The 339,509-nt window shown below is 60.5% G+C and carries 285 protein-coding genes and 6 pseudogenes; 111 read left to right on the plus strand and 180 right to left on the minus strand.

Annotated features, from left to right (window positions below; all coding sequences use genetic code 11):
* The 5 genes and pseudogenes from HYI44_RS14770 to HYI44_RS14785 form a co-directional block, all read right to left on the minus strand.
* A partial coding sequence (locus HYI44_RS14770) for an electron transfer flavoprotein subunit beta/FixA family protein (RefSeq protein ID WP_412548492.1) occupies positions 1 to 215 on the minus strand: 215 nt, incomplete at its 3' end.
* 59 nt (positions 216 to 274) lie between these two features.
* Entirely contained in the window at positions 275 to 1,513 is a 1,239-nt protein-coding gene (locus HYI44_RS14775; RefSeq protein WP_225569713.1) for a CaiB/BaiF CoA transferase family protein, read from the minus strand.
* 59 nt (positions 1,514 to 1,572) lie between these two features.
* A pseudogene (locus HYI44_RS29625) lies at positions 1,573 to 1,662 on the minus strand (hypothetical protein); the annotation flags it as partial.
* A 24-nt stretch (positions 1,663 to 1,686) separates the two neighbouring features.
* Complete coding sequence (locus tag HYI44_RS14780) at positions 1,687 to 3,216, minus strand: 3-hydroxyacyl-CoA dehydrogenase (protein ID WP_225569714.1); 1,530 nt, start codon at positions 3,214 to 3,216, stop codon at positions 1,687 to 1,689.
* A gap of 3 nt (positions 3,217 to 3,219) precedes the next feature.
* Positions 3,220 to 4,005: an enoyl-CoA hydratase gene (locus tag HYI44_RS14785; RefSeq protein ID WP_225569715.1), complete on the minus strand. Its 786-nt coding sequence runs from the start codon at positions 4,003 to 4,005 to the stop codon at positions 3,220 to 3,222.
* 237 nt (positions 4,006 to 4,242) lie between these two features.
* On the opposite strand from HYI44_RS14785, the gene HYI44_RS14790 reads away from it, so the two are divergent.
* From HYI44_RS14790 to HYI44_RS14800, 3 genes are all read left to right on the plus strand, one after another.
* Positions 4,243 to 5,109: an IclR family transcriptional regulator gene (locus tag HYI44_RS14790; protein ID WP_122839893.1), complete on the plus strand. Its 867-nt coding sequence runs from the start codon at positions 4,243 to 4,245 to the stop codon at positions 5,107 to 5,109.
* Between the two features lie 61 nt (positions 5,110 to 5,170).
* The gene (locus tag HYI44_RS14795) at positions 5,171 to 6,325 is read left to right on the plus strand and encodes an acyl-CoA dehydrogenase family protein (protein ID WP_122839892.1); all 1,155 of its coding nucleotides are present in this window, start codon (positions 5,171 to 5,173) and stop codon (positions 6,323 to 6,325) included.
* A gap of 55 nt (positions 6,326 to 6,380) precedes the next feature.
* Positions 6,381 to 7,655: an MFS transporter gene (locus HYI44_RS14800; protein ID WP_122839891.1), complete on the plus strand. Its 1,275-nt coding sequence runs from the start codon at positions 6,381 to 6,383 to the stop codon at positions 7,653 to 7,655.
* An 84-nt stretch (positions 7,656 to 7,739) separates the two neighbouring features.
* Here the strand turns inward: HYI44_RS14800 and HYI44_RS14805 are convergent, their stop codons facing one another.
* The 4 genes from HYI44_RS14805 to salA all read right to left on the minus strand — a co-directional run bounded on the left by HYI44_RS14805 (position 7,740) and on the right by salA (position 12,711).
* Positions 7,740 to 9,191 (minus strand): aldehyde dehydrogenase, encoded by a 1,452-nt coding sequence (locus tag HYI44_RS14805; protein WP_122839890.1) that lies wholly within the window; start codon positions 9,189 to 9,191, stop codon positions 7,740 to 7,742.
* Positions 9,192 to 9,218: 27 nt separating this feature from the next.
* On the minus strand, positions 9,219 to 10,364 hold the full coding sequence (locus HYI44_RS14810) for an NAD(P)-dependent alcohol dehydrogenase (RefSeq protein WP_225569716.1): 1,146 nt from the start codon (positions 10,362 to 10,364) through the stop codon (positions 9,219 to 9,221).
* A gap of 48 nt (positions 10,365 to 10,412) precedes the next feature.
* Entirely contained in the window at positions 10,413 to 11,351 is a 939-nt protein-coding gene (gene catA, locus HYI44_RS14815) for a catechol 1,2-dioxygenase (RefSeq protein ID WP_122839888.1), read from the minus strand.
* 76 nt (positions 11,352 to 11,427) lie between these two features.
* Positions 11,428 to 12,711, minus strand: a complete 1,284-nt coding sequence (gene salA / locus HYI44_RS14820; RefSeq protein WP_225569717.1) for a salicylate 1-monooxygenase — start codon at positions 12,709 to 12,711, stop codon at positions 11,428 to 11,430.
* 353 nt (positions 12,712 to 13,064) lie between these two features.
* Here salA and HYI44_RS14825 point away from each other — a divergent pair, with 353 nt between their 5' ends.
* The 7 genes from HYI44_RS14825 to HYI44_RS14855 all read left to right on the plus strand — a co-directional run bounded on the left by HYI44_RS14825 (position 13,065) and on the right by HYI44_RS14855 (position 21,926).
* On the plus strand, positions 13,065 to 14,960 hold the full coding sequence (locus tag HYI44_RS14825; RefSeq protein WP_225569718.1) for an FAD-dependent oxidoreductase: 1,896 nt from the start codon (positions 13,065 to 13,067) through the stop codon (positions 14,958 to 14,960).
* Positions 14,957 to 15,499 (plus strand): VOC family protein, encoded by a 543-nt coding sequence (locus tag HYI44_RS14830; protein WP_225569719.1) that lies wholly within the window; start codon positions 14,957 to 14,959, stop codon positions 15,497 to 15,499. The genes HYI44_RS14825 and HYI44_RS14830 overlap by 4 nt, the downstream gene beginning before the upstream one ends.
* 170 nt (positions 15,500 to 15,669) lie before the next feature.
* Entirely contained in the window at positions 15,670 to 16,596 is a 927-nt protein-coding gene (locus HYI44_RS14835) for a helix-turn-helix domain-containing protein (protein WP_225569720.1), read from the plus strand.
* Positions 16,597 to 16,636: 40 nt separating this feature from the next.
* Entirely contained in the window at positions 16,637 to 17,560 is a 924-nt protein-coding gene (locus HYI44_RS14840) for a LysR family transcriptional regulator (RefSeq protein WP_225569721.1), read from the plus strand.
* A gap of 335 nt (positions 17,561 to 17,895) precedes the next feature.
* Positions 17,896 to 19,185 (plus strand): MFS transporter, encoded by a 1,290-nt coding sequence (locus tag HYI44_RS14845; protein WP_225569722.1) that lies wholly within the window; start codon positions 17,896 to 17,898, stop codon positions 19,183 to 19,185.
* A 4-nt stretch (positions 19,186 to 19,189) separates the two neighbouring features.
* A complete protein-coding gene (locus HYI44_RS14850; RefSeq protein WP_225569723.1) occupies positions 19,190 to 20,374 on the plus strand; it encodes an amidohydrolase in 1,185 nt (394 codons plus the stop codon).
* Positions 20,375 to 20,585: 211 nt separating this feature from the next.
* Entirely contained in the window at positions 20,586 to 21,926 is a 1,341-nt protein-coding gene (locus tag HYI44_RS14855; RefSeq protein ID WP_225569724.1) for an OprD family outer membrane porin, read from the plus strand.
* A 99-nt stretch (positions 21,927 to 22,025) separates the two neighbouring features.
* Here HYI44_RS14855 and HYI44_RS14860 read toward each other — a convergent pair whose 3' ends face one another.
* The gene (locus HYI44_RS14860) at positions 22,026 to 22,523 is read right to left on the minus strand and encodes a MarR family winged helix-turn-helix transcriptional regulator (protein ID WP_225569725.1); all 498 of its coding nucleotides are present in this window, start codon (positions 22,521 to 22,523) and stop codon (positions 22,026 to 22,028) included.
* A gap of 254 nt (positions 22,524 to 22,777) precedes the next feature.
* Here HYI44_RS14860 and HYI44_RS14865 point away from each other — a divergent pair, with 254 nt between their 5' ends.
* Positions 22,778 to 23,731 carry a PDR/VanB family oxidoreductase gene (locus HYI44_RS14865; RefSeq protein ID WP_225569726.1) on the plus strand — a complete coding sequence of 318 codons (954 nt, stop codon included), beginning with the start codon at positions 22,778 to 22,780 and terminating at the stop codon, positions 23,729 to 23,731.
* Between the two features lie 36 nt (positions 23,732 to 23,767).
* The gene (locus HYI44_RS14870; RefSeq protein ID WP_225569727.1) at positions 23,768 to 24,847 is read left to right on the plus strand and encodes an aromatic ring-hydroxylating dioxygenase subunit alpha; all 1,080 of its coding nucleotides are present in this window, start codon (positions 23,768 to 23,770) and stop codon (positions 24,845 to 24,847) included.
* 80 nt (positions 24,848 to 24,927) lie between these two features.
* Here HYI44_RS14870 and HYI44_RS14875 read toward each other — a convergent pair whose 3' ends face one another.
* Together HYI44_RS14875 and HYI44_RS14880 are read right to left on the minus strand one after the other, a co-directional pair.
* A complete protein-coding gene (locus HYI44_RS14875) occupies positions 24,928 to 25,545 on the minus strand; it encodes a dTMP kinase (protein ID WP_225569728.1) in 618 nt (205 codons plus the stop codon).
* Positions 25,546 to 25,737: 192 nt separating this feature from the next.
* Complete coding sequence (locus tag HYI44_RS14880) at positions 25,738 to 26,562, minus strand: alpha/beta fold hydrolase (RefSeq protein WP_225569886.1); 825 nt, start codon at positions 26,560 to 26,562, stop codon at positions 25,738 to 25,740.
* 421 nt (positions 26,563 to 26,983) lie between these two features.
* Here HYI44_RS14880 and HYI44_RS14885 point away from each other — a divergent pair, with 421 nt between their 5' ends.
* Complete coding sequence (locus tag HYI44_RS14885) at positions 26,984 to 27,394, plus strand: helix-turn-helix transcriptional regulator (protein ID WP_122839874.1); 411 nt, start codon at positions 26,984 to 26,986, stop codon at positions 27,392 to 27,394.
* A 10-nt stretch (positions 27,395 to 27,404) separates the two neighbouring features.
* On the opposite strand, the gene HYI44_RS14890 is transcribed toward HYI44_RS14885, so the two are convergent.
* The 4 genes from HYI44_RS14890 to HYI44_RS14905 all read right to left on the minus strand — a co-directional run bounded on the left by HYI44_RS14890 (position 27,405) and on the right by HYI44_RS14905 (position 30,909).
* Positions 27,405 to 28,352, minus strand: coding sequence for a helix-turn-helix domain-containing protein (locus tag HYI44_RS14890; RefSeq protein WP_225569729.1), 948 nt, complete (start codon positions 28,350 to 28,352; stop codon positions 27,405 to 27,407).
* 135 nt (positions 28,353 to 28,487) lie between these two features.
* The gene (locus tag HYI44_RS14895; RefSeq protein WP_225569730.1) at positions 28,488 to 29,051 is read right to left on the minus strand and encodes a cysteine hydrolase family protein; all 564 of its coding nucleotides are present in this window, start codon (positions 29,049 to 29,051) and stop codon (positions 28,488 to 28,490) included.
* A gap of 80 nt (positions 29,052 to 29,131) precedes the next feature.
* On the minus strand, positions 29,132 to 30,598 hold the full coding sequence (locus tag HYI44_RS14900; RefSeq protein ID WP_225569731.1) for a catalase: 1,467 nt from the start codon (positions 30,596 to 30,598) through the stop codon (positions 29,132 to 29,134).
* A gap of 125 nt (positions 30,599 to 30,723) precedes the next feature.
* Positions 30,724 to 30,909, minus strand: a complete 186-nt coding sequence (locus tag HYI44_RS14905) for a hypothetical protein (protein WP_225569732.1) — start codon at positions 30,907 to 30,909, stop codon at positions 30,724 to 30,726.
* Positions 30,910 to 31,206: 297 nt separating this feature from the next.
* Here HYI44_RS14905 and HYI44_RS14910 point away from each other — a divergent pair, with 297 nt between their 5' ends.
* Complete coding sequence (locus HYI44_RS14910) at positions 31,207 to 31,473, plus strand: Rho-binding antiterminator (RefSeq protein ID WP_045058492.1); 267 nt, start codon at positions 31,207 to 31,209, stop codon at positions 31,471 to 31,473.
* Positions 31,474 to 31,576: 103 nt separating this feature from the next.
* Here the strand turns inward: HYI44_RS14910 and HYI44_RS14915 are convergent, their stop codons facing one another.
* The 3 genes from HYI44_RS14915 to HYI44_RS14925 form a co-directional block, all read right to left on the minus strand.
* Positions 31,577 to 31,825: a CsbD family protein gene (locus HYI44_RS14915; protein ID WP_225569733.1), complete on the minus strand. Its 249-nt coding sequence runs from the start codon at positions 31,823 to 31,825 to the stop codon at positions 31,577 to 31,579.
* A 110-nt stretch (positions 31,826 to 31,935) separates the two neighbouring features.
* Positions 31,936 to 32,361 carry a VOC family protein gene (locus HYI44_RS14920; RefSeq protein ID WP_225569734.1) on the minus strand — a complete coding sequence of 142 codons (426 nt, stop codon included), beginning with the start codon at positions 32,359 to 32,361 and terminating at the stop codon, positions 31,936 to 31,938.
* 48 nt (positions 32,362 to 32,409) lie between these two features.
* Positions 32,410 to 34,299 carry a sigma-54-dependent Fis family transcriptional regulator gene (locus HYI44_RS14925; RefSeq protein WP_225569735.1) on the minus strand — a complete coding sequence of 630 codons (1,890 nt, stop codon included), beginning with the start codon at positions 34,297 to 34,299 and terminating at the stop codon, positions 32,410 to 32,412.
* 244 nt (positions 34,300 to 34,543) lie between these two features.
* Here HYI44_RS14925 and HYI44_RS14930 point away from each other — a divergent pair, with 244 nt between their 5' ends.
* Positions 34,544 to 36,367: an NAD(P)/FAD-dependent oxidoreductase gene (locus tag HYI44_RS14930; protein ID WP_225569736.1), complete on the plus strand. Its 1,824-nt coding sequence runs from the start codon at positions 34,544 to 34,546 to the stop codon at positions 36,365 to 36,367.
* A 250-nt stretch (positions 36,368 to 36,617) separates the two neighbouring features.
* Entirely contained in the window at positions 36,618 to 36,710 is a 93-nt protein-coding gene (locus tag HYI44_RS14935) for a hypothetical protein (RefSeq protein ID WP_263868671.1), read from the plus strand.
* Between the two features lie 116 nt (positions 36,711 to 36,826).
* Here the strand turns inward: HYI44_RS14935 and HYI44_RS14940 are convergent, their stop codons facing one another.
* From HYI44_RS14940 to HYI44_RS14955, 4 genes are all read right to left on the minus strand, one after another.
* Positions 36,827 to 38,449, minus strand: coding sequence for an acyl-CoA synthetase (locus tag HYI44_RS14940; protein ID WP_225569737.1), 1,623 nt, complete (start codon positions 38,447 to 38,449; stop codon positions 36,827 to 36,829).
* A gap of 123 nt (positions 38,450 to 38,572) precedes the next feature.
* Entirely contained in the window at positions 38,573 to 40,129 is a 1,557-nt protein-coding gene (gene gcvPB / locus HYI44_RS14945; RefSeq protein ID WP_122839864.1) for an aminomethyl-transferring glycine dehydrogenase subunit GcvPB, read from the minus strand.
* Positions 40,126 to 41,529 (minus strand): aminomethyl-transferring glycine dehydrogenase subunit GcvPA, encoded by a 1,404-nt coding sequence (gene gcvPA, locus HYI44_RS14950; RefSeq protein WP_122839863.1) that lies wholly within the window; start codon positions 41,527 to 41,529, stop codon positions 40,126 to 40,128. The genes gcvPB and gcvPA overlap by 4 nt, the downstream gene beginning before the upstream one ends.
* A 36-nt stretch (positions 41,530 to 41,565) precedes the next feature.
* On the minus strand, positions 41,566 to 42,732 hold the full coding sequence (locus HYI44_RS14955) for an ATP-NAD kinase family protein (RefSeq protein ID WP_225569738.1): 1,167 nt from the start codon (positions 42,730 to 42,732) through the stop codon (positions 41,566 to 41,568).
* Positions 42,733 to 42,893: 161 nt separating this feature from the next.
* On the opposite strand from HYI44_RS14955, the gene HYI44_RS14960 reads away from it, so the two are divergent.
* The gene (locus tag HYI44_RS14960; protein ID WP_225569739.1) at positions 42,894 to 43,553 is read left to right on the plus strand and encodes a TetR/AcrR family transcriptional regulator; all 660 of its coding nucleotides are present in this window, start codon (positions 42,894 to 42,896) and stop codon (positions 43,551 to 43,553) included.
* 13 nt (positions 43,554 to 43,566) lie between these two features.
* On the opposite strand, the gene HYI44_RS14965 is transcribed toward HYI44_RS14960, so the two are convergent.
* Entirely contained in the window at positions 43,567 to 44,160 is a 594-nt protein-coding gene (locus HYI44_RS14965; protein ID WP_122839861.1) for a TetR/AcrR family transcriptional regulator, read from the minus strand.
* A gap of 197 nt (positions 44,161 to 44,357) precedes the next feature.
* On the opposite strand from HYI44_RS14965, the gene HYI44_RS14970 reads away from it, so the two are divergent.
* The 8 genes and pseudogenes from HYI44_RS14970 to HYI44_RS29635 all read left to right on the plus strand — a co-directional run.
* Positions 44,358 to 45,035 carry a type 1 glutamine amidotransferase domain-containing protein gene (locus tag HYI44_RS14970; protein WP_225569740.1) on the plus strand — a complete coding sequence of 226 codons (678 nt, stop codon included), beginning with the start codon at positions 44,358 to 44,360 and terminating at the stop codon, positions 45,033 to 45,035.
* Positions 45,036 to 45,141: 106 nt separating this feature from the next.
* Complete coding sequence (locus HYI44_RS14975) at positions 45,142 to 46,263, plus strand: alkene reductase (RefSeq protein ID WP_225569741.1); 1,122 nt, start codon at positions 45,142 to 45,144, stop codon at positions 46,261 to 46,263.
* A gap of 399 nt (positions 46,264 to 46,662) precedes the next feature.
* Complete coding sequence (locus HYI44_RS14980; protein ID WP_122839858.1) at positions 46,663 to 47,205, plus strand: DUF3833 domain-containing protein; 543 nt, start codon at positions 46,663 to 46,665, stop codon at positions 47,203 to 47,205.
* A gap of 11 nt (positions 47,206 to 47,216) precedes the next feature.
* The gene (locus HYI44_RS14985; RefSeq protein ID WP_412548495.1) at positions 47,217 to 47,909 is read left to right on the plus strand and encodes an SDR family NAD(P)-dependent oxidoreductase; all 693 of its coding nucleotides are present in this window, start codon (positions 47,217 to 47,219) and stop codon (positions 47,907 to 47,909) included.
* A gap of 43 nt (positions 47,910 to 47,952) precedes the next feature.
* Positions 47,953 to 49,491, plus strand: coding sequence for a cryptochrome/photolyase family protein (locus HYI44_RS14990; RefSeq protein WP_225569743.1), 1,539 nt, complete (start codon positions 47,953 to 47,955; stop codon positions 49,489 to 49,491).
* Positions 49,488 to 49,616 (plus strand): DUF2256 domain-containing protein, encoded by a 129-nt coding sequence (locus HYI44_RS14995; RefSeq protein ID WP_122839855.1) that lies wholly within the window; start codon positions 49,488 to 49,490, stop codon positions 49,614 to 49,616. The genes HYI44_RS14990 and HYI44_RS14995 overlap by 4 nt, the downstream gene beginning before the upstream one ends.
* A 368-nt stretch (positions 49,617 to 49,984) precedes the next feature.
* Positions 49,985 to 50,668 (plus strand): annotated as a pseudogene (locus HYI44_RS29630) (PAS domain-containing protein); the annotation flags it as partial.
* A 108-nt stretch (positions 50,669 to 50,776) separates the two neighbouring features.
* Positions 50,777 to 51,211, plus strand: a pseudogene (locus HYI44_RS29635) (methyl-accepting chemotaxis protein); the annotation flags it as partial.
* Positions 51,212 to 51,664: 453 nt separating this feature from the next.
* Here HYI44_RS29635 and HYI44_RS15005 read toward each other — a convergent pair.
* From HYI44_RS15005 to HYI44_RS15080, 16 genes are all read right to left on the minus strand, one after another.
* Complete coding sequence (locus tag HYI44_RS15005) at positions 51,665 to 52,705, minus strand: Rieske 2Fe-2S domain-containing protein (protein WP_045058503.1); 1,041 nt, start codon at positions 52,703 to 52,705, stop codon at positions 51,665 to 51,667.
* A 178-nt stretch (positions 52,706 to 52,883) separates the two neighbouring features.
* Complete coding sequence (locus HYI44_RS15010; RefSeq protein WP_225569744.1) at positions 52,884 to 54,260, minus strand: DUF1329 domain-containing protein; 1,377 nt, start codon at positions 54,258 to 54,260, stop codon at positions 52,884 to 52,886.
* 101 nt (positions 54,261 to 54,361) lie between these two features.
* Positions 54,362 to 55,564, minus strand: coding sequence for a helix-turn-helix transcriptional regulator (locus HYI44_RS15015; RefSeq protein ID WP_122839852.1), 1,203 nt, complete (start codon positions 55,562 to 55,564; stop codon positions 54,362 to 54,364).
* A 76-nt stretch (positions 55,565 to 55,640) separates the two neighbouring features.
* Positions 55,641 to 56,849: an acetyl-CoA C-acyltransferase gene (locus HYI44_RS15020; protein WP_225569745.1), complete on the minus strand. Its 1,209-nt coding sequence runs from the start codon at positions 56,847 to 56,849 to the stop codon at positions 55,641 to 55,643.
* Between the two features lie 6 nt (positions 56,850 to 56,855).
* Positions 56,856 to 57,326, minus strand: coding sequence for a MaoC family dehydratase (locus HYI44_RS15025; RefSeq protein ID WP_122839851.1), 471 nt, complete (start codon positions 57,324 to 57,326; stop codon positions 56,856 to 56,858).
* A gap of 10 nt (positions 57,327 to 57,336) precedes the next feature.
* Complete coding sequence (locus tag HYI44_RS15030; protein ID WP_122839850.1) at positions 57,337 to 58,122, minus strand: SDR family oxidoreductase; 786 nt, start codon at positions 58,120 to 58,122, stop codon at positions 57,337 to 57,339.
* A gap of 117 nt (positions 58,123 to 58,239) precedes the next feature.
* Complete coding sequence (locus HYI44_RS15035) at positions 58,240 to 59,118, minus strand: SDR family oxidoreductase (RefSeq protein WP_201146876.1); 879 nt, start codon at positions 59,116 to 59,118, stop codon at positions 58,240 to 58,242.
* A gap of 59 nt (positions 59,119 to 59,177) precedes the next feature.
* Positions 59,178 to 60,329 (minus strand): acetyl-CoA C-acetyltransferase, encoded by a 1,152-nt coding sequence (locus HYI44_RS15040; protein WP_225569746.1) that lies wholly within the window; start codon positions 60,327 to 60,329, stop codon positions 59,178 to 59,180.
* A 3-nt stretch (positions 60,330 to 60,332) separates the two neighbouring features.
* The gene (locus tag HYI44_RS15045) at positions 60,333 to 61,391 is read right to left on the minus strand and encodes an acyl-CoA dehydrogenase family protein (protein ID WP_045058509.1); all 1,059 of its coding nucleotides are present in this window, start codon (positions 61,389 to 61,391) and stop codon (positions 60,333 to 60,335) included.
* Between the two features lie 9 nt (positions 61,392 to 61,400).
* A complete protein-coding gene (locus tag HYI44_RS15050) occupies positions 61,401 to 62,564 on the minus strand; it encodes an acyl-CoA dehydrogenase family protein (RefSeq protein ID WP_225569747.1) in 1,164 nt (387 codons plus the stop codon).
* 9 nt (positions 62,565 to 62,573) lie between these two features.
* Entirely contained in the window at positions 62,574 to 63,326 is a 753-nt protein-coding gene (locus tag HYI44_RS15055; protein WP_122839845.1) for an enoyl-CoA hydratase family protein, read from the minus strand.
* The gene (locus HYI44_RS15060) at positions 63,323 to 64,435 is read right to left on the minus strand and encodes an NAD(P)H-dependent flavin oxidoreductase (RefSeq protein WP_225569748.1); all 1,113 of its coding nucleotides are present in this window, start codon (positions 64,433 to 64,435) and stop codon (positions 63,323 to 63,325) included. Before HYI44_RS15060 ends, HYI44_RS15055 begins: the two co-directional genes overlap by 4 nt.
* Complete coding sequence (locus tag HYI44_RS15065; protein ID WP_045058513.1) at positions 64,432 to 65,340, minus strand: enoyl-CoA hydratase; 909 nt, start codon at positions 65,338 to 65,340, stop codon at positions 64,432 to 64,434. Before HYI44_RS15065 ends, HYI44_RS15060 begins: the two co-directional genes overlap by 4 nt.
* A gap of 15 nt (positions 65,341 to 65,355) precedes the next feature.
* The gene (locus tag HYI44_RS15070; protein WP_045058514.1) at positions 65,356 to 66,153 is read right to left on the minus strand and encodes a CoA-transferase subunit beta; all 798 of its coding nucleotides are present in this window, start codon (positions 66,151 to 66,153) and stop codon (positions 65,356 to 65,358) included.
* Between the two features lie 12 nt (positions 66,154 to 66,165).
* Positions 66,166 to 67,041: a CoA transferase subunit A gene (locus HYI44_RS15075; RefSeq protein ID WP_225569749.1), complete on the minus strand. Its 876-nt coding sequence runs from the start codon at positions 67,039 to 67,041 to the stop codon at positions 66,166 to 66,168.
* A gap of 12 nt (positions 67,042 to 67,053) precedes the next feature.
* The gene (locus tag HYI44_RS15080) at positions 67,054 to 67,944 is read right to left on the minus strand and encodes a VOC family protein (protein WP_122839841.1); all 891 of its coding nucleotides are present in this window, start codon (positions 67,942 to 67,944) and stop codon (positions 67,054 to 67,056) included.
* Between the two features lie 199 nt (positions 67,945 to 68,143).
* Here HYI44_RS15080 and HYI44_RS15085 point away from each other — a divergent pair, with 199 nt between their 5' ends.
* On the plus strand, positions 68,144 to 69,316 hold the full coding sequence (locus HYI44_RS15085) for an acyl-CoA dehydrogenase family protein (protein WP_225569750.1): 1,173 nt from the start codon (positions 68,144 to 68,146) through the stop codon (positions 69,314 to 69,316).
* Positions 69,313 to 70,506: an acyl-CoA dehydrogenase family protein gene (locus HYI44_RS15090; RefSeq protein ID WP_225569751.1), complete on the plus strand. Its 1,194-nt coding sequence runs from the start codon at positions 69,313 to 69,315 to the stop codon at positions 70,504 to 70,506. The genes HYI44_RS15085 and HYI44_RS15090 overlap by 4 nt, the downstream gene beginning before the upstream one ends.
* Positions 70,507 to 70,619: 113 nt before the next feature.
* Here HYI44_RS15090 and HYI44_RS15095 read toward each other — a convergent pair whose 3' ends face one another.
* From HYI44_RS15095 to HYI44_RS15105, 3 genes are read right to left on the minus strand one after another with little or no spacing between them, the layout of a single operon-like run.
* Entirely contained in the window at positions 70,620 to 71,255 is a 636-nt protein-coding gene (locus tag HYI44_RS15095) for a nuclear transport factor 2 family protein (protein ID WP_225569752.1), read from the minus strand.
* Positions 71,255 to 72,028 carry an SDR family NAD(P)-dependent oxidoreductase gene (locus HYI44_RS15100; RefSeq protein ID WP_122839837.1) on the minus strand — a complete coding sequence of 258 codons (774 nt, stop codon included), beginning with the start codon at positions 72,026 to 72,028 and terminating at the stop codon, positions 71,255 to 71,257. Before HYI44_RS15100 ends, HYI44_RS15095 begins: the two co-directional genes overlap by 1 nt.
* 14 nt (positions 72,029 to 72,042) lie before the next feature.
* Positions 72,043 to 72,777, minus strand: a complete 735-nt coding sequence (locus HYI44_RS15105) for an SDR family NAD(P)-dependent oxidoreductase (RefSeq protein WP_225569753.1) — start codon at positions 72,775 to 72,777, stop codon at positions 72,043 to 72,045.
* Between the two features lie 275 nt (positions 72,778 to 73,052).
* Here HYI44_RS15105 and HYI44_RS15110 point away from each other — a divergent pair, with 275 nt between their 5' ends.
* On the plus strand, positions 73,053 to 73,886 hold the full coding sequence (locus HYI44_RS15110; RefSeq protein ID WP_122839836.1) for an alpha/beta fold hydrolase: 834 nt from the start codon (positions 73,053 to 73,055) through the stop codon (positions 73,884 to 73,886).
* A gap of 90 nt (positions 73,887 to 73,976) precedes the next feature.
* On the opposite strand, the gene HYI44_RS15115 is transcribed toward HYI44_RS15110, so the two are convergent.
* The 5 genes from HYI44_RS15115 to HYI44_RS15135 form a co-directional block, all read right to left on the minus strand.
* Positions 73,977 to 75,206 carry an NADH:flavin oxidoreductase gene (locus HYI44_RS15115; protein WP_122839835.1) on the minus strand — a complete coding sequence of 410 codons (1,230 nt, stop codon included), beginning with the start codon at positions 75,204 to 75,206 and terminating at the stop codon, positions 73,977 to 73,979.
* A 72-nt stretch (positions 75,207 to 75,278) separates the two neighbouring features.
* Positions 75,279 to 76,925, minus strand: a complete 1,647-nt coding sequence (locus tag HYI44_RS15120) for a DUF1302 domain-containing protein (protein WP_225569754.1) — start codon at positions 76,923 to 76,925, stop codon at positions 75,279 to 75,281.
* Positions 76,926 to 77,019: 94 nt separating this feature from the next.
* Positions 77,020 to 78,636, minus strand: coding sequence for a FadD3 family acyl-CoA ligase (locus HYI44_RS15125; RefSeq protein WP_225569755.1), 1,617 nt, complete (start codon positions 78,634 to 78,636; stop codon positions 77,020 to 77,022).
* A gap of 31 nt (positions 78,637 to 78,667) precedes the next feature.
* Complete coding sequence (locus HYI44_RS15130; RefSeq protein ID WP_045058525.1) at positions 78,668 to 79,690, minus strand: ferredoxin--NADP reductase; 1,023 nt, start codon at positions 79,688 to 79,690, stop codon at positions 78,668 to 78,670.
* 84 nt (positions 79,691 to 79,774) lie between these two features.
* Positions 79,775 to 80,962, minus strand: coding sequence for an acyl-CoA dehydrogenase family protein (locus HYI44_RS15135; protein ID WP_225569756.1), 1,188 nt, complete (start codon positions 80,960 to 80,962; stop codon positions 79,775 to 79,777).
* A 321-nt stretch (positions 80,963 to 81,283) separates the two neighbouring features.
* Between HYI44_RS15135 and HYI44_RS15140 the strand changes: the two genes are divergently transcribed.
* From HYI44_RS15140 to dmpG, 4 genes are all read left to right on the plus strand, one after another.
* A complete protein-coding gene (locus HYI44_RS15140; RefSeq protein ID WP_045058527.1) occupies positions 81,284 to 82,057 on the plus strand; it encodes a glucose 1-dehydrogenase in 774 nt (257 codons plus the stop codon).
* Positions 82,058 to 82,125: 68 nt separating this feature from the next.
* Positions 82,126 to 82,917, plus strand: a complete 792-nt coding sequence (locus tag HYI44_RS15145) for a fumarylacetoacetate hydrolase family protein (protein ID WP_201148923.1) — start codon at positions 82,126 to 82,128, stop codon at positions 82,915 to 82,917.
* A 46-nt stretch (positions 82,918 to 82,963) separates the two neighbouring features.
* Complete coding sequence (locus tag HYI44_RS15150; protein WP_122839829.1) at positions 82,964 to 83,890, plus strand: acetaldehyde dehydrogenase (acetylating); 927 nt, start codon at positions 82,964 to 82,966, stop codon at positions 83,888 to 83,890.
* 10 nt (positions 83,891 to 83,900) lie between these two features.
* Complete coding sequence (gene dmpG / locus HYI44_RS15155) at positions 83,901 to 84,929, plus strand: 4-hydroxy-2-oxovalerate aldolase (protein ID WP_045058530.1); 1,029 nt, start codon at positions 83,901 to 83,903, stop codon at positions 84,927 to 84,929.
* Positions 84,930 to 85,101: 172 nt separating this feature from the next.
* Here the strand turns inward: dmpG and HYI44_RS15160 are convergent, their stop codons facing one another.
* The 11 genes from HYI44_RS15160 to HYI44_RS15210 all read right to left on the minus strand — a co-directional run bounded on the left by HYI44_RS15160 (position 85,102) and on the right by HYI44_RS15210 (position 99,964).
* Entirely contained in the window at positions 85,102 to 85,935 is an 834-nt protein-coding gene (locus tag HYI44_RS15160; protein ID WP_225569757.1) for an SDR family NAD(P)-dependent oxidoreductase, read from the minus strand.
* A gap of 12 nt (positions 85,936 to 85,947) precedes the next feature.
* Complete coding sequence (locus HYI44_RS15165) at positions 85,948 to 86,715, minus strand: SDR family oxidoreductase (RefSeq protein ID WP_225569758.1); 768 nt, start codon at positions 86,713 to 86,715, stop codon at positions 85,948 to 85,950.
* Between the two features lie 135 nt (positions 86,716 to 86,850).
* On the minus strand, positions 86,851 to 88,086 hold the full coding sequence (locus HYI44_RS15170; RefSeq protein WP_225569759.1) for a helix-turn-helix transcriptional regulator: 1,236 nt from the start codon (positions 88,084 to 88,086) through the stop codon (positions 86,851 to 86,853).
* Positions 88,087 to 88,234: 148 nt separating this feature from the next.
* A complete protein-coding gene (locus HYI44_RS15175; RefSeq protein ID WP_225569760.1) occupies positions 88,235 to 90,667 on the minus strand; it encodes an efflux RND transporter permease subunit in 2,433 nt (810 codons plus the stop codon).
* 14 nt (positions 90,668 to 90,681) lie between these two features.
* Positions 90,682 to 91,668, minus strand: a complete 987-nt coding sequence (locus HYI44_RS15180; RefSeq protein ID WP_225569761.1) for a WD40/YVTN/BNR-like repeat-containing protein — start codon at positions 91,666 to 91,668, stop codon at positions 90,682 to 90,684.
* Positions 91,669 to 91,956: 288 nt separating this feature from the next.
* Positions 91,957 to 92,907: an OB-fold domain-containing protein gene (locus HYI44_RS15185; RefSeq protein WP_122839823.1), complete on the minus strand. Its 951-nt coding sequence runs from the start codon at positions 92,905 to 92,907 to the stop codon at positions 91,957 to 91,959.
* Between the two features lie 4 nt (positions 92,908 to 92,911).
* Entirely contained in the window at positions 92,912 to 94,123 is a 1,212-nt protein-coding gene (locus HYI44_RS15190; RefSeq protein WP_225569888.1) for a thiolase family protein, read from the minus strand.
* A 92-nt stretch (positions 94,124 to 94,215) separates the two neighbouring features.
* Positions 94,216 to 95,883, minus strand: coding sequence for a DUF1302 domain-containing protein (locus HYI44_RS15195; RefSeq protein ID WP_225569762.1), 1,668 nt, complete (start codon positions 95,881 to 95,883; stop codon positions 94,216 to 94,218).
* 67 nt (positions 95,884 to 95,950) lie between these two features.
* The gene (locus HYI44_RS15200) at positions 95,951 to 97,036 is read right to left on the minus strand and encodes an MBL fold metallo-hydrolase (protein ID WP_225569763.1); all 1,086 of its coding nucleotides are present in this window, start codon (positions 97,034 to 97,036) and stop codon (positions 95,951 to 95,953) included.
* The gene (locus HYI44_RS15205) at positions 97,029 to 98,882 is read right to left on the minus strand and encodes a long-chain-acyl-CoA synthetase (RefSeq protein ID WP_122839820.1); all 1,854 of its coding nucleotides are present in this window, start codon (positions 98,880 to 98,882) and stop codon (positions 97,029 to 97,031) included. Before HYI44_RS15205 ends, HYI44_RS15200 begins: the two co-directional genes overlap by 8 nt.
* Positions 98,879 to 99,964 carry an alkene reductase gene (locus HYI44_RS15210; RefSeq protein ID WP_225569764.1) on the minus strand — a complete coding sequence of 362 codons (1,086 nt, stop codon included), beginning with the start codon at positions 99,962 to 99,964 and terminating at the stop codon, positions 98,879 to 98,881. Before HYI44_RS15210 ends, HYI44_RS15205 begins: the two co-directional genes overlap by 4 nt.
* 254 nt (positions 99,965 to 100,218) lie before the next feature.
* On the opposite strand from HYI44_RS15210, the gene HYI44_RS15215 reads away from it, so the two are divergent.
* Positions 100,219 to 101,547, plus strand: a complete 1,329-nt coding sequence (locus tag HYI44_RS15215; protein WP_122839818.1) for a spinster family MFS transporter — start codon at positions 100,219 to 100,221, stop codon at positions 101,545 to 101,547.
* 70 nt (positions 101,548 to 101,617) lie between these two features.
* Here the strand turns inward: HYI44_RS15215 and HYI44_RS29385 are convergent, their stop codons facing one another.
* The 11 genes from HYI44_RS29385 to HYI44_RS15270 form a co-directional block, all read right to left on the minus strand.
* Positions 101,618 to 101,968 (minus strand): inositol monophosphatase family protein, encoded by a 351-nt coding sequence (locus HYI44_RS29385; protein ID WP_225569765.1) that lies wholly within the window; start codon positions 101,966 to 101,968, stop codon positions 101,618 to 101,620.
* Between the two features lie 296 nt (positions 101,969 to 102,264).
* Positions 102,265 to 103,647: a DUF1329 domain-containing protein gene (locus tag HYI44_RS15225; RefSeq protein ID WP_225569766.1), complete on the minus strand. Its 1,383-nt coding sequence runs from the start codon at positions 103,645 to 103,647 to the stop codon at positions 102,265 to 102,267.
* A gap of 92 nt (positions 103,648 to 103,739) precedes the next feature.
* Positions 103,740 to 105,422, minus strand: a complete 1,683-nt coding sequence (locus tag HYI44_RS15230; protein WP_122839815.1) for a class I adenylate-forming enzyme family protein — start codon at positions 105,420 to 105,422, stop codon at positions 103,740 to 103,742.
* A 257-nt stretch (positions 105,423 to 105,679) separates the two neighbouring features.
* On the minus strand, positions 105,680 to 106,822 hold the full coding sequence (locus HYI44_RS15235) for an acyl-CoA dehydrogenase family protein (protein ID WP_225569767.1): 1,143 nt from the start codon (positions 106,820 to 106,822) through the stop codon (positions 105,680 to 105,682).
* A complete protein-coding gene (locus HYI44_RS15240) occupies positions 106,819 to 108,024 on the minus strand; it encodes an acyl-CoA dehydrogenase family protein (protein ID WP_225569768.1) in 1,206 nt (401 codons plus the stop codon). The genes HYI44_RS15235 and HYI44_RS15240 overlap by 4 nt, the downstream gene beginning before the upstream one ends.
* Before the next feature lie 64 nt (positions 108,025 to 108,088).
* The gene (locus HYI44_RS15245; RefSeq protein WP_122839812.1) at positions 108,089 to 109,258 is read right to left on the minus strand and encodes an acyl-CoA dehydrogenase family protein; all 1,170 of its coding nucleotides are present in this window, start codon (positions 109,256 to 109,258) and stop codon (positions 108,089 to 108,091) included.
* A 10-nt stretch (positions 109,259 to 109,268) separates the two neighbouring features.
* Positions 109,269 to 110,447 (minus strand): lipid-transfer protein, encoded by a 1,179-nt coding sequence (locus HYI44_RS15250; RefSeq protein ID WP_122839811.1) that lies wholly within the window; start codon positions 110,445 to 110,447, stop codon positions 109,269 to 109,271.
* Positions 110,448 to 110,464: 17 nt separating this feature from the next.
* Complete coding sequence (locus tag HYI44_RS15255) at positions 110,465 to 110,884, minus strand: MaoC family dehydratase (RefSeq protein WP_045058550.1); 420 nt, start codon at positions 110,882 to 110,884, stop codon at positions 110,465 to 110,467.
* Complete coding sequence (locus tag HYI44_RS15260; RefSeq protein ID WP_225569769.1) at positions 110,856 to 111,989, minus strand: acyl-CoA dehydrogenase family protein; 1,134 nt, start codon at positions 111,987 to 111,989, stop codon at positions 110,856 to 110,858. The genes HYI44_RS15255 and HYI44_RS15260 overlap by 29 nt, the downstream gene beginning before the upstream one ends.
* Positions 111,990 to 111,997: 8 nt before the next feature.
* Positions 111,998 to 112,966 (minus strand): bifunctional MaoC family dehydratase N-terminal/OB-fold nucleic acid binding domain-containing protein, encoded by a 969-nt coding sequence (locus HYI44_RS15265; protein ID WP_122839922.1) that lies wholly within the window; start codon positions 112,964 to 112,966, stop codon positions 111,998 to 112,000.
* Positions 112,967 to 113,022: 56 nt separating this feature from the next.
* Positions 113,023 to 113,808: an SDR family oxidoreductase gene (locus HYI44_RS15270; protein ID WP_225569770.1), complete on the minus strand. Its 786-nt coding sequence runs from the start codon at positions 113,806 to 113,808 to the stop codon at positions 113,023 to 113,025.
* 140 nt (positions 113,809 to 113,948) lie between these two features.
* Between HYI44_RS15270 and HYI44_RS15275 the strand changes: the two genes are divergently transcribed.
* On the plus strand, positions 113,949 to 114,734 hold the full coding sequence (locus HYI44_RS15275) for an enoyl-CoA hydratase (RefSeq protein ID WP_045058554.1): 786 nt from the start codon (positions 113,949 to 113,951) through the stop codon (positions 114,732 to 114,734).
* 167 nt (positions 114,735 to 114,901) lie between these two features.
* Here HYI44_RS15275 and HYI44_RS15280 read toward each other — a convergent pair whose 3' ends face one another.
* The 4 genes from HYI44_RS15280 to HYI44_RS15295 all read right to left on the minus strand — a co-directional run bounded on the left by HYI44_RS15280 (position 114,902) and on the right by HYI44_RS15295 (position 121,619).
* Positions 114,902 to 116,614 carry an FAD-binding protein gene (locus HYI44_RS15280; RefSeq protein WP_225569771.1) on the minus strand — a complete coding sequence of 571 codons (1,713 nt, stop codon included), beginning with the start codon at positions 116,612 to 116,614 and terminating at the stop codon, positions 114,902 to 114,904.
* Positions 116,614 to 118,332: an FAD-binding protein gene (locus HYI44_RS15285; RefSeq protein ID WP_225569772.1), complete on the minus strand. Its 1,719-nt coding sequence runs from the start codon at positions 118,330 to 118,332 to the stop codon at positions 116,614 to 116,616. The genes HYI44_RS15280 and HYI44_RS15285 overlap by 1 nt, the downstream gene beginning before the upstream one ends.
* A 240-nt stretch (positions 118,333 to 118,572) precedes the next feature.
* The gene (locus HYI44_RS15290) at positions 118,573 to 120,153 is read right to left on the minus strand and encodes an amidase (protein WP_225569773.1); all 1,581 of its coding nucleotides are present in this window, start codon (positions 120,151 to 120,153) and stop codon (positions 118,573 to 118,575) included.
* A 29-nt stretch (positions 120,154 to 120,182) separates the two neighbouring features.
* Positions 120,183 to 121,619, minus strand: coding sequence for a coniferyl aldehyde dehydrogenase (locus HYI44_RS15295; protein ID WP_225569774.1), 1,437 nt, complete (start codon positions 121,617 to 121,619; stop codon positions 120,183 to 120,185).
* 196 nt (positions 121,620 to 121,815) lie between these two features.
* On the opposite strand from HYI44_RS15295, the gene HYI44_RS15300 reads away from it, so the two are divergent.
* Both HYI44_RS15300 and HYI44_RS15305 read left to right on the plus strand, forming a co-directional pair.
* Entirely contained in the window at positions 121,816 to 122,799 is a 984-nt protein-coding gene (locus HYI44_RS15300) for a flavin reductase family protein (protein WP_122839804.1), read from the plus strand.
* Positions 122,800 to 122,816: 17 nt separating this feature from the next.
* Positions 122,817 to 124,124 (plus strand): spinster family MFS transporter, encoded by a 1,308-nt coding sequence (locus tag HYI44_RS15305; protein ID WP_225569889.1) that lies wholly within the window; start codon positions 122,817 to 122,819, stop codon positions 124,122 to 124,124.
* On the opposite strand, the gene HYI44_RS15310 is transcribed toward HYI44_RS15305, so the two are convergent.
* The 4 genes from HYI44_RS15310 to HYI44_RS15325 all read right to left on the minus strand — a co-directional run bounded on the left by HYI44_RS15310 (position 124,095) and on the right by HYI44_RS15325 (position 128,674).
* Positions 124,095 to 124,685 carry an isochorismatase family protein gene (locus tag HYI44_RS15310; RefSeq protein ID WP_122839803.1) on the minus strand — a complete coding sequence of 197 codons (591 nt, stop codon included), beginning with the start codon at positions 124,683 to 124,685 and terminating at the stop codon, positions 124,095 to 124,097. The genes HYI44_RS15305 and HYI44_RS15310 overlap by 30 nt on opposite strands.
* Before the next feature lie 15 nt (positions 124,686 to 124,700).
* Positions 124,701 to 124,991 carry a hypothetical protein gene (locus HYI44_RS15315; protein ID WP_225569775.1) on the minus strand — a complete coding sequence of 97 codons (291 nt, stop codon included), beginning with the start codon at positions 124,989 to 124,991 and terminating at the stop codon, positions 124,701 to 124,703.
* 146 nt (positions 124,992 to 125,137) lie between these two features.
* Positions 125,138 to 127,039: a potassium transporter Kup gene (locus HYI44_RS15320; protein ID WP_122839802.1), complete on the minus strand. Its 1,902-nt coding sequence runs from the start codon at positions 127,037 to 127,039 to the stop codon at positions 125,138 to 125,140.
* Between the two features lie 294 nt (positions 127,040 to 127,333).
* On the minus strand, positions 127,334 to 128,674 hold the full coding sequence (locus tag HYI44_RS15325; RefSeq protein WP_122839801.1) for an MFS transporter: 1,341 nt from the start codon (positions 128,672 to 128,674) through the stop codon (positions 127,334 to 127,336).
* 338 nt (positions 128,675 to 129,012) lie between these two features.
* On the opposite strand from HYI44_RS15325, the gene HYI44_RS15330 reads away from it, so the two are divergent.
* Positions 129,013 to 129,915, plus strand: a complete 903-nt coding sequence (locus HYI44_RS15330; protein ID WP_122839800.1) for a LysR family transcriptional regulator — start codon at positions 129,013 to 129,015, stop codon at positions 129,913 to 129,915.
* Positions 129,916 to 129,952: 37 nt separating this feature from the next.
* Here the strand turns inward: HYI44_RS15330 and HYI44_RS15335 are convergent, their stop codons facing one another.
* From HYI44_RS15335 to HYI44_RS15365, 7 genes are read right to left on the minus strand one after another with little or no spacing between them, the layout of a single operon-like run.
* Positions 129,953 to 131,320: an ATP-binding protein gene (locus HYI44_RS15335; RefSeq protein WP_225569777.1), complete on the minus strand. Its 1,368-nt coding sequence runs from the start codon at positions 131,318 to 131,320 to the stop codon at positions 129,953 to 129,955.
* Positions 131,317 to 131,979 (minus strand): response regulator, encoded by a 663-nt coding sequence (locus HYI44_RS15340; RefSeq protein WP_225569778.1) that lies wholly within the window; start codon positions 131,977 to 131,979, stop codon positions 131,317 to 131,319. Before HYI44_RS15340 ends, HYI44_RS15335 begins: the two co-directional genes overlap by 4 nt.
* An 11-nt stretch (positions 131,980 to 131,990) precedes the next feature.
* Positions 131,991 to 132,635: a tetratricopeptide repeat protein gene (locus tag HYI44_RS15345; RefSeq protein WP_122839798.1), complete on the minus strand. Its 645-nt coding sequence runs from the start codon at positions 132,633 to 132,635 to the stop codon at positions 131,991 to 131,993.
* Positions 132,632 to 133,441, minus strand: coding sequence for an SDR family oxidoreductase (locus HYI44_RS15350; protein ID WP_225569779.1), 810 nt, complete (start codon positions 133,439 to 133,441; stop codon positions 132,632 to 132,634). Before HYI44_RS15350 ends, HYI44_RS15345 begins: the two co-directional genes overlap by 4 nt.
* Positions 133,428 to 134,102 carry a TenA family transcriptional regulator gene (locus tag HYI44_RS15355; RefSeq protein ID WP_225569780.1) on the minus strand — a complete coding sequence of 225 codons (675 nt, stop codon included), beginning with the start codon at positions 134,100 to 134,102 and terminating at the stop codon, positions 133,428 to 133,430. The genes HYI44_RS15350 and HYI44_RS15355 overlap by 14 nt, the downstream gene beginning before the upstream one ends.
* Positions 134,099 to 135,580, minus strand: a complete 1,482-nt coding sequence (locus HYI44_RS15360) for an AMP-binding protein (protein ID WP_225569781.1) — start codon at positions 135,578 to 135,580, stop codon at positions 134,099 to 134,101. Before HYI44_RS15360 ends, HYI44_RS15355 begins: the two co-directional genes overlap by 4 nt.
* Positions 135,570 to 136,247, minus strand: coding sequence for a thermostable hemolysin (locus tag HYI44_RS15365; protein ID WP_122839794.1), 678 nt, complete (start codon positions 136,245 to 136,247; stop codon positions 135,570 to 135,572). The genes HYI44_RS15360 and HYI44_RS15365 overlap by 11 nt, the downstream gene beginning before the upstream one ends.
* A 200-nt stretch (positions 136,248 to 136,447) precedes the next feature.
* On the opposite strand from HYI44_RS15365, the gene HYI44_RS15370 reads away from it, so the two are divergent.
* Together HYI44_RS15370 and HYI44_RS15375 are read left to right on the plus strand one after the other, a co-directional pair.
* Positions 136,448 to 137,002, plus strand: coding sequence for a cytochrome b (locus tag HYI44_RS15370; protein ID WP_225569782.1), 555 nt, complete (start codon positions 136,448 to 136,450; stop codon positions 137,000 to 137,002).
* A gap of 303 nt (positions 137,003 to 137,305) precedes the next feature.
* A complete protein-coding gene (locus HYI44_RS15375) occupies positions 137,306 to 137,869 on the plus strand; it encodes a GNAT family N-acetyltransferase (protein WP_122839791.1) in 564 nt (187 codons plus the stop codon).
* Between the two features lie 96 nt (positions 137,870 to 137,965).
* On the opposite strand, the gene HYI44_RS15380 is transcribed toward HYI44_RS15375, so the two are convergent.
* Both HYI44_RS15380 and HYI44_RS15385 read right to left on the minus strand, forming a co-directional pair.
* Entirely contained in the window at positions 137,966 to 139,204 is a 1,239-nt protein-coding gene (locus HYI44_RS15380; protein ID WP_225569783.1) for an MgtC/SapB family protein, read from the minus strand.
* A 37-nt stretch (positions 139,205 to 139,241) separates the two neighbouring features.
* A complete protein-coding gene (locus HYI44_RS15385; protein ID WP_122839789.1) occupies positions 139,242 to 140,315 on the minus strand; it encodes an NAD(P)-dependent alcohol dehydrogenase in 1,074 nt (357 codons plus the stop codon).
* Positions 140,316 to 140,567: 252 nt separating this feature from the next.
* On the opposite strand from HYI44_RS15385, the gene HYI44_RS15390 reads away from it, so the two are divergent.
* Both HYI44_RS15390 and HYI44_RS15395 read left to right on the plus strand, forming a co-directional pair.
* Positions 140,568 to 140,906 carry a hypothetical protein gene (locus HYI44_RS15390; protein ID WP_225569784.1) on the plus strand — a complete coding sequence of 113 codons (339 nt, stop codon included), beginning with the start codon at positions 140,568 to 140,570 and terminating at the stop codon, positions 140,904 to 140,906.
* 92 nt (positions 140,907 to 140,998) lie between these two features.
* Complete coding sequence (locus tag HYI44_RS15395; protein WP_225569785.1) at positions 140,999 to 141,463, plus strand: YMGG-like glycine zipper-containing protein; 465 nt, start codon at positions 140,999 to 141,001, stop codon at positions 141,461 to 141,463.
* Positions 141,464 to 141,529: 66 nt separating this feature from the next.
* Here HYI44_RS15395 and HYI44_RS15400 read toward each other — a convergent pair whose 3' ends face one another.
* Together HYI44_RS15400 and HYI44_RS15405 are read right to left on the minus strand one after the other, a co-directional pair.
* The gene (locus tag HYI44_RS15400) at positions 141,530 to 143,530 is read right to left on the minus strand and encodes a peptidase U32 family protein (RefSeq protein ID WP_225569786.1); all 2,001 of its coding nucleotides are present in this window, start codon (positions 143,528 to 143,530) and stop codon (positions 141,530 to 141,532) included.
* A gap of 116 nt (positions 143,531 to 143,646) precedes the next feature.
* The gene (locus HYI44_RS15405) at positions 143,647 to 144,555 is read right to left on the minus strand and encodes a glycine betaine ABC transporter substrate-binding protein (protein WP_122839787.1); all 909 of its coding nucleotides are present in this window, start codon (positions 144,553 to 144,555) and stop codon (positions 143,647 to 143,649) included.
* Between the two features lie 253 nt (positions 144,556 to 144,808).
* On the opposite strand from HYI44_RS15405, the gene HYI44_RS15410 reads away from it, so the two are divergent.
* Entirely contained in the window at positions 144,809 to 146,845 is a 2,037-nt protein-coding gene (locus tag HYI44_RS15410; RefSeq protein ID WP_225569787.1) for an NADH:flavin oxidoreductase, read from the plus strand.
* A 33-nt stretch (positions 146,846 to 146,878) separates the two neighbouring features.
* On the opposite strand, the gene HYI44_RS15415 is transcribed toward HYI44_RS15410, so the two are convergent.
* The 3 genes from HYI44_RS15415 to HYI44_RS15425 all read right to left on the minus strand — a co-directional run bounded on the left by HYI44_RS15415 (position 146,879) and on the right by HYI44_RS15425 (position 148,957).
* The gene (locus tag HYI44_RS15415) at positions 146,879 to 147,655 is read right to left on the minus strand and encodes a pyrroline-5-carboxylate reductase family protein (RefSeq protein ID WP_225569788.1); all 777 of its coding nucleotides are present in this window, start codon (positions 147,653 to 147,655) and stop codon (positions 146,879 to 146,881) included.
* Positions 147,645 to 148,352, minus strand: a complete 708-nt coding sequence (locus HYI44_RS15420) for a TetR/AcrR family transcriptional regulator (protein ID WP_225569789.1) — start codon at positions 148,350 to 148,352, stop codon at positions 147,645 to 147,647. Before HYI44_RS15420 ends, HYI44_RS15415 begins: the two co-directional genes overlap by 11 nt.
* Positions 148,353 to 148,591: 239 nt before the next feature.
* A complete protein-coding gene (locus tag HYI44_RS15425; protein WP_045058578.1) occupies positions 148,592 to 148,957 on the minus strand; it encodes a histone-like nucleoid-structuring protein, MvaT/MvaU family in 366 nt (121 codons plus the stop codon).
* 280 nt (positions 148,958 to 149,237) lie between these two features.
* Here HYI44_RS15425 and HYI44_RS15430 point away from each other — a divergent pair, with 280 nt between their 5' ends.
* Entirely contained in the window at positions 149,238 to 149,552 is a 315-nt protein-coding gene (locus HYI44_RS15430; protein ID WP_225569790.1) for a hypothetical protein, read from the plus strand.
* 181 nt (positions 149,553 to 149,733) lie between these two features.
* Positions 149,734 to 150,333, plus strand: coding sequence for an MliC family protein (locus tag HYI44_RS15435; RefSeq protein WP_225569791.1), 600 nt, complete (start codon positions 149,734 to 149,736; stop codon positions 150,331 to 150,333).
* A gap of 49 nt (positions 150,334 to 150,382) precedes the next feature.
* On the opposite strand, the gene HYI44_RS15440 is transcribed toward HYI44_RS15435, so the two are convergent.
* Positions 150,383 to 150,625 carry a general stress protein gene (locus HYI44_RS15440; protein WP_045058581.1) on the minus strand — a complete coding sequence of 81 codons (243 nt, stop codon included), beginning with the start codon at positions 150,623 to 150,625 and terminating at the stop codon, positions 150,383 to 150,385.
* 177 nt (positions 150,626 to 150,802) lie between these two features.
* Here HYI44_RS15440 and HYI44_RS15445 point away from each other — a divergent pair, with 177 nt between their 5' ends.
* The gene (locus HYI44_RS15445; RefSeq protein WP_045058582.1) at positions 150,803 to 151,360 is read left to right on the plus strand and encodes an ATP-dependent Clp protease proteolytic subunit; all 558 of its coding nucleotides are present in this window, start codon (positions 150,803 to 150,805) and stop codon (positions 151,358 to 151,360) included.
* 56 nt (positions 151,361 to 151,416) lie between these two features.
* Here the strand turns inward: HYI44_RS15445 and HYI44_RS15450 are convergent, their stop codons facing one another.
* Both HYI44_RS15450 and HYI44_RS15455 read right to left on the minus strand, forming a co-directional pair.
* Positions 151,417 to 152,538 (minus strand): carboxylate-amine ligase, encoded by a 1,122-nt coding sequence (locus tag HYI44_RS15450; protein ID WP_225569792.1) that lies wholly within the window; start codon positions 152,536 to 152,538, stop codon positions 151,417 to 151,419.
* A 23-nt stretch (positions 152,539 to 152,561) separates the two neighbouring features.
* Positions 152,562 to 153,491 (minus strand): ZIP family metal transporter, encoded by a 930-nt coding sequence (locus HYI44_RS15455; protein ID WP_122839781.1) that lies wholly within the window; start codon positions 153,489 to 153,491, stop codon positions 152,562 to 152,564.
* 332 nt (positions 153,492 to 153,823) lie between these two features.
* Here HYI44_RS15455 and HYI44_RS15460 point away from each other — a divergent pair, with 332 nt between their 5' ends.
* Complete coding sequence (locus HYI44_RS15460) at positions 153,824 to 154,285, plus strand: hypothetical protein (RefSeq protein WP_225569793.1); 462 nt, start codon at positions 153,824 to 153,826, stop codon at positions 154,283 to 154,285.
* Here HYI44_RS15460 and HYI44_RS15465 read toward each other — a convergent pair.
* The 4 genes from HYI44_RS15465 to HYI44_RS15480 form a co-directional block, all read right to left on the minus strand.
* Positions 154,279 to 155,004: a glycosyltransferase gene (locus HYI44_RS15465; protein WP_225569794.1), complete on the minus strand. Its 726-nt coding sequence runs from the start codon at positions 155,002 to 155,004 to the stop codon at positions 154,279 to 154,281. The two genes, HYI44_RS15460 and HYI44_RS15465, sit on opposite strands and share 7 nt — an antisense overlap.
* 83 nt (positions 155,005 to 155,087) lie before the next feature.
* Complete coding sequence (locus HYI44_RS15470; RefSeq protein ID WP_225569795.1) at positions 155,088 to 156,188, minus strand: AI-2E family transporter; 1,101 nt, start codon at positions 156,186 to 156,188, stop codon at positions 155,088 to 155,090.
* A gap of 67 nt (positions 156,189 to 156,255) precedes the next feature.
* The gene (locus HYI44_RS15475) at positions 156,256 to 156,891 is read right to left on the minus strand and encodes a response regulator transcription factor (RefSeq protein WP_122839777.1); all 636 of its coding nucleotides are present in this window, start codon (positions 156,889 to 156,891) and stop codon (positions 156,256 to 156,258) included.
* Between the two features lie 4 nt (positions 156,892 to 156,895).
* Positions 156,896 to 159,172: a PAS domain S-box protein gene (locus HYI44_RS15480; RefSeq protein ID WP_225569796.1), complete on the minus strand. Its 2,277-nt coding sequence runs from the start codon at positions 159,170 to 159,172 to the stop codon at positions 156,896 to 156,898.
* 230 nt (positions 159,173 to 159,402) lie between these two features.
* Between HYI44_RS15480 and HYI44_RS15485 the strand changes: the two genes are divergently transcribed.
* The 6 genes from HYI44_RS15485 (at position 159,403) to phaR (ending at position 167,011) form a co-directional block, all read left to right on the plus strand.
* Positions 159,403 to 161,025: an acyl-CoA synthetase gene (locus HYI44_RS15485; protein WP_122839775.1), complete on the plus strand. Its 1,623-nt coding sequence runs from the start codon at positions 159,403 to 159,405 to the stop codon at positions 161,023 to 161,025.
* 112 nt (positions 161,026 to 161,137) lie between these two features.
* The gene (locus HYI44_RS15490; RefSeq protein ID WP_122839774.1) at positions 161,138 to 161,464 is read left to right on the plus strand and encodes a DUF485 domain-containing protein; all 327 of its coding nucleotides are present in this window, start codon (positions 161,138 to 161,140) and stop codon (positions 161,462 to 161,464) included.
* A complete protein-coding gene (locus HYI44_RS15495; protein ID WP_201147614.1) occupies positions 161,464 to 163,134 on the plus strand; it encodes a cation acetate symporter in 1,671 nt (556 codons plus the stop codon). The genes HYI44_RS15490 and HYI44_RS15495 overlap by 1 nt, the downstream gene beginning before the upstream one ends.
* A gap of 63 nt (positions 163,135 to 163,197) precedes the next feature.
* Positions 163,198 to 164,970: an acyl-CoA dehydrogenase C-terminal domain-containing protein gene (locus tag HYI44_RS15500; protein WP_225569797.1), complete on the plus strand. Its 1,773-nt coding sequence runs from the start codon at positions 163,198 to 163,200 to the stop codon at positions 164,968 to 164,970.
* A 127-nt stretch (positions 164,971 to 165,097) separates the two neighbouring features.
* The gene (locus tag HYI44_RS15505; RefSeq protein ID WP_201147616.1) at positions 165,098 to 166,366 is read left to right on the plus strand and encodes an OprD family porin; all 1,269 of its coding nucleotides are present in this window, start codon (positions 165,098 to 165,100) and stop codon (positions 166,364 to 166,366) included.
* 96 nt (positions 166,367 to 166,462) lie between these two features.
* On the plus strand, positions 166,463 to 167,011 hold the full coding sequence (phaR, locus tag HYI44_RS15510; RefSeq protein ID WP_122839770.1) for a polyhydroxyalkanoate synthesis repressor PhaR: 549 nt from the start codon (positions 166,463 to 166,465) through the stop codon (positions 167,009 to 167,011).
* Positions 167,012 to 167,046: 35 nt separating this feature from the next.
* Here the strand turns inward: phaR and phaP are convergent, their stop codons facing one another.
* The gene (phaP, locus tag HYI44_RS15515) at positions 167,047 to 167,616 is read right to left on the minus strand and encodes a TIGR01841 family phasin (RefSeq protein WP_225569798.1); all 570 of its coding nucleotides are present in this window, start codon (positions 167,614 to 167,616) and stop codon (positions 167,047 to 167,049) included.
* A 254-nt stretch (positions 167,617 to 167,870) separates the two neighbouring features.
* On the opposite strand from phaP, the gene HYI44_RS15520 reads away from it, so the two are divergent.
* Positions 167,871 to 169,694, plus strand: a complete 1,824-nt coding sequence (locus HYI44_RS15520; protein WP_225569799.1) for a DUF3141 domain-containing protein — start codon at positions 167,871 to 167,873, stop codon at positions 169,692 to 169,694.
* Between the two features lie 15 nt (positions 169,695 to 169,709).
* Here HYI44_RS15520 and HYI44_RS15525 read toward each other — a convergent pair whose 3' ends face one another.
* Positions 169,710 to 170,747 carry an AraC family transcriptional regulator gene (locus tag HYI44_RS15525; protein WP_122839767.1) on the minus strand — a complete coding sequence of 346 codons (1,038 nt, stop codon included), beginning with the start codon at positions 170,745 to 170,747 and terminating at the stop codon, positions 169,710 to 169,712.
* A gap of 316 nt (positions 170,748 to 171,063) precedes the next feature.
* Between HYI44_RS15525 and phaC the strand changes: the two genes are divergently transcribed.
* The 3 genes from phaC to HYI44_RS15540 all read left to right on the plus strand — a co-directional run bounded on the left by phaC (position 171,064) and on the right by HYI44_RS15540 (position 174,979).
* Positions 171,064 to 172,767 carry a class I poly(R)-hydroxyalkanoic acid synthase gene (phaC, locus tag HYI44_RS15530; protein WP_225569800.1) on the plus strand — a complete coding sequence of 568 codons (1,704 nt, stop codon included), beginning with the start codon at positions 171,064 to 171,066 and terminating at the stop codon, positions 172,765 to 172,767.
* Positions 172,768 to 172,857: 90 nt separating this feature from the next.
* Positions 172,858 to 174,003: a MalY/PatB family protein gene (locus tag HYI44_RS15535; protein ID WP_225569801.1), complete on the plus strand. Its 1,146-nt coding sequence runs from the start codon at positions 172,858 to 172,860 to the stop codon at positions 174,001 to 174,003.
* A 196-nt stretch (positions 174,004 to 174,199) separates the two neighbouring features.
* On the plus strand, positions 174,200 to 174,979 hold the full coding sequence (locus HYI44_RS15540) for a TSUP family transporter (protein ID WP_045058598.1): 780 nt from the start codon (positions 174,200 to 174,202) through the stop codon (positions 174,977 to 174,979).
* Here the strand turns inward: HYI44_RS15540 and nudC are convergent.
* Positions 174,947 to 175,777 carry an NAD(+) diphosphatase gene (gene nudC, locus HYI44_RS15545; RefSeq protein ID WP_225569802.1) on the minus strand — a complete coding sequence of 277 codons (831 nt, stop codon included), beginning with the start codon at positions 175,775 to 175,777 and terminating at the stop codon, positions 174,947 to 174,949. The genes HYI44_RS15540 and nudC overlap by 33 nt on opposite strands.
* 7 nt (positions 175,778 to 175,784) lie before the next feature.
* A complete protein-coding gene (locus HYI44_RS15550) occupies positions 175,785 to 176,597 on the minus strand; it encodes a crotonase/enoyl-CoA hydratase family protein (RefSeq protein WP_225569803.1) in 813 nt (270 codons plus the stop codon).
* Between the two features lie 560 nt (positions 176,598 to 177,157).
* Here HYI44_RS15550 and glgA point away from each other — a divergent pair.
* The 13 genes from glgA (at position 177,158) to HYI44_RS15615 (ending at position 196,449) form a co-directional block, all read left to right on the plus strand.
* The gene (gene glgA, locus HYI44_RS15555; RefSeq protein WP_225569804.1) at positions 177,158 to 178,747 is read left to right on the plus strand and encodes a glycogen synthase GlgA; all 1,590 of its coding nucleotides are present in this window, start codon (positions 177,158 to 177,160) and stop codon (positions 178,745 to 178,747) included.
* 14 nt (positions 178,748 to 178,761) lie between these two features.
* Positions 178,762 to 180,558 (plus strand): malto-oligosyltrehalose trehalohydrolase, encoded by a 1,797-nt coding sequence (gene treZ / locus HYI44_RS15560; protein ID WP_225569805.1) that lies wholly within the window; start codon positions 178,762 to 178,764, stop codon positions 180,556 to 180,558.
* Positions 180,555 to 182,633, plus strand: coding sequence for a 4-alpha-glucanotransferase (malQ, locus tag HYI44_RS15565; RefSeq protein ID WP_122839760.1), 2,079 nt, complete (start codon positions 180,555 to 180,557; stop codon positions 182,631 to 182,633). Before treZ ends, malQ begins: the two co-directional genes overlap by 4 nt.
* On the plus strand, positions 182,630 to 185,407 hold the full coding sequence (locus HYI44_RS15570) for a malto-oligosyltrehalose synthase (RefSeq protein WP_225569806.1): 2,778 nt from the start codon (positions 182,630 to 182,632) through the stop codon (positions 185,405 to 185,407). The genes malQ and HYI44_RS15570 overlap by 4 nt, the downstream gene beginning before the upstream one ends.
* 21 nt (positions 185,408 to 185,428) lie before the next feature.
* Positions 185,429 to 185,758 (plus strand): DUF2934 domain-containing protein, encoded by a 330-nt coding sequence (locus tag HYI44_RS15575; RefSeq protein ID WP_045058605.1) that lies wholly within the window; start codon positions 185,429 to 185,431, stop codon positions 185,756 to 185,758.
* A gap of 114 nt (positions 185,759 to 185,872) precedes the next feature.
* Positions 185,873 to 188,032, plus strand: coding sequence for a glycogen debranching protein GlgX (gene glgX / locus HYI44_RS15580; RefSeq protein WP_122839757.1), 2,160 nt, complete (start codon positions 185,873 to 185,875; stop codon positions 188,030 to 188,032).
* A 1-nt stretch (position 188,033) separates the two neighbouring features.
* Positions 188,034 to 189,026 (plus strand): acyl-CoA dehydrogenase family protein, encoded by a 993-nt coding sequence (locus HYI44_RS15585; protein ID WP_225569807.1) that lies wholly within the window; start codon positions 188,034 to 188,036, stop codon positions 189,024 to 189,026.
* Positions 189,023 to 189,781 (plus strand): PIG-L deacetylase family protein, encoded by a 759-nt coding sequence (locus HYI44_RS15590; RefSeq protein ID WP_122839755.1) that lies wholly within the window; start codon positions 189,023 to 189,025, stop codon positions 189,779 to 189,781. The genes HYI44_RS15585 and HYI44_RS15590 overlap by 4 nt, the downstream gene beginning before the upstream one ends.
* Entirely contained in the window at positions 189,778 to 190,386 is a 609-nt protein-coding gene (locus HYI44_RS15595) for an SAM-dependent methyltransferase (RefSeq protein WP_225569808.1), read from the plus strand. The genes HYI44_RS15590 and HYI44_RS15595 overlap by 4 nt, the downstream gene beginning before the upstream one ends.
* Before the next feature lie 256 nt (positions 190,387 to 190,642).
* Positions 190,643 to 191,401: a PIG-L deacetylase family protein gene (locus tag HYI44_RS15600; RefSeq protein ID WP_122839753.1), complete on the plus strand. Its 759-nt coding sequence runs from the start codon at positions 190,643 to 190,645 to the stop codon at positions 191,399 to 191,401.
* A 129-nt stretch (positions 191,402 to 191,530) separates the two neighbouring features.
* A complete protein-coding gene (locus HYI44_RS15605) occupies positions 191,531 to 192,331 on the plus strand; it encodes an endonuclease/exonuclease/phosphatase family protein (RefSeq protein WP_122839752.1) in 801 nt (266 codons plus the stop codon).
* Positions 192,332 to 192,439: 108 nt separating this feature from the next.
* A complete protein-coding gene (locus HYI44_RS15610; protein WP_225569809.1) occupies positions 192,440 to 195,064 on the plus strand; it encodes an autotransporter outer membrane beta-barrel domain-containing protein in 2,625 nt (874 codons plus the stop codon).
* A 311-nt stretch (positions 195,065 to 195,375) separates the two neighbouring features.
* Positions 195,376 to 196,449 (plus strand): autotransporter outer membrane beta-barrel domain-containing protein, encoded by a 1,074-nt coding sequence (locus HYI44_RS15615; RefSeq protein ID WP_225569810.1) that lies wholly within the window; start codon positions 195,376 to 195,378, stop codon positions 196,447 to 196,449.
* Between the two features lie 126 nt (positions 196,450 to 196,575).
* Here HYI44_RS15615 and glgB read toward each other — a convergent pair whose 3' ends face one another.
* The 3 genes from glgB to HYI44_RS15630 all read right to left on the minus strand — a co-directional run bounded on the left by glgB (position 196,576) and on the right by HYI44_RS15630 (position 204,332).
* Complete coding sequence (gene glgB / locus HYI44_RS15620; protein ID WP_122839749.1) at positions 196,576 to 198,807, minus strand: 1,4-alpha-glucan branching protein GlgB; 2,232 nt, start codon at positions 198,805 to 198,807, stop codon at positions 196,576 to 196,578.
* A gap of 2 nt (positions 198,808 to 198,809) precedes the next feature.
* Entirely contained in the window at positions 198,810 to 202,151 is a 3,342-nt protein-coding gene (treS, locus tag HYI44_RS15625; RefSeq protein WP_225569811.1) for a maltose alpha-D-glucosyltransferase, read from the minus strand.
* 183 nt (positions 202,152 to 202,334) lie between these two features.
* A complete protein-coding gene (locus HYI44_RS15630; protein ID WP_122839747.1) occupies positions 202,335 to 204,332 on the minus strand; it encodes an alpha-1,4-glucan--maltose-1-phosphate maltosyltransferase in 1,998 nt (665 codons plus the stop codon).
* Positions 204,333 to 204,545: 213 nt separating this feature from the next.
* Between HYI44_RS15630 and HYI44_RS15635 the strand changes: the two genes are divergently transcribed.
* Positions 204,546 to 204,704 carry a hypothetical protein gene (locus tag HYI44_RS15635; RefSeq protein ID WP_163019444.1) on the plus strand — a complete coding sequence of 53 codons (159 nt, stop codon included), beginning with the start codon at positions 204,546 to 204,548 and terminating at the stop codon, positions 204,702 to 204,704.
* Positions 204,705 to 204,743: 39 nt separating this feature from the next.
* Positions 204,744 to 204,824: pseudogene (locus tag HYI44_RS15640) on the plus strand (outer membrane lipoprotein carrier protein LolA); the annotation flags it as partial.
* Positions 204,825 to 204,940: 116 nt separating this feature from the next.
* Here the strand turns inward: HYI44_RS15640 and HYI44_RS15645 are convergent.
* The gene (locus HYI44_RS15645) at positions 204,941 to 205,447 is read right to left on the minus strand and encodes an MgtC/SapB family protein (protein ID WP_225569812.1); all 507 of its coding nucleotides are present in this window, start codon (positions 205,445 to 205,447) and stop codon (positions 204,941 to 204,943) included.
* Between the two features lie 120 nt (positions 205,448 to 205,567).
* Here HYI44_RS15645 and HYI44_RS15650 point away from each other — a divergent pair, with 120 nt between their 5' ends.
* The 3 genes from HYI44_RS15650 (at position 205,568) to mapR (ending at position 208,944) form a co-directional block, all read left to right on the plus strand.
* On the plus strand, positions 205,568 to 205,801 hold the full coding sequence (locus tag HYI44_RS15650; RefSeq protein WP_045058618.1) for a DUF3203 family protein: 234 nt from the start codon (positions 205,568 to 205,570) through the stop codon (positions 205,799 to 205,801).
* A gap of 195 nt (positions 205,802 to 205,996) precedes the next feature.
* Complete coding sequence (ccoG, locus tag HYI44_RS15655) at positions 205,997 to 207,427, plus strand: cytochrome c oxidase accessory protein CcoG (protein ID WP_225569813.1); 1,431 nt, start codon at positions 205,997 to 205,999, stop codon at positions 207,425 to 207,427.
* 107 nt (positions 207,428 to 207,534) lie between these two features.
* Positions 207,535 to 208,944 (plus strand): GntR family transcriptional regulator MpaR, encoded by a 1,410-nt coding sequence (mapR, locus tag HYI44_RS15660; protein WP_225569814.1) that lies wholly within the window; start codon positions 207,535 to 207,537, stop codon positions 208,942 to 208,944.
* A gap of 104 nt (positions 208,945 to 209,048) precedes the next feature.
* Here the strand turns inward: mapR and HYI44_RS15665 are convergent, their stop codons facing one another.
* The 11 genes from HYI44_RS15665 to HYI44_RS15715 all read right to left on the minus strand — a co-directional run bounded on the left by HYI44_RS15665 (position 209,049) and on the right by HYI44_RS15715 (position 225,339).
* Positions 209,049 to 209,795, minus strand: coding sequence for an SDR family oxidoreductase (locus HYI44_RS15665; RefSeq protein ID WP_122839743.1), 747 nt, complete (start codon positions 209,793 to 209,795; stop codon positions 209,049 to 209,051).
* Positions 209,796 to 210,005: 210 nt separating this feature from the next.
* Positions 210,006 to 212,087, minus strand: coding sequence for a putative bifunctional diguanylate cyclase/phosphodiesterase (locus tag HYI44_RS15670; protein WP_225569815.1), 2,082 nt, complete (start codon positions 212,085 to 212,087; stop codon positions 210,006 to 210,008).
* 270 nt (positions 212,088 to 212,357) lie between these two features.
* Positions 212,358 to 213,836 (minus strand): efflux transporter outer membrane subunit, encoded by a 1,479-nt coding sequence (locus HYI44_RS15675; RefSeq protein WP_225569816.1) that lies wholly within the window; start codon positions 213,834 to 213,836, stop codon positions 212,358 to 212,360.
* Positions 213,833 to 216,940, minus strand: coding sequence for an efflux RND transporter permease subunit (locus tag HYI44_RS15680; protein ID WP_225569817.1), 3,108 nt, complete (start codon positions 216,938 to 216,940; stop codon positions 213,833 to 213,835). The genes HYI44_RS15675 and HYI44_RS15680 overlap by 4 nt, the downstream gene beginning before the upstream one ends.
* Positions 216,937 to 220,041, minus strand: a complete 3,105-nt coding sequence (locus HYI44_RS15685) for an MdtB/MuxB family multidrug efflux RND transporter permease subunit (protein ID WP_225569818.1) — start codon at positions 220,039 to 220,041, stop codon at positions 216,937 to 216,939. The genes HYI44_RS15680 and HYI44_RS15685 overlap by 4 nt, the downstream gene beginning before the upstream one ends.
* Positions 220,038 to 221,348 carry an MdtA/MuxA family multidrug efflux RND transporter periplasmic adaptor subunit gene (locus HYI44_RS15690; RefSeq protein ID WP_225569819.1) on the minus strand — a complete coding sequence of 437 codons (1,311 nt, stop codon included), beginning with the start codon at positions 221,346 to 221,348 and terminating at the stop codon, positions 220,038 to 220,040. Before HYI44_RS15690 ends, HYI44_RS15685 begins: the two co-directional genes overlap by 4 nt.
* Positions 221,349 to 221,532: 184 nt before the next feature.
* Entirely contained in the window at positions 221,533 to 222,033 is a 501-nt protein-coding gene (gene tpx, locus HYI44_RS15695) for a thiol peroxidase (RefSeq protein WP_045058627.1), read from the minus strand.
* A gap of 596 nt (positions 222,034 to 222,629) precedes the next feature.
* Complete coding sequence (locus tag HYI44_RS15700) at positions 222,630 to 223,301, minus strand: DUF3313 domain-containing protein (RefSeq protein ID WP_225569820.1); 672 nt, start codon at positions 223,299 to 223,301, stop codon at positions 222,630 to 222,632.
* Between the two features lie 415 nt (positions 223,302 to 223,716).
* Positions 223,717 to 224,211, minus strand: a complete 495-nt coding sequence (locus HYI44_RS15705; RefSeq protein ID WP_122839734.1) for a hypothetical protein — start codon at positions 224,209 to 224,211, stop codon at positions 223,717 to 223,719.
* Between the two features lie 108 nt (positions 224,212 to 224,319).
* Complete coding sequence (locus HYI44_RS15710) at positions 224,320 to 224,841, minus strand: GNAT family N-acetyltransferase (protein ID WP_225569821.1); 522 nt, start codon at positions 224,839 to 224,841, stop codon at positions 224,320 to 224,322.
* A gap of 57 nt (positions 224,842 to 224,898) precedes the next feature.
* Positions 224,899 to 225,339 (minus strand): carboxymuconolactone decarboxylase family protein, encoded by a 441-nt coding sequence (locus tag HYI44_RS15715; protein ID WP_225569822.1) that lies wholly within the window; start codon positions 225,337 to 225,339, stop codon positions 224,899 to 224,901.
* A 206-nt stretch (positions 225,340 to 225,545) separates the two neighbouring features.
* Here HYI44_RS15715 and HYI44_RS15720 point away from each other — a divergent pair, with 206 nt between their 5' ends.
* The 4 genes from HYI44_RS15720 to HYI44_RS15735 all read left to right on the plus strand — a co-directional run bounded on the left by HYI44_RS15720 (position 225,546) and on the right by HYI44_RS15735 (position 228,846).
* Entirely contained in the window at positions 225,546 to 226,979 is a 1,434-nt protein-coding gene (locus HYI44_RS15720) for a PLP-dependent aminotransferase family protein (RefSeq protein ID WP_225569823.1), read from the plus strand.
* Positions 226,980 to 227,103: 124 nt separating this feature from the next.
* A complete protein-coding gene (locus HYI44_RS15725) occupies positions 227,104 to 227,397 on the plus strand; it encodes an antibiotic biosynthesis monooxygenase family protein (RefSeq protein WP_122839730.1) in 294 nt (97 codons plus the stop codon).
* A gap of 97 nt (positions 227,398 to 227,494) precedes the next feature.
* Positions 227,495 to 227,911 (plus strand): cupin domain-containing protein, encoded by a 417-nt coding sequence (locus tag HYI44_RS15730; RefSeq protein ID WP_225569824.1) that lies wholly within the window; start codon positions 227,495 to 227,497, stop codon positions 227,909 to 227,911.
* A 224-nt stretch (positions 227,912 to 228,135) separates the two neighbouring features.
* Positions 228,136 to 228,846 (plus strand): ATPase, encoded by a 711-nt coding sequence (locus tag HYI44_RS15735; protein WP_201148126.1) that lies wholly within the window; start codon positions 228,136 to 228,138, stop codon positions 228,844 to 228,846.
* A gap of 177 nt (positions 228,847 to 229,023) precedes the next feature.
* Here HYI44_RS15735 and HYI44_RS15740 read toward each other — a convergent pair whose 3' ends face one another.
* Positions 229,024 to 233,925 (minus strand): NAD-glutamate dehydrogenase, encoded by a 4,902-nt coding sequence (locus tag HYI44_RS15740; RefSeq protein ID WP_225569825.1) that lies wholly within the window; start codon positions 233,923 to 233,925, stop codon positions 229,024 to 229,026.
* A 504-nt stretch (positions 233,926 to 234,429) separates the two neighbouring features.
* On the opposite strand from HYI44_RS15740, the gene HYI44_RS15745 reads away from it, so the two are divergent.
* From HYI44_RS15745 to HYI44_RS15795, 11 genes are all read left to right on the plus strand, one after another.
* Positions 234,430 to 234,786, plus strand: coding sequence for a hypothetical protein (locus HYI44_RS15745; protein WP_225569826.1), 357 nt, complete (start codon positions 234,430 to 234,432; stop codon positions 234,784 to 234,786).
* Positions 234,787 to 235,112: 326 nt separating this feature from the next.
* A complete protein-coding gene (locus HYI44_RS15750) occupies positions 235,113 to 236,813 on the plus strand; it encodes an ATP-binding cassette domain-containing protein (RefSeq protein ID WP_225569827.1) in 1,701 nt (566 codons plus the stop codon).
* 154 nt (positions 236,814 to 236,967) lie between these two features.
* On the plus strand, positions 236,968 to 237,927 hold the full coding sequence (locus tag HYI44_RS15755) for an AAA family ATPase (protein ID WP_122839725.1): 960 nt from the start codon (positions 236,968 to 236,970) through the stop codon (positions 237,925 to 237,927).
* A gap of 5 nt (positions 237,928 to 237,932) precedes the next feature.
* Positions 237,933 to 238,877, plus strand: coding sequence for a DUF58 domain-containing protein (locus tag HYI44_RS15760; RefSeq protein ID WP_122839724.1), 945 nt, complete (start codon positions 237,933 to 237,935; stop codon positions 238,875 to 238,877).
* Positions 238,874 to 239,368, plus strand: a complete 495-nt coding sequence (locus tag HYI44_RS15765; RefSeq protein ID WP_122839723.1) for a DUF4381 domain-containing protein — start codon at positions 238,874 to 238,876, stop codon at positions 239,366 to 239,368. The genes HYI44_RS15760 and HYI44_RS15765 overlap by 4 nt, the downstream gene beginning before the upstream one ends.
* The gene (locus HYI44_RS15770) at positions 239,361 to 240,440 is read left to right on the plus strand and encodes a vWA domain-containing protein (protein ID WP_225569828.1); all 1,080 of its coding nucleotides are present in this window, start codon (positions 239,361 to 239,363) and stop codon (positions 240,438 to 240,440) included. The genes HYI44_RS15765 and HYI44_RS15770 overlap by 8 nt, the downstream gene beginning before the upstream one ends.
* Positions 240,437 to 242,179: a tetratricopeptide repeat protein gene (locus tag HYI44_RS15775; RefSeq protein ID WP_225569829.1), complete on the plus strand. Its 1,743-nt coding sequence runs from the start codon at positions 240,437 to 240,439 to the stop codon at positions 242,177 to 242,179. The genes HYI44_RS15770 and HYI44_RS15775 overlap by 4 nt, the downstream gene beginning before the upstream one ends.
* On the plus strand, positions 242,176 to 243,816 hold the full coding sequence (locus HYI44_RS15780) for a BatD family protein (protein ID WP_225569830.1): 1,641 nt from the start codon (positions 242,176 to 242,178) through the stop codon (positions 243,814 to 243,816). The genes HYI44_RS15775 and HYI44_RS15780 overlap by 4 nt, the downstream gene beginning before the upstream one ends.
* A 180-nt stretch (positions 243,817 to 243,996) precedes the next feature.
* On the plus strand, positions 243,997 to 245,241 hold the full coding sequence (locus tag HYI44_RS15785) for an exonuclease SbcCD subunit D C-terminal domain-containing protein (RefSeq protein WP_225569831.1): 1,245 nt from the start codon (positions 243,997 to 243,999) through the stop codon (positions 245,239 to 245,241).
* On the plus strand, positions 245,238 to 248,846 hold the full coding sequence (locus tag HYI44_RS15790) for an SbcC/MukB-like Walker B domain-containing protein (RefSeq protein WP_225569832.1): 3,609 nt from the start codon (positions 245,238 to 245,240) through the stop codon (positions 248,844 to 248,846). The genes HYI44_RS15785 and HYI44_RS15790 overlap by 4 nt, the downstream gene beginning before the upstream one ends.
* Before the next feature lie 29 nt (positions 248,847 to 248,875).
* On the plus strand, positions 248,876 to 249,472 hold the full coding sequence (locus HYI44_RS15795; protein ID WP_122839717.1) for a glutathione S-transferase: 597 nt from the start codon (positions 248,876 to 248,878) through the stop codon (positions 249,470 to 249,472).
* A 209-nt stretch (positions 249,473 to 249,681) separates the two neighbouring features.
* Here the strand turns inward: HYI44_RS15795 and HYI44_RS15800 are convergent, their stop codons facing one another.
* The 8 genes and pseudogenes from HYI44_RS15800 to HYI44_RS15835 all read right to left on the minus strand — a co-directional run bounded on the left by HYI44_RS15800 (position 249,682) and on the right by HYI44_RS15835 (position 256,539).
* Positions 249,682 to 249,939: a hypothetical protein gene (locus tag HYI44_RS15800; RefSeq protein WP_122839716.1), complete on the minus strand. Its 258-nt coding sequence runs from the start codon at positions 249,937 to 249,939 to the stop codon at positions 249,682 to 249,684.
* Positions 249,936 to 250,148: a hypothetical protein gene (locus HYI44_RS15805; RefSeq protein ID WP_225569833.1), complete on the minus strand. Its 213-nt coding sequence runs from the start codon at positions 250,146 to 250,148 to the stop codon at positions 249,936 to 249,938. Before HYI44_RS15805 ends, HYI44_RS15800 begins: the two co-directional genes overlap by 4 nt.
* 271 nt (positions 250,149 to 250,419) lie before the next feature.
* Positions 250,420 to 250,599, minus strand: a complete 180-nt coding sequence (locus tag HYI44_RS15810; RefSeq protein WP_045058647.1) for a hypothetical protein — start codon at positions 250,597 to 250,599, stop codon at positions 250,420 to 250,422.
* A gap of 156 nt (positions 250,600 to 250,755) precedes the next feature.
* A complete protein-coding gene (locus tag HYI44_RS15815; protein ID WP_225569834.1) occupies positions 250,756 to 251,931 on the minus strand; it encodes a lactonase family protein in 1,176 nt (391 codons plus the stop codon).
* Positions 251,918 to 252,214: a DUF5629 family protein gene (locus HYI44_RS15820; RefSeq protein ID WP_045058649.1), complete on the minus strand. Its 297-nt coding sequence runs from the start codon at positions 252,212 to 252,214 to the stop codon at positions 251,918 to 251,920. Before HYI44_RS15820 ends, HYI44_RS15815 begins: the two co-directional genes overlap by 14 nt.
* Positions 252,215 to 252,481: 267 nt before the next feature.
* A complete protein-coding gene (locus tag HYI44_RS15825) occupies positions 252,482 to 254,062 on the minus strand; it encodes an aldehyde dehydrogenase (NADP(+)) (RefSeq protein WP_225569835.1) in 1,581 nt (526 codons plus the stop codon).
* 10 nt (positions 254,063 to 254,072) lie between these two features.
* Entirely contained in the window at positions 254,073 to 255,065 is a 993-nt protein-coding gene (araD1, locus tag HYI44_RS15830; RefSeq protein WP_225569836.1) for an AraD1 family protein, read from the minus strand.
* 151 nt (positions 255,066 to 255,216) lie between these two features.
* Positions 255,217 to 256,539, minus strand: a pseudogene (locus HYI44_RS15835) (MFS transporter).
* Positions 256,540 to 256,732: 193 nt separating this feature from the next.
* Here HYI44_RS15835 and HYI44_RS15840 point away from each other — a divergent pair.
* Both HYI44_RS15840 and HYI44_RS15845 read left to right on the plus strand, forming a co-directional pair.
* Positions 256,733 to 258,469: an IlvD/Edd family dehydratase gene (locus tag HYI44_RS15840; protein WP_225569837.1), complete on the plus strand. Its 1,737-nt coding sequence runs from the start codon at positions 256,733 to 256,735 to the stop codon at positions 258,467 to 258,469.
* A gap of 273 nt (positions 258,470 to 258,742) precedes the next feature.
* A complete protein-coding gene (locus HYI44_RS15845) occupies positions 258,743 to 259,366 on the plus strand; it encodes a hypothetical protein (protein WP_225569838.1) in 624 nt (207 codons plus the stop codon).
* 195 nt (positions 259,367 to 259,561) lie between these two features.
* Here HYI44_RS15845 and HYI44_RS15850 read toward each other — a convergent pair whose 3' ends face one another.
* The 32 genes from HYI44_RS15850 to HYI44_RS16005 all read right to left on the minus strand — a co-directional run bounded on the left by HYI44_RS15850 (position 259,562) and on the right by HYI44_RS16005 (position 296,131).
* Positions 259,562 to 260,893 carry a hypothetical protein gene (locus HYI44_RS15850; protein ID WP_225569839.1) on the minus strand — a complete coding sequence of 444 codons (1,332 nt, stop codon included), beginning with the start codon at positions 260,891 to 260,893 and terminating at the stop codon, positions 259,562 to 259,564.
* Between the two features lie 100 nt (positions 260,894 to 260,993).
* Positions 260,994 to 261,464: a hypothetical protein gene (locus HYI44_RS15855; protein ID WP_225569840.1), complete on the minus strand. Its 471-nt coding sequence runs from the start codon at positions 261,462 to 261,464 to the stop codon at positions 260,994 to 260,996.
* On the minus strand, positions 261,464 to 262,171 hold the full coding sequence (locus tag HYI44_RS15860) for an oxygen-regulated invasion protein OrgB (RefSeq protein ID WP_225569841.1): 708 nt from the start codon (positions 262,169 to 262,171) through the stop codon (positions 261,464 to 261,466). The genes HYI44_RS15855 and HYI44_RS15860 overlap by 1 nt, the downstream gene beginning before the upstream one ends.
* Positions 262,143 to 262,712 (minus strand): hypothetical protein, encoded by a 570-nt coding sequence (locus HYI44_RS15865; protein ID WP_225569842.1) that lies wholly within the window; start codon positions 262,710 to 262,712, stop codon positions 262,143 to 262,145. The genes HYI44_RS15860 and HYI44_RS15865 overlap by 29 nt, the downstream gene beginning before the upstream one ends.
* Positions 262,696 to 263,424 (minus strand): EscJ/YscJ/HrcJ family type III secretion inner membrane ring protein, encoded by a 729-nt coding sequence (locus HYI44_RS15870; protein WP_201148946.1) that lies wholly within the window; start codon positions 263,422 to 263,424, stop codon positions 262,696 to 262,698. Before HYI44_RS15870 ends, HYI44_RS15865 begins: the two co-directional genes overlap by 17 nt.
* Positions 263,421 to 263,729, minus strand: coding sequence for a type III secretion system inner rod subunit SctI (sctI, locus tag HYI44_RS15875; protein WP_225569843.1), 309 nt, complete (start codon positions 263,727 to 263,729; stop codon positions 263,421 to 263,423). Before sctI ends, HYI44_RS15870 begins: the two co-directional genes overlap by 4 nt.
* A gap of 64 nt (positions 263,730 to 263,793) precedes the next feature.
* Positions 263,794 to 264,072: an EscF/YscF/HrpA family type III secretion system needle major subunit gene (locus HYI44_RS15880; RefSeq protein ID WP_201148944.1), complete on the minus strand. Its 279-nt coding sequence runs from the start codon at positions 264,070 to 264,072 to the stop codon at positions 263,794 to 263,796.
* Between the two features lie 21 nt (positions 264,073 to 264,093).
* Positions 264,094 to 265,287: a PrgH/EprH family type III secretion apparatus protein gene (locus HYI44_RS15885; protein ID WP_225569844.1), complete on the minus strand. Its 1,194-nt coding sequence runs from the start codon at positions 265,285 to 265,287 to the stop codon at positions 264,094 to 264,096.
* A 93-nt stretch (positions 265,288 to 265,380) separates the two neighbouring features.
* Positions 265,381 to 265,830, minus strand: coding sequence for a transglycosylase SLT domain-containing protein (locus HYI44_RS15890; RefSeq protein WP_225569845.1), 450 nt, complete (start codon positions 265,828 to 265,830; stop codon positions 265,381 to 265,383).
* 11 nt (positions 265,831 to 265,841) lie between these two features.
* Positions 265,842 to 267,410: a winged helix-turn-helix domain-containing protein gene (locus HYI44_RS15895; RefSeq protein WP_263868690.1), complete on the minus strand. Its 1,569-nt coding sequence runs from the start codon at positions 267,408 to 267,410 to the stop codon at positions 265,842 to 265,844.
* Between the two features lie 332 nt (positions 267,411 to 267,742).
* Positions 267,743 to 268,021, minus strand: coding sequence for a phosphopantetheine-binding protein (locus tag HYI44_RS15900; RefSeq protein ID WP_201148941.1), 279 nt, complete (start codon positions 268,019 to 268,021; stop codon positions 267,743 to 267,745).
* Positions 268,009 to 270,027, minus strand: coding sequence for a hypothetical protein (locus HYI44_RS15905; protein ID WP_225569847.1), 2,019 nt, complete (start codon positions 270,025 to 270,027; stop codon positions 268,009 to 268,011). Before HYI44_RS15905 ends, HYI44_RS15900 begins: the two co-directional genes overlap by 13 nt.
* 1 nt (position 270,028) lies before the next feature.
* Complete coding sequence (locus HYI44_RS15910) at positions 270,029 to 271,237, minus strand: IpaD/SipD/SspD family type III secretion system needle tip protein (RefSeq protein WP_201148939.1); 1,209 nt, start codon at positions 271,235 to 271,237, stop codon at positions 270,029 to 270,031.
* Positions 271,238 to 271,242: 5 nt separating this feature from the next.
* Positions 271,243 to 272,322 (minus strand): IpaC/SipC family type III secretion system effector, encoded by a 1,080-nt coding sequence (locus HYI44_RS15915; RefSeq protein ID WP_225569848.1) that lies wholly within the window; start codon positions 272,320 to 272,322, stop codon positions 271,243 to 271,245.
* Between the two features lie 24 nt (positions 272,323 to 272,346).
* Positions 272,347 to 274,086 (minus strand): type III secretion system translocon subunit SctE, encoded by a 1,740-nt coding sequence (gene sctE / locus HYI44_RS15920; protein WP_225569849.1) that lies wholly within the window; start codon positions 274,084 to 274,086, stop codon positions 272,347 to 272,349.
* Positions 274,086 to 274,583: a type III secretion system translocator chaperone SicA gene (gene sicA, locus HYI44_RS15925; RefSeq protein WP_225569850.1), complete on the minus strand. Its 498-nt coding sequence runs from the start codon at positions 274,581 to 274,583 to the stop codon at positions 274,086 to 274,088. Before sicA ends, sctE begins: the two co-directional genes overlap by 1 nt.
* 149 nt (positions 274,584 to 274,732) lie before the next feature.
* The gene (locus HYI44_RS15930) at positions 274,733 to 275,764 is read right to left on the minus strand and encodes an EscU/YscU/HrcU family type III secretion system export apparatus switch protein (RefSeq protein ID WP_225569851.1); all 1,032 of its coding nucleotides are present in this window, start codon (positions 275,762 to 275,764) and stop codon (positions 274,733 to 274,735) included.
* 1 nt (position 275,765) lies between these two features.
* Positions 275,766 to 276,548, minus strand: coding sequence for a type III secretion system export apparatus subunit SctT (gene sctT / locus HYI44_RS15935; protein ID WP_225569852.1), 783 nt, complete (start codon positions 276,546 to 276,548; stop codon positions 275,766 to 275,768).
* Positions 276,549 to 276,554: 6 nt separating this feature from the next.
* Positions 276,555 to 276,809, minus strand: coding sequence for an EscS/YscS/HrcS family type III secretion system export apparatus protein (locus tag HYI44_RS15940; RefSeq protein ID WP_205894011.1), 255 nt, complete (start codon positions 276,807 to 276,809; stop codon positions 276,555 to 276,557).
* A gap of 9 nt (positions 276,810 to 276,818) precedes the next feature.
* A complete protein-coding gene (locus tag HYI44_RS15945) occupies positions 276,819 to 277,481 on the minus strand; it encodes an EscR/YscR/HrcR family type III secretion system export apparatus protein (RefSeq protein WP_225569853.1) in 663 nt (220 codons plus the stop codon).
* A complete protein-coding gene (locus HYI44_RS15950) occupies positions 277,474 to 278,382 on the minus strand; it encodes a FliM/FliN family flagellar motor switch protein (RefSeq protein ID WP_225569854.1) in 909 nt (302 codons plus the stop codon). Before HYI44_RS15950 ends, HYI44_RS15945 begins: the two co-directional genes overlap by 8 nt.
* The gene (locus HYI44_RS15955; RefSeq protein WP_225569855.1) at positions 278,379 to 279,596 is read right to left on the minus strand and encodes a hypothetical protein; all 1,218 of its coding nucleotides are present in this window, start codon (positions 279,594 to 279,596) and stop codon (positions 278,379 to 278,381) included. The genes HYI44_RS15950 and HYI44_RS15955 overlap by 4 nt, the downstream gene beginning before the upstream one ends.
* Positions 279,593 to 280,048 (minus strand): hypothetical protein, encoded by a 456-nt coding sequence (locus HYI44_RS15960; protein ID WP_225569856.1) that lies wholly within the window; start codon positions 280,046 to 280,048, stop codon positions 279,593 to 279,595. The genes HYI44_RS15955 and HYI44_RS15960 overlap by 4 nt, the downstream gene beginning before the upstream one ends.
* On the minus strand, positions 280,032 to 281,321 hold the full coding sequence (gene sctN, locus HYI44_RS15965; RefSeq protein ID WP_225569857.1) for a type III secretion system ATPase SctN: 1,290 nt from the start codon (positions 281,319 to 281,321) through the stop codon (positions 280,032 to 280,034). Before sctN ends, HYI44_RS15960 begins: the two co-directional genes overlap by 17 nt.
* Positions 281,318 to 281,725: an Invasion protein B family gene (locus tag HYI44_RS15970; RefSeq protein ID WP_201148779.1), complete on the minus strand. Its 408-nt coding sequence runs from the start codon at positions 281,723 to 281,725 to the stop codon at positions 281,318 to 281,320. The genes sctN and HYI44_RS15970 overlap by 4 nt, the downstream gene beginning before the upstream one ends.
* A gap of 13 nt (positions 281,726 to 281,738) precedes the next feature.
* Complete coding sequence (locus HYI44_RS15975) at positions 281,739 to 283,790, minus strand: EscV/YscV/HrcV family type III secretion system export apparatus protein (RefSeq protein WP_225569858.1); 2,052 nt, start codon at positions 283,788 to 283,790, stop codon at positions 281,739 to 281,741.
* A 19-nt stretch (positions 283,791 to 283,809) separates the two neighbouring features.
* Positions 283,810 to 284,910 carry a type III secretion system gatekeeper subunit SctW gene (sctW, locus tag HYI44_RS15980; protein WP_201148780.1) on the minus strand — a complete coding sequence of 367 codons (1,101 nt, stop codon included), beginning with the start codon at positions 284,908 to 284,910 and terminating at the stop codon, positions 283,810 to 283,812.
* A 1-nt stretch (position 284,911) separates the two neighbouring features.
* Complete coding sequence (gene sctC, locus HYI44_RS15985; RefSeq protein ID WP_318653933.1) at positions 284,912 to 286,561, minus strand: type III secretion system outer membrane ring subunit SctC; 1,650 nt, start codon at positions 286,559 to 286,561, stop codon at positions 284,912 to 284,914.
* Positions 286,551 to 287,321: a helix-turn-helix domain-containing protein gene (locus tag HYI44_RS15990; RefSeq protein WP_225569859.1), complete on the minus strand. Its 771-nt coding sequence runs from the start codon at positions 287,319 to 287,321 to the stop codon at positions 286,551 to 286,553. Before HYI44_RS15990 ends, sctC begins: the two co-directional genes overlap by 11 nt.
* A 146-nt stretch (positions 287,322 to 287,467) precedes the next feature.
* Entirely contained in the window at positions 287,468 to 288,064 is a 597-nt protein-coding gene (locus HYI44_RS15995) for a hypothetical protein (RefSeq protein ID WP_225569860.1), read from the minus strand.
* Between the two features lie 80 nt (positions 288,065 to 288,144).
* Positions 288,145 to 294,831 (minus strand): NEL-type E3 ubiquitin ligase domain-containing protein, encoded by a 6,687-nt coding sequence (locus HYI44_RS16000; RefSeq protein ID WP_225569861.1) that lies wholly within the window; start codon positions 294,829 to 294,831, stop codon positions 288,145 to 288,147.
* Between the two features lie 7 nt (positions 294,832 to 294,838).
* On the minus strand, positions 294,839 to 296,131 hold the full coding sequence (locus HYI44_RS16005; protein WP_225569862.1) for a hypothetical protein: 1,293 nt from the start codon (positions 296,129 to 296,131) through the stop codon (positions 294,839 to 294,841).
* A 195-nt stretch (positions 296,132 to 296,326) separates the two neighbouring features.
* Between HYI44_RS16005 and HYI44_RS16010 the strand changes: the two genes are divergently transcribed.
* The 5 genes from HYI44_RS16010 to HYI44_RS16030 all read left to right on the plus strand — a co-directional run bounded on the left by HYI44_RS16010 (position 296,327) and on the right by HYI44_RS16030 (position 300,783).
* A complete protein-coding gene (locus HYI44_RS16010; protein WP_225569863.1) occupies positions 296,327 to 296,620 on the plus strand; it encodes a hypothetical protein in 294 nt (97 codons plus the stop codon).
* Between the two features lie 475 nt (positions 296,621 to 297,095).
* A complete protein-coding gene (locus tag HYI44_RS16015; protein WP_225569864.1) occupies positions 297,096 to 297,419 on the plus strand; it encodes a hypothetical protein in 324 nt (107 codons plus the stop codon).
* Between the two features lie 500 nt (positions 297,420 to 297,919).
* Positions 297,920 to 298,894, plus strand: coding sequence for a hypothetical protein (locus tag HYI44_RS16020; protein WP_225569865.1), 975 nt, complete (start codon positions 297,920 to 297,922; stop codon positions 298,892 to 298,894).
* A gap of 99 nt (positions 298,895 to 298,993) precedes the next feature.
* Positions 298,994 to 299,551, plus strand: a complete 558-nt coding sequence (locus tag HYI44_RS16025; RefSeq protein WP_225569866.1) for a hypothetical protein — start codon at positions 298,994 to 298,996, stop codon at positions 299,549 to 299,551.
* A 512-nt stretch (positions 299,552 to 300,063) separates the two neighbouring features.
* Positions 300,064 to 300,783 (plus strand): FadR/GntR family transcriptional regulator, encoded by a 720-nt coding sequence (locus HYI44_RS16030; protein ID WP_225569867.1) that lies wholly within the window; start codon positions 300,064 to 300,066, stop codon positions 300,781 to 300,783.
* Positions 300,784 to 301,062: 279 nt separating this feature from the next.
* Here HYI44_RS16030 and HYI44_RS16035 read toward each other — a convergent pair whose 3' ends face one another.
* The 8 genes from HYI44_RS16035 to HYI44_RS16070 all read right to left on the minus strand — a co-directional run bounded on the left by HYI44_RS16035 (position 301,063) and on the right by HYI44_RS16070 (position 311,419).
* Complete coding sequence (locus HYI44_RS16035) at positions 301,063 to 303,438, minus strand: efflux RND transporter permease subunit (RefSeq protein WP_412548493.1); 2,376 nt, start codon at positions 303,436 to 303,438, stop codon at positions 301,063 to 301,065.
* Positions 303,439 to 303,462: 24 nt separating this feature from the next.
* Positions 303,463 to 304,515: a WD40/YVTN/BNR-like repeat-containing protein gene (locus tag HYI44_RS16040; protein WP_225569869.1), complete on the minus strand. Its 1,053-nt coding sequence runs from the start codon at positions 304,513 to 304,515 to the stop codon at positions 303,463 to 303,465.
* Between the two features lie 386 nt (positions 304,516 to 304,901).
* Positions 304,902 to 307,559 carry an aminopeptidase N gene (gene pepN, locus HYI44_RS16045; protein ID WP_225569870.1) on the minus strand — a complete coding sequence of 886 codons (2,658 nt, stop codon included), beginning with the start codon at positions 307,557 to 307,559 and terminating at the stop codon, positions 304,902 to 304,904.
* Positions 307,560 to 307,569: 10 nt separating this feature from the next.
* Positions 307,570 to 308,400, minus strand: coding sequence for a DUF2797 domain-containing protein (locus HYI44_RS16050; protein ID WP_122839674.1), 831 nt, complete (start codon positions 308,398 to 308,400; stop codon positions 307,570 to 307,572).
* Entirely contained in the window at positions 308,397 to 308,657 is a 261-nt protein-coding gene (locus tag HYI44_RS16055; protein WP_122839673.1) for a YeaC family protein, read from the minus strand. Before HYI44_RS16055 ends, HYI44_RS16050 begins: the two co-directional genes overlap by 4 nt.
* A 34-nt stretch (positions 308,658 to 308,691) precedes the next feature.
* Positions 308,692 to 309,561, minus strand: a complete 870-nt coding sequence (locus HYI44_RS16060) for a rhomboid family intramembrane serine protease (RefSeq protein WP_225569871.1) — start codon at positions 309,559 to 309,561, stop codon at positions 308,692 to 308,694.
* Positions 309,558 to 310,529, minus strand: a complete 972-nt coding sequence (locus HYI44_RS16065) for a metallophosphoesterase (protein WP_122839671.1) — start codon at positions 310,527 to 310,529, stop codon at positions 309,558 to 309,560. Before HYI44_RS16065 ends, HYI44_RS16060 begins: the two co-directional genes overlap by 4 nt.
* Positions 310,529 to 311,419 (minus strand): NAD(+) kinase, encoded by an 891-nt coding sequence (locus HYI44_RS16070; protein WP_010459816.1) that lies wholly within the window; start codon positions 311,417 to 311,419, stop codon positions 310,529 to 310,531. The genes HYI44_RS16065 and HYI44_RS16070 overlap by 1 nt, the downstream gene beginning before the upstream one ends.
* Positions 311,420 to 311,531: 112 nt before the next feature.
* On the opposite strand from HYI44_RS16070, the gene HYI44_RS16075 reads away from it, so the two are divergent.
* Positions 311,532 to 312,482 (plus strand): DUF1853 family protein, encoded by a 951-nt coding sequence (locus HYI44_RS16075; RefSeq protein ID WP_225569872.1) that lies wholly within the window; start codon positions 311,532 to 311,534, stop codon positions 312,480 to 312,482.
* A gap of 54 nt (positions 312,483 to 312,536) precedes the next feature.
* On the opposite strand, the gene HYI44_RS16080 is transcribed toward HYI44_RS16075, so the two are convergent.
* Together HYI44_RS16080 and HYI44_RS16085 are read right to left on the minus strand one after the other, a co-directional pair.
* Positions 312,537 to 313,820 carry an arsenic transporter gene (locus HYI44_RS16080; RefSeq protein ID WP_225569873.1) on the minus strand — a complete coding sequence of 428 codons (1,284 nt, stop codon included), beginning with the start codon at positions 313,818 to 313,820 and terminating at the stop codon, positions 312,537 to 312,539.
* A gap of 75 nt (positions 313,821 to 313,895) precedes the next feature.
* Complete coding sequence (locus HYI44_RS16085; protein ID WP_122839668.1) at positions 313,896 to 314,456, minus strand: NADPH-dependent FMN reductase; 561 nt, start codon at positions 314,454 to 314,456, stop codon at positions 313,896 to 313,898.
* A 175-nt stretch (positions 314,457 to 314,631) separates the two neighbouring features.
* Between HYI44_RS16085 and HYI44_RS16090 the strand changes: the two genes are divergently transcribed.
* Entirely contained in the window at positions 314,632 to 314,892 is a 261-nt protein-coding gene (locus HYI44_RS16090; protein ID WP_045061599.1) for a hypothetical protein, read from the plus strand.
* A gap of 88 nt (positions 314,893 to 314,980) precedes the next feature.
* Positions 314,981 to 315,874 carry a LysR substrate-binding domain-containing protein gene (locus HYI44_RS16095; RefSeq protein WP_225569874.1) on the plus strand — a complete coding sequence of 298 codons (894 nt, stop codon included), beginning with the start codon at positions 314,981 to 314,983 and terminating at the stop codon, positions 315,872 to 315,874.
* Here HYI44_RS16095 and HYI44_RS16100 read toward each other — a convergent pair.
* The 5 genes from HYI44_RS16100 to HYI44_RS16125 all read right to left on the minus strand — a co-directional run bounded on the left by HYI44_RS16100 (position 315,840) and on the right by HYI44_RS16125 (position 321,244).
* On the minus strand, positions 315,840 to 316,454 hold the full coding sequence (locus HYI44_RS16100) for a GNAT family N-acetyltransferase (protein WP_122839666.1): 615 nt from the start codon (positions 316,452 to 316,454) through the stop codon (positions 315,840 to 315,842). The two genes, HYI44_RS16095 and HYI44_RS16100, sit on opposite strands and share 35 nt — an antisense overlap.
* Before the next feature lie 14 nt (positions 316,455 to 316,468).
* Positions 316,469 to 318,724 carry an Orn/Lys/Arg decarboxylase N-terminal domain-containing protein gene (locus HYI44_RS16105; protein ID WP_225569875.1) on the minus strand — a complete coding sequence of 752 codons (2,256 nt, stop codon included), beginning with the start codon at positions 318,722 to 318,724 and terminating at the stop codon, positions 316,469 to 316,471.
* Positions 318,725 to 318,897: 173 nt separating this feature from the next.
* The gene (dnaQ, locus tag HYI44_RS16110) at positions 318,898 to 319,656 is read right to left on the minus strand and encodes a DNA polymerase III subunit epsilon (RefSeq protein WP_225569876.1); all 759 of its coding nucleotides are present in this window, start codon (positions 319,654 to 319,656) and stop codon (positions 318,898 to 318,900) included.
* Between the two features lie 284 nt (positions 319,657 to 319,940).
* Complete coding sequence (rnhA, locus tag HYI44_RS16120; RefSeq protein WP_122839663.1) at positions 319,941 to 320,393, minus strand: ribonuclease HI; 453 nt, start codon at positions 320,391 to 320,393, stop codon at positions 319,941 to 319,943.
* Between the two features lie 92 nt (positions 320,394 to 320,485).
* Positions 320,486 to 321,244, minus strand: a complete 759-nt coding sequence (locus HYI44_RS16125; protein WP_122839662.1) for a class I SAM-dependent methyltransferase — start codon at positions 321,242 to 321,244, stop codon at positions 320,486 to 320,488.
* A gap of 65 nt (positions 321,245 to 321,309) precedes the next feature.
* Between HYI44_RS16125 and gloB the strand changes: the two genes are divergently transcribed.
* From gloB to fabI, 8 genes are all read left to right on the plus strand, one after another.
* Positions 321,310 to 322,077: a hydroxyacylglutathione hydrolase gene (gloB, locus tag HYI44_RS16130; RefSeq protein WP_225569877.1), complete on the plus strand. Its 768-nt coding sequence runs from the start codon at positions 321,310 to 321,312 to the stop codon at positions 322,075 to 322,077.
* A 99-nt stretch (positions 322,078 to 322,176) separates the two neighbouring features.
* Positions 322,177 to 323,610: a transglycosylase SLT domain-containing protein gene (locus HYI44_RS16135; RefSeq protein ID WP_122839660.1), complete on the plus strand. Its 1,434-nt coding sequence runs from the start codon at positions 322,177 to 322,179 to the stop codon at positions 323,608 to 323,610.
* Between the two features lie 231 nt (positions 323,611 to 323,841).
* Complete coding sequence (locus tag HYI44_RS16140) at positions 323,842 to 325,674, plus strand: extracellular solute-binding protein (RefSeq protein WP_225569878.1); 1,833 nt, start codon at positions 323,842 to 323,844, stop codon at positions 325,672 to 325,674.
* Positions 325,671 to 327,512: an extracellular solute-binding protein gene (locus HYI44_RS16145; protein ID WP_225569879.1), complete on the plus strand. Its 1,842-nt coding sequence runs from the start codon at positions 325,671 to 325,673 to the stop codon at positions 327,510 to 327,512. Before HYI44_RS16140 ends, HYI44_RS16145 begins: the two co-directional genes overlap by 4 nt.
* 4 nt (positions 327,513 to 327,516) lie before the next feature.
* Positions 327,517 to 328,590: a microcin C ABC transporter permease YejB gene (locus HYI44_RS16150; RefSeq protein WP_045061609.1), complete on the plus strand. Its 1,074-nt coding sequence runs from the start codon at positions 327,517 to 327,519 to the stop codon at positions 328,588 to 328,590.
* A gap of 1 nt (position 328,591) precedes the next feature.
* The gene (locus tag HYI44_RS16155) at positions 328,592 to 329,611 is read left to right on the plus strand and encodes an ABC transporter permease (RefSeq protein ID WP_045061610.1); all 1,020 of its coding nucleotides are present in this window, start codon (positions 328,592 to 328,594) and stop codon (positions 329,609 to 329,611) included.
* 2 nt (positions 329,612 to 329,613) lie between these two features.
* A complete protein-coding gene (locus HYI44_RS16160) occupies positions 329,614 to 331,224 on the plus strand; it encodes an ABC transporter ATP-binding protein (protein ID WP_122839657.1) in 1,611 nt (536 codons plus the stop codon).
* Positions 331,225 to 331,243: 19 nt separating this feature from the next.
* Complete coding sequence (gene fabI, locus HYI44_RS16165) at positions 331,244 to 332,038, plus strand: enoyl-ACP reductase FabI (RefSeq protein WP_008152082.1); 795 nt, start codon at positions 331,244 to 331,246, stop codon at positions 332,036 to 332,038.
* Between the two features lie 62 nt (positions 332,039 to 332,100).
* Here the strand turns inward: fabI and HYI44_RS16170 are convergent, their stop codons facing one another.
* The 4 genes and pseudogenes from HYI44_RS16170 to HYI44_RS16185 all read right to left on the minus strand — a co-directional run bounded on the left by HYI44_RS16170 (position 332,101) and on the right by HYI44_RS16185 (position 335,722).
* Entirely contained in the window at positions 332,101 to 332,679 is a 579-nt protein-coding gene (locus tag HYI44_RS16170; RefSeq protein WP_225569880.1) for a hypothetical protein, read from the minus strand.
* Between the two features lies 1 nt (position 332,680).
* A complete protein-coding gene (locus HYI44_RS16175; RefSeq protein WP_225569881.1) occupies positions 332,681 to 334,849 on the minus strand; it encodes a xanthine dehydrogenase family protein molybdopterin-binding subunit in 2,169 nt (722 codons plus the stop codon).
* A gap of 19 nt (positions 334,850 to 334,868) precedes the next feature.
* Positions 334,869 to 335,324 (minus strand): (2Fe-2S)-binding protein, encoded by a 456-nt coding sequence (locus HYI44_RS16180; RefSeq protein ID WP_045061614.1) that lies wholly within the window; start codon positions 335,322 to 335,324, stop codon positions 334,869 to 334,871.
* 183 nt (positions 335,325 to 335,507) lie between these two features.
* Positions 335,508 to 335,722: pseudogene (locus HYI44_RS16185) on the minus strand (transmembrane sensor/regulator PpyR).
* Between HYI44_RS16185 and HYI44_RS16190 the strand changes: the two are divergent.
* Entirely contained in the window at positions 335,639 to 335,827 is a 189-nt protein-coding gene (locus HYI44_RS16190; protein WP_225569892.1) for a hypothetical protein, read from the plus strand. The pseudogene HYI44_RS16185 and the gene HYI44_RS16190 overlap by 84 nt on opposite strands.
* Before the next feature lie 162 nt (positions 335,828 to 335,989).
* A complete protein-coding gene (locus tag HYI44_RS16195) occupies positions 335,990 to 336,832 on the plus strand; it encodes a helix-turn-helix transcriptional regulator (protein ID WP_225569882.1) in 843 nt (280 codons plus the stop codon).
* On the opposite strand, the gene HYI44_RS16200 is transcribed toward HYI44_RS16195, so the two are convergent.
* Positions 336,814 to 337,401: a LysE family translocator gene (locus HYI44_RS16200; protein ID WP_225569883.1), complete on the minus strand. Its 588-nt coding sequence runs from the start codon at positions 337,399 to 337,401 to the stop codon at positions 336,814 to 336,816. The two genes, HYI44_RS16195 and HYI44_RS16200, sit on opposite strands and share 19 nt — an antisense overlap.
* 182 nt (positions 337,402 to 337,583) lie before the next feature.
* On the opposite strand from HYI44_RS16200, the gene HYI44_RS16205 reads away from it, so the two are divergent.
* Together HYI44_RS16205 and HYI44_RS16210 are read left to right on the plus strand one after the other, a co-directional pair.
* Entirely contained in the window at positions 337,584 to 338,687 is a 1,104-nt protein-coding gene (locus HYI44_RS16205; protein ID WP_225569884.1) for a bifunctional transcriptional activator/DNA repair enzyme AdaA, read from the plus strand.
* Positions 338,684 to 339,310 carry a DNA-3-methyladenine glycosylase family protein gene (locus HYI44_RS16210; RefSeq protein ID WP_412548494.1) on the plus strand — a complete coding sequence of 209 codons (627 nt, stop codon included), beginning with the start codon at positions 338,684 to 338,686 and terminating at the stop codon, positions 339,308 to 339,310. The genes HYI44_RS16205 and HYI44_RS16210 overlap by 4 nt, the downstream gene beginning before the upstream one ends.
* Before the next feature lie 7 nt (positions 339,311 to 339,317).
* Here HYI44_RS16210 and HYI44_RS16215 read toward each other — a convergent pair.
* The coding region (locus HYI44_RS16215; RefSeq protein ID WP_225569885.1) for a hypothetical protein at positions 339,318 to 339,509 on the minus strand (192 nt) is incomplete at its 5' end.

Below are 339,509 nucleotides of genomic sequence, written 5' to 3' on the forward strand. Positions count from 1 at the left end.
GTGGACGGGCCGACGGAGACGACGACGATTTCAGTCGCAACGCGCCCTTCTTTTATAGAGAGCTCTTTCAGGCGTACGGCTTCTTCCACGGCAATTTCGCAGAAAGGGTTCATCGACATCTTGACGTTGGCGAGGTCAACGCCGGAATTGTCCGCCTTGACGCGAACTTTCACGTTGTAGTCGACCACCCGCTTGATGGCTACCAGAACTTTCATGGATAACTCCATAGCAACATAGTGAACCCGATACGCCACCGGCATACCGGGAAAAAAGATCAGCGCTCGCCCAGTTGCTCGATCACACCGCTGGCCTTCAACTGCGCCAGACGCTCGTCGTCCAGCCCCAGCTGACGCTTGAGCACTTCATCCGTGTGCTCGCCCAGCATCGGCGCCGGACGCAGGTATTCCACCGGTGTGCCCGACATCTTGATCGGGCTGCCGACCGTCACGAAGTCTGCCTTGAGCGGGTGTGGAATGGTCACCAGCATGTTGCGCGCCTTGACCTGAGGTTCATCCAGGGCCTGGGCAATGCTGTTGATCGCACCGATGGGCACGCCACGCGGATGGACTCGGTCAATCCACTCCTGTGCCCGACCGTCCAGGAAGTGGCGTGACAAGATCTCGATGATCGCTTCGCGATTGGCCACACGGTCGGCGTTACGCGTAAATCTGGGGTCTGCCGGCAGGTGGCCCAGGCCAATGGCGTCGCACAGCGCGACAAACTGCGAGTCGTTGCCGCAGGCGATGATGAAGTCCTGGTCGCTGGCACGGAACACCTGATACGGCACGATATTGCCGTGAGCATTGCCATAACGCCCTGGCGGTTTGCCCGAGGCCAGGTAGTTCTGGCTTTGATTGCACAAGGTTGCGACCTGCACGTCCAGCAGCGCCATATCGATGTGCTGCCCTGCACCGGTTTTTTCCCGGCTGAGCAGCGCCGCCTGGATGGCAACCGTGGAATAAAGGCCGGTCATCAGGTCGGAAAAAGCCACGCCAACCTTCTGCGGACCGCCACCGGGCAAGTCATCGCGCTCGCCGGTAATGCTCATCAGCCCGCCGATGCCCTGCACGATGAAGTCGTAACCGGGTTCGGCCGCACGCGGGCCGGTCTGCCCGAATCCTGTGACGGAGCAGTACACCAGCCGAGGGTTCAACTGCGACAACGAGGCGTAATCCAGTCCGTACTTGGCCAGGGAGCCAGCCTTGTAGTTTTCGATCAGCACATCACAGTCGGTCGCCAGTGCACGCACCAACTCCTGCCCTTGCGGGCTAGCCAGGTTCAGCGCTACCGATAACTTGCCGCGATTGGTTGATTGGTAATACGACGCTTCAGAGGTCAACTCATCGCTCTGGCCTTTCATCCAGGGCGGGCCCCAACCCCGGGTATCGTCGCCCACACCCGGCCGTTCCACCTTGATCACTTCTGCGCCCAGATCGGCCAGTGTCTGTCCGCACCAGGGGCCGGCAAGCACACGGCTCAAATCGAGTACGCGGTATCCAGTCAAAGCACCCATGTCATTTCACCTTTGCTTGAGCGGTTACACACGCTCGATAACCATCGCCAGCCCTTGGCCGACACGTCGTCAGGTCGTACTGGCGCTAGGGCGCCGGCATGGCGACCGAAAGGCGTACGTAACCCCGCAAAAATATAAGCATCAAGCATGGCAGTTTCCTAAGCGTTGATGGATCAGGTCAGTGTCGGTTCTGGATGGCACAGCGATAAGCCCAGGGCCGCACGCCGGCGCAGCCAGGGGCCAGGCCGATAACGCGGGTCCCCAGTCAGTTCGGTCATGCGTTCGAGGATAGTCAGCAAGTGCTGCGCGCCAACACTGTCGCCCCAGGCCAGCGGGCCCTGCGGGTAACCCAACCCACGACGTACGCCTTCATTAAGGTCTTCGACGCTGGCTATGCGCTGTTGGACGATATCGCCCGCCAGGTTGACGATCATCGCCAGCACCCGCTGAGCGACGAAGCCGACACTGTCATTGATCACGCTGACGCCCACACCGTCGCTAGACAGCAGCGCATGGGCCGCTTGGCGCATATCGGTGCCGGTTACCGGTGTGAGCATGAGCGTGCGGTAGCGCATGCAATCGAGCAGCGGGTCAATACAGACCGTGCGCGTTGGATCTACACCAAAACGCTGCGCTGCGCGTGTCGCGTCCACGCCATAGGGCGCCAACAGGCAAAGCGCAGCGTCGGAAGGCATGCTGCCCTGCTCCACCTGGGCGCCCAGGCGCTCCAGCAGTGCGCTAAGGCTGGTACGGTCAGCATCATTTTCACTACCCAGCCACACAGGCGGCATAGCCTCCACGACAGGCACGGGCTGGGGTTGTGGCACATCGACCATTTGGCCGTTGGCATAGCGGTAAAAACCACGCCCCACCTTACGCCCTACATAGCCAGCCTCAAGCATTTGGCGGGTCAGCGCAGCGGGCCGATAACGGGGTTCCTGGTAGAACTGGTTATAGATAGACTCGATCACTGGGTGGGAGACATCCAGCGCGGTCAGGTCGAACAGCTCCAGGGGGCCCATGCGGAAACCCAGGCCTTCGCGCAGAATGCGATCAATTTCGGCCGGCTCGGTGACGCCTTCCTTGAGTATCTGCAAGGCTTCAGTGCTGTAAGCGCGACCCGCGTGGTTGATGATGAAGCCAGGGGTGTCTTTGGCGCGGATCCCGCGGTGCCCCATCCGCGCGGCCAATGCCTGCAGGCTGTCACCGACGCGAGGATCACTGGCCAGGCCATCAATGACCTCCACCACTTTCATCAGCGGTACCGGATTGAAAAAGTGAAACCCTGCCACACGTTCAGGCTTGCGGCACTCGCGTGCGATGCTGGCGACCGACAGCGAAGAGGTATTGGTGGCAAGAATACAGTCGTCGCGAACGACGGCCTCAAGCTGGGCGAGCAAGGCTTGCTTGGCATCGAGGCGCTCGACGATGGCTTCCACCACCACGTCTACGTCGCTGAGATCCGTCAATGCGCCGGCAACATGCAGGCGCTCAAGGGTTGCCTGGGCATCACTGGCCGCAATCTTGCCTTTGGCCACCAACTTGTCCAGGGTCTGTTGGAGGTTTTCGAGAGCGGTCTGCGCGGCACCTTCACGGTTGTCGAACAGCATGACCTCAACGCCGGCCTGGGCCGCAATCTGGGCAATGCCCGTGCCCATGACACCCACGCCCACGACAGCCATCCGTTTTATTTCACGTGTCATGGGTCATTCTCCAGTAAAGGTTGCTTGGCGTTTTTCAAGGAACGCCGTGGCGCCTTCCTTTTGATCCCTGGAATCAAACAGCAACTGAAATGCCTTGCGCTCCAAGGCCAATGCGCTCTCCAGAGGCAGGTCGGCACCGAGCAGCATGACTTCTTTGATCTGTGCGACGGCCAGAGGCGGCAACGCGGCTATTTGCGCGGCCAGTTCAAGGGATCGGGGCAGCGTGAGCTCATCGCTGACCACTTCGCTGACCATGCCCATCGCAAGTGCTTCGGGGGCAGGCACCAGGCATCCGGTCAACGCTATTCGCATAGCCTGGAATTTGCCGACTGCGCGGATCAACCGTTGAGTGCCGCCAGCTCCCGGCATCAGGCCAAGCTTGACTTCGGGTTGGCCGAAGCGCGCCGATTGACCGGCAACAATGATGTCGCAGTGCATCGCCAGTTCGCACCCGCCGCCCAGGGCAAACCCATTCACGGCAGCGATGATCGGTTTGGGGCAGCGAGCGATAGCGTCCCACAGGCGTTCCGTGTGACGAAGATACATCTCGACGGGGCTGGCCTGGGCAAACTCGCGGATGTCGGCGCCGGCAACGAAGCACTGCTCGCCGCCCGTGAGGACGATTGAACGCACGCGGTCATCTGGGGCCAAGGCGCGAAAGATATCGGCCAGTTGCTCACGGACGGCGCTGTTAAGGGCGTTCTTGACTTCGGGACGCTCAATGCGCACGACTGCGACTGCATTGTCTTGTAGGTGCAGATGCACGACGGGCTCTGGGTGGGAGTTCATATCGACCTCTTATTATTGTTTCGCTAGGCGAAACTTGATTCCGTATTTACGATCAATCATAGGTATCCTTACGAAGCCCTGTAAACAGAAAAAGCTTAGCCTTTCGAAAATCCTAGTATTTACAGGGACTTGCCGACATAAGACATGTCTATTGGTTTTTAGAACGCTAGCGCATATAATTTCGCCTGTCGAAACTACGTTTTATTTTCTTGCATTTATTTAAATTGAGGTTCTACCATGGCTCGCATCAAGGCAGATCAACAGGCCGCCGACACGACAACCGGAGCGGACGAAATCGGGTTACTGAAGATGGGCATGCTCGACCCAACCAGCGCGTTGAGCGATGACGAAAACAGCGGTCAGTTCGTAACGGCGCTGGCACGCGGGCTGGAGTTGATGCGGTGCTTTACCCCACGCGACAACGTGTTGGGCAATCAGGATCTGGCGCGTATGACCGGCCTGCCCAAACCGACCGTGACGCGATTGACCAACACGCTGATGCGTCTGGGTTGCCTCAAACGTGAAGTGCATTCGGGCAAGTATCAGCTGGATGTCGGGGTGCTGGGTTTTGGCTACGCCATGCTGTCGAACCTGGCGATTCGCACGGTGGCTCATCCGTTGATGGAAGAGCTGGCCAATCATGCGCAAGCGGCGGTCGCCATGGCTTCGCGTGATCGCCTGCAGATGGTGTACCTGGATGTGGTTCAGGGTCAGGGCAACATGACCATGCGCCGCCAGACCGGCAGTTACTTGCCACTGGCACAGAGCTCGGTAGGCCGCGCTTGCCTGGCGGCAATGCCCGAGACCGAGCGAGAGTTTTTGCTCGACCATATCCGCCAGCGTGAATCGGAGCAGTGGCCAACCATTCGCAAGGGGTTGGACCGGGCCTTCAGGGATTACGCCGACTATGGCTTTTGCCTGTCGATCGGCGAGTGGCATCGCGACGTGAACTCGGTAGCGGTACCGCTGCTGCATCCACAGTACGGGTTGCTGACCTTCAACTGCGGTGGACCGAGTTTTCAACTGCCGCGTGAACGACTGATGGACGATATCGGGCCGCGCCTGATCAACATGGTTAACAACATTGGCGCCGCTGCTCGCTGACGCAACGGAGTAACGGCGCCCTGATAAAAGAACCGCTCGCCTGCGAGCGTTAGGAGCGCACATGATCCGTGATACCGAAACCCTGCAGATTCTGTTGGACTCACTTCGCCAATTTGTCGGCGAGGTGCTGATTCCTCGCGAAAATGAGGTGGCTGACACCGACTCGATCCCCCAGGACATCGTCGAACAGATGCAGGCCATGGGGCTGTTCGGTCTCACGCTGCCGGAAGAGTTCGGCGGGCTGGGCGTCACGATGGAAGAAGAGGTGAATATCGCCTTTGAATTAGGCCGCACATCCCCGGCGTTTCGATCCTACATCGGCACCAACAACGGCATTGGCTCCATCGGTATTCTCCTGGATGGCACCGCCGAACAGAAACAGCAGTACCTGCCCAAGCTTGCCAGCGGCGAGTTGCTCAGCTCTTTCTGCCTGACGGAACCCGATGCCGGCTCTGATGCCGCCTCGCTCAAGACCAGCGCCGTGCGCGATGGCGACAGCTACATCCTCAATGGCACCAAGCGTTTCATCACCAACGCCCCACACGCCGGCATCTATACCGTGATGGCGCGTACAAGCACCGAAATTAAAGGTGCTGGTGGTATCAGCGCGTTTATCGTCGAACGCGGTACACCCGGTGTGTCCTTGGGCAAACCCGACCACAAGATGGGCCACAAAGGCGCCCACACCTGTGACGTCATCTTTGAAAACGCTCGCGTGCCAGCCAGCCAATTGATCGGCGGCGTCGAAGGCGTGGGTTTCAAAACCGCCATGAAAGTCCTCGACAAGGGCCGCCTGCACATTGCGGCCTTGAGTGTCGGGGCGGCTGAGCGAATGCTCGACGATGCCCTGCGCTACGCGCTGGAACGCAAACAATTCGGTAAACCTATCGCCGAGTTCCAGCTGATCCAGGCGATGCTGGCCGACAGCAAAGCGGAAATCTACGCCAGCCGCTGCATGGTCCTGGATGCTGCCCGCAAACGCGACGATGGCCACAACGTGAGCACCGAAGCCTCGTGCGCCAAGATGTTCTCTACGGAAATGTGCGGGCGCGTTGCCGATCGCTGTGTGCAGATCCATGGCGGCGCCGGCTATGTCAGCGAATACGCCATAGAGCGCTTCTACCGGGATGTGCGCCTGTTCCGCATTTATGAAGGCACCACCCAGATCCAGCAGATCGTGATTGCCCGAAACATGATTCGAGACGCTCAAGGCTGAGGCAAACGCCCTTTCCTGCTCCAGTTCTACCCCATAAATACAATAAGGTAATTCTATGGACGCTGCTGCTCAGGCAAGCGCGACTGCGCACGCCAAGTCCAGTACTTGGGTACTGGTCTTTATTTTCTGTTTTCTCGGCTTGTTAATCGACGGCGCCGATTTGATGTTGCTGTCTTACAGCCTCAATAGTCTGAAGGCTGAGTTTGGCCTCACCAACGTAGAGGCCGGCAGCCTGGGCAGTTTCACCTTGGCCGGGATGGCGATCGGCGGAATCTACGGTGGCTGGGCGTGTGACAGATTCGGCCGGGTAAAAACCGTGGTCTGGAGTATTTTGCTGTTCTCCGTCGGCACAGCCGCCCTGGGCCTGACGCAAACCTACTGGCAGTTCGCAACTATCCGGTTCCTGGCTTCATTGGGAATTGGCGCGTTGTATGTGGCGTGCAATACCTTGATGTCCGAGTACGTCCCAACCCGTTATCGCACCACAGTGCTTGGCACCCTCCAGGCCGGTTGGTCTGTGGGCTACATTGTCGCGACCTTGCTGGCTGGCTGGATCTTGCCGGTCCATGGCTGGCGCTGGCTTTTCTACATCGCGATCATCCCGGTGATCCTTGCTCTGGTGATGCAACGTTTCGTACCGGAACCACAGGCCTGGATCAACGCCCAGGCCGAGCGAGCCAAAGAAAAACTCGCGGGAATCCGTCAGGGATCAGTGGTGAAACGTGACAGCATGTACAAGCAGATTTTCAGCGATCCGCAGGCGCGCCGAATGTTTTTCTGCTGGGCGCTGACTGCCGGTTTCCTCCAGTTCGGCTACTACGGAGTGAACAACTGGCTGCCAACCTACCTGGAGAGTGAGCTGGGCATGAACCTCAAGTCCATGACCGGCTACATGGTGGGCACTTACACCGCCATGATCCTCGGCAAAATTCTCGCTGGCATGGCTGCAGACCGCGTGGGACGTAGAAGCGTATTCGCCTTCGGCGCACTGGGAACGGCAGTGTTTCTGCCGGTAATCGTGCTGTTCCAGAGCCAGGAAAACATACTCTGGATGCTGGTGGTGTTCGGCTTTTTGTACGGTATTCCCTACGGCGTGAACGCCACGTACATGACCGAAAGCTTCGAAGCCAAATTTCGTGGATCTGCCGTGGGCGGTGCCTACAATATCGGGCGTCTGGGGGCAGCCATCGCTCCGGCCGCTATCGGCTTTCTCGCCTCACATGGTTCGATAGGTGTGGGTTTTCTGGTCATGGGCGCGGCCTACTTCATCTGTGGGGTGATCCCAGCGCTGTTTATCAGGGATAAGCAGTTCGACCCGCAAAGGCAGTAGCGCCTTGTAATACCCCGAGGCCTGGCGGTGCGGCCGTCGTACTCGCATACAAAAAAACCGGCGCATTACGCGCCGGCTCAAAACTCAGAATGGATAAGGCTGGCTGGAAGGTTCAACCGTGACCCACTTGACCTCGGTAAACTCCTCGATGACTGCGCTGCCATCAAAGCGTCCATAGCCGCTCTTCTTCATCCCACCGTACGGGGCCTGCGGCTCGTTTTGCACGGTGGCGCCATTGATGTGTACGCAGCCGGCATCCAGTCGGCCAGCCAACTCCAATGCCCGTGTGACATCGCGACTGAATATGGATGACGAAAGGCCGTAGGCGGTGTCGTTGGCCACCTGCAGCGCCTGCTCGGCGCCTTTTACCCGGACGATCGTTGTCACCGGGCCAAAGGTCTCTTCGTCATAGATCGACATCTCACGGGTCACCCGATCGACCAGTGTCGGCCCCATCAAGGCATTTTCCGCCAACCCGCCAGCCACGATGTCAGCGCCTTTCCCGATGGCGTCGTCAAGCAAATGATTGATCCGTTGCACTGAACCCTGGCCGATCATTGGACCGATCACGCAGGCGGGTGTTGTCGCTGGCACGCCGACTTCCAGCGACCGTACGCGGTCCGCGAAACGGGATACGAATTGGTCGGCAACCGCTTCATCGACCACGAAACGCTCGGTCGACATGCAGATTTGTCCCTGGTAAAGAAATGCGCCGAAAACCGCAGCGTTGACTGCCCCGTCGATATCCGCGTCATCCAGTACGATGAATGGGGCTTTGCCACCCAGTTCCAACAGGCAGCGTTTGAGATGAGTGGCACAGGTCTGGGCAATCATGCGGCCGACCTTGGTCGAGCCCGTAAAATTCACCCGACGCACCACGTCATGTGCGATCAACGCTTCAGTCACAGCAGACGCGTCCTCTGGCGCGCTGATCAGAAAGTTCAATACTCCCGCCGGCAAACCGGCATCGTAAAACGCTTCGGCCAGCAGCGCGTGCGTACGCGGGCTGCTTTCAGACCCCTTGAATATCACCGTATTGCCACATGCCAGAGGGTAGGCAATGGCGCGTGCGCCAAGAATGACCGGCCCATTCCAGGGCACGATGCTCAGCACTGCGCCGACCGGTTGACGCAACGTCATCGACAGTGCGCCTGGCTTGTCGGTCGGAATGGTTTCGCCCTTGATTTGCGTGGTCAGGGCCGCGGCTTCACGCAGCAGGTTCGCCGATGCGCCTACGTTGAATTGTGCCCACAGTTGCGAAGCGCCGATCTCTTCAGCCATGACCGAGCAGAACTGCGCCATTTTCGATTCAAGGGAGTCGGCTGCCGCCAGCAGAATCCGCCGACGCTCGGTTGGGCCGGTTTTGGACCAGGTCCGGAAAGCGCGCTGGGAAGATTCGGCGGCGCGGATGGCATCCTCGACGCTGCAGGCTGCACCTACACTCACAGTCGCGGAACTGAGCGGATCGACACGTTGAAAGGTCTTGCCAGTGGAGGCGGCAAGTTTTTGGTTGTCTATTACGAGTTGAACAGTCATTGCGGGTTCCTTTAGAGCTCGAAAAAGTCAGACCGAAGCAGGGACTGGCATGCGCAGGATCGGCTTGATGGTGACACCGCGTTCGCTATCGGCCATCGCCTGGTTCACCTCATCAAACTCGTAAAACCTGCACAGCTTGTCGAAGGGGAATCGGCCCTGCAGATAGAGATCAACCAGCTTCGGAATGAAGGCATTGGCAACGACATCGCCTTGGACAATGCCCATGATCCGTTTTCCGGGAATCATCACGTCGTTGATATTGAATGCCACCTCGGTGCCAACTTGGGTAGCACCGACGATGCCACAGGTGCCAAGCGTGGTGAGTGCGTCGATTGCCTGGCGAAGAACCTCGGAACGGCCGGAGCATTCAAGGCTGTAATTGACGCCCCCCTGGGTGATGGACTGAATGCGTTGAACCGGATCTTCTTCGCGGCTATTGATGACGTGGGTTGCGCCCAGTTCCAGTGCCAGTTCCAGCCGGCTCGGGGTGACGTCCACAGCGATGATGGTCGTAGCGCCGGCGACCTTCGCGGCCATTACCGCCGCCAGTCCGACTGCGCCTGCACCAAAGGCGGCGAAGCTCGATCCGGCTTCGACCTTGAGTGCATTGAGAACCGATCCTGCGCCCGTCTGGATGCCACAACCCAGTGGCCCCAGCAATTCCAATGGCGCCTGTTTCGCGACCTTGACCACGTTGCGCTCATTGGCAATCGTGTAAGTGGAAAACGAGGATTGACCGAAGAAATGGTCGTGGATGGCGTGGTCGCTGCCACAGGCGCAAGCGGACGTACTGCCATCGAGTCGGCCGCCACCGAAGTTCAGCGGATGCATGTGCGTGCAATGTGCCGGGTGGCCCGTTTCGCAAGGCAGGCAGAGGCCGCAAGACATGTACGTCATGACCACGTGATCGCCCGGTTGAACCGTGGTGACAGCGCAACCGACTGCATCCACGACGCCCGCACCTTCATGACCGAGGATGATCGGCAGTGGCGTTGGGAACAGCTGATCTCGCACCACCATGTCAGTGTGGCAAACGCCTGTAGCGACCACACGGACGCGCACTTCTGTTGGCCGAGGCGCCTCGAGCAAGACATCCTCAATTTCTAATGCAGCCCCTGAGGCGCGCAGCACTGCGGCACGGACTCTCATCGATTGAGCATCGGTCTGGGACATTGTTGTCTCCTTGAAGTAATTCGTCGAAGCCGAGAAAACGTCGGTTTGTCAGGCAGACTGCAACGCTCGCGGGCGTTGGCTGCGATTGATCGATGCAACGCTCGCGGCCGGACGCAGGCTGAAATTGAACGTCATCTCGGCAAAGCGCCCCGTCACGCCATTGGCAGCAGCCTGTTCCTCGTCGTCGACGAAAATGATTTCGCCAATCAACCCGTCACGTGTTGCATAGGCGAAGTCGTCCCACAGGTACTTGTCATTCGACAGGTTGATCTGCGTGGTCAAATGTTCGTGGCCTGGGGCGCAGATGAAGAAATGGATATGGGCAGGTCGCTGCCCGTGACGGCCCAATTGATCCAGGCATTCCTGAGTGGGGCCGGCTGGATCGCAACCGTACCCCGAAGGCACGATGCTGCGAGCCCGGTAGCAACCATTGGCGTCCGTGAGAATCCGGCGCCGCAAGTTGTACGCCGTCTGGCTCTTATCGAAGTATGAGTAGTTGCCTTGGGTGTTGGCTTGCCACAAGTCCACAGTGGCTCCGGCGATAGGCTCACCGTTCAAGTCGGTTACGCGCCCTTCCAGAAACAACACCGTTGCTGTGCCATCCTCGCTTCCATCATCCATGCGAGTTTGGTGCTCACATAGTGGCGCGCCTGCTACGTACAACGGACCTTCAATGGTCCGTGGCGTGCCTCCGGTCCGGCCCGCCTCTGCGTCCCTGGCATCCGCCAGCAGATCAAGGAAATGTTCGATGCCGAGTCCGGCGACCAGCAAACCTGCTTCGTTTTTCGCGCCCAAGCGGTTGACGTAGTCCACCGCCCCCCAGAATTCATCGTCGCTGATCTGCAAATCTTCAATTACTCGGGCGACTTCCTGCAGCAAACGCAAAACGATCTGCTTGCGGCGTGGATCGCCTTCGTTGTTGTCCAGTCCCGAGGCTTGTCGGAAGAATTGCTGCAATTGCGGCAGTTGAGAAATTTTTACGATCATCTTGATTCACCTGATCTTATTGGTATCCACGAAGAGAGCCGCTGGACGCTCCCTCCCGTGCATGTCGGTCAAGTCGTTAAGCAGATGCTCGCCAACCTAGCTGGGCACGCGCCTCCTGAAGGTCGGACTGCATATCGTGATTCCACAACCAGTCGAAACGCTCGGCGAGAGTTTTGCCCAGCAGTTGTTCGTCATCGGCTACAGCTGGATCACGCATTTCATAAAGTTCCCCGGCTTCCCAGGAGGTGCGCTGCACTCGGCAGGCACGTGGACGACGAATTGCGTCGTAAGCCGCGAGCACCGCTTGTGGCTGACTCTCCAGTACCTGCGGATCGGCCAGCAATCGGGCCAGCAGCCAGGCGTCTTCCAGCCCCTGCCCGGCGCCAGCGCCCTGGTGCGGCAGCATGGCGTGCGCAGCATCGCCAATAAGCCCCACGCGCCCGTGCACATAGCCTGGCAACTCATCCAGTTCATGCAGTGCCCACAGGGTGGGTGCCGGAATGCATTCGAGCAGCACCTTTGCAGCGTCACCCCAATGATCGAAGGCGGACAGCATTTCTTCCTGGCTGGCATGGCGCACCCATGGCGCATCGCTTGGCCAGGTTGGATCAGGGCGACTGCGATCGGAAATGAAGGCCACAACGTTGATAAGCCGGCCTTGTTTGACGGGGAAAGTGAGGATATGGGCATCAAGCCCCAAGTACATCTGCGGGACATCGATCAAGTGTTCATCGACACCCCGGGCCCGGTACGCGGCACGCAGTTGTTCGCTGTCGATCATTCCGCGGTAGGCGCAGGTACCACTGAAACGCGGCGCCACCAGGGGTTGGCCAAGACCGTTAAGCACATGATCACGAATTGAAGACTTGATACCGTCGGCAGCGATCAGCAGATCGCAGCGATGCTCAGTGCCATCGGTGAACACCACGCGAGCCTGTTCGCCATCCTGCTCTACGCTGACTGCACGTTTACCGAACTGGGCGATCCCTTCGGGCAACTGGCTGGCCAGGGCATCGAGAAAGTCAGCACGGTGTACCGATGACTGCCCTACCCCTTCGGCCAGGCTTGCGCCCAGATAACCGGCATCTTCACCGCGACGCCATTCGAACCAGATGTCCTGCCATGGGTCCTGAGTCTGGTCGGCAATCTTGCGGTAGGGTTCGGCAATACCCAGGCCCGCGATGGCTCGAACGGCATTGGCGCCGAAGGAGACACCTGCTCCGACCTCGCCAAAGGCTGGTGCCGCTTCAAACAGCTGCACACTCAGGTGGGAATGACGGCACAGGTCAAGGGCCAGACCGACGCCGGCAATACCACCGCCAACAATACCGATGTGCAATTTGGATTCAGAAGTACGCATAGCAAGTTACCCAGTAGGCTGATTGTTATTGGAGTCACCAAATCATCGCCATCTGAGCTCTATTGATAAATACCGCAACTCCAATACACGCCATCACTAGTGTGAATATTGCTCCTCAGGACGACCATTCAGCGATTCCCCGGGAGTTGCGCACATCCCTGCGGGCTCGCGGGGCTAGCCAATCGTTGTCTTCGCCAGCTGATGTTTGAGTTGTCCTCGATCAAATTGCCTGTGCGAGTACCTCTGCGGTGCTAAAGCAGGATTCTTCAACGCCTCGGCATGAATGTTCAATACTCAGGCCGCCTCTCACTCCATGCTCAAACCTCAAAAAAAAAAATAATGAGGAGATGGCAATGGCACACCCAGACATCCGAAATCTTGTGGCTTCAGACAGCCCTGCCGCGGCGCTCTACCAGCCAGGGAGGATCGGCTCCCTGCAATTGCGCAACCGTTTCGTGCAGGCACCGATCTTCACTCAGTTCGCGAGCACCTTCGGTGAAATTGACGATAAGCTCATCGAATACCATCGGGCCCGCGCTCGTGGAGGCGTTGGTCTCATCATTACAGAGAACACCTCTATCGACTGGGAAGTCGGGCGCACAGCCGGCCACCCTATGCGAATTGACCACGACAGGTTCATTGGCGCACTCAGCAATCTGGTCGACGCTGTCCACGGTGAAGGCGCAAAAATCGCGGTGCAGTTGCACCACACCGGGCGCCAGAACTCCCAAGGCAACACGGAACGTAACGAACCGCCTCTCGCGCCGACTGCAGGCATCACCAGCGCGTTCGGCACCCCGCCACGAGCGATCGAAGAACATGAAATTCCGGGACTGATCGACAAGTATGTCCAAGGTGCCCGGCGCGCCGTGGCTGCTGGCTTTGATGCCGTTGAACTGCACGGTGCACATGGCTATCTGCTCGGTCAGTTTCTCTCACCTTTTACAAATAAACGCACTGATCGCTGGGGCGGTTCCCTGGAGAACCGTGCCCGTTTTGCACTCGACGTCGTGCGCGGGATTCGCGCACAGGTCGGTGCGGATTTCCCGATCCTGTATCGCCTGAGCGTCATGGAGCCTTACGAGGGCGGTCTCTCATTGGAAGATGGCCTGGCCTTTTGCGAAATGCTCGAACCTTACGTCGACGCCCTGGATGTCAGTGCCGGGAACTACGACACGGCAATGACGTTGCTGCCGATGGTCGCGCCAGGATCACTCGTGGATTACGCCAAGCTGGTGAAAAAGCGTGTCTCGATCCCGGTAATCGGCGTCGGTCGTCTCACCTGGCTGCTCGACGAGATGGCACAAGCGGTGTCTGACGGCGAGCTCGACTTTGTGGCCTTGGGTCGCTCGGGTCTAGCGGACCCCGAAACGATAAACAAGACACGGCGCGGGCAACCACAGAGTGTCCGCCGCTGCCTTGCGGTCAATGAGTGCATCTCACGGTGGATGTTCAACGGTAAGGGTACCCAGTGCGTGATAAACCCCACGCTGGGACAGGAGCGTCGGGCGAGTGACGCTCGTCGACCTGCTTCCGTACAGCAGCGGATTCTGGTCGTCGGTGGCGGGCCTGCCGGCTGTGAAGCCGCGATCCTGGCTGCCGAGCGTGGGCACAGTGTGCGCTTGGTCGAGAAGTCAGGTCGCATCGGCGGCCAGCTTCATGCCTGGGCCGCTGCGAGCCCGTTTCGCATGGAGGTCACGAACATGATCCACTTCTACGAGAGCGAACTCGAACGCGTGGCCGTCGACGTGCAACTCAATACCGATGCGACCGACATCGACTTGGCCCCATGGGACACCGTATTGCTCGCCACCGGAACCGTTGCGCAGAATCAGGGCCCGGATGTGGCCGACATGCTGGCAAACGCGGCTCTGCCCGTGGCTGACGAAGTCACCGTGTTTGGAGAAACAGAGACTGCAATGTTTGCCGCCCTGTGGCTGGCCGAGCAGGGTAAAAAAGTCAGCCTCCTCTCCCCTGCAGATGGGGTAGGAATCGATACCAATGATATGCAGCGCGACCATCTGAGCGGCCTTCTCAACAGTCTCGACGTATCGATCAGAACGGCAGTCGCGGCGCCCGGTGACGGCTACGTGGTGATGGCGACTGCGCGCAATGCCTCGACTGTCCTGGCGTCGGCCGTCGATGACATTCGCGTCCATAGTATCGGAACGAGGTCCCGCGGCGGTCGGATGTACGAGGCGACCCAGTCTGGCTTCTGGGCGGCAGCAAAAATAGGAGAGTTGGCATGAATGTTCGCGCGATCGAACACGTAGGCATTACCGTTCCCGATCTTGAAGCGGCGACCCAGTTCTTCGTCGAGGCTTTCGGTGCCGAGAAACTTTACGACATGCTTGAAGCGCCCTTGGGGGGGCCTGAAGTGGAGGCAGGACTGGGGATCGCACCCGGAGCCGTGATTAGCGCAATCCGCATGCTGCGCCTTGGCAACGGTCCCAACCTGGAGCTGTTTTCCTACACCGGGGTGCGGCAGTCGCAGCCAGTAGTTCCAAGCGACTTGGGTATTCAGCATATTTGCATCTATGTTGACGATATCGACGCTGCGGCCAAACAACTGGAGAGGGCCGGTGGAACCCTGCTCAGCCGTCCTGGTGAGCTCCCGGGTGGTGACGCCGGGAAAGGTAATCGTTACGTCTACACTCGCACGCCTTGGGGAAGCACGATTGAACTGGTGACTTACCCGTCGGCGCAGGCCTACGAGCGTCACACTCATTTGCGTCGATGGCGACCGGGGTTGACCGAGCCGAGTGATCACGAAATCCAGGAGCAGTAAGAGAAGGCTTGCCAGGCGGTCGGGTGGAAATCCCCGATCGATGGCAAGCCTGTTTTGCGTACAAACTCTGAGGATGTGTTAGCTTTTTGAATGTCATAACACTGCGATCAACATTCTAAAACTGCCAATAGCTGTTAAAAAACTCCACTGCCAATAAAAAGGGAGTTGTGATGAGTGCCATCCTCCTAACGCCAGAAAAAATGCTGGACGTTATCCCAGGCGAAGTCACGATCAACGGTACCGTCGAGACTGCATCCGATAACGGCATGTCGATCCGGGGCTACCGCTTTGACAAAACCGAAGTCAGCATACCGTGCATGCGCGATTACGAATTGGTGCGATGGAAATCGGGAACATCCAATCTGGGTTTCCACGATGGCAAGCAATGGCAAAAATGGTCCGTTGGCGATAACGACGTGACCATTTTGACGCGAGGCGAATCGTCCAGGTGGTACTGGATGAACGATATCGAAGTCAGTCATATCTACATCTCGCAAACGATGATGGCCAGGGTCGCCAATGAAGTCTTTCAGCAGGATGTTGACCGTGTTTTTGTCGACCATTGCCCTATCATCAACGACGCGACCCTCTCCAGGCTTATGGCCGCCTATGAAATGGAATGCCTGAGTGGCGAACCGGGAAGCAGCCTCTTTGCCCAGACGCTGGAAATACAGATGTGCATTCATCTGCTTCGCCAGTATGTGCGCTGTGACTTGAGAGACAACGATCAAGCGTCTCGCCTGACACACCTCAAACGTGACCAGCTTCAGCAGTACATCGACTCACACCTGTCCAACCCGATTTCGGTTAAAGACATGGCCGCAATAGTCGACCTGAGCCCCTCATACTTTGTACGGGTGTTCGGGGCGGTGTATGGAGTCTCTCCCCATCAGTACGTTCAGTCGCGCCGCTTGAAAAAGGCTGAGCGCATCCTGTCTACGGTGCGTGATGTACCTTTGAAAGCTGTCGCCATGGATTGCGGGTTCTCGGACCAAAGCCACATGACCCGACTGTTCCAGGAAAAACTGTCCATGACGCCCAAGCAGTATCGCGAGAAAAACGTTTCCAGGCTTTTTTGCTCCTCGGCCTTGCAGTAACGTGCAGCACCTTCGTCGCACCGCAAGGACCTGTCGTTAAGTGAAACTTCATCAAATCAGGGCACTGGTAGCCATCCACCAGACCGGAAGCATCAGTGAGGCCTCGCAGATCCTGCATGTCACCCAGCCTGCCATCAGCCGATCAATCAAGGATCTGGAGAGCGAACTGGGCTTGGCACTGCTGCAGCGTTCCCACAGGGGAATGTCGCTCACCGACGAAGGTCGCCGCATCATTCGCCATGCACAGTTGACGGTCGAGAGCATGCGACGACTGCAACTGGAGGCTGAAAACATCAGGGATATGCAGGTCGGTGAGGTCAGCATCGGGGTCACGTCCCTGACATCAGTGCTCAAAGGGCTGGGAGAATGCATTGCCGGGTTCCAGACGAAGAATCCACGTGTCCGGATTCGCCTGGTGGACCTTCGTCCCAACCAGATGCTGCAGCGACTCCGCGACGGTACGCTGGATTTCGCCATTACCTCGCAGCAGCACACACAACGGCTGAACCTGGATTGGGAAGCGTTGAGCCGCATGCAGGGGCTGGTGGTCTGTCGAAGGAATAACCCTCTGCGCCACTCGCATTCTCTCCGCCAGCTGCAGTTCGCCAACTGGATCAGCCTCGATGCGATCGACGATCACTCATCCCAGTTCTATCAAATGTTCGAAGACAATGAGATCCCTGCGCCGCAGCGAATAACCGAGTGTTCATCGGTATTGCTGGCCCTGGACCTGTTGCACCACGCCGATGCTTTCATGACGCTCAGTGAAGCCGGAATGGAAAACACACTGCCCAAAGGGCTCAACGAAGATCTGGTACAGGTCAAGATCGAAGAAAGTATCCCCGAGTACCCGATCTACCTGGTCTGTATTGACCGCAACGCTCTGACAACGACAGCCAGCGACCTTTACTACGCGATCAAAAACATACTCTCAAAAAATCAGTCAATCGATACGTCGCGCTAGTGCGCAATCGACTCGAGCAACTTAAGAAAAACGCAACGATATGCCCAACGGTTAAGTCTGTCCCCGTTTCCCGGGGCCGGGCACCCTGAACCGGAGGCCATTTGGTTTCCACCGCACAACAGCAGCCTGCGCGGCTTGCCACGTCGATTGTGTCGCTGTCATAAAAGGGTGCGCGTGATCGATAAACGGACAATATCGCACCGAACTGACGCTGTCTTTCCCAGAGGCGGCTATGCATCATAACTAATGGTTAATCATCGAAGAAAAGCGCAAGTGCGCAGTGACAGTGTTTGCCGGATATTCGGGCCACAACAAAACTGTCACAGGAAAAATCGATGACAACTCTGCAAGCGCCTCCCCTCCGCTGCGCCGCGACGCCCTCCGTAATCGGTTCCAGGAAAGCCACAGTCGCTTGCGCTCTAGGCAATGCCCTGGAAATGTATGACTTCACGATCTACAGTTTCTTCGCTGTAGTGATCGCAAAGAACTTCTTCCCCGCACAGTCGGCAATGGCATCGCTACTGATGTCGTTGGCCACCTTTGGTGTCGGGTTCCTCATGCGCCCGGTCGGTGCTCTGGTGATCGGTCGCTTTGCCGACCGCCGTGGGCGCAAGGCCGCGTTGAGCCTCACGATCAGCTTGATGACCTTCGGCACCGCGATGATTGCCTTCGCGCCTTCCTATCAGGACATCGGCTTGTTCGGCACTTTGATGCTGGTGGCTGGCCGCCTCACCCAGGGCTTTTCGGCGGGAGGGGAAATAGGCACTGCGTCGGTTTACCTGATGGAGTCCAGCGCTACCGCCAATCGCTGTCGCAATGTGAGTTGGCAGGCGGCCAGTCAGGGTTACGCGGCCATGGTGGGGGCTGGTCTGGGTCTGCTGCTCAACAACACGTTGAGCGTCGAGGACCTCGAAAGCTGGGGTTGGCGCATTCCCTTTGTGCTGGGGCTACTGATCGGGCCGCTGGGCTGGTACATCCGTCGCTGCCTGCCGGAGACACACGAAACCCACCCGACCCAGCACGAAGGTCGGTTGCGCGACCACATCGATCTGCGTCACACCCTGCTGGCGACTGGCCTGATGGCCAGCGCGACCATCGGCATCTACCTGTTCATTTTCTATATGCCCGCCTACCTGACTGTCACCCTGGGTTACCCGCAACGTAGCGCCTTGGCTATCGCCTGTGTGGCAAGTGCCTGTCTGGCTGTTATCACACCTTTGGCCGGGCGCTTTGCGGATCGACACGGCCTGCGCAAGAAGCTGCTGGCCTGGACGATCACCCTGCCCGTGCTACTGGCGTGGCCAGCCTTCTACCTGCTCGGTTTGAGCACAAATTTGTGGGTGGCTATGTTGGTCATCGCGCTTCTGGTGCTGCCCGGCTGTATCGGTTCGGGTGCCTTCTTCGCCCTGATCATGGAAGCCTTTCCAAAAAATCGCCGCGCGCTCGGCACTGCCGTCAGTTACAGCTTCGGCGTTACCTTGTTCGGCGGGTTCTCCCCGTTGATCGCCACTTGGCTCACGGCGGCCCTGGATAACCCCCAGGCGCCAGCACTGTATCTACTTGTCGGCGGTGCCATCAGTTTGGCGTGCCTGGCTGTGTTTCCCGAAAACCCTGGTCGGGAGTGACCTGATGAATACATTGACCCAAACCAGAACCCAAACCTTGGCACAATTGGACCTGGACACGTTCATCCTGCTGCGCCGTGAAATCCACCAAAATCCTGAATTGGGCGCAGACACCCCGCTGACTGCGGAGTTGGTGGCCCGCAAGCTCGAAGACTGGGGCTACGACGTTCATCGCGGTATCGGTGGACATGGCGTGGTCGGCGTACTGCGTAGAGGCAGCGGCACGCGCCGCTTGGGCCTGCGCGCTGACATGGATGCCCTGCCGATGCAGGAGAAAAACCGCTTCGCCCATGCAAGCCGAATCGAGGGACGCATGCACGCCTGCGGCCACGACGGCCATACCGCGACCCTGCTGACCGCAGCGTGGCACATCGCTCAGGCGCCCGATTTCAATGGCACGCTCAACCTGATTTTCCAGCCTGACGAGGAAGGCCTGGGCGGCGCCAAGGCCATGATGGATGATGGTCTTTTCAACCGTTTTCCTTGTGACGCAATTTTTGCCTTGCACAACTTGCCGGGAATACCGGTGGGTACTGCCGTGATCCAGGCAGGCCCGACCATGGCTTCTTCGGAATGCGTGCGCGTGTTCATCAAAGGTCGCGGCGGTCATGGCGCAATGCCCGAGCGCGCCATAGATCCGATACCGGTTCTGGCCAGTATGATCAACGCGATCCAGACAGTGAAATCGCGCAATCTCCGCGTCGATGAACATGCCGTGATCAGCATCGGCATGGTCGAAGCCGGCACCGTCTACAACATCATTCCTGACACGGCATCGATGCTGATCAGCGTGCGTACCGACACAGCGCAGACCGAAGGCAAAATCAATCAGCGCCTGGCGGAGATCGCCCAGGGACATGAACAGATGTTCGGCGTTAAAATCGAACTTGAAACCACGCAACTGGCGCCGGCGCTCGTCAACACTGCTGAGGAGACGGAGATGCTTCGCCATTACCTGGAGCCGCTATTCAAGCCCGGACACTTGTTGCCGCACGCGGCGAAGATCATGGCGACAGAAGACTTCGCGTGGATGTTGACAGAGGTCCCAGGCTGCTACTTCTTCCTGGGCAATGGCGAAGGCGAGTTTCATGGCTGCTCCGTGCATAACCCCCACTACGACTTCAATGACGAGTTGATTCGTATCGGCTCCGACTGCTGGTTGAAACTTGTGAAGGATTATCTCCACTGAGGTCGCAGGCTTGGGTCCACATCTTCATCGATAGTTGATGACTTCAAAGTGCTCGAGCCGCTAAACCGGCACCCAATAGCTGAACGACCACCATCAGGCCTCTGCGGCCTGATGGGCAAGTCGGGCCACGCCCTGCCCGCGCAAAAACTCCAAAACGATGACTAGGCGACTTACTTCTTATCTGCCCTAAAAACAACAACAGGCAAGGTCTATGTATCGCACAGGTAACTTGGCATTATTCACCGTCGGCACGCTGGCGGCCGCAGTTCTTACTTCCAACGTCCATGCCCAGGAACAAGGTTTTCTGGATGACAGCTCACTGACGCTCAATACCCGTCAGTGGTACTCACACGAGGTCGGCCACAAGGCCACTTATTTCAAACTGCAAACACCAGACGGCGTACGCATGCTGCGTGACCGCACGGCCTGGCTGGAAGGCTTCAGGCTCGACTTCGTCTCCGGCTTTACTCAAGGGCCGGTCAAGTACGGGCTGGATCTTTCGACCTTCTCGGCAGTGGCGCTGGAGCGCAGCCGCATAGCGGCGGCGGGCGGCAGTAATAGATTGTTGGTCGACAAGGACGGCGATGTAGTCGATGACTGGAGCAAACTTGGCATTGCGGCGCTGAAGTTCAAGGTCGCCGACACACTGTTCAAGGTTGGCAGGCAGCAAGTCAGGACACCGATGATGTCCTACACCGACACCCGTACATTGCCTTCAACGTTCAATGGTGTGTCTCTGGAAAGTCATGACGTCGAAGGTTTGACGATCAAGTCTGGCTACTTCGACAAGGGCTCGCCGCGTACCGGGGCCGGAAGCCAGGATTTGAGTCCCACTTACGGTTCGCCCCTGGTCACCAGTGACTTCAACGCTTACGCCGGGGCCGACTATGTGTCGAGCGCTGGCTTGCGCAGCAGCGCCTATGTCTCCCGTTTCGACGATATCTGGGATCGCGAGTATTTGGGCCTGGGCACGAAAACCAACTGGGGATCGGTGAACGTCGATGTGCAATTGGACGCCTACAACACCCAGTCGAGTGGTCGCGAAATTGGCGGCAGAATCGATCAGCAGGCCTACGGTCTAACTATCACTCCCCAATGGCGCAACCACTCGTTGAAGATTGGCCTTCAACAGATCAAGGGCGACGAATATTTCGATTATCCCTTCGAGTCCAATGCCATCAGCCTGCCCAACACCATGATGTCCTTCTTCAATGGTCCCAATGAGCGCTCGATCGGGGTGTTCTACAACAACGATTGGGTGGCCTATGGTCTGCCTGGTCTCAAGACAACGCTCTGGTACATCAAGGGGATGGGTATAGACGGCAGTCATTACGACGGTGGCCCGAACGGCATCTACAACTCGGTACTCAAGCAGCGCGGTGAAAGTCACTATGAAGTGGGTGCCAATGCCAGCTACACGGTGCAATCGGGCACCTTCAAGAACATCAGTCTGATCACCAGTTACTCTTCGCACCGTGCCAGTGAGTATCAACTGGAAGGCAATCTTGATGAATTCAGGCTTATCGTCAATGTACCGATCAAGGTGTTCTAGGCGAGCATGCGGCATGTTGGCGCGATGAAACGGCTAAACAGCCGCAGGTGCAAAACCGGCCTTGCGGCGCATTCTCAGCGAAGCTTTCTTCTACAAGCTTCAGCCTGCCGCAGGCTTTTTCGGCCTACCGCCAACATCTGGCTCTACTGCATTCACTGCGTCCAGCTGAGCGCTCATGCGATGCAAGAAATCAATTAGCGTTTCAATTTCTGCTTTCTCAAGATTTGCCAGGAGCAGCCTCTCTCTCTCAAGGGCCGTCACCAGCACTTGGTCATGCAGCTTACGACCTGACGGTGTCAGAGATACGGTGTATCGGCGAGCGTCCTCCACATCGACTTGCGTAGACACATGACCCTCGAGCTCTAACAACTTCAGCGCTCGGCTCACGGCACTTTTGTCCAGCCCAATGACCTGAACCACCCGGTTTGCGCTTATTTTGTCTTCTACAGCAAGCATTGCCAGCACCCGCCACTCAACGATTCCGATCCCGAAGTGCTTGCGGTAGCAAGCTGAAGCACCGCTCGCCATCTTGTTGGTCAGCGAGGTCAGCAATGCAGGAACGTATTGATCCAGATTCAGGGGAGAGGGTTGGGTCATGACGAATGGTTCCTGACAGTCGATATAATTAGTTGACACCGCAACCAAAATGCTTAGGATAAGAATCACACAACGATTGCACGTGCGCATCATAAGCGCGCGACAAAACAATAAAAAATTCAGAGGTACCGTGTGATGACTTGCCTGCTCCGATCCCCCCCTTTTGATCTGCACGCTTAACGCCTTTAGCCGCTAACGCCGGCTCAACATCCGTTTGCCTTCAAACACTGCACATCCGCGGCGGGGTTACGCTCATGCTCGAAGTTTATGTATCTCGTAAAATATCTGAAGCTGCCGGTGTCTGCAGCTTCGAACTGTTGGCTACCAACGGTGCTGAACTGCCGGCGTTCTCTGCCGGGGCACATGTCGACGTGCATGTGGCTCCAGGCATTACCCGGCAGTATTCGCTGTGCAACGCTCCCCACGAACGCGGCAGGTACGTCATTGCTGTACTGGACGAGCCCGCGTCTCGTGGTGGATCCAGAAGCATGCATGCCCATATTTCAGTGGGTTCGGTTCTCGCCATTGGCATGCCCCGAAATCTCTTCGACCTAGACCTTTCAGGCAGGCGTTATGTCTTGTTCGCCGGTGGTATCGGCATCACTCCGATTCTCGCTATGGCCCACACCTTAATCGCAGCGGGCAAGCTCTTTGAGCTTCACTATTGTGGTCGATCTATTGAGCGATTGGCATTTCTGGGAATCCTGAATGAAGCGCCTTTCGCTGATCATCTCTGGATTCATGTTGATAATGGCCCGGCTGAGCAACGCCTGGATGCTGCTCGGATCCTGGCGAATCCGGTCGCTGGCGATCAGCTGTACGTCTGCGGCCCATCAGGTTTCATGTCACACATTCAATCCACCGCGAAGGCGGCTGGATGGTGTGACCAACAGATCAACCGGGAAGACTTTAGCGCCCCACCTCAGGTTCTCGAAGGCGATCGGCCGTTCGAAATCGAGCTGTCCCGCTCGGGTCGTGTACTCGAAGTTCCTGCGCAAAAGACCGTTCTTGAAGTGCTGCTTGAGCACGATGTGGAGGTCGAAAGTTCCTGCGAGCAAGGCATCTGCGGCGCTTGTATTACTCGCGTTCTGGCGGGTGAACCTGACCATCGGGATCAGTATATGAACGCCCTGGAACACGCTCGCAACGACAGCTTCACACCTTGCTGTTCCCGCTCTAACAGTCCACGCCTTGTGCTGGATCTGTGACCCCTGACAAGAACAACCTGAGAATCGGAGATCGCCATGAGTACGCCGCAAACCCAGTCCCTTGCCTATGAAGTTGGAGCACTGACCGAGCTACCCAAGTTCCCACTCAATCAATGGTACGTCGCAGGATTTTCCTGGGAGCTCAAGGACAAGCCAGTGGGTAGAACCTTGCTCAGTCATCCCGTTGTTCTGTTCCGCACAGCAGATGGTCAGGTAGCAGCCCTGGAGGATCGCTGCTGCCATCGAGCGCTGCCTCTCTCTCACGGCAGCCTGGAAGAGCAAGGCGTGCGCTGTGGCTATCACGGACTGCTGTTCGACGGTAAAGGACAATGCCTGGAAGTGCCCGGTCAGGCGAAAATTCCTGCCAAAGCAAAAGTTCCTGCTTATCACGTAAAGGAACGCGATCAGATCATCTGGATCTGGTTTGGTAGCACTGATCAACAGGAGCCCGCCATTGAGCCTCCGGCATACGACATCCACACCAAGGGCGAATATCTCTTCGAAGGGGACGTTTACCACTACGACGCGCCCTACCAGCTGATCCATGACAACCTCCTTGATCTGAGCCATCTGGGCTACGTGCACCTGCACACAATCGGCGGCAATGCAAAGATCCACATGAATGCGCAAATGCGTGTCGAAAGCGATGAGGCCACTGTGAAGGTGACTCGTCACCTGCCGGATTCGGTACCGCCCCCCACGTACACCGCGGCCTATCCTTTCCATGGCAAAGTGGATCGTTGGCAGGAAATCGAGTTCCAGGTGACGCATCTGCGCATTTGGACAGGGGCGGCTGATGCAAACACAGTGTCGCTCGATGACCCACAGCGCGGAGGATTCCATATGCGCGGTTTCCACGGCGTGACCCCGGAAACGCAAACCACCAGCCACTACTTCTGGACGATCGCATCCAATCCGAAGAGCAATTCTAAGGAAGTGATGGCGAAGGTCGTCGAACAGACAGCCATGACCTTTGATGAGGATAAGGTGGTTATCGAAGCTCAGTACCGGAACATGCTCGAGTTCGGCCCCAAGCCGATGGTCGACATTCATGTGGACGTGGGAGCAAACCGCGCACGCAGGATAATCGAGCAACTTCGCCAAGCCTCTCGATGATCAATCAAGAACCGTCCAGAACAGCACTGTTGAGCAGGTCTCACATTCTCATGAACACAAACCAGCCCGGTAAACTTCGCCTACGGGCATCGAAGGACTTGATGGATCGCGGAAACCACCTGCATCGTTGCGTCTTCGATCGTTCCTTCATTACGGCATAACACCCAGCCGTGATCTGCAACCGCTCGCTCGAACGCCTGGGTACAAGCAACCTGTTCTTCCAGCTTGTGGATCACGGTACTGCTCAGCCCACGCCGCCGGGCTGCGGCCCTCGCCCATGAAATTTCAGGGGCGGTGACAACCCCGACGTGCAGGTCTGGCACTTGCACGTTTCGATCAATGTTCAACTGAAGAATTTCTGCAAACGGGACTATCCGGCGAAACGCGGCATCAGACGGGTACCAGCGATCGATCAGGACGATGCTGCCTGGTGGCTGTTTAGCCAGCACATGCCGGGAAATCCAGTTACGGCTATCAGCCAGGCGCTCACAAACTTCCAATTCCAGATCCCGGGAGGGATGCCTGACGAGTTTGTTCACGAGGGCCATTGTTTCCCCCCTGTAGGGATCGCTTTTTTTTTCGCAAAGCCGGATCACCATTTTGTTGTCTGCCCTCAGTACTTTCGTAACGGCCTCCAACAATGTGGTTTTTCCGGCTCCCTTGGGGCCATCCAGAGAAACAAACAGCGGACGATTCATTCTTCAAACAACGATTGATATACGATTTTTTGGCCCGGTTCGTTCGCTGCAACCGCTTGGCGCGACTACGCGAATCGAATGGAGAGTGCTTGAGAGTAGACATTGATCAACACTCTAACGTAGTTTCCGGCCTGCTGTATGCAGCAGGCCGAAAGGTGTCATACCAACTATACGGCGCCAGATATGTGCTTCTCAGGATTTCACAAATGCCAGGAGGTCGGCGTTCAGGCGCTCTTTGTGTGTGTCCGTAATGCCATGAGGCGCGCCTTCGTAAACGATTAATTTGCTGTTCTTGATCAGTTTGGCCGATGCGCGGCCAGCTGCATCGATGGGTACGATTTGATCGTCATCTCCATGGATGATCAGTGTTGGCACATCGAACTTCTTCAGATCCTGGGTGAAATCGGTTGCCGAAAATGCCTTGATGCTGTCGTACGTATTTTTGTGGCCACCCATCATGCCTTGCATCCACCACGCATCGATGACGCCTTGCGATGGCTTCGCACCAGGGCGGTTGTAGCCAAAGAATGGTCCGCTCGGGATATCGATGAACAACTGCGATCTGTTGGCCAGGAAGGCTTCGCGAATGTCATCGAATACTTTGATTGGCAAACCGCCGGGATTGGCTTCGGTTTTGATCATCAGGGGCGGCACGGCGGAAATGAGCCCGGCCTTCTTCACGCGCTTGGTGCCATGACGACCGATGTACCTTGCCACCTCGCCTCCGCCCGTGGAGAAACCGAACAGGGTCGCGTCCTTCACATCCAGGTGGTCGAGCAACTGCGCAAGGTCATCCGCATAGTGGTCCATGTCATTGCCGTCCCAGGGTTGGCTGGAGCGGCCATGACCACGCCGGTCGTGGGCGATGCAGCGACAGCCGTTGGAGGCAAGGTGAAACATCTGCGATTCCCAACTGTCCGCGTCGAGCGGCCAGCCATGGCTGAAGACCGCAACCGGGCCTGTGCCCCAATCCTTGTAATAGATATCTACGCCTTCTTGAGTGGTGAAAATACTCATGGTTTTACGCACTCCTTTGGAGGTTTTCCGGGTGGACGCAGGTGTAGCGGATTGCGAGGCCGCCAGGCTCAAGCCCGGCATCCATGCTCCGATCGCCAGCACTGCGCCGCCCATGAGGAGCGCGCGCCGGGCTTCATCGATGTCGATTTTTTGTTTTGTCATGATTTCCTCGAACTGTTGCGATGACTGAAGCCTCACTGCGTGGACGATCAAGTGCGTATGCCCATAGCCCGATACGCTCATAGCATGCGCAAATCGATCAGATACGAACTACGTAAATCCGGCAATTTGAAAGGTTGCAGGTCATATTCAGGATCTTGCGATTACCCCGAAAATCGCGCTATTTGCCTGTTTTACGTAGTAACGCGTTTGCGATCGCGAGAGTCTTTATCAATCTGACCGAGCTTGATAGCAGGTTGAAATGGAAAAGCCCCTGGCCACGCTCCCGAGTTGCAATCCCACGCCGCCCACCGCAGGGGGCGGCTGGCAGCAACTGACGCGCCAAAGCAACATCGCCAAGGTGATGGAGCTACTTCAACGTTATGAGGAGCGACCGATCGGATTGTCACAGCTGTGCCGCGATGCGGGTGTGAGCGAGCGCACATTGCGCTCGATCTTCAAGGAGATGTTCGGTGTCGGGCCTAATCGCTACCTGCACATTCGACGCCTACACCTGGTTCGAGTAGCGCTGTCGATCGCCAGTCCGGATACCGGATCTGTTGGTCAGATAGCTCTACGATTTGGCTTTACCGACAGTGGCCGCATGGCGTCCGACTACAACAGGCTGTTCGGTGAGTACCCCAGCACAACGCTGATGCGAACGCTAGGGTGAGCGTCGGCGTCTATGCAGAGGTTAACGCCTTCGCGGTTTTGAGCGATTGCGCCGGCAGCAATCCAAAGTACTGGCGGTACAAACCGGCGAACCGGCCAAAATCCCAGACGCCAAAGCGCGCACAGATACTGGTGATCGTATCCTCGGGTCCAGCGTGACGGATGGCGTCGCGAATCCCGTGCAAGCGGCGAATCATCAGATATCGGTGCGGGCTCATGCCCAGGTACTCGTTGAAGACATTGCGCACAGTACGTTCCGAGGCGCAGGTCGCCTGACAGATGTCTTCGGTGTAAACCGACTGGGTCTCCAGCGTATCCAGTAACTCCAGCGCACGCTTGAGGATATCCTTGTGATCGCGATGGTGTCGTGGTGCGGCGTGAAGCGGGTCTACGGGCAGCAGCATACGAAACACTACATCCATCACCTCCCGACGCGCGGCCTCCTCTGCCCCCTCGGTGTGCAGAACCTCGGGTGACCGGGCCTCGATCTGGAACAGACGCCGCGCCAGCCACAGCAACGGACCGAGATTGCGCTGGGCATTGCTGACCAGGTTGCGATGCAGTACGCAAAAGTCGAATTCATCTTCGCGCACCGAGGCCCAGCGCAGCACCAACTCGCAGGACATCGCCACCGTCAGCCAACTGGCCGGGCTTTTCGCGTTGATGTGGAACATGGCATTGGGCACCATCCAGCCGATGCGTCGGCGATTGAACGGATGGCCGTCGACCAAGGTGGTCTCATGCCCCGTAAGCGGCAGGAAGATGTTGAAGTAACCGGGCAGCCCAATGCCTGTGTACACCGTACCCGCGCCTTCGCGTCCGCTCATCAGTGCCACGCCGTTCAAATCGACCACGTTGAGCTGCCAGTCGCGTTGTTGCCGAGTGCGCAGCACGTAGCGACCTTGCACCCCGTACAACGCCTCTTCGAACTCGTCGAATTCCGAGCAGATCAATTGCACCGCCGCACCTCACCGGTCCCGAAACAGTGGAAGGCAGCCTCCGTGCCAGATCAGTCCAGGTGCTCAGCATAGACGACGAAAACGGCAGGCGGATGGAAGACCATGGCCGCCCATCCGCCTGCCCGGTGCAGTGGATCAACGGCTCAGGTATTCGCTGGTGGAAATGACCGGCGCATAACCGAAACTCAGTGCAGCCATGAACGCGGCATGCACCTGCGCGGCGGGCACCTTGACCCCGTTAAACTCAAGATCGAGCGTGGCACAGGCGTCGTGCAGTACGGTGGTGGTGTAACCGAAGTCGATCGCCGCGCGGGTCATGCCGTCTACGCACATGTGGCTCATATTACCGACGACCACCACTTCGTTGACCCCGTGCTGATCGAGTATGGCTTTCAGTTCGGTCTCACGGAACGAATTGATGAAGTGCTTGAGCACCACGGGCTCGTCTTCGCGATTTTTTGCGCTTTCGTGTATCTGCGCACCCTCACTGCCGGGGCGGAAAAAAGGCGCATTTTCGTCCTTGAATTCGTGACGAATATGCACCACCAAATCGCCGCGCTCACGAAACCGATCAATCACTCGCGCCGCCTGGGCGGCCGCGTCCTCGACGTGCGAAAGAGCCCATCTGCCACCTGGAAAATAATCGTTCTGGATATCAACGACCACCAGTGCTTTCTTGTTCGAATCAGTACTGCCCATGATTTTTCTCCCAATCGCGTATCACAGAAATGGGTGGCCTGCCGGGCTTGTTCCTTCAAGTTGGCCGCACGCCCTTGGACTTACTTCGCATTTTCCAGTTCTTGCGCTAGAAGACTCAGACCAAGTGCTTGCGCCACTCCTTCACCGTAAGCAGGATCGGCCTTCGAGCAATTGATGATATGCCGATGCTTGATCATCACCGAAGCGTCACCCATAGCCCGTGCCGTATTCTGGAACAACAGGTGTTGCTGAAGCGGCGTCATGAGTCGAAAGAGATTACCGGGCTGCTCGTAATGATCTTCGACCACACTCTGATCCCAATGGGCCGCGTCGCCATCCAGCGACAGTGCCGGCTCGTGGAGTTGCCGGTGATCCTGCCACTCGCCAAAACTATTGGGAAAATAGGACAGCGTTGAACCGAGGTTGCCGTCAGTGCGCATGGCACCATCGCGGTGGTAACTGTGGAATGGACACCGTGGCGCGTTGACCGGGATATGGTTGAAGTTCACGCCCAGCCTGTAGCGCTGCGCATCACCATATGAAAACAGGCGAGCCTGAAGCATTTTGTCTGGCGAAAAACTCACGCCAGGCACAACGTTAGCGGGCGAAAATGCCGCTTGTTCAACCTCGGCAAAATGGTTTTCAGGGTTCCGGTTTAGCTCCAGTACTCCTACCTCCTGAAGTGGAAATTCGCCATGTGGCCACACTTTGGTCAAGTCAAAGGGGTTGTGACGATGGGTACGAGCCTGTTCCTCTGTCATGGTTTGTATGCACAGTTTCCAGCGTGGAAAATCGCCGCTCTCAATGCATTCATAGAGATCACGCAAGTGACTCTCGCGATCACTGCCAACGACATCCGCCGCCTCACCGTCGCTGAGATTGGTGATGGTTTGCTGGCAGACGAAGTGAGACTTGGTCCATACACGCTCATTGTGAGCATTGATCAGGCTGAAGGTGTGGCTGCCGAAACCATGCATGTGCCGATAACTGGCGGGTATGCCGCGATCGCTCATGACGATTGTTACTTGATGCAGCGCTTCGGGCAGCAGTGTCCAAAAATCCCAGTTGTTGGTTGGCGAGCGTAGCCCGGTGCGGGGGTCGCGCTTGACCACATGGTTCAGGTCGGGAAACCTTAGCGGATCGCGGAAGAAAAACACCGGGGTGTTGTTGCCAACGATGTCCCAGTTTCCTTCGTCGGTGTACAGCTTTACCGCAAAGCCGCGAATGTCTCGCTCCGCATCGGCCGCGCCGCGCTCCCCCGCCACCGTGGAAAAACGCACGAATGCCGGCGTCTGCTTGCCGACCTCGGCAAATAGACTGGCTTTGCTGAAATGGCTGATATCGGCGATAACGGTGAAGGTTCCGTAGGCACCGGCACCCTTGGCATGCATGCGCCGCTCCGGAATAACTTCCCGGTCGAAATGTGCCAGCTTTTCCAGCAGCCAAATATCCTGCAACAGCGCAGGCCCGCGTGGCCCGGCAGTCTGGATATTGAGGTTGTCGACAACCGGGGCGCCGGTGGCATGAGTCAGGTTTTTATCGTTCATCAGGTTGACCTCTCAGGGCACTAACGAAGCAATTCGACCAGATCGCTAGTGGTAACGATGGCATGCAAGTATGTCGGTCCATTGATCTCATGCGCCGCGTTCGGCGTTATTGGGCCCTTTAGGCCTCAGGGCTTTTCCTTGGCATTCCATGTCCCCGGTAAAGAAAGATCACCCGATGCGACATCCCATACCGAACTCACACACAGCAGCGGGTCGTGCAGGTCGGCGTTAACCTTGAGCCCTGCCGTCACACCGTCGTATTTGAAGTTATCGGGAAATCCAACAGCTGCCAGGGGCACTTGGATAGTCACTGTGTCCTTGCCGACATTGAGTCCATAATCTGGAGAATCGATGTTCCGGAAATACCAACACGCGAGCTACGTAAAAACGGCAAATTGCGAGGAGCGCGCCTCTGATGATGAACACGTCACTGGAGCGGATATCCGCTAAATAAGGAATGGATGATATTTTGACGAATTCAGGATGCTAAAATCGAACTGCGCCGTTGACAGCTTTGTCACAGCGAAGCCGCCAATCCTGAAGTTGCTGCTGCAATAGCCAGCCAGGGTTACCTCATCATTAAGCTACAGGTTGCTAGGAGACATCAGATGAAAGCGTATCAGCCCCTGAACTGCGACCTGCATGACTACCTGGAGATAGCCTGTATGCACCATTACGACTTGCATATCGAACTGCTCCGAGGACCGGCTTTCGTGGCCAGGGCGCTGACCACACGGACCGCTCCGAGCAAGGAAGAATTTCTCGTTGTGGAGAATGAAGGCGGCAAGGTCGAGTTACGACTCGACCAATTGCTGGCAATAACACCACTCGACTCCAATGCCAGTTTCGGTCGAATAGCGCTCGCAGGCGCCTAGCAACAAGCCCGCCCCCGCACCCTAACTGACAGACAATCCCAGCGAGTACGAGGGGGAGTAAAGACACGAGGGACGTTCCGGCTGGAAGTCCTCTACACTTGGCTCAGCGGCGCAGGAACCGACTCACTAACAGCACCACTGCTGCACCTATCGCGAGTGCAGCAACCGGTTTTTCCTTAACAAACGTCGAGACGTTGTCGAGCGTGTCGCCATAGGTTTTGGTCAGTTGACCAGCAACCTGGTGTCCAGCACCTTCAGCTTCAATCTTCGAATCACCCAACAACCTGCCGACCGCGCTCTGCGCCTTGCCGGTGAGTTTTTCCGCTACACCTTCGACCTGTTCACTCTTCATGATTCACCCAACCTTTGCGTGTAAGTGGCCAGCTCAGGGTCGACCCAAGCCAGGGGATATTTGCACGGCATTAGGGGGATAGGCGTAATGATAAGTTCAAAGTTGATGACTCATTTCGCGAAGAGCTGACTCATATCCTTGAACGCCTTGAACTCAAGGGCATTACCGCAGGGGTCAAACAAAAACATGGTGGCCTGCTCGCCGACCTGCCCCTTGAAACGAATGTAGGGTTCGATCACAAACTGCGTGCCAAAAGACTTCAGGCGCTCGGCCAGTGCTTCCCACTCTGCCCAGCCCAAGATGATGCCAAAGTGCGGAACAGGTACGTCATGGCCGTCTACCGGGTTGCTATGGACGCTGTCCTGGGAAGTGGTTTTCGGGTGTTCGTGAATAACCAGTTGGTGGCCATAAAAGTTGAAGTCGACCCACTGGTTGCTGGAACGACCTTCCTCGAGGCCGAACACTTCGCCGTAAAATGTCCGTGCAGCAGCGAGATCGTAAACGGGGATTGCGAGGTGGAAAGGCGAGAGGCTCATCAGAACTCCAATACAGTTGTTGTTGGCCAGGAAACAGCGATTGCGCATTCAACCAGGTCGTGAAATCCCATGCTGGCGCAGTTTGCGATACAGCGTATTGCGGCTAATCCCCAGCCGGGCGGCAACACGAGCGACGTGCCAGTGTTCCGCTTCAATCAACGTCAGCAGCGTCTGCCGCTCCGAGACTCCCAGTGGGTCCTCGGCCAACACGTCAGGCGCTGCCGGCAGCAACTCCGCCACGTCTTCCAGAGTGACACGGCCCTCCAGCGCCAATGCGACCAGTGTGCGCAGGCACGTGCGCAGTTGCCGGACATTGCCCGGCCAGGGGTGCGTCAGCAAGCGCTCCCTCACACCTGTCTCCAGGTGAATCCTTGTACCTTTCGACTCTTCGCGCAGCAGCAGGTCGAGCAACCGCCCCTTGTCCGAACGCTCACGCAACGGTGGCAGCTGCACGGCGAAGCCGGCGACGCGATAAAACAGATCTTCGCGAAAACGCCCCTCGGCCACGCAGGCCTGCAGATCCTGGTGGCTGGCACAGATGAGCCGTATGTCCAGCGCACGTGCCGCCGCGCCGCCCAGCGGCACCACCTGACGTTCCTCCAGTACACGCAGCAGCCGAGTCTGTAACGCGAGTGGCATATCGGCTATTTCATCAAGGAACAGAATGCCGTCATGGGCCTGCTCCAGCTTGCCGATCATCCCGTCCTTGCGTGCGCCGGTGAAGCTGCCACCGCGATAGCCGAACAACTCGCTCTCGATCAGCGTTTCTGGAATGGCCGCACAATTGATCGCCACAAACGGTTGACTGGCTCTGGAACTGGCGCGATGCAGCGCCGCAGCAAAGGCTTCTTTGCCGGTACCGGTTTCGCCCTGTAGAAACACCGGTACGTCACGCTCCAGCACTCGTAATGCGCGAGCAAAGCCACGTTGCAGGCGCGAGTCTTCCAGACACACGTGCACGTCGTTGATTGGGGGAGTTGCAGGCGTGACGAGAGGCGCATGACGCAAGGGCTCTCGCAACTGTCCGTAGAACTGGCGTCCGTCCAGAAGTCGCATTGGCCAGCAGACACTCGGTTGCGAACTGGCTTGACTCATCACCTGATCGATAGGAGTTTCCAGCAACATCGCCAGCGATTGCCCCACCACCTGGTCACGGCTGAGGCCCAGCAGGTCCAGCGCAGCATGATTGACTGAACGGATACAGGCACTTTCGTCAAAGCTGAGCAGCCCTTCACCCAGCAGCCCGACGAAGCCTGCCTCAGGGTGGAAGCGCAGCAAGTACCGTTGCGGATCATGCCCCAGGAAATAACAGCTCTCGATCAAATTGGCTGTGAGATTGGTCAGCGCCATGGCTTTGAAGTGCTGCTGAAGACCCTGTTCCTCGCGCACGGATGAGAGGTTAAGAACGGCGAGCAACTCTCCGCTTGCATCGAATATAGGGCTGGCCGAACACGTCAAGCCGGCGTGCTTGCCACGGAAGTGCTGATCACGACGGATGGTGACGTGCTGTCGCTCGACCAGGCAGGTACCGACACCGTTGGTGCCCTCGCACTCCTCGCTCCACACCGAACCAAGCCACAGCCCGGAACGCTGGAATTCGGCTCGTTCGGATTCGTTGAACACACTGTCAATCGCCACACCACGAGCATCGGTGAGTAGCACGACGTGGCCGTCACCCCCCAGTTGGTGGTGCAGGCTGGTCATCTGCCAGCGCGCCACGGAGATGATGTGCTCCAGGGGCGCGCGGTGATCCAGCAGGCGTGGGTGCTCAACTACATTCGGCGCGCGGCGGCTGGCGGGATCGAGCTGATGCTGATCCAGGCAACGACGCCATGACCGGGTGATGGCAAGGTCAGTCGCATGGCCGTGGCTGGCAGGGATGCCCTGTACAGCTTGCAGCACCTGTTGTGCATGGGCGTTGATAAAGGCCGGCTTCATTGTTCTTGTTCTCCGCTACGGTCAGGACACGGGGCTGTTGCCAGCTTATAGGAAAAGCCGACCGAGAGCGCCCCATGCGCCGCGTGACACTCTGTCATCCACCCTTCCCGAAATCGTGACATAGGCCCGAGTCAAAGCCTCGTCCGTATTGCTTCAGCCGCTCTGCAACGGGGCTCTCATAAAGGTGGCCCGGGCCTTGCTCCAAGGCAAGTTGTTACAAAAACAACAAGAACGGGAGAAGCCCATGAACATCGCTGTCGAAACACCCCTGCAAACGCCAACTGCCCAGCTCGCGGCCTGGGTCGACAACCTCGGCGAGCGTCTCGCCCAACGCGACCTGGACGGCGCGCTGCAATTGTTTGCCGAAGAGTGTCACTGGCGTGACCTGCTGCTGTTCAGCTGGAACCTGGTGACCCTGGAAGGCAGGCCTGCCATCCGCGACATGCTCGAAACGCGCCTTGATCAAACTCGGCCCGAGCAATGGACACTCGAAGGTGAGGCCACGCTCAACAACGGTGTGCTCGAAGGATGGATCAGCCTGGAGACCGCTACGGCGCGAGGTAAAGGCTACGTGCGACTGAAAGAGGGCCTGTGCTGGACGCTGTTGACCACCATGCGCGAGCTCAAAGGCTTTGAAGAACCCAGGGGCCGCCGTCGCCCGATGGGTGCCAATCATGGTCATGCCCATGCCGACAAACGCAACTGGCTGGAACGCCGTCGTGACGAAGAAGCATCACTGGGCATCACCACCCAGCCGTACTGCCTGATCGTGGGTGGCGGCCAGGGTGGGCTGGGGCTCGCCGCACGCCTCAAGCGAATGGGCGTACCAACGCTGATCGTCGACAAGGCCGAGCGTCCTGGCGATCAGTGGCGCGGCCGTTACAAGTCGCTGTGCCTGCACGACCCGGTCTGGTACGACCATATGCCCTACCTGCCCTTCCCCGATCACTGGCCGGTCTTCACCCCAAAAGACCAGATCGGCGACTGGCTGGAGATGTACACCAAGGTCATGGAGCTCAATTATTGGCCGCGCACCGAGTGCGTGAGCGCCAGCTTTGACGAGCAAAGTGGCACCTGGAAGGTGGACGTTCAACGCGATGGTGAGCGTGTGACGCTACAGCCTGCCCAGTTGATCCTCGCCACCGGCATGTCTGGCGTACCCAACGTTCCTGTTTATGCAGGTGCCGAGGTCTTCAACGGCCAGCAGCATCATTCCAGCCGCCATCCCGGCGGAGACGCCTGGCGCGGCAAGCGCGCGGTGGTCATCGGTGCCAACAATTCGGCTCACGATATCTGCGCCGACCTGGTGGAGAACGGCGCCGAGGTGACCATGGTGCAACGCTCCAGCACCCACATCGTGCGCTCCGATAGCTTGATGGATCTGGTCTTCGGTGGGCTCTACTCTGAAGACGCCCTGGAGTCAGGCCTGACCACGGACAAGGCCGACATGCTGTTCGCCTCGATCCCTTACAAGGTGATGCCAAGCTTTCATCAACCCGTCTTTGCTGCGATCAAGGAGCGTGACAAAGACTTCTACGAGCGCTTGACCAAGGCCGGCTTCATGCTCGATTTCGGTGACGACGAGTCTGGCCTTTTCATGAAATACGTACGCCGTGGTTCTGGTTACTACATCGACGTCGGCGCTTCGGAACTGATCGCTAACGGCACGATCAAGCTCAAGAGCGCGCCGGGCCTGGGTGTGGAACGCATCGAAGCAGATGCCGTCGTACTCAACGATGGCAGCCGACTACCGGCCGACCTGATCGTCTACGCCACGGGCTATGGCTCCATGAATGGCTGGGCAGCGAAGCTGATTTCCCAGGAAGTCGCGGACAAGGTCGGCCGCTGCTGGGGCTTGGGTTCAGGGACCACGAATGATCCTGGCCCGTATGAGGGCGAACTGCGCAACATGTGGAAGCCCACGCAGCAGCAAAACCTCTGGTTCCACGGTGGCAACCTGCATCAGTCACGGCATTATTCGCTGTACCTGGCGTTGCAGCTGAAGGCGCGTTTTGAAGGCATCGACACATCTGTGTACGGCCTGGCGAAGAGTCATCACACTGGCTGAGTAAAATGGCGCCCGGCCGGGGTTGGGCGCCTATCCACAATGCCTCGGATGTACCGCCGGCTTGTTCGCTGGGTTCTGGTTCAACTTGCGGAACAAGCTAGAGCCCCCTTGCGCTGGGTAACATGCGAAACGGTCAGCCAGCCCGACGCCAACGCCAGCAGTAGCGCACACGTAGACAGAATCCCGCCGACCCAGTTGGGCGCTGCATAACCCAAGCCCACAACGCGCACTGCCCGGCATTTCCAAAAAAATGCTGGTGCAGACACTGCGCGATGTGCAAGCGCGGGGACTGGTTACACGCCACGTTCATAGTGTCGTGCCCCCAAGGTGGAATACGCATTGACGCCGCTGGGCAAAATGTTCGCCGAAGCGCCGCAGTCGTCAAACAATCGAATGGATTGGCCTTATGGGATGGGCCGATCCCGCCTAGGTGCAACGTGTTTCCAAGAGGCCCTTTTGTCAGAGTGCCTTGGCCGTGTCGCGCAGCAAATACTTCTGGATCTTGCCCGTCGAGGTCTTCGGCAGCTCGCCGAACACCACGGTTTTGGGCAGTTTGAAACCCGCCAGATGCTCACGGCAGAACTCAATGACATCGGCCTCTCGCGTGTTTCCATACCCGACCTTGAGCGTGATGAACGCGCAGGGTGTTTCGCCCCATTTGTCATCAGGCCGTGCAACCACTGCCGCTTCCAGTACCGCCGGGTGGCGATAAAGGACGCCTTCAACTTCGATAGTGGAAATATTTTCGCCGCCCGAGATGATGATGTCCTTGAGACGATCCTTGATTTCAACATAGCCGTCCGGATGCCGAACAGCCAGGTCGCCGGTATGGAACCAGCCGCCCTTGAAAGCTTCGGCGGTTGCCTCGGGGTTTTTCAGATAGCCTTTCATCACCGTATTACCGCGCATGAAAACCTCCCCCATACTGGTGCCGTCGCAAGGCACGGGCTCCAGGGTTTGCGGGTCGGCGACCATCAGTCCTTCAAGGGTCGGATACCGTACGCCTTGTCGTGACTTGATCTTCGCGCGCTCGTCCAGCGGCTGTTCATCCCAGTGCGCATGCCAGGCGCATACCGTCACCGGGCCGTAAACCTCGGTCAGGCCATAGACGTGGGTGATCTGGATGCCCATTTCCTCGACCGCACCAATGACCTTCGCCGGCGGTGCCGCCCCTGCAACCATGGCGTTGACCGGATGATCGATAACTGACTTGGCCGATTCCGGCAGATTGACCAGCGCATTGAGGACAATCGGCGCACCACACAGATGACTGACCCTGTGCTCGTGAATCAGTGTGAGAATTTTTTGCGGATCAACCCGGCGCAGGAATACATGAGTTCCTGCCAACGCTGTGACGGTCCACGGATAGCACCAGCCATTGCAGTGAAACATCGGCAACGTCCATAGGTACACCGGGTGGTTGCCCATGGCCCAGGTCATCTGATTGCCCAGTGAGTTGAGGTAGGCGCCGCGGTGGTGATAAATCACGCCTTTGGGGCTACCTGTGGTGCCGGAGGTGTAGTTGAGGGAAATGGCTTGCCACTCGTCCTCTGGCCATTGCCAGGCGAACCCGGGGTCGCCCTCGGCAAGAAACGCTTCGTAGTCCAGAGCGCTCACGGCACTGCCTTCGCCGTACTCAGGATCGTTCACATCCACTACCAGCGGCGGATTGGCAAGTGCGCTCAAGGCCTCACGGATCACCCCATGAAACTCACGGTCGGTGATCAACACCTTGGCCTCGCCGTGCTCCAGCATAAAGGCGATGGCCTGCGCATCCAGGCGTATGTTCAGGGTATTGAGAACCGCGCCGATCATTGGCACACCAAAATGCGCTTCGAGCATCGCCGGGATGTTCGGCAGCATGACCGCTACCGTGTCGCCCTTGCCGATGCCCCGCCCGCTGAGCGCACTGGCCAGGCGCCGGCAGCGATCATAGGTTTGTTGCCAGTTGCGCCTTACAGCGCCGTGGATCACCGCCGGATACTGACCGTAGACGCAAGCCGTACGTTCGATGAAGCTCAGTGGTGAAAGGGCAATATGGTTGACTGGCGAGGGCGCCAGGCCCGTTTCGAAAATCGACATGACGTTTTCCTGTGAGGAAACCGCCAGCCGTGTAGTGATGCTGGCAGCGTCCAATGGCTGATTGTTAGCTCTGATCAGGCTTCGATAACGCCTGCGCCTGATCGACGAGGACGCTGCAACGGTTCAGGCAGTCTGTTTGTTGTTTTTGCGCAGGTACGAGCGCCAGGTCATCGCCCAGCGCAGCGGATCTTCCAGCGGTGCGGCCTTCAAACGGTGGATCGCCTGATTATGCGGTGAGGTCTTGACGATCTCCGGGTTCGAGTAGGCTTCGTCGCAAATGTGCGCGAGCACGGCGATCCAGGTATCCAGCGCTTCCTTGCCATACATCTCGCCCGCCTCGGGCGTGAAAGGCTCCGGCACCAGCCACGGGTGATGACTGCTCCACATCGGGTCAATGCCGAAATCGCTCATGCGATTCTGCACATCGTGAACGTCAACCCCGGTGTCTTCCTTGAGTTGCTCAAGGCTGTAGCGCGTCATCTCCATCCGCGGGCTGGTGGCCTCGGGGTGGGAGCGGGTGACGCCGCGTATCGCCAGCAACCCTTTTTCCATGTAGTTGTTGGCCAGCACCGAGATATCGGACGCTTCGGCCATGCCTTGTGCGCCCATGGCACGGGACCAGGCGTAGGCCTTGAGGATGACGGGCACGTTGCCCCAGAACTCACGGATCTTGCCGGCGCTCTGCGGCCGGTCGTGATCCAGGCTGTAGCGCTCACCGTCGAACGCCACTACCGGTGCCGGCAGGAACGGCGCGAGCTCCGCCGAACATCCATAAGCGCCCACCGCCGGGCCGCCGACCCCGCTTTTCGGAGCGCCAAAGGTCTTGTGCAGCATAAACATGCACGCATCAAAACCGAGTTCCCGAGCCCGAATCTTGGTCATTGCGCCGTTGAAGTTGGCGTGGTCGTAGAAGCACAGCCCGCCCGCCTCGTGCACCACCCTCACCCATTCCCGGATCTGTGGGTTATACACGCCCATGTCATCGGGATTGTTCACCATCAGCGCAGCCGTTCGATCGGACACGGCGGCCTTGAGTGATTCGAGCGACGGATAACCGTTCTCCTCGATCATTAGCGTGATCACCTTGAACCCCGCCGCCGCCGCGGTCGCCGCACTGCTGGGGTGCGTCTGGATCGTGGTGATGATCTCATCGCGCTGTGCCAGCTCGCCCCGGGAAGCGTGGTAGGCACGGGTCACGGCGCAGTTGGTGTAGGCCGCGTCGGCACCGCCACCGGCCTGGAAGATGAACTGATCCATCCCGGACAATTCGCGCAGGATCGTGTCCATGCCATGCACGACTTCCAGGGCACCTTGCAGGGTGTCTTCGTCCTGGTACGGATGCATGTGAGTGATTTCCGGGCGCCAGGCCATCGCCTCGTTGATCTGCGCGTTGTACTTCATGGTGCAGGTGCCGAACAGACTGATGTTCATCATGCCCAGCGTCTGCTGCGACAGGCGCAGATAGTGATACAGCACCTCGGGCTCGGACATTTCCGGCAACGCCGGTTTACGCGTACGACGCATGTTCGCAGGGATCAAATCAGCGGCGCTGCCGACAGCCATTTGAACGTCGGCTTCGACATCGGAAAAAATCACACCGCGACGGCCGGGATAGCCCATTTCCAAAATGACCGGTTCGCTCCAGACGGGAGCGTGGTATTGCTTGAGTGCAGTGTTCATTGCGCGATTACCTTTTTGAGTGCAGCAGTCAGACGCTCGAGATCGGCCTGGGTGTGAATCTCGGTGACGCAGTAAAGGGCGCTGGCGCCCAGCTCCGGGAAGTCCTGTGTCAGGTCTTTTCCGCCAAATATCCCGAGGGCGAGAAGTTGCTTGTTGATGTCTTTCACACTCAGGCCAGTCGCGTCGAAATTCACCACGAACTCCTTGAAAAAACCGCTGGGAAAGGTCACGCGCACACCTGGAATGCCCGCCAGCAGCTTCGAGGCATAACGAGCCCGTTGCAGGATGACATTACCCACGTCTTCAAAGCCCTGGGGGCCCATCATTGCCATGTACACGGCATTGGCGATGGCCCACATGTACACCGAGTGCCCGGTCCAGTCGTTACCTTTGTCGCGCAGGCCGTAGGACGATTGCTCGAAGAGACTGAGGCCAAAACCGTATTCGCCGGGCTTGGTGGTCTCGGCGATGCTGATGAACAGCGTCGGATACTGGTGGGCATAAAGTTCTTCGTCCCGCGTCGCGATGAAACCGCTGACGCCGCCACCGCAATTCATGTGCACCCCGAGCGGCTGCGTGGTACCCACCACGATGTCCGCTCCGAAATCGATCGGTGCTGCCAGCACACCCAGCGAAATAGGATCGACGCCGACGATCACCTCGGCACCGACCGCATGGGCAATGGCGGCGATGGCGGCGCCCTGCTGTTCGATCACCCCGAAGTAGGACGGGGTTTCGAAATAGACGGCAGCGGTTTGCTCACCGATCAAGGCACGAAGGTGGTCAAGATCGAGCAAGCCGGTTGCCGGGTCATAGTCGACCAGGCGTACGACAATGTGGCTTGGCATGTCGACCGGTTCGCAATAGTTGCGAATGATTGAAAGCCGCTCCGGGTCAATGGCGCGGACCACCGCGACCTCGTTGCGCCCGGTGATGCGGGTGGCCATGCGAATGGCGTGGCCTGCCGCGCAGCCCCAGCTGCGCACAGGCAGGCCTACCAGGTCCATGTTCAGCAGCTCGCCGAGCTGGCTGCAGAACTCGAACCAGGCCTGGTTGCGGCCATGGTCGGAGCTTGGCTCGCCGAATACCGACGTCAGCCACTCGTTGCGGCGCACAACTTCGTCGCAGGCTGCCGGAACGTGATGCTGCCAGCAACCGGCGCCCAGAAAGTTGAGGTTCTGCTCGCACGTCTTGTTCTTCGACAGGATACTCACCAGGTGCCGACGCAATTCGCTTTCGTTCAGTGCCGGTGGCAGGTTGATCGGACGTTGCAGGCGGTGGCCTTCGGGGATTTGCTCGAACAGTTCTGCAATGCTGGCGACACCGATCGAGTCGAGCATCTCTTGCTTGAGTGCGGGAACAGAATTGGCCATGTACGGGTGAGCGACATGATTGCTCATGGGGTTATCCTCGTTTTTTGCGGATGGAACAAATGATCAGGACCGAACCCTGAAAAAGACGGATCGGTCAGGTCCTGTGTGCACACGTATGTGGCCGCTGAGCATGGCGTCGACTTCGCCGTCACCGGTGTCGACGCTCAGGCATCCGGCGTCGAGGGAAACAAGTTTGTCCATCGAGGTGATCACAATGATGTTTTCGCGCCCGGTGCGGCGGATCACCTCGGCGCTGATCTGCTGATTACCGCGTCCGAACAAGCTGCCATGGCCGCCAAGCACACCAACGACTATCCGGGTTGCATGACCTTCCATGAGACGCATCAGCGCTTGCTCGTTGAGGTCGGCGCCGACTGACGCACCATCCATGACTGCATCGACGCCAAGCAGGGTTGAAGGCAAGCCGAGCGCAGTCATGACCCGCCGCGTGGTGGTGCCGGGCCCCAACAGGTAGAGGCAGCCGGCCTTCATCTGGCGCACGACCTGCCTGGCTACGGCGTCGAGTGCCAGGTTTTCGTTGGGGACTGAACCGGCCTTGGCGTTCTGCACCAGGTAGCGCTCGTGCGGACTGAGTGCGTAGCCATAGAGGCGCGCCGACACCTGATCAGAGCGCATGGCGGCCTCATCGATGTCCATGACTTCGGCCTCGCGAAAGCGCACCCTGAACTCGCCGGCAATGACATGGGCCGCGAGGCTGCCAGCGTTCTGCGGATTGGTAGCGAACACGGCAGAGTACATTTTCACGCCCGAGGGAATTCCGAGGATGGGCACGCGATCGCCGACGCTCTCCAGCACATCACGCGCGGTCCCATCCCCTCCGGCGAACAGCAGCAGATCGACGTCGGCGGCTGCCATGACGAGGGCCGCGTTTCGAGTATCTTCGGGCCGGCTCGCCCCAGGTAATGGTCGGTATACAACGACAGGGTCGAGACCGGCGGCGCGAGCGACGTCTTCGCCCTGGTCGCCAGCGCCGGTCAACAGTCGAAATGGCGTCGCCGAGGCTGCCAGGTGCTTGAGCGCCAGGGTGGCCCGTTCGCTCGAGACGGGTCGTGCGCCTCGGCGTATCGCTTCGCGCAGAACCTCAGGGCCATCAGTGCCCTTGAGGCCCACACGCCCGCCCATGCCGGCGACAGGGTTGACAATCAGCCCAATGGTTTTGCAATGGCCGGCGTCAAGGCCTGGACTATCGGAGTCGCGCTGCTCACGCATTGCTCGGTATCCTGTGCTGAATGGCGGCGTATCACAGGCAGAGCAGCACACTGCCCGGACTTATTGCATACGCCATGTATGTCAGTCACAATACGACATACGAGCCGTATGTCAACTCACATACGCCACGAATGTTATTTTTTTGATAAGGAAGAGGACCAATGGCGCAGAAGCGTGCAGACATGATTACCGAGACCCGCGGCAAGCTGATCAAGGCGGCGCGCGATGCATTCGCTGCGAAGGGTTATGCGCAGAGTTCGATGGATGATCTGACCGCTAAAGCCGGGCTGACCCGCGGTGCGCTCTACCATCACTTCGGCGACAAGAAAGGTTTGCTACAGGCTGTCATCGCCCAGATCGATGAAGAGATGATGGCGCGATTGTCGGTCATCATCGCGCAGGCAAATACCACTTGGGATGGTTTTGTCGATGAGTCCATCGCTTACATCAAGATGTCGCTGGAGCCTGAAATCCAGCGCATTGTGTTCCTCGACGGCCCCTCGGTGCTGGGCGATCCGTCGCAATGGCCAGGCCAGAATGCGTGCATCCGCAGCACCCAGCGCAGCATTGAGAAGCTGATCGATGAAGGCACGATCCGTGCGGTCAATTCCGAAGCGACGGCGCGCCTGATCATGGGCGCCCTGCTCGGCGCGTCCTTGTGGGTTGCCAATGCCGAGGATCCGCAAAAGGCTTGCGAGCAGGTGGCCGAAAGCTTCCTGGCATTGGTGTGCGGATTGCTACTGGAAAGTGGAAAGGGTCATCAGCCTGAGTCAGTCACGTCGGCTGACCCCGTTTCTTCGCAAAACGGTACTGCCCACTAAGCCTTTCCTGCATTCAGGCGAGGGGACATTGCAGAAGCCGCTTCGTCATCGTCATCGACGTTTGCAACGATTGCCCCGTGCGCTGCAGCTTGTTCAGCAAACTGGCACCCAACCAAAGTTGGTAGAGGGTTTCGGCCAGCTGACGAGCGTCGGCATCCGGAAGACTTTTATCCAGTTGGCCCTGTTCGATGCACACCGTGATGCGCGCGACGATGCGCTCGGCGCCATCACGGAGCGTGAGGCGCATCGATTCGGAAAGGTCGGCGACCTCTGCACTTAACTTCACCACCAGGCATTCGTCGCCATGGCCTTCCAGGGTGCAGCGGTTCTGCCATCCCTGCCAGTAATCCATCAGCCGCTCGCAGGCATTGAGCCCGGGCAGTGTCAGACGTCGTTCCATGTCCGACAGGTAGCCTACAAAGTAATCCTCAAGCAGCGCCTGCCCGTAGGATTCCTTGGATTTGAAGTAGTGATAGAACGAGCCCTTGGGCACACCGGCAGTCTGCAGGATCTCGTTCAGGCCAACGCTGGTGAAGCCTTTTTCGGCCATCATTCGGTGGCCGGTATCGAGCAGGTGTTGGCGGGTATCGTCGTAGGTCGGTTTCATGGGGCGCAAAGTACCAAACAATAGACCAGTCGTATATTTCTGATGGGCAGGAGTTTGCCATAGAGCGCGGCCGGAAACACACCTGAAAGAATTTACTAGACGACTGGTCTAATTGGTAACTATGCTGTGCCCCTCACTCCTTCCCGGGTGTCGAAGGCGAACCCGTCCTCGGACACCTGACCAACACAGGGCGCCCTATGAAAATCTTGATGGTTCTGACTTCCCACGACCAACTTGGCAACACCGGCAAGAAAACCGGTTTCTGGCTCGAAGAGCTCGCGGCCCCCTACTACGCCTTCAAGGATGCAGGTGCAGAGATCACCCTGGTGTCGCCGGCCGGCGGCCAGCCACCGCTCGATCCAAAAAGCGATGAGCCCGGTGCGCAGACCGCCGAAACCGACCGATTTCGCCAGGACCCTGCAGCGCAACTGGCACTGGCCCATACCGGGCGCCTGGCCGGTGTCAGCGCTGACGATTTTGATGCCGTGTTTTACCCCGGTGGACATGGCCCGCTGTGGGATCTGGCTGAAGACAAGCATTCCATCGCCTTGATCGAAGCCTTCGACCGCAGCCACAAGCCCCACGGCTTCGTCTGCCACGCGCCGGGCGTACTGCGTCACGTCCTCGCTGCTGATGGCAAGCCGTTGATTGAGGGTCGGGGCGTGACCGGTTTCACCAATGCTGAAGAAGCGGCCGTGGGCCTGACGGAAGTCGTGCCGTTCCTGATCGAAGACGAATTCCAGCGTCTGGGCGGGCGCTATTCCAAAGTGGCCGACTGGCAGGTTCATGTCGTCGCTGACGGCCAGTTGGTAACCGGTCAGAACCCTGCCAGCTCGGCGGCCGTCGCCGAAAAGCTGCTGCAAATGCTGGCCTGACGGGTATCAACTCACTGCCCAGGCACCGTGCGCGTCTTTTTGCACACGGTGTTTTTTTCGCCCCATCGATAGTCGACTGGTCTAATATCCAGCGAACAGGTATCCCATGAAAAACAGCGCTTACTTCACACCCGTCACCCTTGGCCGGCATACCCTGAAGAACCGTATCGTTCTGCCTCCCCTCACCCGCCAGCGCAGCACGCAACCGGGCAATGTCGCCAACCCGTTGATGGCCGAGTATTACCAGCAACGCGCCAGCGCGGGTCTACTGGTCACTGAAGGCACGCAAATCGAGCCTCGGGGTCAGGGATACGCCTGGACGCCCGGCATCCACACACCTGAACAAATTGCCGGATGGCGCACGGTCACCGAGGCTGTTCATGCCAAAGACGGCGTGATCTTCGCTCAGCTCTGGCACGTCGGGCGGGTGTCCCACACCGCGTTGCAGCCTGATGGTGCGGCACCGGTGTCAGCTTCCGCGATCGCCACCGAGCGTGTCAGCGTATTTATCGAAACGGCGCCGGGTGCCGGTGCGCTTGTTGCGCCATCCGCTCCGCGAGCGCTGAGCACGGATGAAGTCCAGGAACTGGTTCAGTTGTATATCCAGGCTGCGCGCAATGCGATGGACGCTGGCTTCGACGGCATCGAACTGCACTGTGCCAACGGTTATCTGGTAAACCAGTTCATTTCGGCTCACAGCAATGTGCGCACCGATCAGTACGGTGGCTCTCTGGGTAACCGCCTGCGTTTTCTGCGTGAAGTGGTGGCGGGCGTCGCCGAGTGCATCGGCCGGGAAAAGGTCGGCGTGCGTTTCGCGCCGCTGTTCACCACCACCGATGAAGCGCGGACCTATCTGGGGATGGTGGAGGAAGACCCGCACACGACCTACATTGAAGCGATCAAGGTGCTTGAAGATGTGGGCATTGCCTACCTGTCCATCGCCGAAGCCGATTGGGACGACGCGCCGATGATGCCGCACGCCTTTCGTCGTGCGGTGCGCGAAACGTTCAGTGGCGCGATCATTTATGCCGGACGTTACAACGCCGAATCCGGCGCGCAATTGCTTGAGTCAGGCTTGGCAGACCTCGTCGCTTTTGGCCGCCCGTTCATGGCCAATCCGGATCTGCCAGCGCGGATCGCCCACGACTGGCCGCTCAACCCACTGAACCCGGCTACGGTCTACGGCGGTAATGCCGAAGGCTATGTGGATTACCCGACCTACGAGTAATCCCCTGGTTTAGCAACGCGCTCCCATTTTCCCGGGGGCGCGCATTTCCCCCTATCTCCCTTCCGTTGCCCTCCCGCGCTCTTTGATCTGACGTTCTCGTTGCTACACAAAAAGATGGCTGACGCATTGTCAGGGGGTTTTTTTCAGCCTATCTTGAATAAAACCTATACAGATCAGTTTATGTCGTACAACTATTAAAGAATGGACTGGGCAAGCCCACGTTGACGACCCCTCCTCCATCCGCCTCGTACGACGCTGCAGTCAGCAAGATGCATTGCGCGAAAACCGCGATCCCATCTTTGGGCGGGCGCCAGAAACCTGTACACCACAGGGCACCTGTACAAGCATGTAAGGCAACAAAATTCATCCTCAGCACCTGTTCACCCAGGGAGAAAGGTAATGACACGACGTTTGGTTTTACTGGCTTTGGTACTCAGCATTGCGAGCTGTGGCAGCGTGGATGTCACCCACTATGCGGATCAGCAACCGGCATTAAATCTGGAGCGCTTTTTCAGCAAACCGGTCAAAGCCTGGGGGATGTTTCAGAAGCGTTCCGGCGAGGTGGCCAAGCGTTTCGAGGTCGACATCGTCAGCCGTCGTGAGGGCAACAACCTGATTCTCGATGAGCGCTTCCTGTACAGCGACGGCACCCGCCAACGCCGCGTCTGGACCCTCACGCCCGAGGGCCAGGGACGTTGGAGCGGTCGCGCCGATGACGTAGTGGGTGTCGCCAAAGGCGAAATCGCCGGCAATGCCTTGCGCTGGCGTTATCGCCTGAACCTGCCGGTTGACGGCACAACCTATGAAATGAGCATGGACGACTGGATGTACCTGATGGACGAGGACACGTTGATCAACCGCACCAGCATGTCCAAGCTGGGCGTCGAGGTTGGCCAGGTGACGTTGTTCTTCCGGCGCCAGGGTTCAGGAGAAACCCATTGAACAGGTTCACCATGAACTCCCTCGGCGACGGCTATCGCGCCCTGGTGATCGGCGCGAGTGGTGCCCTGGGTACGGCTTTTTGCGAGCTGCTCGGCAAGGACCCGCGATGTGCCGGGGTTCGCCAACTGGGGCGCAATACAGTGCCCGCACTGGATCTGGAGCAACCCGAAACCATCGCCAGCGCCGCCGCTGAATTGGCAGCGCAAGCACCGTACCAGTTGATCGTGCACGCCGCCGGCCTGCTCCATCGTGACCAGATCAAGCCGGAAAAAAGCTACAGCGCGATTGAGCATGAGGCGCTGCAGGCCGTGTTTCAAGTGAACGCGCTAGGGCCGGCGCTGGTGTTGCGGCACTTTTTGCCGTTGCTTGATGCCCGGGGCGCGATGGCAGTGCTCTCGGCGAAAGTCGGCAGCATCGGCGACAACCGTTTGGGTGGCTGGTACGCCTATCGCGCCTCCAAGGCCGCGCTGAATATGCTGATCAAGACCGCCGCTATCGAACTGGCCCGTACTCGTCCGCAGAGCCGACTGCTGAGTCTGCACCCAGGCACGGTCGTGTCGGGGTTGTCGCAACCATTTCGTGGGGCTACCGGCGCACGTCCGGCGGACGTTGCCGCGGCTGAACTCTTGAGCCTAATTGATCAGTTGACGCCGGCCGACAGCGGACATTTTTTTGCCTACAACGCAGAGCGCCTGCCCTGGTAGGCAGGGAACAAGCATGAACCTGCAGACGCTGGACTGAAAAGATATGAACAAGCGCCATCGGTTGTGCCTGGTCCTGGGTGACCAGTTGTCCTTTGACCTGGCTTCCTTGCAGAAACTCGATGCCCAGTGCGATACGGTGCTGCTGGTCGAGGTCATGGAAGAAGCCAGCCATGTCCCCCACCATCCGCAGAAAATCGCCCTGATCTTCAGTGCCATGCGCCATTTCGCCAAGGCCCTGCAAGACCAGGGTTTGCACGTCGAGTACGTGACCCTGGATGACCCGCAAAACAGCGGTTCGGTGGCGAGTGAACTGCGACGCTGGCAACAGCTGTTGCAAGCAGAGCAAGTACACGTCACCGAGTGCGGGGACTGGCGGCTGGAACAGGCGCTCAAGGACTGTGGCCTGGCCATCCATTGGCACGCCGACACGCGCTTTGTGTGCAGTCGCGCTGAGTTCGGCGCTTGGGCGCAAGGTAAAAAGCAGTTGCGCATGGAGTTCTTCTACCGCGAGATGCGGCGCAAGAGCGGGTTATTGCTCAATGGCGACGGCTCTCCGGTAGGCGGCGCGTGGAATTTCGATGCCGAGAACCGCAAGGCCCTGCCCAAGGGGGTGAAAGCGCCCTACCCGGTGCACTTCAGTAACGACGCCATCACTTGCGATGTGCTTGCGCTAGTCAGGGCGCGCTTCAACCATCACTACGGCGCACTCGACAACTTCGACTATCCGGTCACCCATGCCGACGCACAGGCGCTGTGGGCGTATTTTCTGGATTATGGCCTGGCAGGGTTCGGCGACTATCAGGACGCCATGGCCAGTGATGAACCTTTTCTATTTCATGCGCGCATCAGTGCGGCGCTCAATATTGGCCTGCTGGACCTGCGTCAGTTGTGCAGCGACGTGGAAGCTGCATATTGGGCGCACCGGATTCCACTCAATGCCGCCGAAGGCTTCATTCGCCAGCTCATCGGCTGGCGCGAATATGTACGGGGCGTCTATTGGCTGAAAATGCCCGATTACGCCGATGGCAATCTATTCGGCAACAGCCGGCCTCTTCCAGAGTTCTACTGGACGGGCGACACCCGAATGAACTGCATGGGACAGGCGATCGGCCAGAGTTTGAAGCATGCCTATGCCCACCATATCCAGCGGCTGATGGTGACCGGCAACTTTGCACTGTTGGCCGGCATCGCGCCGAGCCAGATTTGCGAATGGTACCTGGCGATCTACATGGACGCCTTTGACTGGGTCGAACTGCCCAATACGCTGGGCATGGTCATGCACGCCGACGGCGGTTACCTGGGTTCCAAGCCTTATTGCGCCAGTGGTCAATATATAAAGCGGATGTCTGACTACTGCCGCAACTGCGCCTACAAAGTCAGTGAGAGCACGACGGACGACGCCTGTCCTTTCAATTCACTCTACTGGCATTTCCTGATGCGTCATGGCGACCTGCTGCGCAGCAACCAGCGCATGAGCATGGTCTACAAAAACCTCGACCGCATGACCGAGCCCAAGCAGCAAGCGCTGTGGGAGCGGGGCCAGAAACTGCTCGCCAAACTGGATGCCGGGGAGTCACTGTGAAAAAAAGTGAGCTCCCGGTCAAGGTTTGCGCGGTCTGCGGATTGCCCTTCGCCTGGCGCAAGAAATGGGCACGTTGCTGGAACGAAGTGCGTTATTGCTCGGAGCGTTGCCGGCGATGTAGATGACTTGGACAGTGAAAAAGAAAACCTGAACACGATTTTAATGCGCAACGAAAAAACCTATACATGTATAGTTTTTTGTATAGGTTTTTCTGGATGTGTGTCATTCTGATATTGGTCAGCCATTACTGGATGCTCGCTGCCTAACTAACGCCGTTACCGCTCGTTCGGCATGCGCGATTCGTATCTGATTTCACAGGTTTCTTGTACATCTGACATCGATCTGCATAGCTTTCCGTTGGTTTGAAGGAAATGCCAGGCAGCCCATATCCACTGAGGTATGCATGTTCAACTCGACAATCAAAAAAGAACTGGCCGTCAGCCAGCGGCGCTTGGCTGACAGTGAAGCCACCCTTGCAGCCTTAGGTGGCTCCATGGCCCTGATTGAGTTCCAGCCTGATGGCACGATCCTCAGTGCCAATAGCAACTTCCTGAGGGTAATGGGCTATAGCGTTGAAGAAATCCAATCCCGGCATCACCGCTTATTCTGTACGCCGAAATACGCCAACAGCGCTGCTTATCAAGGTTTTTGGTCACGCCTGGGTAATGGCGAGTTCATCAACGACCGCTTCCTGCGCCTGGATAAACAGGGGCGTGAGCTCTGGCTGGAGGCCAGCTATAACCCTGTTCGCGATACCACCGGACGGGTGATCAAGGTCGTCAAGATTGCGACGGATGTAACTGCCCAGGTTCAGAAGGAACAAGAGCAGGAGAGCCAGATCAAGGCGATAAACCGGTCCATGGCAACCATCGAGTTCAACCGGCAGGGAGAAGTCGTCAGCGCCAACGAAAACTTCCTTGCAGTGCTGGGTTACCGCTTGGAAGAGATTGTTGGCAAGCACCACCGGCTGTTCTGTGAGCTTAGCGAAATCGAATCCCCCGATTACCGGCAGTTCTGGGAGCGCCTGAATCAGGGCGAATTTTTCTCAGGCAGCTTCAAGCGCCTTAACAAACAGGGACGCGCAGTCTGGTTACGTGCGACTTACAATCCGGTGTTCGACGCCAACGGCGATCTTTACAAAATAGTCAAGTATGCGAGCGATATTACTGATCAGGTTCTACAGCAGGAAACCGAGTCACGAGCAGCGCGCATGGCTTATGAGACTTCACTGAAAACTGACGATACAGCCCACGAAGGAGCCCGTGTCGTGCAGGACACCGTGGAGGTCATGCAAAGCCTGGCCGACGAGTTGAATCGCGCAGCCGAAGGTGTCAATGCCGTCAGTCAGCAGTCGGAAATAATCAGCAGTATCGTGCAGACCATCCGTGGGATTGCCGAGCAGACTAATCTTCTGGCGCTCAATGCGGCCATCGAAGCGGCTCGTGCCGGAGATCAGGGGCGAGGTTTTGCCGTGGTTGCTGACGAAGTGCGCAACTTGGCCGCACGCACGAGTCAAGCCACTGTCAGGATTGTCGAGGTGGTGCAGCACAATCGTGAATTGGCCACGGGGGCAGTGGCCAGGATGGAGACGAGTAAAGACAAGGCAGAACAAGGCGTCAAATTAGCCGGTGAGGCGGGTCAAGTGATTCTCGATATTCAGGACAGTGCTCGTCAGGTCGTACAGGCGATCAGCCATTTCGCCTCGACATTAGCACGCTGACTCAGCGATCAGCAGAGCACTTTAATAAAGCCTGAAACGCTGGGCAGCGTTGTGGCGCCCACCTCTACGACGGGGCCATCCCCATTGATAACACCTGTGGCGACAAACAGGGGCGGAGCGTTGCCCGCGGTTCCGAGGCAACACTCCCCTGAAACAGCCCTAACGAAAATCCAGCCAGTTTGAGATTCCCGAACTCAGCGAAAGGCAGCTCGCGTAGCGCTTGCACGCCTTGACGCTGGCCGACTCCGCCGGCACCGACATCTGTACAACCAACACCAGGAGAAACACTACTAACAAAGGAAAGGTGTAGGCATTTTTTATTTTCATTTTGTATTCCCTCATTGCCTTCAAATCGGACCTGAGTCATCACCATGGACTCAAGGTGGCTGTGTCCCTGGGAGCGGCGCCTTGGAGAGTATTCGCTTGCTTCTCGAAGGCGCCCTGCTCCCTCTATCAGCGCTCGTCGACCGTTATGAACTCGCGACGCAGCGCCATTGAAGCGGGCACGTCGTCCTCATTGGTGAAGAATTGCTCATACCACTCGCGCAACTGATAGACCGGGCCGTCGGTTTCTGCGAGCACCGGCTTGTCGATACGGATTTTGTGCTTCCAAATCACCACGTCCTGGTAGAACGAGTCCCGGTTGCCCTGGACATAGGCCCTGGCCACTTCCTGGTTTTGCTCTTCCGTCCAGCCCGGTACGCGCTTGACCATGCAACCAAAGCGCAAGTCAAAACTGTTTGGCGTCACTGGCACGTGGCTGTTGAGCAGAATGGCGTGGATCCGCGCATCGCCGAACATCGAACTGATATGGGTGAAGTGAGTGGCCGGACCGTAGTAGGCCGATGGTGCGATCAGGTCACCGCCCAGGCGCTCGGAGTCACCATGAAAAATCTGATGGCCGATGTGCCCTTCGAAAATGTTGGCGAAATACTTGGTTGGCGTACCGTGCACCGGCCCGAAATGCTGGGCATCCACCAGGTTATCGACCAACTCCCGTGGGTTGGTTTCGATCAGCATGGTGTCGATGTTCCAGTTATGAATCCAGTCCGGGTCGTCCATCTCAGGGAGGTGCGGAATGATCACGCCCTCTTTGGGCGGACGGCCTTCGGGGTTGTTCCAGACGAACAACAGGTTGTTCTCCTCGCAGGTCAACCAACTGCGCGTCTTGGCCTTGGGTGGAATGCGCTTGCAGTAAGGGATCTCCACGCATTTGCCGCCGGTGTCGTACTTCCAGTGATGGAACGGGCATACCAGTCTGTCGTTCTCGATGGTGCCCTGTGACAGGTCGGCGCCCATGTGCGGACAGTAAGCATCGAGAATACTGATGACGCCCTGGCTATCGGCAAACGCCACCAGCCGAGTGCCGAAGATTTCCAGGGTATGAGGCTTGCCATCACGGTAATCGTTGGCATTGCCCAGGCAGTGCCAGCCGCGCGCGTAACGGTGGGTACGCTGGGCATTCTCGATGTTGATTTCAGCGAGTTTCGTCATTGTTATTATTCCTCAAATGCAGACTTCGGGGCAGGCGATGCCCCCAAGAAATACCGGGTAATCCCATGGCGGATATCATTGAGCAGTCGCGCAGCAAGATCATCGTGCAGTTGGACTAGATCAAATGAGAGCTACTCTCAAAGTGCGCCCCTGAAACAGCGGGCGCCCTGTTTCCTGCTTACTGGCCGAAGCGGCGAGCGGCTTCCGGGCCGAAGTCCCTGGGACTGAAACCGGGTTTGTTCAACAGGTAACCGTTGCGCTGCTCGTTGATCAGGTTGAACGCCAGGTAGCTGCCGGCATTGAGGTCGTAGTACAGGCCGACGCCCGCCTGCTGGGCCTGGCTCTCGTAGGCATAGAAGTAGTTGACCATCGAGGTGCGCCACAACTCGCCACGGTTGTCGTAGTTGTCGGCGAGCATCGGAAACCAGGTGTCTTCGTCGACATACAACTTGCGTTTGCCATACAGGTGGCGATAGCCAGGTTTGAGAGTGCCTTCCAGTTCCCAGACCCTGTGACGCTCATAACGCATGGCATCGGGGTTGATATGACCGGGAGTCAACAGGCTGGCGTAGGTGAGCTTGGCGTCGTGCAGACGATAGGTGTTGTACGGAATGTACATTTCCCGTTTGCCAACGATCTTCCAGTCGTAGCGCTGGCCGGACCCGTTGAACAGGCGCACTTCATCCACAGTGATCGAGCCGCCACTGCCGGGGAATGACATGTCGAAACCATAGCCCGGCGATTGACGCACGCGCCGGGTGCCTGGATCGTAACGCCAGGCCTGGCGCGGTTCGGTTTTGTCGTTCCAGAATTCGGTGCCGGTGTTGATCTCACCCTTGTCCCGTTGCGGTAGCAGGGTTTCGTTGAGATAGAACGACGAGTTGCCGGTGGTATCGCCGATCTTGCCTGGTTCCAATGATGGGGCCAGGTTGCGCGAATGCACCCTGCCCCAGTTGATATTGCCGTCCTTGAGCACGTAGGCGTTATCGGAGGTGTACTCTTCGGTCCAGGCCCGCAAGGTGAAGGTCGAGGCATTCTTCAACAGCTCCAGCCCGCTGCGCGGCACCGGGAATGGTGTGCCGCCGGTCTTGCCAACGACCCCTTCGCCGTCATCCACCAGACGCGCCACGCTGGCATTTTCCCGAGTGGCCTGGCATACCGAGTCACTGACGCGAAAATCCCTGTGCGAGGGATACACCGGCATTTTGTAGGTGGCCGGGTACAATTTGAACAGGGCTTTTTGCCCGTCAGACAGGGAGTCACTGTACTGCGCGATGTTCTGCGCGGTGATCACAAACAACGGTTTTTCGTCCGGGTACGGATCCACGGGGTGGTGCCCCGTACCTTTGAAATCAACATGGGGCGGCGCGCCCAACCACTTGCCACTGAACGCCGGGATACTGCCATCGGCATTGCCGGCCTGTTCCGCGCCCAGGCACGTCAAGTCTTTGCCAAGGCGCGGGATGTCCTCCGGTGCTGCGTTTGCGGTGCCGATGGCACAGCATCCAAATAACAACGTCAAGGCCCAGCCAGGGGACTTATTACTGCCGGTCATTTTTATTCTCCTTGGGTTCGACAACGGTTGCCCAGTATCGACAGGCAAGGAAACCGAGAGCATCGTCCGCACGGACTAACGCATTGTGGCCTGGCCCCAAGTCACAGCCGAGACCCGGCCGGCTGGGGCGCACCTAGCGCTACCACGCTGTTGAGCATGATCCGCACCAGCTCGGTCTGGCGTCGGACACCCGTCTTGGAAAATATCGAACGCAGGTGCGCGCGTGCGGTATTGCGCCGGATATTCAGAATTTCCGAGGCGTCCTCAAGCGACAGGCCGTTGGCCAATTCCAGGGCGAGCGCGGTTTCTGCCGGGGTCAGGTTGTACAGCTGCGAAGTCAGCACCGTGCTCACCAGCGATTTGCTCACCGCGTCCCGCACATACACCACCACTGTAGGTTTACCGTGGCCTTCGAGCAGTTCCCGTGAAGGAATCAATTCCACTACTACGCCGAGGCTGACCTGTCCCGAAGGACGGGAAATCGACGTCGCCTCGGCCACCTGCACGCCCTTGGCGGCGCCTTGCCTGGCACGCTGGAAGGCATTGCGCACCAGGCGCGCCAGCTCCCGATTGTCACTGGGATAGGTAGCCTCCAGTCGACCTCCCACCACTTTAAGGCCGTCCTGACTGTCAAGGATTTCCCTGGCCACGGGGTTGAGTTGCACTACGCAGCCGTTCTCGTCGAGCACGAAGGTCGCCACTGCGAGGCGGCTGATCGTTTGCGAATACAGGCTGCCCAGAGACTCGCTGCGGTCCAGCAGCGAATACATATGCAAGGCCCGACGCAAATGGGGCAGCAACATGGCGCACAAGGCCCGCTCGGTCTCACTGAATGGTGGGTGGCCCTGTGGTCGATTGATCCGAAAACGCACGATGCCGCCATCCGGCATGCGTATATCGGCACCCAGCATGTGGTAACAATCGTAAGGTTGGCAGTACAGCAGGTAAAACGCCGAACTGGCCCATTCGGCATCGCTCATCAGCTCATCGATGGTGAATACCGTGTCGGTGGGCAAACCCTCGAACAGGGTAGATTTGGCGTAATAGGCGTAATGGTTGATGCCGCCCTGGCCCAATTCGACATCACCGGCAACCACCATCGGTGACAGCAACGGCTCATCCTGAACCCGCAGGATCAAGGTCACGAAATTAGCCTTGAACAGCGCGCGTATCTCGCGCAACGAGTCACTCAAGGAGGCCGTGTTCATCGACGAATCGTAGATGTTGCCAATGATCCGTTCGTACTCGGCCAACTCCAGGCCCATTTGCGCGAGGACCTGTGCATTGGGCATACAACTTTGCATATCCATTCCCCAGCAGCGGGCCCGACCCGCGGGCCCCCATGGCTTTAATCGAACGTGCGGCCGCGTCCCGCTCGCTTCACGGCAGTTCGAACAGGCCGGCGGCGCCCATTCCGCCACCGATGCACATGGCAATCACCACATAACGCGCACCGCGCCGCCGCCCTTCGAGCAAGGCATGGCCCACCATCCGCGCGCCGGACATACCGAATGGGTGACCGATGGCAATCGCCCCGCCGTTGACGTTCAGGCGCTCTGCCGGGATCTGCAGCGCATCGCGACAATGCAACACCTGGCAGGCAAAAGCCTCGTTGATCTCCCACAGGCCAATATCCCCCACCGCCAGGCCGAAACGCTTGAGCAGCTTGGGTATGGCGATCACCGGACCGATGCCCATTTCCTCGGGCGCGCATCCACCCACGGCAATGCCACGGTAGATGCCCAAAGGCGTCAATCCGCGACGCTTGGCCTCGGTACGACTCATCAACAGACTGGCCGCAGCACCGTCAGAGAACTGCGAGGCGTTGCCGGCGGTGACGAACGTCCCCTGCTCGATCCATTTACCGTCCTTCCACACCGGCTTCAGGTTTGCCAGGTCTTCAAGGCGCGTACTCGGTCGGTTGCATTCGTCACGCAGGACCTGCACGCGCTCATGACCATTGGGCTGGCCATCAGCGGCGAACAGCAGCTTGTCCACGCTCAGGCCCACGATTTCCTCATCAAAGAGCCCGTCTCGTTGAGCAGCAGCCGTGCGCAGCTGGCTTTGCAATGAATACTCATCCTGGGCGGCGCGACTGATGCCATAACGACGGGAGACGATCTCGGCGGTTTCAATCATCGGGATATAGGCGCTGGGCATCACCTGCAGCACCGCTTCGGATTGGGCGCGGAAGCTGTTTTTGTGTTTGGTCTGGGTCAGCGACAAGGACTCGACGCCGCCGCCAATGGCAATATTCATCTCGCCACTCATGATGCTCTTGGCAGCTACGCCGATACTCATCAGCCCCGAGGCGCACATGCGGTCCAGCGCCATCCCCGGCACACTGTCCGGCAAGCCACCGGTGTAGGCACAGAGCCGACCGATGTTATAGGCCTGGGTGCCCTGTTGAACCGCCGCACCCATGATTACATCTTCTACGTCCCCAGGCTCAATGCCGGCACGTTCGACCACCGCGCGTACCACATGCCCACCCAGCACTGGCGCCTCGGTATCGTTGAACGATCCACGAAACGATTTGGCCAGCGCTGTACGGGCGGTGGCGACGATGACGACTTCATTCAGGTCCATGGAAACTCACTCGCAAATTGGGTTGAAGGTATAGCGGCTGATGGTGTCGATTACGCAGCCCGGGCGCGCCTGGCCTTCGACTTCCACGGTGATGCGCACCACCAGTTGCACGGCATCGCCCACTGGCTCGGCGCGGATAATCTGGCCGCTGCCGCGCACCCGCGAGTCGACCTTGACCGGGGCCGGGAAGCGCACCCGATCGCTGCCGTAGTTGACGCCCATGGTCATGTTTGAAAGGGTCAACAACTGCGGCATGAAGAGGTTGGCCAGGGACTGGGTCAGGTAGCCGTGGGCAATGCAGGTGCCGAACGGCCCGTTGGCGGCGCGTATCGGATCGACATGAATCCACTGGTGGTCACCCGTGGCCTCGGCGAACAGATCGATGCGTTCCTGGTTGATGGTCAGCCAGGCGGTGTGGCCCAGGTCCAGGCCTTCGGCCGCAAGCAGAGCCTGGGCGCTACTGAAAAGGTGACTCATGAGCGTGCCCTCAAGCTTGTTGTGAACTGACTGACAGCACTTCACCGACCATGTAGGAGGCGTAGTCGCTGGCCAGGAACATCATCACGTTGGCCACCTCCCATACTTCGGCGGCACGACCGAACGCTTCGCGCCCTGCCAGGCTGGCAAGCAATTCTTCGCTGGAGGCTTTCTTGAGAAAATCGTGCAGGGCAATCGACGGCGATACCGCATTGATGCGCACGCCAAACTCAGCGGCTTCCAGGGCGCTGCAGCGGGTCAGGGCCATTACGCCGGCCTTGGCCGCAGCGTAATGCGCCTGTTCCTTTTGGGCCCGCCAACCGAGCACCGAGGCGTTATTGACGATGGCTCCTGCGCCGCGGCGCTGCATGTGCGGCAACATCGCCCGAGTCATGCGGAAGGTGCCCGTCAATGTCACGTCCAGCACCCGCAACCACTCTTCGTCGCTCATCTCTACCACACGCTTCTGGCCACCCAGCCCCGCGTTGTTGATCAGCACATCGACCCCGCCCAGAGCCTCTTCGGCCGCCGCCACCAAGGCCTGGACTTCGTCTTCTATCGTGACATTGCACAGCTGGCCGTAGATCGCCTGCAGGCCGGTCTCGCCCTTGAGGCGCGCTACCGCCTCTTCCAGGCGCCGCGGGTGAACGTCGGAAATCATCAGCGCCCGACAACCTTCCTCGGCACTGCGTCGGGCCGCTGAGTAACCGATACCGGCACCGGCCGCGGCGGTGATCAATACCGACTTGCCGGCCAGTAATTGATGACCGGGAACATAAGGGGGGGCTTGTTTCACAGCGTCTACCTCCGAAGAAATCAATACGCTGCAGTTTTACGGAGCGGGCCAAGCGGGCACATCGTCAAAATGGGGTATGAAGGTCGAGAACGTTGACGTGAACAAAGGGTCGGGGCTTCAGCTGCCCCAGACTTTCTGTGCCTTGGGCGCTTCAGCGAGAATCGAGTCCACGGCCGCACCAATCTCTTCGACCTGCCACAACGCGCCTTTATCGCGGGTGACGCCCGTGCGCCAGCCGTCTCCCAGGGAGATCCTCCCGCCCTGGCTTTCGAAGACCTGGCCGCTGACATGGGCCGACGCCGGGCTGCCAAGCCACACCACCAGCGGCGCGACATTTTCCGGCGCCCAGGCATCGAAGCTGTCGTCCTCAGGCTTTTTCACCACGTCGGGCATGGCACTCTCGGTCATCGAGGTACGTGCCGCCGGGGCCAACGCGTTGGCGGTGACACCGTAGCGCGCCAGCTCCGCCGCTTGCACCAGGGTCAGCGAAGCGATGCCGCCCTTGGCCGCCGAATAATTGGACTGTCCCACCGAGCCTTGCAGGCCGGCGCCGGAGCTGGTGTTGATGATACGGGCGTCGACAGGGGTGCCGGCCTTGGCAAGGTCGCGCCAGCGCCGACCGAGAATGTTGGCCAGGCAATAATGACCCTTGAGGTGGACGCGCATAACCATGTCCCAGTCTTCTTCACTGAGGCTGATGAACATGCGGTCGCGCAAGACGCCAGCGTTATTGATCAGCACATGTACTTCACCAAACGCGGCCAACGCCGCATCGACGATGCGCTGCGCAGTGGCCAGTGTGGTGATGTCGTCGCTGCTGGCAATGGCCTGGCCGCCGCTCGCGCGAATTTCACCTGCCACATCTTCTGCGGCATCGGCGCGAATATCGTTGACCACGACATTGGCCCCTTGCGCGGCGAACGCCAGGGCATAGGCGCGACCGAGCCCGCCTCCGGCCCCGGTGATGATCACGGTACGGTCTGCACAAATAGCCATGTTTTACTCCTCTGGATTTGGGTGGACACGCATCCGAAGCGGCGGCCCACGTAAAAGAATTACAGCCGTTCGATGATGGTCACGTTGGCCTGGCCACCGCCTTCACACATGGTTTGCAAACCATAGCGCCCACCGCTGCATTCCAGTTCGTTGAGCAGCGTGGTCATCAGCCTTGCTCCGGTTGCGCCCAGCGGATGCCCCAAGGCAATTGCCCCGCCATTGACATTGGTGCGTGCCGGGTCGTAATCCAGCTCTTTGGCCCAGGCCATGACCACAGAAGCAAAGGCCTCGTTGATCTCTACCCGGTCGATGTCAGCCATGCTCAGCCCGCTTTTGGCCAAAGCCCGGCGTGTCGCCGCAATCGGTGCGGTGAGATGCCAGATTGGATCGTCACCCAGCACCGTCAGGTGATGAATCCGCGCCCGTGGCGTCAAGTCGTAGCGTTTGAGCGCCGCCTCCGACACCACCAAAAGCGCAGCTGAGGCGTCGCAGGTCTGGCTGGACACGGCGGCGGTGATCGATGGGTACTGAGGGTCCACCGGCTGCAGTTCAGCCATCTTTACCAGGCTGCTGTGCCGCGGGGTTTCATCCACCGCGAGGCCCTGGCAGGCGACGATTTCCCGAGCAAATCGCCCGCTGGCAATGGCCGCCAATGCACGTTCGTGGCTTTGCAGGGCAAAGGCTTCCATTTGCTCGCGACTGATCTGCCAATGATCGGCAATCCGTTGCGCGGCGTAGAACTGGTTCACCGGTTGCTGACCAAAGCGAGCACGCCAGCCAACGCTGCCCGAGAATGGATCGGCAAAGCCCAGGGGCTGGCCGGCCAGCATCGCGGAGGAAATCGGGATTTGGGTCATGGTTTGCACGCCGCCCACTGCGACCACATCCTGGGTGCCGCTCATCACCGCCTGCGCGGCAAAATGCAGCGCCTGTTGCGATGAACCGCATTGACGATCCACAGTGGTGCCGGGAACCGTCATAGGCAAGCCTGCGGCCAGCCAGCTGGTGCGGGCTATATCGCCGGCCTGGGAGCCGATGGTGTCGACGCACCCGAATATCACGTCGTCGTAGTCTTGCGCGGGGATCACGTTACGCTCCACCAGTGCCTTGAGCACATGGGCGCCCAGGTCAATCGCGTGGATCTCGCTCAACGAGCCCTTGCGCTTGCCGGTGGGGCTGCGCAGTGCATCTACAATGTAAGCCTGTGGCATGACTCATTCCTCGAAAGTGTGTCCAGGCCCCAGGCCAGTAGTGTCGGCGAACAAGTAGTCGCTGACGCGGTTTTTGTGAAAGCCGCGGTCGCCCCAGGATGCATCCAGGGCCCAGGCGCGCTTCATGAACATCTGCAAGTCGACTTCCCAGGTGTATCCCATTGCGCCGTGAACCTGGATGCCTTTGCGGGCAGCGATCCAGCTCGCCTCATTCGCCGCCAGGCGGGCCTGGGAGACCCATACGCCCGCATTGACGTCGCACCGGGCCAGGGCATGTGCGGCGCGGTACAGCACGGGTTTGGCCTGTTCGATGTAGCGGGCGACATCGGCCAGGTGATGCTTGACTGCCTGGAAGCTGCCGATCGGCTTGCCGAACTGTTTACGCTGGGCCACGTAGTCCACGGACAGGTCCAGCATGCGTTGCGCCAATCCCAGCAGTTGCCCGGCCACCGACAGCGCGCCACGGTCCAGCAGACGGTCCTGCAAAGCACGCCCCTGCTCGCCACTGGCCACACAGGTCGCCGGCGTTGGGATCCACTTCACCTCACCCAGGCGGCGCGAAGCGTCGATGCTCGGATGGTTTTCTACTTCAACCTGGGAGCGCGGCACCACGTGGATCTCATCGCCATGGGTGAGCAGCAGTACTTCTGCCAATTGCGCATCGCTGACCAGCAAATTGACCGGATGACTGATCGCCATGCGCAAGCTCCCATCGGCGATCCGGGGCAGCAGTTCGGCGCGGGCCGGGTGACCTGCGGGCAGGCCCGCAAGTAAGCCACTGGCAACATAAGCGGTGTCGGCCAATGAATCGGGAATGGCGTAGTAACCCAGCTCCTGGGTCATCAGTGCCCAGGTCACATCATCCATGCCCAGGCCGCCCTCGGCCTCGGGCACTGACAAGGCAGTCAGGCCCTGGCCGGCGATCTTGTTGCGCAGGTCCCGCGAGCGGCCGGCATCGGTTTCCCAGATTTCCCGAAGCATTTCCGGGGCGGCTTCGGTCATCAGGAATCGACTGATGGCCTCGTGAAACGCCAACTGGTCATCGTTAAAAGTGAAGTCCATGGCGGTTCCTTATTTCGGCAAGCCGAGCATGCGCTCGGCAATGATGTTGCGCTGGATTTCGTTGGTACCGGCGTAGATCGGCCCCGACTGGGCGAACAGGAAACCCTCCAGCCAGCCGGCCGCATCGCCGTCCTGGGAGGCCTTGCCCACCAGCTCGCCGCGCCCACCGAGAATGCGCATGGCAGTCTCGTGCATCTTCAGATCCAGCTCTGACCAGATGATCTTGTTGATGCTCGACTCGGCGCCGATCTGCTCGCCTCGGCTCAGGCGGCCCACGGTGTGATAGGCCGACAGCGCGTAGGCTTCAGCGCCCATCCAGGTCTCCAGCACGACATCGCGCAGGCTTGGGTCGCGGTCGGCGCTGGCGCGGTGTGCCTTGTACAGGGCCACGAGCTTGCGTGCCGTGGCCTGGAAGCGCGCGGGCGAGCGCAGTAACAGGCCGCGCTCGAAACCGGCGGTGGCCATTGCCACGTGCCAGCCCTGCCCCTCGGTACCGATACGGTTAGCCACCGGCACCCGCACGTCATCGAAAAACACCTCGGCGAAGGCGTCCTTGCCGTTGAGCGCCTTGATCGGGCGAATGCTCACTCCCGGTGCGTCCAGCGGCACCATGATGAACGAAAGCCCGTGGTGCCGGCTCGATCCTGGCTCGCTGCGGAACAGCCCGAACAGCCAGTCGGCGTAGATCGCCCGGGTTGACCAGGTTTTCTGCCCATTGATGACGTAGTGGTCGCCGTCGATCAGGGCCTTGCTGGTGATTGCCGCCATGTCGGACCCCGCATTGGGTTCCGACCAGCCTTGCGCCCACATGTCCAGGCTGGCGGCCATACGCGGCAGGAAACGCTGCTTCTGCTCCGGCGTGCCGAATTCCATCAGGGTCGGCCCCAGCAACAGCTGGCCGTTCTGATTGACACGCATGGGGGCTCCGGCGCCGTAATACTCTTCCTCGAAGATCAGCCACTCGATCAGGTCGCTACCGCGTCCGCCCAGATTGGCTGGCCACATCACCATCGACCAGCGGCTCTCGAACAGCTTGGCCTCCCACGCGCGGTGCTGTTCAAAACCTTCGCGAGTGTCGTAGCTGGCCAGCGGCTCGCGTGGCAGGTTGGCTGCCAGCCAGGCCCGCACTTCGGCGCGGAAAGCGATTTGCTTTGGGGTATAAGTCAGGTCCATGGCGTTATCTCAGAACTTGGCGTCGCGTTTTTCAACGAAGGCCCGGCGCGTTTCCGCGGAGTCCGGGCTGCTATAGGCCTGCATGGTGAAGCCCTGTTCCCAGCGGTATTTGTCTTCCAGGTTGCCGTCCTCGATACCGTTCAAGGCTTCCTTGGCGATGCGGATCATGCCCGGGCTTTTCTCGGCAATTTTTGCCGCAATGCCCAGGGCGGTTTCGCGTAATTGATCCTTGCTGACAATTCGCTCGATGAAGCCGTATTGCAGGGCTTCGGGGGCACTGATGCTGTCGCCGGTGAAAAACAGGTAACGGACTTTTTGCACCGGGAACAGGCGCTGCAGATGCGCACCGCCGCCCATGGCACCGCGGTCGACTTCCGGTAAGGCAAAGGTCGCGCATTCGGAGGCGACAACAATGTCCGCCGCACCAGTGATGCCAATGCCGCCGCCCAGGACAAAACCATGGACCGCGACAATCACCGGCACCGGGTTGCGATGCACGGCCTTGAAGGTGGCGTAGTTACCGGCATTGACCTCGACGATCCGCTCCGGGTACTTGTCCAGCTCCTTGATGTCGACTCCGGCGCAAAAGCCCCGGCCCTCGGCGCGAATCACGATCACCCGCACTTCGGGATTGGCCCCAAGGGCTTCGATCTGCTGCGCCAGGGCCTGCCACTCCTGGCTGTCGAGGGCGTTGACCGGGGGCTTGGCGATCACCAGTTCAGCGATGCCCTGATTGAGTTGTGTGGTAAATGCCTGGGTCACAGGTGTTCTCCGATACTGGCGGGACGATTCGATGGGAGGTGCTGGCTGCGTGCCAGGAGCGTATCCAGGCAGTGCTGTGCCTCACCGGCGATGCCTTCGATCACCTCGCGGCAACTGAGCAATTCACCAATCGCAGCGGCGACCTGGCCACTGGGCAGGATGCCCTCGTCCGGTGCGCCATCGACCATGGAGCGCTGCAACAGCACCGGCTGGTTGGCAGCCATCACCACCTGCGACAGCTGCGATGGGTCTTCGCGTAGTGCACGCACGAACACTGAGGCCATGTGCGCCAGGCTCATGCCGGTTTGCTGCTTCCACTGCCACGCACTGCCCAGGGCGATGCGCAGGCGACCGAAGGGGCCCGCCTTTTCGAGGTGATTGATAAAGCGGTTTTCGATCATCCGGTGGCGCATGCCATCGACCGCAGTGGTCACACGCACCTGCTGCGGATCCTTGACCTTCAGGTAGCGCTCAAGTGTCGCGGCCGGAGTCGGCGATTCGCGGGTCATGAGAAACCGTGTGCCCATGGCGATTCCCGCTCCACCGGCAGCCAGTACCGAAGCCAGGCCACGACCAGTGGCGAACCCGCCGGCCGCGATGACCGGCACCCCGACGGCCGCCAATACCTGGGGCAGCAGGATCGAACTGGGTACGCCGCCGGTATGGCCGCCGCCCTCGCCGCCCTGGACAGTGATCAGGTCGGCCCCCAGTTCCACGGCCTTGAGCGCATGTTTCAGCGCGCCCACGGTGGGAATACACAGCACCTTGGCCGCCTTGAAGCGAGCGATGGTCTGTTTGTCCGGACCACGCCCGTAGCTCACGGCGCGCAAGCGGTACTGAATCGCCAGGTCGACACACTGCGCAGCGTTGTCCTGGAACATATGGAAATTGAGCCCAAAATTGCTGCCGCCGGTGGCGTCGATCACCTTGCGGATTTCGCCTTCCAGCTCATCAGCCGGGATGGTCGCCCCGGCCAGGAAACCGAAGCCCCCGGCCTGGGTCGTGGCGATCACCAGGTTGGCATCCGCGACCCAGCCCATGGCGGTCTGCACGATCGGGTAACGGCACCCAAGGGCTTCGGTCAGCGGTGTTTCCAACCAGCGGTTCATTGGTTTTCGTCCTCGGCCTGCTTGTTGGCGCGGGCCATCCCCTTGGCATCGAAACCGCCCAGCTTGTCGCCGGATAGCAATTCGTTATGGGCATGGGCAAAGTGGTGCCAGGCAAATACCGCATCCATCGCCGTGCGCTTACCTTGCAGGTCTTCGACGTGGTTGACCGCCTGTTTGGTCAGGGCCAGGCCCATGCGTGGCTGGCGGGCGATGCCTGCAGCCAGGGCGTAGGTCGCCTGTTCAAGCTCTTCACGCGGCACCAGGCGATTGACCATGCCCACCTGCCAGGCCCTGGTGGCGCTCATACGGTCACCGGTGAAGAGGAATTCCTTGGCGATACGCGGATTCATTTCGTAGGGGTGAGCAAAATACTCCACCCCCGGAATGCCCATACGCACCACCGGGTCCTGGAAGAATGCGTCGTCGCTGGCAACGATCAGATCGCAGACCCAGGCCAGCATCAACCCACCTGCCACACACGCGCCCTGGACCATGGCGATGGTCGGCTTGGGCAGTTCGCGCCAGCGCCGGCACATGCCCAGGTACACTTCCTGCTCGCGGGCATACAGTTGCTCGCCACCGGGTTTGTTGGTGTGGTCCCACCACAGGTGCGCGCGCTCGAACGGTTTGTCGATATCCCGACCGGGCGAGCCGATATCGTGGCCTGCGGAAAAGTGTTTGCCGTTGCCGCGCAGGACGATGACCTTGACGCTGTCGTCGTTCACCGCCTGGCGAAAGCAGGCATCCAGGGCATAAGTCATCTGCGAGTTTTGGGCGTTGTTGAAGGTCGGCCGGTTCAGCGTCAGCGTGGCGATGCCCTCGGCCACGCTGTACAGCACCGGGGTGTCCGTCTCGTAGACGGCGTTGTCCTGGCGGACGATGAATTCACTGTCGCTGCTGTGCATGGTCGTGTCCTTGCCTCAGGCCGTACGGATGCCGGGCGGATTGCCCTTGATCGCCGTAGCGCGGTAATCGTGGGGGTCGAGTCGACGGATCACGGCCAACTGCTCAGGGGTGGGATGCACGGTTTCGTGCAACTGCGCCGACTTGAGCAACGGGAAGCCGGTGTTCTCCTGGACCTGATCGAAACTCACGCCGGGGTGCAGCGAGCGGACCTGCACTGCACGCTGCGGTCCATTGAAATCCAACACGCACAAGTCGCTGACTACGCAGTCGATGTCCATCAAGTCGCGACGCGCACCTTCGGGCCAGCGCTCGGCCTTGAAGCCCACGCCGGAAACCATGTCGACTTCGCCACTGACGAACACCCGGGTGTTATGACTGGGTACGAAGAACGAATTCAGGTGGTTGATGCTGTTACCTGGCAAGCCGCGCACGCCGAGGATCGCGGTCTTGGGCTTTTGATAGTCGCCGACGCAGGACAGGTTGGTCTGGCCCCAGCGGTCGATCTGGGTCGGCCCGATCATCGCGTGGCGGCGTCCACCCCACACGCATTCGAAAACCCGCTCGAACGACATGTAACCCGAGTACCGTGGCACGTAGTCACCTCGTGGGCCCAGCGGGATCGGTTCTTCTACCAGAAACGCCTCGCTGTCGGTCATCAGCAGCTCGGGGCTGTGAGTCAGTTTGGCCAGGCTCGCGCCCAGGCGCGGAATCACGCCCAGGCCAGAGGCAATCACCTCGCCATTACCGCGCCAGGCCTCGGAGGCCGCGACGATCATCAGTTCAGCGAGGGTAAAATCACAGGTTGCAGACATGGTCGCTAATCCTCAGAACACGGGAAGGGGCAAGACGCCCATGGAGTCGGCACCGCCGTTCTGTGCCTGATAAGCCAGCTCGCCACCGGCAATGTAGGTCTGCACATAGTCCCGCCAGCCGTTCTCCGCCTGGCTGCTGGCGACATAACCCTTGAGGTGTTTGAGGTCCCATCCGTAATCAGGGGCGCACAGCGTCGGGTGCGCACCCAGAGGTGCATGCACCACACCGCTCACCAGGTAACGCTCGAAGGTGTTAAAACGGGCTTGATCGGCGCTCAGCTCCAGGCGCTCTTCCAAGCGTTCGCACGATACGAAACACTGCCTGGCAGCGCGGGCGAACAGGTGATCGAAATACGGGTCCGGACCTGTCACCAGGCAGTTACCCAAGCGGTCGGCGACATTGACGTGCAGGAACGCCACGTCGAGGTTGAGCGCCGGCATCGCCAGCAACACCTCGCCATCGGCATAAGGCGACTGGATCGTTTTGAGCTGCGAATTCAAGCGTGTGACGTCGGTGGCCAGGCCGCAGCGGGTCGGCAGGAATGGCAAGCGCATGCCAGCGGCGCGCAGCCCCCACTGGAACATACCTTCGTCCAACTCCATCAGTTCCAGCTCGCCAGCTTCGCGAGCTTTGCGGTAGTAGGGTTCCAGCGGAATGGCGTCGAGGGTAGCGAAGCCGAACACCAGCTTCTTCACCTTGCCGGCAGCGCATAGCATGCCCACTTCCGGGCCGCCATAGGCAACCACGGTGAGATCCTTGACCGGTGAGCGCAGGATCTCGCGCACGATAGCCATCGGCTTGCGCCGCGGGCCCCAGCCACCGAAACCGATGGTCATGCCATCGCGTAATTGAGCGACCGCATCGGCCGCTGTCAGTTGTTTGTTCATCAGGATCATTCCTTACTGATGGCCGACCGAAAAGTCGTGCCCCCAAATGCTCACACGGGTGAACTCGAACGCCGAATGCTCGGCCCAGTCGACTTGCAAACCGCCAAAGCCGTACTCCAGATCAAAACCGGACGGCGTCTTCATGTAGAAACTGGTCATGCGATCGTTGAGGTGCTGGCCGAGAGTCGCGGACAGGGACACGTCATGGGCGTGCAGACGATCGTGCGCCCGGCCGACCTCGGTCATCGAATCGACCTCGACCATCACATGCACGCAACCTGACGGCACCGGGTACTCGGCAAGTGCCAGGCTGTGGTGGCGGGCGTTTTGACAATGCAGAAAGTGAATGCGAACCGCCGGCACCGATGGGTCGGGACGAAAATTGAAAATATCCGAGAGCTCAAAACCCAGCACATCCTTGGCGAACGCCAGGGTGGCGTCGAAGTTTGGTGCTGGCAGGACCGTATGACCCAGGCCCATGTCACCGGTGATGAACCGCGGCACCCCTTGGGGCGACACAAACGGCAGGCAATCGGAGCGATGGCCCCAGCTCAGCTCATGACAGTTACCCGATGGGTCGGTGACCTTGATCAGCGCCTGTACACCGCGCTGCTCGACTTCGATCGCAGAGCCCGGCTGCCATTCGATGCCGGCGGCGCTCAGGTGCTCGAGTGCAGACTTGAAGGCCGACTCGTTGGCCAACTCCCATCCGGAAGCCAGATAACGCGCCTCGCTCCCTTCGACGATCAGCATACGAAACGGACGCTCGTCCATCTTCACGTACAGGCCACCACCTGGGGCCGCCTGCACTTGCATGCCCAGCACGTCTTCGGCGTAACGTTGCCAATGACTGAGGTTTTCGATCTGCGAGACGAAATAGCTCAAACCGCGAATGTCGATCATGCCTTGGTCCTCGTTGGCTGAATGGGCTTTCGTGGTTGGCATTGTGCAAAGCGCCGCCCAAGGCTTCATCGTCCGTTGAGACTAAGCAGAGCGCGGCACAACGATGCGCAGCGGGTCAGTACTAGTCCGTTTTAGTGATTCGAACACCTCCCTCAACGCCACAGACTCGCGCATCCATTCGCATTGCAGAGACCGCCCCATGGAGTTCGCTTTTACCGAAGAACACCTGATGATTCGCGATAGCGCCGAGCGTTTCCTCGCCCAGGCCAGCGACTCGCATGCCGTGCGCGCCGCCATGAGCCGGCCTGACGCTCATGATCCCGAGGTCTGGCAACGGATCGGCCAGGAACTGTACTGGCCGGCGCTGATGGTGCCGGAGCGCTTTGGCGGCATGGGCCTGGGTTTTGTAGAGCTGGCGATTCTGCTGGAACAAAGTGGTCGCTATCTGCTGGGTTCGCCGCTGTTCGCCACTGCCTGCCTGGCCACCCCGGCACTGCTGCTGGGGCACAACGAACCCGTAAAGGAGCACTGGCTGGGGGCGATTGCCGCCGGTCAAACACGTGCCACCCTGGCCTTCGCCAGCCTTCCGGGACTGGAGCCTGGCAGTGTGCAAGCCGTGGCCGCAACGCGCCCTGGAGGTTGGACCCTTGACGGCCACTACGCACAGGTCATCGACGGCGCCTGCGCCGACCTGCTGATCGTCGCCGCTCGCGCCCCCGGCACTCAGGGCGAACGAGGCATCAGCCTGTTCGTCTTGCCTGGCAACACGCCTGGCGTCGTACGTACCCCCCTGGCAACCCTGGACCAGACCCGTCGCCTTGCCCGCATTGAACTGCATCAGGTGCAGGTCAGCGAGTCACAACAACTTTGCGGTCCAGACCAAGGCTGGACGGTGCTGCGTAGCACCCTGCTGATTGCCACTGCCGGCCTTGCCGCCGAACAAACCGGGGGCGCGCAGCAGGCCCTGGACCTGACCCTGGCCTACATTGCTGAACGCCGGCAATTCAAGCGCACTATCGCCAGCTTTCAGGCAATCAAGCACCGCTGTGCCGACATGATGCTGCAAGTCGAGTGCGCCCGGTCGGCGGCCTACTATGCCGCCTGCGTGGCCCAGGAATGCCTGGCCCCCCAAGGCGATGCCGCCGTGGCCCAGGAGCTTGAGCAGGCCGCCGCCACGGCAAAAATCCATGCCAGCGAGGCGTTTTTCAACTGCGCCGCCGAGTCGATCCAGCTGCATGGCGGCGTCGGGTTCACCTGGGAATACGACCCACACCTGTATTTCAAACGAGCCCGCGCCAGCGAGCACCTGCTAGGCAGCCCGGCGTTGCACCGCGAGCGCCTGGCCACGCACCTGTTGGGAGAACAACCATGAAAATCGGATTCAGTCGTGCAGACGAAATGTTCCGTGAAGAAGTTTCCCGGTGGCTGGCCGAGCACCTGAGCGGGGAATTTGCCCCACTGCGCTTTCGCGGCGGTCCGGGGGATGAACACAGCTTTCCTGAGGAGCGCAAGGCCTGGGAGCGCCGGCTTGCCGCAGGTGCCTGGATCGGCGTCGGCTGGGCCAGGGAGCACGGCGGACGAGGACTTTCCATCAGCCAGCAGGTGATCTTCCATGAGGAGTATGCCCGCGCCGGTGGCCCCGGGCGCATGGGGCATATCGGCGAAGGCCTGGTCGGCCCGACACTCGCCGCCTTCGGTACCCCGGCGCAGCAAAAGCGCTTGCTGCCCGGGATCCTCGACGGCCGCCAATTCTGGTGCCAGGGCTATTCGGAACCCGGAGCCGGTTCGGACCTTGCCAACGTACAGACCCGGGCGAAACTGGATGCCACGGGTGAACACTGGCTGATCAGCGGGCAGAAGGTCTGGACCTCCCTGGCCCACGAAGCCGATTGGTGTTTCGTGCTGGCGCGCACCGAGGCCGGCAGCCAAGGGCATCACGGCTTGTCATTCCTGTTGGTGCCGATGGCCCAGGACAGCATCCGCGTACAACCGATCCAGCAACTGACCGGCACGAGTGAATTCAACGAGGTGTTCTTCGACCAGGCCATCACCAGTGCCGATAACCTGATCGGACAACCAGGCGATGGCTGGAAGATCGCCATGGCGCTCCTGGGTTTTGAGCGCGGCGTATCCACACTGGGTCAGCAGATGCAGTTTCACAACGAACTCGATGAGATCATCCGCATCGCCCGCGCCAACGGCGCCGCACGCGACCCGCTGCTGCGCCAGCGCATCGCCCAGGCCTGGAGCGGGCTCAAGGTATTGCGCTACAACTCTTTGCGCATGCTCTCAGGCCCTCAAGACGGTAGCCTCAGTCGCGAAGCGATGATCTACAAACTGGCCTGGTCCACCTGGCACAGCGACCTGGGCAAACTGGCGATGGACGTACTGGGCGATGACGGGGAAATCCTCGACGGCGCGCCTTACCAGCTCAGTCGCCTGCAGTCGCTGTTCCTGTTTACCCGCTCCGACACCATCTATGGCGGCAGCAATGAGATTCAGCGCAACGTGATTGCCGAAAGGGCATTGGGCATGCCACGTGAACCACGAGGCCCTCATTAACAACAGCGCCTGAAAAGATTGATGCTTGCGTGAGATGCAGACACAGCAAGGGGGAGCAAGCTCCCCCTTCTGATTTCACTGGTAACGCTCCCTGCTCGGGAACGATCGGCCCTTCAGCGCACACGAATCCTGGGGGCATCGGCCCCGCGACGCAGCGCTTTGAGAAAGCCTTCCAGAGGTGCCGGCTCGGCGATCTGCGGCAAGGCGTCCTTGTCCGGGCGCTGTCTCCAGAAATCATCCCAGGAAGGGAAAAGTTCGTGGAAGGAGCCGGCGTACGGTTCGCGCCCTGGCCAGCGCATTTTCAAACCGCCGATGGGTGGTTTGTTCAGGTCGGTCGCATACCAGTAGCATGGCAAGCGGCGACGGAAGCACCAGCGCCCGTCGATTCGCTCATAGTCGTCCCAGTACAGCATCTGCATGATGACCCACTCGGGACCGGTCTCATGTTCGTTCTTCGAATACACCACGCCGGTGGCGTGATCGGCATCGCTGAACTCAATGATGTGTTGGCCCAAGTGATGTGAAGTGCCGTGAAATTGCTTGCGCATGGTTTCGTCCAGCCACACCTTCAGGTGCGCCCGGCCGCTCTTGTCGCGCCCCACGCGCACGTCCGGCGCGAAGCAGTTGGCCATGGCGTCCATATCACGCATGTCCAGCGCCAGGGCATATTTGCCGGCCAGTTGACGAATCGCGTCCAGCGACTCCAGTCGATCGATGCGCGCAAGCAATGCGCTCGAGTCCTGGCTCATCAGTCGAGCACCGTGTACAGGTCCGAACCGCGCCCGCCGTCGACCGCCAGGCTGGCGCCGGTGACGTACGAAGCCTCGTCGCTGGCCAGAAACAGAATCGCGTTGGCCAGCTCCACCGGCAGGCCGACCCGTTTCATCGGGATCACTTTTTCAGTGTTGGTACGGGTCTTGGCGTCACCCAGCATACCGGCTGTGGCCGGGGTATCGACCACGCCCGGGATGATCACGTTGCAGCGAATGTTGTGCGGTGCGCCTTCGCTGGCCGCCGCACGGCTGAAGTTGATGACCGCCGCCTTGGCCGCGGAGTAGCCGGCCATCCAGGCGGTGCCGAACAGGCCGCAGATAGACGCGATATTGACGATCGAACCACCACCCTGCTCTTTCATCAACTGCATCGCGGTACGGGTACCCCAGAAGGTGCCGTCCACGGTGGTCGCAAAGTTGGCATGCCAGTCTGCGGTGGTCATTGTGTCGATACCACCCCACGTGTAAGCCATGGCGTTGTTGACCAGAATGTCCAGACGCCCGTGCCGTTGTGCAGTCGCTTGAAGCGCGTCGACGTAGGCCTGCTCATCGCTGACATCGGCCACGGCGATGTCGGCCTGCCCACCCTGGGCCCGGATTTTCTCCTGCACACCTTGCAACGGTTCGATGCGACGACCGCACAACACCACAGTGGCGCCCTCTTCGGCGAATCGCAGCGCGGTGGCTTCGCCAATGCCGGAACCGGCGCCGGTAACGAAGGCGATTTTTCCTTGTAAACGCTTGCTCATGAGTGTCTCCCTGATTAGATAAAGGCCATGCCACCGTTGACGGCGATGTTCTGCCCGGTCATGAAGCTGGCGTCTTCGCTGGCCAGGAACACCGCGACCCTGGCGATCTCGTCGGTTTCGCACATGCGGCCCAGGGGCACGTTTTTCAGCAGCGCCTGCATGTAGTCATCGGGGATGCCCGCCATCATTGGGGTGTTGGTGGGCCCCGGTACCAGGGTGTTGACGCGTATGCCACTGGCTGCCAGTTCACGGGCAATTGAGCGAGTCAGGCCCATCACCCCGGCTTTCGAGGCACAGTAGTGGCTTGGGCCATCACCGGTCAGCGCGGCGGTGCTGGAGAGGTTGATGATTGCGCCCTTGCGGCCACCCTTGACCATCAGCCTGGCGCCTTCACGGCAGCACAGGAAGGTTCCACCCAGGTTGACCCCGATCACCCGCGCCCAGCTCTCGTCCGGGGTATCGAGGAAGCTGTCCAGCGCGCCGACGCCGGCGTTGTTGACCAGGATGTCGAGGCCGCCAAAGTGCTGCTCCGCCTGGCCCATGGCGTCCGCCACAGACGCACCGTCACCGACGTTACAGGCCAGGGCCAGTACCTGCTCACCCAGATCTGCCAGGCTCTCGGCCAGGGCCGCCTGATTGAGGTCGACAGCCACCACCTTGGCGCCTTCGGCGACAAAACCACGCACGATGGCCTGGCCCATGCCTTGGGCGGCACCGGTCACGAACGCCACTTTGTTGAGTAACTTCATAGCAATCTCCGAATGTGCAAATACGCTGCGGCCCGCTGCCCTTGCAATGGAGCCGTCCCCTGCATGATTAGCGGTAAGCGCCTGGGCACACATCGTCCGATGGGACTAGCGCCTGAGTGGTCTGAACGGACGATGTGTGCAGCGCTGTCAGCCCCCAGCATTAGCATTGCGCGCACCACGTCAGTCTTCGCGTTCCCCTTCAACTCGCTGCATTCAATCGGCTGCAGTGCCTGGCGTGGCTGCGCGTCATGAATCCGCAGACAATGGAGAACCCCATGAACCAATCCGTAGACTTGCCCCTGCCCGTCGGCCATTACGCAAACCTGCCAAACGGCCTGTGTCTGCACTATCTGGATGAGGGCGCAGGCCCCGTGGTGCTGTGGCTGCACGGCAGCGGGCCGGGCGCCAGTGGCTTCAGCAACTTCAAAGGCAACTACCCGCAATTGGCAGCCGCGGGCTATCGCAACATCGTGCTTGACCTCCCGGGTTTCGGCCGATCGGACAAGCCCGAGGACGTCCAGTACAACCTCGATTTTTTCGTCGACTGCGTGGCCGCGTTCCTGGAGTGCATCGGCGTGCGGCGTTGCACGCTGCTGGGTAATTCATTGGGGGGCGCGATCGCCCTTGGCCTGGCCCTGCGCCTGCCGCAACTGCCACAGAGCCTGATCCTGCTGGCTCCGGGCGGTGTCGAAGAACGCGAGACGTACTTCAAGATGGAAGGCATCGTACGCATGGTCAGCCTGTTCAGCGCTGGCCCCATCGGAATGGAAGAGATGCGCAGCATGATGCGCCTGCAGCTGTTCGACGATTCGATTCTGCCGGAAAGCCTGCTACAGGAGCGCGTAGCGGTGGCAGTGACCCAGCCCAAAAACCTGTTCAGCACCATGATGGTTCCGAACATGCAGGCGCGCCTGGGTGAGATCCAATGCCCGATCCTGGGCTTCTGGGGTACCAACGATCACTTCAACCCTGTCAGTGGTGCCCAGCGCATCATTGACGGTGCGGCCAATGCCCGGTTTATCGTGCTCAACCGTTGCGGGCATTGGGTCCAGGTGGAACACCGGGAATTGTTCAACCGCAGCTGCATCGACTTCCTGCAACACGGTTGATCCGGGCGGCGCGGTGTACGTGCTGCACCGCGTAATCTGTCTTCTCCGGCAAGCCTCGTTCCCCCGGAGCCAGGCCTTGACGTATATCCGTTACCCCGCTGCTGGCTGACGGTTCAACTCGGCGTCGCCGGGCTTGCCCAGTACGCAGGACGTGCCGCCGGGGGTGTACATCATTGCCACGCAGCGGTTGCAGGCCGTGCAAATCGAATCGCGACTGACGCCGCTGGCGAGTTTATTGACGTAGTCTTGCTCAGCCAGCAACACCCGCCCCATGGCGACCAGGTCAAAGCCCTCGGCCATGACCTGTTCAATGCTCGACAGGCTCTTGGCTCCGCCCAGGTAAGCCAGGGGCATCTTGACCGCCGCGCGTACTTTGCGTGCGTGTTCCAACAGATACAGTTCGCGGAACTCTACCGTCGGCTCTTTACGGCGCTGAATGGCCATGGCCAGGGCGATGATCTTGTTTTTCTGCTGCACGCGGTTTTCCTTGGGAAAGGAAGAGCCAAACATGGTGGTGATCGATTCCGCGTTCATCCCGGCGCTGAGCACCAGCAAGTGCGCGCCTTCATCCTCCAGCATGCGGGCGATCCGGGCTCCGTCTTCGGCACTGTTACCGGCGCGCACGCCTTCGGTGATGCTGTATTTGCAGATCACCGCCATCTCCTGGCCGACCGCATCGAGCACCGCGCGCAGCACCCGTCGCGGAAAGCGCAGGCGGTTTTCCAGACTGCCGCCGTACTGGTCGCGGCGCTTGTTGTACATTGGCGAAATGAACTGGCTCAACAAGTAGCCATGACCCATGTGGATTTCCACTGCGTCAAAACCTGCCTGGCGCGCCAGCCGCGCGCCTTGAACGAAATCGTGCACCACTTGCTGCATATCGGCTTCGTTCATCGCCTGCTTGAGGAACATGCCACTCATCAGGCCTATCTTGTTGAAGCCTCCGCTGGCTGAAAGCGGACGTTTGGTTGAGCGCTCGCGAATAAAGGTGAAGCAGCCACCATGGGTGATCTGCGCGCTGGCCAGGCCACCGGACTGGTGCACGGCGTCGGTCAGGGCCTTGAAGTGCGGCACGCTGGATTGAGCGAGGATCAACTGGTTGGGCAAGGTGCGGCCATCAGTGCTCACTGCGCAGTAAGCCACGGTGGTCAGGGCGATTCCGCCAGCGGCGAGGGACGAGTGCAGCTTGACCAGTTGTTTGGAAGGCACACCCTGGGCGCTCATGCCCTCATTGGTGGCGGCCTTGATAAACCGGTTTTTCAGGATCAACGGTCCGATCTTGACGGGGCTGAACGCAGATGGGATTGAAGGAGGGTTCATGGCAGGCCTCTTTATTTTTATCAGGCTAGAAACGAAGCGCTGCGTCGCCACGTCGCGACGCAGCGATGATCTTCAGAAGGTGTATTTGGCGTTCAACGACAGGTAATCCCGGTCAGCCAGCAACCGCCCCTGGGCGACATCCGGAGAACTCAAGTAGGCGATATAGGTCATGCCGACCTGGAAGTTACCCAGATACTTGAAGTCCCCCCCCACAGTCAGGCGCTTCTCGTCGCGCCCCAGGCCCTGGTAGGCGCTACCGTCGAGGTTCTGTGTCCATACCACCTTGGTGCTCAGGTCCAGGCCGTTGGCGATGGACGGGTAGTCCATGTAGACGCCCACGCCCAGCAGGGTCGAGCCACGGGTCTGGGTCTGCGACTCGAACTGGTCAAATGTGCCGTCAACGCCAGTTCCGCCGCCGGTGATGGTCAGGCTGTCCACCCCGTCGATGTGTTGATGCACCACCTCGCCCATCACGGTGGTCTGTTGGGCCAGCATGCTTGGGCCGAGGATGTACGAGGCGTTGAGGTTGCCCTGCCAGATCTGCCCGGTAGTCGGCGCACCGTTGTTGAGGTAGACCGAGGCACCATCACGGTAGCTCAGGTCACCGGCGTACTGCACCGAGTCGCCGACCTTGGAGCTGAAGCTGATGCCGGTCAGTTCTACGTCTTCGAAGTAACCCAGGCGATAGGTCGGTGCGCTTGAATCATGACCGATGCCCTTGAGCGACGAATATTGGGTGTTACCCGTAAAGTCGAAGAATAATGAGCCTACCCGCTCGTGATAGCGGTAGTGGAACAGCCCCACTTCGGTGTTTTCGGTGATTCGGTAGCGTACCCCTACCCCCCATTGGCCGCTGTCTCTGGCGTCTTTTTCACCGGCATAACCGACCGCCAGGCCGTTTGGCAGGCTGTCGACTACCCCAGCGCCCAGACGATAGAACTCGGCACCGGGTCCGAAGGTGTCGCTGCCGAAATAATCGCCCACAGGGTTGAGCTGGGTTTTTTCCCATTCGTACTGGTAATAGCCGACCAGCGCCAGGTCTTCGTTCAGCGACCACGACCCGGACACCTGCCCCACCGGCAGGTACGAGTCCTTGGCCTCGGTACCCGGCACATTGAATTTGGTGGCATCAACCGGGGCCTGCCCCTGGCTGATGTTGGCCCAGAACAGGCTCTCGCCCCATGCCACCAGGTGCCGCCCGGCCTTGAGCGACAGATACTGGGTCTCGCCGACGTCGAAGTTGCCATACACATAGGCATCGAGCAGCCGCGCGGTACTGCCGCTCAGCCGGCGGGTTTCGTCACTGAAGCCATCGTTGTGTCCGGTCTTGTTCACCGTCTGCGCCGAGTCGTTAGCGTTTTTCTGGTTGTAGACATCGTCATAGAACTGACTCCCGCGCACTACCGCACCGAGGTTGTCATGTTTGAGTTGCAGTTCGCCGAACAGACTCAGGCGGTTATTGATCAATGAGCCGCGCTTGAAATTTCGCGTGCCGTCGTCGTTGTTCGGGTCATTGAGGTATTGACTGGCCTGCTTGGCGGTACGCATGGAGGCGGTGTAGTTGACCGTCAGCGACGAATCCAGGGTGGTGTTTTCCCCCAATTCGATGGTCGGCGCGGCGCTGGCCGTGGCACTGGCCACCGTGATGGCTGTCGCCAACAGGCAGCGTCCATCGATCATTCTCCCCGGACGGCGCGCAACAAGGTTTCGGGTAAACATGCTCATCTCCTTTTTTGTTGTTCTGGCTTGTGTCCCCACAGCATGAAAAAAACCACTTTCGCGCACATCGTCCGTTTGGTGAGATGAGCGTTTGTTACGCCTGCACGCCATTGACCACCATCGCGCGCAGTTCGCTCTTCACAACCTTGCTCGACGGATTGAGCGGCAAGGCGCGGAAAAAACGCACCTGGCGCGGCACCTTGTAATTGGCCATTTGCTCACGACTCCAGGCGATCAGTTGTGCCTCGTCGAGCTCTGCGCCCTCGCGCAGCACAACGCAGGCACAGCCGACTTCGCCCATGCGCTCATCGGCAATACCAATCACCGCCACCTGGGCAATCGCCGGATGCCGGATCAATGCCGCTTCGATTTCCGCCGGGTAGCAGTTGAAGCCACCGACGATGAACATGTCTTTCAGTCGATCGGTGATGATCAGGTTGCCCGCTTTATCCAGGCGCCCGACATCGCCGGTGTGGAGCCAGCCATCGGCGTCGATGACTTCGCGGGTCGCTTCGGGGTCCTGGAAATAGCCCTGCATGATGTGAAAGCCACGCAGGCAGATCTCACCGGTTTGCCCTGGATCCAGCGCCTGGTTATGCGGATCGCGAATACTTGCCTCAGTGCCGGCAATAGGCCGTCCGCTGGTGCCGGCGATCACCTGCGCCGAGTCTTGTGGGTCGCAGATAGTCGCAAGCCCCCCGCATTCGGTCAGGCCGTAGGCAGTGGTCACCACGGCAAACCCCAACTCGTTGCGCATGCGTTCTATCAGGCTCGGCGGAATACTCGCTGAACCGGTCACCGCGATGCGCAAGCTCGACAGGTCGGTCTGCTTGAGCTGCGGATGCGCAAGCAGCGAGAGGTACAGGGTCGGCGCGCCGGGCAAGACGCTGATGCGCTCACGGGCGATGCGCTGGAACACTTGTTCGGCGTCAAACACCGCATGGGGCAGGATGGTCGCTCCGCCAATCAGGCAAGTCAGCCAGCCGGCTTTATAGCCAAAGGCATGAAAGAACGGGTTTACGATCAGGTAACGATCACCCGGCACCAGGCCGATGACCTTGACGTATTCGGTAAAAGCCCGCAGGTTCTGGCCATGCCCGCTCATCACACCTTTGGGTTTGCCGGTGGTGCCGGACGTGAACAACAGGTCGCACATGGCCTGGGGGTCGACCGCTAATGCACGTTGCCTGGCGCTGTCGGCATCGACGGTTACCGCACCACACAGAAACTGTTGAAGCGTCAGGTCCGCAGGCGATTCGGGCGTATCGCCATCGAGTATCACCAGATGCTGGAGGCTGGCCGGTCGATGGGGGGCGAGGAGCGCCGGATAATCCACATCGAGAAATTGCTGCTGGACAAACAACAGCCTGCAGCCGCTGCGTTCCAGCACATCGGCGGCCTCAAGCCCCTTCATGCGCGTGTTAATCGGCACCAGCACCGCACCTGCACACTGAATGCCCAGCGCGGCGAGGATCCAGTCACCGCTGTTCGGGGCCCAGATACCGACCCTGTCACCAGGCTGGATACCCACAGCCATCAGGCCCCGGGCAAAGCTCATGACGCGCTCGGGCAGTTGGGCGTAGTCGATGCAGTGGCCGTTGTCCTCAATGGCAGTGCGACCGGCGTGACGTTCGGCGCTACTGAAGACTAACTGGGCAAAGTTGACGGGGGCGGCGCTCAGGGGCGCGGCAAGATTCAGGCTCTGATTCATCGTGGGCTCGGGCTTGGCATCATTGGGGGCATCACTCTGGAAAGCGGATACGCAATTGCGCGCTGGTGGGCACTGCCTGACAGGCAAGAATCCAGCCTTCGGCCAGATCACCCGCATCCAGGGCATCGTTATGCAGCAGCTCGACATCGCCGCTTACCAGCGTGCACATGCATGAAGCGCAGCCACCGACGCGGCAGGCGCTGGGAGGCTTGAGACCGGCGCGTTCCATCGCAGCCAGCAACGTCTCGCCGGTGTCGCAGGCCAAGTGGTGGTCTTCGCCATCCAGGCGCACGGCGAGTTGGGCGGCCACGGCAGCCTCGATGCTTGCCACCTGTGGCAGCTCGCCTTCGCCGGGCAGCGACACGAACCGCTCGACATGCACTCGTCGCTCCGGCATGCCCAGGTCCTTTAACGCATTGACGGCGGCGTCCATGAACGGGCCCGGTCCACAAATGAACGCCTGCGCATCTATAAAGGGCCGCGCCAGTTCGGCCAGCTGTCCGACACTTGGGATGCCCTGGACCGAATCGAGCCAGTGGACGATTTGCAAGCGTTGCGGGTGGGCGCTGGCCAGGTGCCGGAGTTCATCGCGGAAAATCACTGAGGACTCATCGCGGTTGGCGTAGATCAGCAGGACCCGGCCGGTTCCGGCGAGCAACGCCGAACGCAGGATCGACAGCACCGGGGTCACGCCACTGCCGCCGCCGAACAGCAGTAAATCGCCGTCGAGGCTACGCGGCACAAATACCCCGGCAGGTGGCAGTACCTCCAGGGTTTGGCCGGCCTGCAACTCGCTGCACAGCCAGTTCGAAGCGCGGCCCTCGTGCACACGTTTCACCGTTACCCGCAAGGGCTCATCCAGCAATGGCGTGCTCGACAATGAGTAGCAACGGGGCAGCCAACCGTCCTCGAAGGGCACTCGCAAGGTCAGGAACTGGCCGGGTTGATAGTGGAAGCGTTCACCCAGATGCTCCGGCACGTCGAAAACCAGGGAGCGCGCATCGGCGGTTTCCTCGATCACTCGTGCCACACGCAGGGCAAGATAATTGTTCATAGATCAGCTACTCATGACCACCTGCCCAAGTATCACGGGCAGGTGTAGACCCAGGGAGTCAAAACGGGTGCCACGGCCACGGCCTCAGACGTAAGGGTCCGGATTGGGCAAGCCCAGCATCACCGCGCCGTAACTGCGCCCGTAAGCCATGTAATTGTTGGCAATGTGTCCACGTGCCTGGTGCAGGTCGCGGAACAGTCGCGCCACCGGGTTGGTGTTGTACAAGCCTGAAGCGGCCATGCTGCGCAGCAGGTCGTTGGCCCGTTCAGCGCAAATATTGGTCACGTAGGCCGACTGGTAGCGATACAGCAGCCGGGTTTCGGTATCCGGGTATTCGCCGGCGCGGGCCAGGCTCATGAGGTGCTCGTAGTTGCGTTCCAGCACCAGGCGCAGGCTGTCAACGGTGATCATCGCTTCGGCAATGGCGGTTTGCGCCACAGGATCGTCTGCGGTACGGGCACCGTGCTTGCCGATATGTTTGGCGGCATTATCACGGAACTCGTTGATCGCACCCTGCAGGGCGCCAATGGCCGATGTGGAGACGGCGCGGGAGAACACCTGGGCAAACGGGATCGCGTAGATCGGGTTGGTGTTGACCTGGCGCCCGGGCGTTGCATCGAGCGTCCAGTTATTGGTGCGCTGCACGCGATGGGCGGGGACGAATACATCCTCGACCGTGATGTCATGGCTACCGGTGCCGCGCAGGCCCATGACGTCCCAATTGCGTTCAATCTGGTAGTCCTTGCGTGGCAACAGGAAGGTGCCGTGCTCGGCCGCCTGCTCGCCATCGGGCGGCAGTATTCCGCCCAGAAACACCCATTGGCAGTGCTCACTGCCGCTGGAGAACCCCCAGCGCCCGCTGATGCGGTAACCGCCCTCGACCACCGTGACCCTGGCCGCTGGCATGTAGGTCGAGCAGATCAATGCATTGTGGTCATCCGCCCAGACTTCGCGCTGGGTTTCAATCGGGTAACGGGCCAGTTGCCATGGGTGAACCCCCATTACGCCATATATCCAGGCAGTGGACATGCAGCCTTCGGCAAGGATGGTCTGGATTTCGAAGAAGGTGCGCGGGTCCACTTCATATCCACCAAACGCCCGTGGCTGCATGGCCCGTAGCAGTCCGGTGGACTGCAACTCGAGCACGGTCTCCACCGGTACTTTCAAGTCCTTGTCGGCCTGCGCCGTGCGCGCCTTGAGGGCGGGCACAAGGCTGCGCGCACGCTCAATCAGATCTCGTTCGTCCTGGGTCTTTTCTCGCATGCTGTGCATCACTCAACTCTCCCGATCTCACTGCGCCACTGCGCGAGTTGTGATCAATCATCGGATCGAGTGCACGATCATTCATCGTCAAAGCGGACTAGGGGGCCGTACGGTTTTCGCCGGTTGCCAGAGCCGGGTTCTTCCTGGGTAGGCGCTGCCGCAGGCTGCGATCTTTTGATCCTGCTTCTAAATAACAGGATCAAAAGATCGCAGCCTGCGGCAGCTCCTACGGGGTATGTACCCTGCTCGATAGTCCATTGAGACGATGCTGGCTGCGGTCGTTGCGACGATAGTCAACCCATCAGCCATCGACCCCACGGAGCAAGGGCTATGAGTATTTTGCAGCGTTTCCAGATGCACGGCAGCGTCGCCATCGTCACCGGCAGCGGCCGGGGAATCGGTCGGGCGATTGCCCTGGCGTACGCCGAAGCCGGCGCAGATGTGGTGTGCTCGGCGCGGTCACTGGACGAAGTTCAGGCCGTGGCCGAAGAAGTTCGCGGCCTTGGACGACGCGCCCTGGCGGTCGCGTGTGACGTCAACGACGCCGAGCAACGCCATGCGCTGGTGCGTCAGAGCGTGGAGCAAATGGGTCGTATCACTCACCTGGTGAACAATGTCGGCGGTGGCGGTCCGAATGATCCGCTGGCGATGTCGCCCGAGCAGTTCGCTCAGGTGCTGAACTTCAACGTCGCCACCAGCTACGCCTTCTGCCAATTGTGTGTGCCGCTGATGCGCGAGGCAGGCGGCGGCAACATCATCAATATCAGCTCGGTAGCGGCACGCTATGCACAGCGCCATTTCAGTGCCTACGGCACCGCCAAGGCTGCCCTCAGCCATCTGACCCGCCTGCTGGCCCAGGACTTCGCACCGCAGGTCCGGGTCAACGCTGTCGCACCCGGCCCTACCCTCACTGAAGCGCTCAATGGCGTGATGCCGAGTGCCATGCGCCAGGTCATGGAAAGCAACACTCCACTCAAGTGCCTGGGCACCCCGCAAGATATTGCTGCCGCCGCGCTGTACCTGGCCAGCCCGGCCTCAGCCTGGGTGACTGGCAAGGTTATCGACGTCGATGGCGGCGCAGACTCGTCGGTCTGGCCCGGCTAAGCAACTGTTTTTGGCCCGCCCCTGATGACGTCGGGGCGGGTTTTTTTCCACATGACTGGAGCCCTGCCATGGACGCTCATTTGATCAACACGCTGGGCGACGAATTGTTCAACGCCTTGCGCAGCCGTCAGACCCTGGCGCCCCTGACCCGGCGCTACCCTCAGATCACCCTGGAACAGGCCTACCGGATTTCCTTGCACTTCCTGCAACGTCGCGAGGCACTTGGCGAGCAGGTGATTGGCAAAAAAATCGGGGTGACCAGCCGCGCCGTACAGGAAATGCTGGACGTGCACCAGCCAGACTTCGGTTTCCTCACCAATGCCATGCAGGTCGAGGATGGCTGCGAAGTCAGCCTCGCCCAATACAACCTGATCCAGCCGAGGGCCGAGGGCGAGATCGCCTTTATTCTCGGCGAAGATTTACAAGGCCCCGGCATCAGCGCCGAGGACGTACTCGCTGCCAGTCAATGGGTCGTGCCGTGTTTCGAGATTGTCGACTCAAGAATCGATGACTGGCAGATCCGTATCCAGGACACCGTGGCCGACAACGCTTCCTGTGGCGTGTTTGCTCTTGGCGCCCAGCGCACCGACCCGCGCTCGCTGGACCTTGCCGCCGTGCACATGCAAATGCTTAAAAACGGCCAGCCGGCAGGCTCGGGACTGGGCTCGGCGGTACAAGGCCACCCCTGCGCAGCCGTGGCCTGGCTGGCCAATACCCTGGGCGAACTGGGCATTCCGTTCCGCCGCGGCGAGATCATTCTCTCCGGTGCCCTGGCGCCGCTGGTGCCCGTAGTCGCCGGTGACCAGATCAGTCTGTCCATGAGTGGCCTGGGCGAAGCCAGCCTGCGCTTTGTCCCTTGATCACCCTGCACGCCCTTCCCTTTCTCCCTTCCTGGAGCCAAAGACCATGAACAAAAAGATCAAATGCGCGCTGATCGGGCCGGGCAACATCGGAACCGACCTGTTGTACAAATTGATGCGCAGTGACGTGCTGGAACCGGTGTGGATGGTGGGCATCGACGCCACCTCCGAAGGCCTCGCGCGGGCTCGCGAGCTGGGCCTGAAGACCACGGCCGAGGGCGTCGACGGTTTGCTGCCTCATGTACTGGAAGACCAGATCCAGATTGCCTTCGATGCCACTTCGGCCTACGTCCACGCGCAAAATTCGCGCAAACTCAATGCCTTGGGCGTGTTGATGATCGACCTGACGCCAGCCGCCATCGGCCCGTATTGCGTACCGCCGGTCAACCTCAAGGCTCAACTGGGCCTGGGCGTCATGAACGTCAACATGGTCACTTGCGGCGGCCAGGCCACCATTCCGCTGGTGGCGGCGGTGTCCAGCGTGCAGCCGGTGGAGTATGCCGAAATCATCGCCACCGCCGCCTCCAAATCAGTCGGCCCCGGCACTCGAAAAAACATCGACGAGTTCACCCGTACCACCTCCAGGGCAGTGGAGAAAGTCGGCGGTGCGAAGAAAGGCAAGGCAATCATCATCATCAACCCCGCCGAGCCGCCGCTGATCATGCGCGATACCGTGCATTGCCTGACAGTCACTGAACCCGACCAGCCGGCGATCACGGCCGCTATCGAGGCCATGATCGAGCAAGTGCAGCGCTATGTGCCCGGCTACAAGCTGGTTAATGGCCCGGTGTTCGACGGCAATCGGGTGTCGATTTTCATGGAGGTCGAAGGCCTGGGCGACTACCTGCCCAAGTACGCCGGCAACCTCGACATCATGACGGCTGCGGCGGCACGCACGGCCGAGATGTTCGCCGAGGAAATCCTCAAGGGCGAACTGGTTCTGCAAGCCACCGGCTTAACCGCCAACGCATAAGGAAAAGACCATGGATCTTCGCGGCAAAAGCATTACCGTCCACGACATGTGCCTGCGCGATGGCATGCACCCCAAGCGTCACCAGATCAGCCTGCAACAGATGAAGGACATCGCTTGCGGCCTTGACGCGGCCGGCGTGCCGCTGATCGAAGTCACCCACGGTGACGGGCTCGGCGGCAGTTCGGTGAACTATGGCTTCCCGGCCCACACCGACGAAGAATACCTGTCGGCGGTAATCCCGCTGATGAAAAAGGCCAAGGTTTCCGCACTGCTGCTGCCGGGCATCGGCACAGTCGATCATCTGAAAATGGCCCATGAACTGGGCGTCAACACCATCCGGGTGGCCACCCATTGCACCGAGGCCGATGTCAGCGAGCAGCACATCTCCCACGCCCGCGGCCTGGGCATGGACACCGTCGGTTTCCTGATGATGGCTCACATGAACAGCCCTGAGGGCCTGGTCAAGCAAGGTTTGCTGATGGAAAGCTACGGCGCCAACTGCATCTACCTGACCGACTCGGCGGGCTACCTGCTGCCCCATGAAGTCAGTGCACGTGTGGCGGCAATGCGTGCAGCGCTCAAGCCAGGGACCGAGATCGGTTTTCATGGCCATCACAATCTGTCGATGGGCGTGTCCAACTCCATCGCCGCGATTGCCGCCGGGGCCAACCGCATCGACGCTGCCTGCGCGGGCCTCGGTGCTGGCGCAGGTAACACGCCGATGGAGGTGCTGGTGGCAGTGTGTGATCGCATGGGGATCGACACGGGTGTCAGCGTATTCGGGATCCAGGACGTGGCCGAAGACCTGGTGGTGCCGATCATGGACTTCCCGATCCGCAGCGACCGTGATGCCCTGACCATGGGCTACGCCGGGGTCTATGGTTCCTTCCTGTTATTCGCCAAGCGCGCCGAGAAAAAATACGGCGTGTCGGCCAGGGAAATCCTGGTCGAAATGGGTCGCCGCGGCATGGTCGGCGGCCAGGAAGACATGATCGAAGACACCGCCATGACCCTCGCCCGCCAGCGGCGGCAGGCGTAAAATCGCGCAGCCCGCTTCGACGCTTTCGCGGGCAAGCCCGCTCCCACAGGTTAAGTGATGTACGGAGGTTTTGTGTACGACACCGAAACTGTGGGAGCGGGCTTGCCCGCGATGAGGCCATGCCCGTCACCCTCCATGGCGACTGGCCCAACGCTTTCTCAAGCAGTATCTGTCAACGCCAATCAGCAACGATGCCGTGTTCCAGCGCAAACGGCTGCGCAGCAATGGTCCGCCGTTGAAACCCGGGTGCCTGTTCCGCAGTGGCCAGCCACAGCATCACCGCCGCCGGCACGTGGGGTGGAGCGCTGCCCGCACGCAGCGCGATCAGGCCTTTGTCACCAATGGTCGCCTTGAGTGCCTCTGTGGTGACCACGCCAGGATTGAGCGTATAGGCGCGCACGCCAGCCTCGCCCAGTTCAATGGTCAACACCCCGGACAATCGTGACACTGCCGCCTTCCCGGCACCGTACGCATAACCCCAGCCGCCCTTGCCCGCAGCTACCGGTGGGTCGCTCTCGCCGGCACCGGAAGTGACGTTGATCACCACCCCGCCCCCGCGCGCCACCATGTGTTCGGCCACCGCCTGGGTCAGCAGGAACGGGGTGAGTATGTAGCCCTGGAACATCCGTTCCAGGGTCTGGGCCTGCAGGTCCATGAATCCGGCATTAAGGTCACTGCCCTGGTAGATCGCGTTATTGATCAGCACGTCGATGCGCCCGTACTCGGCCAGCACCGCCTGGCAGGCGGCCAGGGCCGAGGCGCTGTCGAGCAAGTCCATCGGCACGACGAGCACCCGGCTCCCGAGATCGCGCAGGGCCTGCGCAGTACCATTGAGGCTGCCGGCCAGGGGCGCCCCGGCGGCGTCGCGCAGGGCATGTTCATGTTGTTCCCCCTCGTTGAGGGTACGGGCGCTGATCGCCAGGTCGAAGCCGGCGCGGGCAAATGCCAGCGCCGCCTCACGGCCGATGCCCCGGCTGGCGCCGGTGATAAATGCCACTTTGTTCATGCAAGTTCCTTTTTAGAAGCGCGTGGCGCGGACCATGGCGTCCATGCCGCCATCGACGAACACGACACTGCCATGAATAAATGAAGCCTGGGGCGATTGCAGGAAGGCAACTACTGCGGCAATTTCCGCAGGTTGTCCGGCGCGACCCAGAGGTGCGACAAATTCGCGGGTGGCCTGGCCAAAACGCGAATCGTCCAGCGAGGCCTGGTGCAATGGAGTTTCAACCGCACCCGGCGCGACTACGTTCAAACGCATGCCCTGCTTGCCCCAGCTCACCGCCAGGCTACGGGCATGCTGGCTGATGGCACATTTGGAAGCAGCATAGGCGACGTGCGGTTGACCGAGGTCGTTGGCCAACTCCAGCGCCCGGGCCTCTTCACCGGCGATCATCGCTTCGGTCATCGGCTGGCCATCGGGCCCGGAATGAGTCGCCGCCACCGAGCCGATCACCAGCGCAGCCGGCCGTTGGCCATTGGCCAACGCGCCCTGCAGGCCGTCGAGCAACTGGCTGACGCCGAAGTAATTCACCGCAAGGATCAAACCGCAGTTGGATGCCGTGACACCGACCCCGGCGCAACAGATCAGCCCATCGAGGACCCCACCGCTGAGTTCAAGCACTTGCCCGATGGCGGCCTCACGCCCTTGCGCAGTGGACAGGTCGGCGATCACTTCGGCGTTACTGCGATCGATCCCGATGACCTGATGACCGGCGGCGCGCATGGCCGCAGATACGGCCGCCCCGATTCCCGAGGCGCTGCCGGTGATGGCTGTAATTGGCATGGTGATTCTCCGTGATTGGTCCGCCCAGTATCGACAGGGCGATCACGGGACGGCATCGTCCGTGCGGACTAAAAATGTGCTGCGTGAATATTAGCTACGCCGGGCGGCGAATGGCCCGGCGAAGGGTGGGCAAGATCAGGCCTGACGATAGATTGGCACGGCCAGTCGCAGCGGCGGCACCTTGATTTTTTCGGCCACCTTCAACGCGAGTTGCGGCTTGCCCAAGGCAACCACGCTGTTGAGCATGATGCGCACCAGTTCCGTCTGGCGTCGCACTCCGGTCTTGGAGAAGATGGAGCGCAGGTGCGCCCGCGCGGTGTTGCGCCGGATATTGAGCACTTCGGCAGCTTCCTCCAGGGACAAGCCGTTGGCGAGTTCCATGGCCAGGGCGGTTTCGGCCTTGGTCAGGTTGAACAGCTGCTTGGTCACCACTTCACTGGCCAGGGATTTGCTCGACGCATCGCGGATGTACACCAACGCCGCCGGTTGCCCCTTCTCTTCTGCCCAGTCCAGGCATGGAATCGATTCGACGACCACGCCGAGGTTGACCAGGCCAGATGGACGCGTCACCGACATGGCCTCGGCGCTTTTTGGGGCATCGGGACAGAACGCGCCACGAATCAGGCGTTGCAACTCACGGTTGTCGCTGGGATACGTCGCCTCAAGGCGTCCGCCCACCAGTTTCAAGCCATCGGAACGGGCGAGGATTTCCTGGGCCACGGGATTGATCTGCAACACACTGCCGCTCTCGTCGAGCACCAGGGTCGCCACCGATAACCGGCTGATGGCCTGGGAGTACAACTCGCTCAGCGATTCACTGCGGTCTCGCAAGTTATGCAGTTGGGAGGCCCGTCGCAGGTGAGGCAGAAAGCTGGCGCACACTGCGCGGTCGTGGTCGGAGAAGTTGGGAGCCGGTTTGGGGCGAGTCATGCGCAAGCGCAGTTTGCCGCCGTCCGGTGTGGAAATATCGGCACACATCAAGTGGTACACGTCATAGGGTTCGCAGAACATTTTGTAATAGCCGTTCTGCTCCCATTGCGTTGTGCTCATGAGGTCGTCCACGGTGAACACATGGTCCAGTGGCTGGTTGGAGAAAGGCGAGTTGATTTGCGGGTAGGTCATGTAGCAGACATCACCGGCGCCTTCGATGTCACCGACGATGATCATCACGCCGGTTTCGGGTTGATCCGGCACCCGCAGGATCAAGGTGACGTAGTTGGCACCGTAGAGTTTGAGAAAGCTTCGAAGGGCGTGGGCCATCAGCTTTGGATCCAGGGCGCCTTCGTAGATTTCGCCCACCAACTGGTTGTAGTGCGTGAGATCGAGGCCAAGACTGGCCAGGGCTTGGTGCGTCAAGTCAGCGTTTTGCATAGTCTTATCTCGCTCGGGTAAGGACTGCGCCCTTCCCTTGTTATTTTTATAATTTCGGCTGGGGGAACCCGGGCTCCCCCCTCATTCGACTGCGACTTCTCAGCCAGTTTCCCTAGTGTGTGCGGACTCCACAATAGGTCGGACAGGTTTATTTTTCGCCTCCTCGATCACGCGCGGCCGGGCTGTTTTTCAGACGAAACTGCCCTTGTACCGGCACCGGCTGGCGCATTCTGTCGGCGACCAACGGCCGCCCACGATTGAACCACGCGGCCAGCGCCGGAAGGAGGAAAATGGCCCCCAGCACGTTGACCAGAAACATGAACGACAGCAACACACCCATGTCAGCCTGAAACTTCAGCGGTGCGAACGCCCAGGTGCACACGCCAATGGACATGGTCACGGCCGTGAATACCGCCGCCGTGCCGCGTTGGCACATGGCCTGGTAGAACGCCTCGCGCAGATTGGCTCCGCGCAGCATTTCGTGCTGAATACGTTCGTACAGGTAAATGCCGTAGTCCACGCCCACTCCGACACCCAGCGCCATGACAGGCAAGGTGGAGACCTTCAGGCCGATACCGAGCATGGTCATCAGTGCGTTACACAGAATCGCGACAATCGCCAGCGGCACCAGAATGCACAACACCGCGCGGATGGATAAGAAAGTCAGCCAGCAAAACAGCGCCACTGATCCAAACAACGCCCCGAGCATGATCACTTCCGCACGCTTGACCGCCTCGTTGGAGGCCGCCATAACCCCCACGTTGCCACCCGCCAGGAGGAACTCGACTTGCGGCGAGCTGACTTCGGCAATGATCCGCCTCGCTTCAGTGATCGCATGGCTGACAGTGCTGCCTTCGTGGTCGGTGAGGAACACCAGGATCTGCATCTGTTGGCAACCGTCGGTGACCAGGCCATCATCCGGTATATATGCCCGAGCGCCCTGACTCAGGCCGCGGGCCGATCCCGGTATCGCCGCCCAGCGCGGATTGCCTTCGTTGTTGCCAGCAATCACCCGTTTGCCCATGTCCGCCACGCTTTGAATCGACTGCACACCCGAGACGGTACGCATGCGGAAATCGAAGGCTTCCACCGCGCGCATCACCGTAGGCGACAAGCAGCCCTCCTCGACACCCTTGACCTGGACGAACACTGACATCACATCCAGCCCGATGGAGTAGCTGCTGATGATCCTGGCGTTGTCCTGGTTGTAGCGCGAATCAGCGCGCAGTTCCGGCGCGCCCGCGCCGATATCACCCACTGCCAGGTCGCGAGCCTTGTAGGCCCCGGCCGCCAGCAGCAACAGACTGACAACAAATACCCCAAGGGCAGGCCCAGGCTCGGCCAGTGCCGACAAGCGCCACCACAGGGGGTGCCTGCCCGCCGGCCGCGATTGCGCCCGACGCAACAGCGCAGGTTCCAGCCGCAGGTAGGAAATGATCACCGGCAGCATCAGTTTGTTGGTGATGATCATCAACATTACGCCGATGCAGGCCGTCGCTCCCAATTCGTGAACGATCGGGATGTCGATCATCATGATCACTGCGAAGCCCAGGGCATTCATCAGCAAGGCCAGGGAGCCCGGGATGAAGATCTTGCAGAACGCCGAGCGCGCCGCTTCCTTCGAAGTACTGCCGGCCAGCACGTCTTGTTTCCAGGCGTTGGTCATCTGCACCGCATGGGACACGCCGATGGAGAAAATCAGGAATGGCACCAGGATCGACATCGGATCGATACCCAGGCCCAGCAGCGGCAGCACACCCAGCAACCAGACCACCGGCAGCAAAGCGACCAGCAACGCCACCACTGTGAGGCGCAGGGACCGCGAATACAGCCACAGCAGCAACCCGGTGATGACGAAGGCCACCACAAAGAAACCGATCACCGTGTTCAACCCTTCAACCACATCCCCCACCAGTTTGGCGAAGCCGACAATGTTGATCTCGATATTGGGGCTGTTGTACTTGCTGCGGACCTCTTCCAGACGCTTGGCGATCTCGACATAGGACACCGGCTGGCCAGTCTTGGGATCGACGTCCTGCAAGTCGGCGCGGACCATGGCCGACTTGAGGTCGTTGGCCACCAGACGACCGACCTGCCCCGAGGCCGCCGTGTTGCTGCGCACCTGCGCCAGGTCTTCTGGCGTACCGCTGAAACGCGGAGGCACTACCACATCACCGAAGAACCCTTCTTCGGTGATTTCGATATAGCGCACATTCGCGGTAAACAGCGACGTCACGCTGGGGCGACTGACCCCGGAAATGAAAAACACGTCGTCGGTGACCTTGCGCAAGGTCTCCAGGTACTCGTTATTGTAGATGTCGCCTTCGCCTTTCCAACGCACGCTGACCAGGAAACGGTTGGCACCCGTGAAGTAGCGGCTGAACTGGAGAAAATTGATCATGTACTCGTGACGCACCGGGATCTGTTTGTTGAAACCCGGATCCAGTTTCGTATGGGTGGCGCTGTAGCCAAGGCCCAGCGTCACCAGCACGAACAACACCAGCAGCACCTTGCGCCAGGCCATCAGGTGGTCGGCGCACGTTTCGACGCAGCGCGTCACCCAGTGTTTAGCTTGATTCATTGACCGCCTCTCATTTACTGGGTGGCCTGTGTGGCCACTAGGGCAGCGACGCTGCCACCTGAACCCTGCAATACGCCGCGCTCGCCACCTACCAGCAATCGCGAGCCCACCATCGTCGCCGAGGTCAACGTGCCAAGACCGGCCAGGCGTCCGACGCCGACCAGGGCGCCCTGTGCATCCAGGCGTACCACCGAACTGCCGGCCCCGACGATCACCAGGCCGGAGTGGTCGGGCAGCAACACATGGCCGTACAACGGCAGTTGGTTACCGAGCTTGATCTGGGTCCAGCTGTCGCCGAAGTCGTGGCTGACGAACACATGCCCGCGCATGCCGTAGGTCACCCAGTTGTTCGCACTCAAACGCACAATGCCGAACAGCGAACCGCTGTAGAACGCTGGCAAGGGCTGCCAGTGCTGGCCGCTGTCGGTAGTACGCAACACCAGCCCCTGCTCGCCCACCAGCATGCGTCGGCCATCGTTGCCACCTGCCATGCTGTTCAGGTGCGCGCTGTCGATGTCCAGCTGCCGCGGTGCCCAGGTTTGTCCGCCATCCAGGGATTGATAAAACTTGCCGAAGCTACCGAACGCCATGACGCTGTCGCCACCGTCGGTCCAGATGCCCAGTAACGGCTCGCCCAGATCGCTGTCGTAACGTATTTCCTGCCAGCTGCTGCCGGCATCCTCGGAACGCAGGATCCAGCCATCATGTCCCACGGTCAGCAAACGCTTGGCGTCAAGCGCCACCACTGCAGTCAGTGTGGCATTGCGCTGCGTGGCGACGCTGGCTGGCTGCCAACTGACGCCCTGATCATCGCTGAGCAAAATGCTGCCACGTTCGCCCACGGCCACCACTCGGGCGCCAAGATTGAGCAGGCCGTTGATCTGCACCCGGTCCGGGCGCGTGGCCAACAGTTCTGCTTGCGGAGGGGATTTGGGGGAAAAGGTGTAGCCAATGGTCAAGGCGACCACCAGGCAGACCGCGTAGCCGATCACCGAGCGCATGAGCAACGCTCCTGTTCGGGGACGGCGTGGATAAGGCAAGTCATAGGGCCAATCCTCTTGTTTTTGTCACGCACCAAGGCATGCGAGGCAATCGAGATGGGCGTTGCCTCTGGATCAATAGTCGGTGCAAGGAATGGGTGGCACATCGTCCAAATGGCTTATGCAACTGTGGGAGCGAGCCTGCTCGCGATGGCGGTAGACCCGTGGGCATTGATGCCGACAGGTATGGCCTCTTCGCGAGCAGGCTCGCTCCCACAGGAGATCACCGCTCATTGGATTGGGTGGCGATCAAGCCATGTACAGGATCACCAGGTCGTTGATCACCGACGGCCGGTCCTGGCCCACCACATGAATGTTGAGTTCCAGGGTGAGCTGGGTGCCACGGGCCAGGATTTCGACTTTTTTCACCCGGGCCCGCGAATGGATGCGCGAGCCGGCTGGAACAGGCGCAGGGAAGCGCAGGCGATCGGAGCCATAATTGATCTGAGTGGTGAAGCCGCTGATTTCGAAGCCCAATGCCAGTTTCATCCGTGACTGCAGCACTTGCACCAGCGCACCATGGGCAATGGTGCCGCCGAATGGACTTTGCAGCCGCGCCCGCTGCGGATCGGTATGAATCCAGTAATCGTCCCCCGACAACCGCGCAAAGTCGTCGATCAGCGCCTGGTCGACCATCACCACATTGCTCCAGTCGCTGTATTGCTCACTGACCAGCGCCTGCAAGGCCGGCCCGTCGTTGAGGTCGATCTGGCGCGCGGGAGGTTGTGCCGACGTTGAAGGTGCCGGCTCGCTGCCCATTGCGGGCAGCGGCTCAAGGCTCGCCGCATCCTTGTCAGTGCCGGTGAAGCGCAGCAGCCGATTGCCCTTGGCGTCGACTTCGGCGAACACCGGCTGCAAGGCCATACCGATCTTGATTTCGTTTTCCTCAAGGCCGACCAGGTTGGTGTTGATGCGCACCCCTTCGGCCAGCTCGACCACCGCCAGTTTCTGTGGCATCTCATCCATGAAATCGGGCAAGGTCGCGATGCGCGTCACGGTATAGCTGTACAGCGTTGCTGCGCCGTCGACTTCGCGCCAGGCCAGGTCGTGCTCCAGGCACACAGGGCAATGTCGGCGCGGGTAGAAGTTCCAGTGCGCACAGGCGTTGCATTGCTGGATCAAAAGCCGGCGAGCCTTCAGGCCCTCCCAGAAGGGCGCGGAGATCTGTGTCGCCACGGGCATCGGTTTGTTGTTGGACATGTGCTTATGCTCCCTGAAGTATCAATGCGCCCTGCTCACTCATTACCCCACCGGTGCCCGAGACGTAGACGCTGTCGCAGCGCCCCAGTTGCCGCTCACCGGCAGTGCCGGCGATTTGCGTCACCGCCTCGATCACCTGGCTCATGCCACCGGCCGAGGCCGACTGGCCGAAACTCAGTTGTCCGCCATGGGTATTCATCGGGAAATCACCACGCCAGGTCAGGTCGTGTTCACGCACAAACGCCATGCCCTCGCCCTTGGCGCAGAAACCGGCATCCTCCAGGGTCAGCAGGGTGGTAATGGTGTAGCAGTCGTAGATCTGCGCGGCATCGACGTCTTTAGGCTTGAGCCCAGCCATGGCAAAGGCTCGCTGGGAAGCCGGACCAATTGGCGTGTGCAGCATGTCCTCGGCATAGGACGGCGACTTGAATGCCAGGTGTTCGCCAAACCCGGTGATAAAGGCCGGGCGCTTGCGGGCCCGCGCGGCCACTTCCTTGTTGGTGATAATCATCGCGGCGCCGCCGGCCACCGGCATGACGATTTCCAGGACGTGCAAGGGGTCGGCCACCATCTTGCTGGCCAGCACCTGCTCGATGGTCAACGGCTGGCCATAGAACATCGCCTGCGGATTGGCCAGGGCGTTAGTGCGCTGGTCCACGGCAATTTTGGCCATGGCCCGCTGGTCGTAGTCGTAGTGCGCGGCATAACGCTGGGCGATCATCGCGTAGCCGGTGTTCTGGCCCATGTGCCCGTAAGGCAGGTCGAACTCAGCCTCGGGCGCGCCGAATGCCGTGCTATGCCCGCCAAAGCGCATGGACCGGGCCATCCAGCCAGGATCCTCATCGGGCCCCAATGGCGCCATGCGTGCAGGGATCACGCACAGCACGGCCTGGCACAACCCCAATTCGATCGCGGCGGCAGCACGCCAGACCATACCGACCGAGGTGCAGCCACCCAGGTCCACCACTTCGGCAAAGTTCAGTCGCAAGCCCAGGTACTCGGCAGCCATCGCCGGTACAAACACCGAGGCTTCATGAAAGTGCGGACCGTTGATCACCAACCCGTCGAGGTCCGAGGCCTTGAGCCCGGCATCGCGCAGGGCCTGCGCTGCCAGGTCCGCGACCTGCTCGAGGTGGAACATCTTGGGTGCGGTCGAATACTTCTCCGGTTTGTACTGTGCGGTGCCAACAATGGCCGCATGCCCTTTGAGCCCCATTAGTGCCTCCATGCCGAAGCGTTCCGCTGCGGCTTTTTCCAGTGTGTTGAGGTCCGGGCGCAGCAAGGCGGCCGCGGACCTTTTGTGGTCGATCAGAAGGTGTATTTCATCGAGAATGTGGCGTAGTCGCGGTCAGCGAACGGACGGTCGATCGGGTCCGCCTCGCCCAGATAGGCGATGTATTTCAAGCCGACTTCCAGGTTGCTCAAGTATTTGAACGTGGTGCCCATGCTCAGGCGTCGGTCGCCCTGCACCCCGGAGATGCTTCCGGACATGGGCGTGGAGCCGCTGAAGACATTGGAGAAACTGAAGGGGACTTCCAGATCCCAGCCTTGGAAAACCCCCGGATAACTGAACGATGCGCCCACGGTGTAGGCGCTGGAAGATTTGGTGCGGTAGCCTGCACCGGTGCTGTAGGTGTAGTCATCGGAAGCCGCCACGAGAGATGCCACGGAAGGAAGAAGGTTTACACCCTGCAGGTTCGGCGCGGCCGAAGCGGCTTCGACGCTGTCGACCTGCACCCGGATGACTTCGGCGGTCAGCGTCGTCTGACTGGCCCACGGACGATCCCCCAGGATTCGCAATGCTGACAATTGCATTTGCTGGCCCTTGCCCCTGGCCGGGACGGCCCCAAGACCTGTGTTGACCATTACAGGCGCACCGTCGCGATACGACCATTCGGCGCCGATCTGGGTATCGCCGAGCTTGGTCGAGGCACTGATGCCGGTCAGCTTGATGTCTTCGAAGTACTTGATTCGATAGCCATTGATGGCGAAGGCGTTGAGGCCTCCGCCCACTGGCAGCGGGTCATAGCCGACCAGGGCGGTGGCAGGATTCTTGTCGTGGTAATTGACGTGGAACAGCGACAGTTCGATGGCCTGTACCGGGCGGTAGCGAACCTGAACGCCCCACTGGCCGCTATCGCGGGGTTCGTCGGTGCCGCGGTAGGCGACCTTCTGGCCGTTGGCATAGATGAATTCGCGCCCGGGCCCGACCACATCGCCGCTCGACAAGTAGCTGCCCACCGGCGGCAGTTCAGTACCCTTCCATTCGTACTGCACGTAAGCGCCGAGGGTGATGTTGGGGTTGAGGCGGAAAGAGCCGGAGAATTGGCCCACCGGCAACAGAATCTCCTTCACTTCAACACCCGGCTGGGATGCTTTGACCGCGTCGGAAGGGTTCTGTACACCGTTCACACCGGGGTAGAACAAACTCTCGCCCCAGGATTCGATGTGCCGACCGGCCTTGACGTCAAGCATGGTGTTGTTGTCAAAGCGCCAGCCGCTGAACACGTAGGCATCCAGCAGTTTGCTGCGACCGCCACTGTAGTAACGGGTGTCACTGGTGAACTCGTCGTTGCTGCCGTTCTTGTTCACGGTGGCGGGCGAGTCGTTATCATTTTTGCGATGGTAGACATCGTCGTAGAAGGTACTGCCCCGCACCACCGCGCCGTAGTTGTCCTTGCGCAGGATCATTTCACCCAGCGCCCCTACGCGGTTGGTGGTCAGGCTGCCACTGTCGAAGTTGCGGTTGGCATCGTCGGCGTTGACCGTCAGCAAGCGATCGCTCTGGCTGCCCGTACGCACACCGAGGCCGTAGCTGGTGGTCACCGACCAGTCGATGGTCGCGCCGTTGTCGAACTCGATGGTTTCACCGGCCCATACCGGTGTCGACACCAGCGCAATGGCCGCCGCCAGGCTGGTGACCTGAAACGCGCTTGAACCGATGACCGTAGAGTTATTGTTGTTTTTGTTGATCACACTGACTCTCCTGAAGGGCAACCGGTTGGCTGCCTGGAATGTTCAACACTGCTGCCGTGCCGTCCGCTCAAAACACCTTGAGCGATGTCACTGCGCACGCTCCCCTTACAGCACGCCGGTAGCGATATAGCCCCCGGTCCTCTTCCCGCTCCAGCGACCCTTCGGCCACCAGGTAGTTGGCATGGGCCAACGTTTCGCCAAGCGCCATCAGTTCGTCGAAACGACCCGACAGTTTGGGAAACAGCAAAGCCATCAGTTCGAGCACGGTGCGCGGCTCGTCACAGTTGGCCAGCATCAGTGCCAGATGCCCGCGGTGATGGTCCTCCAGCTGATCCAGGCGCTGATGCAAATTGAAGAACGGCCGCTCGTGTGCAGGTAGCACCAGCACACTGTCGGGCAGGCTGCGCAGGTGTTCGATGGAGTCGAGCCATTCGCGCAGTGGGTTGGCCAACGGCTCTGTGGCATGCACGCCGACGGTGGAGGTGATGCGCGGCAACACCTGGTCGCCAGAGATCAGCAAGTCGTCATCGGCGGCGTACAGGCACGCATGCTCCGGCGAGTGACCGCGACCGATGACCACCTGCCAGGTACGACCGCCGATGTGCAGGAAGCTGCCCTCGCGCAAACGGCGAAAATGGTTCAGCGCAGCTGGCAGGAAATGCGCGTTGCTCATCACCGCGAACATCTCGGCACTCTGCTCGTCGCTGACGCCGGCCTTGCGGTAGAAATCGAGAAGGTCCCAGCCCGGCGGTTGCTCGGAGGGAAACCTGACGTGCAGTGACTGGAATTCGCTGGCGGTCATATACACCGGGCAGTGGAAACGCTCCGACAGCCATGCGGCCACACCGGCATGGTCAGAGTGGAAGTGGGTACACACCACCGCCAGCAGAGGCAGCCCGCCACACACCTCACCGAGCACCCGGTCCCAGACTTCTCGGGTTTGCGCGGTGTTCATGCCGGTGTCCACCACTACCCAGCCGTCGGTGTGGCGCAGCAGATAGAGGTTGATGTGGTCCAGGCGAAACGGCAGCGGCATGCGCAACCACCACACACCCGGCGCCACTTCAAGCACCTGTCCGGAATCCGGCGGCTGTGGCCAGGGATAGCGCAAGCCGCTGCGCAGTTCGTGACCGTTGGCGTCGAGATCAGCCATGGTCGGCCACCGCGAAGGGCGCCAGGCCAGCCCGCTCCAGAGCTGCTTGCGAGTAAGGCACATAGGTGCGGGCCTGTTCGTCGCGGATGAACAATGGGTCGCCGCAACGCTTCGGGCAGTAGCCCTGGCGCTGTAGATCAACCTTGCGCAGCTTGAAGCTGGCCGTCAGGTCGGCCGTTTGGGTAACCCGCACGAACACCGGAGCCGCGTAGCGCGGCAGGCGCGCCTCAGTCACGGCATACAGTGCGGCCGGATCAAACACCTGGCCCGCCTGCATCTGGACCGCGGCCATGCCAGCGCGGCCTTCATGGCCCGGCACCTGCACCCCATAGATATTCACCAGTTCCAGGCCCTTGAGATCTCCCAGGGCGTCCGCCACTTCCTGGGTCGAAACGTTCTCGCTCTTCCAGCGATAGGTATCGCCGATGCGGTCGACGAAGTAGCAATAGCCCTCAGCGTCCTCGCGCAACAAGTCGCCGGAACTCCACCAGGCATCGCCTTCGCGCAACACATTGCGGCGGATCTTGCTCTCGGTTGCCTCGCTCGAGGTGTAGCCCTCGAAGCGACCGCCACCGATGTCCGGGTGATCGACGATAAAGCCCATGGCCTCACCGATCTCACCCACTTTGCAGACTTGATAGAAACCGTTTTCGTCCCGCGGATGGCAGTCGTTTTCAATGTCGTAACGCACCAGCCGCAAATTGGTCTTGTTCCAGTCCGGCACACGTCCGCAAGAACCGAAATAGTTGTCGACGTTGATCACCGCCGCATTGGCTTCGGTGGCGCCCCAGCCCTCGAACACCTGGATCGGACCGAAGCGTTCCAGCCAGCGCTGCCAGGAATCCGGCGACAGCCCGGCGCCGAGCATGCAGCGCAAGCTGTGCTCGCGCTCACCGGCGCGCACCGGCTGATTGAGCAGATAGCGGCAGATTTCACCGATGTACTGGAAGATGCTGATCCGATGACGGGCCACGTCCTTCCAGAACTCACGCACGCTGAACTTGCGGCGCACCACGATGGCTGCACCGGCGCGCAGCGCGGTAGAGGTGACCGAAGTGGCTGCGGCGCCGTGGTACAGCGGCAGGCAGCAATAGAACACATCATCGCAGGTGGCTTGCAGGGTGACTTCCATCACATCGCCCGAGGACATCCAGCGCATGTGGCTGTAGCGCGCCGCCTTGGGCAACCCGGTAGTGCCCGAGGTAAAAATAAGCAGGGTCGGCGCCTGCGCTTCGATGTGCGCGCGAATATCGCGTGGAAACGGCGTGCGCGGCGCTTTTTCCAGGCGTGCATCGAAATGCCCGTCGATCACCTTGGGCAGCGGTCCGCTCCAGGGGTTTTCCGCGTCGCGTATCAGCCAGCATGGCAAGTCCGGAAAGCTTTCGGTGGCTTGTATATTGGCCAGGCATTCTTCACCGATCACCAACGCCTTGGCGTCGGTGGTGTGCAATGCATGCAGCAACGCACGGCCGTTTACCTGGGTATTGATGAAGGCCACCACCACTCCCAGCTTCACCAGGCCGAACCAGGTGCAGAAGAACGCCGGGCGGTTTTCCATGGCCAGGGCACAGACATCACCGGCGCGCAGGCCGTTGGCGTAAAAAGTGTGGGCCATCTGATTGGCCCGGGCATCGACTTCCAGGTAGCTCAGCACCTGCTCGCCGTAGATCAGAAATGTGCGCTCACCCTGCTCGCGCGCCTGTTGCTCCAGGCGGTCCGCCAGGGTATGCCGATCACTCGGCTTGATCAGCCCGGCAGCCGCCGAGCGCTGGTCAAGCAGTGCCTGGGTCTGCTCCCGTGGTACCGCGCGGGTCGGCAGGAGGTGGCTGAAGTCATTCAGGTTCATCGCGCCACCTCCTGCGCATTCGCTTGATAAGTGGGGTAATCGGAGTACCCGGCCCGACCCGGCGTATACAGGGTCTTGCGATTGAAGCCACTCAGAGGCAGGCCATTCTTCAAGCGCTCCACCAGATCGGGGTTGGCAATAAAGTGACGGCCAAACGACACGGCAGCCCCCTCGCCCGACGCGAGAGCGGCACTGGCCGAGTGGCCGTCGAAACCATCATTGAGAATCAAGGCATGGGGACTGTGGCGACGCGCCAGGGCGAAGGCATCGAGGTCGGCCAGAGGCGAGCGCATGATGTGCAGGTATGCCAGCCCCAACGGCGCCACGGCTTCACACAAGGCGGCCGCCGTCCCTGCGGGATCGCGGTCGTCAATGTCGTTGTAGGGATTACCGGGGCACAGGCGAAAACCGACACGGCCAGCGCCGATCGCACTGGCCATGGCCTCGATGACCTCCTTGGCGAAACGCACCCGTCCGGTCACGTCGCTGCCGTAGGCATCGTTGCGCTGGTTGCTGCCTGAGGCCATGAACTGCATCGGCAGGTAACCGCTGGTGCAGTGCAGTTCGACACCGTCGAAGCCCGCCAGGCGCGCATTCAGTGCGGCCTGACGGTAGTCTTCGATGACCTCGCCAATGCCTTGCAGGCTCAGCGCCAGCGGCTCGTCAGTGTCCACCAGGCCGGCGGCGTCACTGAACACCTGTGTGCGCGCACGCAATGCCGACGGCGCCACCGTGGCCGCCCCGACTGGCTTGTTGTGCCGGCTGGCGGCACGACCGACGTGCATCAGCTGCAGGACGATGCGCCCGCCCTCGGCGTGCACCGCCTCGGTGACACGCCGCCAGCCGACGATCTGCTCATCGTTATAGATGGCCGGGGTGCGACAATAGCCCAGACCGCTCGCGGAAGGCGCGGTACCCTCGGCCACGATCAACCCGGCGCCGGCCCGCTGGCGGTAGTACTCGACCATATCGCTGCCGGGTACTGCATCGGCAAGGGCGCGGCTGCGCGTCATGGGGGCCATGACGATGCGATTGGCCAGTTGCAGTTCGCCCAGGGCGACCGGCTCGAACAAGACGCTCATTGCAATTCCTCAGCTTCTTATTGTTTTCAGGCTTTTCCAGGGCCTGCCACAGCGTGGGCAAACCCTGACAGGCCAGCGAATATGGGCTGAATGATTGACCGTGAGCGCATGCGAAACATCGTCCGACAAGACTAGGTCGGCGATCCTGCAAAACAGGACGGTGCGCAGAGCAAAAATGGTCTGAATGGACGATGAGAAAAACCCGTGACACGCCGAGCATCGCGTCAACTAGAACAAAACCGGGAGCACCCGCAGTGAATCAATCCACCCCCGTGACATGGCGAACGCACTACGCGCTGTTCGTGCTCGCCAGCATCTATGTGTTCAACTACATCGACCGCCAACTGATGGCGATATTGATCGAACCGGTAAAGCTCGAATTCGGCATTTCCGATACCGGCATCGGCCTGCTTTCGGGGGTGACCTTCGCGGTGTTCTATACCGTGTTCGGCTTTCCGCTGGGGCGCCTGTCGGACCGCATCGGGCGCAAGCCGGTGATCGCCTTCAGCTGCATTGCCTGGAGCCTGATGACCATGCTCTGCGGTATGGCCGGTAATTTCCTGACCCTGGTGCTGGCGCGGATCGGTGTGGCAGTCGGCGAGGCCGGAGGCACGGCGCCGTCGGTGGCCATGGTCTCGGATTTGTACCCGGCGAACCGCCGATCTACTGCACTGTCGGTGTTAATGCTCGGTTCCAGCCTGGGCGCGATTGTCGGCCTGGGCCTCGGCGGCTGGATAGCCCAACACCACGGCTGGCGCTACGCTTTCCTGCTGATCGGCGCCCCCGGGATCTTCCTGGGTCTGCTTCTGCTGCTGACCGTGCGTGCGCCCAAGCGCGTTGTGCCGCTGGGTCAGGTCGTGGCGCAACAGGAAGGCTGGCTCAAGACGCTGGTCGAACTGTTTCGCATGCCCTCGTTCCTGTGTCTGGTACTCACCGGCGGCGCGGCGGCGATTGCTGGCTACGCCATCGGCACCTGGAGCCCGAGCTTCCTCATCCGTTCCCACGGGCTCAACCTGCAAGAGGCCGGATTCCTGGTAGGCGTGGTGGGTGGCACGGGTGCGACTGTCGGCACCCTGGCCTGCGGCATCCTCACCGACCGCATGGCGCGGCGCGATGTCGGCTGGCAAATCGGTGTGCCGTTGGCAGGTACGCTGATCAGCATTCCCTTTGCTCTTTCGTACTTTCTCTGGCCCCAGGGCACGGCGTTCTACATCGGCAGCATCGCCGTTCCACAGGCGTTTGTGTTCTACAGCGCGTTCTCTTTTTTTGGTGTCTGGTGGGCAACACCGTGCCTGAGCGCCATCACCCACCTGTTCCCGGCCACACGGCTGGCACAGGCCACGGCCATTTTTGTGATGGCCATGACCCTGCTGGGCGTCGGTATCGGGCCGCTATTTGTAGGCATGCTCAGCGATTTCTTCGTGCCGACCCTGGGCAGTGAATCCCTGCGCTATGCCCTGGCTTCGTCGGTGTCGATGCTGGTGCTGGCCTGCGTGTTCCTGACCCTGGCACTGCCGCGCTATCGACAACAGATGAAGGACCCTGCGGCGCATCTCACCGCGGTACGGCCCGTGGCGGCCTGAGCCCCTCCGCGCACCACCACGCCGCTGCAACCTTGCCAGGTTCCAGCGGCATTTTTTTCGGTTTACCCTGTCAGTAAGTTCCCCCTTCAAACCAAAAAGGGCCTGCCTCCCGTGCCCGGAAGCAGGCCCTTGCGCCAGCGTGTAGAGCCTGCAGGCCGTCAGCGTAGAAATGCGGGTTGTCCAGGCCGGGCTTGCCATAACGCAGCGGATCGCCGTCAAGGGTGCGGACCTGTCCACCGGCAGCGACTAGCACCGCATGCCCCGCCGCGATATCCCACGCCATGGTGCGTCCCAGGCGCGGATAAAGGTCCGCCTCCCCGGCAGCCACCAGGCAAACAACTTCCATAACCGCCGTTTCAGCATGCACCACGGCCACCCCCCGGAAGTCGACGTCAACGGCAGCGCCACCTACGAGGGTCACTGCGTCAAGCTCCATAGCGAGTGGCGCATTCTCCGTACCGGTTACAAACGCCTACTGGAGATGATCGGGTCACTTGATCCGCAATGGTCAATCACCTCTGCGCCGATCAACTGACTTTCCCTTTGCAGGGGCTAGCCTGCTCGCGATGGTCGTGGACGATATCGCGTTAAACCAGATGGCCCGCGGCGCCCTCGGGTTTTTCGCGAGCAAGCTCGCTCCTACAGGGAACGAACAAGAACCAAAAAAAAGCCCTATCGAAATCCGATAGGGCTTTTTTCATTGCCGCGACCTGGGTGTTACCGCCCGATCGCCCGTGCCGCATCCGCAGTGTACTGGTCCGGCGTGAATTTGCCTTCGTTGAGGATCGGACCTTTTTTCGCCTCGTTGGTCATGCCGTAGCCGGTGTATTGGCCGGAGTTCAAGTCCATGAAGAACTGCGAGCCAGCCTGCCAGCCACTCATGTCAGGATGGTAGTAATAGTTGACCATGGCGTGCTTCCACAGCTGCCCACGGGCATCGTAGTTGTCGGCCATCACCGCGTTCCAGGTGTCTTCGTCGATGAACAGCACGCGTTTGCCATAGACATGACGGAAGCCTTCCTTCAAGTCGGCTTCCACCACCCACACGCGGCGCAACTCGTAACGCATGAAGTCAGGGTTGGGATGATTGGGTGTCAGGAGGTCGGCATACTTGACCGTCCCGGCATTAGGCTTGAACGCGTTGGCCGGGGTATAGATCTCGCGCTTGCCGATCAGTTTCCAGGAGAAACGCTCCGGTGAACCGTTGAACAAACGGTCCTCGTCGACGGTCATGGTGCCGTTGGTGCCGATCATCGGCTGATCGTAACCATAACCGGGCAGTTGCCGCACGCGCCTCGTCGATGGGCTGTAGGACCAGGCCTGACGCGCATCGGTGCCATAGTTGTAGGGTTCATGGGCAATGCTGAGGGTGCCGTTGTCCCGGGCCGGTTTCAGGGTCATGTTGTTACTCATGGCCGAGAGTTTGTCTTCGGTGCGGGAATCGGTGGTGGGTGAGTTGGCCAACGACAGGTTGCGCGCGTAGGCACGCCCCCAGCCAATGCTGCCGTTGGGCAGGACCGAGGCCAGGTCGGAGGTTTTTTCCTCTGTGTAGGCTCGGGCCGGCAGTTGGTGGTTCCACAACACTTCCACGCCGCTTTTGGGGATCGGGAACGGCACCTGGCCAACACCGGTGAAACCGTCGCCGTCGTTGACCAGCTTGGCGTGCAACGCGTTATCCATCGCGCGGCGGCAGACGTAATCGGGATAACGAAAATCCCGATGGCCTGGGTAAATGTTCATCCTGTAGGTGGTCGGGTACTTCTTCAGCAGCGCCTTCTGGCCTTCGGTCAGGTGCGCCTCGTACTGGCTCATGTTCTGCGCGGTGATCACCAGGATCGGCTTCTCCGCCGCATAGGGATCAACTGGCTGGTCCCCGGAAAATTTCACATGGTTCCAGCCCGGTACTTCGCCCAGGTACTTGCCGGTGTAGGGTGGAATCGTGCCTTCGGCGTTACCGGCTTGCTCGGCGCCGACACAGGTCAGCTCCTTGCCCAGCTTGGCCGCTTCCTGAGGTGACACTGCGGCGTGCGCATAAACCATCAGCCCGCTATTGGCTGTGACTGCGACCGCGAGCATGAGACCGGTTCTTGTTATTTTCATGTGATGCCTCCTAGGCTGATAAGGCTGTGTGAGATGGACCCATTGTTCGTGTTCTGGCGGCACCGACATCGTCCGGAAAGACTAAGGTGCAATCAGACGCCCAACTTTTCTTGCAGCTGTGCCTTGAGCACCTTGCCAGTGGCATTGCGTGGCAAGGGTTCAAGTACCCGATAGACCTGGGCCGGGACTTTGTAGGCGGCCAGGCGCTCGGCAATGAATGCGCAGACTTGTGCCTCCTGGGGTAGCGTCGAAGCCTGGCCGTGGACGGCCAACCCCACCGTTTCCCCCAGCAGCGGGTCGGCAATGGCGAATGCCGCCGCTTCGAGGACCCCGGGCAAATCGAGGACACACGTCTCGATCTCTGCGGCAGAAATTTTCTCGCCACCACGGTTGATCAAATCCTTCACCCGGCCGGTGATGTAGAGAAACCCCTCCTCATCGAGGTAACCGATATCGCCGGTGTCGAGCCAACCGTCGTGCAGACTTTGCGCAGTGGCTTCGGGCAGGTTCCAGTAGGCGCTCATCAAGGTTGGGGAGCGCAACCAGATCACCCCACGAGTCCCGGCCACCTGCGGCTGGCCAGGGCTTTCGCCGATATGAATATCGACTATCGGCAGCGGCCAGCCAGCGGTCTGCGGCTTGTACACGAACGGATCACCACCGATGGCAGCGCCGATCCCGTTGCTTTCGGTCAGGCCGTACCCGGCACCGCCAATCACGTCAGGCTTGAGCTTGAGCATGTTGTCCAGCACCCCGGCGGACGAAGCTGCACCTCCCAGTCCAAGACCGAAGAGGCTGGCGGTGTGCTCGCCGCCAAAACGTGGCGAGGCAAGCAGTTGCTGCATCATCACCGGTGCCCCGTTGAACTGAGTGCAACGCTCATCGCGAATGAGGTCGATGGCTTGTTCGACATCCCACTTGTACATCAGCATCAAGCGCCGGCCACCGCGCAGTGCCGACAGGAACTGCGCATGCAAGCCGCTGACATGGAACAGCGGTACTGCCGCCAATGTGGTGGGGGCAAAGCCACTGTTGATCACCACGCCGACACGCTCGGGTGAGCTCATGGCGCAAAACGCACCCTGGAAATCCAGGGCATACAGCGCCTGGCAGATTGCCCGGTGACTGGACACGGCGCCCTTGGCGCGGCTGGTGGTGCCCGAGGTGTAGAGGATCAGTGCCGGCGCGTCAGGATCGATTTCCAGCGTGGGTGCCGGCAATATCGGGGCGTTGATCAAGTCTTCGAATCGCAGGCAGTACTCGGGAAAGGCAGTTTCCTGCGCCCCGACGACTATCGTGCCTCGCTGCTCACGGGCCAAATCTTCATGCAGGGTATTTAATCTTGCTTCATCACACACCAGCAGGCGCGAATCGCTGTCTTGCAGCGCGTACTGCAGTTCGTCGCGCAGCCCCCAACTGTTGAGCGGCACACACACCGCACCACAGCGCACGATCGCGGCGAACGCCACGAGCCACGCTGGCTGGTTACGCATTGCGATGGCCACGCGCTCGCCGGGCTGCAGTCCGAAACGAGCCACCATTTGCCCGGCCAGTCGATCGACCTGATCGAAGAACTGGTTGAAGGTCAGGCGTTGCGATTGCCAGACCAGGAATTCACGGTCACCGTGGACCCGACCGGCGTCGAACACCTGCGTCAAATCGCGCGCGGCGTGCCGGAAGTAACGTGGAGCGCCGTCATCGGACGTCACCACCTCAAACGGCGCACCGGGGGCGATCAGTTGTCGCCACGCGGTTTGCCAGCGTTCAATGCTCATTTGTGTATCTCCAGAACAACCGAGAGACCTGTGGCAGCGGGCTTGCCCGCGAAGAGGCCGGCACATTCAACATCTGCATCGCCTGACACTCCGTCATCGCGGGCAAGCCCGCTCCCACAGGGTGGTGAGTCGTACTCACGAGTTGGGTACACCAGGGATCCTTGTGGGAGCGAGCCTGCTCGCGAAGGGGCCGGCACATTCAACATGCCGATGGCCTGACACTCCGTCTTCGCGGGCAAGCCCGCTCCCACACGGGTTCAGGCGTGGGCGCAATAGCGTTCGCAATGGAAATCCCGATCCCCCAGGCAGCTCTGCGCCACGCGAACGCGCTTGAGGTACAGGCCGACATCGAGCTCGTCGGTAACGCCTATGCCGCCGTGCATCTGCACGGCTTCGTTGGCGACCTTGAGCGCGGTGTCGCCGGCTTTCCATTTCGCCAGGCTGACCAGTCGAGCACGTGCCCGAGCGTCATGACCGGCGTCATCCAGGGTCGCCAAGGCGGCCATCAGGGCGCTGCGACTCAGCGCAAGATCGACGTACATCTTCGCGGCGCGGTGTTGCAGCGACTGAAAGGTGCCAATCGGCGTATCGAACTGCACCCGGGTCTTGAGGTACTCCAGGGTGGTTTCGAACAGTTGCTCGGCCATCCCCAACAGCTCCGCCGCGAGGCAGGTGCGGCCGCGATCCAGTGCGGTTTCAAGCACGGCCCAACCTTCATCCAGGTTGCCCAGCAAGGCATCGCTGCCCACGCGCACCTCGTCCAGTCGCAGGCGGGCGCTGTTGCGCGAATCGATCAATCCCAAAGCGCTGACGGTCACCCCCCGGCTATCGGCCGGTACCAGGAACAGACTGATACCTTGAGTGTCGCCTGGCTGGCCGCTGGTGCGGGCCGCCACTACATAGGCATCGGCGCCCTGCCCGTCGATCACCCAGAATTTGTCGCCGTGCAGGCAATAGCCCTGTCCATCTGCCTTGGCTGCCAGGGCGATGTGGCTCGGGTTGTGGCGAGAACGTTCGTCCACGGCCAGGGCCAGGCGCTGCTCACCACCGATCACCGCTTGCAGCCAACGTGTCTGTTGCGCCGGGTTGCCCGCCAGAAGAACCAATGACCCACCGAGTACCACACTGGATAACAGCGGCGTGGCGGACAGATTGCGCCCTATGGATTCGAAGATTGGTCCGAGCCCCTTGCAACCGAAATCCAGACCGCCAAAGTCTTCCGGAAAAGGAATCGCGCTCCAACCCAACTCCACGGCTTCACGCCACAGCTGCGGTTCGAAGCCAAAAGCTACAGCCTCATCGCGCAATCGGCGCTGGGCACTGACCGGACTGCGGGCGGCGAGAAAGTCCCGGGCGCTGTCGGCCAGCAAACGCTGTTCATCGCTATAACGAAGGCTCATGCAGCAACTCCTTTTTTGGCGTCCGGCAAGCCCAGCACGCGCTTGGCGATAACGTTCAACTGGACCTCCGAGGACCCGCCGGAAATGGTCAGCGCATAACTGTTCAACCAGGAGCGGGTCACCGCCAGTTGCTGCTCGCTGAACGCAACACTCTCCCAACCAAAGGCGTGCCCGGCCATGGCATCGAGCAGCACTTCGAACTTGTCGCGCTCCTGCTCGGTGTGCACCAGTTTCATGATCGACATCAGGCCGCCGATGTCGTCGCCGGCCCGCGCCTCCTCACCCATGCGCTGCACAGTCAGGTTGTAGGTCTGTTCATTCATCGCACAGGCTGTGGCCCGGGCCTGCAGGGCATGCTCGCCCTGGGTCTGTGGCGCCGGCACGTACTCGCGCATCAACGCCAGCAGGTCGAAGTGCGACGGCAGGCTGAACTCACCGAACTTCGACATCGCCTTGCGTTCGTGCTGCAGCAGGTATTTGGCCAGAGTCCAGCCGCCGTTCAACGGCCCGATCAACTGGCTCTTGGGGACTTTCACCGCATCGAAGAACACCTGGCAAAATGCCGACTTGCCGCTGATCAAATCGATCGGCTGCGGCTTGACGCCGGGGCTGCGCATGTCCAGTACGATCAGGCTGATGCCTTCGTGTTTCGGCGCACTGAAATCGGTGCGCACCAGGGCATACATCCAGTCGGATTTGTCGCCGTAGGAGGTCCAGATCTTGCTGCCGTCGACGATGAAGTGGTCGCCTGCATCGCGAGCGGCCATTTTCAGGCTGGCCAGGTCGGAACCGGCGTTTGGTTCGGAGAACCCCTGGCACCAGCGCACTTCACCACGGGCAATGGGAGGCAGCAGATCGCGTTTCTGTTGCTCACTGCCAAACGCCAGCAGCACTGGCCCGAGCATCCAGATACCAAGGTTGATCTGTGGCGGCCGGCACTTGACGCGGCGCATCTCGCTTTCCAGCACCGCCAGTTGCTCGTCACTCAGGCCCGCGCCGCCGTATTCTTCAGGCCACTCGGGACAGAACCAGCGCTTGTCGCGCATGCGTTCAAACCACAGTCGTGCGTCTTCGCACGGAAACTGCGGGTTCTGGCTGCCCCACACGACATCGCCTTCAGCCATACCGGTGCGCATTGACAGCGGGCAGTTAGCCTCCAGCCAGGCACGCGTGTCGTGCCGAAATTGCTCGATAGTGCTCATGAAAGTCCCCTTCGACCCGCGCCGGAACCGGGCCGAGTACGTTTTTGTTGTTGATGGACCAGCGTCAGCGTTGGGTGCGCGGCATGCCGAGGCCAAACTGGGCGATCAGCTCACGCTGGATTTCATTGGTGCCACCGCCAAAGGTCAGGGTCGGTGAGCTGCGCAACTCGAATTCCAGCTCTCCCTGCAGCAGGGTCGCTGCCGAGCCACTGCGCATTGAACCGTTGGCGCCAAGGATCCCCGCCAGCTTGCGCAGGATCTCGATGGCCGACTCCGAGCCGAACACCTTGGTGGTCGAGCTCAGCGCCACGTCCATCCGATCTCGGTCCAGGTCGGCAGCAATGCGCATGTTGATCAGGCGCATCGCTTCCAGGCGCGCGTAACACTCGGCCAGCGAGCTGCGCACCCAGGCCTTGTCCATCGCTCGACGACCCTGTTCGTCACAGGCCCGCGCCCACAGATAGACCCGGCGAAACAGCGCCACGACCTTGTCCGACCAGGTGCCAAGGCCGAGGCGTTCATGGTTCAGTTGCGAGGTGATCAACTTCCAGCCGCCGTGCAACTGGCCCACCAGCATTTCGTTGGGCACCCGTACGTTGTCGTAGTAGGTGGCCGTGGTCGGAATGCTCGTGGTGGGGATCAGGGTATGAGAGAAACCCGGCGTCGTAGTGTCCACGATCAGCAGCGATATGCCTTTATGCCTTGCCTGAGTCGCATCGGTCCGGGCGGCCAGCCAAACGAAATCGGCCGATTCGGCACCTGAGGTCCACAGTTTGTTGCCATTGACCAAAAAGCCTTCGTCGTCCTGGCGGGCAGTGGTTTTGAGCACGGCCAGATCGCTGCCAGCGTCGGGTTCGGAATAACCAATGGCAAACATGATTTCACCGGCCGCGATGCCGGGCAGAAAGCGTTCCTTCTGCAGCTCGCTGCCATGGGCCATCAAGGAAGGGCCGACGGTGCTGATAGTGACGAACGGCAGTGGCGCGCCGGCGATGTTGGCTTCTTCAAAGAAGATCAACTGTTCAGTGGCCGCGTAACCCTGGCCGCCGTGGGCCTTTGGCCAACCGACCGCGAGCCAGCCGTCGCGGCCCATCTGGCGGATGGTCTGGCGAAACAGATCACCGCCTTCCTTGCCCCGCAACTGGTCGCGCATGTCCGGGGTCATCAGGGCCTGGAAATAGTCCCGCACCTTGTGGCGCAGGGCATGTTGTTCGGGAGTGAGGTCAACGAACATTTGCTGCTCCTTAGGCTGCGCCGAGAATCAGGCCGCTGGTGGGTACGCCGGTGCCGGCGGTGACTAGTACGTTTTGCACATCCGCCACCTGGTTGACTGCCGTACCACGCACCTGCCGCACCGCTTCGGCGATCCCGTTCATGCCGTGGATGTAGGCCTCACCCAGTTGCCCGCCGTGGGTGTTGATGGGCAGCTTGCCGCCACGGGCGTGATGCCCGGCGCGGATGAATTCCTTGGCTTCACCCCGTTTGACGAAGCCGAACTCCTCCAGCTGTGGCAGCACGAACGGAGTGAAATGGTCGTAGATCACCGCCGTCTGGAAAGACTCCGGGCCCAGGCCTGACTGGCGATACAACTCGCGGGCCACCACGCCCATTTCCGGCAGCCCGGTGATGTCGTCGCGGTAGAACGAGGTCATGCTCTGCTGGCCGTGGCTGATGCCTTGGGAGCCAGCCTTGATGGTCACCGGTTTCTGCCGAAGGTCACGGGCGCGCTCGGCCGAGGTAATCACCATCGCCACGGCGCCGTCGGACTCCTGGCAGCAATCGAGCAAGTGCAGCGGCTCGCAGATCCAGCGCGAGGCCTGGTGTTCTTCCAGGGTGATCGGCTTGCCGTGGAAAAACGCCTGGGGATTGGTCGCCGCAAAATCCCGCGCGGCCACAGCGATCCGGCCAAAGTCTTCGCTGGTGGCGCCATAGGTGTGCATGTAGCGCTGGGCAAACATCCCAACCCAGGCTGCCGGCGTATGGAAGCCGTGGGGCATGTACCAGCCGTAGTTGACGTTGTCGAATATCGGCGAAGCTGCAAAGCCGTAGTTGCCGGTACCGAAGCGGTACCAGGAACGCTCGTTCATGGCCCGGTACACCACCACTACTTTCGCCACCCCGGTGGCTACTGCCATCGCCGCGTGCATGACCGGCCCACAGGCAGCGCCGCCGCCATGGGGCACCTGAGAGAAGAATTTGACGTCCTTGCACCCCAGCAGACGGGCAATTTCGTACTCCGGGACCTTGTCCACCGAGTAGGAGCTGAAGCCGTCCACCTCCGACGGATCGATGCCGGCATCCTTGAGCGCACTCAAGGTGGCCTCCATGGCCAGGCGCAATTCGGTGCGTCCGGAGTTCTTGGAAAATTCGGTCGCGCCCAGACCAACGATCGCGGCACGCCCGGAAATCGATGAATCAGTCATCTGTGTCTCTCCGGCTGTCAGGGCAGGACCAGCGCGACCGTGCCGGTCACGTGGTTGCCCATGGAATTTTTGCCGCTCAAAGTGATTTCCACCGAGCGGGTGTCCGCATCGACTGCGCTGACGCTGCCACTGAACGTCATGCAGTCGCCGGGATAATTCGGTGCGCCGAGTTTGATTTTCAGTGCGCTGAATTGCGCCAGCGGCCCGGCCCACTGTTCGATGAATCGCTGCACCAGGCCATTGGTGGTGAGGATGTTCATGAACACGTGGGGCGAACCCAGGGCTCGGGCCGCCTCCGCGTCGTGGTGACCGGGAAAGTAGTCACGGGTGGCAATCGCACCACCGTTGATCAGGGTCACCGTGATCGGCACCGCAAGCTGCGGCAGTACTTCGCCGGGGCGCACGTCTTCAAAGCGCTTGGTGTTCTTCGAGGTCATATTTCCATCCCAGCTTGTCGTTATCGTTGAGCCAGTCGCCCAGGCGTTCCAGGTTTGCCGCCGAGCCACCCAAGGCAAGGGACAAGCCGCGACTCCAGTAGAGAAAACGGTGGATCGGGTACGTCAGGTCGACGCCGATGCCGCCATGTACGTGCTGCGCGGTGTGGCCAATGCGGTGTCCCGCTTCACAGGCCAGCCAGGCAGTGGCCAGCGCTTCACTGGGCGCCTGCATATCGGCATCGATGCGGTAGACCAGTTGCCACAAGGTCGTACGCAAGGCTTCGACGGCGATATGGGTATCGGCCATGCTCATCTGCACCGCCTGGAAGCTGCCGATGACGCGTTCGAACTGCCGACGCTCGCTGACGTAGGCCACGGTGCGGCGGATCTGCTCTTCGCTGACACCCAGCTGCAAGGACGCCAATGCCGCGGTGCAGCGAAGTTCAAGCCAGGCGACAGCTTCAGCCGGTAACAGCGCGGTGGCGCTCACGGTCAAACCCTGGATGTGTAAGTCGGCCACCGCTTCGCCGTGGGTCAGCACCGCCGACACCCGTTGTATCTCGGGCGCCGAAAGGTCGAGCAGCAGCAAGCGCGGCTGGTTTTCTGCTTCTACCAACACCAGCGCTGCCTGGGACTGATCACCCAACGCCAAGGCTGCAACCCGGCCGTCGATCAACCAGCCGTCGGCGCAAGCACGGGCTCGCAGTTCGATGCCGAGCGCACTGCTCAAACCATCGACAGACAGACTCAGCAGCACCTCGCCGGATGCCGCCCTGGCAACCCACCCTCCATTGTCGGCGGCGTCAAACCGGGCCAGGGTCGCAGCCGCCAATTGATGACGCCACAAGGGCACCTGGGCCAGGGCCTTACCCTGGGCTTGCAGCACCAGCATCAACTCAGTCATGCCCAGGCCGCTGCCACCGTGCTCTTCGGGGATGGCCAAGGCATGCAGGCCGGTCTCGACACACAACGTCCACAACGGCGCCATCATCGCCTCGCCGCTGGTGTCCCACTGGCGCATGTAGTCATCATGGCAATGGTCGACAAACAGGCCGTCGGCCATTTGCGCAATGGCGCGCTGGTCTTCGCTCAATTCGAAATCCATGTTGGCTCCTATGCCTCTACCGGCCGGAATAACGGCAGGGTCTGTTGGTCATCGAAGGACTGGAACTCGACCTGCAAACGCTGGCCGATCTGCAGTTGCTCGCGCTCGATGCCGACCAGCCCGGCGATCAGGCGCACACCCTCTTCGAGTTCTATCAGGCCGATCGGGTTGGGGTAATCGAACGGAGGCACTTCGGGGTAGTGCATCACCACGAATGAATACAAGCTGGCGCGACCACTGGCCTGCAGGGTGTCCCAGTCGAAGCTGTGACACTGGATGCAAACGGGTGCCGGTGGATGGCGCAGGGTCTGGCAGGCCGTGCAGCGCTGGATCAACAACTGCCCCTTCTCGCAGCCTTCCCAGAAAAACCGCGTGTCGTCGCTGATTCCTGGCAACGGACGCTTGGCCTTGACCGGTGCCGCTTCCACCTTGGCTGGAGCCTGGGCGTTTGCCGCACGGAACTTGAATACGCGAAACAGCAACTCGCCCACCGGCTCGTCGCCGCCGGCTTTTTCCACGAAGTGGCTCATTATCAGAGTGACGAAGAAGCCGGTGCCCAAGGCGGTGGTTTTCTCATCGCCAACTGAATCCAGGCGCGTGGTGTAGTAGAGTTTTTCGCCCAGACGCAGCGGGCGAGTGAAGCTCAGCTCGGAGTTCACCGCCACCGTGGAGGCATAGCCGTAGGCTTCCATTTCCTTGAGCACCTCGTAAGGGTTCTCAGTGGTGGAACCAGGCGGATAGTTGTTGGCGTGCAGGCCTTCCATGGTCCATACCTGCAACATCGCAGGCGGCGCGATCAGGCCCTCATGTTCGGTACCCAAGGCGAAGCCCGGGTCGGTGTACAGCGGGTTGTCCACGCCCATGACTTCGCACCACTGGCGAATCATCGGGGCATTGACCTCGTCCCAGGCATACACCCGGCCGTACTGGCGCCCCACCAGGGCGCGCACATTGGATAGCAGTTGTGGATCAGCCAAAGTCGTCTCCTTCACATTGAAGGCGGCTACCGAACCCGGTCGCCGCATTAGGTCGATCAGGTGGGCAGAACTTGCGCAGCACCGAGAAACGCCGGGCGTTCACCACCGCCATGCAGCAACAGGTTGCAACCGCTGGCGTAACTGGCCAGCGGTGATGCGATGTAGAGGCATGCGTTGGCAATGTCCTCGGCCACCGCCATGCGTGCAGCCGGGATTCCGGCAGAGACAGCATCGATACCGGCCTGCGTGCCGTAGTGCAGATGCGCCTGCTCGGTCAGCACCAGCCCCGGGCTGACTGTAACCACCCGCACCTTGGGGCCCCACTCCACCGCCAACGATTGCACCAACGCCAGCACGCCGGCCTTAGCCGCGCCATAAGCGGCCGTACCTGGCGAGGAACGCAGCGCACTGATGCTGCCGATAAAAATGATGCAACCACCCTGCACCTGTGCCTGCATCAGGCGATTGGCGTGCTGGGCGACGTTGAGCGGCGCGATGAGATTCAGCCCGATGATGCTTTCATGAAATCTGGGCGAGGCCGTGGCGGCGTCGGCGGCAGGACTGCCGCCGGCGTTGTTGACCACCACATCGAGGCGTCCGAAATCTCGCTCGATGGTGGCGAACAGTCGTTGCAGGGAATCCTGGTCACGTACATCGACGGCAATGAAGGTCGCGTGCTTGCCTCCCGATGTCGGCACCTGCTCAGGTTCGCGCCGGGCACAGACAATCACCCGTGCGTTCGCGGCCAGAAATCCCAGCGCGATACCAGCGCCGATGCCCTTGGTGCCACCGGTGATCAGCACCACCTTGCCGCTGTAATCAAGACCCGAATGCAGCTCCATCATGTGCTCCTTTTCTACTGACAAGAGCCACTCTAGGGACGAACCGCAGGCCAAACTACGTCTGAACGGACGATGAAAATTCAGCGCCGTGAACAGGACACTGGCGCCATTGACACCCTCTCAGGTCTTCGAGAATGCCCATGTCCGACTCATCTGCTGCACCGGTTCTGCTCGAACGCCCGCTGCCCGGCGTCGCCCTGCTGCGGCTCAACCGCCCCCAGGCGACCAACGCCTTGAGCCTGGAATTGCAGGCGCTGCTGTCGCGCTATTTCAGCCAGCTGGCAATTGATCCCGAGGTGCGGTGCATCGTCCTTACGGGCGGTGACAAGGTGTTCGCTGCCGGTGGCGACATCACCAGCATGGCCGGGGTCGGCCCTATCGATATCTACAAGCGCCACACCGAGCGGGTCTGGGGGCCGATCCAGCACTGTCCAAAACCCGTGATTGCGGCCGTCTGCGGCTACGCCTACGGCGGTGGTTGCGAACTGGCGATGCACGCCGACCTGATCGTCGCCGGGCGCAGCGCGCGCTTCTGCCAACCGGAAATCCGTATCGGCATCATGCCGGGCATCGGTGGCACCCAACGGCTGGTGCGGGCGGTAGGCAAGGTCAAGGCGATGCGCATGGCACTCACCGGGCAACCGATCAGTGCCGAGGAAGCCTGGGTGGCCGGGCTGGTCAGCGACCTGGTGGACGATGACCAGGTCCAGGCCCATGCCCTGGAGCTGGCTCGAGTCATTGCGGCAATGCCGGCGTTGGCCGCCGAGCAGATCAAGGAGGTGATCCTCGCCGGCATGGACGCCCCGCTGGAAGCCGGCCTGGCGCTGGAGCGCAAGGCCAATGCCCTGCTGTTTGCGTCACGGGATCAGAAGGAAGGCATGCAGGCATTTATCGACAAGCGTCCGGCCCGGTTCGAGGGGTACTAGACGCTCGTCTGCCGGGCTCATTTCTGCAGCGCTTGCGATCCCCCGTAGGAGCTGCCGCAGGCTGCGATCTTTTGATCTTTCATTCGGCCCAAGCAATCCGATCCAGCGCCCGGTTCTCTGTCAGCTCGAAGATTAAAAAATCAAAAGATCGCAGCCTGCGGCAGCTCCTACAGAGTGAGCCCTGGGGTCTCCTGTGCGTGGGTGGTTCGCGGTTGCTGGCTGTGTGCACGGGCGACGGCGGCACCGGCTCGCCGGCCAGAGAACACGCAGTCCGCCAGGGACAGGCCACTGATGTACAGGTGCGACGGTATGCCCAGGGCGCTGCGTCCGGCGGCGTACAAGCCGCTGATCACCTGGCCTTGCTCGTCCAGCACCGCGCCGCTGCGCTCATCCACGCGCAATCCACCCAGGGTCAGGGCGCCCAAGGGAAATACCGGATTGGTGACGGAGATATCGCAGGCATAGAACGGCCCTTGTTCAAGCACCTGGCGCCCACCCTCGGACTTGCCGAAAGGCTCCGGCGCCTCGCCACGGGCGGCGGCGTTGGCGGCCAGCACAGAGTCGCGCAGCACGGTGGGGTTCATGGACGTCGCACTGGCCAGCTCAGTCAGGCTCTTGCCCTTGCGCACCTTGAACAACATCAGGGCCAGCGCCGGAAAACTCTGGAACCACCAGTAGCCGCCGAACAGTGCTTCGCGGATGGCTTTCTTGCGCAACGGCGCATCCAGCACCAGCCATGCCTTGCCCCCCTGCTCTTCCATCAAGGGCTGGCCGAGGGTGGCGCCGTAGACTTCTTCGTTGCAGAAGCGCAGCCCCTCGCGGTTGACCACGATGCCTTTGTGCCAACTGTACGGCGGGTTGATGAAGCGCCACGCCGATACCCGCTCAAGCCCAGCCCCCTGACCACCGACACTGGCACCCAGGCGCAAGCCGCTGCCATCGCAGCCGGTGGCGCCGACCTTGAAATTGCGCCGGAACTTCGGCGCGTGCTGTTCGAGCAACTGGCGGTTGAAGATGAAGCCACCAGTGCTCAGGATCACCCCGTGGAGCGCTCGCACCCGGCGAGGCTTGGCGAAATCCCGTTCCAGTTGGCAGACCTTCTTGCGCAGTGTGTTGCAATAGCCAGGGACGAAGTTCTGCAGACGTTCGGCGCGGGCGGACAGTCGGGCATGCAAGTGGGCGTGCTTGCTGCCTTTGGGCATGCACCAAAACTCGGCACCCAGTACCTGCCCCTGGGCATCGGTCACCAGTCGTCGCGCCGCCGCCTGCAACAGCGTTCTCGCTCCGGCCTTCAGGCACGCTGCTTTCAGGTGGGAAAAAAGTACCGCCCCGCCCTGCCCCTTGCCCACGGTGCGATGCCCTCGTGGTGCAGGCGGCAAGGGGCCGCCGTGGTCAGGCACCAATTCGTTACCCGAGTAATAGAGGAAGTAGCCGTCGGGGGGATACGAAGTCTTTCCCCCGCCCGGTGGCATCTGGTGGGCGTAGGGCGCGCCGTGGCTTTCCAGCCACTGGAGGTTGCTCACGCTGTCGGCGCAGAAGCGCCGCAGTGTGTCATCGCTGACTACGGAACGGGTTTCGTGCTTGAGGTAGTCGAACATGGCTTGGGGGCTGTCGTTGAACCCCGCCGCCTGTTGATGGCGCGTGCCGCCACCGGCATAGACCACCCCGCCGCTTTTGGCGCTGGCACCGCCGCCGGTGAAGCGGTCGGCGATCAGCACGTCGGCACCCTCGGCCCGAGCTTCAAGCGCCGCGCAGGCACCGGCAGCACCCCAGCCAACGACCAGTACATCGCATTGTTCGTCCCAGGTTACGCTGTTGCCATCGGCCACCTGCAAGGGTGGCATTACCTCGGTGCTGGGGACGTTATCGGACATTGACATCACGCCTCCGGCAACTGACGGGCCAAGTGGTTGGCGGCGACATAACCAAAGGTCATCGCCGGCCCCAGGGTGCCACCGGCTCCAGGGTAGCTGGTGCCCATCACCGAGGCAGAGCAGTTGCCAATGGCGTACAAGCCGGCGATGGTCGAACCGTCATCGCGCACCACCTGGGCATGTTCGTTGGTCAACAGACCGCCCTTGGTGCCGATGTCACCGGCGTCCAGGCGCATGGCGTAGTAAGGGCCTTTACGCAGCGGCGCCAGGCAAGGGTTGGGCTTGATGTTGCAGTCGCCGTAATAGCGGTCGAAGACATTGCCGCCACGGGCAAAGTCGATGTCCACACCGCTTTCTGCGTAGCCGTTGACCTTCGCCACGGTGGCTTCCAGGCCAGCACCGTCGACGCCGATCTGCCGGGCCAGGCCGCTCAGGGTGTCGGCTTTCCAGTACAGGTTGTTGAGCCACTCTTTGCGCAGTCGGCTATCGGGCATGACCTGACCAGGCATCAATGGCCCCATGGCGTAGTTGAAACGGAAGTGCGCGTCGAAGATCACCCAGGCCGGCACCGATCTCCCGTCGGTACTCTGGTTGTCCCGATGCATGGCGTCGACGAACTCCAGATACGGTGCCGCTTCGTTGACAAAGCGCTGCCCCAGACCGTTGACCACGATAGCGCCGGGGAACGCACGCTCAGCGAAGATCCCCCGGGGCTTGTCCTCTCCCGGCACGGCAATGGTCGGTGCCCACCAGGCCCAATCCATCAACGCGGTGGCGGCGCCTTGCGCCATGCCGGCTTCGAGGGCGGCCCCGGTGTTGTTGCCAGGCGGTGTCGCGCTCCAGGCCTTGCGGGTCGGCTTGGGCAAGTACTTGTCGCGCAGCGCCTGATTCTGTTCAAAGCCACCCGAGCCAAGGATCACCCCCAGGCGCGCCTGCAATTGCAGCTCGGCACCGTCACGCATCACCGTGACACCGCTGACCCGACCGTTTTCGGTGACCAGGCCACAGAAATCGGTGTTGAGCCAAAGCGGAACATTGCGGTCCATCAGCGAGCGGCGCAGGGAGGCCACCAGCGAACTTCCCAGGGATGCACGGCGATCCATCTTGCTTTTGCGTCGCCATTTGAAGTCCAGCTTGTAGCGCAGCATCAGCTTCATGATCAGCAAGCGCCAGCCGAAACTACGGGCCATGGCTTTGTGTGCATCGCGCGCAGTCCAGGCGATGCGCCCCATCAGCAGGGTTGAAGGCGACGGTTTGCGCAGGTTCGCGAGTTCTTCGCCCAACAGGCTGGTATCGAAAAACTCCGGGTCCAGTGTTCGTCCACCGGCCAGTGCCCCGGGCAGGTGTGGATAGTAATCAGGGTATTTCGCCGCCACCGCGTAGCGCACCCGGCTTATACGGGTGAGCTGTTCAATCATCTTCGGCGCGTTGTCCAGGTATGCGCGCAAGCGCGTTTCATCGACATGCTCGCCCGCCGCCGCTTGCAGATAGGTCAGGGCCGTTGCGTAGCTGTCATTGCCGTTCATGCGTGCGAAATAGTGGTTGTTCGGAATCCAGATACCGCCGCCGGAGATCGCCGACGTGCCGCCGTACTGGTCGCTTTTCTCCAATACCAGCACACGCATACCCTGGTCGGCGAGAAACACCGCCGAAGTCATCGCACCTGCGCCCGAACCGACGACGATCACGTCATAGTGGGTCTGAGACTGAACTTGAGCCGTCATTGTTGTTATGCCATTAGCTGAGGTCAGGAAGAAACCGCCGACCACGCAGGGTGCGCTGGCGGAGTGCAGCCCATGATCAGGGCTGCGGGGGGATTGGCTCATCGTCAAATTGGACTAGGGTTGCCTGTGGATGCGAGTCAGCTCGCGTTAGCGGTGGATCAGTCAACAGGATGTTGAACTTCAGCGCCCATCGCCAGCAGACTGGCCCCCACAAAGGTGCGGAACTGCAAGGGTGTGGCGCTAAAAGGTGGCACGCCTGGCGACCCACGGATGGGCTTGTTCCAGCTGGCTGGACAGGCGCAGCAGCACGTCTTCGCCACCCAGGCGCGCAGTGAACATCATCCCCACCGGCAGGCCGTCGTCACTCTGGCCAAGCGGCAGAGAGATCGCCGGCTGGCCGCTTACGTTGGCGAGTACCGTGAAGCCGGCGCTGCCCATAGCGTTGTGGGCGTAACTGTCCCAGGGCTGGTTCAGGGACAGCAGCCCGAGCTTCGGTGTCAGGCTGCCGGTGACCGGCGACAGGATCACGTCGTAGCGTTCGAAATGGTGTTCCATGGTCGCGCCGATGCTCTCGAACGATTGCCGGGCGCGGTACAGATCCTCGCCACTGGTACCCTTGGAACGTTCCAGATTCACCAGGGTGATTTTCTCCAAGTCCTGCGCCGTGGCAGCGCGTCCGAGCACCTGCTCACGGTCGTGGATCAAGGTTCGCACGGCCGTCCCGATCACCATGCCATGGGCGCCGAACAATTGGCGGGGATCAACCCCCAGTTCCAACTCGTCGATCTCATGCCCCAGCGCCAGCAGCTGCTTGATGGTCTGTTCCAGGGTCGCGGCAATCGCCGGTTCAAGCGGCGCGCCGGTCAACGATTGGCGCACGACAGCCACGCGCAACTTGCCCGGTTCGCGTTGCAACTCGTCTACGTAGGGTCGGACCAAGGGCGGGCACCAATACGCACTGCCGGCCTCATGGCCCTGGCCGACATCAAGGAACAGTGCGGTATCGCGCACCGTGCGTGAGACGACGTTGGCCACACTGGCGCCAAACCAGCCCTCGAAATGCAGCGGTCCGCTGGGGGTTCGATACCGGCTGGGCTTGAGTCCGACCAGGCCACAGTACGAAGCAGGAATGCGGATCGAACCACCGCCATCGGTCGCATGGGCCACGGGCACGATCCCCGCCGCCACCGCTGACGCCGCGCCTCCGGAGGAACCGCCGGCGCTCATGGCCAGGTTCCAGGGGTTACGGGTCTGACCCCAGGCCAGGGATTCGGTGGTGGTGGTCAAGCCGAACTCAGGGCACGTGGTCTTGCCGAATGGCACCGCACCGGCCTGCTCATAACGGGAGATCAGGGCACTGGTGCGGCTGGCCGGTGGCGAGTCCTTGAACATCCGGCAACCGTTGCTGGTGATGGTGCCCTGCAAGGAAGTGTTGAGGTCCTTGAGCAGCAGCGGCACTCCGGCCAGGGCGCCGCGATTTTCAGTGCCCGCCGCGCGACGCTGGGCCAGCAAGGTGCGAGCGTAACCTTCATGCAGCATGTTCACTGCATTGACCTTGGGGTTGGCTTCGTTGTAGCGAGCCAGCGCCGCCGCCATCAGGTCCTCGGCACTCAGTTCGCCGCTGCGGATCGCCTGGCTCATCGCCCAGGCGTCCATGGCCTGGTAGTCGCTGGCCGAAATTCCCGCCGCGCGGGCGCTTGCATAGCGCCCCAGAAGCCCGACGCCAACAGCCACGGCACCGGCCTTGAGTACGCTGCGACGGGGCCAGCCAGCTTCAGCGGCTGTCGAAGGATTGAGTGGTGAGTGTTCGTGATTAGCCATGATAGTGATTACGTCCTGATTGATCATTATTAGTCGGATGTAACACCGGCCAGCATGGCCGCCAGGTAGTGTTCACCGTGGGGCGGCAACAGGCCCCACTCGCGGCGCGGGTCGAGGGCCGAAGCCTTGAACACCGTGCGCATGTGACTGAACTCAAGAAATCCTTCGCGACCATGGTAATGGCCCATGCCCGACGCGCCGACACCGCCAAATGGCGCATCGTGCAGGGCGGCGTGCATCATCACGTCGTTGAGGGTGACCCCGCCTGACAGGGTGTGTTCCAGTACATGGCGCTGCTCCTGCGCATCCTCGCCGAAGTAGTAAAGCGCCAGCGGACGTGGCCCTGCATTGATTTGCGCGATGACCTGATCGAGGTCGTCATACCCCAGCACGACCATGGCCGGACCAAAGATTTCCTCTTGCATGATCAAGCTCTCCGGGGCCGGATCAACCACCACCCGCAGCGGGCGACGGCGGTCCTGGGTGTCCACGGCCAGGGGTTCGGACAGGCATTCGACGCGCGCACCGCGTGCCTGCGCGTCCTCGACCAGGCCCTCGACCCGCTGCAGATGTCGCTGATTGACCACTGCTACCACATCCGGGTTGCCCGCTACGGTCGGGTTGAGATCGCGATATGCGCTGCGCAGGGCATCCAGGAAGGATTCGAGGCGGGCCTTGGGTACATATACCAGGTCGGGGTTGATGCAGATCTGTCCGCCATTACTGGCCTTACCTGCGGCGATGCTGAAAGCCGCCTTGTTCAAGTCGGCGCTGGCAGAGACGATTACTGGCGACTTGCCACCCAGTTCCAGGGTCACCGGCACCAGGTTTTTCGCAGCATTGCCCATCACCTGCCGGCCAATCGCCGTGCTGCCGGTGAACACCAGGTGGTCGAAGGGCTGGCTGCTGAAGGCCTCGCCCAGCTCCGGCCCGCCGTTGACCACCGCAACGACCAACGGGTCGAGGTGTTCCGCGCACAGATCCGCCAACAGTCGAGCGGTGCGTGGCACCACCTCCGAAGGCTTCAGGATCGCCCGATTGCCGGCCGCCAGAGCCGATGCCAACGGGCTGAGCAAGGTATACAGCGGGGCATTCCAGGTACCAAGGATGCCTACCGTGCCCTTGGGTTGGTACATGACCCAGGCGGTCGCGCCGAGCTGGTCATAAGGACTGAACATCTGGCGGGGTTCGTCCGGCATCCAGTCCTGAAGATGATCGCGGGCATGTTTAAGCGAGGCCAGGGCGCCCAGCACATCATTCATCAATGAAAAACCGGCAGGCCGCCCGCCGAAATCCTGGTCGATGGCCTGAGTCAATGCGGCGTGGTTGTGGACCAGCAGGTCGATGACTTGCTGCAGGCGCTGGCGGCGGGTTTCGACGCTGACACTCCCGGCACTGGCGAAGGCGCTCTTCTGTCGCGCCAGCAGGTTTGAAAGGTCTTCGACGCAAGACGTGGCTGAACTCATTGTTATCCCCTTGCAGGTCGGCTCATTGGCCGTCAAGCGCCCGATGCGCCTGGCGCCACCCTAGCCTTGCGGACATCTGCGCCGCCTCGTCCAATCGGACGAGCCCCCGTAATAGTGTTAGTCCGTTGAGACGATGTTGGGGACGTGCAAACGCCCAATACTGGCCATACGAAAACTCCACTCCATGAGGCCAGTCATGGCAATGCAAAACATCAGCTTTGATCCCCAGGCATTCCGTGCCGCGCTCGGCACGTTCACCACCGGGGTCACGATCATCACCACCCAGACCGAAGACGGCTCTCCGGTGGGCATCACCGCCAACAGTTTCAACTCGGTGTCGCTTAACCCGCCGTTGGTACTCTGGAGCCTCTCCAAGCAGGCACGCAGTCTGCCGGTCTTCAGCAACGGCAAGCATTGGAATGTGCACGTGCTGTCCACGGAGCAGGAGACACTGTCGGGACGTTTTGCCACTCAGGGCGAGGACAAGTTCGCCGAGATCGAACTCGACAATGGCATCAGCGAGGCACCGCTATTGCAAGATTGCACCGCGCGTTTCCAGTGCCGTACGGCGTTCCAGTACGAAGGCGGTGACCATGTGATCTTTGTCGGTGAGGTACTCGCCTTCGATCACAGCGACCGCGCGCCGCTGGCGTTCCAAAGCGGCCAGTACGCCCTGGCCACGCGTAAGCCACGCAGCGAACTGCGACTGGCGACCACCCCGCCGCCGCCAGAGTGCAGCTATACCGAGGACTTGCTCGGTTACCTGTTAGGACGTGGGCACTATCAAGTGCTGAACGTCTTGCGCCAGCTATTGAACAGTCAGCAGCTGGACGAACAGACGTTTTTTGTCCTTTCCATTTTGTGCATCCGCGACAACCTGACCCTTGAGGAAATCAACACCTTTGTGAACTACACCGGCCGCGAAGTCACGCTGGCCAGCATGCGTTTTCTCGAACGCCAGCGCCTGGTGGCGTTCGAGGGCTCGGCAGAGTCGCTACGGTTTGTCCTCACAGCCCAGGGTCGCGAAGTTTCGCTGCATCAGCTGGCTTTGGCCAAGGCCGTCGAAGAAGACCTTGCCGTCAAGCTCGGCGCGGCCGACGCTCAAGCTTTGAAGGTGTTGCTCAAGCGCCTGATCGTCGTGAGTGACCCCGGCCTGCCGGATCTGTGGGCACCACGTTGACTGCCCGCGCAGGTTTGTTGTCACCGGCCAGGGTCGGCTGGGGCCGCCACGGCTTGCTTTTGTTGCTGGCGATGGTATTTGCCGACAATTTCGTCGGCCGACAAATACTGGCGGTCATGGTCGAACCGATCAAATCCGAGTTTGCCGTCAGCGACACCGCCATCGGGTTGATCTCGGGATTGGCGTTCGCGGCAGTCTATGCACTCATGGGACTGCCAGCAGGTCGCCTGGTGGACCGCATGCCACGTGTACGGCTGCTGGCAATCTCCTGTTTGCTCTGGGCGGTGGCGACCATGGCTTGTGGCCTGGCCGGCAGTTTCCTTGCGCTGGCCTTTGCGCGCATGCTGGTTGCAGTCAGCGAGTCGCCGACAACTTCAGCCTCGCTGTCGTTGATCGCAGACCTGTACCCACCACAACGGCGTTCATTTGCCATCAGTTGCTTTACCGCAGCACCGACCTTCTCCTCGATCATCGGGTTGAGCATTGGTGCCTGGGTGGTGGAGCACTACGGCTGGCGCAGTGCATTCATTGCCCTGGGGGTGCCGGCGTTGGCGTTCAGCGCCATCCTGGCGTTTCTCGTACGCGACCCTCAACGTGGTCGTTGGGATGTTACACCGCAGCCCCACACGCCCCCCGCCCTGCTGGGCATGGGCGCTGAAGCACGCAAGCTGTGGGCGCTGCCAGCGTATCGGTGCCTGATCCTCGCAGGTGGGTTGACCACGCTCAGTTCCTACGCCATTGGCATGTGGAACACCAGCTTCCTGGTACGCTCACACGGCCTGTCCCTGCAACACGCCGGATTGCTGGCAGGAGTGATCTGCGGCGTTTCGGCGGGGATCGGTGGCTTGTTCAGTGGCTGGTTGAGTGACCGGCTGTGCCGGCGCAATCCACACTGGCAAGTTTCGATTCCGATTTTCGGCCACCTGGCGGCCATCTGTGCGCTGGTCCCCTATCTGCTCTGGTCCGACTCCCTGCTGGTGCGCCTGGGTGATGTGCCGATTCCAACCGCCATGCTCTGGTGCGCGCTTTACGCATTCTTTGCCGTCTGGTGGGTCGCCCCGTCCTACAACCTTGTCACCCAACTGGTGCCACCCGGTCGACGCGGTAGCGCCATGGCTTTACAAACCATCGTCAGCACGTTGCTCGGCGTCGGTATCGGGCCACTGGCAACCGGCTTGATCAGCGATATGTTGCTTCCGCTGTTTGGACAGGAGTCACTGCGATATGCGCTGCTGTTGGTGAATCTGCCGGTCATTTGCTCGGTGCTATTGCTGATGCGGACCGCGAGCCATGCGTCAAGCACGGGTTATGGCCACGGGGGTTAAGCTGAGCTGTGCGAGCAATTCGTCCGAAGACATGACATCGGCATATTCATCACCCAGTATTGCCAAAGTCAGTGCCTGAACCGTTGTCGCGTCCCAGCACTTCCCATGCGCCCCGACGACAGGCACGGCGGTCGTAGCGTCTGAGGGGAGGATGATCCTGTAGCCAAGGGCTTTCCCCGCACGAACGGTGGCGTCGATACTGTTATGAACCACCACCCCCGTCAGCACTAAGCGCTTCACTCGCATCCTCGTCAGCACGGCATCCAGTTCGGTACCAATGAACGCGCAGTTTTCCTGTTTGGTGATGACCGGTTCTCCCTGGATCGGGGCAACTTCTTTCTTGATGCCATTCCACGGGCCATGCACGTAATAGCTGGACGCAGGCGCCTGTTCATCGTGCTTCACGTGCAAAACGGGCCAACCGTTCGATCGCCATAGGCCAAGCAGGCGCTGGATCACTGCCAAGTACCCAGGATTGTTTTTTCCATCCCAGTTTGGGCGATCGATCGCGTCCTGAACGTCAAGGATGACAAGGGGGATCAGGCTGATTTCATCCTTCATGTGATGTCAGTCCCTTCAAGTGGAGCGCGAGTCGGCTGCCGGCCACCGCACCGCCTTGGATTGCTGGTCAATATACGTGCACCACTGCTCGGAGCTTCGATCAGGGACGTCTGCCCTGCCCCGCACCCCCAGCTTGAATTCGATCACGGATTTCCATTCCTCAGAGCCTATATCCGGCCCGTGCCCTTGCGCATCGGCGGTCAGCAGTTTCTTGTCGATCGCCTGGTACCATGCCTCAGAGCACGGCGATTGCGCCTGGACAAAACCTGCGGCGCCAACAAACAACAATGCCAGATACTTGCTCATGTGCAGTCCTTTTTGATCTCGCCAGGTACCCAGTTTTCACCAGATCGCGCCAAAAGTGTAAACCTGGATACCTGTGGACGCACGTCACCTTGCGCCTGTCTCTAAACGGTTGCGCGGCTCACTCCACCAGAAGGCCTTGCTCGTCCTCACATCTCCACCTGAGTCCCCAGTTCGATCACCCTGTTGAGGGGCAATTTGAAGTACTTCAGATTGCTATTGGCGTTCTTCAGCAGAAACGCGAACAGGCCCTCTCGCCAGCGCGCCATACCCATGCGCTTGGTTGGGACGACCGTCTCACGACTGAGGAAATAGGTCGTGCGCATCGGGCTGAAATCCAGCTCATTCAAATGACAAAGACTCAAGGCCGTAGGCACGTCGGGCTCCTCCATGAAACCGAAGTGGAGGCTGACCCGGAAGAACCCGTCGCCATAGGCTTCAACTTCAAACCGCCGATCTGCACTCACTCGAGGACTGTCCTCGGACACCACGGTGAGCAATACCACTTGCTCGTGCAGTACCTGGTTATGCAGCAGATTGTGCAAGAGTGCATGGGGAACCGCATCGGCCCTGGCCGTCAGGAAAACCGCAGTCCCCTGCACACGATGTGGCGGCTGTGAACGGATACTGCTGATGAACAGCGGCAACGGCAGTGCGGTCTCATCCAGCCGCTCGACAATGATTTTTCGCCCGCGCTTCCAAGTCGTCATCAAGATAAACAGACCAATACCGGCGATCACCGGGAACGCGCCGCCCTGGAAAATCTTGGGCGCGTTGGCCGCGAAGTACAGGCTGTCGACCAGCAAAAACCCGATCAGCATGGGTATCGCCAGCCACCGAGGCGTTTTCCAAAGGAGCAGCACGACAGCCGAGGACAAGAGGGTGGTGATCAACATGGTGCCCGTCACCGCGACCCCATACGCAGCGGCCAAGGCACTGGACGACTCGAAACCGATTACCAGTAATACGACACCGACCATCAACGCCCAGTTAACCGTGCCGATGTAAATCTGCCCCTGCTCCTGGCTGGAGGTGTGCTGGATAAACATGCGAGGGACGTAACCTAGCTGGATAGCCTGGCGCGTCAGGGAGAAAGCGCCGGAGATCACGGCTTGCGACGCGATGATGGTTGCCAGGGTGGAGAGCGCGACCATCGGCAGCAGCGCCCAGCTCGGCGCGAGCAGATAGAACGGATTGCGCACCGCCTCCGGGTTCTCCAGGATCAGGGCACCCTGGCCAAAATAATTGAGCACCAGCCCCGGCAACACCAGAATGAACCAGGCGCGGGAAATCGGTTTGCGACCAAAGTGGCCCATGTCGGCATACAGCGCCTCAGCACCGGTCAATGCCAACACGACGGCGCCCAAAATCGCCACACCCATTCCCGGATGAACCACGAAGAACTGCACTGCCCAAACAGGGTTGAGCGCCTGCAACACTTCGGGGCGCTGCAAAATACCGTGGACTCCGAGCGCGCCCAATACCACAAACCACAACACCATGACCGGGCCAAACAGGATCCCGATGCGGGCGGTACCGTGCTTTTGTATCAGGAACAGCGCCACCAGCACGACCACTGACAGGGGCACCACCCAATGTTCTATGCCATCAAACGCCAGCTGTAGCCCTTCAACCGCCGACAGCACCGAAATCGCCGGGGTAATCATGCTGTCCCCGTAAAAAAGTGCCGCCCCGAACAGGCCGAGCAGCACCAGTACCTTGCTCATGTGGGGATAAGGGCTGGCCGCGCGGCGGGCCAAAGCCGTCAATGCCATGATGCCGCCTTCGCCCTGGTTGTTGGCACGCAGGATGAACAGCACGTATTTGATCGAGACGACCCAGATCAGTGACCAAAAGATCAACGACAGGATCCCCAGCACGCCGTCGTGGTTTACCTGAACGCCATAGTGGCCGGAAAACACTTCTTTAAGCGTGTAGAGGGGGCTGGTGCCAATGTCGCCATAAACCACGCCGACAGCGGCGACGAGCATGCCCACTCCTGACGTTTTGGATGGGGAATGTTCGTTTGCAACGGTCACTGTCTCACTCAAGGGGCGCTTCTCTCAATCATCGGGGAGTACTGCACGCCTTCCTTGCGCAATGCCTCTGTTCCAGGCCTATCGAAAAGAAAGGCATGGGGCGATTAAAAAATCGCCGCCAGTATCGTGTCCGGCAAAAACGCTGACTGTAAAAAAAACGTAAAAAAATTTCGTCAGCCACCGCGTTTGCAGCGTCACCCGAATGATCGAAGGCGGACAGCATTTCTTCCTGACTGGCGTTGCGCACCCATGGCGCGTCGCTTGGCCAGGTGCGGTAAGGGCGCCCGTCCCTGGGGCCGACCCTGGCTAGTGCGATACGGCTTGCTTGGATGAAGTTGTTCGACGGCTCGCAGAGTTCTGGATCAGGAACACCAGAATAGCCATGGCACCAATCAGGCCGGGGACCGCAAAGATGAGGAAGCTCGCCTGTAACGGCAATGAAGACGCATGCAGTGCACCCCCCAGCAATGGACCGATGATGGCGCCGGTCCGACCGATGCCCATCGCCCAACCCAGCCCTGTAGACCGAATGTGCGCAGGGTAGTACTGCACCGTGCAGGCGTTAGCCAGGATTTGCGTGCCAATGGTGCACGCCCCTGCAATGGCGATGAGTAAATACAGGACGGGTAAAGGTGCTTTCAGCGCCAGCAGGCTCAGGGCGATCGCCCCGCAAGTGAAAAAAGCGAACAACACCTTGGCGATGCCAATCCGGTCTCCCAGCCAGCCTCCGGCCACTGCACCGATGATCGCGCCGCCGTTGAGCGCCAACAGAAACGCCAAGCTGGAATTCAGGCCATAACCGGCGGCAGTCATGAGTTTTGGTAGCCAGGAGCTCAATGCATATACCATCAGCAAGCAACAGAAAAACGCCAGCCACAACATGAAGGTATTCAACTTGCGCCCGTCCTGGAACAGTTGCGCAATGGACACCGTTGTCCCTTTGGCGACCATCTGGTTCAACCGGTCACCGGTGGTGGGTGCATATGACGGCGCAGCTTGTGCCAGCAGTCTTTGGGCCTCGACGGTCTGCCCGGTGCGCAGCAGGAAATCCATCGACTCAGGCAATTGCCGAATCAGAAACGGCAAGGCCAACAGCGGAATCAGCGCGACATAGAACACCGCCTGCCAGCCCCATTGGGGGATCAGCACCATGCCCAGGCTCGCTGATAGCATCCCCCCTAGCGAGTAGCCACTGAACATGATCGCCACCAGGGTGCTGCGGGATTTCTTCGGTGCGTACTCGTTCATCAGCGCGACCACGTTGGGCATGACGCCACCGATCCCCAGGCCCGCGATGAATCGGCACAAGGCGAAGGTCTCGGGGCTGCGGGCCAGGCCGTTGAGGGCTGTGACTGCGCTGAAGATGGCAACACACATCATGATGGTTTTGCGCCGGCCTATGCGATCCGACAATGAACCGAAAAACAATGCTCCCAGCATCATGCCCACCAGCGCGCAACTGCCCAGCGCCCCGGCCTGCAACGAACTCAAGCCCCACTCGGCCATCAGTGAGGGCAACACGACCCCATAGATGACCAGGTCATAACCGTCGAAAATGATGATAAGTGCGCACCAGAACAGCACGCGGGCATGGAAGGCATTAAAACGCGCCCCGTCAATCAGGGCCGAGACATCAATCGTACGCATGGCATCGCTCTTCTTGTCATTGTTATAGAGCCGGAGGATCTGTCGCCCCCCGGAAATCGCGCGGTGTCCAATGGTGGTAAGCAGAGCATTGAGCACTGGACATGGGTTCGATGATGGGCAAACCCGCGCCCGTGATAAATGCAGCCAGGTGAATAGGCATTATTTCGAACGTGAATAAACCTCGGACAAAGCAATAGCCCCTCTGATATCCAATGGACGCGCCCCTCTGGCACTTGTTAGGCTTTGGCCCTTGCAGCGGCCTTTTCAGAGCGGTGCAGACCCCAAGGGTGGGGCAAAGATTTACGGCCCTTATGAGCACGCAATCTGCATGAGACGTTATGGAATTACGTGAACTTGATCTCAATCTGCTGCTGGTGTTCAACCAGTTGCTCATCGACCGCCGGGTATCAACGGCGGCCGATAGCCTTGAGTTGACCCAGCCCGCTGTGAGCAACGCGTTGAAGCGCTTGCGTGTGGCTTTGAACGACGAGCTGTTCGTTCGCACGTATCAGGGAATGGAGCCCACGCCCTACGCCCGGCAGTTGGCGGAGCCGGTGGCCATGGCCATCCAGACCTTGCGCGATGCACTGAGTCGTCAGGACACCTTCGACCCGCTCAACTGCAATCGCCGATTTACCATGGCGATGACCGACATTGGCGAAATCTACTTCATGCCGCGGCTGATGGACGCCCTGGCTGAGCGCGCGCCGGGTTGCTCGATCAGTACCCTGCGCAACACCTCCAATACCCTGGCCGAAGGCTTGCAGAACGGCGCCATTGACCTTGCCGTTGGCTTGCTGCCGCACCTGCAAGCCGGTTTTTTTCAGCAGCGCCTGTTTCACCATCGCTATGTCTGCGTGTGCCGCAAGGACCACCCCGCGACCCGGGAGCCGCTGACGCTTGAGCGTTTCTGCAGTTATGGCCACGTTCGGGTCGTCGCGGCGAACACCGGTCACGGTGAAGTAGATACATTCCTGGCGCGGGCCGGCATCGAGCGCAACATACGCCTGGAGGTTCCGCATTTCGTCGCCGTCGGCCACATACTTCAACGCACCGACTTGATGGCCACAGTGCCTGAACGATTTGCCAGCAGTTGCGAACAACCCTTCGGGCTCGCGGTTCTACCGACGCCAGTGGAACTGCCCAACATCGAAATAAACCTGTTCTGGCATGCGCGCTATAACAAGGATCCCGCCAATCGTTGGCTGCGCCAGCTGATGTTTGAGTTGTTTTCTGATTAGTGGCTGACAATCACCCGGCCGGTTATGGATGGCCGCGTTAAAAACGCAAAATCTCCAACGTAGCGCGCAGCCCCGTGGGCGTGCGGTTTTCCAACCGGACCTGCCCTCCCAGGCGATCGGCAATCGCCTGGACGATGTTCAGCCCCAGACCCGCGCCCTGATCATTGCCGCGGCTGTAGAAGCGTTCGAACAGCCTGTCGCGATCTGCCTCATTGATCCCCGGCCCCTCATCTTCCACAGACAACTGGTAGTGGTCGGCCTGTTTATTCAGCCTGACGGTGATCAACCCGTGTTTTGGGGAAAAGTTGGCGGCGTTAGTCACCAAATTGTTCAAGGCGATGTCGATGGCGGCGGAATCGACCCTGACGGGGCCGATATCGTCGCTGACATCGAAGGCCAGTTCGAGCCCCTTGTTCAACAACCAGGGCGTCAACTGAACCAGGCTGGCGCGCACGGTGGCCGCCAGATCAATGGCCGGTGACGGCGGTATCGCTGATTGCGGTTCAAGGCGCGCCATGGTCAGCAATTGGTTGACCAGTCGGCTGGTACGGTCGACGCCGGCGATCAAATGTTCCAGGGACTCACGGCGATCCTCTTCGCTCCCCGCCTCCATCAGGTTCTGTGCATGGACCCTGAGCACCGCTAACGGCGTACGCATTTCATGGGCCGCATCAGCAATAAAACGCCGCTCGCGCCCCATGACTTCCTGGATCTGCGCGAGCATGCGATTGAGCGCCGCTTGCATCGGTTCCAGTTCGCTGGGCAGCGGGGTCAGTTGCAGCGGCTCCAGCGAGCCGCTGTGCCGAGCCCGCAGCGTGGCCGCCATGTCAGCCAGGGGCTTGAGGCCCCAGCCAATGGCCATCCACACCATCGCTGCCAGAATCAGGCTGCCCAGCACATTAGGCAACAGGGTATGGCGCAGGATCCGGTCCACCAGGTCCGAACGCACATCGTCCCGTTCACCCACCCAGATCCGTAGATCCGTTTGTTTGTCCTCCAGCATGAAGGCGCGCCAGTGGCGGTTGTTCAGGTCCACCACATCACTGAAGCCTGGAGTGACTGGCGGTGTGCCAAAAGACGGCGCACTGGCGGTGTGCACCAGCACCTGGCCCTGACGATTCCAGACCTGAAAGGCAATCTTGCTTTCATAGGGATGGCCATCGACCTTGGGCACCGCCTCGCCCAAGGCCTTATTGAACGCCTGGTACAGTTCGGCGTGTTCCTTGCTGGCCAGCGGCATGCGCATCACGCCCTGCAGCAGCCGGGCGTTCTGCGCGAGCTGGGCGTCGTAGACTTCGGCGATTTCGTGATTGCTGTCGTTCCAGTTGAACACGGTGATCACTGCCAGGCCGGCGAGCATCAGACCGATGATCAGCGTCAGCGTGCGACGCCGGATGGAGGTCATCGACGTTCCTCCACCAGGTAACCGACTCCGCGAATAGTACGGATCAGGTCAGTGGAGAACTTTTTGCGCAGGTGATGAATGTGCACTTCCAGGGTGTTGCTTTCGGCCTCTTCGTTCCAGCCGTAGAGTAACTGCATCAGGTGATCGCGAGTCATGACCCGGCCGGGTGGCGACAGTAGCTCGTGGAGCAACTGATATTCCTTGGGCGTCAGTGCCACCGGTTCACCCTGGTAGCTGACTTGCTGCGTGCCCGGATTGAGGCTGATGCCGGCGTGTTCGATAAGCATCTGCGCGCGCCCGGCGCTGCGCCGCAGCAAGGCCCGCAGACGCGCCTTGAGTTCGGCCAGATCAAAGGGCTTGATCAGGTAATCGTCGGCGCCGGCATCCAGCCCGGCGATACGGTCTTCGGTGGCGTCCCGCGCCGTAAGAATCAACACCGGCAGGTTGGAGCCGCTGTCACGCAGGCGGCGCAGCACTTCCAGCCCGTCCATGCGCGGCAGGCCGAGGTCGAGCACTGCCAGGTCAAAGGATTCGCTGAGCAGTGCATGCAAGGCACTGCTACCGTCCTGCAACCAGTCCACAGTGTACCCTTCGCGGCCGAGGGCCTGATGAATGCCTTCACCCAGCGCCACGTCATCCTCAATCAGTAATAAGCGCACTCGGACTCCTGTCAGTCTATTTTCTTGTTCACGTCCACCAGCAGCGCTTCGATCTCTTTGCGCCGTCCGGCGTCGGCCAGTTCCCGTCCTGGCCTTGGGGCAGCCTGCAGGGCTTTTTGCAGCGCACCCCGGGCTTCGCTGTAGCGTTTTTGACGGTAGAGGTGATCGCCCCAGAAGTACAGACTATCGATGCCGTCAGGGTTCAGTTGCAAGGCCTGCTTGAGCAACTGATCGGCCTTGTCAGCGTCACCGAAGCCGATCGGCCAGCCCGGCACGCGGTCGTACAGTGCGCCGAGGCTGGTGTAGGCCGAGCCTTGCAAGGCTTTGGGGTCCAGGGCCAGGGCTTTCTCCAGATCGATTTTTGCCGCCTTGACCTTGCTCAGAGCTCCGAGCCCGCCCTGGGCGCCGGCCCAACTGCTGGTGACGATGCCGGACCAGATCCAGGCTTCGGCCACGGACTGGCGTTCGTGCGTAAACGCCGAGGCCTGCCCTGCCAGCTGTTCAAAAGCCGCGGTACGTTGATCCGCGGGCATTTCATATTGAATGTGTGCCCAGCTTTGCTGGATGCCACTGAGACGTTGTTGATCGGCAGCGTCAAGCGCCCAGGCGTTTGCGCTCAAGGCGCCCATCAGCAGGCAGGCGAAGATTTTTTTCATGGCTTGAAATTCTCGTTATCAGGTTTCTGACTCAGACGACGGATCAGTGGCAGCTGCTTGCGCAGGCCGCGATCCACCAGGTTGGGCAACAGGCTGTTCAGGCCCACGAAGAAGCGTTCCGGCCAGCCCAGGTACAGGTCACGGTGGTCACCGGCAATGGCGTGCATCACCGCCGAGGCAACTTTTTGCGGATCATCTACGTTGGATTTGAGGGCAACATTCAACGCCTGCGCTGCCGCGCTGTTCATGCTGGTGCGGGTGGCCCGTGGTGCGACGTACAACACCCCGACCCGGGTGTCAGCGAGCTCACGACGCAGGGCTTCGGAAAACCCTCGCAGGGCAAACTTGGTGGCGCAATAGCTGGCGTAGCCGGGGTAACCGATCGAGCCATAAGTCGAGCCGACGTTGACCACCATGGCGCTTTCAGCCTGCTTGAGCAGCGGCAGCAGCAACCTGGTGAGGCAGATCGGCGCGCTGACGTTCACCGCCAGCATGGCGTTGATGTCGCTGTCATCGAGCTGCTCAAGCATGGCGAAATGATTGATCCCGGCGGCATTGATCAGCAGGTTCAGCCCCCCGAGGCCTTCGGCGGCGGCCAGCACCTTGCGGCGGTCGGTGAGGAACGTCAGGTCGGCGCCGACCCAGGACAACTGCTGAGGGTAGCGTTCCAGCAAAGGCACCAGCGGTTCCCGGTGCCGAGCCACGGCCAATACCCTGGCGCCACTGGCGCACAGGGCGGTGGCAATTGCCAGGCCGATGCCGCCACTGGCGCCGGTCAGCACCACCCGGGCTTCAGACAGGCGCATGGGGAGTCTCCCCGACGCGCGGCAAGCCGCGGAACATATCGGTGTACAGCGCGTACACCACTTTGGAGGCATGAATCACGGCCGCCTGGTCAGCCGGATCATCGAGGGTGTTCATCAGGCGGCGATACGTCTGCATGTGCTCGATATCCAGCGAGCCATGGGAGCTGAGGTAACTGAACGCGCTTTGCGGCAAGTCCAGGCGTTCTCGGATGCTCTCGGCGGCGTGGGTGGCCAGGGCGATACTGGTGCCTTCCAGCACATTGACCATGCCAAACAGGCCCACCGGATTGCCCCGGGCAATCAGGTCGTAGAGGTAGCTGACCATCAATTCGATCGGCAAGGAGGGACGACCGTCGCGCACCGCGGCCTTGTCGCCACCGCAGGTTTCGATATCGTTGAGGATCCACTGTTCGTGGCCGTATTCGTCTTCGATGTACTCGCACACTGCTTTGCGCAGCCATTCCAGACGCGACGGCAGGCGTGCACCACAGGCCATCATCAAAGGCACGGTGTGGCGCACGTGGTAATAGGCTTGCGTCAGAAAGGCCCGATAGCTTTCCAGGCTGACCTTGCCCTCCAGGGCATCGCGAATGACCGGCAGGTTGAACAGCGCGTGGCGTTCGTGTTGCGTGGCTTCTTGCAGGTTGTCGAAAAAACTCATGACGCAGATTCCTCTGAAAAGACAGCGTTAGTCAGTTGCGCGCGGTACTGCTCGCCGATGGCGTCCCGGCGTGGTCGGCCATTGGCAGTCAGCAAGCCATTGGCGGGGGTGAATGGTTGAGCCAGACGGGTCCAGTGCTGAACCTGGGCGTAATTGGGTAAGGCCGCGTTGGCCTGAGCCACGGCGGCGGCCAACGCTTCGTCTGTGCAATCGGGGCGATGAGGCCAAAGCAGCGCGTGATTGCCCGGCATGGCCTCGCCGTAGACAAAGGCCTGGGCAATATCCCGGCGTTGAGTCAGTTCGGCCTCGACCCATTCGGGGTTCACGTTGCGGCCATAACTGGTGACGAACTGGTGTTTCTTGCGCCCCTTGATATACAGAAAGCCCTCGGCGTCGAATTCACCAAGATCACCGCTGGGCCACCACTCATCGCCGTGCTCAGCCTCGCCGAGGTAACCCAGCAGGGTCGAGCCCTTGATCAGCACTTCGCCGTCCTCGGCCAGAAGGATCTCCACGTGGGGCAGAGGCCGGCCGACGCTGCCCGCGCGGCGTGCCTCTGGCCGATTCAGGCACACCACTGACGCGCACTCCGACAGCCCGTAGCCTTCGTAAACCGGCAGGCCGGCACGTCGCGCACGGTGCAGCAAATCTTCACTCACCCGAGCGCCGCCCACTGCGGCAAAGCGCAACGAGTAGGGGCTGAAGGCTTTTTGCTCCGCGGCGCTCACCAGTAACAACAGCAACTGCGGCACCAGAATCACACTCTCGGGCGCACGGGTGGCCAGGCAACCGAGCAGTCGCGGCACATCGACACCGCTGGCCCCCTCGATACCCAGGGTTTTCTGGCTGGGCAGGCTCAGCTTCGCGCCGGCGTAAAGCGCCGCATAGCAGCCAATGTTTTCCAGCAGGATCGCCAGCGGCAACAGTGCGAGGTGATGCTGTGGATCAGTGGGCTTGCTGGCCTGATCGAGTTCGCGGACGACCCGCAGGATACTTTCGGCACTCAGGCACACACCTTTGGGAGTACCGGTGGTGCCCGAGGTGAAGGTCAGTTTGGCGGTGCCCTCGGGCATTCGGTGCGGGCCGTTGAACGTGCGCCGCCAGAATTCACCGTTCCTTTCGTAGCCGGCCGTTTGCAGTTCTGCTTCCAGAGCCGGCTCGGCAATCACCAGGGCAGCCTGGCTTTGCTTGAGACAATGTCGACGTTGAGCCGGCGTGAAGAAAGGCGGCAACGTCAGGCAGGTCAAGCCTTCGAACAGCACGGCCAGGTCCCACAGCATGGCGTCGACACCATTGTCCAGGGCCAGTGCCACAACCTGGACGCTTTCATCCCGTAGACGCTGCTGGCGGTACATCACTTCCGCGTACAGCGTCGCGTAGTCCAGCTTCAGGTGATCCCCCCAAATGGCAATGGCATTGGTCTTGCGTTCGGCATGGGAGCGCAGGGTCTGTTTGAAACGCTCGATTTCAGGCGACATGGCTGGATTCCTCAATGGACGCTGGCAACCCCAATCGGCTGAACATCCCTATGTTGCGCAAATGAATGAAGCCGGCGCGGATGTTGCCAACGTGCACCCAGGGTTTGCTCTCGTAGTAGCTGCCCCAGCTGTGGCGGTCCTCGCCTAACCGTGCAGGATCGGCGGCGCAAAGGGTCACGGGCTTCAAGCCCAGGCGGTGAAAGCTGTTCACCAGGCCGATGTTGCCGGTGAACGCCACCCATTCCAGGCCACCCATGGCCAGCAGGTAGGTGATGGCGATGATGCTCATGCGTGCACTGCCGGTGTCGCTGGCGGCCAGGTTACCCACTTCAACGATGCCCCTGCGGTCGACTGCACAGTCGGCTGCGGCACTGATCAGCGGGTCGACCGGCTCGTCCAGGTAGCGTTCCAGAAACAGCGGCTCACGGCTCGCCAGGCGCACGCCGGCCACTGCACACAGTTCACCCGACGGGTTGTTCATGCCGAATAGCTCCGGCATGAAATGCCGGATGTCCGCGCCGTGGGCCTTGCGGAAGCGCTGCTGGATAAAGGCTTCCAGAACGGGGCGCAGGGGCTCGTCCGGCAGAGCGCGGGCCAGACTCAGCTGCGGGGTTTCGGCCTGGCCGAAATGCAGGGGCAGAGCGATGTTCCAGTCAATATCGGGCATTGGAAGACGCCTCCCGGGAAAGTGTGGGAGAAGTATCCGAGGCATTTCTTAACGGAGTCTGAAGGTGGCCAAAAGATCGCCAGGGGCAGTCTTCAGATTGCCTTAAGACTGGATGGGCAGGCTGGCGTCATTCGGTTCGCTTACCGAAAAACCGGGCCGCGCGAATGATTGTGCAGCCACACCCGTTCAAGAGGCCTGTCATGACTCGCGATTTACTCGCTCACAACCGCTACGCAAAACTCTCGATCACCTTGCACTGGCTGATGCTCGTGCTGGTTGTCGGGGTCTATGCCTGTATCGAGATCAGAGGCTGGCTGCCGCGCCAGCATCCATTGAAAGGCCCCCTGCTCGGTACCCATGCCCTGTTTGGACTGGCGATTTTTACCTTGGTGTGGGTTCGCTTACTCGGCCGTTTACAAAAACGCCCGCCCATCACGCCTCGCCCCCCTGCCTGGCAGACTGCGCTGGCCCACCTCACCCACCTGGCGCTCTATGTCCTGATGATCGTCACGCCCCTGCTCGCCTGGCTGATGCTCAGTGCCGCCGGTAAACCGATACCGTACTTTGCTTTTACCCTGCCCTCGCCTATCGCACTCGATCCGGATTTGGCGAAGCAATTCAAAGAATGGCATGAATGGCTTGGCAACGCCGGGTACTGGCTGATTGGCGTGCACGCCTTCGCTGGGATTTTTCACCACTACTGGATGCGCGATAACACCCTCACCCGGATCTTGCCCAAGCGCTTTGTGCGCTAGTGTCTGATGGCAATCATTCCAACCTTCAGCACTACTGAACCGCTGACCTGGTCCAGCCTGGGCAACGGCTTGACTCCGCTTGGCCTGTCAGGTGCAGAAATCGAGGGCGCCAAGTAAATGCTTGAGATTGCGCCACCAGCGCCCTGCCCGACGTTGATTGACGTCAATCAGGCACAAATGAATGCGCCGCCTCACTACTCTTTGATCCAGATCAGATCCACCCACCGACAGCAGCGTAAAAAGGAATGAACAGCGCGGTTGGTCAAGACGCGCCTGCTTTCAAACCCGATGGAGTTTTACCCCATGCTGACCGTCAAAGACCACAATGACCGGGCCGCGGCCGCCTATGCCGCGGTCACCGGAAAGCACTGGATCGAGGCGCTCAAGGACGGTCGCCACGTTTTGATCCGACCGCTGGCAGAGAAAGACCGCGAGCGTGAATTGGCCTTTATTCAACGGCTGTCCCCCGAGTCCCGGCACATGCGTTTTCTGGCGCAGATCAAGGAGCCCGGCGGCGCCCTGCTCAATCAGTTGATGGACACCGACAATCGCGAGCGCCTGGCCTTCATCGCCCTGGTGCACGACAACGGACAATTGATTGAGGTGGGCGTCAGTCGTTATGCGGCCACGGATGAACAGCAATGTGAATGCGCCATTACGGTCGCCGATGAATGGAATCACCTGGGACTGGGTACACTGCTGATGGAACATTTGATCAAGGCGGCGCGCCACAACGTTTACCGGCAGATGTATTCGGTCGATTCCGCGAGCAACGCGCCGATGCGTGACCTCGCCAGATCGCTTGGTTTTGAAACTTACACTGACCCTGATGACCGCCACCAGGTCATTCATCGTCTGCAACTGTGAACCGTCGCCCCGCGATCTTTCGGCCAACGCTTGATCAGGATTGATGGGTTATGTGAAGGGCGACTTGATCTCTATCAGCTTCCGTAGAGGCCTCATTTAGAGCAACCAGATCCCAGCCCACATTGCCAGTGTGAGCAGGACCTGACCCGGAATTACGTAAAGGGCGAACCGGCTTCCACCACTGACCCACGCCACCGCGCATTTGCTCAGCGAATTACTGCTGATGGCGATCAGTACAGGCACGGCAATGGCGTCGAATGGCAACTGACCCGATTTGGCCAGGGAGGCAATCGACGCCGTCGAAGCATGGGCATCGGCGAAACCGGTGAAGGTCGCCGTCACCATCACCCCCGCTTCCCCGTAGTACCTGAGCATCACCGAGGACAGGAAAGTGATGCCGGTCACGGTCAGGGTCACCACCAGCGCCAGCTTGAGATTGAACGCACCGCCGACCTTGATCGGCTGGCTGGCGTTAGTCGCGGTTTTCGGAAACATCAGGCACAGGCCATACAGGGCGGTAGCAAGCGCGCCGCATACCAGTGGACCGAAAACCGGCCGCAGCAGACCGGTGTCGACCGCACCCAGGATCAGGCCCGCTTGAACGAAGGTCGCGAGGTTGGACCAGATCGCGGCGGCGCCCAGGAGCTTGACGTTGGCCGGCTCCCTGGCGGCGATATGGCCCATCGCGGCGATTGTCACGGTACTGGAGGCAAATCCGGAGGCAATGGCGCTGATCGCATAGCCGTAGCGGGTGCCCAAGGCACGAACCGCGACATGCCCCACTGCCCCCACCACCATCAACAGGACGGTCAGGGTACAAATGGTGCGCAGGTTGATCGCCCCATACGGGCCGATATAGCGATCGGGCGTCAGCGGCAGTACCACCAGGGCGGCCGTCAGCAAGACCAGTGCGTCGCGCATTTCGCCTTCGGTTAACTGGCTGCGGGCGAAGTGGTGCAGCTTCTCGCGGTACGCCAGCAATCCGGCCATCACCACAGCCATGGCCACCGCCAATTGTGGCTGACTGCTGCAGAGGGCTCCCAGTACCAATACGGTGAGCAAGGCCACTTCACTGGTCACTCCCGGGTCGTCGCTCAAGCTACGCCAGTACGCGACCGTCACCAGCACACCAAGGGTGATCGCCAGGGCCGCGACCAGCAGCCCGCCACCGACCTGCATCGACCCATAGCCCAGCAGCGCGGTAATCGCGAAAGTGCGCAACCCGGCGCAGGCACGGCTTTGCCCCTCGCCTTTGTGCCGTTCGCGCTCAAGACCGATGAGCAGGCCAATCCCAAGCGCGGCGGCGGCTCCCGTGAGGCCCAGGCTCTCGATCATGAGGCGCTCATACGCCTGGGGAAAGCACCTGCGATGCTCACGGTGTGATCGCCACCTTCATCACCCCGTCCCGCTGGTGGGCAAACAGGTCATAGGCCGCTTCAATATTGTCGAGTGTGTAGCGGTGCGTCACCAGGGGTGACAGGTCCACCCCCCCGCTGTTGACTACCGCCATCAGGCGACGCATGCGTTCCTTGCCGCCCGGGCAAAGGGTGGTGACGATGCTGTAGTCCCCCAGTCCGGCGGCGAAGGCATCCAGCGGAATGTGCAGATCGCTGGAATAAACCCCCAGGCTGGACAAGCGACCGCCGGGACGCAGCACCCGCAGGGCAGACTCGAAAGTACCCTGGGTGCCCAATGCCTCGATGGACACATCGACGCCGCGGCCATCGGTCAGGGCCATGATCTGATCGACCACGTTACCGTCCTTGAAATTGACCACATGGGTCGCGCCCAACTGTCGCGCGACGCTCATGCGCTCGGGTACGGCGTCGACGCCAATGATTGTGGTCGCGCCCTTGAGGCGGGCGCCGGCCACCGCGCACAGGCCGATCGGGCCGAGGGCAAACACGGCAACCGTATCGCCAATGCTCACTTCGCCGCGCTCGGCGCCGGAAAAGCCGGTGGACATGATGTCCGGGCACATCAGCACCTGCTCATCGCTGAGGCCGTCGGGAATGGGACACAAATTGGCGATTGCGTCCGGCACAAGCACATATTCAGCCTGGCAACCGTCAATGATGTTGCCGAATTTCCAGCCCCCTGTGGCGCGGAAGCCGTGGCGGGTATCCGGACCGTCCTGGGAGCCGCAGCCGCACAGGCAGGCGTAACTTTGCCCGCTGGGGGTGATGGCACCGGCAATGACCCGTTGCCCTTCGACGAAGCCACGCACTTGCGAGCCAAGCCGTTCAATCACACCAACCGGTTCGTGCCCCACGGTCAGCCCTTTGGCCACCGGGTACTCACCGCGCAGGATGTGTACGTCGGTGCCACAAATAGTCGTGGTGGTGATACGGATCAGCGCATCCAGAGGGCCGACCTCGGGAATGGGTTTGTCCTCCAGCACAATCCGGTTTTTCTCAACGAAAACTGCCGCTTTCATGGTCGCCATGCTGATTGCTCCTCTGTCCGTGTGCGCCAAAGTTCAGCACAGCCTGCAGAATGAACCGCAATGACCGATGAAAGGTTGATAACGATCAACAGTTACTGGCTTTGACGACCGCATGCTTGACAACATTTATGCTCATGACCTCTCATCCATCAGTTCGGGCGAGTTTGGCTTCAGCAAACGGGTCATGGATCTTTGCGGGAGCTGCAGATACGCTGTAGTCCTACCTGATGACTGCCCCAGATTGCCAGAACAATGACCACCGAATCACTTTCAACCCGTGAGGTCTGCCAGATCCTGAGAGACCTGGCCCTGGGTACGCGGTCTATCCAACGAATCAGCCGTCAGGCCCCGCCGGGAATTGACTCGGGCCAGATCCGTGTTGAAGTCGATGGCTGGGTGCTCAACCTGTGCCAGGACCAGGGCACCCTCACCTACTGTGAATCCTGCGTCGCCGCGGATAGCCGCTCGGCCACGTTTGCCGACTGGCATCGTTATGGCACCGATCCCGTGGAGCTGCTGAGTACCTGGGAGCGTGCGCAAGTCGAGGGACTGTTGGCCGACCCGCAAAGCGTCGAGGCACGTGCGATGTGATGAGAGGTGCGAGCCAAGCGCGACAGGTGAACTAATCTGTAAAGGTTCAAGCGTCGTAACTCCAACGCACACTCGCCGCAGTGGGGTTCACCATGAAAATCGTCTTCGCCCCTTGCATAACCCTGATCCTTTGCGCGGTCTCGTCAAGCGCAACAGCCGAGACCGTCACGCCGCTCAAAGGACAGACGCAGGCAATCATCCAGCAGGACGTCAGCGCTTGCCAGTCCCAGGCTGGCAGCACAACGAGCTCGAGCACGACGCCGCAATCCGGTGGGCGTGTGCGCGGAGCTGCGACTGGCGCCGTTGCCGGAGCTGCGGTTGCCGGCGCGCGGGGTCGTCAGCACGATGAGTTCTATGATCGGGTGGACGACGACGTCAAACAGCAATATCGCCAGAATAAGGCCAAGGACGCAGCGGTGGCTGGCGCAGTGGTGGGCGGGTCCCGCCAGCGCCAGGATCGTCGCCAGGACCGCCGCAGCGCAGAGCAGAATACGACGGCGGTATCATCCGCCTATAGCAGTTGCATGCAGCAGCGTGGTTATCAGGTAACGCCATAAAGATTTTTGTGGACACACCCTGGCCAAGGCGAACGCAGCCGTGAGCCCGGCTGCGTCGCCCATGGCTCAATGCGGTGCCCGGGGGATGGTCTTCAGCAAATCTTCAGGGCTGATGTAACCCACCACCGGTTCCGCGACACTGCCCGGCAGCGGCAGGTCGAGGATATGGCCCTTGATCTTGCCGATGACGTGCATCTCGCAAGGTTTGCAGTCGAACTTCAGCGTCAGCACTTCGTCGCCGTGCACCAGTTGCATCGGCGCGACCTTGGTGCGAACACCCGTGACGCCCTTGGCCTGTTTCGGGCAGAGGTTGAAGGAAAACCGCAGGCAGTGCTTGGTGATCATCACCGGCACTTCGCCGGTTTCTTCGTGGGCCTCAAAGGCCGCGTCGATCAGCTTGACGCCATGGCGGTGATAGAAGTCGCGGGCCTTCTGGTTGTAGACGTTGGCCAGGAACGACAGGTGCGACTCCGGGTACACCGGCGGCGGGCTGGTTTCGGCTTTGCGGCTACCCCGTGGATGGGCTTGCAGGCGGGCCGCCGTCAACGCCTCAATCACGCCCCGACGCAGGGTCTTGAGTTGCGAGTTGGGGATGAAAAATGCCTTGGGCGCATCAAGCTTGATCGCCGTGGCGTAGTAGTCGGTGGTGCCCAACTGGCCGAGCAGATCGCGCAATTGCTCCAGCGCCTGCTCCGGCTTGTTGGCCAGGCCGAACGGGCCATCCAGTGACAGGCTGGCGCTGATACCCTCCTCGCTCGTGGCGGTCAGCTGCAGGCGTTGTTCATCCAGGCGCGCGGCCCAGGACAGGCCGATGCGACGCTCGGCAGAGGTTTTCTGCAAGGCTTGCTGCCAGTCGTGGTCCAGGTTACGGCTCAGCGGGTGGTTGGGGCGCAGCTTGTACATCCCTTCCGGCATTTCGTTGGGCTCGACGCGATAGCGATAACGTTTCTGGCCGTCTTCGACAAATTCGCCCTTGGGCTCGGCGATGTTGGCGCGGAAACCCACGACCTCACGCTTGATTTGCACGTTGAGGCCATCGCCATTGGACAACGGATCAGTGGTGACCACCTGCAGATCCCGTTTACCGACTTTCTCCACCACGCCCACCGGCAAGCCAGTGAAGGTCGGTGAGTCGAAGGCGCCGATGTCGATCTTGCGGTCGGTGACAAAATAATCGGTGCTGCCACGGTGAAAGGTCTTGTCCGGGTCAGGCACGAAGAAATGCGCGGTACGACCACTGGATGCCCGGGCCAGGTCCGGACGATCTTCGAGCACATCGTCCAGGCGCTGACGATAATAGGCGGTGATGTTTTTCACATAACCCACATCCTTGTAGCGCCCCTCGATCTTGAACGAGCGAACACCAGCTTCCACCAGGGCGCGGATGTTGGCACTCTGGTTATTGTCCTTCATCGACAGCAGGTGTTTTTCGTAGGCGACTACGCGGCCCTGATCGTCCTTGAGGGTGTACGGCAAGCGACAGGCCTGGGAGCAGTCGCCACGGTTGGCGCTGCGACCGTTCTGGGCGTGGGAGATATTGCACTGGCCGGAGAACGCTACGCACAGCGCGCCGTGAATGAAAAACTCGATCGCCGCGTCAGTCTCGTCGGCGATTTCGCGAATTTCCTGCAGGTTCAACTCCCGGGCCAGCACCAATTGCGAGAAACCCGCCTGGTCGAGGAATTTCGCCCGGGCCAGGGTGCGGATATCGGTCTGGGTGCTGGCGTGCAGCTCGATCGGCGGGATATCCAGTTCCATCACGCCAAGGTCCTGGACGATCAAGGCATCGACCCCGGCATCGTACAACTGGTGGATCAGCTTGCGGGCCGGCTCCAGCTCATTGTCGTGCAGGATGGTGTTGATGGTGGTGAACACACGGGCGTGATAACGACGGGCGAACTCCACCAGTTGGCCAATTTCGCTGACTTCGTTGCAGGCATTGTGACGGGCGCCGAAGCTCGGGCCGCCGATATACACGGCATCGGCGCCATGCAGAATGGCCTCGCGGGCGATGCTCACATCACGAGCAGGGCTGAGCAGTTCGAGCTGATGTTTGGGTAAGGACATGATTTTTTTTAGGTTGGTCACGGTCGAGGCATGCATTGTAGCGGCCTATCGCGGGACCGGCACCCGTAGGCGACCGAATGGCGCCACTCCATGGCTGCCTCTGGTCACCGCAGCCTTCAGGGCTGACGGCTGCTGACGGCCTCTGCGCCCTGCTGGAACATGGCGTCGAAGCGCGGTTTGTTGGCCGCGTAATAAGCCGCTACCACCTTGTCGGACGAACTCTGCCGAGCCTCCATCATCAGTGTCTCCAGGTCCGCCTTGGGCACCGAATAGTGGGCGAAGAAATACGCCACTTCGGGGTACTGCTCGCTAAAGCCCTTGCGCGCCACGGCGTGGATTTGCTCGGCGCCGCCAAAGATCTGCTTCGGATCATCCAGGTAGCGCAACGGCCACTTGGAGAACATCCAGTGCGGGCTCCAGGCATTGACCAGCGACCATTTATCGCGTTTCAGATTGCGATCCAGTTCATTGAGCATCCCGGTCTCAGAGGACGCCACCAGCTTGTAGCCCTCAAGTTTGTACTCCTCCATGGCCTTGACCGTCAGCTTGTACTGGCCGTTACCCACTTCCGAGGTGAGGATCTTGCCTTCCAGCCTGGCCCGGACCTCAGGCTTGTTCAGGTCTTCGACGCTGGCCACTTCGCTCAACGGCACAGAACTCGGCACCGCCATGCCGATACGCCCCTCATACAGCACCCCAAGGTCTTCGAGCCGGTCTTTGTACTTGTCATAGAACGCCTTGTGCGTGCTCGGCAGCCAGACCATAGGGATCAGGTCGATGTTGCCGTTGGCCAGTGCCTGGAACTGGATGCCGATGTCAGCCATCACCAGTTTCACCGGTTGCTTGAGGCGGTCTTGCAAGGCCGTGGTCGCCAGCTTGACGGTGATCTCGGTATCGGACCAATTGACCCAGCCAATGCGCACCGGCGCCTGGTCGGCTGCCTGGGCCAGCGAAGTACTGGCGGCGAGCACAAGACTGAGCAGCGCCGCGTAGCGGGTTCTTCTGTCGGGTGAGTGAGCGTTCATCAGGCGTCTTCCTATTGAGAGGTGATAGGCAGCTTGTCTTGGTGTGAACGGCCTTGCGGTCGTGAATGGCGCGGCCCCGTGTTACCGGGCCCACGGGAATCTTCCTCTGCGCCATGCGAGCTAGATCTTATCGACGGGTTTTGCCTTGCGCAAGCAAAATGTACACCTATGTATTCTGACGTTGACACTGGTGTACATTTATCCTAATTTCCAGCCAGAGAGCCCTGATGAAGCCCACCCCGGAGCGCCCCCGATGTCCAGCGATCCCTTGCTGCAACCCTACAGAATCAAGAACCTGGTCCTGCGTAACCGGATCATGACCACTTCCCATGAACCGGCTTACCCGGTCGACGGCATGCCCAAGGATCTCTATCGCGCCTATCACGTGGAACGCGCCAGGGCCGGCGTGGCACTGACCATGACCGCCGGCTCCGCCGCCGTCTCCCGGGACAGCCCGCCCGTGTTCAACAATGTGCTGGCCTACAAGGACGAAGTGGTTGGCTGGTTGAAAGACCTGACCGATGAATGCCATGAGCACGGCGCAGCGGTGATGATTCAGCTGACCCACCTGGGCCGTCGCACCCGTTGGGACAAGGCCGACTGGTTGCCGGTGGTGTCACCGTCACACCGCCGCGAGGCGTCACACCGCTCCTTCCCGAAGAAAATGGAAGAATGGGATATAGAGCGCATCATCAAGGATTACGTGGACGCGGCCGAGCGCATGAAGGCCGCTGGTCTGGATGGCCTTGAGCTTCAGGCCTATGGGCATCTCATGGACCAGTTCTGGTCGCCCTTGACCAATGACCTTGATGGGCCGTACGGCGGTTCGCTGGAAAACCGCATGCGCTTCACCTTCGACATCCTGCGCGGCATTCGCCAGCGGGTGGGTGAAGATTTCCTCCTGGGCGTGCGCTACACCGGTGACGAAGAGCTGCCCGGCGGCTTCAATGCCAGCGAAGGCATGCAGGTCTCGCACATGCTCAAGGACAGCGGACTGGTGGACTTTCTCAACGTCGTGCGTGGCCACATCGACACCGATGCCGGCCTTACCGACGTCATTCCTATTCAGGGCATGCGCAACTCGCCGCACCTCGACTTCGCCGGAGAAATCCGCTCGTCGACCGGCTTCCCCACCTTCCACGCGGCGAAAATTCCCGATGTGGCCACGGCGCGCCATGCGATTGCCTCAGGCAAGGTGGACATGGTGGGCATGACCCGGGCGCACATGACCGACCCGCACATCGTGCGCAAGATCATCGAGAAGCGCGAAGAAGACATCCGCCCGTGCGTAGGCGCCAACTACTGCCTGGACCGCATCTACCAGGGCGGCGCCGCCTATTGCATCCACAACGCGGCGACCGGTCGCGAGACCACCATGCCCCACGATATTCCCAAGGCCGCAGTCAAGCGCCGGGTGGTCGTGGTGGGTAGCGGCCCGGCGGGACTGGAGGCGGCGCGAGTAGCTGGGGAACGAGGCCATGACGTGACCGTGCTGGAAGCGGCGGACCAGCCTGGCGGGCAGATACGCCTGACGGCCCTGAGCGAACGCCGGCGCGAGATGATCAGCATCATCGACTGGCGCATGGCGCAGTGCGAACGCCTGGGGGTCAAATTTCATTTCAACACATGGGCCGAGGCCGACACCGTGCAAGCCTTCGAGCCAGACGTGGTCATCGTCGCCACCGGAGGCCTGCCGCACACCGAAGTCCTGCGCGAAGGCAACGAACTGGTGGTCTCGACCTGGGACATCATCTCCGGTGACATCAAGCCCGGGCGCAATGTACTGATTTTCGACGATGCAGGGGATCACGCCGCACTGCAAGCCGCCGAAATCATCGCCAGGAGCGGCGCCACCCTTGAAATCGTCACACCCGACCGCTCATTTGCCCCCGAAGTCATGGCCATGAACCTGGTGCCCTACATGCGCAGCCTGCAGGATCTGGACGTCACCTTTACCGTGACCTACCGGGTCGAGAAGGTGCACAAGCGCGATGGAACGCTGGTTGCGACTTTTGGCAGTGATTACGGACAGGTGCACAAGCAGCGAGTCGTCGATCAGGTGGTGGTCAACCACGGCACCCTGCCCCTGGATGACCTGTACTTTGAGCTGCGCCCGCTCTCCAGCAATGGCGGAGCAGTCGAGCAGCATGACTTGATCGCCGGTAATGCGCAGCACCTCGTCACGCACCCCGAGGGGCGCTTCCAGTTGTTCCGCATTGGCGACGCAGTCTCGGCGCGCAACACCCACGCGGCCATCTATGACGCACTGCGGCTGGTGAAGGACATCTGAGACCGGAGCCCTGCGCGCAGGCCTTAGCCGCTTCTACATGCCCCGGCGTGCGATCTGCGCGCCGGCGTCCACCGCCCGCCCCACCAGCGACTCGAAATCATCATCGACCATCGACTGCAGGGCTGCCGCTGTCACGCCCCGGTACGCCAGCAACGAATCGATCAGCTGTTGCGGATCGTGTCGGGCTAACATGTGCCCGCCACCCACGACAACGCCTTGAGCAGCTCGTTGCGCGATATCCGGTGGAATGCCTGCGGCCACTGCTTGCCTTGTCAGCGCCAGTTGCAGCATGGCAGGGAATGCCGGGCCGGTTCCCGACAACGCACTGAGATAATCGACACAGGCTTCATCAGGCACTGCGTCTGCGCTGCCTACACATTCGAACAGACCTTGAATCCACAAGGCTTGCTGTTCATCCAGGCTGACGTTGCTGCACCAGGGCGTGAACGACTGCCGAATTTCCACCGCCGCATTGGGCATCGCCCGCACCACGACTTGCGCCCCGGTCGCCAGACTGATGGCTTGCGCCGACACGCCCGCCATCAGCGAGATCACCTGCTTGCCCCGAGCGTTGATGCGCAGCTCCTGAAACTGCTCCGGGCGAATCGACAGCACGACGATATCGCTCTGATCCACCAGTTGCTGATTGTCAGCGAGCAGCCGTACGCCTGACTCAAACGCAGTCACGCCCGAGCGATTGGAGATCAACAGATGCTGCGGCGCGATGAACTGACTGTCGAGCAGCGCCTCGGCCAGAGCTCGCCCCAGCCAGCCGGTACCGCCGATGATTCCCAGGGTCTTACTCGTCATCGATCGGGGTTCCCTCGAAGGTTTCAGCCAGGGGCACGAACACGCCGGGTTCTGTTTGCGCGTAGCCAAAGGTCCCGTAGAAACGGTCAAGCTCACGCCGCTTGGGCGCCTTGCCGGTAAACACGCTGACGTACTGGGGAATGCGTCTGAAGCGCACCACGATACCTTCGGTGGTCTTCATCGAGATGTAGCCGATCTGCGTGAGGTAGATCGTCCTGGCGCGTACATCGGCCCCTTCGTTGTCGTAGCCAAAACGGCGGAACATCGCCGCCAGTGCGCCTATACGCGCTTCATCGGCCAAGGCAATTTCGCCAGACACTTCATCCGACTGCAGCGCCCAGCTGCGCACCGCGAACTCGAATTGTGAGTCAAACAGCTCCGGGTTCAGCCAGCACTTGAAAACGTTGAGAATCGCCTCGGAAATACTCTCTGCGTAGCTTTCGCACTGGCTGAGCATGCCGCCGGTGTTCTTATCCCGCCAACGGGCGAGCAGCGCCGCTAGCAGTTGTTCGCGGTCCTCGTAGAACCAATAGAAGCTGGTGCGGGACAAATTCAGGCGCTTGGCCAGCGGCATTACCCGCACGGCGTCCACCCCCGATTCCTTCAGCGCGTCATAGGCGGCATCCAGCCAGACATCAACCGAGCCCCGCCAGCCCGCGTCCTGCGCCTTGGTTTTCGCTCGTCCTGCCTGGGACATTGGGGTGCACCTTCTACTGAAAATTCCTGACCACTGTACACCCGCGCATCCATAGCGTACATGCGATGTACATGAGCGTACATTTTAAAGACGCGCTGCACGCAGCCCTTGAAGTTATCAGAACGAGACAAATCGCCAAACGTGGGTGAGGCGGCTAATAACAAAAGCCCGCTTTCGCGGGCTCATGTGGGTGTGTGCTGCAAGTTAAGCGGTTGCACGCAGTCAGGCGCGCACCGGAATTACTTGGCCAGCCACGACTCGACTTTTTCGGAGCCGTACTTGGCTTTCCATTCTTTCAGGGTCTTGTGGTTGCCACCTTTGGTTTCCACAACTTCACCCGATTCCGGGTTTTTGTAGACTTTGACCTGACGCGGCTTGCGCGTGCCGGTTTTGGCTTCGGCAGCAGGTGCACGGCGACCGGCTTGCGGGTCGAGCAGGTTAACGATGTCTTTCAAGCTGTAACCATACTTAGCAAGGAGCGCGCGCAGTTTGGTTTCGAATTCAATTTCCTGCTTGAGGCCAGCATCACCTTTCAATGCTTCCAGCGCCTGGAGTTGTTCTGCCAGGTGTTTTTCCAGTTGGCGAAATTCTGCGAGTTTGGACATGGGAGATCTCTACGTGATGAGTTCCCTAACATTACACCAAAAAATAGAGTTTGAATTAGTTACAGATGACTTAGTTGTCATTCAACGAAAATTTGAATCCCCCGGACACTCCGTGGTCATCTATCGGGAGAGCACGAAGACGACAAAGCAGCGGAGGAATTTATGAGCCTTGCAATGACAATCTTCAGCATGATCGCCTCCTGGATGGCGATAGCTATCGCCATGTTGTGGGGAATGTTGCGGATCGCGCGCCGACATCAAGCGACAGGGAGCTGGACCCATGAACCCCACCACCCCGGACGGCCGCTACTTTGTCGTCAAAGGTCAGCTGTGGCGATGTTCAGACCCGTCGCTGGCCGCTGACAAGCGCCAACTTCTGGTCAATCAGTTGATGAACGCGCGACGCCAGGTCAAGGCTGCCAAGGCCAGCGGCGATCTCGAACAGTTGCAGTCCGCCCGGGCGGATGTCAACTCGGCCAAAGTTGCACTTGGGGAGCGTGGCCCGGTCTGGTGGGATGATGGCAGCCCCGACTACAACCGCTTTAAAGTTGCCAACACACCCTATGCCCAGTGGTACTTGGCAGGCAGTTTCTAGATACCACTGATAAACTCCAGACGCCTATCGTCGATGCAGATGTTGTGTTTGAAGCCACATTAGCAGTACCTGACGATCCGGGCACTTCAAATCAGTCGTCCATGATCAACGCCCGAGTCAGCTTCATGCTCGCGGTGAGTTTGAAACAATCATCACAACCTTTGCCCAGGAGCAGTCGTCCATGATCTTCAGCTACCCCATGCTGCTGGCCAGCGCCGGTTTGACAATGTTAGTCGTCGCCAATCAGGCGTCAGCCCAGGAAGGGCCATCGTTCAAGTGCAGCGCCATAACGCCAGGCTCGATGGAAGACCTGATCTGCAAGAGTCCCGAGCTGGCAACCCGGGACCGAGACTTGGCGGCCGCCTATAACCGGGCGCTGAAGAAAGCCGGCAACCGCGCCAATACCCTCAAGGCCGAGCAGCGCGGCTGGATCAAGGGGCGTGACGAATGCTGGAAATCTGATAACAAACAGGCCTGCATCCAGGACGCCTATCGCCAGCGGATGGTCGAGCTGCAAGCCGGATATGGACTGGTGCCAGCCATCGGCCCCGTGACTTTTGAATGTGCTCGGGACGGTACACTCAGCGCGACGTTTTTCCAGACCGAACCTGCTTCGATGATGGCAACTTACAAGGGTGAGCAGTCATTGATGCTCGTCGAGCAATCGGCCAGCGGGGCACGTTACCAGGGGCGCAACGAGAGCTTCTGGGAGCATCAGGGCGAGGCACGGGTGACCTGGGGTTACGGAGCGAAGGAAATGACCTGCAAAAAACACAATTGAATGAATCAAGCCCCGCATGGCTGCAGGGCTTGATCAGGCTCAAACGGCATCAGGATTTACGCCCGCCGCCGCCATGACTGGCTTCTCCTCCTTTCTTGCCTGCTTCAGAGGCTTTTTGCCGATCGTCGGCGAAGTTTCCGCCACGACCACTGCCTTGCCCGCCGCCGGTCGACTTACCGGCCTCACCGGACTGGCGTCCGCCCGAAGCCTGGCCGCCTTTCTTGCCGGCTTCCGAGGCTTTTTCCCGGTCATTTGCGAAGTTGCCGGGTTTATCACTTCCGCTGTTAGCCATCTCTGCATACCTCTTATTGTGGGTTACGAGCGCCAGGGCTCGTATAGTTCCGAGGACAGGGGGATTCGAAAGTTTGAATAAATATGCCTGCTTCACGACGAACGGAACCGGGCCTATAGTTTCTTAATCCGGGTGAACCGATGGGGGCTCGACGGGCTTGCGACCGGAGGAAAACCAATGACCGAACATATTATTCATTTTCACTGCCAGATCGATCAGTCGACCACCGAGCGCTTTCGCGATTGCTGCCTGGAAGCCATTGAACAGGGTGCGACTTCCCTGCTGTTGAACCTGTCGACCAGCGGCGGCAGCACCAACTTCGGCTTCACGCTTTATACCTTCCTGAAATCACTGCCGGTACCGCTGTGCGCGATCAACGCCGGCAACATTGAATCCATGGGCATCATCATGTTCCTGGCGGCAGACCGACGAATCACCTCTCCTCACTCGCGATTTCTGATTCACCCGATGAACTGGTACTTCAGTCAAAGCTCGGTGGACCATCAGCGCCTGCGCGAGTACCTGTCCAGTCTGGATAACGACCTGGCGCGTTACGTGCAAATCTATGCCCTGGAGACCGCCAATGCGGATACCAAGCTGGATATTTTTCATTGCCTGTCAGCGGAGGAAAAAGTTATCGCAGCCCATGAGTCCCTGGCCTATGGCATCGCCCATGAGATGCGCCAGGTGGTCTTTGCTGAAGACATCAAGCATTGGAAAGTTAGCGGTGGGTGAGTCTCGCATCCTGAATGACCGCGGCGTCATGCAGTGTTTCCCGAGCGAGCCCGCGCTTATCTGGCGGCGTCTGCCAGCAGATGATCGACCACGGCTACCAGCGCTGCACTGGCATCTGCGCCGACTTGCAAGGTTTGCCCGTAAACACGACGTTGGCGGTCGGCGCTGGTGCCTTCGTCGAGCATGCTCCGCGCCTGGGCGAACACATCGGGCATGATTAGCTGCTGCGCCGCGTCGCCGTAAAGCTGCTCGGCCCGCAACAGCCATTGCCTGGCAGAGAACGCCCGATCAAAGCCCTCCACGATGAACGCCCCATGGATACCAAAGCGTTTCGCCCGCCAGCGGTTTTCCTGGACCACCCGGCGCGAGGTTGGCGAGTAACTCGCCCCGGGGCTCGCCTGCTCGATGGCACAGGCGACTAACAGGCGGAACAAGGCGGCAATACACAGGGTGTCCGCAAGCCGTGGACAGGCGTCGGTCATGCGCAACTCCAGCGTTGGGTAACACATGGCCGGGCGCACGCCCCACCAGCATTCACTGGCCTGGCGGATCGAGCCATTGCCCAGCAGCCAATTGACGTAAGCGTCATAGGCTTGCTGGTCCTCGAAGTATTCCGGCACACCCATTCGCGGCCACTCATCGCATGCTGTCTGGCGGTAACTGGCGAAGCCGCTGTCGGCGCCTTCAACAAACGGCGAGGAACAGCTCAGTGCCAGCAACAGAGGCGTCCAGGGTAATACCTCGTTCATCACTTGAACGCGATCCACCGCTGCCGGCACTTCCACGTGCACATGCAGGCCCGACCAGAGGCTGCGTCTGGCGACCCATTGAAAGTCTTCAAACAATTGGCAAAAGTGCGGCTGTACTGTGGCCTGTTGCGCCCGCCAATCCGCCAGGGGATGACTGCCGGCGCTGACCAGTCCCAGGCCAAAAGGCTTCAGAACGCCGCGCAGCTTACTTCTGGCCGCTGCAAGATAGTCGGCGGCCTGGGTCAGGCCCGTGAAGATCGGCGAAGCGACTTCAATTTGCCCCTGGAACATCTCGTAGGCGAAACAGCCATCCAACGCCTTGCTGCATTGCTCGATAGCGGCCGCAGGCGGCTGACCGGCCATGCATCGAGTTTCCAGGTCAGTGATGAAATATTCCTCTTCGATCCCGAACCTGATCTCACTGTTCATCAAGCCTCCCTGCCTGCCGGGACTTACCCCAACGCGGTATCAAGAAACATCATCACCCCAAAGCCCATCATCAACCCAAGCGTAGCTGGCGTTTCATGGCCGTTGCGGTGGGTTTCGGGAATCACTTCGTGGGACACCACGAAGATCATCGCCCCGGCCGCCAGACCCAAGGCTACGGGATAGCCGAGGGCGAATGCCGATGAAACGCCCAGGCCGATGATCGCGCCCAACGGTTCCATGAGCCCGGAACCTATCGCCACCAGGGCCGACTTCAAAGCCGAGATACCTGTGACCCGCAGCGCCAGCGCAATGGCAAGCCCTTCGGGAATATCCTGGATGGCGATGGCCGTGGTCAGGGGCAAACCCACCTTCATGTCGCCGTCCGCGAAACTGACGCCGATGGCCATGCCCTCGGGCAAGTTGTGCAGGGTGATGGCCAGGACAAACAGCCAGACCCGGTTGAGGCGTTCTACCTCGGGGCCGCGCCGACCGCTTTTCTGGTGCTCGTGGGGCACAAAACGGTCCAGGCCGACCATCAAGGCCACGCCCAGCCCCATGCCCAGCACCACCACCGCGGCAGACACCAGTTTGCTGCCGGTGATGGCTTCAGCGGCAGCGATGCCTGGAAGGATCAGCGAAAAGGAGCTGGCCGCCAACATCATTCCCGCCGCAAAGCCGAGCATGATGTCCTGGGTACGGACCGCGACGTCCCGCAGTACCAGTGCCATTAATGCGCCCAGTGCCGTAGCAGCAAATCCAGCGGTGCCGCCCAGCATCGCGTAATGCAAAACGTCCGAGTCGGCTTCGGTCAATGCACTGTAGCCACTGAACAGCAGCAGGCAGGTCACGACGATCAACGTCAACCAGAACAGCACCCCCGACCAACTGCTGCCACGGGCCAATTCAAGCCAGGAGCGCGAAGCGCCGCTGCTCGACGAGACGGGATCGGACATAAAAACTCCTATCGATGGTTGGCCCGCTTATTGGGCGCCCGGGAAGCGACCGGTAGCAACTGTTTTGAGCTGCGCCGCGCTCCCTGCTCAAAAGAAAGGGCACTGGTGGCCACCTGAGTTGACTCATCCGGTGACTCACCGAATGCGCCGCCCACAGATATCTGAAGCAATTGCCCGTGGGATAATTTGATAAAGATTGATGGCTGGCGACCGGCGGCAACTATCCACTCGATTGCGGTCAGTCGTCGGTAGTTGCGTAACTCAATGCAAACTTTCAATCGCCCCTCTAATCTATTTGCAGCGCCCGCTAAAGACCCAACCATGGACGAGCCATGACGGCACACCCTAACTTCAAGATCGCGTTGCTGCTGAGTGGCCTGGTGCTTGCCATGGTCGGCGTCCTGACCTTTCAGTTGATTCATTGGCAAGTCGCCGACAGCCGCAAGCAAGCGGCACTCTGCGAAGACGCCAAGCAGACCATGAAGAACCTTGAGATCCGCGCACGGGCGCTCGCCTCCGGCTTGACCGTGGAAGCTTATGCCAAGGCTGAAGCCGATGAAGTGGCGGCACTGATCGAGCGACTCGATGCAGCCCGTAATGATGCCGAGGTCGATGCCGTGATCGACGCGCACGCGGCAGCCCTGGAGGCCAAGGGGGCAGCCATCGACGCGCAAGTGGGGACAGGGGGTGACCAGGCGTTCCTGGAGCAGCGGTTGGTGCGCCAGCGAATCCCGGTGGACGTCAAACAGGAGTTGCGCCGCGCCGCGAAAGCCGTCAGCGACGCGTGTCACTGAGGCGTTTGCACATCCATTTCAGGGCTGCGCATCGATGCTGGCGGGTGGTTGCAGGCCGCCGCACCCAGGGCTTGGCCCAGCGATGCCAGGTACTCGCCAAAACCGCCGGTGCATTTGTAATCCTTGCGCGCGCTGGTCACCACCGGGTTGGACGCGGTCCAGACGATACGCGCACGGATGCGCTCAAGGTCGGCCACCAGGTGTACGTCTTCATGGGCAGCCAGGTGCTGAAAGCCACCGGCGCTTTTATAAGCGGCAGCGCTCAGCCCCAGGTTCGCGCCGTGGATATGCCGGTGATTCTCGATGAACTGATAGCGCTCCAGGTAGCGGCTGCGAACGCCCTCTCCGTGCTCATCCCAGTTGTCCACTTCAACCGTGCCGCACACGGCGTCAGCCATGCAGTCGAGTTGGCGGGCGATCCAGTCGGCTGGTACAACCGTATCGGCATCCGTGAACGCCAGCCATTGCACACCCGCCTCCAGCAGTACCTCGGCCCCTGTCGCCCGCGCCTTGCCGACGTTCCTGAAAGAGGCATCGAGTGTCGGCACGTCCATGGCGCGCACCCGCGTGCCGGTGGCATCCGAACAGTCGTCCAGCACCACCAGGATGCTGACTTCGCGCCCCTGCAACTGCGGGTGGCGTGCCGCTACAAGGATGGACGCCAGGCAAGCGCTGATGTGTTGTTCTTCGTTGTGGGCGGGTATGACAACACCGATCATTGGCGTTCCCTCGGATGGGCGAAGTGTGGGCTCTGCAGTTATCGACACTTCGCGTCATCAGAAGGTTTAAAGAATGTACAGCCTCAGGGCAGCGGCCCCTGTTGCGGCTCTGGGTCCGGTCGGTCCTGCACCCACTGCCAGAACAGTTGATACCCCACTGCCAGCACTACCGGCCCGACGAACAACCCGATGATCCCGTTGGACACCATGCCGCCCAGGGCGCCGATCAGGATCACCGGCATCGGTACATCGACGCCGCGCCCCAGCAGCAAAGGCTTGAGCACGTTGTCTACCAGTCCGGCGACGAACACGTAGATGGCAAAGACGATGGTCCCGGTGCTCGCGCCCTCGGTGGTGAGCACAAAGGCAATCACCGGCAGCGTGATCAGGGTCACCGGCAGCTGCATGATGCCCAGCAGCAATACCGCCAGCGCCAGCAGGCCGGCACCGGGCACGCCCTTGAAGACAAAACCCAACCCCACCAGCAGCATCTGGATAAAAGCGATGCCCACCACGCCGAGGGCCACTGCGCGAATCGTCGCCGTGCACAGCAAAGCGATTTTCGGGCCCTTGGCCGGACCGCTAACCCGCGCGGCGATCTGCACCGCGCTGCGGCTGCCGCCTTCGCCGTACGCCATGAAAATTCCGGCGATGATCAGGGCGAAAATGAACATCAGGAAACCCATGCCGACCCCGGCCAGCTTGCTCAATAAACCGAGGCTGAAATGCTTGATCTGCGGCAGGTATTTGGCGGTCAGGTCAGGCAGGTTGGTGGAGGCCTGCAGCCAGAGTTCCGTCAGCGGCTTGCCGACCAGCGGCCAGTCGGCCACTGCGGCATTCGGCGGCGGCACATGGAAGGCGCCGTCCTTGACCAGCACCATCGCTCGCTCGACTGAGTCGGCAATGGAGGTGCCCAACAGGTAGATCGGCACCATCAGGATCACGATCGCGGCCAGCACGAGCAGGGTCGCGACGTACCCCGGCTTGTGCCCGCCTCGCCTCATCAACCGCGTCTGCAGCGGGTAGAGAGTGATCGCCAGGATCAGCGACCACAGCATCAGGTCGCGGAACGGCCTGAAGATCTCGAAGCAGAACAGCACCAGGACGGTAATCAACCCTGCACGAATCAGCACGTCGAGCAGGGTGCGGGTCAGCGCCTTCTCGTTTATCGGGGTGGGCACCATTGATGGCTCCATGCTGGTGGCGAATAGGGTTCGCTCAGCATAGACCCACAGTGGGCGGTGTGAGAGGTCAGCGTAGTTTCAGGGGATCGACCAGCCCGGCCGCGATGGCCATCCCGACCAGGTCAGGCAAGGTGGTGGCCTGCATGCGTTTCATCACGCGGGATCGGTAGAGGTCGACGGTCTTGGCGCTGACCCCCAGTTGCTCGGCTATTTCCCGGGTGGTATAGCCTTGCACCAGTGGCACCAGCACGTCGCGCTCGCGTGGGGTGAGCGTGAGCAGTCGCGCCTTGAGGGCATCATGGCCCTGGACCCCGGAACGGTTCACGGCGCTGTTGCTGAGCGCTTGTTGCACGCTGTCCAGCAGTAACTGCTCGTTGTAGGGCTTTTCGATGAAATCGTGCGCGCCGGCCTTGAAGGCGCGCACCACGATCGGCACGTCGGCGTGGCCGCTGACAAAGATCACGGGCAGGTTCAGGCCTCGGGTGCGCATTTCTTCCTGCACGTTCAGGCCGCCCATCCCCGGCATGCGCACGTCAAGCAGCACGCAGGCGTCGAGGCTGGCATCGCAGGCGTCAAGAAAGGCAACCCCGCTGGTAAATGCCAAGGCCTTGAGGCCAACGGATTCAAGTAGCCACACCGTGGAATCGAGCATCCCCTGGTCATCGTCGACCACGTACACCACGTGCTCCATCACAGCTGCCATTGCGTTATTCCTGTTGTTGTTTGGTCGGGCCGGCAAGCGGCAAGCGGCACATCATCAGCAGCCCGCGGGGTTGGCGCCTGGCCTGCAGCGCCCCACCGAAGCCTTCGATGATGCTGCGGCTCATGGACAAGCCCAGACCCAGGCCATCGGCCTTGCTGGTGTAGAACGGCGTGAATATCTGCTCAAGCTGTGCCTCGCTCACCCCCGGGCCCTGGTCCTGCACACTGAATTCCACAGTCGCACTGCCGCACAGTCCCGCGGCCATGACGATCAGCGAAGGCTGGCCGGGATGTTGTTCGCGATTGGCATCGATGGCATTGCGCAGAATGTTGAGCAGGACCTGTTCGAGCAATACGCGGTCGGCATAAATTGGCGGCAGATTATCCGGCAGCCGATCCTCGATTGTCACTTGGCAATTGCTCGCTTCCCAGGCGCACAAGCGCACCGCCTCGCGGGCGACATCGGCGATGTCCAGGGCTTGCATGCGGCGCTGGCCCTTACGCAGGAAGGCCCGCAGGCGACGGATCACCTCGGAGGCATGGGTGGCGTGGTGGGTGATGCGCTCCAGCCCCTGGGCGACGCGTTCGGCAGCCTGGGGATTGGAGCCCAGGGACTGCAGATAACGTTGGCTGGCGTTGGCATAGTTGACCACCGCGGCCAGAGGCTGGTTGATTTCATGGGCGATGCCAGAGGCCAGTTCACCCAGGGTGACCAGCCGCGCCGTGTGCGCCAGTTCGTCCTGGTGGCGGCGCTGCTGGGTCTCGCGCAGTTCGCGTTCGGTCATGTCCCGCGCCACCAGTGAGTAATAACGCTCCCCCCCCGCCGCGCGATGGGCCAGCAACACCAGGGATACCGGAACACCCGCGCCCCCGGCCGGGGGCAGCAGCCGGGCATCGGTGCTCCACACGCCATCACGCTCGGCAGCGGCCCAGCCCTGGCGTTGCAGGCGCAGCAGGTCGGCGCTGGCAAACAGGTCCTCCATGGACGGCATCGGTTGTGGCGGGTTGATGCCCAGGATGCGACGCGCAGCGGGATTGAGGTAGGTGACGTGCCCATCGGGGTCGATGAACAGCACCGGGTCAGTATTGGCTTCGACCACTTCGGCCAGGCGGCGATTGTTTTCTTCGGCCTGGACCCGGGCGGTGATGTCACGGGAGACGCTGACCACTTCGACGACGGTGCCGGTGTAGGTCTCGCGGATGGCCCGGCTCGCGGTTTCGAACCACAGGTAGTGGCCGTCTCGATGACGAATCCGATAGGTCATGGTGTGATAACCGTCCTGCTCCAGCGCGTCACGCGCCCGTTGCACCAGGCTCGCCAGGTCCTGGCCGTGGAACAGACCCTGGGCCATTTGCCCGCGCAGTTCTTCGGGCCAGTAGCCGAGCAGGGTCCAGGACGCGGGCGAGGCATCCAGAAAGCGTCCGTCCGGGGAGTGCCGGGAAATCAGGTCGGTGGTGTTTTCGATGATCAGCCGGTACAGGCGGCGCGCCGTGGCGGCCTCTCGCTCAGCCAGCACCTGCACGGTGGCGTCGCGACAACGGGCGAGCACGCGGTTGTCCTGAGGGTCTGGAATAAAGGTCCAGATCAGCACCTGGTCCTCGAACTGGGCTTCGACGCCTTCGATGGCGCGCTGCTGGTCGAGACAGGCGCGCACCAGCACCCGATGGTTGACCGGCAGAAAACCCAGCACGTCGGTCAGGGGTTTTTCCGCCAGCAGGGCCAGCAGCGCCGCATTAAATTCCTGCGGACGGCCCTGGGCATCGAGCAGCAGGCCCGGTTGTGGGTCGTGGCCCAATAGCGGCGAGCCACGCAACATGCCGTTGACGCTACTGAGCAGGGTCGTCAGCAAGTCGCGAACCCAACCCAGCCAGTCAAAACTCACCCCTTCGCAGACTTCCACCAGCAGCAACCCGGCCTGCCCCGGCTGTAATGCCAGGTCGAACACCTGGCCGTGGCTGATGGCAGCGCGGCGCAGGCGACCGGCCAGCCAGCAATCGAGCCGACGCACTTGCGCCAGGTCCAGGCGCCCTGCAGCCGTCAAGTTCTCGAACAGCAGCCGGTCACTGGCCAGCACCGGATCGCCCTGCCCCGGCGGGAAATGCTGGGCGCCGCCCTCATGGCTGTAAATGCCGGCCAGCGGTTGCCAGCTCAGGTACACCGCACGCCGCACTTCGGGACAGTCTTGCAGGGCCCGACACAAGGCGTCGGCGCGGGCAGCCATCGGCACGCCCTCGCGTTGCAGGCGCAACCAGCTGTGCAGTCGAACAGGAGTCGGGGTCATCGCGGGTCCGCATTGGGGTGGCGTCCAAGGATATACCGGCACTGGCGACCCGGCGGCATTCATTTGGAGCAGGATGAATAGCGTATAGTACATATACTATACGCTATAGGTTGTACTTCCATACCGATGGCTGAATGTTATATAAAGCAAACCAGACATAAAAGATGCACGCGGCGGCGACGCCGACGAGCCATCTGTAGAGCTAACAATCAGCCACCGAGTACCCGAACATGTCGATCTATGAACAAGGGCTAGGCCCTTCGGCGGTCAATCACATCGCTTTGTCTCCGCTCAGCTTTCTCGAGCGCACTGCCAACATCTATCCCCACTACCCTGCCGTGATCCACGGTTCGATCCGCCGCACCTGGGCGCAGACCTACACCCGCTGCCGGCGCCTGGCGTCGGCATTGGCCGGGCGCGGTATCGGCAAGGGCGACACGGTGGCGGTGATGCTGCCAAACATCCCCGAGATGCTTGAAGTGCACTTCGGGGTGCCGATGATCGGTGCTGTGCTCAACCCCCTCAACGTGCGCCTGGACGCCGAAGCCATCGCGTTCATGCTCCAGCACGGTGAAGCGAAAGTGCTGATCACCGACCGGGAATTCCATGACGTGATCCACGCCGCCATCGGCATGCTCGACCATCCGCCGCTGGTCATCGACGTCAACGACCCGGAATACGGCGAAGGTCAGGCCGTCAGCGACCTGGACTACGAGGCGCTGCTGGCCGAAGGCGATCCGGCGTTCGACTGGAAATGGCCGGTCAATGAGTGGCAAGCCATCTCGCTGAACTACACCTCCGGCACCACCGGCAACCCCAAGGGGGTGGTCTACCACCATCGCGGGGCTTATCTCAACGCCTTGGGCAACCAGATGACCTGGGCCATGGGCAATCACCCGGTGTACCTCTGGACCCTGCCGATGTTCCATTGCAACGGCTGGTGCTATCCCTGGACCATCACCGCCCTGGCCGGGGTGCACGTGTTCCTGCGTCGGGTCGACCCGCAACGAATCCTCACCCTGATCCGCGAACATCAGGTCACTCACCTGTGCGGTGCGCCGATCGTGCTCAACGCACTGGTGAACATGCCAGAGTCGGCCAAGGCCGCGATTGATCATCCGGTCAATGCGATGGTCGCCGGCGCGGCACCGCCGGCCAAGGTCATCGGTGCAGTGGAACAGATGGGCATCAAGGTCACACACGTCTACGGCCTGACCGAAACCTACGGCCCGGTAACGCTCTGCGCCTGGCACGCCGAATGGGATGAACTGCCCCTGGACGAACGGGCGCAGATCAAGTCCCGCCAAGGCGTGCGCTACCCGACGCTGGAAGGGGTCATGGTCGGCGACTCGAAAACGCTCGAACCGACTCCGCGCGACGGCCAGACTATCGGCGAGGTGTTCATGCGCGGCAACACCGTGATGAAGGGTTACCTGAAAAACCCGACGGCCACGGCCGAGGCATTTGAAGGTGGATGGTTTCACACCGGCGACCTGGCGGTGTGTCATCCCGACGGCTACGTCGAGATCAAGGACAGGCTCAAGGACATCATTATTTCCGGTGGCGAGAACATTTCCACCATCGAGCTGGAAGGCGTGTTGTATCGCCATCCGGGCGTAATGGAAGCAGCAGTCGTTGCGCGTCCTGATGAGAAATGGGGTGAGACCCCCTGCGCCTTCATCACGCTCAAGGCCGATTACCAGGATGTGCGCGAGGCCGACATCATCAGTTTCTGCCGCGAACACCTCGCCGGTTTCAAAGTCCCGCGCACGGTGATCTTCACCCTGCTGCCCAAGACCTCGACCGGGAAGGTCCAGAAGTACGTCCTGCGCGACAGGGCCAAGGCACTCTAACCCGAACCAGCACTACCCCTCAGGCGGCAGGTCGATTTCCTGCCGCCTCGGGCTCGTGCAGGCCGAATTTGGCCTTCCACACCGATAACAACAAGACAAGGTGGAGCTTCCCATGATCGACATCCATTCAACCGATACCCAGCGCTGTGAACGCATTCGCGGCAACCCGAAATTCCTGCAGCTGGTCAACAGCCGTTCACGCCTGGCCTGGTCGCTCAGTGCGGCGGTACTGGGCACCTACTACGTGTTCATGGCGGTGGTGGCGTTCTTCCCGCAGTGGTTGCACGCCCCGCTCGCCGAGCACCGCATGATGACGCTGGGCATGCCGGTAGGCGCAGCAATCATCGTGTTTTCCTGGTTGCTGACGGGATGGTACGTGTACCGCGCCAACACCCGCTTCGATGCGCTGGGCGCAGCCATTCTCGAGGAGAGCAAGTAATGAGCATCCTGCGTAACTTCCTGATTGCCGCCGCCGGCCTTTTGCCTGCGAGCCTGGCACTGGCCGCGCCACTGACCGGCGTCGCCGAAAAGCAACCACTGAACCTGCATGCGATCGGCATGTTCTTCGTGTTCGTCCTGGGCACGCTGGCGATCACCTGGTGGGCCGCACGCCAGACTAAATCCACCTCTGACTTCTATACCGCAGGCGGTGGCATCACCGGCTTCCAGAACGGCCTGGCGATTGCCGGCGATTACATGTCTGCGGCCACGCTGCTGGGGCTGTCGAGCCTGGTATTTGCCAAGGGCTATGATGGCTTCATCTACACCATCGGCTTTTTTGTCGGCTGGCCGATCATTACTTTCCTGATGGCCGAGCGCTTGCGCAACCTGGGGCGCTACACCTTCGCCGACATCGTTTCCTATCGGCTGGACCAGAACAAAGTACGGATCTTTGCCGCGTTCGGTTCGCTGACCGTGGTGTGCTGCTACCTGATCGTGCAAATGGTCGGTGCCGGTCAATTGATCAAGTTGCTGTTCGGTCTCGACTACCCGGTGGCCGTGGTGATCGTCGGTGCATTGATGCTGGTGTACGTGATCTTCGGCGGCATGATCGCCACCACCTGGGTACAGATCATCAAGGCCGTGTTGCTGCTCGCAGGCGGAACGACCCTGGCGGTGATGGCCATGTCGCAGTTCGGCTTCAGCTATGAAGCCCTGGCAACACGGGCGGTCGAGGCACATGCCAGCGGCTGGAACATCATGGGCCCAGGCTCGATGCTCGCCGACCCGATCAACACCGCCTCCATGTCCCTTGGCCTGGTGTTTGGCATTGCCGGCCTGCCGCACATTCTGATGCGCTTTTTCACCGTGCCCAATGCCAAGGAAGCACGCAAGTCGGTGTTCTACGCAACGGGCTTCATCGGCTTCTTCTTCCTGGTGGTCTGCACCCTGGGTTTCGCCGCGATGGTGATCATCGGCACCGATCCGCAGTACTACGTCAACGGCGAAGTCGGCGGCACCCTGATAGGTGGCGGCAACATGGTTGCCATGCACCTGGCCAAGGCAGTGGGCGGCAACCTGTTCTTCGGTTTCCTCTCGGCGGTGGCCTTCGCCACCATCCTGGCGGTGGTGTCCGGCCTGGCACTGGCCGGTGCTTCGGCAATCTCCCACGACCTGTACGCCACGGTCTTCAAGAAAGGCAAGGCGACCGAGAAACAGGAAATGCGCGTTACCCGCATGGCCACCGTCGGCCTTGGCATCATCGCAATCCTGCTGGGCATCCTGTTCGAGAAGATGAACGTCGCGTTCCTGGTGGGCCTGACGTTCGGCATCGCCGCGTCGACCAACTTCCCGGTGCTGATCATGGCCATGTACTGGAAAGACCTGACCACCAAAGGCGCGATCATCGGCGGGTTTGCCGGTCTGATTTGCGCCTTGGTACTGGTGATCCTGTCGCCTGCCGTTTGGGTGACCGTGCTGGGCCATGCCCACGCCATCTTCCCCTACGACCACCCTGCCCTGTTCTCCATGCCGCTGGCGTTCCTGGTGATCGTCGTGGTGTCGAAACTCGACCGCAGCGTGCGGGCCGGCAAAGAGCGTGATGCCTACGCCGACCAGTTTGTCCGGGCCCAGACCGGCCTGGGTGCCGCCAGCGCGTCCAGCCACTGATTGACCGGGCGCGCCCGTCCATGACGGGAAGCGCCCATCGCCTAACCCTGTGAGGTTCACGTAATGCCCGAATTCAAAGCTCCGCTGCGCGATATGCGCTTTGTGCTGCATGAAGTGTTCGAAGCCCCGGCCTTGTGGGCGCGCCTGCCAGTCCTGGCCGATAACGTCGACGCCGCCACCGCCGATGCCATTCTCGAGGAAGCGGCCAAGGTCACCTCGCATCTGATTGCACCGCTTAATCGCAGCGGCGACGAAGAAGGCGCCCAGTGGCAGGATGGCCAGGTAAGCACGCCGATCGGTTTCAAACAGGCGTACGCCACCTATATCGAAGGGAGCTGGGTGGGCCTGTCGGGAAACACCGAGTTCGGCGGCATGGGCATGCCGAAGATGCTCGCCGTGCAATTCGAGGAAATGCTCTACGGTGCCAACTCAAGCTTCGCCCTGTACTCGGCACTGAGTTCCGGAGCCTGCCTGGCGCTGGATGCACACGCCAGCGCCACCTTGAAAAACCTTTACCTGCCGCCCATGTACGAAGGTCGCTGGGCCGGCTCCATGTGCCTGACCGAAGCCCACGCCGGCACCGACCTGGGCCTGATCCGCACCCGCGCCGAACCGCAGGCCGACGGCAGTTTCCAGATCACCGGCAGCAAGATCTTCATTACCGGCGGCGACCAGGACCTGACCGAAAACATCATCCACCTGGTGCTGGCCAAGCTGCCAGACGCACCCGCCGGGCCAAAAGGCATCTCGCTGTTTGTGGTGCCTAAGATTCGCGTCAACGCCGACGGCTCCCTCGGCGCCGCCAACGCCGTCAGTTGCGGCTCGATCGAACACAAGATGGGCATCAAGGCTTCGGCCACCTGCGTGATCAACTTCGACGGCGCCAGCGGCTGGCTGGTGGGCGAGGCCAACAAAGGCCTGGCAGCCATGTTCACGATGATGAACTACGAACGGCTGTCGATCGGCATCCAGGGCATCGGTTGCGCTGAAGCGTCCTACCAGAGCGCGGTGACCTACGCCCGCGAGCGCGTGCAAAGCCGTGCCCCTACCGGCGCCATGGCCCCCACCCAGGTGGCCGACCCGATCATCGTCCACCCGGATGTGCGTCGCATGCTGTTGACCATGAAAGCCATGACCGAAGGTGGCCGGGCGTTCGCCAGTTACGTGGGACAGCAACTGGACCTGGCAAAGTTCTCCGACGATGCCAGCGAGCGCGACAGTGCGCAAAACCTGGTGGCCTTGCTGACGCCAGTGGCCAAGGCGTTTTTCACCGACAGCGGCCTGGAAAGCTGCATTCACGGACAACAGGTTTTCGGGGGCCACGGCTACGTCCGCGAGTGGGGTCAGGAGCAATTGGTTCGCGACGTGCGCATCGCGCAGATCTATGAGGGCACCAATGGCATCCAGGCGCTTGACCTGCTCGGGCGCAAAGTGGTGGCCAATCATGGCGTGGTGCTGCGCCAGTTCACTGACGAGATCCGCCGCTTCGCGGACCAGTCCGACGCGCCCTACGCGACACAACTGCTGGATGCGGTACGGCGCCTGGAAAACCTCAGTGATTGGGTGCAGGACCGGGCCGAGACCAACCGCAACGAAGTCGGCGCCGCGTCGGTGGAGTACCTGCACCTGTTCGGTTACGTCGCCTATGCCTGGCTGTGGGCGCGCATGGCGCACGTGGCCGGCAAGCAGCGCAACACCGATGAGGCGTTCTACGGCGCGAAGATCGCCACCGCCGACTTCTACATCCACCGCCTGCTGCCGCGCATCCTGAGCCTTGAGCAGTCCATACGCGCCGGCAGCGCCTCGCTCTACGGCCTGACGGCTGAGCAGTTCTAACGATTGAACCGCGCGCGGCGCCTTGCTCCTCTCTTTCAGGCGTCGCGTTTTTTATTCAGCAGCCCTCGCCAGCTCGGCGAGGGTCGCCAGATCCGATTTCTCATAATAAAAACAAAGGGGCTTCACCATGGATCGTCACACCTGCAATCTCGCGACCCGACTGCTGCTGGCCGGTGGCGTCATCAGCCTCTCGGCCCCCGCTTCCGCTGATTTCATCAAGGACAGCAAAGCCAGCGTGGAATTGCGCAATTTTTACTTCAACCGCGACTTTCGCCAGGACAATGCAGCGCAATCTAAACAAGAGGAATGGGCCCAGGGTTTCCTGATGCGCTTCGAATCGGGCTTCACTGCCGGGACCATTGGCGTCGGGTTCGACGCCATCGGCCTGCTCGGTATCAAGCTCGATTCCAGCCCTGATCGTGCCGGCTCCGGCTTGCTCAAGCGCCATGCCGATACCCGCCAGGGCGCCCATGACGAGTACGCTGAAGTGGGCCTGACGGCCAAGGTTCGCGCGGCAAAAAGTGTACTGAAACTGGGGACACTGTTGCCCAAGTTGCCAACCGTGCTGGCGAACGATTCACGCCTGTTGCCGCAGACCTTCCAGGGCGGCCAGTTGAGTTCGCTGGACATCCAGGGCCTGACCGCAGACGCCGGGCGCCTGACCCAGGTCAATCAACGTGATTCCTCGAACTACGAGGACATGGGCATCACCCGTACGGGCGCCAAGGGCATCATTACTCGCCACCTGGCCAGCGACAGCTTCGACTTCGCCAGCCTCAACTACAAATGGACGCCTGATCTGGCCACCGGCTACAGCTACGGTCATCTGGATAATTTCTACAGCCAGCATCTGGTCAACCTGACGTACGTCCTGCCGATCACCGTGGGCCAGTCGTTAAAAACCGACCTGCGCTTCGCCCGCTCCACCGACGACGGCGGCAGCAATGTCGACAACAATGCCCTGGGCGCGATGTTCACCTACACCCTGGGCGGAAATGCCTTTGGCCTCGGCTACCAGAGCATGAGCGGCGACACCGGTTATGCCTACATCAACGGCACCGACGCGTTCCTGGTGAATTTCGTGCAAATCGGCGATTTCGCCAGCAAGGACGAAAAATCCTGGCAGGCGCGCTACGACTACAACTTTGCGGCCATGGGTATTCCCGGCCTGACCTTCATGACCCGCTACCTCACCGGCTCGGACATCGACCTGGGCAACAACCGGCCTGAAGGCAAGGAATGGGAGCGCGATACCGATATCGGCTACGTGGTGCAGAGTGGGCCACTGAAGAATGTCGGGCTGAAATGGCGCAACGCGACAGTGCGCTCGACCAACTTTGGCAGTGACCTGGATGAAAACCGTCTGATTGTCAGTTATACCCTGCCGATCTGGTAAGCAATGCCTCGTCCCCACCCTGTGGGGACGATTTACCGGAGGCGCACCGGCTGCTAAAGGCGCGCTCGAGGGCACGGGCGATGAGAGTAGGATAAGATGCCTGCAAACCAGGCTCGCCGCGAGACGCCCCGCATGACCGATATCACCCCCCGCCTGATCAAGAAGTACCCCAACCGCCGACTCTATGACACCCACACCAGCAGTCACCTGACGCTGGCGGACATTCGTCAACTGGTCGTCGACAAGGTGCCGTTCCAGGTCGTCGACGCCAAAAGCGGCGAAGACCTGACGCGCAGCATCCTGCTGCAGGTGATCCTGGAAGCTGAAAGCGGTGGCGAGCCGATCTTCACCAGCGAGATGCTGATGGGCATTATCCAGTTCTACGGGCCCTATCAGGGTGTGCTCGGCAGTTACCTGGACAAGAGCATCCAGACCGTTATCGACATCCAGTCCCAGACCGGCGCGCAGTCTTCCGAAGCCTGGAGCACCTTCATGCACCAGCAGGCTCCGGTGATGCAGGACTTGATGCGCCAGTATGTCGATCAGTCCAAGGCGCTGTACCTCAATACCCAGAATCTGTTTGGCATGTTTGGCGCAACGCCGGATGCCAAAGGCGGCCCGAAAAAAAATGGCGACGGGGAATAAACCCGTCGCCATCGGTGCAGCTGGCCTGAACTGACTTACTTGTTACCGCTGGTAGCCTTGCCGCCGGCTTCTGGTGTGGCTTTTCCCGGCGCTGCGCTCGCGGCCTCGAAACCACTCTGAGCCACATCGGCCGCCTGCTTTGCGGCTTTTTGTGCGCTTTCAAAGACCGTACCGGCGTTCGCCAGGCCCGACTTGAATGCGGCAACTACCGGTTCCGAACCCGCTGGCGCGTTCTTGCTCAAGGTTTCCACGAACTCTTCAACCTGCCGGGTGCCGGATTCGACCTGGCTGGAGGTCAGTTTGGCGATGTCCGACTGGGTGTCGACGATCAGCGCCTGGACCTGACGGTTGAACTCGGCCAGGCGTTCGCCCTGGGCACTTGGTTGGGTCATCGAAGCCTGCAGCTCGGCAAAACCCTGAGGATCACGCACGGCCAGCAACTTGCGAACGCCTTCGAAGTGTTCCTCGGTGGAGTCGCGCAGGGCCTTGAACTGCAACTGGCTCAGCTGCTCGACGCTGGCGAAGACTTTGCCGCTGATCTGCTGCAAAAGGTCGAGGTTGGCTTTCTGGACGGTTTGCAGTTTTTCCGGGTTGAAAAAAGACATGCTGGAATCTCCTGGTACTGAAAGCCCTGAGAGGGCCAAGGGCGCGACGGCGATCCTGCCAGTCATCGCGATAGAGGCGATATTGCAGTGCACAAATCTGTTTGGCAATGAGTATTTTGTGCAGCGCACAATAAATCGTGGTGACCTTGAGTGTTTTGACGATAGACTCCAGCCACTGAGCGCTTCTCATAAGCCCGCAATAATCACAGCAATGTTTTCGGGGCGCTCTTCATGCAGGTCGGCAGGAGCACACCATGAACCAAACAGGAAATATTGCAGTGCACGATAAAGACCTTGCAGCAGCGCCCGGTCTGTTTGATCACCTGAGTCAACTGCAGCAGCTCAACCTGCACAATGTGCTGGGCGCCGTGAACGCGCGCCAGGCCAGCACCCTGGCGTCCTCACGGCTGGAACAACTCAGGCAGCCCTCGGCCGCCGACTGGCATGACTACCTGACCGACCTTGGCCAACGCAGCCTGTTGTTCTGGGATACCTTGCGCCAGCGCGGCGACAACACCCTGGCTCACGAACGCGCCGGGCATCCACTGCTGCTCAAGTTCGAGTACGAAGTACTACAGGCCGGCGAGCAACTGCCCCGCCCGGTCAACTATTCGCTGCTCAAAATCGTCGATGCATCGGCACCAGCAAGCGACCCTGACCAGCAGCCAGTGGTGATTATCGATCCGCGGGGCGGCCATGGCTCGGGCATTGGCGGCTTCAAACAGGATTCGCTGATCGGCGAGAGCCTGCGCGCCGGTCACCCCACCTACTTCATCTCGTTCAGTCATGCGCCAAGCCCCGGGCAAACCCTGGCAGACATCGTTCAGGCCGAAGCGCAATTCATCGAGCTGGTCAGCGCCAGACACCCCGAGAGTGCCAAGCCGGTGGTCATCGGCAACTGCCAGGCGGGCTGGGCCTTAATGAGCCTCGCGGCCTCCAGGCCGGAGCTCCCGGGCTTGATCATCATCAATGGCGCGCCGCTGTCCTATTGGGCTGGCACCCATGGGCGCAATCCGCTGCGTTACTGCGGCGGGCTACTGGGCGGTGGCTGGATGGCGCGCCTGGGCAGTGACCTGGGCAACTCGCGTTTCGACGGCGCCTGGCTGGTGAGCAATTTCGAAAGCCTGGACCCGGCCAATGCCTGGTGGGGCAAGTATTATCACCTGTTCAGCGAAGTCGATGGCGAGGCCGAGCGCTTCCTCGACTTTGAACGCTGGTGGGGCAGCCCGACCCTGCTCAACGGCGAAGAAATCGAGATGATCGTTGACCAACTGTTCATCGGCAATCAGCTGTCCGGTGGCGTCGGGCGCAAAAGCAATGGCCTGGACCTCAAGCGCATCGAAGTGCCGGTGGTGGTCTTCTGCTCCTGTGGCGACAACATCACTTCGCCGCAACAGGCACTGGACTGGATCACCGACCTCTATCCCAGCGATCTTGCCCTGGACGACGCCGGGCGCACTATCGTTTACCTGCGCCATGCCAGCATCGGGCACCTGGGCATTTTTGTTTCCGGCGAAGTGGCCCGGCGCGAGCACCGCGAACTGCTGGGAGCGGTCGATACCATCAATGCCCTGCCCCCTGGGCTGTATGAAATGTTGATCGAGGACCTGCCAGACGATGCGCCGAGTCCCTATCGCGTCAGCTTCGAACCGCGCAGGATCGCCGACATTCATGGCGATGTTGAAACACCGCAGGCTGACGATCGCGAATTCGCCCTGGTCGAACGCGCCTCGACCTTCAACAACAGCCTCTACGATGCCTGCGTTCGTCCGTGGCTGCGCCAGTTGATCAACGAACCCGGCGCCGAACTCATCCGCCGGGCCCATCCTTTCCATCAGCAGCAATTGCTCTGGAGCAGCCTCAACCCTGCCCTGTGGTGGGTGGCGGCAGGCGCGGCCAAGGCCCGCCGGGATCGCCAGTGTGTCCGTGCGAACAACCCGTTGCTGGCGTGGCAGGATTTGTATTCGGATCAACTGCAGGATGCCCTGAACGGCTATCGCGACCAGCGTGATGCTGCCCAGGAAATGAGCTTCTACGGGGTGTATGGCGCCCTTAATGGCCTGCTCGGCAATCGTTGACGCACCAGGGCCGCGTCAGACCGGCGCGGCTTGCTCGATCTCGAACGATTCATCGGCGCGGTACTGCCCCGGTGTCATGCCAAACCAGCGGCTGCAAGCCTTGTTGAAGCTGCTGTGATCATGAAAACCCAGCAGATAGGCCACACGCTTCATATTGAAGTGGGAGTGACGCAGGTAGAAATCCGCCAATTGTCGGCGCACTGCATTCTGCACATCCTTGAATTGCGTACCATCCTTTTCCAGGACCCGTTGCAGGGTGCGCTTGCTGACATTCAGCACTGCCGCAATGGATTCCATGTCGCAAAGCCCCTGCCCCTGACTCAAACGCTCGGTGATCAGCGCGCGAATCCTGCCGACGATGGTGAAGCCGAACAGCAGGTCCAGTTGCGCCTCGGCAAAACTGTCGTGCAACACCGCCAACGCTTCGTTGGCCATGCTCAATGGCCGCAGCAGCTCCTGGCCGTCGAACAGGATGCTGTCGTAAGCCGAGCCAAACTGCAGGTCGCAGCCAAACAGGCGCTTATGTTCGCGGGTGTCCTCGGGTTCGGGATAGCTGAACTCCACGCTCAGCGGTTGCGGTAATTTGCCATCACCCAGCCAGCGGCAAATGCCGAGCAATGATGCCAGACCGGCATCGGCGTACTGCCGGGGCTTGATCGAGCCGGACTGTTGATGATCGAGGGAAGCCAGGCGGTAGTGCCCCTGCTCCGGGACGAAAAACAGACTGAAGCCCGTACCGATCAATGGGCTGAATCGCACCAGGCGCTCAAGGGCGCGTTTCAGGTTAAGGCTGGACATCATGGTGTAGCCGACTATCTGGAAGCTGCCGGGATGAAAATGCCCGTAGGCCTTGAGGCCGATGTCCGGGTCCGCAGCAGCCTGGGCCGCCAGTTGCCACAGGCGATAAATCACCCGGCGCTCGCACAGCGCTCCAGGGACACTGGCGAGGGTCATGTCCAGCCCGGCGACCTGGCACAGGCTGGCAACGTCGAGTCCCTCGGCCGAGAGCGTATTGACCAGCACATTGGCATAGCCCGAGCTCATTCTGTACATGGCATTCTCGATGACGTAAGTACTGGCCGCTTTCAAGGGATGATAAGCGGCGGCCTGGTTGGAGGTATTGATCTACGTCGGTTTCTGCGAACCATTGATCCTTGACCGCAACCTCGCGGGCCTGGCCGCTAACGCCGGCAACACCACTTGGCTGCTTGGCATCGTTGGACACCAGACAGTCACCTCGCAACACTTCCGCACGCCCCGCCCATCACCAACAATCCTCCATCTTGCAGCGCAAAACAATAAAAGCAACGGACGTCAGGAAGTCGCTTGGTCGTATTGCGTTGTTCACGACTGTCATGGGTGGAAATTAATGGACAGCAAAGCGCAAACCTTCAACAGTTACTGGTCCGGCCAGGTGCCCTTTATCGCCAATTTTGCACTGCAACAGTTGCGCCTGTGGGTCAGCACCAATCCCTGGTTCACCGGGCAGGATTACCACGCCTGGTTCGACCTGCCTCGGGCAACGCTGGACACCCTCCAATCCGACTACCAGCAGCAATGGGCCGAACTCGGCCAGCGGGTGCTGAGCGGGCAGCCCTTCAGTTTCGAGGACCGGCGTTTCGCCAGCGACAATTGGAGCCAGCCGCTGTATGGCTCCCTCGCAGCGTTTTACCTGCTCAACGCCGGCTTCCTGCTCAAGCTGCTTGAACAATTGCCGATCGAAACCAGGAAGCCGCGCCAGCGCCTGCTCTATCTGGTGGAGCAAGCCATCGCAGCGGGTGCGCCGAGCAATTGCCTGGCAAGCAACCCCGACGCGCTGCAACGGGTGGTCGAGACCGGGGGCAGCAGCCTGCTGACAGGTTTGCTGCATCTCGCAAGTGATTTGCAGGAAGGCAAGATGCGCCAGTGCGACCGCGATGCATTCCAGGTAGGCGTCGACCTGGCCAACACGCCGGGTGAGGTGGTGTTCGAGAACGAGTTGTTCCAGCTGATCCAGTACTACCCGCAAGCACAAACCGGCTACCGCCGCCCCGTCTTCATCGTCCCGCCGTCGATCAACAAGTTCTACATCCTCGACCTGCGCCCAGACAACTCCATGGTCGGTCACCTGCTGCAGCAAGGCCATCCGGTGTTCCTGATGTCCTGGCGCAACTTCGACCAGGCGCAGGCCGGCACTACCTGGGACGACCTGATCGACACCGGCATCATCAAGGCGCTGCAGGTCACCCGTGAGATCAGCGGCGAGCAGCGGCCCCATTGCGTGGGTTTTTGCATCGGTGGCACCTTGCTGAGCACGGCGCTGGCGGTGCTGGCGGCGCGCGGCGACAAGGAGATCGCCAGCGTGAGCCTGCTCACCACCTTCCTCGACTACCTGGACACCGGCCCCATCGACATATTCGTCGACGAGCAACTGGTGGCTTACCGCGAGCGCACCATTGGCGGCAGCAACGGCCCGATCGGCCTGTTCAAGGGCGAAGACATGGGCAACACCTTCTCGCTGCTGCGCCCCAACGACCTGTGGTGGAACTACAACGTCGACAAATACCTCAAGGGCCAGAAACCCAATGCCCTGGACCTGCTGTTCTGGAACAACGACAGCACCAATCTGCCTGGCCCCATGTACTGCTGGTACTTGCGGCATACCTATCTGCAAAACGACCTCAAGTCCGGCGAACTGGACTGCTGCGGGGTTAAGCTGGACCTGCGCGCGATTGACGCGCCCGCCTACATCCTTGCGACCCACGACGATCACATCGTGCCGTGGCGCAGCGCCTACGCCAGCACCCAATTGCTCAGCGGCCCCACCCGATTCGTGTTGGGGGCATCCGGCCATATTGCGGGCGTGATCAACCCACCGGCCCGTGAAAAACGCCACTACTGGACTCACGAGCAGATCACCAGCGACCCTGACGTCTGGTTCGACAATGCGCAGCAGCAACCCGGAAGCTGGTGGAACGACTGGTTTGCCTGGCTGGCTGATCAATCCGCCGAGCGCGAGCCGGCGATGCAGCAGATGGGTAATACCCGATACCCGCCACTGGAGCCGGCCCCGGGGCGCTATGTGATGCAGTGATGGCAGGCAAAGGCGTCCCGGGCTCGCCTGCATGAGGGTCGGGCGTCTATCATGGGCGCCTTACCACCCCTGCCTTTTATGAGCACCTGCATGACTTGCGATTTCGATCAGGTCCACGACCGCCACGCGACCGGCAGTACCAAATGGAGCCGCTACCCCGACGATGTATTGCCGATGTGGGTCGCCGACATGGACTTTGCCGCGCCGCCGGTGATCATCCAGGCGCTGCAAAAGCGCCTTGAGCATCCGCTGCTGGGCTATAGCGTGTGCCAGGACAATCTGCGCCAGGCCATCGTTGCCGATCTGTGGCACAAATATGCCTGGCGCGTCGATCCTCAGGTCCTGGTGTTCCTGCCGGGCGTGGAGTCGGGTTTCAACATGGCATTAAAAGCGCTGGTCCAGGCGCAGCAGAATGTCGTGGTGCAGGTGCCCAATTACCCGCCGCTGCGCCATGCACCGGGCCACTGGGGGCTGAACAAGGTTGAACTGGGATTCGACTTGCAGGCCGATGGCACCTTCACCACGCCCCTGGACAGCTTGCGCCAGTCACTGCAAGGTGGCGGCGCCCTGCTGTTGAGCAACCCGCATAACCCGCTGGGCAAAGCTTTTCCACGCGATGAACTGCAAGCGATTGCGGACATCTGCGTGGAGCAGGACGCCTGGATCATCTCCGACGAGATCCACGCCGAACTGTGCTTTGATGGTCGGGTGCACGTGCCCACGGCGTCCCTGAGCGAGGCCATCTCCCGGCGCACCATCACCCTGATGTCGGCGAGCAAGGCCTACAACATCGCCGGCCTCAAGACCTCGTTCATGATCATTGAGGACGCGGCCGTGCGTGCCCAGGTCAATCACGCGCGCTGTGGCATGGTCGACAGCGTCAACCCGCTGGGGCTGGAAGCCACGCGCGTCGCCTACAGCGAAGCCGCACCCTGGCTGGCCGAGCTCAAGACTTACCTGCAGGCCAACCGCGACTGGCTGGTGGACGCGATTCGCACGCGCCTGCCGGGTATCAGCATGAACGTGCCGCAAAGCACCTACCTGGCCTGGCTCGATTGCTCGGCGCTGGGCCTGGCCAATCCGCAGCAGTTTTTCCTGCAGCAGGCCAAGGTCGGGTTGAGTGCAGGCCTGGACTTTGGCGACGACCACCAACAGTTCGTGCGCCTCAACTTCGGCTGCCCGCGTTCGTTGCTCGAAGAAGGTATTGCCCGGATGGAGCGCAGCCTCAACACTTGATCAACTGATCAACTGTGGGAGCAAGCTTTGCTCCCACAGAATCTCGCCAGCTGCTGGCCCTCCACCCTGCAGAACCTCGCCTAGTGCTGGACCTCCACCACAGAATCCCGGCAGGTGCCCAACCGGCCAGATAATTGGGTAATATGTCGCCCCTTCCCTGCAGCCCTGCTCTGCACCCGCCGAATAAGCCGACTCCATGCCTTTCGAACTCAGCGTTGACCTCACCACCCTGGCCATTCTCGCCGTCGTAGCCTTTATTGCCGGTTTCATCGACGCCATTGCCGGCGGTGGCGGGCTGTTGACCACCCCGGCCCTGCTCACGGCCGGGTTGCCGCCGCACCTGGTACTGGGCACCAACAAGCTCAGCTCGACCTTCGGCTCGGCCACGGCCAGTTTCACTTTCTACCGGCGCAAGCTGTTCCACCCGCGCCAATGGGTGCACGCGATTGTCGGCACACTGATCGGCGCGCTGACCGGCGCCGTGGTTGCGCACTACCTGCCGGCCGAATGGCTGAACAAGATGCTCCCGGTGATCGTGTTTGCCTGCGGCCTGTACCTGTTGTTCGGGGGCACGCCCAAGGCGCCGCTGGACAGCAACGCGCCGATCAGGAAAAAGTGGCAGTCGACCCAGGGCTTCACCCTCGGTTTCTACGACGGCGTGGCCGGGCCAGGCACGGGCGCGTTCTGGACCGTGAGCAGTTTGCTCATGTACCCCATCGACCTGGTGAAGGCCAGTGGCGTGGCGCGCAGCATGAACTTCGTCAGCAATATTGCGGCGCTGTCGGTGTTCGTGTTTTCCGGGCAGGTGGACTGGATCATCGGCCTGAGCATGGGCCTGTCGGTGATGGTCGGGGCGTTCTTCGGTGCTCGCACCGCCATCAGCGGCGGCGCGAAGTTCATTCGCCCGGTGTTCATCACCGTGGTGCTGGGCTTGACCGTGCGGTTAGCCTGGCAGCACTGGTTCAGCGTGGCCTAAACGCCGCGCCACATAAACGTCGATCAGGTAACGGGCAATCGAGCGTGACGCTGGCAACGGCGGCAGCTCGTGCACGTTGAACCACTGGGCGTCTTCGATCTCGTCCTCCTGGCAGACAATTTCGCCCCCGGCGTATTCCGCGTGGAAGCCCAGCATCATCGAATGGGGGAACGGCCAGCACTGGCTGCCCAGATACTGGATGTTCTTCACTTCGATCTGCACTTCCTCGCGAACCTCGCGCACCAGGCACTCTTCGGCCGACTCCCCGGGCTCGGCAAACCCCGCCAGCGTGCTGTAGACCCCGGTAACAAAACGCGGTGAGCGCGCCAGCAGGATTTCATCGCCGCGGGTGATCAGTACGATCATGCTGGGGGAGATACGCGGGTAGCTGCGCAAATCGCAGGGCTGGCAATACATCGCGCGTTCCCGAGGCACCTGCACCATCGCCTGCCCGCAATTGCCACAGAAACGGTGCTCGCGTGCCCAGGTGCCAATTTGCGCGGCGTAGCCCAGCACCTTGTAGAGCGTGTGATCGCCTTCGAGCATGAAGGCGCGCAAGCCCTTCCAGCTGCAGCCAGGCACCTCACTGGTGCTACGCAGCTCCAGCAGATAGACCGGCTCGCCGTCGAGATGGCCGATCCCATGCTCGGCGAGGATCGCCAGGTCCTGGCGCTTGAGCCATTCCCGAGGGAAGAGCTCGCCATTATCGTCATACAGAAAGCCTTCGGGGCTGCGAGCCACGGCCCAGCCCCCGGGTTTGTCGGTGTCCAGTACTGCAGTGGTCCAGCGTGAAGTCATGGTTAACTCAATCCAGAAATTCGGGTTTCTGTTTGCTCATGTGGGCCGCCATGGCCACGCGCAAGTCGGTGGATTGCAGCATTGCGGCGTTCCAGGTGGCGACATATTCCAGGCCGTCATCGATACGGTGGTCACGCATGTAGCTGATCATCTCCTTAGTGCCGGTGATGGCGATCGGCGACTTGCTGGCGATTTCGCGAGCAATGCCCAGCACGCCGTCGAGCAGGCTTTCCTTGTCGCTGTAGATGCGATTGACCAGGCCGATGTCGCGCGCTTCCTCGGCACCAAATGAGCGGCCAGTGTAAGCCAGTTCACGCAGCATGCCGTCACCGATGATGCGCGGCAAGCGTTGCAGGGTGCCCACGTCGGCCGCCATGCCGATGTCGATTTCCTTGATCGAAAACTGTGCGTCCTGCGCGGCGTAGCGCATGTCACAGGCGGCAATCAAGTCGATCGCGCCGCCCAGGCAATAACCCTGGATGGCCGCGAGCACCGGTTTGCGGCAGTTATCGACAGCCGTGAATGAGGCTTGCAGCGCCAGTATCTTGCGTCGCAGCAGGCGCGCATTGCGTCCGATGTCCTTGCCCAACTCGTTGGCGACGCCAGCCAGCATCATCAGGTCGATGCCCGAAGAAAAGTGCTTGCCTGCACCACTGATCACCACTGCGCGCACTTCGTCGGTGTCGTCGATCCAGTGGAAGATCTCAATGATCTCGCTCCAGAACGCCGCGTTCATCGAGTTGATCTTTTCCGGACGATTGATCTGCACATGGGCGACTTTATCCGCCAGTTCGACGGTGAACGCGGTGTACTGGGACATGGCAGTGATCCTTGACCTGGCAAAAAAGAGGCCCGAACTATAACAAGGCATCCGGTGCTGCAGTAAGGCAGCGGTTCAGCCAAATGCGGGACTGGCCAACCCGCACCACATCAGTGCAACGAAACTGTCACACCTGGTCCATTATTGTGACTTGCCGGTCACATTGTGAGGCGTCACGCAAAATAAAACTGCCCTTCGTCGGTGCGATCACCCTTCGTCAGGCTCAGCCGTTACCCTTTGAAAAGGATTGTCGAACAATTTTCCCAAATGGACTGGCCCGCTCTAGGTTCTGGCCTAGACTCCTTTTTGCCGGTTAAAACCGGTCAGTCACAACCGGGAAAATTAGAAGAAACTTTTGCCGCTGGCGCAAGGTCAGCTTAAAGGTGGGTGTGTTGCGACTGGTTCGATCTTTGCAACAGCCCTCTCCAGCCACTGTGCTTTAACGCGTTGGCAGCGTTTGCTCACCGATGCGTAGCGCGTTTGCGCCCGGCCATAGGGACAGGCCATCGAACATCGTTGGTGCCAGACCGAGAATTAGATCAACAACACGGGAGATTCATATGATCAGTGCGGCTTTAGATATTCAGGGAGAACGTGCTCATCAGCAGGTCGGCGAGTCGAGCACCGTAGTCAATGCGCAATCCGCTGCACCGGTTAATGTGACCAGTACACGCAAACTGCCACCGGTAACCAGTCAGAATCCGAACAAGAAACGCGTCTTGTTCGTGACCTCCGAGATCGCCGATCTGGTCAAGACTGGCGGCCTGGGAGACGTTTCCGCCGCGCTGCCGCGGGCGATGGCGCATCTGCACGACGTGCGTGTGCTGATCCCCGGGTACCCGCAGGTGCTCCACAGCGAAAACCCGATTCACATCATCGGTGAGCTGGGCGGCCACGCTGCCCTGCCGCCCTGCAAGATCGGGCGCATGGACATGCCTGATGGCCTGGTCATCTACGTACTGATCTGCCCCGAGCTCTACGAGCGCGAAGGGTCGCCCTACGGCGCCAACAACGGTCGCGACTGGCCGGACAACCATATTCGCTTTGCCCGCCTGGGCCTGGCCGCTGCAGATATCGCGGCCAACCTGGCGCAGATTCACTGGTGCCCGGACCTGGTGCATGCCCACGACTGGCCAGCCGGCCTGGCGCCGGCCTACATGCATTGGCGTGGACAGCGGACCCCGACGCTGTTCACCATCCACAACCTGGCCTATCAAGGCGTCACCAGCCTGGGCTCGTGCCCTGAACTGGGGATTCCCACCCATGCCCTGCAACAGGAAGGCATGGAGTTCTATGGCAAGATGTCGTTCCTCAAGGCCGGCATGGCCTACGCCAGCCACATCACCACGGTCAGCGCGACCTACGCCCAGGAAATCACCACGCCGGACTTCGGCTGTGGACTCGACGGCTTCCTTGCCGCCAAGACCCAGCAAGGCCTGCTCAGCGGCATTCCAAACGGCATCGACGAGAGCTGGGACGCGGCGACCGATCCCCATCTGTTCTGCCCGTTTACCATCGGCGACTGGGACGGCAAGGCGGTGAACGCCGCCCATGTACGCGAGCTGTTTGGCCTGGACGATTCCGAAGGCCCGCTGTTTGCGGTGGTTTCTCGGCTGGTCTACCAGAAAGGCCTGGACCTGACCGAAGCCGTCTCCGAATACATCGTCAAATCCGGCGGCCAGATCGCCATCATCGGTCGTGGCGAACCGGAAGAAGAGCAAGCCATGCGCGAGCTGGCCCTGCGCTTCCCCGGCCAGATCGGCGTGCGCATCGGCTTCAATGAAACCGACGCCCGGCGCATGTTTGCCGGCAGCGATTTCCTGCTGATGCCTTCGCGCTACGAACCCTGCGGCCTGAGCCAGATGTACGCCCAACGCTTCGGCTCCTTGCCGGTGGCACGCAACACCGGCGGACTGGCCGACACCATTGAAAACGGCGTCACCGGTTTCCTCTTCGACGAATCCACCGCAGAAAGCTATCAGGAGGCCCTGAGCCGCGCGTTCAAGGTATTTGCCTACCCTGACCTGCTCAACGCCATGCGCTGCCGAGCCATGGCTGCACCCTTCAACTGGTGCAAGGCCGTTGAACCCTACGCCGAACTTTACGAACAACTGGTCGCCAAGGCGCTGGGAAAATCGCACCGACAATAAGAGGTTTTTACCAGATGCCGTTACGGACCCTTGAAACCTGGCCCCACGGCGCAATTATGCTGGACGCACAACACACGCGTTTTGCCTTGTGGGCGCCAGATGCGTTTGACGTCAGCGTCGAACTGGAAGATGGACAATCCTTACCGCTGCTGCCCCAGGCCAATGGCTGGTTCGTGATCGAGACGCGCTGCCCTGCCGGCACGCGTTACCGCTACAACATCGACGGCGAGTTGCAAGTGCCCGACCCGGCGTCCCGGGCGCAGGCCGGTGACCTGCACCTGCACAGCGTGGTGGTCGATCCCGCAGCCTATCAGTGGCAGCACACCCGTTGGCAAGGTCGGCCGTGGCACGAGGCGGTGATCTACGAGCTGCACGTGGGTGCACTCGGTGGCTTCAGTGGCGTCGAGCAGCACCTGGCGCGGCTGGTCGACATGGGTATCACTGCAATTGAGCTGATGCCCCTGGCGCAGTTCCCCGGGGAGCGTAACTGGGGCTACGACGGGGTCTTGCCCTACGCACCCCAAGCCTCCTACGGCACTCCGGAACAACTCAAGCACTTGATCGATACCGCCCACGGCCTTGGCCTGGCGGTGATTCTCGACGTGGTCTACAACCACTTCGGCCCGGATGGCAATTACCTGCATCGTTACGCCAAGGGCTTCTTCAACGAAGACAAACACACGCCCTGGGGGGCCGCCATCGACTTCCGTCGCCGTCAAGTGCGCGACTTCTTCATCGACAACGCCCTGATGTGGGTGATGGAGTACCGCTTCGACGGCTTGCGGCTCGACGCCGTGCACGCCATCGAAAGCCCGGATTTCCTGCAGGAACTGGCAAAACGCATCCGCCAGCAGACGGCTCCCGGAAGGCACGTGTGGCTGATGCTGGAGAACGAACACAATCAGGCCAGCCTCCTCGAGGAAGGGTTCGATGCCCAGTGGAACGACGATGGCCATAACGCCCTGCACGTGTTGATCACCGGTGAAACCGATGCGTATTACGCCGACTACGCCGAACAGCCGACCCGGCAATTGGCGCGCTGCCTGAGCGAAGGTTTTGTGTTCCAGGGCCATGTCAACCGCCACGGCCAAACCCGCGGTGAACCCAGCGGCCACCTGGAGCCCACTGCGTTCGTGCTGTTCCTGCAGAACCACGACCAGATCGGCAATCGTGCCTTCGGCGAACGCCTGCACCAGCTCGCACACCCGGATGCCCTGCACGCTGCTACCGCGTTGCTGCTGTTGTCGCCGATGATTCCGCTGATGTTCATGGGCGACGAGTTCGGTGCCGAAGAGCCATTTCTGTTCTTCACCGATCACCACGGCGAACTGGCAGAGCTGGTACGCGAAGGCCGGCGTAACGAGTTCGCAGCCTTCAGTGCATTCGCTGACCCGGAAAAACGCGAGCGCATCCCCGACCCTAATGCGCCGCAGACATTCGAAGCATCGATTCCAGACCTGGCACCCGCTGAAACCCCGGCCATCCATGCGTTGTACCGGCGCCTGCTGAGCCTGCGCCACGCGCATATCGTTGCGCGGCTGCCTGGCGCGCGCTCCCTGGGCGCCAAGGTGCTGGCCCACGCAGCAGTGAGTGCACGCTGGCGCATGGGCGATGGCAGTGAGCTGCGCATTGACCTGAACCTCGGCAACACGCCCGTGGTCCACACTTCTCAGGCCGGTGCCCAGGTGTTGTTCGAACACCCGGCACACGCGACCAGCCTGTTGGATCAGGGGCAACTCGCCCCGTATAGCGCGCTAGTCAGCCTCAAGGCCGCAGCCCCTTTGCTACCCCCGGATGGAGAGCGCCAATGAGTGATGCGCAACTGGAAATACTTGCCAGCCGCGCCGGTCTGGCAGTCGACTGGATCGACGCCAACGGCCGCCCGCAAAAAGTTGCCCCTGCAGTACTACGCAATGTCCTGACCGGTCTCGGCCACCCCGCCGGCACCGCCCTGGAAATTGACGCCAGCCTGCTGCAGTTGCAGGAAGTCCAGCAAACCCGCCACCTGCCGCCGATGCTCACGGCGGATGTGGGTGTCGGGGTCGATCTGGCGCGCTACTTCGAGCCCGAGACCCCGTGTGAAATCCACCTTGAGGACGGCTCGCGGCTCAACCTGAAGCTGGATGCCAATTCAGTATTGCCAGGCCTGATACCGGTCGGTTATCAACACGTCAGCATCGATGGCCAGCAATTTACCCTGGCCGTCGCGCCAGCCCGCTGTTACAGCGTCGGCGATGCGGTAGACAACCCGATTCCCCGCGCCTGGGGCTTGAGCGTGCAGTTGTACTCCCTGCGCCGCCCGGGCGATGGCGGTTTCGGTGATACCCAGGCCCTCGAAGACCTGGCCCGAGTGGCCGGGGAACGGGGTAGCGACGCCTTGGCGATCAGTCCGCTGCACGCCATGTTCAGCAGTGACACCCAACGCTACAGCCCGTATTCGCCGTCCAGCCGCCTGTTCCTGAACAGCCTGTACGCCGCGCCCGGCGCCATTCTGGGTGAGCGGGCGGTGCGCGCCGCCATCGACGCCACCGGCCTGGCCGCCGAGTTCAAGCACCTCGAAGAACTGGCGCTGATCGACTGGCCGGTTGCCGCCGAGGCCAAGCATCGACTGTTGCAGGCATTGTACGAAGGGTTTGTGCAGGGTGAGCATCCCTTGCATCCCGACTTCAGCAGCTTTCGCCACGCCGGCGGCGAGGCGCTGGAAAATCATTGCCGTTTCGAAGCCATCCAGGAGGCTCGCGCAGCCAAGGGTGAAGCGCTCGACTGGCGCGAGTGGCCCGAGCAATGGCAAGACCCGCGCAGCGCTGCGCTGGCCGAATTTGCCGAAGAAAATGCCGGACGCATCGGCTTTTTCGCTTTCTGCCAATGGCTGATTACCCGTTGCCTGGAACGCGCGCAAACAGCGGCCCGCGGCAGCGGCATGAGCATCGGCCTGATCGCCGACCTTGCTGTCGGCGCCGATGGCGGTGGCAGCCAGGCCTGGAGTCGCCAGGATGAGTTGCTCGCGTCCCTGACAGTGGGCGCGCCACCGGACATTTTGAATCGCACCGGCCAGGGCTGGGGCATTTCCGCGTTCTCGCCGGAAGGTCTGGTGCGCAACGGCTTTCGCGCATTCATTGAAATGCTGCGGGCCAACTTCGCCCACGCCGGCGGCCTGCGCATCGATCACGTGATGGGCCTGCAACGGTTATGGGTGATCCCCAATGGCGCGTCGCCTGCCGATGGTGCCTACCTCTACTATCCGGTGGATGACCTGCTGCGCCTGCTGACCCTGGAATCCCATCGGCACCAGGCCATCGTCCTAGGTGAAGATCTCGGCACAGTGCCTGAGGGTCTGCAGGAAAAACTCATCGCCCGCTCGATACTCGGCATGCGGGTGCTGCTGTTTGAACAGGATAACGCGCAGTTCAAGTCGATCCTCGATTGGCCGGACAATGCCCTGGCCACCACCAGCACCCATGACCTGCCGACGCTCAACGGCTGGTGGCACGGCCGCGATATCGACTGGAATGCCCGCCTCGGCATGACCGACGCCAGCAGTGAAATCGAATGGCGCCGGCACCGCGAGCGTGAGCGTGAAGGCTTGCGCCGAGTGCTGGGCGAAGACCCGCAGAACTTTCGCGAAGAGTCCCATGAAACCGACCAGGTGCTCGACGCCAGTGTGCGCTTCCTGGGCCATACGCGCGCGCCATTGGTGCTGTTGCCGCTGGAAGATGCCTTGGGCATCGAGCAGCAGGCCAACCTGCCCGGCACCATCAATACCCATCCAAACTGGAGCCGGCGTTTGCCGGGCTACAGCGAGGCATTACTCGACGACCCCGACGCCGCCCGGCGTCTGGAACTGCTCGCCTGCGCGCGACTTCAAGCCGGTGAGCGTGACCAATGAACCAACCATTAATCCAACCGTTGCGCGCGACTTTGCGCTTGCAGTTCCATAAAGACTTCACCCTGGATCAGGCGGTGCCCCTGGTGCCGTATTTCGCCAGTCTGGGCATCAGCCACGTGTACGCCTCGCCCCTGCTCGCAGCGCGCGCCGGGTCCATGCATGGCTACGATGTGGTGGACCCGACCCAGGTTAACCCGGAACTGGGCGGCGAACCTGCGTTGCGCCGCCTGGTAGCGGCCTTGCGTGAACAGAACATGGGGCTGATCCTCGACATTGTTTCCAATCACATGGCCGTCGGCGGCAGTGACAATCCCTGGTGGCTGGACTTGCTCGAATGGGGACGCCTGAGCCCCCACGGCGAGTTCTTCGATATCCAGTGGCATTCCCCCGACCCCTTGATGGAAGGCCAGTTGCTGCTGCCGTTTCTAGGCAGCGACTACGGCGTGGCATTGCAGGAAGGCACCTTGCCCCTGCGTTTCGATCCCCAGCGCGGCTCGTTCCATGTCGAGCACTACGATCATCACTTCCCGATCTGCCCGAACAGCTACGGCGAGTTGCTCAGGAGCGATGATGAGCCGCTCAAATTCCTCGCCGATCGCTTCTCTGCCCTGAGCTACCAGACCGACGCCCACAGCCTGGCAGTACCGCTCAAGGAAGAGCTGCGCGAACTGGCCAGGGACCCGGCCATCCGGCAGCGTATCGAGCAGAATCTGCAAGGTTATGACTCGCAGACGCCTGAGGGTTTTGAGCGCCTGCACCTGCTGCTCGAGCGCCAGAGCTACCGCCTCGCCAGTTGGCGAACGGCGGGCGATGACATCAACTGGCGGCGCTTTTTCGACGTCAACGAACTGGGTGGCCTGCGCGTGGAGCGCCCTGCCGTCTTCGAGGCGACCCACGCGAAGATTTTCGAGCTGGTCGCCGAAGGCCTGATCGACGGGCTGCGAATCGACCATATTGACGGCCTGGCCGATCCGCGTGGCTATTGTCGCAAACTGCGGCGTCGGGTCGACTCGCTGTCGCCCGAACGCCACCTGCCAATCTACGTCGAGAAGATCCTCGGTGAAGGCGAAGCGCTGCATCGCGACTGGTCGGTGGACGGCACCACGGGCTACGAGTTCATGAACCAATTGTCGCTGTTGCAACACGATCCCGAGGGCGCCCAACCTTTGGGGGAACTGTGGAGCAAGTACAGCGAACGGCCTGCCGACTTTCGCCAGGAAGCCCAACTGGCCCGCCAGCAGATCCTCAACGGTTCATTGGCCGGCGATTTCGAAAGCGTGGCCCAGGCACTGCTGCAAGTGGCCCGGGATGACCTGATGACCCGCGACCTGACTCTGGGCGCGATCCGCCGCGCGCTGCAGGAATTGATCGTGCATTTTCCGGTGTACCGCACCTACATCAGCCCGCTTGGACGTTGCAACGAAGACGATGTGTTCTTCCAGCAGGCCCTGGCAGGAGCGCGGCAGACCCTCGGCGAGGCCGACTGGCCGGTGCTCGACTGCCTGGCCGGTTGGCTGGGTGGCAAGCAATGGCGTGAGCGCCCCATCGGGCGCTCGCGCAAGATTCTCAAGCATGCCTGCGTACGCTTCCAGCAACTGACGTCACCGGCGGCCGCCAAGGCGGTCGAGGACACGGCGTTCTATCGTTCGGCAGTATTGCTGTCGCGCAACGACGTGGGCTTCAGCACCGAACAGTTCAGCGCGCCCGTCGCTGATTTTCACCAGGCTTGCCTGCAGCGCTTCGAAGCCTTCCCGGACAATCTGCTGGCCACGGCCACCCATGACCACAAACGCGGTGAAGACACCCGCGCGCGACTGGCCATATTGAGCGAGCGCAGCGCCTGGTATGCCGAACAGGTGCCGCTGTGGCAAACCCTCGCCCGGCCCTTGCGTGACGACGAGCAGATGCCGTCTGCCGGCGACGAGTTGATCCTCTACCAGGCCATCCTCGGCAGCTGGCCGCTGGACCTGCGCAGTGACGATCAGGCGGGCCTCGAGGAGTACGCCAAGCGCCTTTGGCAATGGCAACAGAAAGCCTTGCGCGAAGCCAAATTGCAAAGCAGCTGGAGTGCGCCCAATGACGCCTACGAGCGAGCGGTCCAGGTCTTCATCGAGCGCTTGCTCCTGAGTGCCGAGGGTGAACTGTTGCGCTCGGCCCTGGCCAAGGCCGCTCAGGCACTTGCGGCACCCGGTGCCTTGAACAGTCTGGCGCAAACCTTGCTGCGCATGACGGTGCCTGGGGTGCCGGACTTGTATCAGGGTAACGATTACTGGGACTTTTCGCTGGTGGATCCGGACAACCGCAGGCCCGTGGATTACCACAGCCGGCAGCAAGCCATGGCACAACCCCGGGAGCTGGCCGAGCAGTTGGCGGCCTGGCGCGATGGGAGAATCAAGCAGACGCTGATTCGCCGCACCCTCAACCTGCGGGCCGAGCATGCCCAACTGTTCGCCCGTGGCAGCTATCAGCCACTGGAGGTGATCGGCAGCCAGGCCCACAGAGTGCTCGCCTTCATGCGTGAACATGCAGGCAGCAGGGCTGTAGTGATCGTCCCGATTCGTTGCGCCGAACTGCTGAAAAACAGTGCCCAGCCCTTGGTCGATGCGCTGCAGTGGGGCGATACCCGGGTCAAATTACCGTTCGAGGCATCCGCAGAAAATCTGAAGGGACTTTTTCCTGGCGCCACAGTCACAAATCACAAGGAGCTGAACATCAGCACCGCGCTGGGCGAATTCCCGGTCAATCTTTTTATCCAATTTTCTACACAAGCTTGAGTTCAGTTCAGGAGCATAGCGATGAGTACCGACGATAAACGCGTTCGCGAATTTGCCTATCAGATCTGGGAGTCGGAAGGACAGCCCGAGGGCCAGGAAGCCCGTCATTGGGAGATGGCCCGCAAACTGGCGGAAGCTGAAGCGCTGGCCCCCAGCAAGTCGCCCAAGGCGGCTGGCAGCAAGGGTGTCGCGGGCAAGGCTGCCAAGCCCAACGGCAAGCTTGAAGACAAGCCTGCTGCCAAGCCCAAGGCCGCCGCCAAGGCCAAGCCTGCAGCCGCTTCCTCGGTGATACCGCCAGGCGAAAAGGCTCCCGAGAAAAAGCCGCGATCGACTAAAAAACCTTCGGTCTGACGACAGACTTTCTGATTTGACTGGATTCATGGCGAGCTTGCTCGCCATGTCGGGGTCGTTCGCCCTGAAAAAACTATCGCCACACCGCATTCGACCCCATTTGCAGGAGCATTTATGAGCAGTCCAAAAAAACCCGCGACAGAACCTCACACCGAGGCCTCGCGAATTCGTGAGGGCCTGCCCTTCCCGCTCGGTGCTACCTGGGACGGCCTAGGTGTCAACTTCGCGTTGTTTTCCGCCAACGCGACCAAGGTTGAACTGTGTATTTTCGATGATTCGGGCGAGGTCGAACTCGAACGCATCGAATTGCCCGAATACACCGACGAGATCTACCACGGCTACTTGCCCGACGCCCATCCCGGGCTGATCTACGGCTACCGTGTGTATGGCGCCTACGACCCGGCCAATGGTCACCGCTTCAACCACAACAAATTGCTGATCGACCCCTACGCCAAGCAGCTGGTCGGCGAGCTGAAATGGTCCGAGGCGTTGTTCGGCTACACCATCGGCCACCCCGACGCCGACCTCAGCTTCGACGAACGCGACAGCGCGCCCTTCGTACCCAAGTGCAAGGTCATCGATCCGGCGCACACCTGGGGCCACGACCACCGCGTCAGCGTGCCGTGGGACAAGACGATCATCTATGAGACCCACGTCCGCGGCATCAGCATGCGTCACCCTTCGGTTCCGGAAAACGTGCGTGGCACCTTTGCCGGCCTGATGGTGGACGACGTGCTGGAGCACATCCGCAAACTGGGTGTGTCGTCGGTCGAACTGCTGCCGATTCACGCCTTCGTCAACGATCAGCATCTGCTGCACAAGGGCATGACCAACTACTGGGGCTACAACAGTATTGCGTTTTTCGCCCCGGACCCGCGCTACCTGGCCAGCGGCAAAATCGCCGAGTTCAAGGAGATGGTTGCGCACCTGCACGAAGCCAATCTGGAAGTCATACTCGACGTGGTCTACAACCACACCGCCGAGGGCAACGAGCAAGGCCCGACCCTGTCCATGCGCGGCATCGACAACGCGTCGTACTATCGCCTGATGCCCGACGACAAGCGCTACTACATCAACGACTCCGGCACCGGTAACACCCTGGACCTGAGCCATCCCTGCGTCCTGCAGATGGTCACTGACTCTTTGCGTTACTGGGCCACGGAAATGCACGTGGACGGTTTCCGCTTCGACCTGGCGACCATCCTCGGGCGCTACCACGACGGTTTCGACGAGCGCCACAGCTTCCTTGTCGCCTGCCGCCAGGACCCGGTACTGCGCCAGGTGAAAATGATCGCCGAGCCATGGGATTGCGGCCCCGGCGGTTATCAGGTCGGCGGCTTCCCGCCGGGCTGGGTGGAGTGGAACGACAAATTCCGCGACACGGTGCGCTCGTTCTGGAAAGGGGATGACGGCCAGCTGGCGGATTTCGCCAGTCGCATGACGGCATCCGGCGAAATGTTCAACCAGCGCGGGAGACGCCCGTATTCGTCGGTGAACTTCATCACCGCCCACGACGGCTTCACCCTCAATGACCTGGTGTCGTACAACGACAAGCACAACGAGGCCAACGACGAGAACAACCAGGACGGCAGCAACAATAACCTGTCATGGAACCACGGCGTCGAAGGACCCACCGACGATCCGGAAATCAACGCGCTGCGCCAGCGGCAGATGCGTAACTTCTTCGCCACCCTCCTGCTGTCACAAGGCACGCCGATGCTGGTTGCCGGTGACGAGTTCGCGCGCACCCAGGACGGCAACAACAACGCCTATTGCCAGGACAGCGAAATCGGCTGGGTCAACTGGGACCTGAGCGAAGACGGCAAGGCCCTGCTGAAATTCGTCAAGCGCTTGATCAAGTTGCGCCTGGCCTACCCGATCCTGCGTCGCGGACGCTTCCTGGTGGGCAACTACAACGAGGATATCGGCGTCAAAGACGTCACCTGGCTGGCCCCGGATGGCAGCGAGATGTCCATCGAGCAGTGGGAAGACGCCCATGGGCGCTGCCTCGGCATGCTGCTGGACGGTCGCGCCCAGGAAACCGGGATTCGTCGCAAGGGCGCAGATGCCACCCTGCTCCTGGTGGTGAATGCGCATCACGACATCGTCAACTTCACCTTGCCGGAAGTCCCTGAGGGCGTGTTCTGGACGTGCATGGTCGACACCAATCAACCTTCGATCCGTGGTCAGGAACGTTTCGAGTTTGGCCATGAGTATTCCGTGACTGGCCGCTCGCTCCTGTTGTTCGAACTGCAGCGTGAGGAAGACGAGTGAAATGAAGCTCAAGACCTGTCTTGATCGCCAGTCGACGGACTACGACGGCACCCGGGCACTAGGACAGTGCCTGGAGCAACTGGTGGAGGCAGGTCTGGATCGACTGCCGCTACCGGGGCAAGGCCACACGCTGGAGCGATTCCAGCGGTTGGCCGAGGTGGGCGGGCATGATCTGCGGTTGTGTAAATTGTATGAAGGGCACACCGACGCGCTGGCGATTTTCCAGCAACTCGGTGCGTTTGCGCCGCCGCCTGGCAGTACCTGGGGCATGTGGGCGGCCGAACCGCCGAATGCCCGGGTTCGGCTGACCCATTCAGCGCAGGCCGTCGCGCTCAATGGTCGCAAGGCCTGGTGCTCCGGCGCCGCAGTGCTCAGTCATGCGCTACTGACTGCCTGGGACGAGCAGGACCGTCAACAACTGGTGGCAGTCGCCCTTGATCAGCCAGGAGTCACGGTGACCGATGTGGGCTGGCAAGCGGTCGGCATGGGCGCAACCGGCAGCGTCGAGGTCCTCTTTGACAACGCCCAGGCGACCGCCATCGGCAACCCCGGCGATTACCTGCAACGCCCCGGTTTCTGGCAAGGCGGAATCGGCATTGCCGCCTGCTGGTATGGCGCGGCCTGCAGCATTGCCGAGCGGTTACGCGAGCATTGTGCGCAGCGCGACGAACCCCACGCCCTGGCCCATCTGGGCGCCGTTGACAGTGCCCTGCAAGGCGCTGCCGCGGTGTTGCGTGCCAGCGCCCTGGCGATAGATGCGGCCCCTCTGAAAGACGCCGAATTGCTTGCCCGACGCGCCCGTGCAGTGGTTGAAAACGCCGCCGAGCAAGTCATTCATCATGTCGGCCGCGCGCTGGGCGCCGGCCCTTATTGCAAAGACCGACAGTTCGCGCAACTGAGCGCCGACCTGCCGGTTTTTCTGCGCCAGAGTCACGCCGAGCGCGATCTCGCGGGCCTGGGGCAGATTATTCGTGAAGGGACATGGACGTTATGAAAACCAATCCGATTGTCGGCCAGGGCACGCCGCTGTATCAGTGGCAAGCCTCCAGCCAACTGGCGCAGCTGCCGGTGATCGATATTCTGCAACTGGTCCCTAAGGGCGCTCGCGCGGTGATCATTGCCCCACACCCCGACGACGAGATCCTCGGCTGCGGCGGTTTCCTGCAGCTGCTGGCCGAGGCTGGCCGTGACCTGCAATTGATTTCGGTGACCGATGGCAGCGCCAGTCATCCGGGTTCACAACGCTGGCCGGTGGAACGCCTGAGCACTGTCCGCCCCCAGGAGTCGGTGGAAGCGCTACGACGGCTCGGGCTGCCATTGCACAGCCTGAGGTGGTTGCGTGGTGGTTTTGCCGACAGCCAGGTGGCAGCCAGGGAGGACGAATTGAGCACATTTATCGAGCGTCATCTGCGCGCCAGTGATGTGGTGTTCACCACCTGGCGCGAAGACGGGCACTGCGATCACGAAGCGGTGGGGCGTGCCAGTGCTGAAGCGGCTCAGCGTGTCGGGGCGACTTTGCATGAACTGCCGGTGTGGACCTGGCATTGGGCAACGCCCGAAGACCACAGTGTTCCCTGGCATAGAGCGCGCAAGATCCTGTTGTCGCCGATGTTGATCGCACGCAAACGCCACGCAATCCATGCCTTCGCCAGTCAGCTTGAGGGCGACCCTCAGATCGGTTTGCCACCGGTGCTCGCGCCCTTCGTGCTGGAGCGTCTGCTACAACCCTTTGAGGTGGTGTTCGTATGAGCGTCGATGATCGATATTTTGACGGTTTGTTTGCTAACAGTGACGATCCATGGGCATTCCGCCAGCGCTGGTACGAACAACGCAAACGGGCCATTACCCTGGCTGCGCTGCCCCGTCCGCGCTACCGCGCCATTTTCGAACCGGGGTGCGCCAACGGCGAATTGAGCGCCGACCTCGCCACCCGCTGCGACCGCCTGCTGTGTTGCGATACCGCCAGTGCCGCCGTCGCCCTCGCGCGTACGCGTTTGAGCCCGTTCAGCCATGCGCAGGTGCATCAGGCACGTTTGCCCGAGCAATGGCCGAGTGAGAAATTCGACCTGATCGTGATCAGTGAGCTTGGCTACTACCTCGATGCCGAAGACCTCAAGCGCCTGATCGAACAAGCCTCGCAGTCCCTCACCGCCGACGGTCAACTGTTGGCATGCCACTGGCGCCCGCCCATCGACGGTTGTCCCCTGAATGCCCGCCAGGTACATGACCTGCTGCACGAACACCTGCACTTGCCGCGCCTGGTGTTGCACCAGGAAGCCGACTTCCTGCTGGAAATATGGAGTCGCGAACCGCGTTCGGTGGCCACCCTGGAAGGCCTGCGAAGCAGCACCTGACGACGCCCCCTGTAGGAGCGAGCTCGCTCGCGATGGTCTTGAACGATAACGCGGGCAACCTGATGCCGCGCGGCGCTCTCAGGTTATTCGCAACCAGGTGAGCGCCTGCATGGGAGATCGACATCGGCAAAAAAACGTACCAGATAGAACATACACGCGACGAATCGCAATACATGAGCAATACTCCCTGCCCGGCAATCCATGGTTTGGAGCGTGCGCACCCATGCTCATACACCCGGAACAAGGACGTAGCCCGATGAAACCCGTTTCCTTCAGCGAAAGCAGCCTCCCTGCGCAGATCTGGAACAGCGCGGCGCAACTGGACAATATTCCCGTCATCAACACCCACACCCTCGTTCCACCGGGCGCTCGCGCAGTGGTCATCTCGCCCCATCCTGGCGATGAAGTGATGATGTGCGGCGGCCTGCTGCAGCTGCTCAGCGCCCTGGGCCATCCCCTGCAATTAATTTCCATGACCGACGGCAGTGCCAGTTATCCGGGCTCGCAACAGTGGTCGGAAAAACGCCTGAGCGTGTTTCGCTCCCAGGAAAGCGTCGAGGCCTTGCGCCGCCTGGGCATGCCGATGCACAGCCTGAAATGGATTCGTGGCGGCTTTACCGACAACGCCCTGGCAGAACACGAAGCCCAGCTGGCCGATTTCATCGCCCGCTACCTGCGCCCCGGCGACGTGGTATTCAGCACCTGGAGCGAGGACCGCCACCTGGATCACGATGCCGTGGGCCGTGCGGCGGCCAAGGCCGCGAAAAAAGTCGGCGCGGCCTTCAACGAAGTACCCATTCGCGCCTGGCACCGACCGATCCGCGACCGCGAGCAAATCCCCTGGCACCGTGCGCGCAAGCTGCGTCTCGACACCTGGACCGTGGCGCGCAAGAGCCACGCCACCCATGCCTATGCCAGCCAGCTCGATGGCGAGCCCGCCTTGGGCCTCGCACCCCTGCTACCCCGGGTACTGCTGGAACGGATGCGCCTGCCTTACGAAATCGTCTTCGTCTGACAGCAATCCCTGGGGAGACCAATCCCTGTGGGAGATTCGATGTCTGGCTACTGCCGATCACCGATTTGCGCTGAACTGCGCGCGCCCCCATCAGTCGCATAGATATGGAACCGCCTACCAGGAGTTAACGTGACCAGTGATCCAACGCAGCAGGCACTTGAAGACATGCCGCTGAATGCGCCACCGGCCATCCACCGCCTCAGAGTGCTGACGGTCAACACCCACAAGGGTTTCACCGCACTCAATCGGCGCTTCATCCTTCCGGAATTGCGCGAAGCGGTACGCAGTACTTCGGCCGATCTGGTATTTCTCCAGGAAGTGGTCGGCGAACACGAGCGGCATTCCTCACGCCTCAACAACTGGCCACAGACTTCCCAGTACGAATTCCTCGCCGATAGCATGTGGAGTGATTTCGCCTACGGTCGCAATGCCGTTTACCCCGATGGTCATCATGGCAACGCATTGCTGTCCAAGTACCCCATTCGCGAATACCGCAACCTCGACGTGTCGATAACCGGCCCCGAGCGCCGGGGCCTGTTGCACTGCGTACTCGATGTTCCGGGGCATGCCGAAGTCCATGCGATCTGCGTCCACCTGAGCCTGCTGGAAAGTCATCGCCAGCTGCAGCTCCAGTTGCTTTGCCAACTGCTTGAGTCCCTCCCCGACGATGCACCGGTCATTATCGCCGGGGACTTCAACGACTGGCAGCTGCAAGGCAACGCCGCCCTCGCCCGGCGCGACTATCTGCATGAAGCCTTTGAACGCCATCACGGTCGTCCCGCCAAGACCTACCCGGCGCGGTTTCCCCTGTTGCGCCTGGACCGCATTTACCTGCGCAATGCCAGCAGCCATGATCCGCGAATACTGGGAAACAAGCCCTGGACGCACCTTTCTGATCACTTGCCGTTGGCGGTGGAAGTCCATTTGTAAGCTATAAATAAATCCGACCTGCTGTCATTTGTGTCAGTGGTTGTCGGCGAATTCTGTTGGTACGGTATCAATTGAAGCGTGGCACGCCTTTACACACTGGAGATAGGCATGGACATTGCTACAGGTTTGCCTAAGTACCGTATCAGTGACTACCGTTTCAATGCCCTCGCGGTTTCCATGTGTCTAAGCCTTGGATCGCCACAATTCGCTCAGGCCAGCTGTACATTCACGCCCACCGCCAGTAACGATAACCATGTCTGCGACAGCGGCATCGGCGGCGCACTGACCGATCTCAACGGCAACAACACCCTGAGCTTTCCCACCAGCGGCACGGGCCAAATCATCGGCAACGTAAATTTTGGTGCGGGCAATGATGGCCTGGTCATGAATTCCGGGACATTGACTGGCACCCTGAATCAGGGTGATGGTTCAGACACGGTGTTGATCACCAACGGCGTGATCACCGGCGCGGTGAATCAGGGCAATCAGATCGATGACTTCGTCATGAGTGGCGGGCGCATCCAGTCCCTGGCCCAAGGCGACGGCCGCGACACCTTCCTGATGACCAATGGCACCATAGTCGGGGCCTTCGAGGACGGGGACATAGCGAGGATGTCCGGCGGCACTATCGGTCGAGTCGACATGAAGCTCGACAACAACCTCTTCGACATGTCTGGCGGCGAGATCACCGGCAATCTGGTGACCGGCTTCGGCCTCGACACCATCATCGTCTCCGGCGGCAGAATCGGCGGCAACGTCAGCGTCAGCGGTGGCAATGACAGCATCACCGTTACTGGCGGCGAAATCGTCGGCGAAATCCGCGCCAGCGTCGGTGATGACATCCTCAACTGGAACGGCGGCGGGATCATCCGTTCGGCAATCCTGATGGGCGAAGGCAATGACCTCGCCACCCTTTCCAACCTCACTGAAACCACCCTGGCACTGACGCCGGGCCTGGACGGTGGTCCCGGCACCGACACCCTGAATTTCAATCAGACCACCACAGCCGGCGCCTCCCGCTACATCAACTGGGAGGCGTTGAACCTGGGTAATAATTCGCGCCTTGACCTGGCGAGCGATTCGCTGATCCTGGGTGACAGTACCAGTGGCACCGGCGTGATCAACGTCGACGCCAGCAGCACCCTCACCTCGGTGCAAGGCAGCATCGCGCCGTTCACTGCGGGCCAGCTCGCGACCTTGAACAATGCCGGGACCATCGACCTCACCGGTGCCAATTCGCGCAGCAACGACACACTGACGGTACAGGGCAACTACGCCGGCAACGGCGGCAAACTGCTGCTGCAAAGCGTGCTGGGCGATGACAGCTCTCCCAGCGATAAACTGGTGGTCAGTAACGGCACCCTGACCGGCAATACCGTCATTACCGTGCAGAACCTGGGCGGAGTCGGCGGGGTCACTCAACAGAACGGTATCCAGCTGGTCGAGGCGCAAGGCTCGGCCGTGGCCAGCAACGGAGCCTTCGCCCTTAACGGCGGCCTGATTTCCGCAGGCGCTTTCGATTACCGTCTGTTCAAGGGCGGGGTCACCGCCGGTACGGAAAACAGCTGGTACCTGCGCTCGGCAGTGGTCGCCCCTGCGGTGACGACCATCCCCAATCCGGATCCGGCGTTGCCGCCTATTACGGTACCCGTCGTTGCGATACCGGTCGCCGCGCCCGCCCCTCCGGCCCCCACTCCTGAACCGGGAAGCCCGCCGCTACCAGCACCGGCACCGCTGCCGCCGTTGCCCGAAGCCGTTGCGGGTGCCGCGCCGATTCCCCTTTACCGTCCCGAAGTCGCCACCTGGTCAGTGCTGCCCCCTGCTGCGGCCCAGTTGACCCTGACAGCGCTCGGCACTTTCCACGATCGCCAGGGCGATCAACGCCTGCTCACCGAAACCGGTGCGTTTGGTGCGGGCTGGGGCCGGGCTTACGGCAAGAATCTCGACCAGACCTGGTCAGGCACCGTGACGCCGCGCTTCGATGGTTCGCTCAAGGGCTTTCAAGTGGGCAATGACCTTTACGGCTCCCAAACCTCGGGCGGGCACACGCAGCGAATCGGTTTCTTCGTGGGTCATACCGGCATGAAGGGCGATGTCGACGGCTTCAACGAGGGCTTTGAAGACAAACGCGCCGGCAAGATCGACCTGCGTGGCGACCATGTCGGCTTGTACTGGACACTGGTGGGCAACCGCGGCTGGTACCTCGATAACGTGATCATGTCGACCCGCTTTGATGGCGACAACCGCTCAGAGCGTGGCCTGAAACTGGATACTCGTGGCCACGGGCTCACAGTGTCCAGTGAAGCCGGTTATCCCATTGCCCTCAATGACACCTGGGTGCTCGAGCCCCAGGCGCAAATCATTCATCAGAAGATCTCTCTGGACAGCCAGGACGACGGGATTTCCCGGGTATCCTTCGACTCGGACGGCGCATGGACCGGGCGCCTGGGGGCAAGGCTCAAAGGCAGCTATCAGGTCAGCGGTCGCCCGCTCGAACCCTACCTGCGGGCGAACCTGTGGCATACGTTGTCCGGGACAGACACCGTGACATTTGACGACGTCGACAAGGTCACCACTGAACAGAAAGCCTCCTCCGCCGACATCGGTGTGGGCGTGAATGTGAGCCTGGCCTCATCCGTCAGCGTCTACGCCGGTGCCGATTACAGCACCAATATCGACAGCCAAAACTTGCGCGGACTGTTTGGAAACGTCGGCGTCAGAATCAGCTGGTAGCCGTCATATAAAGGCTCTGGCGCGCGGTTTTTTGACGATGCCTCGTACAAACAACCACTTGCAAGCGCGCCGGAAATCAGTCACTTATGGGGATTAAATTAACCCTACCACTTATCGGCCATTTTCTTGACGCAATGTCAAGGGTCTTCTTAGCTACAGGTTACTACCCCCGGAACACTACCAGGAACAAGCCTTCGCACCGCTCATGCAGGGGCCGGTGCAGGTTTGGCCTACTCAATTCGGTCGCCCCTCATTCGGGGTAGGAGAGACGCCAAAGCGAGACAGCGCATGCGATTGCAAGGTAGACCACCATGAGAACATCACTCCCCCCGCTTGAGATCAAAGCCACTTTCTACACCCTTTCGAGTTCGCTGCTGTTGTGCTCATCGGTGGGAGCACAAGCCGGGCCCGCGGAAGATGAGACGTTGCCCTGGTATCGCCAGGACGTCCCTACGATGTCACTACCTGCAATCAATATCACGGCCCCCTACCCCGGGCATGTCAGCGCAGCATCTGACGCCCGCAGTTCACGGCTGACCATCGAAGACGCCGCACCCTCGACCTGGGACCAGCTCTACGGCAAGCCTTCGCGCCAGGCCGAGGCCGACGTGCTGGCGCTAGGGTTTTCCGGGCCCGGTGCCAGCGAGTCCTGGGGTCCGGCGATACTGACGTTGCAAAGTGCCGGCGGGCATACCCAGCGCGTTGGGCTGATCGGCGGCGTCAGCCAGTTCCAGAGTAACGGCAATGGCCTGCTGACCAGTCGCGCCCAGGCCGACCCCGCCACGGACACCTTCAATCTGCAAGGCCAGAGCCTTGGCGCCTACTGGAGCCTCACCGGAGCGCAAGGCTGGCACGTCGACCTGACGGCCAGCGGTGGACGGGTCAACGGCTTCAGCCGCAACGAACAGGGCGTGAGGCAAGTGACTGAAGGCAGCGCGTTGACACTCTCGGTGGAAGGCGGATTCCCCATTGGGTTAAGCGATAACTGGGTGGTTGAACCCCAGGCGCAACTGATCAATCAACGTATCACCCTCGACACGCCCTACTCGGGTTCGGGCAATGCTTCGGCCAGCGACCTCAACTCATGGAGCGGCCGGGTCGGAGCGCGGTTGAAAGGGAGTTACGACATCAATGGCCTGGGCGTCGAGCCGTATGTGCGGACCAACTTGTGGCACACGGTTTATACCGGCAATACCGTATCGCTGGATCAGGTCGACAAGATCAGCAGCAGCCGCAAATCGTCAACCGTGGATTTGGGGCTGGGATTGGTGGCGAAGGTGACACCGGCGGTGAGCCTGTATGTCAGTGCCGATTACAGCAGTGATGTGGATGACAACGATTTGAACGGGTTGATCGGCAGTCTGGGCGTGCGGATGCGTTGGTGAGGTGTCTTAGCAGCAAACGATCGTCCGATCGCGGCCCGAGCCTGCGGCAGCGCCTACACGGTATTGCTTGTAGGAGCTGCGCAGGCTCGGGCCGCGATCTGACGATCTTTTGATCCACCTTTTTTCTTACGCTTCAGGCCGCAGGATCAACACCGCCAACGGCGGCAAATTCAGCGACAGTGACAGCGGCTGTCCGTGGCTGGGTTCTTCCTCGGTAAACGCCCCGCCCCCATTGCCATAATTGGACCCGGCGTACATAGCCGCGTCGCTGTTGATGACCTCGGTCCAGCGACCGGCAAACGGCACGCCCACTCGATAACCCTGGCGCGGCACAGGCGTGAAGTTGGCAACCACCAGAACCGGGCTGCCATCCTTGCTCCAGCGCAGGAAGGCATAGACGCTGTTGATTGCATCGTCGCCAATCAACCACTGGAAGCCCTGTGGCGCGTCGTCCTGGTCGTGCATCGCCGGTTCTTCGCGGTACAACCGGTTGAGGTCGCCCACCAGCTTCTGCACACCCTTGTGCTCCGAGTACTGCAGCAGGTACCAATCCAGTTGCTGGTCGTGATTCCACTCTCGCCACTGGCCGAACTCGCAGCCCATGAACAGCAGTTTCTTGCCCGGGTGCGACCACATGAAGCTCAGGTAAGCCCGCAGGTTGGCAAATTTCTGCCAGCGGTCGCCGGGCATCTTGTCGATTAGGGAATGCTTGCCATGCACCACTTCGTCATGGGAAATCGGCAGGATGAAGCGCTCGGACCAGGCATACACCAGGCCAAAGCTCAGCTCGTTGTGATGATGCCCACGGTACACCGGGTCCTGCTGGATGTAGTGCAACGAATCATGCATCCAACCCATGTTCCACTTGTAGTCGAAACCCAGGCCGCCCTGTTGCGTGCTCTGGCTGACGCCGGGCCACGCGGTGGATTCCTCGGCGATCACCAGGGCACCAGGGGCCTCAAGGTTGACCACGTCATTGAGGTGGCGCAGGAAGTCGATCGCTTCCAGGTTCTCCCGCCCGCCGTGGCGGTTGGGCACCCACTCGCCGGCCTTGCGCGAGTAGTCGCGATAGAGCATCGAGGCCACCGCATCGACGCGCAGGCCGTCGACGTGGAAATGCTTGAGCCAATGCAAACCCGAGGCCAGCATGTAGCCGTGCACTTCGGTGCGGCCGAGGTTGTAGATCAGCGTGTCCCAATCCTGGTGAAAACCTTCCTGCGGGTTGCCATATTCGTACAACGCGGTGCCGTCGAATTGCGCCAGGCCGTGGGTGTCGGTCGGGAAATGCGCCGGCACCCAATCAAGGATCACACCAATATCCGCCAGGTGGCAGGCGTTGACGAAGGCGGCAAAATCATCCGGCGAACCGTAGCGGGCACTTGGAGCGAACTGCGACAGCAGCTGATAACCCCATGACCCCCCGAACGGGTGCTCCATGATCGGCATCAGCTCGATGTGGGTGAAACCCAGTTCCTTCACGTAAGGAATCAACCGCTCACCCAGCTCGTGCCAGGTGTACTGGCGTGCGACTTCGCCCAGGTCATCCAGCTCACATTGCCAGGAGCCGGCGTGCAGTTCGTAGATCGATAGCGGCGCACTGGGGTGCTGGCGCTCGATGCGCGACTGCATCCACGCCTGGTCCTGCCATTCGATACTCAGGGGCGAGGCGACCTTGGACGCCGTGTCTGGCGGCAAGGTAGTCGCCAAGGCCATCGGGTCGGCCTTCAGCGGCAAGATACCGTTGGCGCCGAGGATTTCATATTTGTAGGTTTCCCCCGCCTGCATGCGCGGGATGAACAGCTCCCAGACACCTGTCGGATGCCGCAGGCGCATGGGATGACGGCGGCCGTCCCAGTTATTGAAATCACCCACCACCGAAACCCGCTTGGCATTCGGCGCCCAGACGGCAAACCGCACGCCATCGACCCCGTCTACCGTTTTCAACTGTGCACCGAGGCAACTGCTCAAATCCCGATGGTTGCCCTCGGCAAACAGGTACAGGTCCATCTCGCCCAACAAGGGACCGAAGCTGTAGGGGTCCTCGGAAACCTGCTCGCCACCGGCCCAGCGGGTGCGCAACAGGTAAGGCTGGGCGCGATCGAAATGCCCGACGAACAAACCCGGGGTCTGGGTGGCCTCGAGATTGCCCAGTTCTTCACCGGAATCCTTCGCCAGTACTTGCACGCTCAGGGCATCCGGCAGATAAGCCCGAATGAATTGCCCGCCGGCGTTATCGGCATGGGGGCCGAGAATTGCAAAAGGGTCGGGATGTGCGGCGCGCACCAGCGCGTCGATGTCCTGCGATCCGGGCAGCAGCGCTTCTTTAGCGTGACCCAGTTCCTTGTTCTGGAAACTCATGACTACTCTCCACCAAGATCGGAAAAGGGTTTAAGCCCACTCAATAATCCATACAAACCATGTAACGGCACGGGCAGCCAGGTTGGGCGATTCTCAGCCTCGTAGGCCACCTCGTACGCGGCCTTTTCCAGACCGAACAACGCCAGCGCAGCGTCCTCACCTGCCGGATCTTGCCACGCATGTCCAAGACTAGCTGCCGCCAGCCGATAAGCGTCGACAAATGCCTGGCGAGCCTCATTTAAATAGCGCTCGGCGACCCTGACTCGCGCCGCCTGTGCCGCTTCGGTGTTATCGACATTGTGCACATTGATGGTCATGGCTGCCGCGTAATCAAACGAGCGCAATACCCCGCTCACATCCTTGTACGGACTGTGCTTGCCCCGTCGCTCATGCAGTGGCCGCGCCGGTTCACCTTCAAAGTCAATCAGATAGGCATCGCCCTTGATCACCAGCACCTGGCCCAGGTGCAAGTCGCCGTGGACACGAATCCGCAGGCCACCTGCCGCCTTTTTGCCCAGCTCCTGAACATGGCTCAGGATCGCCTTTTTGTTGTCCACCAAGCGACTGACCAGCGCCTGGTCGGCAGGGTTCAGTTCGGTTTGATGCTGCTTGAGCAACTTCAACGCATGTTCCACTTGTGCGGCGACGTCCCTGGCCGAGGCCAGGGCTTCTTTTTGCGTAGTGACCTGCGGCGCGAAGTCCGGATCATCGGTGGGCGCGGCGAGCACCTGATGCATTTCACCGAGGCGCTGGCCGAGCATGCCGGCAAAATCCTTCAGCTCGCCCAAAGCGTTGTAGTGCTGCTCCTGTTCCGAAATGGCTTGCGCCAGTTCGTCACGTAATGCGCGTTCGAGGTTGTTCTGGGTCCATTCCCAGGCATCGCCCTGATTGCTCAGGAAACCTTGGGCGATCATCAGCAGCGTGTCCTCGCCTTCGGCGTCACGACGAATCACCGAGCCCAGCAATGGGGAAATATTGGCGAACCCGGCGTTGGTCAGGTACGCACTCATTTCCAGTTCAGGGTGGACCCCGGAGGCGATCTTGCGGATCAGCTTCAGCACCAGGCTTTTGCCCACCACGACCGAACTGTTGGACTGCTCGGCCGACAGATAGCGCACCTCCGACTCTGCGTTGAGACCCAGTTGAGCCAGCGCGGCGGTCGGTTCAAAGCGGATCTCGCCTTCGTCAGACGCCAACACGGTGTTGTTGTGCATACCCTCCAACACCGCGCGAATGAAGTTTTCCAAGGCAAATGCATCGGTGATGATGCCGACCTGACGACCGCGGCGAACCCGGGACAGTGCCAGTTGCTGCGGCAGCGCGGGGCCGACCTGATCCTCGGCGATAAAGCCGAAAGGCAGCTGATACCGACTGGTCTGGCCATTGCTGGTGACGTCGATTTCGCTCAGCAACACCGGGTGCTCGGCGTCGCCAAAGCGCACCCCATAGGCCAGTTTTACCTGTTCGATGGTGGCGTCCTTGCCGGCAAACCAGCGGCGATTCTGCAGCCAGTTTGGCAGGATGCCCTGTTCCATCGTTTCGCGAGATGGCGCTTCGAGCAGTTCCTCCAAGCGGTGCTTGAGCACCAGGGTGGTGAAGTCCGGCAGACTTTGCGCCGGCTCCACGTGCCAGCTGGGCATCTGGTTCTCCGCCGCCAGGCCAAACCAGTAGAAGCCGTACGGCGCCAGGGTCAGGAGGAAGTTAAGCTGGCCGATCGGCGGGAACGCGTTACCGCCGAGCATTTCCACCGGCACCATGCCGGTATAGGCCGACAAGTCGAGCTCGGCCGCTTGGGCACTGCGCGATACGTTGGCCACGCACAGAATGATCTCGTGCTTGCCGTCTTCGCCGGTGAATTCACGGGTGTAGGCCAGGATTCGGCGATTGCTTGGCGAGAGCATTTTCAGGGTGCCGCGCCCGAATGCCTTGGACTGCTTGCGCACGGCGAGCATGCGCCGGGTCCAGTTGAGCAGCGAGTGCGGGTCGCCGGCCTGGGTCTCGACGTTCACCGACAGGTAACCGTATTGCGGGTCCATGATCGGCGGCAATACCAGGCTGGCCGGGTCGGCGCGCGAGAAGCCGCCATTGCGGTCAATCGACCACTGCATGGGCGTACGCACGCCATCCCGGTCACCCAGGTAGATGTTGTCGCCCATGCCGATTTCGTCACCGTAGTACAGGGTCGGCGTGCCGGGCATCGACAACAGCAGGCTGTTGAGCAGTTCCACGCGGCGGCGGTCACGCTCCATCAAGGGTGCCAGACGCCGGCGGATGCCCAGGTTGATGCGTGCGCGGCGATCAGCGGCGTAGTAGTTCCACAGGTAGTCGCGCTCCTTGTCGGTGACCATCTCCAGCGTCAGCTCATCATGGTTGCGCAGGAAAATCGCCCACTGGCAGTTGGCGGGAATCTCCGGGGTCTGCCGCAGGATGTCGGTGATCGGGAAGCGGTCTTCCTGGGCCAGCGCCATGTACATGCGCGGCATCAGCGGAAAATGGAACGCCATGTGGCATTCATCGCCATTTTGGCCCTGGGCATCGGTGTCGCCAAAATACAGTTGAGTGTCTTCAGGCCATTGATTGGCTTCGGCGAGCAGCATGCGGTCTGGGTAGTTGGCATCGATCTCGGCACGGATCTGCTTGAGGACGTCGTGCGTCTGCGGCAGGTTCTCGTTGTTGGTGCCGTCGCGTTCGATCAGGTACGGAATAGCGTCCAGGCGCAGGCCGTCGATGCCCATGTCCAGCCAGTAACGCATCACCGACAGTACGGCTTTCATGACTTGCGGGTTGTCGAAATTGAGATCCGGCTGGTGCGAGTAGAAGCGGTGCCAGAAGTACTGCCCGGCTACCGGATCCCAGGTCCAGTTGGACTTCTCGGTATCGAGAAAGATAATGCGCGTGCCGTCGTATTTCTGGTCATCATCGGACCACACGTAAAAGTCCCGGGCGGCCGAGCCTTTCTTGGCCTTGCGCGCTCGCTGGAACCAGGCGTGCTGGTCGGAGGTGTGGTTGATAACGAGCTCGGTGATCACCCGCAGACCACGATCATGGGCCTCGGAGATGAACCGCCTGGCATCGGCCATGGTCCCGTAGTCAGGGTGTACACCGCGGTACTCGGCAATGTCGTAACCGTCGTCGCGACGCGGCGACGGATAGAACGGCAGCAGCCAGATGGTGTTGACGCCGAGGTCGGCAATGTAATCGAGTTTGGCGATCAGGCCGGGAAAGTCGCCGATCCCGTCGTTGTTGGAGTCAAAAAATGACTTGACGTGAACCTGATAGATCACCGCGTCCTTGTACCAGAGCGGGTCTTTGATAAAGGTGGCAGCCTTGGGTTTCTTCGCCATTTGAAACTCCTGTTGAATTCGATAAAGCGATCCATCTCGCAAATCACCCCCTTAGGATCTGCCGAAGGCTGCGATCTTTTGATCCTGCTGTTGATTACAAGAAACTTCGCGTCAACAAAAACTCAAGATCAAAAGATCGCAGCCTTCGGCAGCTCCTACGGGGTCGGCGTCAGGCTCGGTTGGTCAGGACACGGAAATGCGCCAGATGCCGAACGATTGCTGAGCCGGGTCCAGGCGCATGAACTGGTACTTGCCGTGCCAGGTCCAGCGGTGCCCGTTCATCAAGTCCTCGCCCTGGGTGTGCGCGTCGTCCGGCAAACCCATTTCCCACAGCGGCAGCTCGAAATTCGCTTCCTGGGGGTTGTGCGGATCGAGGTTGACCGCTACCAGAATAAAGTTGCTGCCATCGACGCTACGCTTACCGAAATACAGGATGTTGTCGTTCCAGGCGTTGTAGATCTTCAAGCCAAGGTGCGAATGCAACGCCGGGTTCTGCCGGCGAATGCGGTTGAGCTGGGCGATCTCGGCGATGATGTTGCCCGGCGCGTTGTAATCCCTCGGGCGGATCTCGTACTTCTCCGAGTTGAGGTATTCCTCCTTGCCCGGCACTGGCGCCGCTTCGCACAACTCAAAGCCCGAATACATGCCCCACAAGCCTGAGCCCATGGTTGCCAGGGCCGCGCGGATCAGGAACCCGGCACGCCCGGACTCGTGCAGGAACGCCGGGTTGATGTCCGGTGTATTGACGAAGAAATTCGGGCGATAACATTCCCGCCATGGCGATTCGTTGAGTTCGGCCAGATAAGTCGACAGCTCGTACTTGGTGTTGCGCCAGGTGAAGTAGGTGTAGCTCTGGGAGTAACCGACCTTGCCCAGGCGCGCCATCATCGCGGGCGTGGTGAAGGCTTCCGCAAGAAAGATCACTTCCGGATACAGAGCGCGTACGTCGGCGATCAGCCACTGCCAGAAAGGCAGGGGCTTGGTGTGCGGGTTATCGACGCGGAAGATCTTCACGCCCTCCTCGACCCAGCCCACCACGATGTCGCGCAGTTCGACCCAGAGACTCGGAATCGCATCCACGGCATAGAAGTCGACGTTAACGATGTCCTGGTATTTCTTCGGCGGGTTTTCGGCGTATTTGATCGTGCCGTCCGGACGCCAGTTGAACCAGCCCGGATGCTGTTGCAGCCATGGATGGTCCTGGGAACACTGGATCGCGAAATCCAGGGCGATCTCCAGGCCATGATCGGCCGCTGCCGCCACCAGGCGACGGAAGTCCTCGCGGGTGCCCAGCTGCGAGTGAATGGCCTCATGCCCCCCCTCGGCACTGCCAATGGCATAGGGGCTGCCCGGGTCATCGGGACCGGCGGTCAGGGAATTGTTCGGGCCTTTGCGATGGCTGCGACCGATGGGATGAATCGGCGGGAAATAAAGGACGTCGAAGCCCATGTCCTGGATCATCGGCAAACGCGAGTGTACGTCGTTGAACGTGCCGTGCCGGGCTGGGTCGTCGGTGACCGAACGGGGAAACAGTTCGTACCAGCTGGCAAACTGCGACAGCTCACGCTCAACGTCCACCGGATACTCGGGGCTGAAACTGACAAAGGCCCGATGGTCGGCCTGGGCCATCAGGTCGGCGCTACGTTGGTGCAGAAACAGTGCAACCTGCTCGGTTTCGAGCAGCCCGGACAGCTCATGGTGCAAAGCCGCCAGTGCTTCGCTCAGAGGCCCTTCGGCACGCTCGGCGGCGTGCTGGACCTGAGTACGACCTTCCTGCAGTTCCAGGCTGACTGGCACCCGTGCGCTGTGCTTTTTCTCCAGTTCATAACAGAAGCTGGCGAACTGATCGATCCAGGCTTCCACGCAGAACACGTATCGGCCCTGACGCTCGACGCGAAACTGGCCCTGAAAGCCGTTGTTGCCCAGTTCGCCCATCACCGCGCTGTGCCAGCTCTCATCGCCCTCGGAGCGCCAACGCACCCGCACCGCCAGCTTGTCATGGCCGTCGGCAAACACCTTGCTGGTGACCACGACGTCCTGACCCACCACGGCTTTGACAGCGAACTGCCCGCCATCGAGGATCGGCATGGTGTCTTCGATCGCGATTCGAGGCAGCAAAAGTGCCTGCGACAACGGTATATGAGGGTTGTAGCTCAACTCTGTAGGCTTTTCAGTCGTCATCGAGCATCTCTCCTTTACGCCCCATGGACGCTCTTGTACTGGGCCGACAATCGCAAAGCGCTCGGCCCCGGAATGAACTCACTTAGGTTCCGAGCGACCGGCGCGGGTAAAGTTCACGCTGATTGCTCAGTTCGAGCACGGGAATCATTTCATGAGAGCAAGGGTCAACAGACTTAAGCACGACTCAAGCCATGTGCCACAGGAGATGCAGCGATGACGATTCCCAACCCTGTTGAAACGCCGGATCCGAATATCGACAATCCCGTTATCCCGCCAACCGATCCGCAGCCGGTGCCAGAGCAAGAGCCGCCTGGAACGGTGCCACCACCTCGGGAAGACCCGCCAGATACCATGCCGCCGGTGGTTGTGTAACCCTTAACCGCGAACCCTGTAGGAGCGAGCTTGCTCGCGATGGGCGCTAACGATGACGAGGGTAGCCTGACACTCAACGGCGCTCTCAGGTTCTTCGCGAGCAAGCTCGCTCCTACAGTTGGCAGCGATCGTAAACGCGCGATCGGACGATGGCAGAGCAGTAGGCCGTCATTGTCGTCGATGGCCGGGCAGTGAGCCGTTACAACAGGCGGCCGAGCCTGCTGCTTCGGCAATGGTTACGGCGCATCCCCCCGATCTTTATCCAGCAACTTCACAATCCTCGGCATCACGTTGAAAATCGCCAGTGCCAGCAACGTACTCAGCACTGCAGTAGACTCCCGCCCCATGCCTGCCGACACTCCGATCGCAGCGGTCATCCACAACCCGGCTGCGGTGGTCAATCCCTTCACGTGGCCCTCTTCGCCTCCGGGATTTTTCAGAATGGTCCCGGCGCCAAGAAAACCGATGCCGGCAATTACCCCCTGCACCACCCGGCTCATGGCATCTGCCTGGGACCCGGACATCTGCGGCACCAGCACAAATAATGCGGCTCCCAATGCCACCAGCATGTGGGTACGCACCCCGGCGGCTTTGCCTTTGTTCTCCCGTTCGAACCCCAAAATGCCGCCCAGGATCGCGGCGATAACCAGTCTCACAGTGATTCGTGTCAATTGTGCAGCATCGCCGATGTCGGCGAATTCCGCTTGCAGGGTTTCCCATACTTCATGCCACCAGGCTTTCATGCTGCTGTCCTTGTGATTGATCTGGAAGATGGACCACGCCAACCATTAATCGGTTGCACCGAACGATGCTGGCCGGCCATAGCCTAATGCTGAAGAACCCGCAGAAATAAGGATTCCGCCATGACCGTTCGCATCGAAAACCAGACTTGCTTCTTCACTACCGAGAACGGCGAAGAAATCCGCCTGTGTCCCGACGTCACCGTAATCACCGATTCGGACAAAGCCATGTCGGCAGTCGAACTCGATGGTCAGCGCGTCTACATCACCGAAGCAGAAGCTGATGCATTGACCGTAGCAGGCGCTGTAGATGGGCGTAAGCATTTGAAAGCCACCGACAGTGATTCGGTGATTTGACCGACGCAGATCAACCAGGCCGGCGAGTGCTTGCGACAGGTGCACAGGGACCGGGCTGACAGCTGCTTCAAAGTGTCGCAGACAGCGGATCAGAGCCCATCTGATCCGCTTTTTATTGCGATACCTGAGTCTGTTATGCAAACAGATCGACGCTCATAGTGCTCCGGCCTGATGGAGGCTGATGAGCGAAAGACCATGAGCGAAAGAATTCCCGTCCGAACCCTTGAGAGTGCCCCGTCCGTCCAGACTTTTGAGCCTTCGCGTGCAAAGACGAAGACCGGGTCCAGCGACAATCTGATTCACACCCGCAGTTTTACCGGCCTGTTTCGTACGTTGCGCATGAGCGGTGCAGGGTTTCTGTTCCTGCTGTTCTTCGGCACGGTGTGGCTCAATTGGGGTGGGCGCCAGGCCGTGCTCTGGGACCTGTCCGAAAGCAAATTCCATATCTTTGGTGCAACCTTCTGGCCACAGGATTTCATCCTGCTCTCGGCGCTGCTGATCATCGCCGCATTCGGGCTGTTTGCGATCACCGTATTCGCCGGGAGGGTCTGGTGTGGCTACACCTGCCCCCAGAGCTCCTGGACCTGGATTTTCATGTGGTGCGAGAAAATCACCGAAGGCGAACGCAATCAGCGGATCAAACTGCAAGCGGCCCCCTGGACCTTCAACAAGCTCCTGCGGCGTTCGGCCAAGCACACGCTGTGGCTGGCGATCAGCCTGCTCACCGGTCTGACCTTCGTCGGCTACTTCACCCCGATCCGGCCCCTCGCCGAAGAACTGCTGACCCTGCAAATGGCCGGTGTCAGCCTGTTCTGGGTCCTGTTCTTTACCGGTGCCACCTACATCAATGCCGGCTGGTTGCGTGAAGCGGTGTGCATGCACATGTGCCCCTATGCGCGATTCCAGAGCGTGATGTTCGACAAGGACACGCTGACCATTTCCTACGACTTCGCTCGCGGGGAACACCGTGGCCCGCGCAAGCGTGACGTAGCACCGGCCGCTGTCGGCCTGGGCGACTGCATCGACTGTCAGCTGTGCGTACAGGTGTGCCCGACCGGCATAGACATCCGCGACGGCTTGCAGATGGAGTGCATTGGCTGCGCAGCGTGCATCGATGCCTGTGACTCGATCATGGACAAGATGGGCTACGCCCCTGGATTGATCAGCTATACCTCCGAGCACGAACTGCAGGGTGGCAAGACCCGTCTCTTGCGACCGCGACTGATCGGTTACACCGCCGTGCTGCTGGCGATGATCGGCGCCCTCGCCCTTGCGCTGGTGGAACGGCCAATGGTCTCGCTGGATGTCAGCAAGGACCGCGGGCTGTTCCGCGAGAACAGCCAGGGGCAGATCGAAAACATCTACAGCTTGAAGGTCATCAACAAGACCCAGGAGCACCAGGACTATCGCCTGATGCTGGTGGAGGGTGACGACTTCCAGTTGCAAGGCAAGACCGAGCTGAGCCTGGCGCCAGGGGAAATCGTCGACGTACCGGTGTCCGTGGCGATGACCACGCAGCGCCCGAGCAGCAGCTCGCAAAGCATAGTGTTCAAGATCGTCGATACGGATGAGCCCGGGATCTACAGCGAAGCCAAGAGCCGGTTTGTTGCGCCGATGAACCGTTGATCCCTTAGACTGCAGTGCTGCCACAAGCGCACTGCAAAACCTGTGGGAGCAGGCTTGCCCGCGAAGAAGTCCCCCCGATTTCACAGAACAACCCGACCAGGCTTTAAATGAAACGCTACGAAAAATTTGCCGACGACATCGCTGAACTGATCCGCTCCGGCGTCCTCGGCCCCGGTCAGCGGGTACCGTCGGTGCGCTACGCCAGCCAGACCTACGGGGTCAGCCCATCGACCGTGTTCCAGGCTTATTACCTGCTGGAGCGGCGCGGTTTGATCCGCGCCAGGCCGCGCTCGGGCTACTTCGTCAACACCCACGCCCCGAGCCCTTTTTCCGAGCCGGAGATCAGCAGTCAGGTGAACGAATCAACCGAGGTCGACGTGAGCGAACTGGTGTTCTCGGTGCTCGATTCGATCAAGGACCCGAACACCGTGCCCTTTGGCTCGGCGTTCCCCAGTCCGACGCTGTTTCCCCTGCAGCGCCTGTCACGTTCCCTGGCCAGCGCCACCCGTGACATGGATCCGCGCATGGTGGTCACCGACATGTCGCCGGGCAATCCGCAACTGCGCCGGCAGATCGCCCTGCGTTATATGGTGGGCGGGCTGATGTTGCCGATGGAGGAGCTGTTGATCACCAACGGCGCCCTGGAGGCACTGAACCTGTGCCTCCAGGCCGTGACCGAACCCGGCGACCTGGTCGCCATCGAGGCGCCGGCCTTCTACGCCTGCTTGCAGATTCTCGAGCGGCTCAAGCTCAAGGCGGTGGAAATCCCCGTGCACCCACGCGAAGGCATTGACCTGGCCGTGCTCGCACAAACCCTGGAGCGCCATCCGATCAAGGCCTGCTGGTGCATGACCAGCTTCCAGAACCCCATGGGCGCGACCATGCCCGAGGCGAAGAAACAGCAACTGGTCGAGTTGTTGCGTCGCCATCAGGTACCGCTGATCGAAGACGATGTCTACGCCGAACTGTACTACGGCCAACAGGCCCCCAAACCGGCCAAGGCCTTCGATACCGAGGGCCTGGTGATGCACTGCGGCTCGTTCGCCAAGAGCCTGGCCCCCGGTTACCGCATTGGCTGGGTAGCTGCCGGGCGGTTCGCGCAGAAGATCGAACGCCTGAAGCTGATGACTTCACTGTGCGCATCGATGCCAGCCCAGGCAGCAATTGCCGACTACCTGCAGCACGGCGGCTACGATCGACATTTGCGCAAATTGCGCTATGCGCTGGAGGAGCAGCAAAGCGCGATGCTCGCGGCCATTGCCCGGTATTTCCCGGCACAGACGCGGGTCAGCCAGCCCGCTGGCGGGTACTTCCTGTGGCTTGAGTTGCCGGAGCAGATGGACTCCTTGAAGCTGTTCCAGATGGCGCTTGCCCAAGGCATCAGCATCGCGCCGGGGCCGATTTTTTCACCGACCCGACGGTTCAGGAATTGTATCCGGCTGAATTATGGCAGTCCCTGGGATGAGACGGCGGAGAAGGCGATGGAGACGCTTGGGCGGATTGTCCGGTCTTTTTAAAGTCAAAAGATCGTCCGAAAGCGGCCCGAGCCTCCGGCTGCTGCTACAGGGGTACGCAATTCCTTGTAGGAGCTGCCGAAGGCTGCGATCTTGAGCTTGAGCTCTTAGCGTCCGCCGCCCAGATCAACAAAGGTCCCCGTCGCATACGACGCCTTGTCCGACAGCAGCCAGACAATCGCCTCGGCTACCTCATCCGGCCGCCCACCCCGGGCCATCGGGATCGCTGACTCCAGCTTGCTCACCCGATCCGGGTCGCCACTGAGCGCATGGAAATCGGTGTAGATGAATCCTGGCCGCACCGCATTGACCCGAATCCCCTCGCCCGCCACTTCCTTGGACAAGCCGATGGTGAAGCTGTCCAGCGCTCCTTTGGAAGCCGCGTAGTCGACGTATTCGTTGGGCGATCCCAGGCGCGACGCCACCGACGACACGTTGACGATGCTGCCCCCCTGGCCGCCGTGCTTGGGCGACATGCGCAGGATCGCGTGCTTGGCGCAGAGAATGGGCGCCAGGACGTTGGTCTTGAGGATTTTGAGAATGCGGAACTCGGACATTTCGTCCACCCGGGATTTGTGCCCGACGGTGCCGGCGTTGTTCACCAGAGCGGTCACACGGCCCAGTTCGGCGTCCACGCGGTTGAACAGCCCGACCACTTCATCCTCGATGCTCACATCGGCGCGTACCGCGATCGCCTGGGCCCCCATTGCGCGCACTTGTTCGAGCACCGCGTGTGCAGCTTCTTCGTCAGCCTGATAATTGATGCAGATCCGATAGCCCCGTTCAGCCGCCAGGAGCGCTGTCGCGGCGCCGATGCCTCGGCCCCCACCGGTGATGACGATGACTTTGTCCATGCTGACTTTCCCCATTTTTTGCGTAAGCAGTCGGGGTCAAGAATAACCGCCATCGGCGGTTTTTGCATGATCAGGGGTGTCATTACTGACGCCATCGCGGGCAAGCCTTGCTCCCACAGGCAATTCAACCCTTGTGGAAGCAAGGCCTGCTATCCCATGCCATTAGCTGTGGGAGCAAGGCTTGCTCGCGATGAACGATGACGCGGTCCATCAGACCGCCGCTATCTGCTCCCCACGAACAATATCCATCATGAAGCGCTCGGCCGGCAGCGGATGGCCGAGCAGATACCCTTGCAACGAGTCACAGCCCAACTGCGTCAGGAAGTCCTGCTGCACGTCAGTCTCCACCCCCTCCGCCACTATCCGCAGGCCCAGTGCCTGTCCCAGGGCGACGATGGCCGAAACGATGGCGGCGTCATCACTGTCGCGCTCCAGATCACGAACGAATCCGCGGTCGATCTTCAACTCGTTGGCGGGCAGGCGCTTGAGGTACATCAGGCTGGAATAGCCGGTACCGAAGTCATCGATAGACAGGTCCACGCCCATGTCCGACAGCGCCTGCAGTACCGTCATGCTCGCATCGGCGTCGCTCATGGCCGTGGTTTCGGTGATTTCCAGCGTCAGGCTGTTGGCCGGCAGATGGTGAGTCGCCAGGGCCTTGGCGACACTCTGGACCAGGCCGGTATGGCAGAACTGCAACGCCGAAAGATTCACCGCAATGCGCCAGTCGGTGTACCCCAGCACATACCACTCGCGCATCTGCCGGCAGGCTTCATTGAGCACCCATTCGCCGATCGGAATGATCAGTCCCGTCTTTTCCGCCAGCTCGATGAACTTGTCCGGCAGGAGCATGCCCTGGGTCGGATGCACCCAGCGCAACAACGCCTCGGCACCGACCGGACGGCCATTGGCGGCATCGAACTTGGGTTGGTAATAAAGACTGAATTGCTGTTGCTCCAGTGCCGCGCGCAGGTCCTGCAACAGCTGCAGTTGCTTTCGCGCGTTACTGTTCATTGAAGCGTCAAAGAAGCTGTAGCCATTCTTGCCGGTGCCCTTGGCGTGATACATCGCGGCATCGGCGTTCATCAGCAATTCCTGGGCGGTTTCACCATTGCCCGGATACACCGCAATGCCGACGCTGGCGGATATCTGCAGGTCATGTTCGGCGACGCGGAAAGAGCGCGCAATCAAGCCGACCTGGCGCGCGGCCAGATTCAGCGCGTCATCCTGCTCGGCCAGTTGCACCAGCAAGACGAACTCGTCACCGCCGATTCGCGCCAGGGTGTCCTGACTGCGCAGATCCACCCGCAGGCGCTGGGCGACTTCCCGCAACAACTGATCGCCCATATGGTGACCGAATGCATCATTGACCGGTTTAAAACCGTCCAGATCGATGAACATCAGCGCAAAACAGCCGCCCTGTTCGCGCACCACCAGCATCGCCTGGTCGATGCGATCGGCGAGCAGCACCCTGTTCGGCAACCCGGTCAATGGATCATGCAGGGCCAGTTGGGTCAGTTCTCGATTGGCCTCGGTCAGTGATTGGGCCAGATGCGCCGTTCGCGCTTCCATCCGCGCGTCGAGAATCGAAGTCAGCAAGGCGATGGTCAGCACCGCCAGGGTGGTAATCAGCACCAGGTTGTCCAGCCCGCTCCCGCTCAGGCCGCTGGACGCAGCACCGCAAAAGCTGCCGTCGGGAAAGCGCGCCGCAGCCATCCCGGTATAGTGCATGCCGACAATCGCGATGCCCATGATCACTGCCGCACCGGCGCGCATCAGTGCAACGTGGGGCGTGTGTTGACGCAGCCGGAAAGCGATCCATAAAGCCGCGCCCGAGGCACCTACCGCGATCAACAGCGAGGCACTGAACAGCGCGGGATCGTAATCGATGCCCGGTTGCATGCGCATGGCCGCCATGCCGGTGTAGTGCATGGCGCTGATCCCGCTGCCCATGGCCAGCGCGCCGAACAGCAGCTGCCAGGCCGGTAGTCGGGGCTGGCTGACCAGCCACAGGGCGAAGCCACAGGACAGCATCGCAATCAGCAACGACAGCAGGGTCAGCGTGACGTCGTAGCCCAGGTCTATGGGCAGGGTGAACGCCAGCATGCCGATAAAATGCATCGACCATACGCCTACACCCATGGCAAAGGCGCCGCCAGCCGTCCACAACGCAACCGCATGGCCCTTGGCCGTGGCAATACGTTCGGTGAGGTTGAGCGCAGTGTAGGAAGCGAGAATCGCGACGAACAGGGAAATGATAACCAGCGTGGGGGAATAGCTACCAATAAGCATCGGAGTTCTCGAAATGACCCGTATTGCTTCCCTGCTCGGCGGTGTTGAAGTCGGCGATTGTACGGGTTCTCAAGAGGAACGCACTGAGAAAATTAGCAAAAGGCCATCAAGCCGATGAAACGCTTGTTTGAACAGTTAAACGGTGGGGTAATACCCTTATCTGTAGGAGCGAGCTTGCTCGCGATGGACGCTAACGGCGACGCGTTTTGCCTGGAATAACGCGGTGTTCTGAGGTCCATCGCGAGCAATCTCGCTCCTGCAGGAGGGGCGCTATTGTGCATTCTGCTCCAGCTGCCCATCCCAACCACCGCCCAGCGCTGCAATCAACTGCACGCTGGCGATCAACCGGCTCTGCAACAGGCTGAGCATGCTGCGTTCATTGCTCAGTGCCGTCGCCTGCACAACCACCACGTCAATATAGGCAATCAACCCCGCCTTGTACTGGTTCTGGGTCAGGCGCAGGGAATCCCGGGCCGCATCCAGCGCCTGCTGGCGCACTTCGGATTCGTCTTCCAGCACCTTCAACTGGACCAGATAGTTCTCCACTTCACGGAAGCCGTCGAGTACGGTCTGGCGATAATTGGCCACGGTTTCATCGTAGGCGGCTTCGCTGCGGTCCACTTCAGCCGAGCGTTGGCCGCCGTCGAACAGGGTCATGGCCAGTTGGGGGCCGACGGACCAGAAGCGATTCGGCACGCTTATCCAGTTGGAAGAGGTGCTGCTGCTGTAGCCGCCGTTGAGGCTCAGTGTCAGGTCCGGGTAATACGCCGCCTTGGCCACGCCGATGTTGGCATTGGCCGCCATCACCGAGCGCTCGGCCGAGGCAATGTCCGGCCGCCGTTCCAGCAGTTGTGAAGGCAGGTTCAGCGGCACCTCGGGCAAGGTCGGGATATCACGGGATTCGGCCAGGTTGAACTGTGCTGGCGGCAAGCCGACCAGCACTGCAATGGCATTTTCGAACTGCGCGCGCTGCCAGATCAGGTCGACCATGTCGGCCTGGGTGCTCTTGAGCTGGGTCTGCGCCTGGGCCACTGCATCCTTGCCGGAGACTCCGGCGCGGTACTGGTTTTGTGTCATCTTCAGCGAGCGCTCGTAGGCTTCCACCGTCGCTTGCAGCAGGCGTTTTTGTTCGTCGATGACCCGCAACTGCAGGTAGTTCTGCACCAGTTCCGATTGCTGGCTCAGGCGCATGGCCGCCAGGTCGGCATAACTCGCCTGGGCATTGGCGGTGTCGGCTTCCAGGCCGCGGCGTAGCTTGCCCCAGACGTCAGCCTCCCAGCTCACCCCGGCCTGCGCCGTGTAAGTGTCACGGATGCCACTGGAAGAACTGCTCAGGCTGGAACTGCTGCTGCCGGTGCCCTGGCTGGAGCGGTTCTTGCCCACGGTCAGGTCCACCGTCGGAAAAAATGCGCCACGGGCGCTGCGCACCAGGGCCTGGGCCTGGCGGTACTGGGCTTCGGACTGGGCGACGGTCTGGTTGGCGCTGTTGAGTTTGTCGATCAGGCCGTTGAGCTGCTGATCGCCATACAACTCCCACCAGGCTCCGCGCGCCAGCGAATCGCTGGGGTTGGCCTGACGCCAGCCGGCCGCTTCCTTGTACTGCACCGGGGCCGCCGCTTGCGGGCGCTGGTAATCCGGGCCGATGGCGCAAGCACTGAGCAATGACACGCACAGTGCCAGGCTCAGCAGGCGCGAGCCACGAGCCGGGACCAGGGGGGCGGCCAGGGTGAAAAGCGAACGGTCAGTCATAGCGGAGTTTCCAGAGCAGCATCGGTACGCACCCCACGCCAGTGGTTGAAGCGATGGCGCAGTTTGTCGAGATAGAGGTAGACCACCGGGGTGGTGTAAAGGGTCAGCACCTGGCTGAAGATCAGCCCGCCAATAATCGTCAGGCCCAACGGCTGGCGCATTTCGGCCCCTTCGGCGCGACTCAGCAGCAAGGGCAATGCCCCGAGAATCGCGGCCAGGGTGGTCATCAGGATGGGCCGCAGACGCTGCAGGCAGGCGCTGCGAATCGATTCCAGCGGCGCCAGGCCCTGATGCCGCTCGAGCTGCAAGGCCAGGTCGATCATCAGGATGGCGTTCTTCTTCACCACACCAATCAGCAGGAACAGCCCCAACAGCGAGATCAGGCTGAATTCGCCGCCCAGCACATAGATCGACAGCAACGCGCCGACCCCGGCAGACGGCAAGGTCGAGAGGATGGTCAGTGGATGTATGTAGCTTTCATAGAGCACGCCCAGCACCAGGTACACCGCGACCAGCGCGCCAAGGATCATCCATGGCTGGCTCTTCTGCGTGGCAGCGAACGCGTCAGCAGTCCCGGCGACTTTGACGATCACGTCTTCCGGCATGCCCAGCCGCGCAATCGCCCGCTCGATGGCGGCGGTCCCCTGCTCCACCGTCACGCCTTCGGCCATGTCGAAGGAGATGCTCTCGGAGGCGAACTGGCCCTCGTGGCTGACCCGGTCGTCTTCCAGGCTGTTTTCGTAATGGGCAATGGTCGACAGCGGAACCCGTGCACCGTCGGCAGTAATGACCTGCACCTGCTTGAGGGTAATCGGGTCCTGGGCGTACTTCTGGTTGACCTCCATCACCACCTGATACTGGTTCAGGCTGTCGTAGATGGTCGAGATCTGCCGCTGGCTGTAGGCGTTGTTGAGCACCGAAGTGACCATATTCATGTCGATGCCCAGGCGTTTGGCCTGATCGCGGTCGACAATCAGCGTGACTTGCTGAGCGCCGCGGCCTTCACGGGCGTCGATGGCCGTCAGTTCGGGCAAAGCCTTCAGCGCGGTCACGACCTTCGGGTACCACTCACGCAATGAGCCCAGGTCCGCGCTTTGCAGGATGTAGGAGTATTGTGAGGTGGTCTGCTCGCGGCCACCGCCGAATTGCAAATCCTGGTCCGCCATCAGCATCAGTTGCGCACCGGGAACCTTGGGCATCTCCTTGCGCAGGCGCTCGATGACCTTCTGGGCAGAGATGTTGCGCTCCTTGATCGGTTTGAGGCGCACCAGCATGAAGGCGTTGTTGGTGCCGTTGGTGCCGCCGATGAAGCCGGCAACGCTCTCAACGGCGGGGTCTTTCAATACTGCACGACGGAAAACCTCCATCTTGGGCTGCATCACGGTGAATGACAGCCCGTCATCCCCGCGCACGAATCCGATCAGCTGACCGGTATCCTGCTGCGGCATAAACGTTTTAGGAACAACAATATAAAGCGCAATGTTAACGCCGATTGTCACGAACAGACTGAGCAGTGTCAGGCGCCGATGGCGCAGCACCCAGTCGAGGCTGGTGGCGTACTTGGCGACCATCCAGTCGTTGGTCCGGCGGCTGACGCGCTGCAGGCGGTTCTCCTGGCCCGGCGTATGGGGCTTGAGCCAGCGGGCGCAGAGCATTGGCGTGAGGGTCAGCGAAACCACCAGCGAGACCACGATGGACGCCGCCAGGGTGATGGAAAATTCGCGGAACAGGCTTTCAATGATGCCGCCCATGAACAGGATCGACAGGAACACTGCCACCAGCGAGACGTTCATCGATAACAAAGTGAAACCGACCTCTTCGGCCCCCAGATAAGCGGCCTTCATCGGCGGCACACCCTCGTCGATGTGCCGGGAAATGTTCTCCAGCACCACGATGGCGTCGTCCACCACCAGCCCGGTCGCCAGGATCAGCGCCATCAGCGACAGGTTGTTCAGGGAGAACCCGTAGAGGTACATCACCGCAAACGTACCGACCAGCGACACCGGCACTGCCAGGGTCGGAATCAGCGAGGCACGGAAGTTGCCGAGAAACAGGAACACCACCAGGATCACCAGCGCCACGGCGATCAGCAGGGTCATTTCCGCTTCATGCAGGGTGGCCTTGATCACCGGCGAACGGTCCATGGCCAGGTTCAGCTTGACGCTGGCCGGCAGCACGGCCTGCAACGCGGGCAGCTGGGCCTTGATTTCGTTGACGGTCTCGATGATGTTGGCGCCGGCCTGGCGGTTGATGACCAGCAGCACTGCGGCGTCGTCGTTGAAAAAGCCGCTGTTGTAGCGGTCTTCGACACCATCGCTGACCTTGGCCACATCCTTGAGGCGCAATGCCGCGCCGTCGGCGTAGTGAATGATCAGCGACTCGTAGTCCTTGGCCTTTTCCAGCTGGTCGTTGGCCTGGATCTGCCACAGCCGCTCGCCGTCCTCGACCGCGCCCTTGGGCCGGCGCACGTTGGCATTGGCAATGGCCGTGCGCACATCATCGAGGGCCACGCCGTACTGGTTGAGCGCCTGGGGTTCGAGCTCGATGCGCACCGCAGGCAGGGAACTGCCGCCGATCTGCACTTCGCCCACGCCCTGCACCTGCGACAGGCTCTGGGACAGAATGGTCGAGGCCAGGTCGTACAGCTGGCCCTTCTCCAGCACATCCGAGGTCAGGGAAAGCACCATGATCGGCGCCTGGGACGGGTTGACCTTCTTGTAGGTCGGCATACTGCGCATGCCGCTGGGCAACAAGTTGCGCGACGCGTTGATCGCCGCCTGCACTTCCCGCGCGGCGCCGTTGATATCGCGGTCGAGGTCAAATTGCAGGATCACCCGTGTCGAGCCCTGGCTGGATCGGCTGCTCATGGTGTTGACCCCGGCAATCGCCCCGAACGAACGTTCCAGCGGCGTGGCCACGGTCGACGCCATGACCTCGGGACTGGCACCTGGAAGGCTGGCCTGGACCACGATCACCGGGAAATCCATTTGCGGCAGCGGCGATACCGGCAACAGGCCGAAGCTCACGCCGCCCAGCAACATGATCGCCAGGCTCAACAGCATGGTGGCGACCGGCCGCTTGATGAAAGGTCCGGACAGGTTCATGGCTGCTCTACCGCTTCCACGGGTTCGGATTTATGGTCCCAACGACGACCCAGACGATCAAAATAGAGGTAGATGACCGGGGTGGTAAACAAGGTCAGTACCTGGCTCACCAGCAACCCGCCCACCATCACCAGTCCCAGGGGCTGGCGCAGTTCCGCGCCGGAGCCGGTGGCCAGCATCAGCGGTACCGCACCGAACAAGGCTGCCAGGGTGGTCATCAGGATCGGCCGAAAGCGCAGCAAGGCCGCCTGGTAGATCGCCGTTTCCGGGTCCAGCCCCTGATTACGTTCGGCGTCGAGGGCGAAGTCGATCATCATGATCGCGTTCTTCTTGACGATACCGATCAGCAGGATGATGCCGATGATCGCGATCATGCCCAGGTCATTGCCACTCAACAGCAACGCCAGCAAGGCGCCCACTGCGGCCGAGGGTAAGGTAGAGAGGATGGTGATCGGGTGGATGTAGCTCTCGTAAAGCACGCCCAGCACGATGTACATGGTCACCACCGCCGCGAGGATCAGCAGCAACGTGCTCGACAACGACGCCTGGAACGCTTCGGCCGCGCCCTGGAACTGGGTCTGCACGCCCAGCGGCATGCCAATGTCCTGCTGCACCTGTTCGATGATGTCCACCGCATGGCCCAGCGCCACGCCGGGAGCCAGGTTGAACGACATCATCACCGCCGGGAACTGGCCAATGTGGGTGATTGCCAGCTGAGCCTGACGTTGCTCGATGTGGGCCAGGCTGGACAGGCGCACCTGGCCGCCATCGGTGGTCTTGACGTGGATCTGGTTCAAGGCATCCGGGCCGATTTTCTCTCCCGACTGCGCCTGCAGCACCACGCGGTACTGGCTGGCCTGGGTATAGATGGTAGAGATCTGTCGCTGGCCGAACGCGTCATACAGGGCGTCGGTGATATTCGCTACCGAGACCCCTACCCGGGACGCCGCGTCGCGGTCGATCACCAGGTAGACCTGCAGGCCCTTGTCCTGCAAGTCGCTGGCCACGTCCGTCAGCTCGGGTCGCTGGGCCAGGGCCTCGACCAGACGGCCGCTCCACAGGCTGAGCAACTCCGAGTCCGGGGACGACATGCTGAACTGGTACTGCGTGCGGCTGACCCGATCCTCGATGGTCAGGTCCTGCACCGGCTGCATGAACAGGCGAATACCGACCAGTTTGTCTACTTCGGGTTGCAGGCGGGCGATGATTTCGCTGGCGCTCAGGTCCCGGGCGCTGTGAGGCTTGAGGTTGATCAGCAGGCGCCCGCTGTTGAGCGTCGAGTTGTCGCCATCGACGCCAATGTAGGACGACAGGCTTTCCACCGCCGGGTCAGCCAGGATGATTTTCGCCAGGTCCTGCTGACGCTGGCTCATGGCCGCAAAGGAAATCGACTGCGGGGCCTCGGAGATGCCCTGGATCACCCCGGTGTCCTGCACCGGAAAAAAACCCTTGGGCACGATCATGTACAGGAACACCGTCAGCGCCAGAGTGCCGATCGCCACCAGCAGCGTCAGCGGCTGATGCTTGAGCACCCACTGCAACTTGCGTCCATAAGCGGCGATCATCCAGTCGATGACGGCGCCACTGGCACGATAGAAACGCCCCTGCTCTTTTTCTTCGGGCTCGCGCTTGAGCAGCCGCGCGCACATCATCGGCGTCAGGGTCAGGGACACGACCAGAGAAATCAGGATGGCCACCGCCAGGGTGATGGCGAACTCGCGGAACAGGCGCCCTACCACGTCGGCCATGAACAACAACGGAATCAGTACGGCAATCAGCGACAGCGTCAGGGAAATCAGGGTGAAACCGATCTGCCTGGCGCCCTTGAGCGCGGCGTTCAACGGGGTTTCGCCTTCTTCGATATAGCGGGAAATGTTTTCCAGCATCACGATCGCATCGTCCACCACAAACCCGGTGGCGATGGTCAGGGCCATCAGGGTCAGGTTGTTGACCGAGAACCCGGCGAGGTACATCACGCCAAAGGTGCCGATCAGCGACAGCGGCACGGCCACCGAGGGGATGATGGTGGCGCTGGCACGACGCAGGAACAGGAACGTGACCATGACTACCAGGGCAATGGCGATCAGCAGTTCGTGCTGCACGTCCGTCACCGAGGCGCGGATGGTCTGGGTGCGGTCGGTGAGCACTGTAACCTCGAGGCCGGCCGGCAGGTTGTCGGTGATGCTCGGCAGCAGCGCCTTGATCCGGTCCACTACTTCGATGACGTTGGCCCCGGGCTGGCGCTGGATATTAAGCAGCACCGCCTGGTTTTCATTGGCCCACGCGGCCAGCCGTTCGTTCTCGGCACCGTCGACGATCTCTGCCACGTCCTTGAGCCGCAACGGCGCGCCGTTGGCGTACGCGAGGATCAGGTTGGCGTAGTCCGCGGGCGACGTCAGCTGGTCGTTGGCATCGAGCATCGACACCCGGGTCGGGCCGTCGAAGTTGCCTTTGGGCTGGTTGACGTTGGACGCGCCGATCAGGGTGCGTACGTCGGCCAGGTTCAGGCCGTTGGCCGCCAGGGCCTCCGGGTTGACCTTGATCCGCACCGCCTGGCGCTGGCCGCCGGCGATGCTGACCATGCCGACCCCGCTGATCTGGGCGATTTTCTGCGCCATGCGCGTATCGACCAGGTCATTGAGCTTGGGCAGCAACATGGTCTTGGAGGTGATCGCCAGGGTCAGCACCGGGGTGTCCGCCGGGTTGACCTTGTTGTACACCGGTGGTGCCGGCAGATCGCTGGGCAGCAGGTTGGTAGCGGCGTTGATCGCGGCCTGGACCTGTTGCTCGGCGACGTCCATGTTGATATCGAGGCTGAAGCGCAGGGTCAGCACGGAGGCGCCGCCGGAACTGGTCGAAGCCATCTGCGTAAGGCCGGGCATCTGCCCGAACTGGCGTTCAAGCGGCGCGGTCACGGCGCTGGTCATGACATCCGGGCTGGCGCCGGGATACAGCGTCATCACGCGAATGGTCGGGTAATCGACCTGAGGCAGCGCCGACACCGGCAGCAAGCGGTAGGCGATAATGCCGGCCAGGATAATGGCCAGCATGCTGAGCGTAGTGGCTACCGGGCGAAGGATAAACAGCCGCGAGATGTTCATGCGCCGCCCTTTTTCGCCTTGTCGGTCGCAGTGCTATCAGGCGTCGACGCCGCCGACTTGCCCTGAAGGTGTTCGGTCGGCGCGGTCGGCACGTCCTTGCTGTCATTGACCACTTCCACTTCACTGCCTTCCTTGAGGCGGTCGGTACCCTCGAGCACCACACGGTCGCCAGCCGCCAGGCCTTCGGTGATCACGGTGTTGTCACCGTCACTGGCACCGACTTTCAACTGGCGAATGGTGACCTTCTTGTCGCCATCGAGTGCGTAGACGAAGGTGCCATTGGTGCCAAACTGAATCGCCGCCGAAGGTGCCAGCACGACATTTTTCAGGGTGTCGGCCAACAGGTGGACGTTGACGAACTGGTTGGGAAACAGCGACTGGTCGCGGTTGTCGTAGCGGGCCTTGAATTTCAGGGTGCCGGTGGTCACGTCGATCTGGTTGTCGAGGCTCTGCAGCACGCCGGTCGCCTGCAGTTTGGTGTCCCCCCGGTCCCAGGCTTCAGCAGGTAATTTGGCCCCCGAACGATAACGCTCCAGCACCACGCTCAGGTTGTTTTCCGGCAAGGTGAAGGCGACGCTGATCGGTTGGGTTTGGGTGATGATGGCCAAGGCCGTGGTGTCATTGGCGGCCACCAGGTTGCCGACGTCCAGTTGACGCAAACCTACACGGCCGGCGATCGGTGCACGAATTTTGGTGAATTCAAGATTGAGCTTGGCGTCGTTGACTGCTGCCTGATTGGTCTTGACCGTGCCCTGATACTGGCCCACCAGCGCCTCGGCAGTGTCCAGGGTTTGCTTGGCGATGCTGTCTTCGCGATACAGGCCACGGTAGCGTTCGACATCCACCTGGGCATTTTTCAACTGCGCCTGGTTCTGCAGCAGAGTGCCCTCGGCCTGAAGCAAGGCATTCTGGTATGGACGCGGGTCGATCTCCGCCAGCAGGTCGCCGGCCTTGACCATCTGGCCTTCCTCGAAGGCGATCTTCACCAGCTCGCCGCCGACCCGGCTCCGCACATTGATGGTGTTGAGCGCGGTAACGGTACCCAGCGCCTTGTAGTAAAGGGGGAAATCCCCCTTCACCGCCGGCGCCACCCGCACCGGAATCGGCCCGGTCGCGCCGCCGAACCCCGGCCGCATCCCCCCGGATTTGCCGGTATGCCCGGCCGCAGCTTTCTGCCCTGCAGGCTCTTTCTGGTCGCCTGCGGGCCAGAATTTCCAGCAGACGCCAGCGACGACCAACAGAACTAGCAGGCCGAACAGCCAGCGACGGGGACTACGGGAGGAGGATTGCATTGAATGATCAACCATTGGGCGCGTGGGCTTCTTCTACGGGAGGCTGAACGATAAGCACTGGCGGGTATTAAGCAAAGCGGCTTTACCGGCAATTTACTTTCGGCTTACGTAACAGGATGTTTGTCCAAGACACTGATACAGATACACAAATGAAAACGGCCTGGACAGTGCCAGGCCGTTAACCATTGTAAGCCCGAACTTATTTCAATACAGCAAGCGCCGCTTCGTAATTCGGCTCTTCAGCAATTTCCTTGACCAGCTCGCTGTGCAGGACGTTGTCGTTTTCGTCCAGGACCACCACCGCACGGGCGGTCAGGCCTTTGAGCGGACCGTCGGCAATCGCCACGCCGTAGTTCTCGATGAACTCGGCACCGCGCAGGGTCGACAGGTTCTGCACGTTTTCCAGGCCTTCGGAACCGCAGAAACGCGCCTGGGCGAACGGCAGGTCAGCGGAGATGCACAACACCACGGTGTTGGCCACGTCGTTGGCCTGGGCGTTGAACTTGCGCACGGAGGTGGCGCAGGTCGGGGTGTCGACACTTGGGAAAATGTTCAGCACTTTGCGTTTGCCGGCGAAGCTTGCCAGGGTCACGTCGGACAGATTGCCGGCAACCAGGGAAAAGGCTGGCGCCTTGGAACCGGCTTGTGGCAGTTGGCCGTTGACTTGAACCGGAGAGCCTTTAAGAGTGACTTGAGCCATGAACTGAGTCCTTCTGAACGTTGATGTGGAGATTTTTGAAGAGGCCGAAGTTAACCACGAAATGGGCTGGCGACCTATGCCCGGATACAAATTGTGGTGTATCAACCAGTGTCTCGTAATCGTTGACGTCGAGCGCCTGCACAAGCTGCGCAGGAGCTGTGTAGCAGCTGTCGGGACAGATGGTGCTTGTCACCAAATCCCAGTAGGAGCTGCCGAAGGCTGCGATCTTTTGATCTTGATTATAAAAAACAAGATCAAAAGATCGCCGCCTCGTTTCACTCGGCAGCTCCTACGGGTGAGCCGGGATTCGAAACCGGCATCATGCCAGGCGCTGACACCGCAATCGAGATTCGTCGGGTGCATGCCGCAGAAGATTTCGGCACTGAAGCCACCACTGAATTACCCGAGCAGGAGGTAAGACTGCGGGCCCGGACGGACAGCACTGAGCCCTTTACGGAGGGCATTGCGTGTATTCAGGATGGACGCGTTATCGTTCGCGTCCATCGCCAGCAAGCTGGCTCCTACACGGGCTCGCACACAGTTACCATTGCTGCAGCAACGGACATCCATGCAATCAAGGAAGGCCCCTCCCCACATCACTTCGATTTGAGCTTCAAATAAGACTGATGCAGATCCGCCGCCCAGCCATCGATCACGCCTTTGACGTCATCGGCTTTCATCACCTGGCTATCGTTTTCCAGTGGCTTGCCGCTGCCCTTGCGCACCACTTGTGCCAGCACATGGTTGTTGCCGCCATCGAGAAACACCGCTTCAGTCGCCAGGTCGGTTTCCTGGTCGCGAATACCGCTGGCCGTGCTCACCGCAGCCGCCACCAGGGCAATCGGGATCACTTCATAAGGCTTCAGGCCTTCAGTCTTGCTGCTGACGGCGGTAATGGCGGCGCGCACCACGATCACACCCGGGCCAGGCCCTGCGGCCAGTGGCAAGGACTTGCCAATTTCGCGTTTGAGCGCCTGGTCGTAGTAACCGGTGATGCCATTGAGGGTGGCCTGGGGGATTTTCACCGTCGGCTGCGGCTTCGGATAGAGCTGGGTCGGTTCCACGTACACGCTGGTGTACTTGCTGATATCCAGCTTGGGGTCAACCCAGCGCATCACCGTGGCACCCGACGGCGATTGCGCCTCGCGCAGCTGGCTGTAGTCCTTGAGAAACCCCGAATACTGGTCCGGCTCCACGACTTTGCTGGCACAACCCACCACGCCAATCGAGGCAATGCACAGCGTGCTCATCATTAACACTAACTTCATGCGCAAACTCCTGTAAGTGACCAACGAACATTATGGAAGCAGTGCTACAGGTATAGCCAAAGCCTGGGATAATGCGTTGAAAAATCAGAAAGTTCATCAAGACTGCGGGCGGCTTCACAACTGTTAATTGACACGGGGCCGGGCACCCGGCAAAGCTGCACCGATGTTGCACGCGCGCCTGAAGGCAGTCGCAACATCGCGCCTTTGCAGCAATACCTGATAGAAGTCGGTGAGGGTCGTCTGCAGGCGTTGGGTGTGGCGTGGATTACCTGGAGAACGGTCAGGAACCCAAGGCCCAGGTGCTGCTGCAAGGCTGGAAGAAAATGAACATGGGGGACCCGGCGTTGAAATAACGGCGGGCAGGTTCACTCCCCCAGAGTCAGATCCCACAAGATCAGCTCGTGTGATCTGTCTTTCAGCCGCGCTCGCGGGGGATCAGGCTCTGCAGTTGCTGCGCGAGGAAATTCGCATCGAAGGCAAAGGTATCCGGGTCCTTCAGGCCGTTGGTCTTGCGCCACTGCCAGCTGTTGGAGGGCGGCAGGCAGACCAGCGAAACGCTGCCATAACGGGCAGCCGTCAGGCCCATTACCGCCAGGGAAATCTGCCCGCCCGTACCCATCACATCGGGAACAAACTCCACCGGTTTTCCAGCGATCACGATGCTCAGTTTCTCGGTTTTGAAGTTCGACGTTTCCACCGGAACACTCGGCCCAAATGCGACATAAGGCTCGCGACTGACTTCCAGCAGGTTGGGCGTCTTGACCGGTTCCAGCCACAGCTGGATCTGGTCGAACAACTCGCCTATACGCGTCGCCCACACGGCCGATTGCGCCTCAAACAGTTGCTTCTTGTGCGCTTCGCTATCTGCGTATTGGCGAAGCATCTGACCCAATTGCTGTACGTCGTCCATTGCGGTGTCCTTTGGTTGAAGCAGTACTGCGGACATTGAGCATGGCAGAAGCGAGCCGCCGGCGTACGACTAAACGCGCCAGCGGTGTTTTTTTGCGCTGCCGGCCAATCAGCGGTAGGCGAGCGTGCGACGCAGGCGCGCCATGCTCAAGGTATCCACCAACACCCCGTCACGCACGGCGTAGTCACGAAACAGGCCTTCGGTCTCGAAACCGAATTTGCGGTACAGGCCAATAGCCGCTTCGTTGTCGGCATACACCGAAAGCTCGACCCGCTGCAGGTTCATCCAGTTGTCGGCGATGTCCAGGGCGGCGCTGAGCAATCTCGAGCCCACGCCCTTGCCCTGCCACGCTGACGCGACGCCCATGCCAAAGCTGCCCGCATGGCTGCGACGCACTCGCGAATACTGTTCAAGCCCCAGGTGGCCGATGACCGCACCCTGATGCAGGGCCGCCAGTTTCAGTGCGCGCTCGTTGCCTGCTTCAATGCGCGAGCGCCAGACCTCTACGGACTGATAAGGCATCTGCAGCACCTGGCGCGTGACCGCCGTTTCGTTGTAGAGCGCGGCGACGCCTTCGAGATGGGATTCGTTGAAACGTTCGAGGCTGATGACGGGATCGGTGCCAGACATGGGTGATTCATCCTTGATACAGACATGGTCTCCCACTCTATTACGATCCTGCGCCCATCAACAACTGGGCGTTTGACGGAAACTCACGGCCAGGCGATTCCAACTGTTGATGGTCGTGACGGCAATGGTCAGGTCGACCATTTCAGCCTCACTGAATTGCTCCCGGGCCTGCGCGTAGACGTCATCCGGAACATGGCTTTCAGCGAGCAGCGTGACCGCCTCCGCCCAGGCCAGTGCGGCGCGCTCACGGGGGTTGAAGAAGTCACTGTCGCGCCACACCACGATCGAATACAGCCGCCGATCGGTCTCGCCCAGGCGTCGCGCATCCACCGAGTGCATGTCAGTGCAGAACGCGCAGCCGTTGAGCTGTGAAGCGCGGATCTTGATCAGGTGCAACAACTGCGGTTCGATACTGAGATGGCTGGTAAGAGCCTCCATGGCGATCATGGCTTTCATCGCCTTGGGCGATGCGCTGTAGTAATCCAGGCGGGAATTCATGGCGAGCCTCGCGGGCCGATAGAGTCAGCCTACGGTAGGCGCGCATCGTGGATCGTTACAGCTCCAATCCGGCGAATTAACCGTTGACCACTGCGGCGCCAGGCCAATCTGCGGTTTTTTACCCGCACAACTACTGCAGGTTCGCTCATGCGGGTAATCTTGCGCGATCGCACACGCCCCTGAATCGCCCCCGGAGCCCCGCCGGTATGGAACTTCATGTCGTCATCAACGGCCGCAAGGACCTGGCCGGCCAGTTGTACAAGCAACTGCGCAGCGCCATCGAATCCGGTCGCCTGGCGGCTGGCACCCAGTTGCCGCCCAGCCGCTTGCTGGCAGAGCAACTGGGCATCTCGCGCAAGACCATTTCCGATACCTATGCCCAGCTGACCTACGAGAACTTCCTTACCGGCGTCATCGGCAAAGGTACGTACGTCAACGCCCGCCCGGCCAAAATCACTCGGAAACAGAGCCATTCGGACCTGGCCAGTGCGCAAATCATCGAATCCTGGCGCAGCTTGCCAGTGTTCTTGCGCCACCCGACGCTGGACGGTTCACTGCGCTACGACTTTATTGGTGGCGCCACCAGCAAGGGGCAATTTCCCCAGGACGACTGGCGCAGGTGCACGGCCCACGCCTTGCGCCAGATGTCCGGCTCCAAAGGTTTCTACAGCCAGCCCGAAGGCCTGCCGGCGCTGCGCAATGCCATTGCCCGGCATATCGCTTTTTCCCGCGGGGTCAATTGCCAGGATGACGATGTGGTGGTGTGCAACGGCGCACAACAGGCACTGGACCTGATCTCCCGGGTGCTGACCCGTCCCGGCAGCCTGGTGGCCATGGAGGATCCCGGCTATCCACCGGCGCGCCTGCTGTTTGGCAGCCACGGTGCGACGGTGATCGGCGTGCCAGTGGATAGCGAAGGCATTCAAGTCGACAAGATCCCCGTGGGCACGCGGCTGATCTACGTCACACCCTCCCATCAATTCCCGCTCGGCATCCCCATGAGTACGCAACGTCGGCTGGCGCTGCTGGAGCGCGCTTATGAGCTGGGGGCGATCATCATCGAGGACGATTACGACAGCGAATTCCGCTATGAGGCCCGGCCGACAGACTCGCTGCAAAGCATGGACGAGCGCGGCATCGTGGCTTACGTCGGTACCTTTTCCAAAACCCTGTTGCCGGAGTTGCGCCTGGGTTATGCGATCTTGCCCCCGGCGATCCTCGAAGCGGTGATTCGCGCCAAGCAGCTCACCGACCTGCACACCTCGACCCTGCCCCAGTGGGCGCTTGCCAAGTTCATCGCCGAGGGGTGCCTGCTCAAGCACATCAGGCGTTGCCACACGATCTATGCCGGTCGACGCGAGCGTATTCTCGAACGCGCAGCCACGGACCTTGCCCCCTGGCTCGAAGCGGTGCCTTCCACGGCAGGCTTTCACATGGTGCTGATGTTCAAGGTGCCTATCGATATGCCATTGCTGGTGGAATTGGCGAAAAAAGTCGAAGTCGGGCTGTATCCGATCGAGGGTTTCTACTACCAGCAGGCGCCAAGAGACGGACTGCTCATGGGGTTTGGTGCCATCGAAACCCTGGACATCGACCTGGCCCTGAACCGTTTGCGCGACATTCTGCAGCAGGTCGCCTGATCGATTGGCGTAGGGGTTTATCAGGTGATTGGCTATTGGTGGTCCCGGGGTACAGGCCTATCCTGCCAAGGCGTTTATCCCTCAGTGAGCAGGATTCGTCCGGCCTGATTCAGGAGTGTGAGCAATGTCCACCAAAGTCATCAATACCGTACAGGTGCAGGCTGTTGCCGGCCGCTCCGAAGAGCTTGGCAAGCAACTGCAGAGAATTGTTGAAACCCTGCGCCAGCAACCAGGCTGCGAGTCGTACATGGTCGACCGCTGCCCCGAGGACAGCAACCGCTGGAACGTCAGCGCCCGCTGGCAATCGGAAGCGGCCATGCAGATGCATTTCAACTGCCCTGAAGTACAGGGCTTTATCGGCCTGATCGACAACCAACTGGCCAACGCGGTGGACTTCAACAGTTTCCCCATCCGCTGAGATTGGTCACCTGACCTTCCGGGGAATTGGCTGTTTGCCTGGCCTCACCTGCGCACTAATGTGGGTCCGGACAACCCCATTCTTCCAGGTGATAAACATGAAGACCCTGCGCTTGATCGCTGCTCCCCTTGCGGCACTGGCCCTGACCGTTTCCGCTGCTGCACTGGCCCACGAAGCTGCGCCATCGGAAAAGGTCACGGTGCTGCAAGACCAGATGCTGAAAAACGCGCCCGGCAAAAAAGCCTTGATGATCGAGGTCGATTACCAGCCCGGCCAGGCCTCCATAGCTCACAAGCATGAAGGCACCGCCATGGCCTACGTGCTGTCCGGCGAGATCATCTCGCAGGTCAAAGGCGAACAAGCAGTGTCGTACAAGGCCGGTGAGTACTGGTACGAGCCCGCCGGCTCGGAACACCTGGTCTCGAAAAACGCCAGCGCAACCCAACCTGCGAAACTGTTGGTATTCATGGTGCTGTCTCCGGACGAGAAAGTGTTGATCCCGTTGAAAAACTGATAGCTGAGCGACGATGCATAAATAATCAGGCCCATTTTAATTATTTGGGCCTTTTTATTTCTCCGAGCGATGAGTCGCCAATCTTTGCGCCGAACGAAACTAATGACTGCAGCCGTGGCATCACCGGCGCTATTTCATTAAATGCTGACATGACTAATCTTTGAATGATTGCCGGACGTCGGCGATAAACTTCATGAATCAAGCTGTTTCACTGGAGTAAGACCATGAAATCAGTGCTGATCAGTACACTGGCAATGACGGTTACCCTGACGGGCTGCTCCGTTCCAACTGCACCCGAATCGGTTGCTTCCCTGCATGGGATATTCTCCCAACCGGTAGGCCGCAGCGCTTCCACCAAGGTGCCCAGCGGACCCGACAAATCCGTAGGCATTGTCTACAGTCGCAATACCCAGACCAACCGCGCTTACCTCGATGATTACCGCGCCAGCGCGGGGACGGGCTTCGGCCAGAGCCTGTTGGTGCAGTCAATTCATGACGCCTATGTGGCCAGTTCCACACCGGACAGGGCTGTGGACTGGGTCAAGGCTTCGTTACAGCGCCAGTTTGGCTCGGTGACGCAATACCCGGACATGCAGAGCCTGCGCGCGGCGAAGCCTGATGTGGCAGCAGTCGTTGATGCCCGCAGCCAGTTGATTACCTCGCGCAGTTCGGATGTGGAAGCGGATGTCAGTGCGCACTTCTATGACCGCGACCTTAACTACATCGGCACCGCTCGCGGGTACGACACCAAGTCATTGAGCCCTTTATGGGCCGATTACAAGCGCAGCGAAGAGATAGTTGCGGATATCAACGAGCAGCAGGAAGTGCAGGTTCGGGCATTGCAGAAGTTTGACCAGTCGCTCAGTAATTTATTGACCGGACCGACAAGTAGTGTCTCGATGATTGATGATAATACAAGCGGTAAGTTGTATTGAGTCTAATGGCCCCTTCGCGGGCAAGCCCGCTCCCACAGGGTTCGGTGTAGTGTGGAGATTATGTGCCCAACACAAAACTCTGTGGGAGCGGGCTTGCCCGCGAAGGGGCCCTTGCAGATACACCCCAACAAAAAAAACCCGCATCTCTCAATGCGGGTTTTTTCATTCAGCGACTGATTAAGCCGCCGGTTCCAGCTCTGCGCTGACCGTTGCAGGAGCAGGCACTACGGCTTGCCCACTCAAGGCCAGGTCCAGCAACTCCCGGTTGGCTACGGCGTACATGGCGTAGTCCGTGCCACTGGCGGCGCGGATTTCCACCAGCATTGCGCGCCAGCGTTCGATCATGCTCGCGTGCTCTGCCATCCACAGTGCCAGGCGTGTTTCCACGTCCTGGGAACCGTCGCCCTGTTGCAGGACCGAGATGGTGATCGCACGTTGTTGCCAGTCGACGTCGTCGCGGAACGCTTCACGGGCCAGGGCCTGCCAGTTGTTTTCAACCGGCAAGGCACTGATCTGCTGCAGGTACCAGGTGATGTCCAGCGCGCTGCCCACGGCGAAGTAGGCCTTGGCCACGTCCGCAGCATTCTGGCCGGTCACGTCGGAGGCCTCGATGATCGGCAGCAACGTGTACAGGTGCGAAGTACCAGCCACCATGCGTGCGAGCAGTTCCGGCACACCGGCTTCGACATACGCCTCGTAGCGCGCCTGCCAGTTCTCGTGGATCTCGCCACTGAGCAGTTCGTCGAGCTTGAGACCCAGCTCCTTGAGGTGCGGACCGAAGTGGGCGACGTCACGGGCAGCATTCTGCTCGTTGCGACGGGCACGCAGGAACCAGCGCGTAGCGCGGCGACCCAGGCGCATCAGCTCGTCCATCAGCTCCAGCTGCACGTCTGCCGACACCTGGTAGTCCAGGGCTTCGATCTGACGGAACCAGTGCGGGAGGTGGAAAATGTCGCGCACGATCACATAGGCGCCGGCCACGTTCGCCGGGCTCATGCCGGTCGACTCTTTGAGTCGTTGAACGAAGGTGATGCCCATGTGGTTGACCAGGTCATTGGCGATCTGGGTGCTGACGATTTCGCGCTTCAGACGGTGACGGCGCATGGCCGCAGAGAACTTGCTCACCAGGCTTGGCGGGAAAGCGGTTTCCATGTCGCGGGTCAGGTAGTCGTCGTCCGGCACCAGGGAGCCCAGCAACTGCTCCTTGAGGTCGATCTTGCTGTAGGAGATCAGCACCGACAGCTCGGCACGCGTCAGGCCATGGCCCTCGGCGATGCGTTCGTTGATCGCTTCCTCGGACGGCAGGAACTCGATGGCGCGGTCCAGCTTGCCGCGGCTTTCCAGGTCGTTCATCAGGCGCTTGTATTCGGCAATCCGCGGCAAGGCACGGCGAGCTGCCAGGGACAGCGCCTGCGTCTGCTTGTAGTTGTTGCCGAGCACCAGGTTGCCCACTTCGTCGGTCATGCTCGCCAGCAACAGGTTGCGTTGCTTGTCGGTCATGTCGCCGGCCTGAACCACTTCGTTCAGCAGGATCTTGATGTTCACTTCGTGGTCGGAGCAGTCCACGCCACCGGCGTTGTCGATGAAGTCGGTGTTGGAACCGCCACCATTGAGGCCGAATTCCACGCGACCGAGTTGGGTCATGCCCAGGTTACCGCCCTCGCCCACGACCTTGCAGCGCAGCTCGTTGCCGTTCACGCGCAGTGCATCGTTAGCCTTGTCGCCAACGTCGGCGTGGCTTTCGCTGCTGGCCTTGACGTAGGTGCCGATGCCGCCGTTCCACAACAGGTCCACCGGCGCCTTGAGCAAGGCGTTCAGCAGTTCGGTCGGGGTCAGCTTCTCTGCCTTGATGTCGAAGCGCTCTTTCATCTGCGGGGAAATCGCGATGCTTTTGGCGCTACGGGAGAAGATCCCGCCACCCTCGGACATGATGCTGGTGTCGTAGTCCGACCAGGCCGAACGCGGCAGGTCGAACAGGCGCTGACGCTCAGCGAAGCTGTTGGCCGGCTGCGGGTTCGGGTCGATGAAGATGTGCAGGTGGTTGAACGCTGCGACCAGTTGCAGCTTGTCGGACATCAGCAAGCCGTTACCGAACACGTCGCCGGCCATGTCGCCGACGCCCACCACGGTGATGCTGTCTTCCTGGACGTTGATGCCGCGCTCGCGGAAATGGCGTTGTACGCCAACCCACGCGCCTTTGGCGGTGATGCCCATTTTCTTGTGGTCGTAACCGGCGGAACCACCGGACGCGAACGCGTCACCGAGCCAGAAACCATAGTCGATGGCAATGCCGTTGGCGATGTCGGAGAAGGTTGCAGTGCCCTTGTCCGCAGCCACCACCAGGTACGGGTCATCGTCATCATGGCGCACGACGTTGACCGGCGGTACCAGCGCACCGTCTTTGAGGTTGTCGGTGATGTCCAGCAGGCCGGAAATGAAGATGCGATAGCAGGCGATGCCCTCTGCCGCGATCTCGTCACGGCTGCCGCCCAATGGCAGGCGCCGTGGCAGGAAGCCACCCTTCGCACCCACCGGCACGATGACCGAGTTCTTCACTTGCTGGGCTTTCACCAGGCCCAGGACTTCGGTACGGAAGTCTTCTTCACGATCAGACCAGCGCAGACCGCCACGAGCGACATTACCGAAGCGCAGGTGCACGCCTTCGACACGAGGCGAGTAGACGAAGATTTCGAACTTCGGTACTGGCTTTGGCAGCTCGGGAATCTGGTGCGGGTTGAACTTGAAGCTGAAGTACGACTTGTTATGGCCGTTGGCATCAGTCTGGTAGAAGTTGGTGCGCAGCGTGGCCTTGATCAGGTCCAGGTAGCGACGCAGGATGCGGTCTTCGTTCAACACCTGGACGTCGTCCAGTGCGGTGACGATGGCTTGCTCCAGACGTTGCTGCTTGTCTTCCAGATCGTCGCTGGTGAGCTTGCGCGCCAGGTAGAAACGGGTCTTGAACAACCGGGTCAGCTCACGAGCGATGTCGGTGTGGTTGTTCAGGGTGCTGGCGATGTAGCCCAGGTCGAAGCCCAGACGGATCTGCTTCATGTAGCGTGCGTAGGCACGCAGCAGCGCCACGTCGCGCCATGGCAGGCCGGCGGTCAGTACCAGGCGGTTGAACGCATCGTTCTCGGCATCGCCACGCACGATGTGGACGAACGCGTCCTGCAAGGTGTCGTTGAGTTGCTGGATATCGAGGTCCAGGCCTTCGGCGGCGGTGAAGGCGAAATCGTGAATCCAGAACTCGCGGCCATTGTTGTGGCGCAGGCGGTACGGGAATTCACCGAGCACACGCAGCCCGAGGTTTTCCAGGATCGGCAACACGTCGGACAGGGCCAGCGGGGTATCGGCGTGATACAGCTTGCAGTGCAGCTCGCGCTTGCCGGAGACCTGGCCCAGCGGCTGGTAGAAGCTCATCACCAGCGGATTTTTTTCGCTCAGGCTCAACAGGTGCTGCATGTCGACCACAGCCGAATGCGCCGCGAAACGCTCGCGATAGCCGGCCGGGAAGCCTTTGGGGAAGTCTGCCAGCACGTTGGTGCCACTGGCTTCGCCGAAGCTCTCAACGGTGAGGCTGGCGTAGTCGTCCTGCCAGCTGCGGCAGGCCTGCACCACTTCTTTTTCCAGCAGGACCGGGTCGATGTCCAGGCGGTTCTTTGGATCAACCCGCAGAATCAGTTGCACACGGGCCAGCACGGACTCGGAGAAGAAGGTCCAGAACTCGCAGTCCGAGGCCTTCAGGCGATCCATCAGCACTTGCTGGATCTTCTGGCGCACTTCGGTGGAGTAGATGTCGCGCGGCACATAGGCCAGGCAGTAGCAGAAACGACCGTACGGGTCTTTGCGCAGGAACACGCGGATCTTGTTGCGTTCCTGGATCTGCACGATCGACATCACGGTGGCGAACAGCTCGTCGACCGGGGTCTGGAACAGGTCGTCACGTGGCAGTACTTCGACCACCTGCGCCAGTTCCTTGCCCAGGTGAGCCTTGGCCTGGAAGCCGGAGCGGCGTTCGATTTCCTCGACCTTGCGGCGGATGTACGGAATGACCCGCACGCTCTCGCCATACACCGAAGAGGTGTACAGGCCCATGAAACGGCATTCCTTGATGACCTTGCCGTCGGCATCGATCTCACGGATCGACACGTAGTCAGGGTAAGCCGGACGGTGCACACGGCTTGGGTGCGCGGCCTTGGCGAACGACAGCAGGGTCGGTTCACGCAGGTACTTCACGGCATAGTCTTCGATGCGCAGGTCGTCGTAGGTCAGGCCGGTACGCAGCAACTTGGTCAGGCCAAGGAAAGAATCCTGGTCGTAGACGATGTGGCCGCCATCGGCTTCATCGCTTACCACGAATTCTTCGTAGCCGAGGAAGGTGAAGTGGTTGCCCACCAGCCATTCCAGGAAGCTTTTGATTTCGTTCTTTTCTTCAGCGTCGACAGCAAACCGGCTGTTATCGAGGCCGGTCAGGATTTCCTGGACCTTGGCTTTCATCGGCTCGAAATCGGCGACCGCCACGCGGACCTCACCGAGCACCTGCTCCAGCTCTTTGCTCAATACGTTCAGTTCGGCCGCGTTGGCGCAGCGGTCGATTTCCAGGTACATCAGGGATTCTTGCAGGATCCCCTCGCCCTGGGTGCCTTTTGGCAGGATTTCCAGCAACTCGCCCTTGCTGCCGCGACGCACGCTCAGCACAGTGGTTTGCAGGGTATGAATGCTGTAGCCGCGACGGTTCAGCTCGGTACGCACCGAGTCCACCAGGAACGGCAGGTCGTGGTGCAGCACTTCGACCGCAGTATGGGTCGACTGCCAGCCGTGGCGTTCGTAATCAGGGTTGTAGACGCGCACTTGCGGCTGCGCGTGATCGAAGCGCTCAAGCAGGCGCCACGCAGATAGGGTGCACCCGGCGAGGTCGGACAACCGACGTTGAGTCAGCTCGTCGAGGGAAATGATGCCGAAAAATTGTTCAGCAAACAGCGCCACTTGTGGCAGTGCCTGTTCACTGATGTGCTGCGCCAGTGCCGCTTGCAGTTGGTGCTGGAAGTCGGCTTTGCTGGCTGCGGTGAAGAACGCCATCTGTGGTACTCCGCTTGGGCTTGTTATTGATGGAAGCGTCGCGTGCAAAACCCCTCGCGGGGCGATCCGTCACCCTGTTCCTGATTCTCGGGCAGAGGAAACAGGGTCACAGGTGGGTGAAGCTGGACGAGACACTCGGGTCACATTCACCTTCCATGAATGGGCATCTGCAAAAACCACTGCGCGATGGATTGCGCACTGTCTTTACGGGTATCCATTCGATGCGCAGCTTAACGAGTGCGACAATGTGCCTGCTTGCGGTGCTGCGACATATTCGGTCATCCGCACGCAGGTTGTAGCCTGCGCATCGAACAACACTAGCAGTCGCGGGGCAAAAAGGCCGGCTTGAGCCCTGTTTTGCGGCGCATTCGTGCTGGAAGTGACCAGTAACGCCTCGGATGTTCACGACACATCCTCTGACACTCAGGCGAGCAGAAATTCCCGGCGGCTGGCAGAATCGTCCTTTCTTCACCTCCACAACGCTCCTCGAGCCAGGATTTACCCATGCAAATGACCACCGCCCTGTTGATCGTCAACCCATGCGATGACGAAGAGGACAACATGGCCATGCTCGCCTGCCACAGCGAGCAGGGCGAGATGTTCCTGATGACCCGCTACCCGGACGAAGACGCGCTGGACATCACCCTGGACGGTGAACCTTCGACCCTGGAAGGCGTAAAAGTGACCCTGAGCCCTACCCGCCTGCTGATCGAAATCGCTCCAGGGGATGTCGATGCGCTGAATGGGGATGATTGCCTGGAGATCATTCACAACACTGAGGCGGGTGATCTGCCGGAGGTGGAGGAGACTTTGCAGAATATTCTCAAAGGGACCGGGACTTATATCAGCCAGATTGGCTGACAGACCGTATTCGCGGGCAATAATGATGAATGAGCAAGCTTGCTCGCGAAAAGCCCGAGAACGCCGCGAGGGGTCGGGCTTACGCATTAAATAATAGAACATTTCAACCAATCAACTGCCCACCGAAGATTCATCCTACAAAACAACAAGAAAAAACCTACAACTAAAAATCATGCTCCACCACCCTATATCATTGAACAACAGAAAAACCTCTGATGTTAATAATCACTTGGGAAAAACTTCGCAAGTGAGTCGCACACTGACGAGCACCTTCAACTGTATTCTACAAGCACCTAAATACGCAGCCCTTAAAAAACAGGCACCTCATGCAAACTCTTATCAGAACAACTTGCCAGAAGCATGCAGGGCTGCTGACCTCAACCATCACCACAATCATCGCGCTAAAGCTTATAGCTCTAGCGCCACCTTTGTTGCTTGGAAAAATTGTCGACGCGCTACACACTGACAATCACGCAGACCTCAATATACTTCTGCTGCTAACCGCCGGCTATACACTGGCGGGATGCCTTCAAGCGATTATAAACCCTCTACAAATATTCTTTTTATCCAAACTTGTGCAGCAAGTGACAATGAACGCCTCCATCGACTGGACTGCAAAATTAATGCGTAAAGAGTTCCTCCAGTTCAGCTCGTGGCGCATCGGGCAATTCATAAAATCAGTAGAGCGGGGAATTACAGCGCACGAGCAATTATTAACGTTTTTCGTTACCACTGGACTTCCGCTGTGCCTGGAATTCCTTATCGTAGGCGGTGCATTTTATTATATGGGTGGCGCTAAAGTATTCTTGGCGATGACCGGCCTTGGCATCGTTTACCTGTTCGTCACCCATCGAATCATCCGCTGGCGCAGAAAGCACATTGATGCCGTCAATGAGCAAGAGGATGAAGTCAGCGCACTTCTGTACAACACCTTGAGCTCCGGCAAATGTATCAAACTGGAAGGTGCTGAATTCTGCGCAACTGAACGACTGAACCGCGCCTTCAATAACTACGCCAAAGCGGCGGTCACCGTAGCAAGCTCAGATGGTTTCCTCACTGGGGCAAAAGTACTGTTTGTCAGTCTTTCAACGGGAGGCCTTCTCGGATGGGGCGTCTTCGATCAGTTGTCGGGAGAGCCAGGCATCAGCGTTGGGCAACTGGTCGCCATATTCTCAATTGCAGGTAGCTTTTTACTTAATATCACCGCGCTGAGCGAAGGCTATCGGGTGCTGGATCAGTTTCTCGCGGACCAGCGTCGCCTCCAGCAGTTACTGGCATTGCCAGACTTTGACGACGACAGTCGCCGCGCCGAAAAAACCTCCGGTGAGCAATCTAAATTGGTGCTCGCACCCTGCGTGATCACCGACGGCGGCAGCGTCCGGTTGAGGATCGAGGAAGCTTTTATTTTCACACAAGGCCAGTCCGTCGCCATCACGGGCCCCAGCGGCGCGGGTAAATCGACGTTTCTGGAAGCGCTGGTCGGTCTGAATGTGTCGGCAAGAAATTCGCTGAGCCTGGACGGCGCGTGCGTTTCCAGGTTGAACGCCCAGGCACACTTGCAACTCCTGAGGTATTGCCCTCAATCACCGCAGTTCCTGGAGGGTTCCTTTGACAGATCAGTGCTATTTGGAATCGCCCCCTCTCCAGCGTTGAATCAGGCAATACAGCGACTCGACCTTGAAGATATCGTTTCCCAGCGCCACCTCACTGAAAACGCCTCCAATGTTTCTGGCGGCGAAGCTAAACGCCTGTCTCTGCTCCGGCTGATCAACCGGCCAGGGCGTTTTAATCTGTTCGACGAGCCCAGTGCGTCGATCGAGCCGAAACTGGCCGGCCCGGTGTGGGATTTGCTTTTCGACACCTTCGCCGGGCGGGGATTGATTTGTGTGACACACGATGTCGGCCACTTGCACCGTTTTGATCGCGTGATCGTCATGCACAACGGAGCAGTCGTTGAAGATGGGCCATGGTGTGAGTTAGTCAACCGGGGGACGGTGACATCCTTGTTGAGCGACCTTCAGCCATAGAAAAGACACGCTGCGCATGAGCAACCGCCATTCAATTCCCCCATTTCACGCAAAAAGCCGTTAGTCGCCACCCCCCACCATGCATTAAAGTAACGCCCCCAGCCCTCGGCGTTATCGCAACGTCTGCGGTCACCCTTTCCAGGAACAGTCATCGATGGAACATCGTGAAGCGCTGCTCGCGCTGCGAACCTTTCTTTCAACGCAGATTCTCGGCCAGGAAAAACTCATCGAGCGCTTGCTCATCGCCTTGCTCGCCGACGGCCATATGCTGGTCGAGGGCGCTCCCGGGCTGGCTAAAACCAAGGCCATCAAGGAGCTCGCCGAGGGCATCGAAGCGCAGTTCCATCGAATCCAGTTCACCCCCGACCTGTTGCCCGCCGACATCACCGGCACGGAAATCTATCGGCCGGAAACCGGCAGCTTTGTGTTCCAGCAAGGGCCGATCTTCCATAACCTGGTGCTGGCTGACGAGATCAACCGCGCTCCGGCCAAGGTGCAGTCGGCGTTGCTGGAGGCCATGGCGGAGCGCCAGGTCAGCGTTGGGCGCAGTACTTATGACCTGTCGCCGCTGTTCCTGGTGATGGCGACGCAAAACCCCATCGAACAGGAAGGCACCTATCCCCTGCCCGAGGCCCAGCTTGACCGCTTCCTGATGCACGTGAAGATCGGCTTTCCGGATGCTGCGGTCGAGCGCCGGATCCTGCAGCAGGCCCGCGGCGAAGCACTTAACGGTGAAACCAAACCCGAGCGCCGCGTCAGCCAGCAGGCGATCTTCGCCGCGCGCAAGGAAATCCTCGGGCTGTACATGGCTGACGCCGTGGAGGAGTACCTGGTGCAACTGGTCATGGCCACCCGCACCCCGGGCAAGTTCGATCCGGAGATGGCCGAGTGGATCGCTTATGGTGCAAGCCCGCGGGGCTCGATCGCCCTGGACCGATGCGCCAGGGCCCATGCCTGGCTCGCGGGTCGAGACTTTGTCAGCCCGGAAGACATCCAGGCGGTGTTGTTCGACGTGTTGCGTCACCGCATCATTCTGTCCTTCGAAGCCGAAGCCGCAGGCATCGACCAGGACCGGGTGGTCCAGCGGATTCTCGACGTCGTAGCCGTCGCTTGACCTCGATGAACAGTCTCCCGCTGCCCGAGCCGGGCATTCGTGTCAGCCTCGCCGAGTTGATCGAAATGCGCCATCGCGTACGCGAAGTGCAGTTGTTTTCCACGCCGAGCCAGCGCAGCCCGTTGATTGGCCTGCATCACTCCAAGCTCCGCGGCCGGGGCGTGGATTTCGATCAGGTACGGGTCTACCAGGCCGGCGACGATGTGCGTACCATCGATTGGCGCGTCACCGCGCGCACCCAGGAACCCCACACCAAGTTGTTCCATGAAGAGCGCGAGCGGCCGATCTTTATCATGGTCGAACAGAGCCGCCGGCTGTTTTTCGGCTCCGGGCTGATGTTCAAGTCGGTGCTGGCTGCCCAGGCAGCGAGCCTGATCGGCTGGGCAGCGTTGGGCCATAACGACCGCGTGGGCGGCCTGGTGTTCGGCGACAATGAGCATTACGAGATCAAGCCGCGCCGCAGCAAACAGAGCCTGCTGCAACTGCTCAACCGCCTGGTGCGGGTCAACCAGTCCCTGCACACCGAGGGCGAGACCCATCGCGACGCCCTCAACCTGGCCCTGCGCCGCGCCCGGGAAGTGTTGCGTCCAGGCAGCCTGGTGATCGTGATCTGCGATGAGCGCGCCCTGACGGAAGGCTCCGAGCAACAGCTGAGCCTGTTATCCCGCCACTGCGACCTGCTGCTGCTGCCGGTGTCCGATCCCCTCGATCATGCTTTGCCCGCTGCGGGGCTGTTGCGCTTTGCCGAGCGCGGTGCGCAACTGGAACTCGACACCCTCAATTTCGAGCTGCGCCAGGCCTATCGCGCCCAGGCTGAAGCGCGCGTCGCCCGCTGGGAACTGCTGGCGCAGAAGTTGCGTGTGCTGCTGATGCCCCTGAGCACCCAAAGTGAAATGGTCGAGCAGCTGCGCGAGTACCTCAACCCGCAAAAACCGGGGAAAGGTCGATGAGCAGCCTCGATCAATTGCAACCGCTGATCACCCCCTCCCCGATCGGTTTCTGGCCACCCGCGCCCGGCTGGTGGCTGCTGCTGTTGCTGCTGCCACTGCTCGGCTTCGGCCTGTGGCAACTGCGCCGGCTGATTCCGGACAAGCGCCCGATCGTGCGCGCCGAGCAACCGCTGGACCCGGTACGGGTCGCCGCCCTGGCGGAACTGGCCATGATGCCCAAACCCTACGATGGCGCCCCGGCAGGCGCCTGGTTGCAGCAACTCAACGGGCTGCTCAAACGCCTGTGCCGAAACCACTACCCCTACAGCCAGAGCCACACGCTCAACGGACGCAAATGGCTGGCGTTCCTCGATAACCGCTGCCCGGCTGCCGGTCTGACGCGCTGGATGGTGCTGGTCGAAGGTGCCTACAAGCCCGAGTGCAAACTCGATGACAAGGCCATCGCCGGCCTGACCCAGGCCATCGACACCTGGATTCGCAAACATGTTTGAGTTCGCCTGGCCGTGGATCTTCGCCCTGCTGCCGCTGCCCTGGTTGATGCGGGTGCTGCTGCCCGTGGCCGACAGTGGCGAGCCCGCACTGAAAGTCAGCTTTCTCAATGATCTTGAAGGCCTGGCTCGACGTCGTGCCCGCGCCAATCTCCCGGCCTGGCGCCAGCAGGCACCGTACATTTTGCTGTGGCTGTTGTTACTGATGGCTGCTGCACGCCCGCAATGGCTCGGCGAGCCGCTGCCCATCGCCGCCAGTGGCCGCGACCTGCTGGTGGCCGTGGACGTCTCCGGCTCCATGGATTTCCCCGACATGCGCTGGCAGGACGAAGACGTCAGCCGTCTGAATCTGGTCCAGCACCTGCTGGGGGATTTCCTCGAGGGTCGCGAGGGCGATCGGGTCGGCCTGATCCTTTTCGGCAGCCAGGCCTACCTGCAAGCCCCGCTGACCTTTGACCGGCGCACCGTACGGGTATGGCTCGACGAGGCGCGCATCGGCATCGCCGGCAAAAACACCGCCATCGGCGATGCCATTGGCCTGACCCTGAAACGCCTGCGATTGCGCCCGACCCACAGCCGCGTGCTGATCCTGGTCACGGACGGCGCCAACAATGGTGGCGAGATCGATCCGCTGACGGCCGCGCGCCTGGCTGCCAATGAGGGCGTGAAGATCTACCCGATCGGCATCGGCGCCGATCCCGAGGAAAGTGGCACTGCAGGTTTTCTCGGCGTCAACCCGAGCCTGGACCTGGACGAGCCATCGCTCAAGGCGATCGCCGAAGTCACCGGCGGCCGCTACTTCCGCGCACGCGATGGCAAGGAACTGGAGTCGATCAAGGACACACTCGATCAACTGGAGCCGGTGACTCAGCAGCCGACCCAGGCGCGCCCGGCCCAATCGCTTTACCACTGGCCGCTGGCACTGGCACTGGTGTTGAGCATGTTGCTGGTGGCCCGCGAACGCTGGCCAAACAACCTGCTGCAACGCCTGTTCACCAAGGAACTGTTCTTGCAATCGCAACTGCCCGACTGGCGCAGACGACTTGAGCGCCTGCGCCTGCGGAGACGCCGATGAGCGCGCTCTGGCCCTTCTGGTTCCGTCCTGCCTGGCTTCTGGTATTACCGCTGCTGGCCTGGTTGCTGTGGCAGCTGTGGCACCGGCAAAAACGTGCGGGTCGCTGGCAGATGATCTTGCCGCCGGCCTTCCATGCGGCGCTGCTCAGTGGCGGCAGTGGACGCGATAGCAAGCTGCCTTGGGTGGCCCTCGGCCTGGCCTGGACGCTGGGGCTTGTGGCCCTGCTTGGCCCGGGTTGGGAGCGCGTCGAACAAACCAGCCAGAAACCTGCCGACCCACTGGTGGTGGTGCTGGAGCTGACCCCGGAAATGCTCGCCACCGATGTGCCGCCAAACCGCCTGGAGCAAGCGCGACGCAAGCTGTTCGACCTGCTGCAGCATCGCAGCGATGCGCAAACGGCAATCGTTGTCTATGCCGGCAGCGCCCATACACTGGTGCCCCTGACCGACGACCTGGCCACCAGCCGCAATCTTCTGGACGCACTCAAGCCATCGCTGATGCCGCAACCGGGCCATCGCGCTGACCTGGCAGTGATCAAGGCACTTGCGCTGCTCAAGCAGGCGTCGCTTGGCGACGGACGCATCCTGCTGATTGGCTCAACCCTCACCGAGCAGGAGCGCCAGGGCATTCGCCAGGCGTTGGGGGGCCAATCCACGCAATTGCTGATGCTCGGTGTTGGCACCGCCGAGGGCGCGCCGATCACCCAGGAGGATGGCAGCTTCCTCAAGGACGACCAGGGCGCGATCCTGGTGCCTCGCCTCGATGAACCCGGCCTCAAAGCGTTCGCCAACGCCCTGGACGGCCGCTACCGCCACGCTCGCCTGGAGGACACCGACCTGCGTGCCCTCGGACTGTTTGACGGGCCACGGGCAATGCGCAACGACGGCCAGACGCTGCGCCTCGACACCTGGGCGGATCAGGGTTACTGGCTGTTGTTGCCGCTGCTGTTGCTGGCGGCCTGCGCCGGTCGACGTGGCTGGCTGTTCTGCCTGCCGCTGCTGTTGCTGATGCCCCAGAAAAGTGATGCCTTCGAGTTCGAAGACCTGTGGTTGCGCCCCGACCAGCAAGGGCTGCACCTGCTCAAGCAGAAACGCCCGGCCGAGGCCGCCCAGCACTTCCAGGATCCACAGTGGCAAGGTGTCGCGCTTTATGAAGCAGGCGACTACAGTGGCGCCGCCCAGCGGTTTGCCCGGGGCGACGACGCGCATGCCCACTACAATCGTGGCAATGCCCTGGCTCGCAGCGGTGAACTCGAAGCGGCGCTGGACGCCTACGACCAGGCACTGGAACGCCAGCCGGATCTGCGTCCGGCGCTGACCAACAAGGCGCTGGTGGAAGACCTGCTCAAACACAAGACCACCCCACCGGCGGTCGAGCCGCAGCAGGAACCCGACGAGCCGTCACCGGCTTCCGAGCCCGAGCCGGCCCCTGGCGCCGCGACCCAGCCTGCCAGCGAAGGCGAGTCCGCCAGCGATGCACCGCAGGCCAGCACGGAGCCCGGCGAAGATGAGCCGACCACCCCGCCAAAACCCGGGGCCAATGAAGTGCCCGGCAGCGAGCTGGGCGATGAACAGCACACCACGCCGCCGCAGCGTCCGGCCGACGAGGCGATTGACGGCGAGCAGCGCCAGGCCCTGGAGCAATGGCTACGCAAGATCCCGGATGACCCGGGAGAGTTGCTCAGACGCAAATTCTGGTACGAACAGCAACAACATCAGGATCAGGGAACCACTCGATGAACCGCTTCACCGCCTCCTTACTCGCACTGCTGTGCTGCACCGTTCAAGCCCAGGCGGCGGGCCTGGTCGCCAGCGTCGATCGCGGCCGCCTGAACTCCGGCGAGACCGTGGAGCTGACCCTGGAATCGGACGATGTGACCCAATTCGGCAAACCGGACCTGGCACCACTGGAGCCCTTCTTCGAAGTACGCGGTACCCGCCAGGTCAACGAGCTCAATACCCTCAACGGTGATAACCAGGCCACCACCCGCTGGATCGTCACCCTGCTGCCCCGGCAGAACGGCAGCGTGGTCATTCCCTCGTTGCAGCTGGGCGATGCGCACAGCGAGCCACTTACCGTGCAAGTGGTCGAGAGCGAAACCCAGGACGGCGCGAAAAAGCTGCAGCCGGTATTCCTCGAAGTCAGCCTGGATCAGCCCAGCGTGTACGTGCAGGCCCAGGCGATCCTGACCTTGCGCATTTATCACTCGGTGTCGCTGTACGACGACAGCAGCCTGACGCCCTTGCAAATCCCCGATGCGCGCATTGAGCAATTGGGCGAGTCGCGGACCTACGAGAAAGTCATCAACGAAGTGCGCCACGGCGTGATCGAGATGCGCTATGCCATCTACCCGCAGCACAGCGGCGAATTGACCATTCCGGCGCAGGTCTTCAGCGCCACCCTGGTCGATACGCAACCGGCCCAGGACGACGACGCCCAGGCGCCGAAATCCGGAAAACTGATGCGCGTTGGCTCCCCGGCCATTCTGCTCGACGTCAAGGCCAAGCCCGCCACCTGGCCGGCCGACGTACCCTGGCTGCCAGCGCGCAGTATCAGCCTGAGCGAAAGCTGGAACCCACCTGCAGACCAGGCTCAAGTGGGCAACTCACTGACCCGCAGCCTGACCCTGAAGGCCGAGGGCCTGGCCAGTTCGCAGCTGCCACCGTTGCCGGCCACCGAGATCAATGGGCTACGCCGCTATCCCGATCAACCGGTACTGGCCAACCACAACGGTGAACGCGGCCTGGTCGGCAGCCGCGAGGAACGCGAGGCCCTGGTACCGACCCGCAGCGGTGCGATCGAGTTGCCTGTCGTCGAGGTGGTCTGGTGGAACACCTTCGAAGATCACCTGGAGCACACCAGCCTGGCCGCACAAACCCTGCAGGTGGCCAACAACCCCAGCCTGGTGGTGGACACCCCCGCGAGCACCCCGCAAGCCATGAGCAGCGCCGACAGCGAAACCCTGTGGTGGTGGAAACTCAGCACATTGCTTCTGGCCTGCACCACATTGCTGGGGTTCGGCCTGTGGTGGCGTGCCCGCTGGCAACCGGCGATCCTGCGGGCTGCGCAGGCAGGCCCGAGCCCGCGTACCGTGCTCGACGAGCTCAAGCGCGCCTGCCAGGCCAACGATTCCCACGCCACCCGCCAGGCCCTGGATGCCTGGGCTCGACAACAACCGGAAACCCTGGCCGACATGGCCGCGCGCTTCGTCCCGCTGTCCGATGCCCTGGACGGCCTCAATGGCGCCCTGTACAGCGAAACCGGCCAGTATTGGCAAGGCGATGACCTGTGGCGGGCGATCAAGGCGATCCCGATTGCCGAGCGGGTCCAGGACCCGGTGGGCGACAGTGGCCTGCCGCCGTTGTATCCCAAATAAGGTCAGAAGATCGCAGCCCGCAGCAGCTCCTGCAGATGTACGCCGTCTCTTTGCAGGAGCTGCCGCAGGCTGCGATCTTTTCTGCCTTTGGCCATTCCTGACTTTTTGCCAGTAAACTCTCCCCCTTTCGCCGCTTTCATTGTTCACGCGGCCATCACCTCATCTCCAACGGAGTTTGCCTTGCGTCTGTTCCACACCTCCGACTGGCACCTTGGGCAAAACCTGCACGGGCAGGAACGCGATTTCGAACACGGCTGCTTTCTTGACTGGCTGCTGCGCCAACTGAAACTCGATCAGCCTGATGTGCTGCTGATCGCCGGCGACGTGTTCGACACCGTCAACCCGCCGGTCAAGGCCCAGGAACGCCTCTACGACTTCATCGTCAGCGCCCATGAGCAGCAACCCAAGCTGACTATTGTGATGATCGCCGGCAACCACGATTCCGGTTCACGTATCGAACTGCCCGCCCCCTTGATGCGCCGCTTGCGCACGCATGCCCTGGGCCGGGTGCTGTGGCTCGACGACGGGCAGCTCGACGCCGAGCGTCTGCTGCTGCCGCTGCCCAATGCCAAAGGCAAGGTCGTAGGCTGGTGCCTGGCGCTGCCGTTCCTGCGCCCGGCGGAAGTCACCGGTGCGCAGCTGGGCGACAACTACCTGCGCGGGATCGGCCAGGTGCACGAATGGCTGATCGCCGCCGCCAATGCCAAGCGCAAGCCCGGGCAGGCGCTGATCGCCATCAGCCATGCCCACATGGCCGGCGGCTCGGTGTCCGAAGACTCCGAGCGCAGCCTGATCATCGGCAATGCCGAAGCGCTGCCCGCCAGCCTGTTCGGCCCAAGCATCAGCTACGTGGCACTGGGTCACCTGCACAAGCCGCAAAAGGTCAACGGCGAAGAACGGATCCGCTACAGCGGCTCGCCGATCCCCTTGTCGTTTTCCGAAATCGGTTATCGGCACCAGATCCTCGACATCACGCTGGATGGCGAGACCCTGGTCAGCGTCGAACCCAAACTCATCCCCCGGGCGGTCAACCTGCAGCGCATCGGCCCCGCGCCACTGGCGGACATTCTCCTGCAACTGGCCGACTTGGCGAACATCGACCTGCTGGCCGACGTCCAGCGCCAGCCCTGGCTGGAGGTGCGCGTGCGCCTCGATGAACCGCAGCCCGACTTGCGCCATCAGGTGGAGACCGCCCTGCAAGGCAAGGCCGTGCGCCTGGTACGCATCGCCGCCGAGTACGCCGGCAATGGCGGGCGCGACGGTGCCGATGGCGCCATGGCACTGATCGAGCTGGACCAGCTCACGCCGCAGGAACTGTTCAGCCGCGCCTGGCAGGACAACTACGGGAGTGAGGTCGATGAGCAGACGCTCAACGACTTCGCCGAGTTATTGCAGGACGTTCAGACCGAGAGCGAACAGCCATGAAGATCCTCGCGATCCGCCTGAAAAACCTCGCCTCCCTGGCCGGGCCATTTGAAATCGACTTCACCGCCGAGCCGTTGGCCAGCGCGGGGCTATTCGCCATCACCGGGCCTACCGGTGCCGGCAAAAGTACCTTGCTCGATGCCCTGTGCCTGGCGTTGTTCGGCGCCGTGCCACGGCTGAGCAATGCCCAGGTATCCGCCAAGGCCCCCGACGCCGACGGCGAAATAAGTACCGGCGACCCACGCACCCTGCTGCGTCGCGGTACTGGCGAAGGCTATGCCGAAGTCGACTTCGTCGGCATCGACGGCCGCCGCTACCGCGCGCGCTGGGAGGCCAATCGCGCCCGGGAGAAAGCCGGTGGCAAGCTGCAGGCCAGCCGCCAGAGCCTGCGCGACCTCGACCAGGATCAATTGCTGGCCAGTCAGAAAGTCGAATTCAAGGTCCAGCTTGAAGCCGTTCTGGGCCTGAATTTCGAGCAGTTCACCCGTGCCGTCCTGCTCGCCCAGAGCGAGTTCAGCGCCTTCCTCAAGGCCAACGACAACGAACGCAGCGAACTGCTGGAGAAACTCACCGACACCGCCTTGTACACCCGCCTCGGTCGTCGCGCGTTCGACAAGACCAGGGACGCCCGTGAGGCCCACAAGTTGCTGCAGGACCAGGCCACCGGCGTGACGCCGCTGCCGCCCGAAGCTCGCGCCGAACTCGATGAACGTTTCAACCAGGCGCAGCAGCAACTCAAGCACCAGCAGGCGCAACTCAAGCAGCTTGAGTTGCAGCACACCTGGCTCAAGGAACTGCGCCAGTTGCAGGACGAACAACGGGGCGCCACCGAACAATTGACCAGCGCCCAACAGGATTGGCAGCACCTGGCCGGCGATCGTTTGAAGTTGACCCGCCTGGAGCAATTGGCGCCACAAAGGCACCAGTTCGCCCGCCAGAGCGAACTCAAGCCGCGGCTTGCGCCGTTGGCTGCGCAGATTCAGCAGCAGACCCGGCAACAACAGGATCTGCAGGCGCGGCAGGCGGAACTCGAACAGAGCCTGGGCAATGCACAGGCAGCGCTAAGCGAAGCACAGGCTCGGCACACATCTGGCGCGCCGTTGCTGCGCCAGGCCTTCGAAGCGCAAAGCAGCCTCGCCCGCCTGATCAGGGACACCGGCCTCAGCGCCGAACGCAAGCAGCAAGCCGAACAGGCCTGCAGCGAAGGTCAACACACCCTCCAAGGGCTGCTCGATCAGCAGCAACGAGTGGTCGAACGCCTGGAGCGCATTGGCGCCGAGCTTGAGCAAAGCACTCACCTGGCACCCCTGAGCGATGCCTGGAATGCCTACCGCGACCGCTTGCAGCAATTGATGCTGATCGGTAATCGCCTGAACAAGGGCCAGGCGGAGCTGGCGTCCCTGGAGCAACAAGCCAGCCAGGCCGCTGCGCAATGGGACGGGCAAAAACACAATCTGGAAGTGCTCTACAAAGAGGCTGGCGCCGAGCCGGAGGCGGTGGCCGAACAGATCCAGTTGCTCGGCAACCTGTTGCAGGACAACCGCAAGCAACTGCGTGCCTTCGAAGAACTGACGCGACTGTGGGCCAGCCAGCAGGCGCTCGACCAACGCGTCGCCGAACTGCAGCAGCGCCAGGGCGCAGCCCAGCAGGAACGCGAGCGGCTGACCCAGGACGGGGTCAGGACCAGGAACGAACTGGCTGTCGCCGAACAGACCCTGACCGTCACCCGTGAACTGCTCGAGCGCCAGCGCCTGGCCCGCAGCGCCAGTGTCGAAGAGCTGCGCGAGCAATTGCAGGACGATCAACCCTGCCCGGTCTGCGGCAGCCCCGACCACCCCTATCATCAGCCCGAGGCGTTGTTGCAAAGCCTGGGTCGCCACGATGAGAGTGAACAGGCCAACGCACAGCAAGCGGTCGATGCGCTCAAGGAAAAACTCACGGACCTGCGCACCGAGGTCGGCGCCGTCATCGCCCAGCAAAAGGAGTTGCTGCAACAGCAGGAGCAACTGGTCGCGCAACAAGGCAGCCTGGCGCCGAGCCTCGAAGCGCACCCGCTGTCGACCCAGCTGTTCAACCAGGACAGAGGTCGGCGCGATGCCTGGCTGGCCCAGCAAAACAGCCAGTTGAACCAGAGCATCAGCCAGGACGAGCAGCGGCAAACCGCCCTGCTCACCCTGCAACAGGACGCCGCGCGCCTGCAACAGCAGCTGCGCAACGCCGAGACCGCGAGCCAGCAGGCGACCCAGCACCTGGCCAACCAGCAACGCGAGCTGGGCAACGACCGCCAGCGCCTGGATGAGGAACTGAGCGCCTTCAGCAGCCTGCTCCCTGCCGATACACTGGACGCCTTGCGCAATGAGCCGGCCGCGACCTTCATGCAGCTGGACCGGCAGATCACCCAGCGCCTGGAACAGCTTGATCAGCAACGCGACGAACTCAGTGAGCAGCAACAACGCCAGCAGACGCTGGAGAAGGAACAGGATCGCCAACTGACGCGCGTCCAGCAGCTGGAAGCGGCGCTGCAGCAGTTCAACGCCCTCGCCGAACAGCAACAGGCCTGCGAGCAGCAGCTGGCACAGTTGTTGGGTGCCCATGACAGCGCCGAACACTGGCAGCAGCAACTGGATCAGGCGGTTGAGCAGGCGCGCAATGCCCAAGCGGCAGTGAGCCAGGCGCTGCAATCGGTGCGTACGGGCCTGGTGCAGTTGGCCGCCGAGCTCAAGGCGCAGCAGGAACACCTGATCGCCCTGGAAACCGAAGAGCGCGAGCTGAGTGCGAAGATCGTCGACTGGCGCGCCTTGCACCCGGAGCTGGATGACGGTGGGCTTGAACAGCTACTTGGGGTCGACGACCAGCAGCTCGCCCAGTTACGTCAACGCTTGCAGCTCAATGAAAAAGCCCTGGAGCAAGCCAGGGTGCTGCTGCATGAGCGCGACAAGCGCCTGGCCAGTCATCAGGCGCAGCACAACGGCAACCTGGACGCTGAGCAACTGGCGACTGCGCTCGCCGAGCTGCAGGGCCAGCTTGCCGCCAGCGAACACCTTTGCGCTGAATTGCGCGCCGAACAGGCGGAGGACCAACGCCGGCAGACCGCCAATCAGGCACTGGCGCAACGAATGGCCGACGCCTATGCCGAGTACCAGCGCTGGGCGCGGCTCAGCGCCCTGATCGGCTCGGCCACCGGCGACACCTTCCGCAAGATCGCCCAGGCCTACAACCTCGACTTGCTGGTGCACCACGCCAACGTGCAATTGCGCCAGCTGGTGCGGCGCTATCGCTTGAAGCGCGGTGGCAGCATGCTCGGTTTGCTGGTGTTGGACACCGAGATGGGCGACGAGCTGCGGTCCGTGCATTCGCTGTCCGGCGGCGAAACCTTCCTGGTGTCACTGGCCCTGGCCCTGGGCCTGGCATCGATGGCCTCAAGCACCCTGAAGATCGAATCGCTGTTCATCGACGAAGGCTTCGGCAGCCTCGATCCGGAATCCCTGCAACTGGCCATGGACGCCCTCGACGGCCTGCAGGCCCAAGGTCGCAAGGTCGCGGTGATTTCCCACGTGCAGGAAATGCATGAGCGGATTCCGGTGCAGATCCAGGTCCGCCGCTAGGGCAATGGCCTGAGTACACTGGAGGTGAAATGACCACGCTCTACTCCTTCCGCCGCTGCCCCTACGCCATGCGGGCACGCATGGCCCTGCGCTACTCGGCGGTTGCCGTGGACATCGTCGAGGTCAGCCTGAAAGCCAAGCCACCGCAGATGCTGGCACTGTCACCCAAGGGCACGGTGCCGGTGCTGAGCATCGACGGCGCGGTGATCGATGAGAGCCTGGCGATCATGCGCTGGGCACTGGAACAGGGCGATCCGGCGGACTGGTCGCTCAAGGATGATCCTGCCGGCCAGGCGCAGACCTGTGCGTTGATCGAGGAGAACGACCAGGTGTTCAAGGTGCACCTCAATCACTACAAGTACGCCGAGCGTTATCCCGAACAGCCGATGGCGTTTTACCGGGCCGAGGGTGAGAAATTCTTGAGCAAACTGGATGAGATGCTGGCGCGTAATGAATACTTGCTGGCCGATCATCCATGTCTGGCGGATGTGGCATTGATGCCATTCGTGCGGCAGTTCGCGCACGTGGACAGGGAGTGGTTTGCGCAGACGCCGTATGTCCGGTTGCAGGCCTGGTTGCAGCGCTTCATCGAATCAGCGTTGTTCACCTCGATCATGCAAAAATGACCCCCCGTGTGCCGGTATGCCCGTGTACCCGTATGCCCGTATGCCCGTATGCCCGTATGCCGGTATGCCCGTATGCCGGTATGCCCGTATGCCGGTATGCCCGTGTACCCGTGTACCCGTGTAGGAGCTGCCGAAGGCTGCGATCTTTTGATCTTGCTTTTCAAGATAAAGATCGCAGCCTTCGGCAGCTCCTACGCGGGTTCGGTGAATCAGGCCAACACTTCGCACATCCGCAGCGCCGAGCAATCCACCTGGAATGGCCCGAAAAAATCACCAGCGCGCTTGGCCGGAGGGTTTCCAGCCATCAGCCCCAAGGACTTGGCGGTCTGAATATTGTGAGCCATATTGTGATTGGCTTCGATTGACCGTGCTACACCGCCAGCCGAGCCGTGCCCCACGCCTGCCAATGACGTGCCATTGGTCATGAATGCCAACAAAGCCACGACTCCGAGTTTGCTGCCTTTCATGACCCTGCCACTCCCGCCACGTCCTGGTGATCGATCACGGCGTTCTGCACGCGGTGTTCAAACTGGATAGCGGGATAAGCGACCTGAATCGGTGCTTCGAAATCGTGCTGCATGTGCGCCGAGATACTGACAAACGACACCAGGACCACGTAGAGACCGATGGCCCGGTAGGCGCCGTGTTTGGCGGAGGTAAGAATTGCGCTGGCCATGGTGTTCTCCCGTGGGCATGTTTCAGAGCCCACAGGATCAATCAGAAAACCCGGACTAACCACTCAGGGTTTTCCATAGTGATCATCAGCTTGCTTGATCATTAAAGCCGTCTATCGCGATGCTTGATAAAACCAATGAGCATTGAAAATACACACACGCGTAGGAGCTGCCGAAGGCTGCGATCTTTTGACTTTGATCTTTAAAAAGCAAGATCAAAAGATCGCAGCCTTCGGCAGCTCCTACAAGGGAGTGCGAAGAAATTCGTGGATTTCAGGCTTGGGTTTTGTGATCCAGGGCAGCGTAGAAGTTGGCGCTCTGCTGCAGGTATTTCTGGGTGTAGCTCTGGGTGTGGGATTTTTTGTTGCTGATTTCCACGCTGGCGCTGGTTGGCAACACAACGGTAGCGGAAATGGCAGATGCGGCGATTACGGAGAAGAGATTGAAGTTCATGGCGGTAATCCTCGGAGTCAGTTGGCTTGCTTGCCCGGTCGGGCCGTGAAGCAAACTTAACCTCCGAGGGTTAGCGTCCTGAAATGCTTTGTAGCACTTCCAGATATCAGCCTCATTGATAGAACAGCGTGAGCCCCATCAACTGGGGGCTGCGGCCTATTGACGCACCAGGAACTTGAGGTCGCTGGGGGCATCCATCGGCAGCTTCTGCACGGTTTTACCCAGCAGACCGCTTTGGGCATCCCGCTCGACCACGACAATCTGGTTGCTCTTCTGGTTGGCAATCAGCAGGAACTTGCCGCTTGGGTCGAGGGCAAACTCGCGCGGGTGGTCGCCTTCCACCGAGCGCCGCTGCAGCTCCTTGAGCTGGCCAGTGGCAGGATCGATGGCGAACACCAGCAGCTCGTTAGCGGTACCCCGGTTGCTGACGTACAGGAACTTGCCATCCGCCGACGCATGCAGCGCAGCCGCGGCTTTGTCCGACGCCGGCTGCCCTGCGGCCAGCTCGACCATTTGCGTCTGCGCAAGCTGGCCGTCCTGATAGTCAAAGACGGCGACTTGCGCGCTCATTTCCATGGTCAGCCAGGCATGCTTGCCATTGCCGCTGAACAGCAAGTGCCGCGGCCCACTACCGGGTGGTAACTGGACGGACGCGGGGCTGGCTGCCACCAGCGGCAGATCCGGATTGGCCTTGGGGTCGAAGCGATAGACAAACACCTTGTCGGCGCCCAGGTCGTTGGAAAAGACGTAGTTGCCGTCTGGCGAGGAGACGGTCGAATGCACGTGCGCCGACATCTGCCGCTCGGGGTTGACCCGACTGGAGGCATGGCTGCTCAACTGCACCACGGTTTTCAGTGTGCCATCCGCGCCCACCGGCAACACCGCCAGAGTGCCGCCCGGGTCTTCGACCACGGAATAATTGCTGACGAACAAGTGACTGGCGTCGCCGCTGAGGCTTGAATGAGTCGGCTCGTTGCCCAGGCTCTGCACCTGATTGATCAGGCTCAGGGCATGGGTTTTCGGGTCGATTGAGTAGCTGCTGACGCGCCCGACCGGGTCTTTCTGGCCGGGGCCGTTTTCGTTGACCACGAACAGGTGACGCTGGTCTCGGGACAAGGTCAGCCAGGAAGGATTTTCACTCTCAACCACCTGCAGCGGCTTCGCGTCGATCTGGCCGGTGGCGCTGTCGAAGTTCAGGCGGTAGATGCCCTGACTCGCGCCGGCGGTGTAAGTGCCAACCAGCAACTGGTAATCCGCCGTGGGTGCCGCCTGCACACCCATGGCGCCCACACTGCCAGCCATCAGCAACGGCCAGAAATTACGCATCCGCATGCTCGTCGTCCTCCTCGTTGTCACCGCCGATGGCTTCCATCGGCACCAGGCGGTGCTCGCCGGAGTCGCCGGTGATGATCCAGCTCTTCAAGGCCGCATCAAACGTCGCCGCCTGGATTTGCGCCATACTGAACGCCCACCGCTTGAGCGCCCGGCCGTCCATGCACTCGATATGCAGGTTATCGTCGTCATCGAGAGAGAAATCGAAGGCATGCAGCCCGTCGATTTCCAGCATGTCGCAATGTTCGAGGGCGTTGAGCAAGGTATCGGTCATGGCAGTCAATCTTCAAAAGAAAGACGCAATGATAGCTCAATGCGGTGGTCGGGATTATCCCTACCCGCCACCCCTATATCACACACCCTCCCCGTAGGAGCTGCCGCAGGCTGCGATCTTTTGATCTGCTTTGTCGCAACCTCAAAGCATTCAAAATCAAAAGATTAGAAGATCAAAAGATCAAAAGATCAAAAGATCAAAAGATCAAAAGATCGAAAGATCAAAAGATCGAAAGATCAAAAGATCGCAGCCTGCGGCAGCTCCTACGGGGGAATGTCAGAGGGCGTCGCGGGAAGGCTGGCCATCCACCAGGCGTTGAATGCCCAATGGGTTGGCATTTTTCAGCGCATCCGGCAGCAGGCTGTCCGGGTAGTTCTGGAAACACACCGGCCGCAGGAAGCGGTCGATTGCCAGCGTACCGACCGAAGTACCCCGGGCGTCGGAAGTCGCCGGGTATGGCCCGCCATGCACCATCGAATCGCAGACCTCGACACCCGTCGGGTAGCCGTTGAGCAGGATCCGTCCGACCTTCTGTTCCAGCAACGCCGTCAGCTCGCCAAACTGCTCAAAGTCAGCAGGTTCGCCGATGATCGTTGCCGTCAATTGTCCACGCAGCCCACTGAGTGCGGCACCGAGTTGCGCCTGGTCCGCCACTTCGACAAACACCGTGGTCGGGCCGAAGACTTCTTCCTGCAAGACTTCATCACCGTCGACAAGCAGGCTGGCATCGGCCTTGAACAATTGCGGCCGCGCCTGGTTGCCCTGCTGCGCCTGGCCCGCCAGGTGCGTCACGCCCGGGTGCGCGAGGAGTTTCTGCAAGCCTTTACCATAGCTGCTCAAGGTGCCGCTGTTGAGCATGGTCTGTGCCGGTTGGTCAGCGATCAAACCGCCGACCTGTTGCATGAAGGCAGTGAATGGCGGCGATTTGATGCCAATCACCAGGCCAGGGTTGGTGCAGAACTGACCACAGCCCTGGACCACTGAAGCGGTCAGCTCACGGGCGACGTTGTCTGCGCGCACTTGCAAGGCCTGGGGCAGGACGATCACCGGGTTGATGCTCGACATCTCGGCAAATACCGGAATCGGCTGTGGACGCGCCGCCGCCATGTCGCACAATGCTCGCCCGCCTTTGAGCGAACCGGTGAAGCCCACCGCCTGGATCGCCGGATGCTTGACCAGCGCCTCACCCACGCCGCCACCGTAAATCATGTTGAAAACACCAGCGGGCATGGCGGTTTTCTCTGCCGCGCGAATCAGCGCGCAGGCCACCAGCTCGGCGGTTGCCATGTGGCCGCTGTGGGCCTTGAACACGACGGTGCAACCGGCAGCCAGGGCCGACGCGGTGTCGCCGCCGGCCGTGGAAAACGCCAAGGGAAAATTGCTCGCGCCGAACACGGCAACCGGTCCCAGGCCAATGCGGTATTGACGCAGGTCGGGGCGTGACAACGGCTGGCGATCCGGCAACGCCTGATCGATTCGCGCGCCGTAGAAGTCACCGCGACGCAAGACCTTGGCGAACAAGCGCATCTGCCCACTGGTGCGTGCGCGCTCGCCCTGGATTCGCCCCGCAGGCAGCGCCGTTTCACGGCAGACCACGGCGACGAAGTGGTCGCCCAATGCATCCAGTTCATCGGCGATGGCCTCGAGAAATTGCGCCCGCCGTTCGGCGCTCAGGCTGCGATAGGCCGGGTATGCGGCAGCGGCAGCCTGGGCGGCGGCATCCACTTCTGCGGGCGTGGCCTGGTAAAACTCATGGGGCAACGCCTCACCGGTGGTCGCGTCAACGCTCTGCAGTTTCAGGGTGCCGGCGGCGCTGCGTTGGCCGCCGATGTAGTTGTGGCCAAGAATGCTGCTCATGAAGATCTCCTTAAAGAGTGCCAATAGTGCCGGGCGTAAATGCCGCTTCGACTGGCTCAATGCCGTTGATCAGCGGTGCGCCAAACTCGGCCTGGCTGATCTCGAATACGTCGCCTGGCTGAGTGCGAATACCGTCGGCAAACGACAAGGTCGCGGTACCGAAAAAGTGGATGTGCACATCCCCGGGGCGCAGGAACTGGCTGTACTTGAAATGGTGGTACTCGAGGTTTTCCAGGCTGTGGCACATGTTGGCCTCGCCGCTGAGAAACTCGTTCTGCCACACCACCTCGCCATTGCGCAGGATGCGGCTGGTACCCGCCAGGTGTTGAGGCAATGGTCCGACCCGAAGTTCCGGGCCATAACTGCAACTGCGCAATTTGGAGTGCGCCAGGTACAGGTAATTCTGACGTTCCATCACATGATCGGAGAATTCGTTGCCGATCGCGAACCCGAGCCGATAAGGCTTGCTGTCGTAACCTATCACATAGAGGCCGCTGAGCTCGGGCTCTTCGCCGGCGTCTTCGGCAAACGGCGGCAGCGCGAACGCCTGGCCCGGGCGCACGACGATGCTGCCATCGCCCTTGTAGAACCACTCCGGTTGCACACCAGCCTGCCCCGCTGCCGGCTTACCGCCCTCCACGCCCCATTTGAAGATGCGCATGGTATCGGTCATCGCCGCTTCATCGCCTGCCTGCTGGTGCATCTTGTCCCGTGCCGAGGCGCTGCCGAGGTGAGTCAGGCCGGTACCGCTGACCAGCAGGTGCGCCGGGTCCGGATGATCCAGGGGTGGCAGGATGCGCAGTTGCGCCAGTAGTTCGCTGTAGTCGTGGCTGATGCCCAGGCCCAAAGCCTGCACCTGTTTTTCCAGATTGACCCCGGCTTCGATCGCCGCCAGCGCCAGGTCGCGCACGGTACGCGCGTCCTGCACTTCACGCACCTGTGCGCCCTCAACCACACCGACCCGACGCTCGCCGTTACTCAATTCGAATTGAACCAAACGCATGAAAAATCTCCTGTTATTACAACACCACAGTTCCCTGTGGGAGCGAGCTTGCCCGCGATGGCTGCGGCACATTCAACCGTGATGTGTCAGTCCGATTGCTATCGCGGGCCAGCCCGCTCCCACAGGGTTAGTGGTGATTTCGTGTTTTGTGTCAGGTACGGGTAGCACCCCGGGCACTGGCGGCGAACTGATCCGACGGCAGCACATGCTTGCGTTCCAGCAAGCGATAAACCACGCCCGTCAACACCAGGCCAAACACCATCACACCCGACAGGAAATACAATCCCGACGCCAGGTTCCCGGTGTACTCCTTCAACGCACCAATCACGAACGGGCCTATGTAGCCGCCCAGGTTGCCCACCGAGTTGATCAGTGCGATCCCGGCCGCCGCACTGGCTCCAGCGAAGAACCGCCCCGGCAGGGTCCAGAACACGGCGGTGCAGGAAAACAGGGCGAACGCCACCAGGCATAGCGCTGCCAGTTGCGCCACCGGCAGTGTCAGCCAGGCGCTGAGAAACAGGCCAATGGCACCCAGCACGTAGAGCACAGCCAGGTGACCATAACGATCATTCAGGCGGTCGGAGCTGCGCGGGATAATCAGCAGGCCGATGATGCCGAAGATGTACGGCACCGATGACACGAAGCCGGTGGTCAGGTCACTGCCGCCAAATTGTTTGATCAGCGTCGGCAGCCACAACCCCTGGCCGTAAATGCTCAGGGTTACCGGCAGATAGAACAGCGCCAGCAGCAACACCCGTTTGTCCTTCAGGGCGTGCAGCGGATTACCGTGGCGGGTCTGGCCTTACGCCTGAAGGTCCTTTTGCAACTCACCGGTGAGCCAGTCCTTTTCGGCCTGGTCCATCCATTTGACTTGCTGCGGTCCATCCGGCAACCAGCGCAGCACCGGCCAGGTCAGCAGGATCGCCGGGGTGCCGATGACGATAAACAGCCACTGCCAGCCGTGCAGCCCCATCACGCCGTCCATGCCAAGCAAGCCACCGGACACCGGGCCGGTGATCATCATCGCGATCGGCTGGGACAGGATGAACAGGCCGAGAATCTTGCCGCGATGGCGCACCGGGAACCATTGGGTGATGTAGTACAGAACACCCGGAAAGAAACCCGCTTCGGCCGCGCCGAGGAGGAAACGCATCACGTAGAAGCTGTGTGGCCCCTGGACGAATGCCATGCCGATGGTGATAGCGCCCCAGGTCAGCATGATCCGTGCGAACCATCGCCGCGCACCAAAGCGCTCGAGCATCAGGTTGCTGGGGATTTCCAGGAGGAAATAGCCGATGAAGAACAGCCCGGCGCCCAACCCGTAGGCGGCATCGCCAATCCTGATATCGGCCCCCATGTGCAGCTTGGCAAAGCCCACGGCGGAGCGATCCACATAGGCGATCAGGTACAGCAGGATCAGGAAGGGAATCAGTTTGAGTGTGATGCGACGAATAAGCCGCAGTTCCTGGCTCATGAGATCGGTCTCCGATTGTTGTTGTTATAGAACCTCGGGGGACGCCTCTCGCAAGAAACCGCCAGGGCCATCCCTCCATTGAGAGCGACTATATAGTATTACTATTTGATCAACAACACTTCCAAACGCAGCTATTAACGCTTATGTTAAGCACAAGCTTGAACACTATAGTCATACAATAAGAGAATCGATCATGTCTGATAAGAAATCCACCCTGCGCTCCGCCCAATGGTTTGGCACTGCCGACAAGAACGGCTTCATGTACCGCAGCTGGATGAAGAATCAGGGCATCGCCGACCACCAGTTCCACGGCAAGCCGATCATCGGTATCTGCAACACCTGGTCGGAACTGACCCCGTGTAACGCGCATTTCCGCCAGATCGCGGAGCACGTCAAACGCGGGGTGATCGAGGCTGGCGGCTGGCCGGTTGAGTTTCCGGTGTTCTCCAATGGTGAATCGAACCTGCGCCCGACCGCCATGTTCACCCGTAACCTGACCAGCATGGACGTTGAAGAAGCGATTCGCGGCAACCCGATTGACGGCGTCGTCCTGCTGACCGGTTGCGACAAAACCACCCCAGCGCTGCTGATGGGTGCGGCCAGTTGCGACGTGCCGGCCATCGTCGTCACTGGCGGGCCGATGCTCAACGGCAAGCACAAGGGCCAGGACATCGGCTCGGGCACCGTGGTGTGGCAGCTCAGCGAACAGGTCAAGGCTGGCACTATTACCCTCGACGATTTCCTCGCGGCCGAGGGCGGCATGTCCCGCTCGGCCGGCACCTGCAACACCATGGGCACCGCCTCGACCATGGCCTGCATGGCCGAAGCACTCGGCACTTCCCTGCCGCACAACGCGGCGATTCCGGCGGTGGATGCGCGGCGTTACGTGCTGGCGCACATGTCCGGCATGCGCGCGGTCGAGATGGTTCGCGAAGACCTGAAACTGTCGAAGATCCTGACCCGGGAAGCCTTCGAAAACGCCATTCGCGTCAACGCCGCGATTGGCGGTTCGACCAACGCCGTCATCCACTTGAAAGCCATCGCCGGGCGAATCGGTGTAGACCTGGAACTGGACGACTGGACCCGAATCGGTCGCGGCATGCCGACCATCGTCGACCTGCAGCCGTCCGGGCGCTTCCTGATGGAAGAGTTCTACTACGCCGGCGGTTTGCCCGCGGTGCTACGCCGCCTCGGGGAGGCCAACCTGATCCCGCACCCGAACGCCCTGACCGTCAACGGCAAGACCCTCGGCGAGAACACCAGGGACGCGCCGATCTACGGCCAGGACGAAGTGATCCGCACCCTCGACAACCCGATCCGCGCCGACGGCGGCATTTGCGTGCTGCGCGGCAATCTTGCGCCACTCGGCGCCGTGCTCAAGCCCTCCGCCGCCAGCGCAGAACTGATGCAGCATCGCGGCCGTGCGGTGGTGTTCGAGAACTTCGACATGTACAAGGCACGGATCAACGACCCGGAGCTGGACGTCGATGCGAACTCGATCCTGGTGATGAAAAACTGCGGGCCGAAGGGTTATCCGGGCATGGCCGAAGTCGGCAACATGGGCTTGCCGGCCAAGCTGCTGGCCCAGGGCGTGACGGACATGGTGCGCATTTCCGATGCGCGCATGAGTGGCACGGCGTACGGCACCGTTGTGTTGCACGTGGCACCGGAAGCGGCGGCTGGCGGGCCGTTGGCGGTGGTGCAGGAAGGCGATTTCATTGAGCTCGATTGCGCCAGCGGGCGGCTGCACCTGGACATCCCGGACGCCGAGCTCGCGGCGCGCATGGCAGACCTGCAACCGCCGCAGCAGATGATCCTCGGCGGCTATCGCCAGCTGTACATAGACCACGTACTGCAGGCGGACCAAGGCTGTGACTTCGACTTCCTCGTCGGCTGCCGCGGCGCCGAGGTACCACGCCACTCCCACTAACCCCACCCACCCCCTGTGGGAGCGAGCATGCTCGCGATAGCGGAATATCAGTCAACAACGTGTTGAACGTTAAACCGCTATCGCGAGCAACCAGATCGCCATTGTTCGCTTACCGCCTCAGCGAAGCGGGAAAAGTTGCACCCGGCTCTCGCGACCGCCCGATGAATCAAGAGGGTACGAGTCCAATACTGGCATGGGCGTTTTTTAAAAGACTTCGGTATTTTTACGTCTATTCTTAATTAGATCACTCATATCAAAAAACAAGGTAACACCATGATTGGACACACGACAGCAACCCGCCAACCACCTCCGCCCCCCCCCTTGCCAATCAATCAGAGCACCAGTAGCGGCGGGCTGGAAAATGCAATTACTGGTTGCATTATCAAAACCAAAAACACGACCATACAGCTTCTAGTCATAGCCACAGAATTTTCACTAGTCAACGCCGTGCGCGAAAACCAACATTTGAAAAATATCTCGTACATAGATAAACACACAAATCAGAACGATAGAATCACCTCTATCGGGCTCGCGGTTATCAAACCCAGAAATTTAACAAGAAATGCCGACGCAAAAATACCGACGAGTAAAACAGGCGAGCAATCACCAAGAGACACATTGGCCGACATGAAACCAGACCTTGCAACTTCATTAAAAATCGGGTGCGAGTATATAACGGACCTTGCAAATAATGATCATCCCTTTAATCCTACTTGTTTCTCTGTTGCTTTAGGTGCCGGATACGGCATAAAACAACGTGATCCCGACACGACTTCAATCGAACAGCTCGAACGTTTATCGGCGTTACGTATAGAGATGCTAGAGAAATCAAACCGAGAAGGTGATATCAATCTGCGTCCGATGTCTGAAAAAAAACCTGAGCACCAACCACACTAACTTTCAGGAAGCGTCCGCTCGTTAAAGTTCAGCAGACGGCGCGACCGAGCGGTGGCGCCGCCTTTATTGTCGAGCACCTAACTTTCAGATACCGGCCTACTTATGAAGTTTTTGATACTGATTATACTGCACGCCCTGGAAAGCACTCATAAAAAAGGACAGCTGGCATCATGGCCTTTCTGCACCTTTTAGAAATCAACAAGATGGATGCCGCTTAACACGCCCCCACAAAGTTGGAACAGCCGTGTGATAATCGCATACTTCTTTAAATCGATAAATTGTATCTTGATCCGTTTTAAATATCTCCACCAGTAAACGCCAACGCCCCTTGCGCTTATCATCGCCCATTTTTACGGTATAAATATGCAGCGTGTTTATACTTTTTTTCGGTGAACGGCCCGACTGAATATCCTCTTCTATCTTCTTTAAACTATTGATACACTCCTGCGGAAATCCTTCTTCCTCTTGCCGAGCAAACGTTGGTCCATAAACAATTTTACAGTTTGTTTTCGATTGTTTTTTGGAGGTGCCTTGTACAAGTTCACCAAGGGGGCTTCCGACACCAGTATTTTTGCAGACAAAACGTTTTTTTAACTGATTGGGTACTGCAAGTTCCTCAACGGCTCTCCGTCTATGAGAAGGCCAGCTCTGACTTGCATCATCCCTGACTGGATAGCGAGTCAAATCAGGATTGACATGTAAGTAGGGGATATCTTTATAAGCCAAAAGCGCGACGAATGAAGCTTTATTACTACGCTTATCATCGTTATATAGATCCAGCGTTGAATCCCACTTTTTTCGGAGCCCCTCCCCCCGCAAGCCTTTGGGAAAGCGAGTGATATAATAATCTACCTTTGCATCCACTCCCGCACTCGACTCTTCAGTTTGGCACGTAAAGGCAAAGTCGTTATCTGCATTGTGAACCATGATATATTTTATTATATTTTTAACATATTCATCATCAAGAGCACTCAGCGTTGAACCGGGGTATTTTTTTTGCCAGTCCTTGCCTGCAGCATCAAGAATTTTTTTTGCCATTTGCTGCGCTTCGATATAACTGGTTTTTTTGCAGTATTTATCATGTGCCCGAACAACCCTACTCATCGCAGTCAAACGCACGTCTGGAGGCATATTGACTACGTCATCCGGGATGCCTTGTTTTAATTGAGCCCATGCAGGAGAGCCTTGTAATTCTTCGACCAGTTCCTTATAAATTTTGTCAAATCGTTCCTCCTCTGAATGGAGCCATTCAAAGCCAGACTTTATCAGTGCTCCTACCACTGCACCGGCCAAGATACCTGCCCCCACGCAGTAGACGACAGGTGCACCAGTCAATACGGCTACGGCCCCAGCACTCGTTGCCCCCAGAGAACTACCTACGAGAGCCGTTCCAACTATAGGGGTTATGTTACCGTCGCGGTTAGATACTGAAACAGTTTGCTTCACCTTATTGTGTCTCTGAATCCTGCGTCCCCCTACACGCTGAGCAGGGCGATTTTTTCCACCACTGGGCCCTACCCGATCCATAACACGCCTCCCTTCGACCAATGGTTTTTATCGACGCGCCGGACGAGAAGTACCGCCATTCCAGTTACGGTCTGCCGCCTTGGACAGCCCATGCAACGGATTACCAGTCAACATTCTCCCGACTGTCCTCATCCTCATCGGTCTTGAACACGTCCTGCAAGAACTCCTGGAAAAACATATGCGCGGCCGAAACCGAGGAAAATGCTCCTCTGAGCTCCTGATAAGTCTCCCCGCCTTCCAGCCCCTCGGCCTTCATGCGCTCCATAAGCTTGGCCAGCACATCCTGCTGGTGCTTGGTGGTGCGGTAGATTTTTTCGCCAGCGCCATTGGCGTATTGCTTGAGGTAGTCAACGATGGCCTTCTTGCCCGGCCCGTCGGCGGCCCAGGCGATGAACTCGTTATAAAACGCATCAAATCCGGGGTCGGGGCGGGCCGTCGACTGGGGGCTTTGAGTGCCTGATACGCCCTGAGCCTCCTGAGTACCCAGGCGCTGCACCAACGGCACGACGGCGTCGGCTACCAGCCCGGCGCCAGGCAGCGCTGCGTTCAACAGGGTTTTACCGATATCCATCATTCGGACTCCGCTTGCACTTGAGGGGGGGCGTCGCTTTGCCTGTCGAGGTTGCCGGCCCATTCAACAAATAATTGCACCGAGGCGTCATCGAGTTCGCGCACGCTGTCCGGCAACTGCTTGAGCCGGGCCAGCAGGCGCGGCGCCAGGCGCTGTTGGGTGGCTTCGATATCGAGTTCGATGACCTGATCGCCCTGGCGAAACAGGTAGCACTCACGCTCATGAAAACTGATCCGCGCATCGTCCACGCCCTGTTCGGCCAAGGTCGCCTGTACGGCCGCCAGCAGCGCTTTGCAACGGCGCGGCAAAATGATCTGCAGCGCGCCCGGCGACCCAGCGCCATGCCGGGTCGACCAGCGCTGCACGAGCATGTCGAGCAATTGCTCATCCATCAACCACTCGGCCAGCAACTCACGCGCAGCCTGTAGCAATTGCGCCTGCAACTCGGTTGCCAGCAACCGCGAAGTCAACAACAGCTGGCTGAGATCGCCGGCCACCTGCAACACCCCTTGCGAGTAGCCTTCCTGGAAGGCCCGGGCGCGGATCAGGTCGGCCTCGGCCTCGGCCTGGGCCACACAATCACTGGCCCGCTCCTGCGCCTGTTGCATCAACAGCCGGCGCTCGCGGGCGGCGCTACGGTCGGCACGGACGATCAGAGGATCGTCCGCCGCCGGGGGGTCAATCAGGGTTCTGATGGAGTCGAGCATGTTGTACCGCCAAAACAAAAAGTGACGCATTCGGCTGTTGCGCAGGCATGGCCCGTTGCAAAGCGACTACGCGGGGGGAAAACTGCAGGATCAGGCGCTGCATCAGCGCCGGGGGGATGTGCGCATGCCACGCCAGCAAGGCGTTGAGGCCCATGGCATCGAGGGTGTCCAGCACCCCGTCGGTGTCACAAATCGGGCTGGCGCAACGCTCGCCCAGCCCCAGGCGCGCAAAGCTGCGCGTAGGTTGGTCGAGTTCGCGCAGGCGCGCGCCGATGGCCAGTTGCGCCCAGCCCAGTTGCGCGCCCATCAGCCGGGCGACTGCCGGCAGCCGCCGCCAATGGCGTACCCACGCCTCGGCCCAGGAATGCGCCGGCAGCGTCAGCGGCTCGGCACTCAGCCCCAGGCCACGCAACAAAGCCTGATCGAGCACCGCCCGGGGCCCAGGGGCGGCGAACAGTGCCGGCAGCCGCCCACGCTCGGCATGCAGGTAGGCAAAGGGCTGGCGCAGAATCAACTCAAGCGCTTCACTGGCCTGCGACATCGCCGGCCTCGTCAGCACGTTTGCGTTGATACAGCCACAGCGCCCATGCAGCCGCCAGCACCAGGCCCAGGCCCAGCAACAGATAGAGCGGGGTCAAATCCTGCGAGCGCGGTTCCGGCGACGGCGCGGTATGCTGGATCGGCGCGCGCCGCGACAGCACCACGGAAATGTCTTCGTAGTCGATACCGGCGAAGCTGTTCTTGAGAAAACGCTTGATGTCGCTGATCAGCAACTGCGGTTCGATATCCGGCTCGTGGGTCACCAGCGCCGATAAATGCACCGGCGCCGCCTTGCGCTTGCTCTCCCCGGACTCCAGGTCGTAGCTGACATGCAGGCGCGCCGAGACGACACCGCCGATAGTGCCCAGGGACTGTTCCAGGCGTTGTTCGAGGGCGCTGTACAAGCGGGCTTTTTCGGCCCGCGGCGAGGCCACGAGCGAATCCGCCGGGAACATCTGCGCGACTTCGACACGCGGTTTGGACGGCAACGCATACAGGGTCAACAGGTCCACCGCCGCGGCAAAATCGGCCTGGGCGATCTGCACCGAATAGCCGACCTTGCCATTGTCGATCTTGTTCGCGCTGATGTTGTTGCGCTGCAGCACCGACACCACTTCATTGACCTGCTGCTGGTCCAGGCCTTCGAGCAGGCTCGGCTGGCGACAGCCGACCAGCGCCAGGCACAGCAACACGACACAACCGTATGACTTCATGACGAACGCAACAAGGTTTCAGCCGTGCTCACGGTTTTGCGCACCAGGACATTCAACAGAGACACGTCGATGTTGTATTGCGCCATCATGATCTGCATCTGACTGAGCACTTCGGGGTTGGTGATGTCCGGGCGATCGAGCATGCCGTTGATTTTCGCGTAATCCTGTTCGGTGCCCACCGCAGACTTGGCTAAACCTTGAATCAAGCGACTTTCCAGGGACACGACCGCATTCGGAGCCGGGGTCGACAATTCAGCTACTTGTAAGGAGCTGAGTCCCGCCGGAGCAATACCGTAATTTGACATAAACAACTCTCATGAAAATCGTTGACAGGTCCACGACCTGCCGACGATAAAACGGAAATGACGTTTAGCGGGCGGCGGAAATGATCGCCGAATCGATTTCCTTGAAGCCCTTGATGGTATTGGTCGCCGCGTTGCGGAAAATATTGTAGGAAGAAAATGCGGCTTGATATTTCGCCAGAAGTATTGGATCAGAAGCATCACCGTGCAACGCTTTCAACGCCTCATCCAGCTTCGTCTTCAAACCTGTAGCACCCGATTCAAAGGCCTCGGCCTGCTTGCCGAGGAAATCCGTATGAAAATCTGCCAGTGCTGCAATTGAACCTGGGGTGTCGTTACTAGCCATACATCACCTACCTTTTATAAATCAGAGCGGTTTTGGAAAATACCAGGATGACGGCGTCATCTTGATGTAGCCCTGCGGGCCATATTGAAAAGACTTACCCTTGAGCCAGTCATCCTTCAATTCGATTGCGAAGTTCACATAACGATCACCCCACTGCTGATTGAATCGGGTGACATAGCTGTTCAGCGCCTGCAACTCGACATCTTCCAGGCTGCCTTCGACCCGGTAGGTCACGCTGTCGCCGTTGGCCTGGCGATTAAAAGGCAGCGCCAGGCGTTGCAGCCCCTGTTCGGCCTGACGTGCCAACAGCCCGTCGTCACTGCTGACGATCATGACTTCACGGGCGTAGGGCGCGGCTTCGCGCAGCAGGCCTTGCACCCGCAGTTGATCCTGCGGGGTCAGGACATTGCGTTGCGCACTGACGAGCAGTCGCGGCTGAGCCGGCTGACTGAGATCGATGCGATGAAAGGCCAGACGCGGCTCCTTCTCCAGCAACAAGGCCTCAAGCCGGGCACGCTCGCCATAGATGGTCAGGAGCTGGGTGGCCGAATAGCCGTTGCGCACCAGCACCTGGCGGCCCCAGCCGGCCTGGCGCTCGGAATCGGCGAAAACGTACACCGCCCGATCGCGGCCGTAGAGCACAGTCATCTCGGCATCGGCGCCACGGATCAGCGCTTCAACACTCGACACCGCGCCGGGCCTGGACACCTGCCAGGCGAATACCGCCCCCCCTAGCGCCAGCAACAGTGCCAGACCAAACCCCCATTGCTGGGCGCGACTGCCCGGAAGCTGCATCAGGTCCGGCGAATGCGGCGCAAGGGGTGCCGGCAGGAGCAGCACTTCAAGCCAGGGCTCATCCACCGGGCGCACGGCAATCTGCAGGCCTTCGATGTTTTCCAGCGCCTGGAATGCCAGGGTGCGTTCTTCAACGCCCAGTGGGCCGAACACCCGCAGCCGACAGCCGCTACGGGCGCTGTCCTCAAGCAACACTTCGAAGTTGCAACCGCCTGCTTCCAGCGGAATATAAACAACATCCTCGGGCACGCTCGGTATGTGCTCAACGGCACAGAACCGTGCCTCGGGGCCCACGAGGAAAAAGTTGCCGTGCTGCGCCAGGTTAAACTCACAACCCTGCAACGGGCCGTTGAAAACACGCAATACACATTGAGTTGCAGGGAAGGCCTGCATGTTGTTCACCATCGTGCCAATCATCATGAAAAGCGCCAAGCGCCTTGATTTAAACGACAGGGTAAACAGTGGGGTAATGCCAATCCTGATCAGACTCTGCAGTTCATCAGGATGATCCGATCACATTCTGCTCGCGGGCCTGCCCTGCACTTGCCAGGCGTGATAATGCGTCCAGACCTTGCGCGCATAACGCAGTCGAACGGCTTCGCGCGCAGGCGAACTGCCCGCGTTGTACGCGCCAACCGCCGTCCAGTTATAGCCATGACGGGCGACGAATTCGGCAAGAATAAAGGCCCCTGCCTCCACCGCAACACAGGGGTCGGACAGCAGCAAGGGCTCGGTGATGCCGCGCCGGGACAGGCGCGGCAGGTGCTGGCTATTGATTTGCATCAGCCCGATATCCCGCGAGCCGTCGCGGTTGACATGAAGGGCATCGACCTTGAAGCCTGACTCGACTTGGGCAATGGCCAGCAGCAGTTGCGGCTCAAGATCATGCCGCCTGGCCGCCTCCTCCCAACAATCAGCCAGTACCCCGCCCGCCCACAGCAGGCTCGCCAGCGCGCCGGCCACGACCTGGCGCCTCATGCCAGTAATCGCTCGTCAATCAGTTTCGCCAGCCCTTGCAGGCGCGGATCGCCAAGCCGGGCTCGCCACCAGGGACAGGACCTGCCCTCCAGCTCGCGCCACAGGCCGGCGGCCGCACGATCTCCGTCAAGCCGGCGCAACACCGGCAGTTGCGCCGGGCACAAGGGCGGATGCTCCGACGCCACGCACCAACGCCGATAACGCTCGCGCGCCGCAAGCTTGTCAAAGGCTGCCTGCACATAGCACACCACCAACTCGACTTCGCCTGACTGCCCCTCCAGTAACCCGCCCCGCTCCAGCACTGCCTGCGCTGCCAGCGGCTCGCCGCTGACATCGAGGATAAGAGCATGCATCGCATTGATCACCGGATGGCGGTCACCCAGCACGGCCATCGCCTGTTCAATCACGTCAAGCGCCTGCAGCGCATCGACTTCCAACTCGATCCGCGCGCGCAACAGCCACGCCGCCACCGAGGAGCAATCCTGCTCCAGGGACTGCTCGACAGCATGCAATGCCTGCCCGAACCGCCCGCAGCACCACAGATGCCAGGCGTAATGATAGTGCGCCCCGGCCCGATCCGGCCCTAGCAACGCTCGCCGAAACAACGCCTCGGCCGCGTGCGGCACACCCTGCAGGCTGGTCAATAGCGCCAGCCTGACCGAGGCCTGGGCATTCTCCGGTTCGAGCGTGAGCGCCTGGGTCAACGCCCGATACGCCTGGGTCAACGCCCAGTGATGATCCTTCAAACCCAGGCTGGCCATGGCCAGGTAGGTATCGGCCAAGCCACACCACAAGGGTGCGTAACCCGGGTCCAGTTGCAGGCAGCGCAGAAACTCCTGCAACGCCTCGCCCAACCCCTCGGGGGTATAAATCCGCAACCCGAGCAGCCCATTAACGTAGGCTTGGGCCAGCGGATAGGAGCTGCAAGGCGATATCTGCGGCCGCAGCCCCGGCAGGCGATCAGCGATCAGCAACAGCACCTGCTGCATCACCTGGTCGAAACAGCTGACCTCGTCCAACACCTCACTGTGCAGCAAAGCGTGATCACGCCCGCGTACCAGTTCGACCGAGCCGGTCCAGGCCTTGACGTGCTCGACGCGGCGAAAAGCGAGGTAGTAATCGGCCTGCAGGCGCTCGACCAGCGCCAGGTAGCCCTCGTCGCCGATACCGACCGTGACACCGGCTGAGAACACACACAGCCCCTCACCAAAGGCCGCCGCCAATTGCCGGACAACTTCACGCTGCACATCAGCCATGCAACCATTGCCGCGCCCGGCCAATGGCAACACCAGCAACGACGGCGCCACCGACGGCGCGCCTGCAGACGCCACCCGACGCTCCGTGACCTCACCTACAAAACGATAACCTTTGCCATACAGGGTCTTGATATAGACGTTATCGCGCCCCAGCACCTTACGCAATGTATAAATACAGCGCGTCAGGGACTCTTCGGCGATATCGCAATTAGGCCAGACCCGAGATAACAATAGCTCCTTGGATACCAGGGCACCGGCCGAACTTAATAATAAACGCAGTACGTGCAACTCCTTCGGTGGCAGATGCAATGAATTGCCCTTGTGCAAGAGTATGCCGTCGCTGCACAACTCCCAGGAACCGAAGATAAACGAGTTTGTTGACCAGAGATCCACAGCACTGCCCGAGCTCACGATGACTCCCCCAAAGGTAAATGAACCGCCCATGCTCAAGTTCAAGCGTTAAACATGGATTGCAGGGCTTATGGCCCCGCATGAGCAGCGGACTATATCAAGGGTGGCACGGCAGGATGCACGAACTACAAAATTTTAGGACTCCTCCTATAATAAAAAATATTTAACGAGACAAATAAAGAAACACATTAAACGACGCGCCCCGCTAAAGGGCGCGCTATTAATAAATATCAAACCATTGAAACATCCAAAGTCTGTAGGACTAATCCGAGCAAGTCCTCTACCCGGCGTACTTGGGCAACACCTTCGACGGGCAGTTCAATGGCAAATGTTTCGTTGATATCCAGTACAATTTCCAGCAGGTTCAACGAATCGGCGCCGAGGTCTTCGACCAGACGATGGCCTGGCTCGATCGACGCGGCGTCGACCAGCAGAGTGCGGGAAATGATGTCGGTAACGATTTTTTCATGCTCTAGCGTTCTCGACAAAACTTCACTCAGAACTGCCACGGCCGACCCTTCATTGCTGTGCCAGAATCTAATGAAGCGTAAAACGAGTTTGAGGTATCAACCGGCGCATGAACTTTCGCCTTTCCCCTTGCATTGAACGGCACCATTGATGGCAGCCTTGTCAACTCCGACAGGCTGTCCCAGCGCTCAAGAGTCTGCGCTTGATCGATGTCCATGACATCAGCGCTCGTGTCGACTTGCGTGCTGCTACGGGAAGGAAGCGGATCCAAAGAAACGCCCACGTTCTCGCGCCGCGTACCATCTGCGAGAGCAGCCTGCGTGCGTGCTGCCGACGCACCGCGATTGCTTGAACCTACTTGCCTGAGCGCGGCTCTGGCATTGAACAGCTCAAGGTTCTGCGATTCATCGATTACGCCCCTCGAAAAGTGCGCATCACTACTGACGCGCCTTAATCGCTGGCTGAAATTGTCGCTCAGCCTGTCGTCGAATGTCGGGCGATGCAAGATGTCCTCTGTACGGATAATATCAAGGTTCGACGCTCTGCGGTTAGGTTGAGGGCTGGCTGGCAGTTCGATTTGATCGGCTTCAGCCTGGGCATTACGCTTGGCCAGCTCCACTTTAAGCTCAGCCATAACGTTAGTCCGGTAATGGTTCTCGATATTTTGGTCCATTGCCTTAGGAGGAGAAGGCATAGCGGGGGGCAGTGGAATAACATCTCCTACACCTGAATCAGCATCACTTTCATCGGAGTCTGAAAATGATATCGTCGACGACTGGACTAACTGTTGCGCGCCAGTCGTTGCAATATTGACGGCCTCGTGTTGCTGAGCGTCCTCGACGTTATCGTCAATTACCTGAACGGCTGACTGCTCGGCGGTGGCTACAATCGAAGTTCGTCCGGTGACTATTCGGCCAGTGTCGGCGTGCTGCGCCTGAGAGCCGGGTGTAATGTCGAGCGGCACAGACGAGGAGGAATGATTACCGCCCACATTTACCACCCTCATTACCTCAAGCGTGAAACGAAGTGCCTGCGCTAACATTCGCTCAGCCGATTCATTGTTATTCTTGGCTGCTTCGACAGAAGATTTAGTAAGAGCTTCAACCAGGTCAGATCCCGACGCGCCTGCTTGACCAATACCGTGGAAGTCAATTTTCATGTCCCCATTCTTACTAGTGACATTCAAACCTTCGGTGGGAAGCCGTTGACCAGTATTTTGAATTGGCGTGCGAGCACTTTCGCTGGGATTTCTCTGGACATTTCGACCCGCATTACCTTTTGACGGGAGATATGACTGTTTCAAATCCAGCTGACCGAGGCCCAACTGAATCACGCCCCAGAAATGCTCACTGGGACTTCCGGAAGGGGATCTATAATTCATCTGATCATACAATGCGGCAGTAGCAAATTCCCGGCCATTGCCACTCTGCCTGATCTCTCGCACAGTCTCGTCCGTCAGCCGCTCGCCTGCTTGCAACCTGACTTGAGTTGCTCTAACCAAGCCATTATGCAGGTATTCGTTATACAAATTATTTTGGGTATGGAGTTCTGCGTCCGGGTAGCGAGTCAGGAGCGTATCCATACGGCCATTGATGGCTACCGCTCTCTCATGGCGATTCTCGTGCCCAAAAAGCTTACCGAGAGAAATTTTGGGCACACCTTGCGCCACGGACTTGGCCAGTGCGCTCTGAATTAGCTTTTGGGCTTGTTTAAAAGTTTTATCGGTACCGATATTGGGCACTTTCGACAACATAAATAGCTCGACAGCCAATCTGACTTGATATTCCCCATCACCTACGCCAGCACTCGCGATTTTTAACACGTCCTCTTTAGCTGCACCGGGCATGAAGTAAGCGCACGCTTGTTGTCGAAGGTGACGCATCGCCGCATCGGATGTATGAATCGTATCCTCACTGAGGATTGGGGCTAAATTGACTTCAGGATGGTTAACCACGGATTCCAGGGCCCGGGCAATCGGCCGAGTTGGCGCAGAATCACTGCGGGGTTGCGTCGCCGCCCTGGCGACAGATGAGTTTTCTGCAATCATATCAGGCAATCCCGCTGGCAATAGCCTTGAGCATCTCTGCGTACTGGCTTAGTTGAGAGGAAAGAATCTTGTTGAAGTTTTCGTGGTAGGAGTTGGCGTTGCCATATTTGGTGGTGAACATTTGCAACTGGTTCTTTAACTCGCCTTCCTGGCTGTTGAAGCCGGCTTGCCAAGCTTGGAATTTGGCGGAGTCAAGATGTGCTTCTACCGGTATTCCCGCCCCGCTAAACAAGGGCCTCAACGCATCATCCATTGTCTTCAAAGGCGAAAGATCCATCATCACAATGTATCCCCCCTTACCATCGGGCTGGACGTTCGGAGAGTCTTTGCCCATACCCATCGCTTCAGCCCACTTCTTGGCGTCGTCTTCACTCGTAACTGGCCAGTTTCCATCCTTATCAGGAATGGGGAAAAGCATCCCAGTGGGCTGGGCTGAATATTTTTTCAGTAAATCGCCGATAGCTGTAAGCAAACCTCGATTGATCGTGACAGTTTTGCCATCACCCGAACTCGTTATCCATTTACTCATCTCCGCCATGATGTCCTTATTGAACTCCGCGTAGAAGTCCGAATATTTTTTCAGCAACGCCTCATAAACGGCTAAATATTCTTTGCGGATGAGACCAATCATCGCTTGTAACTGCTCGAAAAAATCGGAACTGGCATTGGACTGGTTCAGGCTTTCCAGCACCGACGGTTCCGGCACCGGGAGCTTGCGCAAGTGCGCCAAGGCGTCGCCGGCGAACATGCGCGCATCGCGGGTATCGGCGAACCCATCGACGGAAAATTCACGCAGGCCGGCTTCGAGCAGATGACTCTGCTGACCGACTACAGCCGCGCTGTCGACAATCGCATTTAACTTCAGCAGCAGTGCGCCATTGCGACTGTGTTGCAGCGCCGCATCACGCAAAAACGCCTTGACGACATTTGCGCTGTCTTGCTCGGGCGCCCCTTGGCGCCCCGCAGCGGCACTGGCTTGCTGGAGCGCCACCAGGCGCTTGAAGTCCTTGACATCGGCGGCGCTGCCTTGCTGACGCGCCGACAGGCGAGCAAGGACTCCCTGCAGAGCCGCCGACCTCGATCGCTGCTGGCGGGAATGCAATTCATCGCCCCACCCACTGTCGGCAGGCTGTTCCAGGCGCACAGGTTGTTCGACGGGCTTGAGACAAGCAACGCCGGGCCTGGTCTGGAGTTCAGAGGAATAGCTCATGGGAGTCAGGCCCTGGCGTTGGCGATGGTGTTGATGGTCGAGTTACGGCTTTCGGCGATTTGCAACAGGGTCTCGAGCTGCTTGACCAGCATGGCGCTGTCCTCGCTGACCATCTGGTTCGCCGCTTCGCTGACCGATTTATTGACGTTCTGCTCCGCCTGGTGCAACGTTTCTTTTTGCCGCTGGATGTACTCTTCGACGCGTACAGCGGAGGTCACGGCGGCACTCAAGACTTGGGCTATCGAGCTGAAAGCAGAGCCCACCACCATCATTTTGTTGATGCCCCCCTGTGCCAGTGCACTTTTCATGTTCAACTCCTTGGCATCCACTCTGTTCTGGCGAATTTCCTTTTCGACTACGGCACGTTCCTCCGGTGAAAGTTGACCATTGTGGTTTTTTTGCTCGAGCGTTTTCAGTTCGCCTGCAGCATTCGCGTACGACACATTGGTCGGTTTCACGGCGAGCGACTCCGGCGGCGTCGTTTTCAGTTTCACCGTGTGGTCCTGGGCCACCTGTTCCAAGCCACTGGCTCTGACCTTGTTCGTCTTGATATCCGTATGCTGCAACTGATGCCCACGGATCTGCGTGCCCGCACCACCTACCGCCATCGAACCCGCCACCACCGCACCGGCAATGCTTGCATGCATGCTCGCTTCACCGCTAGCCCTGGTGGCCACGCCCTGGGCTTCAGCGGCCTTGAAGGCGATCTGGGTGAACACGCCACTCATGGCGGCACTGGACTGACGCGCGACATTCAGCGCGGCGATGGCCGCCACCAGCACCAATATGTGTTTCTCCCAGTTGCCTGGATCGAACGTCAGCGAAGACTTCGCGGCCTCAGCGAGAGCCTGCCTGGCGCCCTCAACGACGGCTTCGAGCTTGCCGATGGTGTCATCGAGTTGCTCAACCGTGTACCCGGACGGAGTCATTGTCGCACCGGCCTTTAACACCTGCGCATCCAGGCCCGGGCCGACGCCGCCCGTGGACATGGCTTGCTTGCTGTCAACGGCAGCTTTGCCAAGAGCCAGGGTATCGATGGACAGGTTGCGAGTGAGCGGTGCTGCATTGATGATTAATTCAGCCATGATGATATTCTCGATAGATAGGAATCAGATATTTCGTGCCATGTTCAGCGCAGTGTTTTGAGTGTTGTCCTGAATCGCCAGGGCGTTCTTGCGGAATTGATCCACCGACTTGGTGATTTCGCCGAACGCCTGAACCAGTTCATCGACCCACGCCTTGAGCGTTTCGGAAATCGCCATGGTCATTTGCGCCTCGGCAAGATGCTTGGCGGCTTCTTTCTGGTGCATGCCCGACTTGACGCCCATGGCGGACTCGCCCACCACGCCACCGGCTTCGATGCCCGCCACGCCTGCACCGGCTCGACTGCCGTACATGGCCAGGGAGTTGGGGTCAGATTTGAGGCCGACCTGGGTGCGCAACCTGGTCAGGCCATTGGTCACGCCCTTGCTGACCGAGCGGGCGGCCTGCTTGAGCATGTCCGGGGCCATCTTGCTGGTCATCTTGCCGAGCAGGTTGCCCATGCTGCCGGCCACCCGGGCCCCGGCGCCCTTGCCCACCGCCACCACCACGGCCATAACCGCGATCATGGCTACGGCGCCGACGATGGCGCCGAGAATATTCCCGGCCATCTCCGCCGTTTGCGCGTCTACGCCCATTTTCTTGAGTACGTCACCAATGCTCTTGCCGATGGCCTGGATCATCGGCCCCAACACCTTGTCCATCAGCGGCTGGGTGGCCTTTTCCATGAATGAAACACCAGTTATCGCCTTGCCGATCATGTCGGCACCCATCAGGGCGATACCGACCCCGGCCAGCACCAGGCTGGCGCCGCCGGTGAAAGCCGCCCCGACCACACTGGCCACCGTCAGCACTGCGCCGAGGATCTTGCCGATGCAGCCCATGGTCTTGCTGGCGGCTTCGGCCTTGCGCACCTGCTCCAGGTACTTCTCTGACTCTTTCTCAAGGTATTCCTGCCGGGCGGCCTGCATGGTGCGCGACAATTCCAGCTCGTTTTCCAGCTTGGATTCGGCGCTCTTGCCCAGCAGTTCGGCGAGTTTCATCATCAGCTCGACCTGGGTCGCGGCCGCGTTCATCTGTTTCTTCATGCCCTCGATAATTTCTGGCGTGGGTTGCCCCGCCATTGCCTCCATTTGTCGGGCAAGCTTCTCAACGGTCGCAGCGGCGCTCATGAGCACATCGCCGGCCGCCTGATGCACGGCTTCAGCACCGGCCATTTTCTGCCCTGCTACCGAGATGTCTTTTTGCGCCAGGTCAAGCGCCTTAAGCGCTTCGGCATGTTCTGGCGAATCGACTGGAGTCTTGTCGAGGGTTGCCTGGGCCTGCTCCAGCCTGGCTTGTGCACTGTCCAGTTGCGCCTTGGCGTCACGCAGATTTTTCGAGGCGTCAGCGTGAACGGCGGAGGCCGCCAGGAACGCATCAACCGCGGCCAGATATTTATCTGACAGCTCCAAGTTGCCGGCAGCGGCCGCACTGGCAGCCGCCTTGAGCATCTCCATGCGGCTTTTGAGCGAATCGGTCTGCACCGCGCCAAGCAGGGCAATCAGTGAGGCCATCAGTAAGGTAAAGGTGTCTTCAGCCTCCGGATCTGCGCCCTTGACCGGCATTCTCGGCGTCTGCAGTTGCGGGCGACCGGGCACCGGCCCGGTGTCACCCGATTGCTGGTACTGGGTGATCGTCACGTCAATCAAAGCGGTATCGGCGGCTCGCAGATACGAATGGGATTTAGTGGCCTTGGTAGCGGCGTCGCCATATGTAGCCAGTCCGCTCGCGTCCACGCCTTGGCGGGTAAGCGCTTTTAGATCCATTACAACTGCTCCTCGGTATGGTCGGCCTCGACGTCGCTCAACGCTGCCAGGTAAGCCTGGGCCTGCTCGCGCAAGCCCGGCTCCTGGACACGCTCCATGACGTATTCGAAACACAGCTTGGCTTTACCGGCGCGACCCAGTGCCAACTGGCACTGGCCGGTGTAAAGCATGGGCCGATAGTCGTTTTTGCCCTGGGCGAAGGCGACGGCGTAAAGATCGATAGCCTTCTGGTGGTTCTGCTTGAGTTGATGCACCGCAGCCAAGCCCATCCAGTACTGAGCGTTGTAGAAGTCATAGATGCACAGGAAGTGGAAAAAGCGTTCGGCATCGTCCAGGCGGCCCTGCTCGTAGAACTCGTAGGCAAAGGCATAAAGGCTGTCCATCTGCTCGCTGCTGACGCCGCGAACGTCCTTGAGCGGCGTGCCGTCAAACACGGCCTGCATCACCTGCTCGGCGACTTGGTCTTCTTCCTGTTCCGTCTGTTTACGACGACTCATGGGGTAACTCACTCCTGAATGTTTCGTCAGCGGTGCTGACACGGCCATTAAGCCAATTGAATGAAAAGACAGCCGCCAAAAAGCGCTCATAAGTACTTACATTTGCATCAGCGCTTCCGGCGCATCAGCAAGCACGACCGTTAACGGCCTTACGCCTGTTCGACCTGCTCGAGCCAGACCAGCAGGCGCAGTACGTTCTCGATCTCTTGCAGTTGGATAAAGGTGTAGCGCTGGTGGGTCTTGAAGATGCGCCGCGCCAGGGCCACATCGGTGATCACCGGCACGCCGACTTCGGCGGCGTACTTTCGCACTGCCAGGGCGCGCTGGTTGGTTTCCAGCAGCGAGATAAACGGCATGATCGTCACTTCGGGCTGGAAGTAGATACCGACGGCAATGTGGGTCGGGTTGGCGACGATCACCCGTGAACCGCGGATGTCGGACTTAACCTGTTCGGACAGCAACTCCATGTGCAGGTCACGGCGCCGGCCCTTGATGTCCGGGTTGCCGTCCTGCTCCTTGTGCTCGCGCTTGACCGCCTGCTTGTCCATCTTCAGGTCCTTGATATACAGCCAGTACTCGCACAAGGCATCGAGAATCAGGATCAACAGGATGCAACCAAGGAAGGTCAGCAGCAGCACCAGTAGCAGGTGCGCCCAGATCGGGAACAGGTCGATGGGCTTGGCGTAGAGCTGCGCGAACAGCAGGTGGCGCTGGGTCCGCCACACCACCCAGAAGGCGATGACAAAACAGCCCAGGTACAACAGCGACTTGACGGTGTCCTTGAGCGTGCGCAGGCTGAACAGCTTCTTTAAACCGTTGATCGGATTCAGGGCGCCGAAGTTGATTTTCAGCGCTTCGCTGGCGATCGCCATGCCGGTGGTCAACAAGGTCGGCACGGCACTGGCAAGGAAACACACGGCAATCAGCGGCAGGATGATCTTGAGCATTAACACCCCAAGCGCGGCAGCGTAGTGCTGCGGGTCGGCGGCAAAACCGGCGGCGAGAAGGCGTCGGTACACCTCCATCACCTGCAGCAGCAGGCCATTGCCGGCGAGGTAGATCAGGCCGCACAGCATCAGACAGCTGGTGGACAAGTCCTTGGCCTTGAATGTCTGGCCTTTTTTCGCGGCGTCGCGGCGTTTTTTCGGCGTCGGCTTTTCGGTTTTCGAGGCGCTGGACATCTCAGTGCGCCACGGGCTGGATAAACCAGTCGATCAGTTGCGCCGGCTTGTCGCGCCCCATGCGCTGGATCTCGGACGGCAGGTGCGCGCCGAAGTACAGCAACAGTACCAGCAAGGCGATGGCGCCCTTGACCGTCAGCGACATCGAAAACGCGTTCATTTGCGGGGCGAAGCGCGCCAGCAGGCCGAGCAAGGCTTCGGACAGCAGCAACGTGGCCACCACTGGCGCGCTGATGATCAGGGTCTTGCTGACCAAGGGGTCCAGCAGGCCGAGCAGCGGCTGCAGCCTGAATTCGCAGCCGTGCAGCGGCGAGCACAGTTGGTAGCTGCGGCTCAGCGTCTCCACCACCAGGCCCATGCCACCGACCTCGAGGTAAATCACGGCGGCGAACATCTGCAGGAAGTTGGCCAGCTCGGAGGTGTCGTCACCGTTGGCCGGGTCCACGGTGCTGCTGAGCATGGCGCCGCGCTGGTTGTCGATCAGGTTGCCCATGCCGTGTAGCACCCAGAACGGCCAGGACAACAGGCAACCGAGCACCACCCCCACGCCCGCCTCGCGCAGCAGCAAGCCGTAGAAGCCGAGCGAATCGAGGCGCGGCAGCGTGTCGGCGGTGTAGGGCCACAACGCCATGCCGACCAGAACGATCACAGCGTTGCGCGGCGCCCCGGTCAGCGCCCGACTGTTGAGAAACGGCAACATGAAAAAGATCGGCGCCAGGCGCGCAAAGCAGATCGCGGCCCCCGCCAGCCAGCCGTGCAGGTCGACAAACAGACTGATATCCATAGAGGGTTATTTCAACGCCAGGTGCATGACTTCGCGACTGAACGCGAGCAAGGTCTCGCCATACCAGCCGGACAACAGGAACAGGCAGATCGACACCGAGAGCAATTTGAAGCCGAACGGCAGGGTTTGCTCCTGCAACTGGGTGACGGTCTGGAACAGCCCGATCAGCAAGCCCACCAGGGTGGCGACGATAATCGGCCAGGCCACCAGGATCAGGATCAGGTACAGGGTTTTATTGCCGGCAAATACCAGGTCATTCATCGTGGTTACTCATTGCGCCACGGACAGGTATTGCCCGATCAGGCCGGTGGAAAGCAGAGACCAGCCATCGAGCGCGACAAACAGCACCAGCTTGATCGGCACGGAAATGATCACCGGACTCATCATCATCATGCCCAGCGCCAGCAGGATGCTCGAGATCACCAGGTCGACGATCACAAACGGCAGGTACAGGTAGAAACCGATCTTGAATGCCGCCTTGATCTCGCTCAGGGCATAGGCTGGCAACAGGGCGAATAGTGAAGGCTCCAGGTCCTCGGCCACCTCCTGTTCGGGCGCCTGCGGGTTCTCGCGGGCGAGCTGGGCTCGCTCGAAGAACTGCGCCAACTCTGGGTCGGTATAGCGGATCAGGTAATCGCGGTAGCTGCCCAGGCCGTTGTCGACAAACGCCACCACCGCATCGATGCTGGTGAACTCGACCTGGTTGGCCTTGTAGTAGTCATAGCCTTGTTGCACCACCGGGCTCATGACAAAAACAGCCAGCATCAAGGCCACCGCATTCAGGGTCATGTTCGAGGGCACCTGTTGCAGGCCCAAGGCGTTGCGCACGATGACGAAGACGATGGAAAACTTGATGTAACAGGTGCCTGCGGCGATCAGGAATGGCAGCAGCGAAGCCACTGCCAGCAGCCCGATCATTGAAACGTCATTCATTGCCCGGGCCCCGATATACCTCACGCAACTCAAGCCCCAGGCGCCCGTCGAGGCGCACCAGCTCGCCAATGGCGATGCACCGTTCACCGACGCGAACCTCGACCTGCTGCAGGGCCTCGGGGCCCAGCGGTAACACCTGGTGCTCGATGAAGTCATTGAGCTGCGCCATGCTCAGTGTGAGCTCGGCGAGCACGAACTGCAGCTTGACCGGCAGGGGTGACACTGCGCATTCGGCGAGGTCGGACGCGATGTCCTCAGGGGTAAGTTCCATATGCAGGCCTTCTTCGATAAAAGTAAATTGACCGATACAGCGCCCCGCCAGCAAGAGCTGGCAGGTTTGCCCGGCGATCATCAACAGGTCGCCTTCGGCCAGGCGGCGCAGCTGTAAAGGGGTGAGTGCGGTTTCGCCCAGCACCACGCGCAACGTTTGTTGCAGGCGCCGTGTCCAGGGTTGAAGCGCCCGTGGTTCGCGAGCGGTATCAGCCGGCAGGCCCAGGACCCAGCAGGGACCCTGGTCGGTGGCGATACACGGCAGGTCGGCCGTTTCCAGGACCGCACCGTCAACGCCCTGGACATCGAACAGGTGCTGGTAGTCGAGCAACTGCGGTGGCAGTTCCAACGGACGCTCCAGCAGCCTGAAGAGCTCAAGCAGGTTGTTGTCGACGAAGCTGCGCCCAAGCACTTGCGACCATTGCGGCCAGATGGCCTGCAACCATTGATCACTATCGATCAACCCCTGCCAGAGCCCTAGCCGACCTTGCGCATAAAAACTGATGTAGCGGCCCTGGCGCGGCACTCGGCTCAGTTGCACCGGATGCCCGTCGCGCAGCCAGCGCGCCACAGCCTGGCTGCGCTGGTAATGCAGCCGCGGAACATCGCGCAACAGCGGCGTGCGCGTCACGGTTTCAAGCCCTGGAAGGCCGGCATACGGGTCAATGCCCGGGGCTCATCGCCTTGCGCTTCATCGTCGCCTGCATCGTGCTGGCGACGCTCGTCGTGCGCCTGCTGGTGTTGCTCGTTCAGTTGCCAGAGCGTTTGCGGGGTGTGCTCCAGACCGTCGCGCAGATGGTCGGACACCTGGGCATTGCTGGGGCTGAGCAAGAGTTGCGAGGGCATGTCGGCCGACGCCTTGTTAACGGTGACCACTCCGGCGCAATCGCCTTTGCTGAAGGGCACCTGCAGGTAGGGTTGCGCCGCTTTCTCTGCGGGCACTTCAGGCTTGCCCGCCGGCGGCGGGTTAAAAACGGCCGGCGGCGGCCCGCCCTGAGCCCGTGCGGCACGCTCAAGGCCGGGTGGCAACGGTTGGGCGCTTTGGGGCGGCGGGGTATCACCATCGGCGGCTGTTGTCCCGGGTTCGGTGCCAGGCTTGGCCATTGAGGTTGCCGAAACGGTGGTCGCCACGCCTTGCGCCGCATTGGCCGGCACCGGTTGCGCCGGGCTTTCGGCCATTGCGGCCGCCCCGCTGCCTGGTACGCGAGGCCCATCGCTCACCGGCAACACAGGCGAGTGCATTGCTGGCGTCGTTGCCGCCCCAGTGCCCGCCGCGCCTTGCGCCGCGTTGGCCGGCACCGGTTGCGTCTGGCTTTCGGTCATTGCTGCCGCCCCGCGGCCTGGTACGCCAGGTACATCGCTCACAGGCAACTGCATTGTCGGCGTCGTTGCTACCGCTGACCCAGGCTTGACCGCTGGCATTGGCAGCCCCATGGCGCCTGGTGGCGCCGGCAATTGCGCTGCCGTCGTTTGCAGCGGCCGCCCAGGCGTGCTCGGTAGTAACGTCGGGGCGAGCATCACCATCATGACGGGCGCAGGCGCCCAGCCCCTGGCGGCCGATTGACCTTGAACCGGCGCACCGGCCTGTGGCTGCGCCTCCATGGGCACAGCGCCCGAGATTTTTTTTGGTGCGGCTCCAGACGCCTCCTTAGACCCTGTCGGGGCTCGTGACAGCGGCTCGGGTAATGGCTGCAGTTGCGCAAGCCATGCCAACGCGCCCTCGGGCAGGTCTGGCGACTCATCGCGCTCCGCGACAGGCGGCCGACTGGCGTGTTCGCCAGGCTCATCCACGGGCAGTACAGCTGTCACCGGACGGGTTATGGCTGCAGGACTTGAGGTGCTCATTTGTTCTTCACCAATAATTCTTCGATGTCATGTTCTTCGAGGCGCCAGCGGCGCGCACGATGCTCGGCGAGCAGGCGTTGCTCCAGGTGCTGGTACTTCGCATGCCGGCCTTGCAGACTTTTGCGCTGCTGCTGCAGGTCATCCAGTTGCTCCACTATCTCGCCATGGCGCTCCAGCACCCGGGCCCGCTCCAGGCCGAGGTTGGCGATCTGGCGGCGGATCACCGCCTGACGCCGCAATTGGGCGAACAGCTGCGAGTGGCTTACGGTTTGGGCCTCCATGCGGTTGCTGAGCATGAGTTCCCTGAAGCCCTCGGCTTGCCGGTCGATGGCGCCCAGCTCCAGTTCCAGCGGGCTCAAGCGGCGCCGGGCAGAGCTCAAGGCCAGCTCACAGCGCTGCTGGCGATGGTCACTGAAGCGCAGCAGTCGGCGGACTTCAATCAATGAGGCCATGCAGGCCCTCCAGCGCCAGGGCCGGCGCACACGGCTCTGCCAGGTCCTGGCGCAGCCAGTCGAGCAGGGCTTCGCGCCGGTCCATGGCATGGTCGTTGGCCGGGTTTTCACCTCGGCGGTATTCACCCAGGTCAAGGAACACCTGCAGTTCTTCGAGGCGGGTCAAGACCTCGCGGGTACGTGCCGCCAGTTCTTGTGTTTCGCGCTCGGTGACCTGGTGGGCCACGCGACTGGCGCTGCGCAGCACGTCAATGGCCGGGAAATGCCCGCTGGCCGCGAGCTTGCGGCTGAGGTAGATGTGCCCGTCGAGGATCGAGCGGATCTCCTCGGCAATCGGGTCCGGCTCGTCATCGCTTTCTAGCAGCACCGTGTAGAACGCGGTGATACTGCCGGTGGCGGTGACGCCGGGACGCTCCAGCAAGCGCGGCAGGGAATCGAATACCGACGCCGGATAGCCGCGCCGCGCCGGGGCCTCCCCGGCGGCCAGGGCCAGGTCACGCCGGGCCCGGGCATAGCGGGTCATGGAATCGAGCAGCAACACCACGTTGTAGCCCTGATCGCGAAAGTATTCGGCGATGGTCGTGGCCTGCAGCGCGGCGTTGCAGCGATCCACCGAGGAAAAATCCGACGTGGCGTAGACCACCACGCAGCGTGCGCATTGTTCCGATTGGCGCAGGCTCTCGACAAACTCGGTGACCTCCCGCCCCCGCTCGCCAATCAGGCCAACGACAAAAATATCGGCGTCGCTGTGGGCGATCAGCATGTTCATTAGCGAGGTCTTGCCGGAACCGGCTGCGGCAAAGATCCCGATGCGCTGGCCAATGCCACAGGTCAGCAGCCCGTCGATCACCCGCACGCCGGTGGCCAGCGGCCGGTCGACCGGGCGACGCTGGTGATAAGCCGGCGGCGCCGCATCCACCGGATAGTCCTGGCCGTCGAAGGCGTCGCTCGGCGCCAGTCGCTCGACAATGACACCTTGCGGGTCGACCACGGCGCCGAGCATCGCTGAGCTGCAATGCAGGCTGAGCAAGGCGCCGGTAGGCACGATCAGCGATTCGCGGGACAGTCCCCGCGCCTCCCCGAGCAGGCTCAGCAGCACCGCGTCCGGACAGAAACCGATCACCTGCGCCCGGGCGCTGATGTGCGGGTCGCGCCAATCGCGCCGGACCTCGCAGACTTCGCCAATCACCACGTTGTCCAACGCCGCCTGGATCAGCGGCCCGTTCAGGCGCAACGGGTGAGCGCCATGGCGCTCCAGCAGCAGCCTGTTCATTGCCGCACGAGTTCGCACAGTGTGGCCAAGGCGGTCAGGTAATCCTCAATGGTGGTGGCCAGTTGTTCGGCGTTGTCGTAGGCGCTCTCGGCGAGCAACACCCGCACTTCAAGCTGGCCGTTGATTTCAGCCAGTTGCATTTGCTCGGTGCGGGCAAACGCACAGCCTTGCATCAGAAAACGCAACAAATATTCCGAACAGTGGCCCAGCAACATGTCGCCTGACTCCACCAGCGAACTCCAGAACCACAGCCCGTCCTCGATCACCCCCATATTGATGTTGGGCAGGTTGGCGAGTTCGAGTTCAATGGTGCTGTGGCCGTCGAAAGACCCGATCTGTTCGTCAGTGCAACCGCTTAACAGCAGTGCTTCGCGGAGCAAAGAGGCAATATCGATATGTTGCATAGGGAAATCTTCCTTACAGGGTCTTGATCACGTTTACGGAAATGCTGTCGGAAATCTCACCAAAGGAAACGACGTCCAATTCTCGGAAGCGGCCTTCGATAAACTTTTTGATGTAGCGCCGGACATCGACTGACGCCAGGAGCACCAGGTCTTTTTGCGCGAAGTGCAGGCTGTCCAGACCCAGGGCCAGGCGGTCCATCAGTTCGTCGCTGGCGGCGGGCTCGAGGTTGAGAAAGCTGCCGGCGGAGGTCTGGCGGATGCCCTTGCGCATCACGTCCTCGAACTCGGGTGACAGCAGCAGCACCCGCAGATCGTTGCCATGGGCAAACTTGTTACTGATATAGCGCCCCAGGCTGCCGCGAACGTGTTCGACCAGGGCAAGCACGTCCTTTTCACGGGACCCCCAGTGGGCCAGCGACTCGAGGATCAGTTTCATGTTGCGCACCGAAATGCGCTCGCTGATCAGCCGTTGCAGGATCTCGGCAATCTTCTGCACCGTGGCATGGCGGTACACTTCCTTGAGCAAGTCGGGGTACCGCGCTTCCATTTCGTCGAGCAGGGTCTTGGTTTCCTGTACGCCGAAAAACTCGTTGATATTGCGTGCGAGCAATGTCACCAGGCAGCGATAAAACTCGTCATAGGCGGGGCGTAGCTGATGCCCCATACCCTGCAACTTGTCACGGTGTGCGGACGACACCCAGATGCTCGCCTGCTTGTTGCTGTCCAGGCCGGTGCTCAGGTCGAGGCTGAGGTGTTCGAGTTCGGGTTTGTAATCGACGATGCGCAAGCGGTCGAAGTGAATATCGAACTGATCGGCGCGCACCTCGTTGATTAATACGGCCACCTGCCCTTGCGGCAGCGCGTCAACGCCGCGCAACCGCGGCTCGGGAATGCGGATGCCGTAATCGACGAAAAACTGGCTGCGAAAGCGCTCGCATAACTGTGCCTGGCGCAGTTCTTCCAGGCGCTGATTGGGCACCAGCAGCATCAGTGCGATGGTCTCGGTGGCCATGTTGTCGACGTTGTCGATCAGCCCCAGCTCGCTGCCCGGCTGGCCATCGGCAGGCGTCTGGGCCGAGGTTGCCGAGCGGCTACCCGCCTTGCCCCTGGCCCGATGGCGGAAATACAGCAGCGCCACCAGCGCGCCGGCCAGCAGCAGGAACACGCCAACCGGAAAACCGGGCAGGATGCCGACCCCGATCGCGAGAAACGCGGTGACCCCGATCACAAAGGGATTGCCCAGCATCTGGGTCATCATGTTGCGACCCAGGTTGGCTTCGTCGCCGTTGACCCGGGTCACGATAAAGCCGGCGCCAATGGCGATCAGCAGTGCCGGAATCTGCGCCACCAGGCCATCGCCGATGGTCAGCAAGGTGTAGGTGTGCAAGGCCGTGGTCATGTCCATGCCCAACTGCACGACACCAATGGCGATGCCGCCGAGGAAGTTGACGAAGATAATGATGATGCCGGCAATCGCGTCGCCCTTGATGAACTTCATGGCACCGTCGAACGACCCATACAACTGGCTTTCACGCTCCAGCGTACTGCGTCGCTCGCGGGCTTCCTTGGTGTCGATCGAGCCGGCCTTGAGGTCGCCGTCGATGCTCATCTGCTTGCCGGGCATACCATCTAGTGAGAAACGTGCCGCCACCTCGGCGACCCGCTCCGAGCCCTTGGTGATGACGATGAACTGCACGATGGTGACAATCGAGAAAATCACGAAGCCCACCACCAGGCTGTCGCCGATGACGAACTCGCCGAACGAGGCAATGATCTCCCCCGCATCGGCCTGGGTCAGGATCAGCCGACTGGTACTGATGGATAACGCCAGGCGGAACAAGGTGGTGATCAGCAGCAACGCGGGGAAGGTCGAGAAGCTGAGGATGCGCTCGATGTAGAACGAGCCCATGAAAATCAGGATCGCGATGACGATATTGAGTCCGATCAGGAAATCCACCAGCACGGTCGGCAAGGGGATGATCAGCATCGCGATGATCATCACCATCAGCGTCAGGATCAGCAGTTCCGGCCTAGAAGTAACACTGCGTAAAATTTTATCGAACATGGTGTACATACCTTGAAAACTAAGGATTGGAACGACCCACAAGGGCGGCATGACGCTGAATGGTTTCGTGGGCGTACACCAGGTCCGCCAGCTGGGTAAACTGCTCTGCAACGCGCTGCAAAGATTCTTCATCGTCGAACAGGCTCACGGGCAGCGACAGGCAGGTCAGGCGCAAAAACTGCAACAACTGGCCACGCTCGCGGTGGTCGACCAACAGCAACTGTTCACCAAAGACCCCGTGCAGAAACTGTTCGAGCTCATCGGGATACTTCAGCAGCCCCAACAGGAACAGCAGCCAGTCAGGCTCACTGGAGTTGTGCCGCCGCACCAGCGCATCGTCCAGCAGGCGTTGAATGAAGATCACATCGGCGGAACGTAAGCGCTTGAGCTCACCGAGTTTTTTCAACAGCTGGCCAAACTCCTCGCGCGAGCAACTGGGGTCCTGGGCGTCGATATCGGTGAGCAAGGCGGCTTCGATAAATTCCAGGACCGAGCCACGGTGTTGATGCCCGTACAGGGTTATCCAGTCTTCATAGGACTGGGCGGCGCCTTCGTCGGATTCGAGAAACGAGCGGTAGGTATCGCGCATCAGGCTGGCGCGCAGCATCAGCGCCTTGCCAAACATCTTGGCCTTGAGGGCCGAATTGATGCCGGCCTTCAGGCGTTTCGGCTCGGCCTGGTTCAGTACTTCCTGGAGAATGGTTTCCAGGCGCCGGCGCGTGGCATCGGCCAGGTCCCTGGCCCGCAGCAATTCGCGCAGCACCAGCACCAGGTCGCTGTCATCGGGAAACAGGCCGCGCGCCTGCGCCAGCAGCCATTCGATGCTGCGATCAGGCAGCTGGGCCAGCTTCTGGACCTGGCTCGCCTTGGGCGCCACGTCCTCCTCCAGCACCCGTTCGAAACTCTCGGAGAGGCCTTCGAACTGGTTACCGAAATCCCCTCGGCGGCGAAACTGCGAACGCAGCGAGGCGGCCATTTCATCGCTGTTCTCGACAAACTGCGCCACCGCCGCTGCCGGGGTTGCATCATCGGCCGGCTCTTCTTGCTTGACCGGAGCCTGGTTATTCTGCTGCGCGCGCGTCAATTGCATGCGTGAAGAAATACCGCCGATAGTGGCCATCTCAACGATCCATCGCGCGCAGCACGGCGCGGTCGGCGGCATCGCGGGGTACAGCCCCGATGACTTCGGCGCCGATCTGCGCCGCGCCGGGTGCAAGCGGGGTATCAAGCTGCTTGGGCTGGATCAGGAACACCCGCACGGTGTTGGATTTACGCGCCTGGCGATAGCTGAACAAACGACCCAGATAAGGGATATGTCCCAGCACCGGGATTTTCCTCAGCAACTCGCCACTTTCATCCCGGGTAAATCCGCCCACCAACAGGCTCTTGCCCTGGGGGACCCGGGCGACCGTACTGATGCGGGTACGGCCGACGGTCGGCAAGCTGTCCGGGCCGGCATTTTCGGACTGAATCGCGTCACCGTCTTCGATGTTCAGCTCCATCTCAACTTCGCCGACCGGCGAAATCCGCGGCAGGACGCTGACCAGCGTGCCGTAGGTAACATGTTCGAGTTGCGAGTTGCGCTCGCCTACGAGCTTTGCGTAGAAGGTGCGATTGTTGTCGAAGATGGCCGGGACATTTTCCTGGGTCAGCACCACCGGGCGCGACACCACGCGTGCCCGGTTATCGGTCTCCAATCCGGCGACCGCCGCCATGAACGAAGGACCATCGAGGGTACTCAGGGACCCGCCATTAAGCGAGGCCTGGGCCTGTGAGCCGACCTTCAGCGAACCGCGCCAGTTGACCCCCAGCTCGTTCAGGTCGTCCTTTTGCAAGTCGATGATCCACAGGGTCAGCTCCACGTGTCGCTTGGGCTCATCCAGGGCCGCAGCGAGGTTTTCGATAAACCGCACCTGCTCAGGCAGGCCCTTGACCAGCAGGCTGTTGGTGTCGGGATAGGCCACTACGCGGATGTTGCCGGCAGCCAGGTCACGGGCAACGATGCGCGGCGCATCCGGGTCACCGGACGCCGACTCAAGGGTGCCCAGCCCTTGCAGCGGAAAATCCGGCATCCTGGCGCTCCGCCCGGACTCCTGGCTGATGGCAGTTTCAACGCCGCGGGTTTCGCCCGCCAGCAGGGTTTCGATGGCCGTGGCCATCCCGGGGATGGTGATTTTCTGATCGCGCAACTCGTACTGGCGATCACCGACAAAGGTGTTGTGCAGATTGATCACGCCAATGCGCTGCTGCCCCAACTGCAGGTCCGCGCTCTGGGTGTCCATGAACCTGGCCGCCTGCATCACCAGGTCAACGTAGATCGGTGGCCCGGCGACGTAGAAAGTACGCAGCCCGTCATTGCGCAGGGGGTAGCGCGCATCCAGCAGGCCGGAGCGGCGCAGAAAGCCGGTGAGCTTTTCCACGGTAATGGTGCTCAGGGACACGACGCTGCTTTTGGCCTCGGCGGCTTCGTAGACGTACAGCGACTGACCATCGCTGTACCAGATGAGCGCCATCTGCCGGGCGATACGCTCCAGGGTCTGTTGCGGCTGGGCCAGGGCAAACTCCCCGGTGATGGTGCGACGTGCCGCTGCCTTGCTGAGCACGATCGGCTTGCCCAGGGGCGCCGACAAGGCGTCGAAGAAGGTCCGCAGGCTTTCCTGTCTGGCGACGTAACCTTCCCCTTCCCGGGCCGGCGCTGCCGACGCGGTGCCCGGCAGCACACAACACATTGCCAGTACCACGGCGGGTGAACAAAAGCGTTTAAACATCATCAACTGAATCGTCCGAAAGTCGGGTAATGTCGATCAAACTGCTCGGCGCAACGCCGACCAGTTCTCTTACTTCCTTGGAAAAATGCGAAGAGGAGGCATAACCATGCTCCAGGGCGATTTCGGTGAGCGAACCACTCCCCTCGACCAGGGTCAGGAGCGCCCGAGCAGTGCGCCATTCGCGCAGCTCCGGCTTCGCCGCACCACCGAGCGCCTGCTGGCAAAGCCGGCGAAAGTGCGAGACCGAGACGCCATAGCGGCCGGCGAGGTCTTGCAGCTTTTCACTACCGACCCCTTCCTGCAGCAAGAAGCCAAGCAACTGATAACTCTCGCCCTGGCGCAGCAAGCGTGCAAAGGCCTGATAATCGCGCCCCTCGCGCAAGGCGAGCGAGAGGTACCAGAAGTCCAGCGCGGCGCCCGTCGCCTGGGATAAACAGCCATTACCCAACCAGGCCCAGGGTTGCTCTGGTGCAGACTGGCTATTGGACGACACGCCCTGGTCGATAAAAAACTGCAGTTTCACCAGGCTCATGCGCGACACCGGCAACAGCCTGGCGCTGCCCTCCAGCACCTGCAAACCTGGCTTGGCAGCCAGCAGCCCGGCGCTACCAGGCGGCAGGCACCACTGCACCGAACTGTCACGGTGCCCCAGATACAAAAATGACGGACCATTGTGGATGCGCACTACATGCTCGCCAGGCTTGATTGAGGCGCACCAGCCTTGCAGCGTTGTGACCCCCTCTGACGATTCATCTGTGTGCATGCCCGACACCTCATTGCTTACCACGGGTATTTCCCGACGGGCATTGTGTGGGGGCGGCAGCAACCAATCTTGATGAGAAAGTGATGACCGAAGCGGATCAGGCGGGTCCGCTCTGTTATTCGCAGAACGGGCTATCGCCCAAACCATTACCTTCGGGTCACGGCCTGAGTTGAAGTGCCGGGAGCAGGGGGATTTCCGTTGGTGATGCCGACGCTGAACGACTTATATAGATTGATCAGACCATCGAGTCTTATCTGCGAAGACAGGGCGTCGCCCAACCGGGCCTTCAGTACTTGCGCCTGCAACAGGCGACGACTATTGACGGCAAGAATCTCGATCATGCGCTTACCGTTACCGCGCGCCGCATCAGTAGCGGCCTGCTGGAAGGCAAGCTCGCGCTCATGGCAGCGGTCTTCCAACAGGGCAATTTTGAACTCGGCTTTCTCATGCGCCCTGTCACCGGGCCTGGAGTGAGCGATAGCAAACGTGTCGAAACCGATTCGACGGCAAGACGAGTCGCCGATATAGAGATAGTCCCTCCCGCCACAGAGGGCTCCCCGCAACTCCCGAGACAGCGAAGGCGGCTGCCTTGCGGACATGCCCGCCGCTGAAGCGTCGGCGCTGGAAGTTGCACGGTTGGACACCAACAGCACCTCCCTCGGCAACGGCGGACCGATATAACCGCTATCGCTCGGCGCCTTCCTGTAGATGATCCCATTCACTTGCAAACTTCCAACATCCATTTCAACGCCCCATCCTTAGACATGATTCGCAACCATAGGACTAGCCGGGCACGGGCACTTGCATAAAACGCTCACTCCTTTTAAACCTTAAAACGCAGGTCTATCTCCTGCATTTTGTTGTACACCAAAGACACCCAGTCGTCGCAGCCTGCGCCAGCGTTATCGGCGACCATAAAAGTTTCCCGGCGCAACTCGGCGTGGGTCGCCAATCTTTCCAGCCATCCTTGCATCGCTTGCCTGGATACGACGTCATCGAAACGTTTTGACTGATACAGCTGCCCCAGGAAGGTGGAAAATAGTCCTGCGTACGCTTCGCCTTCGAGGCCGGCCCACAGGGTACGCACGGCCTCGCCCTCCTGCTCGCTGAACCATATCGTCACCCCATCACTGAGCCTGCGCATGTAAAGACTGGAGGGGTCATCCGCGTTCTTGATAAAGCGCACAACGGCATGATCAAGGCGCTCGCGCGCCATGCCGGCTTCGAATTTACGCAGAGTGCCATCACCCATAAAATTACCGATCATATTGACCTTAACGGGCTCGGTCAGGTCCGTTACAAAGCTGGGTATTTCCCTGAAGGCGTTAACCTCCAGTTGAAGTTCTGCCAACTCTGGCAAGCGGGGCATTGACGTCAGGCTGCGCAATTGATTGTGCGAAAGGTCCAAACGCCACAGTTGAGGCAGTTGCACATGCCTCAAAAAGGACACATCGTGCAGATTATTAGCATGCAGTTGCAGTGCATGCAGATTACGCATCGCGGCGGGAAACGTTAATTTTGACGCCTGAAGGTTCGGATTGGCCGTGATGGACAGCGTATGCAATTTGTCCATGGAATAGTCCAATGCCAACTCGCGTAACTGCGGGTTGGATGAAATGTCCAGCGTTTGCAAGCTGTCGACGCGACCCACTTTCAACTCGCGCATTTGCGCGTTATTGGTGATCTGCGCCAACCGAAGCCTGGGCAAGGAAACGCGGAGCACTTTTTCGTCATTGCAATTGATGATATGGAGTTTTTCCAACTCATACATCTTGTCCAGTGACAACCGCTGCTGGAACGTGACGCCCTGAACGTGAAGCTCCTTCAGCTTGGGCATGTTAATCGGCAATCTTACTTCAAGCGGTGTATTAACGGCGCTAGTGCTGACAATCTTCAAAAAACTCAAACGTCGCATATCCGCTGGCAGAAGCAGGCTCTGCTCAAGACTGCCAGCGTTAAAAAAAATTTCGAGCCTTGGCATATTCGCCGGTATGTCTTCACTCCTGAAAATATTCATCAGCGCCCCCGGCGAAACATGCTCGATCGCCCACACCGGGCTTCGATCGCCTTCCAATAGCGCTGCCAGCACAAGCTCTTCGGATAGATCCCACAATGGGGTGTCTACATCGTCTAACGCCGCAAATTGTTTGAAAAGATAATCGTATGCGTGCTTGAGATCGATACAGACGCCTTCGCTGACGAGCACTTGCTGCAATGCATGACGACGCTCCTTTGGCGTCAGGGCCATCGCACTGCGGTAGGGCTTCCAGGACTGGAGCTGTAAATAGTTGCCCGCCCAGGCAGGCGTCCTGCCGCCGTTGATTCGCGCTTTGAGCAACGCCATTTTCAGGATATCGCCGTCGGCTGGAAACGAGAACGCAGCCAGATAATCGCGCACCGCCTGAGCATCGGCGAAGGCATCGGACTGGCTCAACTCTTGCACTTTCGCTTCAACCAATACTCGCTCGGGAAACTCATTGAGCAGCACCTTGCGATTATTGATCCTGTCGGTCAGCAGACGCTTGCGCGTATCCTTTTCAAGGATATGGAATTCCCTTAAATAGGCGCGCGTGACGTCTGCGCTGGGGAACACTTTCATATCATTGAGCACGTCCTCTGGTGAATAGTAATTGAGGACGGTTTCCTCTCTCGCGTACTTTAACCCCCAAAGCGGCCAGTCAGCCTTGTGCGGCCCGCTCTGCCGGAGCCTGTCGTGCAACAACCAATCACCCAGGGCCGGTGCATCGGAGAAATCAAAATCCGCGGCTATCTGCTTGAGCGAATCCGGATCAAACCTGTTTTGGAGCGAAGCAAAATCGAAGGGTTTCTGCCCGAACATCCCATAGGCATACCATCCATCAGCTTTATTCTTCAGAAATTCATGGGAAGATTGAGGTAGCGGTTGATTTTTCTCGATCGCGCTACGCAGCGCATGGATGACATCCACGTTCGAACGATTGTCGGGGTCAAACCTGAACAGGCGCAGATACGCCTCCCACTTTTCCTCGCTACTGAAAATGGACACTCGTCTTCCCTCGCCCAGCAAGCTCGATCCATCCTCTGCGCCGAGACTGGAAGACCCCGCCCCCCCACCTGGCAAGCCCCCCTCATCGACCCGCCAGTGACCCTCGCGGTAATGCACCGGCGCGCCCTGGCCATCGGGCCGTTGCGGATCGCGTACGCGGATCGTCGCCCAGGCATTGTCCGAGTACACCTCGAACACACGGACCTCGCCCTGGTACGTATCCATGACAAAATACTGGCCGTCGATTGCGTAGAAGTCGCCCGCTTGCGCCTTGCCGGGGCGCGAACTCAGTTTTGCCTGGGGCTCCAGGATGGTGTCGCCGCGCGCCAGGACGTGGTTGATCCGTCCCTGGGGGGTGAAGGCGCTGATGCGGTGGCGGACCATGCCCTGTACAGCGGCTTCAAGCTCGAGCGCGCCGCTGAAATGGGCCTTGCCCGCCCAGTGCAACAGCTTGTGCAACGCGACCAGGCCGACGCCGACGTCGAACACATCCAGCCACAGGAACGCCACATCGCCGAAAGCTTCATTCAACTGGCCGCGGTCAAGGTGGCGAAGCGCGCTGTTGACGTCGTAAGCGGCCAGCCCCAAGACTCCCGCGCCGCACGCGACCGCCGCGATCCCGGCGCTGGCCGCCATGCACCCCGCACCAACCGTAAAACGCAGCCCCTTTAGCGCTTGCTCGCGCCGCACCTGGTCGCGACTGGTGGTGGCCTGCCGGACATTGTCGATCTGGTCTTCCAGCCATTGTAGAATGACCTCACGGTTAAAATCCGTGATCGGCACTGTGTGTACCGTTTTACCCGCCGCGCCGCGCAAGGCGTTATCGACCAACGTCTCATCCCGCTTCAAGGTGCGCGCCTGCAAGTCGTCGCGGTAGGCCGGCGTGTTGGCCCGGCGCAGGTAGTCTGTGAGTTTCAGCAGTTCCAGGCCGTAAGGGCCGTCCAGGTAGATGTAATCGGCCCCGTGTTCCCGCGACAGCACCAGTACTTCGGGAATCCGCACCTTGCCGATATGCAAGGCGTGCAGGCTCGCGTCGCCCGGAGTGGTATCGGGCAGGCCGTCCACCAGGCGCTTGAGCGCCGTGTAAGGGACGTGGTCGAGCTGGCCAGCGGCCTTCGCCCGAGCCAACGCCACCTGCAGCCCCTGCTTGATCACAGCCTCGTAAAGGCGACGCCAGCGCCGCCCGCGCAGACTTTCAGGGTCGAGCAACCGTTCAAGACTTTTAATGTACGCAGTCGCGGGGTAGGTGCTGCGCAAATACTCCTGCAAACCCTGCCTACCCTGCGGCTGGTTCAGTGCTCGGGCCACGGCTGGATCGTGATGCTCGACTGTGGCGTACCGGATGAAATTATTGCTGGCCGCGAACACGTTATCGGCTGTCGTGCGATAGCCCTCCAGGACCCAGTCGATGAAACTCATGCGCAAGCCGTTAAACGTGATGATGAGCGAATCGGCATCGACTGTGGCGTTGGTCGCCAGTATACCGTCAGTGCGCAGGGTCAAGGTCAGCCACGACGTGGCATTGCCGTGGGTGAACGTGCGCAGGTTCGGCAGGTACTCATCATTGAATTCTCCAAGCGCCTGCAGGGCCTGAGCGAGCGTTTCCTCCTGCAAAGAGAGGTAGGGGTTGTCCTCCAGCGTTTGCAGCCGGGCCTGCTCCCGGTCCAACCGCGCACCGGCCCGACGCTGAAGTGACTGGCGCAAGTTGACGTCCGCATTGACGACCTGCAAGTGCGCAGAGGTCCAGAGATGCGGTTGCCGCCCAAATTCATCGAAAAAGTGCCGCCAGCTCGCCCGCTGCCCAGGCGCAACAGCGCTCAGGACCACCTCCGGCAGTGGCTTGGGCACCCGCGATGCGCTGAAGAGGCTGAGGGTCGGCGGGGTTGCAAGGCGGTTTGCCGGTACGGCCGGGGTCGGAGGCGGTTGAACCTCGGCCTGCAGTGACTGGCGCAAACGCTTGAGATCGGGATGCTGGTACATCGCCCGCTGCGTGCTGAACACCTGCATTCGCCGCTGCGCCGCTCGGTACAGCACCACTCCGTCTTCCTCGCCGGCGGTGGTGCGCCGCACAAACACCAGCCATTGCGGCAGGTTCAGCGTCAGCTCATCGCCCCCCTGGCCGGTGGACAGTTGCAGGCTGGCGATCGTCACCTGCGGCTCGCCGTTGAGCGCCGCAGTCATCACCTGCAGTCCGGAAACATGACCGCCATCGCACAGCTCGCCCCTGAGCTTGCTTTCCAGCACCGCGAGCTGCAGTTCGTTCCAGTCGACATCCTCCTGGGCTTTTTGCAGGGCTGGCCGTTGCGCCTTGAGCCGCTCCAGCGAATCATAGCCAAGGCGTCCAAGGTGCTGATAACTGTCCGCCAGCCGCTGTTGATACTCCAGCCAGAGCGCCTGCTCTTGCGGGTTCGCGGTGTGCAACCAGTGATCGGCCGACAGATGGCTCCCGACCCACTCACCAAAAACCTTTAACTGCATCATCCTGTCTTGCCAACGCGCACTGACTAACGTCTGTTGGACCCATGCGATGATCTGGCGGGCCATGACCTCATCATCCACCGGTGGCACGAACCGGGCCTCGACGTCGCGCCGGTGGCGCACTGCCGCAGACACGAGTACGTCGAATTCGGCGAAGTCGGCCTCGTATTGGACAAGGTCGCGCAGCCCGGGCAGCGCGGGGCCAAAATCCTTACGCAGCAGTGCCATCACCCTGCCCCACTGCGCACGCTCATCACCCGCGAGCGCAGGATCGGCCAGCATCACGCGCAACTGCAGCAGCGTGGAGGTCAGCGTACCATCAGGTTTTTGGTGAAAATGGCTCAATGCGTCCAACACCGCTTCCCCGTGGGGCGTCAACTCGGTGAAGTCCGGCGCGCTGTACGCCTCTCCCGGCGTGGACATAGGGTTCGCGCTGCCGGGGCGCGTGGCGGCCCGCAATAGCGCCACGGTTGCGCCACTGACAGTGACCGCCCCCAGGCCCGCCAGTGCGCGCTGGCCCTGGGCCGTAACAATCATCGGCCGATACTCCGCGCCCGGTTCCTGGTGATACAGGAGAGCCTGCAAGTCCACCTCGCGCTCGAAGACCGCCGGGGCGCGCCAAATCAGGCCGCCGGCAACCCTGGAGATGCCGCTGGCCACCTGTCGAACCGCTTGCAGCAAGCCCATGGGCCTGCTCCCCACAGAGGGGGATGGCGGCTCGCTGGCACGAGGCGGCAATGTACCGTCCTGCGGGAGCGGCCGCAGGTCCCGGGCCCAGTGCACCCGCACACCCGCCCAGGACTGGGGGTTACGCACCTGCAGCGTTATTCCCGGTGGAGGCGCAGGCGTCGAGTTGCGCCACGCCTCCAGCGAGTCTAACGGCGGTTGCGCGTAGTACTTGAGGCTGGCGCAATTACCCGCCAGTCGATTCAGCGCCAGCACAAAGCGCGTGGACTCCAGCGAGGGGCTGCCGACATATGTGCGTAGCCTGCCCGACAGCGCTTGCTGGCCCGCCTCGGCCACCGCGCCTAGAACAGCACTTAACGGGATCAAGGGCAGCGTCATACTCCTCAGCCCATACAGGCCGTACATCAGCGCACACAGGGCCAACGGCCCCTTTTCCAGGGCGTTGCTGATGCCATCGAGTAACTCGCGGGGTGTGGAGGCGTGCTTGAGCTGCGACCCGATTGTCCGCCAATCGGCACTGAGCGCTTGCGCGCTCACCTGTCCCCGGCAAAAGGCAATGAGTTGCCTCGCCAGCGGGGTCAATGCACAGTGGCGCAACAACAGCACATTGATGAAACGCTGCACCACGCCCAAAGGCACCTGCACGAGCCACTCCTGGCGATACAGCCACTGATTGAGCTGGCGATACCCAACCAGCGCCTCACTCGCCGACGCCTGCATTTCGACTTGCCCCAATCGCTCTGCCAACGCCGCCTGTTGCTGATCGAACCGCTCGGGTAACTGCCGGTAGTCGGTACAGGCATACTGGCGACGCTTCAAGGCCACGTCCATGACCTGGCCCTGGAAAAATGCCAGGTAATTGAGCAGCAGATCGCTGGCCGGATCGCCGTCGCGGTAAGGTCCGCGCAGCCACAAGGCATCACGGTCTGCCGTCGGCACGGAGCCGGACGCATCTTCCAGCGTACAGCCGGCGCCCAGCGCCGCCGTGATCGCCGCAAGGACGTTCGCCTCCTGACCCGCAGCATGCGGCAGATGCCGCAAATGCTCCACGACAATGGCCAGGAGCGCCGTTAGCAGGCGCGGGTGCAAGTCATCGGGCGGCGTCAGCAGCATCTGCAAGGCGTCCTGTGCCTGCCTGGAGTCTGGCCTGTACCAGGACTCGCCGCGACTGGTCGTTAGCAGTGGCGTCAAGGGTAGCCCGGGGTTGCGGACGCCTTGCAGCATCGACGCGAGGGGCGTGAAGCCCCGAGTGATGGCGTCGCGGACAGCGGCGACTGCAACGGCCGGATGGCCGCAGAACGAGGGAAAGCCAATACTCATCGGCATGTCATCGACGATTTATGCGAGCACCGGGCTCGCCATTGAAGTGCTTCGGCGCCGACCGTTGCCCCCCTTCCAGCAGTTGATCCAGGAGCAGCTCCTCGAGCAGCTCCCACGCGGGCATACCTTGCCGGTCGGCAATAGCGAATTGCGCCAGATACGCTTTAGCTTGATCGAAGTCATGACCATAACACTCGTTAGCCAACACCCGCGTCAACAGGCGCTGACGCTCGACGCTGGACACTGACCCCACCAACAGCACGTACTCTTTCCAGGACGGCAGGTTCACGTAATAGCCCGCCCATGCAGGGGTTCTGCCGCCATTGCGTCGATCCGACAACAACGCCATTTTTAACACGTTGCCATCAGTCGTTCTTGGAAACGAGAACTTCGCCAAGTAATTGCTTACAGACTTATTACTGGCGAATACGCCTGCCTTGACCAATTGCCTTGCCTTGCTACGAAGATTTACAGGCGCGGAAAAATATTTACACACATCTGGCGTATTGATGCCCTGCTTAAGGCGATGAATGAGCTCCGAGTTGAGATCAATCCCATTCAGGCCCGCAATCTCCCTCCCACAAGCCAGGATGGCGGCCTGACAGGGAAATGCCCCGCTATTGAGCAATTTATCGACAAGGTAAAGGGACACGACTTCGTCATGCTTTGCGTATTTTATGGCCCAGGCAGGCCAAACACCCTGTTGATCGGGCAGCGGGTTGAGCCAATCGTGAACTAACCATTTCTTTAGAAAATCGCCGTAGGGCCCTGGTGGAAAATCAAACCGCTCAAGCGCTATGTTGGCAAGTTCCGGGGGCAGTTCGCCGGACTGTGGAGAATGCGGCCCAATCAACCCGTGTTCCAACCAATCCGACGGGGTCGTAACCCTGTCCCTGGCAGCATCATTAACACGCCAGTAACCACAGTGCCAGCGTAACGGCAGGTCCATGCCGTCAGGCCCGTTCGAATCGGACATCAGCACCGTTTTCCAGCCATCGCACGGTTGCACCGCGATTGGCCGCTCGTATCCTTGAATATAAAATCTGCCGTTCTGCACGCCGATAATGCTTTTGTCAGCCCCTACATGCGAGATCGTCAGGGAGGCTGGCACAGCCTGCGCGCACCGTGCACTGTCCAGATTCCGGAAAGCTGCCGTGTGGGGACAGGCCAATGCATTGGCCGGTGAATTGCGCACCGCTTGCACCTCGTCCACCGTTCGCCCAGAGGGGCGAACCATGAAACTGTTGACTGCCTGACTTGAAGGCCCGGCAAGACCCCGCGCGTGATGGTTGATGTCCATGCAGTTTTCTTCCTGTTAACCGGTACTTGATGAACTTCACTGATGGCCGACATATTCAAGACTGCACCTGCCTTCAACTTTCACAAAGCGCGCATGCCGCCAGGGCTTCCAGGCTAACGTCTGTCAGGAGTGAAACGGCCCGATCTTGACATGCAAGGATGCAGGCCACGCACGTAGGCTGTTCGCGTACCAGCGATGACCGCACGCACCGCCACCCCATTTGTTTTCGCAGCAGGTAGCTGGCAATTGTTGTTTTTACAGAGATTTACAACACGAAAATTCATTTTCCACCCCACCAGCGCATTTTCCATGCCCAGGTTCGCCGCTCACCACCCCGTGTGGTTCATCTACAACAACGCATGCGTCAAGGTCGACGGCCAAGGGCCCTTTACGGGGCTGCGTCACTGCTGGAAAAGACCACCCTTCGACAACTCGCTGAACAGCCACGACGACAGTGAGCGTTTTATGCAGGCAACTCTTCAGCACTAGCATTAGGCTAGTTTTTTAATTTCTGAACAAAAGCGAACAACTGATGGCGACTGTGGCGGATGAAGTAGGCTGGGGAATACGGGGTGTTTAGAGGCCTGCGGATGGAGGCCTCAGGACGCTCCATGCAACGCCTGAGAAAGCAGAGCTTGACCCAAGGTCAGACTCCATCTCTTTGTCTCCACCTGTCGTCAGTTAAACATGGACAACTCGGGCATTGGCTTGGATGAACACGTATACCAGCAAGCAGTGGGTGGTCTGCCTTATTTTATGGATAATTCGGGATAAGTGAGCACATTTGAGAAAATCACCAAACGTAACGCATGAGCGAATCAAAGTAGTACAAACCTTCTCGAGTCGACAGGGAGCGCCGCATCAGCACGTCGCTGCCTGCCTGTTGTCAACCGGTAACGGCTCAAACGCCCTGCCCCCGATAATGGAAAGCGTGCCCTCCCTTAAAAACCGGCCTTCAGGTCAAATGGCTGTTAAAAAAACAGAGGAGCAGATCACCAAAGAGCTCATCGACGACGCCACTCTCCTATCGCGCAAGCCGGACGATCGCACCGCCAGAAGCATGGACAGAGGCTTTGAAACTGTAGCCGACGCCAAAAGAAAATTGATGCAGGACCTTCTATTGAGCAAGGAGCGAATTGAAGACACGATTGCAAACCTTGAGTTCAGTAGCACTCCATCCAACAGCGGCTACTACTTGGACCTAAAGCATTCGCAACACCGAACAAGGCGAGCAATTGCAATCCTGAAAAGCGTGGGATCGACCGCCGACAAGAGCGCGCGGCGTTAGACATTTTTATAGTGTCTTACAGATGAGACTATGGAGCGAGGAATGACCTTTACAATAAAGCCATTATACATGTGACGCTGCGAGAACAGCGGTTAAATATTATTCTTACATGGAGTTAATCACTATGATAGCGGAAATATATAAAGCCTGCAGTTTTCCTAGCGCAGCCAACCGCCACATTGCTGACAATTTCGCAACCCCGGTATCGCCAACCAGGAAAAAGGTGCGAGCCTCACTGAAACCAGCTAAAAACACGGCTCCTGGTTTACGCCCGATAGCCGAGCAGGCTGCTCCCGCAAAACCGGCATCGTTATTTAAAAGATTTATTAATTTGTTTCAACGCAGGAAGCCGACAGTACCCCAAGGGCTTGATTTTTTTGGTTAGGCTATTAGTTTTGACGTTGTCACCATATGAAGCAATGAGATTTTATACGTATAACGCCGCTGCGAGAACAGATTTGAAATCTGATATTTTTATATCATACATGGAGTTAGTCAAGATGACAGAGAGAATACAAACACCCTGCAGCTTCGCTAGCGCAGCTAAGCGATACATTGCTGACAGCCCACCCCCCCGCCCCGCTCTCGTCAAAAACAATGCATGGGCTTCGCTGGCGTCAGTGAACAACACTACTTATTCTTTACACCCTATAGTCAACCGAGCTACTCCCGAAAAACCTGCATCGCTTTTGAAAAGATTCATTCACTTTTTCCAATGCGAAAAGTCGACGACTGTCCACAGGTTTGAATTTTTTGGTGCTCCTTTTGATATTGATGTCAGCGCCATCAGACGTTCACGTCCAGGTGAGAAGTTACACATCAGGTTCAGTAAAGAAATAATCAGGCTTTACCAGAGAACTCTAGTTATAGAAAGAGACTGCCGATCAAAAATCGAAAAAATCGCCCCAGAACAAGAACGAGTTATCATTGCTCAGAACCTGAAGAAGACCCTGGATCAACTTGAAAACACTTTAGCAGAACTTGAACGCCTGAAAATTTCTTGTGGCAAACACCACATTTACGATATCGAACTAAACCTGCTAATTGACGCTTGCTCATCATTCAGAAAAAAACTCGGGACAGGGATTATTACGTATATCGATAAACAAAGAACCGTCTCAACTGAAAAGATAAAACAACTCTGCTCGGAGAGCGGATGTCTTGTCGAACAGACCGAGAAGTTGCTGAAGACAACCAGTCATAGATTTAGTAAACAAGTAAATAAAAAGATCCAGAAAGACGCGCTTATGGAAAACATCGATCACTCCCGGACAGCAATGGAAAATGCACTCAACGCAATCAGAAGCAAATCGACCTGGTATTCAAAATCCGAGTACATGGAGCTGCATAACGCACTCACAAGGACTAACGAGGCAGCTCGCAGACTGAATTTCAAAGAGTTTGATAAAAAACTGACTGCTTTTACTTCGAAAATTCCACATGCAAAACTGAAAGCCCTTGTAGCTCAACACTAACTGTTGAGCCTGCTCCTGAAAAGTAGCGTTTTATACAAGGCAATTGTACAGAGACAAAAATATCGTTTCTATTTGAATATCCATGCAAGGAGCATAATCATGGTAACTGTGAAGCCTACAGCCGATACTAGTATATCGAGCACATTCTTTTTCCCGGATCCAGAAGCCCTGCACGCGAAAGACAGCTGGCCCGCTTCATTGATGGGGAGCAGTAATGCTCCCGGCAGCCTCTGCTCCATAAGCAGCAAGGGGCAAGCGGCTGACGACAAAAAAAAACTGTGGCAAAAAATCATGTTTTTCCTCAGACGCACATTTTGCGCTTCGAACCGATTTGCCTATGTAGGTCGATCGACCCCGCGCAAAGTTTCCTTTGACGTGCCGGCGATCAAAAAATCCATCCCGGGAGATCCAGTCCAGGATGAAGCCCGGGATAAAATAAAGACGCTCGACAAGGAGCTTCGTCTTTTACAGTTGCACTATAAGAAGTATGCCGAAGCATCCCCCAAAGGCGATCATTCTTTGCTGCAGATGTGTGAGATCAGGCAAACGAGCCAAAGTCTTCTCAATGACTGCATCATACTCAAGGACGCTTTGGGCATAGACAGCGCCAGCGATATTGGCCTGGCCGATTTGATCGCGGCCTATCAGTCGCTGTAACCTGGCGGGGCGTCTCGCTACTGCAATTGGAACTCGACCCGAACCGTAAAGCCTCAGGTTCCCGGACAAGGAGACGCCCGACCTCACAGGCGTCGAATCGCCCTCAAGGATGAACTTTTGGGAGCAAGCCTGCCCGCGATAGCTGCCTGCCAGCCAACACAATCACCCGATAGCCCTAGTGCTGGTCAGTTAAGTCAACACTCGATTTGTGGCTGTGCGCGGGCGTTTTCGAGCGCGCCGGGTGCCTAACGTCCCGGTCTTCCACACCTGCGTACGGCCGCCACCTATTGTGTGGAAGCAATAAGTCGCTCGGTCTCCTCCGCGCTCTCGCTGCGTCGTTAACCGTGACCGACGTGCAGATGTGTAAATTGAGAACTCCAGACACGGCGGCACACACGCCCCACCCTGCAGGCGCAAGCTCGCACACATTGGTCCTTCATCTGACTCAGTACCGTCTCCACGCCTGCTATCATGCGCCACGTCCCCAACCGCCCAGGATCGCACCGCTCGCCATGGATTACCGCAAACCCTCAGACCGCAAAAGCATGCATTCGCGCATCGTCCAGGACCTGGGCATGCAGATCGTCTCCGGACGCTTCAAGCCCGAGGACAAATTGCCCGCCGAAGCGCTGTTGTGCGAAGAGTACGCGGTCAGCCGCCCGGTATTGCGCGAAGCCACCCGGGTGCTGGTCGCCAAGGGCCTGGTGTATTCCCGGCCGCGAGTCGGCACAGTGGTGAAGGCGCGCAAGGAATGGCACATGCTCGACCCGGATGTGTTGCACTGGTTGATGCAAAGCAGCCCGCAGAATGAATTCTTCGACCTGTTGACCAGCGTGCGCAGCATCATCGAACCGGCTGCTGCCGCCCTTGCTGCGCAGCACGCCACCGACGCGGACATTGCCTCCATCGGTGAGGCATACCAACGCATGGAAGCGGCGCCGACGCCTGAAGCGTTGTTGCAACCCGACCTGGATTTCCACAGCCGCATCGCCGACGCCACCCACAACGACTTGCTGGCGAACCTGTGCAATATGCTGTCGGTGGCGATTGGGGAAGCGTTGAAGCATTCCAACCAGCGACCGAACCTGCATGAGCTGGCATTGCCACGGCACAAGGCGATTCTGACGGCGATCGAAAATCGGGATGCGCTGGGCGCGCGGCATGCGACGTTGGTGCAGCTGGATGATGCGCGTAGTGCTTTGAATGTGGTGCTTGGTACGGAATTGTCGTAGAGCAAAGTCAAAAGATCGCAGCCTGCGGCAGCTCCTACATGGGATTGCGTTCACCTGTAGGAGCTGCCGTAGTGCTTTGAATGTGGTGCTCGGTACGGAATTGTCGTAGAGCAAAGTCAAAAGATCGCAGTCTTCGGCAGCTCCTACATAGACCAGGTGTACCCGCAATTCGGCGTTGCATGCAATCCTTGTAGGAGCTGCCGAAGGCTGCGATCTTTTGATCTTGGCGCCCACAAAAAAGCCGCAACCTGAGTTGCGGCTTTTTTGTTTAGCGAGTGATCAGTGAGCAAACAACGAGTTGCCCTTCTGCCCCGCCAGTTTCTCCGGCTTGATCAGGAACCGCGCCAGCGCCGGCAACAGCCACAGCGCACCGAACATGTTCCAGAGCAGCATGAAGGTCAGCATCAGGCCCATGTCGGCCTGGAACTTGATGGCCGAGAAGATCCAGGTGCACACACCGATCGCCAGGCACAGACCGGTGAACAACACCGCCTTGCCGGTGGATTTCAGTGTCTGGTAGTAGGCTTCCTGCAACGGCAGGCCGGCACGCAGGAAGCTTTCCAGGCGGCTGTAGATGTAGATGCCGTAGTCCACACCAATACCCACCCCAAGCGCCACTACCGGCAGGGTCGCGACCTTCACGCCGATGCCCATGAAGGCCATCAGCGCATTGCCGAGTACCGACGTCAGTACCAGCGGCAACACGATGCACAAGGTCGCCGCCCAGGAACGGAAGGTGATCATGCACATGGTCGCGACACAGAGGTAGACGAGGATCAGGATGGTCAGCTCCGACTCCTTGATGACTTCGTTGGTCGCCGCTTCGATCCCGGCATTGCCGGCCGCCAGGATGAATTCCAGGCCATCCTTGTTATTTTCCTTGGCGAACTCCTGCACCGCATGCACCGCGCGGTCGAGGGTCTCGGCCTTGTGGTCGTTGAGGAACACCAATACCGGCGCCAGGGAACAGCTGTTGTTGTACAGCCCATCCGCCCGGGCGATGGAGTTGTTCAATACATCCGGGTTACGTGACAGGGTTTCCCATTTCAGGTTGCCCTCGTTCATGCCCTTGATCATCTGCTTGGACACGGTCACCAGCGAGATTGCCGACTGCACGCCCTCGGTGTTTTGCATCTTCCACATCAGCTCGTCGATCGGCGCCATGGCTTCGTAGCGCGAGCAACCCTCGGACTTGGTCTTGACCATCACCACCAATACATCGGAGCTGGTGGAGTAATTGCTGATGATGAAGTTGTTGTCCTTGTTGTAGCGCGAGTCCGGACGCAGTTCCGGAGCACCTTGATCAAGGTCGCCGATTTTCAGGTTCTGGCTGTACCAGAGGCCGCCACTGAAAGCGATCAGGGCCAGGACAATCGAGATCGGCGCGACTTTCGGGCTGGCAAAGTTCGACAGCAGGCGCCAGAACGGGTGTTCGCGGTGTGCGTCTTTCTTGCTGCGCTCCACGGCGCGCTTGCTGATACCGACGTAGGAAATAGCCACTGGCAGCAGGATGAGGTTGGTAAACACGATCACGGCCACGCCGATCGACGCGCCGATCGCCAGCTCGCGAATGACCCCGATGTCGATGATCAACAGCGTGATGAAACCCACGGCGTCGGCGAGGATTGCGATCATCCCCGGCAGGAACAACTGGCGGAACGTGCGCCGCGCAGCGGTCAGCGCGTTGTCCGCCTCGCTCGATTGCAAGGCGATGCCGTTGATCTTCTGCACGCCATGGGAGATCCCGATGGCGAAGATCAGGAACGGTACCAGCATGGAATACGGGTCAAGCCCGAAGCCGAAGAAGTGCATCAACCCGAGCTGCCAGACCACCGCCACCAGTGTCGTGCTTAACACCGCCACGGTGCTGCGCATGCAGTTGGTGAACCAGTACAGCAGGATCAGGGTGATGACGAAGGCCACGCCGAAGAACATCACCACCATCACCAGTCCGTCGATCAGGTCGCCGACTTTCTTGGCGAAACCGACGATGTGGATCTGTACGTTGGGGTTCTGTTTCTCGAACTTGTCGCGGATCTTGTCTTCCAGCTCGTGGGAGAACTTGCGGTAGTCCAGGGCCAGCAGCTTGCCTTGGTCCTGCGGGTCCGGGTAGGACTCCAGCAACGGGATGTCGACGATGCTGGACTTGAAGTCGTTGGCGACCAGGCGCCCGACTTGCCCGGACTTGAGCACGTTGTTGCGCAGCAGGTCGAGGCTTTCCTGGGAACCGTTGTAGCTCTGCGGGATGACTTCACCCCCGGCAAAGCCTTCTTCCGTCACCTCGGTCCAGCGCACGCTGGGGCTCCACAGCGACTTGAGGCCGGAGCGGTCGACGCCGGAAATGTAGAACACTTCGTCGTTGATCTGGCGCAGGGTCTCCATGTATTCCTTGGAGAAGATGTCGCCGTCAGTGGCTTCGACGGAAATGCGTACCGTGTTGCCCAGGTTGGCCAGGTCGTTGCGATGCTCCATCATCTTCTGGATGAAAGGATGTTCCAGGGGGATCATCTTTTCGAAACTGGTGGAGGGTCGAATCAGCGTCGCCTGCCAGAACAGGAAAATGCTGACCAGCAGGCAGATCGTGATCACTGCCGGGCGGTTGTTGAAAATCAGGCGCTCGAGGAACGTCGCCTTGTCCTGGTGATGACTACTCATGGATGTCATAGCTCCGCCTTCTTGTTATTTGCCCAGCTCGGCGCCGGTTAGCGAAGTAGCGCGAACGCCGCCCTGTCCTGCCAGAATCAGATTGCCATTGCCCGCCGCTGTTACCGCCGAAACGGAGATGCGGTCGGGGCGATTGAACACGCTGAAGGTTTCGCCGTTGTCGGTGCTGCGCACCACACTGCCGCCGTTGCCGACGATGACGATGGAGCCGTCGTCGAGCAAGGTCGCACCGGACAGGCCGAACTCCAGCGTGCCCCGGGTGGCCTGCAGTTCAACCGGCTCCCAGGTGGTGCCGAAATCGATGGAGCGATACAGATTGCCGCGCAGGCCGTAGGCCAATAGGGTGTTGGCTTGCGCCGTACCGATCACGCCAAACAACGAGCCTTCGTATGGGCCTTCGAGTTTTTCCCAGGTCTGGCCCCAGTCGGCCGAACGGAACATGCTGCCTTGCTCGCCCACGATGAACAGGCCGGCGTCCTTGACGGCGGCAATGCCGTTGAGGTGGAACTGGTCTTCGTTATCCAGGCGGTCGCTGACATCTTCCCAGTGCTTGCCACCATCGCTCGTGGCCAGCAGCGCGCCGTAGGCGCCCACGGCGAAGCCGCTGTTGGCGTCCTGGAACCAGACGTCAAGCAGCGGCGATTCACGTTTGAGGTCTTCGAACTGTTTGGTCCAGGTCACGCCCCCGTCTTCACTGGCGAGGATCTGCGCGTCATGGCCGACCGCCCAGCCATGCTGGTCGTCGACGAAGAACACCGAGGTCAGCAGTTGCCGGGTTGGCACCTTGGCCTGGGTCCAGGTGGTGCCCTGGTCATCGGAATAGAGGATGTGCCCGCGATCGCCAACGGCCACCAGGCGCTTGCCGGCGTGCACGACGTCGAGCATCAGGCTTTTGCTGGCCTTGGCCGATTCAACGGAATAAACAACGTCGGATGCCGACGCGGCAGCGGCCAGCACTGGCGCCGACCACAGGGCACAGCCCAACAGCGAGAGCGCTGTAGCCAGCAACGCGATTTTGCGCAATGCCGGCGGGCGGCAGCTACCCACACCCATGACAGGCTCACTCATAGACCTTTCCCCCATTATTATTGTTAGGTCGTTCAACCCTTCAGGGCGCCGTAAGGGTGCTCATGCTGATTGCCTGTCCTGGAGCATAGTCCTGAAATGCGCAATCTAGAGCCCCTTCGGAAGCTGGCTTATCCTATCGGGGTTTGGAAAGGTCTGACAATCGACGCCGCGTTATCTTTTGTTAACTGGCGGGATAAGGGGTGCCGGTGATGGCAGGGTATTGAAAGAGGTGATAACCCCCCTGTAGGAGCTGCCGAAGGCTGCTCCTACAGGGGTACAGTTCAGCGGGGAAACAGGGACAGAGTGTGGACGGATATCACGGGTAGAGTGCAGTGGGATATCAGGGCCAGATTGCCGCAGGATAGGGTTATCCTGCGGCATCGGGATCAGGCCAGGCTTTTGCTGACCACCTCAAACACATCGCTGGACAGTTGGCCCGACGCGCGAATGCGCTCCAGTTCGCCTTTCATCAGCGCCTGGCGGGCCTCGTCGTATTTGCGCCAGCGGGTCAGCGGCGCCAGTTGCCGGGAGGCGATCTGTGGGTTGAAGCCGTTCAGCTCGATCACCAGATCCGCCAGGAAGCGATAGCCAGACCCATCGGCCGCGTGGAAGTTGATCAGGTTCTGCCCGGCAAATGCACCGATCAGGGCGCGGACCTTGTTCGGGTTCTTGATGTTGAACGCCGGATGTTGCATCAGCGCCTTCACCCGCTCCAGGCCGCCCGGTAACGGGCTGCCTGCCTGGACGCTGAACCACTGGTCCATGACCAGGGGATTGTCCTTGAAGTGCTCGGCAAAGCTCGCCAGGGCCAGGGCCTTCTGTTCTTCGAATGGCGAGTTGACCAGCACCGCCAGCGCCGTCAGGCGCTCGGTCATGTTGTCGCTGGCCTCGAACTGCTCCAGGGTCGCGGCCAGGACTTCGGCTTTTTCACTGAGCATCAGGTAGGACAGCGCGATGTTTTGCAGGGCACGACGCGCGAAGTGTTCGGCTTCGGCAACGTAGGGCGTTTTCTTCGACAGGTCACGGTTGGCCTGGTAACGCAGCCACAACGGTTCAAACAGGTTGTTCGCCAACTGCTCGCGGGCATACTCCCGGGCGGCATGAATGGCGTCGACGTCGGCCACTTCGCTGATTTCCGTCAGGTAGGCTTCGCCTGGCAGCGAGAGCATCTCGGCGACCATGGCCTGGTCCAGTGTTTCGTCAGTCAGCACGCTGTGCAAGGCTGTAATCAGACGCTGATCAAGCACCAGCGCTTCACCTTTCTGGTAATCACCAATCAGTTCCTGCAGCACCTGCACCGACAATTGCTGGCCGGCTTCCCAACGGTTGAAACCGTCAGTGTCATGCTGCATGAGGAACATCAGCTGATCGCGGCTATAGGGAAAGCTCAGCTTCACCGGCGCCGAGAACCCGCGCAGCAACGAAGGCAGGGGTTGTTCGGCGATATCGACGAAAGTGAACGTCTGTTCGGCTTCGGTCACCGAAATCACCCGCGAAGTGCCCTCGGCACTGGCTTCGCCCTGCAGACGCAAGGCCATTTCGCCGCCCTGGCTGTCCAGCAGGCCCAACTCGACCGGGATCACGAAGGGTAGCTTCTCGACCTTGTCGGGGGTGGCCGGACAGCTCTGGCGGAAGGTCAGGCTGTAGGTTTTCGCGGCGGCGTCGTAGGACTCGCTCACCGCCAGGCGCGGGGTGCCAGCCTGGCTGTACCAGCGCTTGAACTGGGTCAGGTCGACACCGTTGGCGTCTTCCATCGCCTTGATGAAATCGTCGCAGGTCACGGCCTGGCCGTCATGGCGCTCGAAGTACAGATCGCTGCCTTTGCGGAAGCCCTCGGCACCGAGCAAGGTGTGGATCATGCCCACCACCTCCGAGCCTTTTTCGTACACGGTCAGGGTGTAGAAGTTGGAAATCTCGATGAAGCTGTCCGGGCGCACGGCGTGGGCCATGGGGCCGGCATCTTCGGCGAACTGGTGGGTACGCAGGTAGGCCACGTCCTGGATGCGCTTGACTGTGGCCGAGTTCATGTCGGCGGAGAAACCGGAATCGCGGAATACGGTGAAGCCTTCCTTGAGCGACAGCTGGAACCAGTCACGGCAGGTCACGCGGTTGCCCGACCAGTTGTGAAAGTATTCGTGGGCGACAATCGCCTCGACGCGCTGGTGAGCGGCGTCGGTCGCGGTCTCGGCCCGGGCCAGCACGGCGCTGGAGTTGAAGATGTTGAGGCCCTTGTTTTCCATGGCACCCATATTGAAATCGTTCACTGCGACAATCATGAAGATGTCCAGGTCATACTCGCGACCATAGACTTCTTCGTCCCAGCGCATGGACTTTTTCAGGCTGTTCATCGCGTGCTGGCACTTGTCGATGTTTTCCGGCTCGACGTAGATGCGCAGCGCCACGGAGCGGCCGGTCATGGTGGTGAACGTGTCTTCGACGCACCACAGGTCACCGGCCACCAGCGCGAACAGGTACGCCGGCTTCATGAACGGGTCTTCCCAGGTTGCCCAGTGCCGGCCATCTTCGTCAGGGCCTGAAGCGATCGGGTTGCCGTTGGACAGCAGCACCGGGTAGCTGTGCTGCTCCGCCATTACCGTGGTGGTGAACTTGCTCATCACGTCCGGGCGGTCGAGGTAATAGGTGATCTTGCGAAAACCCTCGGCCTCGCACTGGGTGCAGAACATGCCGCTGGATTTGTACAGGCCTTCCAGGGCAGTGTTGGTTTCCGGGTGGATCCGCACGCTGGTGTCGACCGTGAACGCAGGGCTGGTCGGGTGCAGGGTCAGATGATTTTCGGTCAGTTGGTAATCGCTCTCGCTCAACTCGCTGTCAGCCAGGGTCACCGACAGCAGTTCCAGCTGCTGGCCATCCAGCACCAGCGGCGGCAGGCCCGGGCCGCGCTCGGGATTACGGCGCATCACCAGTTGCGCATGGACCAGGCTGTGGTCCTCGAACAACTCGAAGGTCAGGTGCGTCTCGTCGATCAGGTACTCGGGCGCCTGATAGTCCTTCAGGTAGATCATCTTCGGTTGTTCGGTGCGCATGCTGGAGTCCTTAACTATGCACGGCGAGCTGATAAGCCGTGTATTTACGAATATTGATCACGCCGGTGTCGAAGATCAGGTACTGGCCCTTGATCCCCAGCAGCGTGCCTTCGGCAATCGGGTTCTTGTCCAGGTTGAAGCTGACGATCTTGGCCGGGTACTGCTCGACCGGATAGCGGATTTCAATGGGCTCGACGTCGGCAATGGTCTGGATCGCCTGCAGGCCGAATCGTTCCTGCAAACCTTGCAGCCCCTCGGCGCAGCTGTCGAACAACTGGTCACGGATTTGCGCCAGGTCCACGGACACTGCCTCGCCCTTGAGTAAAGCACGCCAGTTGGTCTTGTCCGCGACCTGACTGCGGAACAGGTCCTCGACAAAGCCCGACTGCTGGCGGGTCGACGCCCGCATGATCGGCAACGCCTGGCGCGCGCCCTGATCGATCCAGCGGGTCGGCAACTGGGTGGCGCGGGTAATCCCCACTTTCACCCCTGACGAGTTGGACAGGTAGACGATGTGATCGGTCATGCAAAACGTCTGGCCCCACTCCGGATCACGGCAGGTGCCGGCGTCGAAGTGGCAACGTTCGGGGCTCATGATGCACAGGTCACACTGGGCCAGTTTGGTCATGCACGGGTAGCAGTAGCCCTGGCTGAAACTGGTCTTGGTCTTGCGTCCACAATGGGAGCAATGGATCGCCCCCAGGTACTCCAGGCGTACCGTGGTGCCGATCAACGGATTGACCGGCACCTCGGCATCACCCAGACGAAACGCGTACTGCACATTCGGCCCGTCCAGGCGCGCCGACATCTTGCTGATTGCACCGCGGCCAATCTCGATCAATGGATGGCATCCGACTTGAACAGGATATTGGGCACTTCAATCGACTTGGAACTGCACTCCTGCGGGCCCATATAGCCGGTCCGCTGGTCTTCGGGCAGGTTCTGGATTTCCCAGGCGATCATCGCCTGCAGCGACAATTCCCGTTGTTCGGCGGTGAGTTTGCCACCGTCGGACCATTTGCCGATTTCCACCGCCAGTTTCAGGCTCTCGTAAATATCGGGGGTGATGTTCTTGATCATTTCGTTAAAAGAGGACATTGGGTCTCCGCGCTCTTTATTTACAGCAAAAAATTCAGGCAGCCAGTTTACGGCGGTTGTACAAACCGCCCAACAGGCCTGTGAAGCATCCGATGAGTAACCCGCCGACGTGGGCGGCGTTGGCAATTTCGCCGAAGCCGATCATCGAGACCAGCCCGGACAGGCACAGCACCAGCCATACCAGCATCATCACCAGCACGCCGCGCGGCAGGCGATACGCCGGGTTGGGCGACATCAACTGGAAGATCCAGCAGTGCCCGAGCAGGCCATACAGCACCCCGGATAACCCGCCGAACAGGGTCGGGCCGCTGAACAGGTACTGGGCATAATTGGACACCAGGCTGAACAGCAGCGTCAGGCCGACCAGGTTGATGCTGCCCTGGCGCGACTCTATGCGTCGCCCCAGCTCCCAGTACCACATGCCGTTCATGGCCAGGTGCAGGATGCCGAAGTGGATCAGCATCGGCGTCACCAGGCGCCACCACTGCCCCGCCGCCAGGCTATCCGCCAGCGGCACGAAGTGGATGTACTCGCCGACGATGCGGAAATCAAGGAAGGTCAGCCAGCGCATCGTGTCGAGGTTCTCCCCCAGCAACGTCACCGCGCCAACGATGATACTCAGCAGCAGCACCAGCGCCGTGGCCTTGGCGTAGCGCAGTTGCTCGACAAAACCGGGGCGATGAGAGGTTTGTGTTTGCGGGATGTCCAGTTGCTGGTCGGGGTCGCCGGCAGGAAAACGCTCGTACAGTGAGCGCACGTCTTCGCTGATGTTGGCCGGCACCCAGAGCACCTGCTCACCCGCCTCCTCGCTGACCCGGTGCGGCACCTGCATGCGCTGCAGCAGCTTGACGAATCCGCTCAGGTCCACCGCCAGCGGCAGGCGCAATACGGCCACCGTACTCATTGCAACACCTCCGGGCGCTCGACATCGACCCAGACGAACTTGTTCGGATCGAGGCGGGTTTCCTGGTCCAGGCGATAGGCGACCAGTTTGCCGTAAAGCACCGCGCTGTAATCCAGGCAGGCCAGGTTCGGGCGAATCGGTGCCGGTTTGCCGCTGCGCCAGTAATGCCCGACGAACAGCAATGGCTCGTGCGCACCATAGCGCAGCAGATTGGTTTTTTCGGAAGAGGACAGCGGCGTCCGGGCCACCGGATCAGGCAAGGCGTCAGGCTGGAACACAATGTCTCCGTAGGTTTGCGGGTCGTCTTCCCAGAACTTGGTGCGAAAGAACGAACGCGTCAGGCCATCGCCGCTGGTCATGGTCAAGCCATCGGGCAGGCGCATGTCAGTGCCGCGCAACAGCCGGTCGAACACGGTGCAGGCAAAACTGCCGGGCACGGCCGAGGCCTGGAGGAAATGTTCATCGACGCAGCCGTTGGGGAACAGCGCCCGCAGTGGGTCGATCAGGCCGGCATCCCAACAGGCATGCACCACCCTGAATCGCCCGGCATCGACGAACAGCGGCATTTCGTAAAACCATTGCAGGAAGTCGTGCCAGTCGGCCGGATGGTCCTCGAACTGGGTCAGGGTTTCATGCAGCAGTCGCGCGTGGCGCGGGGTGTGTTCGCGCACGAACTGCTTGCCGCTGCCCGGCAGCGCCGGCGTGCTCCAGCCCAGGGCGTTGAACTCGTGATTACCCATGATGCACAGCGCCTGGCCGGCTTCGACCATGTCATGGACAATATGCAGGGCCTCGCGAATGCGCGGGCCGCGGTCGATGATATCGCCCACGAACACCGCCATGCGCGACGTGTGCCGCCAGACGCCACCCTGCTTTTGATAACCGAGCCGGTCGAGCAAGTGCTCAAGGGTCAGAGCGCAACCGTGCACGTCACCGATCAGGTCGTAGCTACGCGCGGGATCAAGCATCAGTCGCCTCCACCACCCAGCCGGCTGCCCCAGCCGAGCTTGGTCCGGCAGACTTCATAATAGTTATGGTCCAGCGGGTGGATCAGCCGCAGCTTCTGGGCTTTTTTGCTGATGGTAATGGTGTCACCCGGGGCGCAGGTGAAATGGTTCTGCCCATCACAGGAGACTTGCGGATAGATCTGCATATCCTTGGACACGACGATTTTCAGCTCACTGTTGCCATCGACCACGATTGGCCGTCCCGACAAGGTATGGGGGTACATGGGCACAATCACAATAGCGTCGAGCTTGGGGTGCATGATCGGGCCGCCCGCTGACAGCGCATACGCCGTAGAACCGGTCGGCGTGGCGACAATCAGGCCGTCGGCTTTCTGGCTGCAGACGAACTGGCCGTCGATGTACAGCTCGAACTCGATCATTCGCGTGGACTTGCCCGGGTGCAGCACCACGTCGTTCAGTGCATCGCCCTGGCCGATGGCCTCGGCGTGCCGGCGAACTTCGGCCTGGAGCAAAAAGCGGTTTTCCACCAGGTAGTGGCCGTCGAGCACTTCGGCGACTTTGACTTCCAGCTCATCGGGGCGGATGTCGGTCAGGAAGCCCAGGCTGCCGCGGTTGATGCCCAATACCGGAATATTATGGCGGGCCAGCGCCCGTGCAGCGCCGAGCAGGCTGCCGTCACCGCCGACCACAATCACCATGTCGCACACTTCGCCGAGCATCTTGCGCGATGAGGTCTGCAGGCCATGCCCTGGCAATACTTCGGCGATAGTGTCTTCCAGGATCACGTGCAGGTGACGATCGAGCAGGAACCGTTTCAGTCGGCGAACGGTATCCAGCACCTGCGAACTGCCGAGGCGACCGATGATGCCGATATTACGAAATTGCTCCATGGGGCCCCTAGGGTCTGTGTCGGCGAAAAACACGATTATGGGCGAAACCCGGCCGCAGACAAAATCCTTTCAGCCACAAGGGGCTACTCGTGTTTCAGGCTATGCTCGCAAGATGATCCTATTTCCAGATTTGCTGCAGTTGCCCCACCAGCTACGCCATCCCGAGGTGCGTGATCTGGCGTGGGTCATTCTCGCGCCGCCAATGCTCAGCGAGACGCCATGGCCGCAGCGCCATCCGCTGGCCGGTAGCGACTGGGTACAGGCGCCGCAGCACCTGGAACACTGGCTGCGCCAGCTCGATCGTGACAGTTATGACTTACTGCACTGGCTGGCCCAGGCCCGGACCCGGCGCCTGGGTTTGTATTACGAGCGCCTTTGGCAGTACGCCGTGCGCAATGCGCCCGGCATCGAGCTGATCGCAGCGAATCTGCCGATCCGCCGCGAGGGTCACACCTTGGGCGAACTGGACATGCTGTTGCGCGATCGCGACGGCGTGCACCATCTGGAGCTGGCGATCAAGCTGTACCTCGGCCCGCAGCATGGCGATGGCCGGGATACCGGGCAATGGCTGGGGCCCGGCTGTCACGACCGGCTTGACCGCAAGCTGGCGCACCTGAGCCAGCACCAACTGCCCATTTCGGCGCGCCCGGAAAGCCGTGCCGTGTTGGCGGCCCTCGATATCCAGCAGTTCAGCGCGCACCTGTGGCTCGGCGGGTACTTGCTGTATCCCTGGCCGGGCACAGCCGAGCCACCCAGCGGCGCACATCCCCAGCATCTGCGCGGCAGCTGGCTGCATCAGAAAGACTGGGCGACATTCGTTACCCAGCGCCCCGGTGGACGCTGGCAGCCCCTGCCCCGCCATGCCTGGCTTGCGCCTGCCCACTACCCCGCAGAACAAACCTGGAACCAGGGGCAACTGGAGGCCTGGTTGGGCGAACTTGAACCGCTGGCGCCGGCGCAGTTACTGGTGCGGCTGGTGGAAAATGCCGAGGGGGATTGGCAGGAAGCCGAGCGGTTGTTTCTGGTGGCTGATCTTTGGCCGAATGTACCGGGTGGTGGTTGAGCTTTTTGATGATCCCTGTGGGAGCAAGGCTTGCCCGCGATGGGTCCACCTCGGTCACAGGGTTAACCGCACCGCCAGAGCCGCCAGGGTCACCAGCAGCACCGGCACCGTCAGCACAATCCCGACCTTGAAGTAATACCCCCAACCGATCTTGATTCCCTTGCGCTCCAGTACATGCAGCCACAGCAAAGTGGCCAGGCTGCCGATGGGCGTGATCTTTGGCCCCAGGTCGCTGCCGATCACGTTGGCATAAATCATCGCCTCCTTCACGACACCGGTCGCCTGACTGGCATCGATCGACAGCAGGCCGATCAACACCGTCGGCAGGTTGTTCATGATCGACGACAGCAGCGCCGTCAGCACGCCGGTACCCATCGCCGCACCCCAGACGCCATACCCGGCAAAGCCGTCCAGCCAACCGGCCAGATAACCCGTGAGCCCGGCGTTGCGCAGGCCATACACCACCAGGTACATGCCCAGGGAAAAAATCACGATATGCCAGGGGGCCTCCTTGAGGACCTTGCGTGTGGAGATCTTGTGGTCTTGCGCGGCAACCACCCAGAGCAGAGCCGCACAGACGGCAGAAATGGCACTGATCGGAATCCCCAGCGGCTCCAGGGCAAAACAGCCCACCAGCAAGATGACCAATACCGCCCAGCCGGCATAAAAAGTCGCCTTGTCATGGATAGCACTGGCCGGCTCTTCCAGCTGTTCGGAGTCGTAATCGTTCGGGATGTCTCGGCGGAAATACCACAGCAGCACACTCAGGGTGGCCGCGACGCTGACCAGGTTGACCGGCACCATCACCGCTGCATAGCGATTGAAACCGATGTTAAAGAAGTCGGCGGAGACGATGTTGACCAGGTTCGACACCACCAGCGGCAAGCTGGCCGTGTCGGCGATAAAACCTGCGCCCATCACGAACGCCAGCGTCGCGGCCGGCGAAAACCGCAGTGCCAGCAACATGGAAATCACGATAGGCGTGAGAATCAGTGCAGCCCCGTCATTGGCGAACAACGCCGAGACCAGCGCACCGAGCAACACCATGAAGGCAAACAGTTTGCGTCCGCTGCCGCGCCCCCACCGGGCGACATGCAGCGCCGCCCAGGCGAAGAACCCCGCCTCGTCCAGCAACAGGCTGATAATGATCAGCGCAATGAACGTCCCGGTGGCGTTCCAGATGATCTGCCACACCAGCGGGATATCGCTCCAGTGCACTGCGCCAAACACCAGTGCCAGCACGGCGCCCAGCACTGCACTCCAGCCGACACCCAGGCCTTTGGGTTGCCAGATCACCAGGGTAATGGTCAGCAGGAAAATCAGCGAGGCGGTGAGCATGCAGGAGCAGCCTTCAAAAATCGATGCAACATACAGGATCCCGAAGACCGCTCCTATCCCAATGAACGCTGTTTATCAGACCTTCTTGTGCTGCTCGACCCAGCGCCCGTAAGCGTCAATGAATTTCTGCAAAAACGGCCTCACCGACTCGGACAGCTTGCCCGCCTCATCAAACGCCGACCCCGCCCCACTCAGGTACGCTTCCGGTTGCTGCATGAGTGGCACGTCGAGAAACACCATGGACTGGCGCAGGTGATGATTGGCACCAAAGCCGCCGATCGCCCCCGGGGACACGCTGATCACCGCGCCTGGCTTGCCACTCCAGGCGCTCTGCCCGTAAGGCCGCGAACCCACGTCAATTGCGTTTTTCAACGGGGCCGGCACAGAACGGTTGTATTCCGGAGTGACGAACAGCACTGCGTCGGATGAACTCACGTGTTGCCGGAAAGTACTGTAGGCTGCCGGCGGTGATTCACCATCAATGTCTTCGTTATAAAGCGCCAGGTCGCCGATTTCGACGATTTCCAGCTTGAGATTTGGCGGAGCCAGATCAGCCAGGGCCAGTGCGACCTTGCGGTTGATCGATTCCTTTCTCAAGCTGCCGACCACGACGGCGACCGAATAGACGTTGCTCATGGAAGATTCTCGACTGTTCAACGGAAAGAACCTGTAGTTATAGATGACGATTCACCCAGGACGCGACCGAAAATTCGCCCCTGTGACTATTTTTTTCTTGCAAGAAAACTTACTTCGCCCAAGCACGGTCTACACACCGCAAATTGAGTGATTTATCTCCAGAGGTTCTAAGCAGATGGCAGCAGTACTTGTCGGTCAGTTCCATGCAAGAGATGCGGAAGGCCGCGTCTATTCAGTGCATGAGTTCCAGGAATCCACCCCGTCGGCAGACGGCCTAACCGGCTCGGTGCCTGTCACCACCTACAAACTGGCCATCGGCGACCGGGTCAAGAAGCTCGATGACAACCAGTTCCTGCTGATCCAATCGGACGTGACCATCGTTCGCGAGCCGGACACCTACGTCGGCAAGCTGCCGGAAACGAACGTCGCCTCATAACCTGCCGTTATGAGCAGAAGTCAGATGCGCGGACATGAGTTAGGATTCAAACACTGAATCCTTCACCTGCCGAACATGGACTTCACGCATGCGTTTACGTCATATCGAAGTCATCCAGGCGCTGTTGCAGACCGGTCACCTGGGCACCGCAGCCGAATGGTTGCAGCTGCCAGTGGCCGAGGTGGAACGCACCCTGCGCGACGCTGAAGACCAGCTGGGATTCATGCTGTTTTCCAGCGTGCGTGGTCGCCTGCAAGCCACGCGAGAAGCGCGGGAGTTGCAGGTTGAAATTGCCCACGTCTATGAAGCACTTGAGCCGGTCCAGCGCCTGGCCAGCAGCCTGAAGCAATACCAGGCGCCCCCGCTGCGAATCATCTGCACTGCGCCCCTGGCGCACAAACTATTGCCCCACGCCATTGCCGCCCTGCGCCGGCGTCTTCCCGACGCACCCTGCACCCTGCTGACCCAACCGACCCGCGACATCGTCAAGCGTCTGCTCCTGCGCGAGGCCGACCTGGGCCTGAGCCTGCACGACCCGGATCATGCCGACATCGATTGCCAGGCCATCGCCCAAGGCAAGATCCAGCTGCTGGCACCCCATGGCTGGCTGCAACCCAAACAGAAATACATTTCGCTGCAGGACCTGGCAGGCCAGTCGATGGTCGGCCTCGACGGTCATGATCCGCTGAGCCTGGCGCTGGAGCACAAACTGCAAGCGCTGCGCCCGGTCCCGGTCATCCACATCCGGGTGCAGACGCACCAGATGATGCGCAGCATGGTCGAAGCCGGGGAAGGCCTGGCGCTGGTAGACCCGTTCACCGCCCTGGGTGCCAGGCACGCCGAACTGGACACCTGCCCATTGGCACCCGCGGTGCCGATCAGCCTGTACGCCCTGCGCCTGAAGAACGCCGAACCTTCACCGGCGGCTCAGGCCCTGCTGGAGATCATCACGGAACAAGCCGTGACGATGTTGGCGAACTGAGTGGCATGACCAGCGGATCATCAAACAATCGATACCAGAACAGCGCGACCTCGGCCGTATTGGGATCGATGCCGCGATAACGCAGGTAATCAATACCGCCTACCACGTAGCCGCAGCGCTCGTAGAGGCGACAGGCACCCAGGTTGTTGTTCTGGGTTTCGAGCATGATGCCTGGCAGCTTCTTTTTCCGCGTCCAGAACTGCGCGACATCCAGCAGGGCTTTGGCGACACCGTGGCGCCGCGCCGGTGCATGCACCGCCAGCTCGTCGATATGGGCAAAGCCGTTCCAGTTGGTGCTGACCACCAGATGGCCTACGGGCTCATCGTCCAGATAAGCCATGAACACCGCGCTGTCAGCCGCATCGCGAAAACTGCTGAACTCTTCAGGGTCAATTCCGTAGCACTTGCGATACGGCGTGATGGGCGTCACGGGCCACTGCTCCACTGGCTTGCCGACTTCGGCGGCGACGTAAGCCGAGACTTCGAAACTGAAATCGCTGCCCCAGATATAGGGGGCAAATCCATCGTCGGCGACTCGTACCGACAGCCCTGGGTATTTGGGATTCATAACCGGTTGCATACTGGGAAAGGTCCTCATTCCTTGATGCAATCGACGGTGTAGTGCCGTCCATTGCCCTCATCTTCGTGTTGCAAGCCGTGCACATCGGCGACAAAGCCGGGAAAGCTGCTGTCGAATGTGCGGGCAAACGCCAGGTAATCGTTGATTGAACGGGTGGCGTCGGTAAAACGCTCGCCGGGCATGATCAACGGGATTCCTGGCGGATAGGGTACCAGCATCACGGCAGCGATCCGCCCATCCAGGGCATCGATCGACACCGCTTCAACGTCGCCGCGCACCAGGTGATCATAGGCGTCAGACGGTTTCATGGCGATCTGTGGCAATACGGTGTACATGCGCTTGAGGTGTTTGGCCGTGGCGTTGCTGCGGTAACAGGCGTGCAGTTGGTCACACAAGTCACGCAAGCCCATGCCCCGATAGCGATCGGCATCCTCTTGCGCTATGCAGGGCAGGCAGCTCGCCAGGCTGACGTTGGCATCGTAGCTGCGCTTGAATTCCAGCAACTCAGTGAGCAAGGTGCTCCATTTGCCTTTGGTAATGCCCATGGAAAACAGCACCAGGAACGAATACAGCCCGGTTTTTTCCACCACCAGGCCGCGCTCCCAGAGGAATTTGCTGACCACTGCCGCCGGAATCCCGCGCTCGCTCAAGGCACCTCCCGCCGTGAGGCCGGGCATCACCAGGGTGACCTTGATCGGGTCGAGCAGCACGTAATCGTCGGTTACACCAGCAAAGCCGTGCCAGTCGGCGTCGGGCTGCAGCAACCAGTCTTCGGTGACCACCTGCTTGATGCCTTCCACCGAAGGCGGCTGCCAGATCGAAAACCACCAGTCATCGGCGGCGATGTGCTGGCGCAGGTTGGCCAGGGCGCGCCGAAAACTCAGGGCTTCATCGAACATTTCCTGCAGCAGCGAGCGCCCCGAAGGCCCTTCCATCATCGCCGACGCCACATCCAGCGAAGCGATGATGCTGTACTGCGGCGAAGTGGAGATGTGCATCATGAAGGCTTCGTTGAAGCGATCGCGGTCCAGTTGGCGCGCCCCACCGTCCTGCACGTGAATCATCGAAGCCTGGCTGAAGGCCGCCAGCAGCTTGTGCGTGGAATGGGTGGTAAAGACCAGCGGGCTGTCCGCGCTGCGCGAGGTGCCCATGCCGTAGCGGCCGGCGAAGAACTCATGGAAGGCCGCATAGGCGTACCAGGCCTCGTCGAAATGCAGCACCTCGACGCTGTTGCCCAGGCTCTGCTTGATCAGTTCGGCGTTGTAGCAAAGGCCGTCGTAGGTCGAATTGGTCACCACCGCCAGCTTGACCTTGGGCGCCCGCCCTTTGGTCAACGGACTGGCATCGATCTTGGCCTGGATCGTCTCGCGGCTGAATTCGCTCAAGGGAATCGGGCCGATAATCCCCAGCTCATTGCGCTCCGGGCACAGGTACAGCGGAATCGCCCCGGTCATGATGATCGAATGCAGTACCGACTTGTGACAGTTGCGGTCCACCAGCACCAGGTCATCCCGGGCGACCATTGAATGCCAGACGATCTTGTTGGCGGTGGACGTGCCGTTGATGACGAAGAAGGTGTGATCGGCACCAAAGTTACGCGCCGCGCGCGCCTCGGCTTCGGCCAGGGGGCCGGTGTGGTCCAGCAGGGAGCCCAACTCGGGAACCGACACCGACAGGTCCGAGCGCAGGGTGTTTTCCCCGAAGAACTGATGAAACGCCTGCCCTACCGGACTCTTGTGATAGGCCACGCCACCACCATGCCCGGGGGTGTGCCACGAATAATTGGAGTCAGCGGTATGCTGCACCAGCGCCTTGAAGAACGGCGGCAACAGACCGTCGAGGTATTTGCGTGCCGCGCGGGCGACCTGGCGGGCCAGAAATGGCACGGTGTCTTCGAACAGATACAGGATGCCGCGAAGCTGGTTGAGCTCGGCCATGGCATCCGCCGGAGCGTTTTCCAGGGTCACCTGCTCACCGAGGGCAAAGATGGGCAGATCCGGCGCGCGAACCCGGGCCAGTCCGATCAGCTCGGCCATATTCTGTAACAAATGTGAATTGGCGCTGGCGTCTTCACTGGCGATCAACATGCAGGAAAGACCGTGATGGGTCGAAGCAACCAGGCGTCCCTCGGCGTAGTCCGTCGCCGAGACAATGCTGAAGCCTTCCTGCTCCAGCTCCCGGGCGATGCCGCGCACCCGGTCACCGGCGACGGTGTCGGCCTTGATGTCGCGATGGACGATCAATACCGGGAATTTCAAGTCTTTATACATTGGGCTCAGGATCCTGAGGCGGCAGCTCCAAGTCTGCCAATCTCCTCAGGGTAGAGGGTTGGAGCGGATGTGGCGAGTGGGGACGCCCTGAAATGGGTCAGTGCCTCTTCACCCTCCCGTAGGAGCTGCCGAGTGAAACGAGGCTGCGATCTTTACCCAGACTACACCGAGACCTACGCCGAAGCCTCAGCCTCAACCAGCTGCTGCCACAACGCCGGAGCCCCCGCCGCCTTGGCGATCGCCTCCAACCGCGCCACATGCTGTTCCAGGTCGTCCTCACTGGCGCGGATGATCCGCGTCGGCTGGCGATCTGCCGGCAGGCGGCGTATCTCGGTCGCCGAATTATCCGCCCCTTCGCCCGAGCCATTGCCATCGGAGGCGTTACCGGCCAGCGACAGGCTGGTCTGGCCACCGGTCATGGTCAGGTAGACGTCCGCCAGGATCTCGGAGTCGAGCAAGGCGCCGTGCAGCTCACGGCCCGAGTTGTCGACGCCGTAGCGCTTGCACAGGGCATCCAGGCTGTTGCGCTGCCCCGGGTGACGTTCCCGGGCCATCATCAGGGTGTCGAGGATCGAGCAATGCCGGGTGATGTCGGCGCGATCGTGCTGGCCCATCAGGGCGAATTCGTTGTTGATGAAGCCAACGTCGAACGCCGCGTTGTGGATGATCAGCTGTGCACCCTTGATGAATTCGAAGAACTCATCGGCCACTTCGTTGAAGCGCGGCTTGCCCACCAGGAATTCGTTGGTGATGCCGTGCACGCCAATCGCGCCTTCGTCACTCTCGCGATCAGGTTGCAGGTAGACATGGAAGTGCCGGCCGGTCAGACGCCGACCGAGCAGCTCGACACAGCCGATTTCGATAATCCGGTGGCCATCGGTCACCGGCATGCCGGTGGTTTCGGTATCGAGTACAACGGATCTGGTGGCCATCAGTGCTCAGCTCTCAACGGGTGAATCTTGAAAAAGCGCGAATGTTAACACGCTGGCGGATGCCTTAGAGAACAGGGTTACTGCGTAGGAGCTGCCGCAGGTTGCGATCTTTTGATCTGCGTTCTAAAAACAAGATCAAAAGATCGCAGCCTGCGGCAGCTCCTACGGGGTGGCAGGGCTTTCAGGTTTGTTTGAAGCCGCGCACTTCATCGACGCCACGGTTAGCCAGCTGGTCCGCCCGCTCGTTGCCATGATGGCCAATGTGCCCGCGCNTGGCAGGGCTTTCAGGTTTGTTTGAAGCCGCGCACTTCATCGACGCCACGGTTAGCCAGCTGGTCCGCCCGCTCGTTGCCATGATGGCCAATGTGCCCGCGCACCCATTTCCAGGTGACATTGTGGCGATTGACCTGCTCGTCCAGCAGCTTCCACAGATCAGCGTTTTTTACCGGCTCTTTCGCCGCCGTCTTCCAGCCACGTTTCTTCCAGTTGTCCATCCACTCGTTGATGCCCTTCATCACGTACTGCGAGTCGGTCACCAGCAGCACGTCGCAGGAGCGCTTCAGTTCTTCGAGGCCACGGATCGCTCCCATCAACTCCATGCGATTGTTGGTGGTGTTGGCCTCGCCACCCCAGAGTTCTTTTTCAACGCCCTTGCACACCAGCAATGCGCCCCAGCCGCCAGGGCCGGGATTGCCCTTGCAGGCGCCGTCGGTGAAGAGTTCTACGCTATCGCTCATGCCAACCTTTCCAGAAAAATGCCGAGGCTCGCCGATCCGTGATCGACGATGCCCGAGGCCGGGGTCAACCCGGCCGGGAATAAAAGAGTGTCTTACGGTTCGATGCGGCGACGGTTGACCTTGGCCATCGGCAAGGGAATCAACTTGCCCATGGGCTCACGGCGCTCCTGGCGCAGGGGGCGCAAACCGACCACGATCTTGCGTGCCACCAGCAGATAGAAGCCGCCACCGGACAACTGCCAGTCACCGGCCTTGCGCTCCCAACCGGCCAACCGGGTCTGCCATGCCGGGGAAGCAAGCGGCGGACGATAGCACCCGAAGCGGCGTTTCTCCAGCGCGAAGCCCAGCAGGTTCAGCCAGTCCCCGACCCGCGAAGGCGATATGCAACGGGCCTTGCGCAAGCCGTCATGGGCAAATACGTGCCGCAACCCCCAGGTGCTCCAGGGGTTGATGCCGATAATCAGCAGGTGCCCACCTGGCCGCACGCTGCTGGCGGCCTCACGCAGCAAGCCGTGTGGCGACAGGCAGAAATCCAGCCCATGCTGCAGCACCACGACGTCGGCGGCATGTTCACTCAAGGGCCAGGCCTGTTCCTCGCAGACGATTTCCACGCCGGGCAGCGGCGCGCCCAGGCGCACATTGCGCTGCACCTGCGGCGCCGACGGAGGCGTTTGAGCCGATGGGCCGTAGTGCACCAGATAGCCACCAAAGAAGCGCCCCAGCTCGTCTTCGAGCATGCGCCGCTCTTCATCCAGGAGAAATTGCCCAATCGGGCCGGACAGCCACTCACGGGCTGCGCTGATCAAATCCAGCCAGTCAGGGTCAGCCTGAGCGAACGCTTTATCGGTCATTGCATTCTCCAACGCGCCAGGAAGTTCTAAGATGCGCCAATGTTTTCCGCTTGGCGAATCCGACGATGATACAGATCAGTGCCCTGCCTGCCTTTACCGACAACTACATCTGGTTGTTACAGGACCACACTACCCAGCGCTGCGCCGTGGTCGATCCCGGTGACGCCGCGCCCGTGCAGGCCTGGCTTGCGGCCCATCCGGGCTGGGTGTTGAGCGATATCCTGATCACCCATCACCACCATGATCACGTCGGCGGCGTGGAAGTGCTCAAGAGCGCGACCGCCGCGACGGTCTACGGCCCGGCCAGCGAGCGCATCCCGGCCCGCGACGTGGCGCTCAAGGACAACGACAGGGTCAGCGTGCTGGGCTGGGAGTTCGATGTTCTTGCCGTTCCCGGCCACACCCTGGGGCACATCGCCTTCTATCATCATGGCCTGCTGTTCTGCGGCGACACCCTGTTCGCTGCCGGTTGCGGCCGCCTGTTCGAGGGCACCGCGGAGCAAATGCATACCTCCCTGAACCGGCTTGCAGCCCTTCCCGAGGATACGCTGGTGTACTGCACCCATGAATACACCCTGAGCAATCTGCGCTTCGCCGTCGCGGTCGAGCCCGGCAATCCGCACACGGTCGAACGCCTGGGCAAAGTCACGCAAATGCGCGAATCCGGGATCATGACCCTGCCCTCGACGCTCGCCCTGGAAAAGCTCACCAACCCCTTCCTGCGTGCCGGCGAAACATCTATTAAAGAAAAAGTGGACGAACGGAGCGGCACCGATAACAGCAGTCCGAGTGCGGTCTTTGCTGCCTTGCGTGCCTGGAAAGACAAGTTCTAGGGAGGCTACCGGGCGGTACGGGAATTCTCAATGGTTGACCTTGGGGGGTGCGCTTTCTAGAATCGCCCGACATTTTTGCCCGGAACTTACTTCCAGCCAATGTCGTCATCTATTCGTAAGTCCATCAATTCAGACGCATTGACCCGCCTGGCTCAAGCCATCGCGGTGGCTGTGTCCGCCACGCTGGCGGGCTGTTCAAGCCATGTGCCGCAAACCGAAGCGACACACACCCCCAACATCGCCGCTCGAGCCAAGCAGAAACCTGTCTGGCTCAGCGAAAAGCCTGTTCCGCAAATTCCACAGGACGTCTGGGAGCGCATGCGCCAGGGCTTCCAGTTGCAGGACAGCGTCGGCCTGAACCCGCGCATCGAACAACAGCGCCTGTGGTTCGCCAACAACCCGTCTTACCTCGAAAACGCCGGTGAACGCGGCAGCCTGTACATTCATTACATCGTCGAACGCCTGGAAGAACGCAACATGCCACTGGAACTGGCGCTGTTGCCAGTGATAGAAAGCTCCTACAACCCGATGGCCTATTCCCGGGCCCATGCGGTGGGTCTTTGGCAATTTATTCCTTCCACCGGGCGTTACTTCAACCTGCGCCAGAACCAGTTCTACGATGGCCGTCGCGATATCACCGCCTCGACCACTGCGGCAATGGACTACCTGACCCGCCTGCATGACATGTTCAACGGCGACTGGCTGCTGGCCCTCGCGGCCTACAACGCTGGCGAAGGCACGGTCAGCCGGGCGATCGAGCGCAATGAAAAACTGGGCTTGCCGACCGATTACTGGAACCTGCCGCTGCCGGCGGAAACCCAGGCGTATGTACCCAAGCTGCTCGCGCTGTCCCAAGTGGTGCTGGCGCCGGAAGCCTACGGGGTGAACCTCAACCCGATCGCCAACGAGCCGTACTTTAAGGTGGTCGAAATCAACCAGCGCATGGACCTGTCCAAGGTCGCTGCAGTGGCCAACATCGACGAAGACGAGCTGTTCCAGCTCAACCCGGCCTTCAAGCAGCGCACCACCACCCTCGATGGCCCCCAGCACTTGCTGGTGCCCACCTCGAAGGCGCAACTGCTGACCACCAGCCTGTCGACCATGCGCCCGGAAGAGCTGATCAGCAAGCGACCGCTCAAGCCAGTGTTCGAAGGCGCCAACAGCCCGGCCATTGCCGGCGCCAAGCGCTCCTACCGGGTCAAGCGCGGCGACAACCTGGGCACCATTGCCAAGGCGAACAAGGTCGACGTGAAGGATCTCCAGCAGTGGAACAAGCTGACCGGCAAGAACCTCAAGGTTGGCCAGACACTGGTCATGCAGGACAACGCCAAGCGCAGCGGCGGACGCGTCAACACGGTAGTCGCCGCCAACAGCAAGAAGCAGCGGACCAAGTACAAGGTCAAGCAGGGCGACTCGCTGTACATGGTCGCCAAGCGCTTTAACGTCGAGATGCAGCACCTCAAACGCTGGAACCCGCGCCTCGGCCAGGCACTCAAGCCAGGCCAGATGCTGACGGTCTACTCGCCGCACTAAAAAACAGCCCCTGGACCCAGGGGCTGTTTTTCCAAGACTCACACACCCCCTGCAGGAGCGAACTTGCTCGCGAAGAACCTGAGAGCGCCGCGGGGTGACAGATTCCCAGCGTTATCGTGATCGACCATCGCGAGCAAGCCCGCCCTTCCAAATACGCCATCTTTTTCCTGCACAGACAAGCTGTTACTGTACGGTCCATAAAGCCCAAGCCGCCTGGATCGGATCTCTGACTTGAAGCGTCCCCTCCTCCTGCTCCTGATCAGCCTGGCCTTGAGCTCACCCGCAAGCGCGACAATCAGCGAAAGCCATGGTTATGCGCAGTTCGGCACCCTCAAGTACCCGGCCAGATTTACCCACTTCGACTGGGTCAACCCGCAAGCGCCCAAGGGCGGTACGTTGCGAGTGATGGCATTCGGCACCTTCGATACGCTCAATCCCTATACTTTCAAGGGATCGAGCCCGGTTTCCACGCCCAATTTCCTGCAATACGGCATCAACGAACTCAACGAGCCGCTGATGGTGGGCACCGGCCAATATGCGCCGTCTGGCGATGAGCCCACTTCCAGCTACGGGCTGATCGCGCAATCGGTGGAGTACAGCGACGACCGCAGCTGGGTCGTGTTCAACCTGCGCCCCGAGGCCAGGTTTCATGACGGCGCGCCGATCACCGCCTACGACGTCGCGTTTTCCTATCGCCTGCTGCTCAAGGAAGGGCATCCGCAATACCGCACCAACCTCCAGGAAGTGCTGCGGGTCGATATCCTCAACCCCCACCGTATCCGATTCGTCTTCAAGCGCGCCGGCAACCCGTTGTTGATCCTGCGCCTGGGCGAGTTGCCGGTATTGCCCCAGCATTACTGGAAAGGCCGCGACTTCAAGGCCACCACGTTCGAACCGCCCCTGGGCAGCGGCCCCTACCGCATTACCTCGGTAACGCCCGGGCGGCAGTTGATCTTCGAGCGGGTCAAGGATTACTGGGGCAAGGACCTGGCGGTCAACCGCGGCAAGTACAACGTCGACCGGATGGAGGTCGAGTTCTACCGCGACAGCGACGTCGCCTTCGAAGCGTTCAAGGCCGGGGAGTTCGACATCTACATCGAGCACCAGGCGAAGAACTGGGAAAACGGCTACCGCTTCCCGGCGGTCAGGCGCGGTGAGGTGATCAAGGCGCTGATCCCGCACCAGATTCCGACCCAGAGCCAGGGCCTGTTCATGAACACCCGGCGCCCCGCCTTTGCCGATCCCAAGGTCCGCGAAGCGCTGGGGCTGATGTTCGACTTCGAGTGGACCAACCGCACGCTGTTCAGCGGCGCCTACAAACGCGCCATGAGCTACTACCCCAACAGCGAGTTCTCCGCCACCGGGCTGCCTGTCGGCCACGAATGGCTGATGCTCAAGCCCTACCGTGATCAGCTGCCGGCCAGGCTCTTCACAGAACCGTTCAGCCTGCCCCAGACCGATGGTCGCGGCATCCCCCGGCAGACACTGCGCAACGCCCTGGGCCTGCTCGCCGAAGCCGGCTGGAAGCTGAACGGCCAGCGCCTGCAAAATGCCGCCGGCCAGCCGCTGCGCCTGGAGATCCTGCTGGTCAACCCCAACCTGGAACGCATTCTCCAGCCCTACGTCGAGAACCTCGCGAGCATCGGCGTCGATGCCCGGTTGCGAACGGTCGATCGCGCCCAGTACAAGCAACGTCTCGACCAATTCGACTTCGACATGATCCTGATGACCCTCAACCAGACGCTCAGCCCCGGCCTGGAACAATGGCAGTATTTCCACTCCAGCCAGGTGACGGTCAAGGGCAGCAAGAATTACGCAGGTATCGCCAACCCCGTGGTCGACCACCTGCTCGACCAGCTGCTCGCCGCCAGGACCCGTGACGAGCAGGTCGCCGCCGGCAAGGCACTGGATCGCGTACTGCTGTGGCAGCACTACATCATTCCCAACTGGTACCTCAATTATCACCGCCTGGCCTACCGCAACCGGTTTGCCTTTGTCACCACGCCGCCCTACACCCTGGGCTTGAGCGCGTGGTGGCTGAAATCTTCGGAGAAGGATCGATGACACCTGTACGTGCCCTGCTGTTGCAGGTCAGCGGCCTGATGTTTGCCGGGCTGGCCTGCGCCGCTCCGCAACACGCGCTGACCCTGTACAACGAACCGCCCAAATACCCGGCCGACTTCAAGCATTTCGATTACGTGAACCCTGACGCGCCCAAGGGCGGGACCTTCCGCCAGGCAGGCTTCGGCGGCTTCGACAGCCTTAATCCGTTTATCAGCAAAGGCGTGCCCGCCGACGATGTCGGCATGATCTACGACACCCTGGCCAGACAAGGCCTGGACGAACCGTTCACCGAGTACGGCCTGGTCGCCGGGAAGATCGAGAAAGCCCCCGACAACAGCTGGGTGCGTTTCTATTTGCGCCCGCAAGCCCGGTTCCACGACGGTCACCCCATCCATGCCGAGGACGTGATCTTCAGCTTCGACATGCTCACCAAGGAAGGCGCCCCGCTCTATCGTGGCTATTACAGCGACGTGGCCGAAGTGATCGCCGAAGACCCGCTGACCGTGCTGTTCAAGTTCAAGCACAGCAACAACCGCGAGCTGCCGCTGATTCTTGGCCAGCTGCCGGTGTTGCCCAAACACTGGTGGGCCAACCGCGACTTCAACAAGGGCAACCTGGAAATCCCCCTGGGCAGCGGGCCCTACCGGGTCAGCGAAGTAAAGGCCGGGCGTTCAGTGCGCTACGAGCGAGTCAAGGACTACTGGGGCAAGGACCTGCCGGTCAACCGCGGCTTCTATAACTTCGACGTGATGACCACCGACTACTACCGCGACAACACCGTCGCGCTGGAAGCCTTGAAAGCCGGCCAGTTCGACTACTGGCTGGAGATGACCGCAAAAAACTGGGCCAACGCCTACAACATTCCAGCAGTCACCGAAGGCCGCCTGATCAAGGAACAGATCCCCAACGGCAACCCGACCGGCATGCAGGGCTTTGTGTTCAACCTGCGGCGCCCGGTGTTCCAGGATGTGCGCGTGCGCCACGCCCTGAGCCTGCTGCTGGACTTTGAATGGACCAACAAGCAACTGTTCAACGGCGCCTATGTGCGCACCCGCAGTTACTTCGAAAACTCGGAAATGGCTGCCACGGGCCTGCCGGATGCCGACCAGCTGGCAATCCTCGACCCCTTTCGCGGAAAAATTCCCGAGCAGGTGTTCAGCGAGGCGTTCCAGAACCCGCGCACCGATGCCAGCGGCATGATTCGTAACCAGCAGCGTCAGGCCTATCAACTGCTGCAGGAGGCCGGCTGGCGCATCGTCGACGACAAGATGGTCGATGCCACCGGCAAACCGGTGACCATCGAGTTCCTGCTGGCCCAGACTGAATTCGAGCGGGTGCTGCTGCCGTTCAAGCGCAACCTCAGCGATCTGGGGATCGACCTGGTGATCCGTCGGGTCGACGTCTCCCAGTACATCAACCGGGTGCGCTCTCGGGACTTCGACATGATCGTCGGCGGCTTCCCGCAGTCCAACTCGCCAGGCAATGAACAACGGGAGTTCTGGATGTCGGCCGCCGCCGACAAGCCCGGCAGCCGCAACTCCATGGGCCTCAAGGACCCGGTGGTCGACCAGCTGGTCGAGCAACTGATCAACGCCGATTCGCGCAAAAGCCTGGTGGCCCACGCCCGGGCGCTGGACCGCGTGCTGCAATGGGGGTATTACGTGATCCCCAACTGGCACATCAAGACCTGGCGCGTGGCTTACTGGAACCACATCGGCCATCCGAAAATCTCACCGACCTACGATATCGGCATCAACACCTGGTGGATCAAGCCGGATGCCAAACCGGCGATAGAGGTCGAAACCAAACTGCAAACCGACGCTGCGGGCACGGAGTAATCAGATGCTGGCGTACATTTTTCGACGACTGCTGCTGATCATCCCGACCTTGCTGGGCATTCTGCTGATCAACTTCGTGATCATCCAGGCCGCCCCCGGTGGACCGGTAGAGCAGATGATCGCCAAGCTCGAAGGCTTCGAAGGCGCCACCAGCCGCATTGCCGGCGGCGGCGCCGAGGTCTCGGTGGCCGGCTCCGCCTATCGTGGCGCCCAAGGCCTGGACCCGGCGCTGGTCAAGGAAATCGAGCACATGTACGGCTTCGACAAATCGGCGCCGGAACGCTTGTGGATCATGATCAAGAACTACGCGAAGCTGGATTTCGGCGACAGTTTCTTCCGCGACGCCAAGGTCATCGACCTGATCAAGGAAAAGATGCCGGTCTCTATCTCCCTTGGGCTGTGGAGCACCCTGATCATGTACCTGGTGTCGATCCCGCTGGGGATCGCCAAGGCTACGCGGCACGGCAGCCATTTCGACGTCTGGACCAGTTCGCTGATCATCGTCGGTTATGCGATCCCGGCCTTCCTGTTCGCGATCCTGCTGATCGTGCTGTTTGCCGGCGGCAGTTACCTTGACTGGTTTCCGCTCAGAGGCCTGACTTCCAACAACTTTGATGAGCTCACTACTGGCGGCAAGATCCTCGATTATTTCTGGCACCTGGCCCTGCCGGTGACGGCGCTGGTGATCGGCAACTTCGCGACCATGACCCTGCTGACCAAGAACAGTTTCCTCGACGAAATCAACAAACAGTATGTGGTGACCGCCAAGGCCAAGGGCCTGACCAACCACCGCGTGCTCTACGGACACGTGTTCCGTAACGCCATGCTGCTGGTGATCGCCGGCTTCCCGTCGGCTTTCATCGGAATCTTCTTCACCGGCTCGTTGCTGGTGGAAGTGATCTTTTCCCTCGACGGCCTTGGCCTGATGAGCTTCGAGGCGGCCATCAACCGCGATTATCCGGTGGTGTTCGGCACGTTGTTCATCTTCACCCTGCTGGGACTGGTGGTGAAGTTGATCGGCGACCTCACCTACACCTTTGTCGATCCGCGTATCGACTTCGAAAGCCGGGAGCATTGAGATGAACCTGTCCCCACTCAATCGTCGGCGATTTGAACTGTTCAAGGCCAACAAGCGCGGCTGGTGGTCGCTGTGGCTGTTTCTGGTGCTGTTCGGCCTGAGCCTGGGCGCCGAATTGATCGCCAACGACAAACCGCTGGTGGTGCATTACGACGACGGCTGGTATTTCCCGGCGCTCAAGCGCTACCCGGAAACCACCTTCGGCGGCGAGTTCCCGCTGGAAGCCAACTACAAGAGCCCGTATATCCGCGAACTGCTCAAGGCCAAGGATGCCTGGGTGCTGTGGGCGCCGATTCCCTACAGCTATCAAAGCATCAACTATGACCTGAAGGTCCCGGCACCGGCGCCACCGTCAGCGGACAACCTGCTGGGCACCGATGACCAGGGCCGCGACGTGCTGGCCCGGGTGATCTATGGCTTCCGCATTTCCGTGCTGTTCGCCCTGACCCTGACCATCCTCAGCTCGATCATCGGTGTGATTGCCGGGGCCTTGCAGGGCTTTTATGGCGGCTGGGTGGATCTGGCCGGGCAGCGCTTCCTGGAAATCTGGTCCGGGCTGCCGGTGCTGTACCTGCTGATCATCCTCGCCAGCTTCGTGCAGCCGAACTTCTGGTGGCTGCTGGGGATCATGCTGCTGTTCTCCTGGATGAGCCTGGTGGACGTGGTGCGCGCCGAGTTCCTGCGCGGGCGCAACCTCGAGTACGTGCGCGCGGCGCGGGCGCTGGGGATGCAGAATGGTGCGATCATGTTCCGCCATATCCTGCCCAACGCCATGGTCTCGACCATGACTTTCATGCCGTTCATCCTGACCGGCGCCATCGGCACCCTCACCGCCCTCGACTTCCTGGGTTTCGGCCTGCCGCCTGGTGCGCCGTCCCTGGGTGAACTGGTGGCCCAGGGCAAATCCAACCTGCAGGCGCCCTGGCTAGGCATGAGCGCCTTCGCGGTACTGGCGTTGATGTTGAGTTTACTGGTGTTCATCGGCGAGTCCGCTCGCGATGCCTTCGACCCGAGGAAGTGAAAATGAATCAGGACAATCTGATCGAAGTGCGCGACCTGGCGGTGGAGTTTGTCGTCGGTGAGCGCGTGCAACGGGTGGTCGAGGGTGTCAGCTTCGACATCAAGCGCGGCGAGACTTTGGCCCTGGTGGGCGAAAGCGGCTCGGGCAAATCGGTCACCGCCCACTCGATCCTGCGGCTGCTGCCCTACCCGCTCGCCCGACACCCGTCGGGGACCATCGAATACTCGGGCCAGGACCTGCTGAGCCTGAAGGAAAAGACCATCCGGCATATCCGCGGCAACCGGATTGCGATGATCTTCCAGGAGCCGATGACCTCGCTCAACCCTCTGCATTCCATCGAAAAGCAGATCAACGAAGTGCTGGGCATCCATAAAGGGCTGGTCGGCAAGATCGCCACCCAACGCACCCTGGAATTGTTGGAGATGGTCGGCATCCCCGAGCCGCACAAGCGCCTCAAGGCCCTGCCCCATGAATTGTCCGGCGGCCAGCGCCAGCGCGTGATGATCGCCATGGCCCTGGCCAACGAGCCGGAACTGCTGATTGCCGACGAACCGACCACCGCGCTGGACGTCACAGTGCAGTTGAAAATCCTTGAATTGCTCAAGCAATTGCAGGCCCGCCTGGGCATGGCGCTGCTACTGATCAGTCACGATTTGAACCTGGTGCGAAGAATTGCGCACCGAGTATGTGTCATGCAGCGCGGTTGCATCGTCGAACAGGCATCGTGCGAAGAATTGTTCCGCGCGCCGCAGCATCCGTACACGCGGGAACTGCTGGCAGCGGAGCCCAGCGGGATGCCGGCCACCAATGCAATCGGGCCGCCGCTGCTGCAGGTCGAGGACCTGAAAGTGTGGTTTCCGATCAAGAAAGGCTTGCTGAAAAAGACCGTCGACCACATCAAGGCGGTCGACGGCATCAACTTCAGCCTGCCCCAGGGCCAGACACTGGGCATTGTGGGAGAAAGCGGCTCCGGTAAATCGACCCTCGGCCTGGCGATTTTGCGGCTGATCGGCAGCAAAGGCGGCATCCGTTTTGAAGGCAACCAGCTAGACTGCCTGACGCAGCAACAGGTCAGGCCGCTGCGGCGGGAGATGCAGGTGGTGTTCCAGGACCCCTTTGGCAGCCTCAGCCCACGAATGTGCGTGAGCCAGATCGTCGGCGAAGGCCTGCGGATCCACAAGATGGGTAGCGAGGCGGAACAGGAACAAGCGATTATTGCGGCATTGAAGGAGGTAGGCCTGGATCCGGACACCCGGCACCGCTACCCCCACGAATTTTCCGGGGGGCAACGGCAGAGAATTGCCATTGCCCGGGCATTGGTGCTCAAACCGGCGTTGATCCTGCTGGACGAGCCGACTTCGGCCCTCGACCGGACCGTACAACGCCAGGTGGTGGAGCTTTTGCGTTCACTGCAAACCAAGTACAACCTGACGTATTTGTTTATCAGCCATGACCTGGCTGTCGTCAAGGCGCTGAGCCACCAGCTGATGGTGGTCAAGCAGGGCCAAGTGGTCGAACAGGGAGACGCGCAAAGTATCTTTGCCGCCCCCCAACATCCGTATACACAGCAGTTGCTGGAAGCCGCTTTCCTGGCTCCAGCCACTGCGCAATAACCTGAAAGAGGAGCAACACATGGGTTTTCTCGCCGGTAAGCGCGTACTGATCGTCGGTGTCGCCAGCAAGCTGTCCATCGCATCCGGCATCGCTGCCGCCATGCATCGCGAGGGCGCTGAGCTTGCCTTCACTTATCAGAACGACAAACTCAAAGGTCGTGTCGAAGAGTTCGCACAAAGCTGGGGTTCCAACCCGGACCTGTGCTTCCCGTGCGACGTGGCCAGCGATGAAGAAATCGCCAAGGTCTTCGTTGAGCTGGGCAAGAAGTGGGACGGCCTGGACTGCATCGTGCACTCCGTAGGTTTCGCTCCCGGCGACCAACTGGACGGCGACTTCACCGAAGCCACCACCCGTGAAGGTTTCCGTATTGCCCACGACATCAGCGCCTACAGCTTCGTAGCCCTGGCCAAGGCCGGTCGCGAAATGATGAAGGGCCGCAACGGCAGCCTGCTGACCCTGTCGTACCTGGGCGCCGAGCGCACCATGCCTAACTACAACGTGATGGGCATGGCCAAGGCTTCCCTGGAAGCTGGCGTACGTTACCTGGCCGGCTCCCTGGGCCCGGACGGCACCCGCGTCAACTGCGTATCGGCCGGTCCGATCCGCACCCTGGCCGCTTCCGGCATCAAGAACTTCCGCAAGATGCTGGCCGCCAACGAAGCGCAAACCCCGCTGCGTCGTAACGTCACCATCGACGAAGTCGGCAACGCCGGCGCCTTCCTGTGCTCGGACCTGGCGTCCGGCATCAGCGGCGAAATCATGTACGTAGACGGTGGTTTCAACACCACTGCGATGGGCAGCCTGGAAGAGTAATCTTCGGTTAGCCGATAAAAACCCGCCGACTCCGGCGGGTTTTTTTTGAGTTCAGTTCCGAGTCAGATGCCCCGGACCGGGCATGGCCCTCCCGCCTGCGCCCACAGCTTGAACTGGGCGACAAAAATATCGTGTGGTACCGGCACAGGCGCCCGGCCAGCTCCCGGGTTCCAGCCCCAGAGCACCAGTTTGTCGTCGCTGACATGCTTGATCAGCGCGGCGAAATCACGGTCGCCGTTGGCCTTGCGATCCTTGATCATTGCGCATAGCTGATCGGCCGGCAGGCCGATCCAGGCCATCTTGTGGGCGGCCGGCGGCAGGCTCCAGTGGGGCGCACCGGGTGGCGCATTGGGGCCGTAACTGGCCGGCGGATTGGCCTCGGCGTGACAGGTGGCACAAGGCAGACCTGCTGCACCTTTGCCGTCCAGGCCGCGCACGACATTCATCGCATGGGGCGTGCCGGCATCGAATTGCAGCGGCGAATCCCCCGGAATATGGCAATTCTGGCAACGCGGGCTCTGGAAGACTTTCTGCACGGTATCGAAGGCCTTGAGCGCTTCACTGTCGTCCGCGAACAGGTCCTCGGTGTAAGCCACCAGGCCAAGAAGCATCACCGCGCCCAGCATCAGATGTCGTTTCATCTCACACCCCCGACAGTTGCAGCGGCAGTTCCCGCAGGCGTTGCCCGGTCAAGGCGAATACGGCGTTCGCCACTGCCGGTGCCGTCGGCGGCACACCCGCTTCGCCGATACCCCCGGGCTTCTCGGAACTGGGCACGATATGCACTTCAACCACCGGCATCTCATTGAGGCGCAGCACTTGATAGTCGTGGTAATTGGACTGCTCCACCTTGCCGTTCTTGAAGGTCAGTTTGCTGTGCAGGGCAAACCCCAGGCCGAAGGTAATGCACGACTCCATCTGCGCCGCGATGCTCTGCGGGTTGACCGCAATGCCGCAGTCCACCGCGCACACCACCCGATGCACGCGAATCGCCAGGTTGTCCTGGGACACTTCGGCCACCTGGGCGACGTAACTGCCGAATGACTCGTGTACCGCCACGCCCAACGCATGGCCATCCGGCAACGTTGCCTTCCAGTTGGCCTTTTCCACTGCCAGGTTCAGCACGCCGAGATGCCGCGGATGGTCCTTGAGCAGGGTTCGTCGGTACTCCACCGGATCCTGGCCCGCCGCCTCGGCCAGTTCGTCGATCAGTGATTCCATGACAAATCCGGTATGGGTATGCCCCACCGAACGCAGCCACAGCACATTGATGCCCGTGCTCGGCGAATGCAGTTCGACCTGATGGTTGGCCAGGTGCTGCAGATAGGGACTGTCCGCCACGCCCTCGACAGAGGTCTTGTCGATGCCATCCTTGACCATCGTTGCCTCAAGCATGGTGCCGGCCATGATCGACTGCCCGACCAGTACATGCTGCCAGGCGATGGGCAACCCACCCGCATCCAGGCCAATGCGCGCCTGATGCAGGAATGCCGAGCGGTAATAGCCGCCACGGATGTCGTCTTCGCGGGACCACACCGTCTTCACCGGCGCGCCTGCGGCCTTGGCCACCTGCACCGCTTCGGCAACAAAATCCGAAGTCGGATTGGCGCGGCGGCCAAAGCCACCCCCAAGGAACTCGGTATGAATCTCCACCTGCTCGGGCTTCAACCCGGTAATTTTCCCGGCGATCATCTGGTCCAGCGTCTGAAACTGGGTGCCCGTCCAGATCTCGCACTTGTCCTGGGTGATTTTCACCGTGCAATTGAGCGGTTCCATCGGTGCGTGGGCCAGGTAAGGCACGCTGTATTCGACATCGATGGTTTTCGCCGCCTTGGCCAGGGCGGCCTTGGCATCCCCGGCCTTACTGGCAGGCAGGCCCGGGGTGCCGGCCAGCTTGCGGAAACTCTCCAGCAATTGCTGGCTGTCCAGGCCAGTGTTCGGCCCCAGGTCCCAGTCAATCTTGAGTGCATCGCGTCCCAGCTTCGCCGCCCAATAGTGATCGGCGATCACCGCCACTCCGCTGGGCACCTGCACCACTTTGTGCACGCCCGGTATCGCCAGCGCCTCGGCGCCTTCAAAAGATTTGACGTGGCCACCGAACACCGGCGTGCGAGCAACCATGGCGGTCATCAACCCTTCGAACTGCACATCCATGCCGAACCTGGCCCTGCCGGTAATTTTCTCCAGCGTGTCCAGGCGCTTGGTGGGTTTGCCGATCAGCTTCCAGTCCTTGGGCTCCTTGAGCTTGATCGAGGCCGGGTCCGGCACCGGCAACTGGCCGGCTTCATCGGCCAGTTCACCGTAGGTGACCCGATTATCTGCGGCGATGACCACCCCCGATTCGGTACGGATCGTCGAGGGCGCGACTTTGAAGCGCTTGGCCGCCGCGTCGATCAGCATCAAGCGCGCCGCCGCACCCGCCTGGCGGTAGCGATCGAACTCCATCCAGGTGGAGGTCGAGCCGCCGGTGATCTGCATCCCGCCGAAGCCGGCCAGACCATAATCGGCGGCCGACGCCGGGGAATGTTCGACGAGGATTTTCGACCAGTCGGCGTCCAGCTCCTCGGCAATCAGCATGGTCAGGCCGGTCCAGATACCCTGGCCCATTTCCGAGTGCCCGAGCAGCACGGTGACGCTGTTGTCGTTGCCGATTCGCAAGAACGCATTCGGTGCGAATACATTGCCCTGATTCTCCGCGCCTTGGGCGAAGCGGTGAGCACCGGGGATGACAAAGGTCACCACCAGCCCGCCGCCAAGCACGGCACTGCCCTTGAGAAACCCCCGACGCGACAGTGGATGACTGCTGTTCATGACCTGCCCTCCCCGCAAATCAACCGATGTCGGCTGCGCGTTTGACTGCCGCGCGGATACGCGGATAGGTGCCGCAACGGCAAATATTGCCGGACAGCGCCTGGTCGATATCGCTGTCGGTGGGCTTGGGGATTTTTGCCAGCAAGGCTGCGGCAGACATTATCTGTCCGGACTGGCAGTAGCCGCACTGGACCACGTCGAGTTCGGCCCAGGCTTGCTGCACCGGATGAGATCCATCGGCGGACAGGCCTTCAATCGTGAGGATCTTCTGCCCATGGGCCACGGCTGTAGCGGGCGTGATGCAGGATCGCAGCGGCGCGCCGTCGACGTGCACGGTGCAGGCCCCGCATTGCGCCATGCCACAGCCAAATTTGGTTCCAGTCAGGTGCGCGACATCGCGCAGCACCCACAGTAGAGGCATGTCCGCAGGGACATCCAGAGCCTGGTCCTTGCCATTGATGTTAAGCGTCAGCATTGCGGGTTTCCTCAGACTCACGGTGTTCTGAAGGAGCGTCGCTGTGGCCGATCAATGCCCACGCACGCCTGGAGTTATCCCTACAGCTAAGCGCAAAATAGCGGGCGAGACCGGTTCATCGACCACCGGTCATGCCATTAGAGTAGCCAGCCAGTGTGCAATGGCCCGAGCCAGGGGTGCGCATCAAGCGCTTACCCCTGTGAGGCGCTGCCTCAAATGATGCTGGGCTAACAGGCGCATCACGTAGCCTATCTTCAGCAGGGTGGGCCCGATGATGGTCATGGCGTGAAACGACACCAAAGGGGGATAGGCAAATGTCCTCCGTACAAATAGGCGCCGTAGATGCCGGCCACGAGCAGGGCCAGGCCGGCTCCGAGGATGCGGCTGGACAGGAGCAGGACATTCTGGGGATGGCTGAAGAAGCTGAACATTTTCCGGTACTCCTGACGTTGTTCGGGTACGAGAGAGATATCAAGTCTCGTGCCAGCTTCCTGCGCCTTTAAAATCAATGAGATGGAGCGCATCAAGTCATAATGACAATCGTTTACTGAGGTCGATTTGACTCCAAAAGTTGTCCGAATGACTATGCCAGACATATTCGCCAGACCGAGCCTTTGGCCGCCGGAGCCATTACACTCAACGACTCACCTGCCAAGGATTCGAACATGAAGCGCGCGGTTGCCAGGAATGAAGATCAGCGTCCGCTATTCTGGCGCGATGATGCCCTGCCCTTTATCGAAGCGCGTTCCATCGCCGACGGTCGCGAGGTGTGTTACACGCGCCATTCCCACGCGCATTTTTCCATCGGTGCGATCACGGCTGGACGCAGTACCTATCTCCACGATCAAGCGCAGTCGCAAGTCAGCGCCGGCACCGTCGTGCTGATGAACCCTGGCGACGTGCACGCCTGCAATCCCATCGACGATGAGCCCTGGTCGTACCTGATGTTTTATGTCGACACGGCCTGGCTTACCGATCTGCAGCACCAACTGGGCTTCAGCCCCGACCTGGCGTTTCGCCGCTTTTCCCTTACGCACGTGCGCGATGCCAGCCTGTTTGAGGGACTGGTCGGGGTGTATGAAGCGCTGATCGATCCGCAGCAGGACCACCTGCACAAACACAGCGTCCTGGTGGAGTTTTTCAGCGACCTGCAGCTGCGGCTGAACCCGGCCGGGCAAGCGCTGCGCGAGCCCAACTTCAAGCTGGAACGTGCAGCGGATTTCATTCGCGACCACTGCACTCGGTTGCTCAAGCTTGAAGACATATGCGCGGCTGCCCAGTTATCGCCGTCGTATCTGATCCGCGCGTTCAAACAACATTATGGGATGACGCCCCACGCCTTCCTGATCAATCGCCGCATCCAGTTTGCCCAGGACCGTCTGCGCAGCGGCAAGTTGATTGCCGATGTGGCGCTTGAAGCGGGATTTTCCGATCAGGCGCATTTTCAGCGTGCGTTCAAACACCACCTCGCCGCTACGCCCGGCCAATATCAAGGCAACAGCAGATAACCCGCACTCATCACCAGCAAGGCCGCCATCGCCCGATTGAACAGGCGCATCCCCCGAGGGTTGTTCAGATACCCGCGCAAAAAAGTCCCGGCGTAGGCCCAGCACCCAACCGACAGATAACAGATCACCAGGTACACCGCCGCAAATTGCCAGACCAGCCGTGCCTCACCGTCAGCGACAAACGCGCCCATGCCCGCCACGCAGGCCAGCCAGGCTTTCGGGTTGAGCCACTGCATGATCGCGCCATACAGCATCGAGGGCGCGCGGGTCGACCTCGCAGCATCGACCTGGCCATCGTCGGCCGCCAGTTTCCAGGCAATGAACAGCAGGAATGCCACACCCGCCAGTCGCACCACCTGCGTCAGCGCCGGCCAGCGCTGCAACACTTCATGCAACCCCAGCCCCATCAACACCAGTAACACCACGAAACCCAGCGTGGCGCCCAGAACATGCCGTTGGCTGGCGCGCAGGCCAAACTGCGCGCCGGAACTCAAGGCCACAATATTCACCGGCCCGGGGGTGATCGAAGCCACCAGCGCAAACGCGGCCATGGAAACAATCAAACTCATCGCAAACCTCTTCACTCGGTTGAATTGGCCCCCAGACTAAGAAATTGCCAGCCCCGAGTATTGAACAAAACACCCCTGGGCAGGCGCACGCACCTGCCGCCGGGAGCACTCCTGACGCTCCGGGCGAATTCTTTGTCGATTTACCGGTGGAGCCCCGGCGCGACGCCCCCTATGCTCACGCCATGAACCTACAAAACGCTTCCTTACCGCCCCGCAACGAGATGGTCCGCGCCATGCTTGAACGTGACACCGCCTACGAGGGGGTGTTCTTTACCGCGGTCAAGACCACCGGCATCTTTTGCCGTCCCAGCTGCACGGCGCGCAAACCGAAACCGGAGAATGTCGAGTTCTTCGCCCATGCCGATGAATGCCTGTCGGCGGGCTATCGTGCCTGCCTGCGCTGCAAGCCACTGGACGCTGCGGCCATTGCCCCGGACTGGGTGCAAAGGCTACTGGGCGCGGTAGACGCCACCCCGGAGCGACAATGGTCCGATGCGCAACTGCTGGCCGAGGGCATCGAGCCGTTGAAGCTTCGGCGCTGGTTCAAACAACATTTCGGCATGACTTTCCACGCGTGGCTACGCACCCGCAGATTGGGCATGGCGCTGGGCGGCATTCGCCAGGGTGAGTCCATCGACCACGCGGCGTTCGATTCGGGATATGAATCCCTGAGCGGTTTTCGCGACGCGTTTCAAAAGTCATTCCACATCACCCCAGGCAAAGCAGCCGACAGTGAGCCCCTGCTCTTCACCCGCCTGACCACGCCCCTGGGGCCGATGATCGCCATGGCGGAGCGGCGCGGGCTGGTGATGCTTGAGTTTCTTGACCGACCGGCACTGACCCGGGAGCTTGAAGCGCTGCAAAACCGCTATGGCTACGTGATAGCGCCCGGGCATAACGCCCATTTGCGCCAGATCGAAGACGAACTGGCGCAATACTTTGCGGGCAAGCTCTGCGAATTCAGGGTCGCGCTGCATCTGCCAGGCAGCGAATTTTCCAGGCAAGTGTGGGCCGAGCTGGTGAAAATCCCCTACGGCCAGACCAGTACCTATGGCGCCATTGCCGCGAATCTCGGCAAGCCCGGCGCCAGCCGCGCCGTCGGCCTGGCCAACGGGCACAACCGGGTCTCCATCGTCGTCCCTTGCCACCGGGTGATCGGCGCCGATGGCTCGTTGACTGGCTACGGCGGCGGCCAGCCGCGCAAGGCATTCCTGCTGCGCCTGGAGAACGCGGCACTGCAGCTCAGCCAGTTGAGCCTGCCGGGCATGGCGCGCGAAGAAGCATGAGCGCCCTGCCCGACGCGTGGTCGGCTGCCAGCGAGTTTCTGGCCGGCATCGATGATGACTGGCGCCGACACATCGCCACCGTTGGTCCTTGCCTGCACAAGCCACACCCAACACGGGATCCCTATGAATCCCTGGTGCGCTCGATTGCCTACCAACAACTGCATGCCAGGGCCGGCGACGCGATCGTCGGGCGTTTACTGGCGTTATTCCCCCCAGGAAATTTTCCGCGCCCGGAGCAGATCATCGCGACTGATTTTGACGCGCTGCGCAGCTGCGGTTTTTCGGCAAGCAAGATAGCGACCATTCAGGGCATCGCCGAAGCGGCGGTGAGTGGCGTGGTGCCCGATTACAACACCGCGCGGGTGATGGACGATGAAGCGCTGATCGAGCGCTTGATCACCCTGCGCGGGGTTGGCCGCTGGACCGTGGAGATGCTGCTGATCTACGGCCTTGAGCGCCCGGATATTCTGCCGGCGGATGACTTCGGGGTGCGTGAGGGGTATCGGCGGTTGAAGGGTTTGGAGGTGCAGCCTACTCGCCGGCAGATGATTGAGATCGGGCTTGACTGGAAACCTTATCGGACAGTGGCTTGCTGGTACTTGTGGCGGGTACCCGGCAAATAGGCCGGGTTTATTTATCAACATTGTGTTTGCGTGGCAGTTTCGCCTGATCCGCGGGATGCCGTGTAACTGGCACACGCCCCCCGCGGTCAGGCTCCATTTTTCTTCCCCAATAACGCATCGAAACAACCAGGCTTGACGGAAACGCCGATAGTGTCGATCGATAGAACTCCCAGCCATCCTCGGCATGAGCGTTAACCAC

This window comes from Pseudomonas sp. Y24-6, assembly GCF_020295325.1.
Classification (GTDB): domain Bacteria; phylum Pseudomonadota; class Gammaproteobacteria; order Pseudomonadales; family Pseudomonadaceae; genus Aquipseudomonas; species Aquipseudomonas gregormendelii.

What these genes read in the sequence shown, in the direction of transcription:
- HYI44_RS15290 (WP_225569773.1), bottom strand. Translation starts at nt 120,153, where the DNA reads ATGGCTAATCACGAACACTCACCACTCAATCCTTCGACAGCCGCTGAA.
- HYI44_RS15855 (WP_225569840.1), bottom strand. Translation starts at nt 261,464, where the DNA reads ATGGATATCGGTAAAACCCTGTTGAACGCAGCGCTGCCTGGCGCCGGG.
- HYI44_RS15755 (WP_122839725.1), top strand. Translation starts at nt 236,968, where the DNA reads ATGGAACATCGTGAAGCGCTGCTCGCGCTGCGAACCTTTCTTTCAACG.
- HYI44_RS15335 (WP_225569777.1), bottom strand. Translation starts at nt 131,320, where the DNA reads ATGACCTCCATCCGGCGTCGCACGCTGACGCTGATCATCGGTCTGATG.
- HYI44_RS15395 (WP_225569785.1), top strand. Translation starts at nt 140,999, where the DNA reads ATGAAAATCGTCTTCGCCCCTTGCATAACCCTGATCCTTTGCGCGGTC.
- HYI44_RS14825 (WP_225569718.1), top strand. Translation starts at nt 13,065, where the DNA reads ATGGCACACCCAGACATCCGAAATCTTGTGGCTTCAGACAGCCCTGCC.
- HYI44_RS16075 (WP_225569872.1), top strand. Translation starts at nt 311,532, where the DNA reads ATGATCCTATTTCCAGATTTGCTGCAGTTGCCCCACCAGCTACGCCAT.
- HYI44_RS15240 (WP_225569768.1), bottom strand. Translation starts at nt 108,024, where the DNA reads ATGAGCACTATCGAGCAATTTCGGCACGACACGCGTGCCTGGCTGGAG.
- HYI44_RS15800 (WP_122839716.1), bottom strand. Translation starts at nt 249,939, where the DNA reads ATGAAAGGCAGCAAACTCGGAGTCGTGGCTTTGTTGGCATTCATGACC.
- HYI44_RS14785 (WP_225569715.1), bottom strand. Translation starts at nt 4,005, where the DNA reads ATGAACTCCCACCCAGAGCCCGTCGTGCATCTGCACCTACAAGACAAT.
- HYI44_RS14915 (WP_225569733.1), bottom strand. Translation starts at nt 31,825, where the DNA reads ATGAAGAGTGAACAGGTCGAAGGTGTAGCGGAAAAACTCACCGGCAAG.
- malQ (WP_122839760.1), top strand. Translation starts at nt 180,555, where the DNA reads ATGAGTGATGCGCAACTGGAAATACTTGCCAGCCGCGCCGGTCTGGCA.
- HYI44_RS15330 (WP_122839800.1), top strand. Translation starts at nt 129,013, where the DNA reads ATGGAATTACGTGAACTTGATCTCAATCTGCTGCTGGTGTTCAACCAG.
- HYI44_RS16170 (WP_225569880.1), bottom strand. Translation starts at nt 332,679, where the DNA reads ATGAAACGACATCTGATGCTGGGCGCGGTGATGCTTCTTGGCCTGGTG.
- HYI44_RS15810 (WP_045058647.1), bottom strand. Translation starts at nt 250,599, where the DNA reads ATGAACTTCAATCTCTTCTCCGTAATCGCCGCATCTGCCATTTCCGCT.
- HYI44_RS14880 (WP_225569886.1), bottom strand. Translation starts at nt 26,562, where the DNA reads ATGAGTATTTTCACCACTCAAGAAGGCGTAGATATCTATTACAAGGAT.
- HYI44_RS15715 (WP_225569822.1), bottom strand. Translation starts at nt 225,339, where the DNA reads ATGAATTCCCGCCTGGATTACTACAGCGCATCGCCCAAGGCGATGAAA.
- sctT (WP_225569852.1), bottom strand. Translation starts at nt 276,548, where the DNA reads ATGGATATCAGTCTGTTTGTCGACCTGCACGGCTGGCTGGCGGGGGCC.
- HYI44_RS15125 (WP_225569755.1), bottom strand. Translation starts at nt 78,636, where the DNA reads ATGAATCAGAGCCTGAATCTTGCCGCGCCCCTGAGCGCCGCCCCCGTC.
- HYI44_RS15550 (WP_225569803.1), bottom strand. Translation starts at nt 176,597, where the DNA reads ATGTCCCAGTACACCGCGTTCACCGTCGAACTGGCGGATAAAGTCGCC.
- HYI44_RS14900 (WP_225569731.1), bottom strand. Translation starts at nt 30,598, where the DNA reads ATGAACGATAAAAACCTGACTCATGCCACCGGCGCCCCGGTTGTCGAC.
- HYI44_RS14790 (WP_122839893.1), top strand. Translation starts at nt 4,243, where the DNA reads ATGGCTCGCATCAAGGCAGATCAACAGGCCGCCGACACGACAACCGGA.
- HYI44_RS15415 (WP_225569788.1), bottom strand. Translation starts at nt 147,655, where the DNA reads ATGACGAGTAAGACCCTGGGAATCATCGGCGGTACCGGCTGGCTGGGG.
- sicA (WP_225569850.1), bottom strand. Translation starts at nt 274,583, where the DNA reads ATGAGTCGTCGTAAACAGACGGAACAGGAAGAAGACCAAGTCGCCGAG.
- HYI44_RS15595 (WP_225569808.1), top strand. Translation starts at nt 189,778, where the DNA reads ATGAGCGTCGATGATCGATATTTTGACGGTTTGTTTGCTAACAGTGAC.
- HYI44_RS15450 (WP_225569792.1), bottom strand. Translation starts at nt 152,538, where the DNA reads ATGAACAGTGAGATCAGGTTCGGGATCGAAGAGGAATATTTCATCACT.
- HYI44_RS16175 (WP_225569881.1), bottom strand. Translation starts at nt 334,849, where the DNA reads ATGAACAGCAGTCATCCACTGTCGCGTCGGGGGTTTCTCAAGGGCAGT.
- HYI44_RS15095 (WP_225569752.1), bottom strand. Translation starts at nt 71,255, where the DNA reads ATGAGCCAGGACTCGAGCGCATTGCTTGCGCGCATCGATCGACTGGAG.
- HYI44_RS15720 (WP_225569823.1), top strand. Translation starts at nt 225,546, where the DNA reads ATGGAACTTCATGTCGTCATCAACGGCCGCAAGGACCTGGCCGGCCAG.
- HYI44_RS15940 (WP_205894011.1), bottom strand. Translation starts at nt 276,809, where the DNA reads ATGAATGACCTGGTATTTGCCGGCAATAAAACCCTGTACCTGATCCTG.
- HYI44_RS15615 (WP_225569810.1), top strand. Translation starts at nt 195,376, where the DNA reads ATGAGAACATCACTCCCCCCGCTTGAGATCAAAGCCACTTTCTACACC.
- HYI44_RS15955 (WP_225569855.1), bottom strand. Translation starts at nt 279,596, where the DNA reads ATGAGCACCTCAAGTCCTGCAGCCATAACCCGTCCGGTGACAGCTGTA.
- HYI44_RS14910 (WP_045058492.1), top strand. Translation starts at nt 31,207, where the DNA reads ATGAAAGCGTATCAGCCCCTGAACTGCGACCTGCATGACTACCTGGAG.
- HYI44_RS15525 (WP_122839767.1), bottom strand. Translation starts at nt 170,747, where the DNA reads ATGTACAGAATGAGCTCGGGCTATGCCAATGTGCTGGTCAATACGCTC.
- HYI44_RS15130 (WP_045058525.1), bottom strand. Translation starts at nt 79,690, where the DNA reads ATGAACAATTATCTTGCCCTGCGTGTGGCACGAGTGATCGAGGAAACC.
- HYI44_RS15995 (WP_225569860.1), bottom strand. Translation starts at nt 288,064, where the DNA reads ATGGATGTTGGAAGTTTGCAAGTGAATGGGATCATCTACAGGAAGGCG.
- HYI44_RS15905 (WP_225569847.1), bottom strand. Translation starts at nt 270,027, where the DNA reads ATGATTGCAGAAAACTCATCTGTCGCCAGGGCGGCGACGCAACCCCGC.
- HYI44_RS14980 (WP_122839858.1), top strand. Translation starts at nt 46,663, where the DNA reads ATGACACGACGTTTGGTTTTACTGGCTTTGGTACTCAGCATTGCGAGC.
- dmpG (WP_045058530.1), top strand. Translation starts at nt 83,901, where the DNA reads ATGGATCTTCGCGGCAAAAGCATTACCGTCCACGACATGTGCCTGCGC.
- tpx (WP_045058627.1), bottom strand. Translation starts at nt 222,033, where the DNA reads ATGGCTCAAGTCACTCTTAAAGGCTCTCCGGTTCAAGTCAACGGCCAA.
- gloB (WP_225569877.1), top strand. Translation starts at nt 321,310, where the DNA reads ATGATACAGATCAGTGCCCTGCCTGCCTTTACCGACAACTACATCTGG.
- HYI44_RS15165 (WP_225569758.1), bottom strand. Translation starts at nt 86,715, where the DNA reads ATGCCAATTACAGCCATCACCGGCAGCGCCTCGGGAATCGGGGCGGCC.
- HYI44_RS14925 (WP_225569735.1), bottom strand. Translation starts at nt 34,299, where the DNA reads ATGAAGCCGGCCTTTATCAACGCCCATGCACAACAGGTGCTGCAAGCT.
- HYI44_RS15035 (WP_201146876.1), bottom strand. Translation starts at nt 59,118, where the DNA reads ATGGCTATTTGTGCAGACCGTACCGTGATCATCACCGGGGCCGGAGGC.
- glgA (WP_225569804.1), top strand. Translation starts at nt 177,158, where the DNA reads ATGATCAGTGCGGCTTTAGATATTCAGGGAGAACGTGCTCATCAGCAG.
- HYI44_RS15470 (WP_225569795.1), bottom strand. Translation starts at nt 156,188, where the DNA reads ATGGTGCCCACCCCGATAAACGAGAAGGCGCTGACCCGCACCCTGCTC.
- HYI44_RS16065 (WP_122839671.1), bottom strand. Translation starts at nt 310,529, where the DNA reads ATGCTTGATCCCGCGCGTAGCTACGACCTGATCGGTGACGTGCACGGT.
- HYI44_RS15600 (WP_122839753.1), top strand. Translation starts at nt 190,643, where the DNA reads ATGAAACCCGTTTCCTTCAGCGAAAGCAGCCTCCCTGCGCAGATCTGG.
- HYI44_RS15355 (WP_225569780.1), bottom strand. Translation starts at nt 134,102, where the DNA reads ATGAGTTTTTTCGACAACCTGCAAGAAGCCACGCAACACGAACGCCAC.
- HYI44_RS14940 (WP_225569737.1), bottom strand. Translation starts at nt 38,449, where the DNA reads ATGTCGATTTTCGAAACGGGCCTGGCGCCCTCGCCAGTCAACCATATT.
- HYI44_RS15485 (WP_122839775.1), top strand. Translation starts at nt 159,403, where the DNA reads ATGTCGATCTATGAACAAGGGCTAGGCCCTTCGGCGGTCAATCACATC.
- HYI44_RS15490 (WP_122839774.1), top strand. Translation starts at nt 161,138, where the DNA reads ATGATCGACATCCATTCAACCGATACCCAGCGCTGTGAACGCATTCGC.
- HYI44_RS15410 (WP_225569787.1), top strand. Translation starts at nt 144,809, where the DNA reads ATGTCCAGCGATCCCTTGCTGCAACCCTACAGAATCAAGAACCTGGTC.
- HYI44_RS16160 (WP_122839657.1), top strand. Translation starts at nt 329,614, where the DNA reads ATGAATCAGGACAATCTGATCGAAGTGCGCGACCTGGCGGTGGAGTTT.
- HYI44_RS14975 (WP_225569741.1), top strand. Translation starts at nt 45,142, where the DNA reads ATGAAAAACAGCGCTTACTTCACACCCGTCACCCTTGGCCGGCATACC.
- HYI44_RS15380 (WP_225569783.1), bottom strand. Translation starts at nt 139,204, where the DNA reads ATGATCGAGAGCCTGGGCCTCACGGGAGCCGCCGCCGCGCTTGGGATT.
- HYI44_RS15250 (WP_122839811.1), bottom strand. Translation starts at nt 110,447, where the DNA reads ATGACTGATTCATCGATTTCCGGGCGTGCCGCGATCGTTGGTCTGGGC.
- HYI44_RS16090 (WP_045061599.1), top strand. Translation starts at nt 314,632, where the DNA reads ATGGCAGCAGTACTTGTCGGTCAGTTCCATGCAAGAGATGCGGAAGGC.
- HYI44_RS16060 (WP_225569871.1), bottom strand. Translation starts at nt 309,561, where the DNA reads ATGAGTACGGTGGCCGTATTGCGCCTGCCGCTGGCGGTGGACCTGAGC.
- araD1 (WP_225569836.1), bottom strand. Translation starts at nt 255,065, where the DNA reads ATGCGTTTGGTTCAATTCGAATTGAGTAACGGCGAGCGTCGGGTCGGT.
- HYI44_RS15275 (WP_045058554.1), top strand. Translation starts at nt 113,949, where the DNA reads ATGTCCGACTCATCTGCTGCACCGGTTCTGCTCGAACGCCCGCTGCCC.
- HYI44_RS15435 (WP_225569791.1), top strand. Translation starts at nt 149,734, where the DNA reads ATGATCTTCAGCTACCCCATGCTGCTGGCCAGCGCCGGTTTGACAATG.
- sctN (WP_225569857.1), bottom strand. Translation starts at nt 281,321, where the DNA reads ATGAACAGGCTGCTGCTGGAGCGCCATGGCGCTCACCCGTTGCGCCTG.
- HYI44_RS15455 (WP_122839781.1), bottom strand. Translation starts at nt 153,491, where the DNA reads ATGTCCGATCCCGTCTCGTCGAGCAGCGGCGCTTCGCGCTCCTGGCTT.
- HYI44_RS15140 (WP_045058527.1), top strand. Translation starts at nt 81,284, where the DNA reads ATGAGTATTTTGCAGCGTTTCCAGATGCACGGCAGCGTCGCCATCGTC.
- HYI44_RS15025 (WP_122839851.1), bottom strand. Translation starts at nt 57,326, where the DNA reads ATGAGTCACCTTTTCAGTAGCGCCCAGGCTCTGCTTGCGGCCGAAGGC.
- HYI44_RS15685 (WP_225569818.1), bottom strand. Translation starts at nt 220,041, where the DNA reads ATGAACATCTCGCGGCTGTTTATCCTTCGCCCGGTAGCCACTACGCTC.
- HYI44_RS16040 (WP_225569869.1), bottom strand. Translation starts at nt 304,515, where the DNA reads ATGAGTGAGCCTGTCATGGGTGTGGGTAGCTGCCGCCCGCCGGCATTG.
- HYI44_RS15005 (WP_045058503.1), bottom strand. Translation starts at nt 52,705, where the DNA reads ATGACGAAACTCGCTGAAATCAACATCGAGAATGCCCAGCGTACCCAC.
- HYI44_RS15015 (WP_122839852.1), bottom strand. Translation starts at nt 55,564, where the DNA reads ATGCAAAGTTGTATGCCCAATGCACAGGTCCTCGCGCAAATGGGCCTG.
- HYI44_RS15750 (WP_225569827.1), top strand. Translation starts at nt 235,113, where the DNA reads ATGCAAACTCTTATCAGAACAACTTGCCAGAAGCATGCAGGGCTGCTG.
- HYI44_RS15360 (WP_225569781.1), bottom strand. Translation starts at nt 135,580, where the DNA reads ATGTCGCCTGAAATCGAGCGTTTCAAACAGACCCTGCGCTCCCATGCC.
- HYI44_RS15535 (WP_225569801.1), top strand. Translation starts at nt 172,858, where the DNA reads ATGACTTGCGATTTCGATCAGGTCCACGACCGCCACGCGACCGGCAGT.
- HYI44_RS15780 (WP_225569830.1), top strand. Translation starts at nt 242,176, where the DNA reads ATGAACCGCTTCACCGCCTCCTTACTCGCACTGCTGTGCTGCACCGTT.
- HYI44_RS14930 (WP_225569736.1), top strand. Translation starts at nt 34,544, where the DNA reads ATGAACATCGCTGTCGAAACACCCCTGCAAACGCCAACTGCCCAGCTC.
- HYI44_RS15180 (WP_225569761.1), bottom strand. Translation starts at nt 91,668, where the DNA reads ATGCGCTCGGTGATCGGCTACGCGGTCTGCCTGGTGGTCGCCTTGACC.
- HYI44_RS15120 (WP_225569754.1), bottom strand. Translation starts at nt 76,925, where the DNA reads ATGTTTACCCGAAACCTTGTTGCGCGCCGTCCGGGGAGAATGATCGAT.
- HYI44_RS15375 (WP_122839791.1), top strand. Translation starts at nt 137,306, where the DNA reads ATGCTGACCGTCAAAGACCACAATGACCGGGCCGCGGCCGCCTATGCC.
- HYI44_RS15040 (WP_225569746.1), bottom strand. Translation starts at nt 60,329, where the DNA reads ATGCCACAGGCTTACATTGTAGATGCACTGCGCAGCCCCACCGGCAAG.
- HYI44_RS15260 (WP_225569769.1), bottom strand. Translation starts at nt 111,989, where the DNA reads ATGGATTTCGAATTGAGCGAAGACCAGCGCGCCATTGCGCAAATGGCC.
- treZ (WP_225569805.1), top strand. Translation starts at nt 178,762, where the DNA reads ATGCCGTTACGGACCCTTGAAACCTGGCCCCACGGCGCAATTATGCTG.
- HYI44_RS15145 (WP_201148923.1), top strand. Translation starts at nt 82,126, where the DNA reads ATGGACGCTCATTTGATCAACACGCTGGGCGACGAATTGTTCAACGCC.
- sctI (WP_225569843.1), bottom strand. Translation starts at nt 263,729, where the DNA reads ATGTCAAATTACGGTATTGCTCCGGCGGGACTCAGCTCCTTACAAGTA.
- HYI44_RS15790 (WP_225569832.1), top strand. Translation starts at nt 245,238, where the DNA reads ATGAAGATCCTCGCGATCCGCCTGAAAAACCTCGCCTCCCTGGCCGGG.
- HYI44_RS15585 (WP_225569807.1), top strand. Translation starts at nt 188,034, where the DNA reads ATGAAGCTCAAGACCTGTCTTGATCGCCAGTCGACGGACTACGACGGC.
- HYI44_RS16030 (WP_225569867.1), top strand. Translation starts at nt 300,064, where the DNA reads ATGGATTACCGCAAACCCTCAGACCGCAAAAGCATGCATTCGCGCATC.
- HYI44_RS15310 (WP_122839803.1), bottom strand. Translation starts at nt 124,685, where the DNA reads ATGAAGGATGAAATCAGCCTGATCCCCCTTGTCATCCTTGACGTTCAG.
- HYI44_RS15680 (WP_225569817.1), bottom strand. Translation starts at nt 216,940, where the DNA reads ATGAACCTGTCCGGACCTTTCATCAAGCGGCCGGTCGCCACCATGCTG.
- HYI44_RS14775 (WP_225569713.1), bottom strand. Translation starts at nt 1,513, where the DNA reads ATGGGTGCTTTGACTGGATACCGCGTACTCGATTTGAGCCGTGTGCTT.
- HYI44_RS16010 (WP_225569863.1), top strand. Translation starts at nt 296,327, where the DNA reads ATGACCGCACGCACCGCCACCCCATTTGTTTTCGCAGCAGGTAGCTGG.
- HYI44_RS15430 (WP_225569790.1), top strand. Translation starts at nt 149,238, where the DNA reads ATGAACCCCACCACCCCGGACGGCCGCTACTTTGTCGTCAAAGGTCAG.
- HYI44_RS15465 (WP_225569794.1), bottom strand. Translation starts at nt 155,004, where the DNA reads ATGATCGGTGTTGTCATACCCGCCCACAACGAAGAACAACACATCAGC.
- HYI44_RS15280 (WP_225569771.1), bottom strand. Translation starts at nt 116,614, where the DNA reads ATGTCAATGTCCGATAACGTCCCCAGCACCGAGGTAATGCCACCCTTG.
- HYI44_RS15300 (WP_122839804.1), top strand. Translation starts at nt 121,816, where the DNA reads ATGGCAATGCAAAACATCAGCTTTGATCCCCAGGCATTCCGTGCCGCG.
- ccoG (WP_225569813.1), top strand. Translation starts at nt 205,997, where the DNA reads ATGAGCGAAAGAATTCCCGTCCGAACCCTTGAGAGTGCCCCGTCCGTC.
- HYI44_RS16020 (WP_225569865.1), top strand. Translation starts at nt 297,920, where the DNA reads ATGACAGAGAGAATACAAACACCCTGCAGCTTCGCTAGCGCAGCTAAG.
- HYI44_RS16055 (WP_122839673.1), bottom strand. Translation starts at nt 308,657, where the DNA reads ATGTCCTCTTTTAACGAAATGATCAAGAACATCACCCCCGATATTTAC.
- HYI44_RS15445 (WP_045058582.1), top strand. Translation starts at nt 150,803, where the DNA reads ATGACCGAACATATTATTCATTTTCACTGCCAGATCGATCAGTCGACC.
- HYI44_RS14920 (WP_225569734.1), bottom strand. Translation starts at nt 32,361, where the DNA reads ATGAGCCTCTCGCCTTTCCACCTCGCAATCCCCGTTTACGATCTCGCT.
- HYI44_RS16150 (WP_045061609.1), top strand. Translation starts at nt 327,517, where the DNA reads ATGCTGGCGTACATTTTTCGACGACTGCTGCTGATCATCCCGACCTTG.
- HYI44_RS14935 (WP_263868671.1), top strand. Translation starts at nt 36,618, where the DNA reads ATGCTGGTGCAGACACTGCGCGATGTGCAAGCGCGGGGACTGGTTACA.
- HYI44_RS15075 (WP_225569749.1), bottom strand. Translation starts at nt 67,041, where the DNA reads ATGAACAAACAACTGACAGCGGCCGATGCGGTCGCTCAATTACGCGAT.
- HYI44_RS15400 (WP_225569786.1), bottom strand. Translation starts at nt 143,530, where the DNA reads ATGTCCTTACCCAAACATCAGCTCGAACTGCTCAGCCCTGCTCGTGAT.
- HYI44_RS15495 (WP_201147614.1), top strand. Translation starts at nt 161,464, where the DNA reads ATGAGCATCCTGCGTAACTTCCTGATTGCCGCCGCCGGCCTTTTGCCT.
- HYI44_RS14830 (WP_225569719.1), top strand. Translation starts at nt 14,957, where the DNA reads ATGAATGTTCGCGCGATCGAACACGTAGGCATTACCGTTCCCGATCTT.
- HYI44_RS14850 (WP_225569723.1), top strand. Translation starts at nt 19,190, where the DNA reads ATGAATACATTGACCCAAACCAGAACCCAAACCTTGGCACAATTGGAC.
- HYI44_RS15045 (WP_045058509.1), bottom strand. Translation starts at nt 61,391, where the DNA reads ATGGACTTCACTTTTAACGATGACCAGTTGGCGTTTCACGAGGCCATC.
- HYI44_RS14895 (WP_225569730.1), bottom strand. Translation starts at nt 29,051, where the DNA reads ATGGGCAGTACTGATTCGAACAAGAAAGCACTGGTGGTCGTTGATATC.
- fabI (WP_008152082.1), top strand. Translation starts at nt 331,244, where the DNA reads ATGGGTTTTCTCGCCGGTAAGCGCGTACTGATCGTCGGTGTCGCCAGC.
- HYI44_RS15805 (WP_225569833.1), bottom strand. Translation starts at nt 250,148, where the DNA reads ATGGCCAGCGCAATTCTTACCTCCGCCAAACACGGCGCCTACCGGGCC.
- HYI44_RS15010 (WP_225569744.1), bottom strand. Translation starts at nt 54,260, where the DNA reads ATGACCGGCAGTAATAAGTCCCCTGGCTGGGCCTTGACGTTGTTATTT.
- sctE (WP_225569849.1), bottom strand. Translation starts at nt 274,086, where the DNA reads ATGGATCTAAAAGCGCTTACCCGCCAAGGCGTGGACGCGAGCGGACTG.
- HYI44_RS15230 (WP_122839815.1), bottom strand. Translation starts at nt 105,422, where the DNA reads ATGAGCATTGAACGCTGGCAAACCGCGTGGCGACAACTGATCGCCCCC.
- HYI44_RS15225 (WP_225569766.1), bottom strand. Translation starts at nt 103,647, where the DNA reads ATGAAAATAACAAGAACCGGTCTCATGCTCGCGGTCGCAGTCACAGCC.
- HYI44_RS15765 (WP_122839723.1), top strand. Translation starts at nt 238,874, where the DNA reads ATGAGCAGCCTCGATCAATTGCAACCGCTGATCACCCCCTCCCCGATC.
- HYI44_RS15115 (WP_122839835.1), bottom strand. Translation starts at nt 75,206, where the DNA reads ATGAACCCTCCTTCAATCCCATCTGCGTTCAGCCCCGTCAAGATCGGA.
- HYI44_RS15420 (WP_225569789.1), bottom strand. Translation starts at nt 148,352, where the DNA reads ATGTCCCAGGCAGGACGAGCGAAAACCAAGGCGCAGGACGCGGGCTGG.
- HYI44_RS15700 (WP_225569820.1), bottom strand. Translation starts at nt 223,301, where the DNA reads ATGAAGTTAGTGTTAATGATGAGCACGCTGTGCATTGCCTCGATTGGC.
- HYI44_RS15315 (WP_225569775.1), bottom strand. Translation starts at nt 124,991, where the DNA reads ATGAGCAAGTATCTGGCATTGTTGTTTGTTGGCGCCGCAGGTTTTGTC.
- HYI44_RS16025 (WP_225569866.1), top strand. Translation starts at nt 298,994, where the DNA reads ATGGTAACTGTGAAGCCTACAGCCGATACTAGTATATCGAGCACATTC.
- HYI44_RS16210 (WP_412548494.1), top strand. Translation starts at nt 338,684, where the DNA reads ATGAGCGCCCTGCCCGACGCGTGGTCGGCTGCCAGCGAGTTTCTGGCC.
- HYI44_RS14800 (WP_122839891.1), top strand. Translation starts at nt 6,381, where the DNA reads ATGGACGCTGCTGCTCAGGCAAGCGCGACTGCGCACGCCAAGTCCAGT.
- HYI44_RS15865 (WP_225569842.1), bottom strand. Translation starts at nt 262,712, where the DNA reads ATGTCGCAGGCCAGTGAAGCGCTTGAGTTGATTCTGCGCCAGCCCTTT.
- HYI44_RS15205 (WP_122839820.1), bottom strand. Translation starts at nt 98,882, where the DNA reads ATGAACCTGAATGACTTCAGCCACCTCCTGCCGACCCGCGCGGTACCA.
- HYI44_RS16100 (WP_122839666.1), bottom strand. Translation starts at nt 316,454, where the DNA reads ATGCAACCGGTTATGAATCCCAAATACCCAGGGCTGTCGGTACGAGTC.
- HYI44_RS15575 (WP_045058605.1), top strand. Translation starts at nt 185,429, where the DNA reads ATGAGTACCGACGATAAACGCGTTCGCGAATTTGCCTATCAGATCTGG.
- phaR (WP_122839770.1), top strand. Translation starts at nt 166,463, where the DNA reads ATGCCTGCAAACCAGGCTCGCCGCGAGACGCCCCGCATGACCGATATC.
- HYI44_RS15175 (WP_225569760.1), bottom strand. Translation starts at nt 90,667, where the DNA reads ATGAATCAAGCTAAACACTGGGTGACGCGCTGCGTCGAAACGTGCGCC.
- HYI44_RS14965 (WP_122839861.1), bottom strand. Translation starts at nt 44,160, where the DNA reads ATGAAACCGACCTACGACGATACCCGCCAACACCTGCTCGATACCGGC.
- HYI44_RS15815 (WP_225569834.1), bottom strand. Translation starts at nt 251,931, where the DNA reads ATGCGGATGCGTAATTTCTGGCCGTTGCTGATGGCTGGCAGTGTGGGC.
- phaC (WP_225569800.1), top strand. Translation starts at nt 171,064, where the DNA reads ATGGACAGCAAAGCGCAAACCTTCAACAGTTACTGGTCCGGCCAGGTG.
- HYI44_RS15845 (WP_225569838.1), top strand. Translation starts at nt 258,743, where the DNA reads ATGATTGGACACACGACAGCAACCCGCCAACCACCTCCGCCCCCCCCC.
- HYI44_RS15345 (WP_122839798.1), bottom strand. Translation starts at nt 132,635, where the DNA reads ATGAAAAAAATCTTCGCCTGCCTGCTGATGGGCGCCTTGAGCGCAAAC.
- HYI44_RS15910 (WP_201148939.1), bottom strand. Translation starts at nt 271,237, where the DNA reads ATGAGCTATTCCTCTGAACTCCAGACCAGGCCCGGCGTTGCTTGTCTC.
- HYI44_RS15235 (WP_225569767.1), bottom strand. Translation starts at nt 106,822, where the DNA reads ATGAGCCTTCGTTATAGCGATGAACAGCGTTTGCTGGCCGACAGCGCC.
- HYI44_RS16105 (WP_225569875.1), bottom strand. Translation starts at nt 318,724, where the DNA reads ATGTATAAAGACTTGAAATTCCCGGTATTGATCGTCCATCGCGACATC.
- HYI44_RS14970 (WP_225569740.1), top strand. Translation starts at nt 44,358, where the DNA reads ATGAAAATCTTGATGGTTCTGACTTCCCACGACCAACTTGGCAACACC.
- HYI44_RS14835 (WP_225569720.1), top strand. Translation starts at nt 15,670, where the DNA reads ATGAGTGCCATCCTCCTAACGCCAGAAAAAATGCTGGACGTTATCCCA.
- HYI44_RS15425 (WP_045058578.1), bottom strand. Translation starts at nt 148,957, where the DNA reads ATGTCCAAACTCGCAGAATTTCGCCAACTGGAAAAACACCTGGCAGAA.
- HYI44_RS15105 (WP_225569753.1), bottom strand. Translation starts at nt 72,777, where the DNA reads ATGAAGTTACTCAACAAAGTGGCGTTCGTGACCGGTGCCGCCCAAGGC.
- HYI44_RS15060 (WP_225569748.1), bottom strand. Translation starts at nt 64,435, where the DNA reads ATGAACCGCTGGTTGGAAACACCGCTGACCGAAGCCCTTGGGTGCCGT.
- HYI44_RS15050 (WP_225569747.1), bottom strand. Translation starts at nt 62,564, where the DNA reads ATGGACCTGACTTATACCCCAAAGCAAATCGCTTTCCGCGCCGAAGTG.
- catA (WP_122839888.1), bottom strand. Translation starts at nt 11,351, where the DNA reads ATGATCGTAAAAATTTCTCAACTGCCGCAATTGCAGCAATTCTTCCGA.
- HYI44_RS14780 (WP_225569714.1), bottom strand. Translation starts at nt 3,216, where the DNA reads ATGACACGTGAAATAAAACGGATGGCTGTCGTGGGCGTGGGTGTCATG.
- HYI44_RS16180 (WP_045061614.1), bottom strand. Translation starts at nt 335,324, where the DNA reads ATGCTGACGCTTAACATCAATGGCAAGGACCAGGCTCTGGATGTCCCT.
- HYI44_RS15440 (WP_045058581.1), bottom strand. Translation starts at nt 150,625, where the DNA reads ATGGCTAACAGCGGAAGTGATAAACCCGGCAACTTCGCAAATGACCGG.
- HYI44_RS16145 (WP_225569879.1), top strand. Translation starts at nt 325,671, where the DNA reads ATGACACCTGTACGTGCCCTGCTGTTGCAGGTCAGCGGCCTGATGTTT.
- HYI44_RS16195 (WP_225569882.1), top strand. Translation starts at nt 335,990, where the DNA reads ATGAAGCGCGCGGTTGCCAGGAATGAAGATCAGCGTCCGCTATTCTGG.
- HYI44_RS15570 (WP_225569806.1), top strand. Translation starts at nt 182,630, where the DNA reads ATGAACCAACCATTAATCCAACCGTTGCGCGCGACTTTGCGCTTGCAG.
- HYI44_RS15405 (WP_122839787.1), bottom strand. Translation starts at nt 144,555, where the DNA reads ATGAACGCTCACTCACCCGACAGAAGAACCCGCTACGCGGCGCTGCTC.
- HYI44_RS15590 (WP_122839755.1), top strand. Translation starts at nt 189,023, where the DNA reads ATGAAAACCAATCCGATTGTCGGCCAGGGCACGCCGCTGTATCAGTGG.
- HYI44_RS15200 (WP_225569763.1), bottom strand. Translation starts at nt 97,036, where the DNA reads ATGGCTGATCTCGACGCCAACGGTCACGAACTGCGCAGCGGCTTGCGC.
- HYI44_RS15930 (WP_225569851.1), bottom strand. Translation starts at nt 275,764, where the DNA reads ATGTCCAGCGCCTCGAAAACCGAAAAGCCGACGCCGAAAAAACGCCGC.
- HYI44_RS15500 (WP_225569797.1), top strand. Translation starts at nt 163,198, where the DNA reads ATGCCCGAATTCAAAGCTCCGCTGCGCGATATGCGCTTTGTGCTGCAT.
- HYI44_RS15630 (WP_122839747.1), bottom strand. Translation starts at nt 204,332, where the DNA reads ATGACGACTGAAAAGCCTACAGAGTTGAGCTACAACCCTCATATACCG.
- nudC (WP_225569802.1), bottom strand. Translation starts at nt 175,777, where the DNA reads ATGACTTCACGCTGGACCACTGCAGTACTGGACACCGACAAACCCGGG.
- HYI44_RS15185 (WP_122839823.1), bottom strand. Translation starts at nt 92,907, where the DNA reads ATGTCCAACAACAAACCGATGCCCGTGGCGACACAGATCTCCGCGCCC.
- HYI44_RS15610 (WP_225569809.1), top strand. Translation starts at nt 192,440, where the DNA reads ATGGACATTGCTACAGGTTTGCCTAAGTACCGTATCAGTGACTACCGT.
- HYI44_RS14865 (WP_225569726.1), top strand. Translation starts at nt 22,778, where the DNA reads ATGCTCGAAGTTTATGTATCTCGTAAAATATCTGAAGCTGCCGGTGTC.
- HYI44_RS14795 (WP_122839892.1), top strand. Translation starts at nt 5,171, where the DNA reads ATGATCCGTGATACCGAAACCCTGCAGATTCTGTTGGACTCACTTCGC.
- HYI44_RS15825 (WP_225569835.1), bottom strand. Translation starts at nt 254,062, where the DNA reads ATGAGCAGCATTCTTGGCCACAACTACATCGGCGGCCAACGCAGCGCC.
- HYI44_RS15960 (WP_225569856.1), bottom strand. Translation starts at nt 280,048, where the DNA reads ATGGCCTCATTGATTGAAGTCCGCCGACTGCTGCGCTTCAGTGACCAT.
- HYI44_RS14955 (WP_225569738.1), bottom strand. Translation starts at nt 42,732, where the DNA reads ATGCGTGAGCAGCGCGACTCCGATAGTCCAGGCCTTGACGCCGGCCAT.
- HYI44_RS15840 (WP_225569837.1), top strand. Translation starts at nt 256,733, where the DNA reads ATGTCTGATAAGAAATCCACCCTGCGCTCCGCCCAATGGTTTGGCACT.
- dnaQ (WP_225569876.1), bottom strand. Translation starts at nt 319,656, where the DNA reads ATGGCCACCAGATCCGTTGTACTCGATACCGAAACCACCGGCATGCCG.
- HYI44_RS16005 (WP_225569862.1), bottom strand. Translation starts at nt 296,131, where the DNA reads ATGGACATCAACCATCACGCGCGGGGTCTTGCCGGGCCTTCAAGTCAG.
- HYI44_RS16125 (WP_122839662.1), bottom strand. Translation starts at nt 321,244, where the DNA reads ATGACCGATAAAGCGTTCGCTCAGGCTGACCCTGACTGGCTGGATTTG.
- HYI44_RS16190 (WP_225569892.1), top strand. Translation starts at nt 335,639, where the DNA reads ATGTCCTCCGTACAAATAGGCGCCGTAGATGCCGGCCACGAGCAGGGC.
- HYI44_RS15020 (WP_225569745.1), bottom strand. Translation starts at nt 56,849, where the DNA reads ATGGACCTGAATGAAGTCGTCATCGTCGCCACCGCCCGTACAGCGCTG.
- HYI44_RS16080 (WP_225569873.1), bottom strand. Translation starts at nt 313,820, where the DNA reads ATGCTCACCGCCTCGCTGATTTTCCTGCTGACCATTACCCTGGTGATC.
- HYI44_RS16095 (WP_225569874.1), top strand. Translation starts at nt 314,981, where the DNA reads ATGCGTTTACGTCATATCGAAGTCATCCAGGCGCTGTTGCAGACCGGT.
- HYI44_RS15915 (WP_225569848.1), bottom strand. Translation starts at nt 272,322, where the DNA reads ATGGCTGAATTAATCATCAATGCAGCACCGCTCACTCGCAACCTGTCC.
- HYI44_RS15885 (WP_225569844.1), bottom strand. Translation starts at nt 265,287, where the DNA reads ATGATGATTGGCACGATGGTGAACAACATGCAGGCCTTCCCTGCAACT.
- HYI44_RS15150 (WP_122839829.1), top strand. Translation starts at nt 82,964, where the DNA reads ATGAACAAAAAGATCAAATGCGCGCTGATCGGGCCGGGCAACATCGGA.
- HYI44_RS15675 (WP_225569816.1), bottom strand. Translation starts at nt 213,836, where the DNA reads ATGACTGACCGTTCGCTTTTCACCCTGGCCGCCCCCCTGGTCCCGGCT.
- HYI44_RS14810 (WP_225569716.1), bottom strand. Translation starts at nt 10,364, where the DNA reads ATGTCCCAGACCGATGCTCAATCGATGAGAGTCCGTGCCGCAGTGCTG.
- HYI44_RS14845 (WP_225569722.1), top strand. Translation starts at nt 17,896, where the DNA reads ATGACAACTCTGCAAGCGCCTCCCCTCCGCTGCGCCGCGACGCCCTCC.
- HYI44_RS15270 (WP_225569770.1), bottom strand. Translation starts at nt 113,808, where the DNA reads ATGGAGCTGCATTCGGGTCTTGATTACAGCGGCAAGGTGGTGCTGATC.
- salA (WP_225569717.1), bottom strand. Translation starts at nt 12,711, where the DNA reads ATGCGTACTTCTGAATCCAAATTGCACATCGGTATTGTTGGCGGTGGT.
- HYI44_RS15110 (WP_122839836.1), top strand. Translation starts at nt 73,053, where the DNA reads ATGAACCAATCCGTAGACTTGCCCCTGCCCGTCGGCCATTACGCAAAC.
- HYI44_RS15670 (WP_225569815.1), bottom strand. Translation starts at nt 212,087, where the DNA reads ATGCTTATTGGTAGCTATTCCCCCACGCTGGTTATCATTTCCCTGTTC.
- HYI44_RS15100 (WP_122839837.1), bottom strand. Translation starts at nt 72,028, where the DNA reads ATGAGCAAGCGTTTACAAGGAAAAATCGCCTTCGTTACCGGCGCCGGT.
- HYI44_RS16000 (WP_225569861.1), bottom strand. Translation starts at nt 294,831, where the DNA reads ATGAGTATTGGCTTTCCCTCGTTCTGCGGCCATCCGGCCGTTGCAGTC.
- HYI44_RS15370 (WP_225569782.1), top strand. Translation starts at nt 136,448, where the DNA reads ATGACTCGCGATTTACTCGCTCACAACCGCTACGCAAAACTCTCGATC.
- HYI44_RS15480 (WP_225569796.1), bottom strand. Translation starts at nt 159,172, where the DNA reads ATGACCCCGACTCCTGTTCGACTGCACAGCTGGTTGCGCCTGCAACGC.
- HYI44_RS15860 (WP_225569841.1), bottom strand. Translation starts at nt 262,171, where the DNA reads ATGCTCGACTCCATCAGAACCCTGATTGACCCCCCGGCGGCGGACGAT.
- glgB (WP_122839749.1), bottom strand. Translation starts at nt 198,807, where the DNA reads ATGAGTTTCCAGAACAAGGAACTGGGTCACGCTAAAGAAGCGCTGCTG.
- HYI44_RS15850 (WP_225569839.1), bottom strand. Translation starts at nt 260,893, where the DNA reads ATGGATCGGGTAGGGCCCAGTGGTGGAAAAAATCGCCCTGCTCAGCGT.
- HYI44_RS14990 (WP_225569743.1), top strand. Translation starts at nt 47,953, where the DNA reads ATGAACAAGCGCCATCGGTTGTGCCTGGTCCTGGGTGACCAGTTGTCC.
- HYI44_RS14875 (WP_225569728.1), bottom strand. Translation starts at nt 25,545, where the DNA reads ATGAATCGTCCGCTGTTTGTTTCTCTGGATGGCCCCAAGGGAGCCGGA.
- rnhA (WP_122839663.1), bottom strand. Translation starts at nt 320,393, where the DNA reads ATGAGCGATAGCGTAGAACTCTTCACCGACGGCGCCTGCAAGGGCAAT.
- HYI44_RS15665 (WP_122839743.1), bottom strand. Translation starts at nt 209,795, where the DNA reads ATGGACAAAGTCATCGTCATCACCGGTGGGGGCCGAGGCATCGGCGCC.
- HYI44_RS15775 (WP_225569829.1), top strand. Translation starts at nt 240,437, where the DNA reads ATGAGCGCGCTCTGGCCCTTCTGGTTCCGTCCTGCCTGGCTTCTGGTA.
- HYI44_RS15725 (WP_122839730.1), top strand. Translation starts at nt 227,104, where the DNA reads ATGTCCACCAAAGTCATCAATACCGTACAGGTGCAGGCTGTTGCCGGC.
- HYI44_RS15460 (WP_225569793.1), top strand. Translation starts at nt 153,824, where the DNA reads ATGACGGCACACCCTAACTTCAAGATCGCGTTGCTGCTGAGTGGCCTG.
- HYI44_RS15170 (WP_225569759.1), bottom strand. Translation starts at nt 88,086, where the DNA reads ATGCAAAACGCTGACTTGACGCACCAAGCCCTGGCCAGTCTTGGCCTC.
- HYI44_RS15325 (WP_122839801.1), bottom strand. Translation starts at nt 128,674, where the DNA reads ATGCGTACGATTGATGTCTCGGCCCTGATTGACGGGGCGCGTTTTAAT.
- HYI44_RS14960 (WP_225569739.1), top strand. Translation starts at nt 42,894, where the DNA reads ATGGCGCAGAAGCGTGCAGACATGATTACCGAGACCCGCGGCAAGCTG.
- HYI44_RS15705 (WP_122839734.1), bottom strand. Translation starts at nt 224,211, where the DNA reads ATGGACGACGTACAGCAATTGGGTCAGATGCTTCGCCAATACGCAGAT.
- HYI44_RS15190 (WP_225569888.1), bottom strand. Translation starts at nt 94,123, where the DNA reads ATGGGGCTCAAAGGGCATGCGGCCATTGTTGGCACCGCACAGTACAAA.
- HYI44_RS16015 (WP_225569864.1), top strand. Translation starts at nt 297,096, where the DNA reads ATGGCTGTTAAAAAAACAGAGGAGCAGATCACCAAAGAGCTCATCGAC.
- HYI44_RS15770 (WP_225569828.1), top strand. Translation starts at nt 239,361, where the DNA reads ATGTTTGAGTTCGCCTGGCCGTGGATCTTCGCCCTGCTGCCGCTGCCC.
- HYI44_RS15080 (WP_122839841.1), bottom strand. Translation starts at nt 67,944, where the DNA reads ATGATCGACATTCGCGGTTTGAGCTATTTCGTCTCGCAGATCGAAAAC.
- HYI44_RS15710 (WP_225569821.1), bottom strand. Translation starts at nt 224,841, where the DNA reads ATGTCTGGCACCGATCCCGTCATCAGCCTCGAACGTTTCAACGAATCC.
- phaP (WP_225569798.1), bottom strand. Translation starts at nt 167,616, where the DNA reads ATGTCTTTTTTCAACCCGGAAAAACTGCAAACCGTCCAGAAAGCCAAC.
- HYI44_RS15635 (WP_163019444.1), top strand. Translation starts at nt 204,546, where the DNA reads ATGACGATTCCCAACCCTGTTGAAACGCCGGATCCGAATATCGACAAT.
- HYI44_RS15505 (WP_201147616.1), top strand. Translation starts at nt 165,098, where the DNA reads ATGGATCGTCACACCTGCAATCTCGCGACCCGACTGCTGCTGGCCGGT.
- HYI44_RS15135 (WP_225569756.1), bottom strand. Translation starts at nt 80,962, where the DNA reads ATGCACAGCATGCGAGAAAAGACCCAGGACGAACGAGATCTGATTGAG.
- HYI44_RS15690 (WP_225569819.1), bottom strand. Translation starts at nt 221,348, where the DNA reads ATGGTTGATCATTCAATGCAATCCTCCTCCCGTAGTCCCCGTCGCTGG.
- HYI44_RS15645 (WP_225569812.1), bottom strand. Translation starts at nt 205,447, where the DNA reads ATGAAAGCCTGGTGGCATGAAGTATGGGAAACCCTGCAAGCGGAATTC.
- treS (WP_225569811.1), bottom strand. Translation starts at nt 202,151, where the DNA reads ATGGCGAAGAAACCCAAGGCTGCCACCTTTATCAAAGACCCGCTCTGG.
- HYI44_RS15880 (WP_201148944.1), bottom strand. Translation starts at nt 264,072, where the DNA reads ATGGCTAGTAACGACACCCCAGGTTCAATTGCAGCACTGGCAGATTTT.
- HYI44_RS14985 (WP_412548495.1), top strand. Translation starts at nt 47,217, where the DNA reads ATGAACTCCCTCGGCGACGGCTATCGCGCCCTGGTGATCGGCGCGAGT.
- HYI44_RS15065 (WP_045058513.1), bottom strand. Translation starts at nt 65,340, where the DNA reads ATGCACAGCAGCGACAGTGAATTCATCGTCCGCCAGGACAACGCCGTC.
- pepN (WP_225569870.1), bottom strand. Translation starts at nt 307,559, where the DNA reads ATGCGCACCGAACAACCGAAGATGATCTACCTGAAGGACTATCAGGCG.
- HYI44_RS16200 (WP_225569883.1), bottom strand. Translation starts at nt 337,401, where the DNA reads ATGAGTTTGATTGTTTCCATGGCCGCGTTTGCGCTGGTGGCTTCGATC.
- HYI44_RS15295 (WP_225569774.1), bottom strand. Translation starts at nt 121,619, where the DNA reads ATGAGTTCAGCCACGTCTTGCGTCGAAGACCTTTCAAACCTGCTGGCG.
- HYI44_RS16205 (WP_225569884.1), top strand. Translation starts at nt 337,584, where the DNA reads ATGAACCTACAAAACGCTTCCTTACCGCCCCGCAACGAGATGGTCCGC.
- HYI44_RS15870 (WP_201148946.1), bottom strand. Translation starts at nt 263,424, where the DNA reads ATGAAGTCATACGGTTGTGTCGTGTTGCTGTGCCTGGCGCTGGTCGGC.
- HYI44_RS14870 (WP_225569727.1), top strand. Translation starts at nt 23,768, where the DNA reads ATGAGTACGCCGCAAACCCAGTCCCTTGCCTATGAAGTTGGAGCACTG.
- HYI44_RS16155 (WP_045061610.1), top strand. Translation starts at nt 328,592, where the DNA reads ATGAACCTGTCCCCACTCAATCGTCGGCGATTTGAACTGTTCAAGGCC.
- HYI44_RS15990 (WP_225569859.1), bottom strand. Translation starts at nt 287,321, where the DNA reads ATGCACACAGATGAATCGTCAGAGGGGGTCACAACGCTGCAAGGCTGG.
- HYI44_RS15975 (WP_225569858.1), bottom strand. Translation starts at nt 283,790, where the DNA reads ATGTTCGATAAAATTTTACGCAGTGTTACTTCTAGGCCGGAACTGCTG.
- HYI44_RS15210 (WP_225569764.1), bottom strand. Translation starts at nt 99,964, where the DNA reads ATGAGCGTCTTGTTCGAGCCGGTCGCCCTGGGCGAACTGCAACTGGCC.
- HYI44_RS15520 (WP_225569799.1), top strand. Translation starts at nt 167,871, where the DNA reads ATGAACCAAACAGGAAATATTGCAGTGCACGATAAAGACCTTGCAGCA.
- HYI44_RS15385 (WP_122839789.1), bottom strand. Translation starts at nt 140,315, where the DNA reads ATGGCGACCATGAAAGCGGCAGTTTTCGTTGAGAAAAACCGGATTGTG.
- HYI44_RS15245 (WP_122839812.1), bottom strand. Translation starts at nt 109,258, where the DNA reads ATGTTCGTTGACCTCACTCCCGAACAACATGCCCTGCGCCACAAGGTG.
- HYI44_RS14860 (WP_225569725.1), bottom strand. Translation starts at nt 22,523, where the DNA reads ATGACCCAACCCTCTCCCCTGAATCTGGATCAATACGTTCCTGCATTG.
- HYI44_RS15085 (WP_225569750.1), top strand. Translation starts at nt 68,144, where the DNA reads ATGGAGTTCGCTTTTACCGAAGAACACCTGATGATTCGCGATAGCGCC.
- HYI44_RS15090 (WP_225569751.1), top strand. Translation starts at nt 69,313, where the DNA reads ATGAAAATCGGATTCAGTCGTGCAGACGAAATGTTCCGTGAAGAAGTT.
- mapR (WP_225569814.1), top strand. Translation starts at nt 207,535, where the DNA reads ATGAAACGCTACGAAAAATTTGCCGACGACATCGCTGAACTGATCCGC.
- HYI44_RS15745 (WP_225569826.1), top strand. Translation starts at nt 234,430, where the DNA reads ATGCAAATGACCACCGCCCTGTTGATCGTCAACCCATGCGATGACGAA.
- HYI44_RS15650 (WP_045058618.1), top strand. Translation starts at nt 205,568, where the DNA reads ATGACCGTTCGCATCGAAAACCAGACTTGCTTCTTCACTACCGAGAAC.
- HYI44_RS14855 (WP_225569724.1), top strand. Translation starts at nt 20,586, where the DNA reads ATGTATCGCACAGGTAACTTGGCATTATTCACCGTCGGCACGCTGGCG.
- HYI44_RS14885 (WP_122839874.1), top strand. Translation starts at nt 26,984, where the DNA reads ATGGAAAAGCCCCTGGCCACGCTCCCGAGTTGCAATCCCACGCCGCCC.
- HYI44_RS15160 (WP_225569757.1), bottom strand. Translation starts at nt 85,935, where the DNA reads ATGAACAAAGTGGCATTTATCACCGGCGCCAGCCGGGGCATCGGCCGT.
- glgX (WP_122839757.1), top strand. Translation starts at nt 185,873, where the DNA reads ATGAGCAGTCCAAAAAAACCCGCGACAGAACCTCACACCGAGGCCTCG.
- HYI44_RS15070 (WP_045058514.1), bottom strand. Translation starts at nt 66,153, where the DNA reads ATGTCTGCAACCTGTGATTTTACCCTCGCTGAACTGATGATCGTCGCG.
- sctC (WP_318653933.1), bottom strand. Translation starts at nt 286,561, where the DNA reads ATGATGTTTAAACGCTTTTGTTCACCCGCCGTGGTACTGGCAATGTGT.
- HYI44_RS15350 (WP_225569779.1), bottom strand. Translation starts at nt 133,441, where the DNA reads ATGCGCCTGTCTGAAGCCCGGGTGGTGCTGACCGGCGCCAGTGGCGGC.
- sctW (WP_201148780.1), bottom strand. Translation starts at nt 284,910, where the DNA reads ATGGCCACTATCGGCGGTATTTCTTCACGCATGCAATTGACGCGCGCG.
- HYI44_RS15970 (WP_201148779.1), bottom strand. Translation starts at nt 281,725, where the DNA reads ATGCAACATATCGATATTGCCTCTTTGCTCCGCGAAGCACTGCTGTTA.
- HYI44_RS15730 (WP_225569824.1), top strand. Translation starts at nt 227,495, where the DNA reads ATGAAGACCCTGCGCTTGATCGCTGCTCCCCTTGCGGCACTGGCCCTG.
- HYI44_RS15365 (WP_122839794.1), bottom strand. Translation starts at nt 136,247, where the DNA reads ATGCCCGATATTGACTGGAACATCGCTCTGCCCCTGCATTTCGGCCAG.
- HYI44_RS15945 (WP_225569853.1), bottom strand. Translation starts at nt 277,481, where the DNA reads ATGAATGACGTTTCAATGATCGGGCTGCTGGCAGTGGCTTCGCTGCTG.
- gcvPA (WP_122839863.1), bottom strand. Translation starts at nt 41,529, where the DNA reads ATGAGCAATCATGTCGCTCACCCGTACATGGCCAATTCTGTTCCCGCA.
- HYI44_RS15540 (WP_045058598.1), top strand. Translation starts at nt 174,200, where the DNA reads ATGCCTTTCGAACTCAGCGTTGACCTCACCACCCTGGCCATTCTCGCC.
- HYI44_RS15390 (WP_225569784.1), top strand. Translation starts at nt 140,568, where the DNA reads ATGACCACCGAATCACTTTCAACCCGTGAGGTCTGCCAGATCCTGAGA.
- HYI44_RS15735 (WP_201148126.1), top strand. Translation starts at nt 228,136, where the DNA reads ATGAAATCAGTGCTGATCAGTACACTGGCAATGACGGTTACCCTGACG.
- HYI44_RS16070 (WP_010459816.1), bottom strand. Translation starts at nt 311,419, where the DNA reads ATGGAGCAATTTCGTAATATCGGCATCATCGGTCGCCTCGGCAGTTCG.
- HYI44_RS15760 (WP_122839724.1), top strand. Translation starts at nt 237,933, where the DNA reads ATGAACAGTCTCCCGCTGCCCGAGCCGGGCATTCGTGTCAGCCTCGCC.
- HYI44_RS16085 (WP_122839668.1), bottom strand. Translation starts at nt 314,456, where the DNA reads ATGAGCAACGTCTATTCGGTCGCCGTCGTGGTCGGCAGCTTGAGAAAG.
- HYI44_RS16035 (WP_412548493.1), bottom strand. Translation starts at nt 303,438, where the DNA reads ATGAGTAGTCATCACCAGGACAAGGCGACGTTCCTCGAGCGCCTGATT.
- gcvPB (WP_122839864.1), bottom strand. Translation starts at nt 40,129, where the DNA reads ATGAACACTGCACTCAAGCAATACCACGCTCCCGTCTGGAGCGAACCG.
- HYI44_RS15795 (WP_122839717.1), top strand. Translation starts at nt 248,876, where the DNA reads ATGACCACGCTCTACTCCTTCCGCCGCTGCCCCTACGCCATGCGGGCA.
- HYI44_RS14805 (WP_122839890.1), bottom strand. Translation starts at nt 9,191, where the DNA reads ATGACTGTTCAACTCGTAATAGACAACCAAAAACTTGCCGCCTCCACT.
- HYI44_RS15475 (WP_122839777.1), bottom strand. Translation starts at nt 156,891, where the DNA reads ATGGCAGCTGTGATGGAGCACGTGGTGTACGTGGTCGACGATGACCAG.
- HYI44_RS15255 (WP_045058550.1), bottom strand. Translation starts at nt 110,884, where the DNA reads ATGACCTCGAAGAACACCAAGCGCTTTGAAGACGTGCGCCCCGGCGAA.
- HYI44_RS16135 (WP_122839660.1), top strand. Translation starts at nt 322,177, where the DNA reads ATGTCGTCATCTATTCGTAAGTCCATCAATTCAGACGCATTGACCCGC.
- HYI44_RS15285 (WP_225569772.1), bottom strand. Translation starts at nt 118,332, where the DNA reads ATGACGGCTCAAGTTCAGTCTCAGACCCACTATGACGTGATCGTCGTC.
- HYI44_RS15740 (WP_225569825.1), bottom strand. Translation starts at nt 233,925, where the DNA reads ATGGCGTTCTTCACCGCAGCCAGCAAAGCCGACTTCCAGCACCAACTG.